The 454,663-nt window shown below is 66.7% G+C and carries 432 protein-coding genes, 3 tRNA genes and 11 pseudogenes (1 of these 446 cut by a window edge); 261 read left to right on the top strand and 185 right to left on the bottom strand.

From position 1 onward, the window contains the following. The 5 genes from AC5Y3Z_RS02230 to AC5Y3Z_RS02210 form a co-directional block, all read left to right on the top strand. Positions 1–551, top strand: the 3' portion of a protein-coding gene (locus tag AC5Y3Z_RS02230) for a PASTA domain-containing protein (RefSeq protein ID WP_473139109.1). It extends 364 nt beyond the left edge of the window; 551 of the gene's 915 nt are visible here — the last part of the coding sequence; its start codon lies beyond the left edge, outside the window; the stop codon is at positions 549–551. Positions 552–1,035: 484 nt separating this feature from the next. Then, entirely contained in the window at positions 1,036–2,145 is a 1,110-nt protein-coding gene (locus AC5Y3Z_RS02225; protein WP_473139108.1) for an IS110 family RNA-guided transposase, read from the top strand. Between the two features lie 683 nt (positions 2,146–2,828). After that, a complete protein-coding gene (locus tag AC5Y3Z_RS02220; RefSeq protein WP_473139107.1) occupies positions 2,829–2,960 on the top strand; it encodes a hypothetical protein in 132 nt (43 codons plus the stop codon). A 351-nt stretch (positions 2,961–3,311) separates the two neighbouring features. Next, on the top strand, positions 3,312–4,985 hold the full coding sequence (locus AC5Y3Z_RS02215; RefSeq protein WP_473139106.1) for an HsdM family class I SAM-dependent methyltransferase: 1,674 nt from the start codon (positions 3,312–3,314) through the stop codon (positions 4,983–4,985). Continuing rightward, positions 4,969–5,712: a hypothetical protein gene (locus AC5Y3Z_RS02210; protein WP_473139105.1), complete on the top strand. Its 744-nt coding sequence runs from the start codon at positions 4,969–4,971 to the stop codon at positions 5,710–5,712. Before AC5Y3Z_RS02215 ends, AC5Y3Z_RS02210 begins: the two co-directional genes overlap by 17 nt. A gap of 428 nt (positions 5,713–6,140) precedes the next feature. Here AC5Y3Z_RS02210 and AC5Y3Z_RS02205 read toward each other — a convergent pair whose 3' ends face one another. From AC5Y3Z_RS02205 to AC5Y3Z_RS02190, 4 genes are all read right to left on the bottom strand, one after another. Next, the gene (locus tag AC5Y3Z_RS02205) at positions 6,141–6,722 is read right to left on the bottom strand and encodes a hypothetical protein (protein WP_499929619.1); all 582 of its coding nucleotides are present in this window, start codon (positions 6,720–6,722) and stop codon (positions 6,141–6,143) included. Between the two features lie 103 nt (positions 6,723–6,825). Next, on the bottom strand, positions 6,826–7,656 hold the full coding sequence (locus tag AC5Y3Z_RS02200) for a DUF4062 domain-containing protein (protein ID WP_473139103.1): 831 nt from the start codon (positions 7,654–7,656) through the stop codon (positions 6,826–6,828). 874 nt (positions 7,657–8,530) lie between these two features. Next, positions 8,531–9,400, bottom strand: a complete 870-nt coding sequence (locus tag AC5Y3Z_RS02195) for a bestrophin family protein (protein ID WP_463827654.1) — start codon at positions 9,398–9,400, stop codon at positions 8,531–8,533. Between the two features lie 263 nt (positions 9,401–9,663). Beyond that, positions 9,664–10,038, bottom strand: coding sequence for an FKBP-type peptidyl-prolyl cis-trans isomerase (locus AC5Y3Z_RS02190; RefSeq protein WP_463827655.1), 375 nt, complete (start codon positions 10,036–10,038; stop codon positions 9,664–9,666). A 362-nt stretch (positions 10,039–10,400) separates the two neighbouring features. Between AC5Y3Z_RS02190 and AC5Y3Z_RS02185 the strand changes: the two genes are divergently transcribed. Beyond that, complete coding sequence (locus AC5Y3Z_RS02185; protein WP_463827656.1) at positions 10,401–11,192, top strand: DNA polymerase beta superfamily protein; 792 nt, start codon at positions 10,401–10,403, stop codon at positions 11,190–11,192. Between the two features lie 25 nt (positions 11,193–11,217). Here the strand turns inward: AC5Y3Z_RS02185 and AC5Y3Z_RS02180 are convergent, their stop codons facing one another. Next, positions 11,218–11,913 carry an Ntn hydrolase family protein gene (locus AC5Y3Z_RS02180; RefSeq protein WP_463827657.1) on the bottom strand — a complete coding sequence of 232 codons (696 nt, stop codon included), beginning with the start codon at positions 11,911–11,913 and terminating at the stop codon, positions 11,218–11,220. Between the two features lie 326 nt (positions 11,914–12,239). Here AC5Y3Z_RS02180 and AC5Y3Z_RS02175 point away from each other — a divergent pair, with 326 nt between their 5' ends. Together AC5Y3Z_RS02175 and AC5Y3Z_RS02170 are read left to right on the top strand one after the other, a co-directional pair. Next, positions 12,240–14,165 carry a M13 family metallopeptidase gene (locus AC5Y3Z_RS02175; protein ID WP_473139102.1) on the top strand — a complete coding sequence of 642 codons (1,926 nt, stop codon included), beginning with the start codon at positions 12,240–12,242 and terminating at the stop codon, positions 14,163–14,165. Positions 14,166–14,259: 94 nt separating this feature from the next. Continuing rightward, positions 14,260–14,757, top strand: a complete 498-nt coding sequence (locus tag AC5Y3Z_RS02170) for a CHAP domain-containing protein (protein WP_463827659.1) — start codon at positions 14,260–14,262, stop codon at positions 14,755–14,757. A 43-nt stretch (positions 14,758–14,800) separates the two neighbouring features. On the opposite strand, the gene AC5Y3Z_RS02165 is transcribed toward AC5Y3Z_RS02170, so the two are convergent. Then, positions 14,801–15,010 (bottom strand): hypothetical protein, encoded by a 210-nt coding sequence (locus AC5Y3Z_RS02165; RefSeq protein ID WP_463827660.1) that lies wholly within the window; start codon positions 15,008–15,010, stop codon positions 14,801–14,803. Between the two features lie 139 nt (positions 15,011–15,149). On the opposite strand from AC5Y3Z_RS02165, the gene lipY reads away from it, so the two are divergent. From lipY to AC5Y3Z_RS02145, 4 genes and pseudogenes are all read left to right on the top strand, one after another. Continuing rightward, the gene (gene lipY, locus AC5Y3Z_RS02160) at positions 15,150–16,493 is read left to right on the top strand and encodes a triacylglycerol lipase LipY (protein WP_473139277.1); all 1,344 of its coding nucleotides are present in this window, start codon (positions 15,150–15,152) and stop codon (positions 16,491–16,493) included. 13 nt (positions 16,494–16,506) lie between these two features. Next, positions 16,507–17,241, top strand: a pseudogene (locus AC5Y3Z_RS02155) (BadF/BadG/BcrA/BcrD ATPase family protein); the annotation flags it as partial. Between the two features lie 66 nt (positions 17,242–17,307). Next, positions 17,308–18,213: an N-acetylmuramic acid 6-phosphate etherase gene (murQ, locus tag AC5Y3Z_RS02150; RefSeq protein ID WP_473139276.1), complete on the top strand. Its 906-nt coding sequence runs from the start codon at positions 17,308–17,310 to the stop codon at positions 18,211–18,213. Further along, positions 18,213–19,721 (top strand): serine hydrolase domain-containing protein, encoded by a 1,509-nt coding sequence (locus AC5Y3Z_RS02145; RefSeq protein WP_473139275.1) that lies wholly within the window; start codon positions 18,213–18,215, stop codon positions 19,719–19,721. The genes murQ and AC5Y3Z_RS02145 overlap by 1 nt, the downstream gene beginning before the upstream one ends. A gap of 3 nt (positions 19,722–19,724) precedes the next feature. Here the strand turns inward: AC5Y3Z_RS02145 and AC5Y3Z_RS02140 are convergent, their stop codons facing one another. The 4 genes from AC5Y3Z_RS02140 to AC5Y3Z_RS02125 all read right to left on the bottom strand — a co-directional run bounded on the left by AC5Y3Z_RS02140 (position 19,725) and on the right by AC5Y3Z_RS02125 (position 24,551). Continuing rightward, positions 19,725–20,429: a M15 family metallopeptidase gene (locus AC5Y3Z_RS02140; protein ID WP_463827662.1), complete on the bottom strand. Its 705-nt coding sequence runs from the start codon at positions 20,427–20,429 to the stop codon at positions 19,725–19,727. Between the two features lie 13 nt (positions 20,430–20,442). Further along, a complete protein-coding gene (locus tag AC5Y3Z_RS02135) occupies positions 20,443–21,672 on the bottom strand; it encodes an amidohydrolase family protein (RefSeq protein WP_473139101.1) in 1,230 nt (409 codons plus the stop codon). A 211-nt stretch (positions 21,673–21,883) separates the two neighbouring features. Beyond that, a complete protein-coding gene (locus AC5Y3Z_RS02130) occupies positions 21,884–23,656 on the bottom strand; it encodes a serine/threonine-protein kinase (protein ID WP_473139100.1) in 1,773 nt (590 codons plus the stop codon). A 10-nt stretch (positions 23,657–23,666) separates the two neighbouring features. After that, the gene (locus AC5Y3Z_RS02125) at positions 23,667–24,551 is read right to left on the bottom strand and encodes a phytanoyl-CoA dioxygenase family protein (RefSeq protein ID WP_463827665.1); all 885 of its coding nucleotides are present in this window, start codon (positions 24,549–24,551) and stop codon (positions 23,667–23,669) included. A gap of 161 nt (positions 24,552–24,712) precedes the next feature. On the opposite strand from AC5Y3Z_RS02125, the gene AC5Y3Z_RS02120 reads away from it, so the two are divergent. Then, positions 24,713–24,919 carry a hypothetical protein gene (locus tag AC5Y3Z_RS02120; RefSeq protein WP_473139099.1) on the top strand — a complete coding sequence of 69 codons (207 nt, stop codon included), beginning with the start codon at positions 24,713–24,715 and terminating at the stop codon, positions 24,917–24,919. Between the two features lie 49 nt (positions 24,920–24,968). Here the strand turns inward: AC5Y3Z_RS02120 and AC5Y3Z_RS02115 are convergent, their stop codons facing one another. Genes AC5Y3Z_RS02115 through AC5Y3Z_RS02095 form a run of 5 tightly spaced genes read right to left on the bottom strand, consistent with a single transcriptional unit; the run spans position 24,969 to position 30,059 of the window. Continuing rightward, the gene (locus AC5Y3Z_RS02115) at positions 24,969–25,898 is read right to left on the bottom strand and encodes a DUF7064 domain-containing protein (protein WP_473139098.1); all 930 of its coding nucleotides are present in this window, start codon (positions 25,896–25,898) and stop codon (positions 24,969–24,971) included. A 32-nt stretch (positions 25,899–25,930) separates the two neighbouring features. Then, positions 25,931–26,788, bottom strand: coding sequence for a VOC family protein (locus AC5Y3Z_RS02110; RefSeq protein ID WP_473139097.1), 858 nt, complete (start codon positions 26,786–26,788; stop codon positions 25,931–25,933). A gap of 1 nt (position 26,789) precedes the next feature. Then, entirely contained in the window at positions 26,790–28,358 is a 1,569-nt protein-coding gene (locus AC5Y3Z_RS02105; protein ID WP_473139096.1) for a class I adenylate-forming enzyme family protein, read from the bottom strand. A 25-nt stretch (positions 28,359–28,383) separates the two neighbouring features. Then, the gene (locus AC5Y3Z_RS02100) at positions 28,384–29,229 is read right to left on the bottom strand and encodes a mycofactocin-coupled SDR family oxidoreductase (RefSeq protein WP_473139095.1); all 846 of its coding nucleotides are present in this window, start codon (positions 29,227–29,229) and stop codon (positions 28,384–28,386) included. 53 nt (positions 29,230–29,282) lie between these two features. Further along, positions 29,283–30,059 carry an N-acetylmuramoyl-L-alanine amidase gene (locus AC5Y3Z_RS02095; RefSeq protein ID WP_463827671.1) on the bottom strand — a complete coding sequence of 259 codons (777 nt, stop codon included), beginning with the start codon at positions 30,057–30,059 and terminating at the stop codon, positions 29,283–29,285. 109 nt (positions 30,060–30,168) lie between these two features. Here AC5Y3Z_RS02095 and AC5Y3Z_RS02090 point away from each other — a divergent pair, with 109 nt between their 5' ends. Continuing rightward, on the top strand, positions 30,169–31,626 hold the full coding sequence (locus AC5Y3Z_RS02090; protein ID WP_473139094.1) for a phospholipase D-like domain-containing protein: 1,458 nt from the start codon (positions 30,169–30,171) through the stop codon (positions 31,624–31,626). Here the strand turns inward: AC5Y3Z_RS02090 and AC5Y3Z_RS02085 are convergent. The 5 genes from AC5Y3Z_RS02085 to AC5Y3Z_RS02065 are packed head-to-tail and all read right to left on the bottom strand — an operon-like array spanning position 31,616 to position 37,496. Further along, on the bottom strand, positions 31,616–32,599 hold the full coding sequence (locus AC5Y3Z_RS02085) for an NAD-dependent epimerase/dehydratase family protein (RefSeq protein ID WP_473139274.1): 984 nt from the start codon (positions 32,597–32,599) through the stop codon (positions 31,616–31,618). The genes AC5Y3Z_RS02090 and AC5Y3Z_RS02085 overlap by 11 nt on opposite strands. 2 nt (positions 32,600–32,601) lie before the next feature. Beyond that, positions 32,602–34,284 (bottom strand): nitric oxide reductase activation protein NorD, encoded by a 1,683-nt coding sequence (locus AC5Y3Z_RS02080; protein ID WP_473139093.1) that lies wholly within the window; start codon positions 34,282–34,284, stop codon positions 32,602–32,604. An 11-nt stretch (positions 34,285–34,295) separates the two neighbouring features. Next, positions 34,296–35,114, bottom strand: coding sequence for a CbbQ/NirQ/NorQ/GpvN family protein (locus AC5Y3Z_RS02075; RefSeq protein WP_473139092.1), 819 nt, complete (start codon positions 35,112–35,114; stop codon positions 34,296–34,298). Positions 35,115–35,118: 4 nt separating this feature from the next. Further along, positions 35,119–36,285, bottom strand: coding sequence for a spirocyclase AveC family protein (locus AC5Y3Z_RS02070; RefSeq protein WP_463827675.1), 1,167 nt, complete (start codon positions 36,283–36,285; stop codon positions 35,119–35,121). A gap of 44 nt (positions 36,286–36,329) precedes the next feature. Next, positions 36,330–37,496, bottom strand: a complete 1,167-nt coding sequence (locus AC5Y3Z_RS02065; RefSeq protein ID WP_473139091.1) for a spirocyclase AveC family protein — start codon at positions 37,494–37,496, stop codon at positions 36,330–36,332. 93 nt (positions 37,497–37,589) lie between these two features. Here AC5Y3Z_RS02065 and AC5Y3Z_RS02060 point away from each other — a divergent pair, with 93 nt between their 5' ends. Both AC5Y3Z_RS02060 and AC5Y3Z_RS02055 read left to right on the top strand, forming a co-directional pair. Then, positions 37,590–38,192, top strand: coding sequence for a TetR/AcrR family transcriptional regulator (locus tag AC5Y3Z_RS02060; RefSeq protein ID WP_463827677.1), 603 nt, complete (start codon positions 37,590–37,592; stop codon positions 38,190–38,192). Positions 38,193–38,301: 109 nt separating this feature from the next. Continuing rightward, a complete protein-coding gene (locus tag AC5Y3Z_RS02055) occupies positions 38,302–40,446 on the top strand; it encodes a hypothetical protein (RefSeq protein WP_473139090.1) in 2,145 nt (714 codons plus the stop codon). On the opposite strand, the gene AC5Y3Z_RS02050 is transcribed toward AC5Y3Z_RS02055, so the two are convergent. After that, positions 40,447–41,112, bottom strand: a complete 666-nt coding sequence (locus tag AC5Y3Z_RS02050) for a TetR/AcrR family transcriptional regulator (RefSeq protein ID WP_473139089.1) — start codon at positions 41,110–41,112, stop codon at positions 40,447–40,449. It abuts the gene before it with no gap. A gap of 190 nt (positions 41,113–41,302) precedes the next feature. Between AC5Y3Z_RS02050 and AC5Y3Z_RS02045 the strand changes: the two genes are divergently transcribed. The 5 genes from AC5Y3Z_RS02045 to AC5Y3Z_RS02025 all read left to right on the top strand — a co-directional run bounded on the left by AC5Y3Z_RS02045 (position 41,303) and on the right by AC5Y3Z_RS02025 (position 45,426). Further along, positions 41,303–42,100, top strand: coding sequence for a spirocyclase AveC family protein (locus AC5Y3Z_RS02045; protein ID WP_473139088.1), 798 nt, complete (start codon positions 41,303–41,305; stop codon positions 42,098–42,100). 8 nt (positions 42,101–42,108) lie between these two features. Further along, complete coding sequence (locus tag AC5Y3Z_RS02040) at positions 42,109–43,299, top strand: cytochrome P450 (RefSeq protein ID WP_473139087.1); 1,191 nt, start codon at positions 42,109–42,111, stop codon at positions 43,297–43,299. A 76-nt stretch (positions 43,300–43,375) separates the two neighbouring features. Then, a complete protein-coding gene (locus AC5Y3Z_RS02035; protein ID WP_473139086.1) occupies positions 43,376–43,825 on the top strand; it encodes a universal stress protein in 450 nt (149 codons plus the stop codon). Between the two features lie 123 nt (positions 43,826–43,948). Continuing rightward, complete coding sequence (locus tag AC5Y3Z_RS02030; protein ID WP_463827683.1) at positions 43,949–44,443, top strand: LppP/LprE family lipoprotein; 495 nt, start codon at positions 43,949–43,951, stop codon at positions 44,441–44,443. 155 nt (positions 44,444–44,598) lie between these two features. After that, a complete protein-coding gene (locus AC5Y3Z_RS02025) occupies positions 44,599–45,426 on the top strand; it encodes a lytic transglycosylase domain-containing protein (RefSeq protein ID WP_473139273.1) in 828 nt (275 codons plus the stop codon). Positions 45,427–45,443: 17 nt separating this feature from the next. Here AC5Y3Z_RS02025 and AC5Y3Z_RS02020 read toward each other — a convergent pair whose 3' ends face one another. Further along, on the bottom strand, positions 45,444–45,668 hold the full coding sequence (locus AC5Y3Z_RS02020; RefSeq protein WP_463827684.1) for a hypothetical protein: 225 nt from the start codon (positions 45,666–45,668) through the stop codon (positions 45,444–45,446). A 148-nt stretch (positions 45,669–45,816) separates the two neighbouring features. Here AC5Y3Z_RS02020 and AC5Y3Z_RS02015 point away from each other — a divergent pair, with 148 nt between their 5' ends. From AC5Y3Z_RS02015 to AC5Y3Z_RS01995, 5 genes are all read left to right on the top strand, one after another. After that, positions 45,817–46,719, top strand: a complete 903-nt coding sequence (locus tag AC5Y3Z_RS02015) for an oxygenase MpaB family protein (RefSeq protein ID WP_473139085.1) — start codon at positions 45,817–45,819, stop codon at positions 46,717–46,719. A 7-nt stretch (positions 46,720–46,726) separates the two neighbouring features. Beyond that, the gene (locus AC5Y3Z_RS02010; protein ID WP_463827686.1) at positions 46,727–47,020 is read left to right on the top strand and encodes a hypothetical protein; all 294 of its coding nucleotides are present in this window, start codon (positions 46,727–46,729) and stop codon (positions 47,018–47,020) included. Positions 47,021–47,106: 86 nt separating this feature from the next. Further along, positions 47,107–48,120, top strand: coding sequence for a TIGR03617 family F420-dependent LLM class oxidoreductase (locus tag AC5Y3Z_RS02005; protein WP_473139084.1), 1,014 nt, complete (start codon positions 47,107–47,109; stop codon positions 48,118–48,120). An 80-nt stretch (positions 48,121–48,200) separates the two neighbouring features. Then, entirely contained in the window at positions 48,201–49,337 is a 1,137-nt protein-coding gene (locus AC5Y3Z_RS02000; protein ID WP_473139083.1) for an acyl-CoA dehydrogenase family protein, read from the top strand. Next, on the top strand, positions 49,334–50,293 hold the full coding sequence (locus AC5Y3Z_RS01995) for an LLM class F420-dependent oxidoreductase (RefSeq protein WP_473139082.1): 960 nt from the start codon (positions 49,334–49,336) through the stop codon (positions 50,291–50,293). The genes AC5Y3Z_RS02000 and AC5Y3Z_RS01995 overlap by 4 nt, the downstream gene beginning before the upstream one ends. Here AC5Y3Z_RS01995 and AC5Y3Z_RS01990 read toward each other — a convergent pair. Genes AC5Y3Z_RS01990 through AC5Y3Z_RS01980 form a run of 3 tightly spaced genes read right to left on the bottom strand, consistent with a single transcriptional unit; the run spans position 50,290 to position 53,501 of the window. After that, a complete protein-coding gene (locus AC5Y3Z_RS01990) occupies positions 50,290–51,312 on the bottom strand; it encodes a dihydrodipicolinate reductase (RefSeq protein ID WP_473139272.1) in 1,023 nt (340 codons plus the stop codon). The genes AC5Y3Z_RS01995 and AC5Y3Z_RS01990 overlap by 4 nt on opposite strands. Positions 51,313–51,369: 57 nt before the next feature. Next, positions 51,370–52,443: an NAD(P)H-dependent amine dehydrogenase family protein gene (locus AC5Y3Z_RS01985; protein WP_463827690.1), complete on the bottom strand. Its 1,074-nt coding sequence runs from the start codon at positions 52,441–52,443 to the stop codon at positions 51,370–51,372. Further along, complete coding sequence (locus AC5Y3Z_RS01980; RefSeq protein WP_463827691.1) at positions 52,440–53,501, bottom strand: Rieske 2Fe-2S domain-containing protein; 1,062 nt, start codon at positions 53,499–53,501, stop codon at positions 52,440–52,442. The genes AC5Y3Z_RS01985 and AC5Y3Z_RS01980 overlap by 4 nt, the downstream gene beginning before the upstream one ends. A 93-nt stretch (positions 53,502–53,594) precedes the next feature. Here AC5Y3Z_RS01980 and AC5Y3Z_RS01975 point away from each other — a divergent pair, with 93 nt between their 5' ends. From AC5Y3Z_RS01975 to AC5Y3Z_RS01960, 4 genes are read left to right on the top strand one after another with little or no spacing between them, the layout of a single operon-like run. Continuing rightward, positions 53,595–54,224 carry a TetR/AcrR family transcriptional regulator gene (locus AC5Y3Z_RS01975; protein WP_473139081.1) on the top strand — a complete coding sequence of 210 codons (630 nt, stop codon included), beginning with the start codon at positions 53,595–53,597 and terminating at the stop codon, positions 54,222–54,224. A gap of 55 nt (positions 54,225–54,279) precedes the next feature. Next, positions 54,280–55,269 (top strand): tocopherol cyclase family protein, encoded by a 990-nt coding sequence (locus AC5Y3Z_RS01970; protein ID WP_473139080.1) that lies wholly within the window; start codon positions 54,280–54,282, stop codon positions 55,267–55,269. A 52-nt stretch (positions 55,270–55,321) separates the two neighbouring features. Continuing rightward, positions 55,322–56,251 carry a DUF808 domain-containing protein gene (locus tag AC5Y3Z_RS01965; RefSeq protein WP_473139079.1) on the top strand — a complete coding sequence of 310 codons (930 nt, stop codon included), beginning with the start codon at positions 55,322–55,324 and terminating at the stop codon, positions 56,249–56,251. 10 nt (positions 56,252–56,261) lie between these two features. Further along, positions 56,262–56,678, top strand: a complete 417-nt coding sequence (locus AC5Y3Z_RS01960; RefSeq protein WP_463827694.1) for a VOC family protein — start codon at positions 56,262–56,264, stop codon at positions 56,676–56,678. A gap of 4 nt (positions 56,679–56,682) precedes the next feature. On the opposite strand, the gene AC5Y3Z_RS01955 is transcribed toward AC5Y3Z_RS01960, so the two are convergent. After that, positions 56,683–57,126, bottom strand: a complete 444-nt coding sequence (locus AC5Y3Z_RS01955) for a GAF domain-containing protein (protein ID WP_473139078.1) — start codon at positions 57,124–57,126, stop codon at positions 56,683–56,685. Between the two features lie 50 nt (positions 57,127–57,176). Beyond that, positions 57,177–58,133, bottom strand: a complete 957-nt coding sequence (locus tag AC5Y3Z_RS01950) for an LLM class F420-dependent oxidoreductase (RefSeq protein WP_473139077.1) — start codon at positions 58,131–58,133, stop codon at positions 57,177–57,179. Between the two features lie 144 nt (positions 58,134–58,277). Between AC5Y3Z_RS01950 and AC5Y3Z_RS01945 the strand changes: the two genes are divergently transcribed. Further along, positions 58,278–60,092: a glycoside hydrolase family 15 protein gene (locus AC5Y3Z_RS01945; protein WP_463827697.1), complete on the top strand. Its 1,815-nt coding sequence runs from the start codon at positions 58,278–58,280 to the stop codon at positions 60,090–60,092. Positions 60,093–60,104: 12 nt separating this feature from the next. Here the strand turns inward: AC5Y3Z_RS01945 and AC5Y3Z_RS01940 are convergent, their stop codons facing one another. The 14 genes from AC5Y3Z_RS01940 to AC5Y3Z_RS01875 all read right to left on the bottom strand — a co-directional run bounded on the left by AC5Y3Z_RS01940 (position 60,105) and on the right by AC5Y3Z_RS01875 (position 71,409). Further along, on the bottom strand, positions 60,105–61,559 hold the full coding sequence (locus tag AC5Y3Z_RS01940) for a protein adenylyltransferase SelO (RefSeq protein ID WP_473139076.1): 1,455 nt from the start codon (positions 61,557–61,559) through the stop codon (positions 60,105–60,107). Between the two features lie 70 nt (positions 61,560–61,629). Next, complete coding sequence (locus AC5Y3Z_RS01935; RefSeq protein ID WP_463827699.1) at positions 61,630–62,196, bottom strand: hemerythrin domain-containing protein; 567 nt, start codon at positions 62,194–62,196, stop codon at positions 61,630–61,632. 85 nt (positions 62,197–62,281) lie between these two features. Then, positions 62,282–63,046 (bottom strand): LLM class F420-dependent oxidoreductase, encoded by a 765-nt coding sequence (locus AC5Y3Z_RS01930; protein WP_473139075.1) that lies wholly within the window; start codon positions 63,044–63,046, stop codon positions 62,282–62,284. After that, entirely contained in the window at positions 63,046–63,390 is a 345-nt protein-coding gene (locus AC5Y3Z_RS01925) for a hypothetical protein (protein WP_473139074.1), read from the bottom strand. The genes AC5Y3Z_RS01930 and AC5Y3Z_RS01925 overlap by 1 nt, the downstream gene beginning before the upstream one ends. Continuing rightward, the gene (locus AC5Y3Z_RS01920; protein ID WP_473139073.1) at positions 63,390–64,439 is read right to left on the bottom strand and encodes an NAD(P)H-dependent amine dehydrogenase family protein; all 1,050 of its coding nucleotides are present in this window, start codon (positions 64,437–64,439) and stop codon (positions 63,390–63,392) included. The genes AC5Y3Z_RS01925 and AC5Y3Z_RS01920 overlap by 1 nt, the downstream gene beginning before the upstream one ends. Further along, on the bottom strand, positions 64,436–65,512 hold the full coding sequence (locus AC5Y3Z_RS01915; RefSeq protein WP_473139072.1) for an NAD(P)H-dependent amine dehydrogenase family protein: 1,077 nt from the start codon (positions 65,510–65,512) through the stop codon (positions 64,436–64,438). The genes AC5Y3Z_RS01920 and AC5Y3Z_RS01915 overlap by 4 nt, the downstream gene beginning before the upstream one ends. Further along, a complete protein-coding gene (locus AC5Y3Z_RS01910) occupies positions 65,509–65,928 on the bottom strand; it encodes a hypothetical protein (protein WP_473139071.1) in 420 nt (139 codons plus the stop codon). Before AC5Y3Z_RS01910 ends, AC5Y3Z_RS01915 begins: the two co-directional genes overlap by 4 nt. Positions 65,929–65,947: 19 nt before the next feature. Further along, positions 65,948–66,553 carry a hypothetical protein gene (locus tag AC5Y3Z_RS01905; RefSeq protein ID WP_463827795.1) on the bottom strand — a complete coding sequence of 202 codons (606 nt, stop codon included), beginning with the start codon at positions 66,551–66,553 and terminating at the stop codon, positions 65,948–65,950. 86 nt (positions 66,554–66,639) lie between these two features. Further along, complete coding sequence (locus AC5Y3Z_RS01900) at positions 66,640–66,771, bottom strand: hypothetical protein (RefSeq protein WP_463827705.1); 132 nt, start codon at positions 66,769–66,771, stop codon at positions 66,640–66,642. Between the two features lie 14 nt (positions 66,772–66,785). Next, complete coding sequence (locus AC5Y3Z_RS01895) at positions 66,786–67,583, bottom strand: CbbQ/NirQ/NorQ/GpvN family protein (RefSeq protein WP_463827706.1); 798 nt, start codon at positions 67,581–67,583, stop codon at positions 66,786–66,788. A gap of 23 nt (positions 67,584–67,606) precedes the next feature. Next, entirely contained in the window at positions 67,607–69,136 is a 1,530-nt protein-coding gene (locus tag AC5Y3Z_RS01890; RefSeq protein WP_473139070.1) for a nitric oxide reductase activation protein NorD, read from the bottom strand. Between the two features lie 123 nt (positions 69,137–69,259). Next, complete coding sequence (locus AC5Y3Z_RS01885) at positions 69,260–69,868, bottom strand: TetR family transcriptional regulator (protein WP_473139069.1); 609 nt, start codon at positions 69,866–69,868, stop codon at positions 69,260–69,262. Positions 69,869–70,012: 144 nt separating this feature from the next. Next, entirely contained in the window at positions 70,013–70,660 is a 648-nt protein-coding gene (locus AC5Y3Z_RS01880) for a hypothetical protein (protein ID WP_473139271.1), read from the bottom strand. Between the two features lie 146 nt (positions 70,661–70,806). Continuing rightward, positions 70,807–71,409, bottom strand: coding sequence for a TetR family transcriptional regulator (locus AC5Y3Z_RS01875; RefSeq protein WP_473139068.1), 603 nt, complete (start codon positions 71,407–71,409; stop codon positions 70,807–70,809). Between the two features lie 149 nt (positions 71,410–71,558). Between AC5Y3Z_RS01875 and AC5Y3Z_RS01870 the strand changes: the two genes are divergently transcribed. Both AC5Y3Z_RS01870 and AC5Y3Z_RS01865 read left to right on the top strand, forming a co-directional pair. Beyond that, complete coding sequence (locus tag AC5Y3Z_RS01870; RefSeq protein ID WP_473139067.1) at positions 71,559–72,347, top strand: SDR family NAD(P)-dependent oxidoreductase; 789 nt, start codon at positions 71,559–71,561, stop codon at positions 72,345–72,347. A gap of 10 nt (positions 72,348–72,357) precedes the next feature. After that, on the top strand, positions 72,358–73,437 hold the full coding sequence (locus AC5Y3Z_RS01865; protein ID WP_473139066.1) for an NAD(P)H-dependent amine dehydrogenase family protein: 1,080 nt from the start codon (positions 72,358–72,360) through the stop codon (positions 73,435–73,437). Positions 73,438–73,542: 105 nt separating this feature from the next. Here AC5Y3Z_RS01865 and AC5Y3Z_RS01860 read toward each other — a convergent pair whose 3' ends face one another. The 4 genes from AC5Y3Z_RS01860 to AC5Y3Z_RS01845 all read right to left on the bottom strand — a co-directional run bounded on the left by AC5Y3Z_RS01860 (position 73,543) and on the right by AC5Y3Z_RS01845 (position 77,266). Then, positions 73,543–74,541, bottom strand: a complete 999-nt coding sequence (locus AC5Y3Z_RS01860; protein WP_473139065.1) for a hypothetical protein — start codon at positions 74,539–74,541, stop codon at positions 73,543–73,545. Positions 74,542–74,551: 10 nt separating this feature from the next. After that, positions 74,552–75,715, bottom strand: a complete 1,164-nt coding sequence (locus AC5Y3Z_RS01855; protein WP_473139064.1) for an NDMA-dependent alcohol dehydrogenase — start codon at positions 75,713–75,715, stop codon at positions 74,552–74,554. Positions 75,716–75,743: 28 nt separating this feature from the next. Then, on the bottom strand, positions 75,744–76,535 hold the full coding sequence (locus tag AC5Y3Z_RS01850; RefSeq protein ID WP_473139063.1) for an SDR family oxidoreductase: 792 nt from the start codon (positions 76,533–76,535) through the stop codon (positions 75,744–75,746). A 98-nt stretch (positions 76,536–76,633) separates the two neighbouring features. Then, the gene (locus AC5Y3Z_RS01845; RefSeq protein WP_473139270.1) at positions 76,634–77,266 is read right to left on the bottom strand and encodes a TetR/AcrR family transcriptional regulator; all 633 of its coding nucleotides are present in this window, start codon (positions 77,264–77,266) and stop codon (positions 76,634–76,636) included. Between the two features lie 41 nt (positions 77,267–77,307). On the opposite strand from AC5Y3Z_RS01845, the gene AC5Y3Z_RS01840 reads away from it, so the two are divergent. Beyond that, the gene (locus AC5Y3Z_RS01840) at positions 77,308–78,453 is read left to right on the top strand and encodes an ABC transporter substrate-binding protein (RefSeq protein WP_473139062.1); all 1,146 of its coding nucleotides are present in this window, start codon (positions 77,308–77,310) and stop codon (positions 78,451–78,453) included. Here AC5Y3Z_RS01840 and AC5Y3Z_RS01835 read toward each other — a convergent pair. After that, entirely contained in the window at positions 78,424–79,503 is a 1,080-nt protein-coding gene (locus AC5Y3Z_RS01835; protein WP_473139269.1) for a dihydrodipicolinate synthase, read from the bottom strand. The two genes, AC5Y3Z_RS01840 and AC5Y3Z_RS01835, sit on opposite strands and share 30 nt — an antisense overlap. Before the next feature lie 127 nt (positions 79,504–79,630). Between AC5Y3Z_RS01835 and AC5Y3Z_RS01830 the strand changes: the two genes are divergently transcribed. Further along, positions 79,631–80,869, top strand: coding sequence for a cytochrome P450 (locus AC5Y3Z_RS01830; protein WP_473139061.1), 1,239 nt, complete (start codon positions 79,631–79,633; stop codon positions 80,867–80,869). 13 nt (positions 80,870–80,882) lie between these two features. Here the strand turns inward: AC5Y3Z_RS01830 and AC5Y3Z_RS01825 are convergent, their stop codons facing one another. Further along, positions 80,883–82,493 (bottom strand): class I adenylate-forming enzyme family protein, encoded by a 1,611-nt coding sequence (locus AC5Y3Z_RS01825; protein ID WP_473139060.1) that lies wholly within the window; start codon positions 82,491–82,493, stop codon positions 80,883–80,885. 224 nt (positions 82,494–82,717) lie between these two features. Between AC5Y3Z_RS01825 and AC5Y3Z_RS01820 the strand changes: the two genes are divergently transcribed. Continuing rightward, positions 82,718–83,953 (top strand): cytochrome P450, encoded by a 1,236-nt coding sequence (locus tag AC5Y3Z_RS01820; protein WP_499918042.1) that lies wholly within the window; start codon positions 82,718–82,720, stop codon positions 83,951–83,953. On the opposite strand, the gene AC5Y3Z_RS01815 is transcribed toward AC5Y3Z_RS01820, so the two are convergent. The 3 genes from AC5Y3Z_RS01815 to AC5Y3Z_RS01805 all read right to left on the bottom strand — a co-directional run bounded on the left by AC5Y3Z_RS01815 (position 83,937) and on the right by AC5Y3Z_RS01805 (position 87,328). Beyond that, a complete protein-coding gene (locus tag AC5Y3Z_RS01815; RefSeq protein ID WP_473139058.1) occupies positions 83,937–85,130 on the bottom strand; it encodes an amidohydrolase family protein in 1,194 nt (397 codons plus the stop codon). The two genes, AC5Y3Z_RS01820 and AC5Y3Z_RS01815, sit on opposite strands and share 17 nt — an antisense overlap. A 177-nt stretch (positions 85,131–85,307) precedes the next feature. Beyond that, complete coding sequence (locus AC5Y3Z_RS01810) at positions 85,308–86,210, bottom strand: TIGR03619 family F420-dependent LLM class oxidoreductase (RefSeq protein ID WP_473139057.1); 903 nt, start codon at positions 86,208–86,210, stop codon at positions 85,308–85,310. Next, positions 86,207–87,328, bottom strand: coding sequence for an acyl-CoA dehydrogenase family protein (locus AC5Y3Z_RS01805; RefSeq protein ID WP_473139056.1), 1,122 nt, complete (start codon positions 87,326–87,328; stop codon positions 86,207–86,209). The genes AC5Y3Z_RS01810 and AC5Y3Z_RS01805 overlap by 4 nt, the downstream gene beginning before the upstream one ends. Before the next feature lie 98 nt (positions 87,329–87,426). On the opposite strand from AC5Y3Z_RS01805, the gene AC5Y3Z_RS01800 reads away from it, so the two are divergent. The 4 genes from AC5Y3Z_RS01800 to AC5Y3Z_RS01785 are packed head-to-tail and all read left to right on the top strand — an operon-like array spanning position 87,427 to position 92,336. Continuing rightward, complete coding sequence (locus tag AC5Y3Z_RS01800) at positions 87,427–88,620, top strand: amidohydrolase family protein (RefSeq protein WP_473139055.1); 1,194 nt, start codon at positions 87,427–87,429, stop codon at positions 88,618–88,620. Between the two features lie 7 nt (positions 88,621–88,627). Continuing rightward, positions 88,628–89,593 carry an acyl-CoA dehydrogenase family protein gene (locus tag AC5Y3Z_RS01795; protein WP_473139054.1) on the top strand — a complete coding sequence of 322 codons (966 nt, stop codon included), beginning with the start codon at positions 88,628–88,630 and terminating at the stop codon, positions 89,591–89,593. Continuing rightward, complete coding sequence (locus AC5Y3Z_RS01790; protein ID WP_473139053.1) at positions 89,590–90,786, top strand: acyl-CoA dehydrogenase family protein; 1,197 nt, start codon at positions 89,590–89,592, stop codon at positions 90,784–90,786. The genes AC5Y3Z_RS01795 and AC5Y3Z_RS01790 overlap by 4 nt, the downstream gene beginning before the upstream one ends. An 8-nt stretch (positions 90,787–90,794) precedes the next feature. Next, positions 90,795–92,336, top strand: a complete 1,542-nt coding sequence (locus AC5Y3Z_RS01785) for a class I adenylate-forming enzyme family protein (RefSeq protein WP_473139268.1) — start codon at positions 90,795–90,797, stop codon at positions 92,334–92,336. Between the two features lie 44 nt (positions 92,337–92,380). Here the strand turns inward: AC5Y3Z_RS01785 and AC5Y3Z_RS01780 are convergent, their stop codons facing one another. Further along, entirely contained in the window at positions 92,381–93,097 is a 717-nt protein-coding gene (locus tag AC5Y3Z_RS01780) for a TetR/AcrR family transcriptional regulator (protein ID WP_473139052.1), read from the bottom strand. 48 nt (positions 93,098–93,145) lie between these two features. On the opposite strand from AC5Y3Z_RS01780, the gene AC5Y3Z_RS01775 reads away from it, so the two are divergent. From AC5Y3Z_RS01775 to AC5Y3Z_RS01765, 3 genes are all read left to right on the top strand, one after another. After that, positions 93,146–93,811, top strand: coding sequence for a hypothetical protein (locus tag AC5Y3Z_RS01775; protein WP_473139051.1), 666 nt, complete (start codon positions 93,146–93,148; stop codon positions 93,809–93,811). Continuing rightward, on the top strand, positions 93,808–94,617 hold the full coding sequence (locus tag AC5Y3Z_RS01770) for an SDR family NAD(P)-dependent oxidoreductase (protein ID WP_473139050.1): 810 nt from the start codon (positions 93,808–93,810) through the stop codon (positions 94,615–94,617). The genes AC5Y3Z_RS01775 and AC5Y3Z_RS01770 overlap by 4 nt, the downstream gene beginning before the upstream one ends. 348 nt (positions 94,618–94,965) lie before the next feature. Beyond that, positions 94,966–96,075 carry a dihydrodipicolinate reductase gene (locus tag AC5Y3Z_RS01765; protein WP_473139049.1) on the top strand — a complete coding sequence of 370 codons (1,110 nt, stop codon included), beginning with the start codon at positions 94,966–94,968 and terminating at the stop codon, positions 96,073–96,075. Here AC5Y3Z_RS01765 and AC5Y3Z_RS01760 read toward each other — a convergent pair. The 7 genes from AC5Y3Z_RS01760 to AC5Y3Z_RS01730 all read right to left on the bottom strand — a co-directional run bounded on the left by AC5Y3Z_RS01760 (position 96,062) and on the right by AC5Y3Z_RS01730 (position 103,729). Next, positions 96,062–97,195 (bottom strand): amidohydrolase family protein, encoded by a 1,134-nt coding sequence (locus tag AC5Y3Z_RS01760; protein WP_473139267.1) that lies wholly within the window; start codon positions 97,193–97,195, stop codon positions 96,062–96,064. The genes AC5Y3Z_RS01765 and AC5Y3Z_RS01760 overlap by 14 nt on opposite strands. Before the next feature lie 144 nt (positions 97,196–97,339). Continuing rightward, complete coding sequence (locus AC5Y3Z_RS01755; RefSeq protein ID WP_473139048.1) at positions 97,340–98,821, bottom strand: class I adenylate-forming enzyme family protein; 1,482 nt, start codon at positions 98,819–98,821, stop codon at positions 97,340–97,342. Then, positions 98,818–99,618, bottom strand: coding sequence for an enoyl-CoA hydratase/isomerase family protein (locus tag AC5Y3Z_RS01750; protein WP_473139047.1), 801 nt, complete (start codon positions 99,616–99,618; stop codon positions 98,818–98,820). Before AC5Y3Z_RS01750 ends, AC5Y3Z_RS01755 begins: the two co-directional genes overlap by 4 nt. Further along, positions 99,615–100,427, bottom strand: coding sequence for an enoyl-CoA hydratase/isomerase family protein (locus AC5Y3Z_RS01745; RefSeq protein WP_473139046.1), 813 nt, complete (start codon positions 100,425–100,427; stop codon positions 99,615–99,617). Before AC5Y3Z_RS01745 ends, AC5Y3Z_RS01750 begins: the two co-directional genes overlap by 4 nt. Beyond that, the gene (locus AC5Y3Z_RS01740) at positions 100,424–101,671 is read right to left on the bottom strand and encodes an acyl-CoA dehydrogenase family protein (RefSeq protein ID WP_473139045.1); all 1,248 of its coding nucleotides are present in this window, start codon (positions 101,669–101,671) and stop codon (positions 100,424–100,426) included. The genes AC5Y3Z_RS01745 and AC5Y3Z_RS01740 overlap by 4 nt, the downstream gene beginning before the upstream one ends. Then, positions 101,668–102,474 (bottom strand): enoyl-CoA hydratase/isomerase family protein, encoded by an 807-nt coding sequence (locus tag AC5Y3Z_RS01735; protein ID WP_473139044.1) that lies wholly within the window; start codon positions 102,472–102,474, stop codon positions 101,668–101,670. The genes AC5Y3Z_RS01740 and AC5Y3Z_RS01735 overlap by 4 nt, the downstream gene beginning before the upstream one ends. Before the next feature lie 4 nt (positions 102,475–102,478). Continuing rightward, positions 102,479–103,729 (bottom strand): hotdog family protein, encoded by a 1,251-nt coding sequence (locus AC5Y3Z_RS01730; protein WP_473139043.1) that lies wholly within the window; start codon positions 103,727–103,729, stop codon positions 102,479–102,481. A 109-nt stretch (positions 103,730–103,838) separates the two neighbouring features. On the opposite strand from AC5Y3Z_RS01730, the gene AC5Y3Z_RS01725 reads away from it, so the two are divergent. Continuing rightward, complete coding sequence (locus tag AC5Y3Z_RS01725) at positions 103,839–104,648, top strand: enoyl-CoA hydratase/isomerase family protein (protein WP_473139042.1); 810 nt, start codon at positions 103,839–103,841, stop codon at positions 104,646–104,648. Positions 104,649–104,650: 2 nt separating this feature from the next. Here the strand turns inward: AC5Y3Z_RS01725 and AC5Y3Z_RS01720 are convergent, their stop codons facing one another. After that, on the bottom strand, positions 104,651–105,511 hold the full coding sequence (locus AC5Y3Z_RS01720) for an SDR family NAD(P)-dependent oxidoreductase (RefSeq protein ID WP_473139041.1): 861 nt from the start codon (positions 105,509–105,511) through the stop codon (positions 104,651–104,653). A 96-nt stretch (positions 105,512–105,607) separates the two neighbouring features. Here AC5Y3Z_RS01720 and AC5Y3Z_RS01715 point away from each other — a divergent pair, with 96 nt between their 5' ends. Continuing rightward, positions 105,608–107,110, top strand: coding sequence for a class I adenylate-forming enzyme family protein (locus AC5Y3Z_RS01715; protein WP_473139266.1), 1,503 nt, complete (start codon positions 105,608–105,610; stop codon positions 107,108–107,110). Between the two features lie 113 nt (positions 107,111–107,223). Here the strand turns inward: AC5Y3Z_RS01715 and AC5Y3Z_RS01710 are convergent, their stop codons facing one another. Both AC5Y3Z_RS01710 and AC5Y3Z_RS01705 read right to left on the bottom strand, forming a co-directional pair. Beyond that, entirely contained in the window at positions 107,224–107,625 is a 402-nt protein-coding gene (locus AC5Y3Z_RS01710) for a Zn-ribbon domain-containing OB-fold protein (RefSeq protein ID WP_473139040.1), read from the bottom strand. Further along, the gene (locus AC5Y3Z_RS01705; protein ID WP_473139039.1) at positions 107,622–108,770 is read right to left on the bottom strand and encodes an acetyl-CoA acetyltransferase; all 1,149 of its coding nucleotides are present in this window, start codon (positions 108,768–108,770) and stop codon (positions 107,622–107,624) included. The genes AC5Y3Z_RS01710 and AC5Y3Z_RS01705 overlap by 4 nt, the downstream gene beginning before the upstream one ends. A 50-nt stretch (positions 108,771–108,820) precedes the next feature. Here AC5Y3Z_RS01705 and AC5Y3Z_RS01700 point away from each other — a divergent pair. From AC5Y3Z_RS01700 to AC5Y3Z_RS01685, 4 genes and pseudogenes are all read left to right on the top strand, one after another. Beyond that, positions 108,821–109,649, top strand: a pseudogene (locus AC5Y3Z_RS01700) (HpcH/HpaI aldolase family protein). Positions 109,650–109,668: 19 nt separating this feature from the next. Beyond that, on the top strand, positions 109,669–110,784 hold the full coding sequence (locus AC5Y3Z_RS01695) for a TauD/TfdA family dioxygenase (protein WP_473139038.1): 1,116 nt from the start codon (positions 109,669–109,671) through the stop codon (positions 110,782–110,784). Beyond that, positions 110,781–111,866, top strand: coding sequence for a hydroxyacid dehydrogenase (locus tag AC5Y3Z_RS01690; RefSeq protein WP_473139037.1), 1,086 nt, complete (start codon positions 110,781–110,783; stop codon positions 111,864–111,866). Before AC5Y3Z_RS01695 ends, AC5Y3Z_RS01690 begins: the two co-directional genes overlap by 4 nt. An 8-nt stretch (positions 111,867–111,874) precedes the next feature. After that, positions 111,875–112,699 carry an enoyl-CoA hydratase/isomerase family protein gene (locus AC5Y3Z_RS01685; RefSeq protein WP_473139036.1) on the top strand — a complete coding sequence of 275 codons (825 nt, stop codon included), beginning with the start codon at positions 111,875–111,877 and terminating at the stop codon, positions 112,697–112,699. Here AC5Y3Z_RS01685 and AC5Y3Z_RS01680 read toward each other — a convergent pair. Continuing rightward, positions 112,696–113,883 (bottom strand): amidohydrolase family protein, encoded by a 1,188-nt coding sequence (locus AC5Y3Z_RS01680; protein WP_473139035.1) that lies wholly within the window; start codon positions 113,881–113,883, stop codon positions 112,696–112,698. The genes AC5Y3Z_RS01685 and AC5Y3Z_RS01680 overlap by 4 nt on opposite strands. 208 nt (positions 113,884–114,091) lie before the next feature. Here AC5Y3Z_RS01680 and AC5Y3Z_RS01675 point away from each other — a divergent pair, with 208 nt between their 5' ends. From AC5Y3Z_RS01675 to AC5Y3Z_RS01660, 4 genes are all read left to right on the top strand, one after another. Next, entirely contained in the window at positions 114,092–114,880 is a 789-nt protein-coding gene (locus AC5Y3Z_RS01675; RefSeq protein WP_473139034.1) for a TetR/AcrR family transcriptional regulator, read from the top strand. A 226-nt stretch (positions 114,881–115,106) separates the two neighbouring features. Beyond that, positions 115,107–116,192 (top strand): NAD(P)H-dependent amine dehydrogenase family protein, encoded by a 1,086-nt coding sequence (locus AC5Y3Z_RS01670; RefSeq protein WP_473139265.1) that lies wholly within the window; start codon positions 115,107–115,109, stop codon positions 116,190–116,192. Then, positions 116,189–116,836, top strand: coding sequence for a nitroreductase family protein (locus AC5Y3Z_RS01665; protein WP_473139033.1), 648 nt, complete (start codon positions 116,189–116,191; stop codon positions 116,834–116,836). Before AC5Y3Z_RS01670 ends, AC5Y3Z_RS01665 begins: the two co-directional genes overlap by 4 nt. Positions 116,837–116,991: 155 nt before the next feature. Further along, entirely contained in the window at positions 116,992–117,927 is a 936-nt protein-coding gene (locus tag AC5Y3Z_RS01660) for a TIGR03619 family F420-dependent LLM class oxidoreductase (RefSeq protein ID WP_473139032.1), read from the top strand. On the opposite strand, the gene AC5Y3Z_RS01655 is transcribed toward AC5Y3Z_RS01660, so the two are convergent. The 4 genes from AC5Y3Z_RS01655 to AC5Y3Z_RS01640 are packed head-to-tail and all read right to left on the bottom strand — an operon-like array spanning position 117,917 to position 122,256. Beyond that, the gene (locus AC5Y3Z_RS01655) at positions 117,917–119,011 is read right to left on the bottom strand and encodes an NAD(P)H-dependent amine dehydrogenase family protein (RefSeq protein ID WP_473139031.1); all 1,095 of its coding nucleotides are present in this window, start codon (positions 119,009–119,011) and stop codon (positions 117,917–117,919) included. The two genes, AC5Y3Z_RS01660 and AC5Y3Z_RS01655, sit on opposite strands and share 11 nt — an antisense overlap. 9 nt (positions 119,012–119,020) lie before the next feature. Continuing rightward, on the bottom strand, positions 119,021–119,602 hold the full coding sequence (locus AC5Y3Z_RS01650; RefSeq protein ID WP_473139030.1) for a DUF732 domain-containing protein: 582 nt from the start codon (positions 119,600–119,602) through the stop codon (positions 119,021–119,023). Between the two features lie 31 nt (positions 119,603–119,633). After that, positions 119,634–121,343, bottom strand: a complete 1,710-nt coding sequence (locus AC5Y3Z_RS01645) for a patatin-like phospholipase family protein (protein ID WP_463827715.1) — start codon at positions 121,341–121,343, stop codon at positions 119,634–119,636. Between the two features lie 22 nt (positions 121,344–121,365). Further along, a complete protein-coding gene (locus tag AC5Y3Z_RS01640; protein ID WP_463827716.1) occupies positions 121,366–122,256 on the bottom strand; it encodes an SPFH domain-containing protein in 891 nt (296 codons plus the stop codon). 46 nt (positions 122,257–122,302) lie between these two features. Between AC5Y3Z_RS01640 and AC5Y3Z_RS01635 the strand changes: the two genes are divergently transcribed. Further along, on the top strand, positions 122,303–122,701 hold the full coding sequence (locus AC5Y3Z_RS01635; protein WP_463827717.1) for a DUF4267 domain-containing protein: 399 nt from the start codon (positions 122,303–122,305) through the stop codon (positions 122,699–122,701). 143 nt (positions 122,702–122,844) lie between these two features. Here the strand turns inward: AC5Y3Z_RS01635 and AC5Y3Z_RS01630 are convergent, their stop codons facing one another. Both AC5Y3Z_RS01630 and AC5Y3Z_RS01625 read right to left on the bottom strand, forming a co-directional pair. Further along, positions 122,845–124,047 (bottom strand): cytochrome P450, encoded by a 1,203-nt coding sequence (locus tag AC5Y3Z_RS01630; protein WP_473139029.1) that lies wholly within the window; start codon positions 124,045–124,047, stop codon positions 122,845–122,847. Further along, positions 124,044–124,877 carry a mycofactocin-coupled SDR family oxidoreductase gene (locus tag AC5Y3Z_RS01625; protein WP_473139028.1) on the bottom strand — a complete coding sequence of 278 codons (834 nt, stop codon included), beginning with the start codon at positions 124,875–124,877 and terminating at the stop codon, positions 124,044–124,046. The genes AC5Y3Z_RS01630 and AC5Y3Z_RS01625 overlap by 4 nt, the downstream gene beginning before the upstream one ends. A gap of 75 nt (positions 124,878–124,952) precedes the next feature. On the opposite strand from AC5Y3Z_RS01625, the gene AC5Y3Z_RS01620 reads away from it, so the two are divergent. Further along, complete coding sequence (locus AC5Y3Z_RS01620; RefSeq protein WP_473139264.1) at positions 124,953–125,552, top strand: TetR/AcrR family transcriptional regulator; 600 nt, start codon at positions 124,953–124,955, stop codon at positions 125,550–125,552. On the opposite strand, the gene AC5Y3Z_RS01615 is transcribed toward AC5Y3Z_RS01620, so the two are convergent. Next, a complete protein-coding gene (locus AC5Y3Z_RS01615) occupies positions 125,533–126,027 on the bottom strand; it encodes a nitroreductase family deazaflavin-dependent oxidoreductase (RefSeq protein WP_463827721.1) in 495 nt (164 codons plus the stop codon). The genes AC5Y3Z_RS01620 and AC5Y3Z_RS01615 overlap by 20 nt on opposite strands. Positions 126,028–126,118: 91 nt before the next feature. After that, positions 126,119–126,352: a hypothetical protein gene (locus AC5Y3Z_RS01610; protein ID WP_463827722.1), complete on the bottom strand. Its 234-nt coding sequence runs from the start codon at positions 126,350–126,352 to the stop codon at positions 126,119–126,121. Between the two features lie 295 nt (positions 126,353–126,647). Between AC5Y3Z_RS01610 and AC5Y3Z_RS01605 the strand changes: the two genes are divergently transcribed. After that, positions 126,648–127,091, top strand: a complete 444-nt coding sequence (locus AC5Y3Z_RS01605; RefSeq protein WP_473139027.1) for a DUF5994 family protein — start codon at positions 126,648–126,650, stop codon at positions 127,089–127,091. Positions 127,092–127,106: 15 nt separating this feature from the next. Here AC5Y3Z_RS01605 and AC5Y3Z_RS01600 read toward each other — a convergent pair whose 3' ends face one another. Further along, on the bottom strand, positions 127,107–128,918 hold the full coding sequence (locus AC5Y3Z_RS01600; RefSeq protein ID WP_500001795.1) for a sulfatase family protein: 1,812 nt from the start codon (positions 128,916–128,918) through the stop codon (positions 127,107–127,109). Positions 128,919–129,108: 190 nt separating this feature from the next. On the opposite strand from AC5Y3Z_RS01600, the gene AC5Y3Z_RS01595 reads away from it, so the two are divergent. Together AC5Y3Z_RS01595 and AC5Y3Z_RS01590 are read left to right on the top strand one after the other, a co-directional pair. Next, positions 129,109–130,563 carry an aldehyde dehydrogenase family protein gene (locus AC5Y3Z_RS01595; protein ID WP_463827725.1) on the top strand — a complete coding sequence of 485 codons (1,455 nt, stop codon included), beginning with the start codon at positions 129,109–129,111 and terminating at the stop codon, positions 130,561–130,563. 30 nt (positions 130,564–130,593) lie between these two features. Next, positions 130,594–131,514 (top strand): HpcH/HpaI aldolase/citrate lyase family protein, encoded by a 921-nt coding sequence (locus tag AC5Y3Z_RS01590; RefSeq protein WP_463827726.1) that lies wholly within the window; start codon positions 130,594–130,596, stop codon positions 131,512–131,514. A 40-nt stretch (positions 131,515–131,554) separates the two neighbouring features. Here AC5Y3Z_RS01590 and AC5Y3Z_RS01585 read toward each other — a convergent pair whose 3' ends face one another. Next, positions 131,555–132,571 carry a phosphotransferase gene (locus AC5Y3Z_RS01585; RefSeq protein ID WP_473139263.1) on the bottom strand — a complete coding sequence of 339 codons (1,017 nt, stop codon included), beginning with the start codon at positions 132,569–132,571 and terminating at the stop codon, positions 131,555–131,557. A 104-nt stretch (positions 132,572–132,675) separates the two neighbouring features. Here AC5Y3Z_RS01585 and AC5Y3Z_RS01580 point away from each other — a divergent pair, with 104 nt between their 5' ends. Beyond that, positions 132,676–133,257 carry a TetR/AcrR family transcriptional regulator gene (locus tag AC5Y3Z_RS01580; protein WP_473139025.1) on the top strand — a complete coding sequence of 194 codons (582 nt, stop codon included), beginning with the start codon at positions 132,676–132,678 and terminating at the stop codon, positions 133,255–133,257. Here AC5Y3Z_RS01580 and AC5Y3Z_RS01575 read toward each other — a convergent pair. From AC5Y3Z_RS01575 to crcB (AC5Y3Z_RS01565), 3 genes are read right to left on the bottom strand one after another with little or no spacing between them, the layout of a single operon-like run. Next, on the bottom strand, positions 133,251–134,348 hold the full coding sequence (locus tag AC5Y3Z_RS01575; RefSeq protein WP_473139024.1) for a DUF190 domain-containing protein: 1,098 nt from the start codon (positions 134,346–134,348) through the stop codon (positions 133,251–133,253). The two genes, AC5Y3Z_RS01580 and AC5Y3Z_RS01575, sit on opposite strands and share 7 nt — an antisense overlap. Next, positions 134,345–134,713, bottom strand: coding sequence for a fluoride efflux transporter CrcB (gene crcB / locus AC5Y3Z_RS01570; protein ID WP_463827729.1), 369 nt, complete (start codon positions 134,711–134,713; stop codon positions 134,345–134,347). Before crcB (AC5Y3Z_RS01570) ends, AC5Y3Z_RS01575 begins: the two co-directional genes overlap by 4 nt. After that, positions 134,710–135,105: a fluoride efflux transporter CrcB gene (gene crcB / locus AC5Y3Z_RS01565; protein WP_463827730.1), complete on the bottom strand. Its 396-nt coding sequence runs from the start codon at positions 135,103–135,105 to the stop codon at positions 134,710–134,712. The genes crcB (AC5Y3Z_RS01570) and crcB (AC5Y3Z_RS01565) overlap by 4 nt, the downstream gene beginning before the upstream one ends. A 79-nt stretch (positions 135,106–135,184) precedes the next feature. On the opposite strand from crcB (AC5Y3Z_RS01565), the gene pgm reads away from it, so the two are divergent. From pgm to AC5Y3Z_RS01545, 4 genes are all read left to right on the top strand, one after another. Further along, positions 135,185–136,816 carry a phosphoglucomutase (alpha-D-glucose-1,6-bisphosphate-dependent) gene (gene pgm / locus AC5Y3Z_RS01560; RefSeq protein ID WP_473139023.1) on the top strand — a complete coding sequence of 544 codons (1,632 nt, stop codon included), beginning with the start codon at positions 135,185–135,187 and terminating at the stop codon, positions 136,814–136,816. Between the two features lie 86 nt (positions 136,817–136,902). Continuing rightward, positions 136,903–138,072 (top strand): MFS transporter, encoded by a 1,170-nt coding sequence (locus tag AC5Y3Z_RS01555; RefSeq protein WP_473139262.1) that lies wholly within the window; start codon positions 136,903–136,905, stop codon positions 138,070–138,072. 55 nt (positions 138,073–138,127) lie between these two features. Further along, a tRNA-Ala gene (locus AC5Y3Z_RS01550) sits at positions 138,128–138,200 on the top strand. Positions 138,201–138,379: 179 nt separating this feature from the next. Beyond that, a complete protein-coding gene (locus AC5Y3Z_RS01545; protein ID WP_473139022.1) occupies positions 138,380–139,126 on the top strand; it encodes an adenosylcobinamide amidohydrolase in 747 nt (248 codons plus the stop codon). Positions 139,127–139,143: 17 nt separating this feature from the next. On the opposite strand, the gene AC5Y3Z_RS01540 is transcribed toward AC5Y3Z_RS01545, so the two are convergent. The 3 genes from AC5Y3Z_RS01540 to AC5Y3Z_RS01530 all read right to left on the bottom strand — a co-directional run bounded on the left by AC5Y3Z_RS01540 (position 139,144) and on the right by AC5Y3Z_RS01530 (position 142,232). Further along, a complete protein-coding gene (locus tag AC5Y3Z_RS01540) occupies positions 139,144–139,953 on the bottom strand; it encodes a DUF1906 domain-containing protein (RefSeq protein ID WP_473139021.1) in 810 nt (269 codons plus the stop codon). Between the two features lie 145 nt (positions 139,954–140,098). Continuing rightward, positions 140,099–140,749, bottom strand: coding sequence for a DUF732 domain-containing protein (locus AC5Y3Z_RS01535; RefSeq protein WP_473139020.1), 651 nt, complete (start codon positions 140,747–140,749; stop codon positions 140,099–140,101). 706 nt (positions 140,750–141,455) lie between these two features. Beyond that, the gene (locus AC5Y3Z_RS01530) at positions 141,456–142,232 is read right to left on the bottom strand and encodes an SDR family NAD(P)-dependent oxidoreductase (RefSeq protein WP_473139019.1); all 777 of its coding nucleotides are present in this window, start codon (positions 142,230–142,232) and stop codon (positions 141,456–141,458) included. Between the two features lie 264 nt (positions 142,233–142,496). Here AC5Y3Z_RS01530 and AC5Y3Z_RS01525 point away from each other — a divergent pair, with 264 nt between their 5' ends. After that, positions 142,497–143,405, top strand: a complete 909-nt coding sequence (locus AC5Y3Z_RS01525) for a TerD family protein (protein ID WP_473139018.1) — start codon at positions 142,497–142,499, stop codon at positions 143,403–143,405. A gap of 4 nt (positions 143,406–143,409) precedes the next feature. On the opposite strand, the gene AC5Y3Z_RS01520 is transcribed toward AC5Y3Z_RS01525, so the two are convergent. After that, entirely contained in the window at positions 143,410–143,877 is a 468-nt protein-coding gene (locus tag AC5Y3Z_RS01520; RefSeq protein ID WP_473139017.1) for a nucleotide exchange factor GrpE, read from the bottom strand. Positions 143,878–143,936: 59 nt separating this feature from the next. On the opposite strand from AC5Y3Z_RS01520, the gene AC5Y3Z_RS01515 reads away from it, so the two are divergent. Both AC5Y3Z_RS01515 and AC5Y3Z_RS01510 read left to right on the top strand, forming a co-directional pair. Further along, positions 143,937–145,628, top strand: coding sequence for an Hsp70 family protein (locus AC5Y3Z_RS01515; protein ID WP_473139016.1), 1,692 nt, complete (start codon positions 143,937–143,939; stop codon positions 145,626–145,628). Between the two features lie 23 nt (positions 145,629–145,651). Next, on the top strand, positions 145,652–147,754 hold the full coding sequence (locus AC5Y3Z_RS01510) for an Ig-like domain repeat protein (RefSeq protein ID WP_473139015.1): 2,103 nt from the start codon (positions 145,652–145,654) through the stop codon (positions 147,752–147,754). A gap of 17 nt (positions 147,755–147,771) precedes the next feature. Here the strand turns inward: AC5Y3Z_RS01510 and AC5Y3Z_RS01505 are convergent, their stop codons facing one another. After that, positions 147,772–148,518, bottom strand: a complete 747-nt coding sequence (locus tag AC5Y3Z_RS01505; protein ID WP_473139014.1) for an alpha/beta fold hydrolase — start codon at positions 148,516–148,518, stop codon at positions 147,772–147,774. A gap of 95 nt (positions 148,519–148,613) precedes the next feature. Here AC5Y3Z_RS01505 and AC5Y3Z_RS01500 point away from each other — a divergent pair, with 95 nt between their 5' ends. Both AC5Y3Z_RS01500 and AC5Y3Z_RS01495 read left to right on the top strand, forming a co-directional pair. After that, positions 148,614–149,498: an HpcH/HpaI aldolase/citrate lyase family protein gene (locus AC5Y3Z_RS01500; protein ID WP_473139013.1), complete on the top strand. Its 885-nt coding sequence runs from the start codon at positions 148,614–148,616 to the stop codon at positions 149,496–149,498. 144 nt (positions 149,499–149,642) lie between these two features. Beyond that, positions 149,643–149,849 carry a long chain fatty acid-CoA synthetase Faa4p gene (locus AC5Y3Z_RS01495; RefSeq protein WP_463827746.1) on the top strand — a complete coding sequence of 69 codons (207 nt, stop codon included), beginning with the start codon at positions 149,643–149,645 and terminating at the stop codon, positions 149,847–149,849. Positions 149,850–149,874: 25 nt separating this feature from the next. Here AC5Y3Z_RS01495 and AC5Y3Z_RS01490 read toward each other — a convergent pair whose 3' ends face one another. From AC5Y3Z_RS01490 to AC5Y3Z_RS01480, 3 genes are all read right to left on the bottom strand, one after another. Beyond that, positions 149,875–152,382 (bottom strand): glycogen/starch/alpha-glucan phosphorylase, encoded by a 2,508-nt coding sequence (locus AC5Y3Z_RS01490; RefSeq protein ID WP_463827802.1) that lies wholly within the window; start codon positions 152,380–152,382, stop codon positions 149,875–149,877. Between the two features lie 147 nt (positions 152,383–152,529). Beyond that, on the bottom strand, positions 152,530–154,731 hold the full coding sequence (gene helR / locus AC5Y3Z_RS01485; RefSeq protein WP_473139012.1) for an RNA polymerase recycling motor ATPase HelR: 2,202 nt from the start codon (positions 154,729–154,731) through the stop codon (positions 152,530–152,532). Continuing rightward, a complete protein-coding gene (locus AC5Y3Z_RS01480) occupies positions 154,728–155,051 on the bottom strand; it encodes a DMT family transporter (protein ID WP_463827803.1) in 324 nt (107 codons plus the stop codon). Before AC5Y3Z_RS01480 ends, helR begins: the two co-directional genes overlap by 4 nt. A gap of 68 nt (positions 155,052–155,119) precedes the next feature. Between AC5Y3Z_RS01480 and AC5Y3Z_RS01475 the strand changes: the two genes are divergently transcribed. Beyond that, the gene (locus tag AC5Y3Z_RS01475) at positions 155,120–155,560 is read left to right on the top strand and encodes a DoxX family protein (RefSeq protein WP_499918008.1); all 441 of its coding nucleotides are present in this window, start codon (positions 155,120–155,122) and stop codon (positions 155,558–155,560) included. On the opposite strand, the gene AC5Y3Z_RS01470 is transcribed toward AC5Y3Z_RS01475, so the two are convergent. Continuing rightward, positions 155,561–156,391: an oxidoreductase gene (locus AC5Y3Z_RS01470; RefSeq protein ID WP_463827749.1), complete on the bottom strand. Its 831-nt coding sequence runs from the start codon at positions 156,389–156,391 to the stop codon at positions 155,561–155,563. Between the two features lie 89 nt (positions 156,392–156,480). After that, entirely contained in the window at positions 156,481–156,996 is a 516-nt protein-coding gene (locus AC5Y3Z_RS01465) for a hypothetical protein (protein WP_463827808.1), read from the bottom strand. On the opposite strand from AC5Y3Z_RS01465, the gene AC5Y3Z_RS01460 reads away from it, so the two are divergent. Then, a complete protein-coding gene (locus tag AC5Y3Z_RS01460) occupies positions 156,935–157,624 on the top strand; it encodes an MspA family porin (RefSeq protein WP_473139261.1) in 690 nt (229 codons plus the stop codon). The two genes, AC5Y3Z_RS01465 and AC5Y3Z_RS01460, sit on opposite strands and share 62 nt — an antisense overlap. Position 157,625: 1 nt before the next feature. On the opposite strand, the gene lipL is transcribed toward AC5Y3Z_RS01460, so the two are convergent. Genes lipL through AC5Y3Z_RS01445 form a run of 3 tightly spaced genes read right to left on the bottom strand, consistent with a single transcriptional unit; the run spans position 157,626 to position 161,349 of the window. After that, positions 157,626–158,873 (bottom strand): esterase/beta-lactamase LipL, encoded by a 1,248-nt coding sequence (gene lipL / locus AC5Y3Z_RS01455; RefSeq protein WP_473139009.1) that lies wholly within the window; start codon positions 158,871–158,873, stop codon positions 157,626–157,628. A gap of 41 nt (positions 158,874–158,914) precedes the next feature. Then, positions 158,915–159,793, bottom strand: a complete 879-nt coding sequence (gene ppk2 / locus AC5Y3Z_RS01450) for a polyphosphate kinase 2 (RefSeq protein ID WP_463827751.1) — start codon at positions 159,791–159,793, stop codon at positions 158,915–158,917. A gap of 32 nt (positions 159,794–159,825) precedes the next feature. Further along, positions 159,826–161,349, bottom strand: coding sequence for an Hsp70 family protein (locus tag AC5Y3Z_RS01445; RefSeq protein ID WP_473139008.1), 1,524 nt, complete (start codon positions 161,347–161,349; stop codon positions 159,826–159,828). Here AC5Y3Z_RS01445 and AC5Y3Z_RS01440 point away from each other — a divergent pair. Beyond that, entirely contained in the window at positions 161,315–161,800 is a 486-nt protein-coding gene (locus tag AC5Y3Z_RS01440; protein WP_473139260.1) for a 2,4'-dihydroxyacetophenone dioxygenase family protein, read from the top strand. The genes AC5Y3Z_RS01445 and AC5Y3Z_RS01440 overlap by 35 nt on opposite strands. On the opposite strand, the pseudogene AC5Y3Z_RS01435 reads toward AC5Y3Z_RS01440, so the two are convergent. Both AC5Y3Z_RS01435 and AC5Y3Z_RS01430 read right to left on the bottom strand, forming a co-directional pair. Beyond that, positions 161,786–163,989 (bottom strand): annotated as a pseudogene (locus AC5Y3Z_RS01435) (carbon starvation CstA family protein); the annotation flags it as partial. The gene AC5Y3Z_RS01440 and the pseudogene AC5Y3Z_RS01435 overlap by 15 nt on opposite strands. Before the next feature lie 74 nt (positions 163,990–164,063). Next, entirely contained in the window at positions 164,064–165,587 is a 1,524-nt protein-coding gene (locus AC5Y3Z_RS01430; RefSeq protein ID WP_473139259.1) for an ATP-dependent DNA ligase, read from the bottom strand. A gap of 112 nt (positions 165,588–165,699) precedes the next feature. Here AC5Y3Z_RS01430 and AC5Y3Z_RS01425 point away from each other — a divergent pair, with 112 nt between their 5' ends. Both AC5Y3Z_RS01425 and AC5Y3Z_RS01420 read left to right on the top strand, forming a co-directional pair. Next, positions 165,700–166,458: an SDR family NAD(P)-dependent oxidoreductase gene (locus AC5Y3Z_RS01425; protein ID WP_463827753.1), complete on the top strand. Its 759-nt coding sequence runs from the start codon at positions 165,700–165,702 to the stop codon at positions 166,456–166,458. Between the two features lie 97 nt (positions 166,459–166,555). Next, positions 166,556–168,721, top strand: coding sequence for an acyl-CoA dehydrogenase family protein (locus tag AC5Y3Z_RS01420; protein ID WP_473139007.1), 2,166 nt, complete (start codon positions 166,556–166,558; stop codon positions 168,719–168,721). A 21-nt stretch (positions 168,722–168,742) separates the two neighbouring features. Here the strand turns inward: AC5Y3Z_RS01420 and AC5Y3Z_RS01415 are convergent, their stop codons facing one another. After that, on the bottom strand, positions 168,743–169,096 hold the full coding sequence (locus AC5Y3Z_RS01415; RefSeq protein WP_463827755.1) for a Zn-ribbon domain-containing OB-fold protein: 354 nt from the start codon (positions 169,094–169,096) through the stop codon (positions 168,743–168,745). A 52-nt stretch (positions 169,097–169,148) separates the two neighbouring features. On the opposite strand from AC5Y3Z_RS01415, the gene AC5Y3Z_RS01410 reads away from it, so the two are divergent. Continuing rightward, positions 169,149–170,339, top strand: coding sequence for a thiolase family protein (locus AC5Y3Z_RS01410; protein WP_473139006.1), 1,191 nt, complete (start codon positions 169,149–169,151; stop codon positions 170,337–170,339). A gap of 7 nt (positions 170,340–170,346) precedes the next feature. On the opposite strand, the gene AC5Y3Z_RS01405 is transcribed toward AC5Y3Z_RS01410, so the two are convergent. After that, positions 170,347–170,481 (bottom strand): hypothetical protein, encoded by a 135-nt coding sequence (locus tag AC5Y3Z_RS01405; protein WP_473139005.1) that lies wholly within the window; start codon positions 170,479–170,481, stop codon positions 170,347–170,349. A gap of 426 nt (positions 170,482–170,907) precedes the next feature. Between AC5Y3Z_RS01405 and AC5Y3Z_RS01400 the strand changes: the two genes are divergently transcribed. Continuing rightward, complete coding sequence (locus tag AC5Y3Z_RS01400; protein WP_473139004.1) at positions 170,908–171,405, top strand: 2-isopropylmalate synthase; 498 nt, start codon at positions 170,908–170,910, stop codon at positions 171,403–171,405. Position 171,406: 1 nt separating this feature from the next. Here AC5Y3Z_RS01400 and AC5Y3Z_RS01395 read toward each other — a convergent pair whose 3' ends face one another. Continuing rightward, complete coding sequence (locus AC5Y3Z_RS01395) at positions 171,407–172,897, bottom strand: cytochrome P450 (RefSeq protein WP_473139003.1); 1,491 nt, start codon at positions 172,895–172,897, stop codon at positions 171,407–171,409. Positions 172,898–173,017: 120 nt separating this feature from the next. On the opposite strand from AC5Y3Z_RS01395, the gene AC5Y3Z_RS01390 reads away from it, so the two are divergent. Continuing rightward, positions 173,018–173,665, top strand: coding sequence for a TetR/AcrR family transcriptional regulator (locus AC5Y3Z_RS01390; RefSeq protein ID WP_473139002.1), 648 nt, complete (start codon positions 173,018–173,020; stop codon positions 173,663–173,665). 29 nt (positions 173,666–173,694) lie between these two features. Then, positions 173,695–174,567 (top strand): SDR family oxidoreductase, encoded by an 873-nt coding sequence (locus AC5Y3Z_RS01385; RefSeq protein ID WP_463827761.1) that lies wholly within the window; start codon positions 173,695–173,697, stop codon positions 174,565–174,567. Here the strand turns inward: AC5Y3Z_RS01385 and AC5Y3Z_RS01380 are convergent. Next, complete coding sequence (locus tag AC5Y3Z_RS01380; RefSeq protein WP_463827762.1) at positions 174,564–175,604, bottom strand: DNA polymerase IV; 1,041 nt, start codon at positions 175,602–175,604, stop codon at positions 174,564–174,566. The genes AC5Y3Z_RS01385 and AC5Y3Z_RS01380 overlap by 4 nt on opposite strands. 10 nt (positions 175,605–175,614) lie before the next feature. Next, the gene (locus AC5Y3Z_RS01375) at positions 175,615–176,229 is read right to left on the bottom strand and encodes a TetR/AcrR family transcriptional regulator (RefSeq protein WP_473139001.1); all 615 of its coding nucleotides are present in this window, start codon (positions 176,227–176,229) and stop codon (positions 175,615–175,617) included. 52 nt (positions 176,230–176,281) lie between these two features. On the opposite strand from AC5Y3Z_RS01375, the gene AC5Y3Z_RS01370 reads away from it, so the two are divergent. From AC5Y3Z_RS01370 to AC5Y3Z_RS01335, 8 genes and pseudogenes are all read left to right on the top strand, one after another. After that, positions 176,282–176,878 (top strand): NAD(P)H-dependent oxidoreductase, encoded by a 597-nt coding sequence (locus AC5Y3Z_RS01370; RefSeq protein ID WP_473139000.1) that lies wholly within the window; start codon positions 176,282–176,284, stop codon positions 176,876–176,878. 477 nt (positions 176,879–177,355) lie between these two features. Continuing rightward, positions 177,356–177,595, top strand: coding sequence for a redoxin NrdH (locus AC5Y3Z_RS01365; protein WP_463827765.1), 240 nt, complete (start codon positions 177,356–177,358; stop codon positions 177,593–177,595). A gap of 35 nt (positions 177,596–177,630) precedes the next feature. Then, positions 177,631–178,083 (top strand): class Ib ribonucleoside-diphosphate reductase assembly flavoprotein NrdI, encoded by a 453-nt coding sequence (gene nrdI / locus AC5Y3Z_RS01360; RefSeq protein ID WP_463827766.1) that lies wholly within the window; start codon positions 177,631–177,633, stop codon positions 178,081–178,083. Continuing rightward, positions 178,053–178,613 (top strand): annotated as a pseudogene (locus AC5Y3Z_RS01355) (ribonucleotide reductase N-terminal alpha domain-containing protein); the annotation flags it as partial. The gene nrdI and the pseudogene AC5Y3Z_RS01355, both read left to right, overlap by 31 nt. Beyond that, positions 178,602–179,807: pseudogene (locus AC5Y3Z_RS01350) on the top strand (LAGLIDADG family homing endonuclease); the annotation flags it as partial. The pseudogenes AC5Y3Z_RS01355 and AC5Y3Z_RS01350, both read left to right, overlap by 12 nt. 24 nt (positions 179,808–179,831) lie before the next feature. Further along, a pseudogene (gene nrdE, locus AC5Y3Z_RS01345) lies at positions 179,832–181,448 on the top strand (class 1b ribonucleoside-diphosphate reductase subunit alpha); the annotation flags it as partial. A gap of 123 nt (positions 181,449–181,571) precedes the next feature. Beyond that, positions 181,572–182,315: a TetR/AcrR family transcriptional regulator gene (locus AC5Y3Z_RS01340; protein ID WP_463827767.1), complete on the top strand. Its 744-nt coding sequence runs from the start codon at positions 181,572–181,574 to the stop codon at positions 182,313–182,315. 147 nt (positions 182,316–182,462) lie between these two features. Then, positions 182,463–184,046, top strand: coding sequence for a flavin-containing monooxygenase (locus AC5Y3Z_RS01335; protein WP_473138999.1), 1,584 nt, complete (start codon positions 182,463–182,465; stop codon positions 184,044–184,046). Here AC5Y3Z_RS01335 and AC5Y3Z_RS01330 read toward each other — a convergent pair. Continuing rightward, entirely contained in the window at positions 184,030–184,569 is a 540-nt protein-coding gene (locus AC5Y3Z_RS01330) for a TetR/AcrR family transcriptional regulator (RefSeq protein ID WP_473138998.1), read from the bottom strand. The genes AC5Y3Z_RS01335 and AC5Y3Z_RS01330 overlap by 17 nt on opposite strands. Then, a complete protein-coding gene (locus tag AC5Y3Z_RS01325) occupies positions 184,553–184,999 on the bottom strand; it encodes an SRPBCC family protein (RefSeq protein ID WP_473138997.1) in 447 nt (148 codons plus the stop codon). Before AC5Y3Z_RS01325 ends, AC5Y3Z_RS01330 begins: the two co-directional genes overlap by 17 nt. A gap of 167 nt (positions 185,000–185,166) precedes the next feature. Between AC5Y3Z_RS01325 and AC5Y3Z_RS01320 the strand changes: the two genes are divergently transcribed. The 6 genes and pseudogenes from AC5Y3Z_RS01320 to AC5Y3Z_RS01295 all read left to right on the top strand — a co-directional run bounded on the left by AC5Y3Z_RS01320 (position 185,167) and on the right by AC5Y3Z_RS01295 (position 190,005). Beyond that, positions 185,167–186,153 (top strand): YncE family protein, encoded by a 987-nt coding sequence (locus tag AC5Y3Z_RS01320; protein ID WP_473138996.1) that lies wholly within the window; start codon positions 185,167–185,169, stop codon positions 186,151–186,153. Positions 186,154–186,198: 45 nt separating this feature from the next. Beyond that, a complete protein-coding gene (locus AC5Y3Z_RS01315; RefSeq protein WP_473138995.1) occupies positions 186,199–186,984 on the top strand; it encodes an alpha/beta fold hydrolase in 786 nt (261 codons plus the stop codon). A gap of 112 nt (positions 186,985–187,096) precedes the next feature. Further along, entirely contained in the window at positions 187,097–188,071 is a 975-nt protein-coding gene (nrdF, locus tag AC5Y3Z_RS01310) for a class 1b ribonucleoside-diphosphate reductase subunit beta (protein ID WP_463827773.1), read from the top strand. 127 nt (positions 188,072–188,198) lie between these two features. Beyond that, positions 188,199–189,309, top strand: a pseudogene (locus tag AC5Y3Z_RS01305) (site-specific integrase). Between the two features lie 250 nt (positions 189,310–189,559). After that, positions 189,560–189,766, top strand: a complete 207-nt coding sequence (locus tag AC5Y3Z_RS01300) for a helix-turn-helix transcriptional regulator (RefSeq protein ID WP_463827774.1) — start codon at positions 189,560–189,562, stop codon at positions 189,764–189,766. Next, entirely contained in the window at positions 189,763–190,005 is a 243-nt protein-coding gene (locus AC5Y3Z_RS01295) for a hypothetical protein (protein ID WP_463827775.1), read from the top strand. The genes AC5Y3Z_RS01300 and AC5Y3Z_RS01295 overlap by 4 nt, the downstream gene beginning before the upstream one ends. 398 nt (positions 190,006–190,403) lie before the next feature. On the opposite strand, the gene AC5Y3Z_RS01290 is transcribed toward AC5Y3Z_RS01295, so the two are convergent. Genes AC5Y3Z_RS01290 through AC5Y3Z_RS01280 form a run of 3 tightly spaced genes read right to left on the bottom strand, consistent with a single transcriptional unit; the run spans position 190,404 to position 192,961 of the window. Continuing rightward, on the bottom strand, positions 190,404–190,739 hold the full coding sequence (locus AC5Y3Z_RS01290; protein WP_463827807.1) for an Imm63 family immunity protein: 336 nt from the start codon (positions 190,737–190,739) through the stop codon (positions 190,404–190,406). A gap of 58 nt (positions 190,740–190,797) precedes the next feature. Continuing rightward, entirely contained in the window at positions 190,798–192,615 is a 1,818-nt protein-coding gene (locus AC5Y3Z_RS01285; RefSeq protein ID WP_473138994.1) for a glycohydrolase toxin TNT-related protein, read from the bottom strand. 16 nt (positions 192,616–192,631) lie between these two features. Continuing rightward, positions 192,632–192,961 carry a hypothetical protein gene (locus tag AC5Y3Z_RS01280; RefSeq protein WP_473138993.1) on the bottom strand — a complete coding sequence of 110 codons (330 nt, stop codon included), beginning with the start codon at positions 192,959–192,961 and terminating at the stop codon, positions 192,632–192,634. A 115-nt stretch (positions 192,962–193,076) separates the two neighbouring features. Between AC5Y3Z_RS01280 and AC5Y3Z_RS01275 the strand changes: the two genes are divergently transcribed. Further along, entirely contained in the window at positions 193,077–193,565 is a 489-nt protein-coding gene (locus AC5Y3Z_RS01275) for a hypothetical protein (RefSeq protein WP_473138992.1), read from the top strand. A gap of 165 nt (positions 193,566–193,730) precedes the next feature. Next, a pseudogene (locus tag AC5Y3Z_RS01270) lies at positions 193,731–193,823 on the top strand (hypothetical protein); the annotation flags it as partial. Positions 193,824–193,829: 6 nt separating this feature from the next. Here the strand turns inward: AC5Y3Z_RS01270 and AC5Y3Z_RS01265 are convergent. Together AC5Y3Z_RS01265 and AC5Y3Z_RS01260 are read right to left on the bottom strand one after the other, a co-directional pair. Further along, entirely contained in the window at positions 193,830–194,591 is a 762-nt protein-coding gene (locus AC5Y3Z_RS01265; protein ID WP_473138991.1) for a DUF1684 domain-containing protein, read from the bottom strand. 28 nt (positions 194,592–194,619) lie between these two features. Next, entirely contained in the window at positions 194,620–194,847 is a 228-nt protein-coding gene (locus AC5Y3Z_RS01260; RefSeq protein ID WP_463827156.1) for a hypothetical protein, read from the bottom strand. Between the two features lie 152 nt (positions 194,848–194,999). On the opposite strand from AC5Y3Z_RS01260, the gene AC5Y3Z_RS01255 reads away from it, so the two are divergent. Next, positions 195,000–195,392: a DUF3349 domain-containing protein gene (locus AC5Y3Z_RS01255; RefSeq protein WP_463827195.1), complete on the top strand. Its 393-nt coding sequence runs from the start codon at positions 195,000–195,002 to the stop codon at positions 195,390–195,392. Here AC5Y3Z_RS01255 and AC5Y3Z_RS01250 read toward each other — a convergent pair. Further along, positions 195,381–196,421, bottom strand: a complete 1,041-nt coding sequence (locus AC5Y3Z_RS01250) for an NAD(P)-dependent alcohol dehydrogenase (protein ID WP_463827155.1) — start codon at positions 196,419–196,421, stop codon at positions 195,381–195,383. The genes AC5Y3Z_RS01255 and AC5Y3Z_RS01250 overlap by 12 nt on opposite strands. 174 nt (positions 196,422–196,595) lie before the next feature. After that, positions 196,596–197,690, bottom strand: coding sequence for an iron-siderophore ABC transporter substrate-binding protein (locus AC5Y3Z_RS01245; protein WP_473138990.1), 1,095 nt, complete (start codon positions 197,688–197,690; stop codon positions 196,596–196,598). Positions 197,691–197,887: 197 nt separating this feature from the next. On the opposite strand from AC5Y3Z_RS01245, the gene ctaD reads away from it, so the two are divergent. From ctaD to AC5Y3Z_RS01170, 15 genes and pseudogenes are all read left to right on the top strand, one after another. Beyond that, complete coding sequence (gene ctaD / locus AC5Y3Z_RS01240) at positions 197,888–199,648, top strand: aa3-type cytochrome oxidase subunit I (RefSeq protein ID WP_463827153.1); 1,761 nt, start codon at positions 197,888–197,890, stop codon at positions 199,646–199,648. A 15-nt stretch (positions 199,649–199,663) separates the two neighbouring features. After that, on the top strand, positions 199,664–200,899 hold the full coding sequence (gene serB / locus AC5Y3Z_RS01235) for a phosphoserine phosphatase SerB (protein ID WP_463827152.1): 1,236 nt from the start codon (positions 199,664–199,666) through the stop codon (positions 200,897–200,899). A 94-nt stretch (positions 200,900–200,993) separates the two neighbouring features. Then, the gene (locus AC5Y3Z_RS01230) at positions 200,994–201,317 is read left to right on the top strand and encodes an ArsR/SmtB family transcription factor (RefSeq protein ID WP_463827151.1); all 324 of its coding nucleotides are present in this window, start codon (positions 200,994–200,996) and stop codon (positions 201,315–201,317) included. Next, positions 201,314–201,793, top strand: coding sequence for an NADH-quinone oxidoreductase subunit B family protein (locus AC5Y3Z_RS01225; RefSeq protein WP_473138989.1), 480 nt, complete (start codon positions 201,314–201,316; stop codon positions 201,791–201,793). The genes AC5Y3Z_RS01230 and AC5Y3Z_RS01225 overlap by 4 nt, the downstream gene beginning before the upstream one ends. Beyond that, positions 201,790–203,730 carry a proton-conducting transporter transmembrane domain-containing protein gene (locus AC5Y3Z_RS01220; RefSeq protein ID WP_473138988.1) on the top strand — a complete coding sequence of 647 codons (1,941 nt, stop codon included), beginning with the start codon at positions 201,790–201,792 and terminating at the stop codon, positions 203,728–203,730. Before AC5Y3Z_RS01225 ends, AC5Y3Z_RS01220 begins: the two co-directional genes overlap by 4 nt. 14 nt (positions 203,731–203,744) lie before the next feature. Next, positions 203,745–204,695 (top strand): respiratory chain complex I subunit 1 family protein, encoded by a 951-nt coding sequence (locus tag AC5Y3Z_RS01215; RefSeq protein WP_473139258.1) that lies wholly within the window; start codon positions 203,745–203,747, stop codon positions 204,693–204,695. Between the two features lie 4 nt (positions 204,696–204,699). Continuing rightward, a complete protein-coding gene (locus tag AC5Y3Z_RS01210; protein ID WP_463827148.1) occupies positions 204,700–205,359 on the top strand; it encodes a hypothetical protein in 660 nt (219 codons plus the stop codon). Further along, entirely contained in the window at positions 205,360–206,826 is a 1,467-nt protein-coding gene (locus AC5Y3Z_RS01205; protein ID WP_473138987.1) for a proton-conducting transporter transmembrane domain-containing protein, read from the top strand. It abuts the gene before it with no gap. Continuing rightward, positions 206,823–208,300 (top strand): annotated as a pseudogene (locus tag AC5Y3Z_RS01200) (hydrogenase large subunit). Before AC5Y3Z_RS01205 ends, AC5Y3Z_RS01200 begins: the two are co-directional and overlap by 4 nt. A gap of 58 nt (positions 208,301–208,358) precedes the next feature. Then, positions 208,359–209,192 (top strand): ABC transporter ATP-binding protein, encoded by an 834-nt coding sequence (locus tag AC5Y3Z_RS01195; RefSeq protein ID WP_463827146.1) that lies wholly within the window; start codon positions 208,359–208,361, stop codon positions 209,190–209,192. Then, positions 209,189–210,007 (top strand): NUDIX hydrolase, encoded by an 819-nt coding sequence (locus AC5Y3Z_RS01190; RefSeq protein ID WP_473138986.1) that lies wholly within the window; start codon positions 209,189–209,191, stop codon positions 210,005–210,007. The genes AC5Y3Z_RS01195 and AC5Y3Z_RS01190 overlap by 4 nt, the downstream gene beginning before the upstream one ends. Then, on the top strand, positions 210,004–210,771 hold the full coding sequence (locus AC5Y3Z_RS01185; RefSeq protein ID WP_473138985.1) for an enoyl-CoA hydratase: 768 nt from the start codon (positions 210,004–210,006) through the stop codon (positions 210,769–210,771). Before AC5Y3Z_RS01190 ends, AC5Y3Z_RS01185 begins: the two co-directional genes overlap by 4 nt. A 10-nt stretch (positions 210,772–210,781) precedes the next feature. Continuing rightward, positions 210,782–211,756 (top strand): class I SAM-dependent methyltransferase, encoded by a 975-nt coding sequence (locus AC5Y3Z_RS01180; protein ID WP_463827143.1) that lies wholly within the window; start codon positions 210,782–210,784, stop codon positions 211,754–211,756. After that, a complete protein-coding gene (locus AC5Y3Z_RS01175) occupies positions 211,714–212,931 on the top strand; it encodes a class I SAM-dependent methyltransferase (RefSeq protein ID WP_473138984.1) in 1,218 nt (405 codons plus the stop codon). The genes AC5Y3Z_RS01180 and AC5Y3Z_RS01175 overlap by 43 nt, the downstream gene beginning before the upstream one ends. A 72-nt stretch (positions 212,932–213,003) precedes the next feature. Continuing rightward, a complete protein-coding gene (locus AC5Y3Z_RS01170) occupies positions 213,004–213,693 on the top strand; it encodes an esterase (protein ID WP_463827141.1) in 690 nt (229 codons plus the stop codon). 48 nt (positions 213,694–213,741) lie between these two features. Here the strand turns inward: AC5Y3Z_RS01170 and AC5Y3Z_RS01165 are convergent, their stop codons facing one another. Beyond that, on the bottom strand, positions 213,742–215,001 hold the full coding sequence (locus AC5Y3Z_RS01165; protein WP_473139257.1) for an outer membrane protein assembly factor BamB family protein: 1,260 nt from the start codon (positions 214,999–215,001) through the stop codon (positions 213,742–213,744). A gap of 111 nt (positions 215,002–215,112) precedes the next feature. On the opposite strand from AC5Y3Z_RS01165, the gene AC5Y3Z_RS01160 reads away from it, so the two are divergent. Both AC5Y3Z_RS01160 and AC5Y3Z_RS01155 read left to right on the top strand, forming a co-directional pair. Continuing rightward, positions 215,113–215,850 carry an acyltransferase gene (locus tag AC5Y3Z_RS01160; RefSeq protein ID WP_463827140.1) on the top strand — a complete coding sequence of 246 codons (738 nt, stop codon included), beginning with the start codon at positions 215,113–215,115 and terminating at the stop codon, positions 215,848–215,850. Positions 215,851–215,933: 83 nt separating this feature from the next. Further along, a complete protein-coding gene (locus AC5Y3Z_RS01155; RefSeq protein WP_463827139.1) occupies positions 215,934–216,566 on the top strand; it encodes a hypothetical protein in 633 nt (210 codons plus the stop codon). Between the two features lie 13 nt (positions 216,567–216,579). Here AC5Y3Z_RS01155 and AC5Y3Z_RS01150 read toward each other — a convergent pair whose 3' ends face one another. The 4 genes from AC5Y3Z_RS01150 to AC5Y3Z_RS01135 form a co-directional block, all read right to left on the bottom strand. Further along, positions 216,580–217,116: a DUF4333 domain-containing protein gene (locus tag AC5Y3Z_RS01150; RefSeq protein WP_463827138.1), complete on the bottom strand. Its 537-nt coding sequence runs from the start codon at positions 217,114–217,116 to the stop codon at positions 216,580–216,582. Positions 217,117–217,195: 79 nt separating this feature from the next. Next, positions 217,196–218,536, bottom strand: a complete 1,341-nt coding sequence (locus AC5Y3Z_RS01145; RefSeq protein ID WP_473138983.1) for a cryptochrome/photolyase family protein — start codon at positions 218,534–218,536, stop codon at positions 217,196–217,198. 8 nt (positions 218,537–218,544) lie between these two features. Next, positions 218,545–219,024 carry a TspO/MBR family protein gene (locus tag AC5Y3Z_RS01140; RefSeq protein ID WP_463827136.1) on the bottom strand — a complete coding sequence of 160 codons (480 nt, stop codon included), beginning with the start codon at positions 219,022–219,024 and terminating at the stop codon, positions 218,545–218,547. Further along, positions 219,021–221,114: an MMPL family transporter gene (locus tag AC5Y3Z_RS01135; RefSeq protein ID WP_473139256.1), complete on the bottom strand. Its 2,094-nt coding sequence runs from the start codon at positions 221,112–221,114 to the stop codon at positions 219,021–219,023. The genes AC5Y3Z_RS01140 and AC5Y3Z_RS01135 overlap by 4 nt, the downstream gene beginning before the upstream one ends. Positions 221,115–221,170: 56 nt before the next feature. Here AC5Y3Z_RS01135 and AC5Y3Z_RS01130 point away from each other — a divergent pair, with 56 nt between their 5' ends. Further along, entirely contained in the window at positions 221,171–221,680 is a 510-nt protein-coding gene (locus tag AC5Y3Z_RS01130) for a MarR family winged helix-turn-helix transcriptional regulator (protein ID WP_463827135.1), read from the top strand. 30 nt (positions 221,681–221,710) lie between these two features. Here the strand turns inward: AC5Y3Z_RS01130 and AC5Y3Z_RS01125 are convergent, their stop codons facing one another. Together AC5Y3Z_RS01125 and AC5Y3Z_RS01120 are read right to left on the bottom strand one after the other, a co-directional pair. Further along, entirely contained in the window at positions 221,711–222,115 is a 405-nt protein-coding gene (locus AC5Y3Z_RS01125; RefSeq protein ID WP_473138982.1) for a hypothetical protein, read from the bottom strand. Positions 222,116–222,145: 30 nt separating this feature from the next. Next, on the bottom strand, positions 222,146–222,568 hold the full coding sequence (locus tag AC5Y3Z_RS01120) for an STAS domain-containing protein (protein WP_473138981.1): 423 nt from the start codon (positions 222,566–222,568) through the stop codon (positions 222,146–222,148). Between the two features lie 483 nt (positions 222,569–223,051). On the opposite strand from AC5Y3Z_RS01120, the gene AC5Y3Z_RS01115 reads away from it, so the two are divergent. The 3 genes from AC5Y3Z_RS01115 to AC5Y3Z_RS01105 are packed head-to-tail and all read left to right on the top strand — an operon-like array spanning position 223,052 to position 226,074. Further along, positions 223,052–223,708 carry an SOUL family heme-binding protein gene (locus tag AC5Y3Z_RS01115; protein WP_463827132.1) on the top strand — a complete coding sequence of 219 codons (657 nt, stop codon included), beginning with the start codon at positions 223,052–223,054 and terminating at the stop codon, positions 223,706–223,708. 6 nt (positions 223,709–223,714) lie between these two features. Continuing rightward, positions 223,715–224,761, top strand: coding sequence for a type 2 isopentenyl-diphosphate Delta-isomerase (gene fni, locus AC5Y3Z_RS01110; protein WP_473138980.1), 1,047 nt, complete (start codon positions 223,715–223,717; stop codon positions 224,759–224,761). Positions 224,762–224,775: 14 nt separating this feature from the next. Then, the gene (locus AC5Y3Z_RS01105) at positions 224,776–226,074 is read left to right on the top strand and encodes a glycosyltransferase (RefSeq protein ID WP_473138979.1); all 1,299 of its coding nucleotides are present in this window, start codon (positions 224,776–224,778) and stop codon (positions 226,072–226,074) included. Here AC5Y3Z_RS01105 and AC5Y3Z_RS01100 read toward each other — a convergent pair. From AC5Y3Z_RS01100 to AC5Y3Z_RS01040, 13 genes are all read right to left on the bottom strand, one after another. Continuing rightward, entirely contained in the window at positions 225,997–226,575 is a 579-nt protein-coding gene (locus tag AC5Y3Z_RS01100; protein WP_463827129.1) for a MarR family winged helix-turn-helix transcriptional regulator, read from the bottom strand. The genes AC5Y3Z_RS01105 and AC5Y3Z_RS01100 overlap by 78 nt on opposite strands. Before the next feature lie 75 nt (positions 226,576–226,650). Beyond that, positions 226,651–226,986, bottom strand: coding sequence for a DUF3140 domain-containing protein (locus tag AC5Y3Z_RS01095; RefSeq protein WP_463827128.1), 336 nt, complete (start codon positions 226,984–226,986; stop codon positions 226,651–226,653). Continuing rightward, complete coding sequence (locus AC5Y3Z_RS01090; RefSeq protein WP_463827127.1) at positions 226,986–227,204, bottom strand: hypervirulence associated TUDOR domain-containing protein; 219 nt, start codon at positions 227,202–227,204, stop codon at positions 226,986–226,988. Before AC5Y3Z_RS01090 ends, AC5Y3Z_RS01095 begins: the two co-directional genes overlap by 1 nt. A 1-nt stretch (position 227,205) precedes the next feature. Beyond that, entirely contained in the window at positions 227,206–227,634 is a 429-nt protein-coding gene (locus AC5Y3Z_RS01085; RefSeq protein WP_473138978.1) for a DUF2784 domain-containing protein, read from the bottom strand. A gap of 30 nt (positions 227,635–227,664) precedes the next feature. Beyond that, positions 227,665–228,666 (bottom strand): Rieske (2Fe-2S) protein, encoded by a 1,002-nt coding sequence (locus AC5Y3Z_RS01080; RefSeq protein ID WP_473138977.1) that lies wholly within the window; start codon positions 228,664–228,666, stop codon positions 227,665–227,667. Next, positions 228,663–230,186 carry an FAD-dependent oxidoreductase gene (locus AC5Y3Z_RS01075; protein WP_473138976.1) on the bottom strand — a complete coding sequence of 508 codons (1,524 nt, stop codon included), beginning with the start codon at positions 230,184–230,186 and terminating at the stop codon, positions 228,663–228,665. The genes AC5Y3Z_RS01080 and AC5Y3Z_RS01075 overlap by 4 nt, the downstream gene beginning before the upstream one ends. Then, entirely contained in the window at positions 230,183–230,902 is a 720-nt protein-coding gene (locus tag AC5Y3Z_RS01070; protein ID WP_463827123.1) for a class I SAM-dependent methyltransferase, read from the bottom strand. Before AC5Y3Z_RS01070 ends, AC5Y3Z_RS01075 begins: the two co-directional genes overlap by 4 nt. Continuing rightward, positions 230,895–231,215 carry a lycopene cyclase domain-containing protein gene (locus AC5Y3Z_RS01065; RefSeq protein WP_473138975.1) on the bottom strand — a complete coding sequence of 107 codons (321 nt, stop codon included), beginning with the start codon at positions 231,213–231,215 and terminating at the stop codon, positions 230,895–230,897. Before AC5Y3Z_RS01065 ends, AC5Y3Z_RS01070 begins: the two co-directional genes overlap by 8 nt. Continuing rightward, positions 231,212–231,535, bottom strand: coding sequence for a lycopene cyclase domain-containing protein (locus tag AC5Y3Z_RS01060; protein WP_473138974.1), 324 nt, complete (start codon positions 231,533–231,535; stop codon positions 231,212–231,214). The genes AC5Y3Z_RS01065 and AC5Y3Z_RS01060 overlap by 4 nt, the downstream gene beginning before the upstream one ends. Continuing rightward, the gene (locus AC5Y3Z_RS01055; protein ID WP_463827120.1) at positions 231,532–232,497 is read right to left on the bottom strand and encodes a phytoene/squalene synthase family protein; all 966 of its coding nucleotides are present in this window, start codon (positions 232,495–232,497) and stop codon (positions 231,532–231,534) included. Before AC5Y3Z_RS01055 ends, AC5Y3Z_RS01060 begins: the two co-directional genes overlap by 4 nt. Continuing rightward, positions 232,494–234,014: a phytoene desaturase family protein gene (gene crtI, locus AC5Y3Z_RS01050; RefSeq protein WP_473138973.1), complete on the bottom strand. Its 1,521-nt coding sequence runs from the start codon at positions 234,012–234,014 to the stop codon at positions 232,494–232,496. Before crtI ends, AC5Y3Z_RS01055 begins: the two co-directional genes overlap by 4 nt. 16 nt (positions 234,015–234,030) lie before the next feature. Then, complete coding sequence (locus AC5Y3Z_RS01045) at positions 234,031–235,167, bottom strand: polyprenyl synthetase family protein (RefSeq protein WP_499917985.1); 1,137 nt, start codon at positions 235,165–235,167, stop codon at positions 234,031–234,033. A 304-nt stretch (positions 235,168–235,471) separates the two neighbouring features. Next, positions 235,472–235,912, bottom strand: coding sequence for a hypothetical protein (locus tag AC5Y3Z_RS01040; protein WP_473138971.1), 441 nt, complete (start codon positions 235,910–235,912; stop codon positions 235,472–235,474). Between the two features lie 94 nt (positions 235,913–236,006). Between AC5Y3Z_RS01040 and AC5Y3Z_RS01035 the strand changes: the two genes are divergently transcribed. Further along, positions 236,007–236,684, top strand: a complete 678-nt coding sequence (locus tag AC5Y3Z_RS01035) for a catalase family protein (protein WP_463827116.1) — start codon at positions 236,007–236,009, stop codon at positions 236,682–236,684. 57 nt (positions 236,685–236,741) lie between these two features. Here the strand turns inward: AC5Y3Z_RS01035 and mbp1 (AC5Y3Z_RS01030) are convergent, their stop codons facing one another. Further along, on the bottom strand, positions 236,742–236,972 hold the full coding sequence (gene mbp1 / locus AC5Y3Z_RS01030) for a microaggregate-binding protein 1 (protein ID WP_463827115.1): 231 nt from the start codon (positions 236,970–236,972) through the stop codon (positions 236,742–236,744). 238 nt (positions 236,973–237,210) lie between these two features. Here mbp1 (AC5Y3Z_RS01030) and AC5Y3Z_RS01025 point away from each other — a divergent pair, with 238 nt between their 5' ends. Next, positions 237,211–237,432 (top strand): hypothetical protein, encoded by a 222-nt coding sequence (locus AC5Y3Z_RS01025; protein WP_463827114.1) that lies wholly within the window; start codon positions 237,211–237,213, stop codon positions 237,430–237,432. Here the strand turns inward: AC5Y3Z_RS01025 and AC5Y3Z_RS01020 are convergent. Then, entirely contained in the window at positions 237,429–238,784 is a 1,356-nt protein-coding gene (locus tag AC5Y3Z_RS01020; RefSeq protein ID WP_473138970.1) for a TIGR01777 family oxidoreductase, read from the bottom strand. The genes AC5Y3Z_RS01025 and AC5Y3Z_RS01020 overlap by 4 nt on opposite strands. 62 nt (positions 238,785–238,846) lie before the next feature. On the opposite strand from AC5Y3Z_RS01020, the gene AC5Y3Z_RS01015 reads away from it, so the two are divergent. Further along, positions 238,847–239,806, top strand: a complete 960-nt coding sequence (locus tag AC5Y3Z_RS01015) for an SDR family NAD(P)-dependent oxidoreductase (protein WP_473138969.1) — start codon at positions 238,847–238,849, stop codon at positions 239,804–239,806. Positions 239,807–239,821: 15 nt separating this feature from the next. Here the strand turns inward: AC5Y3Z_RS01015 and AC5Y3Z_RS01010 are convergent, their stop codons facing one another. From AC5Y3Z_RS01010 to AC5Y3Z_RS01000, 3 genes are all read right to left on the bottom strand, one after another. After that, on the bottom strand, positions 239,822–241,066 hold the full coding sequence (locus AC5Y3Z_RS01010) for a glycosyltransferase family 4 protein (protein WP_473139255.1): 1,245 nt from the start codon (positions 241,064–241,066) through the stop codon (positions 239,822–239,824). A gap of 94 nt (positions 241,067–241,160) precedes the next feature. After that, the gene (locus AC5Y3Z_RS01005; protein ID WP_473139254.1) at positions 241,161–242,711 is read right to left on the bottom strand and encodes a 1,4-alpha-glucan branching protein domain-containing protein; all 1,551 of its coding nucleotides are present in this window, start codon (positions 242,709–242,711) and stop codon (positions 241,161–241,163) included. A gap of 26 nt (positions 242,712–242,737) precedes the next feature. Beyond that, the gene (locus AC5Y3Z_RS01000; protein ID WP_473138968.1) at positions 242,738–243,541 is read right to left on the bottom strand and encodes a class I SAM-dependent methyltransferase; all 804 of its coding nucleotides are present in this window, start codon (positions 243,539–243,541) and stop codon (positions 242,738–242,740) included. 205 nt (positions 243,542–243,746) lie between these two features. On the opposite strand from AC5Y3Z_RS01000, the gene AC5Y3Z_RS00995 reads away from it, so the two are divergent. The 6 genes from AC5Y3Z_RS00995 to AC5Y3Z_RS00970 all read left to right on the top strand — a co-directional run bounded on the left by AC5Y3Z_RS00995 (position 243,747) and on the right by AC5Y3Z_RS00970 (position 248,296). After that, complete coding sequence (locus AC5Y3Z_RS00995; RefSeq protein WP_463827109.1) at positions 243,747–244,538, top strand: electron transfer flavoprotein subunit beta/FixA family protein; 792 nt, start codon at positions 243,747–243,749, stop codon at positions 244,536–244,538. Positions 244,539–244,570: 32 nt separating this feature from the next. After that, positions 244,571–245,527, top strand: a complete 957-nt coding sequence (locus tag AC5Y3Z_RS00990; RefSeq protein WP_463827108.1) for an electron transfer flavoprotein subunit alpha/FixB family protein — start codon at positions 244,571–244,573, stop codon at positions 245,525–245,527. Between the two features lie 140 nt (positions 245,528–245,667). Continuing rightward, complete coding sequence (locus tag AC5Y3Z_RS00985) at positions 245,668–246,519, top strand: GNAT family N-acetyltransferase (protein ID WP_463827107.1); 852 nt, start codon at positions 245,668–245,670, stop codon at positions 246,517–246,519. Continuing rightward, positions 246,516–247,364: a lysophospholipid acyltransferase family protein gene (locus AC5Y3Z_RS00980; RefSeq protein ID WP_473138967.1), complete on the top strand. Its 849-nt coding sequence runs from the start codon at positions 246,516–246,518 to the stop codon at positions 247,362–247,364. Before AC5Y3Z_RS00985 ends, AC5Y3Z_RS00980 begins: the two co-directional genes overlap by 4 nt. A gap of 4 nt (positions 247,365–247,368) precedes the next feature. Beyond that, entirely contained in the window at positions 247,369–247,890 is a 522-nt protein-coding gene (locus AC5Y3Z_RS00975; protein ID WP_499917982.1) for a DUF427 domain-containing protein, read from the top strand. Between the two features lie 25 nt (positions 247,891–247,915). After that, entirely contained in the window at positions 247,916–248,296 is a 381-nt protein-coding gene (locus tag AC5Y3Z_RS00970; RefSeq protein WP_473138965.1) for an SRPBCC family protein, read from the top strand. Here the strand turns inward: AC5Y3Z_RS00970 and AC5Y3Z_RS00965 are convergent. Further along, entirely contained in the window at positions 248,293–249,798 is a 1,506-nt protein-coding gene (locus AC5Y3Z_RS00965) for a cryptochrome/photolyase family protein (RefSeq protein ID WP_473138964.1), read from the bottom strand. The genes AC5Y3Z_RS00970 and AC5Y3Z_RS00965 overlap by 4 nt on opposite strands. A 114-nt stretch (positions 249,799–249,912) precedes the next feature. Here AC5Y3Z_RS00965 and AC5Y3Z_RS00960 point away from each other — a divergent pair, with 114 nt between their 5' ends. Both AC5Y3Z_RS00960 and mnmA read left to right on the top strand, forming a co-directional pair. Further along, a complete protein-coding gene (locus AC5Y3Z_RS00960) occupies positions 249,913–251,091 on the top strand; it encodes a cysteine desulfurase family protein (protein ID WP_473138963.1) in 1,179 nt (392 codons plus the stop codon). Further along, a complete protein-coding gene (mnmA, locus tag AC5Y3Z_RS00955; protein ID WP_463827101.1) occupies positions 251,091–252,173 on the top strand; it encodes a tRNA 2-thiouridine(34) synthase MnmA in 1,083 nt (360 codons plus the stop codon). The genes AC5Y3Z_RS00960 and mnmA overlap by 1 nt, the downstream gene beginning before the upstream one ends. A gap of 16 nt (positions 252,174–252,189) precedes the next feature. On the opposite strand, the gene AC5Y3Z_RS00950 is transcribed toward mnmA, so the two are convergent. Beyond that, positions 252,190–252,807 carry a sensor domain-containing protein gene (locus tag AC5Y3Z_RS00950; RefSeq protein ID WP_473138962.1) on the bottom strand — a complete coding sequence of 206 codons (618 nt, stop codon included), beginning with the start codon at positions 252,805–252,807 and terminating at the stop codon, positions 252,190–252,192. 125 nt (positions 252,808–252,932) lie between these two features. On the opposite strand from AC5Y3Z_RS00950, the gene AC5Y3Z_RS00945 reads away from it, so the two are divergent. Then, positions 252,933–253,964, top strand: coding sequence for a uroporphyrinogen decarboxylase/cobalamine-independent methonine synthase family protein (locus tag AC5Y3Z_RS00945; RefSeq protein ID WP_463827099.1), 1,032 nt, complete (start codon positions 252,933–252,935; stop codon positions 253,962–253,964). On the opposite strand, the gene AC5Y3Z_RS00940 is transcribed toward AC5Y3Z_RS00945, so the two are convergent. Beyond that, entirely contained in the window at positions 253,961–254,587 is a 627-nt protein-coding gene (locus tag AC5Y3Z_RS00940; protein ID WP_463827098.1) for a TetR/AcrR family transcriptional regulator, read from the bottom strand. The genes AC5Y3Z_RS00945 and AC5Y3Z_RS00940 overlap by 4 nt on opposite strands. 92 nt (positions 254,588–254,679) lie before the next feature. Between AC5Y3Z_RS00940 and ligA the strand changes: the two genes are divergently transcribed. Next, positions 254,680–256,767, top strand: coding sequence for an NAD-dependent DNA ligase LigA (gene ligA, locus AC5Y3Z_RS00935; protein WP_473138961.1), 2,088 nt, complete (start codon positions 254,680–254,682; stop codon positions 256,765–256,767). Positions 256,768–256,773: 6 nt separating this feature from the next. Here the strand turns inward: ligA and AC5Y3Z_RS00930 are convergent, their stop codons facing one another. From AC5Y3Z_RS00930 to AC5Y3Z_RS00920, 3 genes are all read right to left on the bottom strand, one after another. Beyond that, positions 256,774–258,609 (bottom strand): bifunctional diguanylate cyclase/phosphodiesterase, encoded by a 1,836-nt coding sequence (locus AC5Y3Z_RS00930; RefSeq protein WP_463827096.1) that lies wholly within the window; start codon positions 258,607–258,609, stop codon positions 256,774–256,776. Positions 258,610–258,730: 121 nt separating this feature from the next. Beyond that, positions 258,731–259,387 carry an ACT domain-containing protein gene (locus AC5Y3Z_RS00925; RefSeq protein ID WP_463827095.1) on the bottom strand — a complete coding sequence of 219 codons (657 nt, stop codon included), beginning with the start codon at positions 259,385–259,387 and terminating at the stop codon, positions 258,731–258,733. A gap of 44 nt (positions 259,388–259,431) precedes the next feature. Then, the gene (locus AC5Y3Z_RS00920) at positions 259,432–262,065 is read right to left on the bottom strand and encodes a protein kinase domain-containing protein (RefSeq protein ID WP_473138960.1); all 2,634 of its coding nucleotides are present in this window, start codon (positions 262,063–262,065) and stop codon (positions 259,432–259,434) included. A gap of 118 nt (positions 262,066–262,183) precedes the next feature. On the opposite strand from AC5Y3Z_RS00920, the gene gatC reads away from it, so the two are divergent. The 6 genes from gatC to AC5Y3Z_RS00890 all read left to right on the top strand — a co-directional run bounded on the left by gatC (position 262,184) and on the right by AC5Y3Z_RS00890 (position 267,863). Next, positions 262,184–262,483: an Asp-tRNA(Asn)/Glu-tRNA(Gln) amidotransferase subunit GatC gene (gene gatC / locus AC5Y3Z_RS00915; protein ID WP_463827093.1), complete on the top strand. Its 300-nt coding sequence runs from the start codon at positions 262,184–262,186 to the stop codon at positions 262,481–262,483. After that, a complete protein-coding gene (gatA, locus tag AC5Y3Z_RS00910) occupies positions 262,480–263,964 on the top strand; it encodes an Asp-tRNA(Asn)/Glu-tRNA(Gln) amidotransferase subunit GatA (RefSeq protein ID WP_473138959.1) in 1,485 nt (494 codons plus the stop codon). Before gatC ends, gatA begins: the two co-directional genes overlap by 4 nt. A gap of 111 nt (positions 263,965–264,075) precedes the next feature. Beyond that, positions 264,076–265,107, top strand: a complete 1,032-nt coding sequence (locus tag AC5Y3Z_RS00905; protein WP_463827091.1) for an ATP-dependent 6-phosphofructokinase — start codon at positions 264,076–264,078, stop codon at positions 265,105–265,107. A gap of 44 nt (positions 265,108–265,151) precedes the next feature. Next, positions 265,152–266,660 (top strand): Asp-tRNA(Asn)/Glu-tRNA(Gln) amidotransferase subunit GatB, encoded by a 1,509-nt coding sequence (gene gatB, locus AC5Y3Z_RS00900; RefSeq protein ID WP_473138958.1) that lies wholly within the window; start codon positions 265,152–265,154, stop codon positions 266,658–266,660. A gap of 60 nt (positions 266,661–266,720) precedes the next feature. Next, complete coding sequence (locus AC5Y3Z_RS00895) at positions 266,721–267,209, top strand: flavin reductase family protein (protein WP_463827089.1); 489 nt, start codon at positions 266,721–266,723, stop codon at positions 267,207–267,209. Positions 267,210–267,323: 114 nt separating this feature from the next. Then, positions 267,324–267,863, top strand: coding sequence for a flavin reductase family protein (locus AC5Y3Z_RS00890; protein WP_473139253.1), 540 nt, complete (start codon positions 267,324–267,326; stop codon positions 267,861–267,863). A 3-nt stretch (positions 267,864–267,866) separates the two neighbouring features. On the opposite strand, the gene AC5Y3Z_RS00885 is transcribed toward AC5Y3Z_RS00890, so the two are convergent. Beyond that, positions 267,867–268,988, bottom strand: coding sequence for a PQQ-dependent sugar dehydrogenase (locus AC5Y3Z_RS00885; RefSeq protein WP_463827088.1), 1,122 nt, complete (start codon positions 268,986–268,988; stop codon positions 267,867–267,869). Between the two features lie 123 nt (positions 268,989–269,111). On the opposite strand from AC5Y3Z_RS00885, the gene AC5Y3Z_RS00880 reads away from it, so the two are divergent. From AC5Y3Z_RS00880 to AC5Y3Z_RS00870, 3 genes are all read left to right on the top strand, one after another. Continuing rightward, positions 269,112–269,954 carry a DoxX family protein gene (locus AC5Y3Z_RS00880; RefSeq protein WP_463827087.1) on the top strand — a complete coding sequence of 281 codons (843 nt, stop codon included), beginning with the start codon at positions 269,112–269,114 and terminating at the stop codon, positions 269,952–269,954. A gap of 405 nt (positions 269,955–270,359) precedes the next feature. Continuing rightward, positions 270,360–270,656 carry a DUF4333 domain-containing protein gene (locus AC5Y3Z_RS00875; protein ID WP_499918102.1) on the top strand — a complete coding sequence of 99 codons (297 nt, stop codon included), beginning with the start codon at positions 270,360–270,362 and terminating at the stop codon, positions 270,654–270,656. 89 nt (positions 270,657–270,745) lie between these two features. Then, positions 270,746–272,134 (top strand): neutral zinc metallopeptidase, encoded by a 1,389-nt coding sequence (locus AC5Y3Z_RS00870; RefSeq protein WP_473139251.1) that lies wholly within the window; start codon positions 270,746–270,748, stop codon positions 272,132–272,134. On the opposite strand, the gene AC5Y3Z_RS00865 is transcribed toward AC5Y3Z_RS00870, so the two are convergent. Then, positions 272,135–272,473: a PH domain-containing protein gene (locus tag AC5Y3Z_RS00865; RefSeq protein ID WP_463827187.1), complete on the bottom strand. Its 339-nt coding sequence runs from the start codon at positions 272,471–272,473 to the stop codon at positions 272,135–272,137. 318 nt (positions 272,474–272,791) lie between these two features. Here AC5Y3Z_RS00865 and AC5Y3Z_RS00860 point away from each other — a divergent pair, with 318 nt between their 5' ends. The 3 genes from AC5Y3Z_RS00860 to ilvC are packed head-to-tail and all read left to right on the top strand — an operon-like array spanning position 272,792 to position 276,178. Further along, a complete protein-coding gene (locus AC5Y3Z_RS00860) occupies positions 272,792–274,609 on the top strand; it encodes an acetolactate synthase large subunit (RefSeq protein ID WP_473139250.1) in 1,818 nt (605 codons plus the stop codon). Continuing rightward, positions 274,609–275,124, top strand: coding sequence for an acetolactate synthase small subunit (gene ilvN, locus AC5Y3Z_RS00855; protein ID WP_463827084.1), 516 nt, complete (start codon positions 274,609–274,611; stop codon positions 275,122–275,124). The genes AC5Y3Z_RS00860 and ilvN overlap by 1 nt, the downstream gene beginning before the upstream one ends. A 52-nt stretch (positions 275,125–275,176) precedes the next feature. After that, positions 275,177–276,178, top strand: a complete 1,002-nt coding sequence (gene ilvC, locus AC5Y3Z_RS00850) for a ketol-acid reductoisomerase (protein ID WP_473139249.1) — start codon at positions 275,177–275,179, stop codon at positions 276,176–276,178. 157 nt (positions 276,179–276,335) lie between these two features. Here ilvC and wrbA read toward each other — a convergent pair whose 3' ends face one another. The 4 genes from wrbA to AC5Y3Z_RS00830 form a co-directional block, all read right to left on the bottom strand. Next, on the bottom strand, positions 276,336–276,938 hold the full coding sequence (gene wrbA / locus AC5Y3Z_RS00845) for an NAD(P)H:quinone oxidoreductase (protein WP_463827083.1): 603 nt from the start codon (positions 276,936–276,938) through the stop codon (positions 276,336–276,338). Further along, entirely contained in the window at positions 276,935–278,002 is a 1,068-nt protein-coding gene (locus AC5Y3Z_RS00840; protein WP_499917973.1) for a DUF4185 domain-containing protein, read from the bottom strand. Before AC5Y3Z_RS00840 ends, wrbA begins: the two co-directional genes overlap by 4 nt. Then, the gene (locus AC5Y3Z_RS00835) at positions 277,983–279,443 is read right to left on the bottom strand and encodes a phytoene desaturase family protein (protein WP_473138956.1); all 1,461 of its coding nucleotides are present in this window, start codon (positions 279,441–279,443) and stop codon (positions 277,983–277,985) included. Before AC5Y3Z_RS00835 ends, AC5Y3Z_RS00840 begins: the two co-directional genes overlap by 20 nt. Before the next feature lie 199 nt (positions 279,444–279,642). Continuing rightward, the gene (locus AC5Y3Z_RS00830; protein WP_473138955.1) at positions 279,643–280,743 is read right to left on the bottom strand and encodes a glycosyltransferase; all 1,101 of its coding nucleotides are present in this window, start codon (positions 280,741–280,743) and stop codon (positions 279,643–279,645) included. A gap of 153 nt (positions 280,744–280,896) precedes the next feature. Between AC5Y3Z_RS00830 and serA the strand changes: the two genes are divergently transcribed. Next, complete coding sequence (gene serA, locus AC5Y3Z_RS00825) at positions 280,897–282,483, top strand: phosphoglycerate dehydrogenase (protein ID WP_473138954.1); 1,587 nt, start codon at positions 280,897–280,899, stop codon at positions 282,481–282,483. Next, positions 282,480–283,493 carry a 3-isopropylmalate dehydrogenase gene (locus AC5Y3Z_RS00820; protein ID WP_473138953.1) on the top strand — a complete coding sequence of 338 codons (1,014 nt, stop codon included), beginning with the start codon at positions 282,480–282,482 and terminating at the stop codon, positions 283,491–283,493. The genes serA and AC5Y3Z_RS00820 overlap by 4 nt, the downstream gene beginning before the upstream one ends. Before the next feature lie 133 nt (positions 283,494–283,626). On the opposite strand, the pseudogene AC5Y3Z_RS00815 reads toward AC5Y3Z_RS00820, so the two are convergent. Both AC5Y3Z_RS00815 and AC5Y3Z_RS00810 read right to left on the bottom strand, forming a co-directional pair. Next, positions 283,627–284,682: pseudogene (locus AC5Y3Z_RS00815) on the bottom strand (MFS transporter); the annotation flags it as partial. Positions 284,683–284,718: 36 nt separating this feature from the next. Then, the gene (locus AC5Y3Z_RS00810) at positions 284,719–285,954 is read right to left on the bottom strand and encodes an MFS transporter (RefSeq protein ID WP_473138952.1); all 1,236 of its coding nucleotides are present in this window, start codon (positions 285,952–285,954) and stop codon (positions 284,719–284,721) included. Positions 285,955–286,198: 244 nt separating this feature from the next. Between AC5Y3Z_RS00810 and AC5Y3Z_RS00805 the strand changes: the two genes are divergently transcribed. From AC5Y3Z_RS00805 to AC5Y3Z_RS00790, 4 genes are all read left to right on the top strand, one after another. After that, positions 286,199–286,987, top strand: coding sequence for a fumarylacetoacetate hydrolase family protein (locus AC5Y3Z_RS00805; RefSeq protein WP_473140385.1), 789 nt, complete (start codon positions 286,199–286,201; stop codon positions 286,985–286,987). A gap of 37 nt (positions 286,988–287,024) precedes the next feature. Continuing rightward, positions 287,025–288,479 carry a glutamate--tRNA ligase gene (gene gltX, locus AC5Y3Z_RS00800; RefSeq protein ID WP_473140384.1) on the top strand — a complete coding sequence of 485 codons (1,455 nt, stop codon included), beginning with the start codon at positions 287,025–287,027 and terminating at the stop codon, positions 288,477–288,479. A gap of 103 nt (positions 288,480–288,582) precedes the next feature. After that, positions 288,583–288,654, top strand: a tRNA-Gln gene (locus AC5Y3Z_RS00795). A 72-nt stretch (positions 288,655–288,726) separates the two neighbouring features. Beyond that, positions 288,727–288,799: transfer RNA gene (locus AC5Y3Z_RS00790), tRNA-Glu, on the top strand. A gap of 12 nt (positions 288,800–288,811) precedes the next feature. Here the strand turns inward: AC5Y3Z_RS00790 and AC5Y3Z_RS00785 are convergent. Then, positions 288,812–289,330 (bottom strand): PPOX class F420-dependent oxidoreductase, encoded by a 519-nt coding sequence (locus AC5Y3Z_RS00785; RefSeq protein WP_463827074.1) that lies wholly within the window; start codon positions 289,328–289,330, stop codon positions 288,812–288,814. A 122-nt stretch (positions 289,331–289,452) separates the two neighbouring features. After that, positions 289,453–290,154: an IclR family transcriptional regulator gene (locus AC5Y3Z_RS00780; protein ID WP_473140383.1), complete on the bottom strand. Its 702-nt coding sequence runs from the start codon at positions 290,152–290,154 to the stop codon at positions 289,453–289,455. An 85-nt stretch (positions 290,155–290,239) separates the two neighbouring features. Here AC5Y3Z_RS00780 and leuC point away from each other — a divergent pair, with 85 nt between their 5' ends. The 3 genes from leuC to AC5Y3Z_RS00765 all read left to right on the top strand — a co-directional run bounded on the left by leuC (position 290,240) and on the right by AC5Y3Z_RS00765 (position 293,165). Further along, complete coding sequence (leuC, locus tag AC5Y3Z_RS00775) at positions 290,240–291,661, top strand: 3-isopropylmalate dehydratase large subunit (protein ID WP_473140382.1); 1,422 nt, start codon at positions 290,240–290,242, stop codon at positions 291,659–291,661. 37 nt (positions 291,662–291,698) lie between these two features. Beyond that, complete coding sequence (gene leuD, locus AC5Y3Z_RS00770) at positions 291,699–292,292, top strand: 3-isopropylmalate dehydratase small subunit (RefSeq protein WP_463827071.1); 594 nt, start codon at positions 291,699–291,701, stop codon at positions 292,290–292,292. 216 nt (positions 292,293–292,508) lie between these two features. After that, a complete protein-coding gene (locus tag AC5Y3Z_RS00765) occupies positions 292,509–293,165 on the top strand; it encodes an HU family DNA-binding protein (RefSeq protein WP_463827070.1) in 657 nt (218 codons plus the stop codon). A gap of 59 nt (positions 293,166–293,224) precedes the next feature. On the opposite strand, the gene mutT1 is transcribed toward AC5Y3Z_RS00765, so the two are convergent. From mutT1 to cofC, 3 genes are all read right to left on the bottom strand, one after another. Then, complete coding sequence (gene mutT1 / locus AC5Y3Z_RS00760; protein ID WP_473139995.1) at positions 293,225–294,157, bottom strand: 8-oxo-(d)GTP phosphatase MutT1; 933 nt, start codon at positions 294,155–294,157, stop codon at positions 293,225–293,227. A 49-nt stretch (positions 294,158–294,206) separates the two neighbouring features. Then, positions 294,207–296,462, bottom strand: coding sequence for an RNA degradosome polyphosphate kinase (locus tag AC5Y3Z_RS00755; protein WP_463827068.1), 2,256 nt, complete (start codon positions 296,460–296,462; stop codon positions 294,207–294,209). Positions 296,463–296,539: 77 nt separating this feature from the next. Further along, entirely contained in the window at positions 296,540–297,178 is a 639-nt protein-coding gene (gene cofC / locus AC5Y3Z_RS00750) for a 2-phospho-L-lactate guanylyltransferase (protein WP_473139994.1), read from the bottom strand. A 117-nt stretch (positions 297,179–297,295) separates the two neighbouring features. Between cofC and AC5Y3Z_RS00745 the strand changes: the two genes are divergently transcribed. Both AC5Y3Z_RS00745 and AC5Y3Z_RS00740 read left to right on the top strand, forming a co-directional pair. Then, positions 297,296–298,303 carry an NAD(P)H-dependent glycerol-3-phosphate dehydrogenase gene (locus AC5Y3Z_RS00745; protein WP_473139993.1) on the top strand — a complete coding sequence of 336 codons (1,008 nt, stop codon included), beginning with the start codon at positions 297,296–297,298 and terminating at the stop codon, positions 298,301–298,303. A gap of 65 nt (positions 298,304–298,368) precedes the next feature. After that, positions 298,369–299,478, top strand: a complete 1,110-nt coding sequence (locus AC5Y3Z_RS00740) for a D-alanine--D-alanine ligase family protein (RefSeq protein ID WP_463827065.1) — start codon at positions 298,369–298,371, stop codon at positions 299,476–299,478. Between the two features lie 10 nt (positions 299,479–299,488). On the opposite strand, the gene AC5Y3Z_RS00735 is transcribed toward AC5Y3Z_RS00740, so the two are convergent. Continuing rightward, entirely contained in the window at positions 299,489–300,034 is a 546-nt protein-coding gene (locus AC5Y3Z_RS00735; protein ID WP_473139992.1) for a DUF3515 domain-containing protein, read from the bottom strand. A gap of 95 nt (positions 300,035–300,129) precedes the next feature. Here AC5Y3Z_RS00735 and AC5Y3Z_RS00730 point away from each other — a divergent pair, with 95 nt between their 5' ends. Beyond that, a complete protein-coding gene (locus tag AC5Y3Z_RS00730; protein ID WP_473139991.1) occupies positions 300,130–301,086 on the top strand; it encodes a thiamine-phosphate kinase in 957 nt (318 codons plus the stop codon). A gap of 168 nt (positions 301,087–301,254) precedes the next feature. Further along, positions 301,255–301,938 (top strand): uracil-DNA glycosylase, encoded by a 684-nt coding sequence (locus AC5Y3Z_RS00725; RefSeq protein WP_473139990.1) that lies wholly within the window; start codon positions 301,255–301,257, stop codon positions 301,936–301,938. Between the two features lie 7 nt (positions 301,939–301,945). On the opposite strand, the gene AC5Y3Z_RS00720 is transcribed toward AC5Y3Z_RS00725, so the two are convergent. Genes AC5Y3Z_RS00720 through AC5Y3Z_RS00705 form a run of 4 tightly spaced genes read right to left on the bottom strand, consistent with a single transcriptional unit; the run spans position 301,946 to position 305,649 of the window. Then, a complete protein-coding gene (locus AC5Y3Z_RS00720; protein WP_473139989.1) occupies positions 301,946–302,776 on the bottom strand; it encodes an oxidoreductase in 831 nt (276 codons plus the stop codon). Position 302,777: 1 nt separating this feature from the next. Further along, positions 302,778–304,022 (bottom strand): DUF1214 domain-containing protein, encoded by a 1,245-nt coding sequence (locus tag AC5Y3Z_RS00715; protein WP_473139988.1) that lies wholly within the window; start codon positions 304,020–304,022, stop codon positions 302,778–302,780. Further along, the gene (locus AC5Y3Z_RS00710; protein ID WP_473139987.1) at positions 304,019–305,200 is read right to left on the bottom strand and encodes a sulfotransferase family protein; all 1,182 of its coding nucleotides are present in this window, start codon (positions 305,198–305,200) and stop codon (positions 304,019–304,021) included. Before AC5Y3Z_RS00710 ends, AC5Y3Z_RS00715 begins: the two co-directional genes overlap by 4 nt. Before the next feature lie 5 nt (positions 305,201–305,205). Continuing rightward, positions 305,206–305,649, bottom strand: coding sequence for a nuclear transport factor 2 family protein (locus AC5Y3Z_RS00705; protein WP_473139986.1), 444 nt, complete (start codon positions 305,647–305,649; stop codon positions 305,206–305,208). A 44-nt stretch (positions 305,650–305,693) separates the two neighbouring features. Here AC5Y3Z_RS00705 and AC5Y3Z_RS00700 point away from each other — a divergent pair, with 44 nt between their 5' ends. Both AC5Y3Z_RS00700 and AC5Y3Z_RS00695 read left to right on the top strand, forming a co-directional pair. Continuing rightward, the gene (locus tag AC5Y3Z_RS00700) at positions 305,694–306,596 is read left to right on the top strand and encodes an SDR family NAD(P)-dependent oxidoreductase (protein WP_473139985.1); all 903 of its coding nucleotides are present in this window, start codon (positions 305,694–305,696) and stop codon (positions 306,594–306,596) included. A gap of 41 nt (positions 306,597–306,637) precedes the next feature. Then, entirely contained in the window at positions 306,638–306,826 is a 189-nt protein-coding gene (locus AC5Y3Z_RS00695) for a hypothetical protein (protein ID WP_473139984.1), read from the top strand. Positions 306,827–306,850: 24 nt separating this feature from the next. Here the strand turns inward: AC5Y3Z_RS00695 and rpmB are convergent, their stop codons facing one another. Continuing rightward, entirely contained in the window at positions 306,851–307,045 is a 195-nt protein-coding gene (gene rpmB / locus AC5Y3Z_RS00690; RefSeq protein WP_463827055.1) for a 50S ribosomal protein L28, read from the bottom strand. A 266-nt stretch (positions 307,046–307,311) separates the two neighbouring features. On the opposite strand from rpmB, the gene AC5Y3Z_RS00685 reads away from it, so the two are divergent. From AC5Y3Z_RS00685 to AC5Y3Z_RS00675, 3 genes are read left to right on the top strand one after another with little or no spacing between them, the layout of a single operon-like run. Next, complete coding sequence (locus AC5Y3Z_RS00685; RefSeq protein ID WP_473139983.1) at positions 307,312–308,985, top strand: DAK2 domain-containing protein; 1,674 nt, start codon at positions 307,312–307,314, stop codon at positions 308,983–308,985. After that, the gene (recG, locus tag AC5Y3Z_RS00680) at positions 308,985–311,231 is read left to right on the top strand and encodes an ATP-dependent DNA helicase RecG (RefSeq protein ID WP_473139982.1); all 2,247 of its coding nucleotides are present in this window, start codon (positions 308,985–308,987) and stop codon (positions 311,229–311,231) included. The genes AC5Y3Z_RS00685 and recG overlap by 1 nt, the downstream gene beginning before the upstream one ends. Next, positions 311,228–311,944, top strand: a complete 717-nt coding sequence (locus AC5Y3Z_RS00675) for an HNH endonuclease family protein (RefSeq protein ID WP_473139981.1) — start codon at positions 311,228–311,230, stop codon at positions 311,942–311,944. The genes recG and AC5Y3Z_RS00675 overlap by 4 nt, the downstream gene beginning before the upstream one ends. Before the next feature lie 7 nt (positions 311,945–311,951). On the opposite strand, the gene AC5Y3Z_RS00670 is transcribed toward AC5Y3Z_RS00675, so the two are convergent. Continuing rightward, positions 311,952–312,812: an aldo/keto reductase gene (locus AC5Y3Z_RS00670; RefSeq protein ID WP_463827051.1), complete on the bottom strand. Its 861-nt coding sequence runs from the start codon at positions 312,810–312,812 to the stop codon at positions 311,952–311,954. Between the two features lie 241 nt (positions 312,813–313,053). On the opposite strand from AC5Y3Z_RS00670, the gene AC5Y3Z_RS00665 reads away from it, so the two are divergent. The 6 genes from AC5Y3Z_RS00665 (at position 313,054) to coaD (ending at position 320,320) form a co-directional block, all read left to right on the top strand. Further along, a complete protein-coding gene (locus AC5Y3Z_RS00665) occupies positions 313,054–314,169 on the top strand; it encodes an alpha/beta hydrolase (RefSeq protein WP_473139980.1) in 1,116 nt (371 codons plus the stop codon). 73 nt (positions 314,170–314,242) lie between these two features. Further along, positions 314,243–315,004 carry a DsbA family protein gene (locus AC5Y3Z_RS00660; RefSeq protein ID WP_463827049.1) on the top strand — a complete coding sequence of 254 codons (762 nt, stop codon included), beginning with the start codon at positions 314,243–314,245 and terminating at the stop codon, positions 315,002–315,004. A gap of 28 nt (positions 315,005–315,032) precedes the next feature. After that, positions 315,033–315,653, top strand: coding sequence for a vitamin K epoxide reductase family protein (locus tag AC5Y3Z_RS00655; protein WP_473140002.1), 621 nt, complete (start codon positions 315,033–315,035; stop codon positions 315,651–315,653). A gap of 13 nt (positions 315,654–315,666) precedes the next feature. After that, on the top strand, positions 315,667–319,050 hold the full coding sequence (locus AC5Y3Z_RS00650; protein ID WP_473139979.1) for a pyruvate carboxylase: 3,384 nt from the start codon (positions 315,667–315,669) through the stop codon (positions 319,048–319,050). Beyond that, complete coding sequence (gene rsmD, locus AC5Y3Z_RS00645) at positions 319,047–319,601, top strand: 16S rRNA (guanine(966)-N(2))-methyltransferase RsmD (protein WP_473140001.1); 555 nt, start codon at positions 319,047–319,049, stop codon at positions 319,599–319,601. Before AC5Y3Z_RS00650 ends, rsmD begins: the two co-directional genes overlap by 4 nt. Before the next feature lie 233 nt (positions 319,602–319,834). Next, positions 319,835–320,320, top strand: coding sequence for a pantetheine-phosphate adenylyltransferase (gene coaD / locus AC5Y3Z_RS00640; RefSeq protein ID WP_473139978.1), 486 nt, complete (start codon positions 319,835–319,837; stop codon positions 320,318–320,320). A 1-nt stretch (position 320,321) separates the two neighbouring features. Here the strand turns inward: coaD and AC5Y3Z_RS00635 are convergent, their stop codons facing one another. Continuing rightward, the gene (locus AC5Y3Z_RS00635; protein WP_473139977.1) at positions 320,322–321,287 is read right to left on the bottom strand and encodes a metallophosphoesterase; all 966 of its coding nucleotides are present in this window, start codon (positions 321,285–321,287) and stop codon (positions 320,322–320,324) included. A 133-nt stretch (positions 321,288–321,420) separates the two neighbouring features. On the opposite strand from AC5Y3Z_RS00635, the gene AC5Y3Z_RS00630 reads away from it, so the two are divergent. Next, positions 321,421–322,473: an NAD-dependent epimerase/dehydratase family protein gene (locus tag AC5Y3Z_RS00630; RefSeq protein WP_463827046.1), complete on the top strand. Its 1,053-nt coding sequence runs from the start codon at positions 321,421–321,423 to the stop codon at positions 322,471–322,473. A 13-nt stretch (positions 322,474–322,486) separates the two neighbouring features. Here the strand turns inward: AC5Y3Z_RS00630 and purU are convergent, their stop codons facing one another. Together purU and AC5Y3Z_RS00620 are read right to left on the bottom strand one after the other, a co-directional pair. Then, complete coding sequence (gene purU / locus AC5Y3Z_RS00625; RefSeq protein ID WP_473139976.1) at positions 322,487–323,398, bottom strand: formyltetrahydrofolate deformylase; 912 nt, start codon at positions 323,396–323,398, stop codon at positions 322,487–322,489. 435 nt (positions 323,399–323,833) lie between these two features. After that, on the bottom strand, positions 323,834–325,018 hold the full coding sequence (locus tag AC5Y3Z_RS00620; protein ID WP_473139975.1) for a permease: 1,185 nt from the start codon (positions 325,016–325,018) through the stop codon (positions 323,834–323,836). Positions 325,019–325,273: 255 nt separating this feature from the next. On the opposite strand from AC5Y3Z_RS00620, the gene sepIVA reads away from it, so the two are divergent. The 11 genes from sepIVA to AC5Y3Z_RS00565 all read left to right on the top strand — a co-directional run bounded on the left by sepIVA (position 325,274) and on the right by AC5Y3Z_RS00565 (position 338,982). Then, positions 325,274–326,011: a cell division protein SepIVA gene (sepIVA, locus tag AC5Y3Z_RS00615; RefSeq protein WP_463827182.1), complete on the top strand. Its 738-nt coding sequence runs from the start codon at positions 325,274–325,276 to the stop codon at positions 326,009–326,011. 71 nt (positions 326,012–326,082) lie between these two features. Next, positions 326,083–326,661, top strand: a complete 579-nt coding sequence (locus AC5Y3Z_RS00610; protein ID WP_473139974.1) for a YceD family protein — start codon at positions 326,083–326,085, stop codon at positions 326,659–326,661. Further along, entirely contained in the window at positions 326,658–327,377 is a 720-nt protein-coding gene (gene rnc / locus AC5Y3Z_RS00605) for a ribonuclease III (protein WP_463827041.1), read from the top strand. Before AC5Y3Z_RS00610 ends, rnc begins: the two co-directional genes overlap by 4 nt. A gap of 109 nt (positions 327,378–327,486) precedes the next feature. Beyond that, positions 327,487–328,335 (top strand): DNA-formamidopyrimidine glycosylase, encoded by an 849-nt coding sequence (gene mutM / locus AC5Y3Z_RS00600; protein ID WP_463827040.1) that lies wholly within the window; start codon positions 327,487–327,489, stop codon positions 328,333–328,335. 81 nt (positions 328,336–328,416) lie between these two features. Then, a complete protein-coding gene (locus AC5Y3Z_RS00595) occupies positions 328,417–328,830 on the top strand; it encodes an OsmC family protein (protein ID WP_499917962.1) in 414 nt (137 codons plus the stop codon). After that, the gene (locus AC5Y3Z_RS00590; RefSeq protein WP_473139972.1) at positions 328,817–329,098 is read left to right on the top strand and encodes an acylphosphatase; all 282 of its coding nucleotides are present in this window, start codon (positions 328,817–328,819) and stop codon (positions 329,096–329,098) included. The genes AC5Y3Z_RS00595 and AC5Y3Z_RS00590 overlap by 14 nt, the downstream gene beginning before the upstream one ends. A gap of 253 nt (positions 329,099–329,351) precedes the next feature. Further along, positions 329,352–332,957 carry a chromosome segregation protein SMC gene (gene smc, locus AC5Y3Z_RS00585; protein WP_473139971.1) on the top strand — a complete coding sequence of 1,202 codons (3,606 nt, stop codon included), beginning with the start codon at positions 329,352–329,354 and terminating at the stop codon, positions 332,955–332,957. Between the two features lie 301 nt (positions 332,958–333,258). Then, complete coding sequence (gene ftsY / locus AC5Y3Z_RS00580; protein ID WP_473139970.1) at positions 333,259–334,596, top strand: signal recognition particle-docking protein FtsY; 1,338 nt, start codon at positions 333,259–333,261, stop codon at positions 334,594–334,596. Between the two features lie 153 nt (positions 334,597–334,749). Then, on the top strand, positions 334,750–336,168 hold the full coding sequence (locus AC5Y3Z_RS00575) for an ammonium transporter (protein ID WP_463827181.1): 1,419 nt from the start codon (positions 334,750–334,752) through the stop codon (positions 336,166–336,168). Between the two features lie 2 nt (positions 336,169–336,170). Then, positions 336,171–336,509 (top strand): nitrogen regulatory protein P-II, encoded by a 339-nt coding sequence (glnB, locus tag AC5Y3Z_RS00570; RefSeq protein ID WP_463827035.1) that lies wholly within the window; start codon positions 336,171–336,173, stop codon positions 336,507–336,509. A gap of 16 nt (positions 336,510–336,525) precedes the next feature. After that, positions 336,526–338,982 (top strand): [protein-PII] uridylyltransferase, encoded by a 2,457-nt coding sequence (locus AC5Y3Z_RS00565; RefSeq protein ID WP_473139969.1) that lies wholly within the window; start codon positions 336,526–336,528, stop codon positions 338,980–338,982. Positions 338,983–339,084: 102 nt separating this feature from the next. Here AC5Y3Z_RS00565 and AC5Y3Z_RS00560 read toward each other — a convergent pair whose 3' ends face one another. After that, positions 339,085–340,830 (bottom strand): DEAD/DEAH box helicase, encoded by a 1,746-nt coding sequence (locus tag AC5Y3Z_RS00560; protein WP_473139968.1) that lies wholly within the window; start codon positions 340,828–340,830, stop codon positions 339,085–339,087. Positions 340,831–341,063: 233 nt separating this feature from the next. On the opposite strand from AC5Y3Z_RS00560, the gene ffh reads away from it, so the two are divergent. From ffh to AC5Y3Z_RS00535, 5 genes are all read left to right on the top strand, one after another. Beyond that, a complete protein-coding gene (gene ffh / locus AC5Y3Z_RS00555) occupies positions 341,064–342,620 on the top strand; it encodes a signal recognition particle protein (protein ID WP_473139967.1) in 1,557 nt (518 codons plus the stop codon). Positions 342,621–342,627: 7 nt separating this feature from the next. Continuing rightward, the gene (locus AC5Y3Z_RS00550) at positions 342,628–343,704 is read left to right on the top strand and encodes a metal-dependent hydrolase family protein (RefSeq protein WP_463827031.1); all 1,077 of its coding nucleotides are present in this window, start codon (positions 342,628–342,630) and stop codon (positions 343,702–343,704) included. 44 nt (positions 343,705–343,748) lie between these two features. Beyond that, entirely contained in the window at positions 343,749–344,393 is a 645-nt protein-coding gene (locus tag AC5Y3Z_RS00545; protein WP_473139966.1) for an Rv2253/PknI dimerization domain-containing protein, read from the top strand. 61 nt (positions 344,394–344,454) lie between these two features. After that, positions 344,455–346,242: an N-acyl-D-amino-acid deacylase family protein gene (locus AC5Y3Z_RS00540; protein WP_473139965.1), complete on the top strand. Its 1,788-nt coding sequence runs from the start codon at positions 344,455–344,457 to the stop codon at positions 346,240–346,242. Between the two features lies 1 nt (position 346,243). Next, on the top strand, positions 346,244–346,846 hold the full coding sequence (locus AC5Y3Z_RS00535) for a TetR/AcrR family transcriptional regulator (RefSeq protein ID WP_473139964.1): 603 nt from the start codon (positions 346,244–346,246) through the stop codon (positions 346,844–346,846). A 92-nt stretch (positions 346,847–346,938) separates the two neighbouring features. Here the strand turns inward: AC5Y3Z_RS00535 and AC5Y3Z_RS00530 are convergent, their stop codons facing one another. Continuing rightward, the gene (locus AC5Y3Z_RS00530; protein ID WP_463827027.1) at positions 346,939–347,820 is read right to left on the bottom strand and encodes a D-alanyl-D-alanine carboxypeptidase family protein; all 882 of its coding nucleotides are present in this window, start codon (positions 347,818–347,820) and stop codon (positions 346,939–346,941) included. 46 nt (positions 347,821–347,866) lie between these two features. Here AC5Y3Z_RS00530 and AC5Y3Z_RS00525 point away from each other — a divergent pair, with 46 nt between their 5' ends. From AC5Y3Z_RS00525 to trmD, 5 genes are all read left to right on the top strand, one after another. Further along, positions 347,867–348,286 (top strand): nuclear transport factor 2 family protein, encoded by a 420-nt coding sequence (locus tag AC5Y3Z_RS00525; protein ID WP_463827026.1) that lies wholly within the window; start codon positions 347,867–347,869, stop codon positions 348,284–348,286. A 154-nt stretch (positions 348,287–348,440) separates the two neighbouring features. After that, positions 348,441–348,929 carry a 30S ribosomal protein S16 gene (gene rpsP / locus AC5Y3Z_RS00520; RefSeq protein WP_463827025.1) on the top strand — a complete coding sequence of 163 codons (489 nt, stop codon included), beginning with the start codon at positions 348,441–348,443 and terminating at the stop codon, positions 348,927–348,929. An 8-nt stretch (positions 348,930–348,937) separates the two neighbouring features. After that, positions 348,938–349,180, top strand: coding sequence for an RNA-binding protein (locus AC5Y3Z_RS00515; RefSeq protein WP_036354608.1), 243 nt, complete (start codon positions 348,938–348,940; stop codon positions 349,178–349,180). A gap of 7 nt (positions 349,181–349,187) precedes the next feature. Beyond that, the gene (gene rimM / locus AC5Y3Z_RS00510) at positions 349,188–349,709 is read left to right on the top strand and encodes a ribosome maturation factor RimM (RefSeq protein ID WP_473139963.1); all 522 of its coding nucleotides are present in this window, start codon (positions 349,188–349,190) and stop codon (positions 349,707–349,709) included. 13 nt (positions 349,710–349,722) lie between these two features. Beyond that, a complete protein-coding gene (gene trmD, locus AC5Y3Z_RS00505; protein ID WP_463827023.1) occupies positions 349,723–350,409 on the top strand; it encodes a tRNA (guanosine(37)-N1)-methyltransferase TrmD in 687 nt (228 codons plus the stop codon). Between the two features lie 10 nt (positions 350,410–350,419). Here the strand turns inward: trmD and AC5Y3Z_RS00500 are convergent, their stop codons facing one another. After that, positions 350,420–351,373, bottom strand: a complete 954-nt coding sequence (locus AC5Y3Z_RS00500) for a serine hydrolase (protein WP_463827022.1) — start codon at positions 351,371–351,373, stop codon at positions 350,420–350,422. A 366-nt stretch (positions 351,374–351,739) separates the two neighbouring features. On the opposite strand from AC5Y3Z_RS00500, the gene rplS reads away from it, so the two are divergent. The 4 genes from rplS to AC5Y3Z_RS00480 are packed head-to-tail and all read left to right on the top strand — an operon-like array spanning position 351,740 to position 354,061. Further along, positions 351,740–352,081, top strand: a complete 342-nt coding sequence (gene rplS, locus AC5Y3Z_RS00495; protein WP_044510756.1) for a 50S ribosomal protein L19 — start codon at positions 351,740–351,742, stop codon at positions 352,079–352,081. 54 nt (positions 352,082–352,135) lie between these two features. Further along, positions 352,136–353,008, top strand: coding sequence for a signal peptidase I (gene lepB, locus AC5Y3Z_RS00490; protein WP_473139962.1), 873 nt, complete (start codon positions 352,136–352,138; stop codon positions 353,006–353,008). Positions 353,009–353,010: 2 nt separating this feature from the next. Continuing rightward, positions 353,011–353,712 carry a ribonuclease HII gene (locus AC5Y3Z_RS00485; RefSeq protein WP_463827020.1) on the top strand — a complete coding sequence of 234 codons (702 nt, stop codon included), beginning with the start codon at positions 353,011–353,013 and terminating at the stop codon, positions 353,710–353,712. Between the two features lie 43 nt (positions 353,713–353,755). Further along, entirely contained in the window at positions 353,756–354,061 is a 306-nt protein-coding gene (locus AC5Y3Z_RS00480; RefSeq protein WP_012393608.1) for a DUF2469 domain-containing protein, read from the top strand. Here AC5Y3Z_RS00480 and AC5Y3Z_RS00475 read toward each other — a convergent pair whose 3' ends face one another. Both AC5Y3Z_RS00475 and AC5Y3Z_RS00470 read right to left on the bottom strand, forming a co-directional pair. Next, positions 354,062–354,802, bottom strand: a complete 741-nt coding sequence (locus tag AC5Y3Z_RS00475) for an ANTAR domain-containing protein (protein WP_463827019.1) — start codon at positions 354,800–354,802, stop codon at positions 354,062–354,064. Between the two features lie 61 nt (positions 354,803–354,863). After that, positions 354,864–356,219, bottom strand: a complete 1,356-nt coding sequence (locus tag AC5Y3Z_RS00470; RefSeq protein WP_473139961.1) for a WS/DGAT/MGAT family O-acyltransferase — start codon at positions 356,217–356,219, stop codon at positions 354,864–354,866. A 110-nt stretch (positions 356,220–356,329) separates the two neighbouring features. Here AC5Y3Z_RS00470 and AC5Y3Z_RS00465 point away from each other — a divergent pair, with 110 nt between their 5' ends. From AC5Y3Z_RS00465 to AC5Y3Z_RS00425, 9 genes are all read left to right on the top strand, one after another. After that, entirely contained in the window at positions 356,330–358,693 is a 2,364-nt protein-coding gene (locus AC5Y3Z_RS00465; protein WP_473140000.1) for an FdhF/YdeP family oxidoreductase, read from the top strand. After that, positions 358,693–359,520: a formate dehydrogenase accessory sulfurtransferase FdhD gene (fdhD, locus tag AC5Y3Z_RS00460; protein ID WP_473139960.1), complete on the top strand. Its 828-nt coding sequence runs from the start codon at positions 358,693–358,695 to the stop codon at positions 359,518–359,520. The genes AC5Y3Z_RS00465 and fdhD overlap by 1 nt, the downstream gene beginning before the upstream one ends. Positions 359,521–359,590: 70 nt before the next feature. Then, positions 359,591–359,821, top strand: coding sequence for a deoxyribodipyrimidine photolyase (locus tag AC5Y3Z_RS00455; protein ID WP_463827016.1), 231 nt, complete (start codon positions 359,591–359,593; stop codon positions 359,819–359,821). Positions 359,822–359,939: 118 nt separating this feature from the next. Next, positions 359,940–360,317, top strand: coding sequence for a YraN family protein (locus tag AC5Y3Z_RS00450; RefSeq protein WP_473139959.1), 378 nt, complete (start codon positions 359,940–359,942; stop codon positions 360,315–360,317). Continuing rightward, entirely contained in the window at positions 360,317–361,828 is a 1,512-nt protein-coding gene (locus AC5Y3Z_RS00445; protein WP_473139958.1) for a YifB family Mg chelatase-like AAA ATPase, read from the top strand. Before AC5Y3Z_RS00450 ends, AC5Y3Z_RS00445 begins: the two co-directional genes overlap by 1 nt. Beyond that, positions 361,825–362,985, top strand: a complete 1,161-nt coding sequence (dprA, locus tag AC5Y3Z_RS00440; RefSeq protein ID WP_463827013.1) for a DNA-processing protein DprA — start codon at positions 361,825–361,827, stop codon at positions 362,983–362,985. The genes AC5Y3Z_RS00445 and dprA overlap by 4 nt, the downstream gene beginning before the upstream one ends. Positions 362,986–363,049: 64 nt before the next feature. Continuing rightward, positions 363,050–363,898: a siderophore-interacting protein gene (locus AC5Y3Z_RS00435; RefSeq protein ID WP_463827012.1), complete on the top strand. Its 849-nt coding sequence runs from the start codon at positions 363,050–363,052 to the stop codon at positions 363,896–363,898. A 26-nt stretch (positions 363,899–363,924) separates the two neighbouring features. Further along, positions 363,925–365,085 carry a lactate 2-monooxygenase gene (locus AC5Y3Z_RS00430; RefSeq protein WP_473139957.1) on the top strand — a complete coding sequence of 387 codons (1,161 nt, stop codon included), beginning with the start codon at positions 363,925–363,927 and terminating at the stop codon, positions 365,083–365,085. A 31-nt stretch (positions 365,086–365,116) separates the two neighbouring features. Then, complete coding sequence (locus tag AC5Y3Z_RS00425; RefSeq protein ID WP_463827010.1) at positions 365,117–366,013, top strand: tyrosine recombinase XerC; 897 nt, start codon at positions 365,117–365,119, stop codon at positions 366,011–366,013. Here AC5Y3Z_RS00425 and AC5Y3Z_RS00420 read toward each other — a convergent pair. Beyond that, a complete protein-coding gene (locus AC5Y3Z_RS00420) occupies positions 365,998–366,507 on the bottom strand; it encodes a M23 family metallopeptidase (protein WP_473139956.1) in 510 nt (169 codons plus the stop codon). The genes AC5Y3Z_RS00425 and AC5Y3Z_RS00420 overlap by 16 nt on opposite strands. 286 nt (positions 366,508–366,793) lie before the next feature. Here AC5Y3Z_RS00420 and rpsB point away from each other — a divergent pair, with 286 nt between their 5' ends. Genes rpsB through AC5Y3Z_RS00405 form a run of 3 tightly spaced genes read left to right on the top strand, consistent with a single transcriptional unit; the run spans position 366,794 to position 369,881 of the window. Beyond that, the gene (rpsB, locus tag AC5Y3Z_RS00415; RefSeq protein ID WP_463827008.1) at positions 366,794–367,633 is read left to right on the top strand and encodes a 30S ribosomal protein S2; all 840 of its coding nucleotides are present in this window, start codon (positions 366,794–366,796) and stop codon (positions 367,631–367,633) included. Positions 367,634–367,646: 13 nt separating this feature from the next. Further along, positions 367,647–368,465, top strand: a complete 819-nt coding sequence (tsf, locus tag AC5Y3Z_RS00410) for a translation elongation factor Ts (RefSeq protein WP_463827007.1) — start codon at positions 367,647–367,649, stop codon at positions 368,463–368,465. 12 nt (positions 368,466–368,477) lie between these two features. Beyond that, a complete protein-coding gene (locus AC5Y3Z_RS00405) occupies positions 368,478–369,881 on the top strand; it encodes an amidase (RefSeq protein WP_473139955.1) in 1,404 nt (467 codons plus the stop codon). A 3-nt stretch (positions 369,882–369,884) separates the two neighbouring features. On the opposite strand, the gene AC5Y3Z_RS00400 is transcribed toward AC5Y3Z_RS00405, so the two are convergent. Then, positions 369,885–370,304 (bottom strand): MarR family winged helix-turn-helix transcriptional regulator, encoded by a 420-nt coding sequence (locus tag AC5Y3Z_RS00400; protein WP_473139954.1) that lies wholly within the window; start codon positions 370,302–370,304, stop codon positions 369,885–369,887. A 389-nt stretch (positions 370,305–370,693) separates the two neighbouring features. Between AC5Y3Z_RS00400 and AC5Y3Z_RS00395 the strand changes: the two are divergent. Continuing rightward, positions 370,694–371,245 (top strand): annotated as a pseudogene (locus AC5Y3Z_RS00395) (MPT63 family protein); the annotation flags it as partial. A 258-nt stretch (positions 371,246–371,503) separates the two neighbouring features. After that, positions 371,504–372,439 (top strand): lysophospholipid acyltransferase family protein, encoded by a 936-nt coding sequence (locus tag AC5Y3Z_RS00390; protein ID WP_473139953.1) that lies wholly within the window; start codon positions 371,504–371,506, stop codon positions 372,437–372,439. A 4-nt stretch (positions 372,440–372,443) separates the two neighbouring features. Here the strand turns inward: AC5Y3Z_RS00390 and AC5Y3Z_RS00385 are convergent, their stop codons facing one another. Both AC5Y3Z_RS00385 and mbp1 (AC5Y3Z_RS00380) read right to left on the bottom strand, forming a co-directional pair. Then, positions 372,444–373,163, bottom strand: a complete 720-nt coding sequence (locus tag AC5Y3Z_RS00385; protein ID WP_463827179.1) for a winged helix-turn-helix domain-containing protein — start codon at positions 373,161–373,163, stop codon at positions 372,444–372,446. Positions 373,164–373,351: 188 nt separating this feature from the next. Beyond that, positions 373,352–373,588: a microaggregate-binding protein 1 gene (mbp1, locus tag AC5Y3Z_RS00380; protein WP_463827003.1), complete on the bottom strand. Its 237-nt coding sequence runs from the start codon at positions 373,586–373,588 to the stop codon at positions 373,352–373,354. A gap of 265 nt (positions 373,589–373,853) precedes the next feature. Between mbp1 (AC5Y3Z_RS00380) and pyrH the strand changes: the two genes are divergently transcribed. The 6 genes from pyrH to AC5Y3Z_RS00350 all read left to right on the top strand — a co-directional run bounded on the left by pyrH (position 373,854) and on the right by AC5Y3Z_RS00350 (position 378,900). After that, on the top strand, positions 373,854–374,618 hold the full coding sequence (gene pyrH / locus AC5Y3Z_RS00375) for a UMP kinase (RefSeq protein ID WP_463827002.1): 765 nt from the start codon (positions 373,854–373,856) through the stop codon (positions 374,616–374,618). Positions 374,619–374,703: 85 nt separating this feature from the next. Next, on the top strand, positions 374,704–375,261 hold the full coding sequence (gene frr / locus AC5Y3Z_RS00370) for a ribosome recycling factor (protein WP_463827001.1): 558 nt from the start codon (positions 374,704–374,706) through the stop codon (positions 375,259–375,261). 31 nt (positions 375,262–375,292) lie between these two features. Next, on the top strand, positions 375,293–376,201 hold the full coding sequence (locus AC5Y3Z_RS00365) for a phosphatidate cytidylyltransferase (RefSeq protein WP_463827000.1): 909 nt from the start codon (positions 375,293–375,295) through the stop codon (positions 376,199–376,201). A gap of 13 nt (positions 376,202–376,214) precedes the next feature. Beyond that, the gene (gene rlmN / locus AC5Y3Z_RS00360; protein ID WP_473139952.1) at positions 376,215–377,309 is read left to right on the top strand and encodes a dual-specificity RNA methyltransferase RlmN; all 1,095 of its coding nucleotides are present in this window, start codon (positions 376,215–376,217) and stop codon (positions 377,307–377,309) included. A 213-nt stretch (positions 377,310–377,522) separates the two neighbouring features. Beyond that, positions 377,523–378,014, top strand: coding sequence for a disulfide bond-forming protein DsbE (dsbE, locus tag AC5Y3Z_RS00355; protein ID WP_473139999.1), 492 nt, complete (start codon positions 377,523–377,525; stop codon positions 378,012–378,014). A gap of 4 nt (positions 378,015–378,018) precedes the next feature. Then, positions 378,019–378,900, top strand: coding sequence for a cytochrome c biogenesis CcdA family protein (locus AC5Y3Z_RS00350; RefSeq protein ID WP_473139951.1), 882 nt, complete (start codon positions 378,019–378,021; stop codon positions 378,898–378,900). Positions 378,901–378,907: 7 nt separating this feature from the next. Here AC5Y3Z_RS00350 and AC5Y3Z_RS00345 read toward each other — a convergent pair whose 3' ends face one another. From AC5Y3Z_RS00345 to AC5Y3Z_RS00335, 3 genes are all read right to left on the bottom strand, one after another. Further along, positions 378,908–379,162: a DUF2631 domain-containing protein gene (locus tag AC5Y3Z_RS00345; RefSeq protein ID WP_463826997.1), complete on the bottom strand. Its 255-nt coding sequence runs from the start codon at positions 379,160–379,162 to the stop codon at positions 378,908–378,910. Positions 379,163–379,240: 78 nt separating this feature from the next. After that, entirely contained in the window at positions 379,241–379,819 is a 579-nt protein-coding gene (locus AC5Y3Z_RS00340) for a fasciclin domain-containing protein (protein ID WP_463826996.1), read from the bottom strand. An 82-nt stretch (positions 379,820–379,901) separates the two neighbouring features. After that, complete coding sequence (locus AC5Y3Z_RS00335) at positions 379,902–381,620, bottom strand: cytochrome c biogenesis protein DipZ (protein WP_473139998.1); 1,719 nt, start codon at positions 381,618–381,620, stop codon at positions 379,902–379,904. A 96-nt stretch (positions 381,621–381,716) separates the two neighbouring features. Between AC5Y3Z_RS00335 and dxr the strand changes: the two genes are divergently transcribed. From dxr to AC5Y3Z_RS00275, 12 genes are all read left to right on the top strand, one after another. Further along, positions 381,717–382,946 (top strand): 1-deoxy-D-xylulose-5-phosphate reductoisomerase, encoded by a 1,230-nt coding sequence (gene dxr, locus AC5Y3Z_RS00330; protein WP_473139950.1) that lies wholly within the window; start codon positions 381,717–381,719, stop codon positions 382,944–382,946. After that, positions 382,946–384,160, top strand: coding sequence for a M50 family metallopeptidase (locus AC5Y3Z_RS00325; protein WP_463826994.1), 1,215 nt, complete (start codon positions 382,946–382,948; stop codon positions 384,158–384,160). The genes dxr and AC5Y3Z_RS00325 overlap by 1 nt, the downstream gene beginning before the upstream one ends. 19 nt (positions 384,161–384,179) lie before the next feature. Next, a complete protein-coding gene (gene ispG, locus AC5Y3Z_RS00320) occupies positions 384,180–385,358 on the top strand; it encodes a flavodoxin-dependent (E)-4-hydroxy-3-methylbut-2-enyl-diphosphate synthase (protein ID WP_463826993.1) in 1,179 nt (392 codons plus the stop codon). A gap of 49 nt (positions 385,359–385,407) precedes the next feature. After that, on the top strand, positions 385,408–386,262 hold the full coding sequence (locus tag AC5Y3Z_RS00315; RefSeq protein ID WP_473139949.1) for a GNAT family N-acetyltransferase: 855 nt from the start codon (positions 385,408–385,410) through the stop codon (positions 386,260–386,262). A gap of 91 nt (positions 386,263–386,353) precedes the next feature. Further along, positions 386,354–388,162 (top strand): penicillin-binding transpeptidase domain-containing protein, encoded by a 1,809-nt coding sequence (locus AC5Y3Z_RS00310; protein ID WP_473139948.1) that lies wholly within the window; start codon positions 386,354–386,356, stop codon positions 388,160–388,162. A gap of 78 nt (positions 388,163–388,240) precedes the next feature. Continuing rightward, positions 388,241–388,816 (top strand): DUF1707 SHOCT-like domain-containing protein, encoded by a 576-nt coding sequence (locus tag AC5Y3Z_RS00305; protein ID WP_463827176.1) that lies wholly within the window; start codon positions 388,241–388,243, stop codon positions 388,814–388,816. A gap of 36 nt (positions 388,817–388,852) precedes the next feature. Further along, a complete protein-coding gene (gene map / locus AC5Y3Z_RS00300; RefSeq protein ID WP_463826990.1) occupies positions 388,853–389,710 on the top strand; it encodes a type I methionyl aminopeptidase in 858 nt (285 codons plus the stop codon). Between the two features lie 92 nt (positions 389,711–389,802). Then, the gene (locus AC5Y3Z_RS00295; RefSeq protein ID WP_463827175.1) at positions 389,803–390,351 is read left to right on the top strand and encodes an alpha/beta hydrolase; all 549 of its coding nucleotides are present in this window, start codon (positions 389,803–389,805) and stop codon (positions 390,349–390,351) included. Positions 390,352–390,377: 26 nt separating this feature from the next. Continuing rightward, positions 390,378–391,733 (top strand): glutamine synthetase family protein, encoded by a 1,356-nt coding sequence (locus tag AC5Y3Z_RS00290; protein ID WP_473139947.1) that lies wholly within the window; start codon positions 390,378–390,380, stop codon positions 391,731–391,733. Beyond that, positions 391,714–392,454 carry a gamma-glutamyl-gamma-aminobutyrate hydrolase family protein gene (locus tag AC5Y3Z_RS00285; protein WP_473139946.1) on the top strand — a complete coding sequence of 247 codons (741 nt, stop codon included), beginning with the start codon at positions 391,714–391,716 and terminating at the stop codon, positions 392,452–392,454. Before AC5Y3Z_RS00290 ends, AC5Y3Z_RS00285 begins: the two co-directional genes overlap by 20 nt. Next, complete coding sequence (locus tag AC5Y3Z_RS00280; RefSeq protein WP_463826987.1) at positions 392,451–393,818, top strand: aldehyde dehydrogenase family protein; 1,368 nt, start codon at positions 392,451–392,453, stop codon at positions 393,816–393,818. Before AC5Y3Z_RS00285 ends, AC5Y3Z_RS00280 begins: the two co-directional genes overlap by 4 nt. Then, complete coding sequence (locus AC5Y3Z_RS00275; RefSeq protein ID WP_473139945.1) at positions 393,815–394,591, top strand: 3-oxoacyl-ACP reductase; 777 nt, start codon at positions 393,815–393,817, stop codon at positions 394,589–394,591. Before AC5Y3Z_RS00280 ends, AC5Y3Z_RS00275 begins: the two co-directional genes overlap by 4 nt. Before the next feature lies 1 nt (position 394,592). Here AC5Y3Z_RS00275 and AC5Y3Z_RS00270 read toward each other — a convergent pair whose 3' ends face one another. From AC5Y3Z_RS00270 to AC5Y3Z_RS00255, 4 genes are all read right to left on the bottom strand, one after another. After that, positions 394,593–395,528 carry a PPE family protein gene (locus tag AC5Y3Z_RS00270; protein ID WP_463826985.1) on the bottom strand — a complete coding sequence of 312 codons (936 nt, stop codon included), beginning with the start codon at positions 395,526–395,528 and terminating at the stop codon, positions 394,593–394,595. Positions 395,529–395,611: 83 nt separating this feature from the next. Continuing rightward, complete coding sequence (locus AC5Y3Z_RS00265) at positions 395,612–396,742, bottom strand: alkaline phosphatase family protein (RefSeq protein WP_473139944.1); 1,131 nt, start codon at positions 396,740–396,742, stop codon at positions 395,612–395,614. Between the two features lie 39 nt (positions 396,743–396,781). Next, positions 396,782–398,161 (bottom strand): mycothione reductase, encoded by a 1,380-nt coding sequence (gene mtr / locus AC5Y3Z_RS00260; RefSeq protein ID WP_473139943.1) that lies wholly within the window; start codon positions 398,159–398,161, stop codon positions 396,782–396,784. A 7-nt stretch (positions 398,162–398,168) separates the two neighbouring features. After that, positions 398,169–399,155 carry an alpha/beta hydrolase gene (locus tag AC5Y3Z_RS00255; RefSeq protein ID WP_463826982.1) on the bottom strand — a complete coding sequence of 329 codons (987 nt, stop codon included), beginning with the start codon at positions 399,153–399,155 and terminating at the stop codon, positions 398,169–398,171. A gap of 130 nt (positions 399,156–399,285) precedes the next feature. Here AC5Y3Z_RS00255 and mqo point away from each other — a divergent pair, with 130 nt between their 5' ends. The 8 genes from mqo to AC5Y3Z_RS00215 all read left to right on the top strand — a co-directional run bounded on the left by mqo (position 399,286) and on the right by AC5Y3Z_RS00215 (position 410,605). Next, positions 399,286–400,767 (top strand): malate dehydrogenase (quinone), encoded by a 1,482-nt coding sequence (mqo, locus tag AC5Y3Z_RS00250; RefSeq protein WP_473139942.1) that lies wholly within the window; start codon positions 399,286–399,288, stop codon positions 400,765–400,767. Between the two features lie 7 nt (positions 400,768–400,774). Then, positions 400,775–401,251, top strand: a complete 477-nt coding sequence (locus tag AC5Y3Z_RS00245) for a GNAT family N-acetyltransferase (RefSeq protein WP_463826980.1) — start codon at positions 400,775–400,777, stop codon at positions 401,249–401,251. Continuing rightward, complete coding sequence (locus AC5Y3Z_RS00240; RefSeq protein WP_473139941.1) at positions 401,248–403,077, top strand: magnesium chelatase subunit D family protein; 1,830 nt, start codon at positions 401,248–401,250, stop codon at positions 403,075–403,077. The genes AC5Y3Z_RS00245 and AC5Y3Z_RS00240 overlap by 4 nt, the downstream gene beginning before the upstream one ends. Before the next feature lies 1 nt (position 403,078). Then, the gene (cobO, locus tag AC5Y3Z_RS00235) at positions 403,079–403,693 is read left to right on the top strand and encodes a cob(I)yrinic acid a,c-diamide adenosyltransferase (protein ID WP_473139940.1); all 615 of its coding nucleotides are present in this window, start codon (positions 403,079–403,081) and stop codon (positions 403,691–403,693) included. Further along, the gene (locus tag AC5Y3Z_RS00230; protein WP_473139939.1) at positions 403,687–405,084 is read left to right on the top strand and encodes a cobyrinic acid a,c-diamide synthase CobB; all 1,398 of its coding nucleotides are present in this window, start codon (positions 403,687–403,689) and stop codon (positions 405,082–405,084) included. The genes cobO and AC5Y3Z_RS00230 overlap by 7 nt, the downstream gene beginning before the upstream one ends. Beyond that, positions 405,081–406,289 (top strand): uroporphyrinogen-III C-methyltransferase, encoded by a 1,209-nt coding sequence (gene cobA / locus AC5Y3Z_RS00225; protein ID WP_473139938.1) that lies wholly within the window; start codon positions 405,081–405,083, stop codon positions 406,287–406,289. Before AC5Y3Z_RS00230 ends, cobA begins: the two co-directional genes overlap by 4 nt. 22 nt (positions 406,290–406,311) lie before the next feature. Next, positions 406,312–407,904: an MFS transporter gene (locus tag AC5Y3Z_RS00220; RefSeq protein ID WP_463826975.1), complete on the top strand. Its 1,593-nt coding sequence runs from the start codon at positions 406,312–406,314 to the stop codon at positions 407,902–407,904. Positions 407,905–408,856: 952 nt separating this feature from the next. Continuing rightward, the gene (locus AC5Y3Z_RS00215; protein WP_463826974.1) at positions 408,857–410,605 is read left to right on the top strand and encodes a proline--tRNA ligase; all 1,749 of its coding nucleotides are present in this window, start codon (positions 408,857–408,859) and stop codon (positions 410,603–410,605) included. Between the two features lie 55 nt (positions 410,606–410,660). On the opposite strand, the gene AC5Y3Z_RS00210 is transcribed toward AC5Y3Z_RS00215, so the two are convergent. Continuing rightward, positions 410,661–411,125 carry a ferritin-like domain-containing protein gene (locus tag AC5Y3Z_RS00210; RefSeq protein ID WP_463826973.1) on the bottom strand — a complete coding sequence of 155 codons (465 nt, stop codon included), beginning with the start codon at positions 411,123–411,125 and terminating at the stop codon, positions 410,661–410,663. Then, complete coding sequence (locus tag AC5Y3Z_RS00205; RefSeq protein WP_473139937.1) at positions 411,122–411,655, bottom strand: hypothetical protein; 534 nt, start codon at positions 411,653–411,655, stop codon at positions 411,122–411,124. Before AC5Y3Z_RS00205 ends, AC5Y3Z_RS00210 begins: the two co-directional genes overlap by 4 nt. Positions 411,656–411,798: 143 nt before the next feature. Between AC5Y3Z_RS00205 and rimP the strand changes: the two genes are divergently transcribed. The 7 genes from rimP to AC5Y3Z_RS00170 all read left to right on the top strand — a co-directional run bounded on the left by rimP (position 411,799) and on the right by AC5Y3Z_RS00170 (position 419,526). Continuing rightward, on the top strand, positions 411,799–412,320 hold the full coding sequence (gene rimP / locus AC5Y3Z_RS00200; RefSeq protein ID WP_463826971.1) for a ribosome maturation factor RimP: 522 nt from the start codon (positions 411,799–411,801) through the stop codon (positions 412,318–412,320). Further along, positions 412,317–413,360, top strand: coding sequence for a transcription termination factor NusA (gene nusA, locus AC5Y3Z_RS00195; RefSeq protein ID WP_463826970.1), 1,044 nt, complete (start codon positions 412,317–412,319; stop codon positions 413,358–413,360). Before rimP ends, nusA begins: the two co-directional genes overlap by 4 nt. 66 nt (positions 413,361–413,426) lie before the next feature. After that, on the top strand, positions 413,427–413,777 hold the full coding sequence (locus AC5Y3Z_RS00190) for a YlxR family protein (RefSeq protein ID WP_463826969.1): 351 nt from the start codon (positions 413,427–413,429) through the stop codon (positions 413,775–413,777). A gap of 75 nt (positions 413,778–413,852) precedes the next feature. Then, the gene (gene infB / locus AC5Y3Z_RS00185) at positions 413,853–416,657 is read left to right on the top strand and encodes a translation initiation factor IF-2 (RefSeq protein WP_473139936.1); all 2,805 of its coding nucleotides are present in this window, start codon (positions 413,853–413,855) and stop codon (positions 416,655–416,657) included. A gap of 47 nt (positions 416,658–416,704) precedes the next feature. Further along, positions 416,705–417,244, top strand: coding sequence for a 30S ribosome-binding factor RbfA (gene rbfA, locus AC5Y3Z_RS00180; protein WP_463826967.1), 540 nt, complete (start codon positions 416,705–416,707; stop codon positions 417,242–417,244). Then, complete coding sequence (locus tag AC5Y3Z_RS00175; RefSeq protein WP_473139935.1) at positions 417,207–418,232, top strand: DHH family phosphoesterase; 1,026 nt, start codon at positions 417,207–417,209, stop codon at positions 418,230–418,232. The genes rbfA and AC5Y3Z_RS00175 overlap by 38 nt, the downstream gene beginning before the upstream one ends. After that, a complete protein-coding gene (locus AC5Y3Z_RS00170) occupies positions 418,225–419,526 on the top strand; it encodes an MATE family efflux transporter (RefSeq protein WP_463826965.1) in 1,302 nt (433 codons plus the stop codon). The genes AC5Y3Z_RS00175 and AC5Y3Z_RS00170 overlap by 8 nt, the downstream gene beginning before the upstream one ends. 52 nt (positions 419,527–419,578) lie before the next feature. Here the strand turns inward: AC5Y3Z_RS00170 and AC5Y3Z_RS00165 are convergent, their stop codons facing one another. Beyond that, positions 419,579–420,328, bottom strand: a complete 750-nt coding sequence (locus AC5Y3Z_RS00165; protein WP_463826964.1) for an enoyl-CoA hydratase — start codon at positions 420,326–420,328, stop codon at positions 419,579–419,581. Between the two features lie 85 nt (positions 420,329–420,413). Between AC5Y3Z_RS00165 and AC5Y3Z_RS00160 the strand changes: the two genes are divergently transcribed. Further along, complete coding sequence (locus AC5Y3Z_RS00160) at positions 420,414–420,683, top strand: DUF2277 domain-containing protein (RefSeq protein ID WP_463826963.1); 270 nt, start codon at positions 420,414–420,416, stop codon at positions 420,681–420,683. A 16-nt stretch (positions 420,684–420,699) separates the two neighbouring features. Continuing rightward, positions 420,700–421,242, top strand: a complete 543-nt coding sequence (locus tag AC5Y3Z_RS00155) for a DUF1802 family protein (RefSeq protein ID WP_473139934.1) — start codon at positions 420,700–420,702, stop codon at positions 421,240–421,242. On the opposite strand, the gene AC5Y3Z_RS00150 is transcribed toward AC5Y3Z_RS00155, so the two are convergent. Together AC5Y3Z_RS00150 and AC5Y3Z_RS00145 are read right to left on the bottom strand one after the other, a co-directional pair. Next, entirely contained in the window at positions 421,201–422,919 is a 1,719-nt protein-coding gene (locus AC5Y3Z_RS00150) for a CocE/NonD family hydrolase (RefSeq protein WP_473139933.1), read from the bottom strand. The two genes, AC5Y3Z_RS00155 and AC5Y3Z_RS00150, sit on opposite strands and share 42 nt — an antisense overlap. Before the next feature lie 45 nt (positions 422,920–422,964). Continuing rightward, entirely contained in the window at positions 422,965–423,546 is a 582-nt protein-coding gene (locus tag AC5Y3Z_RS00145; protein WP_463826960.1) for a DUF3558 domain-containing protein, read from the bottom strand. 106 nt (positions 423,547–423,652) lie between these two features. On the opposite strand from AC5Y3Z_RS00145, the gene pptH reads away from it, so the two are divergent. From pptH to truB, 3 genes are read left to right on the top strand one after another with little or no spacing between them, the layout of a single operon-like run. Then, entirely contained in the window at positions 423,653–424,612 is a 960-nt protein-coding gene (gene pptH / locus AC5Y3Z_RS00140) for an ACP phosphodiesterase PptH (protein WP_463826959.1), read from the top strand. Further along, complete coding sequence (gene pptT / locus AC5Y3Z_RS00135) at positions 424,609–425,289, top strand: 4'-phosphopantetheinyl transferase PptT (RefSeq protein ID WP_463826958.1); 681 nt, start codon at positions 424,609–424,611, stop codon at positions 425,287–425,289. The genes pptH and pptT overlap by 4 nt, the downstream gene beginning before the upstream one ends. Beyond that, positions 425,286–426,167 carry a tRNA pseudouridine(55) synthase TruB gene (truB, locus tag AC5Y3Z_RS00130; protein WP_473139932.1) on the top strand — a complete coding sequence of 294 codons (882 nt, stop codon included), beginning with the start codon at positions 425,286–425,288 and terminating at the stop codon, positions 426,165–426,167. The genes pptT and truB overlap by 4 nt, the downstream gene beginning before the upstream one ends. Positions 426,168–426,222: 55 nt before the next feature. Here the strand turns inward: truB and mntR are convergent, their stop codons facing one another. After that, positions 426,223–426,912, bottom strand: coding sequence for a manganese-binding transcriptional regulator MntR (gene mntR, locus AC5Y3Z_RS00125; RefSeq protein ID WP_463826956.1), 690 nt, complete (start codon positions 426,910–426,912; stop codon positions 426,223–426,225). Positions 426,913–426,995: 83 nt separating this feature from the next. Between mntR and AC5Y3Z_RS00120 the strand changes: the two genes are divergently transcribed. From AC5Y3Z_RS00120 to AC5Y3Z_RS00095, 6 genes are all read left to right on the top strand, one after another. After that, complete coding sequence (locus AC5Y3Z_RS00120; RefSeq protein WP_463826955.1) at positions 426,996–427,964, top strand: bifunctional riboflavin kinase/FAD synthetase; 969 nt, start codon at positions 426,996–426,998, stop codon at positions 427,962–427,964. A gap of 154 nt (positions 427,965–428,118) precedes the next feature. Then, complete coding sequence (gene rpsO / locus AC5Y3Z_RS00115) at positions 428,119–428,388, top strand: 30S ribosomal protein S15 (RefSeq protein ID WP_065161293.1); 270 nt, start codon at positions 428,119–428,121, stop codon at positions 428,386–428,388. A 47-nt stretch (positions 428,389–428,435) separates the two neighbouring features. After that, a complete protein-coding gene (gene lppU, locus AC5Y3Z_RS00110) occupies positions 428,436–428,924 on the top strand; it encodes an LppU family putative lipoprotein (protein WP_473139997.1) in 489 nt (162 codons plus the stop codon). 313 nt (positions 428,925–429,237) lie between these two features. Beyond that, the gene (locus tag AC5Y3Z_RS00105) at positions 429,238–431,490 is read left to right on the top strand and encodes a polyribonucleotide nucleotidyltransferase (protein ID WP_473139931.1); all 2,253 of its coding nucleotides are present in this window, start codon (positions 429,238–429,240) and stop codon (positions 431,488–431,490) included. Next, positions 431,487–432,803: a M16 family metallopeptidase gene (locus AC5Y3Z_RS00100; RefSeq protein WP_463827173.1), complete on the top strand. Its 1,317-nt coding sequence runs from the start codon at positions 431,487–431,489 to the stop codon at positions 432,801–432,803. The genes AC5Y3Z_RS00105 and AC5Y3Z_RS00100 overlap by 4 nt, the downstream gene beginning before the upstream one ends. A 4-nt stretch (positions 432,804–432,807) precedes the next feature. Further along, positions 432,808–433,836 carry a nitronate monooxygenase gene (locus tag AC5Y3Z_RS00095; protein ID WP_463826953.1) on the top strand — a complete coding sequence of 343 codons (1,029 nt, stop codon included), beginning with the start codon at positions 432,808–432,810 and terminating at the stop codon, positions 433,834–433,836. Here the strand turns inward: AC5Y3Z_RS00095 and ald are convergent. Continuing rightward, complete coding sequence (gene ald / locus AC5Y3Z_RS00090; protein WP_463826952.1) at positions 433,824–434,957, bottom strand: alanine dehydrogenase; 1,134 nt, start codon at positions 434,955–434,957, stop codon at positions 433,824–433,826. The two genes, AC5Y3Z_RS00095 and ald, sit on opposite strands and share 13 nt — an antisense overlap. Before the next feature lie 88 nt (positions 434,958–435,045). Between ald and AC5Y3Z_RS00085 the strand changes: the two genes are divergently transcribed. The 4 genes from AC5Y3Z_RS00085 to AC5Y3Z_RS00070 all read left to right on the top strand — a co-directional run bounded on the left by AC5Y3Z_RS00085 (position 435,046) and on the right by AC5Y3Z_RS00070 (position 439,143). Further along, positions 435,046–435,507, top strand: coding sequence for an SRPBCC family protein (locus AC5Y3Z_RS00085; protein ID WP_473139930.1), 462 nt, complete (start codon positions 435,046–435,048; stop codon positions 435,505–435,507). A 71-nt stretch (positions 435,508–435,578) separates the two neighbouring features. Next, complete coding sequence (locus tag AC5Y3Z_RS00080) at positions 435,579–436,496, top strand: metal-dependent hydrolase (protein ID WP_463826950.1); 918 nt, start codon at positions 435,579–435,581, stop codon at positions 436,494–436,496. Between the two features lie 3 nt (positions 436,497–436,499). Further along, positions 436,500–438,056 carry an SDR family NAD(P)-dependent oxidoreductase gene (locus AC5Y3Z_RS00075; protein ID WP_473139929.1) on the top strand — a complete coding sequence of 519 codons (1,557 nt, stop codon included), beginning with the start codon at positions 436,500–436,502 and terminating at the stop codon, positions 438,054–438,056. Positions 438,057–438,060: 4 nt separating this feature from the next. Next, complete coding sequence (locus tag AC5Y3Z_RS00070; protein ID WP_473139928.1) at positions 438,061–439,143, top strand: PDR/VanB family oxidoreductase; 1,083 nt, start codon at positions 438,061–438,063, stop codon at positions 439,141–439,143. Here the strand turns inward: AC5Y3Z_RS00070 and AC5Y3Z_RS00065 are convergent. Together AC5Y3Z_RS00065 and nhaA are read right to left on the bottom strand one after the other, a co-directional pair. Further along, entirely contained in the window at positions 439,140–440,870 is a 1,731-nt protein-coding gene (locus tag AC5Y3Z_RS00065) for an alpha/beta fold hydrolase (protein WP_473139927.1), read from the bottom strand. The genes AC5Y3Z_RS00070 and AC5Y3Z_RS00065 overlap by 4 nt on opposite strands. Positions 440,871–440,923: 53 nt before the next feature. Then, complete coding sequence (gene nhaA, locus AC5Y3Z_RS00060; RefSeq protein ID WP_473139926.1) at positions 440,924–442,264, bottom strand: Na+/H+ antiporter NhaA; 1,341 nt, start codon at positions 442,262–442,264, stop codon at positions 440,924–440,926. A gap of 180 nt (positions 442,265–442,444) precedes the next feature. Between nhaA and dapB the strand changes: the two genes are divergently transcribed. From dapB to AC5Y3Z_RS00030, 6 genes are all read left to right on the top strand, one after another. Beyond that, positions 442,445–443,182, top strand: coding sequence for a 4-hydroxy-tetrahydrodipicolinate reductase (gene dapB, locus AC5Y3Z_RS00055; protein WP_463826945.1), 738 nt, complete (start codon positions 442,445–442,447; stop codon positions 443,180–443,182). Continuing rightward, positions 443,179–443,643, top strand: coding sequence for a tetratricopeptide repeat protein (locus AC5Y3Z_RS00050; RefSeq protein ID WP_473139925.1), 465 nt, complete (start codon positions 443,179–443,181; stop codon positions 443,641–443,643). The genes dapB and AC5Y3Z_RS00050 overlap by 4 nt, the downstream gene beginning before the upstream one ends. Beyond that, a complete protein-coding gene (locus AC5Y3Z_RS00045; RefSeq protein ID WP_473139924.1) occupies positions 443,640–444,095 on the top strand; it encodes a flavodoxin family protein in 456 nt (151 codons plus the stop codon). Before AC5Y3Z_RS00050 ends, AC5Y3Z_RS00045 begins: the two co-directional genes overlap by 4 nt. 134 nt (positions 444,096–444,229) lie before the next feature. Further along, the gene (locus AC5Y3Z_RS00040) at positions 444,230–445,771 is read left to right on the top strand and encodes a class I adenylate-forming enzyme family protein (protein WP_473139996.1); all 1,542 of its coding nucleotides are present in this window, start codon (positions 444,230–444,232) and stop codon (positions 445,769–445,771) included. A gap of 190 nt (positions 445,772–445,961) precedes the next feature. Then, positions 445,962–447,092, top strand: a complete 1,131-nt coding sequence (locus AC5Y3Z_RS00035) for a PPE family protein (protein ID WP_473139923.1) — start codon at positions 445,962–445,964, stop codon at positions 447,090–447,092. Positions 447,093–447,112: 20 nt separating this feature from the next. After that, on the top strand, positions 447,113–450,364 hold the full coding sequence (locus tag AC5Y3Z_RS00030) for an acetyl-CoA carboxylase family protein (protein ID WP_473139922.1): 3,252 nt from the start codon (positions 447,113–447,115) through the stop codon (positions 450,362–450,364). Positions 450,365–450,372: 8 nt separating this feature from the next. On the opposite strand, the gene AC5Y3Z_RS00025 is transcribed toward AC5Y3Z_RS00030, so the two are convergent. Then, a complete protein-coding gene (locus AC5Y3Z_RS00025; RefSeq protein ID WP_463827171.1) occupies positions 450,373–450,699 on the bottom strand; it encodes a PE-PGRS family protein in 327 nt (108 codons plus the stop codon). Between the two features lie 102 nt (positions 450,700–450,801). On the opposite strand from AC5Y3Z_RS00025, the gene AC5Y3Z_RS00020 reads away from it, so the two are divergent. Genes AC5Y3Z_RS00020 through AC5Y3Z_RS00010 form a run of 3 tightly spaced genes read left to right on the top strand, consistent with a single transcriptional unit; the run spans position 450,802 to position 453,832 of the window. Further along, entirely contained in the window at positions 450,802–451,569 is a 768-nt protein-coding gene (locus tag AC5Y3Z_RS00020; protein WP_473139921.1) for an SDR family oxidoreductase, read from the top strand. After that, positions 451,566–452,747, top strand: coding sequence for an acyl-CoA dehydrogenase family protein (locus AC5Y3Z_RS00015; protein WP_473139920.1), 1,182 nt, complete (start codon positions 451,566–451,568; stop codon positions 452,745–452,747). The genes AC5Y3Z_RS00020 and AC5Y3Z_RS00015 overlap by 4 nt, the downstream gene beginning before the upstream one ends. Then, positions 452,744–453,832 carry an acyl-CoA dehydrogenase family protein gene (locus AC5Y3Z_RS00010; protein WP_473139919.1) on the top strand — a complete coding sequence of 363 codons (1,089 nt, stop codon included), beginning with the start codon at positions 452,744–452,746 and terminating at the stop codon, positions 453,830–453,832. The genes AC5Y3Z_RS00015 and AC5Y3Z_RS00010 overlap by 4 nt, the downstream gene beginning before the upstream one ends. A 3-nt stretch (positions 453,833–453,835) precedes the next feature. Here the strand turns inward: AC5Y3Z_RS00010 and AC5Y3Z_RS00005 are convergent, their stop codons facing one another. Beyond that, complete coding sequence (locus AC5Y3Z_RS00005; RefSeq protein WP_473139918.1) at positions 453,836–454,573, bottom strand: dienelactone hydrolase family protein; 738 nt, start codon at positions 454,571–454,573, stop codon at positions 453,836–453,838. Between the last annotated feature and the right edge of the window lie 90 nt (positions 454,574–454,663).

Raw genomic sequence — 454,663 nt, 5'->3', positions numbered from 1 at the left:
CGTTGATTGCCTCAGGCGTTGTCTACGAAGCCCAACACGGACGTTCGGCGGTATACCGACACGGCACATGCGCGGTAAACCACAAGACATTTGACACTGCGACCAACTGCCGCAAGTCTGCGCCGCCCTCGAATCCCTTTCCCAACGGTCCTCCCGTGATACCACCCCCATCCAACAGATCCGCTGCCCTTTTTGCTGGCGTCCTGCTGGGCGTCGGGCTCGTGGCGGGGCTGGTGATTCTCCTGGTCGATCCGATCCACAAAATTCCTTCCCCCGCAGAACAAGCAAGGGCGAAACCCTGCTCTGCGTCCACCTCGATTGACGGAACGCGCAGCGCTACCACCATGCCGGATTTCATCGGTCAAAACGCCGAAGCAGTTGAAACCCGGCTCAAAGGAATGGGTCTAAACAATGTGACGCTTTCCTCGGCCAACCCCAAGTACAAATCGGTTTGGGTGGCATCAAATTGGACAGTATTCAGTACCGATCCAGCCCCGGGCTGCTCAATCAATAGCTCCACTAGTCTTATCGTCTACGTCACGAAAGGCTAATCAAGCCCGCTTTCGGTGGCGGGGTCACGTCGTCACGCGGACTGTTAGTGACAGTCAATCCATTCAAGGTCCAACACTGTCGGAGGCTTAGGTCCACGCACCGCCGTCAGCTGCTCGGCGGCTACCCGAAGTAACGCAGCTTCGCCGCACGATGGTTTGGAGAGGCGGTCAGATGTGCCGCGAACGGCACCACGTGATGTACTTAACGACGGCCTTTGATGGCCGGTAATCCCCGGTAATTTAGTGCGTATTTTGCCGGTAACCGGCAAAATATCGGTAATGACCTGTATCTTATTGCCTGCCCTGAATAAAAGGAATAGCATCAAAACCGCCTCACCGATATCTGACTGTATTTGGCGGTGCTTGCGAATGGCTAACGAAATCCGTGTCGGTCGTGTTGGGGTATTTTGGCGACACCGTGCGCCAGAAGAGGGTAGCGGCACACCTGGTGCGCTGACCAACGGCTGCTGTGCCACCACCAGGGTTGACTTCTGGCCATCATGTCATCGCCAGGTGTCCGTTACACCGCTCCCGATCGCGATCGATAAAGCTCGTGGCTGACTTTGTCATCGGTGTCGACGCGCACAAGCGCAACCACACCTTCGTCGCCGTCGATCACGTGGGCCGCAAGCTCGCCACCAAAACCGTCGACGCCACCGCAGCTGGACATCAGGCGGCCATCCGCTGGGGACGTGCCACCTGTTCCCCCGGCAGCCGTCTGTGGGGAGTCAAGGATCTGCGCGGCTTGACAAGGTGGCTGGAAACCGAGCTGCTCAACGCCGACGAGGCAGTGGTCCGCGTTCCGTCTAATCTAACGGCCCGCCAACGCGCCTCAGCACGCTCGGCGGGCAAATCAGACGCCATCGACGCGCTGGCGGTCGCGCGTGCTGCCCTTCGCGAACCCGACCTTCCGATAGCACGACACGATGACTACTCCCGCAACACCAAACTGCTCGTCGACCGGCGCGACGACCTCGTGACGATGAGGGTGGGCCTGTTCAATCGCGTACTCGCGCGCCTGCACGAAATCGACCCGGAACTACCACCTGCCCAACTCGTGCTGCGCTACACCAAGCACCGGCAATCCGCGCTAGCCCGTCTCAAAGCCGAGGAGGGTGTGCTTGCTGAGGTAGCCCGCGATGAACTGCTCCAAGCGTCAGCGCTCAGCGACGCTATCCGCATCATCGACAAGCGAATCAAGAAAATCGTTAAGACCGGTGCACCCGCGTTGTACAGCATCGACGGATGCGGACCTCTCATGGCCGCCAAGATCATCGGAGAGACAGCTGACATCACCCGCTTCGCGACCGAAGCCAAATACGCCCGGTACGTCGGCATGGCCCCCCTGCCCCACCACTCAGGCGGCAAGTCGGTACATGTCCGCGCCACCAAAGCGGGTAACCGGCAACTCAACCGCGCGCTGCACACCATCGCCATGGTCCATATCCGCCGAGGCGGGCACGGCGAGCAGTACTATCGCAAACGCCGCGACGAAGGAGATAACCACCGGCAGGCTATCCGGTGTTTGAAACGGTACGTGTGCCGCGCGGTCTACCACGCCCTTGCCGCCGATACCAAGGCCCGCGCGGGATAGCACAACGTCTTCGAGTCAGAACTGAGTAGGGGCCGACAACGCATCGCAAGCCGCGCGGCCCGAAACACCGAGCTTTGCTCAGGCGCTTGACAAGTCGTGTTCGTCGAGCCAAATCCCCCGGCGTCGAAACGCTGCCGGAGTTGCGAGCCGAGCATATCTGCGCCCCGACGGCAAATCTGACACCCACCACTCCTCATCGAGAAAGCGGCAGGGCTTGCCCGTCCAGGGTGGCGCGGGTACCTCCGCCTGCGCCGCAATGTATTCCACCGCAGCCGCGAGCAGAGCATCAAATTTGCGGTCACCTACTAGCGGTGGCTCGTCGGCAATTAAGTCCACCGCAACCTCGCCCACCTCACCTGCGCCTCGAATCAGCTCCCACACGGTGCGTAGCCGGTAACCGTCGTCACTGGGGTGGCGCAGCATTGCGCACGCAATCTCCACCGCACTGCAGTAGTTGTCAATCTCGACCGACGGATCCTCCCAAATACATGACCGTTTAGGCACTTGCAATGCTAGCCACCCTCGACAGGCGGTGGAAAGAACCGACGCTTGGCGCAATCCCAGGCGTATGCCCGCGACGGGCATTGCGATTTGGGGTGGGGCATCGTCTAAAGGCGATAGTCTTGGTCCAAGGGGTGTTGAGTTGCCAGACGTGACGATCCGGGGGTCTATCGGCTGCCGCCGTGGCACGTATCGACGCAGAGGCTGCACGTCTGGGACTCTCTCGTAGTGAACATTTGCGGCACATAGTCGCAGGAAGCGATCACAGCCCAGATCAACCTCGCGCTGCAGGGTGGAAGACCTCCGACGTATAGCGGTGACCGCGAAAGATCTCACTGACCCGCAGGTAATGGACTCCGCGTGGCGATAACCACCCGCTGATCTGAGACGACCTTCCGTCATCTCCCACGCAACCGCATCCGATAAGCCCTGGCCGCGCCGAATCTCCGCCTTCCGGTTGCAAGTCAGGCGCAACTAGTCACCGGTGACTACCAGCGACCCCTGATAGCGCATCGATTGCGGCCCGCCTCGTCGTATCCTAGGAACTGCTGAAAGTTGGTAACCGCGTCGAGAATCGGGGTGCTGGCCTGACTCCGTTAACTTCCCCATGTTTGCCGGGGGTGTGCTCCCACGATTTGTCGGTCGGGCAAGGCAAGATTTCGTCCATGGTGCTGGGGGCAGAACGGGGCGATACGGCTGCCCTCCGAAAGGCTCGCGGCGCGTTCTTTACACCCGAGGCCGTCGCCCGATACATCACTGATTGGGCCGTTCGCAGCACGTCAGATCGCATCCTTGAACCGTCATGCGGTGAGGCCTCCTTCCTGCTGGCGGCCGTCGACCGGCTAGCGGCGCTTCGCAGTCCCAACGACGGCGAGCAGTTCGCCGCCCTCGATGGGGTTGAGCTTCATGACGCCTCCGCTCGCGCCGCACGCAAACTGTTGCGAAACGCGGGGGTCGATGCGCGGGTGGTGGTCAGCGACTTCTTCTGCGTCGAGCCGACCGGTTCCTATCACGTTGTGATTGGCAATCCGCCCTACATTCGGTACCAGGATTTCTCTGGTGTAGCGAGGGCGCGTTCACGGAAGGCGGCGCTGCGCGCGGGTGTGGGACTGACCAATCTCGCTTCGAGTTGGGCGGCGTTTGCCGTGCATTCGGCGTTGTTTCTGCGGCCTGGCGGGCGCATGGGGCTGGTCTTGCCCGCTGAATTGCTGAGCGTCAACTACGCCGCCGAGGTGCGTCGGTTCCTGATGGCGTCGTTCGCCCGGGTCGATCTGGTGCTCTTCACCGAGCGGGTGTTTCCAGACGCACAAGAGGACGTGCTGTTGCTGCTGGCCGATGGCTACTTAGACGGCCCGACGGACCACGCCTCCATTTACCAAGCACGAAACGCCGCCGAGCTGGCCACGATCGCTGCAGGGCGCACCTGGACACCGGCCCGGCCCGAGGAGAAGTGGACACCCTCGCTGCTGTCCGCCGACGCGCTCGACGCCTACACCAGGCTGCTTGCCAGCGGCGGTTTCACCGTGCTTGAAACCTGGGGCGACACGACACTGGGCGTGGTTACCGGCAACAACAAGTATTTCGGGCTGTCGCCTGCTCGCGTAGCCGACCTCGGGCTTGAACAAACCGACATACTGCGGCTCTCTCCGCCGGGCAGCCGCCACCTCCGTGGGCTGGCGTTCGGCACCGGCGCCCTCAATGAGCTTGGGCGCAACGGCTCAGCGACGTGGTTGTTCCGCCCACCGGGTGAGCCGTCTCGGTCGGCGTGGGCCTACATCGCGGCAGGGGAGGCGGCGGGCGTCCATACCGCCTACAAGTGCCGCGTGCGCAGGCCGTGGTGGCGCGTGCCGAACCTCGCCCCGGCCGACCTGTTCCTCACCTATATGAATGCCGACACTCCCCGACTGTCGACCAATACCGCCAAGGCCGCACACCTGAACTCGGTGCATGGCGTCTATCTCGGCCCACAGGTGCGCAAGCTCGGCAAGGCGCTGCTTCCCCTTGCCTCGCTGACCTCGATGACCCTCGTAGGGGCTGAGACCGTGGGCCGTGCCTACGGCGGTGGGATGCTCAAGCTTGAGCCGCGTGAAGCCGACAGGTTGCCGGTACCTTCGGCGGCGCTGGTCGAGGCTGCAGCCGACAGCCTCGCGAACATCCGCCCGCAGGTGGCTGGCCTGTTGCGGGGTGGCAGGCTAATCGAGGCCTCGAAGCTCGTCGACGACGTATTGTTGGTCGGCGAACTGGGTATAGCCCGCGCCCAGGTGCGCGTATTGCGCGATGCGCACGCCGAACTCACTGCCCGACGATTCGCGAGAGGCCGCCGTGGCGCGCATCGATGACCTGGTCATTGGCGCGATCAAGGCGGCGGGTCCGAAGCCTCCTGACGATGCGCCGCAAGCGCAAAAGAATCCCTGGGGCAACAAGATCAGCAACACGCTGGCGCTCGCAATCGCCCAGGAACTGCGGGCGCGTGGCATGGAGGGAGCCCGCCCTGGCGAGCCGGGGGAGGTTGGTCTGTCAGGCGCTGAGCGGCGGCTCGCAGGCGGCCTGGGAGCAAAGAAAGTCGACGTTACTTGGGCCACCGAGGAGTCAGGTCTGATGTTGGCCTGCTCGGTCAAGACGATCATGTTCCGCGACGTCGTCAACGGGCACTTCCAGAAGAACCTGACCAACCGGCGCGGTGATCTTCTCTTCGAATCGACCACCCTGCACCGCCGATTCCCATTTGCGGTCGTGGCAGGGTTCTTCTTCTTCGACATCGGCGCCGCGAGCGACCATACGCCGCGCCGTAACAGCACTTTCGACAACGTCTTTCCCCGTTTCCGGCTTTTCACTGGCAGGGCCGATCCGGCCGATCGCGACGAGCAGTTCGAACGGCTTTACGTCCTGCTGGTCGACTCCAATCTCTTTGCGCCGTCCGTGATCTGTCATGAGGTCAACAGTCCCGAGGCGCCGGTCGCCCTTGAAGGCGTATTTGATGACCTCATCGAACTGACCGCAGAACGGAATTTCGACATGTACGAGGCGACCAGCGACCGCACGATCAGGAAAGCGCGCAGCAAGTAGGCGCTGCGGCATGACCGATCCCACCGACCTGTCCGGTCTCATCATCTGGGTTGCCGTTCGCCGTGCTGCCCAGCCCTACCGCCGACGCGCCTGGTCGGCGCGTGTACGTCGTTATACGGCTTAGCGACCAACCCACCCACACTCGTCGACGTCTCACTTGCCGGTCACTTCAGGGGCAAAGATTCCACGGTGCCGATCGCCGAGTTGCAGGCGCTGCAGTGCCAGGCACCCGAATCGTCTTCATTGTGGAGGCGAGCCTCGGAAAATGGTAGGCGCTGGCCGCGTGAGCGGCTCGATGAGTACCCCCGGTTCGGTGCGGGCGAGCCGGTCGGCAACTCGGGCGGGCGGCGCATCGCGACCAAGTACCCCTGCAGACAAAGCTCCTAGCGGCAACCTTTACCTGCACGCCGCGATGTTGGTTGCCCCGGCTAGCGGGGCCAAGGGTACCAGTCTGTCTGCGCACTCTTCTGCTTGAGAACTTCACTTGCCTTCTGGATGAGGAACCCGCGCACTATCGCCATGCGCTGGATGCTATCCGCGAACTGGGATTCGGCGACGTACCAGAAGGTCCGTCGGAGTTCGTTTGATGCCTGCGCCACGTCCTTGGGACTGGCATCAGTATTTGCCTCTTTGTATGCGTCCAACTGGTTTTCATACGTGATGTTTGCGGCAACGAACTCCTCAGCCAGTGCTTCGATGCCCCTACATGCCTCGTCTAGACGTCGCGCCAATTCTGTCAGGCCGACCTCACCAAGGAGGTTAATAGTTTCGGCGGCGGGCCCGATCTTACTAATTGCTGCGAAAATAGCGTTTCGGTCAATACTTTGACGCTCTTTCACACCGTGCTCATAGAGCCCTTCGACCTCGAGTGATGCCGTGACTGCTTCGGAACATAATTTCAGCAGGGTGTCCCGTCGCCATTTGTCGACTTCTCGCCCATCTGCGGCGGCAATAGCCAACCGGTTGGTGCGGTTATTGACCAGAACGCCGAAGAATGCGACAGTCGCCACGACCATGCCCGTCCCGACCGGCAGCCATGGTATCCACCAGCCAGACGCTGCCGTAGCTGGCAGAAGTTCGAAGTGCGCAGAAAACATGTTTGAGATGCTCTAATCAAAAGGTCAAGGTCATGGTCTCTTCTTGCATTCCACCGTTCTCCAACCAGCGAATACGAATCACAACTTTGTCGGCACCCCAGGCAAGTGTGATCGGAAAGGCGGCTTCGGCCAGAGGTGGAAGGTCAAACGGCTCGCCGTCGTAGAAGAGTCTAAAGGGTCCTTTCTCAAGGACTTCCATCGTGAGTTGCTCTGCTTTTATCGTCTGACTTTTGTTTTCAAGGACCACTCGCTTGCGGCTTTCGTCGTAGTGCAGGCGCGGCATCGCGTGCTCGGCCGCCTTCGGAGTCACCTCAGGTAATCGTGTTGACGGACGGTTCGGTAGGTTCATCGCGTCAATATCGCGCTCGATAGCGGTGCGGACCTGATACGCGAGATCTTGAGGATCCGCGTACTCACCGAGAAGTCCTCGCTGACCTAGGTCTTTCTGAAACCGCTGAAGGCGGGCAACCTGCTTAAGGTCAGCATTGCGCGGCAGCGGCTCGCTCGAAAACCAGACGTGAACGAACTTGTTCTGCGCGATTGCCCTGTCGATTTCTTCAGCGGTTCCCGACACAGCATTGGTTGTTGCTTGTCCGAGTCGACTGTCGAATAGCGCGACGACGATGTCTGACGAATCGACAAGTTGCTCGTTGATACTTCCCTGAGCGCCACGTGAATCCATCACTGGGATGGCATCCGATTTCCAGTGCTGTGGTAACACAAACACGCCGTCACGTTCACCCCGCGACGAGTTCAGTCCATAGATCGCGTTCTTAACTGCCTCGACCTCTTCAGCGGTATCTCCCGGTGCGGAAATCAGAACCTTTATCGTTGTCGAATCGAACACCTAACCTCCCGCACAGTCGGCGCGGCCGCAACCTATCTTTCCGCGATTGCCACGATATCGACGCAGGCTGCCACTCGGTAGACCGTTGCAGCAATATTCCAAGAGCCAGCAGGATAGCGGCCCTATTCCTCGATAGCCCTGGCTGGGTTCTGAGGATGTCGAATACACGCCGCCAAGGCTGCGCCTCGGCGAGCTGACCGTGTCGTGCCGGAAGTCGTCGGGCGTCGACAGGGAGTGCAACAGCCTTTTGGTCGCTGGTTCCTCGCCCTCTGTCCAGACCGATTCGGAATACATCTCCAACCGACGAGTCAGATGCCAGCGCCCGATGCAAGTCGGTCGTCGATCCTGGACGCAATGTCCAAGGCCCGAACTTGGTGGGGACCAGTTCATTGCGAAAGGCGATGAATTATGTCCACTCCACCTTGTCATCGGCCCGAACTATCTATTGCTGACCCGCCATTGACGCCGTCAAGACCCGAATGCGAAACCGCAGGTAACGAGCGGGACTGAACCGGAGCCGAATCGAGTGAACCGCAGGTGGGCACGTGTTTTTCCTGGTAGGGCATCGGTTTCGATTCCCGGCAGCTCCACCGATTTAATGTGCAATTCTGTAGCCGCTTCAAGCTATGGCGATCGGCTCGTCAACGATTCCGGGGGCCGTCTGTTCTCGAACGCCCCGCATACCGCGACCTTCGCGGTGCCGTCCTCATAGATGGTCGGCAGTCATCGCTGTCCTTCAAGGAACGCGGCCAAGCCGGAGGATTTGGAGCGCTGCTATCGATGGAATTGATGAGCGCGACGAAAACACCCTGGCCGATCATGGCCGATCATGCCAACGAAAGCCGTTAAAGCCCCTCGGGCAGGGCATCGCGAGTCAGCTCGCAATGCCCGCTAGGGCGTAGATGTCTTTTTGGATCGTCTCGCAGATGTCCTCGAGGGGGAGGTCGTTCGCGTCATATCCGAAGGGGTCTTCGATCTCGACGCCGATTTCCTCGATGCCGAAGAATGTATAAGTAATGATCAGGACGTCGATAATGGTCGTCCAGCCGAAGGTCTCGACCATGGCGAAGGGGAGGGTGAAGCAATAGAGCACAAGCGCGCGGCGTAGGTGAACGGCGTAGGCGAAGGGCATAGGCGTCTTGCGAATTCGTTCGCAGCTGCCGAGGTAGTCGATTAGCAGCTGAATGTTCTGGTCCAGCGTCGTCAGCATGATGTCAGAGATGAGGTCGCGCTCGCCCGCCTCCCGGAGGCAATCAGTCATGTTGCCGGCGACAGCGAGGGCGGGATGTTGGGCGTTGATCGCCTGCTGCGCCTCAGCAGGTGGAAGTTCGGTGATGTGCGGCCCGAGGCCTTCGGTGCCGCGCAGGCGGTGCATGACCGCCCAGGGAAAGGCGGCTGTCCATCGGGTGAGCCGGGCGACCAGCGCCGGATCGCCCTTAACGTATGCGGTCGTGCTTCGCACCAGGTTTCGTGATTCGTTGACGATCCCTCCCCATAGTCTGCGTCCCTCCCAAAAACGGTCGTAGCTAGAGCTGGTACGGAACACCAGCAGCAGACCGAGGGCGAGGCCCATCAGGGTGTGCAGCTGGATCGGCATGCCGACCGGAAAGACATAATTATGAAAGGCAACAACCGCCGCCGACCAAGCCACGCATAGGGAGACCCGACCGATGATCTCCCGCACCAGCGAGCCGCGGATATCGAAAAAGTGGCTCAGCCATTTGTGCGGATCGTAGTCAATCATAGATTTCTTCCGCCTAAATGGGATGAATGGTTAGTAGGCGCCGGCGCGGGGTCTTTGTGAGGGCTGCTGTGGCAACGGTTCTGGCACGCTCAGACTGCGGAGCACGCTCCCGCTCGCACCGTCGCCGGATCGTGCCAGATTTGGATGCTTGGCGCAACAACCTTGCAATTGACGACTGAGCAGCGCCCGGTGGCGGTGGAAGAGCTCCGTCAAAATCCACCTTGTCCCCGGCGCCGTCCAACGCTAACTGGCCTTGCTCGTGGCTACCTGACCTGGAGCAGGTCGACCACGAAGATCAACGACTCGCCGGGCTTGATGACGCCACCGGCGCCACGCTCGCCGTAGGCGAGGTGGGCGGGAATGACCAGTTGCCGGCGACCGCCCACCTTCATGCCCTGCACGCCCTGGTCCCAGCCCTGGATGACCTGGCCGACGCCGAGTTGGAATGTCAACGGGTCGCCGCGGTTATAGGAAGCGTCGAACTCTTCGCCGGTGGAGTGTGCGACGCCGACGTAGTGCACGACCACCGTGTTACCGAAGGTAGCCTCCGCGCCGTCGCCCTCGACGACGTCGGTGATGACCAGGTCGGTGGGCGGCTCCCCGCCGGGGTAATCGATCTCGGGCTTCTTTGCAGTCATGTCCACCACATTGGCAGATGGTCACCGGCGGTCTTGCCGACGGGTGGTAGGTCTGGGACCAAGTCCTTGGCCTGGTTGCTTGGCTCAGAATGTTAAGGCGACCGGTTCGCTTTCGGCTGCTCCACTGATCTTCGCGCCGGCGGGACTAGCACCGTCGTCGCTGGCACCGCGCTCAGGTCTATCGACGTTGATCCCCGCCAACTGCTGCCGTCAGCAGCGACTGCGCATTTGGGGGTAATCTCGCGCCAATTCAAATCGTTTGGCGCAGGACCATTCACCGTTTAGCATCTCAACTCGACAGTGGGTCAGGGTCGATTCCCTGCAGATTCACCATTCGAGAATCGACGATTAGAGCGGGTGCAATGACGATTGACGGCGTCTACAAGAACCGCCACGCAACCAACTGGCACCGCGACATCGCGGAAGCCAACACCGTGCTCTGCACTCAGGTCGGCTCCGGGCTGCACGGTGTCACCATCGCGGGTACCGACGACCGCGACGAAATGGGCATCTGCATCGAACCGCCGGAGTGCGTCATCGGCCTGCGCCAGTTCGAGCAGTACCAATACCGCACCCAGCCCGAAGGCGTCCGATCCGGCGCCGGGGACCTCGATCTGGTCATCTACAGCCTGCGCAAGTGGGCGAGGCTCGCAGCGGCCGGCAACCCCACCGTGTTGCTCCTGCTGTTCGCTCCGGAGAGCGAAATCGTCAAGATCGAGGAACCTGGGCGCGATCTGCGTCAGCACCCCGAGCTGTTCCTGTCGCGCGACTGCGGCCGTCGTTTCGTCGGCTACCTCGACGCTCAGCGAGAACAGATGCTCGGGCTGCGGTCCAAGCACACCAATCGTCCCGAACTCATCGAGGTGTTCGGCTTCGACACAAAATTCGCCTATCACGCTGTGCGACTTGGCATTCAGGGCCTTGAGCTGCTCACCACCGGGCGCATCACGTTGCCGATGCCGGAACCGTCGCGCAGCTGGCTGTATGACTTGCGCATCGGCAAGGTCGACAAGCAGACCGTCCTCGACACGATTGACAACGTGCGCAACGAGCTCGTCGCGCATACGGACAGCTCGGATCTGCCGGATCACTGCGACTACGACAAATTGAACCGGTGGTTGGTCGACTCCCACAACCGTTGGTGGCAGCGATGATTGGATCCGCGGCCGGATCCCGCGCTCAGTCGAAGAGTTGATCGAGCGCTTTGCGTTCGAGTTCCACCCAGCGTTCGATCCGAGCACGGACCTTGTTCACCTCGTCCGGGCTCAGATGCTCGGCACCGTCGGGGGTGATGCGGCACATATCCATCGGGCCCCCGACGCTCGACGACGAAGCGTCCAGCGCGTCGAGCACTCGTAGCGCGGCAACCAGCCCGTGGTCCACGTCGCGCTCGGTCATGCGGAAGTGTGCCAGCAGGGCGTGCGCCTGCTGCGCCATAGCCGCGCCACTGCCGATGGCTTGGAAGCCGGTCTCTTCGTGGTGTCCGATCAGACCGTTGGGGTCCACGTCGATGATGAACGGGACGTCACCGGCGTACCCCGCGGCGAGGACGTACGTGGCAGGTGTTCCTGCGGGCTGCTGTGCCGGCACATGCTCGATGTAGTTCTCGTAGTGGTATTTGAGTACCGGCAGTACCCGGGCCTGCAGCGCATGGCCGATGTCTCTTGCCTCCACCACCGACTCGGCCTCGGATTTGAAGATCTGCTCGAGGTCGTACAGCACGGCGCGGGAGCCGCTGCCACCCCACGCTGCATGTTTGCCCAAGGGATGCAGTTTCTGTGCGGGATAGGTCAGACCGCGACCACCGTCGGTGATCTGCGAATCGGAGGCCATCACAATGCCGTCGGCGCAGCGGAGCGCGATAACGACGGTCACGGCAGAATCCTTGTGGAAAGCATCTGCCGATCGTCTCACGGAGGGTATGCGGGGCGCGCCGAACATTTGTGGGCTGCTCGATTTCGTGTAGATGCAACAGCCTCGCTCCGATCGCGGTAGCGCTGCCACGCACGACCGGATCGGCTCCGGCCCGCGCGCACGGCTAAGCTGCCCTTTGGCCCGGCGACTGGAGGTCTGCAGTGCGAGGATTCGTTCGTGCGGTGGCAGTGTCATTGGCTGTTGGCGTGGTGCTTGTCGGGTGTAGCCATTCGACCGAACAGCAAGCCAAGCCCAAAGTCGGCCCGTGGGGCGTCAACCTGTCCGACATGGACCGTTCCGTGCGGCCCGGCAACGACTTCTTCTCATACGCCGTGGGTACGTGGGCGAAGAACGCCAAGATTCCCGCCGACAAGGTGTGCGCGGGCGTCAATCTCGATGTGCAGAATCAACTCAACGCGGACCTGAGGGCGATTGTCGAGGGCGCCGGCGCCAAGCACGCACCCGCCGGCGATATCTCGCAGCAGATCGGCGACCTGTTCGCGTCCTATATGGACGAGGCATTGCTGAACCGCAAAGGCGTCGAACCGGTGCGGCCCTTCCTGGCGTCCATCGAAGCCGTCAACGACCGGCCGGCCCTCGGCGCGGTGCTCGTCTCGTTCAACGGCAAGACGCGGGTCAGTGACCCCTTCCCGGTCTCGGTGGAGATCGACCCCAACAACCCCACGCGCTATGTGCCCATCATCTGGCAGGGCGGCCTTTCGCTCGGCGAACGCAGCTACTACGTGGACACCGACGCCGAATCAGTCGACCTGCGCAACAAGTTCGTCGCCCACGCCGCCCGGATGCTCGGCCTGGCCGGGTACACCGACGGCCAACAGCAGGCCGAACAACTTCTCGCCCTCGAGACCAAGCTGGCAGAGGTGCAGGTGCCGCGCGAGGACGAGCGGGATGTGGTCAAGACCAACAACATGATGCCGCGCGCTGAGGTCGAGCAACTCGGGCAGGGCGCGCCGCTGCATGATCTGTTCGACGCGCTGCAGCTGCCGGCGGTGACCGACTTCCAGGTCGGTATGCCGGACGTATTACGAAAGACCGCAGGGCTTTTCGCGACTGAGCCGCTGGACTCGTGGAAGTCCTACCTGCGTTACCAGGTCCTCAACGCTTACAGTGGTGACCTTTCGACGCCATTCGCCGATGAGCTGTTCGACTTCTACGGCCGAACCCTGTCCGGCGCCAAGGACCGTGCACCGCGGGTCGAGCGCGGCGTCTCCCGAGTGAGTAAGGGGCTCGGCGACCCGGTCGGCGAACTCTATGTCAACGCGCATTTCAGCCAGCAGACACGAGACAAGGCGCGGGCGCTGGTGGAAAACCTGCGCACGGCATACGGCAAACGCATCGACGCGGCCACCTGGATGGCGCCGGAAACCAAGCGCGAAGCCCAGGCCAAACTCGCAGCGCTGGTCGCCAAGATCGGCTACCCCGACCAGTGGAAGTCCTACGCGACGGTCAAGATTGCGGCGGACAACCTCGTCGGCAACGGCGACGCACTGTCGGTCTGGTCCTGGAACGACGACCGCAGCAAGTTGGGCAAGCCGATCGATCGCGGCGAATGGAGCATGACGCCGCAGACCAATAACGCCTACTACTCGCCGCGGCTCAACGACATCGTCTTTCCCGCGGCGATCCTGCAGCCGCCGAACTACGACCCGGCAGCCGATCCCGCCGTCAATTACGGTGCCATCGGCGCCACCATCGGTCACGAGATGAGCCACGCCTTCGACGACCAGGGCCGCAAGAGCGACGGCACCGGTATGCAGCGCGACTGGTGGACCCCGGCCGATGCCGACCGTTATACGGCCGAGTCCAACAAACTCGTCGCGCAGTTCAACGGATACGAGCCGCTGCCGGGCAACCACATCAACGGAGCGGTGACACTCGGCGAGAACACCGCCGACCTCGCCGGACTGCGCATCGCCTACGACGCGTACAAACTGTCCCTCGGCGGAAAAGAGGCGCCGGTCATCGACGGCTTCACCGGTGATCAGCGGTTCTTCCTCGCGTTCGCGGCGAGCTGGCGGGAGGTCTGCCGGCCCGAAACCGAACGCCACCGGTTGCTTTCAGATGTCCACAGCCCGGCCAAGTTCCGGGTCGACGGGATCGTCCGCAATATGGACGAATGGTATGCGGCGTTCGATGTCCAACCGGGCGACGCGTTGTACCTCAAGCCGGAAGACCGCGTCCGCGTCTGGTGATCGAGTCGTCCTGACGACGTCCGTGAAACGAATCGCGGCCGCCCAGCGATAACAGCAACGTAACGAGTTGTGCCTCGGCTGGGCGGGGAAGCGTATGAAGGCCAAGCGAATCGCGGCGGTCATCGCTGTGAGCAGCGCCCTGATGCTGGGATCCTCGCTGCCTACCGCGGTCAACGCCGACACGGTGACCATCCGGACGAAAGGCGCTACCACCAACCGCAACCCGCTCGGTGGCTACGAGGGCTACTGCACCTGGGGTGCCCAGGAACTGATACACGCTCACACCGGTTACTACGTCGCAGCACTCACCGGCAACGCGGAGATCTGGGCCAGCCAAGCTGGGGCGGCGGGTTGGACGGTGGTGAGCGAAGCGCAGCCCCGCTCAATCGCCGTTTACAGCAGTGCACTGGTCGGGGGAGTCGGTCACGTCGCCTGGGTCGATGTCGTCGACGCCGGCGAAATGGCAATCACTGAAATGAATTTCGGACCCGGTGCCAGCGCCGCGAACGGCTTCCGCACAGCGGGTTTCGGCGCGTTCGATTCGCGCACCGTGCGAGAAATCCCGGGCGTGAGTTACATTCTGATCCCCTGATGCGCAGGGAGTCCGCACCTGCGTGTCCAAAACCGTTGTGGCACTATGCCAATGCAGTACTCAAGAACGTCCCGGCCCCGTAGGTGGCCAACAGAGTGGACAGCGTGCCGAGTAGGGCGACCACGATGAACGGCGACAGGATCAGTGCGCCCAGCGGTATGAGGGTGACCAGGGCGTTGTCCTCAGCCGGGGCGATGCAGCTTACTCGTCGCTTTCCCGGGGAAGCCGCCTTTCCGAAGTCAAGTACGCGCAAATTGCCGCAAGCCGCTAGGCGCTTGCACCATTTGGGCATAAGCTCCGATTACTCGGCGATCGATTGACTGGGCAACCCGCGTTGCCCTGAGGCGGTGGGGAGCGACGCAGTGTCATCTGTTTTTTTATTGCCCGACGTCATGTTCACAGCGGCCGGCGACGCGGCGTCAATTGGCGCAACCGTCTCGACGGTGAACAAGGGCGTGGCCGATGCCACTACGGGGGTATTGGCCGCCGCCGAAGATGAGGTATCGGCGGCGATCGCCGCGCTGTTCTCTGCCCACGGCCAGGGTTATCAGGCGCTGAGCGCGCAAGCGGCGGCGTTCCACGAGGAATTCGTCCGGGCGCTGACCAGTGCCGGCGGCGCCTATGCCGCCGGTGAGGCGGCCAACGCTGCGTTGCTGGATGCCGTCCAGTTGGTGGAGCAGTTTCCCGCTGAGGTCGCCACCGGATTTGCCCGGGTGGGCAACGAAATCTTCACCTTCATCTTCGGCGCGCCGGCCGGGCCGCCCATCCCGGCAACGCAGACCGGCGGCTTCTCGGGCGCGCCGTCCTTGATAACCCGTTTCGAAGAAGCGTTGTTGTATCCGCTCAAACCGCTGCTCAGCGTGTCGGGGCTGGAGACCTACCTGGCAGCGCCGGGTAATCCGCTGTTGGCGTTGGTGGCCAGCGACATTCCACCGTTGTCGTGGTTCATCGGCAACTCTCCGCCGCCGTTCTTGAATTTGCTGCTGGGAGAAACGGTGTCGTACACCTCGACGCCGGAGGGGATGAGCGTCGTGCACATCACGCCGATGAATGCCACCGGTGAGCAGGTGATCGCCATTCACGGCGGTGCCTTCATCTTCCCGCCGTCATTTCTGCACTGGATTCACTACTCGGTAATGGCATATACGACCGGTGCGACTATTCAGGTGCCCATCTACCCGTTGCTGCAGGAGGGGGGTACCGCCGGCGTCGTGGTGCCTATGATGGCTGACTTCATCGCCTCGCAAACCGGGCTACACGGAACGCCCAATGTCAGCGTGATCGGTGACTCCGCAGGTGGCAATCTCGCTCTGGCTGCAGTTCAACAGATGGTCATTGACAATGCCACCCTGCCGTCGTCGATGGTGTTGCTGTCACCGTGGTTGGACCTGTCGATGACGAACCCGAATATTGCTTTCGTTCAGGATCCGCTGTTACCTGTCGGGCTTGCGCAGCAATTCGGCAAACAGTGGGCAGGTAGTCTTCAGCTGGATGATCCCTGGGTTAGTCCGTTGTATGGCGACCCCATCGGTCTCCCGCCAACGACGGTGTATACGGGCAATTTGGATATCCTCTCGCCGGATGCGATTCTGCTCAAGCAGTTAGCGGCCGACGCCGGGATCGCGAATATGAACTTTGTATTAGCTAACGGCCAAATCCACGACTGGCTGATCCTCACTCTGGACGGTCCGCAATACTGGTCGCAGATCAACCGAGAACTCGGTATCGCAGCTTGAGTGCAGGATCCGCGTGATCCTGTCCGTCGACCTCGGCAAAACGTCGTGTCGGGCCGCCGCAGCCGGCCGCAGAGCACAGGTACCGGGCGCGCCCGGCCTCGCGTCGCCCGGGGGAGTGCGGGCTGCGCAGGCGGCCATCCTGGCGGTGGCGCGGCAGTTCGAGCCCATCGACGACATGATCGTCGGGGCTGCCGGGGCGCTGACGGCACCGGACCAAGCCCGCCAACTCGCTGCGGTGCTGCTGCATTCGATAGGCGCGGCGCGGGTGACGGTGACCAGCGACAGCGTGATCGCGCACGCGGGCGCGCTGGACGGCAAGCCCGGCGTGGTGCTGATCGCGGGCACCGGCGTCGTTGCACTCGCGATCGACGCCGACGGCGCACTGCGGGTCGCCGACGGCTGGGGCCCTTGGCTGGGCGACGAGGGCGGTGGCGCGTGGATCGGCGCCGCCGGGTTGCGCGCCGCCTTGCGAGGTCTGGACGGACGCGGTCCGTCCACCGCCTTGCTCGATGCTGCGCACCAGCGCTTCGGTCCCCCGCGCACCTGGCCCGGGCAAGTCAACGATGCTGCCGCCATGGCCGAGTTTGCGCCCGATGTTATTGCCGCGCAGCAGGATTCCGTGGCAGCAGCGATAGTCGACGCGGCCGCCGCAGCCCTTGCCGCGGCGGCGCGGGCAGTCGGCGCCGGCCCGGTCGCGATGGTCGGCGGACTGGCCGGTGTGACGGCGCTGTCCAAGCACCTCGATCTCGTCCAGCCGGCCGGCGACGCACTCGACGGGACATTGCGACTCAACGCGATCCACGAGCCGCACGTGATCCGGCTGCGGGCGAGCGCCGTCGCCGCCAACAAGCTCGACACGCTCGCCACCGAAGGCGTCCGGCCCGACTCGCACGACCTTGATACCCGGCCCGTCAGCGAGGTCGTCGCGCTGCTCGTCGCCGCCGAGCACGAGGCGCAGCAGGCAATTGCGGACGCACTTCCGCAGATCAGCGCTGCGGCCGAGGCGATCGCGGCGCGACTCGAGAGCGGCGGCCGGTTGACCTACGCCGGTGCCGGTACGCCGGGCCGGCTCGGTGTGCTCGATGCGGCCGAATGTGGACCCACCTTCAACACCGACCTGGTGCGCGGTGTCATCGCGGGCGGACCGACGGCGCTGACCCAGGCGGTCGACGGCGCCGAAGATGTCTTCGACCCAGCGGATCTGGCCCACCTGACCGGGGCCGACGTGCTGGTCGGGATTACCGCGTCCGGTCGCACCCCGTACGTGCTCGGCGCGCTCGCACACGCGCGGGCGGTGGGTGCGCTGACCGTTGCCATCGTCAACAACCGCGGCAGCGAAGCGGCTGCCGACCTCATGATCGAGTTGCTGACCGGACCTGAGGTGCTGGCCGGATCCACGCGGTTGACCGCCGGTACCTCGCAGAAGGTGGTGCTCAACGCGTTGTCGACGAGCGTGATGACCGCGCTCGGCAAGGTCTACGGCCCAAGGATGGTCGACGTGCGTGCCACGAACGCGAAGCTGCGGCGCCGCACGGTTCGTATTGTCCGGGATGCGGCCGGCGTCGACGAACAGACCGCCGCCGCCGCGCTCGCGGCCGCAGGCGGTCACGCCAAGACCGCGATCGTCGCGCTGCTCGCCGGCGTCGACGCGGTCGCCGCTGCCGGACTGTTGCAGCGCGCGCGGGGACACGTGCGGTCCGCGCTGAGCGGGCGGCCGTGATGCGCAGAGCCGGGGCACTCGCAGCGGTGGCGCTGATCGTCCTCGCCGGCTGCTCGCATCGTGAATCAGCACCGACGTCCAGTTCCAGCGCGCCACCGTCGTCATCGACCATCACCCAAACTTCGCCTCGCGCAACGGTTCCGAAGATCGCCGAGGCGCCCACGCCGCCTGCGTTCGCGCCGGTCGCCACACTGATCAACGATGCGATCGCGGCCGAAAAGCTGCCCGGTGCGGTCATCGTCGTCGGTCACGGCGGCGACATCGCCTTCCGCCATGCGTATGGCTCGCGCAAGCTGGCCAGCGAACCCGGGCTGGACGGACTGCCCGCCCCCGCTGAACCGATGACCGAGGACACGATCTTTGACCTGGCGTCGCTGACCAAGCCGCTGGCAACGGCGACCATCGTCATGCAGCTCTACGAGCAGGGCAAAGTGCGGTTCGACGATCCCGTGCAGCAGTATCTGCCCGACTTCAACACGACCAACGATCCGCGACGGGCGCAAGTCACCGTCCGCATGCTGCTCACCCACACCTCGGGCGAGACCGGCGACGTCGAACTCAAGGACCCGTGGGGACTGGAACGCACCGACAAAGCTGAAGGCATTCATCGCGCACTGACGACGCCGCTGGAGTCCGGACCGGGGCAGGGTTTCCGGTACTCCGATATCAACTTCATCCTGCTCGGCGCGCTGATCGAGAAAGTCACCGGGGAAACTGAAGACGTCTATGCCGCCGAGCACGTGTTCGCGCCGCTCGGTATGACAGACACCCGGTATCTGCCGGTCGCCAAAGCCTGTGGGCCACACGTGATCAGAGGTGCCGCCATCGGCTGGGCACCGGGTGGGGCGCCGGCCGGCTGTGCTGCCGGGACCTGGAGCACCGATCTCTTGCCGCGCATCGCCCCGACGGCGCGCGACGAAGAGAGCAGAGGTGATCCGGGTAAGAATCCCGACATCGATCATTTGTTGTGGGGCACAGTGCATGACACGACGTCGCGGCGGATGGGCGGAGTGGCCGGGCATGCCGGCGTGTTCTCGACGGCGCACGACGTCGGCATCTTCGCCCAGGCTCTCTTGGACCGCCTCGCTGGCCGCCCGAGCCAATTCCCGCTCAGCCAAACCACTTTGGAGTTGATGACGACTCCGCAGCAGCCGGGACATACGGCGCGGCAACTCGACGCCGCCAACGCCGCAACCCGGGAAGCTATCGCACAGCGACCGAACACCCGGGATCCGCTGCTGGCTCCGCGCTATCCAGCGATCGCGGGCCAGAACCTGCGCGGCTTCGGCTGGGACATCGACACCCCGCTGTCGGGGCCGCGCGGGATGGTATTCCCCATCGGGAGTTTCGGCCACACCGGCTTCACCGGAACATCCATCTGGATCGACCCGGTGTCGAACAGTTACGTTGTGTTGCTGGCCAATTCGATCCATGTCCGCGGCAGTCCACCCATGTCGGATCTGCGCGCTGAGGTGGGCACGGTAGCGGCCCGGGCACTGGGTCTGTAACGCTCAGATCCGCTCGAAGTGCTGATAGTCCGGGGTGCGCCAGTAGCCGCCCCACTGCCAGCCGCGTTCGGTGAAGACCTGCTCGGCGGGGTCGCCCCCGTGGATGAGTCCAGGGTCGGTACGGCTGCGGTCGAGGTATTCCGAGGCGTTCCGTGGTTCGAAATACCCGGTGACGTACAGGCAGGGGTTGATCAGCGGATTGATGTCGATCGCCCGGCCGTACGCGTGCGGCGACCACTCACCGGAGCCGGGTATGCGTCGGCAGTTGAACGCCGACGTGTTGTTGTCCTCCATGGACAATTCGTCGTCGGCCTCGGCGTAGTGGTCCACTGTCTGCATCTTGTCGACCGGATAGCGCAGCAATTGCAGCCGCCCGAAGATCGCGATGACATCTGGCACCAGATCTTGGTGCACGACCAGCACGCCGCGGTGGGTCTGGCCGTCGAACCCGACATAGTCGATGTCGACCCGGCGCAGCTGCTCGGGTCCGACGGGACAACCCGGCTGCCAGGTGTTGCCCAGCTCCGCGGCGGTCACCGGCTGCGCGGTCGGGGCGGGCGGTGTTGGCGGTGAGCTGGTCGAAGCCGGCGCAGCCGCCACCGACGAGGACGGTGTCGCGGTGGGCGACGGCGGGGGCGCGGCAGGGGCGCACTGCACCAGCAGCACAACGGCCGCGACCACCTGGGCCAGCAGCGCACCCCGCCGCATCGGACCGGCTCGGTCAGGTCAGCACGAGTGCTGGCACATCCGGGCGGTGGACGATCTCGTTGGGCACCTTGAACAGGTCGATCATGTTGCCGCCCATAACTTTTCGGACGCCCTCAGCATCGAGCCCCTGTTCTTCCAGGTCGGCGACGAGGTTGATCGGGTCGGACAAGCCTTCCGGATGCGGCCAATCGGAGCCGAAGATGACGCGATCGATGCCGCACAGATCGGCCATCTGCTTGAAGTTGTCCTCCCAGAACGGCGCGACGTACACGCAGCGCTTGAACGCCTCGATCGGGTCCTCAGGGAACTCCTGCGGCATCTTCGAATAGACGTTCTTGAATTGGTAGAACAGGTAGGGCACCCACGACCCGCCGTTCTCCACCGACAGCACGCGAAGGTCGGGATTGCGGGTCAGCGCGCCGTGGCAGACCAGCGCGGCCATGGTGTCCTCGATGGGCCGCTTGCCCATCGCGACCATCCGGAACGCGGTCGGCTTGAACGGCTTGTACTCGTCGCCGGGCTCCCAGTCGTTGAGGTATTCGGCGTAGCCGCTGTCGGAGGCGTGCATCGACACCGGGATCCCGGCTTTGACGCACGCATCCCAGAACGGGTCGAACTCGGGCAGGCCGAGGGAGCGGGTGCCGCGGTATCCCGGTACCGGCGCGGGCCGGACCAGCACGGTCTTGGCGCCCCGCTGCAGACACCAGTCGAGTTCCTCCAGTGCGCGATCGACATTGGCGAGGTTGATGACCGGCGTGGAGAAGATACGGTCCTCGTAGTTGAACTGCCAGGTCTCATACATCCACTGGTTAAGTCCGTGGATGATGTCCAGGATCAGGTCCGGGTCGTCCTTCAGGCGTTCCTCGACCAGGGAGGCCAGCGTCGGGAACATCAGGGTGTAGTCCAGGCCGAGGCCGTCGAGGACCTCGAGGCGCGCCGCGGGATTGCGGAAGGCCGGGATGGCCTTCATCGGCTTGCCCATGACCTCGCGGAAGCTCTTGCCGCCGCTGCCGTGCCGGAAATACTCCTCCTGGGCACCCGGCCGGGCAACGATCTCGAACGTCGGGTTGGGGATGTAATCGCTGACCACGTTGCGCACCATGATCTTGGTGCGGCCGCGCACATCGATGTAGTCGATCACGCCTTTGCGATGATCCGGCAGGAACTGGGTCAGCGCTTCTTTGGGTTCGTAGAAGTGGTTGTCCGCGTCGAACACCGGGTAGGAAAGATTGCGTGACGGCATGTCGTCTCCTGGAAGTCTTGTGCATCAACCGGTATCGGCTGGTGGTGCCGAGCTACGGTAATGACATTACCACTTTCCCTCGGCCAGCAATACCCGCCGCCGGCCTGCGACCCGCGGTGCCGTGAGAATGGCGTTACCTGCCGACCGGCGCCAGGCTAGTCCGCCGGGTCGAGCAGGACGCAACGCGACACCGAAGTGAGGTAGGCCGACCCTAGCCGGCTGCCTGCAGGGTGATGTCGGACAGTTGTGTCCGGCTCTCGCCGTTGGTGGTGCCCAGCGTGGAGATCCACACCAGCACGTTGGAGGTCTTGGTCTGTTTGGTCACCGCGATGCGGTTACGCCCCGGCTGTAACGACGTCGTCGGGGACAGCTCGACGGTGTCTTCGAGTTTGGCCGGCTTGTCGGTGGGCGACGAGCGGATCTGAATCTGGGTGCCGGTACTGGGCACGTCCAGCGACACGGCGCTGAGTGTGGTCGGCTCAGCCAGATGCAGTAACAAACCCATCCCCTTGAGGAACTTCGGGAAAGGGACAGCGTCCCGATAGGTGACCGTGGACCAGCCAGTGTCCGGGTTGCCGTCGATCGCCAACCCGGCATCCTGCGGATTGTCCGGGGCGCCGTCGGGGGAGAACACGGTGGCGCTCACCGGTTTGACGATCGGTCCCGGTCGAGTCGAGGTGCCCTGGGTGAAGTACAGCACCGCGGCGGCGGTTAAGGCGATGACGCCAACGACGGCCGCGACGGCGATGGTCCAGACCATCGCCCTTTTGCGCGTCTTGCCGCCGGACGATGTGGCGCGGGCCGCGGGCGCGTTCCGCTTGGTGCCCACACCGGTGGAGAGATTGACGACCTTATCGGCGTCCAGAGTCTCGCCGTCCCAGGCGCCGCTGACCTCCACGGCGTTGCCGTCCATGAGTTGACCGGCTACCAGATCGGTCTGTATCTCGACCGGAACGGGACCCTGGTGGTTGCCGGGCGGCTCGGTGGTGAGCAGTTGGAAGGTCAGGATCCCAACCTGGTCGTGGGCGCCGACCGGGGTCTGCTGCACCTGGCGGGCCGTTCCGTGCAGAGTGACACGCTCGAGACGTTGGGTGGACGGGCGTCCGGCCTCGCTCGGAGCCGGCGGCGGCGCCGGAGGCGCGGCACCGCGGCTGGGACCCAGTTGGGCCAGCGCGCGGGCGAACTCGGCACAGTTCGGGTACCGCTCACCGGGCTCTTTGGCCAGCGCCCGGGTCAGCACGGCATCGAGATGCGCGAGGTCGGGCCGGCGCTGCGAGATCAGGGGCGGCGGCGTGCTCAGATGGTGGCTGATCACCACGGCGCGATTGGAGTCGACGAAGGGCGGCGCGCCGGTCAGCAAGTGAAACGTGGTGGCGGCGAGCGCGTACTGATCGACTCGGCCGTCAAGTGGCTTGCCCAGGAGTTGCTCGGGTGCCACGTAACTGATGGTCCCCATGGTGACGTTCGCGTCGGTGAGGTTGCTGACGTCGTCGATTCTGCGGGCGATGCCGAAGTCGGTGAGCAGTACCCGACGGCGCAGGCCGTCGGTCACCAGGATGTTCTCCGGCTTGACGTCGCGGTGCAGCAGCCGACGGTCGTGACCGAAGTCCAGCGCATCGGCCACCGCCGCGACGATGTCGGCCACGTCTCGTTCGGGCATGCCGTCGGGGAAGCGTTCCCGGACTAACCGCCCCGCGTCGGTGCCGTCCACGTATTCCATCGAGATCCAGAGCCGACCGTCGTACTCACCGCGATCGAGGACGCTGACGATGTGCTGGTGCCACAGGGTGGCGGCCAACTCGGCTTCGCGAATGAACCTCGCGCGGAACTCGACGTCGGCCGTCGCAGGCATGGACAGGACCTTCAGCGCGTCTTGGCGTGGCAGGCGAGGATGCTGGGCAAGGTAGACCTCGCCCATGCCGCCAGAGCCCAGCAGCCGCTGGATCACGTAGCCGGCGAAGACGTCGCCGTGATTGAGCGGCATGCCCGACAGCCTACAAACCGGCGGGTGTCCCATGGTCAGGTCGCTCGGTGTCCAGCAGTCGTAGCGGATGCAGGCCGTCGACCGCGCCGACGAACGGCGGGTGGATGCTGTAGCCGAGCATGCGGCGGATGTCGTCGGAAACCTGTCGAGCGATGTCGCGGGATATCGACAAGGTGTAGGCCTCCATGGGTCGCAGCCACGGCTCGCAATACTGGGCGGTGATGGCCAGCCGCTCGCTGGTCGTCGTGTTCGCGCCGCCGCCGTGCCACAGGGTGCCGACGAAGAACACGCACGAGCCGGCGGGCATGACGACCGGTAACGCCGGGTCGTCCGGGCCCGGCCGGCGTTTGCCCCAGCGGTGACTACCGGGGTAGACGACGGTGGCGCCGTTGTCGGCGGTGAAGTCGTCGACGGCCCAGATGGTCGCCGCGGCCAACGGTTCCCGCGGTCGTGGAATGGGGTAGAACCCGTCGTCATGGTGGGCCAACTGGGCGGTCTCACCAGGCTGGATGTTGATGGCCTGCAACGCCGAAAGCAGGTAGTTAGGCATTAGCAGACGGTCGAGGACCGCCAGCACCCGCGGATGGTCGGCAACCTGATCGCAGGCGCGGGTCCTGCTCAGCACGCTGTAGATGCGTTGCGTGCGGCGCCCCTCGAAGGAATTGCGTCCGGTGTGTCCCAGCCAGGGCTGCACCACCTCACGAATGTGCCGGCACTGCTCGGCGCTGAGCAGGTTCTCCCAGACGACGTAGCCGTCCCGGGCCAGCGCGGCCAGGTCGGCTTCGACGATCGCGTTGTCGACCGAACTTCCGGCGGACGGGGTCCACCGATGCCGCTGCGCCAGATCCCCCCTGAGGTCCTCCAGCGTGGTGTCGGGCTGGTCGTCGATGCGCATCGGGCGGTCCTACTGACGGGCGGGTGTGGTGTCCTTGACCAGACTAAACGCGCATCAACGCCTGGTGTGACGGATCGCAGCCCGGGCGACGGTAGATCAAGATCACTACGAATAGTGTCAGCGGCGGGTTTCAGGCGACCGAGCCCGGCTATGCGATCAGAATGCGAAATTCAGCGCGCGACCGCGCAGATGCCGGCGACCGCGCCGCCCAGCTCAACGAGCAGATCGCCGAAGGCCACGACTGGGCAGACCGGGCCCGGCCCAACAGCTCGGGAGACCTGCACGGCGACGCCGCCAGCGAACATCGGCAGGCCGCCGGTGAAGGCCGTTCCAAGGCTGAGGCCGCGCGCGAGGAAGACGACAAGTGAAGCCCCGGTCACCGGGTTGTCGGGCCACCGCAGTCGAGTAGGGGGTCGTCTAGGCGCCGGGCCGCCCGTCGACCGCGGCGCGGCGCACCTGCTCCCGGGCGTGGAACTCCTGGTTCTCGCCCCAGCCCCGCATGCCGTTCCAGCGCCAATCGGTGAGTGTCCAATAGGTCAATCGGCCCGGCCAGCCGAGCCACCGCAGGGCCGTCCGCACCTGACCCTCGGCGTGCAGTGTTCGGCCGTGCTCGTCGACCGCCTCCACGACCACGTGGGCTGGCGCACCGTCGCGCCGCGCGGCGACGCGTCGCTCGCCCTGCACAAGTTCACCCGGGCGGCCGTCGGCGACCAGGTATCCGCCGACGACCTTATCGACACCCGGTTTGCGGCTGGCCATCGTCAGCGCGTGCCAGTGATCCTCGGGCGAGGCGACCGCCCACAGGTAGTCGCCTGACCGGGCCGCGCCGGACCGGTGCGGGCCCCAGGTCCGGTCGCGTATCGAGTAGCAGTCGATGTCGAAGTGTTCGCCGTCCAGCGTCAGCGTGCCGGTCATCCGACCGGGATGGTCGAAATGACCGGCCGTGTCATCGACCGGCCCGAGTGGGTGCGGCGGCATCAGCGCCGTCCACTCCAGCTCGAATTCGAGGCCGAGCAGCCCGTATTCGAGCCGATACCGCCGACTGCGTTCGACGACCTGGTGACGCAGGCTGTTCGGCAGCGTGAAATCCTCGAAATCGATTGACCCGGTTGGTGGTTGACGCCATCGCCAGTCATAGAAGAGGCAGTCGTGCGGTAGCTCGCCGGTCGGGTCCCACAGCGCCGGGCCACCCCCCGAGCTGACGCAGCGCACGTCGTGGAAGAAGTAGACGAATCCGTTGATGTCACGTTCGGGCACCGACACGGTGAAGCAACTGCTCTCGGCCCAGTCCGGCTCGGCGCTGGGCGGATGGAAATCGCCGTCGTGCGCGTCGGCATCACAAACCACGAAGACGAGTCAACAACCGCGATCGCGTCAATTCAAGCAGGCTCGATCAACAGCGTCGGCACCCCGCAGGTGCCGTCTTTGACGCTGATCACGCGGGTGCCGGGCTTGCGTCCGGGCCGGACCTCGGACACGTCCAGCCCGACCGCCGCGAGCCGCGCACGGGCGGCATCGGCATTCTGGACGCGCCAGGACAACCCCCAGACCTGATCGGTGCGGGCGGCCGGCCGCACGTCACGCAGCGGTTGTGCGATCTCGACGGTGACCCCGCCGACACGGAGGAACACCAGTCGCATGCCCCAGTCGGGAAAGCTGCGGTCCAGCGCGAGCCGCAGGCCGAGACCGTCGCGGTAGAGCGCGATCGCGGCGTCCGCGTCGCAGGTCTGTACCACCGCATGATCGATTCCGGTGACGATCGCATCCTGCGGGCCGATCGGTGACGCTTCGGGCAGCAGGTCGGGCGACTCGTGCTCGATCGCGATCACCAGCACGCCGCGGGTACGTGCTTCGGGCAGCAGTGCGCTACGCCAGCGCCGGACCGACCCGCTGTCGGTGTCGCGACCCACGCCGAATGAAACCGGGGACGGCTCAAGGCCGTTCGTGGCGAGTCGCGCGTGCGCGGTGTCGATGTCGGAGGTGGCGAACGCCAGCCCGATCGGTCCGTCACCGCGTTGCGCCAAGTGCGCCTCCACCGTGTGTCCGAGCGGGCCGTCGCCAACCGGAGTGATCAACTCCAGGTAGATGTTGTCGAGGCGGAACAGGACATTGGCCGTGCCCCAGCCCGGGTGATCGCCGCGCCACGACGGGTTGCGGGAGAACAGTGCGGCGTACCGTTGTGCGGCGGCGTCCAGATCGCGCACGGCGACGATCACGTGGTCGACGGCGTCGAACACCTCAGCGGCTCTCGGTCGAAATGGGGCGACAGTCCAGCGCTCCGGTGATCAGCATGGTGCGCAAGGCTTTCCGGTTGAGCTTGCCGCTGGGCAGCGTGGGGATGTCGTCACTTCTCGCAATCGCCCAGCGGGTCGGGACCTTATAGCCGGACAACTGATCGCGTGCCCGAGCCGCCACCGATGACACGTCGATCGGCTCCCACGCCGCAACGATCACTGCGCATACCGCCTCACCTCGCTCGGGATCGTCGATGCCGACGACAATGCACTGCGCGACATCGTCGAATTCCTCGATGACGGCTTCTACCTCGAGCGGGGAGACGTTGGCACCCGCTGTCTTGATGAGCTCGCTGGTCCGGCCGACGTAGAACAGGCGCGGGTCGTTGTCCCGGCGATAGACGCGGTCTCCGGTGTGATACCAACCGTCCGCGTCGAACGTCTCCCACCGCTCCCTCTTGTTGTAACCGGCCATCACCCCGATACCACGGACGAGGAGCTCGCCGGTGGTCCCGACCGGAACGGGCGCCCCCTGCTCGTCGACGATGGTCATATCGGTGAAGGCGAAGCCGCCCGCGGTCTCGGACATGGTGCGGTGCACCGGGAATCCGTCGGGCACATTGATCATCGCCAGGTCCAACGGCCCGTTCCGCAGCATCGGCGCGCTGCTCAGGTCGCGTGTCGCGAAGGTCGGATGTTCGCGCACGCGTTGGGTGAAGGCAGGCCACCCGACGATGCCGGTGGCACGTTCCCGTTCGATCAGATCCAGTGCCGTGCCGGCATCGAGGCGCGGCAGCACCAGCAGCGTGACGGGTTCGTGCAGTGCCCCGGTCGCGGCGAGCAGGCCGCCGATCCAGAAGAACGGCATGGCGCACAGGATCTTCGGCGGCGATGCCGGCCCGGTGAGTGCCTGAATGGCACTCGGCCATGTCGAGGTCTGCCGCACCACCGTGCCGTGGGTGTGCAGCACGCCTTTGGGATCTGCGGTGGATCCCGACGTGTGCACCATGATCGCCAGATCCGCAGCGGTCACTTCGCGTTCCGCCGCGGCCAGCAGTTCGTCAGGGACGTCGCAATCCCCGTCCCAGGATGTCGCCCAGGCGCGGTCCGTCTCCTCGGTGAGCACAATGCGCCGCAGATAGGGCACGGCAGGCAGCGCCAGCCGGTCGGCTCGCTGATCGGCTAGCTGCGGCAGAGTCGCTTCGAACAACTCGGCGACGTTCGTCTTGATCACCGTGCCGGGCGCGACCAACAGCCCAATGTCGGCCAGCCGCAGCACCTTTGCAAGTTCTGCAGGCGTATACATGGTGCTCAGCGGTACGGCCACAGCGCCGATCCGTGACACCGCCAGCCACCAGAGAATCCACTGCACGCCGTTGGGGAAGAACAGGCCCACCCGACTGCCCTTCCCGACACCGGCGGCGAGCAGTCGCTTTGCGATGCGCGCCGAGCGCTGTTCGGCGTCCCGATAGGTGATCCGCTCGGTCGGGGTGACCACATAGGTCTGCTGACCGAACAACCCGACACTGTGCGCGAGGAGGGCTGGGATGGAGAGCGGTCGCGGTTGGGTCACCCCCGGCTCCTCTCTGGGTCAGCCGTCAGAATTTCGCGACCGCGCCGGCGTCGACAGGCAGTGCTGCGCCGGTGATGTATTGCGCCTCGTCGGAAGCCAGGAACAGCACCGCGTTGCTGACCGCGCGTGCCTCGATCAGTGGCTTGGGCAACAGGTGAAACTGGCCGATGACCTCGCCGGCATCGTGCACGGTCGGGGCGGGCAGATCCGGACGCAGCGTCCGGCAGAACTGCTCGTTGTCGAGCATCGGGGTCAAGATGTTCCCGGGATGAATTGAGTTGACTCGAATCCATTGCGGGGCAAGCTCATTGGCCAGCGAGTTCATCAAACCGACCACGGCGTGCTTGGCCGAGGCGTAGTGGGCCATGTAGCCGCCGCCGCGAATGCCCAGCATCGAACTGACCAGGATGATGGAACCGCCACCGTTGGTCATGTGCGGCAGCGCCACTTTGACGGTGTGCCACACCCCGGTCAGGTTGATGTCCATCATCGTCTGCCATGTCGAGGGCTCGATCAGCGCGGCGGGTGCCGGGGAGCCGCTGATACCGGCGTTCGCCACCACGATGTCGAGCGCGCCCAAGGTGGCCACGCCCTGCTCGAGCGCGGCGCGAAGGCCGTCCAGGTCCCGCACGTCGGCCTTGGCGGTGACGATGCGCCGACCCGACTTCTGCACCAGGTCGGCGGTCTCGGCAAGGTCGGCGTCGGTCGCACCGGGATAGGCGACGCCGTCGATGTCCGCGCAGGCATCGACCGCGATGATGTCGGCGCCCTCCTCGGCCAGCCGGATCGCGTGTTCGCGGCCCTGGCCGCGCGCGGCGCCGGTGATGAACGCGACCTTGCCGGCGACTCTGCCCGGAGTGTTGGCTGTCATTGCGACCTTTCGCCCGATATCTGCATGAGGCTACGCGTCGAATTCGAGACAGGTCAGTTGCCCGCCTCGATGGCAGCAACCTTCGCGATCGCATCAGCCCCGCAGAAGGGCTGCAGGTCGACACCGCCGGTACCCAAGAGGAAATCGATGCGGCGTCTGAGGTCACCCGAGGAGACATGGGCGTACAGATTCGCGCCGGGACAGGAGGTTTGAGCGAAGTCGCGGTGTCCGGCCAGCGTGGTGGTCGCGATGCCGTATCGCTGGGCAGCCCACGCGAAGGCAAGTGCGGTGCCGTGCAATTGGGCCTCGGGCACTGGCTCGTGGTCGAAGTCGCCTTCGCAGATGATCAGGAAATGTCCGGTGGTGTCGTAATCCGTTGCGGTGTCACCGACGATGCCGGGGTTGCGCAGTTCGTAGATGTTGCCCTTGCCGTCGATCCCGAGGTGGTAGGCGATGTCGATCCAGCCCAGGCTGTCCTGGTGATACCGCTGGTCCTGGCGGAAACGGCCCGGCGCGTGGCTGTTGTCACCCAGCGCTACCGCCGCGTGGTGCAGGGTCAGCCGGTTCGGCGTGTGCGCGCGCCCACCCGGTCGCGCGGGCCGCGCGCCCCAGGCGTCTCGGCACAGCAACAACGCCGCAGTGGCCTTCGGGGCGGGTGCGGCCGGCGCTGCTGTCACCGGCGCCGTGGCGGCGGGTGCGGCGGGACTGGGCTCGCTGGGGGTGGGGCTCGCGGAGGTCGTGGTCGAACAACCGCCCACGGTCGCTGCCAATCCGGCGCTGCCGGCGAGCAGCAGCAGCCGACGGCGATTGACGGGGTCTTCCGCGTTCATGGTCCTCAATGTATTCGTTGCCCCGCCCGGCGACTCCCGGCCTGGTCGCTGAATATGCTGGATACTGCGTTATGCCGCTGACCCGTCAATTGCGTTGAGGAATTGTGCAGTGCCCGACGATCGACTGCTGGTGCCCGGCCAGACGTGCTGGCAGGTGGAGCGCGCCGATCAGTTTGCCTGCATCGTCGACGCCGCGGACTACTTCCAGCATGTCAAGGCGGCGATGTTGCGCGCCCGACACCGCATCATGGTGATCGCCTGGGATCTGGACGCGAGGATGACGTTCGAACGTGGCGCGAAAACCTTGCCGGGACCCAACCAGCTGGGCGCGTTCATGTACTGGTTGCTGTGGAAGCGGCCGGAGCTCGAGGTGTATCTGCTGCGGTCCAATCTGCGGTTGCTTCCGGCCTTTGACGGCATGTGGTACGGGGTGACCCCGACGTCGCTGCTGAATCGCATCAGCAGTAAGCGATTGAACTTCGCGGTCGACGGGGCCCACCCGGCCGGCTCGGTGCACCACCAGAAGATCGTTGTCGTCGACGACGTGGTGGCGTTCTGCGGTGGCATCGATCTGACCATCAACCGCTGGGACACCCGTGCGCATCGGCACAACAGCCGTAGCCGGCGGTCCGTGGGGCGTAGTTACGGCGCGCGGCACGAAGTTGCCGCCGCCGTGGACGGCGCCGCCGCGCGCGCCCTGGCGCAGCTGGCCCGCGAACGGTGGGAGACAGCCACCAATCAATCGTTGCGGCCGATTGAGGCCAAACACACCGGCTGGCCGAGCAAGCTGGAGCTGACCCTGCGCAATGTCGACGTCGGAATCGTGCGCACCTTGCCGGAATTGGAGCGGCGCGACGAGGTTCGGGAAGCTGAAGCGCTCAATCTCGAAGCTATTGCGGCAGCGCGGCACACCATCTACCTGGAGAACCAGTACCTGGCGGCGCGGCGGCTGGTCGATGCTCTGGCCGACCGGCTGAAAGAAGAAGAAGGTCCGGAGATCGTGATCGTGCTGCCGCGGCGGGGCAACAATGCTCTCGAGCGCGGCACCATGGACGGTGCGCGGCACCGCCTCATCCAATCGTTGTGGGCCGCCGACGAACACGGCCGCCTGGGGGTGTACTGGCCGGTGACCGACGGCGGCGCGCCCATCTATGTGCACTCGAAGGTCATGGTGGTCGACGACCGGTTACTGCGCATCGGTTCGTCGAATCTGAACAACCGGTCGATGGGGTTCGACAGCGAAAGCGATCTGGCCATCGAAGCCGATGCCGACAATCCGGACCACGACCACCTCCGCGACCAGATCACCGCTGTGCGCAACGATTTGGTGGCCGAACACCTGGGCGTGTCCGTCGCGGAGTTCGAGGACGCGCTGGCCGGGTCGCAGTCCCTACTCAAAGCGGTCGAAGAATTACGTGGGCAGGACAAGACGTTGCGCCCCTTCACCGAACAGACGGTGTCCGATGAAGCGAGCCCGTTGGCGGAGAACGATCTGATGGATCCCGACCACGTCCCGCATTCGCTGACCCGCAGTGTGCAGCGATTCATCGCAGGACTCAGGGAATGACGGCCGCGCCGGCCCGCCGCCGATTCGCTGACAGGTAGGCCGATCGACGGGCGATGAACCACGTCGCGAGCGGGCGCACCAGTCGCAGTACGGGCACCAGCAGCCCGAAATCCTTTCTCATGTCTCGTATTTGGTCATCGAGACCTCGTGTCTGGTACTGCAGCAACCGTTGACTCTCCTCGGTGTCCACCCAATCGCCGAAGAAACGAGCAGGTCTGCGTTGCACGAACGCGTCGCGCGGCAGCGGCCCGATGCCGATCGCGTTCATCAGTGTGTTGGTGAACTCGTAGTAAGTCATCCGGCAGGTCGCACCTCCGGCGATGTAAAGAGTCTTGCCGACTGTCCTTTCGTCGGCGACGGCGCGGGCGAATGCCATTCCGGCGTCGGCGGGATGGAGAAATTCGAACCGCGCGTCGGGGCTGAACTCGAACATGATGCTGGGGTCCTGCGCCTGCAGGTGGATCGGCGTCACCGCGGCAAGCCGCAGGATGCTCCACTGCAGGTCCGACTCCCGGATCGCCGTCTCGCAGGCCACCTTATGGCGTCCGTACTCGTCGGTCGGAGCGACCGGTGTGTCCACCCGCAGCGGTGGTTCGCGATCCTGGATGTCGCCGAAAATGCCGGTGGAGGAGGCGAAGACGAGCCGTTTGGCAGTGGGGGAGGCGGTCATTCGGTCGATCAGGGTGCGGGTGGCGTCGAGGTTGACTCTGCGCGCGAGTTCGGGGTTGCGTTCCGAGTACGGGGGAAGGATGGCCGCCAGGTGGATCACCGCATCCACCCCCTGCAACGCACTGTCGAGCGACGTCGCGTCGGTGATGTCTCCCCAGACGAAACGTGCTTGTCCGGTGAAACCGGCTGCGAGCTTGCGGGCGCGGCGGGAGTCGATGTCGAAGGCGACGACGTCGTGACCCTCGTCGAGCAGTACCTGCAATGTGCAGAAGCCGATGTTGCCCATCGCCCCTGTCAACAGCACCTTCAATGTCGTGTCCTCGCAGTGGGGTTGGGCGCGGCCAGTTCGCGCAGGGAAGTCAGGAACAGTTCGTCCATCCGGCCGCTCAGATCGGCCAGCGTCGGCGCTCCGGCGAAGCCCGCGGAGCCGAAGACACGTTCGAGCTCGATGGTCGCGGCGCCCGAACCGATCGAAAGGCAAAGGCAGGCAACGCCGTCGGCGCGGAGTTCCTCGAGCGCTTTATCGGCGTCGGCTTCGGCGTAGCGGCCCTCGTAGCCGTGGTCGTAGGGATAGCCGTCGGACAACACCAGCAGCAATTTGTTCGGTGTGCCGGCCTGGGCTTTGAGGATTTCGCCCGCGCCGCGGATGCCCGCCCCGAGCCGGGTGTAACCCTGGGGTCGCAGTTGGTCCAGGCGGGCCTTGCCGATGGCGCCGAAACGCTGCCCGAACCCTTTGATCATCGGCAGGTGCACGGAGTGCCGGCCTTGCGAGCGGAAGCCGTAGACCGCGACGCGGTCGCCGAGTTCTTCGAGAGTGACCGCCAAGGTGGCGGCCGCCCGACGCTGATGGTCGTGGACGGCCAGCCCATGCGGATCGGTGTCGGTGCCCGACCCGGACGCGTCGACCAGGATGAGCACGCCCAGGTTGCGCGCCAGCTTGCGGCGCTCGCAGTACACGTTTTCCGGTGGCGAGTGACCGGACCGCAGATCGACGAAAAGGTCGATGAGCGCCTCGATATCCACCTCGTCCCCGTCGGGGCGACCGCGAAATACCCTGGGCCCGAGGCCGACCCGAGCCAACCGTCGGCGCAACACCTCGTCGCGGGCGATGCCGGCTTCGACGGTGTTCCCGCCCGTGGCGCTCAGCGGGAAGTCGATGACCCGGCACCACTGCGGCCGGTAGCGCTTGCGGTGGACATCCCACTCCGGGTGCAGCGCCCCGCCGACGCCCACCGCAGCGCCGGGATTGCCGTCGTCGGTGAACTGGATGCGGGTGGGCAGCGGCCGGGCATCCGCTCCGACCGCTGCCCGCCGGATCGCGCGGACCTGCATTTCAGCACCGGCGTCGGCGTCGTCTCCGCCGCGCGAGGAGCCAAGCAGCTTGCGCAGGTAGTCCGAGACCGTCCGCGACGCAACGAGGGGATTGTCGAACAGTTTGAGGATCTTGCTTTCGCGGTGCGGCCCGTCGTCCTGGTCATCGTCGGTCGCCGGGGACTCGTCGACTTCGGCGGCCAGCTGCAGTTGGATGTCGGTGGCCCGCCCACCGGTTCGGGGGGACGCGCTGAGTAACCGCGCGGGTTTGATGACGCCGAACCACGACGGCGGATCAGTGACTCTGCTACGGCCCTTTGCTATTTCGAGCGACTCATCGGCACTTGCGGTGCTGCGCGGGTCGATGCCCCGGCAGAGTTCGGCCGCCAGCGGAACGCGGTCCGCGAGTTCGGTGAGTGCGCGGGTGCCTTCCAGGGCCAGGTAGCGGCGTGCTGTCGAGGGCCGGGCGCGCAGACCCTTCACCAGCCGCGGGTGCAGACTCCCTGCGCCCAGTAGCGCACTCTGCAACAGCATTTCGCGCCGTTGTTCGGCAGCGGGGTGTCCGGGCGACACGAACACCACCCGCCCGTCGGTGTGGGGTCCGGTGCCGGCCGGTGCCTCCGCAATGTCGACGGACCTGCCCGCCACGAACGTGGCCAGCAGCGCGAACCGGCTCACGTCTGACGCCGTCACGGCGCGGGCAGCACCGCGTCGACGAGCTCACCCAGGGCGCGGACCACTTCCCGGTCGTCGGACAGCACGCGAACCACCGCCGACTCGACGGCACAGCGCAGGCTCAGCCCCTCGGCGATCAGGCCGCCGGCCAGGATCAGCATTCGGGTGGAGGAAACTTCGCCCAGCGGGGAGCCGTCCAGGTTCCTGATCGCGTTGCCGAGCCGGACCAAGGTGCGCGCGGTCGCGAGGTCGATTCCGGATTCGTAGGCGACAACCTCTGTTTCGATGTCGGGCGGCGGAAAGTCCAACTCGATGGCGACGAAACGTTGCCGGGTCGACTCCTTGATGTTCTTCAGGACGCTCTGGTAACCGGGATTGTAGGAGATCACCAACTGAAAATCCGGAGCGGCCGGCAACGTGGTGCCGAGCCGGTCGAGCGGTAATTCGCGACGGTGGTCGGCCAGGGGATGGATCACGACCGTGGTGTCCTGGCGTGCTTCCACCACCTCGTCCAGGTAGCAGATGGCACCTTCGCGCACCGCCCGCGTCAATGGCCCATCCACCCAGACGGTTTCACCGCCCTTGAGTAAAAATCGGCCTACCAGGTCCGCGGATGTCATGTCTTCATGGCCGGCGACGGTGATCAGGTTGCGGCCTAGCTCGTGCGCCATGGCTTCGACGAACCGGGTCTTGCCGCACCCGGTGGGCCCTTTCAGCAACACCGGCAGACCGCGTCGGGCGGCGGCCCGGAAGACCTGTACTTCCTCACCTACCGCTCGGTAAAACGGTGTGGTGCAACCGGATTGAACTTCCACAGGCACCCCGTTAGTCATCGAGTCACTTTCCCCGTTCCACCGGCACCGTGTTCGGCAGCCCTACGCCGGGCGGCAACACAAGCTTGCCGTCGGTGTTGATGTAGCCGGATCCCTTGCGCGGCATCGGCAATGCCGGATCCGGGCACGGCCGATCCGTGCCGTCTCCGCACACTCCCATCAGGAAGTAGGACCGTTTCAGGACGTCGTCGGGCCACGGTTCGGCGTGCATGGCGAACCATTGCGCGGGCAGGTTGTAGAACACGAAGAAGAATGCGCTGCACGCGGCGAAGATCGCCAGGAAGCGGGTGAATTGCTGTCGGAAGACTCCGCCTTGGATGCGATCGAGCCCCCGTTCGACGAAGGTGCGACCGCGGTCGTCGGTGAAGTAGCGCAGGCAGCACAACCCGGCCTGCACACCTCCCCACATCAGTCCTTCGTACACCGGCCACTGGTAGTAGGTGTCGGGGTTGATCGACAGGGACCGGATCGCACCGGGGTAGGTGAAGAGCCCCATTGGCATCAGAAAGAGTCCTTCGATGACGAAATCGAAGAAGAACGCCCACACCGCAACGACGCCCAGTAGACCCACGTTGCTGATGTTGGGCCACCGCGACTTGACCTTGCGCATCACCCAGCAACCGAGAATCGTGCACAGCAGGACGAACGAGTAACCCGGCGCGTTCATCAACAGCGGCTCGGCCATCATCCGGCCCGGTTCACCGAACGACTGCCAGCCGGGAACGTTTTGCACCCACGAGCCGCGGTTCCACATCCAGGTGTTGTAGGTGCTCCAGGTGTTGAAGTAGTTCAACAGCGGATCCTGAAAGAAGATCAGGCCGCAGGCGACCAGCAGCATGCCGTCCAGCGTGACCCGCCGTTCTCGCCGCCAGGGCCGCACGATGAAGTGCCAAATGGCAACCGGCCAACCCACGACGATCACGGCCGTCCAGGTCGTGAGGATGACTTTCATGAACGTCGGCGGATCACTGGGCCCGGCGGGCACCCGCTCGAAGTTGGGTCCGCTGATCCAGCTGATCCAGACAAACAGCTGGAACGCCAGGATCGCGCCACCGGCGGCTGCCCAGATCCGGACCGGTCTGGTTGGTCGCGGTCCCGGCACGCTGAGTCCGGCGGCGCTGCCGAGCCGTTCGGTGGTCACCGGCGCGTTCTGGTTCATCAGATCACTCATCGCGGGAGCCTCCTGCCATCGTCACATCAGCTCTGTCCGGCAACTCATTTCCCTCGTTCGAAGGGGACGGTCTGTGGTACTCGAACGCCGGGTGGGAGAACCAGCTTGCCGTCGGTGTCGATGTATCCCGATCCTTTGCGCGGCATCGGTAGCGCGGGGTCGGGACAGGGCTGGGTCGTCCCGTCGCCGCAGATTCCGCTGACGAAGTACGAACGCTTGAGCATGTCCTGTGGCCAGGGGTCGGCGTGCATACCCATCCACTGCGCGGGAACGTTGTAGAGGAAGAAGAAACACGCGCTCACCGCGGCGAAGATCGCCAGAAAGCGGGTGAACTGTTGTTTGACGAATCCGCCTCGTACCTGGTCGATTCCACGTTCCACGACGGAGCGGCCACGGTCGTCGGTGAAGTAGCGCAGACAGCACAGGCCCGCCTGCACGCCGCCCCACATCAGTCCTTCGTAGACCGGCCACTGGTAGTAATGGCCGGCATTGATCGAAACAGCCCGAATAGCACCGGGATACGTGAACAGCCCGGTGGGCAGCAGCAGGCAACCCTCCATGACGAAGTCCAAAACGAACGTGAACAGGTATGTCACGCCGATCAATCCGAGGTTGCTGAGATTCGGCCATCGCGCTTTGATTCTGCGCATCACCCAGCAGCCGAAGATGGTGATCAGCAGAACCCCATAGGCGTAGCCCGGCGCGTTCGTCAACAGCGGTTCGGCGACCTGACGGCCCGGCTCGTCAGGTGACACCCACCCCGGTATGTGTGAGGACCACGAACCCCGGTTGAACAGCCAGCTGTTGTAGGTGCACCAGGTGTTGAAGTAGTTGAGCAGCGGGTCCTGGAAGAACATCAGCCCGGTGGACACCAGCAGCATGCCGTCCAGGGTGATGCGGCGTTCCCGTCGCCACGGCCGCACGATGAACCACCACAGCGCGAACGGCAGCGCCAGCCAAAGGATCACCGCGTTCGCTATCAGCGGCACTTTCATGAACAGCGGCACGTCCGTCGGACCCGCTGGGACCCGCTCAAAGTAGGGCCCTGTGATCCAGCGGATCCACACGTAGACCTGCAGAACGAGCAACGCTCCGCCGGCGACCGCCCACAGTTGCACCCGTTGCACCTGAGCCTGGGCGCCGAAATCGGCCACGTTGCCGGCCGACTCGGCGACGGCAGGCACATCCTGTTGCCTCAGCGATTCACTCACGTTGGGTCCCCTCGGTTACTGATCCATCGGCAATATACCTATCGGTATCTGAATGAACAATGAGCATCCCAGATCCTGTGGCACAATCACGGCATGGCGGAGCGGTGGACGCGAGAGCGACGACTCGAGCACACCCGTGCTCTGCTGGTGGATGCTGCGCAGGAAGTGTTCGCCGAAAAGGGTTTCACCGCAGCGACTCTCGATGACATCGCTTATGCTGCCGGTTACACCAAGGGCGCGATCTACAAGCATTTCGCCACCAAGGAAGACCTGTTCCTCGCCGTGAGTGACCGGTACTGGCGCCGCTATTTCGACAACTTCGCCGACGTCATGTCGACGTCCACCCAAATCGGTGCACACGAACTCGACGACATCGCCGAGCGATGGCGCCAACTGAGCCGTGACCGCGGCGCCGAACATGCCGCGCTGGGCCACGAGTTCACCCTGTATCTCCTGCGCAATGCCGAAGCGCGCGAGCGGGTGGCCGCCAAACGCTCAGAGGTCGTCGAGGCGCTGAGCAAGTTCATCGTCGAGGGCATCGACCGGCTCGGCGGAGCGCTGCTGATCCCGCCGTTGACGTTCGCCCACGTGTTGGTGGCCACCACGGATTCGGTGATGTTAGGCAGTCAGCTCGACGACGTCGACCTGTTCCGGCCGGTGCTGGAAATGTACGTGTCGGTGATCAAGTTGCCGTGATGCCGGCCCGCATCCCGGCGGCGCCTGACTCAAGACGGTTCTTTGTGGGTACAGAAAGCGCGAGCACTCCGTTCAGAATGACGCGCAGCAACCGCACCGGGAGGTTGACATGCATCGCCCCGACACGATCATCGAGATCCATCGTGAACGCGTCCAGGACCAGACGGCTGACATGGTCGGCGGCGACAAGTACACCGAGTCCGTCGACGGTACCGGCTATTCGGCGACCGCGACGCTGGACCTGACCCTGGATCGGGTCTGGTTCATCCACGACGCCCAGCAACGCCCGTGGCAGGAAGAGGTCGACGGAGATCTCCGTGATCCATTGCGGCACTTCGCAATCGACCTGGCGATCTTCGACTCGAAGATCGTCATCGACTCGGTAAGCTGCATCCCGCTGGTGCCGCTGCCGCCGGTGACGATCACCATCCCCGACGGTCCCCGCAAAGGGGAGTCGCGGGAAATCCCGTACAACGAGATCCCGCTGTTCGGCCGGCTGACGATCCACGACCAGCTCGAGCCCTATGAGATCGAGCCCGGCAAACAGACCATCGCGTTGAATCTGACCGTGCAGGACGCACCCGTGCTGGTGGCTTCCCCGCCGGCGGACGAGTACAGCGGGCGGCTGTACGGATCGGACCTGGAACGCCGCTCCGACGGTCATACGGTGTTCGCCGGGCAGGACCCCCGGGTCAGCTGGGAACTCGACTACGCCGAGGCGCACTGGATCACCCACAGCATCGCAGGACAACTCATGGTGAACATGGAGCGGCTGCAGCACCCCATGACATCGGACGAGGAACTACGAACCCGGGTGCTCGACTCGCTGGCTGCCCAGATCGCCGATGCGGTCCGTCCCAAACTCGCCGAGGAGGGCGAAGACGGCATCGTCAAGATCATGCCGACGCCGGTCGAGGTGGACCCCGAGTCCGACGACGACACCACATTCAAGGACCTCGACGTAATGGTGCAGCGTTTCGAGGTCGGCTCCGGTTCGGACGCAATCACCCACGAGTCCTTGGTGATCCAGCTCCAGACGCTGCGCGAGCTGCCGTCCGGGGAGGATCTGCCCGCCTCGATCCTGGCCGAAAACCCGCGTGAGAAAGCTGGATTGGCGGTCACCGGGTGGAGCATCCTGCGACAGGTCCGGGACACCGTGATGAAGAACTTCGGCCTCGAGGAAAGTGACTTCGTTGCCGAGGTGCCGTGTCTGCTGGAGGGACCGAAGACGGTCAACATCGGTGGCGAAGATCGCAACCTGGACGGGCTCACCGCAGACATCTTGCCGCGAACCGGGGAGGGCCGGCTGGTCATCGACGGCACCGTCAGCGCGGACACGAAGCTCTACGACTTCAAGGCCAATTTCAAAGTCACCTACGAGATGGGTCTCGACGACATTCCGCGCGACCCCGATGAGACCGAGACCTGGTACGCGGACCGCGAATCCGTCGAAAGCCTGGAGCGCTCGCTGAGCGCGGCCGGCGAGAAGAAGCGCGCCGGAGAACTCGACGAGAAGGACTACGAAGCGATCGTCAAGCACGTCAACGAGCAATTCGATCGGCTACCCCGGACCGTCGGGGTGCGTCCGACGCAAAACCCGCCGGAGCCGGAAGTGGACGCCGACTTCAGCCTGACGCTGGCCGGTAAGACCGCGACGGCCGCCGGCGCTGCCGCTGTGGTCGGCCTGCTTGCGCTGCCGGTCACTTGGGCGGTGGGGGCCGGCGTGGGCGCTAGCGCCGGCAGTGTGCTGACCCTGGCGATCGTGAACTACGTCAGCACGTTGCTGACGATCGACTGGTTCGGTGCCGGATTGGGGTCGCGCGAGGTCAGGAAATCGCTCAACGACCGTCCCGAGGGGACGTTGCTGCCGCCGATCGGGATCCCGATCGACGCCAATTTGAACCGGCAGCGTCTTGCGGTCTACTTCCGTCCGGTGCCGTCGAAGCTATGGGTCGACTGCGTCACCACGACCTCGAGCGACGAGGACAGCGACCGCGAGGAAATCCGGCTCATCGGCGGCCGGTGGCCGACCGACGGCCAGCCGTGGAAACTGTCCAGCGACGACGCGATCCTGTACGCAAATTCGGGCGAACTGCAGCTTTTCGTCACACCGGACAACGCCGCCGGCGACGAACTGCAGATCAGCGTCGCCACCGCCGCGGACGACCAACGGATTCTGCAGACGGACGGGGCGGGACCCGCAGCCCTGCACGAGTTGCCCCGGTGCAGCGAGGCGGCAGAGCCCGCGCAGTAGTCAGGTGCGGTGCAGGAAACCGTGCAGGGTCGCCTGGACGAGTTCGTCGACAATGACCTCGCGCGAGGGTTGTTCGTCGCCGAAGTAGGTGGAGCGCAGCGCGACCATGCCGACGATCATCGCCACCGTCGAGTGCGCCGGCAGGTTGGGCTGGCTGGACTTGAACCCGCGTAGCCGGGTTCCCTCCGCACTGATCTGGCCCAGTACCGCGAGTGCCGCCCGGATATCGGCCATCCCGGTGCCGGCGAATTCGTCCTCGCTGAAGCCTTCGGAAGCCAACAGGGTCAGCAGCAGGCCGCGGTGTTCCACCAGCACGTCATAGAGTTGTCCGACGAAAAGCCTTGCCAGATCCTCTTCTTTGGTCTCCTCGGGGACGACCGCTTGCCACGTCCGGCCGAATTCGTGCACGAAGGTCGTGAAGGGTACGACGAGGGCTTCCCGGAACAGGCCGGCTTTGGAGCCGAAGTGGCGGAAGAGCAAATATTCGCTGACTCCGGCGGCTTCGGCGATCTCCCGGGTGGTGGTGCTCCGATAGTCCTGCCGGGCGAACAACTCCCGTGCGGCATCGAGCAGTAACCGGCGCGGTTCGCCGCGGGGTCGGCGCAGCGGCGCAACGGTGGCTTGCGTCGCAGCCCGCTTCTTCTCGGGCGCAGGTCGCGGGGACACGGTTATTCACGATAGTCCCTTGACCGATCGCTTAGAATAGTGTCCACTATTAAAAGTCTACGGGAAGGGGCGTGGCGGTGGGCGCAGTCATCATGCTCGGCACCCTGTTCGGCTTGATCGTGTTGATCTTCGGCGCGGTCTATTACTTCGACCCCGAAGCGCGTGGCGGCGACCGTGACGAGCCTGTCCAATGAACGACGGCCTGACGCCGCTGCTCACCGGCGCGGTCATCTTCGGGTGGGGTAGTGGCATCGCGTTCACCGCCGCGGGTGTGTATCTGAGCGTCCGGCAGCGTCGGCTGCACCCGCTGCTGCTGCTGTGCATCTCGGCGATCTCGTTCTCCTGGATCGAGGCACCCTACGACTGGGCGATGTATGCGCAGTTCCCGCCTGCCCTGCCGCGGATGCCGTCGTGGTGGCCGCTGAATATGACGTGGGGTGGGCTCCCTTCGTCGGTACCGGTGGGCTACATAGGCTACTTCGTGCTGCCCGCCGTGCTCGGCGCCGCGCTCGGGAAAAGGCTTGTGGCCCGGTTTGATTGGGCCAACAGGCTGGGGAGACCGTTCACCCTCCTGATCTCCGGTTTCGTCGTCGGATTCTGTTGGGCGTTCGTCTTCAACGCTTTCCTCGGCGCCCGGCTCGGTGTCTTCTATTACGCGTACGTGATTCCCGGGTTGGCTGTTTTCGAAGGCACCAAGCACCAGTATCCGATCTATGACTCCATCGCCCTGGGCGTGCAGATGATGGTCTTCGCCTACCTGCTCGGGCGCACCGATTCCTTCGGCCGCAACGTCATCGAAATGTGGGCTGAGTCGAGGACGAAGAACCGCGTCAAGTCCGCCGCCCTGTCCATCGGCGCGGTGATCCTGATCGGAAACCTGCTCTACGGCGCGGTATTCGCGCCCCATCTGATCACGATGCTGGGCGGCTACGTGACCTCGGGGCCCAATGAGCAGCTGTTCCCCGGTGTCCCGAACCAGCCTCGATAGGAACATCAATGGTCCAGACCGCGCAGCTCTACTACGACCCGTTCGATCACGACATCGACGACGATCCGTACTCGGTGTGGAAACGGATGCGTGCCGAAGCGCCACTGTATTTCAACGACAAGTACAACTTCTACGCGCTGAGTCGTTACGCCGATGTGGCGCCCGCACTGCACGATTGGCAGACCTACCGGTCGGGCCGCGGCACCACTGCCGACATCCTGTTCAGCGGCCTCGAAGTACCGCCGGGGATCCTGCTGTTCGAGGATCCGCCGCTGCACGACCTGCACCGCAAGCTGCTGTCGCGGGTATTCACCCCGCGCCGGATGCTGGCCGTCGAAGATCTGGTGCGTGAATTCTGTTCGCGCGCACTGGATCCGCTGCGGGATGCCGACGGCTTCGACTTCGTGGTCGATCTGGGCGCGATCATGCCGATGCGCACCATCGGGTACCTGTTGGGCATCCCCGAAGGCGAGCAACAGGTCATCCGCGATCGCAACGACCACAGCATCACCGTCGGTGCGCAGCAGGGCGATATCAGCGCCACCATCTTCCAGGACTCCATCGCGCTGTTCGCCGACTACATCGAGTGGCGCGCCAAGCATCCGTCCGACGACTTGATGACAGAGCTGCTCAACGCCGAAGTGGAAGAGCAGGACGGGACCCGTCGCCGGCTGGACCGCACCGAAGTCCTGGCCTACACCGCGATGATCGCAGGCGCGGGCAACGAAACCACCGCGCGACTCATCGGATTCATGGGCCAACTGCTCGGCGAACATCCGGATCAGCGTCGCGAGTTGGTCGCCGATCCTTCGCTGCTCGGATCCGCGGTGGAGGAGACCCTGCGCTACGAGCCGCCGTCGCCGGTGCAGGCGCGGTACGTAGCTGCCGATGTCGAGCTGTACGGGCAGACCGTCACCGCGGGCTCCTACATGCTGCTGCTCAACGGGTCGGCGAATCGTGACGAGGCAAGATTCGCCAACCCTGACCGTTACGACATCCACCGCAAGGGTGGCCACCTCAGTTTCGGCCAGGGGCTGCATTTCTGCCTCGGCTCGGCGTTGGCGCGTCTGGAGGGACGCGTCGCCTTCGAGGAGGTCTTCAAGCGGTGGACTGACTGGGAGGTCGACTACGGCAACGCCCGCCGGGCCCGGACATCCAGCGTGCGAGGGTGGGCGCAGCTGCCCGTCAGGACCGCCTAGCCGACCGGATCGAGCAAACTTGTTTGGTTCGTCCCGTCAGGGGCTAGTAAATGGTCACACCTTCGGGAGGATTCCAATGAGCAACTACAACGTCGTGGTAGTCGGTACCGACGGGTCTGATACGTCGCTGCGCGCGGTGGATCGGGCTGCGAAGATCGCCGCCGAGTCGGAGGCGACCCTGATCGTTGCTTCGGCGTATCTGGACGACGGCGACGACGGCGGGACGGCACCTGACCAGGCGCGCGACGAGAAATACCGCACCGAAGGTAACGCGCCGGTCTACGAGCTGCTGCACAAGGCTGCCGACCGCGCGCGCGAGGCCGGTGCCACCAAGGTCGAGGAACGCGCCGTGGAGGGTGCACCGGTCGATGCGCTGCTGCAGCTCGTCGAAGACGCGAATGCTGACCTGCTGGTGGTCGGCAACGTCGGTACCAACTCGCTGGTGGGTCGGGTCGTGGGCTCGGTGCCGCGAGCCGTTTCCAAGCGCGCGAAAGCTGAAGTGCTGGTCGTGGAGACCGAAGACTGAGACTGATCGGCAGGACCCGCAGGGTCACTTCTTCGACACAATGTCGCCACGGTCCTACCACCTGAGATGCTGCCGCGCGACCATGGGTGCAGCCAACGGGGAGGCCGCCAACAGGGAGGCAATGTGTCGATACGCATGATTGTGCCGGCGGCGCTGATCGCCGCGTTCAGCGTGCTGAATCCACTGTCGGTGCGCGCGCACGCCGACCCGGCGTGCGGGGTCAACCTGGCAGCGCCGGAGATTCAAGCCGCGGTCAAGTCGCTGCCGGCCCTGCCGGACAATTCCGGGTGGGATACCAACACGCACAGCTTCGATCCGAGCAGCAACTACAACCCGTGCACCACGCTGTCGACGGTGATCGTCACTGTCCTGGGTGCTACCGGCAGTTCGCCTGACCTGGCTCTGCTATTCCACAAAGGCGCTTTCGCCGGTGTCGCCACCTCGAAGGCGTATCCCTTCACATCTTTGAACGCCGCCAAGACCACCGACGACACCGTCACCCTGGACTACAAAGACGGCCGGAACGTATGCACCGCATGCCCCGGACCGATCACCACCGTGCGTTATCAGTGGCAGGGCAACCGCGTGGTGGCGCTGGACCCCGAACCGGCCTGGTAGACCCGGCGACGTTAGCAAGATTGGCCATTTGCGTCGCAGCGGACAAGATGGAGGGCGGAAATACTCCCGCATCAGCGCTGAAGGTCGAGAACATGGTGATAGCCCACAGTCCGTATCGGCTCCATTTGTTGCGCTGCGGCGCAGCACTTTTCGTGATGATGGCCGCGCTCGGGCTGGTGCAGTACGCGGCACCGGCGCTGGTGCTCGGGCAACCGGCGCTGGCCGCTGACCCGGCGCAACTGGCTCGGGATCTGGTCGCCGACGAGCAAGCGCTGCGCGACCCGTCGTCGTCGGAGGCGGTGCTGCAGGCCGCGGCGTTGCGTGAGCAGGCCGCTTACCGTGCCATCGGGCGCCACCCCGAGTGGGAGCCGGTCGTGCGACCGCTCATTCCGGCGCAGCTCAGCGGAATCTACAACCTCAATGTCGACGCGCGGCACCACCTGCAGGCGTTGAACGCAGGCGAGGCGAAGCCGACGTTGCCCGCCTGGCGGATCGACCCGCCGGCGCCCGCCGCCGAGTTGCTCAGCTACTACCGCGCGGCCGAGGCGGCCAGCGGCGTCGGCTGGAACTATCTGGCAGCGATCAACATGGTCGAGACCGACTTCGGCCGCATCTCCGGGGTGAGCACCGCGGGTGCGCAGGGGCCCATGCAATTCCTGCCGTCCACGTTCGCCAGCTACGGCCAGGGTGGCGACATCCGCTCACCGCGGGACAGCATCATGGCGGCCGGCCGGATGCTTGCGGCCAACGGTTTCGCCGGCAATCCCGACGGCGCCATCTACAGCTACAACCATTCGAGCAACTACGTCGGAGCCGTCAAGGACTACGCCGCTGCGATCGGCGGCGACCCCGCCGCCTTCGCCGCCTACCACCGGTGGGACGTCTACTACCTGACCACGATGGGTGACGTGCTGTTGCCCGTCGGGTACGCCGCATCCGAACGGATCTCCGCGGCCGAGTACCTGGCCGGCCATCCGCAGTAGAGCGCAGGCGTCGGACGTCAGGTCATGCAGACGTTGGAGAACAGCAGCACCGGCCACGACACGATGGAACCCAGAAACGACACCACCGCGTCGGCGCCGTGCAGCTGGTGCAGATGCGAGGTATGCGTAACCGACCAGACGAGGCCCACCAACAGGTAGGGGACGCCAACGATGACCGCGAGGCCGATCAGCTCGGCGACGGTCATCTTGTAGTCGAGTAGGTTACGAAGTGCTGTGAGCATCGGGTGGCTCCCGGCGGCGACGGCGTGTGTAGTCACCAAACATGTTAACCATAGTTCGAGCGGACGTTGCTCACTTCTCGCGGTTGTGAGAACCTGACAATGGCTGCTGAGCTCAGGTTTCAATTGGATTGGGCGGGAGGTTCGGTTAATGACAGTTTCGCCCGAACCGTCGTTGGAACCTCCGGTGTTGGCCCTCGAGGACACTCGCATCCGGGTCACCCGGCAGACGGCCCGCTGGACCGATCGGCCAGTCCATGTCCGCGAAGCGATGGACTTCTGGTCGTTCGCGGCAGGCGCGGCGAATGTGATCATGCAGTTGTCGCGGCCGGGAGTGGGCTACGGCGTGGTGGAGTCCAAGGTGGATTCCGGCAACCTGCTCAAGCACCCGTGGAAACGCGCGCGCACCACCTTCCAGTATCTGGCCGTCGCGGTCTTCGGGTCCGACCGGGACCGCGCCGCGATCCGCGAGGCCGTCGACGGCGCGCACCGGCAGGTCCGGTCCACGCCGGAAAGTCCGGTCCGCTACAACGCTTTTGATCGCAACCTGCAGCTGTGGGTAGCCGCCTGCCTGTTCGTCGGGTTGGAGGACACCTATCAGTTGCTGCGCGGCCCGATGAATGCCGAACAGGCAGAACAGTTCTACCGCTCCGCGTGGACATTGGGCACCACGTTGCAGGTGCGCGAGGATCAGTGGCCGCCGACTCGGGCAGCCTTCGACGATTACTGGGTCCAGGCCTGCGCGCACGTCGAAATCAGCGACACAGTTGGCCGATATCTGCACGAGCTGATTGATCTGCGGATGATCAATCCACTGCTGCGGTGGCCGTTTCACCGCCTGCTGAGGTTCCTGACCACCGGCTTTCTCGCCCCGGTTTTCCGGGAGGCTCTCGGTGTCTCGTGGAGTGACACCAGGCAACGGCGTTTCGAAAGGTTGTTCCTGCTGGTGGCTTTCGTCAACCGGTTCCTGCCGCCGTTCATCCGGCAGGGCGGCAGTCACGTGCTGCTCCTCGATGTGCGCCATCGGGTTCGGCGCGGCCGCCCGCTGATTTGAGCGCACGATGACGCAATCACATGGCAGCATAGGCAGAGTCGAGGTGGGCCTGGACCGGTTGCGCCGGCTGTTGGATCACCGGGTCAGCATCGCGGCGCTGATCGAAGCGGCTGTGTGGTTGGCGATTCCTTATCTGTCGGTGGGCCTGGTGTGGGCCTTCCTGCACGCAGAACAGGTTCAGCAGATTGAGACGCGACTGGCCAAGGTGATGCCGGCCGGTGCTGACGTCGGGGCCTTCGGGGTGGTGACGGCGCTGTGGCCGGTCTCGATACAAATCGCGAATTCGTGTCCTGCGCCCTGAATTCGCCTGGTGCATAGCCGAGTACGCGCGTCGTCGGCACCGTCATGTCGTAGGGTTGGCCCGATCAGAAGGGAATCGTGGCTGGCGTGAAGGTACATCTGCAGGTAGAGGGCGCACCGGACAAGGTGCGTGACAGCGTGCGCGAGATCGGTGAACTGGGAGCCGACGGCCTTTTCACATTCGAGGGACCCCACGACGTGTTCTTCCCGCTGGTCGTGGCGGCGGGGGAGGCCGACCTGGAGTTGATGACCAATGTGGCGATCGCCGGGCCGCGCAGTGCGGTGCATCTGGCGCACTCAGCCTGGGATCTGCAGTGCTACAGCGGCGGGCGATTCCGGCTCGGTCTCGGGTCGCAGATCAAAGCGCACATCGAGAAGCGGTATGGAGCGCAGTGGGGCAAGCCGGCGAGCCGGATGGCTGAGCAGGTCGCCGCGATCAAGGCGATCTTCGCGGCGTGGGAAGGTCAGGCGCCGTTGAAGTTTCGGGGTGAGTTCTACACCCACACGTTGATGCCGCCGAATTTCAATCCGGGGCCCAACCCTTTCGGTCCACCGCCGGTGCTGATGGGAGCGCTCGGACCGCTGATGACCCGCAAGGCGGCGGAAGTGGCTGACGGACTGCTGGTGATGCCGTTCAACAGTGCGCGACACCTCGCGCAGCGGACCGCGCCGGCGCTGGCCCAGGGGTTGCAGGAATCCGGGCGGTCGGTTGCCGATCTTCAGGTGATCGCGCAGGCGATGGTCGCTGTCGGTGGTACCGAGGCGCAGCTGGCGGCAGCTGTCGACGGCGTTGCTACCCTGATCGCGTTCTACGGTTCCACACCCAATTACCGCCCGGTGCTGGAGGTCGAGGGCTGGGCCGAGCTGCAACCGCTTCTCAACGCCATGTCCAAGACGGGTGACTATGCCGGTATGCGGGCGTTGATCACCGAGGAGATGGTGCGCACCATCGGTATCGTCGGCAGTCCCGACGAATGCGCAGCTGAGATCGAAAATCGTTTCGGTGCAATGGCTTCCGATGTCTGCTGTTACTTCCCGTTCTACTCGCCGAGTAGGGAAGACCTGGCCGACCTGGTCGGCGGCTTACATGCGTCCCGATAGTAGGCGACCGCACTCGAACGGCGGGCGATGAATCGTCGGGTGTTACTTTTGTTGCACCCTCACAGTCACCGGAGCCGCCAATGACACCGGGCAGCGATGCCGACAGCATCGAACTCCTTGCCGAGAAGGTCGCCCAGTACGCGCGGGCGCTGTCGGCCGACATCGACAACGAGCGCAGGCTTCCCCCCGAGCTCATCGCCCGGCTCAATGACCTCGGGTTGCTGCGCGCCACCATGCCGCGCGAAGTCGGCGCGCCGGAACTCGATCCCGGGACCGCGCTGCGGTGCGCCGAGACGATCGCGCGCGGTGATGCGGCAACGGGATGGTGCGTATCGATCGCGATCACCAGCGCGCTACTGGTCGCCTACATGCCGGCGGGCGCCCGCGAGGAGATGTTCGGGGACGGCCGCGGTATCGCCGCCGGGGTGTGGGCGCCGCGCGGCACCGCGAAGTCGGTCGACGGCGGAATCGTGGTGACCGGACGTTGGCCGTTCTGCAGCGGAATCACCCACGCCGACATGCTGTTTGCCGGCTGCTTCGTCGACGAACGGCGCGTGCCGTCCGTTGTCGCACTACCCAAGAGTGATCTGACGGTCCTTGATACCTGGCATACCCTGGGCCTCCGCGGCACCGGCAGCCACGACACCGTCGCCGACGAAGTCTTCGTACCTGCGGACCGGGTGTTCTCGGTGTTCGACGGCCCGACCGTCGACCGGCCGCTGTACCGCTTCCCGGTGTTCGGTTTCTTCGCGTTGTCCATCGGCGCTGCGGCACTCGGTAATGCGCGTGCCGCCATCGACGACCTCATCGAGATAGCTGGTGGCACAACACGACTCGGCTCCACCCGGACCCTGGCCGAGCGGCCCGCGACCCAGGCGGCGGTGGCGACCGCCGAGTCCGCACTCAGCGCGGCACGCGCGCTGTACTACGTCACGGTCGAGGAGGCGTGGCAGGCCAGCCACGACCACGACCCGGTGTCGGTGACGCTGCGCAACCGGCTACGGCTGGCGGCCACGCACGCCGCCCGGACCGCCGCGGACGTGGTCCGTGCCATGTACGACCTGGCCGGCGGCAGCGCCATCTATGACAGCTCGCCACTGCAGCGGCGGTTCCGCGATGCGTTCACCGCCACCGCGCACTTCCAGGTCAACGAGGCATCGCGCGAACTGCCCGGACGTCTGCTGCTCGATCAGCCCGCCGACGTGTCAATGCTGTGACCGACATCGAAGTCGTCCTGCCGTACTGGCTCGACCGTCCCGATACCGAGGCGCTGGACATCGCGCAGGCTGCGTCGGAGAGCGGATTCGATGCGCTGTGGATCGGTGAGATGGCCACCTACGACGCGTTCGCGCTCGCCACTGCAATCGGTCTGCGTGCAACGGATTTAACGCTCAAGATCGGTCCCCTGGCCGTCGGCGTGCGCGGTCCGGTGACCTTGGCGTTGGGGGCGAGCACGGTCGCCGCACTGACCGGCAACCGGATCGATCTCGCGCTGGGGGCCTCCAGTCCGGCGATCGTGGCCGGCTGGCACAACCGCGACTGGTCCCACCATGTGGCCCTCATGCGCGAAACCATCGAATGCCTGCGGCCGATACTGGGCGGCGCCCGCGCCGACTACAGCGGACGACACATCAGCAGCCACGGCTTCCGGCTGCGCCACCCTATACCTGAGGCGCGAATTGCGTTGGGGGTGTTCGGTTCGGGCATGGTCGCGCTGGCGGCCCGGCACGCCGACGAGGTGGTGCTCAACCTCGCCTCGCCCGCCCGCGTCGCGCAGGTTCGGGCTGCGCTCGAGCGCGCAGCGGGTGACCGTTCCGTGCCCCGCCTCACGGTATGGGTGCCGGTCGCCCTCGATCCCGGTGCCGGCGCGCATGCTCAACTCGCCGGCCAACTGGCGGTGTATCTCGCCCCACCGGGCTACGGCGAAATGTTCAGTGACCTCGGGTTCAACGACCTCGTCGTAATGGCGCGAGCAGGCGCGACCAGGCGCGAACTGGCGGCTGCCATTCCAGTGCAGTTGCTGGCCGAAGTGGGTGCGTTGGGCTCGGCCGAGCAGATCAGGACGCGGGTGCGCGCGTACCGGAAAGCCGGCGCCGACTGCGTCGCGATTGTGCCGTCGACTGCCGAAGACCCGGGTGGCCGGGCCACCCTGAGTGCACTGTCGCCAGGCTAGCGAGTGCGCCCAAACCCGTTGTGGCTGCGGATCAATGGCAGTGACGCGCTGGTTGCGAAGCCGGCGGGTGCCTGGCATATCGCCGGCACCGCGTTGAGGACCTGCATAGCGGTAGCGACACTGGCCGACCTGACGTGTTCGGCCATAGTGGCAGCGCGGGTGAAACTTGCCAGCGCGAAAAAATGGGCGCGCATGGAAGGAGCGCCCTCAATCGTCAACGTCCAACCGTGCTCGGGTTTGGGCCAGTGTTCCGGGTATTCACCGCCCACCGTCCACAGCGCCTCGATCTCGATGAGTGTCTCCCCGGCTCTGCGCCCCGACCACGTCCAGCGTTGGCCCGCAGTGGATCCGGCGAGCAGCGCATGCTCGAAAATCTGGTGGTCGGCCTTCGCGGGGACCGCTTCCACCGCCGCCACCACCTCGTCGATGTCAGCTCCCAATTCGTCGGCGAGAAACCAGACCTGGTTTTCGAACAGGCCGCTGTTGAAGGCCAGAAAGTCGGTCGCAGTGGGGCAGATCTTTTCGATCGGCTGACCGAAAGCCATGTTGTCGAACGTGATCGAGGTGCTCTCGTACACCGACCAATCGGCCCGCTCCTGCAGGGTGATCTTGTCGATGGTGCGGCTCATGCCCGACAACGCCAGAGGTAACACCCCGGACAGGTTGCCCGGATTCAATCCACTGCCATGCACCGAGGCGTTGCCGGCCTGGCAGGCGGCGGCCACGCGGTCCCGCTCGGCTGACGGGATACGCCGGGGATGGAACAAGAACGCTGTGGTGGCAACGTTTTTACCGCTCGACAGGATGGCGCACACCTCGTCCAGGCTGGCGTTGCGCGGCGTGTAGAGCACGCAGTCGGCGTCGAGGGCAAGAATGTCGTCGACGGACGTGGTCGCGTGTACTCCGATGGCGTCACGCCCCAGCAGCGTGCCGATGTCGAGGCCGTCCTTGTCCCCGGAATACACCCGGGCGCCCACCACCACCATGTCGTCGCGGTGATCGAGGACGGTAGTGAGTATTTCTCGGCCCACAGTGCCGGTGCCCCACCCGACGACGCGATAGCGCAACGTGTTTCGCTAGATCTTGAAGCGGCCGGCGAATGCCCGAAGCGGCAGGTCGGCGCTGGTGACAAGACCCGGGGGAGCGGCGACCACCGACTTGATGGAATTCAGTGCCGGCAGTCCGGTGACCGTCATGCCGATGGAGGCGAAGTTGTCGGGGTTGGACAGGTCGATGCCGGGCTTGGGGAAAATCATGTGCTTGTTATAGATGCACGGGTCGCCCTTGATCTGAGTGATGTAGCAGCCCTTGATGTCCCAGCTGGGATCGGTGTGCGGGGTCATCTGCCACTCCAGGTGCGTCTCCACCCTCGGAATGCCATCCACCATGCCCTGATATTTGATGTAGTTGCCGCCCAGCGAACCCTTCGGCAACGTGTACCAGCCGAGGTCGACGTCCTTGGTGCAGGCGCCGAGCTCGTAGCTGAACTTCACCTCGTCGAGTTCGATGTCGAAGCAGTCGGCCATCATCAGCACGCTGTCGGCGAACACTCGGGTGTACTTTTCCAACTTCGACGGAATCGACGGATCATCCACCGGCAGGCCATAACCGACCTCAATCCAGGTGTCTTTGGAGTGGTGGCAGGACACGTCGACGGATTCGATGGTGGTCACGTTCTCGATTTCCGCGACGTCGGCCGAACACACCACGCCCAGGATCTGGTTGACCCCTGGGTTCATCCCGGTGCCGTAGAACGTCGTGCCGCCTTTGTCACAGGCTTCGGCGAGCAACTGGGTGACGGGCTTTCCGGACGGGTGCGGGTGGTTGCGGTCGCGATGCCAGCCGGTGATCCAGTCGGCGGTGGTGACGATATTGATCCCAGCTTCAAGGACTTTGACGTAGAGGTCCTCGTCGGGGAACACACCGTGGAAGGTCAGCACGTCGGGCTTGGCGGCGATGATCTCGTCGACGCTGCCGGTCGCGGTGACGCCGTTGGCCGGCAGTCCGACGAGTTCGCCGACGTCCTTACCGATCTTGTCGGAGGAATAGCAGTGCACGCCAACCAGTTCCAGGTCGGGCTGAGTGGCGATGCGCTTGATCATCTCGCTTCCGACATTGCCGGTTGCCACTTGAAAGACTTTGATGCTCACAGCCGCACCTCTCGAGAATCGGGTTTTGCCCGCGCGGTCGACCGGGCCAGCTCGCTGGCACTGCCGCCCCGGCCATCGGGATAGAACTGGGTGGCCCACTTGCGAATTGCGGTGAACCCCTCGTACTCCGCCGTTGCGAGCGCCGGCGGATCGGAATAGCGTTGGTGCGCCCAGATGTGCACGTCCTGGGTGAATTGCCGGATGACTTCCTCGCCGAACCCGAGCGCTTTGCGCTCCGCACGTTCGGCCGCCAGACCTTCACGACCGGGAACCCGTCCGATATAGACCATGAACCGGACGTCGGAGGTGCGCTCGTCGACCGGCGTGACGGCCGAGATGGTGCGGTTGTCGATCATTCCCCAACTCTTGGTGACCGCGATGCCCAGTCCGCCGTTGATGGCTTCCACGCCGCTCTTGACGTCGTCGATGCTCTGCTGGTCGTCACCTTCGAAGGTGATGGTGAAGTCGACGTAGGACACCGGGTCGTCGAAGTCGTGCCGGGTGAAGATCGGCACGATGGGTGTGTTGTGCACAAACTTGAAGTGCGCGAAGTCGACGCCGTTCTCGAGCACATATTGCGGATGCAGTTCTAGGTCTTGGCGGAACAGCCGTTGCTGCGGGTAGTAGTCGTCGGGATCGCTGCCGTCGGCGAAGCTGGCGAAGACGTCGGGCGCATCGAAATACGGTGCGCGGCCTTCGATGTCGTGCCAGATGTAAACGGACTCATTCCGTTCGACTACGGGATATGTCTGGATCCGACGGCCCCGGTTGGGGCGGTCCTGATACGGGATGCAGACGTTGCGGCCTTCGTGGCTCCACTGCCAACCGTGAAAAGGGCACTGCAGCACTTCGCCCACGACTTTCCCGCCGTAACCCAGATGAGCGCCGAGGTGTTCGCAGTAGGCGTTCATCACGGTGAGCCCGCCCGAGTCGGCGCGCCAGGCGATCAGCTCCTGACCGAAATACTTCATCGTGTGGACATCGCCGACGCCGATCTCGTCTGACCACGCAACCTGAAACCATCCGGTTGGTTTCATCGACAATGGCGGCTTGGCCATGCTCGCGGTCCTCTCGATCCGATGGTCGAATACTCTATGGAAGATTCATAAAGCAGTCAACGAAACCAAGAGGCCCGGGTTAGGATGCGCCTTATGGCGGTGGCGGACAGTGCGGGTCGCCGATCCAACAAGCGTGGCCTGGCCACCCGCGAGGCCATGTTGCACGCCGCGGTCACCGCTCTGGCGTCCGGCGATCCGGGAGCGGTTTCGGCCAATCGCATCGCCAAACAAATCGGCGTGACCTGGGGCACCGTGCAGTATCAATTCGGCGACGCGGACGGGTTCTGGGCCGCCGTGCTGCACCACACCGCGCAACGCCGCGCCAACCTGTTCGCCAACCCCGACACCGGAGCGTCGTTGCAGGCGCGGGTGGCGGAGATCATCGACACGCTGTACGACGGACTGACCGCACCCGACTCCCGGGCAATCGAGAACCTGCGTGCGGCGCTGCCGCGGGAACCCGCCGAGCTTGATCGGCTCTATCCGCGCACCGCAGCCGAACTGCGCTCGTGGGGTCAGAGCTGGCACGCCGTCTGCCAAAACGCCTTCGCCGATCTGCAGGTCGACGCGCAGCGGGTGCGGGAGATTGCAACCATGATCCCCGGCGCGATGCGGGGCCTTGCGTCGGAACGACAGCTCGGCAGCTACGCCGATCTCGACGAAGCGCGCCGCGGGCTCACCAACGCCATCGTCGCGTATCTGGGCCAGTCCGCGCGAGTGTGAGCAATCCGGCTAGGGGGGCCGGTTCATCCCGGTAGACGGTGGGTACGAAACATGGATGGACGTCGTCGAATCTGTCTTGAACACCGGCCGTCAGTTCGTATCGTTCTATCGACGCACCGGCGCCGACGTGCCTTTCGGGGATCCGCTGCCCTCGCACGGCACTGAGATGGAGGGCTGGTTCTGGCGGATCTCCGAGCCGGACACCGGCCGGGTGGTGGTCGCGCTGTGCAGCGAGAATCGGCATCCCGAAGGCGAATGGTCGACGGCGGCGATCGCGCTGCACCCAGGTGGGGTGGTGCGCTCGGCCGCGATCGACGGGGTGCGCGCCGACCGGACCGAGTTCTCGGTCAAGGCCGAGAGCGGTGAGGATGTGATCGACGCGAGCCGCGAACGGCTCCGGATGGTCATCGGCGACAGCGAAGTCGACTTGAAATTCGACGACGAATTCCGCTGGCCCAAGCCGTTCGGCGGCGGTGGGGTGTTCTCGTCCGTCCCGTTCCTGAACCAGTATTGGCATCCCTACCGGCTGGGCGGCAAAGCGTCGGGAACTGTGACAAGCGGCGACGAGCAGTGGACCTTTACCGACGCCACGCTGTACTGCGAACGCAACTGGGGAGCGGGATTCCCGTTGCGCTGGTGGTGGGGTCAGGCCCACGACTTCGGCGACGCCGACGTGTGCGTGGCATTCTCCGGTGGCCTGCTGGAGTTGGGCCCGTTCAAGCGAGATGTCACCGGAGTCGTTGTGCGACTTGGCAATCGGGTGCTGCGTATCACCCCACCGGCGCTGGTGTCCTACACCGGCAATGACCTGCGTTGGCAGATCGAGGCGCGGACTCCGCGGTTCCACATCGAGCTGGACGGCCGTGGCGTCGGCGACGGCCCGCACGTGCTGCCGGTGCCGCTGCCCGGCGAACGCCGCAATATCGACACCGACTACGAGTACCTGGCAGCCACCCTGCGCCTCACCGTCCGGGAGTGGGGCCGGACCATTTTCGACGGGACCTCGGAACTGGCTGGTCTGGAGATCGGCAGCCGACCTGCCTGATGAGCCACGCGAGGTTCACGCGAGTACTCTTGCGCGCCATGGAGCAGACGCGATGAGTGCAGGTCTGTTCGCCCTTCTGGATGACGTGGCCATGTTCGCCAAGCTCACCGCGGCATCGCTCGACGACATCAGCGGAGCCGCCGGACGCGCGACGGCAAAAGCCGCCGGCGTCGTCATCGACGACACGGCGGTGACGCCCCAGTACGTCGAGGGAATCTCGGCCGAGCGGGAACTGCCGATCATCAAGCGCATCGCGCTGGGGTCGCTGCGCAACAAACTGTTGTTCATCCTGCCCGGTGCGCTGCTGCTCAGTCAGTTCGCGCCGTGGTTGCTCAGCCCGATCCTGATGCTCGGTGCGACGTACCTGTGTTTCGAAGGCGCCGAAAAGGTTTGGAGCAGTCTGCACGGTCACCACGGCGAAGCCGAGCTGCCGGAGAGCGAGGCTCACATGGTGGCCGGTGCGATCCGGACCGACTTCATCCTGTCGGCGGAGATCATGGTGATCGCACTCAACGAAGTGGCTGAACTCGCATTCCTGCCGCGGTTCATCATCCTGGTCATCGTCGCCTTCGTCATTACGGTCGCCGTCTACGGGGTCGTCGCGGGCATCGTGAAGATGGACGACGTCGGCCTACGGCTCGCTGCGACGTCGTCCCGAGCGGGCAGGGCGTTGGGTCGCGGCCTGGTCGCCGGGATGCCCAGACTGCTCTCGGCACTCTCCGTCGTCGGGACTGCGGCGATGCTCTGGGTGGGCGGCCACATCCTGTTGGTGCACAGCAGTCACCTCGGCTGGCAGACCCCGTACAGTCTGGTGCACCACGCGGAGGAAGGCATACATCACGCGGTCGACTCGGTGGGCGGTGTGCTGGCTTGGTTGTTCAATACCGCAGCCTCGGCGGTGATCGGTGCGGTGGTGGGCGGGCTGGTGGTTGCCGTGGTGCACCTGCTGCGCCGGGTTCGGCGCTCGGAATCGAAAGCGTAAGGGGTGGCCGGTGTTACTCGACGGGATCAATCACATCGCGCTGATCTCCGGCGACATCGACCGGTTGCGCGATTTCTACACCGGCGTGTTCGAAGCGGAGGTCGGGCCCACCGAGCCGCACGGTGAAAAGGGCGATGAGACCATGACGATGATCCGCATCGGCCCGCACACCGAACTCAATGTGGTCACCATTGAGGGCAATCGGGAGCCAGACCGGCAGACGCCGATGTGGGGTCGCGGACGGCTCGACCACTTCGGCTTGCAGGCGGCCACGCCGGAAAGTTTCGAGGTGATCCGGCAGCGGCTTGTCGAGCGCGGCGCCAGTGATGGTGCAGTCAACGACTTCGGTGCCGTGCGTAGTCTTTTCTTTCGTGACCCCGACGGGCTCGAAGGCGAAGTCTTGGTCGCAAAGAATGCTGACCGATAACGTCTCAATTGGTTTCGCGGTCCCAAATGCGCTGTGTCGCAATCCCTACCGATGGATCGTGGGTCTGCTGAAAATTCCGCCCGCCACGGCGGAAGGTCTCCGCCACCGCGGTAGGCACATCGTGCTCCAACACGGGTTCGGCTGACCAGTCGCACGGCCGCACATGCACCAGATCGACCTCGGTGGCCCCGTCGTCGGCGTCGAAGAAATATGCCCCGCGGATTCTTCCCAGCCAATACAGGCCGTCGGTGTCGCGGGTCCACACGAACGAACCGTCCGGCACCTCGGCAAACCGCGCGACGCGGCGGTCCAGACGTTCGCCCTCGCCGGAGTCGCGCACCTGTTGACCGAAGCCACACACGCCCAAGCGGCGAGCCCGCTCGAGAGTCGCTTGCGGGTCGATCTCGTCGCTGCGGGAGCGCATCGGCGCTCGGTATACGGCGGTCATGTCGACCATCTTGCTCGTTAGCAATGGCGGGTCCGGTAGCCCGGCGGCGTTTACTTCCGGAGTTGGGGCAAGACGTCGCGCTCCCACGCCGAGAAGAAGCCCGCCATGTCCGGCCCGATCTGTTGCACGTAGACCTCGTCGATCCCGGCCTCGAAGTACTCGCGGACCTGCTGGGCGTGTTTGTCGGGGTCGGGCCCGCAGGCGACGCTCTCCGCGACCTGGTCGGGCGGTACGAGTGACATGAGATCGGCGAAATCCCTGGGACGCGGCAGGATTTGGGCAGCCTGACCCGGTAACGCCTCGTTGGCCCATAGTCGGTGGGCCGTCTTCAGGGCGTTGTCGGCATCTTTGTCCCAGCTGACCTTGGTCCCGGCTTGCACCGGCTTGTCTCCACCCCCGGCCTTGCGGAACGTGTCAACCAGTTCCGCCGAAGGCATCGCCAGGACGTACCCGTCGCCTACCCGGCCGGCGAACTTGGCCGCCTGCGGACCGAACCCGGAGACGTAGATGGGCACCGGCTTGTCCGGGAGAGTGTAGATGCGAGCTTCCTGCACCTCGTAGTGCTTGCCGTGGTGGCTGATCTCGTCGCCCTTGTGCAGCAACCGGATGACGTCGATGGCCTCCTCGAGCATCTCCAGGCGCTGCCCGACCGACGGCCAGCGATCGCCCAGCACATGCTCGTTGAGGGCCTCCCCGCTGCCGACACCCAGGACGAAGCGGCCGTCCAGTTGCACCGCGGCCGTCGCGGCGGCCTGGGCGACGATGGCCGGGTGGATGCGGATCGTAGGACAGGTCACCGCGGTGCTGACCGGCAGCGACGTCACCTGCGACAAGGCTCCGATGACGCCCCAGACGAACGGGCTCTGTCCCTGCTCGTCATTCCAGGGGTGGAAATGATCTGAAATCCACAGTGCGTCGAACCCGGCAGCTTCCGCCCGCTTGGCCTGGTCGATCAGCTCTGCCGGTCCGAATTGTTCGCAGGACAAGAAATATCCGATGGTAGGCATGAGGGGCGGTTACCCGCTGAAGCGCCACCTAGTCACTCTGCGGTGGGGGTGGGGCGTACTCGCACATCTGCGCCCCAGGCGCGAGTCAGCGTCAGGGCCCAGCCCACAGGTGTTTATCGGCGGTGGATCGGGGAACGCGATGGCGTGCCGCCACCGGAGCTCGATCCCCGTACTTCGACGCCGACCGAATCCCCATACCGCGACAAGGGTTTCGTGCCGCTGCGCAGTTATGCGCCGCTGGGCGACGGGCGGACCGTGGCGTTGGTCGCCGAAGACGGTGCCATCGACTGGTTTCCGATACCGAACCTGGATTCGGTGCCCGTCTTCGCGGCGGTGCTCGATGCTGCCAACGGTGGACGCCTGGAGTTGGCACCGGCAATACCGTTCACCGCGCAGCGCCGATATGTCCCGCACACCAATGTGCTGGAAACCACTTTCGTCACCGACTCCGGACGGGTTCGCGTCACCGACGCACTCAACGTCGGACTCGACGGACGGTTGCCGTGGACCGAGTTGGTGCGTCGAATCGAGGGACTGGACGGCGAGGTGCCGATGCGCTGGCGCGTCGCACCCGGCACTTGTTTCAACACCGCGTCACCGTGGGCGAGACAGACTCCGCATGGAATTGTGTTGCGCCTCAAGGACTTGAACTTCGGGGTGTCCATCTCCGAGGGCATGAACGTGGAGCTGACCGATCAGGCGGTATCCGGCACATTCAGTGCGGACCCGTCGTCCCGGCGGGTCATCGGCCTGGTAGCGACCGATGGCGAGCCGCTGATGTTGTCGCCGGTGGACGATATCGATCGGGGATTGGACCGCACCGTCGAGCAGTGGCGCAAATGGTCGGGTGAGTTCGAATGCGCCGGCGCGTGGAGCGAAGCCGTGCACCGCAGTCTGCTGTTCCTGAAACTGCTGATCTTCAGTCCAACCGGAGCCGTGGCAGCCGCGGCGACTACCTCACTGCCGGAACGGCTTTCAGGCGGTAAGAACTGGGACTACCGCTACGCGTGGGTCCGCGATGCCGCCTACACGCTGAGCGCCTTGCGCCGGCTCGGCATCCGGGAGGAAACGCACGCCGCGATCAGCTGGCTGTTGCGCACGGTTCGTCAGCACGGTGCCGGCACCGGGGTGTGCTACCGGCTGGACGGTTCGGAGGTCGAACCGGTGATCAGCCACGAGGTACCCGGGTGGCGGGGGATCGGACCGGTGTTGACCGGCAACCGCGCGCACGGGCAGCTGCAGTTGAGCATCTACGCCGACTTATTCGACACGGTGCGCCTGTACGTCGACTCCGGTCACGCGCTGGACACCGCGACCGGCCACCTACTGGCGGACTTTGCCGACCAGGCCTGCGACGCCTGGCGCACCCGCGACGCCGGGATGTGGGAGCTGGAACAGCTCGAGCACTACACCACCTCCAAACTGGGTTGTTGGCACGCGTTGCGGTGCGCGGTCGGGCTTGCCGAGTTGGGACAGATTCCCGGCGATCCCGATCGCTGGGCCGGTGAGGCCGAACGGATTCGGGCCTGGGTAGAACGCGAATGCTGGTCCGACGAGTTGAACAGCTACGAATGGTATCCGGGCAGTGGCAAACTGGACGCTTCGATCTTGTTGCACGCCGGCAGCGGTTATGACCGAGGCCCGCGGATGACGGCGACCATCGACGCACTGCGACGCGATCTGGGTTGCGGTCCGCTGCTATACCGCTACAGCGGGGCACGCCGGGACGAGCAGGAAGGTGCATTCGTCGCGTGTTCGTTCTGGGCAGTGTCGGCACTGCACTACGTCGGTCGCGACACCGAAGCGCGCGAATTGATGGACCAATTGGTCGAATTGACCAACGATGTCGGCGTGCTGGCCGAGATGATCGACTCAGACGACAACTCTTTCCTGGGAAACCTTCCCCAAGGTCTCAGCCACTTGGCGTTGATCGGGGCGGCACTGGATCTCCAGTCCTGAAGGTGCGGAGAGTCAGGTGCCGCAGAAGGTGCGGTAGACGCCGAAATCCGTGGGGGCCGGGGCTGCATAGCGCTCCAGACCCGGTCGTTCGGTATAGGGGGAGCTGATGGCATCGAGTAGTCGGTTCAACGGTTCGAGGTCGCCCGCCGTCGCCGCGGTGAGTGCTTCTTCGACCAGGTGATTGCGCGGGATGTAGATCGGGTTGACGCGCTGCATCATGTCGACGTCCGGCCCCTGCTGGCGCCAACGTGACGCCCAGGCATCGAACTGGGCCGGGTCCACGAACATGCCACGCGCCGGTTCGGCGTCGCCGGCCGCCGCAGCGCTGAGGTTGCGGAAGAAAGAGGTGAAGTCCGCGTGACTCTCCTGCAACATGGGCAGCAGTTCATCGATGAGCGGCTCGGTCGGTTCGGCACCGGCAGGCAGGCCCAGCTTGGCGCGCAACCCCGCGAGCCAGGCGCTGTGGTATTGGTGAAACCCGTCAAAAGCTTCCTCTATCAACGGGATTGCGTCGTTGATGTCGTCGGCGATCAATGGCAGCAGAGTCTCGGCGAAGCGGGCGAGGTTCCACGCCGCGATGGTCGGCTGGTTGCCGTAGGCATAGCGTCCCCAGGCGTCGATCGAACTGAACACGGTGTCCGGATCGTAGGCCTCCATGAAGGCACATGGCCCGTAGTCGATGGTCTCGCCCGAGATCGTCATGTTGTCGGTGTTCATCACGCCGTGGATGAAGCCGACCAGCATCCACCGGGCCACCAGCGACGCCTGGGCCGCCACCACACCCTCGAACAACGCGAGGTAGGGCTGTTCTGCGTGGGCGGCTTCAGGATGGTGACGGGCAATGGCATGATCGGCCAGGCGGCGAAGCAGACCGATATCTCCTGTCGCAGAAGCGTATTGGAAGCTGCCCACGCGCAGGTGGCTACTTGCCACCCGGACCAGCAAGGCGCCGGGCAGCAGCGTCTCGCGCGTCACGGCGGTCCCGGTCGCCAGCACCGCCAGCGATCGGGTGGTGGATATCCCCAGCGCGTGCATCGCCTCGCTGATCACGTATTCACGCAACATCGGCCCTACCGCCGCCAAGCCGTCACCGCCCCGGGCGAACGGAGTGCGGCCGGATCCCTTCAGGTGGATGTCGCGCAACCGCCCGTCGGCGTCGGCTATCTCGCCCAACAACAACGCGCGGCCGTCACCCAGCCGCGGCACATAGCCGCCGAATTGATGTCCCGCATATGCCTGGGCGACCGGGGTGGCGCCGTCTGGAACCAGGTTGCCCACCAGGAAACGCAGACCGTCGGAGCTACGGAGCCACTGAGCGTCCAGACCGAGTTCGACCGCCAGCGGTTCGTTGAAGACGAGCAATCGAGGCTCGGCCGCAACCTGAGCCCGCCAGGGAACCGCCATCTCGGGCAGGTCGCGGAGAAAGCGGTTACCAAGTGTGATGGTCGTGCCCGGTGCAACGCTCACTTGATCCAGCCTACGGACCGGGGTCAACCGTCTCGGCCATGGCGTGCTGTAGCCAAACCCATGTACGCCCCTAACTTGTCGCCTGGTGCATCAGATCCCGTGCCCGGTCCAACATCGACGCGAACGGTCCGACGACGAAATTCAATTTCGCTGATTCCACGCCGGCGTGGGGCCGGGTCGGTGCGATAGCCTCGGCGACCTTGACGGCGGTACCCATCCGTTTCAGCTCGTCGGTGTCGAGGTCGCGCTGCAACTTCGCGAACTCCTCGATCTCTTCATGTTCAGCGTGTGCCAGCACGGCCTCGCGCAGCTTCGTGAGCTCAGCGATGAACGCATCGGAGGTGATGTCCAGGCTTTCGATCTTGGAAAGCTGTTCCTTCGCATCGTGCTCTTCCTGCAGGAGCCCGTCCACCATTGCGTCGCCGGCTTCCAGATCGCGGCGGGCCCGCGGATGCACCAGCATCTCCTCGGCCGTTTCGTGCACGGCGAGCAGTTGGCGAAGCTGGATGAACGGCTTCTCCCGCGCCTCAGGATCTGATGCGAGCAGCACCTGGTCGAACATATCCTCGATCAGGTCGTGCTGCGCTTTGAGGTAGGCAACAACTTCTTCCGGAGTTTCAACAATCATTTCGGCCACGCCGATACACCTCCATGGGTGGAGTTTGCGAATGCGGGCGGGGGGCTGTGCGCCGCTAAAGGCGGCATACCCGAGCTGTTGAACGCTAAAACGCCTGACGACCCCCGGCCAGCCGCTCCACCTCACGCAGGTCGAAGGGGGCACGAAGGCCGAGGATCAGGTGATCGGCCCCAGCCTCGACCAGGGATCGCATCAGACCCGGTTCCGCGCGCTCGATCCACGCGGTGCGCTCAATCTGGTGCGGGTCGCGGCCAACTTCGCCACACCACCGGTCGATGACCTGGTTCTTTCGTCGGATGGTCGCCGGATCGCCGTAACCGTTCCACATGTCGGCGTACTGAGCGACCAGGCGCAAGGTGCGCCGCTCACCATTACCGCCGATCAGCAGCGGCAGCCGACCGATCGGAGCAGGCCGAAGCAGCCCGATGCGGTTGCGAATGCGGGGCAGCGCCGCGGCAAGAACGTCGAGGCGCTCGGCTGGAGTCCGGACGGGGTAGCCGTATTCGGTCTCGTCGCGCTCCATCCATCCCGAGCCGATGCCCAGCACCGCTCGCCCACCGGAGAGATGGTCGAGCGTGCAGGCCATATGTGCCAGCAGGTCGGGGTTGCGGTAGCAGGATCCGGTCACCAACATGCCGATCTGGGAAACGTTGGCTGTGGTGACGGCCATGGCCGCCAGAATCTGCCAGCCCTCGAAGTGCGGTTCGTCGGGCGAGCCGTACAGCGGAGGGAAGAAATGGTCCCAGGTCCACAGGCTGTCGACGCCCAGGTCGTCGACCCCTTGCCAACCGGCACGCAGCGCGGCCATGGTCGTGTTCTGCGGGTGAATCTGAACGCCGATCTTCACCATCACCGGTCCGGTAGATCGAATTCGAGTTGCAGTCGCGCGGGTCCGCTCATGCCGAGAAATGGCCGCCACGAGGGGGTTTCGGAACACCTCGGATTCGGCAGCCGGTCAGAGCCATGATCGGCCAGGAACTGACTCACCGAAGTCGCAACCTCGGCGTCGGATTCGGGGCCGGGGCTGATCAGTTCGATGCCCCGATCCCAGTCCAGCAGGACCCGAAGCCCCAGATGCTCCAGATCGATGTCGTTCAAAGTGAACCCAAGTTCGGTGAATAGCTTTCCCGCTGCATCTTGCCGCTCCCGTGCCACCGCGAACACGACATGGTGCAACCGTGGCGGGTCGGTCATCAGCGGACCATACCCCGCGGCCGAATCAAACCGAGATCGTAGTGAGTGAGCCAGCCCGGTGCGGCGTCACAGACGTCGGGAATGGCATTGATAGCGCCCATCGCAGTCCAGTTGTAGCCGGGATGTGAGGTGGTCCCGTCCGGGGATTCGAGCCCTTCCAGGGTCAGGACACTTGCTGGATCGCCCTCGATCACGATGCGGTAGCGGGTTTTTCCCCAATCCCAGGCTGGCTCGATGCTGGTCGGACCGCTGGTGAGGTAGATGGCGTGGAAAGCGATGAACGGCTGTCCGCCGACCTGTGCCGTCCAGGTGTGATGCTGCGCGGCCACCGTTCCGCTGGCGATGGCGCCGAGTTCGTGCGGGATGTCCTCGGTGGCGGTGGCGACGGCCAGATCTGCGGTGATGTCGTCTATTTCGACGCCCAGCCCATCGGCGATCATGTACATCGATTGGGCGAAGAACGGCAGACCCATGCCCAGAATGGTTGGCGTGGAGAGAAATTCATCCTGGGGCTTACCGAAACCCAACCAGTCGATGTGGTCCAGTGGTGCGTCGGTGAGCACGTTGACGACCTCGTACACTTCGATCTTGTCGATCCTGCTGGCGACGCGGGCGAGGGTGAGCGGCAGTAGGTCTCCGGCGTAGCCGGGGTGGATGCCACCGCCGTGAAAGCTCGTGCCACCGTCACGGCAGGCGGCCTCGATCTTATTCGCTTCCTCCCGAAAGTACTTGGACGGATGAAAGAATCCGCTCGTGGTGACGACGTTCTTGCCCGATCGCAACAGCCGGCAAACGGTGTCGACATCCATGATGATCGGTGTGTAGAACACGCAGTCCGCCTCGGTCGCCATGACGGACTCGACGTCGTCGGTCGCGACGATGCCCGTCGGTCCGATGCCGATGATGTCCCCGGCATCCTTGCCGACCTTCTCCGGTGTGTGCACCAACACGGCGACCAGGTCGAAGACCGGATTGTCGGCGAAGTGCCGCAGTCCGACTTGTCCGACATCCCCGGTCATCCATTGGATGACGCGATACTTCTCCGTCATTGTGCGCGCGTCCTTCCGTTGCGTGCCAGGACTCCCCGCGGTAACAGCAGGGGCAGGTCGGTGTAGGTGGCGATGCCGGGCGGTGCGGAGACGACGGCGGGTATCGCGGTGATGGGCGGCATGGCGGTGATGGTGAGACCGAGCATGATGTAGTCGTCGATCGACTCCCCGTGGAAGTCCGGGGGCGGCTCGAAACTCAGTGTGGTCTTGATCGTGGGCCGGCCTTCCACCGTTACGGTGTAACCGAAGTTCGTCGACCAACGCGGTTCGAGGGATTGCCCTTTGGTCCACACGGCGCGGGCCTCGACTACCTCGCGGCCCTCGGCGATGCCCCGCCACCGCAGATCGATGCCTGCGACGCAACCTTTTTCGATCGTCCAGTCACCGGGCAGCAGCAGATCCTCGGTGGTTTGGGCATATTCGACGTCGCATCTCATTTCGTCGAGATCGACTCCCAGGGCATCGGCGATCAGCAACAGGGCCTCGCGGAAGATGCCCGACCCTTTCTCGGTGAGAGCAGGCAGGTCCGGCTGATCAATCGGACGACCGAAGCCCATCGGAATCTCGGTGGCCGGAGAGTTGTAAATGGTCGTGTCGAACGATTCGACGATGCAGATGCGATCCACCCGGTCGGACAGTCCGGCGGTGACGATCGCCAGGAGTTGGATGAACCCGGGATTGATGCCGCTGCCGAAAATGGTTGAGTCGCCTTGCATGCAGGCATCGACGATGCGGTCCCGGGCAGGGCCGAGTTGGTGTCCGGTAATGAGTTCCGACGTGGTGACGACGTTGATTCCAGCCCGCAGTATGCGGATCACTTCGTCCACGTCGGCGAACATCGGGTTGTAGACCACGCAGTCGGGTTTGAGGCCGAGCAGCGCGTCGACGTCGTCGGTGGCCTGCACTCCCAGTGGTTCGATCCCGCACAGTCCGCCGACATCACGGCCGACTTTGTCCGGCGACCACGCGTAGCAGCCCACCAGTTCCAACAACGAGTTCTCGGCGATCGCGTGGACCGACTTCCTGCCCACATTGCCGGTGGTCCATTGGACGACGCGCAGCCTCCTGGTCACTTGGCGCCGGCGTGCTGGCGCGCGATGCGTTCATCATGGATGCGCACCAGTTCACGAAAGCCCAGACGGTGGTACTTCGGCGTGGGCTGGATACCCCAGACGTCCCGGGCGGTGTCCTTGCCTTCGGCGCCTTCCGGCGGACCCAACGGTGGGTAGGGGTATTTGCATTCCAGGGCGTCGTCGGAGTAGCGGACTTTGAGCAACTCGCTGCAGATTTCAGTGAGGCTCAGCGTGGGATACCCGTAGTAGACGGCCATGAACGGCAACGTGAATGCGCCCTCGAGCACCAGGGCCACCAGGCACACCAGCACCGCCCGCTTGATCCACTTGTGCATGCGCGCGTAGTAGGGCGTGGTGCCCGGCGGCAGGTCTTCGGCCGGTTCTTTGTCATCTGTGACAGTCGATTTCGTCGTCATGGGGATGCTCCTTCATGCCCTAGTCGGAGAAGATTTCGCGATTGACGGTGTGTAGGTAGGGGATGGCGAGGAACGGCGTGATGTAGAAAATGTCGTAGAGCCACCAGCCGATCACCGGGAAAACCACACCGGCATAACGCACGTCGGCGTACATGGTCATGTTGAAGACGTAGGCACACCAGATGACGGTGCCCATCCAGCATGTGACCACCATCCACTGATGGCCCCACCGTTTCATCTGCAGGAATCCGATAGCCGCGGCGACCCGCATGGAGAACACGGTCAGGATCAGACCGGCTACGTACGCTTTCTCACCCGGCCCCGATGCGCCGCCCACCCAGGATTCGTTGTAGTGCCAGAAGTAACCGGCGTCGAACATGTTGCCCCAGCCGATCATCAGCACCCTGTTGATCAGGGTGTGGTTGGCGACGAGGTCCAGTGCCCATCCCAGGCTGTTCAGCATTCCGTCGATCAGCACCAGGTAGCCGATCAGCGTGACGATCATGGGGCGAACCGACAGCCCGGCACGTAAAGCCTGACGCTGCAGCCACACCCCACGCATGAAGATGGGGAATCCGATCAGGCCCGGGGCCCAGCATCCCATCAACCCGGCACCGACGATCATCCATTTGTCGGCTCGGCGCTGGGCTTGTCGTGATTCGTCGTCATGCTCAGAGAGGTTGACCGAGTCGCCCGGAGAGACGACGGCGGTCACAGGTCCCACCAGCCACGGGCGAAGGACATGTACAGCTGAATGCTGAACATGATCAGCAGGTATCCGTAGATGAAGATCTGAAAGACGATGAGTGCCCGCTTGCGTTTGCGCTCTTGTTGATCCACCATTTCGTCCGCCTTTCCTAGAAAGTCCCTGAGGGTTCGGTGTTCAAGGTCGCTGCTGCGACTTCGCGCAGACCGTCGTTGATGGCACCGTCGGTACTGAGCGGTGCGAGTATGCAGGCTTCGGCCGCGCTGATCTCGGTGGCTCCGGCCGCGATCAGCTTCGCGGCCGTGACCAACACCCGGGTAGAGGGCGGCTCGAAGTGGAATACGGCGTCCGCAGAGCGAATAGCGTTGGCGCAGGAGACAAGTCGGTGCGCCGTCGCGATCTCTACGTCCGATTCCGCCACAATCACCTCGGCCTCCTGCACGGCGGGCAGATATGTCATCGGCAGGGTCGCGAATCGCTGACGGAAGGACGGCTTCAACTCTTTCAACGAACTGCGGTAGGCGGGATTGTAGGAGCAGACCAGCATGAACGAGTCGGGCGCCCGGACGACTTCGTCGGCGCGATCCAGATAGAGAGCGCGACGGTGATCGGTCAGGGAGTGCAGAATCGCCAGTGAGTCGTGTCGGGCCTCGACCACCTCGTCGAGGTAGCAGATGGCGCCGGCCTTGACTGCTCTGGTCAGCGGGCCGTCTTTCCAGATCACATCTCCACCGGTGACCATGAAGCGGCCGACCAGGTCCGAACTGGTGAGGTCGTCATGGCAGCTGATGGTGACGACAGGTTGCCGGAGCAGAGCGCCCATGTGTTCGACGAAGCGGGTCTTGCCGCATCCGGTGGGCCCGGTCAGCATCACCGGAACGTGTTCGCGGTAAGCCTGTTCGAACAACTCCACCTCGTTGCCGCTGGCGATGTAGGTGTCGGTGGTCATTTCTCCCCTCAGGTCTGCGCCGGTCACGCGGAGACAAGCTCTCGGTGGACGTGCGCGAGTACTCGCGGCAGTTCTTCGACACGTTTGATCCGTCGCGACCGGCGGGATCCGAACACCTCGGGTAGCGGATCGACCCGCGTTGGGCCGACGCCCACGTAGTACACCGAGACGCCGGCGTCGTTGGCCTCCTCGACCGCATGCGCCACGTCGGCCCACGCGTAACGGCCTTCGTATCCTTCGTCAGAGATCAGTCCGTCGCCGATCACGATGAGCAGACGGCGTTCAGCCGGTTGGGTCAACAGCCGCGAGGTCAAGTGTCGAATCGGCGCGCCGAGCCGGGTGTAACCACCGGTCATCAGCCCGAGCTTGCCCGGCGCTATGAAGTGGCCGTCCTGAAAGTCTTTGAGACAGCGCACTTCGACGCGGTGCCGGGTGTTTCCGGTGAACACAAAAATGCCATGGCGTTCACGAGCGAGTGTCATCGCGCGGGACAGCGCATCGGCGCATTCGAGTTCCAAGCGGAAAATGCGGCCGCCGTGCACGCCCAGTGAGGAACTACCGTCGAGCAACAGCGCGGTGGCGACGTCGCGGCTGTGCGGCAACAGTTCCCGGAAAATCCTTGGTTCGCTTGCCGTCTGGGTCAACATGTCAATGTAGTGCCGCACGTATTGCTCGACGTCGAGATCGGATCCGTCCTCGAGCCGGTTGGTCATCGCGCGATGCGTGTGCTCCTCGAACCACTTTCGAAGGTTTTCTGCGACCGGGGCCGGGTGACCGGCCTGCGGGTAGGAGGGAAACTCCAGCACTGCAACATGATTCGCCAGGAAGGTCTTTGTCCAGGCGTTCCACTCCGGATACGGGATACCTTGCCGGCGTTCGGGACTGGTGTCGAGGTCGTTATCCTCTGGTCGGCTGGGCGGTGGCAGGTTGGGGTTGCGAACGCCACCATCGCCGCCCACCGGCACCGAATATGGGCGCGGATGACGCTGTTGGGTGCTGGTCCACGGCATCCTGCCGAGTCGCTTGATTGCGCTGGCTAATCCGCGGGCGCTGAATTGGGTGCGCGGCAGCATGCCGAGCAATGGGTGCTCGACGATCGGCTGTCTACCGCGCGCAATGTCGATCGCTTGGTCGAACATGGTCGCGGCATCCAGGTCCGGATCGCGAATCGGGATGTCGGACAACGCTCTTTTTAGCTCAGGCATCAGTCCGGGCCAGTGCGCAGCGATCCAGCCCATCGCGACACCTGCTTCGACGAAAGCCAGGGCGCGGTGTTCGCGGGGCGACAGGTCGGACAACCGGTAGTGGGCGAGGCGTTCTTTGGACGGCGAGCATTGCAACGCGACACCACACGTCAGGGTGCGGCGGGTCCAGTCGTCGCCGACGCCCGGGTAGGGAACGTGCACGAGGTCCAACGCGGGGCTCAAACCGAAGCTGCGGCCGGCACCTGTGAGTAGGCGGGCACCGTCGCGGCGCTGTCCACTGAGCGCCACTGCCGTCAGTGCACAACTGCGCTCGATCGCCATCGCCGATGAATCGGCCGTCCCGGCCACGCGATCAGAACGTTCCGATGTTGGAAAACATCCAGTACCAGAACCAGATGATCAATCCGGTTCCGCCCCAGGCGGCGACGTACCGCAGCAACTCCCAAACCATATCCATACGAATCTCCCTGGTTATTGTCGAGGCTCGAGACTTCGGACTGCCGTCGCGACCAGCTCGGCCAGCATGGTGTCGCGACGGGTCCCGGCGGACGTGGTGCTCAATGCGCCGTAGACGCCGAGCAGGAAAAACACCGCGCTGTAGAACGGATCGACCGCGGCGTGTATCTCGCCGCGGTCACGTGCCTGCTGAATCTGCTTGACCAGCAACACGATCACCGGGTGATCGGTCCATTCCTCGTCGCGCTTGGGCCGCGTGGACGAGAAGTGTATGCCCAGGAAGTCCCGGAAAAGTGGACCGCCCAAACGTTGTTCGAGGTCGACGACCAGGTGCGCCGCCTCGGTCAGCACGGCGGTCAGGTCGGGCGACGTGCCGAGGAACCGGGTGAGTTCAGCGGCGAGCCGCGCCTCTTCGCGGCTTTCCAATTCGAGTAAGACATGCTCTTTGGTGGGGAAGTGGAAGAAGAAGGTGCCGTGTGCGACACCGGCAGCACTGGTGATCACGCCGACCTCGGCAGCGGCCATTCCGCAGCGCTGAAACTCGGCAAGTGCCGCACCGAGCAGGCGCTGCCGGGTCTGCAGTCGCTGCGTTTCGCGCACCGAGGTTCTGACCTGTGCCGTCATGGTGTGTTCTGTTGTAGACCCTTTACTGACTGAAGTCAACGGCGCCGTTCCGGCTCGGCAGCGTTTTCGATGATGAATTGACCTGAATCCATGAGTGATTCAGCACTTAGCCGAACGTGATGTTGCATGACCTCGGTCATCGAGCTAGTCCGAGAAGATCTCGCGGTTGACGGTGTGCAGGTAGGGGATCGCGAGGAACGGGGTGATGTAGAAGATGTCGTAGAGCCACCAGCCGACGACCGGGAATATCACACCGCCGAAGCGCACGTCGGCGTACATGGTCATGTTGAACACGTAGCCGATCCAGATGACCGCACCCATCCAGCAGGTGACCACCATCCACTGGTGTCCCCATCGTTTCATCTGCAGGAAGCCGATGCCCGCGGCGATTCGCATGGTGAACACGGTGAAGATCAGGCCGACTTCCCAGCCTTTCTCCCCGGGGCCTGCCGCGCCGCCGATCCAGAGTTCGTTGAAATGCCAGAAGTAGCCAGCATCGAACATATTGCCCCAGCCCACCAGCAACACTCGCCCGAGCAGGGTGTGGTTGCCCACCATGTCCAGCGCCCAGCCCACGGTGTTGATGGCGGCATCAATGATGACCAGATAGCCGAGCAGTGTGACGAGCATCGGCCGCACCGACAACCCCGCCCGCTGCGCGCGTCGCAGCAACCAGACTCCGCGCAGGAACAGTGGGAGGCCGAAGACGCCGAGCGCGGCGGTGCCGATCAACAGCGAGCCCGAAATCAGCCACTTGTCGGCCTGTCGCTGCGCGAGTCGGGATTCCTCCATGTGCTCGTCGAAGGCCAATCCGTCCCTGGCGCCGGGGGCCGGCGCGCTGCTCCAGCGGCGAAAGTTCAGCGTCGGCAGATTCAATGTGGCCTCCCTCAACCTCGCCTGTTGTAACGCAGAAACTGACTGAGGTCAACCGCCTGGACTCAGCGAGCCGCCATGCTCTGCATCGTTCTGGCCACGTAATCGGCGAGCATGGCATCGCGGGTGGGCCAGGTGTTGGTCGTGATGAGCAGTGCGTACAAACCGAGCAGGAAGAACACTGCGCTGTTTATCGGGATGACGTCGGCGGCAACGCTGCCGTTCCGCTGCGCCCGCTCGATCTCGCCGGCCACCGCCATGATCACCGGATGATCTCTGCCGTCCTCGACCGGTGGGCGGGTCTGTGAGAAATGCAGCGCGAGAAAGTCTTTGAACAGACCATCGCCCAGTCGGCGTTCGAGGCCGGCGACCAGTCGAACCGCCTCACCGAGAGCACCGGCAAGATCGTGTTCGGTGACCAGGAATCGGGCGAGCTGGCTCGCGATGCGTTGTTCTTCGCGGCGTTCCAATTCGAGCAGCACGTGTTCTTTGGTGGGGAAGTGGAAAAAGAATGTGCCGTGTGCAACTCCGGCGGCCGCCACGATCGCGGCGACGTCAGCTTCGGCCATCCCGGAACGCTTGAACTCCGCAACCGCAGCACCCAGCAATCGCTCCCGGGTCTGCAGTCGTTTGGTCTCGCGAGCCGAGATCTTGTTGCCTGCCGTCATGTTTCCTCCGCCGAATTCGACTGCAAACAGTATCGCGGCGGCGCTGGTCGGGCCAGTGACACTGCACCCTGCACCGGAGCGGATCGTTGACTTAAGTCAGTTTCAGTCGTTAGATGATGTCGGCGTCAAGTCGGGGCAGAGGAGCTCAGGTGGCTTTGGAGCAGTTCAATTTGGCCGGGCAGGTCGCGATCGTGACAGGCGCCGGCAAAGGTGTGGGTCAGGGCATCGCCCGGGTGCTGGCCGAGGCCGGTGCGACGGTGGTCGGCACCGCGCGAACGGAAGCGGACATCCTGGCAACGATCAACGGCATCGAGGAGGCAGGCGGTCAGGGACTGGCTGTGGTTGCCGACGCGATGAGCCGTCCCGATGGTGAACGCGTGGTCTCGACGGCCATGGAGCGCTTCGGCCGCATTGATATCTTGATCAACAATGTCGGGGGAGCCACCTACGCGAGGTTTCTCGATATCACCGACGACGATTTCAGGCTCGCGTTCGACTGGTGCGTCACGTCTACGTTCATCATGAGTCAGTTGGTGGCTAGGCACATGATCGACGCCGGTCGCGGTTCGATCGTCAATATCTCCTCAGGCTCAGCGCGTTTCGGCATCCGCGCGTTGGCTGCCTACTGCACGGCCAAGGGGGCGCTCGAAGCGCTGACCCGGGCGATGGCCCAGGAGCTGGCCCCCAAGGTCCGGGTCAACGCCATCGCGCTCGGATCATTCGCCACCGATGGGCTCCAAAGCAGTCTCGACCTGATGCCGGGTTCGCTGGAGAAGATGCAGGAGGCGACGCCTCTGCACCGCCTTGGCAACGTCGAGGATCTGGGTCGGCTGTGTGTTTACCTGAGCACATCCGACTGTTATGCCACCAACGCGATATTCCACGTCGACGGCGGAATCGATTCCAACAATTCGCCGCTACCCATCCCCGACTACTGAGGCGGCCGTCGTGCGCAGGGTGATTCAGTTCTCGACCGGCAACGTAGGGCGACATTCGTTGCGGGCCATCATCGGACGCCCAGATCTTGAACTGGTCGGAGTCCATGCCTCGGGTCCGGATAAGGTCGGCAGAGACGCCGCCGAGCTGTGCGGGTTGAACGAAGCGACCGGACTGGTCGCCACCGACGACATCGACGCTCTGATCGCGCTCGGGGCCGACTGCGTGGTGTACACCGCGTTGGGTGAGACGCGGCCCATGGAGGCCATCGACCAGATGTCACGATTCCTGGCGGCAGGCACCAATGTTGTCGGCACCTCGTTGGTCTGGCTGGCCACGCCGCACCGCGCTGAGGATTGGCTCCGACATCCGCTGCAGAGCGCGTGCGAAACCGGCAACTCATCGCTGTACGTCAACGGTATCGATCCAGGGTTCTCCGGTGACACCCTGGTCTACGCGGCCTGCAGCCTCAGCACCCGCGTCTCCTCGATCACCGTTCAGGAAATCTTCGACTACGGGAATTACGACGACTACGAATTCACCGGTACGTCAATGGGTTTCGGACTGAAGCAGGATGACGATCCGCCGATGCTCTTCCTGCCCGGGGTAATCGTGTCCATGTTCGGTGGCGCGGTGAACAATTTGGCGGATCAGCTCGGGATAGTTCTCGAGGAAGTGCGGCAGCGGGATGAGCGCTGGTACACAACCGAACCAATCGACTGCATCATGACCAAGGTGGAGCCCGGCGGGATGGCTGCGGTCCGGTTCGCGGTCGAAGGTGTGGTGGACGGCGAACCGGTGATTACCATCGAACACATCACCCGACTCACTGACGCTGCCGCGCCGGATTGGCCGTTCCCGCCGGCGGGCCAGCCTGGGGTGCACCGGGTCGTCGTTGAGGGAGAACCCCGGATAGAGATCAATACCCATGTCTCCCATCCGTTGTACGACACGACAGTCGCCGGTTGCATCTCGACAGCGGCGCGCGCAGTCAATGCCATCGAATCAGTGTGCCGTGCCCCAGCGGGACTGATTGCCGTCGATGAGATTCCGGCTGCCGAGGCGCTGCGCGGCCTCATGTGGATGGAGTAACAATCACGCAAGCGGCGGGAACGAAGCCGTCTGCGATGCGCCACCAGGATTCTCACTCACCAGGAGCTTGGACTCGCGAGGCCATGCGGGGTAGTGCACAAATAATCAGCCCCCGCGTGCCAGGCGAAACCGCTGCATGACCATGTCCAGAACCTCCGGGGTCAACATGCCGCCGGCGTATTCGACCCAGCACCAGCTGCGTGACAGTGCCTCGCCGGACGGATCGCCGGTCAGGTTTCCGAACACATGCAGCGGGCTCCCGCTGCTGGTGAATGTGAAAACGTAGGTGTCGTCACCGATTACCGTCTCTAGGCTGGCGACTTTCCCAGCCGCGTTGAAGCGCGGAGTAGCGACGATGTCGTCATGGACAGTCGTCACGCCGTCCTTCAACTGATAGCCGGGACCGAAAGCCAAGTCATCGCGGCCCTGCCAGAAGCTGCCACCTCCCAAGCGGCCGTCGTCGTATTCGTGCAGCCAGGAGACCCACATCCCCTGCAGGTGACGGGCGATGGGTAATTCGGTGTAAGACATCCCCGGCGGCCCGTAGGCGAAGTCCTGATGCGCATAACCGGAAACCTGCTCGCCGTCGATGGTGCCGGTCACATAGAGCAATTCGTGCCGGTAGTACACGTCGTGGTCGAGGTGATAGTCGCCCTGCTGTTGTGGAACGTGCGTGACCACCACATCACTGACCGTTCGGCCGTGCATCTCCCAACGTCCGCTGGCGTCGTACCAGTGCAAGCCGTCAGCGTCACGCGCAACGCGGCCACTGGCGTAAATCATCTGCAGCGTGTTGCCGTCATCGCTGTACTCGAACGGTTCAAACCAGTCGATGGAGGAGTACTCGTCAAACAGGTGCGGGGCGTCGGATTCCAAAGCCTCTGGCAACGAACGAAATCCACAGATGGGAGACACCACGTGCGTCATGCCGACGACGAAGTCGTCCATGCCGCGCAAGCCCCAGTAGTTGTGACCCGAATCGTCGCTGACGACAGCGCCGAGCCAGATGCCGGCCAAAGCTACGTCGGGACTTGGTGTCCACGATCGGCGGTAGTGATCCAGTGACGCTTGGCAGCCCGTTACTGTGAACTCGATAGTCGGCATTGCGCCCTTCTCACTCGAATGTGATTACGCCGCGGATATTCTTGCCGGCCCGAAGATCCCGCATCGCCTCATTGATATCGTCGAGTTTGTATTTCTGCGTGATGAGTTGATCCAACTTGATCAGGCCGGCCTCGTACATCGCCAGCAGGCGGGGCATGGCTTCGCGTGGATTCAGCTCGCCATAGAGCGCGCCTTTGAAGGTCTTGCAGGAGTAGATCATGTCGGTGAGGACCATCGGCACCATCAGGTCGCTGACCTTGGGCATTCCCGTCAACACGCAGGTACCCCCTTTGCGCAGCATCATCAGGGCGAGCAGCACCATGTCCGGAGGTACGACACCCGGCGTGAGAATGACCCGGTCGGCCATGAGTCCCCAGGTGATCTCGGTGACCAGTTCCATTGCGGCGCCGGTGTCGACGACGGTGTGGGTAGCCCCGAAGGTCGGCGCCATCTGACGTTTGAATTCGTTGGGATCGACCGCAACGATGTGCTTGGCACCGGCGATCTTTGCGCCCTGGACGGCGTTCATGCCTACTCCGCCAACGCCGACGACCACGACGGTGTCACCGGCTTCGGTACCGGCGGCCACCGAGCCCGATCCGAATCCGGTTGTCACACCGCAGGAGACCAGACAAGCTGAGTCCAGCGGGATCCAGTCGTGAACTTTCACCAGTGACCGCTCGGATGCCACCACGTATTCGGAAAAGGTGCCGACTTGCATCATCGCCATCAGATCTTCACCGTCGAGGTGGCGGCGCCGCGTGCCGTCGGTGGTCATCGCTTTGCTGTGGATGTCGGCGCCCACGTCGCACAGATAGGTGCGGCCGGTGGTACACCATCGGCAGTTACCACATGACGGATAGAACGAAATAGCAACGTGATCACCAGGTTTCAGGGTCTTGACCTCTGGCCCTATCGTCTCGACGACGCCAGATCCTTCATGCCCGCCAAGCATCGGGAACCACTCGGGCACCGTACGGCCCGCTGCCCGCATCATCTCTTCCATCTCCGGGGTGGGCACACTGTCGCCGGTGTGAAAATGCTCGTCGGAGTGACAGATCCCCGCGTAGGCCATCCTGACCAGAACTTCGCCCGCATGCGGGGGATCGAGCTCGACTTCGGTGACGTCCCAATCGAGTCCGACTCCGCGCAGCACCGCCGCCTTGGATTTCATTGCTGCCTCCATCGTGAAAGAATCTGGGTCACCAATTCCGGAGCTCCTGCACTGCGTCGGACGAGCGCGGGGCCAGTGTCATGTATGGGACGAAACCGCTCTTGCCGCAACGGATTATGTTGTTGACGACGTCGGTCAGATGTTCCTGGTCAATCAGCCCGCCCTGCATGTAATTGTGGTCCATCCAGAATCGGATCGCCTTTTCCAGGACTTCTGGGTCCCAGTCCTTGTTGAACTCGGTCATCGAGTCGCCGGTGCCGCCCATGCTGTCGCCCACGGCGAGGCGAGTGAAGCCGATTTCGGGGTGCTCGATACGCCATGCCTCGACGAGCTTGTCCAATGCGGCTTTGGTGACCGCGTACGACCCGAGCATCGGCCACGGTGTCGTGTAGGACGCACTCAGCGAGGACAGATAGACGGCCGAGCCGCCGGCCGCAGCCAGGTGTGGTGCCGCAGCCGCAGTGACGAGGGATGCACCGGTGACATTGGTGGCGAACAACCGTCCCCACTGTTCGGCTGTCACCTCTTGCAGCGGCGCCAACACCCCCATGCCGGTGGTGTACACCAACGCGTCCAGTCCACCCAGCGCGCCGACCACCTCCGCTATCGCTTGCTGGCAGGTCTCGGCGATAGTGACATCACACGCGACGGCCACCGCGCCGTTGCCGGCCTCCTTGGTCGCGTCGACCAAGCGGGGATATCGACGGGCGAGCAGGGCAACATGGGCGCCGCGCTTGGCGAGCCCGGTGCCTATGCACCGGCCAAGGCCGGCGGATGCGCCGACGACCGCGACCCGCAATGGTTGTTGCTCAGTCTGCATGGGGCTCCTGGGTCGCCGGGCTGAGAGCGAAATTATTCACTTGCGCAAACACACATTTACACACGGACCGACGGTTTCCCATAGTCGGAGCAAAACACTCACCGCCGCAGTGCTTTTCGCTCGTCCACCGCAAAGCTCAGCAGCAGACGGTCGAGTACCTTGGCGGCTCGTCGGCGCGCCCTTGCTGGATTCGCCGCGTGCGCGACCATTCTGGAGGCTTCTTCGAGTGCGGCGACGATCATGTGGGTGAGCTCTCCGACGGGTTGATCGTCGATGATCTTGTCTGCGATGGCCGCGCGGACCATTTCATTGATCAAGGCGATGCTGTTGCCCTCTTGAATGGCTCGCAATGTCTGCCAGCCAAGGACCACCGGCCCGTCGACCAGCATTACCCGCTGCACTTCGGGTTCGAGGGCCGCTTCGAGAAATCCCTGCATGCCGCGGGTTAACCGTTGCCACGGGTCCGCACCGGGCGGGGGGTTGGCGATGGAGCGCAGCGTGAGGTCGCTCTCGACTTCTTCGAAGACGGCGCGGAACAACTCAGCCTTGTCTTTGAAATGGTGGTAGAACGCGCCACGGGTACCGACACCCGACTTCGTCACCAAGTCGCCGACGCTGGTGTTGAAGTATCCCTGCGCCACGAACAGTTCTCGCCCCGCATCGATGAGGTCACGCCGCGTTTGATCGCCGCGCGCCCGGCGGTCGTCGTCAGATCCTCCACGCTGGGCCACGACGATGATCGTAGCAACATACGTCCTGTATGTTGCCGGGTATGGCAGACGACGTGGTTCGCGCATACGGGTCGGTCGCACCACTGAAGGTGGGATTGCTGAACGACTATCCGACGAGCGGCGATACCGACGACAACACCGTCGCCGCGTTGCAACTGGTGCTGGACGAGGCTGTCGCCTCGAGATTGATCGACCGGCCCGTCGATCTGATTCAACGCAACGTTGTGGGTCTGCCGAACGGGACCTATCAGGCGGTGGAACGCGCCTTCGATGAACTGGTGGCCGAAGGGTGCCTGGTCATTTTTGGACCGTGGGTTTCTGACAACGTGGTGCCACTGCGGGCGCACGTCGATGCGACAGCCAAGGTCCCGATCATCACTTTGTCGGGATCAGAAGGCGCGCTGGGCGAGTGGTGCTTCGCCCTGAACAACGGCTCGATGGCTGAAGAACCGGTGATGCTGGCGGCGGTCATGATTGGCGACGGCCGCTCGCGCATCGCCGTTGCCTACGAGGCGTCGCTGATCGGCAAGGAGTATCTGTCTTTCGCGGAAAAGGCTTATGCGGCTGCGGGTTTGCAAGTGGTTGCAACGGTCGCAATTCCGCAAGTGGAGGCCGATAAGGCCGACACGGTGGCAGCCTTGCGGGCGTCGCATCCGGATGCCGTCGTCCACGTGGGTTTCGGGCACGGCTTGTGGGGGTTCAGCGACGCACTGCGCGCTGCCGGCTGGGATCCTCCCCGGTACACCACCACCGCCTTTGAGATGGCACATATCAATGCCGAGTGGATGCGACACCTCTCGGGCTGGATCGGGCTGGACAGCTACGACGAGCGCAATCTGGTCGGGCAGGCATTCCTGGACCGATTCGAGACCAGATACGGTCGGCGGCCGGGGCATTCGATGCCCGGCTTGTCCCACGACGCCGCCACCGTCATAACTCGGGGGCTGGCCGCGGCGCGTCCGCTGACCGGCGAGGGCGTCAAGCTTGGGATCGAACAAGTCAAGCTCATACCGTCGGCCAGTGGCGCGCCCGGAACCTTCTTGCGGTTCGGCCGATACATCCGGCAAGGCTGGCTGGGGTCGGACTACCTGATCGCCCGTAGGGTGCTGCCGGACGGCTCGGGGCACGTATTCCACGCCGCGCCGAGCGAGCACATCTCACGCGCGGTCGGTGTCGCTGCCGGCTAATTGGATGGCGCCGAATACGGGCGCGGTCACGATCCCGGGCGGTTGACCCAGCACGTACGGAATGGCGCGCACCGCCCCCATCGCGATCATCAGATGGCCCGGCTGGGCGTGCTGCCCCGTGGCCGGTTGTCCATCCCAACCGACATCGAGTTGCAGTTCAAAGCTCGGCACGCCCTTGATGACCGCTCGGATCAGCGGGGACTTCTCACCCGGCGCCAACGGTGTGATGCCCCACTGCGGTAGGTCCCGGGTCAGCACCCATTCCTCATGGATGGCCAGCAGAGGCCGGCCCGACCAGTGACCGACCCAGGAGAACCGCTGTCCGACAACGGTTCCCGCTTCGATCGCACCAGCCGTCACCACGATGTCGTGGGGGAGTGTGGTGGCGTCCACGGACACATCGATGTGTGACAACGAGATTCCCAGGACGTCGGCGGTGGCGTTGAGTGCCTGGCGGTAGGCCAGATCCAGTTTCTTGATGATCGGGGAATCAACGGTGACGTCCTCGGGTGGACGGCCCATGCCCATGAGGTCGACGAGCATCGGCCGACTGGGGACGGCTGACACATCGGTGGCCTCGTACAGATCGATGCGGTCGATCGTCTTGCTCAACCCGGTGACGGTCGCGATCAGCCGCTCGAACATGAAGCCGGGATTCTCCCCTGCGGCGTGAAAACGCGACTTGCCCTGCCGGCACGCCTGCACAAACGAGGCTTCGGTCTGTGCGCCATAGGTGGGCAGATGGTTGTACGACGTGGTCGTGATGACGTTGGTGCCCACCGCGAGCAACCGGCAGATGTCCTCGGCGTTGGTCTCGACGGCGTGCGCCTTGCTGGCGGCGTGCACCACGACATCCGCTCTCAACGAGACGATTTCGTCCTTGTCCGTCGTGGCGGCGACCCCCGTCGTGGCGGGTAGCCCACACAGTTGTCCCGCGTCCACACCGTTCTTGGCGGGGTCGTATACGAGCACTCCGACCAGTTGATAATCGGGATTCTCGATAAGCTCCTGCAGCGCAGCACGGCCTACCGCGCCGGTAGCCCATTGCACGACTCGAATGGCCAATCGAATACTCCAGGTTGCGCTTTGGGGGTCGGCTCGCTTCTGGTCGGTTCAACATACATCATGTAGGTTTACAACCGACGGACTGTAGGTTGATACCGGTAGGGAGGCTTACGTGGCGGAGCCGGCGGTCACCGACGATATCGACCAGCGCATCCGCGAAGCGCAGGAGAAGTTCAACGCCGGCATGGGTGCAGACGGAGACGCGACGCCCTATCCGCTGCTGCGCGAGTTACGGGCGAAGGGCGCCGTGCACCCTGGATGGCCGGAGATGGGCGTTCCCGAAGATGTCGGAAACGGTAGAAAAACCTATACCGCGTACTCTTTCGACGCTGTCAAGAGTGTCTTCATCGACAACATCACCTTCAGTACCCGGTGTTACGAAGACGTGGTGCGGCCGTTACAGGGGCCGACAATCCTGGAAATGCAAGAGCCCGAGCACGCCGTCTACCGCAGGTTGCACGAATTCGCTTTCGCACGTTCATCGATGAAGCGTTGGGACGCAGAACTTGTCGGCCCGTTGGTGGACCGCACCGTCGCGAAGTTCCGCGACAACAAGCGCGCCGATCTGGTGGACACGGTCTTCATGCCCATTCCGGTTCGGGTGATCGCCGCCCTGCTGGGGTTACCGCAGTCCGATATCGGCGAGTTTCATCGACTCGCCATCGATTTGCTGGGCTTCCGTGGCGACATGGATCGCGCGATGAAGGCGTCCGCCGAAATGAAGGAGTACTTCGTCGGCGTGCTTGCCGACCGGCGCAAGTCGCCAAAGGACGACATGGTGACCATCCTGTCGCAAGCCGAGATCGACGGCGTCAAGATGTCTGACGAGCAGATCTATGGGTTCATGCGAAACCTCCTACCCGCCGGCGCCGAAACCACGTCCAGATCGACAGCCAGCCTGGCGATGGGACTGCTGACCCATCCCGATCAACTCGACGCCGTGCGCAATGACCGGAGTCTGCTGCCGCAAGCCATCGAGGAAGGCATCAGGTGGGAGACGCCGCTGCTGAACTTCATGCGTGAAGTCACCAGCGACATCGAATTCTTCGGAGTAGGGATCCCCAACGGCGCGACGATGATGCTCAGCCTGGGCAGCGCCAACCACGACGAGACGCGCTGGAACGATCCCGAATCTTTCGACATCTATCGAGAGCGTAAGCCGCACATCGGGTTCGCCCACGGCGCTCACGTATGTCTCGGCATGCACCTGGCACGGCTGGAAAGCATCAGAATCTTCAACGCGCTGTTCGACGAACTGCCCGGCCTGCGACTCGATCCAGAGGCGCCGCGCCCGTATGTCACCGGCACCATGTTCCGTTCACCGCCGCGACTCGACGTGGTCTGGGACTAGGGGGGACTAGTGCTCAGCTTCGCGGCAGCAGGTCACTCAACTGCTGTGACAGCTCTGACTTCTTGACCTTTCCGGTCGCGGTGAACGGGAGGTCCTGTTTCGCCGCGACCCAGATGTATTTCGGCACCTTGTACGCGGACAGGATGCCGCGCAGTTCCGTTCGCAAGGCCGCCCCGTCGAGAACTGACTCACCGCGCGGTACCACCGCGGCGGCGACCACTGTCCCGTTGTCAGCGTCCTGGACTCCAACTACGTAGGCCTCCAGCACACCCGCGCAATTGGTGAGCGCACGTTCGACTTCGCTTGGTGTGACGTTGGTGCCGCCGCCGGTTTTGATCAAGTCGCCCAACCGGCCGGTGAACTTGATCCAGCCGTCGTCGGATTCGACGCCGCAGTCACCGGTGCGGTAGTAGCCGTCCGGAGTGAATACCTCTTCGCGTTCCTGCTTGTGCAGGCGCTGCATCAGCGAGTAACCGCGTACCCAGATTTCGCCGGGCGTGCCGCGCGGCACCGGGAGGCCGGTATCGGGGTTTACGAGGAGGTGGCTGAGTCCCTCGATGGACACGCCGCCTGTTTCCAACCGATCAACCGGCTGTTGCAGATATTGATCCACACCAATGTGGTTGCCGCACAATTCGGTCATGCCCAGCGCGTTGGGGCCCTTCGGCCGGTGCTCAGGTGGCACCATCGCGGGCATGCTGGTGCGCCGAACCGATTGCAGGTCGCGGCGCGGGAAGTCGGGGTGCTCGGCGAGGGTCTTGCCTTGCTGGGGCCAGCCGAGGGCAATCGTCGCCTGATGGCGTTCGATGAGTTCCAGGGCTTCCCCCGCGTCGAAGGCCGGCTGGGTCACGAGAGTTGCGCCATGGTGAATCACGGCGTGCAAACCGGTGATCAGCCCGCCTACCCAGAAGAACGGCATCGAGGTGAACATGACGTCTTCATGCGTCACGCCGTAGGAGAAGGTCAGATTGTAGGTATGGCGAACGAGCGCACCCTGGGTGTGCACCGTGCCTTTTGGATTCCCGGTGCTTCCGGAGGTGTATATGATCGTCACTTCGTCGGCCGGTGTGACACATGATTCGACAGCGGCCAGGAAAGCGGCATCGATGCCCGGCGCCGCAGCGCCGACTGTGGTTGTGGCATAGGCTCGATCGCTGGATCCCCACACCATGACGGTGCGCAGGAATGGCGCATCAACAACGGCGATTCGTCCCGGCTCGCGCTGATCGGCCATCCCGGGGAGCGCCTCTTCGAGGCGGGCGATGAAGTCATGGTTGCGGAAATGTGACCACGTCAGGACAGCCCGCAGGTCAGCGTGCCGTGCGGTCCAGGCCATCTCGGACGCCTGGTAGAAAGTGTTGAGCGGCACGGCGACCGCACCGATGCGCGTGGTGGCGAACCAGGCCAGCGCCCAGTCAACGCTGTTGGGCATTAGGATCCCGACGTGGTCGCCTTTGCCAATCCCCGCCGCCAGCAACGCGATCGACAAGTCGGCTGAGCGCAGGTCGAGATCGGCGTAGGTCAGCACCCGGCCGTCGACGATCAGAAACGGCTTGTTCCCGAAACGCTCGGCGCACGACCTGATCAGTGCAGGAATCGTGGGCGGGATGTTCGGGAAAGGCACCTTCGTAGGATAGTAGCCTTAACGAAAATCGAGAACACAGGTTCTCAACGTGGGCCCACACCGCCGCCCCGGTCGGCGGCCCTAGTCGGCCAAGCTACCAGCAAGGTAGAATGGTCATTCTCATACGAGACCCCTGAACCTGGTCGACACACCGTAGAAATATTGCTGGATGCAGGGTTGGATTGCGACACCATCATGGCCGATAAGGAGTCCGGGTCGATCCTATGAGCGCCGCCACGTCCGATGAACCCTTGGACTTCGACCCGTTCTCGGACGACTTCTTCAACGGTGCCTTCGCCACCTATCGGCGGATGCGGGATGAAGCACCGGTGTATTACAGCGCGAAGTGGGACTTCTGGGCGCTGACGAGGTACGACGACGTGGCACCGGCTACAAGGGATTACCAATCCTATTCGTCAGCTAAGGGCGCGACCCTGGACATGGTCAAGGCGCACGACAACGCCATTCCGGTGCCGAAGGTGATCATCTCGATGGATCCGCCCGAGCATCAGAAGATGCGCAGACTCGTGAGCAACGTCTTCACCCCGCGCGCTATCGCGGCGCTGGAAGACATGGTGCGCGAGAAGGTCTATGAACGCGTCGAAGCGCTCGATCCCCAATCTTTCGATGTGGTGGCCGACTTCTCGGCGCTGTTCCCCAATGACGTCATCACCACGATGCTCGGGGTGCCCAAAGAAGACCGCGACCAAATCCGGGTCTGGCTGGATCTGCTCTTGGAGCGCCACCCTGGAGAGATCGCCACCACCGCAACAGGTTATGACGCCTCAGTGCAGACCGGGATCTATTACTGGAACCTTGTGCAGAAGCGTCGCGCCGAACCGCAGGATGACATGATAAGTCGGCTTATCGAGACCGAGATCGAGCGCGACGGGCAGATCGAGAAGCTCACCGACGTGGATATCACCGGCTTTGCCACCATGCTCGGGGGAGCGGGCGCTGAAACGGTGACCAAACTAATTGGCAATGCCATGGTGGCGTTCGCCGACTTCCCCGATCAATGGCAGAAGTTGCGCGCGGACCGCAGCAAGATTCCGGCTGCGGTTGAGGAATTGTTGCGCTACGAGGCACCGTCTCAATACCAGGTCCGTACCGCGACCAGAGATCTTACGTTGCATGGCAACACGATTCCAGAAGGTGGCGCGGTTTTGCTGGTGACCGGCTCAGCGACACGCGATGAGCGGATGTTTCCCGATCCCGACCGGCTGGACATCGACCGGCAACGCAAGATGGGCTTCAATCTGGCACTTGGTTACGGTGTGCACAGCTGCCTGGGTGCCGCGCTGGCCAGAATGGAAAGCCGTATCGCGTTGGGCGCATTGCTGGATCTCGTTCCCGAATACGAAGTCGACCGCAGCGGGCTGCGGCGGGTGGCGATGTCCAACGTCTGCGGCTGGTCCAACGTTCCGCTGCACAACCTTGCCGTCACACCGCGACCTTGAGTCCTAACTGTTCAATAGCGTTGCCGCCCATGATCTTCGCCTTCGCGGTTTCCGGGATGCCATCGAGTCGGTCTACGAAGCTCAGTGGGTCGCCCATGCCCTCGGGGTGCGGAAAGTCAGAGCCGAACATCACATGGTCCTCACCCATGATGTCGACGATCCCTTTGACGTCGTCTTCGAGGAACGGGTGAATGTAGATGTTGCGCTTGAAAACCTCAACGGGGTGTTCGTCGAATTCCTTGGGCATGATGCGGTACGCCGTGTTGAGTTGTTCCAGCAGATTCCTCACCCAGCCGCTGCCGTTTTCGACACACAGGATCTTCAGTTCGGGAAACCGCGACAGTGCCCCGTGACAGATCATCGCCGCCAGAGTGTCTTCGATAGCTCGGTGTCCCATGACAACCTCGCGCAGGGCACTGGGCTTGAACGACAGGTATTCGCCACCGCCCTCCCACTCCATGAGATGTTTTTGATAGCCGCTGTCCGAAGCGTGCATGGTGACCGGCATGCCGGTCTTGACGACCTCTTCCCAGAACGGGTCGAACTCGGGCAGGCCCATCGAGCGCGATCCGCCGAAGCGACTGGGCACTGGCGCGGGCCGGACCAGGAATGTCTTCATACCGCGCTCGAGTCCCCAGTGGAATTCCCTGATCGCCTCGTCCACCAGCGGTAAACAAATGACCGGCGTCGCGAAGATGCGGTCGTTGTAGTTGAACGTCCAGTGTTCGTGCATCCACTCGTTGAGTGCGTGAATGATCGCGTGGGTCAGGATGACGTCGTCAGTGGTGCGCTCCTCGATGAGACTGGCGAGGGTGGGGTACATAACACATTGGTCGATGCCCAGCTCGTCCATCAGTTCGAGCCGTGGAGCGGGAGCCTGATAGGCGGGTATGACATCCATTGCCTCGCCGACGAACTCGCGGAAGTTGAGACCCTCCGGGTTGTTGCCAAGAAAGTAGTCCTCGGCACTGCCGGGCCTGGCCACCCGCGAGAAGGTCGGGTTGGGGATCATGTGGCTGATGTGATCCTTGACCACGAGCTTGGGGCGGCCGTTGACCTCGACGTAGCCGACCTTTCCCCGGTGTTCCATCGGCAGATATTTGGTGAGCGCGTCCGTCGTCTCGTACATGTGGTTGTCGATATCGAAAACCGGGTACGGCAATGAACGGGCAGGCATCTTATCCTCCTGAGCAGCGAATATGAGCATTTACGCTAAGTGAGAATGACGTTATCACCTTCCTGACCGGGCGTCGACCACCGCCCCGGTGGTGGTGACGGACGCTTCTCCATCAGCCAATGCACGACACGAACCCCGGCGGCGCGGGTGGCGGTGAGCAGTCAGGTGAGGTGCTCTTTACGTCGCGATGAACTCCGTGGCGAAGGCCTGGGACCGCTCGATGACTTCCGCTCGGTCCGCCCCGGTCGGTGCGATGGTGAGCCAGGTGACGCCCGCCGCGTGCAGCCTGTCGATGGTGGCGTGCCGTTCATCGGTCGACTTGTTGTCGTCCAACAGGTTTCCCGCCGAAAAGCAGATGTCGAGCGGGGCAGTACGACCGATCTCGGTTGCGTAGCTCTTGACCCAGTTGATGGCAGCCTCCAGGTCATCGAGCGTCGAGATCTCCGCGGTTCGTGATGCGGTGGCGTAGCCGAACGTGTTGAACGGCGCCCATCCTTGGGCACGGGATACCGCGCGGCGGATCGCCGGCTTGCTGTTGCCGCCCACCCAGACCGGTGGTGTGGCCGGGGGCAGTGGACGTAGCCGGACCCCGCGGGCCGCGAATGACGTTCCCTGATAGGCGATGTCTGCACCGGTCAATACCTTGTCGAGCACATCCAGAGCTTCGTCGAGCAGCGCCCCACGACTGTCGAAATCGATTCCAAGGGCGTGGAATTCGGGCCTGAGGTAGCCCGCTGCCGTTCCGAGGATGAGGCGTCCATTGGACAGCACGGCCAGGCTCTGGATGGATTTGGCGCCAAGGAACGGGTTACGGTACGCCGCGATGTAGACATTCGTCAGCAATTTGATGTCGGTGGTGGCGGCAGCCGCGAACGCAAGGGCGACGAACGGGTCCAGCGCGTGGTGACCCCCGTGGTCGAGCCACTTGGCATCCGGTGCGGGATGGTCGGTCACGTGCACGGCCGCGAATCCGCTTGACTCGGCTGCCCTTGCAATGGCGGCGATGGCGTCGGCGGTAACGAACTCGTGCGCCGCCGCGACCCGCTGGGTAGGCAGCTCCAGGGAGAACGAGATGGTCACGTGTGCCCTTTCTGAGCTGAAGTCGCCACGAGCTCACCCAGCCGCTGTGCGTGATAATCCGGGGTTCCAAAGATCAACTGACTTGCCTTGGCGCGACGGAGGTACAGGTGGGCATCGTGTTCCCACGTGAAACCAATGCCACCGTGTATGCGCATGTTGTCCAGGGCAACCTGCAAAAACGCCTCCGAACACACCATTTTCGCGACTGCCGCTGCGGTCGACGGCTCGTCGGCGTCAACCACCTCGGCGGCACGCGTTGCTGCCGAACGCGCCCCCTCAACCAGTACCAGCATGTCCGCGCACCGATGCTTGATCGCCTGGAAGCTGCCGATCGGCCGTCCGAACTGGATGCGGTTCTTCGCGTACTCGACCGCCATTTCGAGGCAGCGCTGCGCCGCGCCCAGCTGTTCGGCGGCCAGCGCGACAATGGCCACATCCGAAGTACGCGCCAGGAAGTGCGCGGCACCGCCGTCGGCTCCGATCAGCTCGGCTGCGACGCCGTCGAACTCGACCCGGGCAACCTTGCGGGTGCGGTCGAGTCCAGCCATCAGTGTCCGGCGTAGACCGGCTGCGTCGGCGGGTACCGCGAATAGCGAAATGCCTGCTTCGGTGCGGGCCGCCGCGAGAATCACATCGGCGGTGTGGCCGTCGAGCACCAGTGGCGCAGTACCGTGCAGCCGATAACCGGCGCGATGTTGCTGTGCACGCAAGCACACAGTGTCCGAGTCCCACGGTCCCAGTTGGCCATTGAGGATCAGGGTGGCGGTGCTCGTCCCGTCGACGAACCCTGGAACGAACTTCTCGGTCGCAGCTTCGTCGGCGCTGGCGAGAATCGCGGGTATGGCCAAAGCAACCGTGGCGAAGAAGGGCGCACACAGCAGAGCGGCGCCCATCTCCTCGAAAACTACTGCCAGTTCGGCCATTCCCGCGCCGGCCCCGCCCCAGGTGTCAGGAACCGCGATGCCAGTCAGGCCCAACTCGCCGGCAAGCTGCCGCCAGGACGCCGCGTCGAACCCGGTGTCTGTTGCCATCAGCGCGCGCACCGTCTCGATGGGTGACGTCGCATCAAGGAACTCGCGGACAGCGGCACGGAGCTCGTCTAGCTCGCTCTTTGCCACGCGATGTCTCCAAACGGACCCGAGATAGTGGTTTAGGGATCAGGATAGTATGTTTTCTGAATTAGAGAATAGCCATTCTCGTAAGAAGGAGCGACGCGGTGACGAAACTCGACTACGGGATTTTCGATTGCGACACCCACTGTTATGAGACCCGGGACGCGTTCACCCGCTATCTTTCCAAGAAGTTTCATGACCGCGCGATCACACCCGTCGTCGGCGCCGACGGCACGGAAGTCATCCTGGCCGGACATCGGATCGCTACGTTCAACAGTGAGGCCGGATTGGGCTTCGATGTGGCCTACCGACCTGGCTCGCTCAAGGAAATGCTCAAGCAGATGGGTTCGGGTAACCCGGACGAGACCTACGAACCGCAGCCGATGCGGCCGGAGTATCTGGAGCGAGAGCCCAGGCTGACGGTCATGGCCCAGCAGAACGTCGAACGCGCGGTAATCTTCCCCGCCGGTATGGCGCTGGCCGCTGAGCATTACGTTGACGACACCGAGGCCCTGTACGCGAACCTGCGCTCGTTCAACCGCTGGTTCGACGAGACGTGGGGCTTCAACTACCAGGACCGGCTGTACGCCACCGCCTTGCTGTCGTTGCGGGACCTCGAATCGTCGATCAAAGAGACCGAAGCGATCATTGAGCAGGGTGCACGGTTGGTGCTGCTGCCGACCGGGCCGGCCTACGGTCGCTCGCCCGGTGACCCGTACTTCGACCCGATTTATGCGCGGCTGCAGGAAGCCGGTTGCACGCTGGTCTTCCACATTCAACCGTTCTGGTATTTCAACGCCATCTCGCCAGCCTGGGGACACAACCCCGACCCAGCGGCGTGGCACATGTCCGCGTGGCAGTGGATGAACATCTACGGCCAGCGTCCGATAGAGGACACGCTGTCAGCGCTGATCTTCGACAACCTGTTCGGGCGATTCCCCGGACTGAATGTTCTTGTTGCCGAACATGGTGCGGAATGGGTGCCGCAGTTTGTCATTCACATGGACAAGAGTCGCGGCATGGGGCGAAACGGTCCGTGGATCGGCGGTAAGCTCACCGAACGTCCGTCACACATTTTCCGCCGCCATGTCGGTGTGGTCCCGTATCCCGAAGACGACATTCCGACCATCGTGGAACGGTTGGGCTATGACGAATGCCTGCTGATGGGCTCGGACTATCCGCACGCCGAAGGGCTGGCCGAACCGGCGGACTTCGTGAAGCTGCTCGACCCGCTCGACGATCCCGCCAAGAAGCGGATCATGCGCGACAACGCCGACCAGCTGCTGCGCCAGAGCTAGACGCTCGATGCCTGACGACCCCGAGGCTGACGTCGACCTCGATCTGCTGCGGGGGTCAGCGCGAAGATTTCTGGCGGAGCGCAACCACAAACAGTCCACAGCCGATCTGGCGACGATGGACTGGACAGGATTGCTGGTCGACGAAGCGTCGGGCGGGGCCGGCTGGCGGCCCGTTGAATCATGCATTGTGGCCGAGGAACTCGGTCGGGCGCAGGACGGATCGGCGTGGTTGGGGACCGTCGTGGCCGCCGCAGCGGTCGCATCCGGGCCCGATGAAATCAGGCAACAATGGCTGCCCGGGTTGCTCAGCGGTGCGTTCACCGCGGGGCTGATCAGCCACGAATCTGCGCGCGCCATCCGCGGAGACGAAGTGAACATTTTCGTCACACTGAGCGACAACGGCATTCACCTTGCCGATGCGTCAAAGGTCCGAGTGCGCCGCCTTGACGGCGATCTGCTGGATGTCACCCGTCCGGTCTGGCGTGTTGAGATCGACGAGGCTTCAACAGTGTTGATCGGATCGCCTGAGCATGCCCGGCAGCTGACCCCGCTGGCCCGGCTGCTGGTCGCTGCCGATTCCGTCGGCGCCGTGTCGATGACTCTCGAGCGGTTGACGTCATATTTGAGGGAGCGCATCGCGTTTGGCGTACCCGTCGCGAGCTTCCAGGCGATCCAGCACCGACTGGTGGAGCTTCTCGTCTTCGTAGTCAAAGCACGCGCTGTCGTGATGAAGGCTGCCCGCGCCGTCGCCGCCGCCGATGATCGGGCGATGGTGCTGGCGACCGTCGCACACGCCTTCGTTACCGCGAAAGCGACTGCCGCCGTGGACGAGTGCATGCAACTCTCCGGAGGGATCGGCTTCACCTGGGAGTATCCGCTGCACTATGAACTGCGCCGGGTTTTCACCAACGGCCACCTGATGGGCACGGCACGATCAAGTCGTGCGCTGGTCGCCGAGGTGTTGCGCTGGTGAATGGTGTGGGCAGCAGGCCGAGCGCGGAACAACTTGCGGCGTTTCGGAACCGGGTAAGGGCGCACATCGCGCAGCACGCGCCGGCCATCGAAGCACGTGAGGGGCATCGCGCGCCGGTTGATGCCGCGCAGGAAGCCCAGTTGCGCAACTGGTTCGCCGGATTGTTCGACGCGGGTTTCGTCGGCGCGGATTGGCCGGTCGAGTACGGTGGGCGCGCCGAGCACCATCCGCTGCATGACCGCGTTGTCAGCGAGGAGATTCTGCGTGCGCGTGCACCGCGCCCCGTCGACCAGGTAAATCTCGCGGCCCATGTGCTGCTGCACTTCGGGTCGCAAGAGCAGAAGCAGGCGTTGCTGCCGCCGATCCGGCGCAGCGAACACGTGTGGTGCCAATTGCTCAGCGAGCCCGATGCGGGCAGTGACATTGCCGCCGTCCGCACCCGCGCTGTGCAACGGATCGACGGCAGTTGGGTGATCGACGGACAAAAGACGTGGATCACCGACGGGCACTGGGCCGACATGGGCCTGGCGCTCGTTCGGACCGACCCGACTTTGTCTCGTCACCATGGACTTTCGGTGTTCACGGTGCCGCTGTCGGCACCCGGAGTCGAGGTCCGACCCATCCGCACCGTCGGAGACGCGATCGAAGTCAACGAAGTCTTCATGACCGGTGTGGTGGTCGACGCGAACAGTCTCATCGGCGAAGCCGGCCATGGTTGGTCGATCATCATGGCGGGCTTGGACTTCGAGCGCTTCGGCATCGGCGGCAACGTGATCCTGCTCGAATTGCTGATCGACGACGTTGTGACCGTGGCACGACAGGCACTCGTCGACGGCGCGCCGGCGCTGACCCACAACGACATTCGCCAAGCCATTGCAGAACTCGCCGTCGAGGTCGAGGTAGCCAAGTCGTTCATCGACGACCACGTCGAACGGCTCATCATCGGAGCCGACCAACCCGGTGACGGCTCGATCGCAAAGTTGAGCTTCGCCGAGACCTACCACCGGGTTTCGGCCTACGGGGCAGAACTTGCCGCCGCCGCAGTGGATGCCGGCACCGACGACGTTCAGCAGGCGAAAGCGCGTCTGCGAGAATGCTGGTTATGGTCGCGGGCCTATACGATTTCCGGCGGAAGCTCGGAGATGATGCGTAACATCCTCGCGAAACGTCGCCTGCTGTTGCCGAGCGGGTGAGCGGGCAAGTGGGTGGGGAGACATATTGGGGTCTCGTCGACGCGGCGGCGGATGCCCATCCGGACCGCGTCGTCCTGACCGATGACTACGGTCGCAGCCTCACCTGTGCGCAGCTTCGAGATGAAGGTCTGCGCACGGCGGCGGCACTGTCGGAATCCGGAGTAGGCGCGGGCACCGTGGTGTCGTGGCAGTTGCCGACCACGCTGGAGACGGCGGTGGTAATGGTGGCACTCGCCCGCCTAGGCGCGGTGCAGAATCCGATTCTGCCGATCTGGCGCGAAAGCGAAGTCCGTTTCGTCACAGCACAACTCGCCACCGAGGTACTCGTAGTCCCGGGCCGGTGGCGTGGGTTCGATCACACCGCGTTGGCTACCGAAGTGGCCGGGCAGCGACCGATGTCAGTGGTGGTGATCGATCACGACGCCCCGATAACGGGGTCTCTTCGGCTACCCGCGGGCGACCCCGCAGCGCTGCCCCCTGCGCCTTCTTCGGGAGAAGGTCCCCGCTGGATCTACTACTCCTCGGGCACCACCGCCGCGCCAAAAGGCGCCCGCCATTGCGACCGCTCGGTGATGGCAGGTGCTGCGGGAGTACTCGGCATCGTAGGGGCGTCGAATACTGATGTGAACCCGATAGCCTTTCCCATCTCGCACATCGGTGGTGCGGCAATGCTCGCGGCGAGTTTGCAGAGCGGCATGCGATTGGTGTTGTTCGACTCGTTCGACCCCGTGGCCACCCCCCAGGCGCTCGCGGCGCACCGGCCGACGCTATTAGGTACTGCCACCCCCTTTTTCGTTGCATTCATGGCTGCGCAGCGCGCCCACGGAGCCGAACCGCTCTACCCCGATCTGCGCGGCTGCGTAGGTGGTGGGGCGCCCATCACTGCCGAATTGGGACGCCAATTGCGGGAAACGTTCTCGGTTAATGGTGTCGCCAATTCGTGGGGCCTGACCGAATTTCCGGTGGCGACGTCGCAGACTCCGGAGGGTGCACCCGACCTGCTTGACCACACGGTGGGACTTCCTGTCCCAGGAGTATCGGTGCGCGTTGTCGACAGCAGTGAACGCGAGGTGGACATCGGTCAGGAGGGTGAACTGCGACTCAAGGGACCGCAGTGCTTCCTTGGGTACGTCGACGAATCGCTGAACGCCAGTGCTTTCGACCGCGAGGGGTGGTTTCGCAGTGGCGACCAAGGAAGACTCGACACTGACGGCAACGTCATCATCACCGGGCGAATCAAGGACGCGATCATCCGCAATGCGGAGAATATTTCGGCTCTTGAGATCGAGGGGGTGCTGGCAACGCACCCGGCGGTTGCCGATGTCGCGGTCATCGGCGTGCCGGATCCGCGGACCGGCGAACGGGTTTGCGCCGTGGTAGTACCTCAACCAGGAAGTCCGGTCACGCTCGCCGCGCTGGCCGAGCATTGTCAGAAGCAAGGTCTGAGCCGGCACAAATCCCCGGAGCGGCTCGAAATCTTGGGAGCGTTGCCGCGAAACCTCACTGGCAAGGTGCTGAAGAACCAACTCCGCGTGCGCTTTAGCGTCTGACGCACCGCCCTCGCGCGTCATGTGTGGGGGATTTGTATTTCTTCTCAGCGCTTTTCGTTCAAAGGGCCCACACTCGGTGTGGTTCGCGCACGAGCAATCTGCGCGGCCCCGTTCCCGGTGATGAGCCACAGCGTCGCGAGTTGGGCGATGAAATCATCGAGAGATAGTTCGACGTCGCCGTTGACGTAGCACAGGATTGCGTCTGCGGTGCCTCCGACGATGAAAGCCGGCGCGACCTTGGCCAATGGGTCGGTCTCCAATTCGACGCCGTGCACCATTCGTCCGTGATCGATCAATACACCGGTGAGGCGGTGCATGACCGTGACGCGGTGGTCGCGCAACTCAGGCGATGCCGCGACGCCCCCCAGCAGTACACGCGCGCGGCGCGGATCGTCAACCAGCTCGCGCACCGCAGCGGCCACACCGGCTAATGCTTGCGCCTCCAGTGGCCCGTCAGCTGACTCGTCTGCTGCCCGGACTGTGGCGGCACGAACATCCTCGGCGATGTCGTCGACAACGGCGGCAGACAAGGCATCGAGATCGGTGAAACTTTCGTAGAAGTATCTCTTGTTCAAACCGGCTGTAGTACAAAGCTTTTCGACCGTCGCACTGCGCCATTCGTCGCGCGACATCACCTCCATCGCGGCATCCAGCAGACGCCGGCGTCGCTGCGCGCGGCGGGAGTCCGCGGATTGTCCACCGTAGGAACGCTGCGTGGAGTCAGGCACCGCTCGATCGTTGCAGATTGACTGCACCCACATATTCTGGCACGGTGTCGTACCAGATGACCACGATAAGGAGGGCTCATAATGACCTCGGCCGCAGACGCCATCGAAAACCCGGTAGTGACGACATCAGTGCTTGACGACCTGCGGTTGCTATCCCAGAACTCGCCCGTCCTTGCGCAACGGCAGGGCTGGAGTTACCTCCGCGAACTCGGTGAGGCTGGTCGGCGCGACCAATTGTCCGCACTTTTCGAGCGCGGCGACGCCCCCGACGGTCCGCACGGCGCATTGGAGGGGCTGATCGTCGGCAACCTCTTCGGTATACCGGAGGCCGCCCTGGCCAACCCCTTGTTGAAGATCAATCCGACCTGGCGGGGAAAGACTTTCGATACCGACACCGGCTTCAACCGGCTGGCGCCGTTGGCCCGGTATGCGCTGCGCGCCATTGCGCCCCTCTACTCCGGGCTGCGCAGAGTTGGCTCTGAGATAGAGGGCTTTTCCTTCAATCATCGGATCGACACCGCTGCAGTTGCGCCGTACATCAAGGTGCGAGCATTGGACTACAGCCCTGAGGAGTACCGCAATCCCAGCGTTCGGACATTCCCGATCAAACGGACCCGCGACGAGGTGGTGGAACTCCTGCCCGGTCTTTACCTTGGCCGTGCGTTGTTGATGATGCGTAGCGGCGAAATTCGTCTCATCGCCTACTTCGCACTGCGAGAGTTCGCCGACGAGCGTTCAAGCCGATGATCGACCTCGCCGGAGCGGTTGCGTGCGTCACGGGTGGCGCACGCGGCATCGGTCGAGCGACGGCTGCGGCCTTGGTCGCCCGGCGGGCAACGGTATGGATTGGCGATCTTGACGCCGACGAAGCCGAACGCACTGCCCGCGAAATCGGGGCCAGAGCAACCTGTCTGGATGTGACCGACGAATCCAGTATGGCGGCGTTTCACCAAGCCGCCGCCGCCGACGGTCCGGTCGCGATGCTGGTGAACAACGCCGGCATTCAGTACATGGGCCCCTTCGTCGAGCAGAAGCTTTCGGCCTATCACCGGGAAGTAGCGGTCAACCTGGTTGGCGTCATCAATGGCATGCACGAGTTCCTGCCCGAGATGGTGAACCGCAATCACGGGCACATCGTCAACCTCGCGTCGATGGCGGCAAAGGTGACCACGCCAGGGATCTCGGTGTATTGCGCGACGAAATCGGCCGTGGCCGCACTGTCTCGCGCCGTCCGTGCCGAAATCGCTGATACCGACGTCACTATCACCACGGTCATGCCGACCGCTGTGCACACCGAGCTGACCGCGGGGGTGACGCTGGACCTGCTGCCGACCAGGCAACCCGACCAGATTGGCGCGGTCATCGCCGACAGTGCGCGGCGGCCGGGACGGGAGGTCACCGTGCCGCGGTGGCTGGCACCGTTCGGGCTGGTAGAAGAAGTCACCCCAGAACCCTTGCTTCAGATGATCAAACGGCTCGCCACCCGGAACGAGCCACCCGGGCATTTCGACGAGACCCAGCGCCGCAATTACCTTGATCGGATCGGCGGGTGAGGGCCCTGACGGCCGTCTGGCAACCCTTGTTGCCAAGCATCGCGTGCCGGCGCTTGAACCCGCACTTACCTCATGATTCGCGAGCCGTCATGGGGAACTACGGATTCCCGTTGCTGGGTGATGGGTACGTTGTCGTAACCTTGACTCCTGATTACACGCCTTTTAGCGTGGATTCGGAATCCCGAGGAACTTGTCTCGGACGCTCGAGAATCGACAGCCAGGCTGGTGGCGAATGAGTGCCGTGGGGTCGCGAATCTCTCATGTTGTGCGCGATGCCGCCGGGGGTGGCGTGGCCCTATCCGAAGCGCTGCGCAGAGTTGGCATAGCGAGATGGGGAGGGGAGCGAGAGTGGTCGACGAGCCTGGCGGTAAACGGCCCCGAGTGGTGCATGTGGGCACCGGACTCACTGGTAAAGAGGCATTGCGTGCGGTAATCGGCGATCCTGCGTTGGACCTGGTGGGAGTGAAGGTCTCTACTCCGGACAAGGTCGGCGTCGACGCCGGTCGCCTTGTCGGACAGCAGGACACCGGCGTGACGGCGACGGACGATGTCGAGGCGGTACTGGCCTTGAAGCCGGATTGCGTTCTTTACTGCGCTACCGCCGTACGGCGCGAGGCCGATGCGATCGCCGACATCGTGCAGTACCTCAAGGCAGGCGTCAATGTCGTGACGATCTCGCTGATCCCGCTGGTGTATCCACCTGCTGCGCCGGCAGAGTGGCGCCAAGCCGTGAAAGACGCTGCTGAGCAGGGAATCTCGACTTTCTACGCAACTGGTAGCGAGCCCGGCTTCATCAGCCTCAACCTACCTACTGCCTTACTCTCCGGCGCGGGCACTGTCGAGTCCTATCGAATGGACGAGTACGCGCTCGATTTGGACACGTCCTACCCGATCTGGGACGTCCTGCACGAATCCATGGGTTTCGGGAAGCCGGACGGCCATGTTCCTGTCCGTATCGCCTCGGGCAAGGTGAACCATGATTGGGATACCGTGGTGTGCTATATCGCCGAAATCCTTGGGCTGGAACTGGATTCGGTCGAGCTCGATTGGGAGACCTTGCTCGCGCCCTCGGATCTGCAAACCGCCTTGGGCGTCATCGAAGCAGGAACGATTTGCGCTCATCGCTGGCAGCTGGCCGGGGTCATCGAGAATAAACCAGCGGTCGCCGTGCAATATTTCGCTACAGTCAGCAGCACACCATGGCCCGCGCACTGGCCAAAGCCGGCACGAGGAGGTCAAGGCGGCATGGTGTTTCGGATCGAGGGCGATCCCAGCATGAGCCTGGCACTGCATCTTCCACAGTCACCCGCTGATCGTGTGAATCCAGGTATCACGGTCACGGCGATGGCCGCGGTGAACGCGATACCGGATGTCGTGTGTGCGCCACCGGGGCTGCTCACCAATCCGTTGGCGGGTCCGTCAGTCGTGAGCAGGCAGTCGCGCTCTAAAGGCCGATGAGTTCCCTGAGGTTGCCACCCATCACCCGTGCGGTGGTGACGGCGGGCAGGTTCTCGAGTTGCTTGATGAAAGTGGCTGGCTCGGCGAGCCCCTCCGGATGCGGAAAGTCTGAACCGAACATCACCCGATCCGCGCCGATTACCTCGATCAGGTGCGACATGTCTTCTTCGTGGAACGGGTTGACCCACACGTGTCTACGGAACACGTCACAAGGATTCTCGTTGAAGTCCCGCGGTTTCTTGCGGTAGACGCGGTCGAACACCTCCATCAGGCGCTGAGCCCACGACCCGCCGTTCTCGACCACCCCGATGCGGAGTCCCGGGAATCTTTCGAACACACCATGGGCGATGAACGCCGCCAGCGTGTCAAAGATGTGCCGGCTCTCCTCGTAGATGAAGCCGCGAAACTTGGTCAGTTGGAAGCCCTGAAACTCGTCGCCGCCCTCCCAGTCGTTCAGGTAGCGGTCATACCCCGCATCAGAGTTGTGCATCTGAACGGAAATTCCGGACGACTCGACCAGACGCCAGAATTCGTCGAATTCGGGCAATGCGGGGGAGCGCGAGGTGCCGTCGTCACGCGGCACCGGTGCCGGCCGAATAAGTATCGTCTTGGCGCCGTTGGCCAGGCACCATTCGAGTTCCTGGACGCCTTGGGCGGGATCGTTGAGCGAGACCGCAGGAACGGCGAGAATCCTGTTCTGATAATTGAATGTCCAGTCATCCAGGAGCCAACGGTTGAAGGCGTGCGTAATCGCATGAGTGAGCTCGGAATCCGACTTCGTCCGTTCCTCGAGCATCCCGGCGGTCGTCGGGAACATCACCGCACCGTCGACACCCTGGCGATCCATCAGCGCCAGTCGCAGATCCGGCCTTCGGAATTCGTCCGGGCACCGGATGGGTTCGGCCAGCTCGCGCAGCGACTTGCCGTCGGGGTTAATGCCCCGGTAGTAGTCGGCCCAGGCGCCCGGGGTGGGGATTACCTCGTAGGTGGGGTTGGGGATGCATTCCGTGACGACACCAAGGATCTGCAGCTTCGTGCGACCCTTCACGTCGACGAACTTCAGTGCCTCGGAATACTTCTCCGGCAGATAGCGGGTGTAGGCGTCGATGGTCTCGTACATGTGGTTATCGGCATCCCACACCTCGAAAGCCTGTCCATCCTTCACGGCCGCCTCCTCTGCACGTTGCTGTCGGAGACAACTATATCCGAATACGAGAACTGACATTTCCGCTACTGGTCCAAGAGGTCGGTGCAGTAACCGCCGTCAACGCCGAGGGTTGGACTGGGACGTTGCGGATGCGCCATCGGCGAGCACAGCCAGGTCGCGCTTGACAACTTTGCCAACTTCGTTGCGCGGCAGCTGATCCACGAACACCACACGAACCGGAACCCGATAAGGCGTCAGTCGCTCCCGGCACCAGGACAACAGCTCGATCTCGGAGAGCGATTGGTTGGCGCGCACCACAAATGCCCACGGCACCTCGCCCAGCCGCTCGTCGGATACCCCTACCACCGCCGCATCGCGCACACCGTCGGCGGCCACCAGCACATCCTCGACCGCGCCGGGAAACACCTTGAGCCCGCCTCGATTGATCATGTCCGACACCCGGCCGTCGAGCCACAGGAAGCCGTCGTCGTCGAACCAGCCGAGGTCACCGGTGTGGAACCAGCCGTCCTCGGTGAGACGGTCGAGGAAGGCCGGGTCGATCTTGCGGGCCGCGGTGGTCGGTGTCCGGACCATCACCTCGTCGTCGGTGACCCGCACGTCGATGCCCGGCAGCGGACGGCCCACGGAGCCGAGCTTGGCTTCACCCCATTCGCGCGCGTCGGCGGCCGACCAACCCACTACTTCGCCGCCGAGTTCGGTCTGACCGTAGGAGTTGAGCACCAGCACGCCGAACTTGTCGCGGAATCGCGCGGCCTGAACCGGAGAAAGGGGAGCGGTGATGGACCGGACGATCTCGAGCGGCGACAGGTCGGTGACTGTGTCGTCGTGCAACACCATCGTCAACGCCGCAGGCGGTAATACCGTGGAGCGCAGTCGATGTCGCTGAACCAGCGCCGCGAAGTCAGCCGCCGAGAACCGATCCATCAGTACCACACCCGAACCCGCGCGAAACGCGAACAGCACCTGGTAGATGCCCGCCCATAACGATAAAGACAGCGGTACCAAGTTGGGCATCGGGGCACGTCTCCCGCTCTTACCGGACTTTGCTCCGCGTAGCTTGGCCAGCAACCGGTCAATGAGATCCAACACAGTGGCATGGCGTAGCGGCACCGGTTTCGGCGGGCCGGTGGTGCCCGAGGTGAACTGCAGTAACGCGACATCGGCGTCGTAGCTGCGTGGCTCGGACGATTCGGCGATGGATGCGCTCGCTGACCACGTCAACCCAGAACGCGTGACGACGGGTAGCTCGAAGGCCGAAAACCGTTGAGCCAGCGAAGGGGTGGTGACTACCGCAACGGGCCGCAACGTTTGCAGCTGGGCGACAAGCTCAGCTTCGGCGACCCGCGGGTTCAGCGGGGTGTACACGCCGCCGGCGTGCCAGGTGCCGAAGAGCGCAGCGACCGTCACGGCTTCATTGGGCAGCATCGCGGCGACTACTTGGCCGGTGGTCAAGCCGATCTCAGTGAGCACCCGACCCATCTGCTTTGCGCTGGCGGTGAGGTCTGCGCGTGTCACCTCGCCGTCGAGGGTGTGCACGGCGACGTCGGGCAGGCCCGCGAGAACCTCAGTCAGACTCACGAATCCCTCTGCAACGGCAGCCAATTCGGTGGTCTCTTGTCGGCGAAGGCCAACGGCCCCTCATTCTGGTCAGGGTGTCCCCACATCGATGTCAGATGCTTGGCGCCTTCCCTGCACGCGTCGGTCAGCCCATGCTCCAGCGCACCCCACAGCGCACGCTTGGTGGCCCGCATGGCCGCGGGCGAATTCTTGGCGATCTGCTCCGCAAGCTGCTGCGCGGCGTCCCGCAATCTTTCGGGCGGATCGATGATTTCGCTGATCATCCCGAGTTCGTATGCGCGTCGTGCGGTCAGCCGCTCGTGACTGCCGACCAGCGCCATGCGCAGCACCGCTTCGGCCGGCACTTTGCGCATCAGGGCGATCGTCTCCAAAGCCGAGACCTGACCGATGGAGACATGCGGGTCGACAAATGTTGCGTCGGACGCGGCGATGACGATGTCGGCGTCGGCCACCCAGTGCAGACCGCCGCCCGCGCAGACACCGTTGACCGCGGTGATCACCGGCTTGCCGACGTTGCAGTGCCAGGCGGTGAGTTTGAGGTCGAGTGTGCGCATCGTCTCCTGGAACTGCAGCACGGCTGCACCGTCGAGTTCTTCGACGTCGGCGCCCACCTGGAAACCCCGGCCGTTCCCGGTGTGCACGATGACGCGGACATCGGGGTCGGCGTCCAATTCCGCCCACGCTCTGGGGAATTCTTCGCGCATCGTGGCGTCGTAGGCATTGAGGCGGTCCGGACGGTTGTTGATGATCCAGCCGACGGGTCCGTGCCGCTCCACGACAAGCCGCTGATATGTCATGAAACCTCCGCGGATTCGAGTGGTTCCCAGCGCGCGGGCCGCTGCTCCGTCCAGGCCCGGACGCCTTCGGCGTGGTCGGGGTGATTCCGGAGGCGCCAGATCTCTTCGGCCGCATCGTTGCGCGCCTGGGTGAGTCCGACCTCCAGCGATCGCCACAGCGCTTTCTTGGTGGCGCGCATCGCCGTTGGCGAGTTGCGGGCGATGACGGCGGCCAGCCGTGCGGCCGCTTCGCGGAGCTCGCCGTCCGGGACCACCTCGGACAGGATTCCCAGCTCGTACGCGCGCTGGGCCGAGATTCGCTCGCCCTTGCCGCTGAGCGTCATTCGGGCGATCGCCTCCATCGGGGACTTCCGCAGCAGGGTGATCGCCTCGTAGGCGACCGCTTGTCCCACCGATACGTGCGGATCGACGAAAGACGCCGACTGGGCTGCGATGACGATGTCGGCATCGGCAACCAGGTGCAACCCCCCGCCCGCGCACACACCGTTGACGGCCGCGATCACCGGCTTCCACACCTGGCAGTGCCAGGACGAGATCATCAGCGCCGCATCCCTGGTCCGCCGTGAGTGCCGGCGCATCGCCTCCTTGTCCCGGGCTACCTGCACGACGTCCATGCCCGTGCAGAACGCGCTACCGTTTGCGGTGTTGACGATCACCCGCACCTCGGGGTCGGCTTCAAGAGTGGCCCACGCGGATTCGAGCTCGTCGAGCATGAGTGCGTCGAAAGCGTTGCCGGCGTCCGGACGATTCAGGATGAGCCATCCGATGCCGTCCGACTTTTCCACTACGAGTCGTTCATAACCGCTCACGAGCGGGGAATGTCTCGCCACGGCTTGCCTTTCCACGGGTCGGGTTCGCGGGGCAGGCCGAGCACCCGCTCGCCGAGAATGTTCTTGTTGATGTCGGTGGTGCCGCCTTCGGTTGCATTGGCGAGGCTGCGCAGCATGCCGTGCACCTCGGGCGGCATGGCATCCGGATCGTCGGCAGCGGGCCATGCGACTGCATCCGTGCCAAGCAAGTCGACCATCAGGTCTTGAATCTGCTGATTGAGGGTGGCTTGGTGCACTTTGCCGATCGACGACGCAGCGCCAGGGGACTGGCCGGCCGAAAGTGCCGCCCGCACGCGGGCATTGGTCCAGCCCCGGACCTTTTCCTGGGCCCACAGACGCATGACTTTCACTCGGACCACTGGATCATCCCAGCGGCCGGTTTCCTGAGCGAGGGTGATCAGCCGCTCGGCGCTGAAGCCGCCGAGACGTCCCATGCCGCCGGACCCCGACCCCGAGACCATCTGGCGTTCGCTGGACAGCGTCGACGCGCTGACCCGCCAGCCGTCATTGATATCGCCGACCCGGTGCTCGTCGGGAACACGGGCACCGTCGAGGAAGACTTCGTTGAATTCCTTTTCGCCGGTGATCTGACGCAGCGGGCGGACCTGGACGCCTGGCTGGCGCATGTCGAGCAAAAAATAAGTGATGCCTTGGTGTTTCGGTTGGTCTGGATCAGTGCGGGCCAACAGGATGGCGAAGTCGGCTTCATCTGCCCAGGTGGTCCAGACCTTCTGGCCGGTAATGATCCACTGATCACCGTCGCGCACGGCACGGGTGGCAAGTGAAGCGAGGTCGGAGCCGGCGCCGGGCTCGCTGAACAGTTGGCACCACTTCTCCTCGTTGCGCACGATCGGCGGCAGGAAGCGCCGTCGTTGCTCCTCGGTCCCGTGGCTGAACAGTGCGGCGGCGGCATTATTGAGGCCCAGCGGGTTGAGCCGGGAAAACCGCAACGGCCGCAGCACGGTTTCGATGGCGCGGGCGGCGTCATCGGTGATGCTCAGCCCGCCGTGTTCGGTCGGCCAGGTGGGCGCGACCAAACCCGACTGTGCGAACGCCGGGTACCACTGCCGGTAATCAGACGGACTCCGAACGGTGCGTAAGGCGTCGGGCCCAGCGGCCGCCGCGGCGCGCCACGTTTCTGGCACCTCGTCGGTGATCCACCGCTCTACCGCGGTGACCGCTTCAGCGACGCTGGTGGCAGGGCCGATTGGTACCGGTGTCATCGGCCCTGAAACTTTGCATCGCGTTTGTCGCGAAAGGCAGCCAGACCTTCGCGGAAATCTTCACTGCGGCTGGATAATTCGAGCGCCATCGCCTCATTCTGCAGGTGACGGTCGAGGTCGAGTCCGTTGCCGCTCTGCAGCAGCCACTTGGTGAGGCCGAGCGCAACCGTGGGCGCAGCACTGAGTGTCGACACCAGTTCGGTTGCGGCAGCTTCCAAGTGGTCAACCGAGACTGCACTGTGGATGATGCCCCACTGTGCTGCGGTGGCACCGGAGATCTCTTGACCCAGCATGAGCAACTGGCGGGTGCGGACCATACCGATCAGGCGGGGGAGCAGCCATGCCGCGCCACTGTCGGGCGTGAATCCGCGTGCCATGAATGGTTCCCAGAACCGGGCGTCGTCGGTGGCCACACAGAAATCGGCGGCCATCGCGACGTGAAACCCCAGCCCCGCCGCCCAGCCACGCACTACAGCCACGATCGGCACCTGGGTTTCCAGCATCAACGGGATCAACCGGTTGGCTTTACTGGGCAACCGGCGCTGCGTGCTGCCCACGCGGGGCTTACGTTCCGATTTCGCATTATTGGCGATCAAGTCGGACCCCGCGCAGAAGTCGGCTCCTTCGGCGTCGATTCGGATGACACGCACCGACTCGTCGATTCCCGCAGCCGCGATATGGGCGATCAGGGCGTCGAGCATCACATCGTCGACGGCGTTGCGGCGATCAGCACGATCAAGGGTCAGCCGCAGTGTCGAATCATGTTGTACGGCTTGAAGTCCCGGAACAGTATTGTAAGTCATTTGGTCAGCGCTCGGTGAATTGCGCTGACACGGCGGTCAATAGGTCCGTCAAGTTGGTGGCACTGCCGGGCGGATCAGGTAGTCGCACCGGTCCGCGATCGCGGCTGGGCAATAGAATCGAGGCATGCCCGGGCGCGGTGACCTGACCGCGATGACTGGTCGCGGCCAGCTCAAGATCGACAGCGGGACGGTCGCCTTCGGCGAGGTACTTACGCACGACGGTGCCGGTGATGGTGTGTAGGTCGCCCACGTAATTGAACAGGCGGAATTCGCAATCGAGTTTCCACAGCCAGGCGTCGTCACCCATCCAGTCCGTACAGAGGTGGATCAGCCAGGTCTCGCGCATCCGGCCGTAATCAAAGGTGCTGGGATTGCCTGCGTTCCTGGCCGCGCCGGGATCCCAGTGCACCCGCTGCTGAACATCGGGCACGCCGTACTCGTTCCGGGTATAGAAGCGGGGAATGCGTTGCCGGTTGCGCCACGCCAACCGCAACGGTCGAACGCCGTACATCCCGGTGCCCATGCCGACGTGCCAGCAGACCATGTCGGTCACCGTCAGCGGCCCTTTGGTCAGCGGTCCGACCACATCCCCTTCGGTGACGTCCTCCCACCAGCGTGGTTCGGCACCGCGCACTGTTTCGTGCGCATAGCGTTCGTCGAGTTCGGCGATCTCCTCGGTAGTCCATGTCTTCAGTTCGACAGCGTCGTACTTCTTGCGGCCGCGGGCCTTTCTTCGCTCGGTGCGAATCATGTTGCGGTACTGGCCGCCCAGGATCACGCCCTCGTCGTCGCGGAACACCTGGGCCGACCACTCGTGGATTGCCCGGTCTGCGAATTCACTGGGTTTGTCCAGTACCGCCACCAGCGCATTGCGCCGGTATACCCGATGATTGGCGCGCAACGGCGCCCACCATTCCCGCGCTGAGGACGCGTAGAAGGCGTGCACGCCCCGCAACGGGTCACCCTTGGTCAGGGCGCGGTCATCGTCGGAGAGCGTGTCGACCTCGTCCTCGCCGATCAGCGTGTCGCCACCGACCAGGGCGGGCGGCGCGACTGACTCAGCCCAGACCGACTTGGCCGCGTACTCCGGATCCGCCCACAGCGGGTTGGCGTCACCGTAGCTCTCGGCGACGTGTCGAAACGCGTCCTCATTGGGACGAATGTAGTGGGGAGGTTGCGGGTGCGGGACGGCGATACCGATGGTGGCGCGCAGTCTGGCCAGTCCCTCATCGGTGATTTGGCCGGTCTCCGGCATCGGATCGCCTCCCCGTTGTGGCCCGTGTGCTAGCCGGACAAGGTGGAAATTAAGATACCCGAAAAGCGGAAACGCCGTTAACGCAGGTCTGAACGGGATGGTTTGCGAGATGAATGAAGAAGTGTCCGGAATAGTGGTGTCGCTCGGCGAGGATGCGGTCGCCCGGGTCACGATCGACCGTACTCAGGTAGGAAATTCGTTGTCTCCGTTGGCACGTGACGCGCTGACCGAGGTTTTCCTACGCGCTAAAGATGACTCCGCCGTGCGCGCTGTCCTGCTCGGCGCCGCCGGCACCCGACACTTCTGTACCGGGGCAGGGTTGGCAGCCACCACGGGGGATCCGCAACCAGAGCGGCGGCCCGGCGACGTGGCGCGGATGTTGCAGCAGGGCTGGCAACGCCTCATCGCATCGGTGCTTGACTGCGACAAACCGGTGGTTGCCGCAGTCAAGGGCGCTGCCGCCGGAGCGGGTGCAAGTCTGGTCCTGGCGTGTGATCTGGTGGTGATGTCTGCGCAGGCAAAGCTCGTCGAGGCATTCGTGCATCGCAGCATCTTGCCCGACTCCGGTGCCGTCCACTTGCTGACGAGAATTGTCGGGTTGCGCAAGGCCACCGAACTGTTGATGCTCGGTGAGCCGGTCGACGCAGCGACGTGCGAGCGCCTCGGGTTGGCCAATCGTGTAGTGGCACTGGGCGATACCGATGCGGCCGCCGAGGAGCTCGCCGTGCGTCTGGCGGCCGGCCCGACGGTGATGCTGGGGCTGACCAAGCGCTTGTTGTCGGTGTCGTCCGAGTCTGGGCGCGACCGGGCTTTCGAGGAAGAGGCCTGGGCGCAGGAGGTGGTGTCGCGAACCTTGGACCTGCAGGAAGGGCTGGCGTCGTTCGCCGAGCGGCGTCAGCCGCGATTCCTTGGGCGCTGATCTCAGGCCGGTCCGCCGCGAATCGTGAAGGTGGCGCTGTCATCGATCTCGTCGATCGAGTCCGCCACTTGTTCCGCCGACAGCGCTGCGTCCTCAATTCCCTTGGTCACACCGATGAACACCCGCGACACCTTCCCGGCGCCCACCGAATAGATGTGCGCCGTGCGGTCACAGCTGCGGTGCGACAGGTAGACCACCACCGGTGTGACCAACTCTGGATCCATCACCTTGCCCGCCTCGCCCAGGATCTTCTCCGTCATACGGGTGCGAGCGATGGGGGCGACCGCGTTGATCGCGATGCCGTTGCGGGCCCCTTCGATGGCCAGCACATGCATCATGCCGATCAGACCCATCTTGGCCGCCCCATAGTTGGCTTGCCCAAAATTTCCGAAAAGACCAGTGCCCGAAGTTGTTTGAACGATCCTGCCGTAATTCTGCGCCCGCATGACCGGCCAGACTGCTCGGGTGACGTTGAAGGCTCCGGACAGGTGCACCGCGATGACGGCATCGACCTGGTCGGCCGTCATGTTCTTGAACGCGGCGTCCCGCAGAATTCCTGCGTTATTCACCAGTACATCGACCCGGCCGAAGGCGTCGGTCGCGGCGTCGACGATCGCGACTCCGCCCTGCTCGGTCGCCACCGAGTCGCCGTTGGCTATCGCGGTGCCTCCGGCAGTGGTGATCTCGTCGACCACCGACTGGGCTGCCGACGTCGAAGCGCCGCTGCCATCGACAGCGCTACCCAGGTCATTGACCACCACCCGCGCGCCCCGGCGAGCGAGGTCGAGAGCGTGACAGCGACCCAGGCCGCCACCCGCGCCGGTGACGATTGCTACCTGATTGTCGAAAGTCATTGATGGCATGGGTGAGAGGTTACATTTGCTCAATCGAGAACTGACATTTGCATCGGAGGACCCATGGGCGGGTTGCTGCACCAGGCACGCCAGCGGGCCGAGGCCTTGCGCCCTCGTTACCGCGCGGCGGGCCTGTGGTCGGCGACGCCTGTCGATCTGGTGCGTAGCACCGCGGCGCGGTATCCCGGCCGGCTCGCGGTGGCCGGGCGAGCGGTTGAAATGACTTATGCCGAACTGGATGAACGCATCGATTCGGCCGCTCAGGCGATGACCGACGCGGGTGTCACGCCCGGGCGCCCGATAGTGGTGGTGGTCGGCAACGACGTCGAGTCGATGGTGGCCGTGCACGCTGCGTTGCGCGTCGACGCAGTGGTGTTGCTGGTACCGCGCAGTGCGGGTGCCGCGCAGGTTGCGGACATCATCACGCGCACCGGCGCGCACCTTGGGGCGGCGCCGAACTGGGCTGCCGAGGTGCCTGAGTGTCGCTGGATCGAGACGGCCGCGGCCGCCGGTGCCGTCACACCCTCGCGCCCCTCGCGGTCCGCCGATGAACCATGTCTCGTGCTGTACACCTCGGGCACTACGTCACGACCCAAGGGCGTCATCCACTCGCTGAGCACCTTGGCCAAAGCCTCGGCCAACTACATCACGGCGGCCGGTCTCGGGTCTGATGACCGGATCTTGCTCGTCAGTCCACTGGCGTCGGTGACCGGAGTGGTGCAGGCCCTGTTCATCGGGCCGATGCTGGCGATACCGGTAATCCTCGAGGATCGGTGGGATCCTGCGTCGACGAGCGATCTGATGGTCACTTCGGGTGCGACGTGGTACGGGGGACCAGATCGGTTGTTGGACAGAATGCTTGACAGCGCAGTGGGACAGGAGTCCACCGTGCCGTTGCGGGCGGTTTTCTTGGGCGGCACCATGCTGGACCGTCGGATCGTCGAACGTATCGAGGACGATTTCGGCGTCGTGGTCATGCGTGCCTACGGCTCGTCGGAAGTGCCGGTGAGCACGGCCGGCTTGCGCGACGAAGCCAGGGATTTGCGACATGCCGACGACGGGGCGGCGCTCGACGATGTCGAGGTGCGGGTCGGTTCGGTGGCAGAGCCGACAGAGTGTTGTATCCGTGGCCCGCACACGTTTCTTGGTTACACCGACAGCGATGACGACGTAGCTGCTTTTGACGGCGAATGGTTCCGCACCGGGGATATCGCGGAACTGGTAGACGGCCGCGTGCGAATCATCGGCCGCATCAAGGACATTGTGATTCGCAACGGGCTCAAGATCCCTGCTGCGGAGGTGGAGGATGCGGTGTCGCGGATCGCGGGTATCCGCGAGTGCGCCGCCTACTCGGTGGCCGACGCCATCACCGGCGAACGTCTGGCGATGGCTGTCGTGCTCGAACCCGGCGTCGAGATGTCACTGGCCGACGCCGTTATTGCGCTGACGTCGGCGGGGCTGCCGAAGTACAAGCTGCCCGAGGAACTGGTCATCTGGACCGAGCCGCTGCCCGTCAATGCCAATGGCAAGGTCGAGCGCGCGAAACTCCACGTTGCAGCCGAGGGACGTCGGCGACTGATCGCCGAGCGCCTGGCTGATGCCAAATGAAGGGGTGAAGGATCGGCGGGACGGTGATCCGTTTCATCGATATTACGAGATAGGAGCACGGGCCGGTGCCCGATGAAGCTTGATGCCGCGGTGGGAGGTCGACCGTCCTGCCGCTACTCGGCGTTGGCGGGTCGAAACACAGGGATGACGAAGCCGTCGTCGTCGGTGCGGAAGGCGATTTCCATTTCCATCTCGGCGCGTAGATCCTCGGCGCGACAATCCTGCACGACCGTCATCAGGCGGGGTCCCTCCTCGAGATCCACCATCGCAAGCAGGTAGGGCGTGCACGCATCGAAGGGTGCCGCGTTCTGGTGGACCACGCTCCAGGTGTAGAGGCGGGCCCGTCCGCTCGCCGGCGCCAACGCGACATCCTCACTCCAGCAGTGTGGACAGAACGGCCGGACGTACAAGGACGTCTTGCCGCAGGCGCGGCACGCGTTGACCATCAGCGTCCGATCCTGGACCGCCGACCACCATGCTTGGCTGTCGGTGTCAATCGTCGGCCGGTCGGTCACGGCCGTCGTCCGAGAATCATTGTGGCGCTGTGGGTAAAGAACCCACCCATAGCGTGGACGCAGGCCACCTGCGCGTCGGGGACTTGGCGCGATCCGCATTCCCCCCGCAACTGTTTGACCGCCTCCACCATGAGGAACATGCCGCGCATGCCCGGGTGACACGAGGCCAGGCCACCGCCATCGGTGTTGGTCGGCAGTGCGCCGCCGGGACGCAGGGCACCGGACCCGATGAACGGTCCCCCCTCGCCCTTTGCGCAGAAGCCGAGGTCTTCTACGGTCAGCAGCACGGTGGACGTGAACGAGTCGTAGAGCTGGCACACGTCGACCTCAGCCGGGCGCACCCCGGCCTGTGCGAACGCACGCGGCCCCGACGTTGCCGCCGGGGAGGTGGTGAAGTCAGGCCACTGGCTCATGCTCACATGTGACGTCGCATCGGCGGCACCAAGGATCCAGATCGGTTCGTGGGAAGAATTTTTCGCGACCCGCTCGCTGGCCAACACCACCGCGCCACCACCGTCGGTGCGCAGACACACATGTTTGGTGGTGAACGGGTCAGCCAGCATCGGCGCGGCCGCGACGTCGGCCGCGGTGATGCGGTCGCGCTCAAAAGCGTTCTCGTTCATCACCGCCCACTCATGGGCAGCGACGGCGACTTCAGCCAGTTGATCGACGGTGGTACCGAATTCGACCATGTGGCGCCTGGCTGCCATCGCGTACTTGGCGATCAGGGTTGCGCCGTAAGGCGCTTCGTACTGCAGTGCGCCACCGGCATCCAGCGCAGCTGCCGACGCGCGTATTCTTCGCTTGACGTCGGAGCGTGCGGTTGATCCGTAGGTCAACAGCGCGACGTCGATCTCGCCCGTCGTGATCGCCGCCGCCGCATGACGAGCCATCACTTCCCACGAAGAACCACCGACATTGGTGGCGTCGACCCAGGAAGGTCGCAGACCGAGGTATTCGCAGACTTCTGCCGGCGGGAGCAAGGATCCGTGCCCACCGAAACCTTCGATGTCGTCCTTGGTCAGGCCGGCGTCCGCGATGGCGCGACGCGAGGATTGCGCCATCAGCGCCATGGCGGTTTTGTCGGGAACGCGCCCGCAGTCCGACAGGCCGACGCCCACGATGGCGACGCGGTCGGACGGCATAGCTAATGGGTACCACATTGTAGCGACCACTGATAACGGTCATTACCCAGATGACGGAAACGGTATTCTCACATCGGCTACGGTGAGCCTATGACGGGAGCGTTGCGGGAAGCGTTGCGGGGCGATTCGCTGGTTTTGTGCCTCGCGTTGCAGAATGCCCGCACGCCGGATGTGCCCGCCATCGCCGCGACGTGTGGATACGACGCGGTCTACGTCGATCTCGAACACACCTCTACGTCCCTGGAAACGGCGCAGTTGCTGTGCGGCAGCGCACTGGCGGCGGGTATCTCGGGTCTGGTGAGAGTGCCGTCCCAGGACCCCAGCTTCATCGCGCGGGTCTTGGATGTCGGAGCCGTTGGTGTCATTGTGCCGCATATAAATTCACGTGAACAAGCTCAAGGCGTCGTCGATGCGGCCCGCTTCCCGCCCGTCGGGCACCGATCGATTTCGGGCCCCAACGCGGTCAGCGGCTATGTCGTGCAGCCGGCTTCGGAACTGATTGAGACGCTGGAACGCAGGACGGTAGTGGCGGTGATGATCGAAACGCCGCAAGGGGTGCAGGCGGCTGATTCGATTGCCGCGGTGGCCGGCATCGACATGATCCTGATCGGACCGAGTGATCTGACTGCCGAGATGGGTATCCACGGCCAGTATGAGAATGATCATTTCCGCCATGCAGTAGAATCGGTTGCGGCGGCTTGCCGTAAGCACGGCGTGGCGCTCGGTGTGGCCGGAATCAAGTCCCTCGACCTGCTGGAACGCTACATAGGACTGGGATTGCGATTCATCTCGGCGGGAACGGACGTCGGAATGATGACCGAAGCCGCCACCAACCGTGCGCAGGCGCTCCGTGCACTCGGGAGCCGCAGCGACGATTGACGGACAACAGGAGGACCGGATGCCGACCGCCATCTTCACCGAACAGGTCACCGACCCGATGGGCTGGACCGGTGCGGACTTCGAAGGCAAAGAGGACTTTGCCTTCGACCTGTCCTCGCGCAATGTGGCTGCGCTGGAATCTATTTTGGCCAAGACCGCATCCAAGGACCGCGACGACATCAGTCCTGACGACGCCCGGCATCCCGACCTTGATGAGGATCTTGCGCGGCTCTACTCGGAGCTGATGTTCGGCAAGGGTCTAGCATGCGTACGCGGCTTTCCCGTCGAGCAGCATTCGGTGGAAGACCTGGAACGCATCTACTGGGCGTTCTGTACCCATCTGGGCTATCTGGTGTCGAACAATTCCTTCGGGCACCGCATGGTGCGGGTGCAGGAGGAGGTGCTGCCGGGCGGAGTGCAACCTGCCCGCGGCACCAAGTCGCGGGCCGAGCTCGCCATGCACAACGACGCCGCCGACATCCTGTCGCTGCTGTGCGTCTATCCGGCCGCCCAGGGCGGCGAGAGTCAGTTCGCCAGCGGCCCGGCCGCACACAATCGGCTGCTGGCTGAGCGTCCGGACCTGTTAGGCGTTCTGTACCAGGGTTTCCCGCACCACCGGCGCAGTGAGCAGCCGGACGATCAGCCCGATGTGACGCCGTACGATGTGCCGGTGTTCTCCCAGATCGACGGGCGGATCTGCATCAACTTCACCTACAGCAGCATCCTGCCCGCCATGAAGACACTCGGTCGGGAATTCACCGCCGAACAGGCTGAGGCAATCGAGCTGCTGCGCAATGTCCTTGTCGAACAACAGGTCGAGTTCCGCCTCGAGTCCGGCGAAGCCGCCGTCGCCAACAACTTTGCGATGTGTCACTCGAGGTCCGATTTCGTCAGCAGCACCGACCCGAAGAAGGCGCGGTGCTTTCTGCGCGCCTGGATGGAGGTGCCTCGCCAGGACCGGCGGCTGCCCATCGGTCGCGAGTACTTTCACATGGAGAACAAAGATCTGCGGCTGGGCTACGACGTGGTGTCGGGCCGCGATGGTTCGATCGCGCGCAACGACTACAAGAACGTCGACGCGGCCCTCGCTGACATGTTCAAGGCTGCCCAGGCGAAGCCAAACGTCAAGCGATGACGACTCGTCCGCGACTGGTCTTCGAACGCTGGACCGATCCGGTGGCCGGCGACATTCTCGAATCAACCGATGTCGATGTCGTCAGGCTCGATCTGGACGCACCTGAGCAAGGGTGGGCGGCACTCGGTTGCGCCCACGGCTATCAGGTGGCCACCCGCACCGATGTCGCGCCCTTCGCCGACGGTGCGCAGTGGCTGGTCGGACCCAAAATGGTGCAACGCTGCCAGCAGCTACTGGCGGTCTGCTCGGCGGGTGCCGGCTATGACGTGATCGATGTCGACGCGTGCACAAGAGCGGGAATCGCGGTGTGCAACAACTCCGGTCCGGGCGCCGAAGCGGTAGCCGAACATGCTCTCGGATTCATGCTCGATTTGGCTAAGAAGATCACCGTCGCTGATCGCCTACTACGCGATGGGTCCCGTTATGATCGATTGGCCCTGCGGGGCACTCAGCTGCTCGGAAAGACGCTCGGCGTAATCGGACTCGGCGCCATCGGCACTCGCCTGGCGGAGCTGTGCGCGCCGTTCGGCATGGAGGTCCTTGCCTTCGATCCGTATGTCGACCAACCGACTGCGCAGAGCCGTGGCGCACAGTCCGTTTCGCTCGCCGAACTGGTGGCCCGAGCCGATTTCGTTCAGGTGACGTGTCCGCTGACCGCTGAGACGGAAGGGTTGTTCGGCAAGGAGCAGTTCGCTGCGATGAAGCCGACCGCGTTCTTCATCACCACCGCACGCGGACCCGTGCACGATGAACAAGCGTTGTCGGAGGCACTGGCGGACGGCGGCATTGCCGGCGCAGGTCTCGATGTGTTCCATGAGGAACCGCCCCGCCCGGACAATCCATTGCTGGGTCTGCACAATGTGGTCGCCACTCCGCACACCGCGGGCATCACCGTCGAAGCTGCACGCGACCTTGCTATCGCCACAGCCACACAGTGGCAGACGATCTTCAACGGCGGCATGCCGCCGAGACTGCTGAATCCCGATGTCTGGCCACGGTATTGCGACCGATTCGAAGACATCCTGGGCGTCCGACCGAGCACCCGCGTCAAACAAACGATCCCACCAGTGATTTGCGACTAGGGGCACACGTGACGGATTACGGCACCATTGAGGTCGAGGTTCGGGATCACACCGCGTGTGTGACGCTGAACCGCCCTGAAGTGCTCAACGCGATCAACGACGAGATGAGTGCCGAACTCAACGTTGCGTACGCGGAAATTGAGCGTTCGCAGGATATCTGGACCATGATCATCACCGGTGTCGGCCGCGCGTTGTGTGTCGGAGCGGACATGAAAAAGGCCGCTGAGCACGACATGGAGAACGCGGCAGGTATCGACAATCAGGGCGAACCGATCCTGAGCTCGATGCGGCAGTGGGACGCCCCCCAGGAAGCCACGCCGCCGTGGCTGCAGATGACCAAACCCATCATCTGTGCGGTGAACGGCGTCGCGTGCGGCGCGGGCCTGGATTTGGTCACTACCGCTGACATCACCGTGGCCTCCGAGCGTGCGACGCTGATGGATCCGCATGTGAGCATCGGGGTTTCGTCGGGTCGAGAAGCGGTCCGGCTGGCCCGCATCCTGCCGTTGCCGGTCGCGATGCGATTGGTGCTGATGGGCAAGCACGAGAGTCTGGACGCGCAACGCGCCTACGACCTCGGTGTATTCACCGAAGTGGTACCTCACGACCAGCTCATGGAGCGTGCCTGGGAGATCGCTGACGTGGTGAACTCGAATGCGCCACTGGCGGTGCGGGGTTCGCGCATGGCAGTGCGAAAGGGTTTGTCGTTGCCCATCTACGAGGCCGAACTGCTCGCGGAGAACTACCGCATGAAGGTGGCTCTGACCAAGGACGCCGTCGAAGGTCCGCGTGCTTTCTTGGAGAAGCGCAAGCCGGACTGGCAAGCTCGTTAAGCCAGGCCGAAGAACCTTTTCGCGTTGGTGGACAACACCTTACGTTTGGTTTCCTGATCCAGGCCAGCCGTAGCCTTATTGGCGACCTCGAGGCTTCTGGGCCAATTGGTGTCGTTGTGTGGGTAGTCGGTCTCGAACATGAGTTGGTCCGGCCCGACCAGGTCGAGAATGCGGAATGCGACCGGGTCGCCGAAGGTGGAGAAGTAGACGCGTCCGGGAACCTGGTCGCTCGGCGGTTCCGTCAGCAGCGGATGAATGCCACCCCACGCGCGGCGGTCCTCCCACACTTCATCGACACGCTGCAGGTAATAGGGGATCCACCCCGCTTGCGCCTCGGCGAAGGCGATCCTGAGGTTGGGAAATTGTATGAGCTTGGCAGAGAACAGCCAATCAACCAGCGCGATAGTGCAATTGACGGCCATCAGCGCGCTGGTGACGACGTGTGGTGAGTCGGGGGAAGATTTGGTCAGCGACGAACTCGACCCGATGTGCAGCATGATGCCCACGTTGTTGCGCTCGCACGCGGCAAAGAACGGGTCCCAGTAGCCGCTGTGGATCGATGGCAGATCGAGCCGAGACGGCAACTCGGAAAAGCAGACGGCGGGCATGCCTTTGGCGGCCACCCTCGCCACTTCCTTGGCGGCGAGTTCGACATCCCACAGCGGGATGATGCCGAGTGGGATAAGCCGGCCGCCGGAATCGCCGCCCCACTCGTCGATTTGGAAGTCGTTGTATGCCTGCACGCAGAGCAGCGCGAGTTCCTTGTCCTTACCGTGCAGGAAGCGCTGGCCGCAGAAGCGGACCAACGTATTGGGGAAGCAGGCCGAGGCCTCGATGCCGGCCAGGTCCATATCGGCAAGCCTGTCAGCCGGCCGGAAGCAGCCAGGGCGCATCTCGTCGTACGTGATCGGGTCGGTGCTGAGTTCGTCGAGTTCATAACCGGCAGCCGCGCTGATGAGCGGGATCGGGATGACCGCGTCTTCGTAGTGCCAGATGTCGGCGTCGCGACCGTCCTTGTCTTCGACGAATGCGACGTCGGAAGTGACCGTCGGGTCCATGCGTCCGCGCAGGCGAACGATCCGCGGCCCGATGTCCCGATAGCGCTCGGGCAGCCGACTGGTCCAAAGGTCGGCAGGTTCCACCAGGTGATCGTCCGGCGAGACGATCAGGATGTCTGCGCTCAACGCTGCACTCCTTCAGCAAGGCCTGCGGGTCCAAGCTGTAGCATGTTGATTCCCCCAAGCGAGAACGGCCATTTTCACGGTACCGCAAGAGCTGACTCGCGGCGCGCGAGACCCGGTAGGACGGCGACGGTGCTCTCGCTGTCGGTTGCCGACATCATCGTGGGTAGCACGCAAACTCCGGCAACCTACGCGTATTCTGATGTGCATCATGGCTGCGAAGAAGAGCGCCGGCGAGAAACCTGAAGCCGGATTGGAAATAGTCGATCCCACCGTCGAGACGTCCACGACGTGGCAGGAACGCACCATCGAGCGGCGTTTGAGCACCGCGAGAGCGAGGGCTCTTGCCCGCAGTTCCCGCTTCTTGGCCACGGCACTGGAATTGGTCGAAGAGTCGGGCAAGGCCGACTTCACGATTCAGGCGTTGATCGACCGGTCCAATCTGAGCCTGCGGGCCTTCTATCAGCACTTCGCCGGCAAGGAAGAACTGATGCTGGCGCTGTACGAGAACGTCACCAGTCAGTTCACCGAGAACATCCGCCAGGAGGTTGCCGCCGCGGAAGGTCCGATGGAGCAACTGGAGGCATTCTGCCGCGGGTTCCTGTATCGCGCAGAGACTTCCGAGGCGGTAGGCGGTCGGGTGATGACCATCTACAACCTCAGCTTGGAGATCGAGCGTCCGGCCGACTTCGCCAAAGTGTGGGAACCGCACCTGAAATTGTTGACCAAGATCATCACGTCCTGCGCGCGTGCGGGACTGGTGCGTGACGATCTGACGCCGGCGCAGTTGACAACCCTGCTCAACACGACTCTCACCGCGCTGGCACAGATCGGGGTGTTCAGTCTCGGCGGCAGGGGAACCAAGTTGACCGAGGAACAGCTGTGGGCGTGGTGCAAACAAGCCATCAGCCCGCCCGCTGCCAGCGCAAAGTCCAAGGCACCGCGGAAAGCCGCTCCGCGCGCGACGGCGACTCGGCGGGTGCGCAAGCTGACGGGGTAGCCCGGGTTCCACGTTGGGACGATGGTGCGTTGCACTCGCTGGTCCCCACCTGGATCGTGGTGCCCGACGAGAATCGACGCAGGTGGCCGATCGTCCGTGCTCGGACGCCGCCGCCACGTCGTGGATACCTGGTAATGGTGTTATCACTATCTGAGAGGATATGTTCTCACGCCTAGTTAGCGGTGGAGAGGTGCACATGAGTGGCGACGAGCAGTGCAAACCCCGGGTGATCCTGTGGGGTCCCGGGCAGGTCGGGGTCGGTGCGCTGCGCGCCTTGATCACCCATCCCGGTCTGGAGCTGTCCGGCGTGCTCGTGTACTCCGATGCCAAGGAGGGGCGCGACGCCGGCGACTTGTGCGGAATGCCCGCAACCGGGGTCATCGCCACCCGGGACATCGCTGCCGCACTCGCAGGTGACGCTGATGTAGTGGCCTACTTCGCATCGGGTGACTATCGCTATCACGAGGCCGCACAGGACATCGCGCGTTGCCTACGCGCGGGCAAGCATGTGGTGTGTACCTCCCTGGTGCCGCTGTGTTACCCACCTGCGGCAGACCATGAGACCGCCGAACTGTTGGAGTCGGCATGCCGGGAAGGCAATACCAGCTTCTTCAATAGTGGTGTCGACCCCGGCTGGGCCAATGACGTCATTGCGCTGACGATGACCGGATTCAGCAGTCGTGTCGACAAGATCACCATGCTCGAGATCCTTGACTACGGGCCGATCGACCAGCCCGACATCATGTTCGAATTCATGGGATTTGGACACACCCCCGACCACCCGGCACCGCTCTTCGACACCGAACGGCTCGCCGCATTATGGGCTCCTATCGTCCACCTGGTCGCGGACGGTGTCGGCCTCCCACTCGACCGGGTCGAGACAACAATCGAGAAGTGGCTCGCTGCAGAGCGTTACGAGGTCGCGTCGGGTTGGATCGAGCCAGGCACCATGGGCGGGATGCGGTTCAAGCTCGCCGGCATCGTGGACGATGAGGAGCGGATCGTGCTCGAACACATCACTCGCATGGGTAACGGATCGGCCCCGGACTGGCCGCGACATCCCTCACCGCACGGCGGCTACCGCGTCATCGTGGACGGGTTGCCCACCTATACCGTTGACATCGAAATGCATGGTCGCGGAAACAATATGCGCGGCTTGACTTATGCGACCGTGATGCGCGAGCTCAACGCCATCCCTGCGGTCATCGCCGCTCCGCCCGGCCTGTTGTCGACCCTCGATCTGCCGCTGGTCACCGGACCGATGCGGGGCGGCACGTGGCGAGGTGTGCTGCAGCGGGCCACGCTGGCATGAGCGCGGCACCTGTCGATCTCTGGGAGGTCATGCGGACCGCGTCAACTGTTCGGCGGTATCGCGACGAACCCGTCTCCGACGAAGTGCTCGAGCGGTGCCTGCTCGCTGCCACTTGGGCGCCGTCCGGAGCCAACCAGCAGCCGTGGAAATTCGTGGTGCTGAGATCGGCCGAGGCTCGCGAAGTTGTCACGGCCGGTGCGGCCAGGACGTGGCAGGCATTGGCTGATTACTACGGCCTTTCGGTGCCCGAGGATGCCGCCGACGATCCGCGGTCGCGTGCCTTGCGCACGATGGCCGAGCACACCCGCGTCGGCGGGTCGGCACCTGCGCTCGTCATGTTCTGCATCCAGCCTCAGCCGGGGGCAGCTGAGCTCCAGCAGGGTGGTTCGATCTATCCCGCCGTGCAGAATTTTCTGCTCGCGGCGCGCGCGCAGGGCCTGGGCGCAGCGATCACGCTGTGGCATTACTCGTGTGAGGCGGAGTTGCGTGCCGTGGCAGGTGTGCCCGCCGACTGGCAGATCGCATCTTTGCTGACGGTCGGCTGGCCCAAGGGCAGACACAGGTTGGTGCGGCGCAAACCCCTGACTGAAGTAGCCGTCACGGACCACTGGGACGAGCCGTGGGAGCTGCGCTCCGAGGGGTGACCGCTTTCGGCATGCAGATATTGCAGGCGCCGCGTACCGGTCGGGAACAAGATCGGGTGGGCTGGGATTCGCGGTCGACGCGGACACCGAGGGAGATGCTCTGTGCGAACCCTTCCCCCGGACGGCTCGAGGTCCGCGCCGTAGGCTCGACGCCTATGACGCAACGTCCGAAACTCTCGCTGTACCTGCGGACCTTCAGTGACCGCTCCGACGAGGACTGGGCTGCGACGCTGCATATGGCGCAGGCAATGGACGCCGCCGGCGTCGACCGGGTCGTGGTCTCCGACCACGTCGTCTTCGGGGAAAACCTCGCCGCGTACAGCGACCCCGCCGCCGGCGGCACCGCCGGCGGCAAACAACCGACAGGACCTGACGGTCACTGGCTGGAACCGTTGATCTTCCTGACCGCGGTAGCCGCCACCACCACCCGCATCCGGCTCTCCACCGGAGTGCTGCTGGCCGCGCTTCGACGTCCGGTGGTGCTGGCCAAGCAGTTGACCACCCTTGACGTGTTGTCCGGCGGGCGGGTGGACCTCGGAGTCGGAATCGGTTGGCAGCGTGAGGAATACGAGGCCGCAGGGCTTAGCTTCGAACGACGTGGACGACTCCTCAACCACACCCTGGAAGTGTGTCAGACGTTGTGGACGCAGCAACGCGGCGCGTACGACGCACCCGATTTGTCCTTCGACGGCATCCATCAGATGCCCAAACCATTGCAGGCCGGGGGCATACCCATCTGGGTCAGTGGAACGGTCAATCCGGCGGTCGCCCGTCGGTTGAGCCGGTTCGGAAACCGTTGGATCCCTTGGGGTCCGGCGATCAGTGACCTCCGAGGCGCTATCCCGGCCATGAAGGAGGCGATCGTCGACGCCGGGGGAGACCCGGGTGATCTTCAGGTGCAGGGTTCCGCGGCGCTGGTAAGGGGCGCGGATCGCTCGGTCGACGTGCAGGCGTCGGTCGCGGTGGTTCCGCAGCTGCTGGCCGATGGGGCCACCGACATCCGCCTCTCCGGATCGCTGCCCGCCGATCCTGCTCAGGCGGGCGAGGTGCTGTCGGAGTTGGTCAGCGCATTCCGGGCGGTTACGGACTGACCAGCGCGTGCCGCGGCGCGGTGATCGGCAGGTCGAGTGAGGTCGCGATGCCCGCCGGCGCGGCAACCACGTAGGGGATCGCATTGACGACCCGCATGGCAGTGGCCTCCATCCCGGCGTCATTGGCTGCGGCAGGTGTGTCGGCCGCCCCGAGTCGCAAGTCGCAGGTGATCTTCGGCTCGCCATCGATGATGAGGCGGTACGTGCCGTTCGGTGCGCTGGCCCACTCCGGCGCCAGGTCGGGAGCCATCCGGTTGACGTGTTCGATGGTGATGACCGGTTGGCCACCGACCATCCCCATGGTCTGCGCCCGGATCGCGCCGCAGGTACCGGCAGCGATGACCCCGCTCGCCACCACCAGTTCACGTGGGGTCGCGACCCGCTCGTAAGTTTCGGTTACCTCGTCCAGCGTGATGCCCAGTGCGCGGGCGACCATGTTGACCGGCGGACCCCACGCAAACTGCTGTGCGCCATTGAGGGACAGCAACGGTGTGTAGTCCAACGGCCGGCCGAAGCCCATCGCGTCGAACATCACGTAGGTGTTCGGATATTGCGAGTAGTTGAAAATCTCTTGCGTGCGAATGGATTTGATACTGCTGGACAGGGTCGACAGCAGCACGGCCAACTGGACACCGGCGAACCCCGGTTCGATGCCCGAGGTGTAGGCGGTGACGCCGCCGGCCAGCGCGGCCTCGCGCACCTCGGCGGCCAGGTGCGGAATCCAGCTGTCGGGAAACATCATGCCCGGGGTGTTGGTGGTGACGAGGTTGATGCCGGCGGACAGGAACCGCACGTAATCGCGCACGGCGGGGGCGTCCATTTCCGGGCTGGCGGCGGTGTAGACGACGCAGTCCGGCTGCAACGCGATGATGTCGTCCAGTTCGCCGGTGGTGTTCACACCGATGGGGTCGATCCCGACCAGTTCACCTGCATCCCGCCCGGTCTTCTCCGGGCTGTGCACCCACACCCCGACCAGGTCGTAGTTGGCGCGTCGGGCGATGACCCGCACTGCGATGCTGCCCACGCCGCCGGTGGAGATGACTGCCACCCGCAACGGGCTCTCACCTGTCCTCTCAACGGGCAATGTCGGCTCCTACATTCCCGCGACGAGTTTGCTGTATTGCGGACAGTAGGCCCGAACGGAAACGGCGACAATGTCTTCGGCGTGTGCGCTGAAGTCGGGACTGCTTGCCCGGAACTCTGCCACCACTTCTGCCACCGACATTCTGGCCGCAAAACTCTGACACACCGCCTTGCCGTTCGAGACGGCCACATCGGGGTTGGCGAAGACGATGCCTTTCTCATTGAGGGCCGCGATGTAGCGGCTGTCCTGTTCGGGATCAGAGACGATGGCCGTGGTGGTGGCCGGCGCCGTCGGAGCGGCGGTGGTGCGCGCCGGGGCAGCGTCGGGAGAGGGGTCTCGGAGCAGCACCAGACCCACGACCACGATCACCGCAGCCACCCCGAGGCAGATCAGCAGCACCGCCACCGATCTGCCCAATACGGTGCCCCATGACTGTTCCACGATCGCGGGTTCAGCGAGTGCATCATCGGGGACCCCACCCGGCGGCACGCTCTGGATGTCTGGAACTTCGGTACCGCTAGACCATGCAAGACTCGCCGAGTCCGCATGCGCGCCGGTGTTGTAGTCAGCGCCCCCGACCGGGTCGACCATGAGGTCATGTTAGACCGCGGGGTCCGCGGCCTCAGGTCAGGTAGCGGTCACGCCACCGTGCCACCCGTCCACCGGGAGCCTGGAGGGCAGCCATCACCGAACTCATCGACGATGCCACCGACTTCGCGCGCACGCGATCTCTGGAACCGGCGGCAGCGGGTTCGTCCCCGTCCCACCAGGTCGGCTGCAGGAGTGCCGTGGTGACCGGAATGGCTTTGCCGACGCTGTTGTGTCCCCATTTGCAGGCGCGATCGATAGCCGCTGCGGACGGCGCGAGGTTGATCGGCGACAGGGTGGGCTCGAAGCGGACCAGGTGGTCGGCGTAGGGCAGATTGCGCAGCATCTGCAGCTGGATCGCCTGCAGGATCGGGGCCATCCACAGGTGCCGCGAATCCCATTGCGGGTGAAAGCAATCGAATGCCAGATAGCAGGCGTTCCTGGTGCCAAGCTTCCCGTCGCGGATCCGTTTCCAGGCCAACTCGACCGGCACATTGCTCGCGGCACCGCCGTCGACGAGCGCTGCGACCTCCCGTTCCGCGCACAGTTCGTCCAGCAGTGGCAGCATCCGCGGGTCGCTCGACTCATGATGCAGCACACCGGGGATCGCCGAGGAGAACGACGCCGCATCGAGCACGTCGAAGTCAAGAGCGGGATCGTCGCCGCTGATCACGATCGGCTTGACGACCCGCAAGTCGATGAATGCCGAGACCTGCCACATCCGAGCCGCCACCAGGGGCCCGATTCCGATGGGGCGGAACGGGATTGACCGTCCCTGCAATGCCGCTAGTTCGGGCCGCCGAAATCGGGAGGGCAGCGCGGAATATGGCTGTCTGCGTACCCCCGCGACCACGATGTCGAAAGGGATTGCCAGGTCCGACATGCGAAGGCGTACGCCGTCCTCGCGGCTGAGCAGGGCCTGAGCGAACTGGTCGAATCGCAGCGCGAACAAACCAGCCATGCCGTGGCGACGGCGCATCCGCTCAGGGCCGAGGATCGCTCGGTAGGACACCGTCTTGGCCCACGCGACATATTCCTCGATCGGCACCGGCAGTTCGCGGGCCACCAGGCTGCCGATGATCGAGCCGAAGGACGAACCGATCATGTAGTCGGGCAGCTGATCAGCCTCCAACAGGCGCAGCATCCCGCCGATGTAGACGAAACCGGCGCCCCCGCCACCGCCCATGACTGTGACGAGCTTCTTGTAGCCGACTTCGGTGTCGAGTTCGACGGCGGAGAAGTCGTTGCGGTGACGTTCGATCAGCACACGTCGCTGGTCGTCCTGATCCTCGCTGAGAGCGGGCAACATCTCCCGAGCCGCTGTCAGCGCTTTGACCGGGTCCGACTCCTCGCGCAACGGTTCATACAGTGCGTCGACGACCCTGGACCGCCAAGGCCCGATCTCGGCACCTACCGACACGTCTCCGCGCCCGCGGCTGCCACCCGGGCCGGCCGCCCCGGGTTCGAAGTCGGCGAGTCGGGCGAAGTTGAGGATGTAACGCAGTCTGCGTAGTTGCTCAACGCTCATGACGTCGTTGTTCAAGTGGTTGCGGACCAGCCGGTTCTCCATCTTCTGCAGCAGCAGCGCGGGATCCGCCGACGGCAGCTCGACGGCGTCGAGCGCGGCGTCGGTGGCTTTGGTTTCTTCGTCCTCGAAGTCTTCAGCGACGTCGACCGAGGACGCCTGCCGCCCTCGTCGGCCCACCCAGCGGCCGCGCAGCGCGTCTGCGAACGGGTTCTGCATGGGTATCAACCCTATGCCCTCGCTACCGGCCGGGTGGCACCGAGACGGTCGGCATGGCGGAAGTGCCCGGCCAACAACCGAGGGGACTGATACCCCTATTTATCGCAGCTGTAATACAGTTCTGCACAACAACATTGGGGTCGTTGCTGATCGAGCGGGACAGGATTTCGTTGGCTCTGGCCTGAGCTTCGGCAGTGCGCTGTGACTCCTGCGCGATCGAGGTCTGGGCCCGCTGCTGGTTCAGCTGGTTGATCTTGTCCTCGGTGCCCTGGTCGTACTGGATGGTGGGCACATTAACGTCGAAGATGTCGACCTGGCCGCCCACGTCCTGGCGCATGATGTCGGCGGCACGCTTGGCCAGGTTCGGCAGCGGCGAGACATCGAGATTCTGTGAGTCCAGTGGGTTGAACGCGGCGAACACTTCATTGAGGGCGACCGACAGATTGCGCTCGATCAGGTTGATGCGCACGTTGTCGAACGTCTTGTACTGCTGGAAGAGTTCGGGCGCGGCGTGTTGTTTGATTTGCCAGCGAATACTGACGTCGGCCTGGGCGGTGGATTGGTTGCCCAGTCGCACCAGGATGCGTTCGTCGTGGTCACCGTGCTTGACGTACTTGTCGATCTGTACCGCGCCGTCCATCTGGTGGGCCACCTGCCAGGGCCACTTGCCGTGAAATCCGTTGTTCAGACTCACCCCGTTGGGACGGCCGAAAGTCGTGATGATCGCGATCTGGCGTGTTCCGACCATCGTGAACGAACCCAACACGAAGAACATCGCCGCAGCTGCCAGGGAGCCGAGCGCTACGGTCCGGCGGCGTTGTCGGGCAGGTTCTTTGCGGGTGAAAATCCAACCCAATCCTGCGACGGCCGCGATACTCAATGACAAGACGACCATCACAATCTGCCACGTCATTCTGCACCCCTTCTCCGTTGGTATGAGGGAAGACTAAGCTCCGCTCATGTCGATCGATCGTGCCGCACTTGTTGCGGGCAGCATCCGACTGGCGTCGGGCATGTCGTTCCTCATCGACCCGGTCAAGTCAAACAAGCTGTGGGGCGATCCCGACGATCAAACAGCAACTGCGCAACTGCTGTTGCGCTCCATGGGATATCGCGACGCGCTGATCGGCGGTCTACTTGCCGCTGCGGCGTTGCGCGGCAAGAACACCCGCGGTTGGTTCCTGGCGTCCGGCGGTGCGGACGCGGCCGATCTGATCGGCGGGCTGAGCGTGCACGATCAGCTCAAACCCGCGCAACGGCTCGTCGGGCTCGGTGGGGCGGCAGTGGGCATCGGCGTCGGGCTATGGGGTGCGGCCCGTCCGAGTCGGCGAGCGGCCGTCGAGGCGCCGGCCGACTGAACTCGGCGCCGGTCGGTGTGCAGTGGCCGCTCATGAACTAGCGGCGATCCGGGTCGATCGGTTCCCTTGAATCGTGCCGAATGTGTTTGCGTGCTTCGCATGTTGGTCGGGTTGTCGGTGGTGCTGACAGGCAGGGAATCCCGTCATCCGACGACGATGCGCAACCGTTCCCAGCCGCGCACCGTCGAGGTCGGCGCGAGCTTGAGGCTTTCGTAGTCGACCTCCCACTCGGGCCACCGGTTGAGCAGTTCGTCAAGGGCGACCCTGCCCTCCAGGCGGGCCAGGTTCGCGCCCAGGCAGTAGTGCACCCCTTTGCCGAAGGTCAGATGTGAGATGTTGTTGCGATGAATGTTGAAAATGTCAGGATCGTTGTAGCGCAACGGGTCTCGGTTGGCAGCGCCGAATAGCAGCAGCACCGCGCTGCCAGCCGGCACCGTAGTTCCGTAGAGTTCGAAATCGCGGATCGTGTACCGGCCGACGTGGGGGCCGGTCGGTTCGAAGCGCAACGTCTCGTCGACCGCGCGTGTCAAAAGGGAACGGTCCTGGGCGATTTCGCGACGCTGGTCGGGGTGCTCAGCGAGTACCTTGGCCAGCCAGCCGATCAGCCGACCTGTGGTCTCGTTGCCCGCCCCGGCGACCACCTGGGTGTAATGCAACACCTCTTTGCGGGTCAGCTTTCGGGTGACCCCGTTTTCGTCCTCGAACTCGACGTTGAGCAACGAGGTCATCAGGTCGTCGGAGGGATTTTTGGCGCGCCAGTCCACATAGTCCGCGTAGATGCGGCCATCGGCGATGGCGTCGGGGTTGGCCACTTTCATGGGCGTGCCGGCTTTGGTACGCAGGTTGGCGTCGTTGGCGTCGCGCACACCGATCTGCTCTTCCTCGGGGATACCCAGCAGCATGCCGATCACCCGCATCGGCATCATCGAAGCCAATTCGGCGATGATGTCGAAACTGTCGGACCCCACCAGCGGGTCCAGGCACCGGATGCAGTAACGGCGAATCTGGTCTTCGATGGCCGCCATCCGCCGCGGGGTGAAGACCCGCGACATCACGCCACGGAGCATGGTGTGCTTGGGCGGATCCTCGAACATCATCACGCCGGGCGGCATCGGGAACTTGGACTGGATTAGTTCCAGGATGTCACTTCGGCTGTTGGAGAACGTCTCCCAATCCGACAGCGCCGCTTCGACATCGGCGTGCCGCGAGATGGCCCAGAAGTTGTAGCGCTCGTTGTAGTACAACGGTGCTTCGTCACGCAGGCGACTGAAGATCGGGTATGGGTTGGCGGTGATGTTGACGTCGTACGGGTCGTAATAGACAGCGGTTTCGGCGGTGATGGTCACTTGAGGCAGCTGCCCGCGTCGATGGGAAGGGTGACGCCGGTGATGTAGCGCGCCTCGTCGGAGGCCAGGAACAGCACGGCGTTGCTGATGTCCTCGGCGTTGACCCAGGGGATTGGCAGGGTGTGGAAGGTCTGGCAGATCGGCGCCAGATCGTCCGGGCCAGGATTTTCCAAGTCGGGCCGGAACAAGTGAAATGTCTGCTCGTTGATCAACAGTGGCGTGTTCACATGGGTGGGATGGACCGTGTTCACCCGGATGTTCTGCGGGCCGAGTTCGACGGCAAAGGACCGCATCAACCCGACCACTCCGTGTTTGGCGGCGTTGTAGTGCCCGGTGTGGGTGTAGGCCTTCAGTCCGGCGACTGAACTGGTAAGCACGATCGAGCCGCCGCCAGATGAAAGCAGATGTGGCACCGCGGCTTTGACTGACTTCCAGACGCCGCTGAGGTTGACGTCGATCATCTGCTGCCAGAGGCTCTCGTCCATACGGTGCAGCTTGGGGGCGATGGTGCCGATGCCGGCATTGGCGACGACGATGTCGAGCCGGCCTAGTTGCTCGACACCGCTGTCGAGGGCGGCCTTGAGTGCGTCGTAATCACGGACATCGACCTCGGCGGTAACGATCCGGCGATTGAAGCCTTTGACCAGGTCGGCTGTCTCGGCGAGGTCGTCCGCCGTGGACGCCGGCGCCGGGGAGTTGTCGAAGGGCTGGCACACGTCGACCGCGATGATGTCCGCACCCTCCTGAGCCAGCCGCGCGGCATGGCTTCGGCCCTGCCCCCGCGCCGCGCCCGTGATGAACGCGACTTTGCCTGCAACCCGACCTGGCATCTGCATCTCCTCGTTGAGTAACGGCGTTACACCCTGGTACGGTAACCGTGTTACTCCACGAGAGCAAGGGTGCATGTGGTCAGCGCTGAACGAACGGCCGGCGAAGCCGAACCCAGGCCGGAACGCGGGCGGGACCGCATCATCGACATCGTGGTGGACATCCTGGAGACCGACGGCTACGACGCGGTGCAACTGCGCGAGGTCGCCAGACGAGCACGCACGTCACTGGCGACCATCTACAAGCGGTTTCCCAACCGCGACGCGCTGATCCTGGCCGCCCTCGAGTACTGGATGAACGAGAACCGGTACGCGGGCCTGGCCGGCCAGGCTCCCGATCCGCACGCCTCTGTCTATGAGCGCCTGATGCGAATATTTCGAACGATTTTCGAGCCATGGGAACGCCACCCCGACATGCTGCGGGCGTACTTCCGGGCCCGCTCCGCCCCGGGCGGCCAGCGGTTGGTGAGCCGGGGTCTGGACGCAGTCATCCCCGCCACTGCCGCCGCGTTGGACGGCGCTGATCCAGACTTGATCGACGACCTGCCGCCGATCATCTCCAACCTCGCCTACGGCCTGGTGGCGCGCTTCGCCGCCGGCGAGATCCCCATCACCGAAATACTGCCGACGCTGGATCGCGCGCTGTTCCGACTGACGGCTAACGCGGCGAAAGGATGACGACCGGGATCTCCCGATCCGTCCATGTCTGATATTTCGCGAAGTCGGCATAGAGCTCGAGCAGCTTGGGCCACAACTCCGCGCGCTGCTCCGGAGTGGCGACGTGGGCCGTCACCTTGACATTGCGCTGACCCGTCACGTGCACCTGGGTGTCGGGGTGGGCGACCAAATTGTGGTACCACTGCGGGTGCTTGGGCATGCCCCCCTGCGAGCCGACGATGACGAAATCATCGCCATCCTGCAGATAGACCAGCGGCGTGGTGAACAGTTTCCCGGACTTGCGACCGCGGTGCTCAAGCAGCAGGGTCGGCACCGGTTTGTGAAAGCCGGCGCCCACCCGCCAGGTCTTGCCGATGCGACCGTTGGTGAGTTTGAAGATCGCGACGTGCGCCTTGGCCGCATACTTCATGACCTTCGCTGTCACCGGCGACGACAAACCCCCCGGCGCTTCCTCGGGCAACGAAAACCTAGACATACAACCCCTGTCGGCACCGGGGAGCCGTCACCAGCTCGATTGGTGGACCCGTGGGTCCTTGGCGGTACGCCTACATTAGCGTCCGGCCAACTCAGGACGCTTTGGCGAACCTGCGAACCATGTCGTCTTCTTTGAACGTGCTCGCGTGATCCCGGCCCTGCGCGTCGCGGCCGAAGAACGTCCACCGCTGACGCCCGGATTGCGGGCCGCTGATCATTTTGACGATGTAACGGAGATGATCGGCGTCCACCGTACCGATGGCATCACCCACCCGGATCTCCGAAGGATGGATTTCGGGGGCATCCCACCAGTTTTCTATGGCCATGCTTTCCATACTCGCCTACATCTGCCTTATTCGCCGCATCGGCACTGATCGGAACTGAATCCAGCTGTTCGGCAGCGGCCTCGGTGGCGTAGCCTCAGGACCGAGCCGTTTCGTTGTCAGCGGTAGTCAGCTCAAGCTACGCACACCGGCAATGTGATTCCTCCGTCGTTCCGCACCCGCGGGCGTCGACGCTGAATGAAGGAACACCCCTGGTGTGTAATCCGGTACCGCTCTTACGAAATCTCCTGCATCGCCCCGGGTCGGGGTTTGGTCCGCCGACCCCGTGGATTCAGTGATGTCGTCGTTGCTCGGGCGGCGCCAGGCCACCCCGATCCGGCTGACGCTGGCACTGGAGCTCGGGCAGAACATCGACGGGGCGTGGTGGCCGCGTACCGATCGGATCGGCGCGGAGTTGCCGGAGCTGGTCGGAGCGCTGAGCGCGCGGCTTGGCGAGGTCACCGGCATCGCCGTCAACTGGCCACCACTGCAGCGACCGCCCGACTTGAATTGGCAAGGCTGGCAACATAAGCAGCAGCACGTGATCAGCGTGAATGGCGCGGAACAGCTCGCCAACGTCCTGATCGTCCCGTACTGCACCAACGGCACCCTGGCGCAGATGATGTTGCGGCGCGCCGCCGACCTGCCTATCGGACCCGCCCACCGTGACTCCACGCCGTTCCATACCGCAGGCTCGATCATTTACGCTGCGCGTCAACAGGTTACCCGCCGCCCCTGCTGAACGGGAGTGCCAGAATCACCCGGGTTTGCGCAACCGCCCAAGCGTTCGGCGTAGCACTCCGTGCGTTCCGTCCGCAGGCGGTTGCCGGTCGGCGTACGGCCACGGCCGATTGCGTTCGGGGACCGACTCCGCGCGGATCTGCTTGAGTCGCATCCGCAGGTGCCGACGTAGTTCGAGCAGTTCGGGGTCAGCCCAACGGTTTTGCGTCTCGACCGGGTCGGCAGTCAGGTCGTACAGCTCCCACTGATCATCGATCGGGTCCGTACGGTAGGTTTCCCCACCCACTCCGTTGGCGGCCAGGTGTCGCACCCCGGGCTCGGTCCAGGTGGCCGGATCGTCGAAGGTGCGCACCAGCTTCCAGAGATGTCCTGCGCCACCGTCGGCAGCAGCGACGCGTACCACCAGGCCTTCGAAATTGGACGCCACGTGGGCTGGAATCCTGATCCGAAGGGGCGCAGGGGGATTCGTGTTTCTTCCCAACTGGCGGGACAATGCTGAAGCGCCGGTATCACCCTCGAGCACGTTGTCGCGCGTCATCAGATACACCGCCCGCGTCTCGTCGGCGGCGGCTCCGTCGACGATCGGCATCAGGTCGCGACCGGGCAGCGGGTGCACCTCGGAGAAGGACTCGGCCAGTGCTGCGGCGACGGTGTCGATGTCGATGCCCGCCGCGCCCAGCAGAGTCGGGACCAGGTCGACATGCGAGGTCGGCGTGTCGATGGTGCGCGCGTCGGTGCCGCGGTGACCGATTCGGGCGATCACCAACGGCACCCGGGTGGCCTCGTCGTACAGGTTGAACCATTTCTGGTGCAGTCCGCCGTGCGCACCGAGCAGTTCGCCGTGATCGGAGGTGCGTAGCAGGACAGCATTGTCGGAGCCACCGTCGGTGACCGCCCGGCGCACCCGGTCGAGCGGCGCATCGACCTCGGCGTGCAGGCGGTAGTAGAGGTCGCGGTAGCGCTGCGAGTTGCGGTTGTAGGTGCGGCTGATCACTGGCGCCGGCCCGTACCCGGAGTAGTAGGCCTCCCGGAACGCGATCTGTGCGGCCGGTTTGGTGGACAGGTCCTCCTGCGCGGTGGGTGCCGGCGGCACATGCGGGGGATCCAGGGGAGCAGGCTGCACCGGACTGCGCCGCGCCCAGGCCGGGAAGAGCACGATGTCGTGCGGGTTGACGAAGCTGGCCACCAGCAGGAACGGGCGCAGGGCGGCGATGTCACCGGCGCGGCGACGCGCGTAGCGATCTTCGAGCCAAGCCACCACGCGGTCGGCGATCAACGGGTCGCGCCGGTAGCCGCTGTTGGCGTTGCCCGCCCCGTGCGGTTCGGGACCCACCCAGCCCGAGAAGCCGTACGGGGCTAGCGGGTCGGCGTCCAGGTAGTGCTGCACCGCCACCGGATCGACGACGCCGTCGTCATCGTTGGTCGCCAGCGATCCGCCCGTCTCCGGATCGGTGAGGTCGGCATGCGAAATGTGCCATTTGCCGTCGTAATGGGTGTCGTAACCGGCGGCGCGGAACCAGTTACCCAGCGTCGGCACCTCGCCCACGCGCAGCCAGCGCAGCCGCGAATCGTCGAAGCGCTTGCCGATTCCGTCGGTCTGGGTGACGCCGTGTAGGTCGGGATACTGGCCGGTAAAGATCGTCGGGCGGCTCGGCACGCAGGCCAGCGAACCGGTGTAATGCCGGGTGAAGCTGACCCCGTTGTCGTCGAACCAGCGCCGACCGGGCAGCATCCGCTCGCGCCACTCCTGCAGTTCGGCCGGTTCGTAGGGCGGCGCCGCGCGCTCCTCGTCGGTCATCAGGATGACGATGTCGGGGCGGTCAGACATGCGGGTTCTCCGATCGTCGAGCCGATCCGGCGGGCAGCGCCTCGGCTTGCCGGAGGTGGGCACCTCGTTATCCAAGCACTGTTCGACGACTGAATCCGTCGAAACGGGGGCGGGCGGGGCGGCGCCTTGACCCCACGCCACTGACGGTGCTAAGCAAGTGCTCAGCATTCGAGACGAAAGAGGATCGACGATGACCCTGCATGCGGTACTGGACGAAATCCGTGAACGCCCCGGCACCGGAGATGTCATCCCGGTCATCAATCCGGCGACCGAAGAACAGATCACTGAATTCACCGACTGCGGCGAGGAAGCCGTCAACAACGCCGTCGAGCGGGCCCGGGCAGCTTTCGACTCCGGGGTCTGGTCCCAGTTGCCGGGACGCGCACGGGCAAAAGTCATGTGGCGCATCGCCGATCTGATCGACGAGCATGCCGAGGAATTCGCGCAACTCGACTCGCTCAACACCGGCATGCCACTGATGCAGGCGCAGCTGCAGATGTCCACCTGTTCAGAATTCTTCCGCTACTACGCCGGTTGGTGTTCCAAGATCAACGGCGTCGCCTACGACGTCAAAACCGATGGCATCGCGACGGACGCCTTCGTCAACATGCACGCCTACACGCTCAAGGAGCCCTACGGCGTGGTCGGGCTGATCTTCCCGTGGAACGGTCCGATCTTCAACGCGTGTGCGAAGCTGGCGCCCGCGCTGGCCGCCGGCTGCAGCATGCTGGTCAAGCCCGCCGAGGAGACCCCGCTCTCGGCGCTGCTACTTGATCGGCTGATCCACGAGGCCGGCGTGCCCGACGGTGTGGTCAACCTACTGACCGGATATGGGCACACCGCGGGTGCGGCGATCACCGCGCACCCCGGCGTCGAGAAGGTGGCGTTCACCGGTTCGACCGAAGTGGGCAAGGAGATCGTCCGCGCGTCGGCGGGCAACCTCAAGAAGGTGACCCTCGAACTCGGCGGAAAGTCGCCCGTGCTGATTTTCGACGACGCCGACATGAGCAAGACCATTCTGATGGCGTCGCTGGGCATCTTCGTGCACTCCGGGCAGGGTTGCGTGTGCGGGTCACGGATCTTCGCGCAACGCGGCGTGTACGACCAGGTCGTGGAAGGCATCTCGATGATGGCCAACACGTTCAAGCTCGGCGCCCCCAGTGAGGAGGGCTGCGTCAGCGGCCCGCTGATCAGCCAGAAGCAGCTGACCCGGGTGATGGGCTTCATCGACGAAGGCAAGAACGACGGGGTCGACGTGGTGGCCGGGGGTTACCGTCTGGACCGCAAAGGCTACTTCGTGCATCCCACGGTGCTGACCAACGTCGACCCCGGGATGCGGCTGTACCAGCAGGAGATCTTCGGACCGGTGGTCAGCATCCTGCCGTTCGACGACGAAGACGAGGCCGTGGCCATGGCCAACGACACCACCTACGGCCTGGCCGCCACCGCCTGGACGGAGAACCTGGGGCGCGCACACCGGATCGTCAAGCGGCTGCAGGCGGGCAGCGTGCAGGTGAACTGCCAGCTGGTGTTCGATCACGATGTGCCCTTCGGTGGTCACAAGCAGTCCGGCTGGGGTCACGAGTTCGGCCGCGAGGGCATCGACATGTACATGAAGACGAAGTCGGTGTGGGCCCAGCTCTGACCGGATTGCGGTGTCGCTACGGTTGGGGACGTGTACGAACAGGGCAACACCGACACCACGACGGACCCCACCGACATCGGCTCACGCATCGATCCGGTGCTGGCACGCAGTTGGTTGCTGGTCAACGGCACACACGCTGATCGGTTCGAAGCCGCGGCGCGCTCCCGTGCCGACATCGTGGTCTTCGACATCGAGGACGCGGTCGCGCCCAAGGACAAGGTCAGCGCCCGCGACAACGTGGTGCGGTGGTTGTCCGCCGACAACAATGACTGGGTTCGGATCAACGGCTTCGGGACCCCTTGGTGGGCAGATGATTTGGCCCAGTTGGCCGGTACCCCGGTGGGCGGGGTGATGCTGGCGATGGTCGAATCGGTGGACCACGTCACCGAGACCGCGAAACGGCTGCCCAACGTGCCGATCGTGGCGCTGGTAGAAACAGCCCGAGGGCTGGAGCGCATCACCGAGATCGCCGCGGCCAAGGGCACTTTCCGGCTCGCCTTCGGCATCGGCGACTTTCGTCGCGACACCGGGTTCGGCGAAGACGCGTCCACGCTGGCTTATGCGCGGTCCCGGTTCACCATTGCGGCCAAGGCGGCCGGCCTGCCCAGCGCCATCGACGGCCCGACCATCGGGTCCAACCCGCTCAAGCTGATCGAGGCCAGCGCCGTGTCGGTCGAGTTCGGCATGACCGGCAAGATCTGTCTCTCGCCGGATCAGTGTGCTGTGGTGAACGAGGGATTGTCGCCATCTCAGGACGAAATCGGTTGGGCGAAAGAGTTTTTCGCTGAGTTCGAACGCGACGGGGGAGAGATCCGCAACGGGTCGGATCTGCCCCGCATCGCGCGGGCGACCAAGATTCTCGACCTGGCCCGGTCGTATGGCATCGAGGCGTCGACGTTCGAGGACGAGCAGGGGCATTCACCGGCACCGTCGGACACCTACCACTACTGACCGTTGCCGAGTTGGGCCTCGGCGCGCCGTGACGGCTTGATCACCCACTGATCTCACGCAGTGCGGCGGCGGTGTCCAGATCCGCATAGGCCGCTGAATACCGTTGTGCCAGTGCGATAGCGATGTCCGGTCGTTGCCACAGGTCACCGGCGGAGGCGGTGCACAACCAGATGGCCAGCCCGTGGGCCACTGAAGCGCGGTAGCGCAGCCAGACCTCGCCGCTGCTGGGCAACTCGGCGGCGGGCAGTCCGAGTGCGCCGCGATAGATCTCCAGCAATTCACGTTCGCTGTTGCGGCGATCCGCGACGGTCAGGGCACCCTGCAGGAAATAGCCCAGGTCCAGCGACCAGTTGCCGTGGCGGGCGACCTGCCAATCCAGGAAGCCCACCTCCCCGTCGGCCAGCAGATAAGTGTTGCCGATGTGCGGGTCGCCGTGCAGCAAGGTCTGCGGCGTGGTGGTGAGGGTGCGGATGTACGGCTTCCAGATGGATTCGATCAGCTGGTCGGCGTTGAGCGACAGCACCTCGGCGGGCGCGTCGTCGCCCAGGCGCGCCTGAGCTTCGTGCAGCGGCGCGTATTGCATTCCGTCCCAGGGCAAAAAGGGCTCGAGCCAGTCCAGTGCGGGGTACGCGGCCAGCCGGTGGCCCCAATATCTGCCGTGCATCCGGGCCAACCCTTGTACGCCGGAGGCGACCTGCTCGACCGACATGGGCCGGGTCGCGTCCCGCGGATCGGCGCCGCGCGCACTCAGATCCTCCATGATCATCACGAAGTCGTAGTCGTCCTTGTCGATCAAGGCGGTATAGACCTCGGGGTGCTCGAGTGGTAATTCGACGCCGCAGATGAAAAGCCGCGGCTCGTGGAACATGCCGCTGGTCATGCGGATCATCTCTTTGTGCGCGGGGTCGGCGGCTTTGGCGAACACCGTGGCCGGGCCGGCGCCGGCGGCGTAGGTCAGCGCCAGACGCGCGCGCCGGTTGGTCCCGTCGTCGCGGTCCGCAACGGTGACCGACTCCACGACGACGCCGGGGAACCGGCTGACCAGCGCCGCCGACATCCACCCTGAAGTGATGTCGTCCCACGTCTTGGGCACCGAGAGCGATGCGGTCACAGCGGATCCTTCCGTTGCCTTGGCGAAGATACGACACGTATCGTTTCCTTATGACGGTAACGCAACCAGGCCGCCCACGCGACAGGCAACTCGACCGCGCGATCCTGACCGCCGCACGTGACCTGCTGGCGGCGGGCAGCTACGCCGAACTGTCCATGGAAAGCGTTGCCGCCCATGCCGGGGTGGGGAAGAAGACCGTCTACCGGCGCTGGCCTTCCAAAGCGCCGCTGGTGGCCGAAGCGGTCCTGGAGGCGTATGGCGGGTCAGGCTCGTTTCCGGTCGCCGACACCGGTGACATCCGAGCCGATCTGCGTTCCTGGCTCAACGACCACGCGAACTTTCTGGCCGAGGCGCCCAACGGTGCGCTAATCCGAGCTCTGGTCGCGGCCGCGGCCGCGAACTCGTCCGACGGGGTCGCGCTGTATCAGCAGTTGAGCGCGCCGCAACACGAAGGACTGATGACGCGGCTTCGTCAAGGCATGCGCGACAAGCAAATTCGTGACGACGCGGATCTGGATGCCGTCGCCGACGCACTGATCGGCACGTTGCTACTGCACGCACTGAACCACGGAGCCAGTCCGACCCGGTTGGACGCACTGCTGGATGCGCTGCTGAACGGCATCGGTCAGTAGTCGTACTCCGCCAATGGTGTTCCGGTCCAGTTCTGCGTTCCGTCCAGAGCCATTGCCGCGGGAACCATCTCGCTGGTGACCAATCCGTGCCGGGTGGTCACCGTGTCGACGACGTCGAAGCTGCGCGCGATCGCCTCGGGTGTGTCCACGATGACAGTGGTCACTGGCACGCTGCGGACAAGCTGAAAAAGCTTGTCTCCGTGAGGCTTATGGTTTCCCTGAAAGCCCCAGGTGCCACGCAGGACCGTGGCGCCACGCGCGGACTTGGACTGCAACAATCGGTGCACGATGGCGCGGTGGAGCGGTTGGCCGTCGTGCAGAGTTGCCTCGCCGGTGTGGACCATGAGTTTCTGCCACAGGGTGCGCCCCTGGTTGTCGGTCGGCGGCAACTCCTGGGGGCGGGCGAACATCTCGCCGTCGCGTTTGCACAGCCGGACCCGTTCCACGGTCAGCAGCGGGTTGGGTAACAGTTGCGCCAGTTCGGCCATCGCCGCGGACACCTGGGCCGGCAACCCCACCGCGATGATCATCTGCGGCACGTTGACGTTGCGCCCGAAGAACCGGGCTCGCTCGCGCTCACCGTGCACGGTGCCGTCGACGCCGAGAAACACTGTGGCACCGGCGAATCCTTGCCGATGCAGTAGTTCGCAAACGGCGAGGTGCGCCGGTCGGCCGGCCACCCGCACCTGGCGGCCGACGTATACAGTCAGCTTCGCGGCATCCCCGGTTCGGCTGTCGAAGTCGGTGGCTGCGTCGGGTCCGCTGTCCTTGGTGACCAGGCGGGCACGTTCCAGCGTCACCAGCCCGCGGCCGGTGATCGCAGCGACCTCGTCGACCAGGGGACCGATCTTGGACGAAACGTCAACGGCGGCGATCGTTACCGGCGGGTCTTCGGACAAGCTGAGCGAACGATCGCTGCGCAGTTCACCTTTCGAGCCGAAGCCGGAGATGCCGCGCATCATCACGCTGGTGGCGACGCCGCGAGAGCCGAACACATCCAACATGGCGTCGGCCAGGAACCGGCGCGGTGCGCCGACAGCGCGCTGCCGTTCGCCGAAATACGCGGTGAGTTTCAGGCTCTGCTCGCTCATATCAGGCCCGCGATCTGCTGGCCGAGCACGACTGCGGCCAGTCCGAGGAGCACGCTGACGGCGATGTTGGCGAACGACGCGAGCAACTGCCGTTCCTCGCTGAGCCGCTGAGTCTCGAGCATCCAGGTGGAAAACGTGGTGTAGGCGCCGACGAAGGCGGTTCCGGCCAGCAGCGCGGCGTCCTTGGACAGCGCCAGACCGCCCAGGAAGCCGAGCAACGCCGCGCCGGTCAGGTTCACCGTCAAAGTGCCGTAGGGGAACGGGCCGGGCGTTCGGCGCGCGACCGAACGGTCCACCAGGAAGCGGGCGACCGATCCGACACCGCCGATGAGCATGACGGCGAGCCAGAGCAGGACCGTAGTCATCGGAGCCGGACCCGGCGCACCAGGGCGGTAGCCAGGTAGACCGCCAGCAGTCCCAGCGTGATGCTGACGACGGTGTACGCGCCGGCCAGCGCCCAGTGTCCGTGCTCGATCATCCGGACCGTCTCGACCTGCATCGTGGAGAACGTGGTCAGTCCGCCGCACAGACCGGTGCCGAGCAGCGGGCGGCGATAACTGGACAGCGGCAACCGTTCCAGCAGTCGGGTGGTGAAGTAACCGACCAGGAAAGCGCCGACGATGTTGACCGCGAACGTCGGCCATGGCCAGCGCGCCGGGTCGGGGACGGCAAGGGTGGCGAGGGCGGCGCGGGCCAGCGAGCCCAGCGCGCCGCCGGCGAAAATCGCTGCCAACTCCCGATAGTCGTGGCGTGCCACCGGTTGTTTCCCTCTCGTGTGCCAACTGTGCGCCTAGCAGCTTAGGGCGGTGCCGTGGCCTATGGGCAGAATTGTGACCATGGCCCACCCGCGAGCCGGTCGACCGGCGCAACCCGATGACCTCGTCGATCTGCCGCATCTGGTGACGGCGTATTACTCGGTGCAGCCCGATCCCGACGATGTGGCGCAACAGGTGGTGTTCGGTACCTCGGGCCATCGGGGCTCGGCATTGAACAGTGCGTTCAACGAGGCGCACATCCTGGCGACTACCCAGGCCATCGTGGAGTATCGGGCCGGGCAGGGCACGACCGGTCCGTTGTTCATCGGCCGTGACACACATGGCCTTTCGGAGCCCGCCTGGGTCACGGCGCTGGAGGTGCTGGCCGGCAACGACGTCCTGGCTGCCGTAGACAGCCGCGACCGCTACACCCCGACTCCGGCGATTAGTCACGCCATCTTGACCTACAACCGCGGACGCAAGGACGGGTTGGCTGACGGGATCGTGGTGACGCCGTCGCACAACCCGCCCTCGGACGGTGGCTTCAAGTACAACCCGCCCAATGGCGGCCCGGCCGACAGCGACGCGACTGGCGTGATTGCCAAGCGCGCCAACGAGATTCTGCGTGACGGGCTGTCGGCGGTGCGGCGGGTGCCGTTGGCGCGTGCATTGGGTTCGGCACAGCGACACGACTATCTGGCTGCCTACGTCGAAGATCTGCCGAACGTGGTGGACATCGAGGCGGTGCGCGCAGCGGGGGTGCGCATCGGCGCCGACCCGCTCGGCGGGGCCAGCGTGGACTACTGGGGCGAGATCGCATCGCGCTTCGATTTGGACCTGACCGTGGTCAACCCGCTGGTCGACGCAACCTGGCGGTTCATGACGCTGGATCACGACGGGAAGATCCGGATGGACTGCAGCTCACCGGATGCGATGGCCGGGCTGATCGCCAATCGGGACCACTATCAGATCGCCACCGGTAACGATGCCGACTCCGACCGGCACGGCATCGTCACCCCGGACGGGGGGCTGCTGAATCCGAACCATTACCTGGCGGTCGCGATCGACTACCTGTTCACGCACCGGCCCGGGTGGCCCGGCGAGGTGGGGGTCGGCAAGACCGCGGTGAGTTCGTCGATCATCGACCGGGTGGTGGCGGGCATCGGGCGTTCGCTGGTGGAGGTGCCGGTGGGATTCAAGTGGTTCGTCGACGGGCTGATCGGCGGCACCATCGGCTTCGGTGGAGAGGAGTCGGCGGGGGCGTCGTTCCTGCGGCGCGACGGATCGGTGTGGACCACCGACAAGGACGGCATCATTCTGGCGTTGCTGGCCTCGGAGATCTTGGCGGTAACCGGTCGGACCCCGTCGCAGCGGTACCGAGAGCTGGTGGGTTCGTATGGCGAGCCGTTTTATGCGCGAGTTGATGCGCCGGCCGACCGGGAGCAGAAGGCCCGGCTGTCGCGATTGTCTTCCGAGGAGGTGTCGGCGACCGAACTGGCGGGGGAGCCGATCGAAGCCAAGCTGACCGCCGCGCCGGGCAACGGTGCACCGCTGGGTGGGCTGAAGGTGGTCACCGCGAACGCCTGGTTTGCTGCGCGGCCCTCGGGCACCGAGGACGTCTACAAAATCTATGCCGAGTCGTTCCTGGGGCCCAGGCATTTGGCGGAGGTGCAGGAAACGGCTCGCGAGGTGGTCAATAAAGTCATTGGGTGACCAATACCCTGCGACTTGCGCGCCCGAGGGGTCGCGGGACTACCCCGCTGCCGCGCGAAGTCTGGCTTCTCAGCGGGGCGAACGTGGTGGTCGCGCTGGGCTACGGGGTCATCTCGCCGGTGATGCCTTCCTTTGCGCGCACATTCGGCGTCAGCATCGATGCGGTGACCTTTCTGGTCACCGTTTTCGCGTTGAGCCGCATGTTGTTTGCCCCGATGAGCGGTGCGCTGGTCCAGCGGTTGGGGGAGCGGCGCATCTATATCACCGGTGTGCTGATCGTGGCGGTGACCACCGCGGCATGCCCGTTTTCTCAAACTTATTGGCAGTTAACGGTTTTGCGTGCCCTCAGTGGTGTCGGCTCGACGATGTTCTTCGTCTCGGCGCTCGGCTTGCTGATTCACATCAGTCCTCCCGATGCGCGCGGGCGCGTCGCCGGGTTGTTCACCACATCCTTCATGGTGGGTGCGGTCGGCGGCCCGGCGGTGGGCGGTCTGGCCGCCGGTGGGGGACTAGCCGCGCCGTTCCTCGCCTACGGAGCCGCACTCCTGGTTGTCGTCGTGGTGTTGTTCTACAGCTTGCGGAACTCGGAGTTGACGGCTCCCGGGCTCCCGACGCGATCAACCGTGACGATGCGCCAAGCGCTGCGCGTCCGCGCGTACTGGACGTCGCTACTCGCCAACTTCGCGACAGGTTGGTCGGCGTTCGGGCTTCGGGTCGCGCTCGTCCCGTTGTTCGTCACCGACGTGATGGGCCGCAGCGTCGGGGTCATCGGTCTGGCGCTGGCGACATTTGCCGTCGGCAATGCGTTACCCGTCGTGCCCGTCGGCGACCTCTCTGATCGGATAGGGCGTCGTACGTTGCTGATCGTCGGGCTGGCGGCGACCGGCGTGGCGACCGCCTGGCTGGGCTTTGCGACGTCGTTGCTGTGGTTTCTGGTCGCGGCGTTCGTAGGCGGAGTGACGACGGGCATCTACATGTCACCGATGCAGGCCGCGGTCGCGGACATCCTCGGAAGTGAGGCACGTGCCGGCGCGCCGGTGGCGATGGTGCAGATGGTGTCGGATCTGGGTGCCATCGTCGGCGCCACCACCGTGGGATGGGTCGCCGGGCACGTGAGCTACGCATGGAGCTTCGCGATCAGCGGAATCGTGCTGCTGATCGCCGCTGTCGGGTGGTTGCTGGGGCCGGAGACGCGGCCGGCCGCGGATACCTCGACCGGGCTGGCGCAGGCGGTGTCGGGTGGTGGGTCAGCCTGACCAGCAACTTTGAACCACGGTTGCCGGTGGTGTAGCTTCGACTGGCACGACATTTGGGGCTATGGCGCAGCTGGTAGCGCACCACACTGGCAGTGTGGGGGTCAGGGGTTCGAGTCCCCTTAGCTCCACTCAGATACAAGCAGGTCACAGACCTACCGATGGGCCAGACAAGATCCGCGTCAAGACTCTCGTCAAAATGAAGCCGACCGGCGCGACTAGATCCCTAATCGATTCGTACTCATGCGCGTAGCACGAGGTTCGCTGGCACCCTGGTTTCGACACCTGGATATTAGGCCAGGATGAAGCTATGCATCCCAGGTTGACCGCACGCGTGGAACAGGCGCGTTCGCTGCCGGTACTTCTGTGGCAATTCGCCGAGCCTCGGCTGTGCGTGTCGTCGGGTCCGCTCGGCGGCGGCATCGCCGCCCGGAACTGGGTGCTCAACGCGACGGTCCCGTTCGATTACGACCGGACCGACCCGGATCGTCACCTGGCGGAGATCGGTGCCGCGCTCCAGCTCGCCGGCACCGGTTGCGGGCTGCTCACCGCCGTTGACGTCTCCCGGTACCGGCTGGCCGAAGACACCGGCGTGGTTGCGACCGCGACAGTCGGGCTCTCGCACCCGACCTGGGCAGCAGCACCTGACCGGCACCTTCGCCGCGAATTGCCTTGCGGCGTAAGAACAGGCGAAGGTGGCGTGTTCGAGACCGTCGATTACCGACCGTTGCTAGCCGGCGACGAGTACCGGGTGGGCACCATCAACGTTGTGGTCGAGGTGCCGCAGCGGCTGTCCGAGGCAGCTCTGGTCAACGCGGTAACTACTGCGACGGAGGCGAAAGTGCAGGCGTTGTACGAGGCTGAAGTACAGGCCAGCGGAACCGCCTCGGACGCGATCGTCGTGCACTGCCCGACGGACGGAACTGCGAAGGCATACGGTGGGCCCCGCTCTGTGGTCGGCGCCCGGATCGCGCGAGCGGTGCACGCGGCAGTGCTCGCCGGCACCCGCTGCTGGATTTCAGATCCTGCCGGACGCAACTCCACCCCGTGGGGATGAACGACGTTGCCCCGCGCTCACGGATGCAGACTCCACTGCCCGCAATCCTGGGCGAGGACGTCGTTGACGTCGACTTCCTGCCCCCCGACGGTCGGGCCGGGATTCGACGCCGTGCTGACCACTCGTTGGTAGAGGACCGCGGCAGGATCGACTCGACTGCCCGACCACGCCTTGGTCTGCCAGGCCCACCGGTGGCCCGGCGTGCGCGAGTTGCCGATGACCCCGTCGGCAGCGGCCCACTGGCACACGTCAATGCCGCCGTAGACGCCGGTGCGCTGCACGCCCAGCACCGAATTGATACCGCGAAACCACTTCAGCGCCACGGTGTTCCAGGTGTCGCGGTTGATGTCCTCGTCGATAGTGAAGAAGATGGGCGCACTCTGGCCGCCGCCGGCCTCGGTGTGCAGCTTCCAGGCGGTGCGAGCGTCGGCGACACCACCGTCGAACCCACGCTTGAAATCCGACGGCGCTGTCCCGCCGGGCTTGCCGTACTGGTAATTGCTGACGATCATCAGCCCCGCAGCTTTCAGCTGTTCGGCGTAGGGCCGGGTGATCGGCTTGGCGTCGAAGGACGAACCGGGGCGCGACAGCGAGACGTAATTGATGACGCCCGAATAGCCCGCTGCTCGAATGTGCTCCGCCGGAATCTGGTGCATGGCGAAGTCGATTAATTTGGGGGCGGCCGCCGCGGCCTCAGGGACGCCGCCATACGCCGAGACCGTGCAGATCCCCGGCAACACAGACATGGCAACGGCATAGCGCATCACTTCACGTCGGGAAAATGAACGTGATTGTCGGAGGCATGAATTCACCGACGTGTCCTGCATCGCGCGACGTTAACAATCTGACTGCTGCGAAAAGAAGTAGCGTTTGCCAGCTGATACCGAATCGACGCCGTGTCGTGTGCGTCGCTAATCCACGCCGGCAAAATAGCAGCTCACAGGCGCGGCTGCGGGTGAGCGAGCAGTTTTGTTACGGCGCGAGCGCGATGATGCCGGGTTCGACGGGCGGTAGCGGGGCCGCTCCGCCGGTACCGCCACCAGTGCCGCCGCCTCCGCCGCCGCCCCCTGGCGGAGGACCGACGACGGGGGGCGCCACCTTGCGTGCTGGAGGGGGAGCCGCCGCCTGTGGCGGCGTCAGGATCTGGATGTCGGGTCCACCTGGTACCGGCGGTGACGGGTTGTCCGGGTTGGTCTCTTTGATCCGCGAAGCAAGTACCACCCGGTGCGTCGCGTTGTTCCAGCCGGCAGGGACAGAACCTATCCTGCCGAGATTGTTGGGACAGTAGGCCTCTACTGCCGCAGCAAGGAACCGGCCTTCGGTACGCACGAGTCGGCCTCGCTCGGCACCCGGAGTGACGTTGTTCGCGTTGTCTACCAGGGCGTCCACCAGGGCATTTGCCGACACCCCAGCGTCAAGATTGCCGCAGATCTCGTGCGCCGTGGCGATCAGACTCGGCACGCCCGACAGGGCGGAAACACCTTTTTGATTCAGCAGGGCCAGGAACTGGTCGTCTTGGCTCGAGTCGGCAGATGCTGCACCGCCACCCAGAATTGCCGCTCCGCTCAGCGCCAGCATCGAAGTCAACACGGTTCCGGCAGAGACGGCGAGGCGGGTGAACATGACGAGGCTCCGTTTCTGCTACGCCCCCGGCAGATTGTGGGGTGGGACCTGTGGTTGCCCGTCGGCCGCTGCGGTGCGCCAGGAGTTCACGGGCAGTTTACCCGACGTTAACCGTTAAAATCACCATGCGTGAAAATTTGGCGAGTCGCCGGGTAGATGTCCCCGGCGATGGCCGGGCTCGACTCGCGTCGGCACTCTCTCACGGCCGGGCAGCGGTGGGGTTGCAGAAACAGCTGTGGGCTTCCGTGCGAAACGTCGCTTGCGCGTCGGATCGGAATTGAGCCGAAACTGCTTCGCGCGCACCATGTCTTGCCGTCATTGGAGCGCGCCGAAAGTCACCGGAAGCGTGGAACGGGTGCCCGTTCACTTCCAACTTCCCGTACGCGAACGGCTACTGACGTTGACCCGCAGGTGCGCCCGGACCGGCCGGAACACACGCAGCTCTTGGTCGCGAACGCGGATGGATGTTCGGGCTACGGCCGCGCCGCATGTTGACGGTTCGGCTTCTCGCAGCTATGGCTCTCCCGGGGAACGGAATCGCCGGGTCAGATATGAATCCAGCCCAGTCGATCGCCCCGTGGCGACGTTCGCGCTCGGTGCTTCGCCGAATGTCGTTCTGACGCAGAAGAATTCGTCGCTCTGACTGCCGTCGTCGACCGTGTACCGGTGCCCGCAGGCCAAGACTGTGCGGGCACCGGCCAAACGGCTACTTCGGTGGCATCCGGATGCCGCCGTCCACCCGCACGACTTCGGCGTTCATGTACGAATTGGTGAGCAACTCGACGACCATCGAGGCCAACTCGTCGGGTTTGCCGAGACGGTGCGGAAACAGCACCGACTCGCCGAGTTTGGCTTTGAATGCCTCCGAGGCTTCACCCTCGCCGTAGATCGGGGTGTCGATCAGGCCGGGGGCGACGGTATTGACGCGGACGCCGACCGCCGACAAGTCGCGCGCGACCGGCAGGGTCAGACCCACCACGCCGCCCTTGGACGAGCTGTAAGCGGCCTGACCGATCTGACCGTCGAACGCCGCGACACTGGTCATGTTGACGATGGCACCGCGTTCCCCGGTCTCGGTCGGTTCGTTCTTGCTCATTTGGGTCGCGGCGATCCGGATGCAGTCGAAGGTGCCGACCAGGTTGATGGCGATCACCTTCCGGTACGCATCCAGGTTGTGCGCCGAGGAGAATTCGCCGTCCTTGCCGATGGTGCGCTGGGCCCATCCGATACCCGCCGAGTTGACCAGGGCGCGCAGCGGACCGAGGTCCGCGGCGGTCTTGACCGCGTCGATGATCTGGTCAGTGTTTGTGACGTCGACGGTGACGAAGACACCACCGATTTCGTGGGCGAGAGCCTCGCCCTTGTCCGCCTGCAGGTCGGCAACCACGACCCGGGCACCCTTGGCGGCCAACTGACGCGCAGTCGCCGCTCCGATTCCTGACGCGCCACCGGTGACGATCGCGCTCGCTCCATTGATTTCCACGTCGTCACGGTATCGGGGACCGGGTGGCCGCCGAGCGGACCCCGGCCAAAATTCGTGCGGTGATCTCTGGGGCCATTCAAAGTGCCTGGTGTTCAATGCGATTGGCTACAGCGGGGCCAGCCCGACACCCGTCGTCGGTGATGCCGGGCGCTGGGACGGAACCGACCGGCGAATACCTGGCGGCTACGAAGTAGCCTCGGTTGAGGGGGACGGCCACCGGCACCCCCACGGCGTCCTGTGAGGTCGAAGAGGAGGGTCATCGGCATGCCCATCAATTACAACAAGCCGCCCAAGCAACCGGCGCAGTCGCAACCGCCGCCAGCTCAGCCGCCCCCGCCACCTCCCGCGCCGCCCTATCAGCCACCACCCCCGCCTCCGGCGTACCCGCCACCACCGCCGCCTCCGCCATATCAGCAGCAACCGCCCTATCAGCCGCCCCCGCCGCCCTACCAGCAGCAGCCGTACCCGCCGGCGCCGCCGTATCCGCCGCAGCCCTACCAGCAGCAGCCGTACCAGCAGCAGCCGCCGGCGCCGCCGCAGGGCCCGCCGGTCAGTCTGTCGAAGGTGACGCTCACCAAACAGGCGCCGACAGTCTCGTTGAGCAAGGGGAGTGGCGGTTCGGGCGTCATCCGGGCAAACCTGAACTGGACCCAACGGCAAACCGGCGGCGGATTCTTCAAGCGGCTCGCCGCATCCGGCGGAGACATCGACCTCGACCTGGGCTGCCTGTTCGAGTTCGTCGATGGCGACAAGGGCGTCGTGCAGGCGCTCGGCAACCAGTTTCAGGTCAGCCCACTGTCCGGTGGATCAAAGATCATCTGGCTCTCCGGCGACGATCGGTCGGGGGCGAGTCAGGGCGGGGAAGACCTGTTCATCGACCTCTCGCGGGCGAACCACATCCGCCGGGTCCTCATCTTCGCCTACATCTACGAAGGCACCCCGAACTGGGCCGCCGCCAATGCGGTGGTGACCGTCTTCCCGCAGACCGGCCCGCAGATCGAGGTCCGGCTCGACGAGCACGATCCAGGCTCCCGGATGTGCGCCATCGCGATGCTGACGAACACCAACGGCGAGATCACGATCAACCGCGAAGTGCGCTACATCCGCGGCGGCCAGTCGTTGCTGGACCGCACCTACGGTTGGGGCATGGACTGGACACCGGGCCGGAAGTAACGACCTAGGCCCGGTGCCGGTACACCGCGACCCGGGCGGCCCGGACGGTGCGCCCGGTCGTCGTCACCCGCAGCCCCGGCGTGAGGAGCGCGGCGACCAGCCGGTCCTCAGCTGCCGAAGGGGCGGGCCGGACCTCCGCCGCGTCCATGGTCGCGGGGTCGAAATCGGTCCCCGGCGCCGGCACCACGATTTCGCCGCCGCGGCCCGCGATGAGGCGCTCCAACGCCGCCGCCAGAGCCTCGAATCCGGCTCGCTCCCGGTTGCTGCGCGACGTCGCGGCGCAGGCGGTGGCATCGGAGTGCACCGCGTACAAGTCCACCAACAACGAGATGTCCGCCCCCGCAACGTCTTTGGCCTGGCGAGCGCGCGCATCCTCGGCGAGGCGGTCGATGCCGGCGGATTGCCGTCGCAGCGCGCGCGCCAGATCGTCGAGGCGCTCGACGATCGCGGTCTGTAGGTCATCCTCGGCCACGGGCATCGATAGTACGGAAGGCGTTCAGTCGCCCGACGGTCGTCGCTACGCTCACCAGAGTGACCATCCATGGGATTGACCTCGGGACAACGAACTCGGCGATCGCCAGGACGGGTCGCGACGGATCCCCGGAAGTCCTCAGCGGTTTCACCGGCGATCTGACGACACCCTCCGTGGTCCTGTTCACCAATCGCGACGAATACCTGGTCGGCGAGGGTGCGCGACGGCAGGCGCGGCTCGACCCGGAACGGGTGTGCACGCTGGTCAAGCGCCGCATGGGCGATGCCGAGTGGCGGTTCGTCGCGAACGGCAACGCGTGGTCGGCCCCGGCCGTGTCGGCCTTGATCCTGCGCAGCCTCACCGCCGACGCCGAATACGCCACCGGCGAGCCCGTGCGTAAGGCTGTCATCACCGTGCCCGCCTACTTCGGCGACGAGGAACGCCGCGCGACCGTGCTCGCCGGCACCCACGCCGGACTCGACGTGGCCGGCGTGCTCTCCGAGCCCATTGCCGCGGCGCTGTCCTACGGCTTCGGGCGCTTGGACGGCCAGCACAGCATGGCCAAGGAGGGTCACCGGGAAACGGTCCTGGTGTACGACCTGGGCGGGGGCACCTTCGACGCGACGGTCATTGAGCTCGCCGACCGCCGGATCACCGTCCTGGCGGTGGAGGGCGATCACCAGCTCGGCGGCGCCGACTGGGACGAGCGGCTGGCCCTCCATCTGTCCCGGCGGTTCTGCGCGGCCAACCCGCAGGCCGAAGATCCGCTGGACGACTCCGCCGGCGCCCAGGAATTGGTGATCGCGGCCGAGCGGGCCAAGCATGAACTCTCCGACCGTGACGTCGCCCAGGTGATCGTCACCCACGACGGTGCCCGCGCGGTCATCGACATCACCCGCACCGAGCTGGAGGAGATGACCTCGACGCTGCTGCGCCGGACCTTAGACCTGACCCGCGACTGTCTGGCCGCCGCCCGTCGCCGCGGCGCAGACAGCGTTGACCGCATCCTGTTGGTCGGTGGTTCCTCGCGCATGCCTGCCGTCGCGACCGCACTGCACACCGACTTCGGGATGCGCCCCGAGCTCAACGATCCGGAACTCTCCGTCGTCCGCGGAGCCTCGCTCTACGGCGAGAAGCTCGAAATGGAACGCATGGTCGCCAACGATCTGATCACCCGTGGCCGGCTGGCGCCGGGCGCACTACCGGAGGACGCACGCCCCAGCGATCTCAACGACGCCTGCAGCAGGGTCGCCGACGCGTATGACCTGCCGCTGGCCCAGGTGCGCCGCGCGGTGCTGATCCGGGTCGACACCGTGGTCTCCCGCGGATTCGGCATCCTCTCGCTCGGGGAGCACACGCTGTCGTTGCAGGCGACCTGGCTGGTACGCCGCAACGACCCACTGCCCATCTGCGTGCACCGCAGCTTCGGCACGGTCCGCGACGATCAGGACGCCATCAGGCTCGTCGTCGTCGAGCAGCAGGGCCAGGTGGCGTCGTCCCGACCGGAGGACGCGAAAGTGTTGATCGCAGGCATGATCGAGGGCATCCCACCGGGATTCGGCGAAGGCAGCGAGGTCCGCATCACCTTTGCGATGGGCTTCGACGGAGTTCTGCAGGTGACGGCCCGGCACGTCGAGGCCAACATGCCGCTGGTGCTGACCGCAGAAACCGGGGCGACCATGTCGGCCGCGGAGGTGGAGCGCGAACGGCAACAGGTCCAGCGTTCCCGACGGCGCGACGCCGGCCGGTGATCGCTATGACGGCGGGGTCCTGAATGTCGGCCGGGCTGCACCCGTTCGAACCGAACGCGTACCGCAAGCGGGTACTCGCCGCAGTCGAGGCCCGGGGTGGCCCGCAGACATCCGATCCCTTCGAGTTGTACGACATTCCGCTCGAGGACATCGAAAGCCTCAGTGACAAAGTAGTTTCCGAACGCATCGCAGAAGTCTGGGCGTTCTGGCAGCGGCAGCGGGACCACCCCAAGTACCGGGTGCTGGTTGCCGCCCTGCTGGCCGCGCACGACGCCAACAGCGCCGCGCTGCTCGATTCGCGCGCCCGCGCCGAACTGGTCGCACGGGCCCACCGGCAACGTGCCGGACATGACGCCGCCCGCTACGAACTGTTCGACGCTGCGCTGGCCGCGCTCGCGGCCAGACACGGTGGCATACCGCACGAGAAGCTGGCCCAGCTCGAGCAGGTCGGTCGCGACTCCGGCCTGACCGAGGCGGAGGTCGCGGCCCGGTTGCAGATGCACCGGGTGATCGGCGCGCCCGCGATGCCGGCCGGCGAGCTCGTGCCGGAGCATCGCCGTCGCCAGATCCGCGCACTGTTAGAAGAACTCGGCCGGATCTGGGAGTCCCCGCCGCCGGCGACGCTGTTTTCGTTGCTGGGCTGCGATCCGGACGCGGACGAGGCCGAGGTCGCGGCGCGGGCCGCTGCGTGGCGTGCCCGGGCCCGTGAGCTGCCGTCCGACCGGCTGCGCACCGTCATCGACGAGCTGCTCGTACACGTCGGCGACCTGCTGGAGGCCGGCCCCGCGCTACGCGAGGCATACCTGGACGGCCTGGCGACCGACTTGACGGACAAGCTGCGGCCCCGGGTCCGGGCGGCCGTGCTGGTGGAGGATCGGCTGACCGTCGACGACCACGCCCATCTGGTGGCCGAAGCCGTCGATCTGGGGCTGGATGCCGCCCGGGCGTCACGCGTATTGGTCGCTCTCGCAGCTGAATTCGGTGCGCCCGTCGACACCGCGGTACCTGCGTCGCAGCCGCCCCCACGCCACGAGCCGGTACCGCCGCCGCCCGCCAAGCCGGACTGGTCGGCACCGTTGCGGGCGGCGCGCAAGGCGCTTCGGGAAGGCCGGCCGGTGGCGGCGCAGCGGCTCGCCGAGGATGCCCGCCGGCACGCGCTGCCGGAACGACAACCGTCGATCGCCGCGGTGGCCGACGAGATCGAATCGGTGCTCGCCGATGCGCGGCAGCGTTGGCGGGCGGCCTCGGCGGCGCTGCAGGCGCGCAGGTACGCCGACGCGGCCGACCAGTTGGAGCACCTGACCCGCGTCGCCGCCGACCTGGCCGACCCGAACGGCGCGGTCGACGCCCAGCCGGCGTTAGCCGCCGCACGCGCCGCGGTCGCCGAAGCGGACCGGATCGTCCAGGCCGCAGCCGCCGGCCCGCAGACCTCCCGCGCGGCGCAGTTGATGGCTGCGCTTGATGCCTGTCCCGGGCACCCGCGCGCGTTAGCGGCCCTGGCCGCGTTGCCGTTGGCCGGACCGGCCCGGGTCGCGGCGACCCGGGCGGCCGGCGGCGACGTGACGATCAGCTGGGACCGGTCGCCCGATGCCGGTGTCACCTACAAAGTCACCCGGCTCGATCCCGACGGCGCGTGGCGCACGGTGGGCCGGACGGGCGCCGTCTCGATAACCGACGGCGGGGCTCCCGCGGGGCCGGGGACCCCGGTCTACGCCGTCGTCGCGCTGCACACCGGGCGGGCCTCGGCGGCGGTCCGCTCCGATGCCGGAACCAATCCGCCGCCCGCCGGTCGGGACCGGACTGGACGTTCCCTGGTGCCGCCGCGTTCGCCCGTCCCGCCGCCGATGCCTACGGCAGGCCCGTTGCCCGCACCGCGGCAGGTACACGCACAGCGTGGCGCTGACGGCAGCGTGCGGGTTTCGTGGGTGCCCGCGGACAGCGCGGCCGACGTGGAATACCAGGTCGCCCGCCGTGCCGACGACGGCACCTGGCGAGTCCTCGGCCGCACCCGGGGCACGTCGATGGACGACGGCGGGGCGCCCGACGGACCGCTACCGCAATACGGCGTGATGGCGCGCGCCGGTGGTGTCGCCTCAGCGCGGGCGGTGTCGCCCGGCACGGCGTGACTGCGGCGCCGCACCGCTCACTGCAGCGAGTCCCAGAACTTCTCGAGGACGGCGGCCCCGCGCGCCGGATCCTGCAGCATCCACCAATGACCAAGGCCGTCAAGAACTTCCGTGCGGGCACCGGCCCGGTCGGCGGCACGCCGGCGGATGTCGGGGGAGCCGACGTAGGTGTCTTCGGTCGCCAGTATCGACAGTCCCGGGCGCGCCGCCGCGTGCTCCAGCGCCCGCCCCGCCTCGGCCGTCGCCGGCTGCGCCGCCGAACGGTAGAGCAACAGGATGGCCCGACCCATCTCCGGCCCCTGCGCCTGGGCCAGCGCGGTCGCGATGTCAGGGGTGATGCCGAGACCGGCCAGCAGGGCGGCACGTTCCTCGACGGTTCCGCTCATCATGGTGTCGACCAGTTCCTCGCCCTGCCCGGGTGTCTGCCACACCTGGGCCATGTCGTGCCAGACGTAGTCGGCGTCGAACACGCCGAGGATGTCGCTGGCCCAGCTGCGTACCAGCTCGGGTCGGTGCATCACCAGGTTCACGACGTGGCCGCCACCCCAGTCGTGACCGACCAGATCGATCGGCCCGTCGATGTTCTCCAGCTCACCCGCCAGCCAGTCGCGGTAAGCCAGGTACGTCGCCGGGAAATCGCCGGGCAGCGGTGCACCGAATCCTGGCGGGGACAGCAACACCACATCGTTGCGCCCGAGGACGTCGACCAGCGGCCCCCAGATCGCCGTTGTCTCCGGATTGCCATGGACCAAGACGACCGGCATGCTCTGCTCCTCGTGTGCGCGGGATCTGCTCTGACAGCCTGCTTTAGGCTACTGGTGCCCCCGGAACTGTTGTCGGACAGAAAGCGAACACACTCATGGCGCCCACGCTGCGCCCCCGCCGATCGGCCCTCTACCTCCCGGGCAACAACGCCCGTGCCCTGGAGAAGGGCAAATCGCTCGCGGCTGATGTGTTGATCTTCGACCTCGAGGACGCGGTCGGTCCCGATGCGAAGGCCGACTCACGCAGCAGGGTGTGTGCAGCTGTCGCAAGCGGGGAGTATGCGCCCCGCGAGATCGTGGTGCGTATCAACGGCCTGGATACCGACTGGCACGACGACGATCTGGCCGCCGTGGCCGGTTCGGCCGCCGACGGCGTGCTGGTGCCGAAAGTCGAGACAGGCCAACAGGTTCAAGCGCTGACGGCGCGGTTGGAGGAGCTGGGTGCCGCGGAGTCGCTGCAGTTGTGGGTGATGGTCGAGACGCCGCGGGCGTTCCTGCGGATGGACGAGGTCGCCTCGGCCAGCGACCGGCTGGCCGCGCTGGTGGTCGGCACCAACGACCTGGTGAACGAGCTGCACGGACTGCACGTGCCCGGACGCGCCCCCGTCGTGCCCGCGTTGGCGCTGGCCGTGCTCGGGGCACGCGCCGCCGGCAAGGTCGTGCTGGACGGAGTGTTCAACGCCATCAAGGACGATGCCGGATTCCGCGCCGAAGCGCGCCAGGGCCGCGAGATGGGATTCGACGGCAAGACCCTGATCCATCCCTCGCAGGTGGATCCGGCCAACGCCGTATTCGGACCGTCGCAGGACGAGCTCGCCGACGCCACGAAGATCGTGCAGGCCTACGAACAGGCGCAGGCCGCCGGCGAGAGCGTCATCACCGTCGACGGCCGCATGATCGAAAGCCTGCACGTGCGGAACGCCGAGCGGATCCTGGCGCTGGCCGACCGCATCGCCGAACTGCAGTCGCAGACCCGATAGGCCGGCTCGATGCGGTTCAATTAGGTATTGCCGCCAATCGGCATTATTCTTGCGCGCGGCCCATCGTCGTCCCAGGAACACACCATGCCTCTTCAGCCCACTCTGCGGCGCGCACATTCGGTGCGCAGGGTTCGTAGTCCTCGCGTGAAATGCGTAACCGTTGGCCAGTGCTTCGACATCGATATCGCCCGCGATGCGGACGGTTGGTCGATCCGGATACCCGAGGTAGACGGGGTCGCCCGTGCCGCGGATCGGGCGGCGGTGGAATTGGCGGCCCGCCGCTGCATCGCGAGCCGGACCGGTATCCCGATCGGTTATGTGTCCGTCTTCGTCACACGCGAGATCGGTTAGCCGACACCCGAATTGCGGGCCGGTGTCAGATCTTCACCGTCAGCGGCCAGACCTTCCAGATGTCATCGCAGTATTCGGCGATCGCGCGATCTGACGAAAACTTGCCGCTGCGTGCGGTGTTCAGGATCGACATCTTGGTCCACGCGTCCCGGTCCACCCACGCTTCGCTGACCCGTTGCTGGCATTCCACATAGGACGCGAAGTCCGCACACACCAGAAACGGGTCGTGGTAGCGCAGATTGTCCACCAACGGCCGGAACACCTCCGGGTCGCCGTGTGAAAACAGCCCGCTGTCAATCAAATTCAGGACCGCCGCGAGCTCCTCGTTGCTGTCGATGTAGTCCGCCGGCCGATACCCGGCGGCCTGGAGGGCCTCGACCTCCTGCACGGTCATCCCGAACAGGAAGAAGTTCTCCGCGCCCGCCTCCTCGCGGATCTCGACGTTGGCGCCGTCGAGGGTGCCGACGGTCAGGGCGCCGTTGATCATGAACTTCATGTTTCCGGTGCCCGATGCCTCCTTGCCCGCAGTCGAGATCTGTTCGGACACATTGGCCGCCGGGTAGATCAGGTGCGCGTTCTGCACGTTGAAGTTCGGGATGAACGCCACCTTCAGGAACTTGTTGACTTCCGGGTCGGCGTTGATGGTCTCGGCCACTGCGTTGATCAACTTGATGATCCGCTTGGCGATGAAATAACCGGGTGCCGCCTTGCCGCCGAAGATGAAGGCCCGCGGCGGAATCGAGAGACCGGGGTTCTGCTTGAGCCGGTAGTACAGCGCGATGATGTGCAGGACGTTGAGATGCTGGCGCTTGTATTCATGGATGCGCTTGACCTGAATGTCGAATATCCATTCCGGGTTCAGTTCGACACCGGTCGCCGAGCGGATGAACGAGGCCAAGCGAGCTTTGTTGGTGCGCTTGATGTCCCGCCACTGCTCGCGGAACGCGCTCTTGTCGACGAACTCCTCCAACCCGCGCAGCTGGTCGAGATCCTTGAGCCAGCCCTCGCCGATGGTGCGGTCCAACAGCTCCCGCAACCCGGGGTTGGCCAGCGCCAGGAAGCGTCGGGGCGTCACCCCGTTGGTCTTGTTGCTGAACCTTTCCGGCCACATTTCGTAGAAGTCTTTGAGCACACTGTCTTTTAGCAGTTCCGAGTGCAGCGCGGCGACACCGTTGATGGCGTGGCTGCCGACGGTGGCCAGATGCGCCATCCGGACGAACTTGGCGCCATCCTCACCGATCAGCGACATCCGCCGTACCCGCTCGGCGTCGCCGAGGAACTTGATACGCACCTCGTCGAGGAACCGGCTGTTGATCTCGTAGATGATCTCGAGGTGCCGCGGCAGTGATTGGCCGAACATCTCCAGCGGCCAGGTCTCCAGCGCCTCGGGCAGCAGCGTGTGGTTGGTGTAGGCGAAGGTCGCCACGGTGATGTCCCACGCCTCGTCCCAGTCCAGCTGACGTTCGTCGATCAGCAGGCGCATCAATTCGGCGACACCGATGGACGGATGAGTGTCGTTGAGCTGTAAGGCAAACCGCTGGGGGAGCTCCCGGACTCCCGCATCGGCCAGGTCGTCCATGATGTGCAGCACGTGCTGCAGCGAACAGGAGACGAAGAAGTGCTGTTGCAGCAGGCGCAGCCGCTTGCCGGCCTCCGGCTCGTCGTTGGGGTAGAGCACCTTGGTGACCGTCTCGGAGGTGACCTCGTCCTCGACGGCCTTGTAGTAGTCGCCGGTGTTGAACGCTTCCAACGCAAAGGACTTGACCGCACGCGCGCTCCACAGGGTCAGTACGTTGCAGGTGTTGACGCCGTAGCCCTGGATGGGGGTGTCGTAGGCGGTGCCCTTGAGCATCAGGCCCGGCACCCACCGGGCGCGGTCGCGGTCGTTGTCGTCGGTGTAGTGCTCGACGTGACCGCCCCACTTGACCAGATAGTTGACGTCGGGTTTGGCTATCTCCCAAGGGTTTCCGCTGTCCAGCCAATTGTCGGTCTGCTCGACCTGCCAGCCGTCGTGGATCTCCTGGTCGAAGATGCCGAACTCGTAGCGGATGCCGTATCCGATGGCGGGGCGTTCCAGGGTGGCCAGCGAGTCCAGGTAGCACGCGGCGAGCCGGCCCAGGCCGCCGTTGCCCAGGCCCGGTTCCTCCTCGCACGCCAGAACCTCGTCGAGGCGCTGGCCCATCGCGGCCAGCGCGGTCTTGGCCGCCCGCTCCAGACCGAGGTTCAACAGATTGTTGCCCAGTTGCGGGCCCATCAGGAACTCGGCGGACAGATAGCAGGTCACCTTGCGACCGAGATCCAGGGAGACCTGCGTGGAGGCCACCCGGCGGTCCTGCATGCGGTCACGCACAGCCAGGGCGAGCGCGCGGTAATAGTGCTCGGGCCGCAGGGCGGCGGCCGGACGTCCGATCGAATACCGCAGATGGTCGGTGATCGCCCGTTGCAGGGCGGCCGCACCCATTCCGGTGCGCGAGTGCTCGTTCAGCTCCGAGCGCGCGCCGGCGTCGTTGGTGGTGCGGTCGAGGTCGGTCATGGTGAGTCCTACTCTCTCGAGATTCTTCGACAGTCGCACCGACTTGCCCGGCGGCAGCAGAAAGTGGGTCTGGCAGCGATGCTCGCACACCCGGCATGCTTTTGCCTTCCCGATCGCCGTCAAAAACGTGAACGGCACGCCACGTCCTTACGACGCGCCGTCGACGGCCAGGCTGCGCAGCGCGCGCGGCAACGGCCCCTGATGTAGCACACCCAGGCGTTGCGTCGCCCGGGTCAGGGCGACGTAGAGTTCGGCCGCCCCGCGGGGATTCTCGGCCAGGATCCGTTGCGGCTCCACGACCAGGACCGCGTCGAACTCCAAACCCTTGGCCTGCGACGGCGGCACCGTGCCCGGCACATCGGCGGGCCCGATCACCACGCTGGTACCCTCGCGGCCGGCCTCGTCACGAACGAATTCCGCTATCGCAGCGGGTATTTCGTGGGCATCGAGCTGCTTGGACCAGGGCGGTACGCCGCTGGCCCGGACCGACTCCGGGGGCGCGGTATCGGGCGCGAACTCGGCCAGCAACCCGGCGGCCACCGCCATGATCTCTGCCGGGGTCCGGTAATTCACCGACAGCGACCGGTAAACCCACCGGCCGGGAACGTAGGGCGCCAGCACCGATTCCCAGGACCTCGCACCGGCCGCCGACCGGCGCTGGGCCAGATCACCGACCACGGTGAAAGACCGTGCCGAGCAGCGCCGCATCAACACCCGCCAGTCCATCTCAGAAAGCTCCTGGGCCTCGTCGACCACCACATGCCGGTAGGTCCAGGTACGGTCGGCGGCGGCGCGCTCGGCCAGCTCACGAGCGTCGCCTTCGACGAACCGCTCGGCCAGGTCCTCGCCGTAGAGCAGATCCTGGGCCAGCAGCTGATCCTCGTCGTCCATCAGGTCCTCGCGGCTGACCATCAGATCCAGCACGCCCGCGGCGTACGCGGCCTCCTCACGTTGCTCGCGTTCGGCCTGCTGCCTGGCCAGTTCTTCGGCTTCCTTGTTGGTGCCCAGCAGGTCGACGAGTTCGTCCAGCAGCGGCACGTCCGACACCGTCCACGCGTCGCCGACGGCGCGCAGCAGCGCCGGATCGGCACCCGCCGCGCGCAGTCTCTCGGGGGACTCCAAGAGCGCGGACAGCAGTGCCTGCGGCGTCAGGATCGGCCAGAGCTCGTCGAGCGCAGCGGCGAAGGCCTCGTTGTCGGCGAGCTCCTCGATCAGCTCGTCCCGCAGCTTCTCCCACGCGTCCCGGTCCGAACGGGTCAGCCAGCCCCGCCCGATCTTGGCGATCGCCCGCTCGGTCAGCACATAGGTGACGATGTCGGTGAATGCGGCGCGGGCAGCGTTGTGTGGCAGCTTGGTGGCGCGCGCCTCCTCTCGCGCCCACTGCGCGGTTTCGGCGTCGATGCGCATCGTCACGTCGGACAACTTGATCAACAACGGATCCTGCGGCAGCTGTTGGCGGTCGGCGATGGCCGCGGTGAGTACGTCCAGGATCTGCAGCGATCCCTTCAGGGCTGCCGCCTCCGGTTCGTCCTCAGCGGTGACGGACAGCCCCGGCACCAGATCGCCGGTGGTCATGAACACCACCGTCGACTCGCCCAGCGACGGCAGCACCTGGCTGATGTGGTTGAGGAAGGCCGGGCTGGGTCCGATCACCAGCACCCCGTGGCGTTCCATCCGCGCCCGCTGGGTGTAGAGCAGGTAGGCGACGCGGTGCAGCGCGACCACCGTCTTGCCGGTGCCTGGACCGCCTTCGACGACCAGGACGCCGGCGTGGTCCAGGCGGATGATCTCGTCCTGCTCGGCCTGGATGGTCGCCACGATGTCGCGCATTCCGTCGCCACGCGGCGCATTGATCGCCGCCAGCAGCGCGGTGTCGCTTGAGCTTTGGTGTCCGTCACCGGATTCGGCCGGGTCCGGGCGGCCGAGCACTTCGTCGGTGAAGGCGACGATCCGACGGCCGCGGGTGTGAAACTGGCGGCGCCGACGCATGCCCTCGGGGTGGGCCGCGGTGGCTGTGTAGAACGCCCTGGCCGCCGGCGCCCGCCAATCGAGCAGCAGCGGCTCGTACTCGTCGGACTCGTCGAGCAGCCCGATGCGGCCGATGTAGGTCAGGTGGCCTGCGACGCTGTCCAACCGGCCGAAGCACAGGCCGTCGTCGGCGACGTCGAGGCGCTTGATCCGCTTGGCCAGCGCACGCACCTCCACGTCGCGGTCCATCGGTGTTTCAGTCTCTGCGCGCAACGCCGCGCGGTACCTGGCCTGGGCGCGGGCGCGTTCATCGTCCAGCCGTGCGTACAGGCCGTCGACATAGGCCTGTTCTGAGCGCAGTTCGTCGGTCGCGCGGGTCAATGGGCACCGGCGAAATTCAAGGTGATCACCCCGGCAATGATCAGGCCGACGCCGACCACCTTGCCTGCCGACACCGGAGAACCGAGAAACATGACCGCGATCAGCACTATCGCGGCGGTGCCGACCGCCGACCACAGCGCGTAGGCGACGTCGGTCTGCATGCCCCGCGCGATCGACAACGACAGCAACGCAAACGACGCGGCATAACCGAGCAGGCACACCGCGGTGGGCCACAACCGGGTGAACCCGTCGGTGCTCTTGAGCAGGCTCGTCGCTCCGACCTCGGCGAAGATCGCGACGAACAGGAACAGATAGGCCAGCATTGGTCTCCTCGGGCAGCTGTACATCTACAGACCTACACGAAGTCCGACCTCCGTAACGTAGGGGCATGACCGAGAATCTGACGCACCGCCTCGTCGGCTATTCGCCGGCAGTGTTGAGCCTGTTCCGCTTGGTTTATGGCCTGCTTTTCGCCGGTCACGGTTCGATGATTCTGTTCGGCTGGCCCGTCGCCACCGGGCACCACGTCGGGGTCGGCGACTGGCCGGGTTGGTATGCCGGACTGATCGAGCTGGTGACAGGGGTGTTGGTCGCGGCGGGGCTGTTCACCCGTGCCGCCGCATTCCTGGCTTCTGGCACGATGGCCGTCGCGTACTTCTGGATGCACCAACCGAATGCGCTCTGGCCGATCGGTGAGGCACCGGGTGGCAACGGCGGAACCCCGGCGATACTGTTCTGCTTCGGATTCTTCCTGCTGGTGTTCCTGGGTCCGGGCAGGTATGCCGTCGACACGATTCGAACTGCGAAAGCTCAACGCCCGCAAGGATAATCAGGCGTCGAGGTCGGTGCTCGTGGTGGTCTTCTCCCAGGCCGAAATCTCCTTGGCGCGGCGCTCGGCGATGAAGCGGTACGAAAACAGCGCGTCTTGGCCGAGCAGCAGAAACGCCGGAGGTTCGTCGGCCTCGACGGCGGCCATGATCGCCGCACCGGCTTTCGCGGGGTCACCGACCTGGGCGCCGTGCATGGTGTCGTTCTCTTTGCGGCGCCGACCGGCGGTGTCGGCGTAGTCGTCGATGACGGTGGACGTCTGCTTCAGGGACCGGCCGGCGAAGTCGGTGCGGAACGCGCCGGGTTCGACGACGGTGACCGAAATGCCCAGGGGCGCAAGCTCGCCGTGCAATGCCCCGCTCATCGCCTCCACCGCAGCCTTGGCCGCCGAATAGTAGCCGGAGCCGACCGGGGTCAGTTGCACGCCGATCGAGGAGATGTTGACGATGGCGCCTGAGCCGCGCTCCCGCATGCTGGGCAGCACGGCCTTGATCATGGCGACGGTGCCGAAGAAGTGCGTCTCGAACAACGCGCGCACGTCCGCGTCCTCACCCTCCTCGATCGCCGCGCGGTAACCGTAGCCGGCATTGTTGACCAGCACGTCCACGCCGCCGAAACGGTCCTGTGCCTGCTCGAAGGCCGACGCGATCTGCTCGGGGTCGGTGACGTCCAGGGCGACTGCGAGCACCCGTTCGGCCGTGGCCTCGGCCAGCTTTTCCACGCTGGACACATCGCGGGCGGTGACGACTGCGTTATGACCGGCTGCGATGACAGCCTCGGCCAGGGCGCGGCCGAGGCCGGTCGAACAGCCGGTGATGAGCCAGGTGGACAACCCAGTGGTTCCTTTCGGTCACGATCGCCAGCGAGCCGACCGGAACTACCAATTATCTTGACAAGCAGACGATTTCGCCGACGCCAATGCTAGAAGCCCATCTTTCGGCACTTGGCGGTCCGATTCTGGCAAAACATCCCGCTGCCGGTCCAGTCTTTGGCGCCGGGCACACCGAAGTTGTTGGGCGTGTCCGTCGAGCGGAAATCCTGCGCCATGCCCGGTTGAATGACGGTCAGGAAATCCTCGATCAACGGTGGGGATGTGTCTTCGGGGTCCGCTGCGGCTACGCCGGTTCCGCCGACCAGGGCCGCAACGGTCATCAGACCGGCGGCAAGTGCCGAAGCGAACTTAGGAAGGCTCATCGGTCGCCCTCTCTGCTTGTGACGCGAATCACGGGCCGGCATCAAGCGTACCCGCGAACTGATGTGCGATCCGAGCCTGCCGAGTCTTCGTCGCAAACCGGCCACAAACTCACAACAACTCTGATTGCGGCGGCCAGCAAAGCGTTTGGCAAACCAGGCCGTGCATACCGTGAAGCGCGTGATGCCGATGTCCGCCGTGGTTCGTCGTGCCGCGGCCGTCGCTGTGTGCCTGGTCACGTCCATGACCACACCCTCGGCGGCTGCCCAGCCGGACGCCGAACCGGCAGGAGCGGTCGCTGGCGGAGCCGTACCCCCGGGCGTTCCTGTCCGGATCACGACGCCCGACGGCTGGATCCTGGCGCTCGGCGCCAAAGACGAGCGGCACGTTCCGGTGGCGCCGCTGACGACTGCGGTCTCGTCGCGCGAATACCTGTCCAGCGGAGTGTTCGTGGCTTCGCTGACCGGGCCCGAACCTCCGCACGGTGTGCTCGAAGTGGGGTACGAGATCGGTTGCGGCATCGACATGAGCACGGCCAACGGCGTCACCATGGCCAACGGCGCCGGTGTCTCGCCTTCGCTCGGCGCGGTGGTGCCGTTCGGGCCCGGGGAGCCGTTCCAGCTGCTACCGATCGTCGGCGCGCAGTACAACAGCGTGGTCAGTGTCGGGCTCAAACCCGGATTCGTGGTGGTGGTCCCGGTGGTCCGCAAAGAGTTCAAAGGCCCGAACCCGTGGATCATGATCAACGAGTTCCACATGAAGATCGACGGCTGCGTCGGGCAGTCCTTTGTCCGCTCGTACTCGACCCTGACCCGCATCACCGACGAGTCTGATGTGGTGTTGTCCTACGTCGGGTCCACCAAGGCGGTCTGAGTCAGGAGTACGACGCTCCGAAGTTCGGCACCGCCTGGAAGCCGTCGGCGTGGGCGGCGGCGGCCGCGCGTCGGATCGGCAGGATCAGCGGCACGAACAGGATCTGGTCCAGCATGATCGGCGTGATGAGCCGGTTGTGCACGAAGGCGAACGAACTCTTGGTCACCGGGTCGGCCCAGCCGATCGTCCCGCCCAGGCCGGCGTGCCCGAATCCGCGGAGCAAGCCGGGCACCGGCGAGCCGTGGTAGCCGAGGTGGAACGACATCGGCACCACCAGATTGAGGTCTGGTCGCAGACTGGTTTTGCCGAGCAGATCGCGCGCCAATTCCGTTGACAGTAATTGTGTTTGGCCGGTGTGGCCGTCGTTGGCCAGCGCTCCGTACATGCGCGCCAGACCGCGCGCCGTCACCACGGCGTTGACGGACGGGATCTCACCGTCGAGCAGGGGAGTGTCGCCCTGGATCAACGAGGTGATGCCGGGGACGTAGATCGCGCCCAGACCGCCGGCGACCGGGAGTTCCGACAGCCAGGGTGCGAGCCGGTCGAACAGCGGGTTCGCCCGGGTCGTCTGCGGGAACATGATTTGCGCGGCCGTGGTGGGCGCGTCCGCCGGCGGACGGCCCAAGTGCAGGCCATCGGTGTCGAGTGGTTGGGCGACCTCGGTGCGGAACAACTGGCGCATGCCCTTGCCGGTGATGGCGCGGGCCAGTCCGGAGGTGAGCCAACCGTAGGTGAACGCGTGGTAGGCCGCCCGGCCGGCGTGGCGGTCGACGGGCGCGGCGGCGAGTCGTTCCTCCATCAACCGGTGGTCGAGCAGTTGCTCCTTGGTCACGCCCTTGAGGTGGGACAGCCCGGTCTTGTGCCCGAGCATGTCGCGCACGGTGATCGCGGACTTGCCGTTGGCGCCGAACTCGGGCCAGTACCGCGCGACCGGTTCGTCGTAGGCCAATTGGCCGCGGTCGACCAGGCGGTGCAGGATCGTCGCGGCGACCCCCTTGCTGGCCGAGAAGACCATGGCGCCGGTATCGGCCGTCCACGGGATCTTGCCGTCCCGGTCTGACCAGCCTGTCCAGATGTCGACGACCGGTTCGCCGTGGACGTAGACCGACAGGGAACCGCCGCCGAATCGCGGATCGCCGTTGAACAGCTTGGCGAAGGTGCGGACCGCGCAGGAAAAACGGGGGTCCGCGGCGCCGTGCACATGCCCCGGTAGGTCGGAATCGACGTCGACAATCGCTGGCTTCGTCATGAGAATCATATTACCCAAAATGGATAACTATATTCTGTGAGCTAGTCCGCCAACGCGCGTCCGACGATGAGCGGGTCGGGCTCGCCGACCAATTCGTGGTCTTTGTCCGCGTAGTCGAACTTGGCGAGCAGATGGCGCATCGCGTTGATGCGGGCACGCTTCTTGTCGTTGCTCTTGACCACGATCCACGGGGCGAAGTCGGTGTCAGTGGCAGCGAACATCTCCTCCTTGGCCGCGGTGTAGGCCTCCCACCGGTGAATGGCCTCCACGTCCATCGGGGAGAACTTCCACTGCTTGACCGGGTCCACGAGCCGGATGGCGAACCGGGTGCGTTGCTCAGCCGGCGACACCGAGAACCAGAGTTTGGTCAGGTTGATGCCGTCGTCGACCAGCAGGCGCTCGAAAGACGGTGTCTGTTCCAGGAATTGGGCATGTTGTTCGGCGGTGCAAAAACCCATCACCTTCTCCACGCCGGCGCGGTTGTACCAGGAGCGGTCGAATAAGACGATGTCGCCGGCGGCCGGGAGATGGGACACATAGCGCTGGAAATACCACTGAGTCTTCTCCCGATCGCTCGGCTTCTCCAGTGCGACCACTCGGGCGGTGCGCGGGTTGAGATGCTCGGTGAAACGCTGGATGGTCCCACCCTTGCCGGCGGCGTCGCGGCCCTCGAACAAAATCAGATGCCGGGCACCGGTCTGGCGGCTGTGGTTCTGCAGCTTGAGCAACTCGATCTGCAATCGCCGCTTGAGCCGGTCGTACTCGTCGCGGGGCATGCGCTCGTCGTAGGGGTATCGCTCCCGCCAGGTGGCGACCGGGTTGCCGTCGCGGTCGAGCAGCACCGGGTCGTCGTCATCGCTGTCGTCGACGGTGTAGCCGTGCTCGGGAGTGGACAGGTCGTCCAGATCGATGTCGGGCATGATCCCGAATTACCCGGTAGCGATCGCGACTATCACAACCGTGCAGCGGCCCGCGTGAGCCGGAAGGTGCGTTGGAAGCCGGCCGGCTGCGTCGTCACGGTGACTTCCACCGCACCACCTGGCGCGACAACGTAGCGTTCCTCCACGTCGGGTCCCTCGCTCCACCGGTCGATCGGCTGGTGACCGAGATTGTCCCGGTCGTGCAGTGCGGGGTCGAACGGGAAGAACACCGGGTCGTAGGGTGTGACGTCGCCGTCGGGCCGGCCGTCGACCAGCCGGCTGCACTCCACGAACCGGAAATGTCCGATGTTGTGGGCCGCACGGTAGGTCCGGCTGACCACCAGCGGTGTATGACCGTCGACGGGCAGCGGTACATCCTTGGGCACGATCGGATCGAAGACGACGTCGGCGCCTGCCCTGGCCTCCCGGAAGACCCCGAAATGTCGCGAGAAGCGTTCGGAGAGAACAAAACCGGAGTTGATGTCCAGGAAGACCGCAAGACCGATGGCGGTTGCCGCGAACGGGTGCGGCGACCGTTTGACGCGCTTGTCGCCGAAATTGCTGCGCAGCATGCGCGCGACGAGTGGGAAGCTGCCTGCCCCGCCCACCACGTAGATGCCGGCCACTTCCGACCATGGCACGTCCCGGCCGTCGCCGGCCGGGTCGCGCAGCACGCGGGACAGCAGGCCGGCAGTCTCGGCGACCAGCGGCGCGCACGCCGCATAGACGTCGTCGATACCGCAGGAGAACGGGGCTCGCTCGATCCCGTCGAAAGTCACATCCGCCAGGAAACGCCGGGTCTGCGGCCCGACGGCCTCTTTGCGGGCGGCGCATTCCTCCAACAGCAGCTCATAGCCGGCGCTGTCCAGCGGCGGCAGCTCGCAGCCGGCCAACACCAGTTGCGCGATCGCCTCGTCGAAGTCGTCACCGCCGAGCCGTTGGATGCCTTCGCTGACTACGACCTCGTTGACGTGGCCCGCCATCTTCAGCAGCGACGCGTCGAAGGTGCCGCCGCCGAGGTCGTAGATGAGGACGTACTCACGCTTGGCCGTGATCGTCGAGCGGTATCGGTGGGCGTACTCCAGGCCGGCGGCCGACGGTTCGTTCAGCAACGCGACGACGTCAAATCCTGCCGCCGCGAACGCATCCAGGGTGAGGAACCGCTGTGCGCTGGTGGCGTTGGCCGGCACGCTGATCGCGGTCTCGACGGGGTCGTCAGGGCCGAAGCCGGCGTTGGACCGGTGATAGAGGTCGTGCCTGAGCTGTGCGAGGAAGCCGGTGAGCAGATCGGCCAGCGCATAGCTGCGGCCGGCCAAGGTGACCTGGGTGCGCGGTCCGGCGTCGTTGAGCAGCCTTTTCACCGAGCGCAGTTTTTGCCACCCGGGTTCGTGGCGGACCGCGGCGGCGTCCGGGCCGAACCGCAGGTCCCCGGCCGCGTTGGCGGCGATCAGAGACGGCCATGCATCGACGCCGTCGAAGGCGACGACCGGGTAATTGCCACGGTCGACGATCGCAGCGACGGTGTGGGTGGTGCCGAAGTCGATACCGACTCTCATCAGACCCGATTCTAGGGGCGATGTGCCTGCAACACATCAGGGCTACATTCTGCCGACATGGAGCCCCAGTGGCGGCCACTGCAGGATCCGACTGCCCGCGGTGCGTGCCGAGGTCATCGTCTCGATGAAGTTCCCGCCCGGCGTGGAATGGGGAACCCACTACCACACCGGAATTGTTGTAGCGCACACCGTTAGCGGAGCGTGGCGCTATCGGGAAAGCGACTGGGTATCTCGCGCGGGTGACACCCTCTATGAAGTCGCGGGCTCGTCGCACACGCCCGAAAGCTTCGAGGACACCGAGGTGTTCTTCTACATGATCGGCGAACTGCTCTTCCTCGATGGCGACAAGATCCTCCGGCAGGAAAACCACCAGACTTCCCTCGAGCGTTATGCCAATTACTGTGTCGGTAACGGAATTCCGATGCGAGACCTGACCAGCTGGCACGCCTAGCCGTTGCGGGGCAGGGCATCCCACTGACTTTGCACATCCCGCTCGGCGGCGGTGGGAATCAGACCCGCCGGCGCGAATCGCTTCGACGACACCGGATCGTCCTCGCTCGAAGGCCGCCCGGAACCGCGAATCACCTTGACTGCCATGATGATTCCGGCAGCGAATACCACCACGACGACCATCGCGAAGATGGCCGACAGGGTGCATTGGATCAAGGTGTTGCGGACGACGGCGTCGAGTTGATGGACGTCGGTCGCCGACCCGAACGCGGTCTTCCCGGCCTTCTTGGCGGCTGTGTACTGGGCGTGCTGCGTCCAGTACCCGACGGCGGGGTCCCCGGAGAAGATCTTCTGCCATGACGCGCTCAAGGTCACGGCTAAGTCCCACAGCAACGGTATGCCCGGTATCCACGCCCACTTGACTCTGCCCGCCTTGATGACGATGACGGTGATGAGCGTGAGCGCAATCGCTGCGAGCAGCTGGTTGGCGATGCCGAAGAGTGGGAAAAGGGTGTTGATCCCGCCGAGTGGATCGGTCACGCCGAGCAGCAGGATGCCGCCCCACGCGGCGACGACCACCGCACTGCACAGCCACCCGCCGGGCCGCCAGCTCGGATTGCGCAGCGCGCGCAGTGGGCCACCGATGTTGCCGAGCGCATCGGAGATCATGAACCGGGCGACGCGGGTGCCGGCATCGACGGTGGTCAAGATGAACAGCGCCTCGAACATGATCGCGAAGTGGTACCAGAACGCCTTGAGACCGGTGCCGCCGAAGACCCGCTGCAGCATCTCGGACATGCCGAAGGCCAGTGTCGGCGCACCGCCGGTGCGCGACACGATGGATTGTTCCCCGACGCTACGGGCGGCCTGGTCGAGCTGGGCGGCGGTCGCCGGGCCGCCCGGCAGACCGAGACCGTTGACGTAGTGCGCGGCGCCGGCGGCGGTGTCATGGGTCTGGGCCGACGGCGCGTTGAGGGTGAAGTACAGGTGCTGGTCCAAGATCGCGGCGGTGAGCAGCGCCATCACCGCCACAAACGACTCGGTCATCATGCCGCCATAGCCGATCAACCGCATCTGGCCTTCCTTCTCCAACATCTTGGGCGTGGTGCCTGAGGAGATGAGAGCGTGGAATCCGGACAGCGCGCCACAGGCGACGGTGACGAACAGGAACGGGAACAGGGAGCCGGCGAACGCCGGACCGTTGGTCTGGGTGGCGAAGCGGGAGACCGCTGGTGCCGCGATCGTCGGGTGGGCGATGCAGATGCCGGCCGCGAGCAGCGTGATGGTGCCGATCTTCATGAACGTCGACAAGTAGTCGCGCGGAGCCAGCAGCAACCACACCGGCAGCACCGACGCTGCGAAGCCGTAGCCGATGAGCAACCAGCACAACGTGACCGGCGACAGGGTGCACCACCTGACACCCCACGCGGTGTTGGCGACCCAGTTGCCGGAGACCACCGCGAACAGCAGCAGCCCCGCGCCGACCCCAGATACCTCCGCGACCCGCCCGGGCCGCAGGAAGCGCAGGTAACAGCCCATGAACAGGGCGATGGGGATGGTCATGGCGATGGAGAAGACGCCCCACGGGCTCTTGGCCAGCGCCCGCACCACCACCAGGGCCAGCACCGCGATCAGGATCGTGATGATGATCGGGATGCCGATCAGCGCGGCGGCACCTGCGGTCGCCCCCAATTCATCGCGGACCATCTGGCCCAGCGAGCGGCCGCGGCGTCGGGTGGAGATCCACAGCACCAGGTAGTCCTGGACGCACCCGGCCAGCACCGCACCGACGACGATCCAGATGGTGCTGGGCAGATAGCCCATCTGGGCGGCCAGCACCGGGCCGACGAGCGGGCCGGCGCCGGCGATCGCCGCGAAGTGGTGACCGAACACCACGCGCCGGTCGGTCGGCACATAGTCGCTGCCGTCGTCGAAGACCTCGGCCGGGGTGGCGTGATCGTCGCGGGGACGGACGATCTTGCTTTCGATCAACCGCGCATAGAACCGGTAGGCGATGAGGTAGGTGCAGACCGCCGCGACCACCACCCACACCGCGTTCACCCGCTCGGCCCGGACGATCGCGATGACGGTCCAGGCGATGGCGCCGACGACGGCGATGAGGCCGAAGAACACCTTGTGGCGCAGCGTGATCGGAGACTGGTCGAGGATCGCGACGGGCGGCAGGTCGGGCTCGGTGTTGATGTAGCTGATCTGCTGGTCGGCCACGGCCAGAACCCTACAAGGGCGAACCCGCTCTTGGCGGGTCAGTACATCGCGCGCACGGCGTCGATAGTGTCGGCTTCCGCTGGACGCTTGTCGTCGCGGTAGCGCACCACCCGCGCGAACCGCAGTGCGACTCCGCCCGGATACCGCGACGAGCCCTGTACGCCGTCCAGCGCGATCTCGACGACCTGCTCGGGCCGCACGTGCACGACGTACCCGTCGGTGCCGCCGGTGGCGAGTTCGCTGAACCGCGCGGTCTGCCAGTCCAGCATGGCGTCGGTCATGCCCTTGAACGTCTTGCCGACCATGACGAATCCGCCGGTGTCGGGATCGCGGGCACCGAGGTGGATGTTGGACAGCTTGCCGCGGCGCCGCCCCGAACCCCATTCCACGGCCAGCACCACCAGGTCGAGGGTGTGCACCGGTTTGACCTTCACCCAACCCGCGCCCCGTCGGCCCGCCTGATACGGCGCGTCCGGGGCCTTGGCCATCACCCCCTCGTGACCGGCGGCCAGCGTCGCCTCCAGGAACGCCGCCGCCGCAGCAGGGTCGGAGGTGTGCAGGCGGTCGACGCGCTGGGACGCCGGCACCAACCCGTCCAGCGACGCCAGCCTTTCGCTGGTCGGCGCGTCCAGCAGGTCAGTGCCGTCTCGGTGCAGGATGTCGAAGAAGAACACCGACAGCGGCTGCTTGGCGCGGGCGGCGGCGACGTCCACCGAGCGGCCGAACCGCGATGCGGTGACCTGGAACCGGTGCGGACGGTTGTCCGGCCGCAGCGCGATCGCCTCGCCGTCGGCGATCAATTCGTGCACCGGTAACGCCAGGGTGGCCTCCACCACCTCCGGTAGCCGGGCGGTGACGTCGTCCAGGCTGCGGGTATAGACGGTGACCTGCTCGCCGGCGCGATGGATCTGAACCCGGGCGCCGTCCAGCTTGGCCTCGAATATCGTTGTGCCGCCGTGCTTTTCGAGTGCTTCGGGGATGCTCGCCGCGGTTTGGGCCAGCATCGGTCCGACTGGGCGGCCCACCCGCAGCGTGAACGCGTCCAACGACCCGCCACTGAGCGCCGCGGCGGCGACCGCCGGCAGATCCCCGCCCAGCATCGCCGCACGCTGGACCGCGGCAGGGGGCAGGCCGGCCGCTTTGGCCACCGCGTCGGCCATGATGCCAGCCAGTGCGCCCTGGCGAAGCTCGCCGCCGAGCAGCCGCAGCAGAAAAGTCTGCTCGGTGTCGGTCGCCGCGGTGAACAGGCCGTTCAGCAGTGCCGCGCGGCGCGCCTGGGAGCCCTTACCGGAAATGCCACCGATCTCGGTGAAGACGGTGTCGACCTGACCGACCGTCAGCACCGGGTCCGACGCCGCCGGCGGCGGCGACCGGAGCGCGGCCCAGCCCACGCCGATCTGCCGTTGCCGCAGCACCCCGGAAAGCCACGACACGACGATTGCGACCAGCTCGGCGTCCGGAGCGGCGCGCCGCAACAGGTCGGCGATGTGGGCGACCTTGGTCAGCCGCGAGGAAGTGCCGCCGACGTCAATCGACGTGCTGGCCAACTCGAGAAGGAGCACAGTGCTGAGCTTGACACGACTCACCGACAACCCCGCCGGACAGACCGGCTAGCGTGCCTCGGTAACGTTACAAATTCACGGGAATATGACAACCCAACAAACGGAGGTCCGGATGGAGATCAGCGGGAAGAAGGTCGTCGTCATCGGCGGTGCTTCGGGGATGGGACGTGCCAGCGCCGAACTGCTGCATGAACGCGGCGCGCAGGTGGCCGTGTTCGACCGGGAGAACTCGGACGGCAAGGAGGTCGCCGAAGCGATCGGCGGCAAGTTCTACCCCGTCGACGTCACCGACTTCGCCGGCACCGAGCAGACCTTGCAGGCCGCCGTCGACGACCTCGGTGGGCTGCACGTCACCGTCACCACCGCCGGCGGCGGTATCGCCAAGCGCACCATGACCAAGACCGGCCCGCACGACCTCGAGTCTTTCCAGTCCGTCATCGATCTCAACCTGATCGGCACCTTCAACATCAGCCGGTTGGCCGCCGCGCACATGAGCAAGAACGAGCCCGAGGACGACGAGCGCGGCGTCATCATCAACACCGCGTCCATCGCGGCCTTCGAGGGTCAGATCGGGCAGGTCGCCTACACCGCCGCCAAGGCGGGCATCGCGGGCATGTGCCTGACCATGGCGCGTGACCTGGGATCGCTCGGCATCCGGGTGCTGGCCATCGCCCCGAGCCTGTTCGCCACCGGCCTCACCAAGGGCATTCCGGACGAGTTCGCCACTGCCCTGACCAAGGACGCGGCCTTCCCCAAGCGCCTGGGCCGGCCCGAGGAGTACGCGAAACTGGTTGCGGCCATCGTGGACAACCCGATGCTCAACGGGCAATGCCTGCGCCTGGACGCCGGACAGCGGTTCGCGCCCAAGTAGTGACCCACCGGTCGCGTCACCGGCGGTGAGTAGTCTCTGTAACTGATCCAGGAGCCCGCGACGGTGCGGGTCCTGCAGTGCCGCGAGGAGGGCCCGCATGGGTATCGCACTGACCGACGACCATCGCGAACTCGCCGAGGTAGCCCGCGCGTTCCTGACGTCGCAGAAGGCGCGGGCCGCCGCGCGGTCACTGCTGGACTCGCCGGAGGAGGCACGGCCCGGGTTTTGGCAGGGCATCGTCGAACTGGGTTGGCTCGGTCTGCACATCGACGAGGAGCAGGGCGGCTCCGGCTACGGCCTGCCCGAGTTGGTGGTCGTGGTCGAGGAACTCGGCCGTGCGGTGGCGCCCGGACCGTTTGTGCCGACCGTGATCGCCTCGGCGGTGATCGCCCACGACGGCAGCGACGAGCAGCAGTCAAGACTGTTACCCGGACTGCTCGACGGCACCGTCACCGCCGGTGTCGGGTTCGGTGGCGCCGTGCAGGTCTCCGACGGCGTTGCCGACGGCGCGGCGGGTGTGGTGCTGGGTGCCGGGCTGGCCGAACTACTGCTGATCACGGCCGGTGACGACGTGCTGGTGCTGGAACGCGACCGCGACGGGGTGTCGGTGCAGGTACCCGAGAACCTGGATCCGACCCGGCGCTCCGGGCGGGTTCGGCTGGACAACGTCAAGGTGAGTGCCGACGACATCCTGCCGGGCGCCAGCGCGGCGGCTCTGGCCCGCGCCCGGACGTTGCTGGCCGCGGAGGCCGTCGGCGGAGCGACCGACTGCGTGGAGTCCGCGGTCGAATACGCCAAGGTGCGCAAGCAGTTCGGCCGTACCATCGCGACTTTCCAAGCCGTGAAGCACCACTGCGCGAACATGCTGGTGGCTGCCGAGTCGGCGCTGGCCGCGGTGTGGGACGCCGCGCGGGCGGCGGGTGAGGACGAACAGCAGTTCCGGCTCGTCGCCGCGGTCGCTGCTGCGCTGGCCTTCCCCGCCTACGCCCGTAACTCCGAACTCAACATCCAGGTGCACGGTGGGATCGGCTTCACCTGGGAGCACGACGCGCATCTGCACCTACGCCGCGCACTGGTGTCCTCGGCGGTCCTGGGTGGGGACGCGCCGGCGCAGGATGTCTTCGATCTGACGGCCGCCGGTGTCGCCCGGGACAACAGCCTCGATCTGCCGCCGGAGGCTGAGGAGCTGCGCACCCAGATCCGCGCCGACGCAGCCGAACTCGCCGCGCTGGACAAGAAAGCGCAGCGCGACAAACTGATCGCGACGGGTTACGTGATGCCGCACTGGCCCAAGCCATGGGGCCGGGCCGCGGATGCGGTGGCGCAGTTGGTCATCGAAGAGGAATTCCGCGAGGCGGGGATCAAGCGTCCCGACTACGGCATCACCGGCTGGGTCATCCTGACGTTGATTCAGCATGGAACCGACTGGCAGATCGAAAGATTCGTGGAGAAGGCGCTGCGTAAGGACGAGATCTGGTGCCAGTTGTTCTCCGAACCCGACGCCGGTTCGGACGCGGCGGCCGTCAAGACCCGGGCCACCCGCGTTGACGGTGGCTGGAAGATCAACGGCCAGAAGGTGTGGACGAGTGGGGCGCACTATTGCGCGCGCGGCCTGGCCACCGTGCGCACCGACCCGGAGGCGCCCAAGCACGCCGGAATCACCGCGGTGATCGTCGACATGAACGCCCCCGAGGTGGAAGTGCGCCCGCTGCGGCAGATCACCGGGGGTTCGGACTTCAACGAGGTGTTCTTCAATGACCTGTTCGTGCCGGACGAGGACGTGGTGGGGGCACCCAATTCGGGTTGGACGGTCGCGCGGGCCACGCTGGGCAACGAACGGGTCAGCATCGGCGGCAGCGGTTCGTTCTACGAGGCGCTGGCACCCGAGCTGGTCAAACTGGCTCAACAACGCTCAAATGAGTTGGCGGGCATCGTTATTCGGGTAGGCCGCTACCTCGCCGAGGAGAATGCGCTGCGGTTGCTGAACCTGCGCCGCGCGGCGCGCAGCGTGGAAGGCGCGGGCCCGGGGCCGGAAGGCAATGTCACCAAGCTCAAGCTGGCCGATCACATGATCGAGGGCGCGGCCATCTCGACGGCGCTGGCCGGACCCGAGACGGTGCTGCTGGACGGCGCCGGCGCGCTGGCGGGCCGGATGGTGATGGGGGCCCGCGGCATGGCGATTGCCGGCGGCACCTCAGAGGTGACCCGCAACCAGATCGCCGAGCGAATCCTCGGTATGCCCCGTGACCCGCTGATCAACTGAGGCGCACCGCGCGGATACCGGTCAGGCCGGGGCGAACAGCGGTGCGCCGCCGGAACTCTTCGCCGGCTGGACCTGCACGGCCATTCCGCAGATCACCGAATCTGGTTCGCAGTCGACAATATTGGCGGCAACACGCAGTCCGGGCTGCTCACTGAGCTCGATCAGGGCGATGACGTACGGCGTCGGGATCTCCGGGTTGTACGGGTGATGGTTGACCGTGTAGGTGAACACCGTCCCTCGTCCGGAGACCGGTTTCGCCGTCAGCTCGGCTCCGCAATCCCGGCAGCTACCGGTCGCGGGATGCACCCAGCGCGCGCAGTCGTCGCAGTGTTCGACGAGCAGCGGGGAGGTGGTTGGCTCGGTTGTCACGGGCAATACAGTACGCTCTACCGGATCCCTTCTCAGATGCGCGCGACGGACGGTGCCGATGGAGTACTTCGAAAAAGACGCGATCCTGTCCGGCATCGGTATTTCCCGAATCGGGCGTCGCACCGGCATTGCGGGACGGGAATTGACCATGGAGGCGGTGCGCGCCGCCATCGGCGACGCCGGATTGCGGCCCACCGACATCGACGGCATCGCCACGCTGGGTGACACGCCTGCCGCCGAGGTCAACGCCGAATTGCAGATCGAGGCGGGGGACTGCGGTAGCGGGTTCGGTACCGGCGGCCTGCTGAGTCCGGTGATGTCGGCGTGCCGTGCGGTCGCTGAACGACGTGCCCGCCATGTGGTGATCTACCGGACCATCCAGATGCTGGGCGGCACCGTGTTGCAGCAGGTTAAGGATGCGCCGGCTCCGCCGCTGGCACGCATGTTCGAGACACCCGAAGGTGCGGACGCCCCCGCGGTCGGTGCGATGGACGACATCAACGATCTCATTGCGGCGCATGCCTATTCGGCGGCAAACTGGCTGGCGCTGAATTGTCGCCGGCACATGGAGCTGTACGGAACCACCAAGGAGCAGCTGGGCTGGGTCGCTCTCAACGGCCGTCGCAACGCGGCGCTGAATCCTCGGGCGGTGTATCGCGATCCGATGACGATGGCCGACTACCTGGGTGCGCGCCTGGTGTCTACGCCGTTCGGACTACTGGATTGCGATGTGCCCATTGACGGTTCGATCGCGGTGGTGGTTTCGCACGCGGAGTACGCCGACGACTGTCCGCACCGCGCCGTGCGCGTGGCGGCGATCGGCGGTTCCGACGGGGCGGGCGGCTGGTTCCACCGTGCCGACTATCCCAAGATGGCGATGTCGGATGCGACCGCCCAGATGTGGTCGCGCACCGAACTGACGCCCGACGACATCCAGGTCGCACAGCTGTATGACGGATTCACCTACCTGACGCTGGCCTGGCTGGAAGCCATCGGAGTGTGCGGCGACGGCGAGGCCGGTCCATTCGTCGAGGGCGGCGCCCGCATCGCCCGCGACGGCCAACTGCCGCTGAACACTTACGGGGGCCAGCTCTCCGCCGGGCGCATGCACGGCTATTGGGCGTTGCACGAAGCATGTCTACAGCTGCGCGGCGAGGCCGGGGAGCGTCAGGTAGCGCAGCGTCCCGAAGTCGGGGTGGTGTCGGTCGGCGGCGGTCCCGTCGCGGGATGCATGTTGCTGACCTGCTGAGGCTCGGCTATTGCGGAACCGCGGTGATCTCCGGGTCGATCGGGACACTCGACGTCACTTTGTTGCAGCCGGTTGCCAACAGTGCATAGGCTGCGAAAAGCACGGCTGCAATCGCGGTCGCGACCTTTTTCCTGGTCCTCATCTTCCTGACCTTTCCTTGTCCGCATATTGGTTCTTCGACGAACGCGTTTGATGTTAGCGACGGTGTCGAAAAGCATTGGCAATTTGGAAATATTGCCTCCCTGGGGTGTGCCAATAGCTGAATTTCTTTTCCGGGTTTCTCCGTCCGGCAACTACATTCGCTAGTTATCTGGCAGTCGAATATCCAATATCACCAGTCGGATCCCACGTCCTTGGGCAGGTCTCGCACAGCGCGATAACGGCGGCACGGTGGGCGACAAAACTTGCGTCTGACGGTCGTGGCGGTCTAATGTCACCGATCGTGCATCTTCTCGAGCGTGCCGTAGTAGCCAGCACCCGCAGCGGGGTCTGATCCAGACCGACCCCCCGCTGTGGGTCGGACGCTACTACCGTCGGTCGCTCCTTCGAGCCAGAGAAGACCGGCATCATGACGCTTTCCACTTCCATCGATCTGCCCGACAAATGGGCTGACACCTGGTTCGAGGACCACTTCGGTGTCTCCCTACCGCGCGGCCTGCGCGAACAGGCCACCGCTACGTCCTGGGCGGACTTCGCGGCCACCTACGGTCCGACGGCCGGGCCCCTGCGCCTCGGGCAGTGGGCATGCACCGACCCGCAGCGCCGGACCACCCGGTTGGGTCCGCAGGCCCGCAACTTCCGCGCGGTGATCGCAGTCGGCGACCGCATCAGCACCTCCGAAGCGTCGGCGAGCGGACCCGTCGCAGCGCTCACGGCGATGCTGCACGCGCGCGGAATCATGGTGGAAACGTTGAACTTTCACCAAATCAGCGCGGGCGGCGACACGGTCACCTTCGTCTACGGCACCAATGGTGCCCGCGCGGAGTGGGCGATGGGCTGGGCGCCGGACCCGATTCAGTCGGCGCTGCGGGCGGTGATCGCGTGCGCCAACCGGCTGGCGGGCTGATTCACAGCGGGCGCAGAACGATATGCATTCCGTCCATCGGGACGGGCATGCCGCCGTAGTCCCAGCGCGGCTGGTAGCCGGGGTGGGGAAGTTCCAGGCGGTAACGGCGCAGCAGCCGGTGCAGGATCGTCTTGACCTCGAGCTGGCCGAACACCATCCCGATGCACTTGTGGGCGCCACCGCCGAACGGAGTGAACGCATACCGGTGTCTCTTGTGCTCGTTGCGTGGCTCGGTGAACCGCTCGGGGTCGAATTTCATTGGGTCAGTCCAGAATTCGGGCAGGCGGTGATTCATTCCGGGGAACGCGGTGACGTTGGTGCCCTTGGGCAGGTAGTAACCCAACAGGTCGGTGTCGCGTACGGTCTGGCGCATCGCCCATTGCACGGGCGTCACCAAGCGGATCGACTCGTTGAGCACCAGGTCGAGCGACTCCAGTTTCTCCAGCGACTCGATATCCAGCGGTCCGTCACCGAGCCGGTCGGACTCGTCGCGGCAGCGCTGTTGCCATTCCGGATGTTTGGCCAGGTAGTAGATCATCGTGGTGGCCGTCGAGGTGGACGTATCGTGGGCGGCCATCATCAGGAAGATCATGTGGTTGATGATGTCGTCGTCGGAGAAGCGGTTGCCCTCTTCGTCCTCGGTCTGACACAGCACGCTTAGCAGGTCGTTGCCTTCTTTGCCGCGCTGCTCTTTGACCCGGTCGGCGAAGTAGTTCTCCAGCAGCTCGCGGGCCTTGATGCCCCGCCACCAGGTGAACGGTGGCACCGCGGTTCGGATCACGGCGTTTCCGGCGCGGGTGGTCGTGGTGAACGCCTTATTCACCTTCGTGACGAGTTCGTGGTCGGTGCCGGGTTCGTGGCCCATGAACACCATGGAGGCGATGTCAAGGGTGAGCTCCTTCATCGCCGGGTAGAGCAGGAAGCGCGAGTCGTCGGTGACCCAGTCGTGGGAGACAACCTGCGACACGACCTGATCGATGTGCTCGACGTAACCGACCAGCCGGGAGCGGATGAACGCCTCCTGCATGATCCGGCGATGAAACATGTGCTCTTCGAAATCGAGGAGCATCAGACCGCGACGGAAGAACGGACCGATCACCGGCGTCCAACCCTGCTGCGAGAAGTCCTTGTTGCGGTTGGAGTAGATGGCCTGCGCGGCGTCGGGGCCCAGCGCCACGACGAACGGCATCACCGGTGAGTCGGCGAACACCACCGGGCCCTTGTTCTCGTAGAGGAACATCAGGTAGTCCGGACCGCCACGCAGCATCTCGATCATGTGCCCCAGGATCGGCAGTCCTCGGTCACCGACCACGGGTTGCAGCCCGCTGCCCGGTGGGGGATCGGCGAGCTGTGTCTCCGGAAACTGGACATCTCGCAGCTTGCGTTCGATGAGGCCCATGCCGGGGAAATTATTGAACGACGGCGTCAACCGTCGCTGAGCTTGATCAAGCAAGTACGCGGGGGTGCTGATGGTGGCTCTGCTTGTCACCATTGACATGCTCCTTTACCGGCTGTGGCGGCCGTCACTGTCGTCTATATTTCGGGATGAAGTTGACGCCTGTCAAGTTTTTCTTCGGGGCGGCATGATGCAATGGTCGAGTGGTGATCGACAGTGAATAGCAACGCAGCCGGTCAGGACGACGCCGGCCCCGTCCTGCGCCGGCGCGGCGACAAGCACCGGGTGGCGATCATGCAGGCGGTCCGCGACCTGCTCCAGGAGAGGCCGTTCTCCGAACTCTCGGTCAGCACCATCAGCCTGCGGGCGGGCGTGGCCCGCTCGGGTTTCTACTTCTATTTCGATTCCAAATATTCGGTGCTGGCGCAGATCCTGGCCGAGGCCGCCGAAGAACTCGAGGAGCTCACCCAGTATTTCGCGCCGCGCCAGCCCGGCGAGTCCCCGGAGCAGTTCGCCACCCGGATGGTCGGCAGCGCCGCAGTGGTTTACGCGAACAACGACCCGGTGATGACTGCATGTAATGCGGCGCGCCAGAACGACGTCGAGATCCGCGAGATTCTCGACAAGCAGTTCGAGATGGTGCTTCGTCAGATCGTCGCCGTCGTCGACGCGGAGGTGAAAGCCGGGACTGCGCAGCCCATCAGCGACGACCTTCCGACGCTGATCCGCACCCTGGCAGGGACCACCGCGCTGGTACTGACCGGAGACCCGATCCTGGCCGGGCACGACAATGACGTTGAGCGACGTGTCCGGGTGCTCGAGCAGTTGTGGCTCAACGCGCTGTGGGGCGGACCAGCGCGGTAGTCGCCAGGACCGCCGGTAGGGTCACGTCCATGGGCGATTCCGGAGATTATTTCGCGGGAAAACGGTGTTTTGTCACAGGTGCGGCCAGCGGGATCGGACGCGCCTGCGCACTACGGCTGGCCGCGCACGGCGCAGAGCTGTTCCTGACCGATCGCGACGCGGACGGCCTGGCCCGCACGGTCGCCGATGCCCGGGCCCTCGGGGCACAGGTCCCGGCGTACCGGGTGCTGGACATTTCCGACTATGACCAGGTGGCCGCCTTCTCCGTCGACATCCACACCACGCACGGCAGCATGGACGCGGTGTTCAACATCGCCGGAATCTCGGCGTGGGGGACCGTGGACCGGCTCACGCACGACCAGTGGAGCAAGCTGATCGCGATCAATCTGATGGGGCCGATCCACGTGATCGAGTCGTTCGTTCCACAGATGGTCGCGGCCGGTCGGGGCGGGCACGTGGTGAACGTGTCATCGGCGGCCGGGATCGTCGCACTGCCGTGGCACGCGGCCTACAGCGCCAGTAAGTACGGGCTGCGCGGATTGTCCGAGGTGCTGCGATTCGACCTGGCCAAGCATCGCATCGGGGTGAACGTCGTGGTGCCCGGTGCTGTACAGACGCCGCTGGTCAACACGGTTGAGATCGCCGGCGTGGATCGCGACGACCCGCAGGTCGCGCGCTGGGTCGACCGGTTCAGTGGGCACGCCGTGTCCCCGGAGCGGGCCGCCGAGAAAATCCTGGCCGGCGTGGCTAAGAACCGCTACCTGATCTACACCTCGCCGGACATCCGGGCGCTGTATGCGTTCAAACGGCTCGCGTGGTGGCCCTACAGCGTGGCGATGCGCCAGGTCAACGGCATCTTCACCCGCGCGCTGCGGCCGGGCCCGCCGACCCGGGGTCTTTAGTCCGGCGGCATATCGAGTTCCAGACGCACCCCGAGCAGTCGGACCGGGCGGTCCAGTTCGAACAGGTCCAGGACGCGCAGCGCGGCCGCGATGATCGCGTCGGCGTCCGTGCCGGGCTGATCGAGCTTGCGGATCTTGGTGCGGGTGTAGAACGTCGAGGTACGCACCGTGACCGCGACACGTGTCACGACGCGCGACTCGGCGACCACATCGTGGAGCGTTTGCCGGGCCAATTCCGTTATCGCCGAGTCCATTTCGGACCGCTCGGTGAGGTCCTGCGGGAAAGTGACCACATGACTGCGTGAGCGCGGCACCCAGGGTTCTGCGCTGACCTCGGTATCGCCGCCGCCCTTGGCCAGCAGCAGCAGCCACAGACCGGTGCGCGGCCCGAAGGTCGACGCCAGCAACTCACCGTCGCTGTGAGCCAGCTGCCGTACCGACGTAATCCCGAGGGCGGCAAGCTTTTTCGCAGTCTTTGGGCCAACCCCCCAGAGCGCGTCGACGGGACGGTCGGCCATCAACGTCATCCAATTGTCGTCGACCACCGTGAAAATCCCGGCCGGCTTGGCGAAGCCGGTGGCGATTTTGGCGCGTTGCTTGTTGTCGCTGATGCCGACCGAGCACGACAACCCGGTCTCGGCCAGGATGACGCTGCGAATCTGCGCGGCCACCGCATCGGGGTCGCAAGCCGGGTTCAGACCCACGTAGGCCTCGTCCCAGCCCCATACCTCCACGGGATGTCCCAGATCCCGCAGCAAACCCATCACCTGATCGGACGCCTCGTCGTATGCGGCGGGATCCGACGGGAGAAAGGTGGCGTCCGGGCAGCGCCGGGCCGCGGCGCGCAGCGGCATGCCCGCGTGCACGCCGAATTCGCGCGCCTCATAGGAGGCGCAGGTGACCACCTTGCGTGGTTCGGTCGGGTCGCCACTGCCGCCGACGATCACCGGCAGCCCCACCAGCCCGGGGTGACGACGCAACTCGACCGAGGCCAGGAACTGGTCGAGGTCTACATGCAGGACCCAACGCGCAGGCATCCTCGACCGGTCACCGCCCGCACAGCTTGGCGGCCAGACTCGCCCATGCGTCACCCAAGGTCTGCTCGGTGTGGCCGCCGGCGGTGAGCTGATGTTCGACGTAGTCGACGGCGAGCAGGGCCAGTAGGGCGTCGGTCTGAGCGTTGAGGTCACCGCTGGTGTGTGCTGCCTCCAGCAATACCTGGACGTGCCGGCGCTGCACCGCCGCCGCACCCACCCGGCGGGTGTGGGGGTCGCGGTTGGCGGCCGACAGCAACTCGTGATGGGTGTGGACGAAGCAGATCCGTTCCCGGCCGAAGGCGATCAGCCGTTCCAACGGCGGCGCATCGGGTCCCAGCGGCGGAGGTCCGAACAGGAAAGCCTGCTGGCTGGCCTTCTCGTCCTCGTCGAGCAGCACCATCATCAGGCCGGCCCGGTTGCCGAAGCGCCGGAACACCGTGCCCTTCCCGACGCCGGCCGCAGCGGCAACGTCGTCCATGGTGACCGCGTCGGCACCCCGTTCCCGGACCAGTTGGCGCGCCGCCGCGAGCAGCAGCGCGCGGTTGCGTGCGGCGTCGCTGCGCTCCTGCTGCGGCTGTTGGAGGGCTGTCACCGGCACATCGCCCAGCACCTCGATACCGGTCACCGTTGCAATGCTAGCGCGTCGGGAATGAATCGGACTAAAGTCCGTTTATCTCGTGCAAGGATGTAGACCAGTCAGCGAAGGAGACGACGAAGTGGCAGAGATCAAGATCTTGACCCTGGTCGGCAGCTTGCGCGCGGAATCAATCAACCGCCAGATCGCAAGCTTGGCCGCGCAGGTGGCCCCCGCGGGCGTCACCGTCACCGTGTTCGAGGGGTTGGCCGACGTCCCGTTCTACAACGAGGACATCGACCCCGCGATGGGCGCGGAGGGCGAGGAACACCCGGCGGTCGCTGCGCTGCGCGCCGCCGCCGGCGAGGCCGATGCTGCGCTGGTGGTGACCCCGGAATACAACGGTTCCATTCCCGCGGTCCTGAAGAACGCGATCGACTGGTTGTCCCGGCCGTTCGGCAACGGTGCATTGAAGGGCAAGCCGCTGGCGGTGATCGGCGGGTCGCTGGGCCAGTACGGCGGGGTGTGGGCACACGACGAGACCCGCAAGTCGTTCGGTATCGCCGGGGCGCGCGTCGTGGAGACGATCAAACTCTCGGTGCCCTTCAAAACCCTGGGCGGCAACCCGCCGGCCGCGAACGCGGAGCTGTCGGCCGGCGTCTCCGACGTGGTGGGCAAGCTCGCTGCCGAAGTCAGCTGATTCGACAAACGCTCTAGTCAAAGCCGTCGGCGGGCTGCGTCGGCGGCTTTGCTGACGCAGTGGCTGCGGAGCTGGCGGCCCCTGGTTGTCGGTGGCCACTGATATACCTCTGTGCATGTGCCAGCTCTCTACACCGGCCGCAGAAGTTGTGATTTGCGACACGCCGGCGACACGCCCGACTCAGGCTTACGACCTGCGAATTTCAAGAATGTTGTTTCGAACATCTTGTATCTCTTCGTCGAGTGACCCCCTAGGTGTAGTGTTCCGAGGACCGGCAGATCCCAGGTTCAGCGGGTCCCGACCAGCGAGTGAGGGCACGTTGAACTTCCCGGAATCGGCGTCCGCGGGTCATTCGACCCGGAGTTCGCAACACGGGAATCTGGGGGCCTACCGGGGCGCTGTACATAGTGCCGAAGTGCCACCAACGTCGTTGCCAGTCCCGATTACTTCCCACTTCCGCAAAGGAGCGGTACGCCCATGAGCATCACCGTTTACAGCAAGCCGGCATGCGTGCAGTGCGTCGCCACCTATAAGGCGCTGGACAAGCAAGGCATCGCCTACGAGAAGGTCGACATCAGCCTGGACACCGAGGCCCGCGACTACGTGATGGCGCTGGGCTACCTGCAGGCGCCCGTCGTCGTGGCGGACAACACGCACTGGTCCGGTTTCCGGCCCGACCGCATCAAGGCGCTCGCCGAATCGGCCATGAGCGCGTAGCGATAGACCGTCGAGTAGGAAGGGTTGCGGTTCTCATGGATGTCGCGGGGCGCAACCTGGTGTATTTCTCCTCCGTGTCGGAGAACACCCACCGCTTCGTGCAGAAGCTGGGTGTTCCCGCCACGCGAATCCCGCTGCATGGACGCATAGAGGTCGACGACCCGTATGTGCTGGTGCTGCCGACCTACGGCGGGGGCCGGGCCACGCCGGACATCAACGACGGCGGCTACGTCCCCAAGCAGGTCATTGCGTTTCTGAACAACGAGCACAACCGCTCCCTGATCCGCGGCGTCATCGCCGCGGGCAACAACAACTTCGGTATGGAATTCGCCTACGCCGGCAATGTGGTGTCCCGCAAGTGTGGCGTTCCGTACCTGTACCGCTTCGAACTCATGGGCACCCAGGACGACGTCGACGCCGTCCGTGCGGGCCTGGCTCAATTCTGGAAGGAACAGACGTGCCACCAACCGTCACTGCAGAGCCTGTAACCGCCGGCCCGCACGCGTCGCAGATCAACGAAACGGATTACCACGCGCTCAACGCGATGTTGAATCTGTACGACGCCGACGGCAAGATTCAGTTCGATAAGGACATCCTGGCGGCGCGCCAGTACTTTCTGGAGCACGTCAACCAGAACACCGTTTTCTTCCATAACCAGGACGAGAAACTTGACTACCTGATTCGCGAGAACTATTACGAGCGTGAGGTTCTCGACCAGTATTCGCGCAACTTCGTCAAGACACTGCTGGACCGCGCCTACGCCAAGAAGTTCCGCTTCCCGACGTTCCTGGGTGCATTCAAGTACTACACGTCCTACACGCTGAAGACCTTCGACGGGAAGCGCTACCTGGAGCGTTTCGAGGACCGCGTGGTGATGGTGTCGCTGACCCTGGCCGCGGGTGACACCGCGCTGGCCGAGAAGCTGGTCGACGAGATCATCGACGGACGGTTCCAACCGGCCACACCGACGTTCCTGAATTCAGGGAAAAAGCAACGCGGAGAGCCGGTGTCGTGCTTTCCCGCCGGAACACCAGTAGATACGCCCGACGGTCCACGCGCCATCGAGATGCTGCGGGCAGGCGATCGGGTGCTGTCCCACGACGGATCCTTCTCCGTCGTCGAGTCTCTTATCGAGAATCCGAATGACCAGGCGTTGATCTCGATCTCACACTTCGGGCATAAAGAACCAATCATGTGCACGCCGGAGCATCCGATTCTGGTGTGGACTTCGCGCGATGTGCAGACACTCATTGACGGCGACGGTGCGGACCCGTTCAACGGATTTGTCTGGTTGGCCGCCAAAGACATTCATCCCACCGATTTCATCGTGACGGCAGCTCCGCTGGAGGGACGGCCGCGACGGACCTATGACTTGATGGAGTACGTCGGCGAGGGCGAATACGAAGAAGTCGACGGTCTGATCCGCAAGGTCAACACCGATAAGAAGCATCGCAACAAGCAACGTCATCACATGCGATTCGTCTCGGTGAATCGCTACGTTGAAGAGTCCTACGAACTTGGCCTGCTGCTCGGTTGGTATGTCGCCGAAGGCCACATCTCCAAGCGATCGGGTCCCGCAGGACGGCTTCCCAATGGCATCCACTTCACCATCGGCACGCACGAGCTCGAATACCAGCAACAGCTCGCGGTGGCTTTCAAGCGGGTGTTCGCCACGGATCTTGCCGTCCATCAGAGCTTGTCGGATCAGTCGGTGCGGATGATCTGCAATAGCAAAGTGATTGCGGCGCTGTTCCTTTCGCTGGTTGGCACGGAATATCACCTGAAGCAGTTGTCCCACGACGTTTTAACGGCAGACGAAGAGTTTCAACGTGGATTGCTGGCTGGGTTGTTCCGCGGTGACGGGTGCAGCACCCAGGGCGGCATGGTGCTCGACCTGGTCAATCCGAATCTGGTCGATCAGGTGCAGCTGCTGCTGCGCCGAAACGGGATCATGTCCAGGGTCCGCCAGTACGTCAACCAGTCGGGCAATGTGACCGGTCAGGTGTTTGTGCCCGGACTGCCCGGCACCAACGAGGACTTCATCTTCGACGTCGGCAAGAATCTGTATAACTATGTCGGCCAGAAAGGGACGTCCCGCACGACTTATCAGGTTGTGCTCGGGCGGCACGTGTACGGAATCCGCCATGTACGGCAGACCGAGGACGTTCCCGCGAAGGTCTACAACCTGCATGTCGAGGACACGCACACCTACACGATCCGTGGCACCGTCGTGCACAACTGCTTCCTTCTTCGCATCGAAGACAACATGGAGTCCATTGGGCGCTCCATCAACTCCGCGCTGCAGTTGTCCAAGCGTGGCGGGGGAGTTGCGTTGCTGCTGACCAACATTCGCGAACACGGCGCTCCGATCAAGAACATCGAGAACCAGTCCTCGGGTGTCATCCCGATCATGAAGCTGCTGGAGGACTCCTTCTCCTACGCGAACCAGTTGGGTGCGCGTCAGGGTGCCGGCGCGGTGTACCTCAACGCGCATCACCCCGACATCTACCGCTTCCTGGACACCAAGCGGGAGAACGCCGACGAGAAGATCCGGATCAAGACGCTGAGCCTGGGCGTGGTGATCCCCGACATCACCTTCGAGCTGGCGAAGAAAAACGAGGACATGTACCTGTTCTCGCCGTATGACGTCGAACGGGTCTACGGGCAGGCGTTCGCCGACATCTCGGTGACCGAGAAGTACTACGAGATGGTCGACGACGCCCGCATCCGCAAGACCAAGATCAAGGCGCGCGAGTTCTTCCAGACGCTGGCCGAATTGCAGTTCGAGTCCGGCTACCCGTACATCATGTTCGAGGACACCGTGAATCGCGCCAACCCCATCGAGGGCAAGATCACGCACTCGAACCTGTGCTCGGAGATCCTGCAGGTCTCCACGCCGTCGCTGTTCAACGAAGATCTGTCGTATGCCCATGTGGGCAAAGACATTTCGTGCAACCTAGGTTCGTTGAACATCGCCAAGACGATGGACTCGCCGGACTTCGCCCAAACCATCGAGGTGTCGATCCGGGCGTTGACCGCGGTGAGCGACCAGACCCATATCACCTCGGTGCCGTCCATCGAGCAGGGCAACAACGACTCGCACGCGATCGGGCTGGGGCAGATGAACCTGCACGGGTACCTGGCGCGGGAGGGCATCTACTACGGCTCCGAAGAAGGCATCGACTTCACCAACATCTACTTCTATTCGGTGCTCTACCACGCGCTACGGGCCTCGAACCGGATTGCGATCGAACGTGGAACGCACTTCAAGGGATTCGAGAAGTCCAAGTACGCCTCGGGCGAGTTCTTCGACAAGTACACCGAGCAGGTGTGGGAGCCGCAGACCGAAAAGGTGCGCCAGCTCTTCGCCGACGCCGGCATCCGCATCCCCAACCAGGACGACTGGAAACGGCTCAAGGAGTCGGTGCAGCAGCACGGCATCTACAACCAGAACCTGCAGGCCGTCCCGCCCACCGGGTCGATCTCCTACATCAACCACTCGACGTCGTCGATCCACCCGATCGTGTCGCGGGTGGAGATCCGCAAGGAAGGCAAGATCGGCCGCGTCTACTACCCGGCGCCGTACATGACCAACGACAACCTGGAGTATTACCAGGACGCGTATGAGATCGGCTACGAGAAGATCATCGACACCTACGCCGCGGCCACCCAGCACGTGGACCAGGGATTGTCGCTGACGCTGTTCTTCAAGGACACCGCCACCACGCGTGATGTGAACAAGGCGCAGATCTACGCCTGGCGTAAAGGCATCAAGACGCTGTATTACATCCGGCTGCGGCAGATGGCGCTGGAAGGCACTGAGGTGGAGGGTTGCGTCAGTTGCATGTTGTGACGCCGGCGCAGAGCGTGCGGTTCACGACGTAATGCCGGTGTGTCCCGTCGCCCGGTGCACGCTCGCCGGCGGGAACGTCGAGTCTGCCCAGGTCAACCGAGGCCACGCGGTAAAGTGCTGGACGTGGTGAGAGTGCCTCGACCATCGTTGCCGCACCCCGGCCCGAAGCCGGCGGTGAAAGTCGACGCGCGCAGCGAGCGTTGGCGCGAACACCGCAAGAAGGTGCGCAGCGAAATCGTCGAGGCGGCCTTCCGCGCCATCGACCGCCTGGGCCCCGAGCTCAGCGTGCGGGAGATCGCCGAGGAGGCCGGCACTGCCAAGCCGAAGATCTACCGGCATTTCGCCGACAAGTCCGACCTCTTCCTGGCCATCGGTGAGCGCCTGCGCGACATGCTCTGGGCGGCGATCTTCCCGTCCATCAACCTGGCCACCGACTCGGCGCGACAGGTCATCCACCGCGCCGTCGAGGAGTTCGTCAGCCTGCTCGACCAGCACCCCAACGTAATGCGGGTGTTCATCCAAGGCGGTTCCAGCGCGCAATCGAAGGCGACGGTGCGCACCCTCAACGAAGGCCGCGAGATCACGCTGACCATCGCCGAGATGTTCAACGACGAACTGCGGGACATGGAACTCAATAAGGCGGCGATGGAACTCGCCGCGTTCTCCGCGTTCGGTTGCGCGGCGTCGGCCACCGAATGGTGGCTGGGTCCCGAGCCGGACAGCCCGCGGTCGATGACGCGCGAGCAGTTCGTCGCGCAATTGACCACCATCATGATGGGCATCATCGTGGGCACCGCCGAAACCATGGGCATCGCGATGGACCCCGACCAGCCAATACACGCGGCACTGCCCGCGGCCCTTCCGTGAGCCGGCTCGCGCCGACGTTGACATCGCGGTAGCGATCGACAAGACTCGAAATACCCGATACCCCGGGTACTGGGTATCTGCGGTTCGCCGTTGACCGAGTCGATCCGGCTGGTTTCGGGCAGACCACAACAGGAAAGATCAATAACCATGACCGACGTCGTGACCCCGGCAGTAGACGAATCCGGCAAACCCAAGTCCGACAAGCCGCCCGTGCACACCCGTGTCGTCATCATCGGCACCGGCTTCTCCGGGCTGGGCATGGCGATCGCGCTGCAAAAGCAAGGCGTGGATTTCGTGATCCTGGAGAAGGCCGACGACATCGGTGGCACCTGGCGGGACAACACTTACCCCGGCTGCGCCTGCGACATCCCGTCGCACCTGTACTCGTTCTCCTTCGAACCCAAGCCGGACTGGAAGAACCCGTTCTCCTTCCAGCCCGAGATCCTGGACTACCTCAAGGGCGTCACCGAGAAGTACGGACTGCGTCGCCACATCGAGTTCAACGCGCTGGTCGACCGCGGCCACTGGGACGACGACGAGTACCGCTGGCATGTCTTCACCGCCGACGGGCGGGAATACGTTGCGCAGTTCCTGGTGTCGGGGGCCGGGGCGCTGCACATCCCGTCCTTCCCCAACATCGACGGCCGCGACGAATTCATCGGCGCCTCTTTCCATTCCGCGGAGTGGGATCACAGCGTCGACATCACCGGCAAGCGGGTCGCGATCATCGGCACCGGCGCCAGCGCGATCCAGATCGTGCCCGAGATCGTCGGGGACGTCGCCGAACTTCAGCTCTACCAGCGCACCCCACCGTGGGTGGTGCCGCGCTCCAACCCAGAAATTCCGAAGGCGTTGCGCGCCGCGATGCAGAATGTGCCGGGGCTGCGCGCGCTGGTGCGCCTGGCCATCTACTGGGGACAGGAGTCGCTGGCGATCGGGATGACCAAGCGGCCCAATGTGCTGAAATTCATTGAGGCGTACTGCAAATGGAACGTCTTCCGATCGGTGCGCGACCGCGAACTGCGCCGCAAACTGATCCCGAACTACCGCATCGGGTGCAAGCGCATCCTGAATTCGTCCACCTACTACGCCGCGCTGTCCAGCCCGAACGCCGAAGTGATCACCGAGGGAATCGCGCGCATCACTCCCGACGGGATCGTCACCGAAGACGGCCGGGAACGAAAAGTAGACGTGATTGTGTACGCCACCGGCTTTCACGTCACCGACTCCTACACCTACGTCGACATCAAGGGTCAGCATGGGGAGGATCTGGTGGACCGGTGGAACCGCGAGGGGATCGGCGCGCATCGCGGCGTGACCGTCGCCGACGTGCCGAACCTGTTCTTCCTGCTGGGCCCCAACACCGGGCTGGGCCACAACTCGGTGGTCTTCATGATCGAGTCGCAGATCCGCTACGTGGCCGATGCAATCGCCACCTGCGACAAGAAGGGTGCCCAGGCGCTGGCCCCCACTCGGGAAGCGCAGGACCGGTTCAACGATGAGCTGCAGGAGAAGCTGACCCACTCGGTGTGGAACACCGGAGGTTGCGCCAGCTGGTATCTGGATGAGCACGGCAAGAACACCGTGTTGTGGGGCGGTTACACCTGGCAGTATTGGCGGGCCACCCGGTCGGTGAAACCGGAGGAGTACCAGTTCCTCGGCGTGGGCAAGGGCGGCGCGGGCAAGGGCAGGGGCAAAGACGCCCGCCGCGCCCTCAGGGCAGCCGGCTGAGCAGGTCCCCGAAGGCCTGCGCGGCCGCGTCGACGCCGTCTTCGTCGTCGGTGGCGACGAGATCCAGCAACAAGCCGCGGATGACGGCCAGACCGAGACGGGCCATGGCGGGCTGCTCGGCAGCCGGGTCCACCTCGGTCAGCCAGCCGTGTACCGCGTCGGGAATCATTGGCGCGAAAGGCTTTTCGCCCTGGGCGGCGCGCGAGTAGCACTCGAAGAACAAGCGTTCCAGCCGTCGTAGCTCGGGCCGGCGAACGTCGGCCCACATCGCCGCGAAACCCGCGGCGGGACTGCTTGTCGGCAGACCCGGCAGCACGCCCTTTTGCCGCCGTTCCACCTCCTCGACCACGCAGACCAGCATATTTTCCCGAGAACCGAAGTGGTGCAGCAACATTCGATGACTGGTGCCGACGGCTGCGGCGACGTCGCGCAGGGACCGGTCACCAACTCCGTGTGCCGCGAATTCCTCGACCAGCGCCTCCAGTAGCTCGCCGCGCCGGTGCAGGTCAGGCGTGCGGGCCATGCGCGCGGCTGCGCTCCTCGGCCCGACGTTTGAGACCGGTGGCCTCCATATCGAGATAGCGCCTGGTCAGCCTGGCCATCAAGCGGCCGACCAAGGCGCCGAACACACCTCGCTGATCGATCTGCTGGCGCACCAGGGTGCCGCCGCCGGGTCGGGGGACGACGGCATGGCGAGCGGCGGCGACCGCGCCGGGGGCACGTTGCTCCCAGGTCCAGGACACGCCGGGATCGATTTCAGTCACCTGCCAGACGAGTTTGGCCATCCGCGGTTGTTTGATCGCAAACCGGCTGCCGACCGCGAGGCCAGGTCCGTCCAGCCCGACCAGGGAGGTCACCGAATCGGTCCAGTCGGGCCAGCGTTCGACGTCGCTGAACACGTCCCAGACGATTTCCGGGGACGCATCGATCTCGACACTGTGTTCGGTAAACATGTACCAAATGGTACACGCTCTGCTGGGTAGTGCCCAGGCCGGCAGGCCGTGTTGGTCCGCCCGGCAGCGGGTACTACCCGCAGGTGATCCGAAAGCTTTGCGCCGGTTTGGCTTTGCTCATGGTGGCGGCTTGCGGGCACAGCAGCGTCGCCCCGCCGTCCACGGGCATGACCACCACCGGCCTCCTGCCGGCCGGGGTCCCCACCGAAGGCAGCCGGCCGCCGGCTGCAAAGCTGCCGACCGCAGCCGAACCGCTGCGCGCACCCCCGGTCGCACCGGATGCCCCCATCGGACGCACCATCCCGGTGGGGCACACGGCCGAGGGCATTGTGGTGGACGCCTCGACGCGCACCGTCGCGGTAGCCACCAGCGATCCGAACCAGCTGGTGCTGCTCAACGCGGACTCCGGCGAGATCACCGGCCGAATTCCGTTGCCGGGCAGAGTTCGTCATCTCCAGTTGGCGGCCGCGGGCGGTCCGGTGCTGGTGCCGGTCGAGTCGGCCGACGCGTTGGTCCGCGTCGACCTGCCGCTGGGGCCGGCGCACGCGCCGATCCGCACCGGGACCGAACCACACGATGCCACCGCGGCGGCCAATGGGACCGTCTTCGTCGCCAACGAACTGGGCGGGACGATCGCGGTCCTGCGTGGTGAGCAGATCGTGAAAATCTTCACCGACAGTGTCCAACCGGCGGGCGCTGCCGCGGTCGGCACCGCGGTCGGGGTGCTGGACGTGCGCAAGAACGACCTCACCGTCTACGACGCCGACCGGCTGACCATCGCCGGATCCACCCCGGCCGGTGCCGGACCGACTCACCTGGTCGCCGACCGGCATGGACGCATGATCGCGACCGATACCCGCGGCAACGCAATCCGGGTATTCACCCCGCTGCCGACGCCGCGCCAGGTGGCCGGCATCGACCAACCCGGCGGCCCCTACGGGATCGCCTACGACTGGTCGCGGGACCGACTCTGGGTGGCGTCGTCGGGCACCAACGAAGTCGTCGGCTACGACATGAGCACAACGAACCCCGTTGTGGTGCAACGATTTCCGACTGTGCAGAATCCGTACAGCCTGGCCGTCGACGCGGCCACCGGCCGATTGTTCGTCGCCGGGGCGTCCGGTGGCGTCATGCAGATCATCGACTCGGGTTGAACGGCCCGGGGCGGGGTACGCCAGACGGGTCGAGGGGAGGCGACCATGACGATCGACGGATCGACGATGAACTTCGTGCGCCGCGGGTCAGGGCAACCGCTGCTGCTGGTCCACGGCCTCGGATCCAGTTGGCGCAACTGGGAATCCGTGCTGCCGCAGCTGTCGGTGCAACGCGAGGTCATCGCGTTGGACCTGCCCGGATTCGGCGACAGCCCACCGCTGGCGGGGGAGACGACCATCGCGTCGCTGACCGATGCGGTGCAGGCCTTCATCGCCGCGCACGAGCTGGGGGACATCGACGTCGTCGGCAGTTCCATGGGTGCGCGAATGGTGCTGGAAATGGCCCGTCGTGGTCATGCCGGAACGATGGTGGCGCTGGATCCCGGTGGGTTCTGGACCGATACCGAGGTGAGGGTGTTCGGCGCGACGGTGGGTGCGTCCATCGCGCTGGTGCGCCGGATCCAACCGCTGCTGCCCGCTCTGACGCGCAGCAGGGTCGGGCGCACGGCGCTGCTGTTGCAGTTCTCGGCCAAGCCGTGGCGACTGCCGCCCGCACTGGTCCTGCAGGAACTGCGCAGCTTTGCTCGCGCGACGCGGCTGGACGAGGCGCTGAGCGCGTTGGTGCACGGTCCCAAGCAAGCGGGTGGCTCGGTCAACGGCCGGGTGGTGATCGGCTGGGGACGCAACGACCGGGTGACCTCGCCGCGCCAGGCCGAGCGGGCCCAGCGGGCCTTCCCGGATGCGACGCTGCACTGGTTCGAGGATTGTGGGCATTTTCCACACTGGGACCAGCCCGAACGCGCAGTTCAGTTGATTCTGCAGCCGACGTAGCGACACGCCCCCAACACAAGTTCTTGTGTTGCCACGGCTTGTTGGACCCCAGGGGTAGTGTCTGTGGCCTAAGCAACACAGCCCTATTCGTTTCGGTGAAGTGGAGTTCGGCGTGACTGGAAATGCAAAGCTGATCGACCGCGTCTCGGCGATCAACTGGAACCGCCTGCAAGACGACAAAGACGCCGAAGTGTGGGACCGGTTGACCGGTAATTTCTGGCTGCCGGAGAAGGTCCCGGTGTCCAACGACATCCCGTCCTGGGGCACGCTGACCGCCAACGAGAAGCAGCTCACCATGCGGGTGTTCACGGGTCTGACCATGCTGGACACCATTCAGGGCACCGTGGGTGCGGTCAGCCTGATTCCGGATGCGCTGACCCCGCACGAGGAAGCGGTGTACACCAACATCGCGTTCATGGAGTCGGTGCATGCCAAGAGCTACAGCCAGATCTTCTCCACGCTGTGCTCGACCGCCGAGATCGACGACGCGTTCCGCTGGTCGGAGGAAAACCCCAACCTGCAGCGCAAAGCCGAGATCGTGCTCGAGTACTACCGCGGTGACCAGCCGCTCAAGCGCAAGGTGGCCTCGACGTTGCTGGAGAGCTTTCTGTTCTACTCCGGTTTCTACCTGCCGATGTACTGGTCGAGCCGGGCCAAGCTGACCAACACCGCCGACATGATCCGGCTGATCATCCGCGACGAGGCCGTACACGGCTACTACATCGGCTACAAGTACCAGCGCGGTCTGGCGTTGGAGGATGCGGCCACGCAGCAGGAACTCAAGGATTACACCTACGAGTTGCTCTTCGAGCTGTACGACAACGAAGTGGAGTACACCCAGGACCTCTACGACGAGGTAGGCCTGACCGAGGACGTCAAGAAGTTCCTGCGCTACAACGCAAATAAGGCGCTGATGAACCTGGGCTACGAAGCGCTGTTCCCGCGCGACGAGACCGACGTCAACCCAGCGATCCTGTCCGCGTTGTCACCCAACGCCGACGAGAACCACGACTTCTTCTCCGGGTCCGGGTCGAGCTACGTGATCGGCAAAGCCGTTGTCACGGAGGACGAGGACTGGAACTTCTAACGGCACAGTTCAGAGCTTTAACAATTGCGGTGTGTGCATCGTCAGCTAACTCAATGCGCCCGCGCCTTTCCCGGCGTAGCGGTACTCTTGCCCACATTTTGCCCACATTCGAATTACCGTTGTGGGCATGGCGGTCGTGCAGGCTTACGAGACCAAGCAGGGTAAGCGCTACCGCGTTAGGTACCGCACGCCGGACAATCGGCAGACTGATAAGCGCGGGTTCAGAACCAAGCGCGATGCCCAGCGGTTCGCCAACACCGTCGAGGTGGCCAAGTTCAAGGGCGAGTACGTTAACCCTGCTGATGCCCGCAGGACGCTCGACGACCTCGGGCAGGCCTGGCTCGACCGGCAGAAGGGTTACCTCAAGCCGTCCGGTTACGCCGTCATGGAGACGAGTTGGCGCATGCGGGTCAAACCACGCTGGGGCCAGGTGGCGCTCGGCGACATCAAGCCGACCGCCGTTCAGGGATGGATGACTGAGCTGGGCCAGGCCACCGAGAGCACCAAGGCCCTCGGTCCCGCTGCGATTAAGCGCGCCCACTACGTGCTGTCCCAAATCCTCGCCGACGCCGTGACCGACAACCTGATCCCTAAGAATCCGGCAGCCGGTCTGAAGCTTCCCAAGACCTCGCGCAAGAGGCCGGTGTACCTGACCCATCGGCACGTTAACGACCTGGCCGACGCAGCGGGGGAGTACAGGACTCTGGTGTTGCTGCTGGCATACACCGGGATGCGCTGGGGTGAAGCCATCGGCCTGCGGGTGGCGGACCTGGATCTGTTGCGCAAGCGTGCCGTAATCCATGAGAACGCCGTGCAGTCGGGCAACAGCATCCATGTCGGTACGCCCAAGTCGCACAAGCAGCGTTCAATCCCGCTGCCGGAGTTCCTGGTGCCGCTGCTAGCGCGCCAGTGCGAGGAGAAGGGCAGGGGAGACCTCTTGTTCGGCGATGGCGATCATGTGCGCCGCCCGCACCCCGTGTCTGGGTGGCTCGCCAAGGCGGTCACCGCGTCTAAGGTGCCTCGGGTGACGCCGCACGACTTGCGGCACACTGCCGCCTCGCTGGCGGTCTCAGCTCGGCGCCAACGTGAAGGCGGTGCAGCGGATGCTTGGTCACGCCAGCGCCGCCATGACGCTGGACTTATACGCCGACCTGTTCGACGATGACTTGGAAGGGGTCGCTGTTGCCTTGGACAAAGCCCGGACAGAAACGGTAACGAAGCATCAAGCGAGCACCTAATTACCTATAGCGGTTTGGCAAGTTCATAAGGAAAATTGCTATCTTAAGACGTTTTCTCAATCGTTGGGAGCACGTAAATACGCAGGTCATAACTCGCCATACCTCAGCGCGACTACGTCCGAGCGACGAAAAGCTATAGTCACCCTGTAGCACAACATGTTTCGGCCTGACTCAGGGGTCTGAATCGTGTCGTAGCGTGTCTCTCAACAACCGCAGAAAATTTGCGGTTTGCGAATTGAGAGGACGTTATATGACCACCAATCGCACAGGCAGTCGCGAGCGCGAACCGTTGGTCAAGACTGCCCAAGTGGCTGAGTTTCTCGGCACTACCAGCAATCAATTGATCCGATTGCGTTTTGAGGGTAAAGGGCCGAAGTTTGTCCGGCTCGGACGCTCTGTCCGCTACCGGTGGAGCGACGTCGACGCATGGGTCGCAGCGCAGGAAGTGTCGGCATGACCGCCCACGCCAGCCCCGCAGCCCGACAGGCTCGTCAGCTGCGCGAGGCCGTCAGCGGTGATTTGACGGGGCTTGAAGACCGTGCACGGCGGCTGGCCGAGCGCCTTGCTACTAGTACGCAGCAACTCGCCGCTGCCTACCAGGACTCTGCGCTCACGCGCACGAATCACGTTGCACGATTGAAGCGGCTGCGCAGCCAAATCGACGTCGGCATCAATGCCTTGGACGGTGTGCGATGAGTACACCTAGCCGCATCGAATTGGCTGACGTGGGTCGCATCGAAAATTACCTTCTTGCGAGTGGCGATCGCACGAGCGACAAGGAGGCGGTCCAGCCTATCGAGGGCGGGGAGGAGGAAGCGGACTCGGCCACGACCTGCGGCGACGATGACGCCGGAACGGGCGCTGACGGCGAGGAAGAGCCAGGCGACGATGTCGACGAGATGATCGGGTCGCTTCCTGGGCTCCCGGACGAGGACTACGGGCAGAGGTTCGAGGCTCCTGCTCCATCTCGGTGGTCGTTGCCGTGGTCCTGGTGCTCGGCGGCTACCGGCTGGACGAGGCGCAGAGGCCCGCTTTTCAGACAGGCCGAGGAACCCGCCGCCTCACCATATAGCTGTAGCTAGTTAATTGAACCGCTATAGGGTCTCGCCGATGTCGGGTAGTAAGGCAATATCCTGAACTTTTCCGTACCTGCGAAACATGTCAGCCGTCTCGCGGACGTTTCTCTTTGCCCAATCGACACTTAATTCGCTGAGCACTTGGTACTCGTACCTGAAACGCTCCGCTCGATCTCCGACCCGTTTGGCGGCTTGAGTGCTGACAACGCTTTGGCAATACCAATACAGAAGATCGTCGAGGCTGCCTGCACGGTCGAAGCCGAGTTTGCCGCGCTCGTAGTAAGTAAAGTGATAGGAACCGTCATCAGCCACGAAGATGTTCAGATCATCATTTGTCCTCAAACCTACTGGCATCGGGCGCACGCCTAATATTTCTGATAACCGGTTGATCTCGTACTGCAGATCGTCTGATTTAGCGTCCAAGGGGCGGTCCGTAGTTGTCCAGAATGCCTAACCTCACTAATTCATCAACAGTCGGTCTTACCCCGTCAGGAGCCAAGATCATGTATTGCCGGGCGCTCGGCGACGGCGTCTGGCCGAACCACGGTGCTACCGGCCCTTCCACAATTCTCCATCCCGGAGGCAAAGGCTCAGAGGTCACCATGTAGCGGTTGTAGTTGCCTCCCACCGATTCTGGCATCAGCGCACGATCTGCGAAAGGAGTGCCATCGGGTGCAAGGTACTGACCAAATGGGGAGCCGAAGCGGTCAATAATCGTTCCTTCGGGTAAATGGGCGGGTTGCGGGACGTAGCCAGGGGGGAACCCATCATTCGGCGGCCAGGGACGTGCTCCCGGAATGCCGAACTGAGTCTCAAAGTCGTGCCATGACAGTCCGCCTACAGGATCCCAGCCGCGCAGGACAGCTAGAGGTGCCCCGCCTTCGGTGACGATTTCGGCGGGAAGTCCGGCCCGCACCATTGCTCCTTCGCCACCGAAGAGAAGGGTCGGTGCGGTCATTGCCGCGTCGGCTGCGTGGCCTCCTGCGTAATAGGCAGGACTCGGTGAGTCGAGGAACCCGGTGACCTCGTTTCTGATTGCTGCCGCGGGCATACCGAGGGGATCGCTGAATTGTTGAGCTAGACCTTTCGCAAGCCCGGCCCAGGACTGGAGGACGCCCGGGTCTCCGGGCCCGCCCACCCCGAGCAGGTTGTGGATCATCCTTTCGTTGGCACGCCAGCGGTCTCCGAATGCTTCGGCGAAGCCAGGGCCTGGTGGCGCTGGCCCGCGTGATTGCGGTTGAGGAGTGAGGTTGTGGTGGCCGTACCCCCAGGCCTGCGCTTGGGCAACAACCGCGTTGAGTCGCTGTTCGATTTGCTCTGGTGGCACGCCCTCTTGGCGGAGTGCCTCGCGGATGATGCTCTTGGCGGCCTCAAGTTCCTGCGGTGATGGCTGCGGCAGGGTAGGGCGTGCCGCACCGGGTTGCAACAGCTGGCTATACGCTTCGCGGAGGCTGCCTGGCGGATGCCGACTATCTTCTTTGCCATTGGGTCCGGGCGCTGGAGACGGCATTAACATGTCGCGCAACCCTGGTGGACCGTTTCCCGGTTCTGCACCTCCGGCCCCGAGCAGGTCTGCGAGCCCGGTGGGTTCACCTGTTTGCGGCTCGGTCGGGATCGGCGGATAGACAGCCTGTTGCGCGCCGGGCGGTGGTCCAGGAGGACGAGTCGGCGGCATCGCCCGGTGGGGATCGAACAGGGCGGCCCCGAAGTTGAGGTTGTTGCCGATGCTGGATTCTGCGTCCCGGATCTGGGTGGCGACCTCGTTCTCGGCGGCCCACCATTTAGTGGCTTCGGCCTTGAGTTCGGCCTCGGCGGCGGCGACGGTCTTGGCGTTGGCGTCGGCGGAATCCTTGCTGGTGCCTTCCGGTGGGGTGTAGCTGATCGATAAGTCTTCGTTGACGTGCACGCCCGCGTGGGACTCAGCGTTCTCGATGATGTGCTTGGCATTGGTCAGGGGCGGCATCAGCTTGGAGCTGACCGTGTTGCTGATCCGCTGGGCTGCGGCGTCTACGGCTTCGCGGACACCGACCACCGCTTGAAGGTCCTGGCTGGCGCGGGCCTGGGCCGCTTCGGCAGTCCGTCCCTCCCAGGATGAACCTCCGGGGCGCTGAACACGGCGGAGGTAGTCTTCGGCGTGCTGTTCCAGGGCGGCAGCGGTGGACTTCCAGCCGTCGATCAAATCGAGAACCCGGTGTGGATCGGTGTGCAGGATCTGCGACTTGGTCGGCATTGACGAACAGAGCTGCTTAGGGACGGGGTGAGGGGCGCTGCAGAGTGGGAAGCGTGTTGACCGCCGTCAGGAGCTGTTCGTCGCTAGTGATGAAGCCTTGGCGGGCCAGTTCGATCATGTCGGCGAGCTTGCTGACCCGAGCCGCCACCATCACTTGGACGACCGGCAGGGTGCGGGTTGACATCTCCTGGGCGGCTGCCAGCGACGGCACCGCCCCGGCATCCACTGTCCCCCCGGTAGGGATCTCATGCGGTACTCCCTGGGCCACTTGCGCGGCCAATACCGTCAGTTCTGGGTGCAATCGACCCAAAGCATCCAAATCCGCTTGCAGCACCTGATCTGTCACACCGGTCCCCTCACGAACACTTCCCCTTAGCCGGTGAAGCTTACCGAGGAGCGGGGCACATTACGGCGAGAATGTTGAGTCGGGCGCTGCGGGCAGATGCCGTTACGCTTGGCAAGTGGGGATCCTCAGTCGGGTAACGGCGCGCCAGCGCCTCCGCCGGGCCACCCAGGAGAGCCTGACGGTACCCCCGTTCAACGCTCCGCCCGATTGCGCGCCCTGGGTGATCGGAGGCCTGTGGCCTGTCGCGTTATCGCACCGCAGTATCGAAACCGAATCCCTCGCAAGCTATCTCAAAGCCGACCTGCACCGGATCGCCCACTCGGCCAACGAAGATCTGCGGGCCATTGGACGAGCAGGGATGACGTATTCGGCGCGCCGCCAAGCCGAGGCCAGGGTGATCGAGGAGGCCCGTGCGCTGGCGGTGCGCCGTGTCGAGTCGACGTTGCGTCAGGTGCGCCAGGCAAACGGGCGCACACCTACTGATCACTCAGCTCGGCAACCCCGAGAGTCGTCCAACGCCCCTCGACCGGATCTGGCCAAGACGGAAATCTCGTCTCAGAACCGTAGCTTTGGAGTCTGCTGTATCCAGGGAGATATTTACTGAGCTTCGGATCCGGTGACTGTCCCATGGAAGACGGAGTGGATCTTCCTGGCCGACGATCCGTGCCCACATTTTGCCCACACTTTGCCGATAGTTACAGGTATCGGCAGGTGTCAGGAGGTGGGTATTTTTGCAGGTGAGAGTCCGTTGCGCCGCTCTGGCCAGGTGTCTGACGAGAACCACGACTTCTTCTCCGGCTCGGGGTCGAGCTACGTGATCGGCAAGGCCGTGGTCACCGAAGACGAGGACTGGGACTTCTGAGGTAGCTCAGCGCGGGTTCTGCTCGCCCGCCTCGACTGCCACCGAGAGCCTGTTCTGCGGCGGTGCCACCGGGCACGTCGCATAGTCGGTGAAGGAGCAGGGCAGGTTCGCCGCCCGGTTGAAGTCGAGTGTCACCTTGCCGTCGGGTGCCGGTTCGGCGATCGACAGCGACCGGGCGCCCGGGTATGTGGTCACGCCGCTGGTGGCATCGGTGAACAGCACCTGCAGCGCTCCTGAGGCCGCGCCGAACGCGACGAGTTGCTGAGCGACGCCGCCGAGTTCGAAGTCGATGACGCCCACCGCATTGAGACGGTGTTCGAGTCCTTCGACGACGGCGCCGGTCGTCACGGTGCGAGGTTGCTCGTACGGGGTGAATGTGCCTGACACTGACCATCTTTCGTCCGGCGCATAGGTGGGGATGCCGGTGTAGGCCTGCAGGTGCGGCGACTTCGGGTCGTGCACCCGCAACGCGGCCGAACCGGTCCGGCGAATGACTTCGATGCGCCGATCCCCGGCGTCGACGAGCAATCCCGGTGCGCCCTCGACAGGCTCGAGCCGATCGGCGCCGTCGATGCCCTGCACGTACACCGCGTCCGCGTCGGCCCGCCAGCGACCCGGGAGATCCGCGACATCCTGGAATTCCCCGGTGAGCCAATACAACCCGGTGAGGCTCACCCAGCCCAGCGGGTCGGCGAAGTAGCGTTCCCGCTCGTCGTGCCAGCGCTGCCAGGCCGCCGCGAAGGTCTCGGTGTCAGGTGTCGCCGTCATATTTCCTCGAACCCGGTGTCTGCCCGGTTCATTCCCCGCGGGTGCTGCTGCCCAGGCCGTCGTCGGCCAGGTAGGTGACCACGTACCACCGGCTGCCCGAGGTGGGATCCTCGTCGGCCGCGGTTGCTCGCTCCAACCGGACGTCGGTCAGCTGGGGATGCTGTGCGCGCACAGCGTCTTCCAGTGCCGCGTGCAGCGCTTCACCGGCCAGCGATGCGCCGGCCGGCGCCCTTCCTTCGCGTCGTGTCCAACTCACGTCCGCTATCTTGCTCCGGCCCGCACTCCTGGGCGCCCGCGACTGCGAAACGCAGGTGTGCAGGTCGTGAACGCCGCGTGAAATGTCGCCGGGGCGTGCCCTCGCCGGTGGCGCCGGCGGCGGGCCGTCGTGAGACTGTGGGCGTGAACAATCTGGCGAAACCCACGTTCTCTCCGGTCAGCTTCCTCAATGCTGTGCTGCGGTGGTTGCAGCTCAGCTATCCCGAAGGGGTTCCCGCGACGGATCGCGTCGCGCTGTTCGCACTGCTGCGCAGCACCCCGCTGACCGAGGAGCAACTCAACGAGGTGGTTGCCCACATCACCGCAGACGGATCGCCGTACCTGGCCGACGGCGTGATCGACCGCACCGAGATCGCCGAATCCATCACCGAGACCACCCACCGCGACGCCGGCCCTGAGAACATCGCCCGAGTGGCCGCCCGGTTGGCTGCGGCCGGTTGGCCGCTGGCCGGCGTCGACGTCAGCGAGGTCGATGCCAGTGACGAATACGGGGAAGCCGCCGAGGCGGCTGCCTCACATGCGTGAGATGTCGATCACGAAGCGGTAGCGCACGTCGCTGGCCAGCACTCGCTCGTAGGCTTCGTTGACGTAATCCGGTGCGATGACCTCGATTTCGGGCGTGACGTTGTGTTCGGCGCAGAAATCGAGCATCTCCTGGGTCTCGGCGATACCGCCGATGTTGGACCCGGACAGGCTGCGCCGCGCCAACGCCAGCCCGAACGCCGGCACCTCCATGGGGTGCTCGGGGATGCCGAGTTCCACCATGGTGCCGTCCACGTCGAGCAGGTTCAGGTACTGGCCCAGGTTGAGGTTCGCCGAGACAGTGTTCAGGATCAGGTCGAAGCTGCTGCGCAACTTCTTGAAGGTCGCCGGATCGGAGGTGGCGTGGTAGTTGCTCGCACCCAGCCGCAATCCGTCTTCCATCTTCTTCAGTGACTGCGACAGCACGGTCACCTCGGCGCCCATCGCCGCACCCAGCTTGACGCCCATGTGGCCCAGGCCGCCCAGGCCGATGATGGCAAGACGCGTGTCCTTGCCGGCCTTCCAGTGCCGCAGCGGCGAGAACAACGTGACACCCGCGCACAGCAGCGGCGCCGCGGCGTCCAGGGGGAGCGAGTCGGGAATGCGGACCACGAAGTTCTCGTCGACCACCACCGCCTGGCTGTAACCGCCCTGCGTGGGTGTGCCGTCCTTATCGATGGAGTTGTAGGTGAAGGTCGCGCCCTTCTTGCAGTACTGCTCGAGCCCGGCCTGACAGCTGCTGCACTGCCCGCAGGAGTTGACCATGCAGCCGACGCCGACATGGTCGCCCACCTTGTGCTTGGTCACCTCGTCGCCGACGGCGGTCACCACGCCGGCGATCTCGTGTCCGGGAACCACCGGGTAGTTGGGTTCGCCCCATTCGGCCTTGACGGTGTGGATGTCGGAGTGGCAGATGCCGGCGAACTTGATGTCGATCGCGACGTCATGCGGGCCCGGGTCACGGCGCTCGATGGTGGTCTTGGTCAGTGGTTCTGTGGCCGACGTGGCGGCGTAGGCGGAAACAGTGCTCATGTGCGGTATCCCTCTTCAGATCTGAGTCTCTCCCGAAAAGCTTAGCTAAGGTAAGGGTTTTTGGCCAACTGGGCTGGGTGGGCGAAGACCGCGATCGGCCCGCATCGGCTCTGCGGTGAGGTCACACGCTTCTCGCATTTCTGCGCCGTGGGCGCAGCGTCAACGCAGAGACGATTAGTTGATCGGGGCGTTGACCCAGCGCAGATCACTCACGATGCCCCGAGCGGCGATCAGGCCCTGGCCCGTCTGCCAGACCTCGTCGTTGACGACGAAGACCCGGTTGTCGCGGTTGGCGCCCAGCTTGCGCCACGGACCGCTGTCCAGCACGCTGGCGGCGCGGTCGGTGGCCTCCTGCGACGCGAACGACACATAGATGATGTCACCGTCGGCGGCCGACAGGTCCGGATCTTTGGCCAGGTCGGCGTCGGTGGCGCCGAACTCCAGGTAGGGCTTGTCGGTGAATCGCTGCGGTCCGGGCCGGTCCACCTTGACCGCGGCGAGCACGCTGGCCGGGAAGTTGCTGGCGCCGTAGACCCGCAGCGTAGTGGCGGTCAGTTGGACCACCGACACCTGATAGTGGGCCGAGTCGTGCTTGACGCCGACGTCGGTGGCGCGCTGGGTGAAACCGTCGACCAAGGCGTTCACCGCGCCGCTGCGGGCAGTCGCGGCGCCGACCCCGCGCAGGTTGTCCAGCCAGGCCGCCCCGGGTGCGCGGGTGAACACCGTCGGGGCGATCGCCGCCAACTGCGGATACAACGCCGGCGTCAGCGCGACGGAGCCCAGGATCAGGTCCGGGTGCGCTGCGGCGATCGCCTTCAAGTCGGGCGCACTGCGGGGTCCGACCCCCGGCACGTCGTGCAGCACTTTGCCCAGGTAGGCGGGTTGGTTCGGAACCCCGTCGGGCAACGCGGCGCCGACCACCCGTGATTGCAGGCCCAGCGCGCACAACGCGTCGAGCTGATCACCGGAGAGCACCACGATGCGCTGCGGGTCCGCCGGCACTTTGGCCTCATCCGGGGTGCTGCCCGCGGCGTTGCGCGCCGCGCGGATCGGGGGTCCGGGATCGGGTGCGGCCGCGTCCCGCGCGCACGACTCGTCGGGCTTGCGGTCGTTGCCGAGCACACCGGCGCCGGCGATCTGGGTGGTGGGGTTGACCAGGGATCGCGAGGTCGCGGCAGAGGGATCATCAGCGCCGCAGCCGCCGCAGGTCAGCACGACAGCGGCCAGGATCACGACGGCCAGGCAGGGTCGCGAGCCGCCGGGTTGCATATGTTCGACGTTAACATCCGGCCTGCTCAGAGCAGCCGAGCCGGGTGGTGGACCGAGCGCCGGCGGACCAATTACGACAGTTTGTAGGACCAGACCTTCCGCCAACCTGATCGCGGGCTAAGATTCACGTAAGTACCGGGGATCGCGGCCCGGTACGGATTGTGGGCCCCTGTCCGGATGGATGTTTGGAGGAGCTGTTGACAGCCGAAGCGCCCCCGCGGGCAGAACTCGAGGCCGTCCGTCCCTACCCGGCCCGGATGGGTCCCAAGGGGAACCTCGTCTACAAATTGATCACCACCACCGATCACAAGCTGATCGGCATCATGTACTGCGTCACGTGCTTCGCGTTCTTCCTGATCGGCGGGCTGCTGGCGCTGCTGATGCGCACGGAGTTGGCCGCGCCGGGCCTGCAGTTCCTGTCGAATGAGCAGTTCAACCAGCTGTTCACCATGCACGGCACGATCATGCTGCTGTTCTATGCCACCCCGATCGTGTTCGGCTTCGCCAACCTGGTGCTGCCGCTGCAGATCGGTGCCCCCGACGTGGCGTTCCCCCGGCTGAACGCCTTCTCGTTCTGGTTGTTCCTGTTCGGCGCGCTGATCGCGACGGCGGGCTTCATCACTCCCGGCGGCGCCGCCGACTTCGGCTGGACCGCCTACACCCCGCTGACCGACGCCATCCACTCGCCCGGCGTGGGCGGCGACCTGTGGATCATGGGCTTGGCCGTCGCCGGTCTGGGCACCATCCTCGGCGCGGTCAACATGATCACCACCGTGGTCTGCATGCGCGCACCGGGTATGACGATGTTCCGGATGCCGATCTTCACGTGGAACATCCTGGTTACGTCGATCCTGGTGCTGATCGCCTTCCCGCTGCTGACCGCCGCGTTGTTCGGCTTGGCCGCCGACCGGCACCTCGGTGCCCACATCTACGACCCGGCCAACGGCGGCGTGCTGTTGTGGCAGCACCTGTTCTGGTTCTTCGGCCACCCCGAGGTGTACATCATCGCGCTGCCGTTCTTCGGCATCGTGTCCGAAGTCTTCCCGGTGTTCTCCCGTAAGCCGATCTTCGGTTACACCACGCTGGTCTACGCGACCCTGTCCATCGCGGCGCTGTCGGTTGCGGTGTGGGCGCACCACATGTTCGCCACCGGCGCGGTGCTGCTGCCGTTCTTCTCCTTCATGACGTTCCTGATCGCCGTCCCCACCGGGATCAAGTTCTTCAACTGGATCGGCACGATGTGGAAGGGTCAGTTGACCTTCGAGACGCCGATGCTGTTCTCGGTCGGCTTCATGGTGACGTTCCTGCTGGGCGGGCTCAGCGGGGTACTGCTGGCCAGCCCGCCGCTGGACTTCCACGTGACCGACAGCTACTTCGTCGTCGCCCACTTCCACTACGTGCTGTTCGGCACCATCGTGTTCGCCACCTACGCGGGCATCTACTTCTGGTTCCCGAAGATGACTGGGCGGCTGCTGGACGAGCGGCTGGGCAAGGTGCACTTCTGGCTGACGTTCATCGGCTTCCACACCACGTTCCTGGTACAGCACTGGGTCGGCGACATGGGCATGCCGCGTCGCTATGCCGACTACCTGGCCACGGACGGGTTCCAGCCGTACAACGTCGTCTCGACCATCGGGGCATTCATCCTCGGGGCGTCGATGTTCCCGTTCGTCTGGAACGTCTTCAAGAGCTGGCGTTACGGCGAGGTGGTCACCGTCGACGATCCGTGGGGCTACGGCAACTCGCTGGAGTGGGCGACCAGTTGCCCACCGCCGCGGCACAACTTCACCGAACTGCCCCGCATCCGTTCGGAGCGTCCGGCGTTCGAGTTGCACTACCCACACATGGTGGAGCGGATGCGCAAGGAGGCCCACATCGGGCGTCACGCGACTGCCGGTGAGTCGCCCAAGGGATTCGGTCCGCGGACTGAACCGGACCGTGCGACCCCTGAGCAGTAACGGCGGCAGTCCCGGGTGATCTCCACACCCAAGGTGTCGGTGCTGATCACCGTCACCGGCGTCGACCAGCCCGGTGTGACGTCCGCTCTTTTCGAGGTGCTGTCCAAGCACGGCGTCGAACTGCTCAACGTCGAACAGGTGGTGATCCGGCGGCGGCTGACGCTGGGTGTGCTGGTCTCGTGCGCGCAGGATGTCGCCGACGGCGCCGCACTGCGCGAGGACGTCGAGGCCGCCATCCACGGGGTCGGACTGGACGTCACGGTCGAACGCAGCAACGACGTACCGATCATCAGCAAACCCTCCACCCACACCATCTTCGTGCTGGGCCGCCCCATCACCGCCGGAGCTTTCGGTGCGGTGGCCCGGGAGGCGGCCACCCTGGGCGTCAACATCGACTTCATTCGGGGCGTCTCCGACTATCCGGTGACCGGCCTGGAATTGCGGGTATCGGTGCCGCCCGGCGCCTTCGCCCCGCTGCAGACGGCCCTGACCGAGGTGGCTGCCGACGAGCGGGTGGACGTGGCCGTGGAGGACTACGGCCTGGCGTGGCGCACCAAGCGGCTCATCGTCTTCGACGTCGACTCCACCCTGGTCCAGGGCGAGGTGATCGAGATGCTGGCGGCCCGAGCGGGTGCGCTGGGCAAGGTCGCGGCGATCACCGAGGCGGCGATGCGCGGCGAACTGGACTTCGCCGAGTCGTTGGAGCAGCGGGTAGCCACCCTGGCGGGCCTGCCGGCCTCGGTGATCGAGGAAGTCGCCGGCCAGTTGGAGCTGATGCCCGGTGCACGCACGACCATCCGCACGTTGCAGCGGCTGGGTTTTCGCTGCGGTGTGGTCTCGGGTGGCTTCCGGCGCATCATCGAACCGCTGGCCGCCGAACTGAAACTGGACTACGTCGCAGCCAACGAGCTGGAGATCGTCGACGGCAGGCTCACCGGCCGAGTGGTGGGGACGATCGTGGACCGGCCGGGCAAAGCCGAAGCACTGCGTGAATTCGCCCAGCAATACGGCGTGCCGATGGAGCAGACCGTCGCCGTAGGCGACGGCGCGAACGACATCGACATGTTGGCGGCGGCGGGAATGGGGATCGCGTTCAACGCCAAGCCGGCGCTCCGCGAAGTCGCCGACGCGTCGTTGAGCCATCCCTACCTGGACACCGTGCTGTTTCTGCTGGGTGTCACCCGCGGGGAGATCGAAGCGGCCGACGCCGTCGACGGCGTGCTGCGTCGCGTGGAGATTCCCGCCGACTAGGTGTGTGCGGAGTCATAACCGCCCGCGGTGCCGGCCTGCTTAACAGATGATAAATTCTTCAATTGTTAAATCGTTAAACTCCGAGCGAGGTCTGGTGTCGCAGCCGCTGTACACGCTGAAGGCAGAGTTCTTCAAGACGCTGGGTCACCCCGCCCGGGTCCGGATCCTGGAGCTGCTCTCCGAGCGCGACCACACCGTGGCCGAGCTGCTGTCCGAGGTCGGCCTGGAAGCCTCCAACCTGTCCCAGCAACTTGCCGTGTTGCGCCGCGCGGGCGTCGTCACCGCTGCCAAAGAGGGCAACAGCGTGACCTACTCGATCACCTCGCCGCTGATCGCCGAGCTGATGGCCGTGGCGAGACGGGTGCTGACCGGGCTGCTCAGCGGCCAGGTCGCCATGCTCGAGGACTTGCGCGAATGAGCTGGCTGGGCAGGATATTTCGGCTGGGCCGGGTCGCCGAAAGCGCCGGCCCCCGGCCGGATACACCGGCGGCGCCACCCGCCGGAGTGGCTGGATCGCTGCAGATCCGGCACGTCGACGCCGGTTCCTGCAACGGCTGCGAGGTGGAGATCGCCGGGGCGTTCGGACCGGTCTACGACGCCGAGCGATTCGGCGCCCGGTTGGTGGCGTCGCCGCGGCACGCCGACGCGCTCCTGGTCACCGGAGTGGTGACGCGCAACATGGTCCAGCCGCTGCGCAATACCTTGGCAGCCACGCCGCAACCGCGGGTGGTGATCGCCTGCGGCGACTGTGCCATCAACCGGGGGGTGTTCGCCGACGCCTACGGGGTGATCGGTGCGGTCGGTGAGGTGGTCGCGGTCGACGTCGAAATCCCCGGCTGCCCACCTTCGCCGGACCAGGTGGTCGCGGCTCTGCGGTCGGTGACGGGGCGGTGACGCGACCGTTGTCCCACTCGGGGACGGGTGCGGCCCTCAGTGGTGTGGCGACGGCTGGAATCGGTGCCACCGGGGTGGTGCTGGGGCTGGCCGCGCTGTCCGGCGGGCAGACCCGGGTGCGCGTGCCCTGGCTGCTGCCGCTGTGCGGCGTGGAGTTCGACGTCGGCCGGTTGGGCGGCTACTTCATGGCCCTGACGGGCGCGGTCGCTGTCGGCGTCGGCATCTACAGCATCGGATACCTGCGACGTGAGCGGCTCGGTCGCGTCGCACAGGTGACGCTGCCGCTGTTCGTCGCGACGATGCTGCTGGTGCCTGCCGCGGGATCGGTGAGCACCTTCTTGCTGACCTGGGAGCTGATGGCACTCACGTCGCTGATCCTGCTCGCCACCGATCACCAGCGCGCCGAAGTCCGCTCCGCCGCAGTGTATTACGTGGTGCTGACACAACTCGGTTTCGCCGCGGTGCTGCTCGGACTGATGGTGTTGGGCGCGGCAGCCGGTACGGAGCGGTTCGCCGACATGTCCGGGGTGCCGGATGCGGCACGAACTGCGGTGTTTCTGTTGACGCTGGCGGGTTTCGGTTCCAAGGCCGGCCTGCTGCCGGTGCATGCCTGGTTGCCCCGCGCGCACCCGGAGGCGCCGAGTCCGGTGTCGGCATTGATGAGCGCCGCCATGGTCAACCTCGGTATCTACGGGATCATCCGGATCGACGTGCAGCTACTTGGTCCTGGGCCGCGGTGGTGGGGTGCGACGCTGCTCGCCGTCGGTGCCGTCTCCGCGCTGTACGGGGTGCTGCAGGCATCGGTGGCCGCCGATCTCAAACGCCTACTTGGATATTCGACGATCGAGAACATGGGTCTGGTGGTGTTGGCATTGGGCGCGGCCACCTTGTTGTCGGCGTCCGGGGCAGCTGCTGCCGCCGTTGTCGCGATGACGGCAGCGTTGCTGCACCTGGTGGCGCACGCCGCGTTCAAGAGCCTCGGGTTCATGGCCGCCGGGTCGGTCCTGGTGGCGACCGGTCAGCGCGATCTGGACCGACTGGGTGGCCTGGCCCGCAAGATGCCCTACACCACAATGCTTTTCGCACTGGCTGCGCTGGGTGCGTCCGGTCTGCCGCTGGGTGCGGGATTCGCCAGCGAGTGGCTGCTGGTGCAATCGCTGATCCACGCCCGTCCCGAACACACCTTCCTGGGCCTGGTGACACCGCTCGGCATCGGCGTGGTTGCGCTGACCGCCGGCCTGGGGGTGGCCGCGATGGTGAAGGCGTTCGGCACCGGCTTCCTGGCGCGGGCGCGGTCGGCGGGCGCCGAGCAGGCATGCGAGTCGCCCGTCAGCTTGCTGGCCGGCATGGCCGTCGCAGCGATCGGTTGTGCCGCCGTCGCCGTCGTGCCGTTCATACTCACCGGCACTCTGCAGTCGGTGCTGGACACCATCCCGCCCTTCCGGCGCGCCGACCTCACCGGCCTGGGCGTGGTGCTGCGACTGCCCGGCTTCGGCAGTTCGATCGCGCCCACCCTGCTCGCCGCCGCGTTGGCCGCGGCGGTACTGATCGTGCTGGGCCTGGCCCGCTGGGGATCGCGGCACCGCCCCGAGTCCCGGCAGTCACCGTTGTGGGCCTGCGGATCCGATCAGTTGAGCCCCCGGATGCAATACACCGCAACAGCTTTCGCCCAACCCCTGCAGCGGGTCTTCGAGGATGTGCTGCGGCCCGACACGGGCATCGAAGTGACCCACCTGGAAGAGACCCGCTATCACGTCGAACGCATCGCCTACCGCGCCAGAATCTCCGACGCCATCGAGGACCGGCTGTACGCGCCGGTGTTGGCCGCCGTCACGGCGTGCGCCGAGGCGGTGCGGCGCGCCCACAACGGCAGTGTCCACCGCTACCTGGGCTACGGCGCGCTGGGCGTGCTGGTCATCCTGGTGGTGGCGCGTTGACCGCCGTGACCGCGCTGTCCGTGGCGGCCGGTGCAGCACAGATCGGTGCCGTGCTGGCCGGAGCGCCGCTGGTGCTCGGATTGATGCGCCAGGTCCGGGCGCGATCGGAAGGTCGTTGCGGCGCAGGCGTTCTGCAGCCCTGGCGCGACCTGCGCAAGTTGTTGCGCAAACAGCAGATCACGCCCGAGGGCACTACCTGGGTCTTCGCCTGCGCGCCAGTGGTGTTGGCGGCCACCACCGTGCTGATCGCTGCGATCGTTCCGCTGGTGGCGATGGGTTCGCCGCTGGACCCGGTCGCCGATCTGTTCGCGGTCGTCGGGTTGCTGTTCCTGGGCACCGTCGCCCTGGCGCTGGCCGGAATCGACACCGGCACCGCCTTCGGTGGGATGGGCGCCAGCCGCGAACTCACTATCGCGGCGCTGGTGGAGCCGACGATCCTGTTGGCCATTTTCGCGTTATCCGTCCCCGCTCATTCAGCCAATCTGGGTGCGATCGTCGGCTTCACCCTGGGCAATCCCGGGACGGTGGTGTCGTTGACGGGCGTCCTGGCGTTCGTCGCGCTGGTGATCGTCGTCATCGCCGAGACCGGACGCCTGCCCGTGGATAATCCGGCCACCCACCTGGAGCTCACCATGGTGCACGAGGCTATGGTGCTCGAATACGCCGGGCCCAGGCTCGCTCTCGTGGAGTGGGCCGGCGGCATGCGGCTCACCGTGCTGCTAGCGCTGCTGGCGAATCTGTTCATCCCGTGGGGGATCGCCGGAGAAGACCCGACGCTGCTCGGAGTCGGGATCGGCATCGTGGCGATCAGCGTGAAGGTCGCCGTCGCCGCGGTGGTGCTGGCCGGCGCGGAGGTGTTCATCGCAAAGCTGCGACTGTTCCGGGTTCCTGAATTGCTGGCCGGTTCCTTCCTGTTGGCGCTGTTGGCCGTCTGTTCGGCGAATTTCTTTGCGGCGCAGGGGTGATGACGTGACCGATACTTTTGTCGAGGTGCTCGACCTGGCACCGGGTGGGCTGGTGCTGGCCGCGGTGTTGATCGTCTGGCGACGCGACCTGCGTTCCATCGTGCGGCTGCTGGCGCTGCAGGGCGTCGCGCTCGGCGCCATCCCGGTGATTCTTGCTGTGCGGCAGCATCATTGGGAGCTCCTCGCGGTCGGGGTGGCGCTGATCGCGCTGCGCGGGGTGGTGCTGCCGGTGCTGCTGGCGCGTGCACTGGGCGCCGAGCAATATCACCAGCGTGAGGCGACACCGTTGGTGAACACCACCGCCTCGCTGCTGATGGCGGCGGTGCTGACGGTGATCGCGCTGGCCGTCACCCGGCCACTGGTCGACCTGTATCCCGACGCGGCGGTGTCAACCGCACCGGCCGGATTCGCGGTCGTGTTGATCGCTCTGTTCGTGATGGTCACCCGCCAGCACGCCATCTCGCAGGCCGCGGGATTTTTGATGCTGGACAACGGAATCACGGCGACGGCGTTCCTGCTGACCGCCGGGGTGCCACTGATCGTGGAACTGGGCGCCTCACTGGATGTGCTGTTCGCGCTGATCGTGCTGGGGGTGTTGACCGGCCGGCTGCGGCGCACCTTCGGCGGTGCCGAACTGGACCGGCTGCAGAGATTGCGAGACTAGATGACGGGCGTGATTCTGGCGCCGATACTGGCGCCCGTGCTCGCCGCGCTGATCGCGCTGGTGGGCGGATGGCGGCGGGTCACCGCCGTGCTGACCATGCTGTCCGCCGTGGTCATCCTGGTCAGCGCTGTGACGCTGGCGGTGCTGACCGGTGCCCGACAGCACCTCGCGCTCGGCGGTGTGCTGCGCACCGACGCGTTGTCGCTGACCATGCTGATCGTCATCGGTGTCGTCGGCACCCTGGCCACTTGGGCGAGCATCGGCTACATCGACGCCGAACTCGCCCACGGTCATACCGACCACCGCGACGCGCGACGCTACGGAACCCTGGTCCCGGCGTTCCTGGCCGCCATGGCAGTTGCGGTGTCGGCCAACAACATCGGCGTGATCTGGGTTGCGATCGAGGCAACCACGGTGATCACTGCGTTTCTGGTGGGGCATCGCCGTACCGCCACGGCGCTGGAGGCCACCTGGAAGTACGTGGTGATCTGCTCGGTCGGAATCGCGGTGGCTTTCCTCGGCACGGTGCTGCTGTACTTCGCCGCCCTGCACAGTGGCGCCGACGCGTCGAGCGCGCTGAACCTCGACGTGCTGGCTGCCCTCGGCGCACACCTCAACCCGGCGGTGACCCGCCTGGCCGGCGGTCTGCTGCTGATCGGGTACGGAGCCAAGGTGGGGCTGGTGCCGTTCCACGGCTGGCTGGCCGACGCGCACAGCCAGGCGCCGGCGCCGGTATCGGCGTTGATGAGCGGGGTGCTGCTCTCGGTGGCGTTCTCGGTGCTGATCCGGCTGCGGCCGATCGTCGACGCCGCGGTGGGCCCGGGATTCCTGCGCGCCGGACTGTTGACCGTCGGGCTGGCCACGGTATTGATCGCCGCATTGTTACTCACCGTCGCAACCGATCTCAAACGCATGCTCGCCTATTCGTCGATGGAGAACATGGGGCTGATCGCGGTGGCCGCCGCCGCGGGAACCAAGCTGGCGATCGCCGCCCTGCTGTTGCACGTGCTGGCCCACGGCGTCGGCAAGACGGTGCTGTTCCTGGCCGGTGGGCAGTTGCAGGCCGCGCACGACTCGTCGGCCATCGACGACATCCGTGCCGTGCTGGCGCGGTCCCGGCTGATCGGTCTGGCGTTCGCTGTCGGACTCGTCGCCCTGCTGGGATTGCCGCCGTTCGCGATGTTCGCCAGCGAGGTATCCATCGCCCGGTCGCTGGCCGACGCGCGGCTGTCCTGGGTGCTCGGGGTCGCGCTGCTGCTGATGGTGGTGGCATTCGCGGCGCTGGTCGGTAAGGCGCAGCGCATCCTATTGGGCGCGCCGGACCCGGGCGCGCCGCCGATCGCCGTGCCCGCCACGGTTTCGGCCGCCCTGGTCACCGGGATCTTGGTGTCACTGGCGCTGGGCGTGACCGCGGGTCCGCTGACCGGACTGTTCACCACGGCCGCCGGCCAGTTCGGTGTGGGCTGATGCAGCCGCAGAGACTGCGCCGCGAGGTCCCTGCCGGTGAACTGGCGCAAGCCGTAGGGGAGTTGCTGGACAACGGGTTTCGGCTGGCCCTGGTGGCCGCCCACGACGACGGCGACTGCCTGCGCGTGGTCTACCTGTTGCTGGCCGCCCGGCCGGACCGCCGGGTCGAGCTCACCCTGACCACCGGTAAGAACAACCCGTCGGTGCCGTCGCTGGGACACCTGTCCATCCCGGCGGGCCGCTTCGAGCGGGAGATGATGGATCTGTACGGGGTTGTGCCCCAAGGACATCCGCAGCCGCGACGGCTGGTCAAACACGCGCACTGGCCGCAGGACTGGCATCCGATGCGGCGTGCCGCCGGACGGCCACCGGAGTTCGCGACGGTAGGCGGGTTTCCGTTCGTGGACGTCGACGGGCCGGGGGTGTACGAGATTCCGGTCGGACCCGTACATGCCGGCCTGATCGAGCCGGGCCACTTCCGGTTCTCCATGATCGGTGAATCCGTGCTGCGGCTCAAGGCGCGACTGTGGTTCGTACACCGGGGGATCGAAAAGCTCTTCGAGGGCCGGCCCGTCGACGCCGGCGTCGAACTGGCCGGACGTGTCAGCGGCGACAGCGCAGTCGCGCACGCCCTGGCGTACAGCCTTGCGGTGGAGGAGGCGCTGGGAATCGAGGTCCCGCAACCCGTGCACGCGCTGCGCGCGGTGCTGGTCGAACTCGAGCGTCTCTACAATCACGCCGGCGATCTGGGCGCACTGGCCAGCGATGTGGGTTTCGCGCTGGCCAACGCCCATGCCCAGCGCATCCGCGAGCGCCTGTTGCGCATCAACGGACGCGTGGCCGGCCACCGGCTGTTGCGCGGCACCGTCACCCCCGGAGGTGTTGTCCTGCAAGCGCTCCCGATACCGGGGAATTGCGCGCACTGGCCCGCGAGGTGGCCGAGATCAGCGAATTGACGCTGCGCAACTCCGGGATCTACGACCGGTTCGCCGAGACCGCGGTGCTGGCCGGGGCGGACGCCCGCGCCATGGGGTGCCTGGGATACGTGGCGCGCGCCAGCGGCATCGGCACCGACGCGCGCGTCGATCATCCGACGATGGCATTGCCCGTCACCACGGTGATGCGCACCGACGGTGACGTGCTGGCCCGCTACCTGGTTCGGCGCGACGAGTTCGCGGCGTCGGTCGCGCTGCTCTGTGCCGTGCTCGAGCAGCGGGACGGCCCGCTGCGGTATCAGGCGTCGCTGCCCGAAACCGGCGGCAGCGGCGTCGGGATCGTGGAGGGGTGGCGCGGCACGGTGGTGCACCGGGTCGAGATCGACGCCTCCGCCGGGGCGATCACGCGGTGCAAGGTGGTGGACCCGTCCTGGTTCAACTGGCCGGCCCTGCCGGTCGCGATGGCCGACACGATCGTCGCGGACTTTCCGCTGGCCAATAAGAGTTTCAACCTGTCCTATGCCGGCAACGATCTGTAGCTCCCGGGGAGGGCGACCCGGCAACCGAGGCGGTGCCCCGGTACGGCACCATAATCGGGTGGCCGAACTGGACGCCGATCCCGATCTGCTGATCGACTTCAGGAACGTGTCGCTGCGCCGGGGCGGACGCACGCTGGTGGGCCCGCTGGACTGGGCGGTCGAACTCGACGAGCGCTGGGTGATCATCGGCCCGAACGGGGCCGGCAAGACATCGTTGCTGCGCATCGCCGCCGCCACCGAGCACCCGTCGACCGGTGTCGCGTTCGTGCTGGGGGAGCGGCTGGGCCGCGTCGACGTCTCCGAACTGCGATCGCGGATCGGCCTGAGCTCGTCGTCGCTGGCGCAGCGGGTGCCCGACAACGAAGTGGTGCGTGACCTGGTGGTCTCGGCCGGCTATTCGGTGCTGGGGCGGTGGCGGGAGGCCTACGAGGAGCTGGACTACCGGCGCGCGCTGGACACCCTGGAGAGCCTGGGCGCCGAGCACCTGTCCGACCGCCGCTACGGCACGTTGTCCGAGGGGGAGCGCAAACGGGTGCTGATCGCCCGCGCTCTGATGACTGACCCCGAACTGCTGCTGCTGGACGAGCCCGCCGCCGGCCTGGACCTCGGGGGCCGTGAGGAGCTGGTGGCGCGGCTGACCGACCTGGCCGCCGACCCCGACGCGCCGGCGCAGGTGCTGGTGACTCATCACGTCGAAGAGGTGCCGCCGGGTTTCAGTCACTGCCTGTTGCTGTCGGAAGGGCAGGTGGTCGCCTCGGGTCTGCTGCCGGACGTGCTGACCGCCGAGAACCTGTCCGCGGCATTCGGACAGCGGATCGCGCTGGACGTGGTGGACGGCCGGTACTTTGCGCGCCGGGTCCGCGCGCGAGCAGCCCATCGGAGACAACAGTGAACGAACCACAGGTGCCCCTGACACCGCGCCCGGCGTCGACGGTGATGCTGGTGCGCGATGCGCCCGCCGGCCTGAACGTCTTCCTGATGCGCCGGCACTCGCAGATGGAGTTCGCCCCCGGGGTGATCGTCTTTCCCGGCGGCGGGGTCGACGACCGCGACCGCAACGCCGATATCGGCTGGGCGGGACCGCCGCCGCAGTGGTGGGCCGACCGGTTCGGCATCGCCACCGACCTGGCTGAGGCGCTGGTCTGTGCCGCGGCGCGGGAAACCTTCGAGGAGTCCGGTGTGTTGTTCGCCGGGCCGGCCGACGATCCGGACGGCATCGTCGGCGACGCCTCGGTGTACGGCGACGCTCGTCGTGCCCTGGCCGACCACACGCTGTCCTTCGCCGACTTCCTGCGTCGGGAGAACCTGGTGTTGCGCGCCGATCTGTTGCGGCCCTGGGCGAATTGGGTGACCCCGGAAGCCGAGCGCACCCGGCGCTACGACACCTACTTCTTCGTCGCGGCGCTGCCGGAGGGACAGCGCGCCGACGGCGAGAACACCGAGTCCGACCGGGCCGAATGGGCGCTGCCGCAGGACACCATCGCCGATTTCGAAGCCGGCCGCAACGTGCTGCTGCCGCCTACGTGGACGCAGTTGGACGCGCTGGCCGGTCGGACCGTCGCCGACGTGCTGGCCGTGCAGCGGCAGATCGTCGCGGTCCAGCCGCTGCTGGAAAAGCGCGGCGACAACTGGGTGTTCGAGTTCTTCGACTCCGACCGTTATCACCAGGCACGCACAGCGGGCGGCTTCATGGACTGGCCGCTTTGAGCGAATTCGTGAGCGTGGTGGTCAGTGACGGCTCGCAGGATGCCGGGCTGGCCATGCTGCTGCTGTCGCGGGCACCGACCAACGGGCTGACCCGGCAGGTGTACCGGGAGATCATCGCCGCCGCCGACGAACTGGGCCGCCGCGACGACGTCGCCGCGGTGATCCTGTTCGGTGGTCACGACATCTTCACCGCCGGTGACGACATGCCCGAGTTGCAGACCCTGGACGCCGCCGAAGCCGGTACCGCAGCACAGGTCCGGTGCGACGCGATCGACGCGGTTGCCGCCATCCCCAAACCCACCGTCGCCGCCATCACCGGCTACGCGCTGGGCGCCGGCCTGACGCTGGCCCTGGCCGCGGACTGGCGGGTGAGCGGCGACAACGTGAAGTTCGGCGCGACCGAGATCCTGGCCGGCCTGGTGCCCGGCGGCGGCGGGATGGCCCGGCTCACTCACGTCGTCGGCTCCAGCCGGGCCAAGGAACTGGTGTTCAGCGGGCGTTTCTTCGACGCCGAGGAGGCGCTGGCGCTGGGCCTGATCGACGACATGGTGGCCCCCGACCACGTCTACGACGCGGCGGCGGATTGGGCCAGACGCTTCCTGGACGGTCCGGCGCCGGCTCTGGCAGCGGCCAAGGCCGGGATCAACGACGTGTACGGCGCGCCGTCGGAGGCCGAGCGGTTGGCCGCCGAACAACGCCGGTACGTCGAGGTGTTCGCCGCTGGTCAGGGCGCCCGGACCACGGGCAGTCACCGCGCCCGTTAGGCTGCCCTGCATGACGAGGAGTACTGAGGTCCCCGCGCCCAATCCGCACGCGACCGCGGAGCAGGTGGCCGCCGCACGTCACGACAGCAAACTCGCCCAGGTGCTCTACCACGACTGGGAAGCCGAGAGCTACGACGACAAGTGGTCGATCTCGTATGACCAGCGCTGCATCGACTACGCGCGCGGCCGATTCGACGCGATCGTGCCCGACGAGGTGATCAACGAGTTGCCGTACGACCGCGCCCTGGAGTTGGGTTGTGGCACCGGCTTCTTCCTGCTCAACCTGATCCAGGCCGGCGTGGCCCGCCGCGGATCGGTCACCGATCTCTCGCCCGGCATGGTCAAGGTCGCCACCCGCAACGGCCAGTCGCTGGGTCTGGACATCGACGGTCGCGTCGCCGACGCCGAAGGCATCCCGTACGACGACGACACCTTCGACCTGGTGGTCGGGCACGCCGTCCTGCACCACATCCCCGACGTCGAACTGTCCCTGCGCGAGGTGATCCGGGTGCTCAAGCCGGGCGGACGGTTCGTGTTCGCCGGGGAGCCGACCTCGATCGGCAATGTCTACGCGCGCGAGCTCTCCACGTTGACGTGGCGGGTCGCCACCAACATCACCAAGCTGCCCGGCCTGGCCGGCTGGCGGCGACCCCAGGAGGAGCTCGACGAATCGTCGCGGGCCGCGGCCCTGGAAGCGGTCGTCGACCTGCACACCTTCGCACCGGAAGACCTCGAGCAGATGGCCGCCAACGCTGGCGCGGTCCAGGTCGAGACTGCCAGCGAGGAGTTCACCGCGGCCATGTTCGGCTGGCCGGTGCGCACCTTCGAGGCCTCGGTGCCGCCCGGGCGTCTGGGTTGGGGTTGGGCGAAGTTCGCGTTCAACGGCTGGAAGGCGCTGAGCTGGGTGGACGCCAACGTGTGGCGCCACGTGGCGCCGAAGGGGTGGTTCTACAACGTGATGATCACCGGGGTCAAACCCTCCTGAGCCTTTTCGACCTGGACGCCGTCCGTTATCTGCGGTCGGAGTCCGGTGCCGCCGCGCTTGCGGTGGTCGCCGAACTGGAGTTGAGCGACGCCACCCGGATCACCGATGTCTCCGCGGTGCGCGCCCGCTTCGGTGACCGCGCTGCGGTGCTGGTGGAGACGACGCTGCTGCGCCGCAAAGCGCAGCAGAAGCTGGGCGCGCTGGGCGATGTCGCGGGCTGGCTATGCACCGACGAGGCGTTGCAGCAGGCCACCGCGGCACCCGTCGCGCTGCACCGGGCCGCCCGCCTGGCCGGGCGCGTCGTGCACGACGTGACCTGTTCCATCGGCACCGAGCTGGCTGCTTTGCGCGGTGTGGCGACGCGGGTCATCGGCAGCGACATCGACCCGGTCCGGCTGGCCATGGCCGGCCACAACCTGGGTGAGCACGCCTACCTGTGCCGTGCCGATGCGCTGCACCCGGTCAGCCGCGACGCGGCCGTCGTCGTCGACCCGGCGCGGCGCGGTGGTGGCCGGCGCCGATTCGACCCCCGCGACTACCAACCGGCGCTCGATCAGGTGTTGCAGCGTTACCGCGGCCGGGATCTGGCCGTGAAGTGCGCGCCGGGAATCGATTTCGACCAGGTGGGCCGGCTCGGGTTCGACGGCGAGGTGGAGGTGACCTCCTACCGCGGTTCGGTGCGGGAGGCCTGCCTGTGGTGGGGCGGGCTGGCCGAGGCGGGCGTGCGGCGCCGCGCCACCATCCTGGACCGTGCCGAGCAGATCACCTCGGCCGACGCCGAGGACTGTCGGGTCCGGCCGGTAGGGCGGTGGATCGTCGACCCCGACGGCGCGGTCGTGCGGGCCGGGCTGGTCCGCCACTACGCCACCCGGCACCGGCTGTGGCAGCTCGACCCCGACATCGCCTACCTGTCCGGAGACCGACTGCCGCCGGGCGTACGGGGGTTCGAGGTGCTCGAACAGGTGGCGTTCGACGAGCGGCAGTTGCGCCGGGCGCTGTCCGCGCGGGACTGCGGCGCGCTGGAAATCCTGGTCCGCGGTGTCGCGGTGGATCCCGACGCGTTGCGCCGCCGGATGCGGTTGCGGGGCGGCGAACCGCTGTCGGTCGTCATCACTCGCATCGGTGCGCGGGCCGGCGGCGCCGCGGTGGCATACGTTTGCCGGCCCTCCCGGTAACGCCGGGTACGCTGACGGCGATTATCTCGATATGGCATCACCGCCATTTTGATCTCGAGGACAGTGACGACGATGCGTTATCTAGTTGCCGCCGCGACGCTGGCTGTCGTGGCGCTGGCGGGCTGGCCGGCCTCCGACACCGCCGCCGCGCCGCCGTCGTGCGCGAGTCTGGGTGGCGCGGTCGAGGGCGCCCAGATCTGCCACATCCACCAGTCCGGTGCCACCTACACGCTGGACCTCACGTTCCCCGTCGACTATCCCGACCAGCAGGCGCTGACCGACTACATCACGCAGAATCGCGACGGCTTCGTCAACGTCGCGCAGGGATCAGGACGGCGCGACCAGCCCTACCAGATGGATGCCACCAACGAGCAGCACAGCTCCGGCCTGCCGCCGCGCACCCGCAGCGTGGTGCTGAAGTTCTTCCAGGACGTCGGCGGGGCCCGGCCGTCCAACTGGTACAAGGCTTTCAACTACAACCTGAACACCAAGCAGCCGATCACCTTCGACACATTGTTTCCGCCGAACAGCAATCCACTGGACGCCATCTTCCCGATCGTGCAACGCGAACTGGAACACCAGAGCGGGATGGGCGGGGGAGTGTCGCCCGGGGCCGGTCACGACCCGACCAACTATCAGAACTTCGCGATCACCGACGACGCCGTGATCTTCTACTTCGCCCAGGGCGAGCTGTTGCCGTCGTTCGCCGGCGCCACTCAGGTCCAGGTGCCGCGCAGCGCGATCCCGCCGCTGGCCGTCTAGGTCCGCGGGAGCCCGGATGGGCCGCGCTGACCAGGGACGATCCCGGGCCTAGGCCGGGTCGAAGGTGTAGACCTGACCGTCGCTGGTGGTAACCACCACGCGGCGGTCCTTACCGACCGCGACCCCGACCGGAGATCCGGTGGCCGCCGGGAGCGGATAGCTGGCGGTCGTGTGTCCGTTGGTCGGGTCGAAGATCAGGACCGACATGCCGGGCTCGCCCTCATGCGGGGCGGTGACCGTGTACGCCACGCTGTCACCGGCCAGCGTCGACGTCGACAGCGGAGTGACATCCTCGCGCCGCCACAGCACCTCGGCGTGCTCGCCGGCATCGCGGAAGGTGACCAGCCGGGCGTCGGGGCCACCGCCGGCCACGATCAGTCCCTGCGGGGAGACCGATGGTGGTGTCTGCGCCAGAAACCCCAGCGGCGCAGACCATTTGGGTTTGCCGTCGGCAGCATGCAGCGCCCACAACCGTTGGTCGCGGCCGTTGACGTAGATGGTTGATCCGTCCGCGGACAACACCGGACTGGCCAGCGCGCCACCGCCGACGGCGTCGCTGGTCCACTCCCGGGTGAGCTGCCCCCCGTGGTACTTCAGGCCGACCAGACCCGCTGTGGGAGCTCCCGGCTGCCACACGCCGACCACCACCGTCTCGGTGGCCGCGGAGAACGCGGGAGCCGCCGCGACCGGGCAGGCCGGGCGGGCCGGGGCGCAGTCGGCCAGCCCGCGCGTGGCGTCGGCGGGGTCGACACCCTCCACCAGATCCAGCGAGCTGCCGACCACGGCGCCCCGATGGGTGTCGAAGACCAGCAACTGGCCCAGGTGGGTGCTGACCAGCAGGTGGCCGTCACCCAAAAGCCTTGGGGTGCTGGGCATTCCGATGACAGGTTCGCGCCAGCGAGTCCACTGCGTCGGCGGAAAGGAGATGATCGCGCCCGGCTGACCGACGTACAGGTTGTCGAAGCTGTCGAAGAGCGGCCCGCCGAATCCGCCACCCTGGATCAGCCGGATGCACCAGCGCTGGCGCCCGTTGCCGATTTCCCACTCCATGACGGAGCAACCGCCGGGTGTCTGCGCATTCAGGGCGAGAAAGCCTCGCGCACCCAGTGCCGGACCGGCTGCCAAGCTGCCCTTGACCGAACGGGTCCAGCGCAGGCTGAGCTTGGTGGCACCGGCCGTCGCGGTGTAGCTGCTGTTGGCGGCGTCGCCGTACTGCGCGGGCCAGCCCGGTGCGGGCGCTGCGTTCACCCACGAATCGGTATTGCCGCATCCGCCGAGGCCGATGGTGAGCACGGCTGCTGCAACGATTGCCAGGAGACGTCGGACGAGCACTCTTTCCTTTCGGCAATCCTTCAGTGGCAAGCAGAGACCGAGTACAGGTGAGGGTAACCCGTAGCTCCACGGGTAGGCTTTCGGGCCATGACGAGCATGTGGGGAGCTCCGCTGCACCGCCGGTGGCGTGGCGCCCAGCTTAGAGACCCCCGCCAAGCCAATTTCCTGACGCTGGCGTCGCTGAAATGGGTGTTGCGCAACAAGGCCTACACGCCGTGGTACCTGGTGCGGTATTGGCGGCTGCTGAAGTTCAAGCTGCAGAACCCGCACATCATCACCCGGGGGATGGTGTTCCTGGGCAAAGGTGTGGAAATCCACTGCACGCCCGAGCTGGCCCAGCTGGAGTTCGGCCGGTGGGTGCACATCGGCGACAAGAACACCATCCGCGCGCACGAAGGATCGCTGCGGTTCGGCGACAAGGTGGTCCTGGGACGCGACAACGTCATCAATTGCTACCTGGACATCGAGCTCGGCGAGTCCGCGTTGATGGCCGACTGGTGTTATGTCTGCGATTTCGACCACCGGATGGACGACATCACGCTGCCGATCAAGGATCAGGGCATCATCAAGTCGCCGGTGCGCATCGGACCGGACACCTGGGTGGGGGTGAAGGTTTCGGTGTTGCGCGGTACCTCTGTCGGACGGGGTTGTGTGCTGGGTTCGCATGCGGTGGTGCGCGGCGTCGTCCCGGACTATTCGATCGCAGTCGGCGCCCCGGCCAAGGTGGTCAAGAACCGGAAATTGTCGTGGGAGACCTCTGCGGCGCAGCGCGCCGAACTCGCTGCCGCCCTCGCCGACATCGAGCGTAAGAAGGCGTCGCGCTAGTCCGGGTTGCCGCGGTTGCGGTGCCGCCCGCCATGCTGTTCGATCAACGGTGGTCGAATCGACAACAGATGACGGGAGCGCCAATGAAGACGCCGACCATTGCGGTGCTGAGTGCGGCCGCGGCGATAGCCCTTGGCGCGTTGGTCCCCGCGTGTGACAGCAAGGACGAAAAGGCGCCGGCTTCGTCGACGACCACATCGGCCGCCGGCTCGGGCAGCGCCAGTTCGTCGCCCGCTGCGACGTCGGGCACGGTCGCGCCCACCGACTACACGAACTTGCTGGTACCGCTGAGCGACCTACAGGCGCTCTCGGGTGACCCGCTCGAGGTCGGGCAGCCGCCCACCCCGTCCAGTGGTAACCCCGGCGTGGACGGCACGTTCCGGAATGCCAAGGGCGACAACATCATCAGTGTCAGCATCGCCGTCCTGCCGGATGCTGCGGCTGCGGTCGAAGCGATGAACGGCACGACGGGGACGCTGAACAACTGGGTGATCGACGGCACCCCCCAACCCGTGGCGGTCGGTAACGGCGGGACCGTGGTGCTGGGCACCTCGCCGGACAAATCCAAAGCCGTGACGCTGCTGGTGTTCACCGAAGGCAAGGCGTCCGTCACGCTGCATTTCGAAGGTCCCCCCGGGGACGCCGCACCTGTCGATTTCGCCACCGCGGTGGCGCAGAAGCAGGACGCGACCATCAAGAAGAACCTGCCGGCCTGACCACGGCCGGATTTCACTGGGGCTGGTCGTCGATTTCGAAGTTGAAGTTGACCCGGGGCCCGGGCACGTCGGTGACCACCACGTTGACGCCGAATGTTCTGTTGCCGTTGATGAGTTGGCACCGCAGTTTGGTGCCGACCAGACCCTTCAATTCCTCGGGACACGTGACCGACTCGTTGCGTTGCTTGTTGCGGATCATTTTGGCGACCCGATCCTGATCGATTGATTTCAGGAAGTGGTAGATCACCGTCTTGCCGTCGATGTTGGTGACGGTGGCGGTGACGTTGACCTCGTCGGGTGGGCCGTCGATCTTCATCTTGCATTTGACCTGTGCCCCCACCTTAGCCGGCAGACCGGCCGGACAGGCCACCGCCTGCGGCTTGTCGGTGCTGGAGTCGGTCATGTGCGATGCGATCTCGTTCTCCAGCACATGCCTGTCCACCTCGCGAGCGCGCGAGTCACCGTCAGACGAGTGGCAGGCGCCTGCGCCGAGCACCAGACCGGCTGCGGCGCCAGAGACGATCAACATCCGACACAGCGACTGGCTCATACCACCCTCCGGGCTCTGGCGACCGTTGAAACCGTGAACCGGCTGATAATGGCACGGCGCACAGCCTTTGCCCAAGCCTTCAGCTGATGTTGCTGTAACGCCGCAGCGCCTCGGTCCGTTCGGCGGCATGGTCGACGATCGGTTCGTGATAGCTGGCCGGGCGGTCCCCCTTCCGCAGATGCGCATCGGTCGCGGCATCCAGCTCAGGCACCCAGCGGCGAATGTAATCGCCTGCAGGATCGAACTTTTCACCCTGGGTGGTGGGATTGAACACCCGGAAGTAGGGGGCGGCATCGGTGCCGGAGCCCGCGCACCACTGCCACCCGTGCTGGTTGTTGGCCATGTCGCCGTCGACGAGTTGCTCCAGGAACCAGGCCGCGCCCCACTGCCACGGCAGGTGCAGATCTTTGACCAGGAAGGAGGCGACGATCATCCGCGCCCGGTTGTGCATGAACCCGGTCTGGCGCAACTGCCGCATCGCGGCATCGACCATCGGGTATCCGGTCCGGCCGGCTTTCCAGGCCTCGAACCGGCGCTCGGCCTGAGCGTCGGTGTCGGTTTGGATGGCGTCGAAGTCGCTGTTCCAGTTCCACCAGACGCTGTGCGGCCAGTGATGCAGTACCGCGGCGTAGAAATCCCGGAACGCTAACTCCCGCAGGTACGCTGAGTCGCCTTTACGGCGCAGGTTCAGATCCGCGACCATGGTCCGGGGGTGGATGGTGCCGAACTTCAGGTGCGCCGACATCCGGCTGGTGCCGGGCAGATCCGGCCGGTTGCGATCGGTCTCGTAACGCGAAATGCCGTCGTCGATGAATGCCGACCACTGCGAGAGTGCGGCCGCTTCACCGGCTTTCAGGTCGAGTTCGACGCCGCGGTCCGGAATCTCGCACGTCCTGATCTTGACTGCCGACGGGTCGAGCCAGTGTGCGGATTCGGCACCGGTTCTGGCTGGGTCCCGCCATCCCGCGTCGCGCCACCGGCTGAAGTACGGGGTGAATACCTTGTACGGGGTGTCGTCGTCCTTGGTGATCCGTCCGGGCGAGACGAGATACGGAGATCCCGTGGCCACCAGCGGAACCGAATCCAGTGCAGCGCGCACCTTGTCATCGCGGCGTCGGCCGAACGGCGCGAAGTCTTCGGTGATGTGTACTGCGGAGGCATCGATCTTCGTGACGATCTCGGGAATTCGCTGCTCCGGCCGGCCGCGCACCACCAGCAGGCGACCGTCGAGGTCGCTGCTGAGCTGTCGCAGTGAGTCGCCGAGGAACTGCAGCCGGCGCGGCCCGGAGGATGCCTCCAGCCGGGGATCGAGCACGAAGCAGGTGAGCACCTCGCCGGCCGCGTCGTTCTGGGCCGCGGCGGCCAGTGCCGGGTGATCGCGCAGCCTCAGGTCCCGTCGAAACCACAACAGGGTGGGCATGACGCCTCCTAACGGTTGAGTCGCCAGATGTGGGTGGACAGCACGGTGGCGAACCCGCACCACAGCGGATACGGCGCCAGCGCCAGTCCGGCGCGGGGATCAGCTTCGGCGGCGCGTCTGGCGAGATCGGTGCTGCTGGCCGTGAGTGCGGCGGCACCCAGGGCGGCGGCACCTAGTTTGTGGTGGTGGAAGAACAACCAGCTCCAACCGGCGTTGAGCACCAGGTTGATGCCCAGCGCGGTGGCGTACCGGCGGGCCTTGTCCGGCTGCCCGGCCGCACGGAACCGGTCGATGGCCACCGCGGAGGTGGTCGCGATGTCGGTGTAGAGGGCGGTCCAGGCCACCGGGAACACCACGCTGGGTGGCTGATAACGCGGCTTGCGAATTCGGGCGTACCACAACGGCGTTCGGCCCGGACTTGCGATGGCGCCGGTGCCGGCCGCCGCGGCGACGGCCAGTCCGGTCCCGGCCAGAGTTGACTTATTCACGTTGATTCCCTTCGGTTTTGACCCTCGACGTCGGGTCGGGTTCGCCAGACGGCCGCCGGCCACCAGATGCGGTCCCCGCTCAGCGCGAACAGTGCGGGGATAACCAGCGTGCGCACGATGAAGGTGTCCAGCAGAATGCCGAGACCGACGATGATGCCCAGTTGGGTCATCACGATCAGCGGCAGCACGCCGAGCACGCAAAAGACCGCAGCCAGCACAATTCCCGCGCTGGTGATCACCCCGCCGGTGGCCGACACGGCACGGACCATTCCGTCCCGGGCCCCGTGGCCGGCGGCCTCCTCGCGAGCGCGGGTGACGAGGAAGATGGTGTAGTCGACGCCCAGTGCGGCCAGGAACAGGAACGCGTAGAGCGGAGTGGTGTTGTCCAGGGCGGGAAACCCGAACACCTGCATACTCGACCAACCGCCGAGACCGAGTGCAGCCAGCGCGCCCAGGATGGTCGCCGCCAGCAACATCGGCGGCGCCAGGGCCGACCGCAACAGGACGTAGAGCACCAACAGGATGACCGTGAGGATCGCCGGAATCAGCACCGTCCGGTCGCGGGTCGCGGCATCGCGCACGTCGAGGGCCTGGGCGTCGGGTCCGCCGACCAAAGCCGCCGAGGTCACGGATTTGGTCGAATGCCGCAGTGCGGCAATGGTGTTGAATGCTTGCGGGGAGGACGGCGGGGCGTCGATCACCACCGACCATCTGCTCAACCCCGCCGCCGGAGCGCCTGCAGGTTCGGCCGAGACGACGCCGGGGGTGGCGGAGATGGCCTGCTGCACCCGGGCGGACTCTGCGGTGGGGGCGATGACTTCAGTCGGATTGGCCGAACCGGCCGGGAAATGCGCCGCGACGATGTCGAACCCGGTCACCGAATCCGCTGTGACGCGAAATTGTTCGGTCTGGGAAAGGCCGATGCGCACGGTGACCAGCCCGGTCGCCAGCACGGCCAGCAGCAGGATCGTGGTGGACGCGACCAGTGCCGGTCGACGGGCGACGTGTGCGGCAACCCGGTGCCAGAGTCCGGTATCGACGGCGGTGGTGTGGTCGGGTTGCGGGATGAACGGCCAGAACAGCCGCCGTCCGAACAGCGCCAGCAGGGGTGGCAGCAACACCAGCACCGAGACCGCGGCGACGACCAGACCGCACGCCGCGAGCGCGCCCAGACTGCGGGTGCTCGGTGTGACGGCGAAAATCAAGGTGAGCAGCGCCAGCACCACGGTGGCATTGCTGGCCACGATCGCCGGACCGGCCGTCCGGACGGCTCGGCGTAGCGCGTCGCGGTGCTCGGCGTGCAGCCGAAGTTCCTGCCGGTAGCGCGAAATCAGTAGCAGCGCGTAGTTGGTGCCGGCGCCGAAGACCAGCACGCTGGTGATTCCGGACGTCGCCCCGTCGAAACTGAGGCCGGTCATGGACGCCACCGCGGTTCCCACCGCCGCCGCGACCCGGTCGGCCAAGCCGATCACAGTCAGCGGTACCAGCCACAGCACCGGCGAGCGGTAAGTGGCGATCAGCAGGAACGCCACCACGGCGGCGGTCACAATCAGCAGGGTGATGTTGGCATTGCTGAACGCGTTGGCGATGTCGGCACCGAAGGCCGGCCCGCCGGTGACATGAGCCGAAAATCCTTCGGGCAAGCCATTGTTGGCTGCGGTGCGCAACGTGGCGACAGCATCGTGCAGGTCCAGTCCGGAAAGGCCGGCACTGATCGGCACCACCCCGATGCCTGCCTTGGCGTCAGCCGAGACGAATGCGGGCACCGGAGCCGTTGCCGGTCGGGCGACGGCACGCATCCGATCGCGGGCCTGTTCGGTCGCGCGCTGCAGCGCGGCGGGGTCGGGTGCACCGGCCTCGGGACTGCTGACCACCACGATCAGCGGTACCTGGTCGCCACCGGGAAACTGGGCGGACAGTTTGGCTACCTTCGCTGAATCCGAATCTGTCGGCACCGATGACGGCGCCTGGCTTGCCGCTGCGTTCCCACCGATGAGTGCCATGAAACCGGCCGCCAGCAGAAAGACCCCTAGCGCGAGAATCCACGAGCGTCGGGCGGTCACTGTCGCAGCGAGTCTATCCCACACCAGCCAAGCATTTCAGTCGCTGAAACATTAATCAACTGAACTGAGGGCCGAATCGCGCTATGCTCCGGATCGCCATGGATCCGCACGTGCAGGCTGACGGACGCGACGCGTTGGAGTCGCAGATTTCGGCTGACCTGCGGGAGCTGACGAACGAGTCCGACCAGATCGGCCGGCATTTCGCGGTCTCCCATGATGTGCGCCCCAATGATTTTCGCGCCCTGCTGCACATCATGGTCGCCGAAACCGCCGGCGAGCCGATGACATCGGGTGACCTGAGTCAGCGCATGGGCCTCTCGGGTGCGGCGATCACCTACCTGGTGGACCGGTTGATCGACTCCGGTCATGTTCGCCGCGATTCCCATCCCGACGATCGGCGGAAGGTCATCCTGCGCTATGCCGACCCGGGTCTGGTGACCACCCGTTCCTTCTTCACCCCCCTGCGCCGGCACACGCAGTCGGCCCTGACGGACCTGCCCGACGCCGACCTGGCAGCCGCGCACCGGGTGTTCACGGCACTGATCGCCGCGATGCGCCGCTTCCAGCAGGAGATGGGACCCCCGAAATCCTGAGTCAAGGCGTTGTCGCGCAGACAGATTCGATCAGGTGCGGTCGTCCGCGTTGAGGCTCGCAGCGAGACCTTCCGGGTCGGCGACGGTCACCGTGAGCGCCGAATGGTCCTTGAGTCCGATGACGCGCGGGATGCTCGGCTCGAAGTGGATGCACACCCCGGCCCGGGCGTTGGTCCCGAAGGTCAGTCCGTCGTCGACGAACGACAGGCGCGGCCCGACCGCGGTCCACCAGCGGTACGGGCCGGCCACGTGCGCCTCCCGCACCCAGGAGAGCGGCACGTCGACGCGAAACGGCCCGTAGCGCGCCAGGAATCGGCCGTCGTCGGTCAGTGTCACGCCCTGGCCGCCCGGCCACCGGAAGGGCAGCCAGAGCGGTGCCAGCCGGCCGTCGTAGCGGTAAGGGAAGTGCCGGCCGGGCTCGTCCTGGAATTTCATCGCACCACTCCGATCACAATTCGCGGACGGCTACCGGGCCAGTCGCTGAAGCATCTGCCGGCGCCCCACCAGGGCGTCGTCGATGAATTGCAGTGCTTCGGGCACTGATCTGACCAGTGAGAGACCGTGGTCGCCGACGATCCGCAGCAGCGGACGCAGGGCGACACCGCTGACGATGCCGCAGTAGAGGCCTGCGGTGTGGTGCTCGTGGTGCAGAGCCAGCAGGCGCTGGAAACCGTCCAGGCCCAGAAACCGCAGCCGGCTCAGGTCCAGAATGAGTGGCGTGCCCACCTTGGTGAATCGGCGCAGTTCCATGGCGCAGCGGTCAGCGTTGGCCGCGTCGACTTCGCCGTCGACGCACACGACGGTGGCCAGGCCGCGCGAATACACGAACAGGTGCGCCTCGCCGCAGTCGACGACGTAGCGGAGACGGTTTTCGGCGGGTGAATTCACAGCGTGCATCGGTGGGCCTATCGAGTGGTTTTGAGAATTAAGGGGCCGGGCGGGAAGTCTGCTCGTCCCGTGGATGTCAGCTGCGTACTCAACTGTGTACAGCGTAGCCGCAGTTGCGGAAGTGCGGCGGCCGGCGCTGCGATATATGCGCAATAACGCTGCCGCACAGCCAATTACGGAGATATGAACGCAGAGCCGACCGCCGCGGCAGTTGTCGGGGAACGATGCCGCGGCGGACGGCTCTGGGCAACTGAACGGCCCTCGGCTGCGGGGTCGGGTTCAGTCATCGCGAGCATAATCAAACTTTCTTAACCGTTCAACAAATTAACAGCTGTCCGAAGTGCCGGGTAGGGTTGATTTCGGCGCACCAACGCCCAGGGCCGAGGTCGGCCCGCTCGCCCGCAGTACTCGCGTCAGGGCTGGGTCTGTCCCGTTCGAGAGTGGGTACTACCAGATGATGGACGGTGGGGAAACGATATGTCGGTGTTCGGATCACTCGGATCGATGATCGGTCAGATCATCGAGGGTGTGGGTTCCGTGGTGGGTTACCGCCGCGGCACTGAGGAGCCGGCTTACAGCGCGCAGAAGCTGTCCGACGCCGTGGAGATCCGTACCTACGGAGCGCGCATCGCCGCGCAGACGACGGTCACTGCCGACGAGGAGGCGGCGCGCAGCATGGGCTTCCGTCGGCTCGCCGGGTATATCTTCGGGGCGAACCACGTCCGCGAGAAGATCGCGATGACGGCCCCGGTAGCGCAGCAATCCGCCGGCGCGCAGCGGACACGGAGCGGTGCGAAGATCCCGATGTCGGCGCCGGTCGCGCAGGAGTCCGCCGGTGAGGGCCAGTGGGTGATCCGGTTCTTCATGCCGTCGGCGAAGACGATGGACACGCTGCCGGAGCCCGACGACGACCAGATCTCGTTGGTCACGGTGCCCGAGCAACACATCGCGGTCCGCCGCTTCAGCGGCAGCCCGGCTCGCCGGGAGGTTGCCGCGCAGACCGCAAAGTTGTTGAACACGTTGCGCGAGTTCGGATTCGAACCGACCGACGCGCCGGCGGCATGGTTCTACGATCCGCCCTGGACCATTCCGGCGCTGCGCCGCAACGAAATCGCCGTGCCCGTCAGCGCGAGCGCCTGAGGTCCCATGTCCGGTGACCGGGGTGAGATGAGGACGCGAAAACGTCGCCACATCGACGTGTGCCTCGCCGAGGACGTGTCCTACCACCAGGTGACGACGGGGCTGGAACGCTACCGCCTGCCCTACAACGCGTTGACCCAGACCAACCTCGAGGACGTCGACCTGTCCGTGGACTTCATGGGCAGCCGACTGTGCGCGCCGGTGTTGGTGGGCGCCATGACCGGCGGTGCCGAACTGTCCGGGATCATCAATCGGAATCTGGCCACCGCCGCGCAGCGGCTCGGTATCGGAATGATGCTCGGTTCACAACGGGTGATGCTGGACAGTGCGCGGGGGGAGCGGGCAGCCGGCAGCTTCGCGGTGCGCGACGTCGCGCCCGACGTGCTGCTGTTCGGCAACATCGGGCTGTCGCAGTTCACCAAGGACGCGGTGCCCGACATCGTCGGCGCGCTCGACCGGGTGGGAGCCGATGTGCTTGCGGTACACACCAATCCGTTGCAGGAAGCGATGCAGCAGCACGGCGACACCGACTTCGCCGGGTCACTGGACCGGCTGCACGACGTGGCCCCGATGCTGGACTATCCGGTGCTGCTGAAGGAAGTCGGTCACGGGATCGGGGCTGCGGCCGTCGCCCAATTGCTGCGTTGCACGGGTGAGCAGCCGGTGGCGGGCATCGACGTCGCGGGCGCCGGCGGCACCTCGTGGTCGCGCGTCGAGCAGTTGGTCCGCTACGGCGAGTTGCGCCATCCCGATCTGGCCGAATGGGGCATCCCCACTGCCCAGGCGCTGCTGGAGGTCCGTGCGGCGCTGCCGGAGATCCCGTTGGTTGCCTCCGGCGGAATTCGCACCGGGATGGACGCCGCCAGGGCGCTCGCGCTGGGCGCCGACGTGGTGGCGGTGGCGCGGCCGCTGCTGGGCCCGGCGATCGAATCTGCCGGTGCCGCAACGGATTGGCTGCAACGGTTCATCGACGAGCTGCGGATCTGTCTGCACGGTTGCGGTGCGGGGGATCTGCGTGCACTGCGCGGCCTCGGCGCGCGGCTCGTCATCTGAGGTATGGCCACGGTATGGCGGTAATCCTGGCTTACGGCTCGCCGGCCCTGGGGCACCTGTACCCGATGGCCGCGCTGCTCGTCGAACTCGTCGCGCGCGGCCATCAGGTGCACGTGCGCACCATGGCAAGCGAAGTTGTCACCATGCGCCGGGTCGGCGTGCGGGCCGAGGCGGTCGACCCCCGCATCGAGTCCGTAGTAGCCCACGACTGGCTGGCCGGCGGTGCTCTGGGCGTGCTGAAGAATTCGATCGACGTGCTGTGCCGCCGGGCGCTGTTCGAGGTCGACGATGTGCGCGACGCGGTCGCACGGGTGCGGCCCGACGCGCTCATCGTGGACGCGAACTGCTGGGGTGCCATCTCGGCGGCTGACGCCGGCGACATTGCGTGGTCGATCTTCTCACCGTTCACGCCGTATCTGCGGTCGCGGGGGACGCCGCCGTTCGGCCCGGGTCTGCGACCGCTGCCCGGAGTCCTGGGCGCCGCGCGCGACGCGACGTTACGGCCCGTGGTCCGCCATCTTTTCGATCGCCCGGTGCTGCCCCGGATCAATGCCCTGCGCGACCGACTGGGCGTGCGGCCGATCCACTCCGTAGACGAGCTGATGCGTCGGGCGCCGCTGCTGCTCGGCGTCGGCGGTGAGCCGTTCGAGTATCCCCACCCGGACTGGGGTGATGCGGTGCATTTCATCGGTGCGTGTGTCTTCGAGCCGCCCGCCGCGCGGGCGCCCGGCCGGCTGACCGATAGCGAGGGTCCCCTCGTACTGGTCAACACGTCGTCGATCGCCCAGGGCGATGCGAAGTTGGGTGAGACGGTGTTACGCGCGTTCGCCGATCAGCCGGTACATGTGGTCGCGACTTTCCCGGCCGGCGTCCCCGCCGATCTGTGCCGGCCGGCCAATGCCACCGTGCGCCGGTTTCTGCCGCACGGGCCGCTGCTGGATCGCGCGATCTGCGTCGTCACGCACGGCGGGATGGGAACGACGGTGAAAGCCCTCGACCGGGGGGTGCCGGTGTGCGTGGTGCCGTTTGCGCGCGACCAGGCCGAAGTCGCGCGCCGGGTGCAGGTCGCCGGCGCCGGCACCCGGCTGCCACCGAGACGGCTGACCCCGGCACGGCTGCGCAAAGCCGTGCTGGAAGCGGTCGCGATGGCACCGGGGGCCAAGCGGGTCGCGGCGGGATTCGCCGCCACCGGCGGCGTGCCGCGCGGCGCGGAGCTGGTCGAACAGCGGCTGCTCTCAGCCGCGCGGCGCGGCGCTGCGGGCCGACCCCTGCCGTCGTCGCGGACGTGTGCCGTCGCGTCCGAGCTCGGCTGAGGCATCCGGCTTGCGCAACTCCTCCTCGAACGTCGACATCGCCGCGAGCATGCTTTGGAAGACGCGGTGTGCGGCGGTGAGGTCGGTATCGCTCAGGTCGGCCATGGCCGCCCGCAGATGAGCGCCGAGTGGGGTGAAGAATGCGTGGGCCAGCGTCATTCCGCTGTGCTCGTAACGCAGCAACCACTTGCGCCGGTCGTCGGGGTCGGGTTCGCGCCGGATGTGTCCCGCCTCGATCATCCGGTCGACGAGATAGGTGATGGCCGGCGGCGAGACGTTCATCCGCTGCCGTAGTTGCGCCAACGTCAGGGGCTTTCCTGCGGTTTCGGCCACCATGATGTGCAGCAGGGCGTGAAAATCGCTGCTGCTGACGTCGTTTGTCCGCGCGAAGTGCCGCCCTATCCGATCCGATTTCGCGGTGATCGCCCGCATATCGGCCGACAGCAGCTTCTCCAACTCCGCCCGCGCGGGCGCAGCCTCATTGGCGCGGTTTTTCGTCAACGACCTGGATCCTCCATCAGATGCTTAGGGTACGCGGTCTGAGCAGGGCAGGTGGGTGCGGCGCAGGTCCGGACGCTATGTCCGGGTCGGGTCGTGACCCCAGTTCATCAACGAGTAGCGCCACCGCGAGTCCTCGATGCGGCCCTGCGGGCGCTGCGCCAGGTGCCGTTTGGCGTAGCCGAGCACCTTGCGCATGTGCTTGTAGTCGTCGTCGTCGAGGTCGGCCCGCTTGGTGCGCAGGATGTCGACGATCCGCCGACCGCTGGCGTGACCGGTGGCCTCGCTGCTTTGTCGTTTCTGGCCCACGGAGCGTGATTCGTCTGAGTCAAGCCACTTCTCGAGCTCGCGTGCCGTCATGTTGACGGTCTGCTTGAACTCCTTCCAGGTGGTTTCGTTGTCCTTGGCGGCCATCACTTGCCTCGTCGCTTCAGCGCACCGGGCTTGTGGACGGCGTCCTTTCCGGTCTTGTCACTGCGAACCTTGTACTGCGGCTCGTCCTTGGACGCCTTGACTTTTCGGCCGGCCGTCTCGGTCTCCGACGTGATCTTCTTCTCGACCTTGCCTTTGACGTTCTGCCCGTGGCTCTTCCACTCGACTTTGTCACCTTTGCTCAATCGCTTGTCGCTCAATTCAATTCACATCCTCCACTGGCGATTTCCGGTCGGATACCCAGCTCCGGTTCGGTGAAACTGATCGGCGGGCCCGGGTGTGCGCAACACCCAGTGCGATCCAGGAGACCGCGGCGGCGACGAAGGCCAGCAGTTGGGCAGTGCCGGTGCGATGTGCGGGGTACATGACCCCCGCGACATAGCGATCGGTGAAGCCGGTGGTAGGCAACGAATCCATGCCGGCCCGGGCCCTGGCCCACTCTTCCAGGGTGGTCAGGGGACAGGGATAGTTGCGGGTGACCACCGCCGCTCCCCAGCACACCGTCGGCACGTGCAGCCACAGGGTGCGTCGCCACCGCAATGCCAGAAAGCCACCGCTGGGCAGATAGAGGAGATAGGCCAGATGCGTGGCGACGGTGCAGACCACGAGGGCCGAATATGCTTTTCTCATCGCAGCTTCCCGGCGGGCTGGGGGCAGACGTCAGCCGGCGCTGTCATGGCGCAACCGATAGCGGCGCTCGGCGTAAGCGAGGTCGTCGCGCCACAACCGGTTCGCTGCGTGGCGCATCAACGGAGTGATCAGCGGCGCGACCTTGAGTGCCGCCTGGAACCCGGGACGCTGGGACTGGGCGACGACAGCTTCGATCACCGCGACACGGGGCAGCCCGTCCGTACCCGAACCGATTGGCGTGGCATGTGTTTCGACCACGCTACCGGCGCCCTCGCCCTCCACGATGCGCATCACGATGGTGCGCGCGTCCGGACAGCTGAATTCGGCGATCGTCGGCACGCCCAGCCGTCCGATGCGGAAGGTGACCGAGACCAGGAAGCGGTCGTCTTCCTCGGTCGGTGTGGTGAGCACCTCGAGCTGGGTGAACGAATAGGGGTGAAACCAGCTGCCGTGCCACGGGTCGAGCCGGTTGGCGATGATGTCGCACGGCTCGCAGGTGCCGACCAGCCGGGTAACGGCCGGCAGGGTGTCGCCGGTGGGCCGGGCGGGCACCACCGGCATGTCCCGCGGCGCTTCCCCGCCCACCGAATCCAGCCGCACCCAGGCCAGCACACCGTCGTCGAAGCTGGGCAACGGTGCCCAGCCGAACTTGCAGGTGCTGCCGTCGAGGGCCAGCCCGTGCCAGCGGCAGAACAACACCCCGTCGGAGACGGTCCCGGTGGCCAGCTCGGCACCGAGGTGCGGGCAGCTGCCGGGTCCGACCCGCAAGAGACCCCGCCGATCGCGCCAGGCGACGATCTCGACGCCGGCGACGCGCGCGCCGTGGGCGCGACCGGTGCGCACGTCGCGACTTGCCGCGAAGACATACCAGTTGCCGGTCGCCCGGCGCTGGGATCGATCCAGCGCGTCCTCGATGATGCGGGGCTGCGCCTGGCCGTAGGTCGGTCGTTGGCGCGTCCACGGCGTAGGTGGAATCACTTGCAGCGGCCAATCTTTCGGCCACCGACGGCGGATCTGGTCACCGGCGCTCATGGCCACCTGCGTCCCTGTCGGCCCGCGAGCGACCGCAGCAGCGCCGATCGGCCGCGGACCGGCACGGTGCACAGTTCGTGGCCGTGCAGGCCCCAGTGCGCAAGCAGGTGGTTGGCCGCCAGCCAGCCGGTGGTGGCGGCGCGCTCCATCAACGCCACCGGCAGGTCCACCCGGATCCCGTCACCGGCCAGCGCCAGCCCGGGCTGCGGGGTGACGACCGTCGGCCGTCGGGTGTAGGTGCCCGGGGTGAACAGCGGGCAGTCGCTGCGCCGCAACACCTGCTGATGCACGATGCCGGCCGCGGCGGTCTCGGGATACAGCTTGTGCAGCTGGCGGATTGCGTCGTCCGTGGTGAACGTCGGATCCATTGCATAGCAGTGCAATTCGACTACGGATCCGTTGTTGTCGCGGGCCCAGCCGGCGGCCTGGCTTTCGTAGCGCTCCAGCACGCTGATGTTGTCCAGCGGGGGATGACCGGACGTCCCGAGGAAGGGCGGTCGGTCGGCGCGGACCGGGCGGTTCAGCCAGAGGCGGTGCACCACGAACGGGGGAGCGGTACGCAACCGGCGGATCTGGCTGCGCCACAGTTCGCTGCCCAGCTCGTTCGACCCGGCCACAATGTGCTGCAGCCCGCGCACGTCGGCGGCCACGACCACCCCGTCGGCATCGAGCGGATCGGACGAATCCGTGTGCACGCGATACGCTTTCGGGCCGTCGGTGTCCAGGTGTTGAACTTCGGTACCGAGCCGGAACCGTACCCCACGTTCACTCAGGTAGTCCCGCAGCGGATTCCACAGGCTCGTTTCGAAATTGGCGGCGGCGACGTCGAAGATCAATCCTTCGCTGGACCCCAGGAAGTAGATGTGGAACATGGTCGCCAACTCCCCGGCCGAGAGCTGCGCGGGTTCGGCGAAAAAGCTGCGCGAGAAAACCTCGAACGCGAGATGCCGTGCCGATTCCGGGAAATTGATGCTTTTCAAGAAGGTGTCGGCGTCGAGGTGATCCAGCTGGTGATAAATCTCCGGCACCGAGACGGCCGCCAGCGGCGCCGCGGCCGCGGCGTCCAGCCGCACCAGGTCGGCCAGCCGAAACGTCGGGCTGCGCAACGCGAACAGCAGTGCGTTCCACGGTGGTGTGCGGGGCAGCCCCCGGAAGGTGTCGCGCCGGCCCGCGCCGTCGATCAAGGGGTAATCCTCGACCGGTGTCAGCATGCGCAGTTGCGGATCGACCCGTCGCAGCAGCTCCCTGAGGTTGTAGTACTGGCGGAAGAAGGCGTGAAAGCCACGGTTGCAGGCCAGTTCGGCACCGTCGATCTGCTCGGTCCAGCCACCCACCCGGCCGCCGAGGTAGTGCTCTTTTTCCACCACCTCGACCGCGATACCGCGCTCGGCGAGCCCGGTCGCGGCGGCCAGCCCGGCGATGCCGCCGCCGATCACGACCACGCGTGGCTGCGCCGAAAGCGCTGTGGCGTCGGGCAATCCGGGCGAGGCGGGGTGGGTGCACCGGCGGCGATCGGTCATTGCGGTGCCCTGCCCAGGAAAGTGTGCACGATATTGCGTTCCCAGCCCGGCATGGTCTCACTGCGTACCGCGCCGAACCCGGCGTCGGACATGCGGCGCCGGAACGCGGCCGCGCCATCGAAGGCCAGCACACTGCGCCACAGGTGACGGTAGAGCGTGGTGCTGCGGGTTCGCCACAAGCCGGCCGGGATGATGATGCCCCAGCAGACGGCGTGCCAGATGCGGGTGGCGACGGCCGAGTCGCGCACCGAGTATTCGTGCACCGCCAGGGTGGCGCCAGGCTTGAGCAGGGTCGCGAAGGCGCGCAGTTGGGCGTCCGGATCGGTCAGATTGCGCAGCAGGTAAGCCGCGAAGATGCCGTCGAACGGCCCGGTGATGTCGTGCTGGCCGAGGTCTTCGATGCGCGAGTGCACGAAGCGGACGTTGGCCGGCCACGATTTCGCCCGCGCTGCGTCCAGCATGCCGCCGGCCGCGTCGACGGCGATGATGTCCGCCTCCGGAGCGGCGGTGAGCAGCGCAGCCGTCGACGCGCCGGTGCCGCAGCCGGCGTCCAGGATGCGCAGGCCACGTCCGCGGTCCGGAATGCCCATGCGGCGCACCGAAAGTCGCAGGTTGCTGTGATAGCCGGGGTTGGCGCCCACCAATCGGTCGTAGGCGTCAGCGCCGACGTCGAAGGCGGCGGGGACGTCGCCGCGGGACAGTCCCGTCTTATTCATGGTCACCCCGTTCCCGTTGCCGCTCCCACAACAGCAGCACTGCGGTGACCAGTGCGAAGCCGAACAAGAAGTCCTCGATCGGGATGTCGAACGGGAAGCGCAGGCCGCTGGTCTGTCGTTCGTTGTAGATGACGATCGGTGCGCTGAGCTTGGTGAGCCAGCCGTCGACCGGGATCTGGAAACCCAGCACGATCACCATCGACAGCCAGTAGGCGGGTCGTCGGAACAGTCCGGTGCGCAACACCGCCAGTTCCAGTGCGCACACGCCCACCACCGCGACCACCGCGGGCAACGTGTAACCCAGACCGGTCATCGGCGCCTGCTCCAGTCCAGGATCGTGGACACCGCGTTGTAGGTCAGCAAGCCGCACAAGGGAATCACCACGAAGAACAGCACCTCCTCGAGGGGAATGCGGGGCGGGACGTGGATGCCGACGATGTACCTGTCGTCATACGTCCAGATCCTTAAGGCTATCGCCACCGCATCCCACACCAGAAACACCGCGGCCACCGGCAGCAGCGAGCGGACGACCCGGCCGGCCCTGCGGTACACGCCACGGCCGAAGATCTCCAGCGGCGCGGTGATCAGCAGGCACAGGCCGAGCACCACCAGATACTGCCAGCGATCGCTCATGCGGCACCGGACCTTCGGCGCTGCGGGCCGGTCCCGGCGTGGGTGAGGCGCGCCCGCCACGACCGCAACAGTGCGCCCCCGGCGACCTGAAGCCGTCGCGTCGTTGCGACGGTCGCGCGTTGGCTGAACACCGAGAAGTCGCTGTCCTCAATGCAATCCAGGATCTCCGAGTACAGCGTCAGCGCGGTAGCCACGCACGGACGTGACCGGGGTGCCAGCAGCGGAATGCCGCCGGCGGCGAATGCGTAGATGTCCCGGGTGATCTCGTGCTGCGCTGCCAGGGCGTTGCGCACCCGGGCATCGGTGCGGCGGTGGTCGTGGCACCACCACAGCAGTTCGCGGTCCACGCCGTGCGCGGCGAGTTCGTCGGCCGGCAGGTAGATCCGGTTGCGCAGCAGGTCCTCGTCGACATCGCGCAGGAAATTGGTGAGCTGGAACGCCTGGCCCAGCGCGGCCGCGTACGGCGCGGCCTCGTCCCGGTCGGCGACGGTGCCGAGCACCGGAAGCATCTGCAGGCCAATGACTTCCGCGGAGCCGCGCATGTAGCGGTTGAGCGCGGCCCGATCGGGATAGTCGGTGACGGTCAGGTCCATCCGCATGGAAGCGAGGAAGTCCTCGAACAGATCGTTGGCGATTTGGTAGCGGCGCACGGTGTCGTCGACCGCGATGAGGACGGGTTCGTCGCGGCACCCGGCGCCGGCGAAGAATTTCTCCGAAAGTTGTTGCAGCCGATCGGCCCGCGCGTCCACATCGAGATCGGCGTTGAATTCGTCGAGGATGTCGTCGGCGTGGCGGGCGAAGGCGTACAGCGCGTGCACCGCGGGACGCTGGTCGGGCGCCAGCAACCTGGTGGCCAGGAAATAGGTGCGGCCGTGCTCGGCGGCGATCTGCCGGCAGCGCCGGTAGGCGGCGCGCAACCCGGGATCGTCGATGCCTGCGGCGTCCAATTCGGTGCGGATCACGGCAATCGGGCTTTCAGGTCGATCGTGCTCGGCGACCGGGCCGGAACCCCGGTGATGCGGTCGGCGGCCAACCGTCCGGAGATCAGCGTCGTCGGAACACCGACACCCGGCACGGTCGACGACCCGGCCAGCACCGCGTTGTCGATTCCGCGTACCAGGTTGGCCGGCCGGAAGGGACCGGTCTGGGCGAAGGTGTGCGCGAGCGCAAACGGACTGCCGGCCGTCATGCCCTGCCGGGCCCAGTCGGCGGGCGTGTCGAGGTGCAGCAGTTCGACCCCGTCGCGCAGGTCCGGCAGCAGCCGTTGCGCCACCGCCTCGAGCATGCTGTCCGCGTAGGGGTGCGCCGCGGTGGACCAATCGACCCGCCGCCGGGACAGGTTCGGCGCCGGTGCCAGCACATAGAGCAGGTCGCGATCGGCCGGTGCCAGGCTCGCGTCACTGGCGGTCGGACGAGTCACCAGCAAGGACGGATCCCGCATGACCCGGCCGTCGCGGACGATGTCGGTGAAGGTCTGCTCCCAGGCGTCCCCGAACAGGATCGTGTGGTGCGCGGTCTGGGACGGCACGGCGCGACAGCCGACGTGCAGGACCACCGCCGACGGCGCCGCGCGAAATGGCAGGATCCGTCGTGGTCGCCGGCCCAGTAGCCGGTAGGTGAGCGGCAGTTCGGTGGTCAACACCACCGCGTCGCACGGTATGCGCTGGCCGTCCTCGGTGAGTGCCGCGGTCACCCGCCCGTCGCTGCGCTCCAGATCGGTCACCGTTGTCCGGTAACGGAATTCGACACCGGCACCGGCGGCCACCGCGGCCAGTGCGTCCGGCAGTGCCCGCACGCCGCCGCGCGGGAAGTACACCCCCGAGACGGTGTCCATGTAGGCGATGACGGCGTAGACCGCCAGCGCGTGCTGCGGTGCGACCCCGGCGTAGAGCGACTGGAAGGTGAACACGCGCCGCAACTGCGGATTGCTGATATGTCGTTTGACCATCGTCTCCCAACGGCGGAATCCGCCGATGGCCGTCAGCTTGGCCAGCTGCGGAGTCAGCATGGACAGCGGCGAATCGAAGTTGGCGTCGACGAATCCGGCGAACTCGGTGCGGTACAAGTTGTCCAGCCATTGCCGCAGGGCACGGTAGCCCGCCGCCTCGCCCGGGCCGCCGAACTCCTGCACCGCCGCGGCCATCCGGTCGGCGTCGCTGTGGACGTCGATGCTGCTGCCGTCGGCGAACTTCGCCCGGTACGCCGGATCGATGTGCAGCAGCTCCAGGTGCCGGTCGCTGGATTCGCCGACGGCGGCGAACGCCTCGTCGATGATGTCGGGCATGGTGAGCACCGTGGGCCCGGTGTCGATCTGATAGCCGCCCACGTCGCGCCGGCCGGCCCGCCCCCCGGGCCAGGGCTCGCGCTCCAGCACCGTGACCTCGCGGCCGCGGCCGGCGAGATGCAACGCCGCAGACAGTCCGGAGAACCCTGCGCCCACGACGACGACGCGGTCCGTCTTCCCTGGCACCGTGCGCATCAGCGGTCCCGCGGACTCATGCCGCCCGGCGCGTGCACACGCCGGCCATCTCCGTCAACGCGGTCTTGAGCACAGTGTCGATTCCACTGCGGTCCAAGGATTTCAGTGCCGCATCGACACGGGTGGCGATCAGCTCCTCGATCCACTGCACCGCTCCGGTGGAGAAGATCAGACCGCGCCAGTAGTCCACCGCCGCGTCGTCGAGCTGGTCGACGTTCATCAGTTCGCCGAACTCGCGGCGGGTCGGCACGTCGGCCATCTCGTAGGCGGCGACCACCACGCTGGTAGCTTTTCGTTCCAGCAGATCCCCGCCGTTGGGTTTGCCGGTGCTCGCCGGTGATCCGAAGATGCCGAGGATGTCGTCGCGCAGCTGGAATGCTTCACCGACGGCGAAACCGTACTCACCGAGCCTGGTCAGCGTCAGCTCGTCACAGCCGGCCATCGCGGCGCCGATCTCCAGGGGCCTGCGCACCGTGTAGTTGCCGGACTTGCGTCTGGCCACCCCGAGCACCGAGTCGATTTTGGGAAAGTTGCGCATATCCATTGCCAGATCGGCGAATTGGCCGACGGCCAGTTCGGTGCGCATGGCGTCGTAACGGGGCCAGGCCCGCTGCAGATAGTGATGACCGAGGCCGGAGTCGCGCAGCATCTGCTCCGCCCAGATCAGGCACATATCGCCGAGCAGGGTTGCGGCGGACTCGCCGAAACGCCGCGACGAGCCGGACATGCCGTGCGCCTGATGCCAGTCGGTGAACTGGATGTGCGCCGCGGGCCGTCCGCGCCGGGCGGGGGAATCGTCCATGACGTCGTCCTGCAGCAGCGCGAACGCGTGCAACAACTCCAGGCTCGCGGTGGCCGACAACGCGGCTGCACTGGGTGGTGCGCCGCACAGCCAGCCCAGGTACATGAAGGTCGACCGCAGGCATTTGCCACCCTTGACGAACTCCAACAGGATGTTGCCGGCCACATCGACTCCGCAGTCGCCCAACTCGTCGGCGCAGCGCGCGGACACGAACTCGGCGACGTCGGCGAGCACCTCCTCGCGCAGGCCGGTCCGCCAGGTGTCGAACTGATCGATCGGAGGCAGGGTGGCCGCTCCGGTCAGGCTGGTCCGGGCCAGGCGCACCCGCGGGAATTCACGCACAGCTTGCACCGAAGCCTCCTTGTCAACGTCCGTGAGTCGCTGAACAGAACGGCTCTGATTCACGCTTCGTACCCCCTCGCCGGGAAAACAAACCAGTGGCTGTGCCCAGCCGGCGGTCCGTCCACGCTCGCCTCTGCACTCTCTTCATGGGATTAATCGTTAATTTAGTGAATGATCATCGGACACGCCAGTCGGGTCTGGCCTGCCGGTGGCGATCCGAGTCGGCGGGGCAGGTCGGACGGACGGTGCGGCGTGCTGGATTCGATGTGATCGCCGGTAACTGACGCCGAATGTGATTGCCGGAGTGGGCCGTTCAGCCTTCGGCAGGGTCTGCGTCTGCCGGCGTCGCCACGTGGTCCGGGTGGCTGTCGGTGCGCCGACGCTCCTTCATCTCGGCCTCGAACACGTGTCGATTGCCCCCGGTGAGTTGATCGCGGATCGCCTTTTCGGTCTTGTGGAAGCATCGGTAATAGCCGTCGTCGAAGTCCTCAACGACCTGGAAGCTCCACCTGCCCGGCAATATGTTGCGGCCGATCAACTCGCGGCTGATCGCATCGGCCAGCCCGAGGTCTCCGCTTTCTCGCAGCAGTTCCACCGCGGCATCCAGCTGCAGGTCGGCGTGGCCGATGAGCTGGTGGAACGAATACAGGTGGCCGCGGGCCCGCTCGATGGTCTCGAGTGCCTCGGAGACCTTGCCGGCGGCTCGCACCGCGGCGTCGGGGGTGCCCGGCGGACGACGATCACACAAACCCATTACCTGCTCCCCGGGTACGACGGCATGCCATCGACAGTAATAGTCGAAGCGCGATGCGCTGTTTCGCGGCGGCCGACCGGGGAACACCTCGCAGGTGGACATCTCTGATCGCCTCGCCCTGCCCTTCCAGTGGGGAGCGGCGCTTCGGCGTCGCAAAGTTTTTCACCCCACCGGCGTGCTGGCCGCCGGCACCCTGCAGCGCGTCGCTCCGGCGAGCCAGGGACTACCGGTTCCGACCTGCGCCGTGGTGGCCAGATTCTCCAAGGCTGTCGGGATGCCGGGAGCGGTTCCCGACGCGATCGGACTCGCGCTGCGCATCCCGCCGCAGGTCGACGCCGGCGGACCGTGGGACGTACTACTCGTCTCCGCCGGATCCGGTGTGCTGACCCGGGTCATCGGGCTGCATCCGGTGACCTCATGGTCAGCGCAGACACTGACCAGCCTGATGCCGCTGCGCTACCAAGGCGCGAACTGGTGGCTCAGGGCGCGCATCGTCAGTGACATCGCCGGACGCGGACTGTCACTCGAGGACGTGCGAGACAGCATCCGGAACGGCGGAATTCAGCTGCAACTCGATCAGGCGCGCGGAACCGGAGACTTCGATTCGCTGGGTCGGCTCAGCTTGAACGAACTGGAGCCTGAGTCCGAGGCTGACTTCTCGTTCGACCCGGTGCGCAACAGCGCGCCCGGGGTGGAGTTGTATCCAGGGTGGCTTGCGGGTCTGCGCAAGAGCGCTTATGCGCGCAGCCGCGAGGGCCGCGACGCGGATTGAACCTGATGCGCGAAAGGGGCCCGGCCATAGGACCGGGCCCCTTTGCTCAGCTACGTGCTACTGGTTGGCCTTCTGGCGACCTTCGGCGGCCTTGGCGCCGGCCCGAGCGGACTCGGCGGCCGCTTCCTTCTTGGCGGCCTCGCGCTGCGCGTCGGCCTTGTCCTGCTGGGCCTTGGCCTCTTGGGCCAGCTTCTCGTTACCGAAGACGAGACCGATGACCTGCTTGATCAGGCCCTTGATGCCCTCGACAACGCCACTGACAGCTTCCAGGGGTCCGCTCTTAGCCATGACTACCTCCATATATCGGTTGACTACTACCGGTGCTCGCGCGACTCTGCCGCGTTGAAACAGAGGGTTCCCGCTGCCCTCGCCCAGCAACCACGGCAAACGATGCCGCATAGGTTAGCGGTGCTTATGGCACGTCATCAGCAGGACTGACCTGGCGGCAACGTGATCGACATCTCACCGTCGGCAAAGGGCCGCCGGGCCCCGGTTTCAACATATCGGCACCGGGTACATCCGAGGCGTGAATACGACCTTGCACCGCCTCCGGCGCGGCGAGCAGAAAGTGGTACGTCTGCAGCGGCGGTTGTGGCTGATCCAACTGCTGTTCTGGCCGACGATGATCGTCGGCGCCGTGCTGGCCGTGGCGGCCGCCTGGTCGGTGTGGCAGCGCAAGACCCAGCCCCGCGCGGTGCCGTCTGCTGCGCCGGCGGACCGGCCCGAACAGGGTACGGTTGCGGGCTAACCGGTGCGACCGAGCAGGTGCCGCAGCGCCGGCTCCAGCCCGGGATGGCGGAACGGGTGCTCGGCCCCGACCAGTCGCGCCGGACTCACCCGTTGACTGGCCAGCGCGAGTTCACGCGCGCCCTGGGCGCCCAGCAGTATCCGGGGACCCAGCGGCGGCACCGGCAACACCGCCGGCCGATGCAGGACGCGGGCCAGCGACCGCGTGTACTCCTTGTTCCGAACCGGTTGTGGGGCAACAGCATTCACCGCACCGGACAGGTCCGAATCCCACAGCGCCCGGTGATAGATGTCGATCAGGTCGTCGATCCCGATCCAGGACAGCCACTGCCGACCGTCACCGAGCCGGCCGCCGAGTCCGGCGGTGAACAGCGGCCGCATCAGGTGCAGGGTGCCGCCGCGGGGGGACTGCACGATGCCGGTGCGGACCAGCACCACCCGGGTACCGGCCTGCCGGGCCGGGGACGTCGCGTCCTCCCAGTCGGCGACGACGTCGGCGAGGAACCCGTCGCCGCGCGTGCTGTCCTCGGTCAAGGGCTCGTCGCCCCGGTCAGACCCGTAGAAGCCGATCGCCGAGGCCGAGATCAGCACCCGCGGGCCGTCGGCGGTGCGGGCCACCAGCTCGGCCAGCCGGCGTGTCGGCCCGATTCTGCTGTCGTAGATGGCTTTTCGATGCTTCTGGGTGAACCTGCCGGCGATCGAGGCACCCGCCAGGTGGATCACCGCGTCGACCCCGGCGAGCAGTTCCGGGTCCGGCTCATCGGTGTCCCACCGTCGCTCATCCGGACCGTGTGCGCTAGCCCGAACCAGTCGGATGACGCGATGTCCACCGGTGCTCAGCAGCGCGGTCAACGCGGTACCCACCAGTCCGGACGCGCCGGTGACGGCGACGGTCGCCGGGGACAGGCCGTGCTCGGCCGCCCGCGTGTGCGCGGCGAGGTCGTCGGCCAACTGGCGGTGCCGGTAGACGAACATCGGGCGCAGCATCGAGGGCGGGACCGGCGTGTCCACCCGGTCGATCACCCGCGTCTGGTTGTCCCCGACCTCCTCGAAATCGTGGGTGTGTCGCCACCGCCGGATCAACCGCGGCGGTAACGAAGCCAGCCCATCGCTGGTCAGCTCGTCCACGAAACGCCTTGGCGGATCGTAGAAGTCGGCTTGATGCTGAGCCAGCCAGCGCAGACCGCCGGGCAAACCCAGCGTGGCGCGCCCGTCGGCGAGTGACTCGGCCTCGGAGATCAACCGCATCGGCGACCAGGGCGGCGAGAGGCGGGCGAAGGCGCCGGGTCGGGAGTGCCAGGCGAACACCTGGTCGCGGGGCGCGTTGACGACGCTCGAGAAAGTGAGGCCCATCTCACGACGCTACCTGCGATCCCACAGGTGTGTCGGTGCGGTTTGAGGGAACAGGACCCTGCATGGATGTACTCGGCGGTGTGCGGAACCTGGTCGACACCGCCATGGACCGGTCGGTGGTCGCGGGCTACACCCGGGTGGGGTACCGGGTCCGCAATCTCGACTGGGCGGACGACCCGCCGGCGCTGGCGCTGCGGGGCCGGACCGCGCTGGTCACCGGGGCGAATCGCGGCATCGGCAAGGCGATCGCGTCCGGGCTGGCACAGTTGGGCGCTGAAGTCCTGTTGACCGTGCGGGACCGGGAGAGGGGCGAGCAGGCCCGCGCCGAGCTCGTCGAGGCCAATCCCGATGCCGACATCACTGTCGTGGTGTGCGACGTGTCCGACCTGACGGCGGTGCGGGCCTTTGCCGCCGGGCTGGCCGGCCGCCGCCGGCTGGATGTGCTGGTGCACAACGCCGGGGTGTTGCCCGAGACGCGCACCGAGTCGGCGGACGGGCACGAGCTGACTTTGGCCACCCACGTCCTGGGTCCGGTGTTGCTGACCGAATGTCTGAGTCCACTGCTGGCCGAGTCCGCCGATCCGCGGGTCATTGTGATGTCGTCCGGCGGGATGTACACCCAGCCGCTGGCTGTCGACGATCCCGAGTACCGCCGCGGCAGATACCGTGGCGTCATCGCGTATGCCCGCACCAAGCGGATGCAGGTGGCGCTGACCCCGGTGCTGGCCCGCCGGTGGGCCGGAATTCGTTGCTATGCAATGCATCCCGGCTGGGCGGACACGCCCGGTGTGGCGGCGGCGCTGCCCGGGTTCCGGCGGGTCACCGGTCCGCTGCTGCGCTCACCCGAGGAGGGCGCCGACACCGCGGTGTGGCTGGCCGCGACCCGGCCCGCTCCACCGACCGGCCGCTTCTGGCATGACCGGCGGGTGCGCCCGCAGCACTATCTGCTGTCCACGCGCCACAGCCAAGACGCCCGGGAACGGTTGTGGCGCTACTGTGCCGATGCGATCGGACTGCAGTAGGGCACTGACCCGCCGTCAGCGATCCGGCAGGGCGTGCTCGGCGATGGGCAGCCGCGGCTGTGGTTGCCGCTCACCGCGTTTGGCCGCCAGATACACCTGAGCGGTCTGCTCGGCCACTGTCTGCCAGTCGAAGTCGGAGGTCAGGCGCTCGCGGGCGGCGCTTGCGCGGCGCTGCGCGGCCGCGGGATCGTCGAGCACGGTGCGCACCGCCCCGGCCAGCCCGGGGAGGTCGCGGGGTGCGAACGAGACCCCGGTGACGCCGTCGATCACCGCTTCGCCCAGGCCGCCGATGTTCGACGTCACCAGCGGCGCGCCCGCCGCGGCGGCTTCGAGCGCGGCCAGCCCGAACGGCTCGTAGTGGCTGGGCAACACCGCCGCGTCGGCGCGGTGCAGCAATTGCAGTAACTCGTCGTGCTCGCAGTGCCCGACGAATCGGGTTGCCTTGCGCACCTTGTGTTTCCGTGCCTGCTCGATGAGCCAGTCCTGCTGGGTGCCGGTGCCTGCGACCGTCAACGTGGTGCCCGGATGGGTACGCCTGATCCGCGGCAGCGCGGCGATGGCGTCGTGCACGCCCTTCTCGTATTCCAGCCGTCCGACGTAGAGCAGTTCGGCGGGTCCGGTCCGGGGGCGCCGCGCGGCGAACGGCCAACGCGCCGCGTCGATCCCGTTGGGGATCACCGTCGTCTCTGCCAGGCCGGGACCGAAGAGCTCGGTGATCTCGTCGCGCATCGAGGCCGAACACGTGATGAGCGAATCGGATTCGCGAACCAGCCAGGACTCCACGGCGTGCACCTGACGGCTGATGGCGCCGCTCACCCAGCCGGAATGCCGACCCGCCTCGGTCGCGTGCATCGTGGAAACTATTGGCACGTCGTAGAACTGGGCGAGCGCAATGGACGGGTGGGCCACCAGCCAGTCGTGTGCGTGCACCACGTCGGGGCGCCAGGGGCGGTCGCTGCCCGGTCTGGTGAGGGACAAGCCGGCGCGGATCATGGCGTGGCCCATCGCCAGCGTCCAGGCCATCATGTCGGTACTGAAGCTGAATTCGTGCGGGTCGTGCGCGGCCGCGATCACCCGGACGCCTTCGCTGATCTCGTCGGACGACGGATGGGTGCTGGGGTCGGTACCGGTGGGGCGCCGGGACAGCACCACGACGTCGTGACCCGCGGCGGCCAGCGCCGTCGCGAGGTGGTGCACGTGCCGGCCCAGCCCGCCGATCACCACCGGCGGGTACTCCCACGAGACCATCAGGATCTTCATGCGCAACCGCCGTCCGGCCTCGAGCGCCCCCGAATTGCCGTCTGCAGCGGCGTGTCGCCGCACAGATGAGGCCGCTCGCGGCACGGACGGCACCTCATTGGGGGAGCCTACGGGCATCCAGCGCACCGAACAGTCCGTCCGCCCGGTTCCACCCGTCGGCCAGGCGCGTTGCGGCATCGCGCCGGCCGGATGCCAGTGCCCCGGCGATCTCGCGGGTGGCATGCGCATGCAGGTGCGCGCGGTAGCGGGCGTAGTCGGCGGCAGAGTCCTTGCTGACCATGAACGGCCAGTCGCTCGACACCGTCAACAGCGTCTCGCGCAGGATCTGGTCGGCGACGTGGTCCCGGGGGATAGGTCCGTCCAGCGACGCCGTCTGGGCCAGCGCCTTGTCCACGGTGGCCAGCGCGGTGTCGACGACTTCAGCGTTGAGCTGGACCAGATCGGCCACCTTCTCGCCGTTCCACACCTGCCAGTCCTTGCCGGAACCCCAAGAGCTGGGCGGTAATTCGACCGGACCGCCGACGAAGCCCGCGTCGATCGCGTCGTGCAGCGTGCCCACCCGGATGCCGGCGGCCGGCAACGCCCGAAGCACCCGCGCCAGCCAGGTCGGTCCTTCGTGCCACCAGTGGCCGAACAGTTCGGTGTCGAACGCCGCGACCACGTGGGCCGGCCGGCCGATCCGCTCGGATTCGGACGACAGCCGGTTGCGCACCACCTCGACGAAGTCGGCGACATGCACGTCGACCGCATGGTCGGCGCGCTCCGGGTCGTAGGGCGCTTTGCCTTCCGAGGACACGTTGCGGCCGGTGACCCGGGCGGGCTTGAGGCCGGTGAGGTGGTCGTAGGTGTGGAAGTCGCGGTAGGCGGCGTGCCCGGGGTAGCCGGACTTCGGCGACCACACCCGGTAGCTGACCTGCAGGTCCCGCCCGAAGGCGATGACATCGGTGTCGGCGACGGGCCGGCCCAGCGCGGTGTCGCCGTGCAGCGAGGGGCCGTCGACCATGAAGTGGCTGACCCCGGCGCCCGCGTAGTCGTGTTCCAGGCCGGGAGCGTAGGCGCATTCCGGCGCCCAGATTCCCGTCGGGGCACGTCCCAGCCGAAGCCGAGCGTCGGCCAGGCCTTCGCGCAGCGCGAACTCGCGCAGCCGCGGTGCCAGCAGCGGCTGGAACGGGTGGGCCAGCGGGCCGCCGAGCAGCTCCACCGTGCCGGCGTCGACGAGACCGCGCAGCAACGGGCTGCCGCCGTGCCGCCACCGGGTCGCGAATTCCTCGAGAGCCGCGCCGGCCTCGGCCGACTCACGAATCCCGAAGGCGCGCAAGGCTTCCGGTGTGCAGGACTGATTGTTGGCCGATTTCGACGCCGGAATGGTCCGCACGCTGGCGGCTTCGGCCGCGCGCAGCTGCCAGTTCGCCAGCCAGTGGTACACCCCGTCCAGGCAGTACGGATCGTCGAGCTGGGCGTTGACCACCGGCGTCATGCCCAGCGTGATCAGTCCGCGGCGGTCCTCCTCGGCCAGCGTTCGCAGCACCCGGAACAGCGGCAGGTAGGCCGCCGACCACGACTGGTAGAGCCATTCCTCGCCGACCGGCCAGCGGCCGTGATGGGCCAGCCAGGGCAGGTGGGTGTGCAGCACCAGGGTGAACATGCCGGGCACCGGCGGTGGGGAGGAGGTCAACGGCGCACCGCGATTGCCACGAGGTCCAGGCTGGCGTCGATGTCGTGAGATGCGGCGCCGGCCTCGACGAGGTCGAAGTCGGCGGTGGTGACGGCCGCGACGTCGGCCATCAGTTCGGGCGACCAGGGGGCGTCCTTGACCGCCCGGTCGATCTGCGCGTCGATGATGGACCCGCCGTGCCGGGCATCCATCTCCTGCAACCGCGGGCCATGAAAGATCCCGTACTGGCCGACCTCACCGAAGCCGCCGTCCTGCAGCAGTTCGGTGAGCTCATCGGCGTTGAGCTCGCGGGTGTGGAACGGGTTGATCGGGGTGTCGCGGCCGGGGGAGAAGGTGATCCGATTCGGGGTCGAGATCAGCAACAGCCCGGACGGCCGCAGGACCCGCGCACACTCGCGAATGAACTGGCCCTGGTCCCACAGATGCTCGATGACCTGGAAGTTCACCACCACGTCCACCGACTCATCCGGCAGCGGCAACTCGGTGAGGTTGGCCTGCAGCACTTCGACCCGGGGGTATCGGCTGCGCACGTGCGCCACCGCGGCCTCGTCGTAGTCCACCGCGACCACCCGGCGGGCCGACCCCGCGATCAGGTCCGCGCCGTAACCCTCGCCGCAACCGGCCTCCAGCACGTCCTTGCCCGCGCAGCGCGGCGCCAGGCGCTCATAGACCACCTCGTGACGGCGGAACCAGTAGTTCTCGATGTCCAGGTCGGGGATGGTGCGCTCCCCGGTCAGCATCATGACCGGATCGCTCGCGGGCGGACTCCCGGCGGGAAGGTGGGGGACGAATGCGCTCATTGCTAAGGCAGGCTAATGCCTGGCACCCGATTCGCGAACCGGACAGTGGATCCAGCCGAAAGAACGTGCACTACGACCCGCTATGGTGTGAGAGCGGACCGCACAAAGTTACCCACTAGTAACATGCGCTGTGCGGTTGCGGAACACGTGACCCAGGTCTTGCAGCGTCGCTGCCGGACGCCTTCGAGGAGGACGAACCCCACTCATGACGAACATCGTGGTCCTGATCAAGCAGGTCCCAGACACCTGGTCGGAGCGCAAGCTGTCCGACGGCGACTACACGCTGGACCGCGACGCCGCCGACGCAGTCCTGGACGAGATCAACGAACGCGCCGTGGAAGAAGCCCTGCAGATCCGCGAGCGCGAGGGCGGCGAAGGCTCGGTGACCGTGCTAACCGCCGGCCCGGAGCGCGCGACCGAAGCGATCCGCAAAGCCCTGTCGATGGGCGCCGACAAGGCCGTTCACCTCAAGGACGACGGCCTCAAGGGTTCCTGCGTGGTGCAGACAGCATGGGCGCTGGCCCGCGCACTGGGCACCATCGAGGGCACCGAGCTGGTCATCGCCGGCAACGAGGCCACCGACGGCTCGGGCGGCGCCGTGCCCGCCATCATCGCCGAGTACCTGGGCCTGCCGCAGCTCACCCACGTGCGGAAACTCGCCGTCGAGGGCGACAAGGTGACGGCCGAGCGCGAGACCGACGACGGCGTCTTCGCCCTGGAAGCCACCCTGCCGGCGGTGGTCAGCGTGAACGAGAAGATCAACGAGCCGCGCTTCCCGTCCTTCAAGGGCATCATGGCCGCCAAGAAGAAGGAAGTCACCGTGCTCACGCTCGCCGAGATCGGCGTCGAGCCCGACGAGGTGGGCCTGGAGAACGCCGGTTCGACGGTCACGTCGTCCACCCCGAAGCCACCGAAGACCGCCGGTGAGAAAGTCACCGACGAGGGCGAGGGCGGCAACGACATCGTCAAGTACCTGGTCGGTCAAAAGATCATCTGACGCAACTCCACGAAACGAGAGAGCGAAAATTCATGGCTGAAGTATTGGTGCTTGTCGAGCAAGCCGAGGGTGCGCTGAAGAAGGTCACCTCCGAGTTGATCACCGCAGCGCGCGCATTGGGCGAACCGGCCGCCGTCGTCATCGGTGCGCCGGGCACGGCCGAGCCGCTCATCGACGGATTGAAGTCCGCCGGTGCGGAGAAGATCTACGTCGCCGAGTCCGAGGTGGTAGACAACTACCTGATCACGCCGTACGTGGACGTGCTGGCGTCGCTGGCCGAGTCGTCGCAACCGGCCGCGGTACTGGTTTCCTCCAACGCCGACGGCAAAGAGATCGCCGGTCGGCTCGCGGCCCGCATCGGGTCGGGCCTGCTGGTCGACGTGGTCGGCGTGCAGGAGGGCGGCAAAGGCGTGCACTCCATCTTCGGTGGGGCCTACACGGTCGAGTCGCAGGTCAACGGCGACACCCCGGTGATCTCGGTCCGGGCCGGCGCCATCGACGCCGAGCCGTCCGACGGCGCCGGTGAGGTCGTCAATGTGGACGTGCCCGAGCCGGCCGAGAACGCGACGAAGATCACCTCGCGGGAGCCTGCGGTAGCCGGTGACCGGCCGGAGCTCACCGAGGCCACCGTCGTGGTGTCCGGCGGCCGTGGCGTCGGCAGCGAGGAGAACTTCAAGGTCGTCGAGGAACTGGCCGACTCGCTCGGCGCCGCGGTGGGTGCCTCGCGCGCCGCCGTCGACTCCGGCTACTACCCGGGCCAGTTCCAGGTCGGCCAGACCGGCAAGACGGTGTCGCCGCAGCTGTACATCGCCCTGGGCATCTCGGGAGCGATCCAGCACCGGGCCGGCATGCAGACGTCCAAGACCATCGTCGCGGTCAACAAGGACGAAGAAGCGCCGATCTTCGAGATCGCCGACTACGGCGTGGTCGGCGACCTGTTCAAGGTGGCCCCGCAGCTGACCGAGGGAATCAAGGCCCGCAAGGGTTAACACTCCCCTGCGCGAGCAGACGCAGAATCGCCCCGGAACATCCTTTCCGGGGCGATTCTGCGTCTGTTCGTCATCTGACGTGCACCGACCCGTCAGCACGCCGATGCCGATTAGCTGAACGGCTACGCCACGTTGTTGGCATGAGTATCGCTTCTGTCCTCATACCCAGTGAAAAACAACGTGGTCGGGCGGCTTCGACCAGGGCGGGGTCGGCCGCCGGCCCGCACTACTCCCTTTTGCTGTCCACCGATCCCAGCCTCATCGAAGCGGCACAACGGTTGCGTTACGACGTGTTCAGCAGCACCCCGGGCTTCTCGCTACCCGCGGCCTGCGACGGCCGCGACAGTGACCGGTTCGACGAATTCTGCGACCACCTCCTGGTGCGCGACGACGACACCGGCGAACTGGTGGGTTGCTACCGGATGTTGCCACCGGCCGGTGCCATCGCCGCCGGCGGCCTGTACACCGCAACGGAATTCGATGTCCGCGCCTTCGATGCACTGCGTCCGTCGCTGGTCGAGATGGGCCGCGCGGCGGTGCGCGACGGGCACCGCAACGGCGGCGTGGTGCTGCTGATGTGGGCGGGGATTCTGGCCTATCTGGATCGCTGTGACTACGACCACGTCACCGGCTGCGTATCGGTGCCGATCGACACCGACGGCGAGGCGCCCGGCAGCCAGCTTCGCGGCGTGCGTGACTTCGTGCTCGCCCGGCACGCCGCGCAGTACCGGGTTCGGCCGTACCGGCCGGTGCGCATCGACGGCAAAGGGCTCGGCGAGATCACACCGCCGGCCCGCCCGGCGATCCCGGCGCTGATGCGGGGTTACCTGCGCCTGGGCGCCCGGGTCTGCGGCGAGCCCGCCCACGACCCGGACTTCGGCGTCGGGGATTTCTGCGTACTACTGGGCAAAAAGGACGCCGACACCCGCTATCTCAAACGGCTGCGGTCGGTTTCGGCTGTCGCGCAACTGGGCGCGGGGGCCGGCCGGTGACCCAGCTCGCCCCGGCCGGGCACTCCTGGTTGCCCCGCGCATCGTGCGACGCAAGCTGTGTACGTTCGGGTGCTTCCGTTGCGCCACAGTCGATTCGGGTTCGTCTGCGGGTCGCGCTGCGGATCGCGTTGTTGCTGTTGCTGGCGCCGGGCCTGCCGTTGCTGGGCGCGCCGCTACCCGGTCGCACGCATCTGCAGCGCGCCTACTGCCGACTTGCATTGCGCGTCCTCGGCGTGCGAATCACGGTGTCGGGCAGCCCCATCCGAAATCTACGGGGCGTTCTGGTGGTCAGCAGCCACGTGTCCTGGCTGGACATTTTCGCCATCGGTGCGGTGCTGCCCGGCTCGTTCGTGGCCCGGGCCGACATGTTCAGCGGGCCCGCGACCGGCATCGTGGCCCGCATCCTGCAGATCATCCCCATCGAACGGACCAGTCTGCGACGGCTGCCCGGCGTGGTGGACGCCGTGGCGCGCCGGCTGCGGGCCGGTCACACGGTGGTGGCCTTCCCGGAGGGCACCACGTGGTGCGGTCTGGCTTACGGGAGCTTCTACCCGGCGATGTTCCAGGCCGCGATCGACGCCGCCCGTCCGGTGCAGCCGCTGCGGCTGACCTATCACGACATCGACGGCAGCGTGTCGACCGCGCCGGCCTTCGTCGGGAGCGACACCCTGCTGCGATCGGTCTACCGGGTGGTCCAGGTGCGCCGCACGATCGCCAGGGTGCGGGTGGAATCCCTGCAACTGCCGGGTGCGGACCGGCGGGCACTGGCCCGACGGTGCCAGTCCGCGGTACGGGGACCCACCGAGACCGTCGGTCAGGGTCACGGATACGCGCTGACGGCGTAGTCGCATGGACAATGGGGCGATGGTGCTGAGTCGTTGGCCGCAGCCCGATCCTGCGGGACCCGGACAGGAATCGGTGTGGGACTATCCGCGGCCGCCGCGGCTGGACGTTTTCACCGGTTCGATAACCATCGAACTGGGTGGTCAGACCATCGCCAGGGCAACCCGTTCGTGGCGGGTGTTGGAGACCAGTCACCCGCCGACGTACTACCTGCCCCGCGAGGCCTTCGTCGAGGGCGCGCTACATCCGGCCCCCGGGGCGTCCTGGTGCGAATGGAAGGGCCGGGCCAGCTACTTCGACCTGGTGACCGCCCAACGGCAGGCACCGGGCGCGGCATGGACCTACGAGCGGCCGACAGCGCCGTTCGCCGAGATCGCGCACGCGATCGCGGTGCTGGCGGCCCGGGTGGACCGGTGCACGGTGGACGGCGAGAAGGTGACTCCGCAACCCGGCGGCTTCTACGGCGGCTGGATCACCAGCCGGATTGCCGGTCCGTTCAAGGGCATTGCGGGATCGAGCGGTTGGTAGCCGCGCAGCGGGGAAACCCCTGCAGATGCTCAGCGTGCACCGAACCATATCCGCGTCGCCCGAGGCGGCCTGGCAGCTCCTGGTCGATCTGGACGCATGGCCCAAATGGGGGCCTTCGATCAGCGGCGCCGAACTGGACCCGCTGTACTCCGAGCTCGCGCTGGGAGCAACGGGTGTGGTTCAGACATCGCTGCTGGTGCGAGTGCCGTTCCTGATCACCGAGTTCCAGCCGGGCAGATTCTGGGCGTGGAAGGTCGCCGGTATCCCCGCGACGTCACACCGCGTCGACCCGACCGAGGGCGGAGCGCGGGTCACATTCAGCGCGCCGTGGTGGGCGTCGGCCTACCTGACGGTGTGTGCGCTGGCGCTGCATCGCATCGAAAAGTTGCTACTGGCCGCCAATTAAGGTGGGCGATTGCCCATTGCACGCTGCTGGGCCAGTACTTCGTCGAGATCCTTGAGCCGGCCCAGGCCGGCCAGCGGCTGCTTCATCCGGTGGTTGCCCTGCAGCGCTTCGCTATTCCGGGACAGGAACGACCAATACCCGGCAGTGAACGGGCAGGCGTCGTCGCCGACGCGGACACCGGGACGATACCGGCAGCCACCGCAATAGTCGCTCATCCGGTTGATGTATGCCCCGCCCGCGGCGTACGGCTTGGTCGCCATCAACCCGCCGTCCGCGTGCAATGACATGCCAACGACATTGGCGACCATCACCCAGTCGTAGCCGTCGACGAAACAACGGTGAAACCAGTCGGTGACCGCACTCGGGTGCCAACCCCGTTGCAGCGCATAGTTGGACAGCACCATCAGCCTCGGGATGTGGTGCACCCAGCCGTGGTCGCGGACCTGGGCCAGTACGTCCCTGAGGCAGTGCGCTTCGACGGCGTCGGCGTCCAATTCGGCGAACCAGTCCGGGAGAGCGGCGTGGGCCTGTAATGCGTTGCGGCGGCGGTAATTTCGGCCGAAATGCCAATAGACGTGCCAGATGTAGTCACGCCAGCCGATGAGTTGGCGGATGTAACCCTCCACGCTTGCCAACGGCGCAGTGCCGTCCCGGTAGGCGTCCTCGGCGGCATAGGCGCACTGCAGCGGATCCAGCAGGCCCAGGTTCATCGGGGCCGAGAGCAGGCTGTGCGCCATGAAACGGTCACCGGCGAGCATGGCGTCTTCGTGCGGACCGAAGTGCGGCAACCGATCCCGGAGGAACACCTCGAGCGACTGCTGGGCTTCGGTTGCGGTGACGGCGAATTCGCGGGGGCCGTCGGATCCGACGAACGCGACCTCGCCGTCGCGTTCCCAGCGGTCCAGATCCGCGCGGACCTGTTCGTCGATCTCGTCCTCGTCGGGCCGCCACGGGGCGGGCACCCCCAGGGCTGGTTCGTTCTTCGGCGCGGGCTCCCGATTGTCGGCATCGAAGTTCCATCGACCGGTGACCGGTTCGTCGCCGTCCATCAGCAGATCGAACCGGCGGCGCGCGCTGCGGTAGAAGTTCTCCAGCCGCAGCGTGCGCTGCCCGCCCGCCCACCGTTCGAACTGGTCGCCGGTGGTGCAGAAGCCGCGGGCCGGCAACACCTCGACCGACGGCAGCGAACGCACGAATCGGTCCGCGGCCCACGACGTGGGCTGGCACACGCTGAGCGGGCCGTCAACCTGTGCGAGGGCTTCACGGTAGGTGCGGGTCTGCAGGAACACGGCCTGCCCGCCGAGTTCGGCGGCGCGATGCCGCAGCGCGGAGAGCACCAGATGGGCCTTGCGGCGATGGAAACGCCGTCGTTCGAACACCGCCCTGGACTCGATCAGCAGCGCGAGCTGATCGGGTCTGTCGAGGAAGTGCGGGCCGAGTTGGTCGGCAAAACACCAGCGCCGGGTTTCCCGGGCGGAGTCAGCCTCGGATCGGTCGGTCACGGAAGTTCGGGTTGCGCGGGCGGGGCTGGGCTGGGCACTTCTTCACCCTACGGCCGGCTGCGGCCGCTGCGGCCTGCGTCGTCGCCCGGACAGGCCGGTATCGTAAGCCGGGTCATGGTCTACCTCGATCACGCCGCCACCACCCCGATGCACCCCGCCGCCATCGAGGCGATGACGGCCGTCCTGGGCACCGTCGGCAACGCCGCGTCGCTGCACACCGCGGGCCGGGCGGCGCGCCGCCGGGTCGAAGAGTCCCGTGAGCTGGTTGCCGACAAGCTGGGCGCGCGTCCCTCCGAAGTATTGTTCACCGCCGGCGGGACCGAAAGCGACAACCTGGCCGTCAAGGGGATCTTCTGGGCCCGCCGCGACGCGGAGCCGGGCCGGCGGCGCATCATCACCACCGAGGTCGAACACCACGCGGTGCTGGACTCGGTGAACTGGCTGGCCGAGCACGAAGGCGCCGAAGTGAGCTGGCTGCCGACCGCGCCCGACGGCTCGGTGTCCGCCGCCGATCTGCGCGCGGAGCTAGAGACCCACGAAGACGTGGCGCTGGTATCGGTGATGTGGGCCAACAACGAGGTCGGCACGGTCATGCCGGTCGCCGAGCTGGCCGCGGTCGCCGCCGAATTCGGCGTTCCCATGCACAGCGACGCTGTCCAGGCCGTCGGCCAGTTGCCGGTCGATTTCGCGGCCAGCGGCTTGTCGGCGATGAGCGTGGCCGCGCACAAGTTCGCCGGCCCGCCGGGGATGGGTGCGCTGCTGCTGCGGCGCGACGTCAGTTGTGTGCCGCAATTGCATGGCGGCGGTCAAGAGCGCGATATCCGTTCCGGCACACCGGATGTCGCGGGGGCGGTCGGAATGGCCACCGCCGCCCGCCTCGCCGTGGACGGACTGCAAGCCAATAGCGCGAGGCTGCGCGCATTGCGCGATCGCCTGGTAACGGGTGTGCTCGCCGAGATCGACGACGTCCACCTCAACGGCGCCCTCGATCCGCTGCGACTGCCGGGCAATGCGCACTTCACCTTTCGCGGGTGTGAAGGCGACGCATTGCTGATGCTGTTGGACGCCAACGGAATCGAATGCTCGACGGGGTCGGCCTGCACGGCCGGTGTCGCGCAGCCCTCGCACGTGTTGCTCGCGATGGGCGCCGATCCGGCCAGTGCCCGTGGGTCGTTGCGACTGTCGTTGGGGCACAGCAGCGTCGACGCTGACGTCGATGCCGCGCTGCAGGTGCTGCCCGCCGCGGTGGCGCGGGCGCGCCGGGCGGCTTTGGCCGCAGCGGGGCTTTCGTAATGAAGGTCCTCGCCGCAATGAGCGGTGGCGTCGACTCCTCGGTCGCCGCCGCCCGCATGGTCGATGCCGGACATGACGTCGTGGGCGTGCATCTGGCGCTGTCAACCGCGCCGGGCGCCCTGCGCACCGGATCCCGGGGCTGCTGTTCCAAGGAAGACGCCGCCGATGCGCGCCGGGTGGCCGATGTACTCGGAATACCGTTCTACGTCTGGGATTTCGCCGAGAAGTTCCAGGCGGATGTGATCGACGATTTCGTGGCGTCCTACGCCCGCGGGGAAACTCCGAATCCCTGCGTGCGGTGCAATCAGCAGATCAAGTTCTCGGCACTGTCGGCGCGTGCATTGGCACTCGGCTTCGACACGGTTGTCACCGGGCATTACGCGCGACTCGCCGACGGCCGACTGTGCCGCGCTGTCGACCGCGCCAAGGACCAGTCCTATGTGCTGGCCGTGCTCAGTGCCGCGCAATTGCGGCACGCGGCGTTTCCGATCGGCGACACCCCCAAGGCGCAGATCCGCGCCGAGGCATCGCGCCGTGGCCTGGCCGTCGCCGACAAACCGGACAGTCACGACATCTGTTTCATCCCGTCCGGCAACACCCAGGCGTTCCTGGGCGCCCGGATCGGCGTCCGTCCGGGCAGCGTGGTGGACCAGCACGGGACCGTAGTGGCCGAGCACGACGGCGTGCACGGGTTCACCATCGGGCAGCGCAAGGGGCTGGGCATCGCCGGACCCGGCCCGGACGGCCGGCCGCGGTATGTGACGGCCATCGACGCCGACACTGCGACGGTGCACGTCGGCAACGTGGCCGACCTCGACGTGCTGGCAGTGACCGGCCGGGAGCCGGTCTTCACCGGCGGCCACCCGCCGTCCGGCCCGATCGAGTGCGAGGTCCAGGTCCGGGCACACGGTGAAATCACCAGTGCGGTAGCAGAATTGGTGGACGACGAACTCGTCGTGCAGTTGCGTGCCCCGTTGCGCGGGGTGGCGCGCGGGCAGACCCTGGTGCTTTACCGTCCCGACCCCGACGGCGACGAGGTGATCGGCAGCGCGACTATCGCGGCTACGTCCCGGGGGTCGTGATCGGGCGGCCGGATGGTCAGCCGGGCACGTTGGCAGCGATGTTCGTCAGCACGATCTCCGACACCGATTCCGGGAAGCCGCAGAAGGTGACTTCCAGCAACGCCACCGAGAGCACCCGGTAGTCACGGCCGCAGTTGCCCGGCCGCATCCGCAGCGAGTCGGCACCGGCCTTCCACTCGTCGACGAGCAGCCAGCCCATCGAACTGGCCGCGCAACTGTCGACGGTGGCCACCAACGCGTCGAACGCGCGTCGGGCGGTGTCGGTGTCGGTGTAGCTCGCCGCGCCCTCCGAGATCAACCGGCCCTGTGGCGGGTCCTGAAACGTCGTCTTGTGAAACGCCTTCACTCCCGGGCCGAAGGTGGCGGTCTCGGCGAACACGAAGCGGCACTCCGGCGGTGCGGTGGCAGCGAGGCTGTCGACGTCGACGGGGTATCTGCCGTCCATCGACGGGATGATCGTCAGATGCTCACCCGCGCCGGTGATGGCGCGCATCCGCGACTGGTCCAGCAGCACCGCGCCCGCGTCGAGCACCCCGACCGGGACGGCGCCGAACTTGGGCAACGCTTCGCCGGCCACCACCCGGGTACACGCGGCGGTCAGCAACAGCGCGCAACACCACAGCAGTCTGGCCATCTGCCACCCTTCTGCGCCAAACCTACCCGCGCGCCGCCTGTTGCCGACGGAAAATCGTGACCCGTGCAACGCACTAAACACCCCTGCCAGCCGGTGCGCAAAGTGAAGTCGAATACGGTTGGCCGGTGAGTGTTTTCGCGGACCTGCCGGTCAAGGCCACCGGGATCGGCTCCTGGCCCGGGACTGTCGCGCGCCGGGCCGCAGAGGTCGTCGTCGGCGAACTGGCGGGTGCGATGGCCCATCTGACCGAGTTGCCCGGCAGGGGAGTGGGTGCCGACCTGATCGGACGCGCGGGCGCGCTGCTGGTCGACGTTGCCGTCGACACGGTGCCGCGCGGCTACCGCGTGGTGGCGCGCCCGGGCGCGGTGACGCGCCGCGCGATCAGCCTGCTGGACGAGGACATGGATGCGCTGGAGGAGGCCTGGGAGACAGCAGGTCTGCGTGGCGGCGACCGGGTGGTCAAAGTGCAGGCTCCGGGACCGGTCACGCTGGCCGCCGGGCTGGAGCTCAGCAACGGCCACCGCGCGATCACCGATCCCGGCGCACTACGGGACCTGGCCGCTTCGTTGGCCGAGGGCGTAGCCCGCCATCGCGCGACGCTGGCGCGCCGCCTCGACACGCCGGTGGTGGTCCAGTTCGACGAACCGACGCTGCCGACCGCACTGGGCGGGGGCCTGACCGGGGTGACGGCACTGAGTCCGGTCCGCCCGCTCGACGAAACTGTTGCCGCCGACCTGCTGAACACCTGCGTGCAGGCGGTCGGCGGGGACGCGCTGCTGCACAGCTGTGCCCCGGACCTGCCTTGGAATCTGTTGCAGCGCAGTCAGTTCAGCGCGGTGTCGGTGGATGTCGGCACGCTCAAGGCCGCCGACTTGGACGCCATCGCGGCCTTGGTCGACTCGGGTCGTGGCATCCTGCTGGGCGTGGTTCCCGCTGCCGCCCCGGAGCGGCGGCCGTCCGCCGAGGAGGTCGCGGTCGCCCTGGTCGGCGTGGTCGACCGGCTCGGGTTCGGGCGTGCGGCCTTGCGGGACCGGGTGGGCGTCACTCCGGCTTGCGGCCTGGCGGACGCCACGTCGGAGTGGGCGCGCACTGCCATTGAGCTTGCTCGCCGGGCCGCTGAAGCGTTCGCCGACGATCCCGACCAGATCGGCGACTAGCGGCAGACCGGCATCAGGATCGGCAGCAGGACGCTGCGGGCGATCGAGCGTAGATAGTGGTCGTCCATCTCGCGATCCGGTGGGGCGTTGGACATCGAGTGCGCCAGCCGAATCATGGCGAGCGCGGCGGCGTCCAGGCTGGCCGCGGTGTACGCGGACGCGTCCGGCGCCTCTGCGAGTGCTCTGCGGGTGACTTCGGTCGCGTATTCCAGCAGCCGGCCCGCGTCGGGACCTACCAGGAATGCCATCGCCGCCACCGGGTCGCGGTCGAGCAGCGCCTGCAGGATGTGCTGTTCGCGGCGACGGGAGACGCCGGCGACGAAACCTTCCTCGACTCGGGCGCGGAGGGTGTCCCCGGCGATGCGCTGGCCCACGTTGGCCAGGTAACGCCGCGCCTCGCGAACCATCACCGCGTCGGCCAGCGAAGCCTTGGTGAACTTCTGCGTCACGGTCCTGGGGTCGACACCGAGTCGTCTGGCCACGCTGTCGATGCTCGACCGATGGATGCCGAAGTCCATGTACTCCGCCAGCGCTGCGTCGAGGATGCGGTCTTCGAGATCGTCGCCCGCCACCGGCCTGCCGGCCTCGGCTGCCGCCCGGGTCGGTGGGCGTCGCGGTGCCATCGTCAAACTGTAGTCGGACCGTCCGAGGACCTGTCCAGCTGCGGCGGTCTGTTGCCGGGCGACGTGTCGGAGCGCTCGGTTAGCCTGCGAGAGTGAGCTCCTCAGCAGCCGACCAGACTGCCCCCGAAATCCTGCGGCAGTGGCAGGACCTGGCTGAGGAGGTCCGTGAACACCAGTTCCGGTACTACGTGCGCGACGCGCCGATCATCACCGACGCGGAGTTCGACGTGTTGTTGCGCAAGCTGGAAGCGCTCGAGACCGAGCATCCCGAGCTGCGTACTCCCGATTCGCCCACCCAGCTGGTCGGCGGCGCCGGATTCGCCACCGACTTCGAAGCCGCCGAGCACCTGGAACGGATGCTCAGCCTCGACAATGCGTTCAGCAGCGAGGAACTGGCCGCTTGGGCCGCCCGCGTGCACGCCGAGGTCGGCGACGCGGCGCACTACCTGTGTGAGCTCAAGATCGACGGCGTGGCCTTGTCGCTGGTCTACCGCAACGGCCGGTTGACCCGCGCGGCGACCCGGGGTGACGGGCGCACCGGCGAAGACGTCACCAACAACGCACGCACCATCGACGACGTCCCGCACCGGCTCACCGCCGACGATCGTTACCCGGTCCCCGACGTGCTCGAAGTACGCGGTGAGGTGTTCTTCCAGGTGGATGATTTCCAGGCGCTCAACGCCAGCCTCGTCGAAAACGGCAAGCCGCCGTTCGCCAATCCGCGCAACAGCGCGGCGGGATCGTTGCGCCAGAAGGATCCGGCCGTCACCGCGCGCCGCAAGCTGCGGATGATCTGCCACGGCCTGGGCCACACCGAAGGCTTCCGCCCGCCCACCCAGCACGACGCGTACCTGGCGCTCAAGGCATGGGGACTGCCGGTGTCGGACCACACCGCGCTGGTCGACGACCTCGACGGCGTGCAAGAGCGCGTCGACTACTGGGGTGAGCACCGGCACGAGGTGGCCCACGAGATCGACGGCGTCGTCATCAAGGTTGACGAAGTGGCCCTGCAGCGGCGGCTGGGCGCCACGTCGCGGGCTCCGCGCTGGGCGATCGCCTATAAATATCCGCCCGAGGAAGCTCAGACCAAGCTGCTCGACATCCGGGTCAATGTGGGCCGCACCGGGCGGGTGACGCCGTTCGCCTGGATGACACCGGTCAAGGTCGCCGGTTCGACGGTGTCCCAGGCGACCCTGCACAACGGCTCGGAGGTCAAACGCAAGGGTGTGCTGATCGGTGACACCGTGGTGATCCGCAAAGCCGGCGACGTCATCCCCGAGGTGCTGGGCCCCGTGGTCGATCTGCGGGACGGCTCCGAGCGCGAATTCCTCATGCCCACAACGTGTCCCGAATGCGGAACCACGCTGGCGCCAGCCAAGGAAGGCGACGCCGACATCCGGTGCCCCAACACCCAGCGTTGCCCGGCGCAGTTGCGGGAGCGGATCTTTCACGTCGCCAGCCGCAACGCCCTGGACATCGAAGGGCTGGGCTACGAAGCGGGTGTGGCGTTGCTGGGGGCGCATGTGGTCGACAGTGAGGGCGACCTGTTCGATCTCACCGAAGAGGACCTGCTGCGCACCGACTTGTTCCGTACCAAAGCCGGCGGTCTGTCGGCCAATGGCAAACGGCTGCTGGCCAATCTGGACAAGGCCAAGGCCGCGCCGTTGTGGCGGGTGTTGGTGGCGCTGTCGATCCGGCATGTCGGTCCGACCGCGGCTCGCGCCCTGGCCACTGAGTTCGGCAGCCTGGACGAGATCGTCGCCGCGTCCACCGAGCAACTCGCCGCGGTGGAGGGGGTGGGGCCCACCATCGCGGCCGCGGTCACCGAGTGGTTCACCGTCGACTGGCATCGCGAGATCGTCGAGAAATGGCGGGCGGCCGGGGTGCGGCTGGCCGACGAGCGCGACGACAGTGTGCCGCGCAATCTGGTGGGGCTCACCATCGTCGTCACCGGTTCGCTGACCGGTTTCTCGCGCGACGAGGCCAAGGAAGCCATCGTGTCCCGCGGCGGCAAGGCGGCCGGCTCGGTGTCGAAGAAGACTTCCTACGTGGTCGCCGGCGACGCGCCCGGGTCGAAGTACGACAAGGCCGTCGAACTCGGGGTGCCCCTGCTCGACGAGGACGGTTTCCGAAAGTTGCTGGCTGAGGGGCCGGCCGTCGAGGAAGGCGGCGCCGACTGAACGCACTCAGAAATCGGTGCGCACCGAGCCCACGGTCAGCAGTCGCTGGGTGGCCGCCGCGGTCAGCGGCGGGCTGAACAGGAAGCCCTGGGCGCGGAAGCAGCCCAGATCGAGCAGGGCTCGGGCCGCGCCTGCGGTCTCGACGCCCTCGGCGACGACGTTGAGGTCCAGCGCCTGAGCGAGGCCGAGGACCGCGCGCACGATCGCCAGATCGTCGCTGTTGGTCTCCAGATCGTGAACGAACCCCCGGTCGATTTTCAACGTGCTCACCGGCAGCGTTCTGAGCAGGCCCATCCCGCTGAACCCGGTGCCGAAGTCGTCGATGGCGATGTCGATCCCCATGTCGGTGAGCCCGCTCAGCACTGTTCTCGTGCTGACCAGGTCTCTGATCAGCATGCTCTCGGTGATCTCCAGGCCGATCGCGGTGCCGTCGAGTCCGCACCGGCTGATCGCGCGGTCCACCGCGCGCACCAGGTCGTGCGCCACCAGCTGGGCCGGCGAGACATTGACACGCAGCATGGTGGCGGCCCCCACCCCGGCCGCCCGCCAGCGCGCCATGTCGGCGCACGCGGCGTTGAGCACCCACTCACCGAGTTGCCCGGCCAGGTTCAACGATTCCGCGACCGGAATGAACAGGTCGGGCAACAGCAGCCCCCGCGTCGGGTGCTGCCAGCGCACCAACGCCTCCACCGCCAGGATGTTGCCCGTCACCATGTGAACTTCAGGCAGGTAGACGACGGTCAGTGCGCCGGTTTCGATGGCGTGCTGCAGATGCAATTCCATCTCGGCGCGCAACTCCCGCCGGCTGAGCATCTCGGGGGAGAAGACGCCGATCCGCTCCCCGGACGCCTTGGCTGCCGACAGCGCCTCGTCGGCGTACCGCAGCAAACTCAGGCTGGAATCTTTGCCGGGCGTACCGAATGCAACGCCGACGCTGACGGTGCGATTGAGAATCTCGCCGTCCACCCGCACGTGGTCGGTGAGCCGAACACTGAGGTCCTCCGCCAGCCGTCGCGCCTGCGCCAGGTCCATCGTCGCCGTGGGCACCACCACGAAGTCGTCACCTCCGACCCGGGCGATCAGGCCCCGACCCTGCAACGCCGCCCGGGTCTCGGTCGCGAAATCGCGGATGAACTGGTCCCCGGCCGCGCGGCCCAGATAGTCGTTGATGGCTTTGAGCCGGTCGAGATTGAAGGACAGCACCGCCACCGGTCCGTCATCGCCGGCCAGCCGCCCGTCGAGGTGCGCCAGCAGACTCTGCCGGTTGGGCAGCGCTGTCAGGTCGTCGTGCGCGGCCTGGTAGGTCAACCGGTCTTCGACGGTTATCCGGGCTTGGACCTGGGAGAACATTGTGGCGATGATGGTCATCGCATTGATCTCGTCGTCGTCCCACCGGCGGTCGCCCAGTTTCACAAAACCGAGCACGCCGGTGGTGACGTCACCGGACAACAACGGGAAGCACGCCGCCGAGACAGCCGGTATGCCGGTGGCCTCCGCGACGATTCGCCGGTATACGTCGCTCTGGGCGTCAGGCCGCAGCAGCACCGGCTTCTTGGCGTTTTCCGCCATCGCGAAAATCGGGTCGGCGTCGGCGAAGTAGATGGTGTGCAGCGGGTCCGGATCCGGGATGTTCGGCCGCTGCGGCCATTCGGCCACCAACACCGTCGCATGAATGCTGTGGTCGTTGTGCCGCAGGAAACTCACGTCGACATCGAGGAAACTCACCAGGTCGGCCAGCACCTCGGTGCTGATCTGCGCGGCGTTGCCGGTGGTCGCACCCAGGAGTTTGGTGGCGACCGCGGTGATGATCGCGTTCAGACTGAGAGGAGCGGAGCTGTCCATCGGTTCCTTGCCGCGTTGCCTGTCGCACAGTTCGCTGCGCTTGCAGCAAAGTCTCGCCCCGCCTGGATGGGAACCTCAATATAGCGCCACAGCGCGACCAGGACGACCGAGTCGCAGGTCGTCAGCGCAACATCGTCGCGACAATGCCTGCGAGGTAGCCCAGCCGAGCTACCTCCGACGGGCGAAACTCCGGGCCCGGCCGGCCCAGCACCACCGCCGTCTGCGGGTCACCCAACGGCGCGGCGGCCATGGTGGTGTCCAGGTCCCGCCAGGCCGGCGGGACCCAGTCGGCGCCACCGTCCAGCGCCGCGGCGCGCTCGATCGGCAACCAGGGAGCAGCGTCGGCGCGGGTCTCCGGCGCTCCGGCGCTGGCGGCCAGTCGTTGCAGCTTGCCCTGTGTGCTGCGCAACACCGTGCACCAGCCCACCCGCAGGATTCGGGGAGCGTGATCGGCCAGCACCTGCAGTTTTGCCTCCGGGCCACCGGCCGCGGCCACCAAGTCGAGAAGTTCCAGCTCGCGGTGCGCCTCCAGCAGTCCGGTATGCGGGCGGACGCTGTCCACCCGCACCCCGGGCAGCGCTTCGGCGGCGGTGATCAGCGTGTCCGGCATGGATCCCGCCGGCAGCTCGATCACCAGATCGTCGATGGCATACCCCGAACTGCGCTCCACCACGTCCAACGACAGGATGTCGGCCCCCACCGAACCGAGCGCAACCGCGAGCGACCCCAGACTGCCTGGTCGGTCGATCAACTCGATGCGCAACAGATACGACGGCACGGCCAACACTGTTGCACAGCCGAGCCGCGAGGGCATGTCGGCTCTCAGCTGAAGCGCATCGCTGCGCGCAGCGCCGCCGCGAGGTGGCTGGCCGTCGGGATGCTGATGTGCGGAGCGTCGGTCACGGCGTCGTCGATCACGGCCGCGAGTCGCGGCGGCACCTCGAGGTTCAGCCGGCGGATCGGCGTAGCTGTCGTGCTCATCACGACCTCGGCGGGATCTCTGCTGTCCGAAGGCTGCCGGGGCGCCGCGCCGGACAGCATGTAGTACAGGCAGGCGCCCATCCGCCAGGTGTCGACGTCCCGGGCCGCCCGGTCGGGTCGGACCACCTGCGGCCGCGGGGTGAACTCCGGGTCCGGCGGTGTCGGCGTGGCGAAGCCGAAGTCGGCGATCTTGGTCACCGGATGCGGGCCGGTCCAGGTCAGCAGCAGGCTGGCCGGGGTGATGTTGCGGTGCATGACGCCCATCGAGCCGTCGCTACGCATGAAGCTGTGCGCCGCGTCGATCCCGTCCAGGCACGGCAGGACCACTGACATCGCCTGGCGGACTGAGAGCCGGCCCAGCCGCCGGACGAGTCCCTGCACCGTGTCACCCGGGCAGTATTCCGAGACGACCAGCAGGAACTCGCCGACCGGTATGACTTCCTGCAGGGCGACGACGTTGGGGTTGCGCAAGCCCGACAGGTCCGCCAATGGCGCCGACCGCCGGGCCTCGTCGGGGGCTACCGCGGTCTTCGCCACCACGCGCAACACGCAGATGTCCCCGGTGACCTGCTTGCGGGCGCGAAACACCTGGCCGGGTCCGCCGCCCCGGTCCAGCGTCTCCAGCAACACGAAACCGGCGACGATCACCGGCTCGTCCGAGGCGCCCTGCAGGCGTCGAACCAACTCGCCCGGCAATCCCTGCCGTCGGCAGCTCTCGCACAACAACTCGTCGGCCTGCGACCGGCCGCTGTCGACGACAACGCCGTGGCCGCACACGCCACAGCCCGGCAGCTGCAGCGGGACGGTGACCGCGGAGATCTCCGCGGTAGGAAGCGGGATGGCTTCCTCCATCGTCGGCGCTGCCACCGACTCCAGCGCTGCGCGGGCAGCCGCCGCCAGCTCTCCCGCGCTCTGGTAGCGCTGCCGCGGGTCTTTTGCCATGCCGCGCGCGATCACCGCATCGAAGGTGCGCGGCACCCACGTGTTCACCTCGCTGGGTCTGGGCGCGTCGTTGGCGAGCAGTCCACGGATCTGCTCTGCGGCGCTGCCGCCGAACGGCGACACACCCGTGAGGCACGCATACAGGATGCACGCCAGCGAATACCGGTCCCCGGCATTGGTGCGGTCGCCGGTCTGGAAGCGTTCCGGAGCCAGATACCCGAAGACAGGCGGTTCGGTGTCGAGGGGACTCGAGTCGGGATCGTCGTCCTGCAATACCGGTTCGCACAGCAGGTAAGCCAGGTGGTGTCGGCTCACCAGAATCCGATCCGGCACTACCGCTCCCGGTAGCGGCACCGCGCCGTGCACCGCGTCGAGCGCACCCGCGATGTGGCTGACGACCTGCACGGCCCGCGACGGGCTCAGCGGTCCGTACCGATCCAGCAACGTGCCCAGCGCCACGCCTTCGATGTAGGGCAGCTGCACGTAGAACTGGCCGTCGACCTCACCGACGTGATCGACCAGCACCAGCTGTGGCTCCCCGAGCGGCCGCAGCACCAGCGTCGCCATGCTCACCTCGCGCTTCACCCGACGCACCAGGGGATCGTCGGCATCGCGTGCCCTGAACATCTGCACCGCAACCCGCGCCGAGGTGGTGGTGTCCTCGGCCTCGTAACACGCATGGCGCCGGCCCGGCAGTCGCCGCAGCAACCGATACTGCCCGAACTGTGCCGGCGGCTCGTCGACGTGCGGTTCGACCAGTGCGTCGCGGATCGCGTGGGCCAGATGTGTCGCAGTGGCGAAGCGATCCGCGGGATCCCGGGACATGCCCCGATTCACCACGTCGTCGACGCCCGTGGGCAGGCTCGCTAGCAGCTGGCTGGGCGTCGCAGTGCCGGCCCGGTCGGCGGGCGCGCCGGTCAGGCAGGCATACGCCACCGCGGCCAGGGCGTAGACATGGGCGCGCTCGGACAGCCCGTTGCCGGTGAACTGTTCAGGGGGCCAACCGATCCGGGCATCGGCGAGCGTGTGGCCCGGGTCCAGAACGTCGTCGTACGCCTCGCATTGCGCAAGGAAATCGCGGTAACCGAGACCCAGCAGATACGCCGAACCGTCGTCCCCGACCAGGATGTTCTGCGGTGCGATCCCGGTGTGGATCAGACCGGCCCGGTGCGCGGCCTCCAGTGCCGCGGCGAGCTGATCCACCAGGTCGGCTGCTGCCGCCGGTTCGAGTGGACCGTCGCGGTCCAGCAGGGTCTGCAGATCGCTACCGGCCAGCAGCGGCATCTGCAGGTAGAACCGGCCGTCGAGTTCGCCCCACTCGTCGACGGGAACGAGATGAGGTTCGTCGCGCAGCTGCACCGTGATGGTCATGTCCTGGCGCAACTGCGCGCGCAGCGTGTCGGGCGCGCGGCGCGTCGGCAGGATCTTCAGGGCGACCCGCTGCCCGCTGATCGTGTTCTCGGCCTCGTACACTTCGCAGCGCGACCGGGCCAGTGGCCGGAGCAGGCGGTAATGCCCGAGGTCTGTTCGCACGACTATCGATCCGATGCTCGGTGTGATCCATGACGAGGGTAACGCCGTAGCCGCGTCCTCCGGCTGCTCAACATCCCGTGCCGGGATGCATCGTCGCCGGAGGTTAGGCTTTTCGCTCGTGTCCCAGATCTCTCGCGACGAGGTGGCCCATCTGGCCCGGCTGGCTCGGCTTGCACTGACCGACTCCGAGCTGGACAGTTTCGCCGGTCAACTCGACGCCATCATCAACCACGTCAGCCAGATCCAGGCCGTCGACGTCACCGGCGTGGAAGCCACCGACAACCCGCTCAAGGACGTCAACGTCACCCGGCCGGATGAGCCCCGACCGTCCTTGACCCAGCCGCAGGCGCTCGCCGCGGCACCCGAAGCCGTCGACGGGCGCTTCGCCGTCCCGCAGATCCTCGGAGAGAGCCAGTGACGGACATCATCCGGCTCGACGCGGCCACCCTGGCCGCCAAGATCGCCGCCAAAGAACTGTCGTCGACCGAGCTCACCCGGGCCTGCCTGGACCAGATTGCCGCCACCGACGCGCAGTACGGCGCATTCCTGCACGTCGCAGCCGACGCCGCGCTGGCGGCCGCCGCCGCCGTCGACGACAAGGTGGCCGCCGGGGAGGAGCTGCCGTCGGCACTGGCCGGGGTGCCGCTGGCCCTCAAGGACGTTTTCACCACCGCCGACATGCCCACTACCTGCGGCTCGAAGATCCTCGAGGGCTGGCAAGCGCCGTACGACGCCACCCTGACCGCCCGGCTGCGGGCCGCGGGCATCCCGATCCTGGGCAAGACCAACATGGACGAGTTCGCGATGGGTTCGTCGACCGAGAACTCCGCCTACGGCCCGACCCGCAACCCGTGGGACGTCGAACGCGTCCCCGGCGGCTCCGGTGGCGGCAGCGCGGCGGCCCTGGCCGCATTTCAGGCACCGCTGGCCATCGGTTCGGACACCGGCGGCTCGATCCGCCAGCCCGCCGCGCTGACCGCGACCGTCGGCGTCAAACCCACCTACGGCACGGTGTCCCGGTACGGGCTGGTGGCATGCGCGTCGTCGCTGGACCAGGGTGGACCGTGCGCGCGCACCGTCCTGGACACCGCGCTGCTGCATCAGGTGATCGCCGGTCACGACCCGCGCGACTCCACCTCGATCAACGCCGAGGTGCCCGACGTCGTGGGCGCCGCCAAGGCCGGTGCGAGCGGTGACCTCAACGGCGTACGGGTCGGCGTGGTCCGCCAGCTACACAGCGGCGAGGGCTACCAGGCCGGGGTGCTCAGGTCGTTCGAAGCCGCCGTCGAGCAGCTCACATCGCTGGGCGCCGAGGTCAGCGAAGTCGACTGTCCGCACTTCGACTACGCATTGCCCGCCTACTACCTGATCCTGCCGTCGGAGGTGTCGAGCAACCTGGCGCGCTTCGATGCGATGCGCTACGGCTTGCGGGTCGGCGACGACGGCACACACAGTGCCGAAGAAGTGATGGCACTGACCCGCGCGGCCGGCTTCGGGCCAGAAGTGAAGCGCCGCATCATGATTGGCACCTATGCGTTGTCCGCCGGATACTACGACGCCTACTACAACCAGGCGCAGAAGGTCCGCACGCTGATCGCCCGCGACCTCGACGAGGCCTACCGGTCCGTCGACGTGCTGGTCTCGCCGGCCACGCCGACGACCGCCTTCCGGCTGGGGGAGAAGGTGGACGACCCGCTGGCCATGTATCTGTTCGACTTGTGCACGTTGCCGCTGAACCTGGCCGGCCACTGCGGAATGTCGGTGCCGTCCGGGCTGGCCCCGGACGACAACCTGCCGGTAGGACTGCAGATCATGGCGCCCGCTCTCGCCGACGACCGCCTCTATCGGGTCGGAGCCGCCTACGAAGCCGCCCGCGGGCCGCTGCCCACCGCTGTCTGAGGGCCGCTCCGACGGCTGGCGAGCAGACGCAGAATCGCACGAAATCAGCGGTTCCTATGCGATTCTGCGTCTGCTCGCGCCATCAGCCGGGCCACGGGGCAAGATGAACCCATGCGCATCGGAGTACTGACGGGCGGCGGCGACTGTCCCGGCCTCAACGCTGTCATTCGGGCGGTCGTGCGGACCTGCGACGCCCGCTACGGCTCGTCGGTGGTCGGCTTCCAGGACGGGTGGCGTGGGCTGCTCGAGAACCGGCGCATGCAACTGAAGAACGACGACCGCAACGACCGGTTGCTGGCCAAGGGCGGAACCATGCTGGGCACCGCGCGGGTGAATCCGGACAAGTTGCGGGCCGGGCTGGACCAGGTCAAGCAGACCCTCGACGACAACGGCATCGACGTGCTCATCCCGATCGGCGGCGAAGGCACGCTGACGGCCGCGCACTGGCTCGCGCAGGAGAATGTCCCGGTGGTCGGTGTGCCCAAGACCATCGACAACGACATCGACTGCACCGACGTCACTTTCGGCCACGACACCGCATTGACGGTGGCCACCGACGCCATCGACCGGCTGCACAGCACGGCCGAATCCCACCAGCGGGTGATGCTGGTCGAGGTGATGGGACGACACGCCGGATGGATCGCGCTGAACGCCGGCCTGGCCTCCGGAGCGCACATGACGCTCATTCCCGAGCAACCCTTCGACGTCGAGGAGGTGTGTCGTCTCGTCAAACGTCGCTTCCAGCGCGGAGATTCGCACTTCATCTGCGTGGTGGCCGAAGGCGCTAAGCCCGTCGAAGGCTCAATTGCGTTGCGCGAAGGCGGCATTGACGAGTTCGGCCACGAAAAGTTCACCGGGGTGGCGGCCCAACTCGGATCGGAAGTGGAGAAGCGCATCAACAAGGACGTGCGGGTGACCGTGCTGGGTCACGTCCAGCGCGGCGGCTCTCCGACGGCCTACGACCGGGTGTTGGCCACCAGGTTCGGGGTGAACGCCGCCGATGCGGCGCACGCCGGCGAGTACGGACAGATGGTGTCGCTGCGGGGCCAGGACATCGGCCGGGTTCCGCTGGCCGACGCCGTACGTCAACTCAAATTGGTGCCCGAAAGCCGTTACGACGACGCCGCCGCCTTCTTCGGCTGACGCTGGCGGGACCGCCCCCGCAGTCACCGTTAGGATCGGTGTCCATGACGATTGCTAGGGCTGACCTGCTGGAATATGACGAGGTCATCGCACAGTTCGACCCGGTACTCGGACTGGAAGTGCACGTCGAGCTGTCCACCGCCACGAAAATGTTCTGCGGCTGCGCCAACGTGTTCGGCGGCGAGCCCAACACGCAGGTGTGCCCGGTGTGCCTGGGTCTGCCCGGCTCGCTGCCGGTGCTCAACCAGGTTGCGGTGGAGTCGGCCATTCGCATCGGGCTGGCGCTGAACTGCGAGATCGTGCCGTGGTGCCGGTTCGCCCGGAAGAACTACTTCTACCCCGACATGCCCAAGAACTACCAGATCTCGCAATACGACGAGCCCATCGCCATCAACGGTTACCTGGAGGCGCCGCTGGAGGACGGCACCACCTGGCGGGTCGAGATCGAACGCGCGCACATGGAGGAGGACACCGGCAAACTCACCCACATCGGCAGCGAGACCGGCCGGATCCACGGCGCCACCACCTCGCTGATCGACTACAACCGGGCGGGTGTGCCGCTGATCGAAATCGTCACCAAACCCATCGTGGGTGCTGGGGACCGGGCACCGCAGATCGCGCGGGCCTACGTCACCGCGCTGCGCGAGGTGTTGCGATCGCTGGACGTCTCCGATGTCCGGATGGACCAGGGCTCGATGCGCTGTGACTCCAACGTGTCGCTGATGGCCAAGGGCGCCGCCGAATTCGGCACCCGCACCGAGACGAAAAACGTCAACTCGCTGAAAAGCGTCGAGGTGGCGGTGCGCTACGAAATGCAGCGTCAGGCCGCCGTGCTGCTGGCCGGCGGCGAAATCGTCCAGGAAACCCGGCATTTCCACGAGGCCGGCTACACCAGCCCGGGTCGCGCGAAGGAAACCGCGCAGGACTACCGGTATTTCCCCGAACCCGACCTCGAGCCCGTGGCGCCCAGCCGCGAGCTCGTGGAGAGATTGCGCCACACCATCCCTGAGCTACCGTGGTTGAGCCGCAAGCGAATTCAGGACGAGTGGGGCATCTCCGACGAGGTGATGCGCGACCTGGTCAACGCCGGTGCGGTGGAGCTGGTCGCTGCGACCGTCAAGCACGGCGCAGCAAGCAAAGAGGCACGATCGTGGTGGGGAAACTTCCTGGTGCAGAAGGCCAACGAGGCCGGCACCGGGCTCGACGAACTGCCCATCACCCCGGCCCAGGTCGCAGCGGTCATCGCGCTGGTCGAGGAGGGCAAGCTGTCCAACAAGTTGGCTCGCGAGGTGGTCGAAGGAGTGCTGGCCGGGGAAGGTGAACCGGCACAGGTGATGTCGGCGCGCGGCCTGGAGCTGGTGCGCGACGACTCGGTGACGCAGGCCGCAGTCGACGAGGCTTTGGCCGCCAATCCTGATGTGGCGGAGAAGATCCGGGGTGGCAAGGTGGCCGCGGCCGGCGCGATCGTGGGTGCGGTGATGAAGGCCACCCGGGGACAGGCCGATGCCGCACGGGTGCGCGAGCTCGTGCTGGCGGCGTGCGGACAGGGGTAGGCGGCTTTCCGGCCCGGACACGCGTGATCGGCCGACGATCCGGTGGTACATCATGATCGGGTGGGCAAGGACTGGCTGTACCGGCTGACTGAGCTGATGGACGCCGCCATGATCGCGGTGACCACCCAGGCCGACGGCGAACGCTCAGGCTGCCTGGTCGGTTTCGCCACCCAGGTCGGTATCGATCCGCCACGGTTCCTGGTGGGACTGTCGCGCACCAACCACACTTTCGGCGTGGCGCGGCGCTCCGACCACCTCGCCGTGCACCTCCTCGCCAAGCGCGAGATGAACCTGGCCCGGCTCTTCGGCGGCGAAACCGACGACGAGCTGGACAAGTTCGCGCACTGTGCCTGGCACCACGGTCCGCAGGACATGCCGATTCTGGACGGCGCGGCGGCCTGGATGGTCGGCAAGACAGTGAAACGCATCGACTTCGGCGACCACACCGGCTATCTCCTCGAACCCGTCGACGCCTGGTTCGCCGACAGCGATGTGCAGGTCATCAGGTTCGCCGACGTCCTCGACGTCAAACCCGGCCACGACCCGTAACCCGTTGTTCGGTATTCGCTATGAATCCGGCCTTCGATCCACCAGAAAAACCGTCAGGACGGGCCGTCGACCGCGCATCATGGTGAGGTGATCGAGGAACCGTTCGACGTCCTGATGTCCATGCTGGATTCGCCGGCGTTCGTGATGACGACGCAGGCCGACGGTCAGCCGGCGGGAGCTCTGGTCGCCTTCGCCAGCCAGACCAGCGTGCAACCGCCCAGCTTCATGGTCAGTGTGCCGCTGGACAGTCGCATCCACGAGGTGGCGAATCGGTCGGAATATGTAGCGCTGCATGTCCTGCCGCGCAACCAGCAGGTGCTGGCTGAGCTTTTCGGGCGCCGCGGCGACGGCGCCGCCGAGACCTTCGCCCGCTGTCCCTGGCGCGGCGGCCCGGCGGGAATGCCGATCCTCGATGACGCGGCGGCCTGGTTCGTCGCGCGGACCTACAGCCGCAGCCCGGTCGGCGATCATGTGGCCTACCTGCTGGAACCGGTCGCGGCGTGGGCGCCCGACGGCCCCGAGGACCTGCTGTACCTGTCCGATCTCGACGAGGATCTCGATCCCGGCCAGGAAGCTCCGCAGCGCCTGCACGACGGCAGCCGGTCCGATGCGAACGGCCGCTACGGCCTGAGGTTCACCCTCGACGTGCCCTGACCGTCAGGTCTTGTCGTCGTTGTTGCGGGGGAATCCGCCACCCTGCGGGAACAACGGGAACACCACGTCGTCGAGCTTCTCAGCGTCCCCGGCCGTCTTGTTCACCGTCGCGCCCCAGACGTTGCCGTCCGGCGACATCCGCAGCGCCCACGCGTGGCCGTGCGTGTCCTTGCGCACCACGTCGGGCTCGCCGGTGACCGCACCGGTCTTGGCTGCGAGCCTGACGGCGACGGTGAGCTTGGTGTTGATCAGGTTGACCAGCACGGTGCCGTCCATCGCTGCGCAGCCGGCCACGCCGGGTTTGTCCGGCCAGGTCCACACGGTGGAGACCTCGGACTTCTTGGTGATGCGTTGCAACCGGTCCGCGCCGGGGGTGCGGTCGGCGACGTAGAGCGACCCGTCGACGGGGTCGATGCACAGGCCCCCACCGGAACCGATGCCCGACAGCGCCGTCGTCGGCGGCGCCTGACCCAGCGTGGTGGGCTGTTCGATACGTAATACCTTGCCCGCCAACGATTTCGGATCCGCGGCCAGTGCCGGGTTGCCGGCATCACCGGTCAGCACAACCAGGGTGGTCGGACTGGTGAAGATCAACGCCCCGGTGTTGCCGGTGGCGCCTTTGGGAATTCCGGTCAGGATGTCCTTGGCCACGTCGCCCTCGGCGATGCGGATGACCCGGTTGTCGGTGGGAGTGCTGACGTAGGCGTACATCAGCCGATCCTGCGAGAAGGTGGGGGACAGCACGATATCCATCAAGCCGCCGTCCCCGGACGGGTCCACCGGGATGACCATCTTCACTTTGGGCTCGGCGCTGACGGAGACTTCCCGGACTACGCCGGTGGTGCGCTCGGCGACCAACGCCGTCTTGCTGTCGACCCCCATGATCAGACCGCTGGTGCTTTCCAGGCAGCCCTGCATCACCCCGGGTGCCGGACATTCCTTCGGAAACGGCGTCGCCGGTAACGGGGGCGGTGGGGGCGGCGTCGAGCTGGGCTGCGGCTTGAGCTCGGGCGCCGTGGTGAACGGTTGTGATTGGGCGTCGTTGAACCGCGCGCAACCGCTCGACACCAGCACCGCGGCGGACAGCGCCACCAGCGCGCACCGAACCGACCGCCGTAATCGCATGACCGACAGGCTACGGGAAATCGTGGTCGGGACAGCCTGCCGATCGGCCGAACTGCGGATTTAACAGACAGAAGCGCCGCTCAAATCCCAGCTTCCGGCGAAATTGCCCTTACCCTGGCACCCGTGACCAGTTCGAATGATTCGCATTGGCAGCGGCCGGGCAGTACCGCAGTGCCAACCTCCAGCCGTCCCGCTACGGCCAGCCTGGTTGACCCCGAGGACGACTTGACCCCGGCGGGGTATTCCACCAACTTCGGCAACACCGGAACCACGACCATCATCCCGCCCCTCGATGCCGGCGAGAGCGGCTCGGGGTACCACCTGCTCGACGCGCAGGAGCCGCTGCCCTACGTCCATTCGCCGCAGCCCGCCCGCCAGGTGCCGGTGGCGCCGGCCGCCATCGACATCGACGACGAGGAAGATCGGCTGCACACCGCCGGGCGGCGCGGTACCCAGAACTTCGGGTTGATGGTGCTGCGGATCGGACTCGGTGCGGTGTTGATCGCCCACGGACTGCAGAAGTTGTTCGGTTGGTGGGGTGGTTCAGGTCTGCACGCATTCAAGAACTCGCTGACCGACGTCGGCTACCAGCACGCCGACATCCTGGCCTACGTGAGTGCCGGCGGGGAGATCGTGGCAGGCGTACTGCTGGTGCTGGGACTTTTCACCCCGATCGCTGCCGCGGGTGCACTGGCCTTCCTGATCAACGGGTTGCTCGCCAGCGCCTCGGCCCGGCCGCGCTCGAACACGTTCACCTATTTCCTGCCCGACGGGCACGAATACCAGATCAGCCTGATCGTGATGGCTGTCGCCGTCATCCTGGCCGGTCCCGGTCGTTACGGTCTGGACGCGGGCCGCGGCTGGGCCACCCGGCCTTTCATCGGCTCGTTCGTGGCGCTGCTGAGCGGGATCGCCGCCGGTATCACGGTGTGGGTGCTGCTCAACGGCGTCAATCCGCTGGCTTGATTCGGCAGATTCTCCTCGTCAGCCGGCCGCTGATAACTTAGCCTGAGAGCCGTTGTCGCTCCGTGCGACGGTGGTTCAGTCGGTGTCGGGTCGACCATGGGGGTCACGGTGAGCACACCCCGCGATTACAACCAGCCGCCTTGGCCGCAGCGACCGGATCCGCGGCGCCCGGCCGGATATCCCCCGCAGCCCGGCAACCCGTGGGTACAGCGACCGCCGCAATACGGTCAGCCGCCGCGGCCTTACAGTCACCCGCCGGGACCATACGGTCAACCGCCGGCGCGCCAATATGCTCCACCCCCGGGGCAATACGGTCAGCCCAGTCCGCCGCCCGGTCTGCCGAAGAAAAGCGGATCGAAGAATAAACCAATCCTGATTATCGGCGGAATTGTCGCCGCCTTGATTGTGGTCATCGTCGTTGTGCTCGTGACCGCGGTGGTGAATCAGGACGTCAAGAAAATCGCCGTCGCCGATGTGCAGGCGCAGGTGCAACAAGTCCTGTTGGACCGGGTCATCGGTTACAGCTCCGGTGACATCAAGGACGTCAAATGCAATGGCGGCCAAGACCCTACGGTCGACAAAGGTGAGAGTTTCACCTGCACCGTCAACGTTCGCGGAAAGTCGCGCCAGGTGAAGGTGACTTTCAAAGATGACGACGGCACTTACGAGGTGGGGCTGCCCCAGTTGGACGGCGGCAAGTGAAGCGGGCCACGAAGTGGGGCAAAGTTGTTGCCGTGACCGCGATTACGTGTCTGGCCCTGGCCGGCTGCAGTTCGTCGGGCAAGACGACCATGGTCAGTGGACGGGCCGTGTCAGGTGTCTACGACCCCACCGAAGTCGGGGGGCTGCCGCTGAGTGAGGGGCCCAGCGGCCCCCGCCCGAACGCGCCCAAACCGACCGGGACGGTGAAAAACTCCGACAACGGCGAAATCGACCGGTTGTCCATGTTGGCACTCAATGACATCGAAGAATTCTGGAAGGCGAATTGGCCCGACGCCGCCAAACGTCCATTCAAAGCCGTCAGTGAAGTCTGGTCTTATGACTCGCGCGATTCGCGCAGTCCGGTCATCTGCCGGAACAGGTCCGCCGGGTCTATCAATGCCTCGTACTCGCCGAGCTGCAATCTCGTCAAATGGGACCGGGGCCAGTTGTTCCCCGCGGCGCAGAAGTATTTCGGCGATATGGCGGTGGTCGGGATTCTCGCCCACGAATTCGGGCACTCGTTGCAGCACAACGGGGGATTGATCAGTTCGCGGACCCCGACGATCGTCATGGAGCAGCAGGCGGATTGTTTCGCCGGGGTCTATCTGCAGTGGGTCGCGGCGGGCCACTCGTCGCGGTTCACGCTGAGCACCGGCGATGCGTTGAGCCATGTGATCGCCGGAATGTTGAAGACATCAGATCCGATCATGAACGAGGAAGAATACGAGGAGTCCGAAGACTCCGAGCACGGCTCCGGGTTCGACCGGGTCAGCGCGTTCCAGATGGGCTTCGACAGCGGGTCGGGGACCTGCGCCAAGATCGACACCTCCGAGATCAAGAAGCGCCGTGAGGGCCTGCCGGTGGCCTTGCAGGAAAGCTCCTCCGGTGGCACGGAGGCCGGCGAGGTCACCGTGAACGAAGACACCGTTCAGACGCTGGTCGACATCCTCAACGTGGTGTTTGCGCCGAAATCGCCGCCCACCCTGTCGTTTACGTCCAGCGGCTGCTCGGACGCCAAGCCCACCCAGGGCGCCTCGTACTGCCCGGCGAGCAACACCGTCATCGCCGACCTGGCGAGCCTGCAGCAGATCGGCAAACCCGGCGGCCGCAAAGGAATGACCGATCCGCAGATGCTGCAGGGCGACAACACCGCGCTGTCCATCGTCGCCTCGAGGTACGCGCTGGCGGTGCAGCGCGAGCGGAGTTTGTCGCTGGACACGCCGATGACCGCGGTGCGGACGGCGTGTCTGACCGGTGCCGCTCAGCGCGGCATGGCGCAGCCCGTCTCGATCCCCTCCGGCAAGCAACTGGTGCTGACGGCAGGTGACCTGGACAAGGCGCTGATCGGGCTGTTGATGAACGGTGTAGCCGCCAGTGACGTCAACGGCGGCAACACCCCGGCCGGCTTCACCCGCATCATCGCGTTTCGGGCGGGCGTACTCGACAACATCGAGGAGTGCTTCAACCGAATCGCCTGATCAGCGGTACGGATTGGGAACCCGTCCGGCACTGGCTTCGGTCAGCAGCGGCAGCGTTGCAAATGTCACGGCGGGTAGCCGCAGCTCAGCGCCGCTCTTGAGGTGCGCGCGCGCCCAGGAACCGCGGTGGAACCGCAGCCCGTCGATGTCGTCCCACGCCACCGACCGGCTGCCGAGCAGGGTCCGCACCGTCACGCCGTCGGCATCGGCCACGGTGCGCAGCCGGACGATCAGCGCCGACAGCAGCACCGGGATCACCAGCACCGGAGCGCTCGGCGGCCACGCCAGTACCGGGACCAGCAGGCACAACGTCAGGAAACCCACCGCGAGATGCGCCATCGGGGACACTTTGAGCACGACGGGCGACTTGGTAACCACCCACGCATCATCGCATCGCCGCCGGGATTTGACTGCTGAGCAGTGCGAAGGCTACCGTCGGACGCTATGAAGTCTGGAATGCTCGTAGTACTTAGTCGGCGCGTTGGTGCCTGACTAGCTCTATCGAGCACCAACGCGACCCTCGTACAGCAGCCCAGCTGACGGGGGTTTTTTCTTGCCCCGAGACGCCGAAGAAGAACACCCGAAGAGGACACAGTGAGCGCACCCACGCAGTCACCGGCACCGGCCCCCACGCCCGCATCCGAGAAGGCGGCCAGCATCGCCTCCGATGCCGGCAAAGCCGCGCGGAAGCCGGCCACGGGCCAGCCCAAACACATTGCGCCGCACCAAGTTACCGGTGCCCAGGCGGTGATCCGATCGTTGGAGGCGCTCGACGTCGACGTCATCTTCGGCATCCCGGGCGGCGCGGTACTGCCCGTCTATGATCCGCTGTTCGACTCCCAGCAGCTGCGTCACGTGCTGGTCCGCCACGAGCAGGGCGCCGGTCACGCCGCCAGCGGCTACGCCCATGCCACCGGTCGCGTCGGGGTGTGCATGGCGACCTCGGGCCCGGGTGCCACCAACCTGGTGACCCCGCTGGCCGACGCACAGATGGACTCCATCCCGGTGGTGGCCATCACCGGTCAGGTCGGACGACAGCTGATCGGCACCGACGCCTTCCAGGAGGCCGACATCTCCGGCATCACGATGCCGATCACCAAGCACAACTTCCTGGTGCGCACCGGCGACGAGATCCCGCAGGTGATCGCCGAGGCCTTCCACATCGCCGCGAGTGGGCGTCCTGGCGCTGTTCTCGTCGATATCCCCAAGGACGTGCTGCAGGGCCAGTGCACCTTCAGCTGGCCGCCGCGGATGGATCTGCCCGGCTACAAGCCGAATACCAAGCCGCACAACCGCAAGATCGCCGAGGCGGCCAAGCTGATCGCCGCCGCCCGCAAGCCGGTGCTCTACGTCGGCGGCGGGGTGATCCGCGGTCAGGCGACCGAGCAACTGCGGCAGCTGGCCGAACTGACCGGAATCCCGGTGGTCACCACGTTGATGGCGCGCGGCGCGTTCCCCGACAGCCACCCGCAGAACTTCGGCATGCCGGGCATGCACGGCACGGTCGGCGCCGTGGCGGCGCTGCAGCGCAGCGACCTGCTGATCGCGCTCGGCACCCGCTTCGACGACCGGGTGACCGGACGACTCGACTCGTTCGCGCCCGAGGCCAAAGTCATCCACGCCGACATCGACCCCGCCGAGATCGGCAAGAACCGGCACGCCGACGTGCCGATCGTCGGCGACGTCCGCAACGTCATCACCGAATTGATCGAGATGCTGCGCCACTACGAGGTGCCCGGCAACATCGACATGACGGGCTGGTGGGAGTACCTGGAGGGGGTCCGCAAGACCTACCCGCTGAGCTACGACCCGCAGAGCGACGGCAGCCTCGGACCGGAGTACGTCATCGAGAAACTCGGTGAGATCGCCGGCCCGGACGCCATCTACGTGGCCGGGGTCGGACAGCACCAGATGTGGGCCGCGCAGTTCATCAAATACGAAAAGCCGCGCACGTGGCTGAATTCCGGCGGTCTAGGCACCATGGGCTTCGCGATCCCGGCGGCCATGGGCGCCAAGATCGCGCTGCCCGACACCGAGGTGTGGGCGATCGACGGCGACGGCTGCTTCCAGATGACCAACCAGGAGCTGGCCACCTGTGCCATCGAAGGCATCCCGATCAAGGTGGCGCTGATCAACAACGGCAACCTGGGCATGGTGCGGCAGTGGCAGACCCTGTTCTATGAGGAGCGGTACTCCCAGACCGACCTGGCCACGCACTCGCACCGCATTCCCGACTTCGTCAAGCTGGCCGAGGCGCTGGGTTGCGTCGGAATGCGTTGCGAGCGTGAGGAAGACGTCGCCGACATGATCCAGAAGGCGCGCGAGATCAACGACCGCCCGGTGGTGATCGACTTCATCGTCGGCGCCGACGCTCAGGTCTGGCCGATGGTCGCCGCCGGCACCAGCAACGACGAGATCCAGGCTGCACGCGGGATTCGTCCCCTGTTCGACGACATCACCGAAGGGCACGCCTGATGGCTACCGGTTCGACGAAGACCCACACCTTGTCGGTGCTGGTCGAAGACAAGCCCGGTGTGCTGGCCCGCGTTGCGGCGTTGTTCTCCCGGCGCGGTTTCAACATCGAGTCGCTGGCTGTGGGCGCGACCGAGCAGAAGGACATGTCCCGGATGACCATCGTGGTCTCCGCCGAGGCGACTCCGCTCGAGCAGATCACCAAGCAGCTCAACAAGTTGATCAACGTGATCAAGATCGTCGAGCAGGATAACGACAATTCGGTGGACCGCGAGTTGGCGCTGATCAAGGTGCGAGCCGACGCGGGCACCCGTAGTCAGGTGATCGAAGCGGCAAACCTGTTCCGCGCCAATGTGATTGATGTGTCCCCGGAGTCGCTGATCGTCGAGGCCACCGGCAACCGCGGCAAGCTCGAAGCGCTGCTGCGGCTGTTGGAGCCGTTCGGCATCAAGGAGATCGTCCAATCCGGCGTGGTGTCCATGGCCCGCGGTTCGCGCGGCATCGGCACCGCCAAGTAGATTTTTCGCTGCCCAACTACAAGGAGATAGAGACGTGCCAGAGGCATTGGAGATGTTCTACGACGACGACGCAGACCTGTCGATCATCCAGGGTCGCAAGGTCGGAGTGATCGGCTACGGCAGCCAGGGGCACGCGCACTCGCTGAGCCTGCGCGACTCCGGCGTCGAGGTGAAGGTGGGCCTCAAAGAGGGTTCGAAGTCGCGGGCCAAGGTCGAGGAGCAGGGCCTCGAGGTCGACACGCCCGCCGAGGTGGCCAAGTGGGCCGACGTGATCATGCTGCTGGCGCCCGACACCGCGCAGGCCGAGATCTTCACCCACGACATCGAGCCCAATCTGAACGACGGCGACGCGTTGTTCTTCGGCCACGGGCTCAACATCCACTTCGACCTGATCAAGCCGCCGGCCAATGTCACCGTCGCGATGGTCGCCCCCAAAGGCCCCGGCCACCTGGTGCGCCGTCAGTTCGTCGACGGCAAGGGTGTGCCCGCGCTGATCGCTGTGGACCAGGACCCGACCGGCAACGGTGAGGCGCTGGCACTGTCCTACGCCAAGGCCATCGGCGGTACCCGCGCCGGCGTCATCAAGACCACGTTCAAAGACGAGACCGAAACCGACCTGTTCGGTGAACAGGCCGTGTTGTGCGGCGGCACCGAGGAATTGGTGAAGACCGGCTTCGATGTGATGGTCGAGGCGGGTTACCCGCCGGAGATGGCCTACTTCGAGGTGCTGCACGAACTCAAGCTGATCGTGGACCTGATGTACGAGGGTGGCATCGCCCGGATGAACTACTCGGTGTCCGACACCGCGGAGTTCGGTGGCTACCTGTCCGGCCCGCGCGTCATCGACGCCGACACCAAGGAGCGGATGCGCGCGATCCTGCGCGACATTCAGGACGGCACCTTCACCAAGAAGCTGGTGGCCAACGTCGAGGGCGGCAACAAGGAGCTCGAGGCGCTGCGCAAGGAGAACGCCGAGCACCCCATCGAGGTCACCGGCAAGAAGCTGCGCGATCTGATGAGCTGGGTGGACCGCCCGATCACCGAGACCGCCTAGCGGCGGGCAGCCCTACCGCACCTCGGGCGCCGAGCGTCACGCCAGAGTGGCGTTCGGCGGGCCGAGCGTCACGCCAGAGTGGCGTTTGGCGCCGATCGTTGCTCCAGCGTGACGCTCGGCGGACTTGGGTGCCGCATCGGCGCGACGGGCGGCCCGCTCAACCGGCGGCCAGTCGCCCTGCCACCGAGACCACCCGCCGGGCCAGATGATCCAGTGCGTTGATCGTGGCTTCGCCGAGCTCGGTGATGTTCTCGCGGTTGGCGACCAAGCTCACCCCGTAGGGGTTGCCGTCGACGAACTTCAGCGGGTCGGTGTATCCGGGCGGCACCAGGATCCCGCCCCAGTGCATCAACGACATGTAGAGGCTGACCAGCGTGGTCTCTTGCCCGCCGTGTGGTGATTCGGTGGACGTCCACGCCGCGTATACCTTGTCGGCCAGTTTGCCCTGGGCCCACAGACCCCCGAGCGAGTCCATGAACGTCTGAAACTGCGATGTCGTGGCGGCGAAGCGGGTGGGGGAGCCGAAGATCACCGCGTCGGCCCACACGATGTCATCGCCGGTGGCTGCTGGAAGGTCTTTGGTCGCTTCGTAATTCGCCGTCCATGCCGGGTTGTGCGCGAACGAGTCGGGGTCGCGGGTCTCTGCCACGTGGCGTAGCCGGACCTCGGCGCCCGCGGCTTCGGCGGCGGCCGCGACGCGCTTGGCCATCGTGGTGCCGTGGCCGGTGGCGGAGTAGTAAATGATCGCGAGTTTGGTCATGAGGTCAGCGTAGGCCGGTCCCGGTTGGCATTGACGACGATGTGCTGGGTGTTGTAGATCTGTGGGCCGATCGGACGTCCCTGGCCATCGTGGGGGGTGTGCCACTGGCTGACGAACAGATTCAGCTTGTCCAGCGTTGAATCAGGCAGCGGCACAAGGTAACCCCCGTAGTTCTGCGGGACGAAGTTGGGTAGATCCGGATCGTGTTGTTGTACGACGATCGTGCGAGACGCGTTCGGCGCGAGCACTTCTGGTGGGCTGCCGCAACCGACGTGCACCTCGACCGCACCGGGCCCGTTGGACGCGTTGAAGCCGGCCAGCACCGGTCGGCCGTCGATCTCCCGGAAGCTGAGTTCACCGAACCGGTCCCGGCCGATCGGCACGGTGGCGACCTTGCCGGGGGCGCCCCATCCGGCACCGGTCCAGGGCCGCCAGACGCCGCGGTCGGCTACCCGCCCCGCGGCGACGCGATACATGGTTACCGGCTGGGAGCGGTCGAACGAGTCGGCGGCGATGTAGACGAAACCGTCGGCGGCCTGGCATCCGCTGATCTGGGTAGGGTGGCTGAGCGGGCTGGTTCCGTGTTCGCCGGGGGTCCAGGGGCGCCATGATCCGCGCACCGGCGGCCAGCCCGACCCGGGATCGTTGGTAACCAGAACCAGCCAGGAGCCGCCGTCGGGGCGCAAACTCGTTGTGCCCGTGACCATCACGAAGGTGGTGCCGTCGCGCATCCGGATGCTGCCCGCCGGCAGTGTGTTGGAGCCGCGGGCCGGTGGGGGAGTGGGGAACAACACATTCGGGCTGTTCGTCGGCCCGGTCAGCGGAGCACCGAAACTCGGGCGGTCGTTGGCGTCGAACGCCACCGGCACCGCCACCGACGCGTAGTGCAGCTCGGCGCCGACATGATCGCCGCCGAACGCGTCCCCGAAAATGGCGACATACCGCCCATCGGGGAGTTGCACGACTTCGCCCAGGTCCGCTGCACCGATCCCCGGTATCCCGACCCTCGAGCCGGTACCGGCGACCGACCCGAGGTTGAGCGCGCTACCGCGTTGCGGTCGCATCATCCGCTGCTGCGGGGCCCAGCCCGGGCATCTCAGTGATGCCGAATTCACGACGTAGCACGGTGCGGGCCGCGTAATAGCCCGCCATCCCGTGCACACCGGCACCCGGCGGGGTGGCGGACGAACACAGGTAAACCTTGGGAATCGGTGTGCTCCAAGGGTTCAGCCGCGGCGTCGGGCCCAGCGTAGCCCGAAGAACCGACGCCCCGCCTACCGCGATGTCACCACCGACGTAGTTGGCGTTGTGGTCTGCCATCGCCGCCGCCGGCACCGCGCGGGCCGCTACCACGGTGTCGCGGAAACCGGGCGCGAACCGCTCGACGACGTCCGTCACCGTTTCGGTGGCGTCGACGTTGGACCCCGACGGCACGTGAGCATAGGTCCAGAACGGCCGGCGGCCGGCCTCGTCGACCCGGCCGGGATCGACGAGGTGCGGCAACGAGGCGAGCACCATCGGCGATTCCGCATGCCGGCCGGCGGCGATCTCGGCCTCGGCGCGCGCCATCTGTGCGCGGGTACCGCCGAGATGCAGCGTCGGGGCGTTGCGCAGTCGCGTGTCCGCCCACGGAATTTCACCGCTCAACACGAAATCCACCTTCGCGACACCTGAGCCAAAACGATAGCGGCGCAATGCTTTCGCGTAACCGGCCGGAATTGTGTCTGCGTACACCTGAAGCAGAGTGGTGGGCGCGGTGTCGAAAATGGTCACCGAATCCGGCGCATACGTGACCTCGACGCCGGCCGTCAACTCACCGCCATGCGCGCGCAGATCGGCGATCAACGCATCGGAGATCAGCTGGGTGCCACCCACCGGAACAGGCCACCCGACCGAATGGGCGAGAGTGGCCAACATCAATCCAGCGCCCGCCGACGCGAGGGACGGCAACGGCGTGATCGCATGGGCGGCAACGCCGGTGAACAATGCGCGGGCATCCTCACCCCCCAGCGTGGCCCACGCCGGGGTGCCCTGAGCCAGGAGCCGCATGCCCAACCGCGCCGTGGTGAGCAACGAACCGGGGACCGACCGTTTGTCGCCGAGCAGAAAGTTCACCACCGCGTCGTCGTCGCGTACCAACGGGCCCAGAAAGCGTCGCCAGGACGTGCCATCGGTCAACTCGGCACAGGTGCGCTGCAGATCGCGGTAGGCAATCGCGGCCGGGCGGTCCGGAAGCGGGTTGGCGTAGGAGATTTCCGGGATGGCCAGTTGCACACCCCGTGCGGCCAGATCGAATTCGGCGAAGAACGGGGACGCGATCGCCAACGGGTGCACCGCCGAACATACGTCGTGCGAAACGCCGCAGTATTCGGCGTCGACCTGGGTGCGGGCGCCGCCGCCGAAGGTGGGCTGGGCCTCCAGCACCTGGACTTTCAGTCCGGCGCGTGCACAAATGACGGCCGCGGCAAGCCCATTGGGCCCGCTGCCGACGACGGTGACGTCCATAGGTCCATTACAGCCGACGGCGTCCCGGAGAAACCAGGTGCCCTGCCGGCCGCGTATCAGCCACAGAGTGTGGCTCGCGGGCTCGCCCGGTAGCGAACGGACAGAATTCCAGATACAGATACCGCTCGAGCATTAGCGCGGGGTCGGCCGCTGGCAGGCAGGCATCGGCCACCCGTCTGCCATACGTCGATGCAGCAGCTCAAATCAACCGCGCACTGTTGTCGCAGTTGGCTGCAATCCGTTGCCGATCGAGGTCGGGGATGTTGGGCCGGGCCAATATGCGCCGCCAGAGTGTCACGGCTTCGGCGTGCTCGTCGATCCACGACGCGCACACGGCCGCCTCGTCGAGCGCGCCCCAATTGTAGGTATCGGCGCTGACATTCAACGTGTCCTCGGTGGGTAACGGGATCTCGGCGGCGTGCTTGGCGAACAGATAGCCCAGTCGGTAGCGCTTATCGAGGCGGTACCGAAAAGCGATGGCGTACAACGCTTCTGCGCGAGTCGGCCGGAACTCCCAGGCCCGCAGGTAGGCGTCTTGCACCTGCGGCCAGGGCGCACCCATCGACGACATCGACTCTCCGACACGGTACATCGAGTAGTACACCTCTTCGGCCCATCCGCCCATTTCGACGCGGTGCTCGTACCACTTGCGGGCGTTCTCGAAATCGCCCAAGTCGAAATAGCTTTGCGCCAGATAGAACACCGACCGGGCATCTTCGGGGTTACGTTCGAGCTCGGTGAGCAGCAGGTCGCGGTCGCTTTCGTACTTCTGCTGCGGATTCGAGTTACGGGCACCGAGGCGGCCAGACTCGATGTAGTAGTCACCATCGACTCGGTCGTGGCTGAAATCGGAGTCCACCATGACGTACTCGTGGATCACGCCCTCGTAGCGGACCGGCAGCCCGTCGCGGAACAGGTTCGGTCGCCAATTGATGTCGGAGCTCGGGCCATAACGGAGTTGGTAGAGGTCGTCGCCCAACTGGCCGAAATCGAGGTTGCCGACGACCTTGTCGTCAGCGTCGAGAACCCAGATGTAGTCGCCGTGGCCCTGAGCGAGGGCCAACGCCTCGGACCGGTTGTGCCCGAAGTTGCGCCACGGCCGCTGATGGAGCGCCCCGGGAATTCCGTGGCGCGCCATGTGATCGCGGATGACGTTCTGGGTTCCGTCGTCGGAACCGGTGTCCACGATCACCCAGCAGCTGATGTAGGGCGCGATGTTGTCCAAGGTCTCCCGAATGATCCCCGCCTCGTTTCGGACGATCATGTTGACGCAGATCGCTGGGCGTGCAGGGCAGGACACGGCCGGATCGTACCCAGCAGCGCTGGTGGTCGCTGGCAGATCCGCCCGACTCCGTCGTGCCGACGGCCGCCGCCGGGGGTGATGCGGGTGACCCGCGGCGCCCGACCGGGACTCTGCTGCCGCGCCCGCGGCAACGCCGCTACGCTGGCCCGCGTGAACTTGCCTGTTGTATTGATCGCCGACAAACTCGCCCAATCAACCGTCGCTGCCCTGGGAGACCAGGTTGAGGTGCGCTGGGTGGACGGACCCGACCGGGAGAAGCTGCTGGCCGCGGTGCCCGACGCGGACGCGCTGCTGGTGCGGTCGGCCACCACCGTCGACGCCGAGGTGCTGGCCGCCGCCCCCAAGCTCAAGATCGTCGCCCGCGCCGGTGTCGGGCTGGACAACGTCGACGTGGATGCGGCCACCGCCCGCGGCGTGCTGGTGGTCAACGCCCCCACCTCGAACATCCACAGCGCCGCCGAGCACGCACTGGCCCTGCTGCTGGCCGCGGCCCGCCAGATTCCGGCGGCCGACGCGACCCTGCGTGAACACACCTGGAAGCGGTCGAAGTTCTCCGGCACCGAGATCTTCGGCAAGACCGTCGGCGTGGTGGGTCTGGGCCGGATCGGGCAGCTGGTGGCCCAGCGGCTCGCCGCCTTCGGGACCCACCTGGTCGCCTATGACCCGTACGTGTCGTCGGCGCGCGCGGCGCAGTTGGGTATCGAGCTGCTGCCCCTGGACGACCTGTTGGCCCGCGCGGACTTCATCTCGGTGCACCTGCCCAAGACGCCTGAGACCAAGGGCCTGCTGAACAAGGAGGCGCTGGCCAAGACCAAGCCCGGCGTCATCATCGTCAACGCCGCCCGCGGCGGCCTGATCGACGAGGCGGCGCTGGCCGACGCCATCACCGACGGCCACGTCCGGGCCGCCGGCCTGGACGTCTTCTCCACCGAGCCGTGCACCGACAGCCCGTTGTTCGAGCTGCCGCAGGTGGTCGTCACCCCGCACCTGGGTGCGTCCACCGCCGAGGCCCAGGACCGGGCCGGCACCGACGTCGCCGAGAGCGTACGGCTGGCGCTGGCCGGGGAATTCGTGCCCGACGCGGTCAACGTCGGCGGCGGCGTGGTCAGCGAGGAGGTGGCGCCCTGGCTGGATCTGGTGCGCAAGCTCGGCGTGCTGACCGCGGCGCTGTCGGACGAACTTCCGGTGTCGGTGTCGGTGCAGGTGCGCGGCGAACTGGCCGCCGAAGAGGTCGGGGTGCTCAAGCTGTCGGCGCTGCGCGGACTGTTCTCGGCGGTGATCGAAGACTCGGTGACGTTTGTGAACGCACCCGCGCTGGCCGCCGAACGCGGGGTGACCGCCGAAATCAGCACGGCCACCGAGAGTCCCAACCACCGCAGCGTGGTCGACGTGCGGGCCGTGGCCGCCGACGGCTCGGTGGTCAACGTCGCGGGCGCGCTGTCCGGGCCGCAGCTCGTCGAGAAGATCGTCCAGATCAACGGCCGCAACTTCGACCTGCGCGCCCAGGGCATCAACCTGGTGGTCAACTACGCCGACCAGCCCGGCGCACTGGGCAAGATCGGCACGCTGCTCGGATCGGCCGGGGTGAACATCCAGGCCGCGCAGCTGTCCGAGGACACCGAGGGTGACAGCGCGACCATCCTGCTGCGGTTGGATCAGGATGTTCCGGACGACGTGCGCGCCGAGATCGCCCAGGCCGTGGGCGCCAACAAGCTCGAAGTGGTTGACCTGTCATGACCAGACTCGCGGTCATCGCCGGCGACGGCATCGGCCCGGAGGTCATCGACGAAGCGCTCAAGGTGCTCGACATCGTCAAACCGGGAGTCGAGAAGACCACCTACGACCTGGGCGCCCGGCGTTTCCACGCCACCGGTGAGGTGCTGCCCGAGTCGGTGGTGCCCGAACTGCGCGAGCACGACGCCATCCTGTTGGGTGCGATCGGGGATCCGTCGGTACCCAGCGGCGTGCTGGAGCGGGGCTTGCTGCTGCGGATGCGTTTCGAGCTGGATCATCACGTCAACCTGCGGCCGGCCCGCCTGTACCCCGGCGTCAACAGTCCGCTCGCGGGCAACCCCGAGATCGACTTCGTGGTGGTGCGCGAAGGCACCGAGGGGCCCTACACCGGCAACGGTGGCGCAATCCGCGTCGGCACCCCGCACGAAGTGGCCACCGAGGTCAGCGTCAACACAGCGTTCGGTGTGCGCCGGGTGGTGACCGACGCGTTCGAACGGGCGCGCAAGCGTCGTAAACATCTGACGCTGGTGCACAAGACCAATGTCCTGACGTTCGCCGGCGGATTGTGGCTGCGGACGGTGCAGGAGATCGGCACGCAGTACCCCGACGTCGAGGTGGCCTACCAGCACGTCGATGCGGCCACCATCTTCCTGGCCACCGATCCCGGCCGCTTCGACGTGATCGTCACCGACAACCTGTTCGGCGACATCATCACCGACCTCGCCGCCGCGGTGTGCGGCGGCATCGGTCTGGCCGCCAGCGGCAACATCGACGCCACCCGGACCAATCCGTCCATGTTCGAGCCGGTGCACGGCAGCGCGCCCGACATCGCCGGCCAGGGCATCGCCGACCCGACCGCGGCGATCATGTCGGTGGCGCTGCTGCTGGCCCATCTTGGTGAGGACGCGGCGGCAGCGCGGGTGGATCGGGCCGTAGCCCAATACTTGGCGACTCGCGGGGACGAACGGCCTGCCACCAGCGATGCCGGCGCACGGATTGCAGCCGCGCTCTAGTCTCCAGGCCCGGCGGTAACAGGCGGGTCGGCACCAACGGGACGGCGGCCAGCGGGAACAGGCCGCACAGCGCCCACGCCAGGGGATATGCGGCGGCGGTGATCAGCGCACCGAACATCGGCGGTCCGGCGGCCGCCATCAACCGCTGCGTGGTGTTCTGGATGCCCAGCGCGCGTCCACTCCAGTACGGTCCGGCGAACTCGGTGATGGCGGTGGCCTCCAAACCGTTGTCGAGGACGGCGATCACCGCAATGGCGACCATCAGGAACACATCGAATCGCGTGTTCATCTGGTCGGAGAGAGCCAGCAGGAACAGTGTCAACGCGGCGCTGACGGCGATGATGCGCACCGGCCGGGTTCGGGAACCGATGCGATCCGACCACCGTCCCGCCAGGATGCGGCCCCCCGCACCGATCAGTTGCGAGATGGTCACCAGCCCGCCGGCCGCTGCCACCGACCAGTGGTGGTGGTTGATCAGCCAGACCAGCATGAAAGTGACGGTCACCGTCTGCGGCATCATCAGCAACGCCGACGCCGCGTGGATCCGCCACAGCGTCGACGAACCGCGATATGGACTGGCCAACTCTGTGTCGGTGGCCGTGTGGCGGGACTTGCGCGGCGGATCTTTCACCGCGACGATGCTGACCACTGTTGCGCACGCGCACGCCACCGCCGGGAACATCAGCCCGGCATGGGCGCCGCGCTCGGCTAGTTCGGGAATCACCAACGCGCCCAAGGCAATTCCGATGGGCTGCGCGGTCTGACGGATGCCCATCGCCAACCCGCGCTGTTGCGGCGGGAACCACCCCGACACCAACCGGCCACCGGCGGTGTTGCAGCTGGCGGCTGCCATGCCGCCGAGGAACAGGAACACCCCCATCCCCAGCAGCGAATGCACCGATGCCGCGGCGTAAGCGGCCGCCGCGGTGAGGCCCGAACCGAGCGCCAACACGATTCGCTCACCCACCCGGTCCAATACGTAGCCCCAGGCGACCAGGGTGACCACCATGCCCCAGCTGGGCATCGACGCCAACAGACTTGCCTGGGCCAACGGGGTCCCGCGTCCGCTGACCAGCCGGGGGAGTAGGAAGGCGACGCCGTTGATGAAGAGGAAGGCACTTGCCGTCACGAACACCGAGACGACGACGATCGACCAGCGCCTGACCGCGCCGGCCTGCTCTTCGGGCATCCGCCAATGCTCGCACAGGCGACGCGGTGCGATGGGCTACCGAACCACCCGGCGACCGGCGGATTGTCGCTGCGCCCGCTCCTCGAGCCCGGGTGGTACCAGTCCGGTCGGCACCACCGGTACGGCGGCCAACGGGAACAGGCCGCACAGCGCGAACGCCACCGGAAAGCCGAATGCTCCGATGATCACGCCGAACATCGGCGGACCGGCCAGGGTCATCAGTCGTTGTGTGGTGTTCTGCACACCCAGTGCACGGCCGCTCCAGAACTGTCCGGCGACCTCAGTGATCGCGGTCGCCTCCAAGCCGTTGTCCATCACCGTGATCACCGCGGCGGCGACCATCAGCCCCACGGCCAGCGGGGGATAGAAGTCATTGGTGAACGCCAGCAGCATCAGGGCCACGCTGGTGGCGAGCGCAACCAGGCGGATCGGTCGCATACGCGAACCGATGCGGTCGGACCACCGGCCGGCCAGGATGCGGCTCACCGCGCCCAGCAGTGCGGTGAAGGTCACCAACGTGCCGGCATCCTCGAGCGGCCACCCGTGCTCTCGGACCAGCCACACCAGCATGAACGTCACGGTCACCGACTGAGGCATCACCATCAGCGCCGACAGCCCGTGGATCCGCCACAACACCGCGGAGTTGCGGTACGGGCTCGAAAGCTCGCCGTCGTGCGCCTGGGTGCGCGGCTTACGCGGCGGGTCGTGCGCGACGACGGCGGCGACCACCGCCGACATCGCGCACGCCAACGCCGGAAACAACAAGCCGGCCGCGGGTGGACCATGTTGGGCGAGTCGGGGAATGGCCAGCGCGCCCATCGCGATCCCCAGCGGCTGCGCCGTCTGGCGTACGCCCATCGCCAAACCGCGCTGCTCAGGCGGGAACCAGCCCGCCACCAGCCGGCCACACGCGGGATTGCAGCTCGCCGCGCCCATGCCGCCGAGGAACAGCAACACGCCCATCACCAGCAGGGAATCCACCGCCGAGGCGGCATACGCAACCGCCGCGGTGATGATCGAGCCCAGGGTCAGCACGATCCGCTCGCCGATGAGGTCGGCGACGTAGCCCCAGCCGATCAACGTCACCACCATGCCCAGGCTCGGCATGACCGACAGCAGCCCGGTTTCGGACAGCGGGGTGCCGTGCGCGGCTTCCAGCGCCGGAATCATGAACGGGACTGCGTTGATGAAGCTGAACGCGCTGGAGGTGACGACGAGGGCGACGACCACCATCGACCAGCGCTTAGCGGCGCTGGTCGCGTCCGATGACATCAAGCAATGCTTGCACACAACCCGGGCATGAGCGCCCGGCTTCGCCGCGCTCGCGACCCTCGCTAGGTCTGATGGCGAGGGCCCGCAGCGCCCGGCTTCGCCGCGCTCGCGACCCTCGCTAGGTCTGAGGGCCGGGTTCCTCCTCGGGGCCTGCGGCCCCGCATCGTCACCCGGCTGGATCTGATGGCGAGGGCCCGCAGCGCCCGGCTTCGCCGCGCTCGCGACCCTCGCTAGGCTGATCCGAATGCGCCTTGGTCGAATCGCCAGTCCTGACGGAGTCGCGTTTGTCAGCATCGAAGGCCCACTCGACGATCCGGGTGCGATGACGGTCCGCGAGATCGCCGAGCATCCGTTCGGCACGCCGACTTTCACCGGCCGCAGCTGGCCGCTGGCCGACGTGCGGCTGCTGGCCCCGATTCTGGCCAGCAAGGTCGTCTGCATCGGCAAGAACTACGCCGACCACATCGCCGAGATGGGCGGTGTCGCTCCCGCCGACCCGGTCATCTTCATGAAGCCCAATACCGCGATCATCGGACCCAACGTGCCGATCCGATTGCCCGCCAACGCATCCACCGTGCACTACGAAGGAGAGTTGGCGGCGGTGATCGGCCGTCCGTGCAAGGACGTCTCGGCGGCACAGGCCGCCGACAACATCCTGGGCTACACCATCGGCAACGACGTGTCGGCGCGCGATCAACAGCAGTCCGACGGGCAATGGACCCGCGCCAAGGGTCACGACACCTTCTGCCCGGTCGGGCCCTGGATCGTCACCGATGTGGACCCGGCGGATCTGGAACTGCGCACCGACGTCAACGGTGAGGTCAAGCAGCATGCCCGCACCTCGCTGATGATTCACGACGTCGGCGCGGTCGTCGAATGGATCTCGGCGGTGATGACCCTTCTCCCAGGCGATCTCATCCTCACCGGAACGCCCGCCGGGGTCGGTCCGATCGAGGACGGCGACACTGTCTCGGTGACCATCGAGGGCATCGGTACGCTGTCGAATCCGGTGGTACGCAAGCCGGCCCTGTGATTCACAACACCAATCCTGTAGTGCGCAAAGGAAAGTCGTGACAGTACGAGTTCGGTTCTGCCCGTCGCCCACCGGCACGCCGCACGTCGGAATGGTGCGCACCGCGCTGTTCAACTGGGCCTATGCCAGACACACCGGTGGCACCTTCGTCTTCCGCATCGAAGACACCGACGCCGCCCGGGACAGCGAGGAGAGCTACGCGGCGCTGCTCGATGCCCTGCGTTGGCTGGGCCTGGACTGGGATGAAGGACCCGAGGTCGGCGGGCCGTACGGGCCCTACCGGCAGTCGCAGCGCGGCGATCTGTACCGGGACGTGGTGGCCCGACTGCTCGAGGCGGGCGAGGCCTACTACGCGTTTTCGACGGCGGAGGAGGTCGAGGCGCGCCACGTCGCCGCCGGCCGCAATCCAAAGCTGGGCTACGACAACTTCGATCGCCAGTTGACCGATTCGCAGCGCGCGGCGTTCCTCGCCGACGGCCGACATCCGGTGGTGCGGTTGCGGATGCCCGACGAGGACCTCAGCTGGGACGACCTGGTGCGCGGACCCACCACGTTCGCAGCGGGCTCGGTACCCGACTTCGCGTTGACGCGCGCCAACGGAGATCCGTTGTACACCTTGGTGAATCCGTGCGACGACGCACTGATGAAGATCACCCACGTGCTGCGCGGCGAGGACCTGCTGCCGTCCACACCGCGCCAGCTCGCGTTGTACCAGGCGCTGATCCGGATCGGGGTGGCCGAGCGTACCCCGCAATTCGCCCATCTCCCAACTGTTTTAGGTGAGGGAACCAAGAAGCTGTCCAAGCGTGACCCGCAGTCCAATCTGTTCGCGCACCGCGACCGCGGTTTCATCCCCGAAGGGCTGCTCAATTATCTTGCGTTGCTGGGCTGGTCGATCGCCGACGACCACGACCTGTTCAGCCTCGACGAGATGGTCGCCGCGTTCGACGTGGTGGATGTCAACTCCAACCCGGCCCGGTTCGACCAGAAGAAGGCCGACGCCCTGAACGCCGAGCACATCCGCCGGCTCGCCGTCGACGATTTCACCGCACGGCTGCGCAGCTATCTGGATGTGCACGGCCATCGCCTGGGCTTGACCGATGCGGATTTCGCTACCGCGGCCGAGCTGGTGCAGACCCGCATCGTGGTGCTCGGCGACGCGTGGGGTCTGCTGAAATTCCTCAACGACGACGAGTACGCGCTCGACCCCAAGGCCGCCGCCAAGGAACTGGGACCCGACGCGGGCCCGGTGCTCGACGCCGCCATTGCGGCGCTGGACTCGCTGACCGACTGGACCACCCCGCAGATCGAGGAAGCCCTCAAGGGCGCGCTGATCGAGACCTTGGCGCTCAAACCGCGCAAGGCGTTCGGCCCCATCCGGGTCGCTGCCACCGGAACCACCATCAGCCCGCCATTGTTCGAGTCGCTGGAACTGCTGGGTCGCGACCGCAGCCTGCAGCGGCTGCGGGCCGCGCGCGACGTGGCCGGTTGAATCTTTGGTAGTGTGCACTTCGGCTTCAACTGGCCGGCCTCAGCGGCACCGGATGCGGGTATCTCCCGTTAACGGGCTCTGAGCAGCGGTTTTAGGCGGCCGATGGGGTATGGTGTAATTGGCAACACAGCTGATTCTGGTTCAGCCATTCTAGGTTCGAGTCCTGGTACCCCAGCAAGATCCCACCGGGTCAACCGATTAGGTGGGGTTTCCGTGTTCGGCTATGCTGACTCTCCGGATCGTGTCCGGCCCCGTCGTCTAGCGGCCTAGGACGCCGCCCTCTCACGGCGGTAGCGTGGGTTCGAATCCCATCGGGGCTACAACATTGCGCGTCACCCAGTCTGCTGGGTTCCGCGCACAGCCGGAGCGGTCGAGCCACCCACCGGCATCGGGGGCATTCCCAGCTTGCGGTGATCCCAGGACCGGGTGCGGTTGCTGACGATGCGCACGCAGACGCGCTTGTTCATCATCTGCTCGACGAACGGCTTCATCTCGTCGCTGTAGGGACCGGTGTAGCGCTCCCACACGCTGACGCCGACGCGGTGCGAGGTGTCGGGATCGTCGACGATTTCAGCGGTGCCCTCGAAGGACACCCCGCGCAGCGTGTCGTAGGTGTCGCCGTCTTCGATCAGGAAACTCACCCGCGGATCGCGCTTGAGGTTGACGGCCTTCTGCGACTTGGCCTTGGTCTCCAGCCAGATCTCGCCGTCCAGCACCCCGTACCACATGGCCGTCAGGTGCGGTTGGCCGTCGGGACCGATGGTGGCCAGCGTGCCGGTACGGCTGTTGGCGACGAACTCGGCGATCTCGTCGGGGGACATGACGATGCTCGCGCGCTGATTGGTTCCCATGGCGTCAGTGTGTCAGGTCGCCGGTGCACGCCTGCGCCGAGCCTGCACTGATGGCGCCGAGCCTGAACTGAGGCCGCAGTTTTCGTGATCTGCCCGTCCTGAGTGCAATCTCGGTGCGGAATTCACAGCCGCCGCGTCAGCTCCTCGGCAGCCGCCAACAGATCTGCGGCCCAACGCGCCCCGGGCCGCCGGCCCATCCGGTCGATCGGGCCGGACACCGAGATGGCCGCCGTCACAATGCCGCGGCTGTCGCGCACCGGTGCCGAGACACTGGCCACACCGGGCTCGCGTTCGGCCACGCTCTGTGCCCAGCCGCGCCGGCGCACGTCAGCCAGCGTCCGGCTGCTGAACTTGGCGTCCGGCAAGACCACCTGCTGAGTGGCCGCATCGCTGTGCGCGAGCAACACTTTGGCGGCCGAACCCGCCGTCATCGGCAACCGGGCGCCCACGGGCACCGTATCGCGAAGCCCGGCAGCAGGTTCCAGCGCTGCCACGCACACCCGCATGGTGCCTTCGCGACGGTACAACTGCACGCTCTCGCCGGTGGTTTCCCGCAACCGGGGCAGCACGGCGGCACCCGCGGCCAGCAGCGGATCGTTGACGTGCCCGGCCAGTTCGGTAACCGCCGGACCGAGCCGCCAGCGGCCGTCCTCGTCGCGTCCGAGCAGCCGATGCACCTCCAGGGCAGCGGCGACCCGGTAGGTGGTGGCCCGGGGCAGGCCGGTCCGCTCGCACAGTTCGGCGAGCCCGCAGGGGGATTCCGCGACCGCGTGCAGGACGCCCACCGCTTTGTCGAGGACGCCGATCCCGCTATGCTGTCTCATATATAGATACTAGCGTCTCACATACTGAGATTCAGCCCCGACGGATCGGTGTGGGACGCAATCGACGAATCGAGGCAATGCGCATATGTGTGCTGCGAAAGACAACCCCCGAACCCTGGCAGAGAAGGTCTGGGACGACCACGTCGTGGTGTCGGGTGAAGGAAACGCACCCGACCTGATCTATATCGACCTGCATCTGGTGCACGAAGTCACCAGTCCGCAGGCCTACGACGGGTTGCGGCTGGCCGGCCGTCGAGTACGGCGGACCGATCTGACGATCGCCACCGAAGACCACAACGTGCCGACGGTCGACATCGACAAGCCGATCGCCGACCTGGTCTCCCGCACCCAGGTGGAGACGTTGCGGCGCAACTGTGCCGAATTCGGTGTCCGGCTCTACCCGATGGGTGACATCGAGCAGGGCATCGTGCATGTCGTCGGTCCGCAACTGGGCCTCACCCAACCGGGCATGACGATCGTGTGCGGAGACAGCCACACCTCGACGCACGGCGCATTCGGGGCAATCGCCATGGGGATCGGGACATCTGAGGTCGAGCACGTGCTGGCCACGCAGACGCTGCGGCTGCGACCGTTCAAGACGATGGCGGTCAACGTCGACGGACAGCTGCCTGCCGGGGTGAGCGCCAAAGACATCATCCTCGCGCTGATCGCCAAGATCGGAACCGGTGGCGGACAGGGATATGTCATCGAATACCGGGGCAGTGCCATCGAGTCGCTGTCCATGGAGGGCCGGATGACGGTCTGCAACATGAGCATCGAAGCCGGCGCCCGCGCAGGCATGGTGGCCCCCGACGAAACGACCTACGAATTCCTGCGTGGTCGCCCGCACGCCCCGAAGGGCGCCGACTGGGACAACGCACTCGCCTATTGGCAGCAGCTGCGTACCGACCCGGGCGCGGTTTTCGACACCGAGGTCTACCTCGACGCATCCTCGCTGAGTCCGTTCGTCACCTGGGGGACCAACCCGGGCCAGGGGGTGCCGCTGGCTGCGGCGGTGCCGGACCCCGAGTTGATGACCGACGACGCACAACGCCAGGCCGCGGAGAAAGCCTTGGCGTACATGGACCTTCGGCCCGGGACGGCGATGCGCGACATCGCGGTCGACGCCGTGTTCGTCGGATCCTGCACCAACGGCCGGATCGAAGACCTGCGGGTGGTGGCCGACGTGCTGCGCGGGCGCAAGGTGGCGCCGGGGGTGCGGATGCTGGTGGTGCCGGGCTCGATGCGGGTGCGCGCACAGGCCGAAAGCGAAGGGCTGGGGGACATCTTCACCGCGGCCGGCGCCGAATGGCGCCAAGCCGGCTGCTCGATGTGCCTGGGCATGAACCCTGATCAGCTCGCGCCCGGAGAGCGTTGCGCCGCCACGTCGAACCGCAATTTCGAAGGGCGACAGGGCAAGGGCGGCCGGACGCACCTGGTGTCCCCGGCGGTCGCTGCGGCCACTGCCGTTCGCGGCACGCTCTCCACTCCCGCCGACTTGACCTGACCGACTTTGATTTCACGCTGAGAAATAGGGGAAGAAGATGGAAGCCTTTCACACCCACACCGGAATCGGTGTGCCGCTGCGGCGGTCCAATGTCGACACCGATCAGATAATTCCCGCCGTCTTTCTGAAGCGCGTCACCCGAACCGGTTTCGAGGACGGTTTGTTCGCCAGCTGGCGTTCGGATCCGTCATTCGTGCTCAATCTCAGTCCCTTTGACCGAGGCTCGGTCTTGGTTGCTGGACCCGATTTCGGAACCGGATCCTCACGCGAACACGCGGTCTGGGCGCTCATGGACTACGGATTCCGGGTGGTTATCTCCTCTCGCTTCGGCGACATTTTCCGCGGCAACGCCGGCAAGGCGGGTCTGCTGGCCGCCGAAGTCGATCAAGACGGGGTCGAGCTGCTCTGGAAGCTGATCGAGCAGAGCCCGGGGCTGGAAATCACTGTCAATCTTCAAGATCGAAATATCACCGCGGGAACGGCGGTGTTGCCGTTCAGGATTGACGATCACACCGCGTGGCGATTGTTGGAAGGACTCGACGATATAGCCCTTACGCTGCGGAAACTCGACGAAATCGAAGCGTTCGAGGCATCGCGCCCGGTGTGGAAGCCGCGCACGGCGCCAATCTGACCGACCCCCTTGCGGTCTGGAATTCCAACCGGGCCGGCGCGCGCCAAACAAGCGCAATTCACATCGGCGCCACCGGCCAAGGGCGGCAATCGGATTGCCGAAATTGCACTCATTCGCGCTTGAAATTGCGCGTGGCTCTTGGCAATTTGCCAGCAAAGGGTTTACCGTGTCCTCTAGTCGGTTCCAAATCGAGGACCACTGGCTTCGGAGGGTTGGATGAACAAAGCAGAGCTCATAGATGTGCTCACACAGAAATTGGGCTCAGACCGCCGGCAGGCCACCGCCGCTGTCGAGAATGTCGTCGACACGATTGTGCGTGCGGTGCACAAGGGCGAGAGCGTCACGATTACCGGTTTCGGTGTCTTCGAACAGCGTCGCCGCGCAGCCCGCGTTGCCCGCAACCCGCGCACCGGTGAGACCGTGAAGGTGAAGCCCACATCGGTTCCGGCGTTCCGTCCAGGTGCCCAATTCAAAGCGGTTGTGGCTGGCGCACAAAAGCTCCCGGCCGACGGTCCCGCAGTGAAGCGTGGCGTAGTCGCGGGTGCGGCGAAGAAGACGACCGCCAAGCGGGCTCCGGCCAAGAAGGCTGCGACCAAGGCGCCGGCCAAGAAGGCCGCGACCAAGGCTCCGGCGAAGAAGGCTGCGACTAAGGCTCCGGCGAAGAAGGCTGCGACTAAGGCTCCGGCCAAGAAGGCTGCGACCAAGGCTCCGGCCAAGAAGGCTGCGACCAAGGCTCCGGCCAAGAAGGCTGCGACCAAGACGCCGGCCAAGAAGGCCGCGACCAAGGCTCCGGCCAAGAAGGCCGCCAGCAAGGCGCCGGCCAAGAAGGCTCCGGCCAAGAAGGCCGCCGCCACACGCCGCGGTCGCAAGTAGCACTCACACGCGAATACCCTTCGGCGGGCAGCGATGCCTACCGGAGGGTATTTGCGTTGTCAGGTGCGCACGTTGGGGGCCAGTGCCCCGCCGATGTGGTCGGCGGCGATGAGCCGACCGCCCGACAACGACAGCACCCAGGTGCTGCCCTTATGGTTGCGGGCCTTGTCCGGCCGCACCCCGTTGCGGTCGCACCACCATCCGATCAGATCCGGAATCACCTTTCCCTGCGAGCAGATCACCGGTGTGCCGGCCCGTCCGGCGATCTGCAGCATCCGCTGTCGGCCGCGTTTGGCGTTCTTGGCGTAGGCCTCTTCGGTGAGGTGCGGTTCGTTGTGAATGGTCACGCCCAGTTCCTCGGCAAGCGGTTCCACGGTTTGGTGGCAACGCACCCGGTCGGCCGCGTAGACGTCGGTGGCGCCGAAAGCCAGTAGCTGGGCCACCAGCGCCTCGGCTTGCGCGCGGCCTTTCTTGTCCAGCGGTCGTTTGGTGTCGTCGCCGCGGTAGCGGGCCTTGCTGCCGGCGGTACCGTGCCGCACCACCAGCACGGTCTTGGTGTCCGCCGGCTGTTTGGTGAACCGTCGCAATACCTTTCGGTCTTGTGCGTAGCCGAGCTTCTTCATGGCCTCGGACACCGGCAGCCAGAGCAGATCGTCGACCTCGTCCCCGGCGGCGAAGGTCCCGCCGGTGCTTCTGGCGGCCCAGTAGTACACCTTCTTGACGCGCTGGTCGATCGGGTAGGTGATCGTGGTGAGGTACCTGCCCAGCTGACTGTGATGGCCGGTCTCTTCGAGCACTTCGCGCACGGCGGTCACCGGCGGGGTCTCACCCGGATCCACCTTGCCTTTGGGCAGCGACCAGTCGTCGTACCGGGGCCGGTGGATCACCGCGATCTCGACCGACTTACCTGATTCGCGGGTCGGTCGCCACAGCACCGCTCCCGCGGCGTGCACGATGCGGCCACGGCGGGCCGACGAATTCTGGGACGACACCTCAACTCCTGCAGATCAATTCGAACAGGTCTTGACGCGGCTGGACGGGTCAGGGGCTGCGGTGCCGCTCCATCAGGGACACCTGATGATCGCGCACGCTCAGTCCCTCCCGCGGCGAGGCCGTCCACTGGCCGTCGGATCCCAATTCCCAGCAGCGGGTGGACGGATCCAGTGCGGATTGGAACAACTCGTCGAGCTGTGTGGTCAATCGCGGGTCTTTGACCTGTGCCATGACCTCGACCCGACGGTCGAGATTGCGATGCATCATGTCGGCACTGCCGATCCAGAATTCGCCGATGGCGTTGAAATGCAGAATCCGCGAGTGCTCCAGGAAACGGCCGAGAATCGAGCGGACGCTGATGTTTTCGGAGAAACCTGCGGCGCCGGGGCGCAGCGCACAGATGCCGCGCACCACCACTTCCACCCGCACACCGGCCTGTGATGCGCGGTAGAGCGCATCGATGACCTGTTCGTCGACCAGGGCGTTCATCTTCAACCGGATTCTGGCGTCATTGCCCCGCCGGTGGGCCTCGACTTCACGCTCTACCCGCTCGATGATGCCGGTGCGAATTCCGTGCGGTGCCACCAACAAATTGCGATAGGTGAGCTTGCGCGAGTAGCCGGTCAGGGTGTTGAACAAGTCGGTCAGGTCGGCGCCGATGTCGGGATCGGCGGTCAGCAGCCCGACATCCTCGTACAGTCGTGCCGTCTTACCGTTGTAGTTGCCGGTTCCGACGTGGCAGTACCGCCGGATGATCGGACCCTCGCGGCGCACCACCAGGCACGTCTTGCAGTGCGTCTTGAGCCCGACGAATCCGTAGACAACGTGGACCCCCGCCTGCTCCAGCGTTCGCGCCCAACGGATGTTGGCCTGTTCGTCGAAGCGCGCCTTGATCTCCACCAATGCCACCACCTGCTTGCCGGCTTCGGCGGCGTCGATGAGCGCCCGCACGATCGGCGAATCACCGGACGTGCGATACAGCGTCTGTTTGATGGCCAGCACGTTGGGGTCGGCGGCGGCCAGTTCGATGAAGCGCTGCACGCTGGTGGAGAACGAATCGTAGGGATGGTGCACCAGCACATCGCCTTCGCGCAGGGTCGCGAAGATGCTCTTCGGGGTCTCCCGGTCGGCGAAGGCTGGATGGGTGGCCGGCACGAACGCCCGGTCCTTCAGGGCCGGACGGTCCACCCCGTAGATCTGCCACAGCGACGACAAGTCCAGCAGCCCAGGCACTTCGATGACGTCGCCGGGATGGACATCGAGTTCGCGCAGCAGCAGTTCGAGCATGCTCTCGGTCATGTCGTCGGCAACTTCGAGTCGCACCGGCGAACCGAACCGCCGTCGTGCCAACTCCCGCTCGAGTGCCTGCAACAGGTCTTCGTCGCGATCTTCTTCCACTTCGAAGTCGGCGTTGCGGGTGATGCGGAACGTGTGATGTTGAACAATCTCCATGCCGGGGAACAGCACTGGGAGGAAAGCGGCGATCAACTCCTCCATCGGCAGGAATCGCACGATGCCCCGCTCGCGCCGCTCGCCGTCGGATTCCGCTTTCGTTTCCAGCTCCACAAAGCGGTCGACGTTGTCGGGCACCTTGACCCTGGCGAAGTGCTGGGTGCCGTCGTCGGGCTGTTTGACGGTGACCGCGAGGTTCAGACTCAACCCACTGACGAAGGGGAACGGGTGGGCAGGGTCGACGGCCAGCGGGGTCAGGACGGGGAAGACCTGATCGTGGAAATACGTCGACAACTGTTCGCGCTCAGCCTCGTCCAGGTCGGCCCACGTGATGATGTAGATGCCTTCTTCCTCCAGCGCGGGGGATACCTCGTCGAGGAACACCCGGGCGTGGCGGCTGGCGATCTGCTGGGTCTGTTCGCCGATGCGCCGCAACTGCTCACGCGGCGTCAGTCCGTCGGCCGAGCGGACCGACAGCCCCATTTCGTCGCGGCGTTTGAGACCGGCGACCCGAACCATGTAGAACTCATCCAGGTTGGAAGCAAAGATCGCCAGGAATTTGGCGCGCTCCAGCAGGGGCATCGAATTGTCGGCGGCCAGCGCCAGCACCCGGGCGTTGAAGTCCAGCCAGCTCAGTTCCCGATTCAGGTAGCGCTCGTCGGGCAGCGGGTCGTTGATCGCGGCGGGAGTCGCCGCCGGCGGTGCTGCAGGTGCCGAGTCGCCTGACTGCCGAGCACCCTCGTGGGTGGATGCATCCGCTTGGGGTGGGGCTTCGATTTCGGTCACCCTGCGATCATTGCCTATTACCCGTGGGCGAGGCCACCAGTCCTGGGAGATCGGCAACCCATCCATCTGGCGTTGAGATGCGATTCACCGAGCGGACATGTTGGGCCGTGTCTGCCGTCTCCGCGGGTTGCTGCTGCGGGGAATCAGCGGTGCGCGATCGCGCGCGCGGTCGCCGGGCCCACCCCGAGGCGGCGCGCGGCGGCCAGGTCGGCCGGTGTGTCGACGTCGCAGCGCAGACCGGGCCACGCTCCGGTGAGTTCGACGGCACCCGAATGCCGGTGTCGCGCGGCGGAATCCGGCCCGAACCGGGGATCGAGCGGGGTGCCGAAGGCACACAGTGCCGCGGTCCCCGTGCCGGCCCGGTCGGCGACGAAGCTGCGCTGGTGCGCGCGGGCGGCTGCGACCGCCTCGGCCAGCTCCTGGGACTGCAATGCCGGTAAATCACCTTGCAGCACAACAAGATTGGGAATGATCGCGGCCATCGAACGTTCGGCGGCGACGATGGCGCTGTTCAACGGATCGGGATCACCCGCCGGGGTGGGGTCGGTCAGCACCTCGGCACCGAGCCCGGATGCGGCCGCCCCGGCGGCCTCGTCCGGTGTGATCACCACGATCGAGTGCAACGACTCCACCCGGGCCGCGGCGGTCAGCGTGTCGACCAGCATGGCCAGCACCACCGCTTCGCGGGTCGGGGCCGAGAACACCGGCGCCAGCCGGGTCTTGGCGGCAGCCAACCGTTTGACGGCGATGATCAACCCCATATCTCCGCCTGCGCCGCCCATGGGGGCCATCCTGCCAGCGAGGCTTGGGCGCAACGCCTGCGAGTGTCAAGCTAGCGTGATGCCGGCAGGCGAGCGTCGCGCCAGAGTGACGGTGGCCGCAGAGCTCCGGGAGGGTGGATGACCGGCACGGGAACTGTCGTGGTGATGGGCGCCGGTGCGTGGGGCACCGTATTGGCCAAGGTGCTCGCTGATGCCGGGGGAGAGGTCACCCTGTGGGCGCGGCGGGCGGAGGTCGCCAAGCGGATCAACGCCACCCGGTCCAATCCCGACTACCTGCCCGGTATGCACCTGCCGGCCGGGATTCGCGCCACGTCGGACGCCGAGGAGGCCCTCACCGGCGCGACCACCGTGCTGCTCGGAGTCCCGGCGCAGACCATGCGATCCAACCTGGAGAACTGGAACGGGATGTGGGCCGACGGTGCCACCCTGGTCAGCCTGGCCAAGGGCATCGAGCTGGGCACCCTGATGCGGATGAGCCAGGTCATCGTCTCGGTCACCGGAGTCGACGCTGCGCAGGTCGCGGTGATCTCAGGACCCAACCTGGCCAGCGAGATCGCGCAGGGCCAGCCGGCCGCCACCGTCGTCGCCTGCAACGACTCCGGGCGTGCCGTCGCGCTGCAACGGTTCTTGAACAGCGGCTATTTCCGCCCGTACACCAACTCCGACGTGGTGGGCACCGAAATCGGCGGTGCCTGCAAGAACGTGATCGCGCTGGCCTGCGGAATGGCGGTCGGGGTGGGATTGGGCGAAAACACCGTCGCAGCCATCATCACCCGCGGGCTGGCCGAGATCATGCGGCTGGGTCTTGCCCTGGGCGCCAAAGGCGCAACCCTGGCGGGTCTGGCCGGGGTGGGCGACCTGGTGGCAACCTGCACCTCGCCCTACTCGCGCAACCGCTCGCTGGGCGAACGCCTGGGCCGCGGGGACACCGTGTCCTCGGCGTTGCACAGCAAGGACGGGCACGTCGTGGAAGGCGTCACGTCCTGCCAGTCGGTGCTGGCGCTGGCGTCCAGCTACGACGTCGAGATGCCGCTCACAGACGCCGTGCACCGGGTATGCCACAAGGGCCTGTCGGTGAACGAAGCGATCGCCCTGCTGCTGGGCCGCAGCACCAAGCCGGAGTGAAATGACTCTCCGCTGACCTGCGCAATCCCGCGACGCGGCGCCGCAACCGGTAGCGTCTCCAGGTTGTGACTGCCAGCAATCGGGTGCGCGTCGCCGTCGTTTTCGGCGGCCGCAGCAACGAGCACGCCATTTCGTGCGTGTCTGCGGGCAGCATTCTGCGCAATCTCGACCCGCAGCGGTTCGAGGTGGTCGCGATCGGCATCACGCCGCAGGGCTCGTGGGTGCTCACCGACGGCAACCCCGACGCGCTGACGATCAGCAACCGGCAACTGCCTGCGGTGAGCCCGGAATCGGGTACCGAACTGGCGCTGCCGGCCGACCCGCAGCGCGGCGGCGAACTGGTGTCGCTGCGGCCCGGCGCCACCGAAGTGCTGGGCGCGGTCGACGTGGTGTTCCCGGTCCTGCACGGCCCCTACGGCGAGGACGGCACCATTCAGGGCCTGCTCGAACTCGCCGGCGTGCCGTACGTCGGCGCCGGCGTGCTGGCCAGTGCGGCCGGGATGGACAAAGAATTCACCAAGAAGCTGCTGGTCGCCGAGGGCCTGCCGGTGGGTGACTACACCGTGTTGCGGTCGTCCCAGCCGACGTTGCACCCCGAGGAACGCGAACGGTTGGGACTGCCCGCGTTCGTCAAACCCGCGCGCGGGGGTTCCTCCATCGGGGTCAGCCGGGTGACGAGTTGGGACCAGTTGCCCGACGCGATCGCGCAGGCCCGCCGCCACGACCCGAAGGTGATCGTGGAGGCCGCCATCAGTGGTCGCGAGCTGGAGTGCGGGGTGCTCGAAATGCCGGACGGCACAATCGAAGCCAGCACACTGGGTGAGATCCGGGTGGCCGGGGTGCGGGGTCGCGAGGACTCCTTCTACGACTTCGCCACCAAGTACCTCGACGACGCCGCCGAACTGGACGTGCCGGCCAAGGTCGACGACGACATCGCGGACACGGTGCGGCAGTTGGCGATTCGTTCGTTCGCCGCCATCGACTGCCAGGGCCTGGCACGGGTGGACTTCTTCCTGACCGACGCAGGCCCGGTGATCAACGAGATCAACACGATGCCGGGGTTCACCACCATCTCGATGTACCCGCGGATGTGGGCGGCCAGCGGCGTCGATTATCCGACCCTGTTGGCCACCATGGTGGACACGGCGCTGGCGCGGGGTGTGGGTCTGCGTTAGCCGATAGCCGTTAGCCGGGCCGGGCGGGGTCGATCGGGACCGCGGCCAGGGTGCGGTCGATGACGGCGGAGAGTTCCTGAATCGGCGTAGGCCCCGATCCGCCGGGCAGGGTCAGTGCCACGTAGACCGGACGGTCCACGGTGTACCAGGTCGATTCGGTCCCGTGGGTGCCGGCCGGCTCGGACACCTGGAACCACTGCACCCGGTCGACGCCCTGGATCGGTACGCCCACCACGAAGCCGGCCGGACGCGGCATGCCGCAGCGCAGCACCACGGCACCGCCGTCGGACCGCCAGGCGCGGGCGCCATCGGGAGCGGGATGCGCCAGATCCGCGCGCTGGTAGTCGCCGAGTCGCTGCGGCAGGGCGGCGAGCAGCGCCTGACACTCGGGGCTCGCCGCCTGCGGGGCCGCAGCCGCCGCGATGACGACCGGTGGCCGCGGTGCGCGGCGGTTGACCGCGACGACCAGGAGCGCCCCGATCGTCGCCACGGCCAGCACCAGCGCGGCGATCAGCGCGGCGCGCGGTGGGCCGCCGGGCTCGGAGTTGCCTGCCACTGCTGGTTACCTCCGCAATTACACTGACGCGGTCCGCCCGAACCGGCAGGGAACCAACGTACCGGTTCGTCGGGCCGCATGCGGGAGGAGGCGGGGTGAGCGACGACGCGGCCGGGCAGTCCCCGACGCTGCAGCAGTCCGGTGAGTTCGCCGTGATCGAGCGTCTGGTGCGCGACCGCCGGCAGCCCGCCGCGGTCACCCTGGGCCCCGGGGACGACGGGGCCGTGGTGTCGGGAACCGTGGTCTCGACCGACATGCTGGTGCAGGACCGGCATTTTCGGCTGGACTGGTCGTCGCCGCACGACGTCGGCCGCAAGGCCATCGCGCAGAACGCCGCCGACATCGAGGCGATGGGTGCGCGACCCACCGCGTTCGTGGTGGGTTTCGGGGCGCCCGGCAGCACACCGACGGCCGAAGTGATCGCCCTGGTCGACGGCATGTGGGACGAGGCGCACCGGATCGGCGCCGGCATCGCGGGCGGGGATTTGGTGAGCTGCCCGCAGTGGGTGGTGTCGGTGACGGTGCTGGGTGACCTGAACGGTCGTGCGCCGGTCATGCGGTCGGGGGCTCGGCCCGGGTCGGTGGTCGCGGTCACCGGTGAACTGGGCCGTTCCGCAGCAGGATATGAATTGTGGCGCAACGGCATTGAGGAATTCCGCGAGCTACGCTGTCGGCATCTGGTGCCGCAACCGCCCTACGGTCAGGGGGCGATCGCCGCGGCCGGTGGCGCCACAGCGATGATCGACGTCTCCGATGGACTGATCTCGGATCTGCGGCACGTCGCGAAGGCCTCCGGCGTTGCCATCGATCTGTCGGCTGCGTCATTGGCCGCCGATCACGATGCGGTGACCGGCGCTGCCGCGGCGGTGGGTGTCGACGGCTGGTCATGGGTGCTGGGCGGCGGGGAAGACCACGCCCTGGTGGCGTGTTTCAGCGATGCGGTGCCCGACTCGTGGCGGGTGATCGGACGGGTGCTCGACGGGCCGGCGCGGGTGATGGTCGACGGTGTCGACTGGACGGGTCATGCGGGGTGGGAGTCTTTCGCGGGGTGAGGCCGTTGCCGGCGCCGAGCCGGTATTCAGGGCTGGCGCTCCTCGGCGTGTCGGCACTCTGAGTGCAGGCTCGGTGCCACCAGTGCAGTCTCGGTCTCACCGTGCGCGGCACGACGCGCGTTAGGGTGGCGCGGTGACCGTCTACGCCTTCAACCAGCCCGGGTCGCCGTGACCGCCCGTCCGTTGCCCGAACTGGTCGAAGCGGGCTGGGCGAGCGCACTCGAGCCGGTCGCCGACCAGGTGGCCCAGCTGGGCCAGTTCCTGCGCGACGAGATCACCGCCGGCCGGCGATATCTTCCCGCCGGACCAAACGTGCTGCGTGCCTTCACCTTTCCGTTCGATGACGTTCGGGTACTGATCGTCGGCCAGGATCCCTACCCGACGCCCGGGCATGCGGTGGGCCTGAGCTTCTCGGTCGCGCCAGACGTGCGGCCGCTGCCGCGCAGCCTGGCCAACATCTTCGACGAGTACACCAAAGACCTCGGTTACCCGCCGCCGTCGTGCGGAGATCTCACCCCGTGGGCGCAACGGGGCGTCTTGCTGCTGAACAGGGTGCTCACCGTGCGGCCCAGCACCCCGGCGTCGCACCGCGGAAAGGGATGGGAAGCGGTGACGGAGTGCGCGATTCGCGCCCTGGTCGGTCGTCAGAAGCCGATGGTGGCGATTCTGTGGGGACGCGACGCCTCAACCCTCAAGCCTATGCTGGCCGACGGCGACTGCGCCTTCATCGAATCACCGCATCCGTCGCCGTTGTCGGCCTCGCGCGGCTTCTTCGGGTCGCGACCGTTCAGTCGCGCCAACGAACTGTTGGCGCGAATGGGCGCCGACCCGATCGACTGGCGGCTGCCCTAGCGCGCGCCTACCCGCCGGGGAAGTTGACGTCCTTGGTGACGGCCTTCCACTCCTCGATCGAGGCCGACGTCGCGGCGATCTTGTCGCGCATCGCTTTGAGCACGTCGCGGCCCAGCAGCAGCCGCAGTGGCGGTTCGTCGAGTTCGGTGACCATCAGCACCGCCTCGGCCACCTTGCGTGGGTCACCCGGCAGGTGATCGGCGAACTGCTTGATGAGGTCCTTGCGGGCGGCGACGTCGGCGTAATCGGCGATGGGAGTGCTGGATTCCTTCATCGATCGCGACGCCCAGTCGGTGCGGAAGGCGCCCGGTTCGATGGCGGTCACCTTGATACCCAGCGGCTTGACCTCCTGCGCAAGCGCTTCGGTCACCGCCTCCAGCGCAAATTTGGTCGACGAGTAGTAGGCGTTGGGCGGGTTGGCCACCAGCCCCGTCATGGACGAGATGTTGACGACATGGCCCGATCCGCGGGCCCGCATCGCCGGGAGCACCGCCTTGATCATGTCGACGGCACCGAAGTAGTTGACGTCGAACAGCTTTCGCACCTCGGCGTCCTCACCCTCCTCCACCGCCGACAGATAGCCATGGCCGGCATTGTTGACCAGCACGTCGATGCCGCCGAAGGTCTCCTCCGCCGCGGCGACCGCGGCGGCGATCTGGCCGGCGTCGGTCACGTCGAGAGCCACGGGCAGGGCCCGGTCGCCGAACTCGTCGACGAAGTCGCGCACCGCATCGGCGTTACGTGCGGTGACGACGACGCTGTGTCCGGCTTCCAGGGCACCGCGGGCGATCTCGCGGCCGAACCCGGTGGAGCAACCGGTGACCAACCAGCGTGCCATCTCAGAGTGTCCCTTCCGGGAGTCGCCGCAGATACGCCCTGCGGCGTTCGGCGAGTTCGGTTTTACGCTGTTGCTCGGTCACCCGCGGCAGGTTCGGTACCTCGGCGTCGAGCAGGTCGCGCTTGATCACCCGCCCGTGCGCACCCAGACCCGCACGGGGTCCGGTCTCGCCGAACTCGGCCATCCGCAACGTCAGGATGGCCTCGCGCAGACCGTCGGTGTCGATCCAGTTCGCCACACCGGGATCCTCGGGGGAGATCACATAGGTGTAGGTGCCGTCCTCGTTGGCCACCGACTGCGCCTTGTTGAGGCTTCCGGTGCGGGCGACGATGTCCAGCGTGGTACCCCAGATGTTGCTCAGCGGCACCGTGAAGTATTCGGCGCCACCATCGTTGACGTCCACCACGAAGGCCTCGTCCGGGGCGAGGTCGATGCGGCCCATCACATAGAACTGGTTGCGCATGGCGCCGTCGGTGTCTGCCGACCACGCCAGTTCGAACCGGTTGGCGGGCATCTTGTAGGCGCCGTGGCTGAGCTTGCCGGTGAAATTCGCGAAGTACGCCATCATCGCCGCGGTCGCCTCGGCCTGCTCGTCACGGGTGCGGGCCGGGGACGACGGTGCAGCGCCAAGACGTTGCACCGCAAGGTGATTGGGGTCGTCACGGCCCCAGTCCAGCAAAACGTCGCGGATGTAGAACTCGTGCGCGGCCGCAGTGGTCCGCACGTGATTGGGTCGCCCCCCGGCGGGTTCGGCGTCGACGGTGATGGTGAAGCTGCCGTCGGAATCGACCGCCATGGTGCGGCCGTTGAGCACATCGACGGTGCCCATGTTCGCGTCCCAGAGGGTGAAGTAATTCTCGGTCATGCGGTGTTCGCCGACGCGACCGTGGATCTCGTAGCGCTCGTCGCCGGAGATCGGGATCACCCGGTACACGCTGTCGGGATTGTCGATGCCCCACCGTGATCCGGGAATCGCGCGGCCGTCCACCGGGTGCGCCAGTCGGGTGATGCAGCTGACCTTGGGTCGCAGCTTGTCCTGGTTGGACGACCACACCGCCGCCGAGAACATCACCTCGGCGAACGCATCGTCGAACCGCTCGCGCATCGCGTCCGAAGCCTTGGCGCGGCCCAGCCAGGTCTGCGCGACGTCGGCATAGGCGGCTTTGACGGTGGGGTGCTCGATCAGCTCGAGGGCGGCCAGTTCCTGTTCGTGCTGCGATGCCGTGGCGACCGGGTCATCACTCACTGGCTCCTCCTTGTGTATTCGTGAAATCGCTTGTTGTACAGACTGAATCGCTCGTCTACCAGTTCGGGCTGCAAACCGTAGGTCTTGAGACCGTAGGGCGGGCGCGCCGGCTCGCGGGGACGTTCGCGCAGCCAGCGTCGCATCGCGTCCTCGGCGTGGGACGTCAGCGTAAGCCCGATCGCCTCGTAAACGCGGGACACCTGCCCGATCGGATCGGCGACCGCATCGTCGAACCCGATGTCGGTGACCCGCTCCGGTCCCCAGCCGTCCCGCGCCGTCATCGCCCTGTCGTTGGTCCATCCCATCCGCTCCAGCCACTGCGCGCCCACCCGGGGGAGGTCGACGGTGTCGGCGTGCATCGCGTGCAGGGTGGCGTTCAGGCCGGCCCCCGAGGCGATGGTGGTGCGCGGGTCCCGGTGCATGTGCACCAGGTGCAGTTCGGGGAACTGCGTGCGCAGCAGATCCAGATAGCCCAGGTGGGCCGGCGATTTCAGCACCCAGCGCTGCGCTTGTTCCCCGCGCTGCCGCTTCTGCCACTGCAGGAATTGCAGCATCCGGTGTAGGTGCCGGTAGGCCGGGGTGAAGTCTTGGTCGTCGAGCCAGGATCGGTAGTGCGGCAGGTGCGCGCCGGATTCGGGAACGTGGGACAGGAACGCATCGGCCAGGAAGACGATCTCCTCCTCGGCTTCCCGCGCATACATCGGATGGATCCGGAACAGGTCCGGCGCCAATTCCCGCGATTTCGCTTCGCGCCCTTCGCTGATCGCGATGCGGGGGTCGAGCCCGTCGAATCGGTAGCCTAGCTTCGGTGCGACCTCGACGACCTCCCAGCCGTACGCGCAGCTGAAGCGCGGGTCGGCCGCCAGCAGGCGTTGCAGCAGTGTGGTTCCGCTGCGCATCATGCCGACCACGACGATCGGCGGCGCCAGTCGTTCGGCCAGGATGTCGGGGTGCCGCCGGACCCATTCCTGGGTACGCAACCGCATCCGCAGGCTGTGCACGATGCCGGAGCGCAGGATGTAGGTGCCGATATCGTTGAGCCCGGCGTTCGGGTAGTCGTCCAGCAGCACGCGCAGCGGCCGCTCGAATTCGCCTGGCCCCCAATCGGTCAGCGACTCCTTGCGTTGCGCGTCGGCCAGGATGGCCGCGGCGTCGAAGGGTGCGGAGGCGTTGCCCACCAGGGTCAGAACTTCAGGTGCTGGCTGACGTCGCCGACCTGGTCGACGAACATGACGCGGCAGTCGAAGTGCCACACGCCGTCGAGCCGGTGGAACGTGTCTTTGTAATGTCCGGTCACGATCACCTGTAGGGGCAGCTCGGGGGTGGCTTGGGTGACGCAGTAATACGAGGTACTGCGGGCGGTCCCGGCGGCCTCGTCGATGTACAACTGCACGTTGCTGGTGTTGTGTTTGGTCTTGGGGGTGCCGTCCTCATAGATGCGAGTGGCCATGTCATACATCTCGCGCACCCGGGCCGATCCGGCGAACACGGTCTCGGGCGGCCCGTCTTCCATCCCGCAGATGCGGCCGTGCTCGAAGAGCTGGGCCACGCCGTCCAAGTCGCCGCCGTCGAGCCGCTCGGCGTAGGTGTAGATCAGGTTGGTGATCTCTGTCGCGCTGTCACTCACCTTCGAACCGCCCTCGACGCCATCAGTCTGACTAATCTGACCTCGTGACGTTACCTTGGACGCCCGATCGGCTCGGCGACCTGACCGGCAAACGGGTCATCGTGACCGGAGCGACCAACGGGGTGGGGCTGGGCACCGCGCGAGCGCTGGTCAAAGCCGGCGCGCACGTCATTCTGGCGGTACGCAACACCGAGCTCGGTGAGCAACGCGCCGCGCAGCTTGGTGGCTCGACGTCGGTGGTCAAGCTCGATCTGGCCGACCTGTCCTCGGTGCGTGCCTTCCCCGATCTGATCGACGGCGACGTCGACATCCTGATCAACAACGCCGGCGCTCTGACCGAGCGGCGCCGCGACACCGTGGACGGCTTCGAGATGACGCTGGGCACCAACTTGCTCGGCCCGTTCGCGCTGACCAACCTGCTGCTGCCGCGGGTGCGGGCCCAGATCATCAATGTCGGATCCGACGCGCACCGCTCGGCGACGCTGCACCTCGACGATCTGCATCTGCGCCGCACCAAGTGGACGAGGCTGGGGGCCTACGCGCAGTCCAAGCTCACGGTGATGTTGTGGGGGCTCGAGCTCGACCGCCGGCTCCGTGCCGCAGGCTCGCCGATCGTCAGTCAGCTCACCCACCCGGGCTGGGTGGCGTCGAACCTGTCGCAGGTCGGCGACTCGCCGCTGATGTCGTTGGCGCACAAGACGGTCAAGACGGTGGCCGACCGGCTGGCCAACGACATCGACGAGGGCGCGGCGCCCACGCTGTACTGCATCAGCGAACCGATCCCGCCGGGCAGCTATGTCGGCGTCAGCGGTCGGGGCGGGCTGCGCGGCGGCCCGGTGCTGATCGGCCGCACGGTGGTCGCGTGCGATTACGACACGGCCGGCCGGCTCGTGGCGTTCGCGGAAGAGGAGACCGGTACCACGTTGCAGATTCCCGGCCGTAAGTGAGCGGACGGCGCTGTGTGCGGGAGCCGCTAGCGGCGTGCGCCATGAGGGTGTCGATCGCGAAACCGCAGGGCTGCGGAAATCAACGCGGCGCCAACCGGCCCGTGGTCGTAGGCGTACACGATCGCGGCGGCGGCGCGATCGCGCTGATTGCGCCGCTCGGCGAGCCACGTCGTCGGCGCAACACCCGCGACATGACAACAACCCTCGAACGCATCAAAGCCGCTCTGTGAAAAGTGAGGCGGCGGGTAACGGCTTCAGCCGCGGGTGACCTTGCCGGCCTTGATGCACGACGTGCACACGTTGAGCCGCGTCTTGTTGCCGCCGGGACGGGTCACGGCGTGCACGGTCTGAACGTTGGGGTTCCACCGGCGGCTGGTGCGGCGGTGGGAGTGCGACACCGACTTACCGAAGCCGGGGCCTTTCCCGCAGATATCGCACACAGCGGCCATGGTTCAAACTCCTCAAGTCTTTGTTGCTGCGGTCTGGCGACCCGGTTCGGATCCGCCGGCCGGAAGTAGGCCGGGTTGGCCCGGCCGTCCCACAATACCGACTCCGGTAGGCAACCGCCAAAACGGCTCAACGAACCGCGACGCGTCGTGACCAGTGCTGTCGTGGCCGATAGCTAGGCTGCTGACTGGCTCACCGGCCGGCGGGACCGAGGTTACGCTAGCGCGCATCGGGGGCGTGCTGCGGCGGTAAGGAGGTGGGGGCGGGTTTGGCCACGGAGGATCGTCAGCTGGACGGCTCGGCCCTGCGGGACTGGGCGCACACCGCCGTGAGCGACCTGATCACCCACATCGACGAGATCAACCGCCTCAACGTGTTCCCGGTCGCCGATTCCGACACCGGTGCCAACATGCTGTTCACCATGCGTTCGGCGCTGGCCGAGGCGGATGCCGAAGCCAGTCGCGGCAGCCTGGACGTGGTCAGGGTCGCGGCGGCGTTGTCAGCGGGAGCGCTGCACGGCGCCCGCGGCAACTCCGGGGTGATCCTGTCGCAGATTCTGCGGGGATTCGCCGACGCGACCGCTGCTGCGGCCGCCGAATCCGGTGCGGCGCTACGGGCGATCGATGCCGCGCTCCTGGCCGCCGCGCTGTGGCGGGGGGTGGAACTGGTCGTCACCTCGATGGGGGGAAACGAGGTGCCAGGGACCATCGTGTCGGTGTTGCGGGCCGCCGCCGGTGCCGTCGACGAGTGTGCTGCCGCCGGCCAGTCGCTGCACCTTGCCCTCGTCGCGGCCGGGGATGCGGCGGTGATCGCGCTGGAGAAGACCCCCGAACAGCTGGAGGTGCTCGCCGATGCCGGTGTGGTGGACGCCGGGGGCCGGGGGCTGCTGGTCATGCTGGACTCGCTGCGTTCGACGATCACCGGAGAGACGCCCACCCGGGCGGTCTACGAGCCGTCGCAGCCGCAGCAGAAGCCGCCGGCGATCGAGCGGGGTCCGGCGCCTCAGTTCGAGGTCATGTACCTGGTGGCCGGCTGCGATGCGGCGGCCGCGGATGCGTTGCGGCAACGGCTGGAGGAATTGGGCGACTCGGTGGCCATCGCGGCCGCGCCGTCGGACAGCTACTCCGTGCACGTCCACACCGACGACGCCGGCGCCGCGGTGGAAGCCGGCCTGGCCGCCGGTCAGCTGAGCCGGATCGTGATCTCGGGACTCAGTTCGGGCGCGACCGGGCTGCCCGCGGGCAGCTGGACGCGGGAACGTGCGGTGCTTGCCGTCGTCGACGGCGACGGGGCCGAGGAGTTGTTCGCCGGTGAGGGTGCCTGCGTGCTGCGACCGGGGGCGGACGGCAGCGCCGATGCGCCCGGGATCACCGCCCATCAGTTGGTGCGCGCCGTGGTGGACAGCGGTGCCGCCCAGGTGATGGTGCTGCCGAACGGGTACGTGGCCGCTGAGGAGTTGGTGGCGGGGTGCACCGCGGCCATCGGCTGGGGTGTCGACGTGGTGCCGGTGCCGACCGGGTCGATGGTGCAGGGGCTGGCGGCATTGGCTGTGCACGACGCCGGCCGTCAAGCCGTCGACGACGGCTACACCATGGCCCGCGCCGCCGGCGCCGCCCGGCACGGATCGGTGCGGGTGGCTACCGAGAACGCGCTGACCTGGGCCGGAACCTGTAAGCCGGGCGACGGCCTGGGCATCGCGGGCGATGAGGTGCTGATCGTCGCCGAGGACGTGGCCGCTGCCGCGATCGGCCTGCTGGACCTGCTGATGGCCTCGGGCGGTGACCTGATCACCGTGCTGATAGGCGCCGACCTGGACGACGCGGCGGCCGCTGGCATCGAGCAGGTGCTGGACAGACACATGCACGACCACCACCCGGGTAGCGAACTGGTGAGCTACCGCACCGGTCACCGCGGCGATGCGTTGCTGATCGGGGTGGAGTAGTGGCCTCGCTGAGCGATCGGCTGGTCGACGTCATCGGGGGCAAGTCAGCCGGACAGCTGTACGAGTACTTCGGTCTGCGGACCGTCGACGACCTGTTGCGGCACTACCCACGCAGTTACCTGGAGGGCGCCTCCCGGCTCACGGCCGAAGACCAGCGTCCACAAGCCGGTGAGCACATCACCATCGTCGATGTCATCACCAAAAGGGCTTCCGGTGTGATGAAAAAGAAAAGTCCGACTCAGAAGAAAGCGCGAATGTGGTTGCGCATCACGGTCGGATCCGGCCGCGGTGAGGTGACCGCGACGTTCTTCAACGCCGAAGGCCTGATGAAGGACCTCACCGAGAACACGAAGGTGATGCTCTCCGGGGAGGTCGGATACTACGGCAAGACAATGCAATTCACCCATCCCGCGTTCTTGATCATGGACTCGACGGACGGGAGGAACCACGGCAGCGTCTCGCTGCGTGAGATCGCCGACGCGTCGACGTTGGTCACCGGTGAGTTGGCGATGTCGGAGTTCGAGCGTCGGGTCTACCCGATCTATCCGGCCAGCGCCAAAGTGCAGACCTGGCACATCTATGGCGCCGTAAAGCAGGTGCTGGACCAACTCGACCCGGTGCCCGATCCATTGCCCGCCGATTTGCGTGCCAGGTTGGGTTTGATCGACGAAGACGCAGCCTTACGCGGCATCCATTTGGCTGAACGACCGGCCGAGCGGGCGCGGGCGCGTGATCGCCTCACCTTCGACGAGGCCGTCGCTCTGCAGTGGGCGCTGGTCGGTCGCCGCCATGGTGAGTTGTCCGCATCCGGTCCCGTCGCCCCCCGGCGCGACGACGGTCTGGCAGCAGAACTATTGCAGCGTTTGCCCTTTGAACTGACCGCCGGACAGCGTGAGGTGCTGTCCGTGGTGTCCGACGGGCTGGCCTCGGCTCGGCCGCTGAACCGGTTGCTGCAGGGTGAGGTCGGGTCCGGAAAGACCATCGTGTCGGTGCTGGCGATGCTGCAGATGGTCGACGCGGGTTACCAGTGCGCGCTGTTGGCGCCTACTGAAGTGCTTGCGGCACAACATTTTCGGTCCATCACCGAGGTGCTGGGTCCGCTGGCGACGGGCGGTCAGCTGGGAGCGGCCGCCGGGGACGGCTGGGAAGCCACCCGGGTGGTGCTGCTCTCCGGGTCCATGACCGCGGCGCAAAAGAAGCGGGCGCGGTCCGAGATCGCCGGCGGTGCGGCCGGGATCGTCATCGGCACCCACGCATTGCTGCACGACGCGGTGGAGTTCCACACGTTGGGCATGGTGGTGGTCGACGAGCAACACCGGTTCGGTGTCGAGCAACGGGATCGGTTGCGCGCCAAGGCCCCGGCCGGCGTCACGCCGCATCTGCTGGTGATGACCGCGACGCCGATCCCGCGCAGTCTGGCCCTGACCGTGTACGGCGACCTGGAAACGTCGACCCTGCGCGAGCTGCCCCGGGGGCGTCAGCCCATCACCACCAAGGTGATCTTCGTCCGGGACAAGCGGGCCTGGCTGGAGCGTGGTTTTCAGCGCATCCGGGAGGAGGTCGCCGCCGGCCGCCAGGCCTATGTGGTGGCGCCGCGGATCGACGAGGAGGAAGCCGACGAGGCCGGAGACGACGGCAAGCGGCCGTCGGCGACCGCGGTCGGACTGTTCACCAGGCTGCGCTCGGCCGAGCTGGCCGGGCTGCGGCTGGGTCTGATGCACGGACGGCTCTCCGCTGACGAGAAGGACGCCGTGATGGCATCCTTCCGTAGCGGCCAGACCGATGTGCTGGTCTGTACCACCGTGATCGAAGTGGGTGTCGACGTCCCCAACGCCACCGTGATGCTGGTGATGGATGCCGACCGGTTCGGCATCAGCCAGTTGCATCAACTGCGCGGCCGCATCGGCCGCGGCCGGCACCCGAGCCTGTGCCTGCTGGCGAGCTGGACGTCAGCGGGTTCTCCGGCAGGCAAAAGGCTGGAGGCGGTCGCCGGGACGATCGACGGATTTGTGCTCGCCGACCTGGATCTCAAAGAGCGCAGAGAAGGAGATGTGCTGGGCCGCAATCAATCCGGTCGGGCTATCGTGCTGCGGTTGTTGTCGCTGGCCGACCACCTCGAGTTCATCGAGAACGCTCGGGACTTCTGCGAGGCCGCCTACGCCACCAACCCCGACGATCCCGGATTGTCCTCGCTGGCAGCCCGATTCACCGATACCGATCAGATCGAGTACCTGGACAAGTCATGACGAACCGTCGAACCCTGCTGTGGCTGGCCGCGGTCGCTGCCGTGGCGGTGCTGGTCGCATACCAGACGCTGGGGTCCTCCGCCGCCCGACAAGCCCAGGAGTTCGCTGCGCGCGCCGACGTACCGACCGTGGCGCCCGGCGACGATGTGCTCGCCGGGGTGCTGCTGTTGCCGTTTCGGGCACACCGGTTCGACTACCGCCGGTCCGCGTTCGGCGACGCCTGGGACGACGACAACGATGCGCCGCTGGGCCACAACGGTTGTGACACCCGTAACGACATCCTCAACCGCGATCTGGTGGACGTCACGCACGTGTTCACCAAGCGGTGTCCCGACGCCGTGGCCACCGGCACCCTGCACGACCCGTACACCAACACCGTCGTCGCGTTTCAGCGCGGCGCCAAGGTCGGCGAATCGGTGCAGATCGATCATCTGGTCCCGCTGGCGTATGCCTGGGACATGGGCGCCTACGGTTGGCCGGAGGCCCAACGGGTGCGCTTTGCCAACGACCCGGCGAACCTGCTGGCCGTGCAGGGCAGGGCCAACCAGGACAAGGGCGATTCGCCGCCGTCGCAATGGATGCCGCCCAACGGTGCTTTCGCGTGTCAATACGCCGTGCAGTTCATCGCGGTGCTGCGTGGCTACGCGCTGCCGTTGGATCAAGCGTCCAGCGGCGTGCTGCGAGACGCGGCGGCCACCTGCCCCGCCCGCTGATCGGCGCTCAGGTGCCGGCGTAGTTGTCCGGATCCGGGCGCAGCCGGGTGCCGTCGTTGAGCCCGTTCAGCGCGTCGACGTGCTCGGCGGCCAGCTCGAAATCGAACACATCCAAGTTGCCGGCGATGTGTTCGGGTTTTGCCGAGCGGAACACCACCGAGTTGCCCAACTGCACGTTCCACCGCAGCAGGACCTGGGCGGGCGTCTTGCCGTACTCGCCGGCGATCGACGTCACCGTCGGGTTGTCATTCAACTTGCCCAGCGCCAGCGGGGTGTAGGACTGCGTGACGATGTCGTGCTCGGCGTTCGCCTTGCGCAGCTCCTCCTGGTTGAGCAGCGGGTGCAACTCGATCTGATTGACCGAGGGGGTGACGAAAGTCAGGTCGATGGCCATCGTCAGGTGCTCCGCGGTGAAGTTGGACACCCCGATCGAGCGGGCGTGCTGCTCGCCGCGGCACTGGATCAGGCCACCCCACGAGTCCACGTACTTGCCCAGCGACGCGGCCGGCCAGTGAATCAGGTACAGGTCGACGTAATCGAGGCCGAGGGTCTCCAGGCTGCGCCGGCAGGCTTCCTGCGAGGACTTGAAACCCTGGTCGGCGGTGGCCAGCTTGGTAGTGACGAACAACTCGGCGCGCGGAATGCCCGACGCGGCGATCGCCCGGCCCACCGCCGCTTCGTTGCCGTAGGCGGCCGCGGTGTCGATGAGCCGGCAACCGACTTCGAGTGCGGCCGAGACGGCGCGTTCTGTCTCGTCGTCCGACAATTCCGCGGTGCCGAGACCCAGCACCGGCATCGTCTGCTCGTCGTTGAGGGCTATCGAGGGGATAGAACCGGGGACAGAAGCGGCGCCCGACTCGCCAGTCAACGTCATCACCTACCTATGAAATTTGAGCGTTCTCCGATTAGGGCCCAGCCTGGTGCCGCAGTCCGCACGGCTCGGGGATCACATATTACCGAGTTGACTATGCGATCTAACCAACGCCCGGGCTGGTGTCCGCTCCCAATGTCGGACATTCGTCGCACCGTCGGGCAGGCGGCGGCCGGATTTCGCCCGTTCGGCACGACGTAAGGTGGGCCGGCACGAGGCATTATCAAGGGAGCGGCCGATGACCAAGAGTCTGTCAGGCGCGCCGGACCTCCATCTGGGAGCAAAGCGCGCACCGACCGGTTGGGTGACGCGCGTCCAGAACACGGTCACCAGCGTCGGCGCGAAAGTCATTCCGCGGATCCCGGACGGCGCCAAGCGCCTGCTGACCCGCGGGCGTTCGGTGACCATCGACGGCAACACCCTGGACCCCACCTTGCAGCTGCTGTTGACGGGACAGCGCGCCGTGGGGATCGGCGGCCTGGTGGTCGACGACGACGCGCGCACCTCCCGGGCGACGATGCGGGACGGCCTGCAGGCCATGCCCGGTCCGCAGATTCACGTCGACGTTGCCGAGATCTCGATTCCCGGGCCGGCAGGTCCGATCCCGGCGCGGCACTACCGCCCAGCAACCGCGAATGCGCCGCTGCTGGTCTTCTATCACGGTGGCGGCTGGTCGATCGGCGACCTGGACACCCACGACGCGCTGTGCCGATTGACCTGCCGGGACGGGGAGATGCATGTGCTGTCGATCGATTACCGGCTGGCACCTGAGCATCCGGCACCCGCGGCGATCGAGGATGCGTACGCCGCGTTCGGGTGGGCCTGGGAGCACGCTGAGGAACTGGGTGCGGCGCCCGGGCGGGTGGCGGTCGGCGGCGACAGCGCCGGCGGCAACCTGGCGGCCGTCGTCAGCCAGCTCGCGCGGGACAACGGCGGACCGGCCCCGGTGTTGCAGTGGCTCATCTACCCGCGAACCGACTTCACCGCGCAGACCCGCTCGCTGAGCCTGTTCGCGCGTGGCTTCCTGCTGACCAGACGCGACATCGACTGGTTCACCTCGCAGTACCTGCGCAAGTCCGGGATCGACGCGTCCGACCCACGGGTGTCACCGGCGCTGGCGGATTCGCTGTCCGACCTGGCACCCGCGCTGATCGCGGTCGCCGGGTTCGATCCGCTGCGCGACGAGGGTCAGGAGTACGCCGAGGCGCTGCGGGCCGCGGGCACCGCTGTGGACCTGCGCTACCTGGGATCGCTGACGCACGGCTTCGCCAATCTCTTCCCGCTCGGGGGTGGCAGCGCCGCCGGAACGGGCGAGCTGATCTCAGCGCTGCGGGCACACCTGAGCCGGTGCTGACCTGCGGCTGCGGCGCCGTCGGTACTCTAGAGTCGCCCGACCGCAGGTGAAGCAAACGAAACGTGAGGATTCTGTGGCCGAAAAACCCAAGCGCCCCGCGCGGCTCGACCTGAAGTCCGGCGACGGCAGGTCCGGCCGACTCATCCAAATCGGCGGCACGTTGATCGTCGTGCTGTTCGCCGTCGGTCTGGTGTTCTACATCGTGACGAGTCACAACAAGAAGCAGGCCGCCGGTGCGGGAGCCGAGGGCGCCGTCCGCGTGACCTCGAGCAAACTGGTCGCCGACAACGGCAAACCCAAGGCGACCGTGGCCTTCTACGAGGACTTCCTGTGCCCGGCGTGCGGCGATTTCGAGCGCACCTTCGGCCGCACGGTCGCCAAGCTCATCGACATCGGCGCGATCGCCGGTGACTACACGATGGTCACCATCCTGGACAGTCCGGCCACCCAGAACTACTCCTCGCGGGCGGCCGCCGCGGCCTACTGCGTGGCCGACGAGTCCATGGACGCCTTTCGCCGCTTCCACGAAGCGCTGTACAGCAAGGGCATTCAGCCGTCCGAAACGGGTGACCGGTTCCCCGACAATGCGCGACTGATCGAGCTCGCGCGCCAGGCGGGCGCCGCCGGCAAGGTGCCGGACTGCATCAACAGCGGCAAGTACATCGGCAAGGTCACCGGGTTGGCGGCAGCCAACAAGATCCGCGCGACCCCGACCGTGCGGATCAACGGCACCGAATTCGAGCGGACGTCACCGGCAGCGCTCGTCGCCAAGGTCAGAGACATCGTCGGCAACATCCCCGGGATGGACGAGGCCGCGGCAGTGGCGAACACCTGACCACGTGGCGGCTGATCTCGTCCCCGAGGTGGACTCCGACGCGGCTGACCCGCCCGTCGAACTCGAACCGTCCGGACCGTGGGTACCCGCGCCCAGTGCATGGTGGGTGCTGATCGCCGGGGTGATCGGTCTGCTCGCCTCCGTCACGCTGACGGTGGAGAAGATCGCGTTGCTGCTCAACTCGTCCTACGTGCCGTCCTGCAACATCAACCCGATCGTGTCGTGCGGTTCGGTGATGATGACCCCGCAGGCTTCGGTGCTCGGCTTCCCCAACTCGCTGCTCGGTATCGCCGGTTTCACGGTGGTGGTGGTCACCGGGGTGTTGGCGGTGGCGAAAGTTCAGCTGCCGCAATGGTATTGGGTGGGGTTGGTGATCGGGTTGACAGCCGGCACGGTGTTCGTGCACTGGCTGATCTTTCAGAGCCTGTACCGCATCGGGGCGCTGTGCCCGTACTGCATGGTGGTGTGGGCGGCCACCGTGACGCTGCTGGTGGTCGCGGCCTCGATCCTGGTGCGTCCGGCCGCGACGGGAAATACCGCGCTGCGGTTACTGTTCGGCTGGCGCTGGTCGCTGGTCACGTTCTGGTTCACCGGGGTATTCCTGCTGATCATGGCGCGGTTCTGGAATTATTGGTCGACACTCATTTGATTAGGGGTCGCACGTGATCTCCAAAGTGTTGGTGGCCAATCGCGGCGAGATCGCGATCCGCGCCTTCCGCGCCGCATACGAGTTGGGTGTCGGCACCGTCGCCGTCTATTCGTACGAGGACCGCAATTCGCTGCACCGGACCAAAGCCGATGAGTCGTACCAGATCGGCGAAGTGGGGCACCCGGTGCGGGCGTACCTGTCCGTCGCCGAGATCGTCGAGACGGCCCTGCGCTGCCATGCGGACGCCGTCTATCCCGGTTACGGATTCCTCTCGGAGAACCCGGAATTGGCCGCAGCGTGCGCCGAGGCGGGCATCACGTTCGTGGGGCCCGACGCCGAAGTGCTCAAGTTGACCGGAAACAAGTCGCGGGCGATCGCCGCCGCGCGCGAGGCGGGCCTGCCGGTGCTGCAGTCCTCGGCTCCCTCGGCGTCGGTGGACCAGTTGGTCGCGGCCGCACAGGACATGCGATTTCCGCTGTTCGTCAAGGCCATTGCCGGTGGCGGTGGGCGCGGGATGCGGCGGGTCACTGACAGCGCAGCTCTGGGTGAGGCCATCGAGGCCGCCAGCCGGGAGGCGGAGTCGGCGTTCGGGGACCCGACGGTGTATCTCGAGCAGGCTGTGCTGCGCCCGCGGCACATCGAGGTTCAGATCCTGGCCGACACCGGTGGCAACGTGATCCACCTCTACGAGCGGGACTGCAGTGTGCAGCGCCGCCACCAGAAGGTGATCGAACTGGCTCCGGCGCCGAACCTTTCGGCCGAGTTGCGGGAAAAGATGTGTGCGGATGCGGTGGCCTTCGCCCACCACATCGGCTACAGCTGCGCCGGCACCGTCGAATTCCTGCTGGACGAGAACGGCGAATACGTCTTCATCGAGATGAACCCGCGAATTCAGGTGGAGCACACCGTCACCGAGGAGATCACCGACGTCGACCTGGTGTCCAGCCAGCTGCGCATCGCCGCCGGCGAGACCCTCGACGATCTGGGCCTCACCCAGGACACCGTGCGCCCGCACGGTGCCGCGCTGCAATGCCGGATCACCACCGAGGATCCGGCCAACGGGTTCCGCCCCGACACCGGTCGGATCAGTGCGCTGCGCACCCCGGGCGGCGCCGGGATCCGGCTGGACGGCAGCACCAATCTGGGGGCTGAGATCAGCGCCCACTTCGACTCCATGCTGGTGAAGCTGACCTGCCGGGGCCGCGATTTCCAAACCGCGGTCAACCGGGCGCGCCGGGCGATGGCCGAGTTCCGGATCCGCGGTGTGTCGACCAATATTCCTTTCCTGCAAGCGGTTCTGGACGACCCGGACTTCCAGGCCGGCCGCGTCACGACGTCGTTCATCGACGACCGGCCGCAACTGCTGACCTCGCACACCTCGGCCGACCGCGGCACCAAGATCCTGAACTACCTGGCCGACGTCACCGTCAACCAGCCGCACGGCGCGCGTCCGTCGACGGTGTACCCGCAGGACAAGCTGCCCGCGATCGACCGCGAGGTGGCGCCGGAGCACGGTTCCCGGCAGCGGTTGCTCAAACTCGGCCCGGACGGTTTCGCGCGCTGGTTGCGGGAGTCGCCCGCGGTCGGCGTGACCGACACGACGTTCCGCGACGCGCATCAGTCGCTGCTGGCCACCCGGGTGCGCACCAGCGGATTGCTCATGGTGGCACCGTATCTCGCGCGCACGATGCCGCAGCTGTTGTCGGTCGAGTGCTGGGGCGGGGCGACCTACGACGTGGCGCTGCGCTTCCTCAAGGAGGACCCGTGGGAGCGGCTGGCCGCGCTGCGGCAAGCCATCCCCAACATCTGCCTGCAAATGTTGTTGCGGGGCCGGAACACCGTGGGCTACACGCCCTATCCGGAGACCGTCACGTCGGCGTTCATCGAGGAGGCGACGGCCACCGGTATCGACATCTTCCGGATCTTCGACGCGCTGAACAACCTGGACTCGATGCGACCGGCTATCGACGCGGTCCGCGAAACCGGCACTGCCATAGCCGAAGTCGCGATGTGCTACACGGGTGACCTGTCCGATCCGGACGAACGGCTCTACACCCTGGACTATTACCTGCGATTGGCCGACGGGATCGTCGAGGCCGGTGCACATGTGCTGGCCATCAAGGACATGGCGGGGTTGCTGCGGCCGCCGGCGGCCCACACCCTCGTTTCCGCTTTGCGCAGCCGGTTCGACCTCCCCATTCACGTGCACACTCACGACACGCCGGGCGGCCAGCTGGCCAGTTACGTGGCCGCCTGGCAGGCGGGCGCCGACGCCGTCGACGGGGCCTCGGCGCCGATGGCCGGCACCACCAGTCAGCCGGCGTTGAGTTCGATCGTGGCCACGGCCGCGCACACCGAGTACGACACCGGGTTGTCGTTGTCGGCGGTGTGCGCGCTCGAGCCGTTCTGGGAAGGCCTGCGGAAGGTCTACGCGCCCTTCGAATCCGGTCTACCCGGTCCGACCGGCCGGGTGTATCACCACGAGATCCCGGGCGGTCAGCTGTCGAACCTGCGCCAACAGGCGATCGCGCTGGGGCTGGGGGACCGGTTCGAGGAGGTCGAGGAGGCCTATGCGGGAGCTGACCGGGTGCTGGGCCGGCTGATCAAGGTCACCCCGTCGTCGAAGGTGGTCGGCGACCTGGCGCTGGCCCTGGTGGGCTCCGGTCTGAGCGCCGACGAATTCGCCGCTGACCCAAAGCGATTCGATATCCCGGACTCGGTGCTGGGATTCCTGCGCGGTGAGTTGGGCGATCCGCCCGGCGGATGGCCCGAGCCGTTGCGTTCCGACGCGCTGGCCGGCCGCGCGCCGGCTAAGCCGGACCCGCAACTGACCGTCGACGACGAGAAGGCGCTCGCCACCGCCGGGCCGGAGCGTCAGGCCGCCCTCAACCGGCTGTTGTTCCCCGGTCCCACAAAGGAATTCGAGGACCATCGAGAGGCGTACGGCGATACCTCGCAGCTGTCGGCCAACCAGTTCTTCTACGGCCTGCGCCAAGGCGAGGAGCATCGGGTGAAGCTCGAGCCGGGCGTGGAGTTGTTGATCGGGCTGGAGGCCATCTCCGAACCCGACGAGCGCGGCATGCGGACCGTGATGTGCATCATCAACGGCCAGCTGCGTCCGGTGCTGGTGCGCGACCGCAGCATCGCCAGCGCCGTTCGCGCTGCGGAGAAAGCTGACCGCGGCAACGCCGGCCATGTCGCGGCGCCCTTCGCCGGGGTAGTCACCGTCAGCGTGTCCGAAGGTGATGAGGTGAGCGCCGGCCAAACCGTCGCCACCATCGAGGCCATGAAGATGGAAGCGCCGATCACCGCGCCCAGCGACGGCACGGTGGAGCGGGTGGCGGTCTCCGACACCGCTCAGGTGGAGGGTGGCGACCTGCTGGTGGTGCTGAACTGACCCGCGTGATCGGTGGCGTGGCCCGGGGCCGGCGCCTCACCGTTCCGCCGCGGGGGACCCGGCCGACCACTGACCGGGTGCGCGAGTCGCTGTTCAACATCCTGGCGACGCGGGTCGGTTTCGCGGACGTGGCGGTGCTGGATCTCTTTGCCGGGTCGGGTGCCTTGGGTCTGGAAGCCCTGTCACGGGGAGCTGCGTCGGCGCTGTTTGTGGAATCCGACCCGCGCGCGGCGGCGGTGATCGCCCGCAACATCGAGACGGTGGGGCTGCCCGGGGCGATCGTGCGCCGCGGTGCGGTCGCTGCCGTGCTGACCGCCGGGTCGCCCTCCCCGTTCGACCTGGTATTGGCCGACCCGCCGTACGAGCTTGGAGCCGCTGAGCTCTCGGCTGTGCTGGCCGCGCTGACGTCGGGGGGTTGGACCCGGGTGGGAACGGTTGCCGTGGTGGAGCGCGGAATCGGCAGTGCCGCGCTCACGTGGCCGGACGGCTGGACGTTGTGGCCCGAGCGCGTCTACGGCGACACCCGTCTGGAGCTGGCCGAACGGGTGTAGGGCGCCTGCTAGCGTCGTTGACTATGAGCCGCGCCGGCGACGATGCTGAGCGGAGCGAAGAGGAGGAGCGGCGCAATGAGCGGCGCCGGCGAGGATGCTGAGCGGAGCGAAGAGGAGGAGCGGCGCCATTGAGTGCCGCCGGCGAGGATGCTGAGCGGAGCGAAGAGGAGGAGCGGCGCCATTGAGTGCCGCCGGCGAGGATGCTGAGCGGAGCGAAGAGGAGGAGCGGCGCAATGAGCGGCGCGGTCTGTCCCGGGTCCTTCGACCCGGTCACGTTGGGGCACGTCGACGTCTTCGAACGTGCCGCAGCCCAATTCGACGAGGTCGTGGTGGCGATCCTGATCAACCCCGCCAAGAAGGGCATGTTCGACCTCGACGAGCGGATCGCGATGATCGAGGAGTCGACGAGCCACCTGCCCAATGTGCGGGCGCAGGCCGGGAAAGGCCTGGTCGTCGACTTCGTCAGGTCCTGCGGGATGAACGCCATCGTCAAGGGTCTGCGCACCGGCACCGACTTCGAGTACGAACTGCAGATGGCGCAGATGAACAAGCACGTCGCCGGCGTTGACACGTTCTTCGTAGCGACATCGCCGCGGTATTCGTTCGTGTCGTCGTCGCTGGCGAAAGAGGTGGCGATGCTGGGCGGCGACGTGACCGAGTTGCTGCCCGAACCGGTCAACCGGCGACTGCGCGAACGGATCGCCCGGCAGAGCGGGTAGCTCAACCGGCGCTCTGCCAGTAGTTGTCGGCGCAGATCGTGGTCTCGCCCGACCAGCGATAGGCCGTCAACTTGCCGCCCTTCACCGCGCTGAAATCCACGCACGCGCAATGGTCTGCCCAATCACGGTGGCGCTGCGGGGAATCCTTGCGCCAGTAATGACCGAAGAACACCGGAACTGTTCCCGAGTAGACGTAGCAGCGGTCCGCAGATGTGACGGCGCTGTCGGGTAGCGGGGGATACGGTGCACCCGCCGCAGTGGTGAAATTGCTTGCCATTTCCGCGATCTCGCGCAGGGTCGCCGCATCCTCGTTCCACCACCGGATTCTGGCCCTGCTGCGGGCGTGGCCGTCCTTATCCAGATAATCCGGCTGGTGATGGGCTGCTAGGCTGATCTCAGGGCCCTTGAGCAGCACCTCGACCGTGGTGTAGAGGCGGTCGGTGCTGTCGGAGGCCCGGGCGAACTGGTCCACCGCAGTGAACTGGTTGGATCCCAGTTGGCTCTCGACGTATCGCATGGACTCCTCATGCCAGCAGGCATGAACGACGCGGATATCGCCGAGGTCCAGCCACAGCGGCAGCGTCTTGAACCAGTCCAGGTAGTAGAAGCGCTGCTCGTCGGTGAGTTGGTCGACGAACTCGCGGTGCTGTCGGTAGTTGCTGTCGGTGTGTTTGCGCAGATATTGGCCGCTGCCGCTCGGGTGCTCGATGGAGTAGCAGATCGCATTGAACTCATGGTTGCCCATGACGATGCGGGCGCTGCCCGTATCCACCATCGGCTTGACGATTTCGAGGACGCGAAGCTGTTCCGGGCCGCGGTCCACCAGGTCGCCGACGAAGACGGCTTGACGGGTGGGGTGTTGATACGCGCCCGTCGAATCCTGAAGTGTGTAGCCAAGATCGGCGAGCAACGTTTCAAGCGCGGAAGCACAACCGTGGATGTCGCCGATGATGTCGTAGTACTGCATGACCTGATCTTCGCACCTGGGTGCGACACGTCGTCGAGCTTGAGCAAGCTGGTGCCGGAGGCATGGCGTTCTCTTCGTCGAGTGGGTTACCGTCTGCTCGAAACATCGATGTTGACGGGGATCGAGGACGCCCATGCAGACCGTGCTGATTACCGGAGCCTTCGGTCTGGTCGGTGCGGAGGCGGTCCGAAGGTTCGCTGCCGACGGATGGCGGGTGGTCGCCACCGCGCACCGCAAGTTGGCGGTCCTGCCGCCGGGGGTGGAAAGCCGCCGCGTCGACTTGACCGTTCCCGACCAGGTTGAACAGTTGGTCAGCGAAATTTCGCCGGACGTGATCGTCCACCTGGCGGCCGTCATCCCCCCGTTGATCTACCGCGAGCCGGCGTGGGCGCGCAGAGTCAACGTCGATGCCACCGCAATCTTGGTGCGTGCGGCAGAGCAGCAACCTGATCCGCCGCGCTTTCTGCATGCGTCCAGCATCTCCGTATACGGCGCGCGCAATCCACATCGGCACCAGGACCGGTTGGGCGTGGAAACCCCGGTCAACCCGTGCGACCTGTACGGGAGTCAGAAGCTCGAAGCCGAGGAGATCGTCCGTGCGTCGAGGTTGAACTGGTTGATCTTGCGGCTCGGTGGGGTGATCAGCGTCGACCCGGCGGCCATGCCCTTCACCACCGACGTGTTGTATTTCAGCAGCGCGATGCCGGCCGACGGTCGGGTGCACTGCGTCGATACCCGCGATGTGGCAACCGCATTCGTTGCGGCCGCGCATTCGGAGGTGGCCGGTGAGGTGTTGATGATCGCCGGCGATGACTCGCACATGTTGCGGCAGGCCGAGATTGGCGCGGCCATGGCGGCGGCGCAGGGCATGGCCGGCCTGATACCGATGGGACGTCCCGGAGACCCGGACAGTGACGATTCCTGGTATCTCAACGATTGGATGGATGTCTCCCGTGCGCAGGAACTGCTGAATTTTCAGCAGCATTCGTGGCCGGACATGCTGGCCGAGATCCGTGCGCAGACCGGCTGGCGACGCTACCCGCGGCGCCTCGTGGCGCCGGTTGCCCGGCAGATCCTGAAACGCCATGGGGCGTATCGCAAGTCGCCCGGTCAGTATGCCGATGTGTGGGGAGCGCTGCGAGCCAGGTACGGCGACTCGTTGTCGGAAGTCGGAAGCGCAGAATAGATTCCCGTCGCGGTCAGAAGACAATCGTCTGGTTGTCGTGCACGATCACTCGGTCCTGACAGTGCCAGAGCACCGCGCGCGACAGTACCGCCCGCTCCACGTCGGCACCGACACGCACCAGGTCGTCGACGGTGTCGGTGTGGCTGACCCGCACCACATCCTGCTCGATGATCGGCCCCTCGTCGAGCATCTCAGTGACGTAGTGGGCTGTGGCGCCCACCAGTTTGACGCCGCGCTCGCGGGCGCGCTTATAGGGTGCTGCGCCGATGAATGCCGGCAGGAATGAATGGTGAATGTTGATCAGCGGGCATCCGACGGCGGCGAGGAACTCAGGCGTCAGTATCTGCATATAGCGCGCCAACACCACCAAATCGACATTGCCGGTGAGTAATTGAAGCTGACGCTGTTCGGCTGCGGCGCGGCTTTCCCGGGTGGCGGGTATGTGGATGAACGGCACACCGAACGGACGAACCCGCTCGGCAAGGTCGGGATGGTTGGCGATCACCATCGCGACGGAAATCTTGAGCTCGCCACGACGGTTGCGCCACAACAGATCCAATAGGCAATGGTCTTCCCTGGATGCGAAGATGGCGACCCGTTTGGGTTTGGCCGCCTCGGTGAAGCGGTAGTCGATGCCGAATTCCGCTGCCACGGTGGCGGCGAATTGCTCTTCCAGACCATCGATTGCGGCGGTGAGCCCGGGCAGGTGAAAGATCGCGCGCTGCAGAAAGGTTCCGTTCTCGGGTGCGGTGGAATGCTGGTCCAGAGAGATGATGTTGGCACCGGCTCGAGCGAGGAATGTGCTTACCGCAGCGATGATTCCGGGGCGGTCGTGGCAGCGCAGCAGTAGTCGTCCGATGTCTGCGGGAGACGGGGGGCCGGCCGGCCGCTGCGCGAAGTTGCCGGGATCATTCGGCGTCGGCACCAGTGGACCCCTTTCGCCTCGCAATCGTGCGAGCAACGATACCGCCGTGGTAGGCATCGCGGCAGCTACGGCACGTCGTCGTCTTCAGTGTGGTCTCCCGCGCGGGACATTCACGCCAACATTCATTTAGGTATCCGTTCGCTTACCGCGGCCGGGCGCAGCAGTTCAACGGGGCTTACGCAGCTTTGGCCAGAGAGGCGCCGATTTGCCGGCTTGGATGACGCCGATCTCCTCGAACCCGTGGGCGGCGTAGAGCTGCCTGTTGTGGGGGTTGGTTGCTTCGAGGTACGCAGGCAATCCGCCGCGGTCGCAGCGCCCGGCCGCATGGCGGAGCAGTGCTGAGCCGAGCCCAGCGCGGCCGGCGTCCGGAAAGCCCAGCGGGCGACGGAAGACATCCACCGGCGATCGATCAATGAAAAATGTTGGTAGCGAGCCTCAGTGGCACTGGTGACTATGCCCGCCATGATCGTGTTCAGCGTCGGGCGACCCGTTCATCATCCGTAGCATCGGCATTCCACCGGACGCGAAGAATCGAACCACCAGCACCGCTGCGACGATCAGGAAAGCGATGTTCAGCCAGGTGGTGTAATTCCAGGAGATGCTGCCGGACATCACCATCGCGTTGCGGGCGCCCGGAATGAGATCGGCTGCCCCGAAGATCAATTCGACGAGATAGCCCGCGACGACCATCGCGGCGTAGAACGTCGTCAACAACGTCAGCATCATTCTGGCGCCGTAATACTTGCGATAGATGTTGAGGATCGGCAGGATCAGCAGGTCGGCGAAGATGAACGCGATGACCCCGCCGAAACTGATGCCGCCGTTCCACAGCACCGCGGCCAACGGCACATTGCCGATCGAGCAGACGAACGACACGATCGCGACGACTGGGCCCACGATCGGTCCCCACACCGACGACAGTGCCGGGTGGTTCGCTAAAAAGAAGCTCTGCCAGAAGCTCTCCGGGACCCACGCCGCGATTGCGCCGGCGATGAGCAATCCGATGACCAGGTCGCGCAGGATCGCCAGCCACTCCATCACGAAGACATGCGACACGGAGGTCAGACCCGGTCCGGAGAACAGCCGTCGCCAGAACGACACGTCGCCCTGGATCGACATGTCCATCGCCGCATGGCCTTCCATCGATCCGGCGATTCCCTTGTCTGCCTGTTCACGCGCGGCATCGATGAGCCGGCCGCGCACGAACAGCCGGAACAGTAGGGCCAGCACGATGATCATCAGCGGTCCGCCGACGAACTCCGCTGCGGTGAATTGCCAGCCCATCAGCAGCGCCAGGATGATGCCCAGTTCCACCACCAGATTGGTGGAGCCGATTTCGAAGGCCATGGCCGCGGTGAAGTCGGCCCCCTTGCGGAACAGCGAGCGGGCCAGCGCCACGGCGGCATAGGAGCACGACGACGACGCGGCGCCGAGCGTGGCCGCCACGGCCAGGGTGCGGGGCCTGTCGTCGCCCATCAAGGCCACGATTGTCGAGCGGCGCACAACAGCCTGGACGACCGCCGACAACGCGAAGCCCAGGATCAGCGCCCAAAGGATTTCCCACGTCATGGAACCTGTCAGCGTCAACGCGTGCAGCACTGCGTTCACGACTCTGTCCATCAAAGTTCCCTTCCGCTGTGACGCCGTCATATATACCCCCCAAGGGTATATATGCTGTCAATAGAGGCCTCGCCCGCTGTCCCGGTGGCTACGCCGGCGATAGTCTGGAACCAAATCACGTGGCTAGAGGCGGTTCGCGGGTGATGCGCAGCAAAAATTCAAGCCGACACACCGGAGTCATCACCGCAGTCACAGACGTAACACCAGGCACACTGGTAACTACAGATTTATGCAAGCCGCCAGGAGGGTATGGCCGTGTACCGAGTCTTTGAAGCGCTGGATGAATTGAGCGCGATCGTCGAGGAAGCCCGCGGCGTGCCGATGACCGCCGGGTGCGTCGTTCCCCGCGGTGACGTGCTTGAACTGATCGACGACATCAAGGACGCGATCCCTGGTGAGCTCGACGATGCCCAGGACGTGCTGGACGCCCGCGACGCGATGCTGCACGACGCCAAATCGCACGCCGACTCGATGGTGTCCTCGGCGACCACCGAATCCGAGTCGATGGTCAACCACGCTCGCGCCGAAGCCGACCGGCTGCTCTCGGACGCCAAGGCTCAGGCTGATCGGATGGTCAGCGAGGCCCGTCAGCACAGCGAGCGGATGGTCGGGGAGGCCCGCGAGGAGGCGATGCGCATCGCCGCGTCGGCGAAACGCGAGTACGAGGCCAGCATCAGCCGGGCCAAGTCCGAATGCGACCGCCTGATCGAAAACGGCAACCTCTCCTATGAAAAGGCCGTGCAAGAGGGCATCAAGGAGCAGCAGCGGCTGGTGTCCCAGAACGAGGTGGTGCAGGCCGCGCACGCCGAATCCACCCGTCTGATCGACACTGCGCACGCCGAAGCGGACCGGCTGCGCGGCGAATGCGACATCTACGTCGACAACAAGCTTGCCGAGTTCGAAGAGTTCCTCAACGGAACCCTGCGGTCGGTCGGTCGAGGCCGTCACCAGCTCCGGACCGCAGCCGGCACCCACGACTACGTCACGCGGTAGGCCCGACGGCCCGGTGACGGGCAGCTGAACTGAACGTGGACCTGTCAGCTGCGCGCCGTAGGATTCCACCTATGGCCAAGCAGCACAGCCAGACGGCGCAGCGACACATCACCACGCCGTTGACGATCGATATCGCTCGGCTGGGTCGACGGCCAGGAGCGATGATTCCGCTGCGCCAAAGCGTGGACAGCCCGCTGCGCATCGGCCTGGATCTGATCGCGATCCAGCCGGGAGCACCCCTGGAGCTGGACCTGCGGCTGGAATCGGTGTCCGAAGGGGTGCTGGTGACCGGCACGGTAACCGCACCCACCAGCGGCGAGTGTTCCCGGTGCCTGTCGCCAATCCAGGGCCGGGTGCAGGTTGCGCTGACCGAGCTCTTCGCCTATCCGAACAGTGCGACCGAGGCGACCACCGAGCAGGACGAGGTCGGCCACGTCGTCGCCGAGACCATCGACCTCGAGCAACCGATCATCGACGCCGTGGGGCTGGAATTGCCGTTCGCGCCGGTGTGCTCATCGGATTGCCCGGGTTTGTGCACGCAGTGCGGCATTTCGCTGGCCGCCGAGCCCGACCACCGGCACGATCAGATCGACCCCAGGTGGGCCAAGCTCGCCGGAATACTGCCCCCGCCGGACGGGGGCGAGCAGTGACCCCCTCCCGGCAGGTCCTGCTGGACGCGCTGGGCGTCGACCTGCCCGAAGACCTGCTCACGCTGGCGTTGACGCACCGCAGTTACGCCTACGAGAACGGCGGTCTGCCCACCAATGAGCGGCTGGAGTTTCTCGGCGATGCCGTATTAGGCCTCACCATCACCGACGAGCTCTACCACCGGCATCCGGACCGGTCGGAGGGCGACCTGGCCAAGTTGCGTGCCAGCGTCGTCAACACCCTGGCGCTGGCGGACGTGGCGCGCCGCCTGCCCGGCGACGGGCTGGGCGTGCACGTACTGCTCGGTCGCGGGGAAGCGAACACCGGTGGCGCGGACAAGTCCAGCATCCTGGCCGACGGGATGGAGTCGTTGCTCGGCGCAATCTATCTGCAGCACGGGATCGACGTCGCACGGGAGGTCATCCTGCGCCTGTTCGGCCCACTGCTGGACGCCGCGCCGACCCTGGGTGCCGGTCTGGACTGGAAGACCAGCCTGCAAGAACTCACCGCCTCGCTGACGCTCGGCACGCCGACCTACCAGGTGACCTCGACCGGGCCCGACCACGACAAAGAATTCACCGCGGTGGTGGTGGTGATGGAGACCGAATACGGGTCGGGCGTGGGCCGCTCCAAGAAGGAAGCCGAGCAGAAGGCGGCGTCGGCTGCGTACAAAACACTCGAGGCAGCGCACGTGCTCGACACCGCGGGGAAATCCTGAAGCTCCGATGACGGTGACAAGCCGGTGCCTGCTGCGCCGACAGTGAATTTCCCGACGGTCGCGCGGCGTGTCCGGTCGCGGATTGCACAGTGGGCCCAGGAGGGCGGACATGCCTGAGCTACCTGAAGTCGAGGTGGTGCGGCGCGGTCTGCAGTCCCATGTAGTCGACAAGACGATCACCGCCGTCCGCGTCCACCACCCCCGCGCGGTGCGGCGCCACGAGGCCGGCCCGGCCGACCTGACCGCCCGGCTGCTCGACGCCCGGATCACCGGCACCGATCGGCGCGGCAAGTACCTGTGGCTGACGTTGGGCACCGGCGAGGCCCTGGTGGTCCACCTCGGCATGAGTGGCCAGATGTTGCTGGGGGTGGTGCCGCGCGCTGACCACGTGCGGATTTCGGCGCTGCTCGACGACGGGACGGTGTTGAGTTTCGCCGACCAGCGCACCTTCGGCGGCTGGCTGCTTGCCGATCTGGTGACCGTCGACGGCAGCGTCGTGCCGCAGCCGGTCGCGCACCTGGCGCGCGATCCGCTGGATCCGCAGTTCAACGCCGCGGCGGTGGTGGATGTATTGCGGCGCAAGCATTCTGAGATCAAGCGCCAACTGCTGGACCAGCAGGTGGTCTCGGGCATCGGCAACATCTACGCCGACGAAGCCCTGTGGCGAGCCCAGGTCAACGGCGCGCGGATTGCGGCCACGCTGCCGCGTCGGCGGCTGGCCGCGGTGCTGGAATCGGCGGCTGAGGTGATGCGCGAAGCGCTGGCCAAGGGTGGCACCTCGTTCGATTCGCTGTACGTCAACGTCAACGGGGAGTCGGGTTACTTCGACCGGTCGCTGGACGCCTACGGCCGCGACGGGCAGCCGTGCCGGCGCTGCGGGGCGGTGATGCGCCGGGAGAAGTTCATGAACCGCTCGTCGTTCTATTGCCCGAAATGTCAACCGCGGCCGCGCCGTTGAGCCATTGACTCTGCGCTCAGGGCGCAGAAACGGCCGAAACAGCGCCCTCACCGCAGACTCAACACACAGAAGAGAGGAACTATGACGCAACTGTGGGTGGAACGCACCGGCACCCGCCGCTATACCGGGCACAGCTCCCGGGGAGCACAGGTGCTCGTCGGGAGCGAGGACGTCGAGGGGGTGTTCACTCCGGGCGAATTGCTGAAGATCGCGCTCGCCGCTTGTAGCGGCATGGCCAGTGACCAGCCGTTGGCCCGCCGGCTCGGTGACGACTACCGGGCGGTGATCCGCGTGTCCGGCGCCGCTGACCGGGAAAAAGAGGTCTACCCGCTGCTCGAAGAGACCCTCGAACTGGACCTGTCGGGACTGAGCGACGAAGACCGGCAACGGGTGCGCACTGTCGTCGACCGGGCCGTGGACGCGGTGTGCACAGTGGGTCGAACGCTGAGATCGGGCAGCACGGTGACGTTCGGAGTCCGCGATGTCGGGGCCTGACGTGCGACTGACCGCCTGGGTGCACGGCCACGTCCAGGGCGTCGGTTTCCGCTGGTGGACGCGCTGCCGCGCGCTGGAGCAGGGGTTGACGGGGTACGCCGCCAACCACGCCGACGGGCGCGTGCTCGTCGTGGCCAACGGGCCGCGTGAGTCCGGCGAGAAGCTGCTGGACCTGCTGCGCGGGGACAGCACGCCGGGACGGGTGGACAAGGTCGTCGCCGACTGGTCGGAGCCGACCGAGCAGTTCACCGGATTCGTCGAGCGTTAGCGGGCACGGCCCTCGCCGAGCGTCACGCCAGCGTGGCGTCGGGCGTTGGCTGCCACGCTGGCGTGACGTTCGGCGCGACGGGTGAGGGCCAAGCGCTTAGCTGCTCGTCGACTGTCACGCCAGCGTGGCGTCGGGCGTTGGCCGCCACGCTGGCGTGACGTTCGGCGCGACGGGTGACGGGCGATGGCCACGCGCTCGGCTGCTGGCGTGACGCTCGGCGCGATGGCAGACGGCCCGAGTAGTCTGGCTCGCCATGTACCTCAAGAGTCTGACGCTGAAGGGCTTCAAGTCCTTCGCCGCGCCTACGACTCTGCGTTTCGAGCCGGGCATCACCGCCGTCGTCGGGCCCAACGGCTCCGGCAAGTCCAATGTGGTCGACGCGCTGGCCTGGGTGATGGGCGAACAGGGCGCCAAGACGCTGCGCGGCGGCAAGATGGAAGACGTCATCTTCGCCGGCACCTCCTCCCGTGCCCCGCTGGGACGCGCCGAGGTCACCGTCACCATCGACAACTCCGACAATGCACTGCCGATCGAGTACTCCGAGGTGTCCATCACCCGCCGGATGTTCCGCGACGGCGCCAGCGAGTACGAAATCAACGGCAGCAGTTGCCGTTTGATGGATGTCCAGGAACTCCTGAGCGACTCCGGCATCGGCCGCGAGATGCATGTGATCGTCGGGCAGGGCAAGCTCGACGAGATCCTGCAGTCCCGCCCCGAAGACCGGCGGGCGTTCATCGAAGAAGCCGCGGGCGTGCTCAAGCACCGCAAGCGCAAGGAAAAGGCGCTGCGCAAACTCGACGCGATGGCAGCCAACCTGGCCCGTCTGTCGGACCTGACCACCGAACTGCGGCGCCAGCTCAAGCCGCTGGGCCGGCAGGCCGAAGTGGCCCGGCGTGCCCAGACCATCCAGGCCGACCTACGCGATTCCCGGTTGCGCCTGGCCGCCGACGACCTGGTCAGCCGGCGCACCGAACGGCAGGCCATCTTCGACGCCGAAGCGTCCATGCGCCGCGAGCATGACGAAGCCGCGGCCCGCCTGTCGGTCGCCGCGGAGGAACTGGCCGCGCACGAAGCGGCACTGTCGGAGCTCTCCGGACGCGCCGAATCCGTCCAGCAGACCTGGTTCCGGCTGTCCGCGTTGGCCGAACGGGTCGGTGCGACGGTGCGGATCGCCAGCGAGCGGGCGCAGCATCTTGACGTGGAACCGGTCCGGGCCAGCGACACCGACCCCGACGCGTTGGACGCCGAGGCCGACGAGGTGGCGTCTGCCGAGCAGCAACTGCTGGCAGAACTGGACGAGGCCCGCGCCCGCCTGGACGGCGCCCGCGCCGAACTGGCCGAGTGGGAGCGCCGCGCGGTCGAGGCGGACAAGGCGCACCTGGCGGCGGTACGCGCCGAGGCGGACCGGCGCGAAGGTCTGGCGCGGCTGGCCGGCCAGGTGGAGACCATGCGGGCGCGGGTCGAGTCGACCGACGAGAGCCTCGCGCGGCTCTCCGAGCGGATCGAGCAGGCCGACGCCCGTGCCCAACAGACCCGCGCCGAGTTCGAGAGCGTGCAGGGTCGCGTCGGGCAGCTGGACCAGGGTGAGTTGGGCCTGGACCAGCAGTATGAGCGGACGATGTCCGCGGTGCGGCTGGCCGACGCGCGGGTCGCCGAGCTGCAGACCGCCGAACGTAGCGCCGAACGCCAGGTCGCCTCGTTGCGGGCTCGCATCGACGCGTTGTCGGTGAGCCTGGAACGCAAGGACGGGACCGCCTGGCTGACCCGAAATCACGGTGGCGCAGGGCTTTTCGGTTCGATCGCGGAGTTGGTCAAAGTGTCCCCGGGCTACGAGGCGGCGGTGGCAGCGGTGCTGGGGTCGGCGGCCGACGCGCTGGCCGCCGACAGCCTGGGCACCGCGCGCAGCGCGGTCACCGCGCTCAAACAGGCCGACGGTGGTCGTGCGGCGCTGGTGCTCAGCGATTGGCCCGCACCGACGCCTGAGTCGCCGGAGTTGCCCGACGGGTCCCGCTGGGCGCTGGACCTCATCGACGCGCCGGCCCGGCTGCGTGGGGCGTTGGCGGCGATGCTCTCCGACGTCGCGGTCGTCGAGGATCTCGGTCACGCGCTGGACCTGGTGGCCAGCCGTCCTCAGCTGCGCGCGGTCACCCGCGACGGCGACCTGGTGGGCGCGGGCCGGGTGAGCGGCGGGTCGGACCGCAAGTTGTCCACGCTGGAGGTCGCCTCAGAGATCGATAAGGCGCGCAGCGAACTGGCCGCCGCCGAAGAACAGGTCGCTGCGCTCAGCGCCGCGCTGTCCGGGGCGCTGACCGAACAGAGCGCTCGCCAGGATGCCGCCGAGCATGCGCTGGCGGCGCTCAACGAGTCCGACACCGCCATTTCGGCGATGTATGACCAGCTCGGCCGGCTGGGTCAGGATGCGCGGACGGCCCAGGACGAGTGGACCCGATTGCTGCAGCAACGCGAACAATTGGAAGCCGGGCGCGCCGGGACCGTCGAGGAAGTGGCCGAGCTGGAGACGCGGCTGCGCAATGCGCAGCAAACCGAGTACGTCACCGAGGAGGAGGCAAGCCCGGCGCAGGCGCGTCAGGAGATCGCGGCCGCCGCCGACCGGGCACGCAGCGTCGAGGTCGAGGCCCGGCTGGCAGTGCGCACCGCCGAGGAGCGGGCCAATGCGGTGCGCGGGCGTGCCGACTCGCTGCGCCGGGCCGCCGCGGCCGAACGCAAGGCGCGATCGCTGGCCGAACAGGCGCGCGCAGCCCGGGTGCGGGCCGCCGCGGTGGCCGCCGCGGTCGCCGAGTCCGGTCGGTCGCTGGCCGGTCGGCTCGATCTCGTCGTGGCCGCGGCGTCGAAGATGCGGGACGAGCTGGTCGCCGAACGCCAGCAGCGGGCAGCGGCAATGACCGCAGTTCGCGAGGAGACCAACACGTTGAGCGCGCGGGTGGCGGCGCTCACCGATTCGCTGCACCGCGACGAGGTGGCCAACGCCCAGGCGGCGCTGCGCATCGAGCAGCTCGAGCAGATGGTCCTCGACCAGTTCGGCATGGCGCCGGCCGACCTGGTCGCCGAGTACGGACCCGACGTCCCGCTGCCGCCGACCGAGCTGGAGATGGCCGAGTTCGAGCAGGCCCGGGAGCGCGGGGAGCAGGTCGTCGCGCCCGCCCCGATGCCCTACGACCGCACCACCCAGGAGCGTCGGGCCAAACGCGCCGAGCGGGAGCTGGCCGAACTGGGACGGGTCAATCCGCTGGCCCTGGAAGAGTTCGCTGCGCTGGAGGAGCGGTACAACTTCCTGTCCACCCAGCTCGAAGACGTCAAGGCCGCCCGCAAGGATCTGCTCGACGTCGTCGCTGACGTCGACGCCCGCATCCTGCAGGTGTTCAGCGAGGCATTCTTCGACGTCGAACGCGAGTTCCAGACCGTATTCACCGCGCTGTTCCCCGGCGGCGAGGGCCGGCTCCGGCTGACTCAACCCGACGACATGCTCACCACCGGCATCGAGGTGGAGGCCCGTCCGCCGGGCAAGAAGGTGACCCGGCTGTCGTTGCTGTCCGGCGGCGAGAAGGCGCTGACGGCGGTGGCGATGCTGGTCGCGATCTTCCGGGCCCGCCCGTCGCCGTTCTACATCATGGACGAGGTGGAGGCCGCGCTGGACGACGTGAACCTGCGCCGCCTGATCGGGCTGTTCGAGATGCTGCGGGACCGCTCGCAGCTGATCATCATCACCCACCAGAAGCCCACCATGGAAGTGGCGGACGCGCTCTACGGCGTGACGATGCAAGGTGACGGCATCACCGCCGTGATCTCGCAGCGGATCCGGGGGCAGCAGGTCGATCGGCTAGCTACCACGCCGGTATAAGCCGGTTGCTCCGACGGGCTGCAGAACTGCCCGGCGTTCGAGCGTGCCATTGGTTACGGGGTGTGCACTCAGGGCGTCGGGTGTGCACGCAGGGCCTGGAATGTGCACTGGCGGCGGGATTCTCGCCGGATTGCCGCCCTGGTTACACCGCTGAAACCCTGACTTCACACTCAACGCCCGGCCCGCACACCCGACGTCGGAGCGCGTGGGCAGCGCACGCGAACAGCCCAGCCCAAGAGCCGCCCGACCCGCCCCCAACCCGCCGAGTGCCTGACACCCCCCGGCTGGAAGGATTGTCCGCGTGTCCGAAGGTCTATGGATCGCCGTCGCGGTCGTCGCCGTCCTGCTCGTCATCGCGGCGCTGGTCGTCGGACTGGTGCGGTACCGCACGCGCAGGATCAGCCTGGCGCCGCGCCCGCAAACCGACGCGATCGATAAATCCGGCGGCTACACCGCGTCGTCCGGCATCACGTTCAGCCAGACCCCGACGCCGACCCTGGACCGGCCCGAACCGGTAGAGCGGATCGACACCAGCGGTCTGCCCGCCGTCGGGGACGACGCGACCATCCCGCGCGACGCGCCCAAGCGCCCGATCTCCGAGGTCCACCTCCCTGAGGTCGAGGCGCCGCCGGCCGAACCCGAGATCCCCGAAGGTCTCGAGGTTCTCGACGTCCTGGAACCGGAAGCGCCCGAAGCGCCCGCGGTGGAGGAGATCGAACCGACCGAAGGGCGACTGGAACGCCTGCGCGGCCGGCTGGCCCGGTCGCAGAACGCGCTCGGGCGCAGCATGCTGGGCCTGATCGGCGGCGGCGACCTGGACGAGGACTCCTGGCAGGACGTCGAGGACACCCTGCTGGTCGCCGACCTGGGCCCGGTGGTCACCGAGTCGGTGGTGAGCCAGCTGCGCGCCCGGCTGGCCAGCACCAACGTGCGCACTGAGGCCGACGCCCGCGCGGTGCTGCGGGACGTCCTGATCAAAGAGCTGCATCCCGAGATGGACCGATCCATCCGGGCGCTGCCGCACGCCGACCATCCGTCGGTGTTGCTGGTGGTCGGCGTCAACGGCACCGGCAAGACGACCACGGTCGGCAAACTGGCCCGGGTGTTGGTGGCCGACGGTCGCCGCGTGGTGCTGGGTGCGGCGGACACCTTCCGGGCCGCGGCGGCCGATCAGCTGCAGACCTGGGCGTCGCGGGTCGGCGCGGAAGTGGTGCGCGGCGCCGAGGGCGCTGACCCGGCGTCGGTGGCGTTCGACGCCGTCGACAAGGGCATCGCGGCCGGCGCCGACGTCGTCCTGATCGACACCGCCGGCCGGTTGCACACCAAGGTCGGCCTGATGGACGAGTTGGGCAAGGTCAAGCGCATCGTGACCCGTCGGGCGTCGGTCGACGAGGTGCTGCTGGTGCTCGACGCCACGATCGGGCAGAACGGACTGGCCCAGGCCAAGGTGTTCGCCGACGTCGTCGAGATCACCGGCGCGGTGCTGACCAAGCTGGACGGAACCGCCAAGGGCGGCATCGTTTTCCGCGTCCAGCAGGAACTCGGCGTGCCGGTGAAGTTGGTCGGGCTGGGCGAAGGCCCCGACGATCTGGCGCCGTTCGAGCCCGCGGCGTTCGTCGACGCCCTGCTCGGCAAGTAGGTATTACACAGCAGTCTTTACGTTAATCCTGACGAAACATCGCCGCCCCATTCGCGCAACAACTTATGCGCATGGTTCTGGGCAGGTCGCCAGTCATCCATCTGGGGCCCTCCCGATGCTGACTGGAGGTGATAGCGAGTGAGTTTCCCGATTATGGGCCAGCCCAACACGGGCGATACCGCCTGGATGCTGGCGAGTTCCGCGCTCGTTCTGTTAATGACGCCGGGCCTGGCGTTCTTCTACGGCGGCATGGTGCGCGCCAAGAGCGTGCTCAACATGATCATGATGAGCATCAGCGCGATGGGCGTCGTCACGGTGCTCTGGGTGCTCTACGGCTACTCGATGGCATTCGGCACCGACACCGGCAACGTGGTGGGCAGCCCGACCCAATACTTCGGGCTCAAGGGGCTCATCGGCGGCAACGCCGTCGCGGCCGACCCCACCAAGACTCCGCCGTTGGCGGCGACGGACATTCCGCTGGCCGGCACCTTGCCCGCCACCGTGTTCGTGGCCTTCCAGCTGATGTTCGCGATCATCACCGTCGCTCTGATCTCCGGCGCGGTCGCCGACCGGCTCAAGTTCAGCGCCTGGCTGGTGTTCTCCGGCCTGTGGGCGACGCTGGTCTACTTCCCGGTCGCGCACTGGGTGTTCGCGTTCGACGGGTTCGCCGCCGAGAAAGGCGGCTGGATCGCCAACAAGCTGCACGCGATCGACTTCGCCGGCGGTACCGCGGTACATATCAACGCCGGTGTGGCCGGCCTGGTCCTGGCGATCGTGCTGGGCAAGCGCAAGGGTTGGCCCACCACGCTGTTCCGGCCGCACAACCTGCCGTTCGTGATGCTCGGCGCCGGCCTGCTGTGGTTCGGCTGGTACGGGTTCAACGCCGGTTCGGCGACCAGCTCCAACGGTGCTGCCGGTTCGACGTTCCTCACCACCACGGTGGCGACGGCCGCGGCGATGCTGGCCTGGCTGCTCACCGAGCGCATCCGCGACGGACACGCGACGACGTTGGGCGCGGCCTCGGGGATCGTCGCCGGCCTGGTCGCCATCACGCCGTCCTGTTCGTCGGTGAACGTCGTCGGTGCCCTGGTGATCGGCGTGGTCGCCGGTGTGCTGTGTGCGCTGGCCGTCGGGTTGAAGTTCAAGCTCGGGTTCGACGACTCGCTCGACGTGGTTGGGGTGCACCTGGTCGGCGGGCTGGCCGGCACCTTGCTGGTGGGCCTGGTCGCCGCTCCGGAAAGTGTGGCGATCAACGGCGTGAGCGGCGTGTCCGCCGGATGGTTCTACGGCGGGGGCCCGGACCAGCTGGAACGGCAGGCTGTCGGGGCGTTCGCCGTGCTGGCCTACTCCGGCGTGGTCACGCTGGTCCTGGCGCTTATCCTGAAGTACACCATCGGGCTGCGTCTGGGGGCTGAGCAGGAGGCCGCCGGGATCGACGAGTCGGAGCACGCTGAGAGCGGCTACGACTTCGCGGTCGCCAGTGGTTCGGTGCTTCCGAGGGCCAGCATCCCGCCGCAGAGTAGCGTCAACGGCCGGGAAGAGCGCGTGGGCGAGAAAGTGGAGGCGGAGTAGACATGAAGCTGATCACCGCGATCGTAAAGCCGTTTACCCTCGACGACGTCAAGACCAGCCTCGAGGACGCCGGCGTCCTGGGCATGACCGTCAGCGAGATCCAGGGCTACGGGCGGCAGAAGGGTCACACCGAGGTCTACCGGGGTGCGGAGTACTCCGTCGACTTCGTGCCCAAAGTGCGGATCGAGGTCGTCGTCGACGACGCCATCGTCGACAAGGTCGTGGACAGCATCGTCCGGGCCGCCCGGACCGGCAAGATCGGCGACGGCAAGGTGTGGGTCAGCCCGGTCGACACCATCGTGCGCGTCCGCACCGGTGAGCGCGGATCGGACGCTTTGTGAGTAGAACCGGCCGGGTGTGACCACGACGGACCGGCCGGATTCTTCACAGACACCAGAAAGCGCCGCGGCGGCAGTCGATCTGGCTGCCGCCCGGCGCGAACTGTTGTCTGAGGGGCTCCAGGGGCTCACCCCCGCGCAGATGCGCCAGAGGGTCCTCGAACTGCACGAATCCTGGCTGAAGGCCAAGGCTGCCGAGATCGGCATCGGCGACGGCAGCGGATACGCGATCGTGGCGGTGGGCGGGCTGGGCCGGCGCGAGTTGCTGCCGTACTCCGACCTCGACCTGGTGCTGCTGCACGACGGCAAACCCGCCGACGTGCTGGGCCCGGTGGCGGACAAACTGTGGTATCCGTTGTGGGACGCCAACATTCGGCTCGACCACAGCGTGCGCACCGTCAGTGAGGCGCTCAGCACGGCCAACGCGGACCTGACCGCCGCCCTGGGCATGCTGGAAGCGCGGCACATCGCCGGCGAGGAGCAGCTCTCGGCAGATCTGGTCAGCGGGGTGCGACGGCAATGGCGCACCGGAATCCGTTCCCGCATGGACGAACTCGTCGACATGACGCACGCCCGCTGGTTGCGGCTGGGGCGCATCGCCCACCGGGCTGAGCCCGACCTGAAATCCGGCCGCGGCGGGCTGCGCGATGCGCAGTTGCTCAACGCACTGGCGCTGGCCCAGCTCATCGACCGCAGCGGCATGTCCCGGACGGACAACCCGGCCGGGTCACTCGACGAGGCCTACCTCACGTTGCTCGATGTGCGCACCGAACTGCACATGGTGTCGCGCCGCGGACGCGATCAGGTGCTCGCCCAATTCGCCGACGAGATCAGCGCCGCATTGGGCGTCGGCGACCGGTTCGACCTGGCGCGCATGCTCTCCAGCGCCGGACGCACCATCGGCTACCACGCCGTCACCGGCCTGCGCACCGCCGCCAACGCGCTGCCCCGGCGCGGCATCTCGGCGTTCATCGGCCGGCCCAAACGCCGCCCGCTGGACGAGGGCGTGGTCGAGTACGCGGGGGAGATCGTGCTGGCCCGCGAAGCCCAACCCGACCGTGATCCCGGCCTGGTGCTGCGGGTGGCGGCGGCGTCGGCCGACAGCGGCGTGCCGATCGGCGCGGCGACGCTGAGCCGGCTGGCCGACAGCGCACCGCCGCTGCCCACGCCCTGGCCGCGGGAAGCCCTGGACGATCTGCTGGTGGTGTTGCTGGCCGGACCCACCGCGGTGCCCACCATCGAGGCGCTCGACCGCACCGGGCTGTGGGGACAGCTGCTGCCGGAGTGGGACGCGATCCGCGACCTGCCGCCCCGCGACGTCTCGCACAAGTGGACGGTGGACCGCCACGTCGTCGAGTGCGCGGTGCACGCCGCGCCGCTGACCACCAACGTCGCCCGGCCCGACCTGCTGGCACTCGGCGCGCTGCTGCACGACATCGGCAAGGGTCGCGGCGTGGACCACTGTGTGTTCGGCGCGGACCTGGTGGTTCCGATCGCTGAGCGCCTGGGGTTGTCGGCCGCTGACATCAACACGCTGACGCAGATGGTCCGCCATCATCTGCTGTTGCCGATCACGGCCACCCGCAGCGACCTGAACGACCCGGCGATCATCGAGTCGGTGTCCGAGGCGCTGGGTGGCGATCCGCAACTGCTCGAACTGATGCACGCGCTGTCCGAGGCCGACTCCAAGGCCACCGGACCCGGGGTGTGGAGCGACTGGAAGGCCTCGCTGGTCGAGGACCTGGTGCGCCGGTGCCGGATGGCGATGGCCGGTGAGACGTTGCCGCAAGCCGAACCCACTGCGCCGCACTATCTTTCACTGGCCGCCCAAAAAGGGGTGCACGTCGAGATCAATGCCGGCGATGGCGAGCGGCTGACTGCGGTGATGGTGGCCCCGGACGAGCGCGGCCTGGTGTCCAAAGCGGCTGCGGTACTGGCGCTGAACTCGCTGCGGGTGCATTCAGCGTCGGTGAACGTGCACGAGGGCGTTGCGATCACCGAGTTCGTGGTCTCGCCACTGTTCGGTTCGCCGCCGGCGGCCGACATGCTGCGTCAGGCGTTCGTGGGTGCGCTGCGCGGTGACGTCGACGTGCTGGGGACGCTGGAGAAGCGGGATCTGGAGGCCACCAGCTCGGCGACCGCGCGGGCGGGGGAGGTGCAGGTGGGCGTGCCAGTCACCCGCTCGACCGCGCCGCCGCGCATCCTGTGGCTGGACACCGACACACCCGGGCAGCTGATCCTGGAAGTCCGCGCGATGGACCGGGTGGGCCTGCTCGCCCTGCTGGCCTGGGCGCTGGAACGCGCCGACACCGACGTCGTCTGGGCGAAGGTGAACACGTTCGGTTCGACGGCCGCCGACGTGTTCTGTGTGACGGTCCCGCCGGACTCGAACGCCCGCACCGCGGTGGAAAAGAACTTGCTGGACGTGCTGGGCGCCCCGGCGGTGGTGATGGTCGACGAGCCGGTAGGGGACTAGCCCGGTTCGCCCCGCTGCCCACCGGCCGCCGGGTGTGCGGTTTCCGACAGGACACGCCGCCGAAGCGTCGCCATTTTCACACTCGCCGAGACGGTTGCGGCGCTACTCCGAGTTCAATTGCCGCACCGCGACGATCCGCTCCTGGAGCTGATCCCGCGTCGCTGCGGCGATCGGTGGGCCGCCGCAGCGCCGCCGCAGCTCGTTGTGGATCCAGCCGTGCGGCTTGCCGGTGCGGTGATGTGCCACCGAGACCAGCGCGTTGAGCTCGCGACGCAGTTCGCGCAGCTGTCCGTGGGTGGTGACCGGCACCGCCGGTCCAGCGACGGCCGCACGCTTCTGCAGCTGCTCGTCCTGGCGGCGGTGCAGCAGCGCACGCATCTGCTCGGCGTCGAGCAGGCCGGGAATGCCGAGATAGTCGGCCTCCTCGTCGCTGCCCGCGGGGGTGGCGGTACCGAACGACGACCCGTCGAAGATGACCTGATCCAGCTCGGCGTCGGCCCCCAGCGAGACGAAGCCCTTTTCTTCGCCGGACTCGTTCTGCTCCTTGACGGCGGGGTCGTCCAGCAGCGGGTCGTCGAGCGACTCGCGGTGCGGTTTGCCCAGCACGTGATTGCGCTGGGCTTCCAGCTCGCTGGCCAGCTGCAGCAGATTGGGCACCGACGGCAGGAAGATGCTGGCCGTTTCACCGGGCCGGCGGGATCGCACGAACCGGCCGATGGCCTGGGCGAAGAACAGGGGGGTCGAGGCGCTGGTGGCGTAGATGCCAACCGCGAGCCGGGGCACGTCCACACCCTCGGACACCATCCGCACCGCGACCAGCCACCGACTGGTGCCGGCCGAGAACTCGCTGATCCGGGCCGACGATTTCGGGTCGTCGGAGAGCACGACCGTGGGGTCCTCACCGGTGAGCTTCATCAGCAGCTTGGCGTAGGCACGGGCCGCGGTCTGGTCGGAGGCGATGATCATGCCGCCCGCGTCCGGCACGTGCTCGCGCAGCTGACGCAGCCGGCGATCGGCCGCGGTGATGACCGCCGGCATCCACTCTCCGGCCGGATCCAGCGCGGTGCGCCACGCCCGCGCCGTCTGCTCGGCCGACAGCGGCTCACCGAGGCGCGCCTCGTGTTCTTCCCCGGCGCTGTCCCGCCAGCGGGCCTGCCCCGAATAGGCCATGAACACCACCGGGCGGACCACGCCGTCGGCCAGGGCTTCGGCGTATCCGTAGGTGTGATCGGCGCGAGACCGGCTGAGCCCGTCGGCGTCGGGTTCGTAGGTGACGAACGGGATGGGGCTGTCGTCGCTGCGGAACGGCGTGCCGGTCAGGGCCAGGCGGCGGGTGGCGTCGCTGAAGGCCTCCCGCATGGCCTCGCCCCACGTCTTGGCGTCACCGCCGTGGTGGATCTCGTCGAACACCACCAGGGTCTTGCGCTGCTCGGTGCGTACCCGGTGCAGCGTCGGGTGCGCGGCCACTTGGGCGTAGGTGACGACGACGCCGTGATATTCCGGGGAGGTCTGCGGGTTGGAGTTGGAGAACTTCGGGTCCAGCGACAGCCCCTGGCGGGCGGCGGCCTGCGCCCACTGGATCTTGAGGTGCTCGGTGGGCACGACGACGGTGACTTGCTCGACCGCGCGGTGGGCGATCAGCTCGCCGGCGATCCGCAACGCGAAGGCGGTCTTGCCGGACCCCGGGGTGGCGACGGCCAGGAAGTCGCGCGGCTCGGTGCCCAGGTACTTGACCAGGGCGCGGCGCTGCCAGCCACGTAGCGACCGCGTTGTGTCGGCTGGAAAGTGTCCGACCGGCTGCAACGACAACAATCCCCCCGTGACGGTCTGTGCTGGGCTGTAAAACATAGCATGGCAACGGTTTTCGGTGCGGTAGCGACGTGAGCCTACCGCGGCGCGTCGCGGGTTTCGAGCCTCGGCGACGTCGGGCCAGCCCGGCGCAGTTCGCTCGCGCTTCGTCGAGACTGTACGGGTGGCGAGGTCCCGCGGCGTGTCGCCGCCCAGGTTTCAGTGTCGCCGCCCGGGTTTCAGTGTCGCCGCCCGGCCGCGCGACTTCAGGCCACACCACTAGGCTTGCCTACGTGTTTGAATCGCTCTCCGACCGGTTGACCGGTGCGCTGGCGGGGCTGCGCGGCAAGGGCCGCCTGACCGACGCCGATATCGACGCCACCACCCGCGAAATCCGGCTTGCGCTGCTCGAAGCCGACGTATCGCTGCCGGTGGTCCGGGCGTTCGTGCACCGGATCAAGGAACGTGCCCGGGGCCACGAGGTGTCCGCCGCGCTCAACCCGGCCCAGCAGGTCGTCAAGATCGTCAACGAGGAATTGATCGGCATCCTCGGTGGCCAGACGCGCGAGCTGGCCTACGCCAAGACGCCGCCGACGGTGATCATGCTGGCGGGTCTGCAGGGGTCGGGTAAGACGACGCTGGCCGGCAAGCTGGCTTATCGCCTGAAAAATCAGGGTCACACGCCGCTGCTGGTGGCCTGTGACCTGCAGCGGCCCGCCGCGGTGAACCAGCTGCAGGTGGTCGGGCAGCGCGCCGGCGTTCCGGTGTTCGCGCCGCACCCCGGCGCCTCACCCGAGTCCGGCCCGGGTGACCCGGTCGCCGTCGCGGCCGCCGGCATCGCGGAAGCCAGAGCCAAGCACCACGACTTCGTGATCGTCGACACCGCCGGACGCCTCGGCATCGACGAGGAGCTGATGGCACAGGCGGCCGCCATCCGCGACGCTGTCGACCCCGACGAAACCCTGTTCGTCCTGGACGCGATGATCGGCCAGGACGCTGTCGCCACTGCGCAGGCCTTCGGCGAGGGCGTCGGCTTCACCGGCGTGGTGCTGACCAAGCTGGACGGTGACGCTCGCGGTGGCGCGGCGCTCTCGGTCCGCGAAGTCACCGGTGTGCCAATCCTTTTCGCCTCCACCGGAGAGAAGTTCGAGGACTTCGACGTCTTCCACCCCGACCGGATGGCCAGCCGCATCCTGGGCATGGGCGACGTGCTGAGCCTGATCGAACAGGCCGAGCAGGTCTTCGACGCCCAGCAGGCCGAGGCGGCCGCCGCCAAGATCGGTGCCGGCGAGCTCACCCTGGAGGACTTCCTCGAGCAGATGCTCGCCGTGCGCAAGATGGGCCCGATCGGCAATCTGCTGGGCATGCTGCCCGGTGGGGCGCAGATGAAGGACGCGCTGGCTGAGGTCGACGACAAGTCGCTGGACCGCATCCAGGCGATCATCCGCGGCATGACCCCCCAGGAGCGGGCCGACCCGAAGATCATCAACGCCTCGCGGCGGCTGCGCATCGCCAACGGTTCGGGTGTCACCGTCGCCGAGGTCAACCAGTTGGTGGACCGCTTCTTCGAAGCGCGCAAGATGATGTCGTCGATGCTCGGCGGCATGGGCATCCCAGGCATGGGGCGCAAGTCCGCGACGCGCAAATCCAAGGCAGCCAAGGGCAAAAAAGGCAAGAAGGGCGCACGCGGTCCCACGCCGCCCAAGGTCAAGAGCCCGTTCGGCGCGGGCATGCCGGGGATGCCGGCCGGTTTCCCGGATCTGTCGCAGATGCCGGAGGGCCTCAACGAGCTGCCACCCGGCCTGGCCGACTTCGACCTGTCCAAGCTGAAGTTCCCGGGCCAGAAGTAGTCGCGCCGTGCACCTGCACGTGCGGGGGCGGACCCTGCCCGACGAAAGCCCGATCGAGCTGTGGGTCGCCGACGGCCGCATCAGCACTGAATCGGTGGCCGGTGCCGACACGATCTTCGCCGACGGCTGGGTGATACCCGGCCTGGTCGACCTGCACTGTCACATCGGACTCGGCAAAGACGGCGGCGTCGAACTCGACGAGGCGATCGCGCAGGCCGAGACCGAGCGGGACGTGGGTGTACTGCTCGTGCGCGACTGCGGCGTGCCGATCGACACCCGCAGCCTCGACGACCGCCCGGACCTGCCCCGGATCATCCGGGCCGGGCGCCACCTCGCCAGACCCAGGCGCTACGTCCCCGGCCTGCCGCTGGACCTCGAGGACGAAGCGGACCTGCCGGCTGCGGTCGCCGAGCAGGCGCGACTCGGCGACGGCTGGGTCAAGCTGGTCGGGGACTGGATCGATCGCAGCATCGGCGACCTGGCCCCGCTGTGGTCCGACGACGTCCTCAGAGCCGCCATCGACGCTGCGCACGAGCACGGCGCCCGGGTCACCGCCCACATCTTCGGTGAGGACGGGTTGCCTGAGCTGATCCAGGCCGGCATCGACTGCATCGAGCACGGCACCGGACTGACCGACGACACCATCGCCATGATGCTCGAACACCGCACGGCCCTGGTGCCGACGCTGATCAACCTGGAGAACTTCCCGGGTATCGCCGACTCGGCGCAGCGCTACCCGGTCTATGCCGCTCACATGCGGGAGCTGTATGCCCGCCGCAACGAACGCCTGTCCGCGGCCCGGGCGGCCGGAGTGCCGATCTACGCGGGCAGCGACGCCGGCGGCATGATCCGGCACGGCCGGGTCGCCGACGAGGTCGAGGCGCTGAAGGGAATCGGCATGAGTCCCACCGAGGCGCTGGGTGCGGCGTGCTGGGACGCCCGGCGCTGGTTGGGCCGACCCGGGCTGGACCACGGCGCTTCGGCCGACCTGTTGTGTTACGCCGAAGATCCGCGCCAGGGACCGGACGTGCTGTCGCGGCCCGATCTGGTTGTGTTGCGCGGCAAAGTCTTTCAGCCCAGCTGAGGCTGGCCGCAGCGGGCATCCGCCGGTCTGGCTACTATCACCGCATGGCCCCGGTCAACGGCGCCGACGACGGCCCCGATCCCGACGAACAGCCGGTCCGCCGGCTTTCGCCGTTGACCACTTCGCGACGCTGGCTGCGCCGCGGCATACTCGCACTGGCCGCCACCATCATGGCGATCGGTTTGTTCGCCGAAGGCAAGACGGTCGTTCACGACCGGCGCCACCACGCCGCCCCGGTTCCACTGGACGGCACCTATCGCATCGAGGAAGAACGCTCCCAGCAGACTTTCGACAACCGGCCTGACCCACAGCCCCCCGACGTGACCACCAGCTGGGCCATCCGCTCGTCGTGCACCTCCGGCGGCTGCCGGGCCGCGGCGATTCTGCTCGACGACCACGGCCACACCGTGATGGTGTTCGAATTCGCCGACGGGCAGTGGCGGTCGCGGCCGAGAACCGTGCGCGTTCCGTGCGCGGCCTCCGAGACTTCGGCGAACCATCAGCAAGCCACGCAGGTGCTGTCGCTGCGGCCCCGCTCCCACTCAGAGCTGGTCGGCGAGATGGTGACCACGGTGACCGGCGACGAGTGCGGCCGGCGCGGTGGCGTCATCCGCGTCCCGGCTGCAGCGCACCGCAGCGGAAACGTGCCGCCGGGCGTCGACGTCCCGGACCCCGCGGCCAGCCCTTGAAAAGATTGCGAGCGATCGCTATCTATGTTAGCGTCGCGGCAGCCCACGACTTGGAGGAACTGTGACTTACGACGTGATCATCCGTGACGGCCTGTGGTTCGACGGCACCGGTGCGGTGCCGCAGACCAGGACGTTGGGCATCCGCGATGGCGTGGTGGCCGCCGTGTCGTCGGTGCCGCTGGACGAGACCGGCTGTCCCGAAGTGATCGACGCGGCCGGCAAATGGGTGCTGCCCGGCTTCATCGACGTGCACACCCACTACGACGCCGAGATCCTGCTCGACCCGGGACTGCGCGAGTCGGTGCGGCACGGGGTGACCACCCTGTTGCTGGGCAACTGTTCGCTGTCGACGGTCTACGCCAACTCCGAGGATGCCGCCGACCTGTTCAGTCGCGTCGAGGCGGTGCCGCGCGACTTCGTCCTCGGTGCGCTGGAAAGCAACAAGAACTGGTCGACGCCTCAGCAGTACATCGAGACGCTCGACGCACTGCCGCTGGGGCCGAATGTGAGTTCCATGCTCGGTCATTCGGACCTGCGGACCGCGGTGCTCGGCCTGGAGCGGGCCACCGACGAGACAGTGCGGCCCACCGACGCCGAACTGGAGAAGATGGCGAAGTTGCTCGACGAGGCGCTGGACGCCGGAATGCTGGGCATGTCGGGGATGGACGCGCCGATCGACAAGCTCGACGGCGACCGCTTCCGGTCCCGTGCGCTGCCGTCCACCTTCGCGACGTGGCGGGAACGGCGCCGGCTGATCAAGGTGCTGCGCAAGCGCGGCCGCATCCTGCAGAGCGCGCCCAACGTCAACAGCCCGCTGTCCCCGCTGATGTTCTTCCTCACCAGCAGTCGAATCCTCAACCGCCGCAGGGGTGTTCGGATGAGCATGCTGGTCTCCGCCGACGCCAAGTCGATGCCGATGGGGGTGCATGTGTTCGGCCGCGGTACCCGGCTGCTCAATAAGCTGCTGGCTTCCAGCGTGCGGTTCCAGCACCTGCCGGTGCCGTTCGAATTGTATTCCGACGGAATCGATCTGCCGGTTTTCGAGGAGTTCGGTGCCGGCACCGCGGCGTTGCACCTGCGGGACCAACTGCAGCGCAACGAGCTATTGGCCGACGAAGCCTACCGCCGCCGGTTCCGCCGCCAGTTCGACCGCAAGAAGCTCGGACCGTCGTTGTGGCACCGTGACTTCCACGACGCTGTCATCGTGGAATGCCCGGACAAGTCGTTGGTGGGCAAGAGCTTTGGCGCGATCGCCGACGAGCGCGGACTGCACCCGCTGGACGCGTTCCTCGACATCCTGGTCGAGAACGGGGAGCGCAATGTGCGCTGGACGACCATCGTCGCCAACCACCGGCCCAAGCTGCTGGACAAACTGGCCGCCGATCCCAGCGTGCACATGGGGTTCTCCGACGCGGGCGCGCACCTGCGCAACATGGCGTTCTACAACTTCCCGCTGCGACTGCTCAAGCGGACGCGGGACGCACTGCAGGCCGGCAAGCCGTTCCTGACCGTGGAACGAGCCGTGTACCGGCTGACCGCCGAGGTCGCCGAGTGGTTCGGCATCAACGCCGGCACCCTGCGCGAAGGCGACCGGGCCGACTTCGTCGTCATCGACCCCGCCCACCTCGACGACTCGGTGGACACCTACCACGAGTCCGAGGTCCCGTTCTACGGCGGACTGAGCCGCATGGTGAACCGCAACGACGCGACCGTGGTCGCCACCGGGGTGGGCGGCGCTGTGGTCTTCCGCGACGGCGAGTTCCGCGAGGGCTACGGCCAGACCGTCAAGTCGGGACGCTACCTGCGCGCCGGTGAGCGGCAGGCGGCCGCGGTCAGCGTGCCGGCCTGAGATGGCCAGGACGCAGCAGCAGCGTCGCGAGGAGACCGTCGGGCGCCTGCTGGACGCGTGCATCGACACCATCGTCGAGTCCGGGTACGCCCGAGCCTCGGCGGCGGTGATCACCAAACGCGCCGGGGTGTCGGTGGGTGCGCTGTTCCGGCACTTCGACAACATGGGCGACTTCATGGCCGCGACGGCCTCGGAGGTGTTGCGCCGGCAGATCGAGACGTTCACCAAACAGGTCGCCGAGATTCCGGCCGACCGGCCGGCGCTGGAGTCGGCGCTGGCGATCCTGCGCGACATCACCGCCGGCTCCACCAACGCGGTGCTCTACGAGCTGATGATCGCCGCGCGCACCGACGAGAAACTGAAAGCGACCCTGCAGCACGAACTTTGGCAATACCGCGCCAAGATGTACGACGCGGCGCGCACGATGCCGGGGACCGAACACATCCCGCAGGACACGCTGCCGGTCCTGGTGGCGCTGCTGACCAATGTCTTCGACGGTGCCGCGATCGTCGAAGGCGTACTGCCGCAACCCGAAATCGCCGAGCGCCGGATCCCGGTGCTGACCGAGCTGCTCACCGCGGCGTGGCCGAACCCGCGCGCCTGAGCGCCCGCACCTCTGGGCGAGCAGACACAGAATCGCACGAGCACAAGCGATTTCGTGCGATTCTGCGTCCGCTCGCGGGCGAGTGGCCGGGGTTACAGCGAGCCGATGCCGGACTGCGGGCCCACCGCGAATCCCCAGTCGAACAAGTTGCCCGCCTGGTCCCAGTACGTTGGGCCACCCGCGGTGACCAACCCGTACATCATGGCGATCACCAGCCGGCGGCCACCGCGCGCGGCCGCGCCCACGAAGGTCTTGCGGGCGGCGTTGGTGAAACCGGTCTTGCCGCCGATGGCGCCGGGATACCGGACCAGCAGCTCGTCCTGGTTGAGGATCGGCTGGTCGCCGGTGTCGCCGGGGAACATCGCCGACGGTTCGGCAGTGATGCGGGCGAACGTCGGGTTGGCCATCGCCGCGCGGAAGATGACCGCGAGATCATGGGCGGTCGTCCAACCGGAGCCGTCGGCGCCGTCCAATCCGGACGGGGTCGTCGCGTGGGTGTTCCCGGCGCCCAGCGACGCGGCTTTGGCGTTCATCTTGCCCACCGCGGCGTCCTGGCCGCCGAGCATGTGCGCCAACGTGTTGGCGGCGTCGTTTCCCGACACCAGCAACAGGCCGTCGAGCAACTGGCGGGCGGTGTAACTGCGGCCCGGCTTCACCCCGGCGCAGTTGCACTCGGCTGCGGTGTCGGTGAGGTCGGCCACCACGGTGGAGTTCAGGTCCAGCTCGTCGAGCGCCACCAGCGCCAGCAGCACCTTGATGGTGCTGGCGGGTGGGTGCGGCACATTCTGGTCGCGGCCGGCCAGGACCTGCCCACTGTCCAGATCGGCGACGATCCAGGTCTGCGCCGGCCCGTCCGGGATCGGCACCGAACCGGCCACCTGCTGCACATCGGTGTCGGCTTCCGACACTGGGGACGTGACGCCTGCGGCCCAGATCATCGCCAGCGCGGCGGCGGTAGCCACGAGCTTTCGCATGGGCGCAGAGTTTAACCCGGCTACGCCGCGGTGTTGAATCGTTCCCATGTTGAGCCTGGCCGAGATTTCTGACCGCCTGGAGATCCAGCAGTTACTCGTGGATTACTCCACCGCCATCGACCAGCGTCGATTCGACGACCTGGACCGCGTCTTCACGCCGGATGCCTATATCGACTACCGCGAACTCGGCGGTATCGACGGCCCGTATCCCGAGGTCAAGAAGTGGCTGTCGGAGGTGCTGCCGAATTTCCCGGTCTACGCGCACATGCTGGGGAATTTCTCGGTCCGCATCGAGGGCGACACCGCGTCCTCGCGGGTGATCTGTTTCAACCCGATGGTGCTGGGCGGCCAGCAGGACCAGATCCTGTTCTGTGGTCTCTGGTACGACGACGAATTCGTGCGCACGCCGCAGGGCTGGCGGATGACGCGGCGCGTAGAGACCAAGACCTTTCAGAAGGTGCTGTAGCGAATTACCGCCGGATCGCCACGTTCTGGCACAATAGGCGGCTGTCCGCGGCGCGATCATGATCGCACCCGGTCACAACACGCGAGGCAAAACCGGACCCGGGCGTTCCGCCCCGGTTGCTGAATTGCAGCGTGACACCCACAGGAGTTCAGTTATGGCTGTCAAGATCAAGCTCACCCGGCTTGGCAAAATCCGCAATCCCCAGTACCGCATCGCGATCGCCGACTCGCGCACCCGCCGCGACGGCCGCTCGATCGAGGTCATCGGCCGCTACCACCCCAAGGAAGAGCCGAGCCTGATCGAGATCAACTCCGAGCGTGCCCAGTACTGGTTGTCGGTCGGCGCACAGCCCACCGAGCCCGTCCTCAAGCTGCTCAAGATCACCGGCGACTGGCAGAAGTTCAAGGGCCTGCCCGGCGCCGAGGGCCGGTTGAAGGTCAAGCCCGCCAAGCCGAGCAAGCTCGAACTGTTCAATGCCGCCCTGGCCGCAGCCGACGGCGGGCCCACCACCGAGGCCACCAAGCCGAAGAAGAAGTCGGCGCCGAAGAAGGCCGCCAAGGGTGACGAGACCACTGAGACCGCTGCCGAGCCGGCCGCCGAGACGCCGAGCGAAACGGCGGCGGCTGCCGAAGCCGAAAGCTGAGCGGGGCTGTGAGCACTGTCGTGGTCGACGCCGTTGAGCATCTGGTTCGCGGCATCGTCGACAACCCCGACGATGTCCGGGTGGATCTGGTGACCAGCCGCCGCGGCCGCACCGTCGAGGTGCACGTGCACCCCGACGACCTGGGCAAGGTGATCGGCCGCGGGGGACGCACCGCGACCGCGCTGCGCACCCTGGTCGCCGGGATCGGTGGCCGCGGCATCCGCGTCGACGTGGTGGACACCGACCAGTAGCGCTCGAATGGAGCTGATCGTCGGGCGGGTGGCCAAGGCCCACGGCATCACCGGCGAACTCGTCGTCGACGTCCGCACCGACGATCCCGACGTCCGGTTCGCGCCGGGCAGCAGGCTGCGGACCCGTAAACCGCGCGATCCCGGTCCCGAACGCAGCTACGTCGTCGAGGGCGCCCGTCCGCACGGCACCCGGCTGCTGGTCCGGCTGGCGGGGGTCACCGACCGGGATGGCGCCGATGCGCTGCGGGGCAGCCTGTTCCTGATCGACTCCGACGAACTGCCGCCGATCGAGGAACCGGACACCTACTACGACCACCAGCTGGAAGGTCTGCGGGTCACCACGACCGGCGGGCGGCAGGTCGGTGTCGTCACCGAGGTGCTGCACACCGCCGGGGCCGAACTGCTGGCTGTCACGGGCGATTCCGGCGAGGTGCTGGTGCCGTTCGTCAGCGCTATCGTCACCTCGGTCTCGCTGGAAGACGGCACCGTGGAGATCGAACCGCCCGACGGTCTGCTGGACCCGGGCTGACCGTGCGCATCCCATGAAAATAGACGTCGTCACGATCTTTCCGGCCTACCTGGAACCGCTGCGACAGTCGTTGCCGGGCAAGGCGATTGCGTCGGGCCTGGTGGATCTGCAGGTGCACGACCTGCGACGCTGGACCCACGACGTGCACCACTCGGTGGACGACGCGCCCTACGGCGGTGGCCCGGGCATGGTCATGCGGGCACCGGTCTGGGGCGACGCCCTGGACGAAATCTGCACCGAACAGACACTTTTGGCGGTTCCCACGCCGGCGGGCGCGCTGTTCACCCAGGCCACCGCGCAACGCTGGAGCGCCGAAACTCACCTGGTGTTCGCCTGTGGCCGGTACGAGGGCATCGATCAACGTGTCGTCGACGATGCGGCCCGCCGGATGCGTGTGGAAGAAGTGTCGATCGGCGACTACGTGTTGCCCGGCGGCGAGTCGGCGGCGCTGGTGATGATCGAATCCGTGCTGCGGCTGCTCGCCGGGGTGCTGGGCAATCCCGCATCGCACCAACATGATTCGCATTCACCGGCGCTGGACCGACTGCTGGAAGGCCCGAGTTACACGCGACCGCCGAGCTGGCGCGGCCTGGATGTCCCGCCGGTTCTGCTCTCCGGCGACCACGCCCGCATCGCGGCCTGGCGCCGGGAGGTGTCGATGCAGCGCACCCGGGAGCGGCGGCCCGAACTGCTGGACTGACCGCGGGCGCTCAGATGCGGCCGTTGGGGAACATCGTCTTGACGGCCTGGGTGATCGTCTCGCGAGCGGTGGCGTCGTCAGCAGCCTGCAGCGACTCGATCACCATGATGTAGCGCCGGTCGGCGCCGATCACACCGGTCGACAGGTGCATCCAGTCCGCGCCGATGCAGCACATCCAACCCTGTTTGACCGCAACGGGTTCGGCGTACAGGCCGTCAGGTATCCCGAACCGTTGCGGGTACCCGTCGACCCCGGTGGGGGTGGACCGGGCCAGATCGTTGAAGATCAGCCGGGACCGGTCCTGCGGCAGACCGCCCGAGCCGTCCAGCAACCCCTGGTAGTAGCGGATCAGGTCGGCGGCCGAACTGATGGTGTTCCACCACCGCCCGTCACTGGGTGGTGTGGTGGCGGTCAGCCCGTACCGGGCCGCGACCTGGGTGACGATGGCATCTCCGCCGTCCTGTCCCCAGAACCGCTCGGCCGCGTCGTCGTCGGACGACTGCAGCATCACGTCCAGTGCCTGGTGGTCGTCGGCGGACAGCACCGACCTGCCCTCGGATTCCTGCAGCAACAGCTGGTCGGCGATGAAGAGTTTGGCCACCGAGGCGGTGGCGATGATCTGGTCGTTGCCGTTGGAGACCAACTGGTGGGTGGCCCGGTCGAGGATGGCCACCGAGAGGATCGCCCCGCTGGCCGCGGCCTGCTCGGTGGCTTGCTGGACCCGCGCCTGCACTCCGTCGAGCCCGCCGGGCCGCAGCATGGGCAGCGCCGTCGGGTTGCCACTGGGCGTGATCACCCGCAGCAGCAGTTCGACCAGCTGCGGCTGCGATTGGGTCGGCGACTCCGACACCGGCTGGGCGGGGGAGTCGAATGCTTTGGCGTGCACCGTCGCCTCGCAACCCGCGACAACCACCAGCGCCACCGCGGCTACGGCGGTCAGCAGGGTCAGCGGCCGGGCTCGCATCGCACTCCTTCAGCCGTCCCGTGGGCGTCTCTAGTGGGCGGGGGTCAGCCGCGCCGGATGCTGTCCCGGGCCCGAACTTCCGGGGCTGGTCCAGGTATAGATTCCGCGCGGTTTGAACCCCTGTCATATGTACCATTTGCAGGCGCTTCAGGGCGGACGCGAACCACTACAGTTTCCTGTGATTTTCACTGCATGCGCACCATCTGGCACAATTGGGCGGTTGTCTCCGGCGGTCGTCGGCCGGCCCGTGCCTGCCGCCTGCTGCGAGACGCACTTGAGAAGCCCGAAACCCATCGGCTTGGTGATCGCCGCGCGCCTGCGTGCGGGTAGTTCATCCGGCCGCGACCCCGAGGAAGTGTCTTTCCAATGAACAGGCTGGACTTCGTCGACCAGGCGTCGCTGCGCGACGACATCCCCGCGTTCAACCCGGGCGACACCATCAACGTGCACGTGAAGGTCATCGAGGGCGCCAAGGAGCGTATCCAGGTGTTCAAGGGTGTGGTGATCCGCCGGCAGGGCGGTGGCATCCGCGAGACGTTCACGGTCCGCAAGGAGAGCTACGGCGTGGGCGTCGAACGGACCTTCCCGGTGCATTCGCCGAACATCGATCACATCGAGGTGGTGACCCGGGGCGACGTCCGTCGCGCCAAGCTGTACTACCTGCGCGAGCTGCGTGGCAAGAAGGCCAAGATCAAGGAAAAGCGCTGACCTCGCCCAGCAGCGCTGACCGCGAGAGCTTCGAGCCCTGGCTACGCTGAGCTCGTGACGGAAACGGAAAAGTCCCCTCCGGAGGACTCGTCTTCGGACCCTGACCTCGTGCGGTCGGCGCCGCAGTCGCTCGACCCGAGCGCGTCCGACGAGCCCGTCGCGACCGCTGCAGGGAAGGCCGAGCCGGTCGACACGGCGCCCGAGGCCGAGGATGCGAAGCCGAAACGGTCCACCCTGCGGGAACTGACGTCGCTGCTGGTGATCGCGATCGTCCTGTACTACGTGATGCTGACGTTCGTTGCGCGCCCGTATCTGATCCCGTCGGAATCGATGGAACCGACCCTGCACGGCTGCCCGACCTGCGTCGGCGACCGCATCATGGTCGACAAGCTCACCTACCGCTTCGGCGAACCGAAGCCGGGTGACGTCATCGTCTTCAAGGGCCCGCCGTCGTGGAACCTCGGCTACAAGTCGATCCGCTCGCACAACCCCGCGATGCGCTGGATCCAGAACGCGCTGTCGTTCATCGGATTCGTGCCGCCCGACGAAAATGACCTGGTCAAGCGCGTCATCGCGGTCGGTGGACAAACAGTCCAGTGCCGGGCGGACACCGGCTTGACGGTCAACGGCAAGACGTTGAAGGAGCCGTACCTCGACCCGAACACGATGATGGCCGACCCGTCGGTGTATCCCTGTCTGGGCAGTGAGTTCGGGCCGGTCACCGTGCCGCCGGGACGGTTGTGGGTGATGGGTGACAACCGGACCCACTCGGCGGACTCCCGGGCGCACTGCCCGATGCTGTGCACGGGTGACCCGACCGCCGGTACGGTTCCGGTCGGCAACGTCATCGGCAAAGCGCGCTTCATCGTGTGGCCGCCGAAACGGTGGGGTGGCGTGGGTTCGGTGAACCCTCAGCAGGCTCAGTGACGATGGCCACGACGTGGCCGCCGCGGACGGTGATCCGCAAGTCGTCAGGGTTGCGCACCCTGGAGTCCGCGCTGTACCGCAACGGACTGGGCCCGGTTGCGGGGGTCGACGAGGTGGGTCGCGGCGCCTGCGCCGGCCCGTTGGTGGTCGCGGCCTGCGTCCTCGGTCCGGGGCGCCTGGAAAGCCTTGCTGCCCTTGATGATTCGAAGAAGCTGACGGAGAAGGTACGGGAGCGGTTGTTTCCGTTGATCCGCCGCTACGCGCTGGCCTATCACGTGGTGTTCATTCCCTCGACCGAGGTCGATCGCCGCGGCGTGCACGTGGCCAACATCGAAGGCATGCGACGCGCGGTGGCCGGCCTGTCGGTGCGGCCCGGCTATGTACTCAGCGACGGATTCCGGGTCCCCGGGTTGGCGGTGCCGTCGCTGCCGGTGATCGGCGGGGATGCCGCGGCGGCCTGTATCGCCGCGGCGAGCGTGCTGGCCAAGGTCAGTCGCGACCGGTTGATGGTCGCGATGGAAGCCGATCATCCCGGCTACGGCTTCGCCGACCACAAGGGCTACAGCACCCCCGCGCACAGCCGGGCGCTGACCCGGCTGGGTCCGTGCCCCGAACATCGCCGTTCGTTCATCAACGTGCGCCGGGTCGCGACCGGGACTGTGCTCACCACCGGTGGTCCGCCCGAGAGCGGCGTTTGTCAGTGAGGAAAGATGGAGCCCAAGATCCGGGAAGAGGACGTCTGAGCAGATGAGTGCAGAAGATCTCGAAAAGTATGAAACCGAGATGGAGCTCTCGCTGTACCGCGAATACAAGGACATCGTCGGTCAGTTCAGCTACGTCGTGGAAACCGAGCGCCGGTTCTATCTGGCCAACAGTGTCGAGATGGTGCCGCGCAACGCCGACGGCGAGGTGTATTTCGAGCTCCGCCTGGCCGACGCGTGGGTGTGGGACATGTACCGTCCGGCCCGGTTCGTCAAACAGGTGCGGGTGGTGACGTTCAAGGACGTCAACATCGAAGAGGTGGAGAAACCCGAACTCCGCTTACCGGAGTAGTCAGCCGGGCGGCAGCTGACCGCGGGCGTCGACGACGTGGCGCGCCACGTCGGCAAGTTTGATGTTCAGGCTCTGCGAGTGCCGGCGCAGCAGATCAAAGGCCTCGTCTTCGCCGATCTGGTGCAGCATCATCAGCATGCCCACGGCTTTGCCGATTTCCCGGTTGCTCAGTAAGCCGCGGCGCAGGCTGGCGGCGTCCTCGCCCTGCGCGATCGCGTTGATGGCCACACCGGCGAACGCCGCCAGCACCGCGGCCCGTCCGGCGGCTTCGGCATCGAAGAGGTTGGGCGTTTCGCTGAACAGGTTCAACGCAGCGTTCTTGCGCCTGTCCATCAGCAGCCGAAAGCCCATCGCGCCGCGCACCGGCGTTTCGGCGACCAGGCGCTCGGCGAACCTGGGCCATTGGTTCGGGACGGTCAGGTCCGGCTCGATCTGCGGGGTCTCCTCCTCGATCGCGTCGATGCACGGACCGTCGCCGGCTCGTCGTTCCAGGTCGTCGACCTGGTAGGCGAGTCGGCTACTGGCACCCACCGTCACGTAGCGGTCGTCGCGCTTGACCAGCAGGCTGGCGTGGTCGCAGCCGGGCACGACCAGAGTGGCGGCCACGCAGATCGCCGCATACATCTGGGTCGGGTCCGTGCCCTGGTAGAGGATCTCGGCCAGGGCGGCGAACACCGTCGCGGGATCGGCCGTCGACCCACCCGGGGTCGGGCCGTCGGCGGCGCTCGGTTCGTTGACCAAGTCGTCACCTCCCTTCGGCGCAGCGGGTGCTGGCCGTAGACTAGCGCGGTCGTCACAGGCGTCACACGCCGACTGCGCGCTCGAGGTCTTTCAGCGACGTCTCCAGATGACTGAGCATCCGCTGCAGGTGCGGCACGCTGCCCCGGGCGCCCACCAAACCGAAGTCCAGATTGTCACCGTTATTGGTCACGGTGATGTTCATCGCCTGCCCATCCAGCGTGATCGACAGCGGATAGTTGCCGACCAGCTCCGCGCCGCGCCAATACAACTTCTCCTTGGAGCCCGGCACGTTGGAGATCACGATGTTGAACGGCGGCGGTGCGGTGCGGATGAATCCGGGTACCAGACCGAGGAACAGGCCGCCGGTGAGGAACGCCGACAATGCCAGCTGCTGAACCTGGGGGAGCTGGTTGAACAGCTCTTTCTGTTCGGTCATCGACGAGTTGATCCCGCGCAGCCGATCGCCCGCGTCTTCGACATGGGTGTTGAGGTTGCACAGCACGGTTCCCACCGAGTTGCCGCCGCCGTCGCTGTCCTCCTTGCGCAGGCTCACCGGCACCATCGCGATCAGCGGCGCGTCGGGCAGGGCATTCTGTTCGATCAGATACGTGCGCAGTGCGCCCGCCGACATCGCCAACACCACGTCGTTGAAGCTGACGTTCGCGGCCTTCTTCACGCTGAAGATGCGTTCCAGCGGCCACGACTGCGCGGCAATGCGCCGCGCGCCGCCGATCCGCACGTTGAACATGGATTTGGGGGCCCGGAAGGGGAACGTGAGTTGCTGCTCGATCAGGGCGGCGCGCGCCAGCGTCAGGGTCGACGGCGCCAGACCCGCTGCGGAACCGATCGCACCGGTCAGCGCCTGCAGCGGCGACGAGCCGCCGCCCGAGTCCGGCTTGTGGCGCGGTTTCAGCTCCCACGGCACCCGGACCTCGTCGTCGTTCGGGTCGTTGGTGAACGCGCGCTGCATCAGCCGCATCGCCGAGACACCATCCATCAGCGAGTGGTGGAATTTTGTGTAGACGGCGTAGCGCCCGTCGTTGAGGCCCTCGATGAGGTGCGCTTCCCACAGCGGGCGGTGCCGGTCGAGCAGGCTGCCGTGCCAGCGTGAACACACCTCGAGCAACTCGCGGACCCGGCCCGGACGGGGCAGGTGCGACCGGCGGAAGTGGTAGTCGAGTTCGATGTCCTTCTGCTCCGACCACGCCAGGTTGGTGACCGGACCCACGAACGCCGGGTGCTTGCGGAACGTCGGCTGGACGTCGGTGCGGTTGAGCATCGATTCGTAGGCCTCGGTCACGAAGTCTTCGTCCTTGCCATCAGGTGGCTGGAACAACTGCAGGCTGCCGACGTGCATCGGGTGCTCGCGGGATTCCCCGAGCAGGAACATCGAGTCGGCCGGCGCGATCAATTTCATGGTCCCTCGTACCCTCCAAGTGGTATTGAACCCGGTAGTAGTAGCCAACTGTGGCATCGCGCACACATTTGGTGACGTACGTCGTCGCTGAGTGTGCCCGACCGAGCAGGATTCGGTGGAGTGCGCCCGAATCGGGGTACGTTGACGCCGTGTGGTTTCAGCGTTCCGGCGGACCCGGTGACATTCCCGCCGACTACGACGAACACGCGGTAACCGTCACGCCGCGCAAGCAGGACGCGGCGGGAGTGCGCGCGGTCATGGTGTCGCTGCAGCGCGACCTGGAGCAGATGGGTGCGGTGCGCACCGCGCGGGCGCTGGCCAAGCTGAATCAGCGCAACGGTTTCGACTGTCCGGGGTGCGCCTGGCCGGAGGAACACGGTGGCCGCAAGCTGGCCGAGTTCTGCGAAAACGGCGCCAAAGCGGTCGGCGAAGAAGCCACCAAGCGGGTGGTGGACCCGGAGTTCTTCGCCCGGCATTCGATCGCCGACCTGGCAGCGAAGCCGGAATACTGGCTTTCCCAGCAGGGTCGGCTCACCCAGCCCATGGTGCTGCGGCCCGGTGACGACCACTACCGGCCGATCGGCTGGGAAGCCGCCTATCGGCTGATCGCCGATCAGCTCAACGCCCTGGACAGCCCGGATGAGGCGGTGTTCTACACCTCGGGGCGGACCAGCAATGAGGCCGCGTTCTGCTACCAGCTGATGGTGCGCAGTTTCGGCACCAACAACCTGCCCGACTGCTCCAACATGTGCCACGAATCCTCGGGTTCGGCGCTGACCGAATCCATCGGCATCGGAAAGGGTTCGGTCACCGTCGACGACGTGGTGCACGCCGACCTGATCGTCATCGCCGGACAGAACCCGGGCACCAACCATCCCCGCATGCTCTCGACTCTGGAGAAGGCGAAAGACAACGGCGCCAGGGTCATCACCGTCAACCCGCTGCCCGAGGCGGGACTGATCCGGTTCAAGGACCCGCAGAAGGTGCACGGGGTGCTCGGCCGGGGCATTCCCATCACCGACGAGTTCGTCCAGGTGCGGCTGGGTGGCGACATGGCGCTGTTCGCGGGTCTGGGCAGGCTGCTGCTCGAGGCCGACGAGCGCGCCCCGGGCACGGTGATCGACCGCGAATTCGTCGACCGGCACTGTGCCGGCTTCGATGAGTACCGCCGGCGCACCCTGGAAATCGACCTCGACGACGTGGCGGCCGCCACCGGCATCGGACGTGCGCAACTCCAGCGCGTCGCCGCGATGCTGATGGCGTCCCAACGCACCGTGGTGTGCTGGGCAATGGGCCTGACGCAGCACACGCACGCGGTTGCCACGATCGGCGAGATCACCAATGTGCTGTTGCTGCGCGGCATGATCGGCAAACCCGGCGCGGGAGTGTGCCCGGTGCGCGGACACTCCAATGTCCAGGGCGACCGCACCATGGGCATCTGGGAGCAGATGCCCGAACCGTTCCTGGCCGCTCAGGACCGTGAGTTCGGGATCACCAGCCCCCGTGCGCACGGGTATGACACGGTGGCCGCGATCCGCGCCATGCGGGACCGCCGCGCCAGCGTGTTCGTCGGCATGGGCGGCAACTTCGCCTCGGCCACGCCGGACACCGCCGTCACCGAGGCCGCGCTCCGCAATTGCGCGCTGACTGTACAGATTTCGACGAAACTCAATCGCAGCCACATCGTGCACGGCAGCACCGCGCTCATCCTGCCCACCCTGGGCCGCACCGACCGCGACATCCGCGGCGGTCGCAAACAGCTTGTATCGGTTGAGGATTCGATGTCGATGGTGCATCTGTCCCGCGGTGGCCTGCAGCCGCCCAGCGACGAGTTGCGCAGCGAGGTGGAGATCGTCTGCCGGCTGGCCCGGACCCTGCTGGGCCCGGCGCACCCCGTGCCATGGGAGCGGTTCGCCGACGACTACGACACCATCCGCGACGCCATCGCCGCGGTGGTGCCCGGTTGTGCCGACTACAACCGCAAGGTGCGCCGGCCCGACGGCTTCCAGCTGCCGCATCCGCCCCGCGATTCACGCGAATTCCGTACCAGCACAGGCAAAGCCAACTTCGCCATCAATCCGCTGCAGTGGGTTCAGGTGCCACCCGGGCGGCTGGTGTTGCAGACGCTGCGCAGCCACGACCAGTTCAACACCACGATCTACGGGCTCGACGACCGCTACCGAGGGGTCAAGGGCGGCCGCCGGGTGGTGTTCGTCAACCCCGCCGATATCGAGGCGCTCGGTCTGACCCCCGGCGCCCGGGTGGATCTGGTGTCGGAGTGGACCGACAGTGCAGGCCGGCTCAAGGAGCGCCGGGCGAAAGACTTTCTGGTGGTGCAGTATTCGACGCCGGTCGGCAATGCGGCCGCTTACTACCCCGAGACGAATGCCCTGGTGCCGCTCGACCACACCGCGGCGAAATCGAACACCCCGGTGTCCAAGGCGATCGTGATCCGAGTGGAGCCGGGCGGTTAGTGGGACACGTCACCGCGCGTCGGCGCGTTCGGCATCTCGCCGCCGGCCGGGCGATCACCCGGCCGGAGACGCTGGCCGTCGAGGAGCCGTTGGAGATCCGCGTCAACGGCACCGCGGTCACCGTGACCATGCGCACCCCGGGTGCCGATTTTGAACTGGCACAAGGTTTTCTACTCACCGAAGGAGTGCTTGTCCGGCGCGAGGACGTACGCACGATTCGCTACTGCGCAGGCCAAGATGCCGACGGCGGTAACAATTACAACGTGCTCGACGTGACGCTGGCGCCGGGTGTCGACGTGCCCGATCTGGATGTGACCCGCAACTTCTACACCACGTCGTCGTGCGGGGTCTGCGGTAAGGCGTCACTGGAGGCGGTGCGGCTGATCAGCCGGCACGCGCCCGGGGATGATCCCGCCACCGTTGCCGCGGCCAGCCTGGAGGCGATGCCGGACCAATTGCGGGACGCCCAAAAGGTTTTCGCCTCCACCGGCGGGCTGCACGCCGCGGCGCTGTTCGGGGTGGACGGGACGATGCTGGCCGCACGCGAGGACATCGGCCGGCACAACGCCGTGGACAAAGTGATCGGCTGGGCGCTGGAACACGGGCGGGTGCCGTTGGCGGGCACGGTGCTGCTGGTCAGCGGGCGGGCGTCCTTCGAGTTGACCCAGAAGGCGCTGATGGCCGGGATTCCGGTGCTGGCCGCGGTTTCGGCGCCGTCGTCGTTGGCCGTCTCGTTGGCCGAAGAGTCCGGGATCACGCTGGTGGCGTTCCTGCGCGCGGATTCGATGAACGTCTACACCCGGGTGGACCGGGTCACCGTGGATTGAGACCCGGGCCGCGAGGGTAGCCGGTCCTAGCGCTTCACCGAGCTCACCTCACTCAGTCCAGGAGACGGCCATGCTGCACGAAGTCATTACCGCCGCGCAAAGCAATCCCGAGGCAGCGGGGTTCATCCTGCGCGGGATCAAAGGGATCTTCGTCATGGTCGGCAGCGTGATCGCGGCGATCGTCTGCGCGGTGATCGCGTCGATGAAGGGACGCAGCGCTGTCATCTGGGGACTGTGCGGCCTGTTCTTCAGCATCCTGACGTTGATCGTCGTGATCATCGTGCCCAGCAAGCGCGCCTGACGGCCGCGTCTGCTCGGGCTGTGGATGAATGCCCGGGTGTGGATAGGTAGCGGCGCAACCGGGTGCTGCGCATCCGCCACCACCGGCCGTGTCGGGGCCCGCCTGCAGGGTGAGCCTCATGACGAGCCAAGAAACGATGACCCGGGCGCAGCTCGGAGCGTTCGGTGAACAGCTGGCCGTAGCACACCTGACCGGCCTGGGGTTGCGCATCCTGCACCGGAACTGGCGCTGCCGCTACGGGGAACTCGACGTGATCGCTGCTGATATAGCCACTCGCACAGTGATTTTCGTCGAGGTCAAGACCCGCACGACGGACGGATACGGTGGCGTGGCGCAGGCGGTGACCGACGCCAAGGTGCGCCGGTTGCGCAGGCTCGCGGGACTTTGGCTGGCCGGTCAGCAGCAGCGCTGGGCGGTGATCCGCATCGACGTGATCGCGGTGCGCATCGGACGCCGGCGCGTCCCGGAGCTCACCCACCTCAAGGCGGTCGGGTGATGGCGCTCGGGCACGCATTCTCGGTCGCCGTGCAAGGCCTGGACGGGCACATCGTGGAAATCGAAGCCGATATCAGCTCGGGACTGCCGGGCGTGCATCTGGTCGGCCTGCCCGACGCGGCGTTGCAGGAGTCCCGGGACCGGGTGCGCGCGGCGGTCAGCAATTGCGGCAACGACTGGCCGCAGGCCCGGCTCACGCTCGCGCTGTCACCGGCCACACTGCCGAAAATGGGATCCGTCTACGACATCGCGCTGGCGTCCGCGGTGCTCTCGGCGCAGCGCAAGCGGTCATGGCACCGGCTGGAGAAGACGGTGCTGCTCGGCGAGCTGGCGCTGGATGGCCGGGTGCGTCCGGTCCGGGGGGTGCTGCCCGCGGTGCTGGCCGCCAAGCGCGACGGCTGGCCCGCCGTCGTGGTTCCCAGCGCGAATTTGCCCGAGGCCTGCCTGGTCGACGGTATCGAGGTATGGGGGGTGCGCACCCTCGGACAGCTGAAAGGCTGGCTGAACGGAAGCGGCGGCCTGGACGGCCCGGTGCTGGGGTCGGCGCCCGCCGACGAGCCGGTGGTGGATCTGGCCGACGTCGTCGGTCAGTCCCACGCCCGGTTCGCTGTCGAGGTGGCGGCCGCGGGGGCGCACCACCTGATGATGACCGGCCCACCGGGGGTGGGCAAAACGATGCTGGCACAACGTCTCCCGGGGCTGCTGCCGCCGCTGACCGACAGCGAGGCGCTGGAGGTCACCGCGATCCATTCGGTGGCCGGCCTGCTGGCCGGAGACACACCGCTGATCACCCGGCCGCCGTTCGTGGCGCCGCACCACAGTGCCACCGTGGCCGCCCTCGTCGGCGGCGGCAGCGGGATGGCCCGCCCAGGTGCGGTCAGCCGCGCGCACCGCGGCGTGTTGTTCCTCGACGAGTGCGCCGAGATCGGCGCCAGCGCCCTGGACGCATTGCGGACACCGTTGGAGGACGGTGAGATTCGGCTGGCCCGCCGCGACGGCGTCGCGTGCTACCCGGCCCGGTTCCAGCTGGTGATGGCAGCGAACCTGTGTCCGTGCGCGCCGGCCGACCCGCAGGACTGCGTCTGTCCCGCCGCGGTCAGGCGGCGGTACCTGAGCAAGTTGTCCGGTCCGCTGCTCGACCGGGTGGACCTGCGGGTCCAGATGACCGTGGTGCGATCGGGAGCGTTCGCGCCTGCCGACGGTGAATCCACCGCGCAGGTCCGGCACCGGGTGGCGCAGGCCCGGGCGGCCGCAGCCGACCGGTGGCGGCCGCACGGTTGTCGTACCAACGCCGAAGTCTCCGGCGCGCTGCTGCGCCGGAAATTCCGGCTCGGCCACGCCACGATGGAGCCACTGCACACCGCATTGAGGTGCGGGGTGCTGAGCATCCGCGGGGTCGATCGGACGTTGCGGGTCGCCTGGAGTCTGGCCGACCTCGCCGGGCGCACGTCACCTGGCCGCGACGACGTCGCCACCGCGCTCAGCTTCCGGCAGGCGGGGGCGGCACGATGAGCGCCACCGATCCGCAGTCGCGGGCATGGGCCTACCTGTCGCGGGTCGTCGAACCGCCCTGCGCGGAGCTCGCCACGCTGGTGCGATGCGTCGGGGCGCAGGAGGCGGCCGAGCGGATCAAGCGTGGGGAGGCCGGGCTACCGGGTTGTCCGGATCTGGCCCGACGCACCGAGGCCCGGCGCCACATCGACCAGGCGGCAGCGGATTTGGAGCTGCTCGAGCGGCGCGGCGGCCGGTTGATCACACCCGACGACGCGGAGTGGCCGGTGCTGGCGTTCGCCGCCTTCGACAACGCGGCGGTCACATCGCGCGGCGGGCCGCCGCTGGCGCTGTGGGCGATCGGGCCCGTCGACTTGGCCGAGGTGTCCCACCGGTCGGCCGCCATCGTCGGCACCCGGGCCGCCACCAGCTACGGCGAGCACATGGCGGCCGATCTGGCGGCCGGTCTGGTCGACCGGGAGGTGGCAACCGTTTCCGGCGGTGCCTTCGGCATCGACGGTGTGGTGCACCGGGCAACGCTGGCCGCCGAGGGCAGCACGGTGGCAGTAATGGCCGGCGGGATCGACGTGCCGTATCCGGCCGGGCACTCCGCGCTGCTGCACCGCATCAGCCGGCACGGGCTGCTGGTCACCGAGTACCCGCCCGGTACCCGGCCGGCCCGGCACCGGTTCCTCACCCGCAACCGCCTGGTGGCCGCCGTCGCCGGCGCCGCGGTCGTGGTGGAAGCGGGGCTGCGCAGCGGTGCCGCCAACACCGCAGCGTGGGCGCGCGCGCTGGGGCGGGTAGTGGCCGCGGTACCCGGGCCGGTCACGTCGTCGGCCTCAGCGGGATGTCATGTACTGCTGCGCAACGGCGCGGAGCTGGTCACCCGTGCTGACGATGTCGTCGAAATGGTGGGCCGCATCGGGGAACTGGCGCCCGAGGAGTCACGGCCCGCCACCGTGCTGGACGGTGTGAGCGAGGCCGAGCAACGGGTGCACGACGCGTTGCCGGGCCGTGGCGCGGCCACCGTCGAACAGATCGCGGTCGCGTCCGGCCTGGTTCCCGAACAGGTACTGGGGCCACTGGCGCTGCTCGAGGTTGCCGGCTTGGTCGAGTGCGACGACGGCCGGTGGCGGATCGCACGGCACGGTCGCGGCAAAACCCGACTCGTATAGTCGACTGGGGTCGGGTGTGGGTATCGCGGCGCGGGACGGGACGACCGCGGGACAGGAGGACACGGTGGCAGGTCGGCCGCTGCAGGCATTCGAGGTCGTCAGTACCGAACAGCTCACGCCGCACATGGTCAGGTTGGTGCTGGGCGCCAAGGATTTCGACGCCTTCGTGCCGAGCAAGTTCACCGACTCCTACGTCAAGTTGGTGTTCGTCCCCGACAACGTCGACATCAACGGGCTACCCCAGCCGTTGACGATCGACAGCTTCGCCGAGTTGCCCCCCGCGCACCGGCCCTCGGTGCGCACCATCACCGTGCGCCGCGTGGATGAACAGGCCGGCCAGATCACCGTCGACATCGCGGTGCACGGCGAGCACGGCGTGGCCGGACAGTGGGCGGCCGCGGCCGAACCGGGCCAGCCGATTTATCTGATGGGCCCCGGCGGCGCCTACACTCCCGACCCGGCCGCCGACTGGCATCTGCTGGCCGGAGACGAATCCGCGTTGCCCGCCATCGCCGCAGCGCTGGAGGCACTGCCCGAAACTGCGGTCGGCAAGGCCTTCATCGAGGTCGGCTTTCCCGAGGACGAAATCCCGTTGACCGCACCCGAAGGTGTGGACGTGTTCTGGATTGTGCGCGGCGGCCGCGCCGACCTGGTTCCCGAAGACCGCGCGGGCGATCACGCACCGCTGATCGAGGCGGTCACCACCTCGCCCTGGCTGCCGGGGCAGGTGCACGTCTTCATCCACGGCGAAGCACAAGCCGTCATGCACAACCTGCGGCCCTACATCCGCAAGGAACGCGGCGTCGATGCCCAGTGGGCGTCGATCTCCGGATATTGGCGGCGCGGGCGCACCGAAGAGTCGTTCCGGGAGTGGAAAAAGGAACTCGCCGAGGCGGAGGGCCCGGACCAGTAGCGCGGGCCACTGGCATCCTCTAGCTCATGGCATACGGCGACTATCAGTACGAGATCTACTTCCAAGGACTCTCCGGGATCGCTCCCAAGCTGCCGATGAGTTTCGCGGAACTGGAGCTGCGGGCCGAAATGGCCCTGCCGCCGTCAGTGTGGTCCTACGTCGTCGGGGGAGCGGGCGACGAACGCACCCAGCGGGCCAACCGGGAAGCCTTCGATCAGTGGGGCCTGATGCCGCGCATGTTCATCGGCGCCGCCGAACGCGACCTCTCCGTCGACGTGTTCGGGTTGAAACTGCCCTCGCCCCTGTTCATGGCGCCGATCGGCGTCATCGGACTGTGCGCGCAGGACGGCCACGGCGACCTGGCGACCGCACGCGCGGCGGCCCGCACCGGAGTGCCGATGGTGGTGTCCACGCTGACCGCCGACCCGCTGGAAGACGTCGCGGCCGAATTCGGCGACACCCCGGGCTTCTTCCAGCTGTACACCCCGAAGGACCGGGAACTGGCCGCCAGCCTGGTGCAGCGTGCCGAAGCGGCCGGCTACAAGGCGATCGTCGTCACGCTGGACACCTGGATTCCCGGTTGGCGACCGCGGGACCTCACCACCGCCAACTTTCCCCAGCTGCGCGGGTTGTGCCTGAGCAACTACACCAGCGACCCGGTCTTCCGCGCCAGCCTGCCGCGCCCGCCCGAGGAAGACCCGCAAGGCGCGGTGCTGCAGTGGGCCCAGACCTTCGGGAACCCGCTGACCTGGGACGACCTGCCCTGGCTGCGCTCGCTGACCGACCTGCCGCTGATCCTCAAAGGGATCTGCCATCCCGACGACGCGCGGCGCGCCAAGGACGGCGGCGTCGACGGCATCTACTGCTCGACCCACGGCGGTCGGCAGGCCAACGGTGGGCTGCCCGCCCTGGACTGCCTGCCGGACGTGGTCGAGGCGGCGGACGGGCTGCCGGTGCTGTTCGACTCGGGCATCCGCAGCGGCGCCGACATCATCAAAGCGCTGGCCCTGGGTGCGACCGCGGTCGGCGTCGGCCGGCCCTATTCCTACGGCCTCGCGCTTGGCGGCGTCGACGGCCTGGTGCACGTGCTGCGGATGCTGCTCGCCGAAGCCGACCTGATCATGGCCGTCGACGGCTATCCGACGCTGACAGATCTCACCCCGGACACGCTGCGGCGCGTCCGCTGAATCGCCGTGCCGCGTCTGCGAGCGTGGGGGAGTGCAGGCGATCCTTGACGAGTTCGACGAATATCTCGACCTGCAGTGCGGCCGGTCGGCGCATACCCGTCGGGCCTATCTGGGGGACGTGCGGGCGCTGCTGGACTTTCTCGCCGAGCGTGGATCCAGTCTGCAGACGCTGAGCCTGCCGGTGCTGCGGGCCTGGCTGGCCGCCGCGGCCGGCGCCGGCGCCGCGCGCACCACCCTGGCCCGGCGCACGTCGTCGGTCAAAGCCTTCACCGCGTGGGCGCTGCGGCGCGGCATCATCGCAAACGACCCCGCCGCCCGCCTGCAGGTCCCCAAGGCGCACCGCACCCTGCCTGCGGTGCTGCGCCAGGACCAGGCGCTGGCCGCCATGTCGGCCGCCGAATCCGGTGCGCAGCAGGGCGATCCCCTGGCCCTGCGGGACCGGCTGATCGTGGAGATGTTGTACGCGACCGGGATCCGGGTCAGCGAGCTGTGCGGGCTGGATGTCGACGACGTCGACACCGGGCATCGAGTGGTCCGGGTGCTCGGCAAGGGCAACAAGCAGCGCACCGCGCCGTTCGGGCAGCCGGCCGCCGCGGCGCTGCAGGCGTGGTTGACGCACGGGCGTCCCGAACTGGTCACCGCCGAGTCCGGTCCCGCGCTGCTGCTGGGGGCCCGCGGCCGCCGTCTGGACGTCCGGCAGGCCCGCACGGTGGTGCACCAAACCGTCGCCGCCGTGGACGGCGCGCCCGACATGGGACCGCACGGACTGCGGCACAGCGCTGCCACCCACCTGCTCGAAGGTGGCGCCGACCTGCGCGTGGTCCAGGAACTGCTCGGCCATTCCAGCCTGGCCACCACCCAGCTCTACACGCACGTCGCGGTGGCCAGGCTGCGCGCGGTACACGACCAGGCTCATCCGCGCGCCTGACCCGGCAATGGTTTGAGCCGGATCGGCGTGACCGCCAGCAGGCCGAGCGGGTCCACGTAGTCGGCTCGCGACGCCGCCCCCCCCATCGCGCCCCAATGCAGGCACGCCGGCGCCGGGCAACCGGCGTGCCCGGCGAGCAGGTCACCGATCGCCGTCGCCGACGTCACCGATTGTCCCGCGCGCACCGCTGACCGGACCGGTTCGTAGCTGGTGCGCAATCCGCCCGGGTGGGCCAGCGACACCACCGGCCGTCCGGCGACCGACCCGGCGAACACCACTGTCGCCTCGCCGGCGGCGTACACCGGCTGACCCGGTCGACCGGCCAGGTCCACACCGCGGTGCCCGGCCAGCCAATCCGGGCGCGGCGCGTCGAATACCCGGACCACCGTCGGCGGCGGGCGCAGCGGCCAGCTGAACCGCCCGTTGTCGGCGTCTGCCGGCGGTGCGTTCAGCAGCACCCAGCACAGGAACAACACCACTACCAGCCATCGCACCTGATCAGTGCAGCCGCACGCGCGGGATCGGACCAGTCGCTGTGGACAGCTCTGCGGCGTGGGAATTCCGGTCGCCGAGTCGGTGTAAACTTCTCGGCGCAGCTCGTGACAAGCGGGCTGACTTCGCGCGTCTGCATCGCGACCCAGTAGTCCAGGGATCCGCATCAGCATGCCGAGCGGTCCCGTGACCAGGTGTACCTGGCAGCGGGTTCGGCATCGCAGCAGGCGCCAGGGCCCGGCTTCACCCGACGCCGGGCGACAACCGAGAAAAGGACGTGGCTTCACCATGGCTGTCGTAACCATGAAGCAGCTGCTTGACAGCGGCGCGCACTTCGGGCATCAGACCCGTCGTTGGAACCCCAAGATGAAGCGGTTCATCTTCACCGACCGCAACGGCATCTACATCATCGATCTGCAGCAGACGCTGACCTTCATCGACAACGCATACGAGTTCGTCAAGGAAACCGTCGCCCACGGTGGGACGGTGCTGTTCGTCGGCACCAAGAAGCAGGCGCAGGACTCGGTCGCCAGGGAGGCGACCCGGGTCGGGATGCCGTACGTCAACCAGCGCTGGCTGGGCGGCATGCTGACCAACTTCTCCACCGTGCACAAGCGGCTGCAGCGCCTCAAGGAGCTCGAGGCGATGGAGCAGACCGGTGGCTTCGAGGGTCGCACCAAGAAGGAAATCCTGATGCTGACCCGGGAGAAGAACAAGCTGGAGCGGTCCCTGGGCGGTATCCGGGACATGGCCAAGGTGCCGTCTGCGGTCTGGGTGGTGGACACCAACAAAGAGCACATCGCCGTCGGCGAGGCCCGCAAGCTGGGCATCCCGGTCATCGCGATCCTGGACACCAACTGCGACCCCGACGAGGTCGACTACCCGATCCCCGGCAACGACGACGCGATCCGCTCGGCCGAGCTGTTGACAACGGTGATCGCCAAGGCGGTCGCCGAGGGTCTGCAGGCGCGTGCCGGCGCGGGCCGCAGCGACGGCAAGCCGGAAGCTGAGGCCGCCGAGCCGCTGCCGGAATGGGAGCAGGAACTGCTGGCCGGCGCTGCCGCCGGCACCGACGCCGCCCCCGGCGCTGACACCGCCGCCGGCGCACCAACCACAGACGCATCCTAGGAAAGGCTGAGCATTGGCGAACTACACCGCTGCCGACGTCAAGCGACTTCGCGAGCTGACCGGCGCCGGCATGCTCGATTGCAAGAACGCGCTGGTGGAGACGGACGGCGACTTCGACAAGGCGGTCGAGGCGCTGCGCATCAAGGGCGCCAAGGACGTCGGCAAGCGCGCTGAGCGGGCCACCGCCGAAGGCCTGGTCGCCACCAAGGGCGGCGCGCTGATCGAGCTGAACAGCGAGACCGACTTCGTCGCCAAGAACGCCGAGTTCCAGGAGCTGGCCGACAAGGTGGTCGAAGCCGCGGTGGCCTCCAAGGCCACCGACGTCGACGCGCTCAAGGCAGCCAGCACCGGCGACCAGACGGTCGAAGAGGCCATCGCCGCGCTGTCGGCCAAAATCGGGGAGAAGCTGGAGCTTCGCCGGGTGGCCAACTTCGACGGCACCGTCGAGGCCTACCTGCACAAGCGTGCCGCCGACCTGCCGCCCGCGGTTGGGGTGCTGGTCGAGTACACCGGTGACGGGGGCGCCGACGCGGCACACGCCGTCGCGCTGCAGATCGCCGCGCTCAAGGCGCGCTATCTGTCGCGGGAGGACGTCCCCGAGGACGTGGTGGCCAGCGAGCGCCGCATCGCCGAGGAGACCGCGAAGGCCGAGGGCAAGCCGGAACAGGCGCTGCCCAAGATCGTCGAGGGCCGGCTCAACGGGTTCTTCAAGGACGCCGTGCTGCTCGAGCAGCCGTCGGTGTCGGACAACAAGAAGACCGTCAAGGCCCTGCTCGACGAGGCCGGCGTCACCGTGACCAGGTTCGTCCGGTTCGAGGTGGGCCAGGCCTAGCGCCGGTTCCCGATGCCGCGCGTACACGCATTCGGCGACGACGCCCTGGGTGACCTGGATGCCGTCGCGCTGGCTGAGGCCCTGCGGTCCGGCCAGCTGAACCGTGCCGAGGTGCTGGAGGCTGCGATTGCGCGTGCGCACGCCGTCAACCCGGCGCTCAACGCGCTGGCCTGCGCAGGCTTCGATCAGGCGCGCGCCGCCGCCGCCGCGCGGCCGAGCACCGGCTTCTTCGCCGGCGTCCCGACCTTCATCAAGGACAACGTGGACGTCGCCGGGCTGCCGTCGCGGCACGGCACGGACGCGTGGGAACCGTATCCGGCGTCCGGCGACAGTGTGGTCACCCGGGTATTGCTGGACACCGGGCTGATCGTGCTGGGCAAAACCCAACTTTCGGAGTTCGGGTTCAGCGCTGCCGCCGAACACCCCCGATTGGGGGCCGTGCGCAACCCCTGGCACCCCGAGCACACCGCGGGCGCCTCGTCGTCGGGGTCGGCGGCATTCGTCGCCGCCGGCGTCACCCCGATCGCCCACGCCAACGATGGCGGCGGGTCGATCCGGATCCCGGCGGCGTGCACCGGGCTGGTCGGGTTGAAACCGTCCCGGGGCCGGTTGCCGCTGGACCCGGAATTGCGCCGGCTACCGGTCGGCATCGTCGCCAACGGCGTGCTCACCCGCTCGGTGCGCGATACCGCCGTTTGGTACCGCGAGGCGGAACGCAGCTTCCGCAATCACACTTTGCCACCGATCGGTGACGTGAGCGGGCCGGGCCGGCAGCGGCTCAAGATCGCCGTCACGACCCGGTCCATGCATCGCGAATCCGGACCCGAGGTGCGGGACCTCACGCTGAAGACGGCGGCACTGCTCGAGGAACTCGGGCACCGGGTGGAAACCCTCGACGAGCTGCCGGTGCACGCCGGCTTCCAGGACGACTTCGTGCTGTACTGGGGTTTCCTGTCATTGGCGCAGGTCAGCGCCGGACGGCGGGTCTTCGGCAGCTCGTTCGACCGCTCCCGTCTGGATGCCTTGACGATGGGTCTGTACCGGCACACCCGGCGCCACATCCACCGGCTCCCGCTGGCCATCGCCCGGTTGCGCAGGCTGCGGCGGCGCAGCGCCCGGTTCTTTGCTGACTACGACGCCGTGCTGATGCCGACCCTGGCCGATCCGCCGCCCCCGGTCGGCTTCCTGGCGCCGACCGACTACCAGCAGGTCATCGATCGTCTGGTCGACTGGGTGGCCTTCACACCGCTGCAGAACGTCACCGGCGACCCGGCCATCTCGCTGCCGGTGGGCCAGTCCGCGAACGGCCTGCCCGTGGGCATGATGCTGTCCGCCGACTTGGGCCAGGAGTCGCGGCTGCTGGAGCTGGCCTACGAACTCGAAGCGGCGCGGCCGTGGGCGCGGATTCAGGGTTGAGCGTCAATCCGACCCGAGTTTGTCCAGCAGTCGCTTGAACTCGGCCTGCTCGGCCGCGGTCAGTTTGGCCAGGATGCGGGCGTCGGCGGTACGCACCACCGCCTCCGCACGGTGAAGCAGCTCGCGACCGGCGTCGGTCAGCGACGCCGGCAGGGCACGCCCGGAGGACACCGAGGCCGGACGGTCCACCGCGCCGAGGTCTTCCAGTTTGCGCAGCACCGTGTGCATCGCCTGTGGCGTGACGCTTGCATGACGGGCCAGTTCAGCGCTCGACGATCCCGGCGACTGGGACAGGATGCGCAGGCAGACGAATTCCGGCAGCGTCAGGCCCAGCGGATTCAGCGCCGCGGACGCCTCGGGTCGCAGTACCGATGACACTCGATACAGCAGATAACCAAGCGGGGCGTCCTCGGTGGCATCCATCTCAAGGATATTGACATAGGTATTCCTCCGGCGCGGGTGCATCCCGAGAATTTCACCTCGATCGGTCTGCCAACAATGGTGGGCAAAAAAGTATTCAATGCGCAGCGGCGGTCCGGTGCTAATCCTGGATATTTGACATTCGACGGATAGGTTTTCGGTCCGGCATTGTGAATTACGGTGGTGCCAATGTTGAAGATGTGACGAAATCATTATTGTGGCACAGGTCAATTTGTGCGCTGTTTACGCAGCTAGCGGCCCCGCGTGTGGTAATTCTGCCAGCCCGGCGCTGTTTGAGTAGGTGTGCGGTGGGTAATGGGATGCAAGTGCGGTTGGCACAGCGAACGTAAGACGCTGACTGCTGAGAACGACACCAAACGAGAGGATTGAGCGTGAAGTTCAGCACTACCACTGCAAAAACGGTCATCGGTGCCGCCGGAATCGCGGCTGTCAGCCTGTTCGGTGCGGCAGCGGCCTCGGCTGCGCCCACCATAGTCGACGGTCTCGGGACCCCCGAAACCCTGGTTGACGGGCCGCTGAGCACCGAGTACACCGTGAGCAACCTGCAGCCCGCCACCATCACCATCCCGGGCTACACCGTCAAGGGCCAGCTCTGGCAGGCCGACGTCCAGGTGCATGCGACCAACGGAGTCGTCACGCCCGTCGTGACCAACTTCAACGCGCGTACCGCCGATGGCACGAACTACCGCGTCATCAGCACCAAGGCAACTCCTGAGGGACTGAGCCCCGCGCCGATCACGCAGGGCGGGATGACCAGCGGGAAGATCTACTTCGACGTGACTGGTGCTGCACCGACCCGCGTTGTCTACAACGACGGCATGCAGGACGCGCTGGTCTGGGAGGGTGGTTCGGCCGCCGCTCCCGCGCCCAACGCCCTGCCGAACCAGGCACCCAATGGGATGCCCGGTCAGGCACCGAACACGGTGCCCGGCCAGGCGCCGAACACGGTGCCCGGCCCGAACCAGGCGCCGAACTCGATGACCGGCCCCAACCCTGCGGCGCCGAACTCGATGACCGGCCCGAACTCGGTACCCGGCCCGAACGCCGCGGAGCCCAACCCGTCGGAACCCGCGTAATAGTCGGTACCCGTAGCTAGACGACCCTCCCCGCGCCACTCAACCGGCGCGGGGAGGTCTCGTTTATCGGAGTTTTCTATGGACATGTGGGGTATGCCACAAGCCATGACCCACACAGATCACCGATCGGAAGACGTTCTCGAGCAGGCACGCCACCACGCCGAAGAAGCCCGTTCGACCATGGCGGAAAAGCGCGACAAGCAGAGCGGCGGCGTCAGCGGCTGGGTTGCTGATCGGGCCGGGGACTGGTCCCTCGACGGCCAGGACGAAGCCACCATGCAACGGCAGAAGTTCTTCTGGAACGTGCTGGTCGACTACTGGTTCCGGATGGAGATCGACGGCTGGGAAAACGTCGGGGAGTCCCCGGTTCTGCTGATCGGCATCCACTCCGGCGCGCCATTCGTCTGGGATGCGTGGACGGTGGGCCTGCAGTGGTGGCGGCGGTTCGGTCCGGACCGCCCGCTGCACGGCACGGCGCACGACGCGTTGATGGCGATTCCCGGCATCGGGCGCTACTTCCGGTCCATGGGCGTGCTGCCGGCGGCGCCGGACGCGATCGCCACGGCGCTGGCCGAGGGGCGCGACGTGGCCCTGTGGCCCGGCGGCGAAGTGGATTCGCTGCGGCCCTGGAGCGAGCGGGACCGCGCCAACCTCGCCGGACGCAAGGGATTCGTGAAGATGGCGATCCGGGCGGGGGTGCCGATCGTGCCGATCGCCACTGTCGGCGGCGCCGACGCGATGCCGGTGCTGATTCGCGGCGACCAACTGTCAAAGACGCTGCGGCTGGACAAACTGCTGCGGCTGAAGGTCTTTCCGCTCGCGGTCTCGCTGCCCTGGGGTATCGCCCCGGCGGCCCTGCCGCAACTGCCGCTGCCGGCCAAGATCAGGACGCGATTCATGCCGCCTGTCGAGATCGACTCGGATCCCGCCCGCGCCGGCGACGATGAGTACATCGACGCGAAGTACCGGGAAGTCGAAGACAGCATTCAAGCAGGGATGGATGCGCTGGCCCGCAAACGGACGCTGCCGCTGTTCGGTTAGCGGGTCACCGCGCGACGGCGTCGGATACCGGACTCAGCACCGGTTCGCCGACAACCCAGCGTGGTTGCGGCGGGGTGGCGGCCATGTAGCCCACCCCGCGGACGGTGTCGACCATCGACTCGTGCGCGGGCCCCAGCTTGGCGCGCAGTCGACGGATGTGAACGTCCACCGTGCGGACCCGCCCGTTGCTCTCATAACCCCACACCTCGTGCATCAACCGGGTCCGGCTGAACGCGCGGCCGGCGTGCTGGACCAGGAAGTTCAACAACTTGAACTCGGTCAACGTCAGCCCGAGGTCCCGGTCCCGCAGCATCGCGGTGTAGCTGGATGGATGCAGCACCAGCTCGCCGAACTGCAGAGTGCCGCCCACGGCATTGCGACGACGGGTGATCGCCAACCGCAACCGTGCCTGCAACTCGGCCGCCCCGGCGGAGGCCAGCAGCACGTCGTCGAAGTTCCAGTCGACGTCGACGGCCACGAAGTCTGTCGGGGTCACCACGGCAATGACCGCCAGTGCCGGCGCGGTGGCGGTCAGCCAGCGGCACGCGGCCCGCGCGGCCACCAAATCGGTGCGGGCGTCGATCACTGCGACGTCGGCGCCGTCGAGCCGCCAGAAATCACCGTCGTTCAACGGCGCGCTGCGCACCGTGAGGGCGAAAGATCCCAGCTGCAATGAGGATTCGAAATGGTTGTCGTTGGTGAGGAGCAGAACGTCCACTGGTATCTCCAGGCCTCGAGGGTGGTACCGGCGTGCCGCCGGTCCCTGCCGCAGCCCCGTGGATATCCGCCCCCAGCGCAAACTGCCTGCGCCCGCGATTATTCCAACTTTGTTACAGCGCCGGAAACCCTACCCGGAGATGTTCGATGGGCCCGGTCCGTGTACACAGACCGGGCCCATCCTTGTGACAAGTTCTACTGGTTGGCCTTCTGGCGCTCTTCGGCGACTTCGGCCGCACCGCGAGCCGCCTCGGCCTGCGCTTCCTTCTTCGCGGCGTCGCGCTGAGCTTCGGCCTTGTCCTGCTGGGCTTCGCCCTCGTTGATCAGGTCGCCGCGACCGGTCACGGTGCCGACCGCTTCTTTGGCTTTGCCTTTGACGTCCTCGACGACACCCTTGACCGCTTCCGCGGGTCCAGAGTTGCTGTCCGCCATGAATTCCTCCTTGATCGGCCGCATCGGTAGGCGTCTGTCGGGGTGGTGCCGACCGAACCAGCGGTCAACACACTGCCGGGCAACGCGATTCTTTTCTCAAGACCCCCATGTCACCCCGGCGCAAAGCGGGTTCCCACGGTGCCGCGCCGCCAAACCTGTACGACGACTCCGGGACCCCGTCCCCGTCGGTAGCGGAAGATGAGGCAGGATGAGAGGGGTCGTGCCGGGTGGTTTGCTGGGATGACACTTTCTTGCGAGGAGACCGATGACAGAGCCTGCGGAGAGCAACGGCGTGTCGGCGACCGCCGCGGTTTCCGGCCCGCCGTCGAAGTTCTCTCGCGTGCTGCTCAAATTGGGCGGCGAGATGTTCGGCGGCGGTCAGGTGGGGCTGGATCCCGACGTTGTCGCGTTGGTGGCTCGGCAGATCGCCGAGGTGGTTCGCTCCGGGGTGCAGGTCGCCGTGGTGATCGGCGGGGGCAATTTCTTCCGCGGCGCGCAGCTGCAACAGCGCGGTATGGAACGCACCCGGTCGGACTACATGGGCATGCTCGGCACAGTGATGAACAGCCTTGCCTTGCAGGACTTCCTGGAGAAGGAAGGCATCGCCACGCGGGTGCAGACCGCGATCACCATGGGCCAGGTGGCCGAGCCGTACCTCCCGTTACGCGCGGTGCGGCACCTGGAAAAAGGGCGCGTGGTGATCTTCGGCGCCGGCATGGGCCTGCCGTACTTCTCCACCGACACCACGGCCGCCCAGCGGGCGTTGGAGATCGGTGCGGACGTGGTGCTGATGGCCAAAGCGGTCGACGGTGTGTTCACCGAGGATCCGCGGGACAACCCGGACGCGGAAATGCTCAGCGCGATCAGCCACCGCGAGGTGATCGACCGCGGCTTGCGCGTGGCCGATGCCACCGCGTTCAGTCTCTGTATGGACAATGGCATGCCGATCCTGGTGTTCAACCTGCTGACCGACGGCAATATCGCCCGGGCGGTCGCTGGTGAGAAGATCGGGACACTGGTCACCACCTGAGATGACGCGGACATGATGCCTGCCGACGGCGACACAACAAGCCATGCGGGGTACCACCCGCGTGCGGGGGAGAGGAGCGGTGCAGATGATTGACGAGGCTCTCTTCGACGCCGAGGAGAAAATGGAAAAGGCCGTTTCGGTGGCCCGCGACGACCTGTCGACCATTCGGACCGGCCGGGCGAACCCGAGCATGTTCTCCCGGATCGTCATCGACTACTACGGCGCAGCCACGCCCATCACCCAGCTGGCCAGCATCAACGTGCCCGAGGCGCGGCTCGTCGTCATCAAGCCCTATGAAGCCAGCCAGGTGAATGCCATCGTCACGGCGATCCGCAACTCTGACCTGGGTGTCAACCCCACCAACGACGGCACGTTGATCCGAGTGGCGATACCGCAGCTCACCGAGGAACGTCGGCGCGATCTGGTCAAGCAGGCCAAGGCCAAGGGAGAGGACGCCCGGGTCTCGATCCGCAACATCCGTCGCAAGGCGATGGAGGAACTGCACCGCATCCGTAAGGACGGCGAGGCCGGCGAGGACGAGGTCGGCCGAGCGGAGAAAGATCTGGAGAAGGCGACCCACCAGTACGTCGCCCAGATCGACGAGCTGGTCAAACACAAAGAAGGCGAGCTGCTGGAGGTCTAGCGGCCTACAGCAGTCCAGACAGTTCACCTCCGTGGCAACCACCGATGCCGAAGCCGGCAGCCCGACCGAGGAGCCGGTCGAGGCGTCCCAGCCAGCCAAGAAGAAGTCCCGCGCTGGCCGCGACCTGCCCGCTGCGATCGCGGTGGGCGTCAGCATCGGCGCGGTCCTGATTGCGACCCTGCTCTTTGTGCCGCATTTCTGGGTGCTGTACTGCGCTCTGGCCACGCTGGTGGCCAGCCACGAGGTGGTCCGGCGGTTGCGCGAGGCCGGTTACCTGATCCCGGTCATTCCGTTGCTGCTCGGCGGACAGGCGACGGTGTGGCTGACCTGGCCTTATCGTGCTGCCGGCGCGGCGGCCGGATTCGGCGGCATGGTGGTCATCTGCCTGATCTGGCGGCTGTTCATGCAGGCCAAGCCGGAGGCCGACGGGACACCGCCGCCGAGTAACTACCTGCGCGATGTGTCGGCCACCGTTTTCCTGGCCGCCTGGGTGCCGCTGTTCGCCTCGTTCGCCGCGATGCTGGTCTACGACCCGCAGCACGGCCCCGGCTGGGTGTTCTGCATGATGATCGCGGTCATCTCCTCCGACACCGGGGGTTATGCCGTCGGGGCGCTGTTCGGCAAGCATCCGATGGTTCCGGCGATCAGCCCGAAGAAATCCTGGGAAGGCTTCGCCGGCTCGTTGATCTGCGGGATCACCGCCACGATCTTGACCGCGACGCTGTTGGCCGGCGAGCGGTGGTGGGTCGGAGTGCTGCTGGGTCTGCTCTTCGTGCTGACCACCACCCTGGGCGACCTGATCGAGTCGCAGGTGAAGCGTGATCTGGGGATCAAGGACATGGGCCGGTTGCTGCCCGGCCACGGTGGGTTGATGGATCGATTGGACGGGGTGCTGCCCTCAGCGGTGGCCGCGTGGACCGTTTTGACGCTGTTGCCCTGATACTGGACTGGTCATGGTCCAAGAGTTGGTATTCGATGCGCCACGCCGCGGTAAGCCACCGCGGCACCTGGCCGACCTCGATGCGGCCGGTCGCGTGGCGGCAGTCGCGGAGCTGGGATTGCCGGCGTTTCGCGCCAAGCAACTGGCGAGCCAGTACTACGGGCGGCTGATCGCCGATCCACACCAGATGACGGATCTGCCGGCCGCGGTTCGCGACCAGGTCGCCTCGAGCATGTTCCCCGCTCTGCTGACCGCGCACCGCGAAGTTACCTGCGATTCCGGTCAGACGCGAAAGACGTTGTGGCGGTGCGCCGATGGCGCCACCGTGGAGTCGGTGCTGATGCGTTATCCGCAGCGGAACACGGTGTGCATCTCTTCGCAGGCGGGCTGCGGGATGGCCTGCCCGTTCTGCGCCACCGGCCAGGGCGGGCTGACCCGCAATCTGTCCACCGCCGAGATCCTGGAGCAGGTGCGCGCCGCAGCGGTCGCGTCGCGCGATGAATTCGGCGAGCGGTTGTCCAATGTGGTGTTCATGGGTATGGGGGAGCCGCTGGCCAACTACGCCAGAGTTGTTGCCGCCGTGCGCCGCATCACCGAGCCGCCGCCGTCCGGCTTCGGGATCTCGGCCCGGTCGGTGACGGTGTCGACGGTGGGTCTGGCTCCGGCGATCCGCAAGCTGGCCGACGAGCGGCTCGGCGTGACGCTGGCGTTGTCGTTGCACGCTCCCGATGACGAACTGCGCGACACCCTGGTTCCGGTCAACAACAGGTGGAAGGTTTCCGAGGCGCTCGAAGCCGCCCGTCACTACGCGGACGTGACGGGCCGGCGGGTGTCGGTGGAGTACGCGCTGATCCGTGCGGTCAACGATCATCCGTGGCGGGCGGACATGTTGGGCAAGCTGCTGCACCGGGCGTTGGGTCCGCTGGCGCACGTCAATCTGATCCCGTTGAACCCGACTCCGGGCAGCGACTGGGACGCCAGTCCCAAGCCGGTGGAGCGGGAATTCGTCAAACGTGTTCGCGCGCAAGGTGTTTCATGTACGGTGCGGGACACCCGCGGCCGCGAGATAAGCGCCGCCTGCGGACAGCTGGCCGCCGAAGGCGGGTAGCTGGAGCGCGGGCGATTCGGCTTGGGCCTGCGGACAGCTGGCCGCCGAAGGCGGGTAGCTGGAGCGCGGGCGATTGGGCTGGGGCCTGCGGACAGCTGGCCGCCGAAGGCGGGTAGCTGGAGCGGGCCCGAGGCGTGATGAACCGTCCGGCGGGGTAACCGGTGTGCTGGGTAAACCGCCGACCGAATGAGGTGTGCCGTGCTCCGATGCCTGATGTTCCCACTCAAGATCTTTGCCGCCACCGCCGTCGCGGTCGTCCTGATGACGGGCCTGGTTACCGCGCCGCGCGCGGTGGCCGCCGACGACCGGCTGAATTTCACCGGCACCACGCTGAGCGGAGCCCCGTTCGATGGGGCCAGCCTGCAGGGCAAACCGGCGGTCTTGTGGTTCTGGACCCCCTTCTGCCCGTTCTGCAACGCCGAAGCGGCCACCCTCAGCCAGGTGGCGGCAGCCAATCCGAAGGTGACTTTCGTCGGCATCGCCGCGCATTCCGACATCGGGCAGATGCAGGACTTCGTCGCCAAGTACGGCCTGAACTTCACCAACCTCAACGACGCCGACGGTGCGATCTGGGCCCGCTACAACGTGCCCTGGCAGCCTGCCTGGGTGTTCTACCGTTCCGACGGTTCGTCCACGTTCGTGAACAACACCAGCTCGGCCATGTCCCAGCAGGACTTGTCCGCCCGGGTCGCCGCGCTGTCCTGACCGGGTGAGTCAGCCCCTGCTCGGACTGGCATTCGCCGCCGGCCTGGTGGCTGCGCTCAACCCGTGCGGTTTTGCGTTGCTGCCCGCGTACCTGCTGCTGGTGGTGCGCGGCGAACGATCCCGGCGTCCGATCGTGGCGCTCGGCCGCGCAGTGGGCGCGACGCTGGGAATGGTGCTGGGGTTTGTGGCGGTGTTCGGCGCCTTCGGGCTGCTGACCATCTCGGCCGGTGCGACGGTGCAGCGCTACCTGCCGTATGCGACGGTGCTGATCGGGCTGGTGCTGATCGGCCTCGGCGGTTGGCTGCTGGCCGGGCGGGAGCTGCCGGCACCGAACCCGTTCGGTCCGCGCTGGGCGCCGACCGCGCGGTTGGGTTCGATGTTCGGCTATGGCGTCAGCTACGCGATCGCCTCGTTGTCGTGCACCGTCGGACCTTTTCTGGCGGTCACCGGCGCCGGGCTGCGCAGCGGTTCGGTGCTCGACGGCATCGCGGTCTACGCCGCCTATGTGGCCGGGCTGTCGTTGGTGGTGGGGGTCCTGGCGGTGGGGGCGGCCGCGGCGAGCGCCACGCTGGTCGAGCGCGTGCGCCGGGTTTTACCGTGTGTCAGCCGGGCCGGCGGGGTTGTGCTGATCCTGGCCGGCCTGTACGTCGGCTACTACGGCCTCTATGAGGTTCGGCTTTTCACCGCGAACGGCAGTCCCGACGATGCGGTGATCGCCGCTGCCGGACGACTGCAGGGCGCCGTCGCGGGCTGGGTGCACCAGCATGGCGGCTGGCCGTGGTTGCTGGGCTTGGCGCTGGTGGTGATTGCGGCGCTGGGCGCCGGGCGGCGCCGACGCAACCGCGCCGCACCGCACCGGCAGGGTGGTCCTGCCGGGCCCGGTTGAGGCCGGGTTACCGCAACCAGCCGCGGCGTCGTCCCCAGATGTCGCGAACCAGAATGAACAGGACGACCACGGCGAACCCGACACAGAAGATGTCCTCGACGTGTCCCACGTGGTTGCCGCGCAGGAACGCCAGCAGCAGCACGATGCTGGCGATACCGACGCCGTACCAGGTGCGGTAGTTGATCCTGCTCCAGCCCCACCGCGCGGACGGCACCTCAGCTTCGTCGACGCCGGCGTACGGCTCCACCTCAGTACTTGCCACGGCGATCCCTCCGGTTGGACTGGATTCAGACCCTGACATTCTGGCACAGCCGTCCGCCGGCGAGCAGCGAAGCACCTGTTACGACGGCGGCATCAGCACCGTGTCGATCATGTACACCTGAGCGTTGGCCGTCGAGACGCCGCCGCAGACCAGACCGGCATTGTTGACCCGGATGTTGTTGCCTTGGCCGGTCACCATCAGGCTGGCGCCCTGCAGAGTCGGGTGGGTGCCGGCGACCCTGGCCGGACTGGCCTGACCGTTGACCACGTGGTAGGTCAGGATGCTGGTCAGCATCGGTGCGTCGGTCTTGAGCTGCTCGACGGTGGCCGCCGGCAACTTGGCGAAGGCGGCGTCGGTGGGCGCGAACACCGTGTACTGGCCGCTGTTGAGGGTGTCGACGAGGTTCACCTGCGGGTTGAGCCCGCCGGACAGCGCCGAGGTCAGCATGGTGAGCATCGGGTTGTTCGCGGCTGCCTCGGTCACCGGGACCTGCGACATGCCCTGCACCGAAGCCGGACCGGTGGGGTTCATGGCTGCATAATCCCCACAACCCGGGCCCACCAGATCGGCCGCCGACGCGGTCGGGGACACAGCTACCGCGCAGGCCACCAGGGCGGCCGCGAAACCGGTTGCTGCGATTGAATTCTGCGTCTTCATCGTCGCTCGTTCCTTTGCTCGTCGCTATGTGCTGAGACCCCCCGACCCCAGTGATTCGGAGTGGACCGACACCTGGATGGGTTCAGCCGTAAGTGAACGAGAAAAACTGCAAGCCCTTGCTGGCGCGCACCTCGACGGTTGCGGTGGCAAGCGCCTCGCCGGCCACCATCCGATGGCTGGTCGGGGGTCCGTTGATGGCTAGCGTCGTGGTCTTGCCGTCCCGCGTCACGCTCAGGGTGCCGGTGCCGCCGACCACCACGTACACGTCCTTGGCGTGGTAGTTGAGTTTGACCGTCGAGTCGTCGCCGCCGGCGGTGGCGCCCTGATAGTCCAGTGACCAGCGGCCGCGCAGTGCGAACTTGTCGGACGCCAGGTTCGGCGGGTAGCTGAACGTCGCCGCGCCTTCGTCGTATGCGCCGCCGCCACCGAAGTTGGCGGCTTTGCCGACACCGAAGTACGTCTCCGGGGTCAGCACAGTGGTGGGTGTCAGATCCGGTGCGTCGACAGGCTCAGGAAGCCGGACACCGGGCTGGGCGTCGGCAAGCAACTGCCTGATCAGCAACTCGGTCTGCTTGTAGTCACCTTCGCCGAATTTGGTGTGCCGCACCACGCCGTCGGCGTCGATGAGGTATTCGGCCGGCCAGTACAGGTTGTGGTAGTTGGTCCACGTGGAGTAGTTGTCGTCCAATGCGACCGGGTAGGTGATGTCCAGATCGGCCGCACCCTGGGCGACGTTGGCGGGCACCTTCTCGAAGGCGTACTCGGGCGTGTGCACGCCGATCACCGCCAACCCACTGTCCCGGTAAGCCCGATACCAGCCGACCACATGCGGGATGGCGCGCTGGCAGTTGATGCACGAGTAGGCCCAGAAGTCGACCAGTACGACCTTGCCGCGCAACGAATCCAGGGCGACCGGTGCGCCGCCGGGGGTGTTCAGCCATCTGGTGATCCCTTTGAAATCCGGTGCCGCACCGCAGTTCTGGAGCTGGGTCGACGCATTGCTGCAATCGGCCAGCTGCCCGCTGGCGACGCCCCGCAACCTTTCCTGGACCTGCCGTGATCCGGCGACCTGCTGCTGCAGCGACGAGGTGTAGTCGGGAATCGCTCGCTGCAACACCGCGGGCAGGTCGAACACCAGGGCGACCGCGAGCAGAATAGTGACGATTCCCGCGCCGATCCGGATCTCGCGTTGCCGCCGTCGAAAGGCGCTGACGCGCTGGGTGATCCGCTGTCCAGCCAGTGCGAAGAACAACAATGGCACCGCAGCGCCGATAGCGAACGCCGCGGTGAGCATCACGGTGCCCACGCCGACCTTCGCGGTGGCCCCGGCTACGACGATGGCGGCCAGCACCGGGCCCGCACACGGGACGTAGAGCACGCCCAGTGCCAGGCCGAGACCGAATCCATCGGCGGCACTGCCGATGTGACGTTGCGGTAGGCGGGCGAACGGCCGTTCCAGCAGTTGTTCGAAGCGCGGGAACACCAGGCCCACACCGATCGCCAGCAATGCGATCAGTGCCGCCCACCGAAGTGCGTTCTGGGGCAGTCGCAGCGCTGACAGCAGCGCCGAGCCCAGCAGGGTGACCACGCTGAAGCTGAGCACCAGACCGCCGATCACCCGATAGGGCCGGGTCCGCTGCGCGCGGGACTGTTCTGGCTTGACCGCCACCGCGCTGTCGGATTGAGCGGTCGGCGTGCGCTGGGCTCCGGAGAAGAAGATGACCGGTAGGACCGGCAGGATGCACGGCGAGATCCCGGTGATCAGGCCACCGACGAAGCCGACTAGGGCGAGGGTCAACATGTCAGTCATTCGGTACGGTGCCCGCCGCGGACTGATTTTGGACGGTGCCTCGCGGCTCGATGATCGTCTGACGGTGCCTGGCGGCACAATGGACGGGTGACTATCGGCGATGACGGGCCGGCCGAACGCCGGTTGCGGGTGCTGGTGCTGGGCAGCACCGGCTCGATCGGTACCCAGGCGCTCGAGGTCATCGCCGCCAACCCGGACCGCTTCGAGGTGGTCGGGCTGGCCGCCGGTGGTCACAATATGGACACGCTGCTGCGGCAGCGTGCCGAGACCGGGGTGACCAACATCGCGGTGGCCGACGCGGCCGCCGCGGAGCGGGCCGGCGACATTCCCTACCGCGGCCCCGATGCCGCCACCCGGCTGGTCCAGGACACCGACGCCGACGTCGTGCTCAACGCCCTGGTCGGCGCCCTCGGGTTGGGGCCGACGCTGGCCGCACTGGAATCCGGTGCCCGCCTCGCCCTGGCCAACAAGGAATCTCTGATCGCCGGCGGACCTCTGGTGCTGGCAGCGGCGCGCCCGGGCCAGCTCGTGCCGGTGGACTCCGAACACTCCGCGCTGGCCCAGTGCCTGCGCGGGGGCACCGCCGACGAGGTCGCCAAGCTGGTGCTGACGGCCTCGGGCGGGCCGTTCCGGGGCTGGTCGGCCGACGACCTGCACGGCGTGAGCCCCGAGCAAGCCGGCGCGCATCCGACCTGGTCGATGGGGCCGATGAACACGCTGAACTCGGCCACGCTGGTCAACAAGGGGCTCGAGCTCATCGAAACCCACCTGCTTTTCGGCATCCCCTACGACCGCATCGATGTCGTCGTGCACCCGCAGTCGATCGTGCACTCGATGGTCACCTTCATCGACGGCTCGACGATCGCCCAGGCCAGTCCGCCGGACATGAAGCTGCCGATCTCGCTGGCGCTGGGCTGGCCGCACCGGGTCAGCGGTGCCGCCGCCGCGTGTGATTTCAGCACGGCGTCGACCTGGGAATTCGAGCCGCTGGACAGCGACGTCTTTCCGGCCGTGGAACTGGCCCGCGCTGCCGGCGAAACAGGCGGCTGCATGACCGCCATCTACAACGCGGCCAACGAAGAGGCGGCTGCGGCCTTCCTCGGCGGCCGGATCGGATTCCCCGCGATCGTGCACACCGTCGCTGATGTGTTGCACGCCGCCGACCGGTGGGCCCCGCAATTCGGCCAGGTACCCGCTACCGTGGATGAGGTACTCGAGGCGCAGCGCTGGGCCCGCGAGCGGGCACAGCGCGCGATCGCGAAAACAAGCTCGGCGTCGGTCGGAGTCGCTGGCGTGAGAAAGGTCGTATCAGGCTGATGATGTTCGTCGTCGGCATTGTGCTGTTCGCACTTGCCATCCTCATCTCGGTCGCCCTGCACGAGTGCGGACACATGTGGGCCGCGCGCGCCACCGGCATGAAGGTGCGCCGCTACTTCGTCGGCTTCGGTCCCACGCTGTGGTCCACCCGGCGCGGCGAGACCCAGTACGGCTTCAAGGCCATTCCGGCGGGCGGCTTCTGCGATATCGCCGGGATGACGCCGGTCGAGGAACTCGCGCCTGACGAGGAGGACCGCGCGATGTACAAGCAGGCCACCTGGAAGCGGGTGGCGGTGCTGTTCGCCGGGCCGGGCATGAACTTCGTCATCTGCCTGGTGCTGATGTACGCGATCGCGCTGATCTGGGGACTGCCCAACCTGCACCCGTCCACCAAAGCCGTCGTCGGCGAAGTCAGTTGCGTGGCACCGGAAACCAGCAAAGGCAAGCTGGACAAGTGCAACGGTCCGGGCCCCGCGGCCCAGGCCGGGATCCGGGTCGGTGACGTGGTGGTCAAGGTGGGGGACACCCCGGTGTCCTCGTTCGAGGAAATGGCCACCGCGGTGCGCAAGCTGCACGGCACCGTCCCGGTCGTCGTCGAGCGGGACGGCAGGACCATCACCACGAACGTGACCGTCGAATCCACCCAGCGCTACGTCCCCAACGCGCAGGGCAAGCAACTCGAACCCGCCACGGTCGGCGCCATCGGGGTGGGCGCCACCCGTAACGAACCCACCCATTACAACGTGCTCACCGCGGTGCCGGGAACGTTCGTCTTCGCCGGGCAGTTGACCGTCGAGGTCGGCAAATCGCTGGCCGCCATCCCGACCAAGGTTGGTGCCCTGGTCAATGCCATCGGCGGCGGAGAGCGGGACCCGCAGACCCCGATGAGCGTCGTCGGCGCCAGCATCATCGGCGGCGACACCGTCGACCACGGCCTGTGGGTGGCGTTCTGGTTCTTCCTGGCCCAGCTGAACCTCATCCTGGGCGCGATCAATCTGTTGCCGTTGTTGCCGTTCGACGGCGGCCACATCGCGGTCGCGGTGTACGAGAAGATCCGCAACACGATTCGGTCGGCGCGCGGCAAGGTGGCCGCCGCCCCGGTGAACTATCTGAAATTGATGCCGGCGACCTACGTCGTGCTGATTTTCGTGGTCGGGTACATGCTGTTGACCGTCACCGCCGACCTGGTCAACCCGATCCGCCTGTTCCAGTAAATAGAGAGAAGGCAGAACAGTGACCGTTGGCCTGGGCCTGCCGCAGCCCCCGGCGCCCACGCTGGCTCCCCGCCGTAAAACGCGTCAGCTGATGGTGCGCGACGTCGGGGTGGGCAGCGACCATCCGATAGCGGTGCAGTCGATGTGCACCACCAAAACCCATGACGTCAACACCACGTTGCAGCAGATCGCCGAGTTGACCGCGGCCGGCTGCGACATCGTCCGGGTGGCATGCCCGCGCCAAGAGGACGCCGACGCACTGGCCGAGATCGCCAAGCACAGCCAGATCCCGGTCATCGCCGACATCCACTTCCAACCGAAGTACATCTTCGCCGCCATCGACGCCGGGTGCGCGGCCGTCCGCGTCAATCCCGGCAACATCAAGGAGTTCGACGGCCGGGTCGGCGAGGTGGCCAAAGCCGCCGGCGCCGCCGGCATCCCGATCCGTATCGGCGTCAACGCGGGTTCGCTGGACAAGCGCTTCATGCAGAAGTACGGCAAGGCCACCCCGGAGGCGCTGGTCGAGTCGGCGCTGTGGGAGGCCTCGCTGTTCGAGGAGCACGGTTTCGGCAACATCAAGATCAGCGTCAAGCACAACGACCCGGTGATCATGGTCGCGGCCTACCAGCAGCTGGCCGAGCAGTGCGACTATCCGCTGCATCTGGGTGTCACCGAAGCCGGACCGGCGTTCCAGGGCACCATCAAGTCCGCCGTCGCCTTCGGTGCGCTGCTGTCCAGGGGCATCGGCGACACCATCCGGGTCTCGCTCTCCGCGCCCCCGGTCGAGGAAGTGAAAGTCGGCACCCAGATCCTGGAGTCGCTCAATCTGCGCCCGCGCGGTCTGGAGATCGTGTCCTGCCCGTCCTGCGGTCGCGCTCAGGTCGACGTCTACACCTTGGCCAACGAGGTGACCGCCGGACTGGACGGACTCGACGTGCCGCTGCGCGTCGCGGTGATGGGGTGCGTGGTCAACGGCCCCGGCGAGGCCCGCGAGGCGGACCTGGGCGTGGCTTCCGGCAACGGGAAAGGCCAGATCTTCGTCAAGGGCGAGGTGATCAAGACGGTGCCCGAATCGCAGATCGTCGAGACGCTGATCGAAGAGGCCATGCGGCTGGCCGAGCAGATGGGCTCGGAGGCCGACGCGACCGAGAATCCCGGGACGGCAGCGAGCGGTTCGCCTATTGTGACCGTAAGCTGATAGAGGCCTGACTCACCGGCCCTCGACACGCACGACAGAGAGTTTTGAGATGTCGGCTCCGCCCATCTTGCGCCTGGTTGGCGAGAGACGGGTGTCGGTGGTGCGTGATGCCGCCGCCGTATGGCGCGTCCTCGGCGAGAACCCGGTCGAATCGTGCATGGTGGCCGCGCGCGTCGCCGATTACGGCGTGGAGCCCAATTCGATCGGCGGGGAACTGTGGACGCGCGGCGGTGTGGACGAGTCGCTGTGCTTCGCCGGCGCCAACCTGATTCCGTTGCGGGGCAACCTGATCGATCTGAATGCGTTCGCCGACGAGGCCAAGAGCACGGCGCGGCGGTGTTCGTCGCTGGTCGGGCGGGCCGATCTGGTGCTGCCGATGTGGCAGCGTCTGGAACCAGCCTGGGGTCCGGCGCGTGACGTGCGCGCCGACCAGCCGCTGATGGCGCTGAACACCCATCCCCAGTGCACGCTGGACACCGAAGTGCGCCAGGTGCGCCCGGAGGAACTCGATGCCTATCTGGTGGCCGCCGTGGACATGTTCATCGGCGAAGTCGGCGTCGATCCGCGGCTCGGCGACGGCGGCCGCGGCTATCGCCGCCGGGTGGCCAGCCTGATCGCGGCCGGACGGGCGTGGGCGCGCTTCGAACACGGCCAGGTCGTGTTCAAGGCCGAAGTGGGATCACAGTCGCCATCGGTCGGACAGATCCAGGGTGTGTGGGTCCATCCCGAGCTGCGCGGCCGCGGAATGGGCACGGCCGGGACCGCGACGCTGGCCGCCGTGATCGTCGGCAGCGGGCGGATCGCCAGCCTGTACGTGAACGACTTCAACACGGTGGCGCGGGCCGCTTACGCCCGGATCGGGTTCAAAGAAGTCGGCACCTTCGCCACCATCTTGCTGGACTGACCGCGCCGGGCCCGACCGGGTCCAAGCCATAACGGTTCGGTCTCGGTGTGTCGGCCGTCGTCGCGCGGTCACAGCTTTAACATCAGCATCGATGGTCACAAAAACAACATTGGCAACAGCGGTGGTCGGTCTGCTGATCGTGCTGACGATCCTGCCCGGGTGCACCCCGAAACCCGAGGGCCCCGGACCGGCCGCCGAGAAGTTCCTGGCCGCGCTGTCGGTCGGCGACACCGCAACCGCCGCGCGACTCAGCGACGCGCCCAACGAGGCCCGCGAAGCACTCAACGCCGCATGGGCCGGCCTGCAGGCCACCCATCTCGACGCCCAGGTGCTGAGCTCGAAGTACGCCGAGGACACCGGCATGGTGGTGTATCGCTTCACCTGGCATCTACCCAAGAACCGGACCTGGAGCTATGACGGCCAGCTGAAAATGGCCCGTGACGAGGGACGGTGGCAGGTGCGCTGGACCCCGACCGGGCTCCACCCCAAGCTGGGCGAACACCAGACGTTCGCACTGCGCGCCGACCAGCCCCGGCGCGCCTCGGTCAATGAATTCGGCGGCACCGATGTGCTGGCCCCGGGTTATCTGTACAACTATTCGCTGGACGCCACCCAGGCCGGGCCGGAACTGAGCGCGACATCGCATGCGGTGATCGACGCGTTGCGTCCCTTCAACGACCAGCTCAACGACCCGCAATTGCTTGCCGAGACCGCCAGCTCGGCGACCCGGCCCGTCGACCTGGTCACCCTGCTGCCCGACGACAGCAACCGGGTCTTTCCGGCGATCGGCCAGCTTCCCGGCGTCGTCATCACACCACGACCCGAACTGTTGGCCACCGATCCCCACTTCGCGCCGGCAGTGATGAGCGAAGTGCGCAAGGCCGTGATCGACCAGCTCGACGGCCAGGCCGGTTGGCGCATCGTCAGCACCAACCAGAACGGTGTGGACGTCGCGGTGTTGCACGAAGTCGAGGGTTCGCCGGCGCCGTCGGTGTCGATCACCCTGGACCGAGCCGTGCAGAACGCCGCGCAGCACGCGGTGGACACCCGCGGCGGCAAGGCGATGCTGGTGGTGATCAAGCCGTCGACCGGGGAGATCCTGGCCATCGCACAGAACGCCGGGGCCAGCGCCGAGGGCCTGCCGGCCACCACCGGCCTGTATCCACCGGGTTCGACCTTCAAGATGGTCACCGCCGGCGCGGCCGTCGACCGCGACATGGCGACCCCCAACACCATGCTGGGTTGCCCCGGCCACCTGGACATCGGCCATCGCACCATCCCGAACTACGGCGGCTTCGACCTCGGCGTGGTGCCGCTGTCGCGTGCCTTCGCCAGTTCCTGCAACACCACCTTCGCCGAACTGAGCAGCAAACTCCCACCGCGCGGGCTGACCCAGGCGGCCACCCGCTACGGGATCGGACTGGACTACCAGGTCGAGGGCATCACCACGGTGACCGGCTCAGTACCGCCGACAGTGGATCTGACCGAGCGCACCGAGGACGGCTTCGGGCAGGGTCGGGTGCTGGCCAGCCCGTTCGGCATGGCCCTGGTGGCGGCCACCGTCGCCGCCGGCAAAACCCCGGTGCCGCAGCTGATCGCCGGCCGGCCGACCACGGTCAACGGCGACAACACCCCGATCAGCCCAAAGATGGTGGAGGCACTGCGGCCGATGATGCGGCTGGTCGTGACCAACGGGACCGCCAAGGAGATCGCCGGGTGCGGGGAGGTCTACGGCAAGACCGGTGAGGCCGAATTCGCGGGCGGCTCGCATTCCTGGTTCGCCGGATACCGCGGCGACCTGGCTTTCGCGGCGCTGATCGTCGGGGGCGGCAGCTCGGAATACGCGGTCCGGATGACCAAGGTGATGTTCGACTCGCTGCCGCCGGGCTACCTGGCCTGATAGTCATCGAACCCGCCGGCGGCGGTAAGTTGCGAGGGTGTGCGCGAAAGACCGGAGTAGGCCGTGACGGACGGGGACATGGCGTTGCGGGTCTCCGACGCCGACCGCAACGGCACCATGCGCCGCCTGCACAATGCCCTGGCGCTCGGGCTGATCGACATCGACGAGTTCGAGCAACGGTCCACCCAGGTGGCCTATGCGCGGACCCGCAACGAGCTCGACAGCCTGGTCGGCGACCTGCCCGGACCAGGTGCGATCGTCAGCTCCGCCACCGACCGGGTGGAACTGCGCGGCTGGGCCGGTTCGCTCAAGCGGCACGGGGAGTGGACGGTGCCGACCCGGCTCACGCTGGTGCGCAGGTTCGGCAACATCGACCTCGATCTCACCAAGGCGCGCTTCGCGGGGCCCGTGGTCGTCATTGAGATCGACATGAAGTTCGGCAACCTCGATCTGCGTCTGCCGGAGGGCGCCAGCGCCTCCATCGACAATGTCGAGGCCTACGTGGGCAGCGCGAGCGATCGTCGCAAAGACCCGCCGGCGGAAGGCAATCCGCACGTCGTGCTGACCGGTCAGCTGGTGTTCGGCTCGGTGATCATTCGCGGTCCGCGCCGGGCGCTGCTGCGCCGCCCGCACCTGTTCGACGGCCGCTCGTAGCGGCAGCGCCGGGTGCGCCTCGCTAAGCTGTCTGCCATGCCCGCTCGTACCGCGCTTTCCCCCGGCGTGCTGTCCCCGACGCTGCCGGTACCCACGTGGATCGCGCGCCCGGAATACGTCGGCAAATCCACGGCCAAGGAAGGCACCGAGCCGTGGGTGCAGGAGCCCGAGGTCATCGAGAAGATGCGCGTCGCCGGCCAGATCGCGGCCCGGGCGCTGCAGGAAGCCGGCAAGGCCGTCGCCCCGGGCGTCACCACCGACCAACTCGACCGCATCGCCCACGAATACATGGTCGACAACGGGGCGTACCCGTCGACGCTGGGCTACAAGCACTTCCCGAAATCGTGCTGCACCTCGCTCAACGAGGTGATCTGCCACGGCATTCCCGACTCGACGGTGATCGAGGACGGCGACATCGTCAACATCGACGTCACCGCCTACATCAACGGCGTACACGGCGACACCAACGCGACGTTTTTGGCCGGCGACGTCTCTGAGGAGCACCGCCTGCTGGTCGAGCGCACCCACGAGGCGACGATGCGGGCGATCAAGGCCGTCAAGCCCGGCCGGGCGCTGTCGGTGATCGGACGCGTCATCGAAGCCTACGCAAATCGGTTCGGCTACAACGTGGTTCGTGACTTCACCGGGCACGGGATCGGCACCACATTCCACAACGGGTTGGTCGTGCTGCACTACGACCAGCCCGCCGTCGACACGGTAATTCAGCCGGGGATGACGTTCACCATCGAGCCGATGATCAACCTGGGTGGGCTGGACTACGAGATCTGGGACGACGGTTGGACAGTGGTCACCCGTGATCGCAAGTGGACCGCGCAGTTCGAGCACACGCTGCTGGTCACCGAAACCGGGGCCGAAATCCTCACGCTGCCCTGAGCTGCCGTCCAGTGTCGGGGCCGGCCCACACAGCGATGCCGTCCGCTGCCCGGGGCGGCGATTTCCGGTAATTTGCGGTGGTGCCCCCGACGATGATGACCACGCACGACGGCTTCCCGGTCCCGGTGGGCGTGTCCGGCCCGGAGAAGGGCACTGTCGTGGTGGTGCTGGCCGCCGAGCAACGCGCCCCCGCCGCCTACGACCCCCTCTGCGAGCGACTGCACAACGCCTCGCTGCGCACCGTCGTGATCGGCGCCGACCCGCGCCTGACCCCGAAGTCGGTGATCGGCATCCTCGATTCGCTCGGGATCGGCTGGGCGGTGGTGGTCGGCGATCGCAGCGGCGCGGAGTTGGCGTGGGTGCTGGCCGCCACCAAGTTGGGTCGCTTCGCCGGACTGGTCGCGATCGACCGGCCACATCCGCGGATCAACGGCGGCGAGGGGCCCGACGACACGTGCCCGCCGGTGGAAATCGCCACTACCGTGTTGGTGAGCGTGCCGACCGTGCGCGACGCCGCCCGGGACAGCCAGCGCTTCGTCTTCGGTGACTACCGGGTGGTGGAGATGCTCGGGCGGCGCAGCGCGCACGAGACGACCGCGCAGCTGGCCACCGAGATCATCCTGCGTACCAGCGGTTGGTGAGGTTTCCAGGTGGTTGACTGACGAGCATGACTGGGTTCTCCGAGGCTGACCTGGAACGGCTGGTCGCTGCCGGTGACATCGACACCGTCATCGTGGCGTTCACCGACATGCAGGGCCGGCTGGTCGGCAAGCGGGTGGCGGGCCGGTTCTTCGTCGACGAGGTGGCCGGGCACGGCGCCGAGTGTTGCAGCTATCTGCTGGCCGTCGACGTCGACATGAACACCGTTGCCGGGTATGCGATGTCGAGCTGGGAGACCGGCTACGGCGACATGACGATGACACCGGACCTGAGCACGCTGCGCCGTGTGCCGTGGCTGCCGGGCACAGCGTTGGTCCTGGCCGACCTGTCCTGGGCCGACGGCAGTCCGGTCGCGGTGTCGCCGCGGGCGGTGCTGCGCCGCCAACTCGATCGGCTGGGCGAGCGTGGGCTGGTCGCCGACGTCGCTACCGAGCTGGAATTCATCGTCTTCGACCAGTCCTACCGGCAGGCCTGGGCCGGCGGTTACCGTGACCTGACCCCGGCCAGCGACTACAACATCGATTACGCGATCGCGGCGTCCACGCGGATGGAGCCGCTGCTGCGCGATATCCGGCTGGGCATGCAGGGCGCGGGGCTGCGGGTGGAGACCAGCAAAGGCGAATGCAATGCCGGCCAGCAGGAGATCGGCTTCCGCTACGACCAGGCGCTGGTCACCTGTGACAACCACGCGGTGTACAGGAACGGTGCCAAAGAGATCGCCGACCGGCACGGCAAGAGCCTGACGTTCATGGCGAAATACGATGCGCGCGAAGGCAACAGCTGCCATATCCATGTCTCGCTGCGCGACACCGAGGGCTCGGTTTTCTCCGATCCCGATGCGCCACAGGGTATGTCGGCCACCTTCCGGAGCTTCATCGCCGGGCTGCTGGCCACCGTGCGGGAGTTCACGCTGTTTTATGCGCCGAACATCAACTCCTACAAGCGTTTTGCCGACGGCAGCTTCGCGCCCACCGCGGTGGCCTGGGGCCTGGACAACCGCACCTGCGCGCTGCGGGTGGTCGGGCACGGACCGAGTATCCGCGTCGAGTGCCGGGTTCCCGGCGGCGACGTCAACCAGTACCTCGCCGTGGCGGCGCTCGTCGCGGGCGGGTTGTACGGTATCGAGCAGGGTCTCGAGCTCGGCGAGCCGTACCTCGGGAATGCCTACGAGGCCCAGGATGTGGAGCGACTGCCCGGCACGCTCACCGAGGCGGCCGCGGCATTCGGGGCCTCGTCACGTGCCCGTGCGGCGTTCGGCGACGAGGTGGTCGCCCACTACCTCAACAACGCGCACGTGGAACAGGCGGTGTTCAACGCGGCGGTCACCGACTGGGAGAGGATTCGTGGCTTTGAACGGCTCTAGGGACAGCGCGCGAGCTCCGGTCGTCGGGCTCACCATGTATCGGGAGCAGGTCCGCACCGGGGTCTGGGACATCCCGGCCGCCTACCTGCCCGCCGACTACTTCGAGGGCGTGGCGCTCGCCGGTGGCGTCCCGGTCCTGCTGCCGCCGCAGCCGGTGGCGCCCGACACCGTCGATGCGCTGCTCGACCGCCTGGATGCGCTGGTGATCACCGGGGGGTACGACCTGGACCCTGCCTGCTACGGCCAACAGCCGCACCCCACCACCGATGCGCCGCGCACCGATCGGGACGCCTGGGAGTTCGCGTTGCTACGGGCCGCGCTGGACCGGCGGCTGCCGGTGCTGGGCATCTGCCGGGGCGCGCAGATCCTCAACGTCGCCTTCGGCGGCACCCTGCACCAGCATCTGCCCGAGGTGCTCGGCCACTCCGGGCACCGGGCCGGCGACGGGGTGTTCAGCAGGCTGCCGGTGCGCACGGTGGTGGGCACCCGGGTGGCGGCGTTGCTGGGTGAGTCCACCGACGTGCCGTGCTATCACCACCAGGCCATCGACAAGGTGGGCGACGGACTCGTGGTCGGTGCCTGGGACGCCGACGGGGTGGTCGAGTCCGTGGAGCTGCCCGGTGACACGTTCTGCCTTGCGGTGCAATGGCACCCGGAGAAGTCGCTGGACGACCTGCGGCTGTTCACTGCGTTGGTCGACGCGGCAAGGACGCGCCGGTGACTGCGGTACAGCTGCTCAACCCCGCCACCGCGGCAGTGCTGCGCTCGGTGGAGCACGCCGACGCGGCGGCCGTCGACGACGCGGTGGGCCGCGCCCGGGCGGCCCAGAAACGGTGGGCCAGGCTCGCGCCGGCCGACCGCGCCGCCGGCCTGCGGGCGTTCGCCGCCGCCGTCAACGCCCACCTCGACGAACTGGCCGCGCTGGAAGTGGCCAACTCCGGACACCCGATCACCTCGGCCGAATGGGAGGCCGGCAACGTCCGCGATGTGCTGCAGTATTACGCCGGCAGCCCGGAACGACTGTGCGGCAAGCAGATTCCGGTGGCGGGCGGCATCGACGTCACCTTCCACGAACCGATGGGCGTGGTCGGGGTGATCACCCCGTGGAACTTCCCGATGGTGATCGCGACCTGGGCCATCGCGCCCGCTCTGGCGGCGGGCAATGCGGTACTGGTCAAGCCTGCCGAATGGACGCCGCTGAGCACCATGCGAATCGGTGAGCTGGCCGCCGCGGCCGGATTGGACCCGGACCTGCTGCAGGTGTTGCCCGGCCAGGGTGCGGTGGTGGGGGAGCGGTTCGTCACCCACCCCGACATCCGCAAAGTGGTGTTCACCGGGTCCACCGACGTCGGCAAGAAGGTGATGGCCGGCGCGGCAGCGGCGGTCAAACGGGTGACGCTGGAACTGGGCGGCAAGAGCGCCAACATCGTCTTCGACGACTGCGATCTGGAGCGTGCGGCCGCGACCGCACCGGCCGGGGTGTTCGACAACGCTGGACAGGATTGCTGCGCCCGCAGCCGAATCCTGGTGCAGCGCAACGTCTATGAGCGGTTCATGGAACTGCTGGAGCCGGCCGTCAAAGCCGTAGTGGTCGGCGATCCCGCCCAGCGCGACACCGAGATGGGCCCGCTGGTATCGGCGGCGCACCGCGCCAGGGTGGCCTCCTACGTGCCCGACGGTGCCCCGGTCGCGTTTCAGGGCGTCGCCCCGGCCGGCCCCGGATTCTGGTTCCCACCAACGGTTCTCACCCCGCAACGCGGTGACCGCAGCGTCACCGACGAGATCTTCGGACCGGTGGTCACGGTGCTGGCCTTCGACGACGAGGCGGACGCCGTCGAGCTGGCCAACGACACCGAATACGGTCTGTCCGGGTCGATCTGGACCGACGATCTGTCCCGGGCGCTGCGGGTGTCCCGCGCGGTCGAGTCCGGCAACCTGTCGGTGAATTCGCATTCCTCGGTCCGTTACAGCACCCCGTTCGGCGGATTCAAGCAGTCGGGGCTGGGCCGCGAGCTCGGACCCGATGCGCCGCTGCACTTCACCGAGACCAAGAACGTCTTCATCGCGATCAAGGAGAGTCCGTGATCAACCTGACGCAACGGCTGGCCGGGCGGGTGGCCGTCATCACCGGCGGCGGCAGCGGCATCGGTTTGGCCACCGCCCGCCGCATGCACGCCGAGGGTGCCACCATCGTCATCGCCGACATCGACGGCGAGGCCGGCGGCGCGGCCGCCGAGCAACTGTCCGGTCTGTATGTGCACGTCGACGTTTCCGACGAGGAGTCGGTGAACAAGCTGTTCGACGCCGCCGCCCACACCTGCGGTGGGGTCGACATCGCGTTCAACAACGCCGGTATCTCACCGCCGGAGGACGACCTGATCGAGCACACCGAACTGGCGGCCTGGCAGCACGTGCAGGACGTCAACCTGAAGTCGGTGTACCTGTGCTGCCGGGCGGCGTTGCGGCACATGGTGCCGGCCGGCAGGGGTGCGGTCATCAACACGGCATCCTTTGTCGCAGTGCTGGGTTCGGCGACGTCACAGATCTCCTACACCGCCTCCAAGGGGGGCGTGCTGGCCATGTCACGCGAACTCGGTGTGCAGTTCGCCCGGCAGGGCATCCGCGTCAACGCGCTGTGCCCGGGTCCGGTGAATACTCCGCTGCTGCAGGAACTTTTCGCCAAAGACCCGGAGCGGGCGGCGCGCCGGCTGGTGCACGTGCCGCTGGGCCGGTTCGCCGATCCGGACGAGATCGCCGCCGCGGTGGCGTTCTTGGCCAGTGACGACGCGTCGTTCATCACCGCGTCGACGTTCCTGGTCGACGGCGGCATCAGCTCGGCCTACGTGACCCCGATCTGAGTCAGGAGCAGATCAGCCGCGCGCAGACGGCCCGCCCGCCGATCATCCGCATCCGGCGGGCAGAGGCGCGGAAGTCCACGCTGACCGGGCTGGGCGGTTCGATGTCGCTCCAGGCCGGCGGCACCGACAATCGACCTATCCGCGCCCCACCGCCCCAGCGTGCCGTCACCGAAGCCGCCGCCCGCCGGGGTCCGCGGCCCAGGAAATTCAGCAGCTGCATCGGGAATTTTACCGGCGCGGCCAACGAACCCAGCCGCACCAGCGAGGAGGACATCGACATCAGCGCGGCATCGAAGGCGGCCGACGGCGACGACGCGAGCGCCTGCAGTGCCTGCGGAAGGCTGGAGATCAGTTGCGATCCGGCCGCGATCACGTCGGGGTCGCTGACCTCGCCCGACCTGGCGAGCACCGGCAGGTCGACGGCCAGCGGCGCCGAGGTGAACGGCGTCACCCGGGAGGCCGCGGCAGCCGCGTCGGCATAGCTGTACATGGCTTCGACGTCCCGGGCCCACATCTGTTCGTAGTCGGCGTCGACGGTGGCGATCGACTCGCTGTCCTGGCCCAGCGAATTGGTGCTGGCCATCGAGGTGCGCCGGGACCGGTTGGCGGCGACGACGGCAGGAGGCACCACCGCCGCATGCGCTTCTTCGTAAGCACTCGCGGCTGCCGCGGCATGTGCGGCCGTCTGCCGGCCTTTGGCGGCGGCGGCGCCCAGCCAGCCCAGGTAGGGCGCGGCGGCCTGGGTCATCGCGATGGCGGCGTGACCCTGCCACCCGCCGTTGAGCCGGGTGGTCACGCTCCGGAAGTCGGCTGCCGCTTCGTCCAGCCCGTCGGCCAACTGGTTCCAGGCTGTCGCGGCCGCCAGCAACGATCCCGCGCCGGGACCGGCATACATTCGCGCCGAGTTGATCTCCGGTGCCAGGCAGCCGTAATCCATCGCTACATCTCCTCAGCCGTGGCCCGCGACCAGCAGATCCACGTTCTCAACCTATCCCGAGCCCGTGGTGTCAGCCACCTGACTCAACATTTGAGTTCGCTCCGAATTTCGATCAGCGGAATTGCCCGTTCCGCGGCGGTCGCCGCGCCGTGAAAGCCGACGAGACGGGCCGACTCCGGCGGTTCGTGGCCGGTCGCCAGGATTGCCGCCTCGCCGGTGCAGGTGACCACGACATCGCCGATCCGGGGCAGGTGGTCGGGGCGGACCGGCCCGAAGACGCCCGATGCGACGGCCTGGGCCCGGGTGCGGACCTGCGCGCGGCCGGCGAGCAGCTCGGTCCAGGTGGCCACCACGTCGTCGGTGGCGCCGGGTTCGGTGTGCAGGTAGCGCACCCGCGGTTCGCCCGCCACCACCCGCACACCCGCCGTGAGCCGCGGGTCGGCGTCCATGTCGATGCGGGCGTCCGTGGGCACGTTGAGACCGCCGTGGTCGGCGGTGACCAGCAGCACGGCGTTCTCCGGCAGCGCCTCGGTCACGCTGCGCAGCAGGGCGTCGACCCCGCTCGCCGCTTCGTGCCAGGCTGGTGAGCCGATGCCGAACACGTGGGCGGCGGTGTCCAGGTCGGCGGTGTAGCCGTAGATCAGGCCGGGCGCCGCGCGTACCTCCGCTGCCAGCGTGGCTGCGTAGTCCGCACCGGAACGCGCCGGGACGAACGTGGCACCGCGATACGCCGCCTCGGTCAGTCCGCTGCCGCGGAACCACTCCGGCAGCACCGCGCGCGTGCCGACCCCGGCGCGGGACAGCCGCTGGAACCACGTCGGCAACGGCTGCCACTGGGCGTGCGGTGGGTCGTCGCGCCAGCGGATGTGATTGAGCACCTGCTTGGTGCCGGGCACGTTGACCGTGAAGCCCAGTACCCCGTGCTGGCCGGGCGGGGCTCCGGTGCCCAGTGACACCAGGCTGGCCGGGGTGGTGGACGGAAAGGTGCAGTCCAGGCGGCGCAGCCGTCCGGTGCCGCCGGCGAGCACCGAGGCCAGCAGCGGCGCGTCCGCGGCCAGGTCGGCCAGCAACTCCCAGCCCATCCCGTCGACCAGCACGATGCAGACGCGGTCGGTGCCGCCGACCGAATCCGCCAGCCCGAGTACGTCGACTCCGTCCGGCACCCCGAACAGTGCCGCCACGCTGGGCAGCACATCGCAGATCGAGCCGGGCACGCGGTCAGTGTGGCACGGCTGCGAGCGGGCCAGGCTGATTCACGCCAGGCCCAGCAGCGCGTTCTCGACCACTTCGGGCAACGCCGGGTGGATCCAGTACTGACCGCGGGCCATCTGAGCAGCGGTGAGACCGAAGCTCATGCCCTGGATCAACGGCTGGATCAGTGCCGAGGCCTGGTAGCCCATGAAGTGCGCGCCCAGCAACTTGCCGGTGCCGCGTTCGGCGATCAGCTTGACGATGCTGGTGGTGTCTTCCATCGCCCAGCCGTAGGCGACGTCGCCGTACTCCTGAATCTTGACGGAAATGTCGTATCCCTCTGCCAGTGCCTGGTTTTCGGTCAGTCCGACGCTGGCCAACTGCGGGTCGGTGAAGACGGCGGACGGAACGAATCGGTGGTCGGTGACGGCCATCGACTCGGTGTCGTCCCAGTCGGTGAGCAGATTGTGCGCCACCACCCGGGCCTCGTGGTTGGCGACGTGTTTGAGCTGATGGGGCGATGAGACGTCACCGAGGGCGTAAACCCCACGCGCAGAGGTTCTTTGGTAACAGTCCACCACGATTCTGCCCAGTTCGACATCGACACCCACCTGTTCGGCGTCCAGTAGATCGGCGTTGGAGATCCGGCCGGTGGCGACCAGCAGTGTGTCGGCCTCGATGCTGGACCCGTCGTCGAGTTTGACGGTGATGCCCGAGTCCCGGTTCTCGGCGTCGACGACGTTGCGCCGCGCCCGCAGCTCCCATTTGGCGGACGCGATCCGGGTGAACTGTTCGCAGATCGCGTCGTCACAGTGCTTGAGCATGGTGCCGCCGCGCATCACGATGGTGACCCGGCTACCCAGGCTGGCGAAAATGTGCGCGAATTCCGCTGCCACGTAACCACTTCCGACGATCACCAGGTGCTGTGGCAGGGTGGGGATGCGCATCACGGTGTCACTGGTGTGGTAGGTCACACCGCTGTTCTGGATCGCGGGCGGGACCACTGGTCGCGAACCCGCCGCGATCACCACCTGCTCGGCGGTGAACTCGTCGCCGGCCTCGGTGCGCAGCAGGTAGCGGCCGTCGTCCTGGGCTGGCCCGAAACGGGTGTGGTGGCCGTACACCTCGACGTTGGGCAGCGAACGCCGATAGTCTTCGCCGCTGTTCGCGATCGGATCGATGCGGCCGAACACACGGGAGACGATGTCATCCCAGCGCACCCCGTCCAGGTGCGCGTCGATGCCGAACTTCGCCGCCCCGCGTACCGCCTCGGCGACCTCGGCGGCGTAGACGAACATCTTGGTCGGAATGCAACCCACGTTCAGACAGGTGCCGCCGAAGGTGCCCTGCTCACAGATCGCCACCCGCTTGTCGGCGTAACGCTCGTCGAGAATGGAGTTGCCCGAACCGGTTCCGATGATTGCGAGATCGTAGGTTTCCATTCAGCGGTCAGCCTTTCCGTGTGCAGAGATAATCGTCCAGCCACCGGTCGAGATGGCGGTAGGCCAACCGGCGTGGTTGCTCCAGCGACAAGAAGACGTCGTGTTTGGCGTCGGGAACCGGAACGATGCTGCTGCGGTTGCCGATACAGCCGGCCCAGCGGGCGATCTGGCGGACGTCGAGCACCGCGTCACCGCATTGCAGCGCCTGCGGGCCGGCGTCTTCGGGCACGGTGTGATCCGAGCGCAGGATCAGGTTGGGCACCCCGACGTCGAGTCCCCGGTGCAGGCGGGCCTGGCCGCTGCGCACGGCATGCAGCCAGCCGAAGGTGATGGGGAAGCCGCCCAAGGGCTTCCACCGCAGGTCGTAGTCGAACTCGCCGTGGTAGTCGCGGTGCAGGCTGGAGCCGTAGCCGCCGGCACCGCCGGCCCGCGCGATCGCCTTGCCCCGCACCCGCGACAGCGCCGCAATGGTCGCCGACGTGACGCCGAGTCGGAGGTAGGCCGGCCCGTGCAGATCGAGGAAGGGGCTGTTGAGCACCAGGCCCCCGATGCCGGCGGACCCGGTCGCGTTCCGGCGCCGCAGGCGGTCCAGCCACAGGGACACGATGAGCCCGCCCGCGGAATGCCCGTACATCACCACGGTGGGATTGCCGGACTCAGCGCGGATCAGGGTCACCGCGCGGCGAAGCTCGGTGTCGTAGCGGGCCAGGCTGGTGGTGAAGTGCGGGGTCTGCCCGGGCTGCCGCGACCGGCCGCACTTGCGCAGGTCCAGCGCGTAGAACCCGAAGCCGCGCTCGGCGAAATGGTCGGCCAGGGCGGTCTGGAAGAAGTAGTCGGTGTAGCCGTGGACGGCCAGCACCGCGTGCTCGGTAGCCGCCGGCGGCCCGCGTCGGACCAGGGTCGCGACGATGTCGCCCTCGCCGTCGGGATCGGCCCCCAGCGGGATCGAGTGCTGCCAGTAGCCGGGTAACACATCGGGCACCCAGCCAGTCACGATGGCCAGCTTAAAGAAGGTGTCCCGGTGGTGCTCACAAAGGTGCCGGGCCGTCGGGCGCTTGGGTCGTTGGGCCCGGACCCATCGGGATAACCTGGGACCGGCATACGCAGGGAAGGATCATCAGCCGGTGTCACAGCGAACCAGAACCGACGTCGTGCTGGTGGGCGCCGGGATCATGAGCGCGACGCTGGGGGCGCTGCTGCGCCGGCTGGAGCCGGACTGGTCGATCACGGTGATCGAGCGACTCGACGGCGTCGGCGCCGAAAGCAGCAGTCCGTGGAACAACGCCGGCACCGGCCACGCCGGGTTGTGTGAGATGAACTACACCCCGCAGCGGCCCGACGGCACGATCGACATCAGCAAAGCGGTGCTGGTCAACGAGCAGTTTCAGGTCACCCGCCAGTTCTGGGCGTACGCCGTGGAAAACGGCATGCTGACCGACGTCCGCGACTTCCTCAACGCCGTCCCGCACGTGAGTTACGTCCGCGGCGCCGACGGTGTCGAGTATCTGCGGCGCCGCCGTGACGCGCTGGCGTCCAACCCACTGTTCGCCGCCACCGAATTGATTCTCGACCCGGACGAATTCGCGCGCCGGCTGCCGTTGATGTCCGCCCGACGCGACTTCACCGAGCCCGTGGCGCTCAACTGGTCCGCCGACGGCACCGACGTGGACTTCGGCGAGTTGTCCCGCCAGCTCGTCGGTTACTGCGTGCGCGGCGGCGCCACGGCGTGGTTCGGTCATCAGGTGCTCAACCTGTCCCCCCGGTCCGACGGCGGCTGGACCATCACGGTCGCGAACCGCCGCACCGGCGAAAAGCGCCAGCTCACCGCCAAGTTCGTGTTCGTCGGCGCCGGTGGCGACGCGCTGCCGTTGTTGCAGAAATCGGGCATCAGGCAGATCCGGGGCTTCGCCGGGTTCCCGATCGGCGGCCGCTTCCTGCGCTGTACCAACCCGGCGCTGACCGCCGGGCACCGCGCCAAGGTGTACGGCGTGCCGTCGCCGGGCGCCCCGCCGCTCGGCGCGCTGCACCTGGATCTGCGTTTCGTGCACGGCAAGCCGTGGCTGGTGTTCGGGCCGTACGCCGGTTGGTCGCCGAAGTTCCTGAAACACGGGCACTTCAGTGACCTGGCCCGGTCGATCCGGCTGGGGAATCTGGTGCCGATGCTCGGTGTCGGCGCCACGCAGACGACCATGCTCGCCTATCTGCTCGGCCAGTTGCGGCTGTCCGAACCCGAGCGGGTCCGCGTGTTACGCCAATTCGTACCCGCCGCAACGGATTCCGACTGGGAAATGACGGTGGCGGGACAGCGGGTCCAGGTGATCCGGCGGGGCCGTCGCGGGCGCGGGGTGCTGGAGTTCGGCACCTCGCTGGTCGGTGACGCCGACGGCAGCATCATCGGCCTGCTCGGCGGCTCGCCGGGTGCCTCGACCGCGGTGCCGATCATGCTGGAAGTTCTGCAAACCTGTTTCGCCGGCCGGTATCAGTCGTGGTTGCCCCAGCTCAAAGAGATGGTGCCGTCGCTGGGGGCCACGTTGTCCGACGAACCGGTGTTGTACGAGGAGTTGCGGTCCTGGACCTCCCGGGCTCTGCAGTTGGACGCCGCGTGAGCCGCCGATGAGTGAAGCATTGCGCCGGATGTGGTCCAAAGATCTTGACGCGCAGACTCTTTACGAGCTGCTCAAACTGCGAGTGGAGGTTTTCGTGGTCGAGCAGGCGTGGCCCTACCCGGAACTCGACGGGCGCGACCTGCTCGCCGAGACCCGGCACTTCTGGCTGGAATCCCCGCAGGGAGAGGTGATCTGCACGTTGCGGCTGATGGAGGAACACCCCGGCGGAGAGAAGGCCTTCCGGCTCGGCCGGTTGTGCACCAAGCGCAGCGCCCGTGGTCAGGGCCACACCACCCGGTTGCTGCGCGCCGCGCTGGCTGAGGTGGGTGACTTTCCGTGCCGGATCGACGCGCAGACCTACCTGGTCGACATGTGGGCCCAACACGGGTTCGTCCGGGACGGCGATGATTTCATCGACGGCGGCATTCCGCACGTGCCGATGCTCAGGCCCGGTTCAGGACCCGGCGCGGGAGCTCAGCGATGAAGGCCTACCCGTTCAGCGCCATCGTCGGACACGACCAGCTGCGGCTCGCGCTGCTGTTGTGTGCGGTACGCCCGGAGATCGGCGGTGCCCTGATCCGGGGTGAGAAGGGCACCGCGAAGTCGACGGCGGTGCGCGGACTGGCCGCGCTGCTGTCGGCGGCGACGGGTGCCGAAGGTGCCGGCCTGGTCGAAATGCCTTTGGGCGCAACCGAAGACCGGGTGGTGGGCTCGCTGGACCTGCAACGGGTGTTGCGCGACGGCGAGCACGCGTTCTCGCCGGGACTGCTGGCCCGCGCCGATGGCGGGGTGCTCTACGTCGACGAGGTGAACCTGCTGCACGACCATCTTGTCGACATCCTGCTCGACGCCGCGGCGATGGGACGGGTGCACATCGAACGCGACGGCATCTCCCACTCCCACGACGCCCGCTTCGTGCTGATCGGGACGATGAATCCCGAAGAGGGCGAGCTGCGTCCGCAGTTGCTGGACCGGTTCGGACTCACCGTGGATGTCCAGGCGTCCCGCGACGTCGACGTACGGGTGGAGGTGATCCGCCAACGAATGGCCTACGAGGCCGACCCGGAGGGCTTCGCGCAGCGTTACGCGCCCGCCGATGCCGAGCTGGCCGCGCGCATCTCCGCGGCCCGCGCGTTGGTCGACGATGTGGTGTTGCCGGACAACGAGTTGCGGCGCATCGCGGCGCTGTGCGCGGCGTTCGACGTCGACGGCATGCGCGCGGATCTGGTGGTGGCCCGGACCGCCGTCGCGCACGCGGCCTGGCGCGGGGCTCACACCGTGGAGGAAGAGGACATCCGGGTGGCGGCGCAGCTGGCGCTGCCGCATCGGCGCCGGCGTGACCCGTTCGACGAGCACGGCATCGACGAAGACCAACTGGACGAAGCGCTGGCCCAGGCCGCGCAATCCCAGGACGGCGAACCGGACCCGGATCCCGATCCATCGGGCGGCGGCGTCACACCCAAGAGCGATACACCACAACCGAATTCGAACCCCGCACCACCACGGCCCAGCGCCCCGCCGGCGAAGGTCTTCCGCGCCCGGGCGCTGACCGTGCCCGGCGTCGGTGCCGGGGCCCCCGGCCGACGGTCCCGCGCGCGCAACGCCGCCGGCAGCGTGGTGGCCGCCGCACCACCGGCCGACCCCGACGCCCACGGTCTGCACCTGTTCGCCAGCCTGCTGTCGGCGGCCGAGCAGGCATCGGCCGGCGGGCGGTTGCGGTTGCGGCCCGACGACATCCGCCGCGCCGTCCGCGAGGGCCGGGAAGGCAACCTGGTGATCTTCGTCGTCGACGCGTCCGGGTCGATGGCCGCGCGCGACCGGATGGCGGCGGTCAGTGGCGCCACCCTCTCGCTCCTGCGCGATGCCTATCAGCGTCGCGACAAGGTCGCCGTCATCACGTTCCGGCAGCAGGCCGCTACCGTGTTGCTGCCGCCGACCTCGTCGGCGCACATCGCCGGCCGTCGACTGGCCCGCTTCGACACCGGTGGCAGGACGCCGCTGGCCGAGGGTCTGCTGGCCGCGCGTGAGCTGGTGCTGCGCGAGCGGGTGCGCGACCGGGGCCGGCGGCCGCTGCTGGTGGTGCTGACCGACGGACGCGCGACCTCCGGCCCAGACCCGTTGGGCCGCAGTAAAATTGCCGCAGCCCGCCTGGTCGCCGAGGATGTCGCCGCGGTGGTGGTGGACTGCGAGACGTCCTATGTGCGGCTGGGTCTGGCCGGTCAGCTCGCCACCCAGTTGGGCGCGCCGGTGCTGCGGCTCGAACAGCTGCACGCCGACCACCTCACCCAAGCCGTTCGTAGCGTGGCCTGATATGCCGCAGGGCATTCCGACCGAAGTTCCCGACGACGGCCTGACCACCCGGGCGCGCCGCAACACCCCGGTACTGGCCGTGCACACCGGCGACGGCAAGGGTAAGTCGACGGCCGCGTTCGGAATGGCGTTGCGGGCCTGGAATGTCGGGCTCGGCATCGGGGTGTTCCAGTTCGTCAAAAGCGCGAAATGGAAAGTGGGCGAGGAGTCGGTGTTCCGGCGACTCGGCGAGCTGCACGACGAACACGGCGTCGGCGGCGCGGTCGAGTGGCACAAGATGGGCTCGGGCTGGTCCTGGACCCGCAAATCGGGCAGCGACGTCGACCATGCGGCGGCGGCCGCGGACGGTTGGACCGAGATCAAGCAGCGCCTGGCCACCCAGCGGCACGACTTCTACGTCCTCGACGAGTTCACCTACCCCTTGAAATGGGGTTGGCTCGACCTCGATGACGTGCTGGAGGCGCTCACGGCTCGACCCGGCCACCAGCACGTGGTGATCACCGGCCGCGACGCCCCGCCGCGGCTGATCGAGGCCGCCGACCTGGTGACCGAGATGACCAAGGTCAAGCACCCGATGGACGCCGGGCGCAAGGGCCAGAAGGGAATCGAGTGGTAGCCCCCGCGCCCGCCGTCATCATCGCTGCGCCCGCCTCCGGCAGCGGAAAGACAACGGTCGCAACGGGTTTGATCGGTGCCCTGGTTCGGGCCGGGCACCGGGTGGCGCCGTTCAAGGTGGGCCCGGACTTCATCGACCCCGGCTATCACGCGCTGGCCGCGGGCCGTCCCGGCCGCAACCTGGACCCGGTGCTGGTGGGGGAGTCGTTGATCGGCCCGCTGTTTCGGCACGGCACCGCGGGCGCCGACATCGCGGTGATCGAAGGAGTGATGGGTCTGTTCGACGGGCGGATCGGGGCGACCGTGACCGGCCCGGCGGTGGGGTCCACCGCGCACGTCGGCGCCCTGCTGGGCGCGCCGGTGATCCTGGTGGTCGATGCACGAGGCCAGAGCCACAGCATCGCCGCGCTGCTGCACGGTTTTTCCACGTTCGACCCCCAGACCCGGGTCCGCGGCGTCATCCTCAACCGCGTCGGTTCGGCCCGGCACGAACAGGTGCTGCGGCAGGCGTGCGAGCAGGCCGGCGTGCCGGTGCTGGGTGTGATTCCCCGCGTCGCCGAATTGGAGCTGCCGACCAGGTATCTGGGTTTGGTGACTGCCGTTGAATACGGTCGGCACGCCCGGTCGGCGGTGGCGGCGATGACGGATCTGGTGGCCCGTCATGTCGATCTGGCCGCCGTGGTGGCGGCCGCCGGGGGACGGGTCGACGACGCGGCGTGGGATCCGGCGGTCGCCGTCGGGCCGGTCGCAGGCGCCCGCGACGCGGTGATCGCCGTGGCTGCGGGAAAGGCGTTCAGCTTCGGCTACGCCGAACACGCCGAACTGCTGCAGGGCACCGGTGCGCAGGTCGCCGAGTTCGACCCGCTCAGTGAAACCCTGCCCGCGGGGACGACCGCCGTGTTGTTGCCGGGCGGGTTCCCCGAGCAGTTCGCCGCCGAGTTGTCCGCGAACGACGAGGTGCGCCGGCAGATCCGCGAACTGGCCGCTTCCGGCGCTCCGGTGCATGCCGAATGCGCGGGACTGATCTATCTGGTCTCCGACGTCGACGGACACCCGATGTGCGGGGTACTGGCCGGCTCGGCGCGCTTCACCCAGCACCTCACCCTGGCCTACCGCGACGCCGTCGCGCTGGCCGATTCGTCGGTGTACGCGACCGGGGAGCGGGTGTCCGGACACGAATTCCACCGGACCACAATCGCTTTCAACGACGACTACCAGCCCGCCTGGGCCTACCCGGGGGCCGGCGGGGCGCGCGAAGGCGCAGTGCACGGCGGTGTGCACGCCTCGTATCTGCACACCCACGCCGCCGCGACGCCCCGGGCGGTGGCGCGCTTCGTCGCGCACGCCACGGCCTGCACCGCCGCCACACCCGCCACTAGGCTTGCCCGGTGACCGAGAGCCCCTACCTGGTGGGACTGCGACTGACCGGCAGGAAGGTCGTCGTGGTCGGCGGGGGCAGCGTGGCGCAACGACGGCTACCACTGCTCATCGCCAGCGGCGCCGACGTGCACGTCGTCTCCCGCAGCGCCACCCAGTCCGTCGAGGCGATGGACGGGATCACGCTGACGTTGCGGGAATACCGCGACGGTGACCTGCACGACGCCTGGTATGCCATCGCGGCCACCGACGATCCGCAGGTGAACGCGGCCGTCGTCGCCGAAGCGGAACGTCGCCGCATCTTCTGTGTCCGCGCGGACATCGCCGTCGAGGGCACCGCGGTCACCCCGGCGTCGTTCGAATACGCGGGCCTGTCGGTCGGCGTGCTGGCCGGTGGCGAGCACCGCCGTTCGGCGGCAATCCGGTCGGCGATCCGCGAGGCGCTGCAGCAGGGCGTCATCCTCGCCGACAGCGAGGACGCGGTGCGCGGAAGTGTGGCACTGGTCGGCGGCGGACCCGGCGATCCCGAGCTGATCACGGTGCGCGGCCGCCGCCTGCTGGCCCAGGCCGACGTCGTGGTGACCGATCGGCTCGCGCCGCCGGAGTTGCTCGCCGAGCTGGCCCCGCACGTGGAGGTGATCGACGCGGCCAAGATCCCGTACGGGCGCGCCATGGCCCAGGACGCGATCAACGCCGTGCTGATCGAACGGGCTCGGGCCGGCAAGTTCGTGGTCCGGCTCAAGGGCGGTGATCCGTTCGTGTTCGCACGGGGTTACGAGGAAGTGCTGGCGTGCGCCGAAGCGGGGATTCCGGTGACTGTGGTGCCGGGTGTGACCAGTGCCATAGCTGTACCTGCCATGGCGGGCGTTCCGGTCACCCATCGGGCCACAAATCACGAGTTTGTGGTGGTCAGCGGCCATCTGGCGCCCGACCATCCCGAATCGTTAGTGAATTGGGATGCATTGGCAGCAATGACGGGCACGATTGTTTTGCTGATGGCGGTCGAACGCATCGAACTCTTCGCGGCCGCGCTGCTGGAAGGCGGCCGACCTGCGGATACTCCCGTGTTGGTGGTCCAGCACGGCACGACGGCGGCGCAACAGACGTTGCGGGCCACCCTCGCGGAGACCCCGGAGAAGGTCCGTGCGGAGGGGATCCGACCACCCGCAATCATCGTGATCGGACCCGTCGCGGGCCTCGGGGCTTTAGACGATTCTTAAGATTACTGTAAGGTAACCTGCTATGACGGCTCTCAACGACTCAGAGCGGGTTGTCCATACTTGGACAGATGGACGCTCGCAAAGTTCGGCACAGGAGCGTCCCACGGATTCGGTGGAGACCACCTTGCAGCGCCTGAGCAGGTATTACCCGACCTGGCTGCCTTCCTACCGGTTCATCGCCGCGGTCATCGCGATCGGTGGGATGCAGCTGTTGGCCACCATGGACAGCACCGTTGCCATCGTCGCGCTTCCTAAGATTCAGGACGAGCTCAGCCTGTCCGATGCGGGCCGCAGCTGGGTGATCACCGCCTACGTGCTGACCTTCGGCGGACTGATGCTGCTCGGCGGGCGCCTCGGCGACACCATCGGGCGCAAGCGCACGTTCATCGTCGGTGTCGCCCTGTTCACCATCTCCTCGGTGCTGTGCGCGGTCGCGTGGGATGAAGTGACCCTGGTCATTGCGCGGCTCTCGCAGGGCATTGGTTCGGCGATCGCATCGCCGACCGGTTTGGCGCTGGTGGCGACGACCTTCCCGAAGGGGCCGGCGCGTAACGCCGCGACCGCCGTGTTCGCCGCGATGACCGCGATCGGTTCGGTGATGGGTCTGGTGGTCGGCGGGTTCCTGACCGAGTACTCCTGGCGGCTGGCGTTCCTGGTGAACGTGCCGATCGGGCTGGTGATGATCTACCTGGCCCGCACCGCGCTGCGGGAAACCAACCGCGAGCGGATGAAGTTGGATGCCGCAGGTGCGATGCTGGCCACCCTGGCCTGCACCGCGGCCGTCTTCGCCTTCTCGATCGGGCCGGAAAAGGGCTGGATCTCGGTGACCACCATCGGTTCGGGCGTGGTGGCACTGGCCGCCGCGATCGCCTTCGTCATCGTGGAGCGCACCGCGGAGAACCCGGTGATTCCGTTCGAGCTGTTCCGCGACCGCAACCGGCTGGTCACCTTCGGCGCGATCTTCCTGGCCGGCGGCGTCATGTTCAGCCTGACCGTGTCGATCGGCCTGTACGTGCAGGACATCCTGGGCTACAGCGCGCTACGCGCCGGCATCGGGTTCATCCCGTTCGTCATTGCGATGGGGATCGGCCTGGGCATCTCCTCACAGCTGGTGTCCCGGTTCTCGCCGCGGGTGCTGACCATCGGCGGTGGCTGGCTATTGCTGGGCGCCATGATCTACGGCTCCCTGTGCATGCACCGCGGGGCTCCCTACTTCCCCAACCTGGTGTTGCCCATCGTCGTCGGCGGCATCGGGATCGGGATGGTCGTCGTTCCGCTGACGCTCTCGGCGATCGCCGGCGTCGGGTTCGACCAGATCGGTCCGGTCTCGGCGATGACGCTGATGCTGCAGAGCTTGGGCGGGCCGTTGGTGCTGGCGGTCATCCAGGCCGTGATCACCTCGCGCACGCTCTACAACGGCGGCACCACCGGGCCGGTGAAGTTCATGAACGAACTGCAGCTGCATGCCCTCGACAAGGGCTACACCTACGGGTTGCTGTGGGTGGCCGGCACGGCCGTCATCGTGGGGTGTGCGGCGCTGTTCATCGGTTACACGCCGGAGCAGGTCGCGCACGCGCAGGAGGTCAAGGAAGCGCTGGACGCGGGCGAGCTGTAGCCCTTCGCGTCGTCGCGCCCTTCGCGTCGCCGAGCCCGCATTCGCCGCTACCCCCGCGCGTCGCCGAGCGTCACGCCAGCGTGGCAATGGCACGCGAGCGTCGCGCTGGCGTGACGCTCGACGCACCGGGGCCCCCGCATTCGCCGAGCCGCGGGCCTCGCTAGGTCCCCACGCGTCGCCAAGCCCCCACGCTCGCCCAGCCGCGCTTTTCGCCGAGCGTCACGCCAGAGTGGCGATGGCAGGTGAGCGTCGCGCTGGCGTGACGCTCGACGCGCCGAGAACCCGCCTTCGCCGAGCCGCGGGCCTCGCTAAGTCCCTACGCGTCGCCAAACCCCACGCTCGCCCAGCCCCACGCTCGCCCAGCCCGCGCTTTTCGCCGAGCGTCACGCCAGAGCGGCGATGGCAGGTGAGCGTCGCGCTGGCGTGACGCTCGACGCACCGGGCCCCCCGCATTCGCCAAGTCCCCACACGTCGCCAAGCCGCCACGCGTCGCCAAGTCCCACGCTCGCCCAGCCGCGCTTTTCGCCGGGCGTCACGCCAGAGTGGCGATGGCAGGTGAGCGTCGCGCTGGCGTGACGTTCGACGCGCCGAGACCCCACCTTCGCCGAGCCGCGGGCCTCGCTAAGTCCCCACGCGTCGCCAAGCCCCACGCTCGCCCAGCCGCGCTTTTCGCCGAGCGTCACGCCAGAGTGGCGATGGCAGGTGAGCGTCGCGCTGGCGTGACGCTCGACGCGCCGAGGCGCCGCGGTCGCGCTGGCGTGACGCTCGACGCGGCGAGGACCCGCCGTCGCGCTGGCGTGACGCTCGACGCACCGAGGACCCGCCGTCACGCTGGCGTGACGCTCGACGCACCGCGGACCCGCCGTCGCACTGGCGTGACGCTCGACGCACCAATACCCCGCTCGCCCAGCGTGACGCCCGACGCACCGGGCCGCAGGCTAGGCTGCCGCCTGTGATCACCCGGATGTCCGAGCTGTTCCTGCGCACCCTGCGCGACGACCCCGCCGACGCCGAAGTGCCCAGCCATAAGCTGCTGATCCGCGCCGGCTACGTGCGGCCCATCGCGCCCGGGCTGTACAGCTGGCTCCCACTGGGCCTGCGGGTGCTGCGCAACGTCGAACGCGTCGTGCGCGAGGAGATGAACGCCATCGGTGGACAGGAGATCCTGTTCCCCGCGCTGCTGCCGCGCGCGCCCTACGAGACCACCAACCGCTGGACCGAGTACGGCGACAGCGTCTTCCGGCTCAAAGACCGCCGCGACAACGACTATCTGCTGGGGCCGACGCACGAGGAACTGTTCACCCTCACCGTGAAAGGGGAGTACTCCTCCTATAAGGACTTCCCGCTGACGCTGTATCAAATTCAGACGAAGTTCCGCGACGAGGCGCGACCCCGCGCCGGGATCCTGCGTGGCCGCGAATTCGTGATGAAGGACTCCTATTCCTTCGATGTCGACGCGGCCGGGCTCAAGACCTCCTATCACGCCCATCGCGAGGCCTACCAGCGCATGTTCGCGCGCCTGCAGGTGCGATACGTGATCGTGTCGGCGGTTTCCGGCGCGATGGGGGGCAGTGCCTCCGAAGAGTTTCTGGCCGAGAGCCCGATCGGTGAGGACACCTTCGTGCGTTGCCTGGAATCGGGCTACGCGGCCAACGTGGAAGCCGTCGTCACCGCGCGCCCCGAATCGAAACCCACCAGCGACCTGCCTCCCGCGCAGGTCTACGACACCGGCGACACCCCGACCATCGCCACCCTGGTCGACTGGGCGAACGCCGCCCTGGACCGCCCCGTCACCGCCGCCGACACCCTCAAGAACGTCCTGATCAAGGTTCGCCAGCCCGGTGGCGACTGGGAGTTGCTGGCCGTGGGCGTGCCCGGGGATCGCGAAGTGGACGACAAGCGGCTGGCCGCAGTCCTGGACCCCGCCGAGTACGCGTTGCTCGGCGACGCCGACTTCGCCCGGCACCCCTTCCTGGTGAAGGGGTATATCGGGCCGAAAGCCTTGCAGGACAATGGTGTTCGATATCTGGTGGACCCGCGGGTGGTGGACGGCACCAGCTGGATCACCGGGGCCGACGAGCCCGGACGCCACGTGGTCGGCCTGGTGGCCGGCCGCGACTTCACCGCCGACGGCACCATCGAGGCCGCGGAGGTACGCGAAGGCGATCCCTCCCCGGACGGGGCGGGCCCGCTGGTGATGGCGCGCGGCATCGAGATCGGGCACATCTTCCAGCTGGGCCGCAAATACACCGACGCGTTCACCGCCGACGTGCTCGGCGAGGACGGCAAGCCGGTGCGGCTGACCATGGGTTCCTACGGCGTCGGGGTGTCTCGCCTGGTCGCCGTCGTCGCCGAACAACACCACGACGAGTTCGGGCTGCGCTGGCCGGCGTCGATAGCGCCGTTCGGCGTGCACCTGGTGATCGCCAACAAGGACCCCGAGGCCCGGCTGGGAGCCACCAAACTGGCCGCCGATCTGGACAAGGTGGGCGTCGAGGTGCTGCTCGACGATCGCCAGGCCTCGCCCGGGGTGAAATTCAAGGACGCCGAATTGCTCGGCGTGCCCTGGATCGTCGTGGTGGGCCGGGGCTGGGCCGACGGGCGGGTGGAACTGCGTGATCGGTTCACCGGAGAGAAATCGGAGTTGGCCGTCGGCGACAGCCTCGCCACCGACCTGGTAGCTGCCATCACACGTCATTGACTCTGCGCTGCGGGCGCCGATCACCCGCACGACTGCGCCGTGGCCGCAGTGTGAGTTACTCGTTTCCGCCTGGGAACGACGTGGTGATCGGCCAGCCGCCCAGCACCTTGTTCCAGCGGGCGGCCATCACCGCACTCTGGGTCAGGGCGGTGGCGGCGAACGCGCGGTCCTCCGCGGTATCGGCGTGCTCGACGACCGCGCGCCAGGCCGTCGCACCGTCGTTCTCCATCCGCGCCGCCAGCCGGGCCGCTTCGGACGGGCTGCCCACCGGGGACGGCAGCTGATAGCCGGCCGCGGCCACCGGTGCGGTGGCCTTGCGCGCGGTCAGCATCGCGATCACGTCGTCGCGGCGTTGCCGGTGCTGATTGAGCGCCTCCACCACCAGGTCGTTGACGCTGGGCGGTGACATCGCGGACACGATGCCGTACCCGTAGATCGTGGCGTGCTCGACGGCCAGAGCTTCGCCGAACGCGGTGATATCGGCATCTTTGCCGGCCGGGGCACGTTTCGGGCCGGTCATATCGACGGTCCTCCAGGGACCAGCGCGACGGTGGCCGACGCGGTGCAGGATGCGGCTATCGAGGCGAGCAGCCCCGACCGGTAGCCCGAGGACGTCGCCAGCAACCGGCTGGCGTCCTCGGCCGACTTGCGCAACGAGTCGATCACGTCGGACACCGGCGGCGGTGGTGGCGGCTCCTGCTCGGTCGGGCTGGCGCTTGCGCTGCTGCTGCTCGTCTCACTGGTCGACGAGACCAGCTTGCCCGCGGCGCGGGCGATCTCGGTGGACAGCGCCCGGGCGTGCGCGGCGCGCTGGGTGGCGACCACGGTCAGCGCGGCCGCGATCTGCGGGGGGCTGCCGACGGCTCCGGCCGCCGCGGCCGCCAGCGCACTGTCGCGGCGGGCCTGGTCTAACGGAGCCAGCAACTCCTCGACGGCGGGGGGCTTGGGCGCCGGCTCGCTGCAGGCGGTCGATACCACCCCTAGAGCGGCAAGAGCGGCCCCACCGGCGAGTACGCCCCGCCTGCTGATGACGGGTACTGCTCTGGGCACGTCCCTCATCCTGCCATCACAGGACACCGCAGCGACGCCAGGCACGTTGCCGTCATACCCGGACGACGCGATCAGGGCGTCATTGCCGGTTCCTGGCGTATCGTGGATAGCTGGCTTGGACAACTCAAGATGAGGAGCTCGCCGTGACCACCGAGCTACCTTCGCAGACGCAGGTGATCGAGCTACTCAGTGACGAGTTCGCGCGCGCCGGCTACGAGATCGATGACGTGCTCATCGACAGCCGCACCCGCCCGCCGCGAATCACCGTGGTCGCCGACGGCGACACCGCCCTGGATCTGGACACGATCGAACAGCTGTCCCGCGTGGCGTCGACGCTGCTGGACGGCGCCGACGGTGGTCAGGGCGCGCCCTACGTCCTGGAGGTCAGTTCTCCGGGGGTGGACCGTCCGTTGACCAGCGACAAGCATTTCCGGCGCGCACGCGGACGCAAAGTGGAGCTGGCGCTGGCCGACGGCTCGCAGTTGACCGGCCGCGTGGGCCAGACCAGCGGCGACACGGTCGCGCTGGTGGTCCGAACCGGCCGCGACCTGGCCGTGCGCGAGATCCCGCTCAGCGAGATCACCAAAGCTGTTGTGCAGGTTGAGTTTTCGCCGCCGGCACCGGCAGAGTTGGAGTTGGCCCACGGGACGGAGGCCGGAGCATGAACATCGATATGGCCGCGCTGCACGCGATCGAGGTGGACCGGGGCATCTCGGTCAACGAACTGCTCGACACGATCAAGTCCGCGCTGCTCACCGCCTACCGGCACACCCAGGGGCACCAGAATGACGCCCACATCGAGATCGACCGCAAGACCGGTGTGGTCAAGGTGATGGCCCACGAGACCGACGACGAGGGCAACCTGATCGGCGAGTGGGACGACACCCCGGAGGGTTTCGGGCGCATCGCCGCCACCACGGCGCGTCAAGTGATGCTGCAGCGTTTCCGCGACGCCGAGAACGAGCGCACGTTCGGTGAGTTCTCCACCCGCGAAGGCGAGATCGTCGCCGGGGTGATTCAGCGCGACAGCCGGGCCAACGCCCGCGGGCTGATCGTGGTGCGCATGGGCACCGAAACCAAAGCCTCCGAGGGCGTGATCCCCGCCGCCGAACAGGTGCCCGGCGAGACCTACGAACACGGCAACCGGGTGCGCTGTTACGTCGTCGGGGTCAGTCGCGGTGCCCGCGAACCGGTGATCACCCTGTCGCGCACCCATCCCAACCTGGTGCGCAAACTCTTCTCGCTGGAAGTGCCCGAGATCGCCGACGGGTCGGTGGAGATCGTGGCGGTAGCCCGGGAGGCCGGCCACCGCTCCAAGATCGCGGTCAAGTCCAACGTGGCGGGGCTGAACGCCAAGGGCGCGTGCATCGGCCCGATGGGCCAGCGGGTCCGCAACGTGATGAGCGAGCTGTCCGGGGAGAAGATCGACATCATCGACTACGACGAGGACCCGGCCCGGTTCGTGGCCAACGCGCTGTCGCCGGCGAAGGTGGTCTCCGTTTCGGTGATCGACGCGACCGCCCGCGCAGCCCGCGTGGTGGTGCCCGACTTCCAGTTGTCGTTGGCCATCGGCAAGGAGGGCCAGAACGCACGGCTGGCGGCCAGGCTCACCGGTTGGCGCATCGACATCCGGGGCGACGCGCCGGCCCAGCCCGGCAACCAACCCGAGCAGGGCGCCGCCCACGGAGTGCCGCAGGACCATTAGCCCGCCGCAGTACACCGGGCCCGCCGGGTGGTTCAGGGCACCGGTCCGGTGACGCTAAACTAAACCGTGATCCAGCGCGAGCCTTCGGTCTCGGCGCACGGAAGCCCGGATAACCCCAGCGGACCGGTGCGGACATGTGTCGGGTGCCGGAAGCGAGAGTTGGCCGGCGAACTGCTTCGAGTGGTGGCTCGGTCGGATGGGAACGGCGGCTACGCCGTGATCGTTGATCCGGCCGGACGCCTGCCGGGGCGGGGTGCGTGGCTGCATCCCGTTCCGCAGTGCCTACACCAAGCGATTCGGCGGCGGGCTTTCACCAGAGCGTTGCGCATCACCGGTTCGCCGGAAACATCCGCGGTGGTCGAGCACGTGAGTCCACCCGTAACAGAACAGGTAGCGAAGAACATGAGCACACCGTGAAGTCCCGATGACCATGTGTCATAGCTAATACCCGAGGCGCGGCCCAGCACTGTCGCCTCTTAGACAGGAGATGTAGTGGCAGGTAAGGCCCGCGTACACGAGTTAGCCAAGGAACTCGGTGTCACCAGCAAGGAAGTCCTCGCCCGACTGAACGAACAGGGCGAATTCGTCAAATCCGCATCCTCGACCGTGGAAGCGCCGGTAGCCCGGCGGTTGCGCGAGTCCTTCGGCGGCAGCAAACCCGCCGGCCAGAAGGCCCCGGCAAGCTCGCCCAGCGCCCCCGAGAAGGTGGCAGCCAAGGCGCCCGATGCGGCCCTTGATCAAGCACTCGACAAGGCGGTCGGCAACGGTGCCGCGGTCCCCGCGCCTGCCAAACCCGCAGCGCCTGGGCGCCCGGCGCCACCCGCAGCTCCGCCCACCCCGGCCGCACCGGCCGCCAGCACGCCCACTCCTGCTGCGCCGGCACGGCCGACGCCCGGGCCTCCGGCACCCACACCCGCCCCGGGCCAGCCCGGCCCGCAGGCACCCCAGCCGGGTGCAACGCCCGGACCGCGTCCGGGCCCGGCGCCCAAGCCCGGGGTCCGCACCCCGCGCGTCGGCAACAACCCGTTCTCGTCGGCGCAGCCCGTCGACCGGCCCATCCCGCGGCCGCACCCGCAGGCTCCGCGGCCCGGCGCACCCCGGCCGGGTGCACCACGCCCCGGCGGCGCTTCGCCGAGCAGCATGCCGCCGCGTCCCGGCGGTGCCGCGGGCGGTCCCCGTCCGCCGCGCACCGGCGCGCCCCGGCCCGGCGGTGCCCGGCCCGGCGGTGCCGGTGGCGGACGCGAAGGCGGCGGCGGTAACTACCGCGGCGGTGGCGGCGTCGGTGCCGCACCCGGCGGCGGCGGTCCCGGCGGTTTCCGCGGCCGGCCCGGCGGTGGCGGTCCCGGTGGCGGCGGTGGCCGGCCCGGCCAGCGCGGCGGTGCTGCAGGTGCGTTCGGCCGGCCCGGCGGCGCGCCGCGGCGGGGACGCAAGTCCAAACGGGCCAAACGCGCCGAGTACGAGAACATGCAGGCGCCGGTCGTCGGCGGCGTGCGGTTGCCGCACGGCAACGGCGAGACCATCCGGCTGGCCCGCGGGGCGTCGCTGAGCGACTTCGCCGACAAGATCAACGCCAACCCGGCCGCGCTGGTGCAGGCGCTGTTCAACCTCGGCGAGATGGTGACGGCCACCCAGTCGGTGGGCGACGAGACCCTCGAGCTGCTGGGCAGCGAGATGAACTACGTGGTCCAGGTGGTCAGCCCCGAGGACGAGGACCGTGAGCTGCTGGAGTCCTTCGACCTGACCTACGGCGAGGACCAAGGCGACGAGGACGACCTGCAGACCCGGCCGCCGGTGGTGACCGTCATGGGTCACGTCGACCACGGTAAGACCCGACTGCTGGACACCATCCGTAACGCCAGCGTCCGCGAGGGCGAGGCCGGTGGCATCACCCAGCACATCGGTGCCTACCAGGTTGCCGTCGAATTCGAGGGCAGCGAGCGGCTGATCACCTTCATCGACACCCCGGGTCACGAGGCGTTCACCGCCATGCGTGCCCGCGGCGCCAAGGCCACCGACATCGCCATCCTGGTGGTCGCGGCCGACGACGGTGTGATGCCGCAGACCGTGGAGGCGATCAACCACGCCCAGGCCGCCGACGTGCCGATCGTGGTGGCGGTCAACAAGATCGACAAGGAGGGCGCCGATCCGACCAGGATCCGGTCGCAGCTCACTGAGTACGGTCTGGTGGCAGAAGACTTCGGTGGCGACACCATGTTCGTCGACATCTCCGCCAAGCAGGGCACCAACATCGCGGCACTCGAAGAGGCGGTGCTGCTGACCGCCGATGCCGCGTTGGACCTGCGGGCCAACCCCGACATGGAAGCCCAGGGTGTGGCCATCGAGGCGCACCTGGACCGCGGTCGCGGTCCGGTGGCCACCGTGCTGATTCAGCGCGGCACCCTGCGGGTCGGCGACTCGATCGTCGCCGGCGACGCCTACGGCCGCGTCCGACGCATGGTCGACGAACACGGCGAGGATGTGCACGAGGCGTTGCCGTCGCGTCCGGTGCAGGTGATCGGTTTCACGTCGGTGCCCGGCGCCGGCGACAACCTGTTGGTGGTCGACGAGGACCGCATCGCCCGCCAGATCGCCGACCGGCGCAGCGCTCGCAAGCGCAACGCGCTGGCAGCGCGCAGTCGCAAGCGGATCAGCCTGGAGGACCTGGATTCGGCGCTGAAGGAAACCAGCCAGCTGAACCTGATCCTCAAGGGCGACAACGCCGGTACCGTCGAGGCGCTGGAAGAGGCCCTGATGGGTATCGAGGTGGACGACGAGGTGGCGCTGCGCGTCATCGACCGCGGCGTCGGTGGCATCACCGAGACCAACGTCAACCTGGCGTCGGCCTCGGATGCGATCATCATCGGCTTCAACGTGCGGGCCGAGGGCAAGGCGACCGAGCTGGCCAACCGCGAGGGCGTGGAGATCCGCTACTACTCGGTGATCTACCAGGCGATCGACGAGATCGAGAAGGCCCTGCGCGGCATGCTCAAGCCGATCTACGAGGAAAACCAGCTGGGTCAGGCCGAGATCCGGGCGATCTTCCGGTCCTCCAAGGTCGGCATCATCGCCGGCTGCATGATCACCTCGGGTGTGGTGCGCCGCAACGCCAAGGCGCGGTTGCTGCGGGACAACATCGTGGTCACCGAGAACCTTTCGATCAATTCGCTGCGCCGGGAGAAGGACGACGTGACCGAGGTCCGCGAGGGCTTCGAGTGCGGTCTGACACTGGGCTATTCGGACATCAAGGAAGGCGACATCATCGAGTCCTTCGAGCTGGTCCAGAAGGAACGCGCCTGACCACGACAAGGCAGTGCGAAGCGATGAGAAGAAGGCGGTGAAGTGATATGGCCGACCCGGCCCGGGCGCGCCGATTGGCCAAGCGGATCAACACGATCGTCGCCTCGGCGATCGAATACGAGATCAAAGATCCGGGGCTGGCCGGCATCACCATCGTTGACACGAAGGTGACCGCCGACCTGCACGATGCGACGGTCTACTACACCGTGATGGGCCCCACCCTCGATGACGAGCCGGACTACCCCGGCGCGGCGGCGGCGCTGGACCGGGCCCGGGGTGTGTTGCGGACCAAGGTGGGCGCCGGCACCGGGGTGCGGTTCACCCCCACCCTGACGTTCGAGCGCGACACCACCTCCGACGCCGTCAAGCGGATGGAGGAGTTGCTGGCCCGCGCCCGCGCGGCGGATGCGGATCTGGCGCGGGTCAGGGTGGGCGCGAAACCCGCCGGCGAGGCCGACCCGTACCGTGAGAGTGGGTCGACGGCCGAACCGGCGGCCTCAGGGGGACTCGGAGCTTTGGGGGTACCGCCCGTTCGCGGGGGAGACGCCGATGACGACAACCGACCGCACGATCGATCCGAAGACTGAGCTGACCGGTATGCCGCGCCTTCCCGGGGCGCGCGTCGACGCAGTCGGCGCCGCCGAACTGCTGTCGGCGGCCGACTCGGTCGCGGTGATCTGCCATGTTCACCCCGACGCCGACACCATCGGCGCCGGACTCGCGCTCGCCGCGGTGCTCGACCAAAGCGGTAAGAAGGTGCAGGTCAGCTTCGCCACGCCGGCACAACTGCCGGAGTCGCTGCGGTCGCTGCCCGGCTGTCACCTGCTGGTCACGCCGGAAGAGTTGCGCCGCGACGTCGATCTGGTGGTGACCGTCGACGTGCCCAGCATGCACCGGCTTGGCGCGTTGCGGGATCTGGCTGCCCCCGGCCGGCAACTGCTGGTTATCGACCACCACGCGTCCAACGGTCTGTTCGGCACCGCGAATTTCGTCGACGAGTCGGCCGATTCGACGACGATGATGATCGCCGAGGTCCTCGACGCGTGGGGCAAACCGATCGACCAAGGTGTGGCGCACTGCATCTACGCCGGGTTGACCACCGACACCGGGTCGTTTCGCTGGGCCAGTGCCCGCGCCCTGCGGCTGGCCGCGCGGCTGGTCGAGATCGGTGTGGACAACGCCGCGGTCAGCCGGGCACTGATGGACACACATCCGTTCGCGTGGTTGCCGATGCTGTCGCGGGTGCTGGGGTCGGCCCAGCTGGTGCCGGAGGCGGCGGGCGGTCGCGGACTGGTCTATGCCGTCGTCGATCACCGGGATTGGTCGGGATCCCGTCCCGAGGAGGTCGAGAGCGTGGTCGACATCGTGCGCACCACGCAGCAGGCCGAGGTGGCGGCGGTGTTCAAGGAGGTCGTCCCGCAGCAGTGGTCGGTGTCGATGCGCGCCAAGACCGAGGTGGACCTGGCTACGGTCGCATCCGGTTTCGGCGGTGGCGGTCACCGGCTGGCGGCCGGCTATTCGACGGCCGGCGCCATCGAGGACGTCGTGGCGTCGTTGTGCGCGGCGCTTGGCTGAGTTTCGCCAGATCACCCGGCTGGCTCTGCCCGCGTTGGGCGTGCTGGCCGCCGAACCGCTGTATCTGTTGTTCGACACCGCGGTGGTCGGTCGGCTGGGGGCGGTGCCGCTGGCCGGACTGGCGATCGGCAGTCTGGTGTTGGGTCTGGTCAGCACTCAGCTGACGTTTCTGTCCTACGGCACCACGGCCCGCGCGGCCCGCTACTTCGGCGCCGCCGATCGTGGCGCCGCGGTCCGCGAAGGGGTGCAGGCGACCTGGCTCGGCCTGGGTTTGGGCGCGGCGATCGTCGTCGTGGTGCAGGCCGCGGCGGTGCCGGTGGTGTCGGCGATCGCCGCGGGTGGCGAGATCGCCGCTGCGGCGTTGCCCTGGTTGCGGATCGCGATCCTGGGGGTGCCGGCGATCCTGGTCTCGCTGGCCGGCAACGGCTGGCTGCGCGGCGTGCAGGACACCGGACGTCCGCTGCGTTTTGTGGTCGCCGGATTCTCGGTGTCGGCGCTGCTGTGCCCGCTGCTGGTCTACGGCTGGTTGGGTCTGCCCCGGTTGGGGTTGACCGGGTCGGCGGTGGCGAACGTGACCGGGCAGTGGCTGGCGGCGTTGCTGTTCGGCCGTGCGCTGCTCGCCGAGCGGGTGCCGCTGCAGGTCGATGGTGCCGCGCTGCGCGCCCAGGTGGTGCTCGGACGTGACCTGATCCTGCGCAGCCTGGCGTTCCAGGTGTGTTTCGTCTCGGCGGCCGCGGTGGCCGCCCGGTTCGGCGCCGCCGCGCTGGGGGCCCACCAGATCGTGTTGCAGCTCTGGACCTTTCTGGCTCTGGTGCTTGATTCGCTCGCGATCGCCGCGCAGGCCCTGGTCGGCGCCGCGCTGGGAGCCGGTGATGCGGCGCACGCGCGGTGGGTCGCGTGGCGGGTGACGTTGTTCTCGCTGCTCGCCTCCGCACTGTTGGCCGGTTTCTTCGCGGCGGGATCCGCGATGCTGCCGGACCTGTTCACCGACGACAGCTCGGTGCTGGCGGCGATCGGAGTGCCGTGGTGGTTTCTGGTGGCCCAATTACCGGTCGCCGGAATCGTTTTCGCACTGGACGGAGTGTTGCTGGGCGCCGGGGACGCCGCGTTCATGCGCACCGCGACGGTGCTCAGTGCGCTGCTGGGATTCCTGCCGCTGATCTGGTTGTCGCTGGCCTACGGCTGGGGGTTGACCGGTATCTGGTCAGGGTTGAGCACCTTCATGGTGCTGCGGCTGGTGTTCGGCGGCTGGCGCACGCTGTCGGGACGCTGGGTAGTGACCGGCACGGCCTGACGGCTCGGACGGCATCGTGACCGGGCGTATCCGGGGGGTGCGGGTGACGCGATCAGCGCACCTGCGAACGTCCGCGCTGCAGCACCGCTTCCCGGTTGGCGGCGATGTCGTCGCCGCTGGGCCGGAACTGCCGAGCCGCGGCCGCTTCCAGCCACAGCCCGCCGCCGAGCTGCGCGTCGTCGATGTGGTGGTAGGACGCCAGCAGGGCGCGCACCGCGTCCTGGTTGTTGCCGACGATGGACGCCGCGACGCCGCGCGCGGTCGCCAGCAACTTGTCGTGCGGCACCACTTCGGTGACCAGCCCGGCGCGCAGCGCGTCGGCCGCCGACAGGTAATCCCCGGTCATGCTCATCCGTCGGGCCAGGCCCACCCCCACTTTCTGCGGCAGTCGCACGCTCAAACCCCAGGTGGGCAGCAGACCCACCCGGGCGTGCGTGTCGGCGAACCGCGCCTGCTCGGAGGCGATCAGGATGTCGCAGTACAGCGCCAGCTCGAGTCCGCCGGTGACCGCGGCGCCGTTGATGGCGCCGATGACGGGTTTGGTCAGCGCCGGCCAGCGCGGCGAGATGTCGGGCAACGCGGTCTGCCCGCCCAGCTCCTTGAGGTCCAGTCCGGCGCAGAACACCGGGTCGGTGCCGGTGACGATCACGACGTCGACGCCGTCGTCGGACTCGGAATCGGCCAGGGCGCCGAAGAATTGGTCGCGCAGCGCCGCGGACAGCGCGTTGCGGGACTGCGGCCGGTTCAGGGTCAGGGTGCGTACCCGCTCGTCGGTGTCGATCAGCAGGATGTCGTCGGTCATAAGGTTCACCGTAGTCACCCACGGGGTGGCGATCGGCACCCGCGGCCGATCGCGGTCTGGTAGCGCCGCACCTATCGTGGACACCATGTGTCGGAATATCACCGAGCTGCGTGGGCTGGAACCACCGGCTACCGCCGAAGAGATCGCGGCCGCGTCACGTCAGTACGTGCGCAAGGTCAGCGGCATCACGCACCCGTCCGCTGTCAACGAAGACGCCTTCGAGGCCGCCGTCGCCGAGGTCACCGCCACCACCACCCGGTTGCTCGAAGCGCTGGCACCTCGACGGCAGCCGCCCAAGACGGTGCCGCCCCTGCGCCGCCCCGAAGTTCTGGCCCGGCTCGCCAGATCGCAGTAGCGGAGAACGCTGAAAGATGTACGCGCTCAAGGAGTGGAGCGCGGCGGTGCACGCGCTGCTCGACGGGCGCCAGACCATCCTGCTGCGCAAAGGCGGCATAAGGGAGAAACGGTTCGAGGTCGCCGCCCGGGAGTTTCTGCTGTTCCCGACGGTCGCGCACAGCCACGCCGAACGTGTCCGGGCTGAACATCAAAGCCTGCTCGCACTGGCGGCCGCCGACAGCACCGAGCAGCAGGTCACGGTGCGGGCCGCCGCGAAAGTGGTTGCCGCGCTGCCGGTCAACCGCCCGGAGGGGCTCGCCGAGATCGAGGATCTGCACATCTGGACCGCCGAGTCGGTGCAAGCGGACCGGCTGGACTTCCGGCCCAAACACAAGCTGGCGGTGCTGGTCGTCCAGGCGATGCCGCTGGTCGAGCCGGTCCAGCCGACCCGTACCCCCGACTATGCGGGATGCACCAGTTGGGTGCCGCTGCCGGTCGAGCCTGCGCTGGCGGCGCCGGTGCACGACGACGGGACGCTAGCCGGGATCGGGGCCCGGGTCCGGCGCGCGGTCGGATGAGTCTGCCTGCACCGGCAACAACAGCCGGGATTCCCCGAAGTGCACCGAGTGCGTCGCCGGGCGGATCTGGCGCCCGGTCAGCACCGGCTCGTCAGTACCGAGGTTGCGCGCGTAACGCGGAAACCAGCTGCCGGTGATCAGCACCCGGATCCGGGAACCGGCCTCGAAGCGGTGCGCGATCGCGTCGAGTTCGATGGTGACCCGTCGGGTGCCGGGCTCGTCGGTGGCCAGGCGCCGGTAGCCGTCGCTGACATTCTGGGACCTGCCCTTGGCGTTGACCTTGCTGACCCGCACGAACAGGTCGACGTTGGGGTTGTCGGCGCTGTGCTCCAGTTCGATGACGGGTTGGCCGTAGACGTGCAGGTCGTGGGGGAGCGCGGCGCCGGTGAAGCTCAGCACGTCGTCGCGCGTCGCCAGATGGGTGTCGTCGCGGTAGCCGCCCTTCGGTGACAGCAGTGGACCACCGGTGGTGGGGGTCGGGTCGGCCGGGTCGTAGTGGAAATTCGCCGGTCGCGTCTTGGTGGTCGGCGGAGTGTCGCCCAGGTGTCCATAGGGCTGCAGGTACAGCGCGTGTTCGCTGGTGGCCGGTGGCCAGTCGGGCAGGTGACGCCACCCCACGCCGGCCTCGTAGATGTGCACCGGGCTGGGACGGTCCAGGGCCGGCGCGCCGCCCAGATAGGTGTCCAGCCAGTCCAGGGTTTCGCGCGCGCAGGTCGGCAGCCCCTGGACCAGCATCTGGGTGTGGGTCCACGGCCCGACGGTCAGCGCGACGTTCACCCCGCGGTCGCGCAGGTGCCGGTACTGCTGCAGGGTCTGGCGCAGGAAGATGTCCTGCCACCCGCTCAGCAGCAGCACCGGTACTTCGACGCGGTCCAGTGCGTCAGGGAAGCGCAGCCGGTCCCAGAACGGGTCGTGCGCGTCGGTGTGTTCGACCCAGGATTCGAACCACGGCGCGCCGGCGCCGAGCAGGGTCCGCGCGGCCGGCCCCAGCGGCACCTCGCGGACCGTGCGGGCCACTTTGCGCGGTGCCCGCAGCTGGCGAAGGCCGGTCCGGAGGCGTCCCGGATCCTCCTGGCGGGCGACCAGATCACTCCAGCCCAGGAAGTCGTTGACGGCGAATGTGCCGGTGCCCCACACCGAGTCGCGGAAGTCGTGCGGCCCCACCGTGATCACCGCCGCGGCCAGCTCCGGCGGCGGGTCCTGCAACAGCGCCCACTGGGTGAAGCCGAGGTAGGACAGGCCCACGGTGGCGAAGCGGCCGGTGAACCACGGCTGTTGACGCAGCCATTGCACCGTGTCCTGGCCGTCGGCGGCTTCGTGGACCATCGGCTCGAAGTCACCGGTGGAGCCGAAGGTTCCCCGCACGCTCTGCAACACGACGTGGTAGCCGCGGGCAGCGTACAACCGGGCGAAGGCAAGGGAGAACGGGAACTTACGTCCGTACGGGCCGCGGGCCAGCAGGGTGCCGGCCGGCTTGGCCGTTGCGGGCGCGTAGTGGTCGCCCACCAGTTCGACGCCGTCGCGCATCGGGATGCTCACCCGGGTGACGGTGTAGCGGGTCCTTGCCCGGGGCAGCCGCAGAGCCAGGCCGAGTGCGCCCAAAGCCGCTCGGCCGCCGGCTCCGGTGGCGCGGGTGCGTAGCTTCGGCTCGTCGTGCGGGATCGATGTGGTGCTCACGTGCCAAGCCTAGGGAAGGCCGGGCGCGCACCGCGCAACCCGGGACTAGAACTTGTACATCGGCGCGAGTTCGTTGGCGCGCTGCAGGTTGGTCGACGGGCAGTCGACGTCGGGCTCGGAGTAGACCGTGGAGTAGAACAGCGACTGCTGGATCACCCCGTAGCTGGTCTTGAACGTCACCATGCACGAGATGTACCAAAAGCTGTTGTGGTAGGTGGGTTTGAGCACCCAGTACTGCGCGGCGCGGTGACCCTGGATCGTGGTTTCGATGGCGTCCGGCGGCAGGGTCTGGGCGTAGGTGCGCCAGACGATCGGCTCCACGGCCAGCTGGTAGTTGCCCGCGTCGAACTGGCAGCGCAACCCTTCCTGCGGTTCGGGCGGGGTGAACGCCAGGCCCAGCCGCTGCACCGCCTCCAGCGGGATGTCGGTGCACGGGTCGAACGGGCTCGGATCGGTGGTGGCCACGATCGGGCTCTTCATCGTGGTTTCCATCGGCGCGGCGGTGGACCGCAGTTCGACTTTGCCACGATGGGTCGGCGGGGGGCCGTCCTGCCAGCCGGCCACCCCCACCGTGACCGCTGTGACCAGCGCACCGAACGCTGCAGCCAGACGCATTTTGGCGAACACGACACCCCCTGCTCTCGGCAGCACCCTTGCCGGGAGTGTACAAGTAGCCTCTGCGCGGTCACAGGGAAACGAGCACACCGACCGCGGGTCGCTAGGCTGGTTAATCGTGGCAGGACACGAATCGACCGGACAGCCGACGCTGTGGGCTGTCTCGGACCTGCACACCGGGCATCTGGGCAACAAGCCGGTCACCGAGTCGCTGCATCCGTCGTCGCCGGATGACTGGCTGATCGTCTGTGGCGACGTCGCCGAACGCACCGACGAAATCCGCTGGGCGCTGGACTTGCTGCGCCGCCGCTTCGCGAAGGTCATCTGGGTGCCCGGCAACCACGAGTTGTGGACCACCAACCGCGATCCGATGCAGATCTTCGGGCGCGACCGCTACGACTACCTGGTCAATATGTGCGACGAGATGGGTGTCGTCACCCCCGAGCACCCCTTCCCGGTCTGGACCGAGCGGGGCGGCCCGGCCACCATCGTGCCGATGTTCCTGCTCTACGACTACAGCTTCCTGCCGGCCGGAGCCGCCACCAAAGCCGAGGGCATGGCCATCGCCAAAGAGCGCAACGTGGTGTGCACCGACGAATTCCTGCTGTCGTCCGAGCCGTACGCCACCCGCGACGCGTGGTGTCGCGACCGGGTCGCCAAGACCCGGGCCCGCCTCGAACAGCTGGACTGGATGCAGCCGACCGTGCTGGTGAACCATTTCCCGCTGGTGCGCAACCCCTGCGACGCGCTGTTCTACCCGGAGTTCTCGCTGTGGTGCGGCACCACCAAGACTGCGGACTGGCACACCCGCTACAACGCGGTGTGTTCGGTGTACGGGCACCTGCACATTCCGCGGACGACCTGGTATGACGATGTGCGCTTCGAAGAGGTGTCGGTCGGCTACCCGCGGGAGTGGCGGCGCCGCAAGCCCTACAGCTGGCTGCGTCAGGTGCTGCCGGACCCGCAGTACGCGCCGGGGTACCTGAACGACTTCGGCGGCCACTTCGTCATCACTCCGGAAATGAAGGCGCAGGCCACCCAGTTCCGGGAAAAGTTGCGGCAACGGCAAAACCGGTGACGGCGCGCACACTGGTGTCGACGTTGTTGCCCGGCACCCTGGTCGACGACATGGGTTACGCCGAGTTGTATTCCGACCCGCCCGGGCTGGTGCCGTTGCCCGAGGAGGAGCCGCTGATCGCCAAGTCGGTGGCCAAGCGGCGCAACGAATTCATCACCGTGCGGCACTGCGCGCGGATCGCGCTCGACGAACTCGGGGTAGCGCCGGTGCCAATCCTCAAGGGCGACAAGGGCGAACCCTGCTGGCCCGACGGTGTGGTCGGCAGCCTGACACACTGCACCGGATACCGCGGCGCCGTCGTCGGCCGCAGCGAGGCGGTGCGTTCGGTGGGCATCGACGCCGAACCCCACGACGTGCTGCCCAATGGTGTGCTGGACGCGATCAGCCTGCCCGCCGAACGCACCGAGCTGCCGCTGGCGCTGCCGTCCGCGCTGCACTGGGATCGAATCCTGTTCTGCGCCAAGGAGGCAACGTACAAGGCGTGGTTCCCGCTGACCAAGCGGTGGCTGGGGTTCGAAGACGCGCACATCACCTTCTCGGCGGACACCGAGTCCAGCGGGCGGTTCGTCTCCCGCATTTTGATCGACCCGGCCGCGCTGTCGGGCCCACCGCTGACGACGCTGGCCGGACGCTGGTCGGTGGCAAATGGCTTGGTGCTGACCGCGATCGTGTTATGAGCGAGGCCGGTCTGGCGATCGTCGACAAACCGGAAGGCATGACGAGCCACGACGTGGTGGGCCGGTGCCGGCGGATCTTCGGCACCCGCCGGGTGGGTCATGCCGGCACGCTGGATCCGATGGCCACCGGCGTGCTGGTGCTCGGAATCGAGCGGGCCACCAAAATTCTGGGCCTGTTGACCATGACCTCCAAGTCGTATGCCGCGACCATCCGGCTCGGGCAGACCACCTCCACTGAGGACGCCGAAGGTGAACTGCTGCAATCGGTTCCGGCTTCGCACCTCACCGATGAGACGATCGAGGCGGCGCTGGCCCCGCTGCGCGGTGACATCGAGCAGATACCGTCGGCGGTCAGCGCGATCAAGATCGGTGGCCGGCGGGCGTACCAATTGGCCCGCGCGGGGGAGGCGGTGCACCTGCAGGCCCGACCGGTGCGCATCGACCGCTTCGAGGTGCTGGCCACCCGACGCGGAGTGGACCTGCTGGATCTCGACGTTGAGGTGGACTGCTCGTCGGGCACCTACATCCGCGCGCTGGCCCGCGACCTGGGTGAGGCGCTGGGCGTCGGTGGTCATCTGACGTCGTTGCGGCGCACCCGCGTCGGCCGCTTCGACCTGAGCCAGGCCGTGTCGCTCGAGGAACTGGCCGAGCGGCCGCGGCTGAGTCTCAGCCTGGACCAGGCCTGCCTGCTGATGTTCCCGCGCCGCGACCTCACCGCCGAGGAGGCTGTGGCCACCAGCCACGGCCGCGCCCTGGCGCCGGCCGGAATCGACGGTGTCTACGCGGCCACCGACGCCGACGGGCGGGTAATTGCGCTGCTGCGCGACGAGGGTTCGCGGACCCGGTCCGCAGTGGTGCTCCGCCCGGCGACCCTGTGAGGCAGCCGGCCGTGCGCAGATGAGGAAGTACGGCGCCGAAAGCGCCGGTCAGCGGCTAAGCCACCACCCAGATCGCGCACGCGGCCGGACTGCCCAGATCCACCGTCGTCGCACCGTCCTCCGATTCGACCGCCACCGAGACCATCCCGGCGAACTCCCGGCGGGTCAGCACCCGCAGCCGTGAGTCCAGGTTGATCCCCACGCTGTCGAAATATCGCAGCATCTCCGGGTCGGCGTCGGAAATCCGGGCCACTGTGCCGGTGTCGCCGTCGCCGCACGCCCACAGTTGCCGAGCCGGCGGTGTCGGGACCTGCCCGTCGGTGGCCGGGATCGGATCGCCGTGCGGATCGCGCTGGGGGAAGCCCAGCTTGGCGTCGATGCGGGCCATCAACCGGTCCGACACCGCGTGCTCGAGTACCTCGGCCTCGTCGTGTACCTCGTCCCAGCCGTAGCCGAGCTCGTTGACCAGGAAGGTCTCCAGTAGCCGGTGCCGGCGCACCATGGCCAGCGCCGCGCGGCGGCCGGACTCGGTCAGCGTCACCGCGCCGTACTTCGCGTGGTCGACCAGGCCCTGCTCAGCGAGCTTTCGAATGGACTCCGAAGCCGTGCTGGCCGACACCCCGAGCTTCTCGGCGAGCAACTTGGTGCTCACCTTTTCCCGAGACCACTCTTGAGTTGTCCAGATGACTTTCAAATAGTCCTGGGCAACCGCGGTGAGTCCACCAGGCTCTTCGTCGGCCCTCACAAACACGAATCTTAGGCAATGCACGCCTAAACGGTTGTCCCGAGATTGCCGGGACGCTAAGCGGGACGATTAGGCTTGCGCTCGTGCAGCGGTGGCGTGGCCAGGACGAGATCCCCACAGACTGGGGCCGATGCGTGCTGACCATCGGAGTTTTCGACGGCGTGCATCGGGGACATGCGGAGTTGATTGCGCACGCGGTCAAGGCTTCCCGGGCGCGCGGGGTGCCCTCGGTGCTGATGACGTTCGACCCGCATCCGATGGAAGTCGTGCACCCCGGCAGTCACCCCGCCCAGCTGACCACGCTGACCCGCCGCGCCGAACTCGTCGAGGAACTGGGCATCGACGTCTTCCTGGTGATGCCGTTCACCACCGACTTCATGAAGCTCACCCCCGAGCGTTACGTGCACGAGTTGCTGGTGGAGAACCTGCACGTGGTGGAGGTCGTGGTCGGGGAGAACTTCACCTTCGGCAAGAAGGCGGCCGGCAACGTGGAGACGCTGCGCCGGGCCGGCGAGCGGTTCGGCTTCGCGGTGGAGTCGATGTCGCTGCTGTCCGAGCACCACAGCAACGAGACCGTGACGTTCTCGTCGACATACATCCGCTCCTGCGTGGACGCCGGGGACATGGCGGCGGCCACCGAAGCGCTGGGGCGTCCGCACCGCGTCGAGGGCGTGGTGGTGCGCGGATACGGGCGCGGGGTCGAGTTGGGATATCCCACCGCCAATGTGGCGCCGCCGATGCACTCGGCGATCCCGGCCGACGGCGTATATGCGGCGTGGTTCACCGTGCTCGGGCACGGACCGGCCACCGGCACCGTCGTCCCCGGTGAGCGCTACCAGGCAGCAGTGTCGGTCGGCACCAATCCGACCTTCTCCGGGCGTACCCGCACCGTCGAGGCATTCGTCCTGGACGCCAAGGCTGACCTGTACGGGCAGCATGTGGCATTGGATTTCGTCACCCGCATCCGCGGTCAGCAGAAATTCGATTCGGCCGAAGATCTGGTCGCCGAGATCGGCAATGACACCGACCGCACCCGCAAACTGCTGAGCTAGTGGCGGCCCGCCGCGCCCGGCTGCGCCGCGCCTGCGACCGCAGGATTGCATGGTGGCGGCCCGCCGCTGTTAAACTGCCCGACGGCATGCGCTGCGGTTCGCGGTGGCCGTGCCCGTTGACTCTGATCGCGGACCTATTGATGGAGATGTTTTCGTGGCGCTTACCGCCGAGCAGAAGAAAGAAATTCTGAATTCCTACGGTCTGCATGAGACCGACACCGGGTCGCCGGAGGCGCAGATCGCGCTGCTGACCAAGCGGATCGCGGATCTGACCGAACACCTGAAGGTGCACAAGCACGACCACCACTCGCGGCGCGGGTTGCTGCTGCTGGTGGGTCGGCGCAAGCGGCTGGTCAAGTACCTGACCCAGGTCGACGTGGAGCGTTACCGTTCGCTGATCGAACGGCTGGGTCTGCGCCGCTGATCCGTGGCGCCGTGCGCGCCGCGAGCACCGGGTTGGTCCTGGTCTCGATGGTGACGGCATCAGCGGGGTGTGCGGGGCAGGCCAGCGGGCCCGGTCTCGGCGACATCAAAGTGGGGGATTGTCTCAAGCTCGGCGGCACGGCCGACCGACCGCAGGCGGCCAGAGCTACGTGCGGCAGCCCCGAGTCCAACTTCAAAGTCGCCGCGCTGGCCACCGCAGGGGCGAAGTGCCCCGCCGACGTCGACTCGTCCTACACGACGCACAACGCGATCAGCGGCACCGACAACACTCTGTGTCTAGACATCGACTGGGTGATCGGCGGATGCATGAGTGTGGACCCGCACCACGTCGCGGACCCGTTCCGGGTCGACTGCAACGACGGCGCTGCACCGCACCGTCAGCGAGCTACGCAGATCCTCACCGATCTCGACCCTCCGGTCAGCGTGGACCAATGCGCCAGCGGCCTGGGTTACACCTATGCGCAGCGGCGCTTCGCTGTGTGCGTGGAAAATGTCACCGCCGGAGTGCCGAAATAGAAGTTGCGCCCTCGGGTCTGCGCCGATCCGGGGAGTTAGCCAGTGTAGAGTGAGGGCGTTCTGGGCCGGTTCGGCCCGAGCAACCTGGTGCGGCTCACGCATATCCGCGGGCGCCGTTCCAGCGAGTCACTGCAAGTTCGAGGGACCCGGCCTGAATCGGGCGGTCTTCGGTAGTGGCTGCCGGGCTCCCCGGATCTGGGACAGGTCGGCCGCTTCGATCGATGGCCGTAGCCGCATCCGGGCTCGTGACCGCCCTCTGGATTCCGCGTGACGACGCGAAACAGCTGAATAACCAGAGAGGCCGCACTGACGTATGTCTGCGACTGAAATTGAAGAAGGCGTGTTCGAATCCACCGCCACCATCGACAACGGGAGCTTCGGCACCCGCACCGTGCGTTTCGAGACCGGCAGGTTGGCCCTGCAGGCCGCCGGCGCCGTCGTCGCCTACCTCGACGACGAGAACATGCTGCTGTCGGCGACCACCGCCAGCAAGAACCCCAAAGAGCACTTTGACTTCTTCCCGTTGACGGTCGACGTCGAAGAGCGCATGTACGCTGCGGGCCGCATTCCCGGCTCGTTCTTCCGGCGTGAGGGCCGGCCGTCCACCGACGCGATCCTGACCTGCCGGCTCATCGACCGGCCGCTGCGCCCGTCGTTCATCGACGGGCTGCGCAACGAGATCCAGGTGGTGGTGACCATCCTGAGCCTGGACCCCAACGACCTGTACGACGTGGTGGCGATCAACGCCGCGTCAGCCTCCACCCAGCTCAGCGGGCTGCCGTTCTCCGGCCCCATCGGCGGCGTGCGGGTGGCGCTCATCGACGGCCAGTGGGTGGCCTTCCCGACCGTCGAGCTACTCGAGCGGGCGGTGTTCGACATGGTGGTCGCCGGTCGCATAGTCGGCGAAGCTGACGACAAAGACGTGGCGATCATGATGGTGGAAGCCGAGGCCACCGAGAAGGTCATCGAGCTCGTCGAAGGCGGCGCGCAGGCGCCGACCGAGACGATCGTGGCCGAAGGTCTGGAAGCGGCCAAGCCGTTCATCGCCGCGCTGTGCACCGCGCAGCAGGAACTCGCCGACGCGGCCGCGAAGCCGACCAGCGAGTACCCGACGTTCCCCGCTTACGAGGAGGACGTGTACTACTCGGTGTCCTCGGTGGCCACCGACGAGCTGGCCAAGGCGCTGACCATCGGCGGCAAGGCCGAGCGCGACGCCCGCACCGACGAGCTCAAGGCCGAGGTCCTCGAGCGGCTGGCCGGCACCTACGAAGGCCGGGAAAAAGAGGTCAGCGCCGCGTTCCGGTCGCTGACCAAGAAGCTGGTCCGCCAGCGCATCCTGACCGACCACTTCCGCATCGACGGCCGCGGCGTCACCGACATCCGCGCGCTGTCCGCCGAGGTCGCAGTGGTGCCGCGGGCACACGGCAGTGCGCTGTTCGAGCGGGGCGAGACCCAGATCCTCGGCGTGACCACCCTGGACATGGTCAAGATGGCCCAGCAGATCGACTCGCTGGGACCCGAGACATCCAAGCGGTACATGCACCACTACAACTTCCCGCCGTTCTCCACCGGCGAGACCGGCCGGGTCGGGTCGCCCAAGCGGCGCGAGATCGGGCACGGCGCGCTGGCTGAGCGGGCGCTGATCCCGGTGCTGCCCAGTGTCGAAGAGTTCCCGTACGCGATCCGTCAGGTGTCCGAAGCGCTCGGCTCCAACGGGTCGACCTCGATGGGGTCGGTGTGCGCGTCGACGCTGGCGCTGCTCAACGCCGGTGTGCCGCTGAAGGCGCCGGTGGCCGGCATCGCGATGGGCCTGGTCTCCGACGACGTCGACGGCGAACGTCGCTTCGTGACGCTGACCGACATCCTGGGCGCCGAGGACGCATTCGGCGACATGGACTTCAAGTGCGCCGGCACCAAGGACTTCGTCACCGCACTGCAGCTGGACACCAAGCTGGACGGGATCCCGTCCCAGGTGCTCGCCGGCGCCTTGGCCCAGGCCAAAGACGCCCGCGTGACGATCCTCGAGGTCATGGCCGAAGCCATCGACCGGCCCGACGAGATGAGCCCGTACGCCCCCCGGGTCACCACCATCAAGGTGCCGGTAGACAAGATCGGCGAGGTCATCGGGCCCAAAGGCAAGGTCATCAACGCGATCACCGAGGAGACCGGCGCGCAGATCTCCATCGAGGACGACGGCACCGTGTTCGTCGGCGCCACCGACGGCCCGTCGGCGCAGGCCGCGATCGACCGAATCAACGCGATCGCCAACCCGCAGCTGCCGACCGTGGGCGAGCGGTTCCTCGGAACCGTGGTCAAGACCACCGATTTCGGTGCGTTCGTGTCGTTGCTGCCCGGTCGTGACGGCCTGGTGCACATCTCCAAGCTGGGCCGGGGCAAGCGCATCGCGAAAGTCGAGGACGTGGTCAACGTCGGAGACAAGCTGCGGGTGGAGATCGCCGACATCGACAAGCGGGGCAAGATCTCGCTGGTCCTGGTCGCTGAGGACGGCGCGGCCGCGGCACCCGCTGACGCTGCGCCGGCGGATGCCGCGCCGGTCAGCAGCTGACGCTGCGGGTGGCACGAAACGCTGAACGGTCGCCGGGGGTGCGTCGTAGCACCTTGCCGGGCGGGCTGCGGGTGGTCACCGAGTATCTACCCGCGGTCCGGTCCGCCTCCGTCGGCGTCTGGGTCGGGGTCGGCTCGCGCGACGAGGGCGCCACGGTGGCCGGGGCCGCGCACTTCCTGGAGCATCTACTGTTCAAGTCCACCCCGACCCGCACCGCGGTGGACATCGCGCAGGCGATGGATGCCGTCGGCGGTGAGCTCAACGCCTTCACCTCCAAAGAGCACACCTGCTATTACGCCCATGTGCTGGACACCGACCTGACGCTGGCGGTCGACCTGGTCGCCGACGTGGTACTCAACGGCCGGTGCGCCGCCGACGACGTCGAACTGGAACGCGACGTCGTGCTCGAGGAGATCGCGATGCGCGACGACGACCCCGAGGACGCGCTGGCCGACATGTTCATGACGGCATTGTTCGGTGACCATCCGGTGGGCCGTCCGGTGATCGGCAGCGCGCAATCGGTGTCGGCGATGACCCGGTCGCAGTTGCACTCGTTCCATCTGCGGCGTTACACCCCGGAGCGGATGGTGATCGCGGTGGCCGGCAACGTCGACCACGCCGAGGTAGTCGGCTTGGCGCGCCGGCACTTCGGGCCACGGCTGGTGCGCGGCCGGGGGCCGGTGGCGCCGCGCCGGGGTGCCGGCCGGGTGAGCGGCCGGCCCGGCCTGGTGCTGGGCAGCCGCGACGCCGAACAGACCCACGTCTCGCTGGGTGTGCGCACGCCGGGCCGGGGGTGGGAGCACCGCTGGGCGCTGTCGGTGTTGCACACCGCGCTGGGCGGCGGGCTGAGCTCGCGGTTGTTCCAGGAGGTGCGCGAGGCCCGCGGGCTGGCCTACTCGGTCTATTCCGCGCTGGACCTGTTCGCCGACAGCGGGGCGCTGTCGGTGTATGCGGCCTGCCTGCCGGAACGGTTCGCCGATGTCATGAAGGTCACTACCGCGGTGCTGGAATCTGTTGCGCGGGATGGGATCACCGAGGCGGAGTGCCGGATCGCCAAGGGTTCCATGCGCGGTGGACTGGTCCTGGGGCTGGAGGATTCGGGCTCGCGGATGAGTCGCATCGGCCGCAGCGAACTGAATTACGGCGCGCACCGCAATATTGCGCACACGCTGCGGCAAATCGACAAAGTCACCGTTGACGAAGTCAACGAGGTGGCGCGGCGGCTGCTGAACAAACCGTTCGGAGCGGCTGTGCTCGGCCCGCATAAGTCGAAACGATCGCTGCCGCAACAACTTCGAGCGGTGGTAGGTTAGCCCGATGGTACTGGGTTTCTGGGACATCGCAGCGCCCATCGTGGGTGCGCCGATGGCGGGTGGCCCGGGAACGCCGGCGCTGGCGGCGGCGGTGTCCAATGCGGGCGGCCTCGGCATGGTCGCCGGTGGCTACCTCAGTGCGGACCAGTTCGCCGCGGACATCTCCGCAGCGCGCGCCGCGACCACCGGTCCGATCGGGGCCAACCTGTTCGTGCCCCAACCGAGCGTCGCCGACTGGGCGGCGCTGGAGTACTACGCCGAAGATCTCGAAGAGGTCGCCGACCACTACCGCGTGGACGTGGGTCGGCCCGTGCACGGCGACGACGACGACTGGGACCGCAAACTCGAAGTGATCGCCGACGTGCGCCCGGAGCTGGTGTCGTTCACCTTCGGCGCTCCGCCACCGGACGTGATCCGCCGGTTCAGTGCGCTGGGACTGCTGGTGTCGGTCACGGTGACCTCGGTGTACGAGGCGGGGGTAGCCGTTGCCGCCGGCGCGGACAACCTGGTGGTCCAGGGGCCCGCCGCGGGCGGGCACCGCGGCACGTTCGCGCCGGACATGGAACCCGGTTCCGAGTCGCTGCACCAGCTGTTGGAGCAGATCGGCGCCGCGCACGAGGTGCCGTTGATCGCCGCGGGTGGGTTGGGCACCGTGGAAGACATCGCCGCGGCGTTGCGCCGGGGCGCGGTGGCCGCTCAGGTCGGCACCGCGCTGCTGCTGGCCGACGAAGCCGGCACCCATCCCGCTTACCGTGTCGCACTGAAGAATCCGTTGTTCGACGCCACCGTCGTCACCCGCGCGTTCTCCGGTCGCTACGCCCGGGGGTTGGCCAACAACTTCACCCGGTTGCTCGATCACGTGGCGCCGCTGGGCTATCCCGAGGTCAATCAGATGACCAAGCCGATCCGCGCGGCGGCGATCCAGGAAGAGGATCCGCACGGCACCAACCTGTGGGCGGGGGAGGCCTACCGGGAAGTGCAGCCCGGCCCGGCCGGCGACATCGTCACCGCGCTGGCGCCCTACGTGCGCTGATCGTCGCGGGCCAGCAAACCGGAGGGGTCGGTGTAGGGCAGGTCCAGGTCGTCGGCCACATGGTCGGCCAGCAGGGCGCCCGCGTGCGTCGAAAGCCCTTTGGCGAGCGCCGGATCCGAGCGGCACGCCGCATGCCAGCCCAGGTCGGCAATCTTGAGCACGTAGGGCATCGTCGCGTTCGTCAACGCATAGGTCGACGTCTTGGGCACCGCGCTGGGCATGTTGGCCACGCAGTAGAACAGCGTCTCGTGCACGGCGAATGTCGGCTCGTCGTGGGTCGTGGGCCGCGAATCCTCGAAGCAACCACCCTGGTCGATCGAGATGTCGACCAGCACCGCTCCCGGCTTCATCTGCGCCACAAGCGAATTGGGGATCAAGCTGGGCGCCTTCGCGCCGGGCACCAGCACTGCGCCGATCACCAGGTCGGCACGTTTGACCGCCCCCACCAACTCGTAGGTCGATGAGTAGCGGGTGCCGATGCGGCCGGCGAACTCCGCATCAAGCAGCCGAAGCTTGCCCAGACTGACGTCCAGGACCATGACCGACGCGCCCATACCGCAGGCGACCCGGGCGGCGTTGTACCCAGCGGTGCCGCCGCCGATCACCACGATGTCTGCCGGCTTCACTCCCGGCACCCCGCCCATCAACGCGCCGCGGCCGCCCTGCGTCCGCATCAGGTGGTAGGCGCCGACCTGCGCCGAAAGCCGGCCCGCGACCTCACTCATCGGGGCCAGCAACGGCAGGGCGCCGTCGGCGGTCTGCACGGTCTCGTAGGCGATCGACGTCGTGCCGGCCTTCAACAACGCGTCGGTGCACGAGCGCGATGCGGCCAGGTGCAGGTAGGTGAAAAGGGTCTGATCCGCGCGCAGGTGACCGTACTCGGCCGGCAACGGTTCCTTGACCTTGAGCACCAGGTCCGCTTCGGCCCACACCTGCGCGGCGGTGTCGGCGAGTTGTGCACCCGCCGCCGTGAATTTCTCGTCGGAGATCGCCGAACCTTCCCCGGCGCCGGTCTGGACCAGGACCTCGTGGCCGCGCTGGGTCAACGCCGCGACCCCGGCCGGGGTGATAGCCACCCGGAATTCGTTGTTCTTGGTCTCGGTCGGAACTCCGACTCGCATGATCGCCTCCTGCCGAGCCTGGTGTGGGTACTTCATTGTTCCCGACAACGCCGGCGGACGCCGACCGGGCGCTGGTTAAGATCAGCGGATGACTGCCCCCTCCGCGACCGCCACCGTGCAGATCAACGCCACCCCGGACGAGGTGTACGGCCTGCTCACCGACCTGTCGACGCTGGCCGCGCTGGCCGAGGAAACGGTCGAGATGGAGTTGCGCAAGGGCGACGGGATCAGCAAGGGCGCGGTGTTCGTCGGGCACAACGAGAACAGCGGCAAGCGCTGGGCCACCAAGTGCACCGTCACCGACGCCGAGCCCGGACACCTGTTCGCCTTCGACGTGCGGCACACGGTCATTCCCATCGCCCGCTGGCAGTACGAGCTGGTCCCGACCGGCGGCGGGTGCCGTGTGACGGAAAGTACCTGGGACCGGCGGCCGGGCTGGTTCCGCAAGATCGCCGGCCTCGCCACCGGGGTATCCGACCGGGCCGCGGAGAACACCAAAAACATCGAGTTGACGCTGCAGCGGCTCAAGCAGCGGGCCGAAAAAAGGTAGTACCGCGGGTATCGCATACTGTGCTCTCGTGGCTAGACTGATCCGGGAAAAGCCGAGGCGAGGGGGCCTTGATGAGCACAGTCGACGACAGGGCAGTGGGTCCGCACTCGACGGATTCGACCGCCGCCGACCACGAACGACTGGTCCTCGAAGCACGCAACGTCGAGTTCGACTGGACGGAGCTGCCGTTTCACTACGTGCCCAATGAGCCGATGGCCACCCATGTGCTCAATGTCCTGCACCTGCTGCTGCCGGCCGGGGAAGAGTTCTTCGTCGAGGTCTTCAAGAAGACCTTGCCGCTGATCCGCGACGACCAACTGCGGCTGGACATCCAGGGATTCATCGGCCAGGAGGCCATGCACTCCCAGGCGCACTCCGGCGTGCTCGCCCATTTCGACGCCCAGGGCATCGACCTCACACCGTTCACCAACCAGATCCGCTGGCTGTTCCAGCGGCTGCTCGGCGAACGGTCCTACCGGAGCGAACGGCGGCGGCATTCCTGGCTGCTCGAGCAGGTGGCGATGATCGCCGCGGTGGAGCACTACACCGCCGTCCTGGGCGAGTGGGTGCTCGATTCGCCTGCACTCGACGCCGCCGGCGCCGATCCGGTGATGTTGGACATGCTGCGCTGGCACGGTGCCGAGGAAGTCGAGCACAAAGCCGTGGCTTTCGACACCATGAAGCACCTGCGGTCCGGGTACTGGCGGCAGGTACGCGCCCAGCTGGTGGTCGCGCCGGTGTTGCTGCTGTTGTGGATCCGCGGCGTGCGGTTCATGTTCTCAGTCGACCCGTGCGTGCCACCGGGCACCCGGGCGCGCTGGCGGGACTACCTGAAGGCCGCGCGTCGCGGACTGGTGCCGGGACCGCTACCGCTGATCCGGGCGGTCGGCTCGTACTACCGTCCGGGCTTCCATCCGTCGGAACTGGGCGGGCTGGAGCGTGCCGTCGAATATCTTGCGGTGTCGCCGGCGGCCCGCGCCTCGCACTGACCGATGAGCATTGTCGCCGCGTCCGACGGGGTCCCCCTGGCGGTTCACCGGTACAGCGAATTCGACCCGGGACGCCCGTCCGTGCTGGCCGTGCACGGTTATCCCGACAACCACCGGATCTGGGACGGCGTGGCCGAAAAGCTGGTGCCGCGGTACAACGTCGCTGCCTACGATGTGCGTGGTGCCGGCGAATCAGGTTGTCCGGCAAGCAGATCCGGGTACGCGCTGGAACAGTTGGTGACCGACCTGGACTCGGTGATCGACAGCCTCGGTGTCGGGCAGGTGCACCTGCTCGCGCACGACTGGGGATCGGTTCAGGGTTGGGCCGCGGTCAGCGACCGGCGTCTGGCACGCAAGATCGCCTCGTTCACCTCGATATCGGGGCCGCACCTACCGGCTGCCGGCCGGTTTCTCAGATCGGTGCGCACACCGCGGTCCGCCGCCGAGGTTGCCGGGCAGGTGATGTCCTCGGGGTACCTGGGACTGCTGCTGTGCCCGCGGGTACCGGAGTTGGCGTTCCGTTCCGGGCTCGGCGTGAAAGTCGTTGAGGCTGCGGAGCGTATCGGCCAGACGAGCACCCTGAGCCGGCGCGTCCGCCCGCCGCGTGCGATCGGCGACTACGTCAACGGGCTGAGTCTCTACCGGGAGAACCTGCCCGGACCGCTGGTGTCGCCGGGCGACGGACTGCCGGAAATCGAGGTCGCCGTCCAGGTGCTGGTACCGGGAAAGGACGTTTTCATCAAGCCGCCCCTGCAGCGGTACATCGGTGCGATTCCGCAGGGCGGCAGGGTGATTCCGATTCAAGGCGGCCACTGGGTGGTCACCTCGCGGCCCGATGTCGTGGCCCGACTGACGGGCGAGTGGATCGACCAGGCGGTGGAGGGTGACTCGCCGCGCGGCGCCTCAGTGGTCCGCGGCGGCCCGCGGGAGGTGCGCGGCAAACTGGCATTGGTCACCGGGGCGGGCGCGGGCCTCGGCCGGGCCGCTGCGGTGGAGTTGGCGCGCCACGGTGCCCGCGCGGTGGTGATCGTCGATCCAGACCTGGCCGCTGCCAATGAGACTGCAGACGCCGTCCGCGCGGCGTGTGCTGCGGTTGCGGTACACCGGGTCGACAGCACCGACGACGACGCGATCAACGACCTCGCCGCACGAGTGCGCGACGAGCACGGGGTGATCGACATCCTGGTGAATAACGCCGAAATCGGCAGGGCGGGCTGGTGGGGAACCAGCCGGGCGTTCGGTGCCCAGATGGTTGAACGCGGCGAGGGCGGCACGATCATCAATGTCGCCGCGGACGCGGCATACCTGCCCTCGACATCCATCAGCCCCAGCACCACCACGGCTGCGGTGCTGAACGACAGCAAATCCCTGCGCGCCGAATTCGCTGAGGAGGGCATCACCGTCACAGTCGTCCGCCTGGGCACCGCCAGCGCCGACATTGCCAAGAGCGCCAAGGCAATTGTCAAGGCCGTCCGGACCGGTGCGCCGGTGGTGCCCGTCGCCGCCGAGTCCAGACTCGGTCACGCGATGCGCCGCATCAGCGTCAGAACGCAGAAATAGGACTATGACAATGCCGGGGAGTATTTGGACGAGCAGACCCGCCGACCTGTACGGTCGCCGGGACCGGGACCGCTTCCTGACGGTGTTGTGGGGACTGCGCACCGTGATGGGCGGGTTGTCGGCGACCTCGCGGTGGACGCCGTCGCGGGTGTTGCCGGTGCGCCGGACGCACCGTGCGACGGTGACTGGACGCGAACTCGTGGCGCCGGACGTGGTGGCCCTGACGCTGGCTGACCCGGACGGGGGACTGTTGCCGTCCTGGACGCCGGGTGGACATGTCGACGTTCAGCTGCCCTCGGGGCGGCGTCGGCAATATTCGCTGTGCGGTCCGCCCGGGCGGCGTACGGACTACCGCATCGCGGTGCGCCGCATCGAGGACGGTGGCGGCGGTTCGATCGAGATGCACGACGCCTTCGATGTCGGTGACACGCTGGTGTTCGAAGGACCTCGCAACGCGTTCTATCTCGGTGCGTCCGAGCGCGATGTGCTGTTCGTGATCGGCGGCATCGGCGTCACGCCTATCCTGCCGATGATGCGGGTCGCGCAGCAACGCGGAATCGATTGGCGCGCAATCTATACCGGCCGTAGTCGGGAATACATGCCGTTGCTGGACGAGGTGGTGGCGGTGGCGCCGGAACGCGTGACGGTGTGGGCCGACGACGAGCGCGGCGGTTTCGCGCCGGTCGACGATCTGCTGGCCGGTGCCGGTCGGAGAACCGCGGTGTACGTCTGCGGACCGGCCGCCATGCTCGAGGCGGTCCGGGTGGCCCGCAACGAATATGCCGATGCACCACTGCATTACGAGCGGTTCAGTCCGCCGCCGATCGTCGACGGTGCTCCGTTCGAGCTCGAACTCGCCCGATCCGGGGACGTACTGAACATTCCGGCGAACCGTTCGGCGCTCGATGTCCTGCTCGACCACGATCCCACCACTGCCTATTCCTGTCAGCAGGGCTTCTGCGGCACCTGCAAAGTCAAAGTGCTTGCCGGAAAGGTAGATCGGCGCGGCCGCACCGCGGAAGGTGACGGCGAGATGCTCGTATGCGTGTCGCGGTCGCGGGGAGACCGGGTCGTCGTCGACGTCTAGAAGACCGACGTCTGCTCGAGGGTGTCGGCGAACTGCGTCAGATCGGCGGCGAACAGTGCGGGCTGTTCGAACGCTGCGAAGTGACCACCCCGGTCTTGGACCGCATAGTGCACCAGGTTGTAACGGGCAGCCGCCCAGGCCCGCGGTGTCTGCAGCAGTTCGCCGGGGTAGACGGCGTATCCGGTGGGCACGTCGACCCGGCCGGTCCACTCGTCCAGCGCGCCGGTGCCGGCCCGTCGCGATTCGCAGTAGAGGCGCGCCGCCGACGTCGCAGTGCCGGTCAGCCAGTACATCATCAGGTTGTCGATCAGCCGGTCGGTGCTGATCGGCATGCCGGCTGTGATGTCACACCACGCGTGGAACTTCTCGAGTATCCAACCCGCCAGGCCCACCGGTGAATCGTCCAACCCGAACCCCAGCGAATGTGGCCGCGTGGACTGCAATTCCAGGTAGGCGGTGCCATCCGTGGTGCGCTCCATACTGGCCGCAATCGCGGCGAGTTCGGATTCGGAGATGTCGGCCAACAGTTTCGGATCGTTCTGATCCGGCGGTGCGAACAACATGTTGGTGTGGATCGCTGCGACATGCGGCGGGTAGTGCTCACCGAGATAGCGGGTGACCAGCGCGCCCCAGTCCCCACCCTGGGCGACATAGCGTTCGTACCCGAGTTGGGCCATCACCTCGGCAACGGCGGCGGCGACGCGGGCGACGTCGACTCCCCGTTGCCGCGTCGGCCCGGAGAACCCGTACCCGGGCATCGACACGACAACGACGTGAAAACGCCGCCGCAGCAACGGTAGAGCGTCCAGAAACTCGACGATCGATCCCGGCCAGCCGTGCGTCACCACCAGCGGGATCGCATGCGGGTGTTCGGACTTCGCGTGCAGGAAGTGCACGCGCTGACCGGCCGCCTCGGTGATGAACGATCCCACCGCGTTGATCTCGGCTTCGGTGCGCCGCCAGTCGTAACGGTGCAGCCAATGCTCGATCACGTCCCTGAGGAATACCTGGTCGGTGCCGTAATCCCAATGAGCATCGGCGATTTCGGCCGGCCAGCGGGTGCGGGCCAGCCGGTGGCGCAGGTCGTCCAATTCGGAGTCGGGCACGTCGATGACATACGGCTGTATCGGGTTGCTTGTTCGGGGCGTAATCAGGGACGCGATCGCTGACGGGCTGGCGCTGGGCACAGACGTTTCGGCGCTGGTTTCGGGCGGTGCCGAGCGGTACAAGCGGTAGCCGACGTGTGGGACGGTCACGCCGGGCAGCAGCATCATCCCGTAGGTGCGGCCGTCGAGCTGGAAACCCTTCTTCTCGTAGAAGTCGCGGGCCAACCGGTTCTGGTCAGCACACCACAGAATCACGTCGTTGTCCGGGAAGGTCTGCGTCAGCTTGTCCAACACAAGTCCACCGACACCGTGCCGTTGGTGCTGTTCGGCGACATAGAGCGCGTCGAGCTGAATGTGCTCGGGACTGCTCAGGTCCGGGCCGAACAGCGCCATGCCGATCAGTTGGCCCCGCAGCTCCACGACCCACATCCGCCAGCCGCCACGCCGCAGAGTCACCGGATAGGTGATGTCCACCCAGATCTTGGGCGTGCTGAGCATGTCCAGTACGTGCGTCGCCACGATCCCGCGCCAGGACTGCCGCCACACCGGGTATTGCATGGCAGCGACCCTGGCGAATTCTTTCGGCCTTGCTTCGCGGATCCGGATGTCGCTGGATCTCACGCGCGCACCTCCGCCGTCGGATTTGGACATCGATTCCTCAGCTTAGAGATGCGCTACGGGTGCCCGATCCCGTCGCCTCGGCCCCGGGTGTAGACATCGGGTATCCCGTCGTGGTCGGCGTCCAGCTCTTCCTCCGCGCACAGTGTCCGATAGTGGCGGTTGCGCAACCTCAGCACTACCCCCGCGACGGTAGCTGCGATCAACGACCCGCTCAGGACACCGATCTTGACGAGTTCGTCGCGCTTGGAGCCGGCGCCGTAGGCGAGTTCTCCCATCAGTAACGACACCGTGAATCCGATCCCGGCCAGCAGCGCGAGGCCGAATACGTCGACCCACCGCAGCCCGGCATCGAGGGTGGCCCGGGTAGCTGCTGCTACCAGGCGAGCGGTGCCGAAGACGCCGAAGGTCTTGCCGATCACCAGCCCGGCGACGATGCCGATGGTGAGCGGGTCGGCGAGCGCGTCGAGAAATCCGTCGACCCCGCCGACCGTCACACCCGCGGCGAAGAACGCGAAGACAGGCACCGCGAAACCCGCAGACAACGGACGCAAGCGGTGCTCGAAATGTTCGGCCAGCCCCGGCCCGGCTTCGGGCCCGCCGGCATCGGTGCTGCGAACCACCGGGACGGTCAGACCCAGGAGGACGCCGGCGACGGTGGCGTGTACGCCGGATTCGTGGACGAGCGCCCAGGTCGCCAGCGCGAGTGGGATAAGCACCCACCAGGCACGCACCCGCCGCTGCACGCAGACGGCGAACAGCGCCAACGGCACCGCAGCGGTGACCAGGGCCCAGAAGCGGATCTGGTCGGTGTAGAAGACCGCGATCACGGTGATCGCCAACAAATCGTCCACGACGGCCAAGGTCAGCAGGAAGCTGCGCAGAGCCGACGGCAGGTGCGTTCCGATAACCGCCAGCACCGCGACAGCGAAAGCGATGTCGGTGGCTATCGGGATGGCCCACCCCCTCGTCACACCTGCGCCGACGTGGGCGGTGACGGCGACGAAAACCACAGCGGGCAAAACCATTCCGCCCACCGCCGCCACGATGGGCAACGCGGCACGCGCAGGGTCGCGCAGGTCTCCGGCAACGAATTCGCGCTTGAGCTCCAACCCCACGACAAAGAAGAAGATCGCGAGCAGTCCCTGGGACGCCCAGGTTCCGAGCGTCGCATTCAGATCAAGGCCGAGAACATCGGCGCCCAGTCGGTGATTCTTGAGCGAATCGTAGGCCGACGCCCAGGGGCTGTTGGCCAAGACCAACGCAATGGCGGACGCGACCAGCAGCAGCGCGCCACCCACCGTTTCCTTGCGGAGGATCGCTGAGATCCGCGATGCCTCGGACCAGGACCCGCGGGTGAGCAACAAGGTGGCACGCTTGAATGCACTTTCGGACACGGTGACCTCGATCCTTCGGCTGCGGCACGCGAACACGTTCACACCGCCGACCAGACTTCCCGGCACACCGCTTAGTGCTTTGCGGCAAATACTACGACAGGAAGCCCCGCCGCAAGGATGCGCCTACGGAGCCCTACCGACCGGTCAGAGCCCCGACAGGCGAACAGTAGGCTGCAGACCATGCGGGTAGGCGTACTGGGAGCTCGAGGCAAAGTCGGCGCGACGATGGTGCGGGCGGTCGAGGCGGCACCGGATCTGACCCTCTCGGCAGCGGTCGATGCGGAGGACGCGCTGAGCCTGTTGACCGACGGCAACACCGAGGTCGTCATTGACTTCACCCATCCCGACGTCGTGATGGGGAACCTGGAGTTCCTGATCGACAACGGAATTCACGCTGTCGTGGGTACCACCGGCTTCACTGCGGAGCGCATCGACCAGGTCGAGTCCTGGCTGGCCGCCAAGCCCGGGACCGCTGTGCTGATCGCGCCCAACTTTGCCATCGGGGCCGTGCTGTCCATGCACTTCGCCCAGCAGGCCGCACCGTTCTTCGATTCGGTCGAGGTCATCGAACTTCATCACCCGCACAAAGCCGACGCCCCGTCGGGCACGGCGACCCGCACCGCCAAGCTGATTGCCGCGGCCCGAAAAGATATGCCGCCCAACCCCGATGCCACCAGCACCAGCCTGCCCGGAGCGCGTGGCGCAGACGTCGACGGCGTGCCGGTTCATGCGGTGCGGCTGGCCGGGCTGGTCGCCCACCAGGAGGTGCTGTTCGGCACCGAGGGAGAGACGCTGACCATCCGCCACGACAGCCTCGATCGCACCTCCTTCGTGCCGGGTGTGCTGTTGGCGGTACGACGCATTCAGGAGACCCCCGGCCTGACCATAGGCATAGAGTCGCTGCTCAACCTGCAATGACGGACTCCGCCCGCACGGTACGAATTCAGCTGCTCATCACCTTCCTGTGCGTGGCGATGCTGGCGTACTTCGTCATGCTCGGCCGCGTCGCCGTGGTGATGATCCAGTCGGGTCGGCCGGCCGCCGTGGGTCTGGGACTCGCGGTGCTGGTACTGCCGTTCCTCGGGTTGTGGGCGATGGTCGCGACGCTCCGGGCCGGGTTTGCGCACCAGAAGCTGGCCCGCCAAATAGCCTACGAGGGAATGGAACTCGACGTCAGCACGTTGCCGCGACGAGCGTCCGGACGGATCCGGCGCGATGCCGCCGACGCACTGTTCGCCACCGTGCGCTCCGAGGTGGAAGACGACCCCGATGATTGGCGCCGCTGGTATCGCCTGGCGCGGGCGTACGACTACGCGGGCGACAGGCGTAGAGCTCGCGAGGCGATGAAGACCGCCGTGCAGCTGGAGGCGCGAGGATGAGCAAGAAGCTGTTGATCGTCCATCACACTCCGTCCCCGCACTGCCAGGAAATGCTCGAAGCAGTCGTCGCCGGCGCGACCGACCCCGAGATCGAGGGCGTCGAGGTCATCCGGCGCCCGGCGTTGACGGCGTCCCCGGTCGAGATGCTCGAAGCCGACGGCTACCTGTTGGGCACCCCGGCCAACCTCGGTTACATCTCGGGGGCTCTCAAGCACGCCTTCGACCAGAGCTATTACCAGCTCCTCGACTCCACCCGTGGCCGCCCTTTCGGGGTCTACCTGCACGGCAACGAAGGCACGGAGGGCGCCGAACGCGCCATCGAAGGCATCGCCGCCGGCCTGGGCTGGATGAAAGCCGCCGACCATGTGCTGGTATCGGGCAAGCCGACCAAGGCCGACCTCGAAGCGTGCTGGAACCTTGGGGCCACGGTCGCAGCAACACTCATGGAATAGCCTGCGCTGCAACAGAATCAAGCACAGCGTAGCTGTGAGGCTGAGAGTCGGCGTCGACACCGGAGGATGCCTCGGGCATGATGGCGGAATCCGCGATCGTCGACATTCAGGACCACCGAGAGCGAGGTCCGGGCATGCCCACCACTGCCCCCGTCATCGAAATCCCGCGCAGCCACAACCCATTCCCGCGAACGGGGGTGTCGGTGGATGCGCGCGGCGTCCCGCACTACGACGACCTCCCGGCCACCCTGTTGGACATGCTCGCCGAGCAGGTCGACGCCCACCCGGACAGCGAAGCCGTGATCGAACTCGGTTCGCAACGGTTGACCTATCGCCAGCTGTGGGACCGTGCGGCACGGGTAGCCGGCGGGCTGCGAGCGGGCGGTCTGAAACCAGGCGAGCGCGTCGCGGTGCGTTATCCCGCGGGGGTGAAGTGGGTGCTGGCGTTCTGGGGCACGGTGATGGCCGGAGGCGTTGCGGTGGCCGTCAATACGCGCTCTGCCCAGCCGGAGGTCGACTTCGTGTTGTCCGATGCCGGAGCCCATGTCGACCTTGCCGGGGACGCACCGTTGCCTGACGGCTCGCCCTATGTGACCGAACACCTCACCAGCACAGATGTCGCCGCGTTGTTCTACACCTCGGGCACCACCGGTCATCCCAAAGGGGTACCGACCACGCACGAGGCATTTATGACCAACACCGAGAATGCGGTCCGATGCCTGCAACAGCCCAGAGACATCGGTGCGGATCTGCGCACCTTGATTTCGGTGCCGCTGTTTCACGTAACAGGTTGCAACTCACAGCTTCTGGCCGCGACTCGGCTGGGTGGGGCGGCGGTGATCATGGCCGCTCTCAATCTCGAACAGCTGATGGACACCCTGACTGCCGAGCGGATATCGGTCCTGGTCACCGTCCCTGCCATCTACTCGCTGTTGTTGCGGTACAAAAGCTTTGGCGCAACGGATGTGTCCGGTGTGCGCTGGGCCGGTTACGGCGGCGCACCGATCGCGCCCGCGTTGGTGCAGGCGGTCAAGTCGGCGTTTCCAAAAGCCAGGGTGTTCAACGGATACGGCATGACCGAGAGTGCGTCGCTGATGACCGTCCTGCCCCACGAGGAGGCGATCGAGCACGCGGACTCGGTCGGTTATGCGGTTCCCTCGGTGGATCTGGGCCTGATCCCACTCGAGGACAAGCCGGGTGGTCTCGTCGGCGAGTTGGTGACGAGAGGCGCCAACATCACCGCCGGATACTGGAACCGCCCGGAGGCCACCGCCGCCACCGTCGTGGACGGCTGGCTGCACACCGGCGACGTGGTCCGAGTTGACGACGCCGGCCGCGTGCACATCGTCGACCGGCTCAAGGACATCGTCAATCGCGGTGGGGAGAACATCTCCAGCGTCGAGGTCGAGGCGGCGTTACTGGGAGCGCCCGGTGTCCTGGACGCCTGTGTGCTCGCGGTGCCCGACGAGGTCATGGGCGAGAAGGTCGGTGCCGTGCTGTGCGGAGAACAGGTGGATGTGGCCGCGGTCCTCGACCACTGCCGCAACTCGCTGGCCGACTTCAAAATACCGCAGTACGTCTGCGTCGTAACGACGCCGCTGCCCCGCAATGCAGGTGGCAAACTGCTCAAAGGTCGACTCCGCGAGCAGGTTCAGTGGGGACCGGCGTTGCGCTGACTCGCATGAAAAGACGGCGGGATGATACCCGTCACCAGGTAATTACGGCAACCGTTGTGTTCATTAGAATTTGCCATGAGTTAGGGCCGCAGTCCGGCGACGAGACTGTCGCTGACGGAAGATTGTTGCTGACGTAGATGCCTGGGGGAGTGTCGACGGCCGCGGCCTCGACCGGGATGGGACCTGCCTAGTGGATTTTGGAGCGCTGCCGCCGGAGGTCAACTCCGCCCGCATGTACTCCGGCGCGGGCGTTTCGCCCTTGCTCGCGGCCGCTGGCGCGTGGAACGGCATCGCTTCGGAGTTGAACGCGGCAGCATCCTCCTTCGATGCGGTCATCACCCGGTTGATCACCGACGAGTGGACGGGTACTGCGTCGCTGCTGATGGCGGCCGCAGTGCAGCCCCACGTGGCGTGGCTGTCCTACACCTCGGAATGCGCGGCCTTCGCCGCGACGCAGGCGATGGCCTCCGCGGCGGCCTTCGAGCAGGCATATGCCATGACGGTGCCACCCGCCGAGGTGGCCGCAAACCGCGCGCTGCTTGCCCGACTGGTAGCGACCGACACCTTCGGGCACAACGTGGCGGCCATTGCCGCCACCGAGGCTCGCTACTGCGAAATGTGGGCCCAGGACGCTTCGGCGATGTACAGCTACGCCGCTAGCTCGGCCGCGGCGGCCAAACTGAATCCCCTCACCGACCCGGCGCCCGTCGCCGATGCGGCCGGGGCCGCTAACCAGGCCGCCGCCGTTGCGCAGTCCGCCGCGGTGGGGCAGGCCGCCGCCACCGGTCCGGCGGAGCTCCGTGGCCTGATCGCCAGCGGTCCGGAGGCGGTCACCGGTCTCGCGGCCCCCGGCGCGGCAGAGGCTTCGAACTGGATGGAGCTGCTGGTCGCATTCGATCGCGCCGACCTCTGGTGGGTCGAATCGCTCAACCATCAGCGAGCGACCTACTGGGACTACGGTGTCGGCTGGCCGATGGGCGGCGACGAGGAGGAAGAGATCGAAACCATTGCCGGCGCGGCCGATTCGGGTATCCGGCCCGCGCCGTTGACGCGCTCCATGAACGCGGGCGCGCCGCCGGTGGCTCACCTGGGCAAAGCCCTGCTCGTCGGCGAATTGTCGGTGCCGGCGAACTGGCCGGTCGCCGCGCCGGTGACCACCGAGCGCCCGGCCGTGGAAGCCACCGGCTGGACGGTTGGCGACAAGGATGAAGAGCCGTCGGTAGCTCCCGGCATGGTGGCAGTCGCGCACGGATCCGGCCGCGGGTCAGTGCCGCGGTACGGCGTCAAGCCGATCGTGATGCCCACCCAGGGTGTCTTCTGAGCGGTCCGTAGGCTTGGCCCATGCGGCCACCACCGCGCGATGACCACACGACGCTGCTCATCGCCAACCGCGGCGAAATCGCCCTGCGCATCGTGCGCACCGCAATCGAATTAGGTATCCGGACGGTGGCAATTTATGCCGCCGACGACGCCGACAGTCCACACGTGCACGCCGCCGACGAAGCAATCGCTTTGCCCGGCAACGGGGTATCCGCCTACCTGGACGGGGAGTCGATCCTCGCCGCGGCAGCACGCTGTGGTGCGCGACTGATTCATCCCGGTTACGGATTCCTCAGCGAGAGCGCAGATTTCGCCCGCGCCTGCGCGTCCGCGGGGCGCACGTTCGTCGGGCCCGCCCCCGAGGTGCTGGACCTGGTCGGCAACAAGTCATCGGCACGCGCCGCCGCAACCGATGCCGGCGTGCCGGTGCTTCCGGCTACCGACGGGCCGAGCAGCATCCAGGACGTCCGCGAATTCTTCGCGGCCCAGGACGGCGACATCATGATCAAGGCGCTGGCCGGAGGCGGTGGCCGCGGCATGCGCAAGGTACACAGCGTCGATGAGATCGACGCTGCCTTTCGGCAATGCGCCGCGGAGGCGCAGCTGGGCTTCGCCGATTCGAGCTTGTTCGCCGAGGCGGTGCTGCCCACCGCACGGCACATCGAAGTGCAGATCGTTGCCGCGCCGATGGGTCACCAGACGCGTGCGCTGGCCCTGGGTGACCGGGATTGCAGCATCCAGCGGCGCTTTCAGAAGCTCATCGAAATCGCTCCTGCACAACAGCTCTCCGACCAGTTGCGGCGCAGTCTGCACGAGGCAGCGGTCCGGTTGTGCGCGCGGGCGCGGCTACGTGGTGTGGCCACCGTCGAATTCCTGCTCAGCGGTGATGAATTCGTGTTCCTCGAAGTCAACCCACGGATCCAGGTGGAGCACACCGTCACCGAGGAGGTGACCGGGGTCGATCTGGTCGCAGTGCAGTTGGCCATCGCCGGCGGCGCGTCGTTCTACGAGCTGGGTCTGCCGGCCGGAATCGGCTCGGATGGCATCGAAGTGATCGGCGAGCCTGCGGCGCGGACAGGTATCGCAATTCAAACCCGGGTCAACGCAGAGACTTTCGGGGCCGACGGTTCCGTCCTCCCGGCTACCGGAACCCTGAGCGTATTCTCGCCGCCGAGCGGACCAGGGGTGCGGGTGGATACCTACGGCCGCGCGGGCCTGGTGTTGAGCCCCAGCTATGACTCGCTGCTCGCCAAGGTCGTCACCCATGTACGGAGCTCGTCGTTTTCCGCCGCGGTCCGTAAGGCGCGCACTGCGTTGGCGGAGTTCAGCATCGAAGGCGTCGGCACGAACATCGAGTTACTACGAGAACTCATGTCCGACAGCCAGTTTCAATCCGGTACGGCATCGACGAGCCTGCTCGACGACAAGCTCCCCGAGCTGACGGCCGCCGTGAAGCCACACCAGCAGCACCAGCACACCCATGTCGAGCTCTACCCGGGTGAAGAAGTGTTGCGTGCCCAACTGGCCGGCACGGTGATCGAGGTGGTTCCCGAGGGAGCGGACGTGGCAGCAGGCGGTCAGGTGGTGGTGCTCGAAGCGATGAAGATGCAGCACGTGCTGGTGGCGCCGCAGTCGCTGCGGACGGTTCGCAGCCTGGTTGCGCCGGGTCAGGTCGTCGGCACCGGCGACCCGCTCGTGGTCTTCGCCGGCGCCGGAGCTGGTGCGGACAAGGGATCCAGCTCAGCCGCAGTCGATCTCGACCGCCCCCGGGCTGATCTCGACGAGGTGCGGCGGCGGCATGCGATGACTCTGGACGAGGCCCGCCACGCGGCAGTGGCCAAACGGCACAAGCAGGGCCGGCGGACCGCCCGCGAGAACATCGCCGACCTGGTCGATCCCGGCAGTTTCATCGAGTACGGTGCGCTGGCGATCGCCGCTCAGCGCAGCAGGCGTACCGAGGAGGACTTGATCGCCAACACTCCGGCGGACGGCCTGGTGGCAGGCCTGGCAACCATCGGCGCAGATACCTTCGGGCGCGAGGCCGCTGAGGTGGTGGTGGTGTCCTACGACTACACCGTGCTCGCCGGGACGCAAGGCATGCGCAATCACGCCAAAACCGACCGTGTATTCGACCTGGCAGTCCGGAAACTGTTGCCGGTGGGGCTGTTCGCCGAAGGCGGCGGCGGCAGGCCCGGAGACACCGACGTAGGCGGGCACGCCGGGCTGGATGTGCCGACGTTCCGGGTGCTTGCAGAGATGTCCGGGCGCGTCCCGCTGGTGTCGATCGTGTCCGGGCGTTGCTTCGCCGGCAACGCCGCGCTGGCCGGGGTGTGTGACGTCATCATCGCTACGCCGGATGCCAACATCGGCATGGGCGGGCCGGCGATGATCGAGGGCGGCGGGCTCGGGGTCTACCCCCCGGAGGCGATCGGACCTATCGAGGTGCAGCGGCGCAACGGCGTGGTCAGTCTGGTGGCCCGCGACGAGTCGCATGCCGTGTCGCTGGCCAAGCGTTATCTGTCGTACTTCCAGGGTGACGTCCGCGACTGGGAGGCGCCCGATCCTCGGCTTGCCCGGCAAGTGGTGCCGCAGAACCGACTACGTGCCTACGACGTGCACCGGGCGATCGATTCGATCGCGGACGTCGGGTCGGTGCTGGAACTGCGGCCGGAGTACGGCGTCGGCATCGTCACCGCACTGGTGCGTGTTGAGGGCGTGGCATACGGGCTGATCGCCAACAGCAGCCACCACCTCGGCGGTGCCATCGACGCCGAAGCCGCCGATAAGGCCGGCGATTTTCTGTCGAGGTGCGACGCGTTCGGATTGCCGATCGTTTCGCTGTGCGACACACCGGGATTCATGGTGGGCCCGGAAGCAGAGAAGGAAGCTGCCGTACGCCGTTTCGGCCGCATGTTCATTGTCGGCGCGCAGTTGACGGTGCCCTTCGGCATGGTCATCCTGCGCAAGGGTTACGGACTGGGTGCGATGGCCATGGCCGGCGGATCGTTCCACGCGCCGCAGTTCACGATCGCGTGGCCGACCGGGGAGATCGGCGGCATGGGGCTGGAAGGTGCTGTGCGACTTGGTTTCAGCAAGGAACTCGCCGCCGCCGCTGACGACTCAGAGCGGCAGGCACTCTTCGACAAACTCGTCGCAGCCGCGTACGAACACGGCAAGGCGTTGCGTGCGGGCACCACGTTCGAACTGGACGACGTCGTCGATCCCGCGGCGACCCGGGCCTGGATCACCAGGCTCCCGGGCCACCGAGGGTGAGGATGTGTCTAGCCGTGTCCAGAGCCGCAGCCGACACCGGGCAGACAGCCTTCGCCGCCGGGAATCCCGTTCGGACCGAAGAACTGGCCACCCTCGCCGCAGCCGACGCCCGGAATGCAGCCCTGACCGCCAGGACCGCCACCAGGTCCGCCGTTGACGCCGCCGGAGCCGCAGTTGCCGTTCGGGTCGCAACCGCCGCCGCCGGGGTCAAGCGGGATGAAGTGGGTGATGCCGGTGCTGGGAGCGCCCGGCCCCGACGCGACAACGTCGGCGGAGGCCAGTGGCGCCGCAGCGATCGCTGTAGCGACGGCCCCGGCCACCACCAGTGGTTTCAGTGAAATGAATTTCGATAACATGCGTTTCGCATACCACGCGTGCGCAAATTCAAACCTCGCAGATCGCAACCCTACTTCCAAGCGACAGAAGGCGTTCCCACCATGACTTCAACAGACCTGACCGGCCGCACCGCTATCGTCACCGGCGCCTCCCGCGGCATCGGGTTGGCGATCGCGCAACAGCTCGCCGAGGCCGGCGCGAACGTCGTCCTCACCGCGCGTAAGCAGGAAGCGGCCGAGGCGGCGGCAGCGGAGGTCGCCGGTACTGCGCTGGGCGTCGGCGCGCACGCCGTGGACGAGGACGCCGCGCGCCGGTGCGTCGATCTCACGCTCGAGCGTTTCGGCCGGGTGGACATCCTGATCAACAACGCCGGTACCAACCCGGCCTACGGACCGCTGATCGACCAGGACCACGCTCGGTTCAGCAAGATCTTCGACGTCAACCTGTGGGCGCCGTTGTTGTGGACGTCGCTCGTCGTCAAATCGGGGATGGGTGAGCACGGCGGTGCAATCGTGAACACCGCTTCGATCGGCGGCATGCATCAGTCGCCGGCCATGGGCATGTACAACGCCACCAAAGCCGCACTGATCCACGTGACCAAGCAACTGGCACTTGAACTTTCGCCGCGGGTACGGGTCAACGCGATCTGTCCGGGCGTGGTGCGCACCAAGCTCGCCGAGGCACTGTGGAAGGACCACGAAGATCCGCTGGCCAGTTCCATCGCACTGGGCAGGATCGGTGAACCAGACGACGTCGCGGCTGCGGTGGCGTTCCTGGTGTCCGATGCCGCCAGCTGGATCACCGGCGAGACCATGGTGATCGACGGTGGTCTGCTGCTAGGCGCAGCGCAGGGATTTCAGGCCAGATGATCAGCGAGGACCTGGCCCAACGGGTGCAGGAGTTACTCGACCGGCACCCTCCCGCCAGCACCGAAACGCGGGAATTCCTCGGCGCTCAATACGACGCCGGACTGGCGTGGGTGCACCTGCCGGTGGGCTTCGGCGGGCTCGGCCTGCCCCGGGCCGCACAGGAGAAGGTCGACCTGGAACTGGCCGCGGCCGGCGCACCGGTGGGCGGCACCCCGAAGAATTACATCGGCATGGGGATGGCGGCGCCGACCATCGCGGCGTTCGGTACCGACGAGCAGAAACGAAAGTTTCTGCGCCCGTTGTTCACCGGTGAGCAGATCTACTGCCAGTTGTTCAGTGAACCGGGAGCGGGATCAGACCTGGCCGCCGCGGCCACCCGCGCGGTACGCGACGGCGATGAATGGATTGTCAACGGACAGAAGGTGTGGACGTCGCAGGCCCAGCATGCGCACATGGCCATCCTGGTCGCCCGCACCGACCCCACCGTTCCCAAACACCTTGGCCTGACATACTTTCTGTGCGATGTGACGCAACCGGGGGTGGAGATCCGGCCGCTGCGGCAGATCACCGGCGAGGCGGAGTTCAATGAAGTGTTCCTCACCGACGCCCGGGTGCCCGACGCCAACCGGCTGGGTCCGGTAGGGGGCGGATGGCGGGTTGCCACAACCACACTGAACAACGAACGCGTCGCAATCGGCACGCGGGCCGGGGTGCCGCGCGAAGGCGGTCATATCGGCAAGGTCACCGGGGCCTGGCGGGACCGGCCCGGGCTACGCAACCCCGCAATGCACGACGAACTGATGCGGTTATGGGTGGCCGCGGAAGTCTTCCGGCTCAGCGGCGAACGGCTGCGCCAGCAAGCGGTCGCCGGGCAACCCGGGCCCGAAGGCGCCGGCATGAAGGTGATGTTCGCCGAACTGGCCCAAGCGATTTCGGGTTTCGAAGTCGAGTTGCACGGTGAGCACGGGCTGCGCTACGACGATTGGACGCTGCGCCGCCCGGAAGTGGTCGACCTGACCGGCCGCGGCCCCGGATATCGCTACCTGCGGGCTCGCGGCAACTCGATCGAAGGCGGAACGTCGGAAATCCTGCGCAACACCGTCTCCGAGCGGGTACTGGGTCTGCCCGGGGAACACCGCGTCGACAAGGACGTCGCCTGGAAGGACATCCCCCGATGACAGACCTGCTGTATTCCGACACCGAGGAGGCACTGCGCGAGAACGTTCGGCAGTTGTTCGCCGAGCGGTGCCCGCCGGAAACCGTCACCAAGTCCTATGATTTTCCGCCGCAAGACTTTTCACCGGTATGGCACACGCTGGCCGCGGAGCTTGGGGTGGCGGGCCTGCTGGTACCGGAATCGCTCGGTGGGGCGGGTGCCGGCGCACGCGAGGCCGCGGTGGTGATGGAGGAGATCGGCCGGGCCGTCGCTCCGGTGCCGTTCCTGTCCAGCGCGGTAGTCGCGACGGTGGCGCTGTTGACGGCCGGAGACACCGAGACGGTGTCCGCGCTGGCCTGCGGCGAGGTCACTGCTGCACTGGTGGTGCCGCTGACCACCGCGCCGTGGGATGCGGTCACGGGGTTGCCGGGCGCCGACGGGCTGAGCGGCGTGGTCAACACTGTCGCCGGCGCTGCTGAAGCCGACGTGCTTGTGGTGCCGGTCGCCGGGGTCGATGGCGTTGAGCTGCATACTGTTTCGCGGGATGCGACCGGCGTCGACGTGTCGCCGGTGCTGGCCCTCGACATGACCAGACCCCTTGCCGACGTGCGATTTTCCGGTGCCGCGTCCAGGCGGGTCGGCGCGGGGGCGGATGCGATCACCGCGGCGTTACAGCTGGGGGTGGCGTTGCTGGCCGCCGAGCAGCTCGGGCTGATGCAGTGGTGTTTCGACACCACACTGCGATATGTGAAGGAACGCAAGCAGTTCGGTCGTGCGATCGGGTCGTATCAGGCGATCAAGCACCGGTTGGCCGATCTGTGGTTCGAGGTGAGCTCGGCGACGTCGGCAGCCCGCTACGCTGCCGACACGAACGCCCGCGGTGATCAGGATTCGGCGGTCGCGGCGTCCGTCGCGCAGGCCTTCTGCAGCGGCGCGGCCGTGCATGCCGCCGAGGAGTGCGTGCAGTTGCACGGGGGCATCGGGATGACCTGGGAGTATCCCGCGCACCTGTACCTCAAGCGTGCCAAGAGCGACCAGTTGGCGTTCGGCACCGAGTACCGGCACCGGTCGCGCCTGGCCGAACTGGTCGACCTGCCGGTCAGCTGACTGCTAACTGAGCGCCGATTCGAAGGTCTCCCTCAACGCCGCCCAGTGCCGATCGGCGGCGGCGACGTCATAGGGGCCATTGTCGGGTACCGCGAACCCGTGGCCGGCCCGGTACCACTCGATGGTGTGCCGCACGCCCGCGGCCGTCAGTGCCTTGCCGAGCTGTTCGGCCTGATCGGCGGTGAACGACGGGTCCTTCTCGGCGCCGCCCACATACACCACCGCGTTCATCCGGTCGGCCAGCAGGTGCGGGCTGTATTCGTTGTCCGTCACCAGACCGCCGCCGTGGAACGATGCTGCCGCAGCCACCCGCTCCGGCAGCCGTCCGGCCAGCAGCACCGAGATGCGGCCACCCATGCAGTAGCCGCAGACGCCGAAGCGATCCCCGGTGACCTCGGGACGGCTCGCCAGATAGTCGAAGTAGGCGCCGGCATCCCGGGTGATCCGGTCCGGCGTCAAGGTGCCGATCATGAACATGATGCGGGCGCGTTCCTCGGCGTCGCCGAAGGCGCTCGTCATGTCGAACGGGGCCCAGTCACCCTCGCGGTAGTACACGTCGGGAAGCAGCACGGCGTAACCGAATCCGGCCAGCTTGGCCGCCATCTCGTCGAAGGTGTCGCGCACACCGCCAGCGTCGGGGAACATGATCACGCCGGGCCAGGGGCCCGTGCCGTCGGGCGTGAAGAAGCGCACCGGACAGGTGCCGTCGGGAGTGGTGACGCTATCAGTGATTTTCGGCATGGCTCCCGTTCTACTCCAGACGCTTCCACGTATCCAATGGCGTCGACCCGCGGCGCCCGGCTTCGCCGCGCTTGCGATCGCCGCGTCATC

This window comes from Mycobacterium sp. NGS61, from assembly GCF_059812325.1.
This window is presented reverse-complemented; position numbering and strand designations above follow the sequence as displayed.

What these genes read in the sequence shown, in the direction of transcription:
- AC5Y3Z_RS01720 (WP_473139041.1), bottom strand. Translation starts at nt 105,511, where the DNA reads ATGCCATCAATGACTTTCGACAATCAGGTAGCAATCGTCACCGGCGCG.
- crtI (WP_473138973.1), bottom strand. Translation starts at nt 234,014, where the DNA reads ATGCGCACGGTGCCAGGGAAGACGGACCGCGTCGTCGTCGTGGGCGCA.
- AC5Y3Z_RS01735 (WP_473139044.1), bottom strand. Translation starts at nt 102,474, where the DNA reads ATGACTTACAATACTGTTCCGGGACTTCAAGCCGTACAACATGATTCG.
- AC5Y3Z_RS01980 (WP_463827691.1), bottom strand. Translation starts at nt 53,501, where the DNA reads ATGGCCAAGCCGCCATTGTCGATGAAACCAACCGGATGGTTTCAGGTT.
- AC5Y3Z_RS01380 (WP_463827762.1), bottom strand. Translation starts at nt 175,604, where the DNA reads ATGCCTGCGCGTTGGGTCCTGCATGTAGACCTCGACCAGTTCCTGGCC.
- AC5Y3Z_RS01000 (WP_473138968.1), bottom strand. Translation starts at nt 243,541, where the DNA reads ATGAGCGCATTCGTCCCCCACCTTCCCGCCGGGAGTCCGCCCGCGAGC.
- AC5Y3Z_RS01585 (WP_473139263.1), bottom strand. Translation starts at nt 132,571, where the DNA reads ATGTCGGCGGCGCTGGTCAGCCGGTTCCCCGGCGTCGTCGTGGAGTCG.
- AC5Y3Z_RS01675 (WP_473139034.1), top strand. Translation starts at nt 114,092, where the DNA reads ATGGCTGCGAAGAAGAGCGCCGGCGAGAAACCTGAAGCCGGATTGGAA.
- AC5Y3Z_RS01250 (WP_463827155.1), bottom strand. Translation starts at nt 196,421, where the DNA reads ATGAGCACTGTTTCCGCCTACGCCGCCACGTCGGCCACAGAACCACTG.
- AC5Y3Z_RS01525 (WP_473139018.1), top strand. Translation starts at nt 142,497, where the DNA reads ATGCCCATCAATTACAACAAGCCGCCCAAGCAACCGGCGCAGTCGCAA.
- AC5Y3Z_RS01730 (WP_473139043.1), bottom strand. Translation starts at nt 103,729, where the DNA reads ATGCCGGAGACCGGCCAAATCACCGATGAGGGACTGGCCAGACTGCGC.
- ilvN (WP_463827084.1), top strand. Translation starts at nt 274,609, where the DNA reads ATGGCTACCGGTTCGACGAAGACCCACACCTTGTCGGTGCTGGTCGAA.
- ppk2 (WP_463827751.1), bottom strand. Translation starts at nt 159,793, where the DNA reads ATGCCCGACATCGATCTGGACGACCTGTCCACTCCCGAGCACGGCTAC.
- AC5Y3Z_RS01660 (WP_473139032.1), top strand. Translation starts at nt 116,992, where the DNA reads ATGACGCAACGTCCGAAACTCTCGCTGTACCTGCGGACCTTCAGTGAC.
- AC5Y3Z_RS02020 (WP_463827684.1), bottom strand. Translation starts at nt 45,668, where the DNA reads ATGCTCACAGCACTTCGTAACCTACTCGACTACAAGATGACCGTCGCC.
- AC5Y3Z_RS01625 (WP_473139028.1), bottom strand. Translation starts at nt 124,877, where the DNA reads ATGCCAGGTCGGGTTGCAGGCAAAGTCGCGTTCATCACGGGCGCGGCG.
- AC5Y3Z_RS00610 (WP_473139974.1), top strand. Translation starts at nt 326,083, where the DNA reads ATGGCCAAGCAGCACAGCCAGACGGCGCAGCGACACATCACCACGCCG.
- pgm (WP_473139023.1), top strand. Translation starts at nt 135,185, where the DNA reads ATGGCCCACCCGCGAGCCGGTCGACCGGCGCAACCCGATGACCTCGTC.
- AC5Y3Z_RS02120 (WP_473139099.1), top strand. Translation starts at nt 24,713, where the DNA reads ATGCGAAATTCAGCGCGCGACCGCGCAGATGCCGGCGACCGCGCCGCC.
- AC5Y3Z_RS00785 (WP_463827074.1), bottom strand. Translation starts at nt 289,330, where the DNA reads ATGGGAACCAATCAGCGCGCGAGCATCGTCATGTCCCCCGACGAGATC.
- AC5Y3Z_RS00040 (WP_473139996.1), top strand. Translation starts at nt 444,230, where the DNA reads ATGCCCACCACTGCCCCCGTCATCGAAATCCCGCGCAGCCACAACCCA.
- AC5Y3Z_RS00085 (WP_473139930.1), top strand. Translation starts at nt 435,046, where the DNA reads ATGACTGCCCCCTCCGCGACCGCCACCGTGCAGATCAACGCCACCCCG.
- AC5Y3Z_RS00050 (WP_473139925.1), top strand. Translation starts at nt 443,179, where the DNA reads ATGACGGACTCCGCCCGCACGGTACGAATTCAGCTGCTCATCACCTTC.
- AC5Y3Z_RS01285 (WP_473138994.1), bottom strand. Translation starts at nt 192,615, where the DNA reads ATGCCGACCAAGTCGCAGATCCTGCACACCGATCCACACCGGGTTCTC.
- AC5Y3Z_RS01020 (WP_473138970.1), bottom strand. Translation starts at nt 238,784, where the DNA reads ATGGGCCTCACTTTCTCGAGCGTCGTCAACGCGCCCCGCGACCAGGTG.
- AC5Y3Z_RS01290 (WP_463827807.1), bottom strand. Translation starts at nt 190,739, where the DNA reads ATGCCAGTAGGTTTGAGGACAAATGATGATCTGAACATCTTCGTGGCT.
- AC5Y3Z_RS02100 (WP_473139095.1), bottom strand. Translation starts at nt 29,229, where the DNA reads ATGACAGCCAACACTCCGGGCAGAGTCGCCGGCAAGGTCGCGTTCATC.
- AC5Y3Z_RS00780 (WP_473140383.1), bottom strand. Translation starts at nt 290,154, where the DNA reads ATGAGACAGCATAGCGGGATCGGCGTCCTCGACAAAGCGGTGGGCGTC.
- AC5Y3Z_RS00530 (WP_463827027.1), bottom strand. Translation starts at nt 347,820, where the DNA reads ATGCGAAAGCTCGTGGCTACCGCCGCCGCGCTGGCGATGATCTGGGCC.
- AC5Y3Z_RS02035 (WP_473139086.1), top strand. Translation starts at nt 43,376, where the DNA reads ATGAGCAACTACAACGTCGTGGTAGTCGGTACCGACGGGTCTGATACG.
- AC5Y3Z_RS01615 (WP_463827721.1), bottom strand. Translation starts at nt 126,027, where the DNA reads ATGTCTAGGTTTTCGTTGCCCGAGGAAGCGCCGGGGGGTTTGTCGTCG.
- AC5Y3Z_RS02010 (WP_463827686.1), top strand. Translation starts at nt 46,727, where the DNA reads ATGACGCAATCACATGGCAGCATAGGCAGAGTCGAGGTGGGCCTGGAC.
- AC5Y3Z_RS00695 (WP_473139984.1), top strand. Translation starts at nt 306,638, where the DNA reads ATGAGGGTGTCGATCGCGAAACCGCAGGGCTGCGGAAATCAACGCGGC.
- AC5Y3Z_RS00010 (WP_473139919.1), top strand. Translation starts at nt 452,744, where the DNA reads ATGACAGACCTGCTGTATTCCGACACCGAGGAGGCACTGCGCGAGAAC.
- AC5Y3Z_RS00450 (WP_473139959.1), top strand. Translation starts at nt 359,940, where the DNA reads ATGACGAGCCAAGAAACGATGACCCGGGCGCAGCTCGGAGCGTTCGGT.
- nusA (WP_463826970.1), top strand. Translation starts at nt 412,317, where the DNA reads ATGAACATCGATATGGCCGCGCTGCACGCGATCGAGGTGGACCGGGGC.
- AC5Y3Z_RS00290 (WP_473139947.1), top strand. Translation starts at nt 390,378, where the DNA reads ATGACTGGGTTCTCCGAGGCTGACCTGGAACGGCTGGTCGCTGCCGGT.
- AC5Y3Z_RS01385 (WP_463827761.1), top strand. Translation starts at nt 173,695, where the DNA reads ATGGGCGATTCCGGAGATTATTTCGCGGGAAAACGGTGTTTTGTCACA.
- AC5Y3Z_RS00075 (WP_473139929.1), top strand. Translation starts at nt 436,500, where the DNA reads ATGAGCATTGTCGCCGCGTCCGACGGGGTCCCCCTGGCGGTTCACCGG.
- AC5Y3Z_RS00755 (WP_463827068.1), bottom strand. Translation starts at nt 296,462, where the DNA reads ATGGATGGGTTGCCGATCTCCCAGGACTGGTGGCCTCGCCCACGGGTA.
- AC5Y3Z_RS00940 (WP_463827098.1), bottom strand. Translation starts at nt 254,587, where the DNA reads ATGGCACCGCGACGCCCACCGACCCGGGCGGCAGCCGAGGCCGGCAGG.
- nrdI (WP_463827766.1), top strand. Translation starts at nt 177,631, where the DNA reads ATGGATGTCGCGGGGCGCAACCTGGTGTATTTCTCCTCCGTGTCGGAG.
- AC5Y3Z_RS00975 (WP_499917982.1), top strand. Translation starts at nt 247,369, where the DNA reads ATGGACAATGGGGCGATGGTGCTGAGTCGTTGGCCGCAGCCCGATCCT.
- AC5Y3Z_RS00970 (WP_473138965.1), top strand. Translation starts at nt 247,916, where the DNA reads ATGCTCAGCGTGCACCGAACCATATCCGCGTCGCCCGAGGCGGCCTGG.
- AC5Y3Z_RS01080 (WP_473138977.1), bottom strand. Translation starts at nt 228,666, where the DNA reads ATGAGCGCCGGTGACCAGATCCGCCGTCGGTGGCCGAAAGATTGGCCG.
- AC5Y3Z_RS00220 (WP_463826975.1), top strand. Translation starts at nt 406,312, where the DNA reads ATGACGGCTCTCAACGACTCAGAGCGGGTTGTCCATACTTGGACAGAT.
- AC5Y3Z_RS00445 (WP_473139958.1), top strand. Translation starts at nt 360,317, where the DNA reads ATGGCGCTCGGGCACGCATTCTCGGTCGCCGTGCAAGGCCTGGACGGG.
- AC5Y3Z_RS02135 (WP_473139101.1), bottom strand. Translation starts at nt 21,672, where the DNA reads ATGCCGTCACGCAATCTTTCCTACCCGGTGTTCGACGCGGACAACCAC.
- AC5Y3Z_RS01295 (WP_463827775.1), top strand. Translation starts at nt 189,763, where the DNA reads ATGACCGCCCACGCCAGCCCCGCAGCCCGACAGGCTCGTCAGCTGCGC.
- AC5Y3Z_RS01335 (WP_473138999.1), top strand. Translation starts at nt 182,463, where the DNA reads ATGACCGACGTCGTGACCCCGGCAGTAGACGAATCCGGCAAACCCAAG.
- AC5Y3Z_RS01780 (WP_473139052.1), bottom strand. Translation starts at nt 93,097, where the DNA reads ATGTGGGTGCAGTCAATCTGCAACGATCGAGCGGTGCCTGACTCCACG.
- AC5Y3Z_RS00315 (WP_473139949.1), top strand. Translation starts at nt 385,408, where the DNA reads ATGTCGGCTCCGCCCATCTTGCGCCTGGTTGGCGAGAGACGGGTGTCG.
- AC5Y3Z_RS00070 (WP_473139928.1), top strand. Translation starts at nt 438,061, where the DNA reads ATGACAATGCCGGGGAGTATTTGGACGAGCAGACCCGCCGACCTGTAC.
- AC5Y3Z_RS01690 (WP_473139037.1), top strand. Translation starts at nt 110,781, where the DNA reads ATGACGACTCGTCCGCGACTGGTCTTCGAACGCTGGACCGATCCGGTG.
- AC5Y3Z_RS00630 (WP_463827046.1), top strand. Translation starts at nt 321,421, where the DNA reads ATGCAGACCGTGCTGATTACCGGAGCCTTCGGTCTGGTCGGTGCGGAG.
- AC5Y3Z_RS01410 (WP_473139006.1), top strand. Translation starts at nt 169,149, where the DNA reads ATGGAGTACTTCGAAAAAGACGCGATCCTGTCCGGCATCGGTATTTCC.
- AC5Y3Z_RS00305 (WP_463827176.1), top strand. Translation starts at nt 388,241, where the DNA reads ATGGCGTTGCGGGTCTCCGACGCCGACCGCAACGGCACCATGCGCCGC.
- AC5Y3Z_RS00310 (WP_473139948.1), top strand. Translation starts at nt 386,354, where the DNA reads ATGGTCACAAAAACAACATTGGCAACAGCGGTGGTCGGTCTGCTGATC.
- AC5Y3Z_RS00175 (WP_473139935.1), top strand. Translation starts at nt 417,207, where the DNA reads ATGACGACAACCGACCGCACGATCGATCCGAAGACTGAGCTGACCGGT.
- rpmB (WP_463827055.1), bottom strand. Translation starts at nt 307,045, where the DNA reads ATGGCCGCTGTGTGCGATATCTGCGGGAAAGGCCCCGGCTTCGGTAAG.
- AC5Y3Z_RS01950 (WP_473139077.1), bottom strand. Translation starts at nt 58,133, where the DNA reads ATGCCTACCATCGGATATTTCTTGTCCTGCGAACAATTCGGACCGGCA.
- AC5Y3Z_RS01040 (WP_473138971.1), bottom strand. Translation starts at nt 235,912, where the DNA reads ATGGGTTTGTGTGATCGTCGTCCGCCGGGCACCCCCGACGCCGCGGTG.
- coaD (WP_473139978.1), top strand. Translation starts at nt 319,835, where the DNA reads ATGAGCGGCGCGGTCTGTCCCGGGTCCTTCGACCCGGTCACGTTGGGG.
- AC5Y3Z_RS02140 (WP_463827662.1), bottom strand. Translation starts at nt 20,429, where the DNA reads ATGCGGCGGGGTGCGCTGCTGGCCCAGGTGGTCGCGGCCGTTGTGCTG.
- AC5Y3Z_RS01205 (WP_473138987.1), top strand. Translation starts at nt 205,360, where the DNA reads ATGACGGGCGTGATTCTGGCGCCGATACTGGCGCCCGTGCTCGCCGCG.
- AC5Y3Z_RS00015 (WP_473139920.1), top strand. Translation starts at nt 451,566, where the DNA reads ATGATCAGCGAGGACCTGGCCCAACGGGTGCAGGAGTTACTCGACCGG.
- AC5Y3Z_RS01245 (WP_473138990.1), bottom strand. Translation starts at nt 197,690, where the DNA reads ATGCAACCCGGCGGCTCGCGACCCTGCCTGGCCGTCGTGATCCTGGCC.
- AC5Y3Z_RS01405 (WP_473139005.1), bottom strand. Translation starts at nt 170,481, where the DNA reads ATGAGGACCAGGAAAAAGGTCGCGACCGCGATTGCAGCCGTGCTTTTC.
- AC5Y3Z_RS00765 (WP_463827070.1), top strand. Translation starts at nt 292,509, where the DNA reads ATGAACAAAGCAGAGCTCATAGATGTGCTCACACAGAAATTGGGCTCA.
- AC5Y3Z_RS01955 (WP_473139078.1), bottom strand. Translation starts at nt 57,126, where the DNA reads ATGACCGCCGTATACCGAGCGCCGATGCGCTCCCGCAGCGACGAGATC.
- glnB (WP_463827035.1), top strand. Translation starts at nt 336,171, where the DNA reads ATGAAGCTGATCACCGCGATCGTAAAGCCGTTTACCCTCGACGACGTC.
- AC5Y3Z_RS01850 (WP_473139063.1), bottom strand. Translation starts at nt 76,535, where the DNA reads ATGCAGACTGAGCAACAACCATTGCGGGTCGCGGTCGTCGGCGCATCC.
- AC5Y3Z_RS00930 (WP_463827096.1), bottom strand. Translation starts at nt 258,609, where the DNA reads ATGGACAGCTCCGCTCCTCTCAGTCTGAACGCGATCATCACCGCGGTC.
- AC5Y3Z_RS00745 (WP_473139993.1), top strand. Translation starts at nt 297,296, where the DNA reads ATGACCGGCACGGGAACTGTCGTGGTGATGGGCGCCGGTGCGTGGGGC.
- AC5Y3Z_RS00620 (WP_473139975.1), bottom strand. Translation starts at nt 325,018, where the DNA reads ATGGACAGAGTCGTGAACGCAGTGCTGCACGCGTTGACGCTGACAGGT.
- AC5Y3Z_RS01725 (WP_473139042.1), top strand. Translation starts at nt 103,839, where the DNA reads ATGAATGAAGAAGTGTCCGGAATAGTGGTGTCGCTCGGCGAGGATGCG.
- AC5Y3Z_RS01510 (WP_473139015.1), top strand. Translation starts at nt 145,652, where the DNA reads ATGTCGGCCGGGCTGCACCCGTTCGAACCGAACGCGTACCGCAAGCGG.
- AC5Y3Z_RS02215 (WP_473139106.1), top strand. Translation starts at nt 3,312, where the DNA reads ATGGTGCTGGGGGCAGAACGGGGCGATACGGCTGCCCTCCGAAAGGCT.
- AC5Y3Z_RS00835 (WP_473138956.1), bottom strand. Translation starts at nt 279,443, where the DNA reads ATGGACGTCACCGTCGTCGGCAGCGGGCCCAATGGGCTTGCCGCGGCC.
- AC5Y3Z_RS00405 (WP_473139955.1), top strand. Translation starts at nt 368,478, where the DNA reads ATGCCGCGCGTACACGCATTCGGCGACGACGCCCTGGGTGACCTGGAT.
- AC5Y3Z_RS01875 (WP_473139068.1), bottom strand. Translation starts at nt 71,409, where the DNA reads ATGACGGCAGGCAACAAGATCTCGGCTCGCGAGACCAAACGACTGCAG.
- AC5Y3Z_RS00840 (WP_499917973.1), bottom strand. Translation starts at nt 278,002, where the DNA reads ATGCGACCGCAACGCGGTAGCGCGCTCAACCTCGGGTCGGTCGCCGGT.
- AC5Y3Z_RS02075 (WP_473139092.1), bottom strand. Translation starts at nt 35,114, where the DNA reads ATGACTAACGGGGTGCCTGTGGAAGTTCAATCCGGTTGCACCACACCG.
- AC5Y3Z_RS00720 (WP_473139989.1), bottom strand. Translation starts at nt 302,776, where the DNA reads ATGGCACGCTGGTTGGTCACCGGTTGCTCCACCGGGTTCGGCCGCGAG.
- AC5Y3Z_RS01770 (WP_473139050.1), top strand. Translation starts at nt 93,808, where the DNA reads ATGATCGACCTCGCCGGAGCGGTTGCGTGCGTCACGGGTGGCGCACGC.
- AC5Y3Z_RS02170 (WP_463827659.1), top strand. Translation starts at nt 14,260, where the DNA reads ATGAAGGCCAAGCGAATCGCGGCGGTCATCGCTGTGAGCAGCGCCCTG.
- AC5Y3Z_RS01325 (WP_473138997.1), bottom strand. Translation starts at nt 184,999, where the DNA reads ATGTTTACCGAACACAGTGTCGAGATCGATGCGTCCCCGGAAATCGTC.
- AC5Y3Z_RS01775 (WP_473139051.1), top strand. Translation starts at nt 93,146, where the DNA reads ATGACCTCGGCCGCAGACGCCATCGAAAACCCGGTAGTGACGACATCA.
- AC5Y3Z_RS00905 (WP_463827091.1), top strand. Translation starts at nt 264,076, where the DNA reads ATGCGCATCGGAGTACTGACGGGCGGCGGCGACTGTCCCGGCCTCAAC.
- AC5Y3Z_RS01330 (WP_473138998.1), bottom strand. Translation starts at nt 184,569, where the DNA reads ATGGCCCGCACGCCTGACCTGCACCGGCGCGGCGAGCTACTGGAGGCG.
- AC5Y3Z_RS01760 (WP_473139267.1), bottom strand. Translation starts at nt 97,195, where the DNA reads ATGTACGAGACCATCGACGCCTACACCCGCTATCTGCCGGAGAAGTAT.
- AC5Y3Z_RS00805 (WP_473140385.1), top strand. Translation starts at nt 286,199, where the DNA reads ATGCGCCTTGGTCGAATCGCCAGTCCTGACGGAGTCGCGTTTGTCAGC.
- dprA (WP_463827013.1), top strand. Translation starts at nt 361,825, where the DNA reads ATGAGCGCCACCGATCCGCAGTCGCGGGCATGGGCCTACCTGTCGCGG.
- AC5Y3Z_RS00335 (WP_473139998.1), bottom strand. Translation starts at nt 381,620, where the DNA reads ATGTTGACCCTCGCCCTAGTCGGCTTCGTCGGTGGCCTGATCACCGGG.
- AC5Y3Z_RS02045 (WP_473139088.1), top strand. Translation starts at nt 41,303, where the DNA reads ATGAACGACGGCCTGACGCCGCTGCTCACCGGCGCGGTCATCTTCGGG.
- leuD (WP_463827071.1), top strand. Translation starts at nt 291,699, where the DNA reads ATGGAAGCCTTTCACACCCACACCGGAATCGGTGTGCCGCTGCGGCGG.
- AC5Y3Z_RS02130 (WP_473139100.1), bottom strand. Translation starts at nt 23,656, where the DNA reads ATGCCGCTCAATCACGGCGACGTCTTCGCCGGCTACGTGATCCAGCGG.
- AC5Y3Z_RS00455 (WP_463827016.1), top strand. Translation starts at nt 359,591, where the DNA reads ATGCTGCACGAAGTCATTACCGCCGCGCAAAGCAATCCCGAGGCAGCG.
- AC5Y3Z_RS01400 (WP_473139004.1), top strand. Translation starts at nt 170,908, where the DNA reads ATGACGCTTTCCACTTCCATCGATCTGCCCGACAAATGGGCTGACACC.
- trmD (WP_463827023.1), top strand. Translation starts at nt 349,723, where the DNA reads ATGAAAATAGACGTCGTCACGATCTTTCCGGCCTACCTGGAACCGCTG.
- AC5Y3Z_RS02095 (WP_463827671.1), bottom strand. Translation starts at nt 30,059, where the DNA reads ATGAACGCGGAAGACCCCGTCAATCGCCGTCGGCTGCTGCTGCTCGCC.
- AC5Y3Z_RS00045 (WP_473139924.1), top strand. Translation starts at nt 443,640, where the DNA reads ATGAGCAAGAAGCTGTTGATCGTCCATCACACTCCGTCCCCGCACTGC.
- AC5Y3Z_RS00020 (WP_473139921.1), top strand. Translation starts at nt 450,802, where the DNA reads ATGACTTCAACAGACCTGACCGGCCGCACCGCTATCGTCACCGGCGCC.
- AC5Y3Z_RS01580 (WP_473139025.1), top strand. Translation starts at nt 132,676, where the DNA reads ATGACGGTAACGCAACCAGGCCGCCCACGCGACAGGCAACTCGACCGC.
- AC5Y3Z_RS00890 (WP_473139253.1), top strand. Translation starts at nt 267,324, where the DNA reads ATGTCCATGCTGGATTCGCCGGCGTTCGTGATGACGACGCAGGCCGAC.
- lipY (WP_473139277.1), top strand. Translation starts at nt 15,150, where the DNA reads ATGTTCACAGCGGCCGGCGACGCGGCGTCAATTGGCGCAACCGTCTCG.
- AC5Y3Z_RS01880 (WP_473139271.1), bottom strand. Translation starts at nt 70,660, where the DNA reads ATGGAGGAATCCCGACTCGCGCAGCGACAGGCCGACAAGTGGCTGATT.
- map (WP_463826990.1), top strand. Translation starts at nt 388,853, where the DNA reads ATGCCCGCTCGTACCGCGCTTTCCCCCGGCGTGCTGTCCCCGACGCTG.
- cobO (WP_473139940.1), top strand. Translation starts at nt 403,079, where the DNA reads ATGCCGCAGGGCATTCCGACCGAAGTTCCCGACGACGGCCTGACCACC.
- AC5Y3Z_RS01505 (WP_473139014.1), bottom strand. Translation starts at nt 148,518, where the DNA reads ATGCCGGTCGTCTTGGTCCATGGCAATCCGGAGACAACGGCGATCTGG.
- lppU (WP_473139997.1), top strand. Translation starts at nt 428,436, where the DNA reads ATGGTGACGGCATCAGCGGGGTGTGCGGGGCAGGCCAGCGGGCCCGGT.
- AC5Y3Z_RS02185 (WP_463827656.1), top strand. Translation starts at nt 10,401, where the DNA reads ATGACGATTGACGGCGTCTACAAGAACCGCCACGCAACCAACTGGCAC.
- AC5Y3Z_RS01605 (WP_473139027.1), top strand. Translation starts at nt 126,648, where the DNA reads ATGTCGTCGTTGCTCGGGCGGCGCCAGGCCACCCCGATCCGGCTGACG.
- AC5Y3Z_RS01695 (WP_473139038.1), top strand. Translation starts at nt 109,669, where the DNA reads ATGCCGACCGCCATCTTCACCGAACAGGTCACCGACCCGATGGGCTGG.
- leuC (WP_473140382.1), top strand. Translation starts at nt 290,240, where the DNA reads ATGTGTGCTGCGAAAGACAACCCCCGAACCCTGGCAGAGAAGGTCTGG.
- AC5Y3Z_RS01635 (WP_463827717.1), top strand. Translation starts at nt 122,303, where the DNA reads ATGTCGATCGATCGTGCCGCACTTGTTGCGGGCAGCATCCGACTGGCG.
- gatB (WP_473138958.1), top strand. Translation starts at nt 265,152, where the DNA reads ATGACGATTGCTAGGGCTGACCTGCTGGAATATGACGAGGTCATCGCA.
- mutM (WP_463827040.1), top strand. Translation starts at nt 327,487, where the DNA reads ATGCCTGAGCTACCTGAAGTCGAGGTGGTGCGGCGCGGTCTGCAGTCC.
- AC5Y3Z_RS01645 (WP_463827715.1), bottom strand. Translation starts at nt 121,343, where the DNA reads ATGCAGAACCCGTTCGCAGACGCGCTGCGCGGCCGCTGGGTGGGCCGA.
- AC5Y3Z_RS01640 (WP_463827716.1), bottom strand. Translation starts at nt 122,256, where the DNA reads ATGACGTGGCAGATTGTGATGGTCGTCTTGTCATTGAGTATCGCGGCC.
- AC5Y3Z_RS00160 (WP_463826963.1), top strand. Translation starts at nt 420,414, where the DNA reads ATGTGTCGGAATATCACCGAGCTGCGTGGGCTGGAACCACCGGCTACC.
- AC5Y3Z_RS01545 (WP_473139022.1), top strand. Translation starts at nt 138,380, where the DNA reads ATGCATCCCAGGTTGACCGCACGCGTGGAACAGGCGCGTTCGCTGCCG.
- AC5Y3Z_RS00960 (WP_473138963.1), top strand. Translation starts at nt 249,913, where the DNA reads ATGGTCTACCTCGATCACGCCGCCACCACCCCGATGCACCCCGCCGCC.
- AC5Y3Z_RS01750 (WP_473139047.1), bottom strand. Translation starts at nt 99,618, where the DNA reads ATGACATATCAGCGGCTTGTCGTGGAGCGGCACGGACCCGTCGGCTGG.
- AC5Y3Z_RS00165 (WP_463826964.1), bottom strand. Translation starts at nt 420,328, where the DNA reads ATGACCGACGACATCCTGCTGATCGACACCGACGAGCGGGTACGCACC.
- rplS (WP_044510756.1), top strand. Translation starts at nt 351,740, where the DNA reads ATGAACAGGCTGGACTTCGTCGACCAGGCGTCGCTGCGCGACGACATC.
- rbfA (WP_463826967.1), top strand. Translation starts at nt 416,705, where the DNA reads ATGGCCGACCCGGCCCGGGCGCGCCGATTGGCCAAGCGGATCAACACG.
- AC5Y3Z_RS00095 (WP_463826953.1), top strand. Translation starts at nt 432,808, where the DNA reads ATGGTACTGGGTTTCTGGGACATCGCAGCGCCCATCGTGGGTGCGCCG.
- AC5Y3Z_RS01965 (WP_473139079.1), top strand. Translation starts at nt 55,322, where the DNA reads ATGAGTGCAGGTCTGTTCGCCCTTCTGGATGACGTGGCCATGTTCGCC.
- rpsB (WP_463827008.1), top strand. Translation starts at nt 366,794, where the DNA reads ATGGCTGTCGTAACCATGAAGCAGCTGCTTGACAGCGGCGCGCACTTC.
- AC5Y3Z_RS00480 (WP_012393608.1), top strand. Translation starts at nt 353,756, where the DNA reads ATGAGTGCAGAAGATCTCGAAAAGTATGAAACCGAGATGGAGCTCTCG.
- AC5Y3Z_RS00950 (WP_473138962.1), bottom strand. Translation starts at nt 252,807, where the DNA reads ATGGCCAGACTGCTGTGGTGTTGCGCGCTGTTGCTGACCGCCGCGTGT.
- AC5Y3Z_RS00245 (WP_463826980.1), top strand. Translation starts at nt 400,775, where the DNA reads ATGAGTGAAGCATTGCGCCGGATGTGGTCCAAAGATCTTGACGCGCAG.
- AC5Y3Z_RS01540 (WP_473139021.1), bottom strand. Translation starts at nt 139,953, where the DNA reads ATGCAGGACACGTCGGTGAATTCATGCCTCCGACAATCACGTTCATTT.
- AC5Y3Z_RS01060 (WP_473138974.1), bottom strand. Translation starts at nt 231,535, where the DNA reads ATGAGCGATCGCTGGCAGTATCTGGTGGTGCTCGGCCTGTGCCTGCTG.
- AC5Y3Z_RS02190 (WP_463827655.1), bottom strand. Translation starts at nt 10,038, where the DNA reads ATGACTGCAAAGAAGCCCGAGATCGATTACCCCGGCGGGGAGCCGCCC.
- AC5Y3Z_RS01145 (WP_473138983.1), bottom strand. Translation starts at nt 218,536, where the DNA reads ATGCCCACCCTGTTGTGGTTTCGACGGGACCTGAGGCTGCGCGATCAC.
- AC5Y3Z_RS02000 (WP_473139083.1), top strand. Translation starts at nt 48,201, where the DNA reads ATGACACCGGGCAGCGATGCCGACAGCATCGAACTCCTTGCCGAGAAG.
- AC5Y3Z_RS01705 (WP_473139039.1), bottom strand. Translation starts at nt 108,770, where the DNA reads ATGCCGTCCGACCGCGTCGCCATCGTGGGCGTCGGCCTGTCGGACTGC.
- AC5Y3Z_RS01795 (WP_473139054.1), top strand. Translation starts at nt 88,628, where the DNA reads ATGCCTGACGACCCCGAGGCTGACGTCGACCTCGATCTGCTGCGGGGG.
- AC5Y3Z_RS02195 (WP_463827654.1), bottom strand. Translation starts at nt 9,400, where the DNA reads ATGATTGACTACGATCCGCACAAATGGCTGAGCCACTTTTTCGATATC.
- AC5Y3Z_RS00295 (WP_463827175.1), top strand. Translation starts at nt 389,803, where the DNA reads ATGATGACCACGCACGACGGCTTCCCGGTCCCGGTGGGCGTGTCCGGC.
- mbp1 (WP_463827115.1), bottom strand. Translation starts at nt 236,972, where the DNA reads ATGGCTAAGAGCGGACCCCTGGAAGCTGTCAGTGGCGTTGTCGAGGGC.
- AC5Y3Z_RS01975 (WP_473139081.1), top strand. Translation starts at nt 53,595, where the DNA reads ATGGCGGTGGCGGACAGTGCGGGTCGCCGATCCAACAAGCGTGGCCTG.
- AC5Y3Z_RS00595 (WP_499917962.1), top strand. Translation starts at nt 328,417, where the DNA reads ATGACGCAACTGTGGGTGGAACGCACCGGCACCCGCCGCTATACCGGG.
- AC5Y3Z_RS01840 (WP_473139062.1), top strand. Translation starts at nt 77,308, where the DNA reads ATGGCAGACGACGTGGTTCGCGCATACGGGTCGGTCGCACCACTGAAG.
- AC5Y3Z_RS01085 (WP_473138978.1), bottom strand. Translation starts at nt 227,634, where the DNA reads ATGAGAAAAGCATATTCGGCCCTCGTGGTCTGCACCGTCGCCACGCAT.
- ald (WP_463826952.1), bottom strand. Translation starts at nt 434,957, where the DNA reads ATGCGAGTCGGAGTTCCGACCGAGACCAAGAACAACGAATTCCGGGTG.
- AC5Y3Z_RS01535 (WP_473139020.1), bottom strand. Translation starts at nt 140,749, where the DNA reads ATGTTCACCCGCCTCGCCGTCTCTGCCGGAACCGTGTTGACTTCGATG.
- AC5Y3Z_RS02040 (WP_473139087.1), top strand. Translation starts at nt 42,109, where the DNA reads ATGGTCCAGACCGCGCAGCTCTACTACGACCCGTTCGATCACGACATC.
- AC5Y3Z_RS02145 (WP_473139275.1), top strand. Translation starts at nt 18,213, where the DNA reads ATGCGCAGAGCCGGGGCACTCGCAGCGGTGGCGCTGATCGTCCTCGCC.
- AC5Y3Z_RS00030 (WP_473139922.1), top strand. Translation starts at nt 447,113, where the DNA reads ATGCGGCCACCACCGCGCGATGACCACACGACGCTGCTCATCGCCAAC.
- AC5Y3Z_RS00665 (WP_473139980.1), top strand. Translation starts at nt 313,054, where the DNA reads ATGACCAAGAGTCTGTCAGGCGCGCCGGACCTCCATCTGGGAGCAAAG.
- AC5Y3Z_RS01740 (WP_473139045.1), bottom strand. Translation starts at nt 101,671, where the DNA reads ATGACACCGGTACCAATCGGCCCTGCCACCAGCGTCGCTGAAGCGGTC.
- AC5Y3Z_RS01315 (WP_473138995.1), top strand. Translation starts at nt 186,199, where the DNA reads ATGACGATCGACGGATCGACGATGAACTTCGTGCGCCGCGGGTCAGGG.
- AC5Y3Z_RS00470 (WP_473139961.1), bottom strand. Translation starts at nt 356,219, where the DNA reads ATGAAATTGATCGCGCCGGCCGACTCGATGTTCCTGCTCGGGGAATCC.
- AC5Y3Z_RS00590 (WP_473139972.1), top strand. Translation starts at nt 328,817, where the DNA reads ATGTCGGGGCCTGACGTGCGACTGACCGCCTGGGTGCACGGCCACGTC.
- AC5Y3Z_RS01860 (WP_473139065.1), bottom strand. Translation starts at nt 74,541, where the DNA reads ATGCCGACTATCGAGTTCACAGTAACGGGCTGCCAAGCGTCACTGGAT.
- AC5Y3Z_RS00155 (WP_473139934.1), top strand. Translation starts at nt 420,700, where the DNA reads ATGTACGCGCTCAAGGAGTGGAGCGCGGCGGTGCACGCGCTGCTCGAC.
- AC5Y3Z_RS00105 (WP_473139931.1), top strand. Translation starts at nt 429,238, where the DNA reads ATGTCTGCGACTGAAATTGAAGAAGGCGTGTTCGAATCCACCGCCACC.
- AC5Y3Z_RS01010 (WP_473139255.1), bottom strand. Translation starts at nt 241,066, where the DNA reads ATGAAGATCCTGATGGTCTCGTGGGAGTACCCGCCGGTGGTGATCGGC.
- AC5Y3Z_RS00485 (WP_463827020.1), top strand. Translation starts at nt 353,011, where the DNA reads ATGGCCACGACGTGGCCGCCGCGGACGGTGATCCGCAAGTCGTCAGGG.
- cofC (WP_473139994.1), bottom strand. Translation starts at nt 297,178, where the DNA reads ATGGGCGGCGCAGGCGGAGATATGGGGTTGATCATCGCCGTCAAACGG.
- AC5Y3Z_RS01065 (WP_473138975.1), bottom strand. Translation starts at nt 231,215, where the DNA reads ATGACCGGTCTGGGTTACACGTTGCCCGCGGTGGTCGCGGTGGTGGGC.
- AC5Y3Z_RS01105 (WP_473138979.1), top strand. Translation starts at nt 224,776, where the DNA reads ATGGCGGTAATCCTGGCTTACGGCTCGCCGGCCCTGGGGCACCTGTAC.
- truB (WP_473139932.1), top strand. Translation starts at nt 425,286, where the DNA reads ATGAGCGAGGCCGGTCTGGCGATCGTCGACAAACCGGAAGGCATGACG.
- AC5Y3Z_RS02025 (WP_473139273.1), top strand. Translation starts at nt 44,599, where the DNA reads ATGATGGCCGCGCTCGGGCTGGTGCAGTACGCGGCACCGGCGCTGGTG.
- AC5Y3Z_RS02125 (WP_463827665.1), bottom strand. Translation starts at nt 24,551, where the DNA reads ATGCGCATCGACGACCAGCCCGACACCACGCTGGAGGACCTCAGGGGG.
- crcB (WP_463827729.1), bottom strand. Translation starts at nt 134,713, where the DNA reads ATGACTACGGTCCTGCTCTGGCTCGCCGTCATGCTCATCGGCGGTGTC.
- AC5Y3Z_RS00990 (WP_463827108.1), top strand. Translation starts at nt 244,571, where the DNA reads ATGGCTGAAGTATTGGTGCTTGTCGAGCAAGCCGAGGGTGCGCTGAAG.
- AC5Y3Z_RS01610 (WP_463827722.1), bottom strand. Translation starts at nt 126,352, where the DNA reads ATGGCCATAGAAAACTGGTGGGATGCCCCCGAAATCCATCCTTCGGAG.
- AC5Y3Z_RS01155 (WP_463827139.1), top strand. Translation starts at nt 215,934, where the DNA reads ATGAAGACGCCGACCATTGCGGTGCTGAGTGCGGCCGCGGCGATAGCC.
- AC5Y3Z_RS00810 (WP_473138952.1), bottom strand. Translation starts at nt 285,954, where the DNA reads ATGTCATCGGACGCGACCAGCGCCGCTAAGCGCTGGTCGATGGTGGTC.
- AC5Y3Z_RS01015 (WP_473138969.1), top strand. Translation starts at nt 238,847, where the DNA reads ATGGATGTACTCGGCGGTGTGCGGAACCTGGTCGACACCGCCATGGAC.
- AC5Y3Z_RS01170 (WP_463827141.1), top strand. Translation starts at nt 213,004, where the DNA reads ATGCGTTATCTAGTTGCCGCCGCGACGCTGGCTGTCGTGGCGCTGGCG.
- AC5Y3Z_RS01395 (WP_473139003.1), bottom strand. Translation starts at nt 172,897, where the DNA reads ATGGTGACAAGCAGAGCCACCATCAGCACCCCCGCGTACTTGCTTGAT.
- AC5Y3Z_RS01820 (WP_499918042.1), top strand. Translation starts at nt 82,718, where the DNA reads ATGAGCGCCGCCACGTCCGATGAACCCTTGGACTTCGACCCGTTCTCG.
- AC5Y3Z_RS01005 (WP_473139254.1), bottom strand. Translation starts at nt 242,711, where the DNA reads ATGTTCACCCTGGTGCTGCACACCCACCTGCCCTGGCTGGCCCATCAC.
- AC5Y3Z_RS01900 (WP_463827705.1), bottom strand. Translation starts at nt 66,771, where the DNA reads ATGGTGGATCAACAAGAGCGCAAACGCAAGCGGGCACTCATCGTCTTT.
- AC5Y3Z_RS00005 (WP_473139918.1), bottom strand. Translation starts at nt 454,573, where the DNA reads ATGCCGAAAATCACTGATAGCGTCACCACTCCCGACGGCACCTGTCCG.
- AC5Y3Z_RS00545 (WP_473139966.1), top strand. Translation starts at nt 343,749, where the DNA reads ATGGCCCCGGTCAACGGCGCCGACGACGGCCCCGATCCCGACGAACAG.
- AC5Y3Z_RS01465 (WP_463827808.1), bottom strand. Translation starts at nt 156,996, where the DNA reads ATGGACGTGACCAGGCACACAGCGACGGCCGCGGCACGACGAACCACG.
- AC5Y3Z_RS00340 (WP_463826996.1), bottom strand. Translation starts at nt 379,819, where the DNA reads ATGAAGACGCAGAATTCAATCGCAGCAACCGGTTTCGCGGCCGCCCTG.
- AC5Y3Z_RS00985 (WP_463827107.1), top strand. Translation starts at nt 245,668, where the DNA reads ATGAGTATCGCTTCTGTCCTCATACCCAGTGAAAAACAACGTGGTCGG.
- AC5Y3Z_RS00870 (WP_473139251.1), top strand. Translation starts at nt 270,746, where the DNA reads ATGGTCAGTGGACGGGCCGTGTCAGGTGTCTACGACCCCACCGAAGTC.
- AC5Y3Z_RS01075 (WP_473138976.1), bottom strand. Translation starts at nt 230,186, where the DNA reads ATGACCGATCGCCGCCGGTGCACCCACCCCGCCTCGCCCGGATTGCCC.
- AC5Y3Z_RS01160 (WP_463827140.1), top strand. Translation starts at nt 215,113, where the DNA reads ATGACGAGCATGTGGGGAGCTCCGCTGCACCGCCGGTGGCGTGGCGCC.
- AC5Y3Z_RS01150 (WP_463827138.1), bottom strand. Translation starts at nt 217,116, where the DNA reads ATGAGCCAGTCGCTGTGTCGGATGTTGATCGTCTCTGGCGCCGCAGCC.
- frr (WP_463827001.1), top strand. Translation starts at nt 374,704, where the DNA reads ATGATTGACGAGGCTCTCTTCGACGCCGAGGAGAAAATGGAAAAGGCC.
- ilvC (WP_473139249.1), top strand. Translation starts at nt 275,177, where the DNA reads ATGTTCTACGACGACGACGCAGACCTGTCGATCATCCAGGGTCGCAAG.
- AC5Y3Z_RS01885 (WP_473139069.1), bottom strand. Translation starts at nt 69,868, where the DNA reads ATGACGGCACAGGTCAGAACCTCGGTGCGCGAAACGCAGCGACTGCAG.
- AC5Y3Z_RS00500 (WP_463827022.1), bottom strand. Translation starts at nt 351,373, where the DNA reads ATGCGAGCCCGGCCGCTGACCCTGCTGACCGCCGTAGCCGCGGTGGCG.
- AC5Y3Z_RS00390 (WP_473139953.1), top strand. Translation starts at nt 371,504, where the DNA reads ATGACCCACACAGATCACCGATCGGAAGACGTTCTCGAGCAGGCACGC.
- AC5Y3Z_RS00210 (WP_463826973.1), bottom strand. Translation starts at nt 411,125, where the DNA reads ATGACCGGCCCGAAACGTGCCCCGGCCGGCAAAGATGCCGATATCACC.
- AC5Y3Z_RS00820 (WP_473138953.1), top strand. Translation starts at nt 282,480, where the DNA reads ATGACCAGACTCGCGGTCATCGCCGGCGACGGCATCGGCCCGGAGGTC.
- AC5Y3Z_RS00635 (WP_473139977.1), bottom strand. Translation starts at nt 321,287, where the DNA reads ATGCAGTACTACGACATCATCGGCGACATCCACGGTTGTGCTTCCGCG.
- rpsP (WP_463827025.1), top strand. Translation starts at nt 348,441, where the DNA reads ATGGCTGTCAAGATCAAGCTCACCCGGCTTGGCAAAATCCGCAATCCC.
- AC5Y3Z_RS00675 (WP_473139981.1), top strand. Translation starts at nt 311,228, where the DNA reads ATGACGAACCGTCGAACCCTGCTGTGGCTGGCCGCGGTCGCTGCCGTG.
- AC5Y3Z_RS01895 (WP_463827706.1), bottom strand. Translation starts at nt 67,583, where the DNA reads ATGACCACCGACACCTACATCGCCAGCGGCAACGAGGTGGAGTTGTTC.
- dsbE (WP_473139999.1), top strand. Translation starts at nt 377,523, where the DNA reads ATGTTCCCACTCAAGATCTTTGCCGCCACCGCCGTCGCGGTCGTCCTG.
- AC5Y3Z_RS00270 (WP_463826985.1), bottom strand. Translation starts at nt 395,528, where the DNA reads ATGGATTACGGCTGCCTGGCACCGGAGATCAACTCGGCGCGAATGTAT.
- wrbA (WP_463827083.1), bottom strand. Translation starts at nt 276,938, where the DNA reads ATGACCAAACTCGCGATCATTTACTACTCCGCCACCGGCCACGGCACC.
- AC5Y3Z_RS00240 (WP_473139941.1), top strand. Translation starts at nt 401,248, where the DNA reads ATGAAGGCCTACCCGTTCAGCGCCATCGTCGGACACGACCAGCTGCGG.
- AC5Y3Z_RS01365 (WP_463827765.1), top strand. Translation starts at nt 177,356, where the DNA reads ATGAGCATCACCGTTTACAGCAAGCCGGCATGCGTGCAGTGCGTCGCC.
- AC5Y3Z_RS01180 (WP_463827143.1), top strand. Translation starts at nt 210,782, where the DNA reads ATGACGAGGAGTACTGAGGTCCCCGCGCCCAATCCGCACGCGACCGCG.
- AC5Y3Z_RS01920 (WP_473139073.1), bottom strand. Translation starts at nt 64,439, where the DNA reads ATGACGGAGAAGTATCGCGTCATCCAATGGATGACCGGGGATGTCGGA.
- fni (WP_473138980.1), top strand. Translation starts at nt 223,715, where the DNA reads ATGTCCGGTGACCGGGGTGAGATGAGGACGCGAAAACGTCGCCACATC.
- AC5Y3Z_RS02015 (WP_473139085.1), top strand. Translation starts at nt 45,817, where the DNA reads ATGACAGTTTCGCCCGAACCGTCGTTGGAACCTCCGGTGTTGGCCCTC.
- AC5Y3Z_RS01595 (WP_463827725.1), top strand. Translation starts at nt 129,109, where the DNA reads ATGACCCTGCATGCGGTACTGGACGAAATCCGTGAACGCCCCGGCACC.
- AC5Y3Z_RS01930 (WP_473139075.1), bottom strand. Translation starts at nt 63,046, where the DNA reads ATGGTGAAGATCGGCGTTCAGATTCACCCGCAGAACACGACCATGGCC.
- AC5Y3Z_RS01460 (WP_473139261.1), top strand. Translation starts at nt 156,935, where the DNA reads ATGCCGATGTCCGCCGTGGTTCGTCGTGCCGCGGCCGTCGCTGTGTGC.
- mnmA (WP_463827101.1), top strand. Translation starts at nt 251,091, where the DNA reads ATGAAGGTCCTCGCCGCAATGAGCGGTGGCGTCGACTCCTCGGTCGCC.
- AC5Y3Z_RS02060 (WP_463827677.1), top strand. Translation starts at nt 37,590, where the DNA reads ATGGCGGAGCGGTGGACGCGAGAGCGACGACTCGAGCACACCCGTGCT.
- AC5Y3Z_RS01095 (WP_463827128.1), bottom strand. Translation starts at nt 226,986, where the DNA reads ATGGCCGCCAAGGACAACGAAACCACCTGGAAGGAGTTCAAGCAGACC.
- lipL (WP_473139009.1), bottom strand. Translation starts at nt 158,873, where the DNA reads ATGACGAAGCCAGCGATTGTCGACGTCGATTCCGACCTACCGGGGCAT.
- AC5Y3Z_RS02070 (WP_463827675.1), bottom strand. Translation starts at nt 36,285, where the DNA reads ATGAGTGATCTGATGAACCAGAACGCGCCGGTGACCACCGAACGGCTC.
- AC5Y3Z_RS00400 (WP_473139954.1), bottom strand. Translation starts at nt 370,304, where the DNA reads ATGGATGCCACCGAGGACGCCCCGCTTGGTTATCTGCTGTATCGAGTG.
- AC5Y3Z_RS01265 (WP_473138991.1), bottom strand. Translation starts at nt 194,591, where the DNA reads ATGACGGCGACACCTGACACCGAGACCTTCGCGGCGGCCTGGCAGCGC.
- dapB (WP_463826945.1), top strand. Translation starts at nt 442,445, where the DNA reads ATGCGGGTAGGCGTACTGGGAGCTCGAGGCAAAGTCGGCGCGACGATG.
- AC5Y3Z_RS02175 (WP_473139102.1), top strand. Translation starts at nt 12,240, where the DNA reads ATGGACCGTTCCGTGCGGCCCGGCAACGACTTCTTCTCATACGCCGTG.
- pyrH (WP_463827002.1), top strand. Translation starts at nt 373,854, where the DNA reads ATGACAGAGCCTGCGGAGAGCAACGGCGTGTCGGCGACCGCCGCGGTT.
- AC5Y3Z_RS00575 (WP_463827181.1), top strand. Translation starts at nt 334,750, where the DNA reads ATGGGCCAGCCCAACACGGGCGATACCGCCTGGATGCTGGCGAGTTCC.
- AC5Y3Z_RS01125 (WP_473138982.1), bottom strand. Translation starts at nt 222,115, where the DNA reads ATGAAATTCCAGGACGAGCCCGGCCGGCACTTCCCTTACCGCTACGAC.
- AC5Y3Z_RS01855 (WP_473139064.1), bottom strand. Translation starts at nt 75,715, where the DNA reads ATGAAATCCAAGGCGGCGGTGCTGCGCGGAGTCGGACTCGATTGGGAC.
- AC5Y3Z_RS01575 (WP_473139024.1), bottom strand. Translation starts at nt 134,348, where the DNA reads ATGAGCGAGCAGAGCCTGAAACTCACCGCGTATTTCGGCGAACGGCAG.
- rlmN (WP_473139952.1), top strand. Translation starts at nt 376,215, where the DNA reads ATGGTCCAAGAGTTGGTATTCGATGCGCCACGCCGCGGTAAGCCACCG.
- AC5Y3Z_RS00430 (WP_473139957.1), top strand. Translation starts at nt 363,925, where the DNA reads ATGGCATACGGCGACTATCAGTACGAGATCTACTTCCAAGGACTCTCC.
- AC5Y3Z_RS01490 (WP_463827802.1), bottom strand. Translation starts at nt 152,382, where the DNA reads ATGACCGACCTCGACCGCACCACCAACGACGCCGGCGCGCGCTCGGAG.
- AC5Y3Z_RS01300 (WP_463827774.1), top strand. Translation starts at nt 189,560, where the DNA reads ATGACCACCAATCGCACAGGCAGTCGCGAGCGCGAACCGTTGGTCAAG.
- AC5Y3Z_RS00080 (WP_463826950.1), top strand. Translation starts at nt 435,579, where the DNA reads ATGAGCACAGTCGACGACAGGGCAGTGGGTCCGCACTCGACGGATTCG.
- AC5Y3Z_RS01925 (WP_473139074.1), bottom strand. Translation starts at nt 63,390, where the DNA reads ATGACCGACCCGCCACGGTTGCACCATGTCGTGTTCGCGGTGGCACGG.
- mbp1 (WP_463827003.1), bottom strand. Translation starts at nt 373,588, where the DNA reads ATGGCGGACAGCAACTCTGGACCCGCGGAAGCGGTCAAGGGTGTCGTC.
- AC5Y3Z_RS01600 (WP_500001795.1), bottom strand. Translation starts at nt 128,918, where the DNA reads ATGTCTGACCGCCCCGACATCGTCATCCTGATGACCGACGAGGAGCGC.
- mtr (WP_473139943.1), bottom strand. Translation starts at nt 398,161, where the DNA reads ATGGAAACCTACGATCTCGCAATCATCGGAACCGGTTCGGGCAACTCC.
- AC5Y3Z_RS01475 (WP_499918008.1), top strand. Translation starts at nt 155,120, where the DNA reads ATGACCGAGAATCTGACGCACCGCCTCGTCGGCTATTCGCCGGCAGTG.
- AC5Y3Z_RS00525 (WP_463827026.1), top strand. Translation starts at nt 347,867, where the DNA reads ATGTTGAGCCTGGCCGAGATTTCTGACCGCCTGGAGATCCAGCAGTTA.
- AC5Y3Z_RS01665 (WP_473139033.1), top strand. Translation starts at nt 116,189, where the DNA reads ATGAGCGCGGCACCTGTCGATCTCTGGGAGGTCATGCGGACCGCGTCA.
- AC5Y3Z_RS01970 (WP_473139080.1), top strand. Translation starts at nt 54,280, where the DNA reads ATGGACGTCGTCGAATCTGTCTTGAACACCGGCCGTCAGTTCGTATCG.
- AC5Y3Z_RS00865 (WP_463827187.1), bottom strand. Translation starts at nt 272,473, where the DNA reads ATGGCGCATCTCGCGGTGGGTTTCCTGACGTTGTGCCTGCTGGTCCCG.
- AC5Y3Z_RS01500 (WP_473139013.1), top strand. Translation starts at nt 148,614, where the DNA reads ATGGCGCCCACGCTGCGCCCCCGCCGATCGGCCCTCTACCTCCCGGGC.
- AC5Y3Z_RS01910 (WP_473139071.1), bottom strand. Translation starts at nt 65,928, where the DNA reads ATGACGACGAAATCGACTGTCACAGATGACAAAGAACCGGCCGAAGAC.
- AC5Y3Z_RS00885 (WP_463827088.1), bottom strand. Translation starts at nt 268,988, where the DNA reads ATGCGATTACGGCGGTCGGTTCGGTGCGCGCTGGTGGCGCTGTCCGCC.
- AC5Y3Z_RS00535 (WP_473139964.1), top strand. Translation starts at nt 346,244, where the DNA reads ATGGCCAGGACGCAGCAGCAGCGTCGCGAGGAGACCGTCGGGCGCCTG.
- AC5Y3Z_RS01225 (WP_473138989.1), top strand. Translation starts at nt 201,314, where the DNA reads ATGAGCTGGCTGGGCAGGATATTTCGGCTGGGCCGGGTCGCCGAAAGC.
- AC5Y3Z_RS00560 (WP_473139968.1), bottom strand. Translation starts at nt 340,830, where the DNA reads ATGTTTTACAGCCCAGCACAGACCGTCACGGGGGGATTGTTGTCGTTG.
- AC5Y3Z_RS01650 (WP_473139030.1), bottom strand. Translation starts at nt 119,602, where the DNA reads ATGGTCGACCCGGTCGGGGGCGCTGACTACAACACCGGCGCGCATGCG.
- AC5Y3Z_RS00995 (WP_463827109.1), top strand. Translation starts at nt 243,747, where the DNA reads ATGACGAACATCGTGGTCCTGATCAAGCAGGTCCCAGACACCTGGTCG.
- AC5Y3Z_RS01320 (WP_473138996.1), top strand. Translation starts at nt 185,167, where the DNA reads ATGACCACCACCGGCCTCCTGCCGGCCGGGGTCCCCACCGAAGGCAGC.
- AC5Y3Z_RS01420 (WP_473139007.1), top strand. Translation starts at nt 166,556, where the DNA reads ATGGGTATCGCACTGACCGACGACCATCGCGAACTCGCCGAGGTAGCC.
- AC5Y3Z_RS01815 (WP_473139058.1), bottom strand. Translation starts at nt 85,130, where the DNA reads ATGCCTGCCCGTTCATTGCCGTACCCGGTTTTCGATATCGACAACCAC.
- smc (WP_473139971.1), top strand. Translation starts at nt 329,352, where the DNA reads ATGTACCTCAAGAGTCTGACGCTGAAGGGCTTCAAGTCCTTCGCCGCG.
- AC5Y3Z_RS02055 (WP_473139090.1), top strand. Translation starts at nt 38,302, where the DNA reads ATGCATCGCCCCGACACGATCATCGAGATCCATCGTGAACGCGTCCAG.
- AC5Y3Z_RS01425 (WP_463827753.1), top strand. Translation starts at nt 165,700, where the DNA reads ATGGAGATCAGCGGGAAGAAGGTCGTCGTCATCGGCGGTGCTTCGGGG.
- AC5Y3Z_RS01445 (WP_473139008.1), bottom strand. Translation starts at nt 161,349, where the DNA reads ATGAGAGTCGGTATCGACTTCGGCACCACCCACACCGTCGCTGCGATC.
- AC5Y3Z_RS01070 (WP_463827123.1), bottom strand. Translation starts at nt 230,902, where the DNA reads ATGAATAAGACGGGACTGTCCCGCGGCGACGTCCCCGCCGCCTTCGAC.
- AC5Y3Z_RS01130 (WP_463827135.1), top strand. Translation starts at nt 221,171, where the DNA reads ATGCTCCGGATCGCCATGGATCCGCACGTGCAGGCTGACGGACGCGAC.
- AC5Y3Z_RS01905 (WP_463827795.1), bottom strand. Translation starts at nt 66,553, where the DNA reads ATGATCGTCGGTGCCGGGTTGATGGGATGCTGGGCCCCGGGCCTGATC.
- rimM (WP_473139963.1), top strand. Translation starts at nt 349,188, where the DNA reads ATGGAGCTGATCGTCGGGCGGGTGGCCAAGGCCCACGGCATCACCGGC.
- AC5Y3Z_RS00325 (WP_463826994.1), top strand. Translation starts at nt 382,946, where the DNA reads ATGATGTTCGTCGTCGGCATTGTGCTGTTCGCACTTGCCATCCTCATC.